This is a genomic window from Pseudomonas syringae group sp. 243L2, assembly GCF_032587875.1.
GTDB lineage: Bacteria > Pseudomonadota > Gammaproteobacteria > Pseudomonadales > Pseudomonadaceae > Aquipseudomonas > Aquipseudomonas amygdali.
In genome coordinates, this window is sequence record NZ_JAWHPL010000019.1 from 55,194 (window position 1) to 516,566 (window position 461,373).

General features: G+C 58.0%; 415 protein-coding genes, 2 tRNA genes, 2 other RNA genes and 4 pseudogenes (2 of these 423 running past the window's edge). 222 read left to right on the plus strand and 201 right to left on the minus strand.

The annotated features are described in order from the left end of the window. Window positions 1-553 carry the 5' portion of a TonB-dependent receptor gene (locus tag RYB66_RS10620; protein WP_316894360.1) on the minus strand. The gene continues 1,754 nt to the left of window position 1, outside the view, so the window shows 553 of its 2,307 coding nt (coding positions 1-553); its start codon is at window positions 551-553; its stop codon lies off the left edge, out of view. A gap of 411 nt (window positions 554-964) precedes the next feature. On the opposite strand from RYB66_RS10620, the gene RYB66_RS10625 reads away from it, so the two are divergent. Next, window positions 965-1,813, plus strand: a complete 849-nt coding sequence (locus RYB66_RS10625; protein WP_057404485.1) for an ureidoglycolate lyase — start codon at window positions 965-967, stop codon at window positions 1,811-1,813. Between the two features lie 49 nt (window positions 1,814-1,862). Here the strand turns inward: RYB66_RS10625 and RYB66_RS10630 are convergent, their stop codons facing one another. After that, window positions 1,863-2,681 carry an alpha/beta fold hydrolase gene (locus RYB66_RS10630; protein ID WP_005734479.1) on the minus strand — a complete coding sequence of 273 codons (819 nt, stop codon included), beginning with the start codon at window positions 2,679-2,681 and terminating at the stop codon, window positions 1,863-1,865. Window positions 2,682-2,958: 277 nt separating this feature from the next. Between RYB66_RS10630 and RYB66_RS10635 the strand changes: the two genes are divergently transcribed. The 3 genes from RYB66_RS10635 (at window position 2,959) to RYB66_RS10645 (ending at window position 7,223) form a co-directional block, all read left to right on the plus strand. Further along, a complete protein-coding gene (locus RYB66_RS10635; protein WP_316894365.1) occupies window positions 2,959-5,262 on the plus strand; it encodes a mechanosensitive ion channel family protein in 2,304 nt (767 codons plus the stop codon). Window positions 5,263-5,416: 154 nt separating this feature from the next. After that, window positions 5,417-6,301 (plus strand): sugar nucleotide-binding protein, encoded by an 885-nt coding sequence (locus RYB66_RS10640; protein WP_002555443.1) that lies wholly within the window; start codon window positions 5,417-5,419, stop codon window positions 6,299-6,301. After that, window positions 6,294-7,223, plus strand: a complete 930-nt coding sequence (locus RYB66_RS10645) for an NAD-dependent epimerase/dehydratase family protein (RefSeq protein WP_005745965.1) — start codon at window positions 6,294-6,296, stop codon at window positions 7,221-7,223. The genes RYB66_RS10640 and RYB66_RS10645 overlap by 8 nt, the downstream gene beginning before the upstream one ends. A 284-nt stretch (window positions 7,224-7,507) precedes the next feature. Here the strand turns inward: RYB66_RS10645 and RYB66_RS10650 are convergent, their stop codons facing one another. The 5 genes from RYB66_RS10650 to RYB66_RS10670 form a co-directional block, all read right to left on the minus strand. Next, the gene (locus RYB66_RS10650; RefSeq protein WP_004666334.1) at window positions 7,508-8,194 is read right to left on the minus strand and encodes an OmpW/AlkL family protein; all 687 of its coding nucleotides are present in this window, start codon (window positions 8,192-8,194) and stop codon (window positions 7,508-7,510) included. Window positions 8,195-8,297: 103 nt separating this feature from the next. After that, window positions 8,298-8,822 (minus strand): DUF3299 domain-containing protein, encoded by a 525-nt coding sequence (locus RYB66_RS10655; protein WP_002555440.1) that lies wholly within the window; start codon window positions 8,820-8,822, stop codon window positions 8,298-8,300. Between the two features lie 8 nt (window positions 8,823-8,830). Then, on the minus strand, window positions 8,831-10,096 hold the full coding sequence (locus RYB66_RS10660; RefSeq protein WP_002555439.1) for an ABC transporter permease: 1,266 nt from the start codon (window positions 10,094-10,096) through the stop codon (window positions 8,831-8,833). Window position 10,097: 1 nt separating this feature from the next. Then, window positions 10,098-10,808, minus strand: a complete 711-nt coding sequence (locus RYB66_RS10665) for an ABC transporter ATP-binding protein (RefSeq protein ID WP_004655859.1) — start codon at window positions 10,806-10,808, stop codon at window positions 10,098-10,100. A gap of 69 nt (window positions 10,809-10,877) precedes the next feature. Continuing rightward, entirely contained in the window at window positions 10,878-11,465 is a 588-nt protein-coding gene (locus tag RYB66_RS10670; RefSeq protein WP_005753216.1) for a DUF2796 domain-containing protein, read from the minus strand. Between the two features lie 280 nt (window positions 11,466-11,745). Here RYB66_RS10670 and RYB66_RS10675 point away from each other — a divergent pair, with 280 nt between their 5' ends. Together RYB66_RS10675 and RYB66_RS10680 are read left to right on the plus strand one after the other, a co-directional pair. Continuing rightward, window positions 11,746-12,168, plus strand: coding sequence for a nuclear transport factor 2 family protein (locus RYB66_RS10675; protein ID WP_004655855.1), 423 nt, complete (start codon window positions 11,746-11,748; stop codon window positions 12,166-12,168). Window positions 12,169-12,229: 61 nt separating this feature from the next. Next, complete coding sequence (locus tag RYB66_RS10680) at window positions 12,230-12,583, plus strand: hypothetical protein (RefSeq protein ID WP_004655852.1); 354 nt, start codon at window positions 12,230-12,232, stop codon at window positions 12,581-12,583. Between the two features lie 54 nt (window positions 12,584-12,637). On the opposite strand, the gene trxA is transcribed toward RYB66_RS10680, so the two are convergent. The 3 genes from trxA to RYB66_RS10695 form a co-directional block, all read right to left on the minus strand. Next, window positions 12,638-13,510 carry a thioredoxin gene (gene trxA / locus RYB66_RS10685; protein ID WP_002555434.1) on the minus strand — a complete coding sequence of 291 codons (873 nt, stop codon included), beginning with the start codon at window positions 13,508-13,510 and terminating at the stop codon, window positions 12,638-12,640. Window positions 13,511-13,783: 273 nt separating this feature from the next. Beyond that, entirely contained in the window at window positions 13,784-14,437 is a 654-nt protein-coding gene (locus RYB66_RS10690; protein ID WP_316894368.1) for a class I SAM-dependent methyltransferase, read from the minus strand. Beyond that, window positions 14,434-14,883, minus strand: a complete 450-nt coding sequence (locus RYB66_RS10695; RefSeq protein WP_002555432.1) for a hypothetical protein — start codon at window positions 14,881-14,883, stop codon at window positions 14,434-14,436. The genes RYB66_RS10690 and RYB66_RS10695 overlap by 4 nt, the downstream gene beginning before the upstream one ends. A gap of 176 nt (window positions 14,884-15,059) precedes the next feature. Here RYB66_RS10695 and nrdR point away from each other — a divergent pair, with 176 nt between their 5' ends. The 9 genes from nrdR to RYB66_RS10740 all read left to right on the plus strand — a co-directional run bounded on the left by nrdR (window position 15,060) and on the right by RYB66_RS10740 (window position 21,739). After that, window positions 15,060-15,524, plus strand: a complete 465-nt coding sequence (nrdR, locus tag RYB66_RS10700) for a transcriptional regulator NrdR (RefSeq protein ID WP_002555431.1) — start codon at window positions 15,060-15,062, stop codon at window positions 15,522-15,524. A 41-nt stretch (window positions 15,525-15,565) separates the two neighbouring features. Next, window positions 15,566-16,666, plus strand: a complete 1,101-nt coding sequence (gene ribD, locus RYB66_RS10705; RefSeq protein WP_187126175.1) for a bifunctional diaminohydroxyphosphoribosylaminopyrimidine deaminase/5-amino-6-(5-phosphoribosylamino)uracil reductase RibD — start codon at window positions 15,566-15,568, stop codon at window positions 16,664-16,666. Between the two features lie 47 nt (window positions 16,667-16,713). Next, on the plus strand, window positions 16,714-17,376 hold the full coding sequence (locus RYB66_RS10710; RefSeq protein WP_002555429.1) for a riboflavin synthase: 663 nt from the start codon (window positions 16,714-16,716) through the stop codon (window positions 17,374-17,376). A gap of 21 nt (window positions 17,377-17,397) precedes the next feature. Further along, window positions 17,398-18,489, plus strand: coding sequence for a bifunctional 3,4-dihydroxy-2-butanone-4-phosphate synthase/GTP cyclohydrolase II (ribBA, locus tag RYB66_RS10715; protein WP_005745957.1), 1,092 nt, complete (start codon window positions 17,398-17,400; stop codon window positions 18,487-18,489). 129 nt (window positions 18,490-18,618) lie between these two features. Next, the gene (gene ribE, locus RYB66_RS10720; protein ID WP_002555427.1) at window positions 18,619-19,095 is read left to right on the plus strand and encodes a 6,7-dimethyl-8-ribityllumazine synthase; all 477 of its coding nucleotides are present in this window, start codon (window positions 18,619-18,621) and stop codon (window positions 19,093-19,095) included. Further along, the gene (gene nusB / locus RYB66_RS10725) at window positions 19,092-19,589 is read left to right on the plus strand and encodes a transcription antitermination factor NusB (protein WP_002555426.1); all 498 of its coding nucleotides are present in this window, start codon (window positions 19,092-19,094) and stop codon (window positions 19,587-19,589) included. Before ribE ends, nusB begins: the two co-directional genes overlap by 4 nt. A gap of 16 nt (window positions 19,590-19,605) precedes the next feature. Continuing rightward, window positions 19,606-20,571 carry a thiamine-phosphate kinase gene (thiL, locus tag RYB66_RS10730; protein ID WP_316894370.1) on the plus strand — a complete coding sequence of 322 codons (966 nt, stop codon included), beginning with the start codon at window positions 19,606-19,608 and terminating at the stop codon, window positions 20,569-20,571. Window positions 20,572-20,705: 134 nt separating this feature from the next. Further along, window positions 20,706-21,323 carry a GTP cyclohydrolase II gene (ribA, locus tag RYB66_RS10735; RefSeq protein ID WP_004655834.1) on the plus strand — a complete coding sequence of 206 codons (618 nt, stop codon included), beginning with the start codon at window positions 20,706-20,708 and terminating at the stop codon, window positions 21,321-21,323. Continuing rightward, on the plus strand, window positions 21,320-21,739 hold the full coding sequence (locus tag RYB66_RS10740; RefSeq protein ID WP_005745954.1) for a hypothetical protein: 420 nt from the start codon (window positions 21,320-21,322) through the stop codon (window positions 21,737-21,739). The genes ribA and RYB66_RS10740 overlap by 4 nt, the downstream gene beginning before the upstream one ends. A 54-nt stretch (window positions 21,740-21,793) precedes the next feature. On the opposite strand, the gene RYB66_RS10745 is transcribed toward RYB66_RS10740, so the two are convergent. The 5 genes from RYB66_RS10745 to RYB66_RS10765 form a co-directional block, all read right to left on the minus strand. Continuing rightward, window positions 21,794-22,366, minus strand: coding sequence for a HupE/UreJ family protein (locus RYB66_RS10745; RefSeq protein WP_002555422.1), 573 nt, complete (start codon window positions 22,364-22,366; stop codon window positions 21,794-21,796). A gap of 25 nt (window positions 22,367-22,391) precedes the next feature. Beyond that, window positions 22,392-23,009: an urease accessory protein UreG gene (ureG, locus tag RYB66_RS10750; RefSeq protein ID WP_003368915.1), complete on the minus strand. Its 618-nt coding sequence runs from the start codon at window positions 23,007-23,009 to the stop codon at window positions 22,392-22,394. Between the two features lie 21 nt (window positions 23,010-23,030). Further along, window positions 23,031-23,705: an urease accessory protein UreF gene (locus RYB66_RS10755; RefSeq protein ID WP_002555420.1), complete on the minus strand. Its 675-nt coding sequence runs from the start codon at window positions 23,703-23,705 to the stop codon at window positions 23,031-23,033. Continuing rightward, window positions 23,702-24,202: an urease accessory protein UreE gene (gene ureE, locus RYB66_RS10760; RefSeq protein WP_004655826.1), complete on the minus strand. Its 501-nt coding sequence runs from the start codon at window positions 24,200-24,202 to the stop codon at window positions 23,702-23,704. The genes RYB66_RS10755 and ureE overlap by 4 nt, the downstream gene beginning before the upstream one ends. 185 nt (window positions 24,203-24,387) lie before the next feature. Next, window positions 24,388-25,020: a TetR family transcriptional regulator gene (locus RYB66_RS10765; RefSeq protein ID WP_005782057.1), complete on the minus strand. Its 633-nt coding sequence runs from the start codon at window positions 25,018-25,020 to the stop codon at window positions 24,388-24,390. Window positions 25,021-25,243: 223 nt separating this feature from the next. Between RYB66_RS10765 and RYB66_RS10770 the strand changes: the two genes are divergently transcribed. Continuing rightward, window positions 25,244-27,310, plus strand: a complete 2,067-nt coding sequence (locus RYB66_RS10770) for an AsmA family protein (RefSeq protein ID WP_016982345.1) — start codon at window positions 25,244-25,246, stop codon at window positions 27,308-27,310. Between the two features lie 304 nt (window positions 27,311-27,614). Here RYB66_RS10770 and RYB66_RS10775 read toward each other — a convergent pair whose 3' ends face one another. The 7 genes from RYB66_RS10775 to osmE all read right to left on the minus strand — a co-directional run bounded on the left by RYB66_RS10775 (window position 27,615) and on the right by osmE (window position 31,896). After that, window positions 27,615-28,154, minus strand: coding sequence for a bacterioferritin (locus RYB66_RS10775; protein WP_004655820.1), 540 nt, complete (start codon window positions 28,152-28,154; stop codon window positions 27,615-27,617). A 461-nt stretch (window positions 28,155-28,615) separates the two neighbouring features. Then, a complete protein-coding gene (locus RYB66_RS10780) occupies window positions 28,616-28,990 on the minus strand; it encodes a hypothetical protein (protein ID WP_016982346.1) in 375 nt (124 codons plus the stop codon). Between the two features lie 84 nt (window positions 28,991-29,074). Beyond that, a complete protein-coding gene (locus RYB66_RS10785; RefSeq protein ID WP_029241045.1) occupies window positions 29,075-29,446 on the minus strand; it encodes a hypothetical protein in 372 nt (123 codons plus the stop codon). A 70-nt stretch (window positions 29,447-29,516) separates the two neighbouring features. Continuing rightward, on the minus strand, window positions 29,517-29,894 hold the full coding sequence (locus tag RYB66_RS10790; protein ID WP_016982348.1) for a hypothetical protein: 378 nt from the start codon (window positions 29,892-29,894) through the stop codon (window positions 29,517-29,519). Then, a complete protein-coding gene (locus RYB66_RS10795) occupies window positions 29,891-30,865 on the minus strand; it encodes a hypothetical protein (RefSeq protein ID WP_016982349.1) in 975 nt (324 codons plus the stop codon). The genes RYB66_RS10790 and RYB66_RS10795 overlap by 4 nt, the downstream gene beginning before the upstream one ends. Before the next feature lie 9 nt (window positions 30,866-30,874). After that, window positions 30,875-31,363, minus strand: a complete 489-nt coding sequence (locus RYB66_RS10800) for an Hcp family type VI secretion system effector (protein ID WP_004655811.1) — start codon at window positions 31,361-31,363, stop codon at window positions 30,875-30,877. Between the two features lie 194 nt (window positions 31,364-31,557). Further along, window positions 31,558-31,896: an osmotically-inducible lipoprotein OsmE gene (gene osmE / locus RYB66_RS10805; protein ID WP_002555413.1), complete on the minus strand. Its 339-nt coding sequence runs from the start codon at window positions 31,894-31,896 to the stop codon at window positions 31,558-31,560. 279 nt (window positions 31,897-32,175) lie between these two features. On the opposite strand from osmE, the gene RYB66_RS10810 reads away from it, so the two are divergent. Next, the gene (locus RYB66_RS10810; RefSeq protein ID WP_005732119.1) at window positions 32,176-32,409 is read left to right on the plus strand and encodes a hypothetical protein; all 234 of its coding nucleotides are present in this window, start codon (window positions 32,176-32,178) and stop codon (window positions 32,407-32,409) included. On the opposite strand, the gene RYB66_RS10815 is transcribed toward RYB66_RS10810, so the two are convergent. Continuing rightward, window positions 32,406-33,287 carry a DMT family transporter gene (locus RYB66_RS10815; protein WP_002555411.1) on the minus strand — a complete coding sequence of 294 codons (882 nt, stop codon included), beginning with the start codon at window positions 33,285-33,287 and terminating at the stop codon, window positions 32,406-32,408. The genes RYB66_RS10810 and RYB66_RS10815 overlap by 4 nt on opposite strands. A gap of 152 nt (window positions 33,288-33,439) precedes the next feature. Between RYB66_RS10815 and RYB66_RS10820 the strand changes: the two genes are divergently transcribed. Together RYB66_RS10820 and RYB66_RS10825 are read left to right on the plus strand one after the other, a co-directional pair. Beyond that, the gene (locus RYB66_RS10820; protein ID WP_005732120.1) at window positions 33,440-33,730 is read left to right on the plus strand and encodes a PsiF family protein; all 291 of its coding nucleotides are present in this window, start codon (window positions 33,440-33,442) and stop codon (window positions 33,728-33,730) included. Window positions 33,731-33,918: 188 nt separating this feature from the next. Beyond that, complete coding sequence (locus RYB66_RS10825; RefSeq protein WP_002555409.1) at window positions 33,919-34,929, plus strand: AI-2E family transporter; 1,011 nt, start codon at window positions 33,919-33,921, stop codon at window positions 34,927-34,929. Window positions 34,930-35,068: 139 nt separating this feature from the next. Here RYB66_RS10825 and RYB66_RS10830 read toward each other — a convergent pair whose 3' ends face one another. Continuing rightward, window positions 35,069-36,334 carry an Hsp70 family protein gene (locus RYB66_RS10830; protein ID WP_002555408.1) on the minus strand — a complete coding sequence of 422 codons (1,266 nt, stop codon included), beginning with the start codon at window positions 36,332-36,334 and terminating at the stop codon, window positions 35,069-35,071. A gap of 326 nt (window positions 36,335-36,660) precedes the next feature. Here RYB66_RS10830 and cbpA point away from each other — a divergent pair, with 326 nt between their 5' ends. Next, on the plus strand, window positions 36,661-37,605 hold the full coding sequence (cbpA, locus tag RYB66_RS10835; RefSeq protein WP_002555407.1) for a curved DNA-binding protein: 945 nt from the start codon (window positions 36,661-36,663) through the stop codon (window positions 37,603-37,605). 75 nt (window positions 37,606-37,680) lie between these two features. Here cbpA and RYB66_RS10840 read toward each other — a convergent pair whose 3' ends face one another. After that, window positions 37,681-38,811, minus strand: coding sequence for a sensor histidine kinase (locus RYB66_RS10840; protein WP_004666320.1), 1,131 nt, complete (start codon window positions 38,809-38,811; stop codon window positions 37,681-37,683). A gap of 156 nt (window positions 38,812-38,967) precedes the next feature. On the opposite strand from RYB66_RS10840, the gene RYB66_RS10845 reads away from it, so the two are divergent. Then, window positions 38,968-39,222 (plus strand): hypothetical protein, encoded by a 255-nt coding sequence (locus tag RYB66_RS10845; RefSeq protein WP_005746675.1) that lies wholly within the window; start codon window positions 38,968-38,970, stop codon window positions 39,220-39,222. 67 nt (window positions 39,223-39,289) lie between these two features. Here the strand turns inward: RYB66_RS10845 and ureC are convergent, their stop codons facing one another. The 20 genes from ureC to RYB66_RS10945 all read right to left on the minus strand — a co-directional run bounded on the left by ureC (window position 39,290) and on the right by RYB66_RS10945 (window position 60,234). Beyond that, the gene (gene ureC / locus RYB66_RS10850; protein ID WP_316894373.1) at window positions 39,290-40,990 is read right to left on the minus strand and encodes an urease subunit alpha; all 1,701 of its coding nucleotides are present in this window, start codon (window positions 40,988-40,990) and stop codon (window positions 39,290-39,292) included. Window positions 40,991-41,321: 331 nt separating this feature from the next. Further along, complete coding sequence (locus RYB66_RS10855) at window positions 41,322-41,630, minus strand: urease subunit beta (RefSeq protein ID WP_002555403.1); 309 nt, start codon at window positions 41,628-41,630, stop codon at window positions 41,322-41,324. Then, window positions 41,627-42,160, minus strand: coding sequence for a tabtoxinine-beta-lactam acetyltransferase Ttr (ttr, locus tag RYB66_RS10860; protein ID WP_002555402.1), 534 nt, complete (start codon window positions 42,158-42,160; stop codon window positions 41,627-41,629). Before ttr ends, RYB66_RS10855 begins: the two co-directional genes overlap by 4 nt. Before the next feature lie 10 nt (window positions 42,161-42,170). After that, complete coding sequence (locus RYB66_RS10865; RefSeq protein ID WP_005782078.1) at window positions 42,171-42,713, minus strand: GNAT family N-acetyltransferase; 543 nt, start codon at window positions 42,711-42,713, stop codon at window positions 42,171-42,173. Between the two features lie 10 nt (window positions 42,714-42,723). Then, window positions 42,724-43,026 (minus strand): urease subunit gamma, encoded by a 303-nt coding sequence (gene ureA, locus RYB66_RS10870; RefSeq protein ID WP_003317023.1) that lies wholly within the window; start codon window positions 43,024-43,026, stop codon window positions 42,724-42,726. A 302-nt stretch (window positions 43,027-43,328) separates the two neighbouring features. Next, complete coding sequence (locus RYB66_RS10875; protein ID WP_005746681.1) at window positions 43,329-44,174, minus strand: urease accessory protein UreD; 846 nt, start codon at window positions 44,172-44,174, stop codon at window positions 43,329-43,331. A gap of 52 nt (window positions 44,175-44,226) precedes the next feature. Further along, the gene (urtE, locus tag RYB66_RS10880; protein WP_002555398.1) at window positions 44,227-44,925 is read right to left on the minus strand and encodes an urea ABC transporter ATP-binding subunit UrtE; all 699 of its coding nucleotides are present in this window, start codon (window positions 44,923-44,925) and stop codon (window positions 44,227-44,229) included. 96 nt (window positions 44,926-45,021) lie between these two features. Then, on the minus strand, window positions 45,022-45,882 hold the full coding sequence (gene urtD, locus RYB66_RS10885; RefSeq protein WP_004655780.1) for an urea ABC transporter ATP-binding protein UrtD: 861 nt from the start codon (window positions 45,880-45,882) through the stop codon (window positions 45,022-45,024). Continuing rightward, complete coding sequence (gene urtC, locus RYB66_RS10890) at window positions 45,879-46,958, minus strand: urea ABC transporter permease subunit UrtC (RefSeq protein WP_005746682.1); 1,080 nt, start codon at window positions 46,956-46,958, stop codon at window positions 45,879-45,881. Before urtC ends, urtD begins: the two co-directional genes overlap by 4 nt. Beyond that, a complete protein-coding gene (urtB, locus tag RYB66_RS10895; RefSeq protein WP_117140251.1) occupies window positions 46,958-48,547 on the minus strand; it encodes an urea ABC transporter permease subunit UrtB in 1,590 nt (529 codons plus the stop codon). Before urtB ends, urtC begins: the two co-directional genes overlap by 1 nt. Window positions 48,548-48,792: 245 nt before the next feature. Continuing rightward, window positions 48,793-50,058 (minus strand): urea ABC transporter substrate-binding protein, encoded by a 1,266-nt coding sequence (gene urtA, locus RYB66_RS10900; protein ID WP_005782082.1) that lies wholly within the window; start codon window positions 50,056-50,058, stop codon window positions 48,793-48,795. Window positions 50,059-50,308: 250 nt separating this feature from the next. After that, on the minus strand, window positions 50,309-53,752 hold the full coding sequence (locus RYB66_RS10905; RefSeq protein ID WP_057404490.1) for a dermonecrotic toxin domain-containing protein: 3,444 nt from the start codon (window positions 53,750-53,752) through the stop codon (window positions 50,309-50,311). A gap of 247 nt (window positions 53,753-53,999) precedes the next feature. After that, entirely contained in the window at window positions 54,000-55,373 is a 1,374-nt protein-coding gene (locus tag RYB66_RS10910) for a PepSY-associated TM helix domain-containing protein (RefSeq protein WP_005746685.1), read from the minus strand. Window positions 55,374-55,457: 84 nt separating this feature from the next. After that, the gene (locus RYB66_RS10915) at window positions 55,458-55,892 is read right to left on the minus strand and encodes a DUF2946 domain-containing protein (protein WP_016982355.1); all 435 of its coding nucleotides are present in this window, start codon (window positions 55,890-55,892) and stop codon (window positions 55,458-55,460) included. 13 nt (window positions 55,893-55,905) lie between these two features. Beyond that, window positions 55,906-56,367, minus strand: coding sequence for a copper chaperone PCu(A)C (locus tag RYB66_RS10920; RefSeq protein ID WP_002555389.1), 462 nt, complete (start codon window positions 56,365-56,367; stop codon window positions 55,906-55,908). Window positions 56,368-56,437: 70 nt separating this feature from the next. Beyond that, window positions 56,438-56,728, minus strand: a complete 291-nt coding sequence (locus tag RYB66_RS10925) for an addiction module antidote protein (protein WP_005746689.1) — start codon at window positions 56,726-56,728, stop codon at window positions 56,438-56,440. A gap of 2 nt (window positions 56,729-56,730) precedes the next feature. Further along, window positions 56,731-57,033 (minus strand): type II toxin-antitoxin system RelE/ParE family toxin, encoded by a 303-nt coding sequence (locus tag RYB66_RS10930; protein WP_005782087.1) that lies wholly within the window; start codon window positions 57,031-57,033, stop codon window positions 56,731-56,733. Between the two features lie 149 nt (window positions 57,034-57,182). Beyond that, a complete protein-coding gene (locus tag RYB66_RS10935; protein ID WP_016982356.1) occupies window positions 57,183-57,923 on the minus strand; it encodes a cobalt-precorrin-6A reductase in 741 nt (246 codons plus the stop codon). After that, the gene (locus tag RYB66_RS10940; RefSeq protein ID WP_004655757.1) at window positions 57,920-59,032 is read right to left on the minus strand and encodes a cobalt-precorrin-5B (C(1))-methyltransferase; all 1,113 of its coding nucleotides are present in this window, start codon (window positions 59,030-59,032) and stop codon (window positions 57,920-57,922) included. Before RYB66_RS10940 ends, RYB66_RS10935 begins: the two co-directional genes overlap by 4 nt. Continuing rightward, the gene (locus tag RYB66_RS10945; protein ID WP_016982357.1) at window positions 59,032-60,234 is read right to left on the minus strand and encodes a bifunctional cobalt-precorrin-7 (C(5))-methyltransferase/cobalt-precorrin-6B (C(15))-methyltransferase; all 1,203 of its coding nucleotides are present in this window, start codon (window positions 60,232-60,234) and stop codon (window positions 59,032-59,034) included. The genes RYB66_RS10940 and RYB66_RS10945 overlap by 1 nt, the downstream gene beginning before the upstream one ends. Before the next feature lie 125 nt (window positions 60,235-60,359). On the opposite strand from RYB66_RS10945, the gene cobG reads away from it, so the two are divergent. From cobG to RYB66_RS10985, 8 genes are all read left to right on the plus strand, one after another. Then, window positions 60,360-61,700, plus strand: a complete 1,341-nt coding sequence (cobG, locus tag RYB66_RS10950) for a precorrin-3B synthase (RefSeq protein ID WP_016982358.1) — start codon at window positions 60,360-60,362, stop codon at window positions 61,698-61,700. Then, entirely contained in the window at window positions 61,697-62,323 is a 627-nt protein-coding gene (locus RYB66_RS10955) for a precorrin-8X methylmutase (protein ID WP_002555383.1), read from the plus strand. Before cobG ends, RYB66_RS10955 begins: the two co-directional genes overlap by 4 nt. Next, window positions 62,320-63,054, plus strand: coding sequence for a precorrin-2 C(20)-methyltransferase (locus tag RYB66_RS10960; RefSeq protein ID WP_016982359.1), 735 nt, complete (start codon window positions 62,320-62,322; stop codon window positions 63,052-63,054). Before RYB66_RS10955 ends, RYB66_RS10960 begins: the two co-directional genes overlap by 4 nt. Beyond that, the gene (cobJ, locus tag RYB66_RS10965) at window positions 63,054-64,754 is read left to right on the plus strand and encodes a precorrin-3B C(17)-methyltransferase (RefSeq protein WP_057404493.1); all 1,701 of its coding nucleotides are present in this window, start codon (window positions 63,054-63,056) and stop codon (window positions 64,752-64,754) included. Before RYB66_RS10960 ends, cobJ begins: the two co-directional genes overlap by 1 nt. Before the next feature lie 349 nt (window positions 64,755-65,103). Next, window positions 65,104-65,928 (plus strand): hypothetical protein, encoded by an 825-nt coding sequence (locus RYB66_RS10970; RefSeq protein WP_016982361.1) that lies wholly within the window; start codon window positions 65,104-65,106, stop codon window positions 65,926-65,928. 60 nt (window positions 65,929-65,988) lie between these two features. After that, window positions 65,989-66,687, plus strand: a complete 699-nt coding sequence (locus RYB66_RS10975) for a hypothetical protein (protein ID WP_016982362.1) — start codon at window positions 65,989-65,991, stop codon at window positions 66,685-66,687. Further along, window positions 66,680-67,315, plus strand: coding sequence for a hypothetical protein (locus RYB66_RS10980; RefSeq protein ID WP_016982363.1), 636 nt, complete (start codon window positions 66,680-66,682; stop codon window positions 67,313-67,315). The genes RYB66_RS10975 and RYB66_RS10980 overlap by 8 nt, the downstream gene beginning before the upstream one ends. Window positions 67,316-67,350: 35 nt before the next feature. After that, the gene (locus tag RYB66_RS10985) at window positions 67,351-67,986 is read left to right on the plus strand and encodes a hypothetical protein (RefSeq protein WP_016982364.1); all 636 of its coding nucleotides are present in this window, start codon (window positions 67,351-67,353) and stop codon (window positions 67,984-67,986) included. A 6-nt stretch (window positions 67,987-67,992) separates the two neighbouring features. On the opposite strand, the gene RYB66_RS10990 is transcribed toward RYB66_RS10985, so the two are convergent. From RYB66_RS10990 to cpaB, 20 genes are all read right to left on the minus strand, one after another. Then, window positions 67,993-68,589 carry a MarC family protein gene (locus RYB66_RS10990; RefSeq protein ID WP_004655739.1) on the minus strand — a complete coding sequence of 199 codons (597 nt, stop codon included), beginning with the start codon at window positions 68,587-68,589 and terminating at the stop codon, window positions 67,993-67,995. A gap of 72 nt (window positions 68,590-68,661) precedes the next feature. After that, complete coding sequence (gene retS / locus RYB66_RS10995; protein ID WP_005782104.1) at window positions 68,662-71,451, minus strand: hybrid sensor histidine kinase/response regulator RetS; 2,790 nt, start codon at window positions 71,449-71,451, stop codon at window positions 68,662-68,664. Window positions 71,452-71,541: 90 nt separating this feature from the next. After that, window positions 71,542-72,837, minus strand: coding sequence for a phosphoribosylamine--glycine ligase (gene purD, locus RYB66_RS11000; protein WP_057404495.1), 1,296 nt, complete (start codon window positions 72,835-72,837; stop codon window positions 71,542-71,544). Window positions 72,838-72,954: 117 nt separating this feature from the next. After that, complete coding sequence (gene purH, locus RYB66_RS11005) at window positions 72,955-74,559, minus strand: bifunctional phosphoribosylaminoimidazolecarboxamide formyltransferase/IMP cyclohydrolase (RefSeq protein WP_005732154.1); 1,605 nt, start codon at window positions 74,557-74,559, stop codon at window positions 72,955-72,957. 80 nt (window positions 74,560-74,639) lie between these two features. After that, window positions 74,640-74,960 (minus strand): DNA-binding transcriptional regulator Fis, encoded by a 321-nt coding sequence (fis, locus tag RYB66_RS11010; RefSeq protein ID WP_002555375.1) that lies wholly within the window; start codon window positions 74,958-74,960, stop codon window positions 74,640-74,642. Next, window positions 74,957-75,970: a tRNA dihydrouridine synthase DusB gene (dusB, locus tag RYB66_RS11015; RefSeq protein WP_002555374.1), complete on the minus strand. Its 1,014-nt coding sequence runs from the start codon at window positions 75,968-75,970 to the stop codon at window positions 74,957-74,959. Before dusB ends, fis begins: the two co-directional genes overlap by 4 nt. A gap of 317 nt (window positions 75,971-76,287) precedes the next feature. Beyond that, window positions 76,288-77,604: a DUF3426 domain-containing protein gene (locus RYB66_RS11020; RefSeq protein WP_316894379.1), complete on the minus strand. Its 1,317-nt coding sequence runs from the start codon at window positions 77,602-77,604 to the stop codon at window positions 76,288-76,290. Between the two features lie 24 nt (window positions 77,605-77,628). Beyond that, complete coding sequence (gene prmA, locus RYB66_RS11025) at window positions 77,629-78,507, minus strand: 50S ribosomal protein L11 methyltransferase (protein ID WP_005746710.1); 879 nt, start codon at window positions 78,505-78,507, stop codon at window positions 77,629-77,631. 138 nt (window positions 78,508-78,645) lie between these two features. After that, window positions 78,646-79,989, minus strand: a complete 1,344-nt coding sequence (gene accC / locus RYB66_RS11030) for an acetyl-CoA carboxylase biotin carboxylase subunit (RefSeq protein ID WP_002555371.1) — start codon at window positions 79,987-79,989, stop codon at window positions 78,646-78,648. Between the two features lie 17 nt (window positions 79,990-80,006). Continuing rightward, window positions 80,007-80,462 carry an acetyl-CoA carboxylase biotin carboxyl carrier protein gene (accB, locus tag RYB66_RS11035; protein ID WP_002555370.1) on the minus strand — a complete coding sequence of 152 codons (456 nt, stop codon included), beginning with the start codon at window positions 80,460-80,462 and terminating at the stop codon, window positions 80,007-80,009. A 76-nt stretch (window positions 80,463-80,538) separates the two neighbouring features. Beyond that, complete coding sequence (gene aroQ / locus RYB66_RS11040; RefSeq protein ID WP_002555369.1) at window positions 80,539-80,991, minus strand: type II 3-dehydroquinate dehydratase; 453 nt, start codon at window positions 80,989-80,991, stop codon at window positions 80,539-80,541. A 129-nt stretch (window positions 80,992-81,120) separates the two neighbouring features. Then, window positions 81,121-82,911, minus strand: coding sequence for a protein-disulfide reductase DsbD (locus RYB66_RS11045; RefSeq protein ID WP_272940248.1), 1,791 nt, complete (start codon window positions 82,909-82,911; stop codon window positions 81,121-81,123). Between the two features lie 111 nt (window positions 82,912-83,022). After that, the gene (locus RYB66_RS11050) at window positions 83,023-83,295 is read right to left on the minus strand and encodes a DUF3613 domain-containing protein (protein WP_005753139.1); all 273 of its coding nucleotides are present in this window, start codon (window positions 83,293-83,295) and stop codon (window positions 83,023-83,025) included. After that, a complete protein-coding gene (locus tag RYB66_RS11055; protein ID WP_005782117.1) occupies window positions 83,292-83,993 on the minus strand; it encodes a hypothetical protein in 702 nt (233 codons plus the stop codon). The genes RYB66_RS11050 and RYB66_RS11055 overlap by 4 nt, the downstream gene beginning before the upstream one ends. 36 nt (window positions 83,994-84,029) lie before the next feature. Next, window positions 84,030-84,914 carry a type II secretion system F family protein gene (locus RYB66_RS11060; protein ID WP_002555365.1) on the minus strand — a complete coding sequence of 295 codons (885 nt, stop codon included), beginning with the start codon at window positions 84,912-84,914 and terminating at the stop codon, window positions 84,030-84,032. Beyond that, a complete protein-coding gene (locus RYB66_RS11065) occupies window positions 84,915-85,799 on the minus strand; it encodes a type II secretion system F family protein (protein WP_002555364.1) in 885 nt (294 codons plus the stop codon). Between the two features lie 21 nt (window positions 85,800-85,820). After that, on the minus strand, window positions 85,821-87,077 hold the full coding sequence (locus tag RYB66_RS11070; protein ID WP_002555363.1) for a CpaF family protein: 1,257 nt from the start codon (window positions 87,075-87,077) through the stop codon (window positions 85,821-85,823). Next, window positions 87,077-88,267 carry a CpaE family protein gene (locus RYB66_RS11075; RefSeq protein ID WP_004666301.1) on the minus strand — a complete coding sequence of 397 codons (1,191 nt, stop codon included), beginning with the start codon at window positions 88,265-88,267 and terminating at the stop codon, window positions 87,077-87,079. The genes RYB66_RS11070 and RYB66_RS11075 overlap by 1 nt, the downstream gene beginning before the upstream one ends. After that, window positions 88,264-89,514: a type II and III secretion system protein family protein gene (locus tag RYB66_RS11080; protein WP_005746718.1), complete on the minus strand. Its 1,251-nt coding sequence runs from the start codon at window positions 89,512-89,514 to the stop codon at window positions 88,264-88,266. Before RYB66_RS11080 ends, RYB66_RS11075 begins: the two co-directional genes overlap by 4 nt. Window positions 89,515-89,534: 20 nt before the next feature. After that, the gene (cpaB, locus tag RYB66_RS11085) at window positions 89,535-90,494 is read right to left on the minus strand and encodes a Flp pilus assembly protein CpaB (protein WP_316894382.1); all 960 of its coding nucleotides are present in this window, start codon (window positions 90,492-90,494) and stop codon (window positions 89,535-89,537) included. A 322-nt stretch (window positions 90,495-90,816) separates the two neighbouring features. Between cpaB and RYB66_RS11090 the strand changes: the two genes are divergently transcribed. Further along, window positions 90,817-91,005, plus strand: coding sequence for a Flp family type IVb pilin (locus RYB66_RS11090; RefSeq protein WP_002555359.1), 189 nt, complete (start codon window positions 90,817-90,819; stop codon window positions 91,003-91,005). A 96-nt stretch (window positions 91,006-91,101) separates the two neighbouring features. Beyond that, the gene (locus RYB66_RS11095) at window positions 91,102-91,509 is read left to right on the plus strand and encodes a response regulator (protein ID WP_002555358.1); all 408 of its coding nucleotides are present in this window, start codon (window positions 91,102-91,104) and stop codon (window positions 91,507-91,509) included. 20 nt (window positions 91,510-91,529) lie between these two features. On the opposite strand, the gene pbpC is transcribed toward RYB66_RS11095, so the two are convergent. Then, a complete protein-coding gene (gene pbpC / locus RYB66_RS11100; protein WP_316894384.1) occupies window positions 91,530-93,878 on the minus strand; it encodes a peptidoglycan glycosyltransferase PbpC in 2,349 nt (782 codons plus the stop codon). Between the two features lie 95 nt (window positions 93,879-93,973). Here pbpC and RYB66_RS11105 point away from each other — a divergent pair, with 95 nt between their 5' ends. Then, window positions 93,974-94,267: a hypothetical protein gene (locus tag RYB66_RS11105; RefSeq protein WP_002555356.1), complete on the plus strand. Its 294-nt coding sequence runs from the start codon at window positions 93,974-93,976 to the stop codon at window positions 94,265-94,267. 583 nt (window positions 94,268-94,850) lie between these two features. On the opposite strand, the gene RYB66_RS11110 is transcribed toward RYB66_RS11105, so the two are convergent. Then, window positions 94,851-99,800, minus strand: a complete 4,950-nt coding sequence (locus tag RYB66_RS11110) for an alpha-2-macroglobulin (protein WP_316894386.1) — start codon at window positions 99,798-99,800, stop codon at window positions 94,851-94,853. Window positions 99,801-100,080: 280 nt separating this feature from the next. Here RYB66_RS11110 and RYB66_RS11115 point away from each other — a divergent pair, with 280 nt between their 5' ends. Then, entirely contained in the window at window positions 100,081-101,421 is a 1,341-nt protein-coding gene (locus tag RYB66_RS11115; protein ID WP_316894388.1) for an MATE family efflux transporter, read from the plus strand. On the opposite strand, the gene RYB66_RS11120 is transcribed toward RYB66_RS11115, so the two are convergent. The 6 genes from RYB66_RS11120 to RYB66_RS11145 form a co-directional block, all read right to left on the minus strand. After that, the gene (locus RYB66_RS11120) at window positions 101,415-102,317 is read right to left on the minus strand and encodes an alpha/beta hydrolase (RefSeq protein WP_005745373.1); all 903 of its coding nucleotides are present in this window, start codon (window positions 102,315-102,317) and stop codon (window positions 101,415-101,417) included. The two genes, RYB66_RS11115 and RYB66_RS11120, sit on opposite strands and share 7 nt — an antisense overlap. Before the next feature lie 80 nt (window positions 102,318-102,397). Next, complete coding sequence (locus tag RYB66_RS11125; RefSeq protein ID WP_316894391.1) at window positions 102,398-103,804, minus strand: type VI secretion system Vgr family protein; 1,407 nt, start codon at window positions 103,802-103,804, stop codon at window positions 102,398-102,400. A 321-nt stretch (window positions 103,805-104,125) separates the two neighbouring features. Beyond that, window positions 104,126-106,039, minus strand: a complete 1,914-nt coding sequence (gene speA, locus RYB66_RS11130) for an arginine decarboxylase (RefSeq protein WP_004666294.1) — start codon at window positions 106,037-106,039, stop codon at window positions 104,126-104,128. Between the two features lie 100 nt (window positions 106,040-106,139). Then, complete coding sequence (locus tag RYB66_RS11135) at window positions 106,140-106,511, minus strand: translation initiation factor Sui1 (protein ID WP_004655683.1); 372 nt, start codon at window positions 106,509-106,511, stop codon at window positions 106,140-106,142. A gap of 188 nt (window positions 106,512-106,699) precedes the next feature. Further along, window positions 106,700-107,245, minus strand: a complete 546-nt coding sequence (locus tag RYB66_RS11140; protein WP_005745375.1) for an NUDIX hydrolase — start codon at window positions 107,243-107,245, stop codon at window positions 106,700-106,702. After that, complete coding sequence (locus RYB66_RS11145) at window positions 107,245-108,324, minus strand: DUF2333 family protein (protein WP_002555348.1); 1,080 nt, start codon at window positions 108,322-108,324, stop codon at window positions 107,245-107,247. Before RYB66_RS11145 ends, RYB66_RS11140 begins: the two co-directional genes overlap by 1 nt. 301 nt (window positions 108,325-108,625) lie before the next feature. Between RYB66_RS11145 and RYB66_RS11150 the strand changes: the two genes are divergently transcribed. Continuing rightward, entirely contained in the window at window positions 108,626-110,281 is a 1,656-nt protein-coding gene (locus RYB66_RS11150) for a PleD family two-component system response regulator (protein WP_005782131.1), read from the plus strand. A gap of 7 nt (window positions 110,282-110,288) precedes the next feature. Here the strand turns inward: RYB66_RS11150 and RYB66_RS11155 are convergent, their stop codons facing one another. After that, entirely contained in the window at window positions 110,289-111,077 is a 789-nt protein-coding gene (locus RYB66_RS11155; RefSeq protein WP_005753119.1) for a response regulator transcription factor, read from the minus strand. Between the two features lie 170 nt (window positions 111,078-111,247). Next, on the minus strand, window positions 111,248-111,718 hold the full coding sequence (locus tag RYB66_RS11160; protein ID WP_005745378.1) for a prepilin peptidase: 471 nt from the start codon (window positions 111,716-111,718) through the stop codon (window positions 111,248-111,250). Window positions 111,719-111,793: 75 nt separating this feature from the next. Here RYB66_RS11160 and RYB66_RS11165 point away from each other — a divergent pair, with 75 nt between their 5' ends. Together RYB66_RS11165 and RYB66_RS11170 are read left to right on the plus strand one after the other, a co-directional pair. Next, a complete protein-coding gene (locus RYB66_RS11165) occupies window positions 111,794-112,249 on the plus strand; it encodes a TadE/TadG family type IV pilus assembly protein (protein ID WP_005732180.1) in 456 nt (151 codons plus the stop codon). Beyond that, window positions 112,239-115,007: a PAS domain-containing protein gene (locus RYB66_RS11170; RefSeq protein WP_316882047.1), complete on the plus strand. Its 2,769-nt coding sequence runs from the start codon at window positions 112,239-112,241 to the stop codon at window positions 115,005-115,007. Before RYB66_RS11165 ends, RYB66_RS11170 begins: the two co-directional genes overlap by 11 nt. Here the strand turns inward: RYB66_RS11170 and RYB66_RS11175 are convergent. From RYB66_RS11175 to RYB66_RS11185, 3 genes are all read right to left on the minus strand, one after another. Then, on the minus strand, window positions 115,004-117,037 hold the full coding sequence (locus RYB66_RS11175) for a pilus assembly protein TadG-related protein (protein ID WP_316894393.1): 2,034 nt from the start codon (window positions 117,035-117,037) through the stop codon (window positions 115,004-115,006). The two genes, RYB66_RS11170 and RYB66_RS11175, sit on opposite strands and share 4 nt — an antisense overlap. Before the next feature lie 137 nt (window positions 117,038-117,174). Next, the gene (locus RYB66_RS11180; protein WP_004666289.1) at window positions 117,175-118,491 is read right to left on the minus strand and encodes a bifunctional DedA family/phosphatase PAP2 family protein; all 1,317 of its coding nucleotides are present in this window, start codon (window positions 118,489-118,491) and stop codon (window positions 117,175-117,177) included. A gap of 3 nt (window positions 118,492-118,494) precedes the next feature. After that, on the minus strand, window positions 118,495-119,166 hold the full coding sequence (locus RYB66_RS11185) for a DNA-3-methyladenine glycosylase (RefSeq protein ID WP_004655663.1): 672 nt from the start codon (window positions 119,164-119,166) through the stop codon (window positions 118,495-118,497). 1,247 nt (window positions 119,167-120,413) lie between these two features. Here RYB66_RS11185 and RYB66_RS11190 point away from each other — a divergent pair. The 12 genes from RYB66_RS11190 to lipA all read left to right on the plus strand — a co-directional run bounded on the left by RYB66_RS11190 (window position 120,414) and on the right by lipA (window position 131,824). Then, window positions 120,414-121,679 (plus strand): glutamate-5-semialdehyde dehydrogenase, encoded by a 1,266-nt coding sequence (locus RYB66_RS11190; protein WP_005780730.1) that lies wholly within the window; start codon window positions 120,414-120,416, stop codon window positions 121,677-121,679. Between the two features lie 22 nt (window positions 121,680-121,701). Continuing rightward, on the plus strand, window positions 121,702-122,361 hold the full coding sequence (gene nadD / locus RYB66_RS11195; RefSeq protein WP_161794688.1) for a nicotinate-nucleotide adenylyltransferase: 660 nt from the start codon (window positions 121,702-121,704) through the stop codon (window positions 122,359-122,361). Between the two features lie 60 nt (window positions 122,362-122,421). Beyond that, window positions 122,422-122,808 (plus strand): ribosome silencing factor, encoded by a 387-nt coding sequence (gene rsfS, locus RYB66_RS11200; RefSeq protein WP_002555337.1) that lies wholly within the window; start codon window positions 122,422-122,424, stop codon window positions 122,806-122,808. A gap of 9 nt (window positions 122,809-122,817) precedes the next feature. Continuing rightward, window positions 122,818-123,285 carry a 23S rRNA (pseudouridine(1915)-N(3))-methyltransferase RlmH gene (gene rlmH / locus RYB66_RS11205; protein ID WP_002555336.1) on the plus strand — a complete coding sequence of 156 codons (468 nt, stop codon included), beginning with the start codon at window positions 122,818-122,820 and terminating at the stop codon, window positions 123,283-123,285. Window positions 123,286-123,313: 28 nt separating this feature from the next. Beyond that, complete coding sequence (gene mrdA / locus RYB66_RS11210; RefSeq protein WP_005745383.1) at window positions 123,314-125,209, plus strand: penicillin-binding protein 2; 1,896 nt, start codon at window positions 123,314-123,316, stop codon at window positions 125,207-125,209. A gap of 31 nt (window positions 125,210-125,240) precedes the next feature. Further along, on the plus strand, window positions 125,241-126,344 hold the full coding sequence (gene rodA / locus RYB66_RS11215) for a rod shape-determining protein RodA (RefSeq protein WP_005753105.1): 1,104 nt from the start codon (window positions 125,241-125,243) through the stop codon (window positions 126,342-126,344). 17 nt (window positions 126,345-126,361) lie between these two features. Beyond that, the gene (mltB, locus tag RYB66_RS11220) at window positions 126,362-127,369 is read left to right on the plus strand and encodes a lytic murein transglycosylase B (protein ID WP_002555333.1); all 1,008 of its coding nucleotides are present in this window, start codon (window positions 126,362-126,364) and stop codon (window positions 127,367-127,369) included. Beyond that, a complete protein-coding gene (locus tag RYB66_RS11225) occupies window positions 127,369-128,397 on the plus strand; it encodes a septal ring lytic transglycosylase RlpA family protein (protein WP_002555332.1) in 1,029 nt (342 codons plus the stop codon). Before mltB ends, RYB66_RS11225 begins: the two co-directional genes overlap by 1 nt. Window positions 128,398-128,638: 241 nt before the next feature. Further along, complete coding sequence (locus RYB66_RS11230; protein ID WP_002555330.1) at window positions 128,639-129,799, plus strand: D-alanyl-D-alanine carboxypeptidase family protein; 1,161 nt, start codon at window positions 128,639-128,641, stop codon at window positions 129,797-129,799. Window positions 129,800-129,892: 93 nt separating this feature from the next. Beyond that, window positions 129,893-130,168, plus strand: coding sequence for a DUF493 domain-containing protein (locus RYB66_RS11235; protein WP_002555329.1), 276 nt, complete (start codon window positions 129,893-129,895; stop codon window positions 130,166-130,168). Beyond that, window positions 130,168-130,824, plus strand: a complete 657-nt coding sequence (lipB, locus tag RYB66_RS11240) for a lipoyl(octanoyl) transferase LipB (protein WP_005745386.1) — start codon at window positions 130,168-130,170, stop codon at window positions 130,822-130,824. The genes RYB66_RS11235 and lipB overlap by 1 nt, the downstream gene beginning before the upstream one ends. Next, a complete protein-coding gene (lipA, locus tag RYB66_RS11245) occupies window positions 130,817-131,824 on the plus strand; it encodes a lipoyl synthase (protein ID WP_002555327.1) in 1,008 nt (335 codons plus the stop codon). The genes lipB and lipA overlap by 8 nt, the downstream gene beginning before the upstream one ends. A gap of 120 nt (window positions 131,825-131,944) precedes the next feature. Here the strand turns inward: lipA and RYB66_RS11250 are convergent, their stop codons facing one another. The 5 genes from RYB66_RS11250 to leuS form a co-directional block, all read right to left on the minus strand. After that, a complete protein-coding gene (locus RYB66_RS11250) occupies window positions 131,945-133,282 on the minus strand; it encodes a lytic murein transglycosylase (protein ID WP_117140629.1) in 1,338 nt (445 codons plus the stop codon). A gap of 83 nt (window positions 133,283-133,365) precedes the next feature. Then, window positions 133,366-133,521, minus strand: coding sequence for an alternative ribosome rescue factor ArfA (arfA, locus tag RYB66_RS11255; RefSeq protein ID WP_002555325.1), 156 nt, complete (start codon window positions 133,519-133,521; stop codon window positions 133,366-133,368). A gap of 279 nt (window positions 133,522-133,800) precedes the next feature. After that, window positions 133,801-134,838, minus strand: coding sequence for a DNA polymerase III subunit delta (gene holA / locus RYB66_RS11260; protein ID WP_016981879.1), 1,038 nt, complete (start codon window positions 134,836-134,838; stop codon window positions 133,801-133,803). A 41-nt stretch (window positions 134,839-134,879) separates the two neighbouring features. After that, a complete protein-coding gene (gene lptE / locus RYB66_RS11265; RefSeq protein WP_005745388.1) occupies window positions 134,880-135,485 on the minus strand; it encodes an LPS assembly lipoprotein LptE in 606 nt (201 codons plus the stop codon). An 89-nt stretch (window positions 135,486-135,574) separates the two neighbouring features. Then, entirely contained in the window at window positions 135,575-138,181 is a 2,607-nt protein-coding gene (gene leuS, locus RYB66_RS11270) for a leucine--tRNA ligase (RefSeq protein ID WP_016981875.1), read from the minus strand. Between the two features lie 311 nt (window positions 138,182-138,492). Here leuS and RYB66_RS11275 point away from each other — a divergent pair, with 311 nt between their 5' ends. After that, the gene (locus tag RYB66_RS11275; RefSeq protein ID WP_117140627.1) at window positions 138,493-138,822 is read left to right on the plus strand and encodes a hypothetical protein; all 330 of its coding nucleotides are present in this window, start codon (window positions 138,493-138,495) and stop codon (window positions 138,820-138,822) included. Between the two features lie 104 nt (window positions 138,823-138,926). Continuing rightward, complete coding sequence (locus tag RYB66_RS11280; RefSeq protein ID WP_004666281.1) at window positions 138,927-139,697, plus strand: YdcF family protein; 771 nt, start codon at window positions 138,927-138,929, stop codon at window positions 139,695-139,697. A gap of 48 nt (window positions 139,698-139,745) precedes the next feature. Here RYB66_RS11280 and lnt read toward each other — a convergent pair whose 3' ends face one another. The 5 genes from lnt to miaB form a co-directional block, all read right to left on the minus strand. Next, a complete protein-coding gene (lnt, locus tag RYB66_RS11285) occupies window positions 139,746-141,266 on the minus strand; it encodes an apolipoprotein N-acyltransferase (protein WP_316892004.1) in 1,521 nt (506 codons plus the stop codon). A 28-nt stretch (window positions 141,267-141,294) separates the two neighbouring features. After that, window positions 141,295-142,137 carry an HlyC/CorC family transporter gene (locus RYB66_RS11290; protein ID WP_002555318.1) on the minus strand — a complete coding sequence of 281 codons (843 nt, stop codon included), beginning with the start codon at window positions 142,135-142,137 and terminating at the stop codon, window positions 141,295-141,297. A gap of 5 nt (window positions 142,138-142,142) precedes the next feature. Further along, window positions 142,143-142,643, minus strand: a complete 501-nt coding sequence (ybeY, locus tag RYB66_RS11295) for an rRNA maturation RNase YbeY (protein WP_316894395.1) — start codon at window positions 142,641-142,643, stop codon at window positions 142,143-142,145. Beyond that, complete coding sequence (locus tag RYB66_RS11300) at window positions 142,636-143,658, minus strand: PhoH family protein (RefSeq protein ID WP_005780749.1); 1,023 nt, start codon at window positions 143,656-143,658, stop codon at window positions 142,636-142,638. The genes ybeY and RYB66_RS11300 overlap by 8 nt, the downstream gene beginning before the upstream one ends. Window positions 143,659-143,834: 176 nt before the next feature. Then, entirely contained in the window at window positions 143,835-145,163 is a 1,329-nt protein-coding gene (gene miaB, locus RYB66_RS11305) for a tRNA (N6-isopentenyl adenosine(37)-C2)-methylthiotransferase MiaB (RefSeq protein ID WP_010193240.1), read from the minus strand. A gap of 130 nt (window positions 145,164-145,293) precedes the next feature. Here miaB and RYB66_RS11310 point away from each other — a divergent pair, with 130 nt between their 5' ends. Beyond that, the gene (locus RYB66_RS11310) at window positions 145,294-145,620 is read left to right on the plus strand and encodes a DUF1820 family protein (RefSeq protein ID WP_002555314.1); all 327 of its coding nucleotides are present in this window, start codon (window positions 145,294-145,296) and stop codon (window positions 145,618-145,620) included. A gap of 33 nt (window positions 145,621-145,653) precedes the next feature. Here the strand turns inward: RYB66_RS11310 and RYB66_RS11315 are convergent, their stop codons facing one another. The 4 genes from RYB66_RS11315 to RYB66_RS11330 all read right to left on the minus strand — a co-directional run bounded on the left by RYB66_RS11315 (window position 145,654) and on the right by RYB66_RS11330 (window position 149,494). Continuing rightward, window positions 145,654-146,202 carry a tetratricopeptide repeat protein gene (locus tag RYB66_RS11315; protein WP_002555313.1) on the minus strand — a complete coding sequence of 183 codons (549 nt, stop codon included), beginning with the start codon at window positions 146,200-146,202 and terminating at the stop codon, window positions 145,654-145,656. Between the two features lie 298 nt (window positions 146,203-146,500). Beyond that, window positions 146,501-147,784, minus strand: a complete 1,284-nt coding sequence (gene hemL / locus RYB66_RS11320; RefSeq protein WP_002555312.1) for a glutamate-1-semialdehyde 2,1-aminomutase — start codon at window positions 147,782-147,784, stop codon at window positions 146,501-146,503. Between the two features lie 271 nt (window positions 147,785-148,055). Next, a complete protein-coding gene (thiE, locus tag RYB66_RS11325) occupies window positions 148,056-148,673 on the minus strand; it encodes a thiamine phosphate synthase (RefSeq protein ID WP_002555311.1) in 618 nt (205 codons plus the stop codon). A gap of 23 nt (window positions 148,674-148,696) precedes the next feature. Beyond that, entirely contained in the window at window positions 148,697-149,494 is a 798-nt protein-coding gene (locus tag RYB66_RS11330) for a hydroxymethylpyrimidine/phosphomethylpyrimidine kinase (protein WP_010193235.1), read from the minus strand. 371 nt (window positions 149,495-149,865) lie between these two features. On the opposite strand from RYB66_RS11330, the gene RYB66_RS11335 reads away from it, so the two are divergent. The 4 genes from RYB66_RS11335 (at window position 149,866) to RYB66_RS11350 (ending at window position 155,863) form a co-directional block, all read left to right on the plus strand. Then, window positions 149,866-151,860: a 7TM diverse intracellular signaling domain-containing protein gene (locus RYB66_RS11335; RefSeq protein ID WP_004655619.1), complete on the plus strand. Its 1,995-nt coding sequence runs from the start codon at window positions 149,866-149,868 to the stop codon at window positions 151,858-151,860. Between the two features lie 125 nt (window positions 151,861-151,985). Next, the gene (locus RYB66_RS11340) at window positions 151,986-153,635 is read left to right on the plus strand and encodes an acyl-CoA dehydrogenase family protein (RefSeq protein ID WP_005745401.1); all 1,650 of its coding nucleotides are present in this window, start codon (window positions 151,986-151,988) and stop codon (window positions 153,633-153,635) included. A gap of 52 nt (window positions 153,636-153,687) precedes the next feature. Then, complete coding sequence (amn, locus tag RYB66_RS11345; protein WP_002555307.1) at window positions 153,688-155,151, plus strand: AMP nucleosidase; 1,464 nt, start codon at window positions 153,688-153,690, stop codon at window positions 155,149-155,151. Window positions 155,152-155,230: 79 nt separating this feature from the next. Further along, complete coding sequence (locus RYB66_RS11350; protein WP_005732205.1) at window positions 155,231-155,863, plus strand: pseudouridine synthase; 633 nt, start codon at window positions 155,231-155,233, stop codon at window positions 155,861-155,863. 12 nt (window positions 155,864-155,875) lie between these two features. Here RYB66_RS11350 and RYB66_RS11355 read toward each other — a convergent pair whose 3' ends face one another. Both RYB66_RS11355 and RYB66_RS11360 read right to left on the minus strand, forming a co-directional pair. Further along, on the minus strand, window positions 155,876-156,355 hold the full coding sequence (locus tag RYB66_RS11355) for an Lrp/AsnC family transcriptional regulator (protein ID WP_002555305.1): 480 nt from the start codon (window positions 156,353-156,355) through the stop codon (window positions 155,876-155,878). 348 nt (window positions 156,356-156,703) lie between these two features. Next, the gene (locus RYB66_RS11360; RefSeq protein ID WP_316894397.1) at window positions 156,704-157,204 is read right to left on the minus strand and encodes a hypothetical protein; all 501 of its coding nucleotides are present in this window, start codon (window positions 157,202-157,204) and stop codon (window positions 156,704-156,706) included. A 39-nt stretch (window positions 157,205-157,243) separates the two neighbouring features. Here RYB66_RS11360 and RYB66_RS11365 point away from each other — a divergent pair, with 39 nt between their 5' ends. Further along, on the plus strand, window positions 157,244-157,918 hold the full coding sequence (locus RYB66_RS11365) for a DUF6515 family protein (protein ID WP_316894523.1): 675 nt from the start codon (window positions 157,244-157,246) through the stop codon (window positions 157,916-157,918). A 6-nt stretch (window positions 157,919-157,924) separates the two neighbouring features. Here the strand turns inward: RYB66_RS11365 and RYB66_RS11370 are convergent, their stop codons facing one another. Both RYB66_RS11370 and RYB66_RS11375 read right to left on the minus strand, forming a co-directional pair. Continuing rightward, window positions 157,925-158,818: a cation diffusion facilitator family transporter gene (locus RYB66_RS11370; protein WP_004655604.1), complete on the minus strand. Its 894-nt coding sequence runs from the start codon at window positions 158,816-158,818 to the stop codon at window positions 157,925-157,927. Window positions 158,819-158,843: 25 nt separating this feature from the next. Next, a complete protein-coding gene (locus tag RYB66_RS11375; protein ID WP_002555302.1) occupies window positions 158,844-159,263 on the minus strand; it encodes a hypothetical protein in 420 nt (139 codons plus the stop codon). 216 nt (window positions 159,264-159,479) lie between these two features. Between RYB66_RS11375 and RYB66_RS11380 the strand changes: the two genes are divergently transcribed. Both RYB66_RS11380 and RYB66_RS11385 read left to right on the plus strand, forming a co-directional pair. Further along, the gene (locus RYB66_RS11380; protein WP_016981867.1) at window positions 159,480-160,406 is read left to right on the plus strand and encodes a Gfo/Idh/MocA family protein; all 927 of its coding nucleotides are present in this window, start codon (window positions 159,480-159,482) and stop codon (window positions 160,404-160,406) included. A gap of 74 nt (window positions 160,407-160,480) precedes the next feature. Further along, on the plus strand, window positions 160,481-161,452 hold the full coding sequence (locus RYB66_RS11385; RefSeq protein WP_029240985.1) for an alpha/beta hydrolase: 972 nt from the start codon (window positions 160,481-160,483) through the stop codon (window positions 161,450-161,452). 9 nt (window positions 161,453-161,461) lie between these two features. On the opposite strand, the gene RYB66_RS11390 is transcribed toward RYB66_RS11385, so the two are convergent. Both RYB66_RS11390 and RYB66_RS11395 read right to left on the minus strand, forming a co-directional pair. After that, on the minus strand, window positions 161,462-162,001 hold the full coding sequence (locus RYB66_RS11390; protein ID WP_016981865.1) for a DsbA family protein: 540 nt from the start codon (window positions 161,999-162,001) through the stop codon (window positions 161,462-161,464). Between the two features lie 340 nt (window positions 162,002-162,341). Next, entirely contained in the window at window positions 162,342-163,037 is a 696-nt protein-coding gene (locus tag RYB66_RS11395) for a tRNA (adenine(22)-N(1))-methyltransferase (RefSeq protein WP_005745412.1), read from the minus strand. Between the two features lie 167 nt (window positions 163,038-163,204). Here RYB66_RS11395 and RYB66_RS11400 point away from each other — a divergent pair, with 167 nt between their 5' ends. From RYB66_RS11400 to hrpB, 5 genes are all read left to right on the plus strand, one after another. Further along, a complete protein-coding gene (locus RYB66_RS11400; protein ID WP_002555295.1) occupies window positions 163,205-163,588 on the plus strand; it encodes a RidA family protein in 384 nt (127 codons plus the stop codon). Window positions 163,589-163,714: 126 nt separating this feature from the next. After that, complete coding sequence (locus RYB66_RS11405) at window positions 163,715-164,704, plus strand: DKNYY domain-containing protein (RefSeq protein ID WP_081023490.1); 990 nt, start codon at window positions 163,715-163,717, stop codon at window positions 164,702-164,704. 49 nt (window positions 164,705-164,753) lie between these two features. After that, on the plus strand, window positions 164,754-165,377 hold the full coding sequence (locus RYB66_RS11410) for a glutathione S-transferase family protein (protein WP_117140616.1): 624 nt from the start codon (window positions 164,754-164,756) through the stop codon (window positions 165,375-165,377). Between the two features lie 96 nt (window positions 165,378-165,473). Beyond that, window positions 165,474-166,484, plus strand: coding sequence for a J domain-containing protein (locus RYB66_RS11415; protein ID WP_316894400.1), 1,011 nt, complete (start codon window positions 165,474-165,476; stop codon window positions 166,482-166,484). Between the two features lie 119 nt (window positions 166,485-166,603). Continuing rightward, window positions 166,604-169,138, plus strand: coding sequence for an ATP-dependent helicase HrpB (gene hrpB, locus RYB66_RS11420; protein WP_316894402.1), 2,535 nt, complete (start codon window positions 166,604-166,606; stop codon window positions 169,136-169,138). 911 nt (window positions 169,139-170,049) lie between these two features. Here hrpB and RYB66_RS11425 read toward each other — a convergent pair. From RYB66_RS11425 to RYB66_RS11440, 4 genes are all read right to left on the minus strand, one after another. Beyond that, window positions 170,050-172,680 carry an SIR2 family protein gene (locus RYB66_RS11425; protein ID WP_316894404.1) on the minus strand — a complete coding sequence of 877 codons (2,631 nt, stop codon included), beginning with the start codon at window positions 172,678-172,680 and terminating at the stop codon, window positions 170,050-170,052. A 2,002-nt stretch (window positions 172,681-174,682) separates the two neighbouring features. Further along, window positions 174,683-174,931: a hypothetical protein gene (locus tag RYB66_RS11430; RefSeq protein WP_004666267.1), complete on the minus strand. Its 249-nt coding sequence runs from the start codon at window positions 174,929-174,931 to the stop codon at window positions 174,683-174,685. A 172-nt stretch (window positions 174,932-175,103) separates the two neighbouring features. Further along, window positions 175,104-176,246 carry an endonuclease/exonuclease/phosphatase family protein gene (locus RYB66_RS11435; protein ID WP_054071867.1) on the minus strand — a complete coding sequence of 381 codons (1,143 nt, stop codon included), beginning with the start codon at window positions 176,244-176,246 and terminating at the stop codon, window positions 175,104-175,106. Between the two features lie 33 nt (window positions 176,247-176,279). Continuing rightward, window positions 176,280-176,942, minus strand: coding sequence for a YciC family protein (locus RYB66_RS11440; RefSeq protein WP_316894406.1), 663 nt, complete (start codon window positions 176,940-176,942; stop codon window positions 176,280-176,282). 197 nt (window positions 176,943-177,139) lie between these two features. On the opposite strand from RYB66_RS11440, the gene RYB66_RS11445 reads away from it, so the two are divergent. The 3 genes from RYB66_RS11445 (at window position 177,140) to RYB66_RS11455 (ending at window position 179,224) form a co-directional block, all read left to right on the plus strand. Then, window positions 177,140-177,844, plus strand: a complete 705-nt coding sequence (locus tag RYB66_RS11445) for a DUF2076 domain-containing protein (RefSeq protein ID WP_316894408.1) — start codon at window positions 177,140-177,142, stop codon at window positions 177,842-177,844. Window positions 177,845-178,114: 270 nt separating this feature from the next. Then, window positions 178,115-178,591 carry an NYN domain-containing protein gene (locus RYB66_RS11450; RefSeq protein ID WP_002555259.1) on the plus strand — a complete coding sequence of 159 codons (477 nt, stop codon included), beginning with the start codon at window positions 178,115-178,117 and terminating at the stop codon, window positions 178,589-178,591. A 21-nt stretch (window positions 178,592-178,612) separates the two neighbouring features. After that, entirely contained in the window at window positions 178,613-179,224 is a 612-nt protein-coding gene (locus RYB66_RS11455) for a PolC-type DNA polymerase III (RefSeq protein WP_005745439.1), read from the plus strand. A 4-nt stretch (window positions 179,225-179,228) separates the two neighbouring features. Here the strand turns inward: RYB66_RS11455 and RYB66_RS11460 are convergent, their stop codons facing one another. Then, window positions 179,229-179,696 carry an Lrp/AsnC family transcriptional regulator gene (locus RYB66_RS11460; protein ID WP_002555257.1) on the minus strand — a complete coding sequence of 156 codons (468 nt, stop codon included), beginning with the start codon at window positions 179,694-179,696 and terminating at the stop codon, window positions 179,229-179,231. Between the two features lie 167 nt (window positions 179,697-179,863). Here RYB66_RS11460 and yedA point away from each other — a divergent pair, with 167 nt between their 5' ends. Then, window positions 179,864-180,778, plus strand: a complete 915-nt coding sequence (yedA, locus tag RYB66_RS11465; protein ID WP_316894411.1) for a drug/metabolite exporter YedA — start codon at window positions 179,864-179,866, stop codon at window positions 180,776-180,778. Between the two features lie 62 nt (window positions 180,779-180,840). After that, window positions 180,841-182,169, plus strand: a complete 1,329-nt coding sequence (locus RYB66_RS11470; RefSeq protein ID WP_010193188.1) for a DEAD/DEAH box helicase — start codon at window positions 180,841-180,843, stop codon at window positions 182,167-182,169. A gap of 223 nt (window positions 182,170-182,392) precedes the next feature. Here the strand turns inward: RYB66_RS11470 and RYB66_RS11475 are convergent, their stop codons facing one another. Beyond that, entirely contained in the window at window positions 182,393-183,631 is a 1,239-nt protein-coding gene (locus tag RYB66_RS11475) for a TIGR03862 family flavoprotein (protein ID WP_316894525.1), read from the minus strand. A gap of 106 nt (window positions 183,632-183,737) precedes the next feature. Continuing rightward, complete coding sequence (locus RYB66_RS11480) at window positions 183,738-184,655, minus strand: histone deacetylase (protein WP_002555253.1); 918 nt, start codon at window positions 184,653-184,655, stop codon at window positions 183,738-183,740. A gap of 120 nt (window positions 184,656-184,775) precedes the next feature. Here RYB66_RS11480 and RYB66_RS11485 point away from each other — a divergent pair, with 120 nt between their 5' ends. From RYB66_RS11485 to RYB66_RS11495, 3 genes are all read left to right on the plus strand, one after another. Then, complete coding sequence (locus RYB66_RS11485) at window positions 184,776-185,345, plus strand: GNAT family N-acetyltransferase (protein ID WP_316884135.1); 570 nt, start codon at window positions 184,776-184,778, stop codon at window positions 185,343-185,345. Between the two features lie 139 nt (window positions 185,346-185,484). Beyond that, window positions 185,485-186,354: an acyl-CoA thioesterase II gene (gene tesB / locus RYB66_RS11490; RefSeq protein WP_316882070.1), complete on the plus strand. Its 870-nt coding sequence runs from the start codon at window positions 185,485-185,487 to the stop codon at window positions 186,352-186,354. Beyond that, window positions 186,351-186,941: an HAD family hydrolase gene (locus RYB66_RS11495; RefSeq protein WP_316882071.1), complete on the plus strand. Its 591-nt coding sequence runs from the start codon at window positions 186,351-186,353 to the stop codon at window positions 186,939-186,941. Before tesB ends, RYB66_RS11495 begins: the two co-directional genes overlap by 4 nt. Window positions 186,942-187,181: 240 nt before the next feature. On the opposite strand, the gene RYB66_RS11500 is transcribed toward RYB66_RS11495, so the two are convergent. The 5 genes from RYB66_RS11500 to RYB66_RS11520 all read right to left on the minus strand — a co-directional run bounded on the left by RYB66_RS11500 (window position 187,182) and on the right by RYB66_RS11520 (window position 193,334). After that, window positions 187,182-188,171: a hypothetical protein gene (locus RYB66_RS11500; protein ID WP_004655548.1), complete on the minus strand. Its 990-nt coding sequence runs from the start codon at window positions 188,169-188,171 to the stop codon at window positions 187,182-187,184. Between the two features lie 4 nt (window positions 188,172-188,175). Continuing rightward, complete coding sequence (locus RYB66_RS11505) at window positions 188,176-189,063, minus strand: neutral zinc metallopeptidase (protein WP_055007718.1); 888 nt, start codon at window positions 189,061-189,063, stop codon at window positions 188,176-188,178. A gap of 136 nt (window positions 189,064-189,199) precedes the next feature. Further along, window positions 189,200-190,483: an MFS transporter gene (locus RYB66_RS11510; protein WP_005780805.1), complete on the minus strand. Its 1,284-nt coding sequence runs from the start codon at window positions 190,481-190,483 to the stop codon at window positions 189,200-189,202. Window positions 190,484-190,956: 473 nt separating this feature from the next. After that, the gene (gene trmA / locus RYB66_RS11515; protein ID WP_316894413.1) at window positions 190,957-192,042 is read right to left on the minus strand and encodes a tRNA (uridine(54)-C5)-methyltransferase TrmA; all 1,086 of its coding nucleotides are present in this window, start codon (window positions 192,040-192,042) and stop codon (window positions 190,957-190,959) included. Then, window positions 192,039-193,334, minus strand: coding sequence for an NCS2 family permease (locus RYB66_RS11520; RefSeq protein ID WP_004666255.1), 1,296 nt, complete (start codon window positions 193,332-193,334; stop codon window positions 192,039-192,041). The genes trmA and RYB66_RS11520 overlap by 4 nt, the downstream gene beginning before the upstream one ends. Before the next feature lie 264 nt (window positions 193,335-193,598). Between RYB66_RS11520 and RYB66_RS11525 the strand changes: the two genes are divergently transcribed. From RYB66_RS11525 to RYB66_RS11550, 6 genes are all read left to right on the plus strand, one after another. Then, window positions 193,599-194,129, plus strand: coding sequence for a (2Fe-2S)-binding protein (locus RYB66_RS11525; RefSeq protein WP_316894415.1), 531 nt, complete (start codon window positions 193,599-193,601; stop codon window positions 194,127-194,129). Then, on the plus strand, window positions 194,126-195,115 hold the full coding sequence (locus RYB66_RS11530; protein WP_016981844.1) for an FAD binding domain-containing protein: 990 nt from the start codon (window positions 194,126-194,128) through the stop codon (window positions 195,113-195,115). The genes RYB66_RS11525 and RYB66_RS11530 overlap by 4 nt, the downstream gene beginning before the upstream one ends. Further along, on the plus strand, window positions 195,112-197,313 hold the full coding sequence (locus RYB66_RS11535) for a xanthine dehydrogenase family protein molybdopterin-binding subunit (RefSeq protein ID WP_016981840.1): 2,202 nt from the start codon (window positions 195,112-195,114) through the stop codon (window positions 197,311-197,313). The genes RYB66_RS11530 and RYB66_RS11535 overlap by 4 nt, the downstream gene beginning before the upstream one ends. 406 nt (window positions 197,314-197,719) lie before the next feature. Beyond that, entirely contained in the window at window positions 197,720-199,159 is a 1,440-nt protein-coding gene (locus RYB66_RS11540; protein ID WP_004655531.1) for a cytochrome ubiquinol oxidase subunit I, read from the plus strand. Window positions 199,160-199,162: 3 nt separating this feature from the next. After that, complete coding sequence (gene cydB / locus RYB66_RS11545; RefSeq protein ID WP_002555240.1) at window positions 199,163-200,170, plus strand: cytochrome d ubiquinol oxidase subunit II; 1,008 nt, start codon at window positions 199,163-199,165, stop codon at window positions 200,168-200,170. A gap of 21 nt (window positions 200,171-200,191) precedes the next feature. Beyond that, window positions 200,192-200,359, plus strand: a complete 168-nt coding sequence (locus RYB66_RS11550) for a DUF2474 domain-containing protein (RefSeq protein ID WP_002555239.1) — start codon at window positions 200,192-200,194, stop codon at window positions 200,357-200,359. A gap of 86 nt (window positions 200,360-200,445) precedes the next feature. On the opposite strand, the gene RYB66_RS11555 is transcribed toward RYB66_RS11550, so the two are convergent. After that, the gene (locus RYB66_RS11555) at window positions 200,446-201,570 is read right to left on the minus strand and encodes a class I SAM-dependent methyltransferase (RefSeq protein ID WP_316894419.1); all 1,125 of its coding nucleotides are present in this window, start codon (window positions 201,568-201,570) and stop codon (window positions 200,446-200,448) included. Window positions 201,571-201,700: 130 nt separating this feature from the next. Continuing rightward, window positions 201,701-201,934 (minus strand): helix-turn-helix domain-containing protein, encoded by a 234-nt coding sequence (locus RYB66_RS11560; RefSeq protein WP_005745352.1) that lies wholly within the window; start codon window positions 201,932-201,934, stop codon window positions 201,701-201,703. Window positions 201,935-202,270: 336 nt separating this feature from the next. Here RYB66_RS11560 and RYB66_RS11565 point away from each other — a divergent pair, with 336 nt between their 5' ends. Continuing rightward, complete coding sequence (locus RYB66_RS11565) at window positions 202,271-203,047, plus strand: ferredoxin--NADP reductase (RefSeq protein ID WP_004655524.1); 777 nt, start codon at window positions 202,271-202,273, stop codon at window positions 203,045-203,047. Window positions 203,048-203,459: 412 nt separating this feature from the next. On the opposite strand, the gene mscL is transcribed toward RYB66_RS11565, so the two are convergent. Next, complete coding sequence (gene mscL / locus RYB66_RS11570; RefSeq protein ID WP_002555236.1) at window positions 203,460-203,906, minus strand: large-conductance mechanosensitive channel protein MscL; 447 nt, start codon at window positions 203,904-203,906, stop codon at window positions 203,460-203,462. Window positions 203,907-204,100: 194 nt separating this feature from the next. Between mscL and radA the strand changes: the two genes are divergently transcribed. Further along, window positions 204,101-205,468: a DNA repair protein RadA gene (radA, locus tag RYB66_RS11575; protein ID WP_002555235.1), complete on the plus strand. Its 1,368-nt coding sequence runs from the start codon at window positions 204,101-204,103 to the stop codon at window positions 205,466-205,468. Between the two features lie 14 nt (window positions 205,469-205,482). Here radA and RYB66_RS11580 read toward each other — a convergent pair whose 3' ends face one another. Further along, the gene (locus RYB66_RS11580) at window positions 205,483-205,857 is read right to left on the minus strand and encodes a PilZ domain-containing protein (RefSeq protein WP_005745351.1); all 375 of its coding nucleotides are present in this window, start codon (window positions 205,855-205,857) and stop codon (window positions 205,483-205,485) included. A gap of 286 nt (window positions 205,858-206,143) precedes the next feature. Between RYB66_RS11580 and RYB66_RS11585 the strand changes: the two genes are divergently transcribed. The 3 genes from RYB66_RS11585 to yjiA all read left to right on the plus strand — a co-directional run bounded on the left by RYB66_RS11585 (window position 206,144) and on the right by yjiA (window position 209,517). Next, window positions 206,144-208,219 carry a carbon starvation CstA family protein gene (locus RYB66_RS11585; RefSeq protein WP_316894421.1) on the plus strand — a complete coding sequence of 692 codons (2,076 nt, stop codon included), beginning with the start codon at window positions 206,144-206,146 and terminating at the stop codon, window positions 208,217-208,219. 27 nt (window positions 208,220-208,246) lie between these two features. Then, window positions 208,247-208,444: a YbdD/YjiX family protein gene (locus RYB66_RS11590; protein WP_002555232.1), complete on the plus strand. Its 198-nt coding sequence runs from the start codon at window positions 208,247-208,249 to the stop codon at window positions 208,442-208,444. A gap of 95 nt (window positions 208,445-208,539) precedes the next feature. Further along, window positions 208,540-209,517 carry a GTPase gene (gene yjiA, locus RYB66_RS11595; RefSeq protein ID WP_044321032.1) on the plus strand — a complete coding sequence of 326 codons (978 nt, stop codon included), beginning with the start codon at window positions 208,540-208,542 and terminating at the stop codon, window positions 209,515-209,517. A gap of 106 nt (window positions 209,518-209,623) precedes the next feature. On the opposite strand, the gene glyA is transcribed toward yjiA, so the two are convergent. Continuing rightward, window positions 209,624-210,877, minus strand: a complete 1,254-nt coding sequence (glyA, locus tag RYB66_RS11600) for a serine hydroxymethyltransferase (RefSeq protein ID WP_003340745.1) — start codon at window positions 210,875-210,877, stop codon at window positions 209,624-209,626. Between the two features lie 341 nt (window positions 210,878-211,218). Between glyA and RYB66_RS11605 the strand changes: the two genes are divergently transcribed. Then, the gene (locus RYB66_RS11605) at window positions 211,219-213,957 is read left to right on the plus strand and encodes a HopW family type III effector protein (protein WP_316894423.1); all 2,739 of its coding nucleotides are present in this window, start codon (window positions 211,219-211,221) and stop codon (window positions 213,955-213,957) included. A 285-nt stretch (window positions 213,958-214,242) separates the two neighbouring features. On the opposite strand, the pseudogene RYB66_RS11610 reads toward RYB66_RS11605, so the two are convergent. Then, window positions 214,243-217,221 (minus strand): annotated as a pseudogene (locus RYB66_RS11610) (EAL domain-containing protein); the annotation flags it as partial. Window positions 217,222-218,462: 1,241 nt separating this feature from the next. On the opposite strand from RYB66_RS11610, the gene ettA reads away from it, so the two are divergent. After that, entirely contained in the window at window positions 218,463-220,127 is a 1,665-nt protein-coding gene (gene ettA / locus RYB66_RS11615; RefSeq protein WP_003368689.1) for an energy-dependent translational throttle protein EttA, read from the plus strand. A gap of 66 nt (window positions 220,128-220,193) precedes the next feature. Here ettA and RYB66_RS11620 read toward each other — a convergent pair whose 3' ends face one another. From RYB66_RS11620 to RYB66_RS11635, 4 genes are all read right to left on the minus strand, one after another. Next, window positions 220,194-220,691, minus strand: coding sequence for a GreA/GreB family elongation factor (locus RYB66_RS11620; protein WP_004655509.1), 498 nt, complete (start codon window positions 220,689-220,691; stop codon window positions 220,194-220,196). Between the two features lie 70 nt (window positions 220,692-220,761). Beyond that, window positions 220,762-221,115: a hypothetical protein gene (locus RYB66_RS11625; RefSeq protein WP_002555223.1), complete on the minus strand. Its 354-nt coding sequence runs from the start codon at window positions 221,113-221,115 to the stop codon at window positions 220,762-220,764. Between the two features lie 135 nt (window positions 221,116-221,250). Further along, window positions 221,251-223,104 (minus strand): DUF4105 domain-containing protein, encoded by a 1,854-nt coding sequence (locus RYB66_RS11630; protein ID WP_005745344.1) that lies wholly within the window; start codon window positions 223,102-223,104, stop codon window positions 221,251-221,253. A 72-nt stretch (window positions 223,105-223,176) separates the two neighbouring features. Continuing rightward, complete coding sequence (locus RYB66_RS11635) at window positions 223,177-223,665, minus strand: DUF3015 domain-containing protein (RefSeq protein WP_003379721.1); 489 nt, start codon at window positions 223,663-223,665, stop codon at window positions 223,177-223,179. Window positions 223,666-223,940: 275 nt separating this feature from the next. Here RYB66_RS11635 and RYB66_RS11640 point away from each other — a divergent pair, with 275 nt between their 5' ends. The 5 genes from RYB66_RS11640 (at window position 223,941) to RYB66_RS11660 (ending at window position 228,701) form a co-directional block, all read left to right on the plus strand. Beyond that, entirely contained in the window at window positions 223,941-226,376 is a 2,436-nt protein-coding gene (locus RYB66_RS11640) for a Lon protease family protein (protein ID WP_316894425.1), read from the plus strand. A gap of 185 nt (window positions 226,377-226,561) precedes the next feature. Further along, complete coding sequence (locus RYB66_RS11645) at window positions 226,562-226,891, plus strand: hypothetical protein (protein WP_011169498.1); 330 nt, start codon at window positions 226,562-226,564, stop codon at window positions 226,889-226,891. A gap of 133 nt (window positions 226,892-227,024) precedes the next feature. Beyond that, window positions 227,025-227,513, plus strand: a complete 489-nt coding sequence (locus RYB66_RS11650) for a TIGR00645 family protein (protein ID WP_003313787.1) — start codon at window positions 227,025-227,027, stop codon at window positions 227,511-227,513. A gap of 108 nt (window positions 227,514-227,621) precedes the next feature. Beyond that, window positions 227,622-227,930 carry a DUF6482 family protein gene (locus tag RYB66_RS11655; protein WP_005780828.1) on the plus strand — a complete coding sequence of 103 codons (309 nt, stop codon included), beginning with the start codon at window positions 227,622-227,624 and terminating at the stop codon, window positions 227,928-227,930. 153 nt (window positions 227,931-228,083) lie between these two features. Beyond that, the gene (locus RYB66_RS11660; protein ID WP_004655498.1) at window positions 228,084-228,701 is read left to right on the plus strand and encodes an FKBP-type peptidyl-prolyl cis-trans isomerase; all 618 of its coding nucleotides are present in this window, start codon (window positions 228,084-228,086) and stop codon (window positions 228,699-228,701) included. A gap of 79 nt (window positions 228,702-228,780) precedes the next feature. Here the strand turns inward: RYB66_RS11660 and RYB66_RS11665 are convergent, their stop codons facing one another. Together RYB66_RS11665 and RYB66_RS11670 are read right to left on the minus strand one after the other, a co-directional pair. Beyond that, window positions 228,781-229,023 carry a hypothetical protein gene (locus tag RYB66_RS11665; protein WP_002555214.1) on the minus strand — a complete coding sequence of 81 codons (243 nt, stop codon included), beginning with the start codon at window positions 229,021-229,023 and terminating at the stop codon, window positions 228,781-228,783. 256 nt (window positions 229,024-229,279) lie between these two features. Then, window positions 229,280-230,863, minus strand: a complete 1,584-nt coding sequence (locus RYB66_RS11670) for a peptide chain release factor 3 (RefSeq protein ID WP_002555213.1) — start codon at window positions 230,861-230,863, stop codon at window positions 229,280-229,282. A gap of 344 nt (window positions 230,864-231,207) precedes the next feature. On the opposite strand from RYB66_RS11670, the gene RYB66_RS11675 reads away from it, so the two are divergent. The 6 genes from RYB66_RS11675 to RYB66_RS11700 all read left to right on the plus strand — a co-directional run bounded on the left by RYB66_RS11675 (window position 231,208) and on the right by RYB66_RS11700 (window position 237,590). Next, a complete protein-coding gene (locus tag RYB66_RS11675) occupies window positions 231,208-231,921 on the plus strand; it encodes an ABC transporter permease (protein WP_005745342.1) in 714 nt (237 codons plus the stop codon). Window positions 231,922-231,935: 14 nt separating this feature from the next. Continuing rightward, window positions 231,936-232,829: a glycine betaine ABC transporter substrate-binding protein gene (locus RYB66_RS11680; protein ID WP_005745340.1), complete on the plus strand. Its 894-nt coding sequence runs from the start codon at window positions 231,936-231,938 to the stop codon at window positions 232,827-232,829. A gap of 13 nt (window positions 232,830-232,842) precedes the next feature. Continuing rightward, window positions 232,843-233,496, plus strand: coding sequence for an ABC transporter permease (locus RYB66_RS11685; protein ID WP_005745339.1), 654 nt, complete (start codon window positions 232,843-232,845; stop codon window positions 233,494-233,496). Further along, a complete protein-coding gene (locus tag RYB66_RS11690; protein WP_005745338.1) occupies window positions 233,493-234,650 on the plus strand; it encodes a betaine/proline/choline family ABC transporter ATP-binding protein in 1,158 nt (385 codons plus the stop codon). Before RYB66_RS11685 ends, RYB66_RS11690 begins: the two co-directional genes overlap by 4 nt. A gap of 296 nt (window positions 234,651-234,946) precedes the next feature. Continuing rightward, on the plus strand, window positions 234,947-236,056 hold the full coding sequence (locus RYB66_RS11695; RefSeq protein ID WP_016982589.1) for an RHS repeat-associated core domain-containing protein: 1,110 nt from the start codon (window positions 234,947-234,949) through the stop codon (window positions 236,054-236,056). 370 nt (window positions 236,057-236,426) lie between these two features. Further along, window positions 236,427-237,590, plus strand: a complete 1,164-nt coding sequence (locus RYB66_RS11700; protein WP_005745335.1) for a type III PLP-dependent enzyme — start codon at window positions 236,427-236,429, stop codon at window positions 237,588-237,590. A 224-nt stretch (window positions 237,591-237,814) separates the two neighbouring features. Here the strand turns inward: RYB66_RS11700 and RYB66_RS11705 are convergent, their stop codons facing one another. Next, on the minus strand, window positions 237,815-238,807 hold the full coding sequence (locus RYB66_RS11705; protein WP_020477116.1) for an alpha-xenorhabdolysin family binary toxin subunit B: 993 nt from the start codon (window positions 238,805-238,807) through the stop codon (window positions 237,815-237,817). Window positions 238,808-238,814: 7 nt separating this feature from the next. Continuing rightward, entirely contained in the window at window positions 238,815-240,059 is a 1,245-nt protein-coding gene (locus RYB66_RS11710; protein ID WP_005780838.1) for an alpha-xenorhabdolysin family binary toxin subunit A, read from the minus strand. A gap of 345 nt (window positions 240,060-240,404) precedes the next feature. On the opposite strand from RYB66_RS11710, the gene RYB66_RS11715 reads away from it, so the two are divergent. Then, window positions 240,405-242,927, plus strand: a complete 2,523-nt coding sequence (locus tag RYB66_RS11715) for a PepSY domain-containing protein (protein ID WP_005745332.1) — start codon at window positions 240,405-240,407, stop codon at window positions 242,925-242,927. A 130-nt stretch (window positions 242,928-243,057) separates the two neighbouring features. Here RYB66_RS11715 and RYB66_RS11720 read toward each other — a convergent pair whose 3' ends face one another. The 10 genes from RYB66_RS11720 to RYB66_RS11765 form a co-directional block, all read right to left on the minus strand. Further along, window positions 243,058-244,032, minus strand: a complete 975-nt coding sequence (locus RYB66_RS11720; protein ID WP_003379694.1) for a peptide ABC transporter ATP-binding protein — start codon at window positions 244,030-244,032, stop codon at window positions 243,058-243,060. Continuing rightward, a complete protein-coding gene (locus tag RYB66_RS11725; protein WP_002555195.1) occupies window positions 244,032-245,000 on the minus strand; it encodes an ABC transporter ATP-binding protein in 969 nt (322 codons plus the stop codon). Before RYB66_RS11725 ends, RYB66_RS11720 begins: the two co-directional genes overlap by 1 nt. 10 nt (window positions 245,001-245,010) lie before the next feature. Next, window positions 245,011-245,922 (minus strand): ABC transporter permease subunit, encoded by a 912-nt coding sequence (locus tag RYB66_RS11730; protein ID WP_002555194.1) that lies wholly within the window; start codon window positions 245,920-245,922, stop codon window positions 245,011-245,013. 10 nt (window positions 245,923-245,932) lie between these two features. Continuing rightward, on the minus strand, window positions 245,933-246,943 hold the full coding sequence (locus tag RYB66_RS11735; RefSeq protein WP_002555193.1) for an ABC transporter permease subunit: 1,011 nt from the start codon (window positions 246,941-246,943) through the stop codon (window positions 245,933-245,935). 74 nt (window positions 246,944-247,017) lie between these two features. Beyond that, the gene (locus RYB66_RS11740) at window positions 247,018-248,613 is read right to left on the minus strand and encodes an ABC transporter substrate-binding protein (RefSeq protein WP_005745330.1); all 1,596 of its coding nucleotides are present in this window, start codon (window positions 248,611-248,613) and stop codon (window positions 247,018-247,020) included. A gap of 82 nt (window positions 248,614-248,695) precedes the next feature. After that, a complete protein-coding gene (locus RYB66_RS11745; protein WP_316882327.1) occupies window positions 248,696-250,075 on the minus strand; it encodes an OprD family porin in 1,380 nt (459 codons plus the stop codon). A 155-nt stretch (window positions 250,076-250,230) separates the two neighbouring features. Beyond that, window positions 250,231-251,823: an ABC transporter substrate-binding protein gene (locus tag RYB66_RS11750; RefSeq protein WP_057401029.1), complete on the minus strand. Its 1,593-nt coding sequence runs from the start codon at window positions 251,821-251,823 to the stop codon at window positions 250,231-250,233. 334 nt (window positions 251,824-252,157) lie between these two features. Next, on the minus strand, window positions 252,158-253,786 hold the full coding sequence (locus tag RYB66_RS11755) for an ABC transporter substrate-binding protein (protein ID WP_005780851.1): 1,629 nt from the start codon (window positions 253,784-253,786) through the stop codon (window positions 252,158-252,160). Between the two features lie 256 nt (window positions 253,787-254,042). Beyond that, window positions 254,043-255,650 (minus strand): ABC transporter substrate-binding protein, encoded by a 1,608-nt coding sequence (locus RYB66_RS11760; RefSeq protein WP_010193032.1) that lies wholly within the window; start codon window positions 255,648-255,650, stop codon window positions 254,043-254,045. A gap of 136 nt (window positions 255,651-255,786) precedes the next feature. Further along, window positions 255,787-256,500: an SIMPL domain-containing protein gene (locus RYB66_RS11765; protein WP_005745322.1), complete on the minus strand. Its 714-nt coding sequence runs from the start codon at window positions 256,498-256,500 to the stop codon at window positions 255,787-255,789. A 192-nt stretch (window positions 256,501-256,692) separates the two neighbouring features. Here RYB66_RS11765 and RYB66_RS11770 point away from each other — a divergent pair, with 192 nt between their 5' ends. From RYB66_RS11770 to RYB66_RS11810, 9 genes are all read left to right on the plus strand, one after another. Further along, window positions 256,693-257,952: an ATP-binding protein gene (locus tag RYB66_RS11770; protein WP_002555186.1), complete on the plus strand. Its 1,260-nt coding sequence runs from the start codon at window positions 256,693-256,695 to the stop codon at window positions 257,950-257,952. Then, a complete protein-coding gene (locus RYB66_RS11775; RefSeq protein ID WP_002555185.1) occupies window positions 257,949-258,512 on the plus strand; it encodes a response regulator transcription factor in 564 nt (187 codons plus the stop codon). The genes RYB66_RS11770 and RYB66_RS11775 overlap by 4 nt, the downstream gene beginning before the upstream one ends. An 89-nt stretch (window positions 258,513-258,601) precedes the next feature. After that, window positions 258,602-260,335: an ABC transporter ATP-binding protein/permease gene (locus tag RYB66_RS11780; protein WP_316894431.1), complete on the plus strand. Its 1,734-nt coding sequence runs from the start codon at window positions 258,602-258,604 to the stop codon at window positions 260,333-260,335. Window positions 260,336-260,433: 98 nt separating this feature from the next. Further along, on the plus strand, window positions 260,434-261,183 hold the full coding sequence (locus RYB66_RS11785) for a FadR/GntR family transcriptional regulator (protein WP_002555183.1): 750 nt from the start codon (window positions 260,434-260,436) through the stop codon (window positions 261,181-261,183). A 326-nt stretch (window positions 261,184-261,509) separates the two neighbouring features. Next, entirely contained in the window at window positions 261,510-262,421 is a 912-nt protein-coding gene (kdgD, locus tag RYB66_RS11790; RefSeq protein WP_005745319.1) for a 5-dehydro-4-deoxyglucarate dehydratase, read from the plus strand. A 163-nt stretch (window positions 262,422-262,584) separates the two neighbouring features. Then, a complete protein-coding gene (locus tag RYB66_RS11795) occupies window positions 262,585-263,970 on the plus strand; it encodes an MFS transporter (protein ID WP_016982269.1) in 1,386 nt (461 codons plus the stop codon). A gap of 10 nt (window positions 263,971-263,980) precedes the next feature. Beyond that, the gene (gene garD, locus RYB66_RS11800) at window positions 263,981-265,534 is read left to right on the plus strand and encodes a galactarate dehydratase (protein ID WP_004666231.1); all 1,554 of its coding nucleotides are present in this window, start codon (window positions 263,981-263,983) and stop codon (window positions 265,532-265,534) included. Between the two features lie 244 nt (window positions 265,535-265,778). Continuing rightward, window positions 265,779-266,018 carry a PLD nuclease N-terminal domain-containing protein gene (locus tag RYB66_RS11805; RefSeq protein ID WP_002555179.1) on the plus strand — a complete coding sequence of 80 codons (240 nt, stop codon included), beginning with the start codon at window positions 265,779-265,781 and terminating at the stop codon, window positions 266,016-266,018. A gap of 189 nt (window positions 266,019-266,207) precedes the next feature. After that, window positions 266,208-266,402 carry a hypothetical protein gene (locus tag RYB66_RS11810; RefSeq protein ID WP_005745315.1) on the plus strand — a complete coding sequence of 65 codons (195 nt, stop codon included), beginning with the start codon at window positions 266,208-266,210 and terminating at the stop codon, window positions 266,400-266,402. Window positions 266,403-266,653: 251 nt separating this feature from the next. Here RYB66_RS11810 and RYB66_RS11815 read toward each other — a convergent pair whose 3' ends face one another. From RYB66_RS11815 to RYB66_RS11825, 3 genes are all read right to left on the minus strand, one after another. After that, the gene (locus tag RYB66_RS11815) at window positions 266,654-266,854 is read right to left on the minus strand and encodes a hypothetical protein (protein WP_002555178.1); all 201 of its coding nucleotides are present in this window, start codon (window positions 266,852-266,854) and stop codon (window positions 266,654-266,656) included. Between the two features lie 219 nt (window positions 266,855-267,073). Then, window positions 267,074-267,859, minus strand: coding sequence for a sulfite exporter TauE/SafE family protein (locus RYB66_RS11820; RefSeq protein WP_004666230.1), 786 nt, complete (start codon window positions 267,857-267,859; stop codon window positions 267,074-267,076). A gap of 91 nt (window positions 267,860-267,950) precedes the next feature. After that, window positions 267,951-269,774: an EAL domain-containing protein gene (locus RYB66_RS11825; protein ID WP_316894435.1), complete on the minus strand. Its 1,824-nt coding sequence runs from the start codon at window positions 269,772-269,774 to the stop codon at window positions 267,951-267,953. Between the two features lie 298 nt (window positions 269,775-270,072). Between RYB66_RS11825 and RYB66_RS11830 the strand changes: the two genes are divergently transcribed. Continuing rightward, window positions 270,073-270,540: a GNAT family N-acetyltransferase gene (locus RYB66_RS11830; RefSeq protein ID WP_054996609.1), complete on the plus strand. Its 468-nt coding sequence runs from the start codon at window positions 270,073-270,075 to the stop codon at window positions 270,538-270,540. Between the two features lie 13 nt (window positions 270,541-270,553). Here RYB66_RS11830 and RYB66_RS11835 read toward each other — a convergent pair whose 3' ends face one another. After that, on the minus strand, window positions 270,554-271,054 hold the full coding sequence (locus RYB66_RS11835; protein WP_002555174.1) for a GAF domain-containing protein: 501 nt from the start codon (window positions 271,052-271,054) through the stop codon (window positions 270,554-270,556). A gap of 345 nt (window positions 271,055-271,399) precedes the next feature. Here RYB66_RS11835 and RYB66_RS11840 point away from each other — a divergent pair, with 345 nt between their 5' ends. Next, window positions 271,400-272,668 (plus strand): OmpP1/FadL family transporter, encoded by a 1,269-nt coding sequence (locus RYB66_RS11840; RefSeq protein WP_005745311.1) that lies wholly within the window; start codon window positions 271,400-271,402, stop codon window positions 272,666-272,668. A 229-nt stretch (window positions 272,669-272,897) separates the two neighbouring features. Then, complete coding sequence (locus tag RYB66_RS11845; RefSeq protein WP_029241037.1) at window positions 272,898-273,395, plus strand: hypothetical protein; 498 nt, start codon at window positions 272,898-272,900, stop codon at window positions 273,393-273,395. Between the two features lie 47 nt (window positions 273,396-273,442). Here RYB66_RS11845 and RYB66_RS11850 read toward each other — a convergent pair whose 3' ends face one another. From RYB66_RS11850 to RYB66_RS11870, 6 genes and pseudogenes are all read right to left on the minus strand, one after another. Next, window positions 273,443-275,032: a hybrid sensor histidine kinase/response regulator gene (locus RYB66_RS11850; RefSeq protein ID WP_004666227.1), complete on the minus strand. Its 1,590-nt coding sequence runs from the start codon at window positions 275,030-275,032 to the stop codon at window positions 273,443-273,445. A 46-nt stretch (window positions 275,033-275,078) separates the two neighbouring features. Next, on the minus strand, window positions 275,079-275,708 hold the full coding sequence (locus RYB66_RS11855) for a response regulator (RefSeq protein ID WP_004656736.1): 630 nt from the start codon (window positions 275,706-275,708) through the stop codon (window positions 275,079-275,081). Between the two features lie 216 nt (window positions 275,709-275,924). After that, the gene (locus RYB66_RS26575; RefSeq protein ID WP_369812046.1) at window positions 275,925-276,806 is read right to left on the minus strand and encodes a methyl-accepting chemotaxis protein; all 882 of its coding nucleotides are present in this window, start codon (window positions 276,804-276,806) and stop codon (window positions 275,925-275,927) included. Continuing rightward, window positions 276,783-277,550, minus strand: a pseudogene (locus RYB66_RS26580) (MCP four helix bundle domain-containing protein); the annotation flags it as partial. The pseudogene RYB66_RS26580 and the gene RYB66_RS26575, both read right to left, overlap by 24 nt. Before the next feature lie 267 nt (window positions 277,551-277,817). Next, window positions 277,818-278,741, minus strand: coding sequence for a proline iminopeptidase-family hydrolase (locus RYB66_RS11865; RefSeq protein WP_316894439.1), 924 nt, complete (start codon window positions 278,739-278,741; stop codon window positions 277,818-277,820). A gap of 94 nt (window positions 278,742-278,835) precedes the next feature. Beyond that, window positions 278,836-279,600 (minus strand): LuxR family transcriptional regulator, encoded by a 765-nt coding sequence (locus RYB66_RS11870; RefSeq protein ID WP_004656728.1) that lies wholly within the window; start codon window positions 279,598-279,600, stop codon window positions 278,836-278,838. Window positions 279,601-279,939: 339 nt separating this feature from the next. Between RYB66_RS11870 and RYB66_RS11875 the strand changes: the two genes are divergently transcribed. The 9 genes and pseudogenes from RYB66_RS11875 to RYB66_RS26590 all read left to right on the plus strand — a co-directional run. Further along, complete coding sequence (locus RYB66_RS11875; RefSeq protein WP_005745304.1) at window positions 279,940-280,887, plus strand: ABC transporter permease; 948 nt, start codon at window positions 279,940-279,942, stop codon at window positions 280,885-280,887. Beyond that, a complete protein-coding gene (locus RYB66_RS11880; RefSeq protein WP_316894441.1) occupies window positions 280,884-281,741 on the plus strand; it encodes an ABC transporter permease in 858 nt (285 codons plus the stop codon). Before RYB66_RS11875 ends, RYB66_RS11880 begins: the two co-directional genes overlap by 4 nt. Further along, window positions 281,738-282,730 (plus strand): ABC transporter ATP-binding protein, encoded by a 993-nt coding sequence (locus RYB66_RS11885; RefSeq protein ID WP_046835327.1) that lies wholly within the window; start codon window positions 281,738-281,740, stop codon window positions 282,728-282,730. Before RYB66_RS11880 ends, RYB66_RS11885 begins: the two co-directional genes overlap by 4 nt. Next, window positions 282,727-283,707, plus strand: coding sequence for an ABC transporter ATP-binding protein (locus RYB66_RS11890; RefSeq protein WP_316894443.1), 981 nt, complete (start codon window positions 282,727-282,729; stop codon window positions 283,705-283,707). The genes RYB66_RS11885 and RYB66_RS11890 overlap by 4 nt, the downstream gene beginning before the upstream one ends. A 51-nt stretch (window positions 283,708-283,758) precedes the next feature. Next, entirely contained in the window at window positions 283,759-285,273 is a 1,515-nt protein-coding gene (locus tag RYB66_RS11895; RefSeq protein ID WP_005745297.1) for an ABC transporter substrate-binding protein, read from the plus strand. Between the two features lie 157 nt (window positions 285,274-285,430). After that, window positions 285,431-286,609 carry a Na+/H+ antiporter NhaA gene (gene nhaA, locus RYB66_RS11900; protein WP_004666221.1) on the plus strand — a complete coding sequence of 393 codons (1,179 nt, stop codon included), beginning with the start codon at window positions 285,431-285,433 and terminating at the stop codon, window positions 286,607-286,609. Between the two features lie 156 nt (window positions 286,610-286,765). Beyond that, the gene (locus RYB66_RS11905) at window positions 286,766-287,074 is read left to right on the plus strand and encodes a hypothetical protein (RefSeq protein WP_005733007.1); all 309 of its coding nucleotides are present in this window, start codon (window positions 286,766-286,768) and stop codon (window positions 287,072-287,074) included. A gap of 387 nt (window positions 287,075-287,461) precedes the next feature. Then, window positions 287,462-288,181 (plus strand): annotated as a pseudogene (locus tag RYB66_RS26585) (PAS domain-containing protein); the annotation flags it as partial. 21 nt (window positions 288,182-288,202) lie between these two features. After that, window positions 288,203-288,469: pseudogene (locus RYB66_RS26590) on the plus strand (methyl-accepting chemotaxis protein); the annotation flags it as partial. Between the two features lie 89 nt (window positions 288,470-288,558). Here RYB66_RS26590 and katG read toward each other — a convergent pair. Then, window positions 288,559-290,829, minus strand: coding sequence for a catalase/peroxidase HPI (gene katG / locus RYB66_RS11915; protein ID WP_005745294.1), 2,271 nt, complete (start codon window positions 290,827-290,829; stop codon window positions 288,559-288,561). Between the two features lie 373 nt (window positions 290,830-291,202). Between katG and RYB66_RS11920 the strand changes: the two genes are divergently transcribed. Continuing rightward, window positions 291,203-291,637, plus strand: coding sequence for a GNAT family N-acetyltransferase (locus RYB66_RS11920; protein WP_029241035.1), 435 nt, complete (start codon window positions 291,203-291,205; stop codon window positions 291,635-291,637). A gap of 25 nt (window positions 291,638-291,662) precedes the next feature. On the opposite strand, the gene RYB66_RS11925 is transcribed toward RYB66_RS11920, so the two are convergent. After that, a complete protein-coding gene (locus RYB66_RS11925) occupies window positions 291,663-292,730 on the minus strand; it encodes a GGDEF domain-containing protein (protein WP_005745292.1) in 1,068 nt (355 codons plus the stop codon). Window positions 292,731-293,041: 311 nt separating this feature from the next. On the opposite strand from RYB66_RS11925, the gene RYB66_RS11930 reads away from it, so the two are divergent. The 4 genes from RYB66_RS11930 to RYB66_RS11945 all read left to right on the plus strand — a co-directional run bounded on the left by RYB66_RS11930 (window position 293,042) and on the right by RYB66_RS11945 (window position 298,347). Next, window positions 293,042-294,034, plus strand: a complete 993-nt coding sequence (locus RYB66_RS11930) for a helix-turn-helix domain-containing protein (protein ID WP_057405656.1) — start codon at window positions 293,042-293,044, stop codon at window positions 294,032-294,034. Window positions 294,035-294,102: 68 nt separating this feature from the next. Beyond that, on the plus strand, window positions 294,103-295,035 hold the full coding sequence (locus tag RYB66_RS11935) for a transporter (RefSeq protein ID WP_057405658.1): 933 nt from the start codon (window positions 294,103-294,105) through the stop codon (window positions 295,033-295,035). 61 nt (window positions 295,036-295,096) lie between these two features. Further along, entirely contained in the window at window positions 295,097-296,548 is a 1,452-nt protein-coding gene (locus RYB66_RS11940) for an amidase (RefSeq protein WP_316894450.1), read from the plus strand. 191 nt (window positions 296,549-296,739) lie between these two features. Beyond that, the gene (locus RYB66_RS11945; protein ID WP_016982259.1) at window positions 296,740-298,347 is read left to right on the plus strand and encodes an ATP-dependent nuclease; all 1,608 of its coding nucleotides are present in this window, start codon (window positions 296,740-296,742) and stop codon (window positions 298,345-298,347) included. A gap of 758 nt (window positions 298,348-299,105) precedes the next feature. On the opposite strand, the gene RYB66_RS11950 is transcribed toward RYB66_RS11945, so the two are convergent. The 8 genes from RYB66_RS11950 to RYB66_RS11985 all read right to left on the minus strand — a co-directional run bounded on the left by RYB66_RS11950 (window position 299,106) and on the right by RYB66_RS11985 (window position 304,594). After that, window positions 299,106-300,221, minus strand: coding sequence for a hypothetical protein (locus RYB66_RS11950; RefSeq protein ID WP_057413615.1), 1,116 nt, complete (start codon window positions 300,219-300,221; stop codon window positions 299,106-299,108). Window positions 300,222-300,519: 298 nt separating this feature from the next. Continuing rightward, window positions 300,520-300,921 carry a FlgT C-terminal domain-containing protein gene (locus RYB66_RS11955; protein WP_016982254.1) on the minus strand — a complete coding sequence of 134 codons (402 nt, stop codon included), beginning with the start codon at window positions 300,919-300,921 and terminating at the stop codon, window positions 300,520-300,522. A gap of 10 nt (window positions 300,922-300,931) precedes the next feature. Beyond that, window positions 300,932-301,438, minus strand: a complete 507-nt coding sequence (locus RYB66_RS11960; protein ID WP_016982251.1) for a hypothetical protein — start codon at window positions 301,436-301,438, stop codon at window positions 300,932-300,934. Between the two features lie 71 nt (window positions 301,439-301,509). Then, on the minus strand, window positions 301,510-301,743 hold the full coding sequence (locus tag RYB66_RS11965; RefSeq protein ID WP_016982250.1) for a hypothetical protein: 234 nt from the start codon (window positions 301,741-301,743) through the stop codon (window positions 301,510-301,512). 156 nt (window positions 301,744-301,899) lie between these two features. After that, window positions 301,900-302,349 (minus strand): DUF1493 family protein, encoded by a 450-nt coding sequence (locus RYB66_RS11970; RefSeq protein WP_057413614.1) that lies wholly within the window; start codon window positions 302,347-302,349, stop codon window positions 301,900-301,902. Then, complete coding sequence (locus RYB66_RS11975) at window positions 302,327-302,758, minus strand: STM2901 family protein (RefSeq protein ID WP_080900569.1); 432 nt, start codon at window positions 302,756-302,758, stop codon at window positions 302,327-302,329. Before RYB66_RS11975 ends, RYB66_RS11970 begins: the two co-directional genes overlap by 23 nt. Window positions 302,759-302,769: 11 nt before the next feature. Then, the gene (locus tag RYB66_RS11980) at window positions 302,770-303,273 is read right to left on the minus strand and encodes a type VI secretion system tube protein Hcp (protein ID WP_316894453.1); all 504 of its coding nucleotides are present in this window, start codon (window positions 303,271-303,273) and stop codon (window positions 302,770-302,772) included. A gap of 412 nt (window positions 303,274-303,685) precedes the next feature. Then, window positions 303,686-304,594, minus strand: coding sequence for a hypothetical protein (locus RYB66_RS11985; protein WP_316894455.1), 909 nt, complete (start codon window positions 304,592-304,594; stop codon window positions 303,686-303,688). A gap of 149 nt (window positions 304,595-304,743) precedes the next feature. Here RYB66_RS11985 and RYB66_RS11990 point away from each other — a divergent pair, with 149 nt between their 5' ends. The 9 genes from RYB66_RS11990 (at window position 304,744) to RYB66_RS12030 (ending at window position 317,653) form a co-directional block, all read left to right on the plus strand. Then, complete coding sequence (locus tag RYB66_RS11990; RefSeq protein WP_316894457.1) at window positions 304,744-306,114, plus strand: hypothetical protein; 1,371 nt, start codon at window positions 304,744-304,746, stop codon at window positions 306,112-306,114. Window positions 306,115-306,170: 56 nt separating this feature from the next. After that, window positions 306,171-306,398: a helix-turn-helix transcriptional regulator gene (locus tag RYB66_RS11995; protein WP_217386507.1), complete on the plus strand. Its 228-nt coding sequence runs from the start codon at window positions 306,171-306,173 to the stop codon at window positions 306,396-306,398. 442 nt (window positions 306,399-306,840) lie between these two features. Next, window positions 306,841-307,542 carry an inovirus Gp2 family protein gene (locus RYB66_RS12000; RefSeq protein ID WP_316894460.1) on the plus strand — a complete coding sequence of 234 codons (702 nt, stop codon included), beginning with the start codon at window positions 306,841-306,843 and terminating at the stop codon, window positions 307,540-307,542. Window positions 307,543-307,733: 191 nt separating this feature from the next. Next, a complete protein-coding gene (locus tag RYB66_RS12005) occupies window positions 307,734-307,940 on the plus strand; it encodes a helix-turn-helix domain-containing protein (RefSeq protein WP_316894462.1) in 207 nt (68 codons plus the stop codon). Window positions 307,941-307,967: 27 nt separating this feature from the next. Further along, on the plus strand, window positions 307,968-311,078 hold the full coding sequence (locus tag RYB66_RS12010; RefSeq protein ID WP_316894464.1) for a type I restriction endonuclease subunit R: 3,111 nt from the start codon (window positions 307,968-307,970) through the stop codon (window positions 311,076-311,078). Then, the gene (locus tag RYB66_RS12015; RefSeq protein WP_316894466.1) at window positions 311,072-312,706 is read left to right on the plus strand and encodes a class I SAM-dependent DNA methyltransferase; all 1,635 of its coding nucleotides are present in this window, start codon (window positions 311,072-311,074) and stop codon (window positions 312,704-312,706) included. The genes RYB66_RS12010 and RYB66_RS12015 overlap by 7 nt, the downstream gene beginning before the upstream one ends. After that, a complete protein-coding gene (locus tag RYB66_RS12020; RefSeq protein WP_316894468.1) occupies window positions 312,699-313,934 on the plus strand; it encodes a restriction endonuclease subunit S in 1,236 nt (411 codons plus the stop codon). Before RYB66_RS12015 ends, RYB66_RS12020 begins: the two co-directional genes overlap by 8 nt. Before the next feature lie 141 nt (window positions 313,935-314,075). After that, window positions 314,076-315,980, plus strand: a complete 1,905-nt coding sequence (locus RYB66_RS12025) for an ATP-dependent nuclease (RefSeq protein WP_316894470.1) — start codon at window positions 314,076-314,078, stop codon at window positions 315,978-315,980. Continuing rightward, a complete protein-coding gene (locus tag RYB66_RS12030; protein ID WP_316894473.1) occupies window positions 315,977-317,653 on the plus strand; it encodes an ATP-dependent helicase in 1,677 nt (558 codons plus the stop codon). Before RYB66_RS12025 ends, RYB66_RS12030 begins: the two co-directional genes overlap by 4 nt. A gap of 106 nt (window positions 317,654-317,759) precedes the next feature. Here RYB66_RS12030 and RYB66_RS12035 read toward each other — a convergent pair whose 3' ends face one another. Continuing rightward, window positions 317,760-318,455, minus strand: a complete 696-nt coding sequence (locus RYB66_RS12035) for a hypothetical protein (protein WP_316894475.1) — start codon at window positions 318,453-318,455, stop codon at window positions 317,760-317,762. Window positions 318,456-318,629: 174 nt separating this feature from the next. Continuing rightward, entirely contained in the window at window positions 318,630-318,989 is a 360-nt protein-coding gene (locus RYB66_RS12040) for a hypothetical protein (protein WP_316894478.1), read from the minus strand. Between the two features lie 125 nt (window positions 318,990-319,114). Here RYB66_RS12040 and RYB66_RS12045 point away from each other — a divergent pair, with 125 nt between their 5' ends. Beyond that, entirely contained in the window at window positions 319,115-319,360 is a 246-nt protein-coding gene (locus RYB66_RS12045; protein ID WP_316894528.1) for a helix-turn-helix transcriptional regulator, read from the plus strand. A 42-nt stretch (window positions 319,361-319,402) separates the two neighbouring features. On the opposite strand, the gene RYB66_RS12050 is transcribed toward RYB66_RS12045, so the two are convergent. From RYB66_RS12050 to RYB66_RS12070, 5 genes are all read right to left on the minus strand, one after another. Then, the gene (locus RYB66_RS12050) at window positions 319,403-319,582 is read right to left on the minus strand and encodes a hypothetical protein (RefSeq protein WP_316894480.1); all 180 of its coding nucleotides are present in this window, start codon (window positions 319,580-319,582) and stop codon (window positions 319,403-319,405) included. A 61-nt stretch (window positions 319,583-319,643) separates the two neighbouring features. After that, window positions 319,644-320,555: a hydrolase or metal-binding protein gene (locus RYB66_RS12055; protein WP_316894482.1), complete on the minus strand. Its 912-nt coding sequence runs from the start codon at window positions 320,553-320,555 to the stop codon at window positions 319,644-319,646. Between the two features lie 75 nt (window positions 320,556-320,630). Continuing rightward, complete coding sequence (locus RYB66_RS12060) at window positions 320,631-321,635, minus strand: lambda-exonuclease family protein (RefSeq protein WP_316894484.1); 1,005 nt, start codon at window positions 321,633-321,635, stop codon at window positions 320,631-320,633. A gap of 78 nt (window positions 321,636-321,713) precedes the next feature. Then, window positions 321,714-322,682 carry a DUF932 domain-containing protein gene (locus RYB66_RS12065; protein WP_316894486.1) on the minus strand — a complete coding sequence of 323 codons (969 nt, stop codon included), beginning with the start codon at window positions 322,680-322,682 and terminating at the stop codon, window positions 321,714-321,716. 91 nt (window positions 322,683-322,773) lie between these two features. Then, the gene (locus RYB66_RS12070) at window positions 322,774-323,046 is read right to left on the minus strand and encodes a hypothetical protein (RefSeq protein ID WP_316894488.1); all 273 of its coding nucleotides are present in this window, start codon (window positions 323,044-323,046) and stop codon (window positions 322,774-322,776) included. Window positions 323,047-323,397: 351 nt separating this feature from the next. On the opposite strand from RYB66_RS12070, the gene RYB66_RS12075 reads away from it, so the two are divergent. From RYB66_RS12075 to RYB66_RS12090, 4 genes are all read left to right on the plus strand, one after another. Further along, entirely contained in the window at window positions 323,398-325,677 is a 2,280-nt protein-coding gene (locus RYB66_RS12075) for an STY4851/ECs_5259 family protein (protein WP_316894490.1), read from the plus strand. Next, window positions 325,674-327,581 (plus strand): hypothetical protein, encoded by a 1,908-nt coding sequence (locus RYB66_RS12080; protein ID WP_316894493.1) that lies wholly within the window; start codon window positions 325,674-325,676, stop codon window positions 327,579-327,581. The genes RYB66_RS12075 and RYB66_RS12080 overlap by 4 nt, the downstream gene beginning before the upstream one ends. Next, the gene (locus RYB66_RS12085; RefSeq protein ID WP_316894495.1) at window positions 327,568-330,321 is read left to right on the plus strand and encodes a DEAD/DEAH box helicase; all 2,754 of its coding nucleotides are present in this window, start codon (window positions 327,568-327,570) and stop codon (window positions 330,319-330,321) included. The genes RYB66_RS12080 and RYB66_RS12085 overlap by 14 nt, the downstream gene beginning before the upstream one ends. A gap of 168 nt (window positions 330,322-330,489) precedes the next feature. Next, window positions 330,490-331,299, plus strand: coding sequence for an HNH endonuclease signature motif containing protein (locus RYB66_RS12090; RefSeq protein WP_316894497.1), 810 nt, complete (start codon window positions 330,490-330,492; stop codon window positions 331,297-331,299). Window positions 331,300-331,597: 298 nt separating this feature from the next. On the opposite strand, the gene RYB66_RS12095 is transcribed toward RYB66_RS12090, so the two are convergent. From RYB66_RS12095 to smpB, 4 genes are all read right to left on the minus strand, one after another. Then, complete coding sequence (locus RYB66_RS12095; protein ID WP_316894499.1) at window positions 331,598-332,863, minus strand: integrase domain-containing protein; 1,266 nt, start codon at window positions 332,861-332,863, stop codon at window positions 331,598-331,600. A gap of 184 nt (window positions 332,864-333,047) precedes the next feature. After that, window positions 333,048-333,435: a transfer-messenger RNA gene (gene ssrA / locus RYB66_RS12100) on the minus strand. A gap of 110 nt (window positions 333,436-333,545) precedes the next feature. Continuing rightward, window positions 333,546-333,830, minus strand: coding sequence for a hypothetical protein (locus RYB66_RS12105; protein ID WP_002555147.1), 285 nt, complete (start codon window positions 333,828-333,830; stop codon window positions 333,546-333,548). Between the two features lie 289 nt (window positions 333,831-334,119). Further along, window positions 334,120-334,602, minus strand: a complete 483-nt coding sequence (gene smpB, locus RYB66_RS12110; protein ID WP_002555146.1) for an SsrA-binding protein SmpB — start codon at window positions 334,600-334,602, stop codon at window positions 334,120-334,122. A gap of 113 nt (window positions 334,603-334,715) precedes the next feature. On the opposite strand from smpB, the gene RYB66_RS12115 reads away from it, so the two are divergent. Genes RYB66_RS12115 through RYB66_RS12125 form a run of 3 tightly spaced genes read left to right on the plus strand, consistent with a single transcriptional unit; the run spans window position 334,716 to window position 336,868 of the window. Further along, entirely contained in the window at window positions 334,716-336,119 is a 1,404-nt protein-coding gene (locus tag RYB66_RS12115) for a sodium-dependent transporter (protein WP_316894530.1), read from the plus strand. A 7-nt stretch (window positions 336,120-336,126) separates the two neighbouring features. Further along, the gene (locus RYB66_RS12120) at window positions 336,127-336,561 is read left to right on the plus strand and encodes a type II toxin-antitoxin system RatA family toxin (protein ID WP_004656689.1); all 435 of its coding nucleotides are present in this window, start codon (window positions 336,127-336,129) and stop codon (window positions 336,559-336,561) included. After that, complete coding sequence (locus RYB66_RS12125) at window positions 336,554-336,868, plus strand: RnfH family protein (protein WP_002555144.1); 315 nt, start codon at window positions 336,554-336,556, stop codon at window positions 336,866-336,868. Before RYB66_RS12120 ends, RYB66_RS12125 begins: the two co-directional genes overlap by 8 nt. 64 nt (window positions 336,869-336,932) lie before the next feature. On the opposite strand, the gene RYB66_RS12130 is transcribed toward RYB66_RS12125, so the two are convergent. Beyond that, a complete protein-coding gene (locus RYB66_RS12130; protein ID WP_002555143.1) occupies window positions 336,933-337,454 on the minus strand; it encodes an outer membrane protein assembly factor BamE in 522 nt (173 codons plus the stop codon). A 98-nt stretch (window positions 337,455-337,552) separates the two neighbouring features. Between RYB66_RS12130 and fur the strand changes: the two genes are divergently transcribed. After that, window positions 337,553-337,960, plus strand: a complete 408-nt coding sequence (fur, locus tag RYB66_RS12135; RefSeq protein WP_002555142.1) for a ferric iron uptake transcriptional regulator — start codon at window positions 337,553-337,555, stop codon at window positions 337,958-337,960. Window positions 337,961-338,022: 62 nt separating this feature from the next. On the opposite strand, the gene recN is transcribed toward fur, so the two are convergent. Beyond that, window positions 338,023-339,696 carry a DNA repair protein RecN gene (recN, locus tag RYB66_RS12140; protein WP_004666216.1) on the minus strand — a complete coding sequence of 558 codons (1,674 nt, stop codon included), beginning with the start codon at window positions 339,694-339,696 and terminating at the stop codon, window positions 338,023-338,025. A 270-nt stretch (window positions 339,697-339,966) separates the two neighbouring features. On the opposite strand from recN, the gene grpE reads away from it, so the two are divergent. From grpE to greA, 7 genes are all read left to right on the plus strand, one after another. Beyond that, a complete protein-coding gene (grpE, locus tag RYB66_RS12145) occupies window positions 339,967-340,530 on the plus strand; it encodes a nucleotide exchange factor GrpE (RefSeq protein ID WP_002555140.1) in 564 nt (187 codons plus the stop codon). 110 nt (window positions 340,531-340,640) lie between these two features. Then, window positions 340,641-342,557 carry a molecular chaperone DnaK gene (gene dnaK / locus RYB66_RS12150; protein WP_005733029.1) on the plus strand — a complete coding sequence of 639 codons (1,917 nt, stop codon included), beginning with the start codon at window positions 340,641-340,643 and terminating at the stop codon, window positions 342,555-342,557. 326 nt (window positions 342,558-342,883) lie between these two features. After that, complete coding sequence (gene dnaJ / locus RYB66_RS12155; RefSeq protein WP_002555138.1) at window positions 342,884-344,026, plus strand: molecular chaperone DnaJ; 1,143 nt, start codon at window positions 342,884-342,886, stop codon at window positions 344,024-344,026. A 21-nt stretch (window positions 344,027-344,047) separates the two neighbouring features. Then, entirely contained in the window at window positions 344,048-344,851 is an 804-nt protein-coding gene (gene dapB / locus RYB66_RS12160) for a 4-hydroxy-tetrahydrodipicolinate reductase (RefSeq protein ID WP_004656680.1), read from the plus strand. 216 nt (window positions 344,852-345,067) lie between these two features. Next, a complete protein-coding gene (gene carA / locus RYB66_RS12165) occupies window positions 345,068-346,204 on the plus strand; it encodes a glutamine-hydrolyzing carbamoyl-phosphate synthase small subunit (RefSeq protein ID WP_005733031.1) in 1,137 nt (378 codons plus the stop codon). Window positions 346,205-346,340: 136 nt separating this feature from the next. Then, on the plus strand, window positions 346,341-349,562 hold the full coding sequence (gene carB, locus RYB66_RS12170) for a carbamoyl-phosphate synthase large subunit (RefSeq protein ID WP_005733032.1): 3,222 nt from the start codon (window positions 346,341-346,343) through the stop codon (window positions 349,560-349,562). Beyond that, window positions 349,559-350,035, plus strand: coding sequence for a transcription elongation factor GreA (greA, locus tag RYB66_RS12175; protein ID WP_002555134.1), 477 nt, complete (start codon window positions 349,559-349,561; stop codon window positions 350,033-350,035). Before carB ends, greA begins: the two co-directional genes overlap by 4 nt. Before the next feature lie 81 nt (window positions 350,036-350,116). On the opposite strand, the gene RYB66_RS12180 is transcribed toward greA, so the two are convergent. Beyond that, window positions 350,117-350,428 (minus strand): YhbY family RNA-binding protein, encoded by a 312-nt coding sequence (locus RYB66_RS12180; protein ID WP_002555133.1) that lies wholly within the window; start codon window positions 350,426-350,428, stop codon window positions 350,117-350,119. A 103-nt stretch (window positions 350,429-350,531) separates the two neighbouring features. Between RYB66_RS12180 and rlmE the strand changes: the two genes are divergently transcribed. The 16 genes from rlmE to RYB66_RS12260 all read left to right on the plus strand — a co-directional run bounded on the left by rlmE (window position 350,532) and on the right by RYB66_RS12260 (window position 366,548). Next, window positions 350,532-351,182, plus strand: a complete 651-nt coding sequence (gene rlmE / locus RYB66_RS12185; RefSeq protein WP_004666214.1) for a 23S rRNA (uridine(2552)-2'-O)-methyltransferase RlmE — start codon at window positions 350,532-350,534, stop codon at window positions 351,180-351,182. 193 nt (window positions 351,183-351,375) lie between these two features. Beyond that, window positions 351,376-353,280: an ATP-dependent zinc metalloprotease FtsH gene (gene ftsH / locus RYB66_RS12190; protein WP_004667397.1), complete on the plus strand. Its 1,905-nt coding sequence runs from the start codon at window positions 351,376-351,378 to the stop codon at window positions 353,278-353,280. An 8-nt stretch (window positions 353,281-353,288) separates the two neighbouring features. Further along, window positions 353,289-354,140, plus strand: coding sequence for a dihydropteroate synthase (folP, locus tag RYB66_RS12195; RefSeq protein ID WP_316894502.1), 852 nt, complete (start codon window positions 353,289-353,291; stop codon window positions 354,138-354,140). 16 nt (window positions 354,141-354,156) lie between these two features. After that, window positions 354,157-355,500, plus strand: a complete 1,344-nt coding sequence (gene glmM, locus RYB66_RS12200; protein ID WP_005744973.1) for a phosphoglucosamine mutase — start codon at window positions 354,157-354,159, stop codon at window positions 355,498-355,500. Window positions 355,501-355,566: 66 nt separating this feature from the next. Beyond that, entirely contained in the window at window positions 355,567-356,322 is a 756-nt protein-coding gene (gene tpiA / locus RYB66_RS12205) for a triose-phosphate isomerase (protein WP_316894504.1), read from the plus strand. 4 nt (window positions 356,323-356,326) lie between these two features. Next, window positions 356,327-356,707 carry a preprotein translocase subunit SecG gene (secG, locus tag RYB66_RS12210; protein WP_004656657.1) on the plus strand — a complete coding sequence of 127 codons (381 nt, stop codon included), beginning with the start codon at window positions 356,327-356,329 and terminating at the stop codon, window positions 356,705-356,707. Window positions 356,708-356,752: 45 nt separating this feature from the next. Next, window positions 356,753-356,838, plus strand: a tRNA-Leu gene (locus RYB66_RS12215). A 95-nt stretch (window positions 356,839-356,933) separates the two neighbouring features. Continuing rightward, a tRNA-Met gene (locus tag RYB66_RS12220) sits at window positions 356,934-357,010 on the plus strand. Between the two features lie 130 nt (window positions 357,011-357,140). Continuing rightward, window positions 357,141-357,599, plus strand: coding sequence for a ribosome maturation factor RimP (gene rimP / locus RYB66_RS12225; RefSeq protein ID WP_002555126.1), 459 nt, complete (start codon window positions 357,141-357,143; stop codon window positions 357,597-357,599). A 59-nt stretch (window positions 357,600-357,658) separates the two neighbouring features. Next, window positions 357,659-359,140, plus strand: a complete 1,482-nt coding sequence (gene nusA, locus RYB66_RS12230; protein WP_002555125.1) for a transcription termination factor NusA — start codon at window positions 357,659-357,661, stop codon at window positions 359,138-359,140. Window positions 359,141-359,167: 27 nt separating this feature from the next. Further along, on the plus strand, window positions 359,168-361,699 hold the full coding sequence (gene infB, locus RYB66_RS12235; protein ID WP_005733039.1) for a translation initiation factor IF-2: 2,532 nt from the start codon (window positions 359,168-359,170) through the stop codon (window positions 361,697-361,699). Between the two features lie 159 nt (window positions 361,700-361,858). Continuing rightward, window positions 361,859-362,275, plus strand: coding sequence for a 30S ribosome-binding factor RbfA (gene rbfA / locus RYB66_RS12240; protein WP_002555123.1), 417 nt, complete (start codon window positions 361,859-361,861; stop codon window positions 362,273-362,275). 3 nt (window positions 362,276-362,278) lie between these two features. Next, a complete protein-coding gene (gene truB, locus RYB66_RS12245) occupies window positions 362,279-363,196 on the plus strand; it encodes a tRNA pseudouridine(55) synthase TruB (protein WP_004656648.1) in 918 nt (305 codons plus the stop codon). Window positions 363,197-363,355: 159 nt separating this feature from the next. Further along, window positions 363,356-363,625, plus strand: a complete 270-nt coding sequence (gene rpsO / locus RYB66_RS12250) for a 30S ribosomal protein S15 (protein ID WP_002555121.1) — start codon at window positions 363,356-363,358, stop codon at window positions 363,623-363,625. 175 nt (window positions 363,626-363,800) lie between these two features. Then, window positions 363,801-365,906, plus strand: a complete 2,106-nt coding sequence (gene pnp / locus RYB66_RS12255) for a polyribonucleotide nucleotidyltransferase (RefSeq protein WP_005733040.1) — start codon at window positions 363,801-363,803, stop codon at window positions 365,904-365,906. A 288-nt stretch (window positions 365,907-366,194) separates the two neighbouring features. Beyond that, a complete protein-coding gene (locus RYB66_RS12260) occupies window positions 366,195-366,548 on the plus strand; it encodes a BON domain-containing protein (protein ID WP_004656644.1) in 354 nt (117 codons plus the stop codon). A gap of 138 nt (window positions 366,549-366,686) precedes the next feature. On the opposite strand, the gene RYB66_RS12265 is transcribed toward RYB66_RS12260, so the two are convergent. From RYB66_RS12265 to RYB66_RS12275, 3 genes are all read right to left on the minus strand, one after another. After that, window positions 366,687-367,061 carry a DUF2845 domain-containing protein gene (locus RYB66_RS12265; RefSeq protein WP_057423807.1) on the minus strand — a complete coding sequence of 125 codons (375 nt, stop codon included), beginning with the start codon at window positions 367,059-367,061 and terminating at the stop codon, window positions 366,687-366,689. After that, complete coding sequence (locus RYB66_RS12270) at window positions 367,021-369,993, minus strand: DUF748 domain-containing protein (RefSeq protein WP_316894507.1); 2,973 nt, start codon at window positions 369,991-369,993, stop codon at window positions 367,021-367,023. Before RYB66_RS12270 ends, RYB66_RS12265 begins: the two co-directional genes overlap by 41 nt. Window positions 369,994-370,116: 123 nt before the next feature. Beyond that, a complete protein-coding gene (locus tag RYB66_RS12275; protein WP_005780930.1) occupies window positions 370,117-371,133 on the minus strand; it encodes a class I SAM-dependent rRNA methyltransferase in 1,017 nt (338 codons plus the stop codon). A gap of 157 nt (window positions 371,134-371,290) precedes the next feature. Between RYB66_RS12275 and RYB66_RS12280 the strand changes: the two genes are divergently transcribed. Both RYB66_RS12280 and RYB66_RS12285 read left to right on the plus strand, forming a co-directional pair. Next, window positions 371,291-372,865, plus strand: a complete 1,575-nt coding sequence (locus tag RYB66_RS12280; protein WP_117140058.1) for an alkaline phosphatase D family protein — start codon at window positions 371,291-371,293, stop codon at window positions 372,863-372,865. A 105-nt stretch (window positions 372,866-372,970) separates the two neighbouring features. Beyond that, window positions 372,971-373,912: an AEC family transporter gene (locus tag RYB66_RS12285; RefSeq protein ID WP_004656635.1), complete on the plus strand. Its 942-nt coding sequence runs from the start codon at window positions 372,971-372,973 to the stop codon at window positions 373,910-373,912. Here the strand turns inward: RYB66_RS12285 and RYB66_RS12290 are convergent. From RYB66_RS12290 to gatC, 6 genes are all read right to left on the minus strand, one after another. Continuing rightward, window positions 373,909-374,292, minus strand: a complete 384-nt coding sequence (locus RYB66_RS12290) for a carboxymuconolactone decarboxylase family protein (protein ID WP_005733046.1) — start codon at window positions 374,290-374,292, stop codon at window positions 373,909-373,911. The two genes, RYB66_RS12285 and RYB66_RS12290, sit on opposite strands and share 4 nt — an antisense overlap. Window positions 374,293-374,323: 31 nt before the next feature. Further along, complete coding sequence (locus RYB66_RS12295; protein ID WP_117140059.1) at window positions 374,324-375,355, minus strand: calcium/sodium antiporter; 1,032 nt, start codon at window positions 375,353-375,355, stop codon at window positions 374,324-374,326. A 77-nt stretch (window positions 375,356-375,432) separates the two neighbouring features. Continuing rightward, window positions 375,433-375,801: a septal ring lytic transglycosylase RlpA family protein gene (locus tag RYB66_RS12300; protein ID WP_002555111.1), complete on the minus strand. Its 369-nt coding sequence runs from the start codon at window positions 375,799-375,801 to the stop codon at window positions 375,433-375,435. Between the two features lie 442 nt (window positions 375,802-376,243). Beyond that, complete coding sequence (gatB, locus tag RYB66_RS12305; RefSeq protein ID WP_002555110.1) at window positions 376,244-377,689, minus strand: Asp-tRNA(Asn)/Glu-tRNA(Gln) amidotransferase subunit GatB; 1,446 nt, start codon at window positions 377,687-377,689, stop codon at window positions 376,244-376,246. A gap of 10 nt (window positions 377,690-377,699) precedes the next feature. After that, window positions 377,700-379,151, minus strand: coding sequence for an Asp-tRNA(Asn)/Glu-tRNA(Gln) amidotransferase subunit GatA (gene gatA, locus RYB66_RS12310; protein WP_004666201.1), 1,452 nt, complete (start codon window positions 379,149-379,151; stop codon window positions 377,700-377,702). A gap of 14 nt (window positions 379,152-379,165) precedes the next feature. Next, window positions 379,166-379,453 carry an Asp-tRNA(Asn)/Glu-tRNA(Gln) amidotransferase subunit GatC gene (gene gatC, locus RYB66_RS12315; protein WP_002555109.1) on the minus strand — a complete coding sequence of 96 codons (288 nt, stop codon included), beginning with the start codon at window positions 379,451-379,453 and terminating at the stop codon, window positions 379,166-379,168. Between the two features lie 205 nt (window positions 379,454-379,658). Here gatC and mreB point away from each other — a divergent pair, with 205 nt between their 5' ends. The 8 genes from mreB to tldD all read left to right on the plus strand — a co-directional run bounded on the left by mreB (window position 379,659) and on the right by tldD (window position 390,936). Beyond that, window positions 379,659-380,696 carry a rod shape-determining protein MreB gene (mreB, locus tag RYB66_RS12320; RefSeq protein WP_002555108.1) on the plus strand — a complete coding sequence of 346 codons (1,038 nt, stop codon included), beginning with the start codon at window positions 379,659-379,661 and terminating at the stop codon, window positions 380,694-380,696. Between the two features lie 231 nt (window positions 380,697-380,927). Next, window positions 380,928-381,995 carry a rod shape-determining protein MreC gene (gene mreC / locus RYB66_RS12325; protein ID WP_002555107.1) on the plus strand — a complete coding sequence of 356 codons (1,068 nt, stop codon included), beginning with the start codon at window positions 380,928-380,930 and terminating at the stop codon, window positions 381,993-381,995. Then, window positions 381,988-382,479, plus strand: coding sequence for a rod shape-determining protein MreD (mreD, locus tag RYB66_RS12330; RefSeq protein WP_003364106.1), 492 nt, complete (start codon window positions 381,988-381,990; stop codon window positions 382,477-382,479). Before mreC ends, mreD begins: the two co-directional genes overlap by 8 nt. A 67-nt stretch (window positions 382,480-382,546) precedes the next feature. Continuing rightward, window positions 382,547-383,149, plus strand: coding sequence for a Maf family protein (locus RYB66_RS12335; protein ID WP_002555105.1), 603 nt, complete (start codon window positions 382,547-382,549; stop codon window positions 383,147-383,149). Next, window positions 383,146-384,603, plus strand: coding sequence for a ribonuclease G (gene rng / locus RYB66_RS12340; protein ID WP_004666200.1), 1,458 nt, complete (start codon window positions 383,146-383,148; stop codon window positions 384,601-384,603). Before RYB66_RS12335 ends, rng begins: the two co-directional genes overlap by 4 nt. A 181-nt stretch (window positions 384,604-384,784) precedes the next feature. After that, complete coding sequence (locus RYB66_RS12345) at window positions 384,785-388,600, plus strand: YhdP family protein (RefSeq protein ID WP_005744982.1); 3,816 nt, start codon at window positions 384,785-384,787, stop codon at window positions 388,598-388,600. 48 nt (window positions 388,601-388,648) lie between these two features. Next, window positions 388,649-389,494: a carbon-nitrogen hydrolase family protein gene (locus tag RYB66_RS12350; protein ID WP_016981175.1), complete on the plus strand. Its 846-nt coding sequence runs from the start codon at window positions 388,649-388,651 to the stop codon at window positions 389,492-389,494. Window positions 389,495-389,496: 2 nt separating this feature from the next. After that, on the plus strand, window positions 389,497-390,936 hold the full coding sequence (tldD, locus tag RYB66_RS12355) for a metalloprotease TldD (protein ID WP_002555101.1): 1,440 nt from the start codon (window positions 389,497-389,499) through the stop codon (window positions 390,934-390,936). Between the two features lie 48 nt (window positions 390,937-390,984). On the opposite strand, the gene yjgA is transcribed toward tldD, so the two are convergent. Next, window positions 390,985-391,506, minus strand: a complete 522-nt coding sequence (yjgA, locus tag RYB66_RS12360) for a ribosome biogenesis factor YjgA (protein WP_003364101.1) — start codon at window positions 391,504-391,506, stop codon at window positions 390,985-390,987. Window positions 391,507-391,613: 107 nt separating this feature from the next. Here yjgA and pmbA point away from each other — a divergent pair, with 107 nt between their 5' ends. From pmbA to RYB66_RS12385, 5 genes are all read left to right on the plus strand, one after another. Then, window positions 391,614-392,960: a metalloprotease PmbA gene (gene pmbA / locus RYB66_RS12365; protein ID WP_029240913.1), complete on the plus strand. Its 1,347-nt coding sequence runs from the start codon at window positions 391,614-391,616 to the stop codon at window positions 392,958-392,960. A 726-nt stretch (window positions 392,961-393,686) separates the two neighbouring features. After that, on the plus strand, window positions 393,687-394,082 hold the full coding sequence (locus tag RYB66_RS12370) for a hypothetical protein (protein ID WP_005744985.1): 396 nt from the start codon (window positions 393,687-393,689) through the stop codon (window positions 394,080-394,082). After that, complete coding sequence (locus RYB66_RS12375; RefSeq protein ID WP_016981173.1) at window positions 394,075-395,451, plus strand: class II fumarate hydratase; 1,377 nt, start codon at window positions 394,075-394,077, stop codon at window positions 395,449-395,451. The genes RYB66_RS12370 and RYB66_RS12375 overlap by 8 nt, the downstream gene beginning before the upstream one ends. 34 nt (window positions 395,452-395,485) lie before the next feature. Then, entirely contained in the window at window positions 395,486-395,947 is a 462-nt protein-coding gene (locus RYB66_RS12380; protein ID WP_005744988.1) for a tetratricopeptide repeat protein, read from the plus strand. Window position 395,948: 1 nt separating this feature from the next. Next, window positions 395,949-396,560, plus strand: coding sequence for a superoxide dismutase (locus RYB66_RS12385; RefSeq protein ID WP_316894512.1), 612 nt, complete (start codon window positions 395,949-395,951; stop codon window positions 396,558-396,560). Window positions 396,561-396,744: 184 nt separating this feature from the next. Here the strand turns inward: RYB66_RS12385 and RYB66_RS12390 are convergent, their stop codons facing one another. The 10 genes from RYB66_RS12390 to RYB66_RS12435 all read right to left on the minus strand — a co-directional run bounded on the left by RYB66_RS12390 (window position 396,745) and on the right by RYB66_RS12435 (window position 403,785). After that, a complete protein-coding gene (locus tag RYB66_RS12390) occupies window positions 396,745-397,017 on the minus strand; it encodes an HPr family phosphocarrier protein (protein ID WP_002555094.1) in 273 nt (90 codons plus the stop codon). A gap of 16 nt (window positions 397,018-397,033) precedes the next feature. Beyond that, window positions 397,034-397,891 (minus strand): RNase adapter RapZ, encoded by an 858-nt coding sequence (gene rapZ / locus RYB66_RS12395; protein ID WP_002555093.1) that lies wholly within the window; start codon window positions 397,889-397,891, stop codon window positions 397,034-397,036. Window positions 397,892-397,893: 2 nt separating this feature from the next. Further along, window positions 397,894-398,358 (minus strand): PTS IIA-like nitrogen regulatory protein PtsN, encoded by a 465-nt coding sequence (ptsN, locus tag RYB66_RS12400; protein ID WP_005780948.1) that lies wholly within the window; start codon window positions 398,356-398,358, stop codon window positions 397,894-397,896. Window positions 398,359-398,369: 11 nt separating this feature from the next. Beyond that, entirely contained in the window at window positions 398,370-398,678 is a 309-nt protein-coding gene (hpf, locus tag RYB66_RS12405) for a ribosome hibernation-promoting factor, HPF/YfiA family (RefSeq protein WP_002555091.1), read from the minus strand. 75 nt (window positions 398,679-398,753) lie between these two features. After that, entirely contained in the window at window positions 398,754-400,247 is a 1,494-nt protein-coding gene (locus RYB66_RS12410) for an RNA polymerase factor sigma-54 (protein WP_004656600.1), read from the minus strand. A 182-nt stretch (window positions 400,248-400,429) separates the two neighbouring features. After that, the gene (gene lptB, locus RYB66_RS12415; protein ID WP_002555089.1) at window positions 400,430-401,155 is read right to left on the minus strand and encodes an LPS export ABC transporter ATP-binding protein; all 726 of its coding nucleotides are present in this window, start codon (window positions 401,153-401,155) and stop codon (window positions 400,430-400,432) included. Further along, the gene (gene lptA, locus RYB66_RS12420; protein WP_002555088.1) at window positions 401,156-401,704 is read right to left on the minus strand and encodes a lipopolysaccharide transport periplasmic protein LptA; all 549 of its coding nucleotides are present in this window, start codon (window positions 401,702-401,704) and stop codon (window positions 401,156-401,158) included. It lies immediately after the preceding gene. Beyond that, the gene (gene lptC, locus RYB66_RS12425; RefSeq protein WP_002555087.1) at window positions 401,691-402,263 is read right to left on the minus strand and encodes an LPS export ABC transporter periplasmic protein LptC; all 573 of its coding nucleotides are present in this window, start codon (window positions 402,261-402,263) and stop codon (window positions 401,691-401,693) included. Before lptC ends, lptA begins: the two co-directional genes overlap by 14 nt. An 8-nt stretch (window positions 402,264-402,271) precedes the next feature. Continuing rightward, window positions 402,272-402,811 carry a KdsC family phosphatase gene (locus RYB66_RS12430; RefSeq protein WP_004666191.1) on the minus strand — a complete coding sequence of 180 codons (540 nt, stop codon included), beginning with the start codon at window positions 402,809-402,811 and terminating at the stop codon, window positions 402,272-402,274. Further along, window positions 402,811-403,785 (minus strand): KpsF/GutQ family sugar-phosphate isomerase, encoded by a 975-nt coding sequence (locus RYB66_RS12435; RefSeq protein WP_002555085.1) that lies wholly within the window; start codon window positions 403,783-403,785, stop codon window positions 402,811-402,813. Before RYB66_RS12435 ends, RYB66_RS12430 begins: the two co-directional genes overlap by 1 nt. Before the next feature lie 304 nt (window positions 403,786-404,089). Between RYB66_RS12435 and RYB66_RS12440 the strand changes: the two genes are divergently transcribed. The 10 genes from RYB66_RS12440 (at window position 404,090) to hisC (ending at window position 412,081) form a co-directional block, all read left to right on the plus strand. Continuing rightward, window positions 404,090-404,899, plus strand: coding sequence for an ATP-binding cassette domain-containing protein (locus RYB66_RS12440; protein WP_004656592.1), 810 nt, complete (start codon window positions 404,090-404,092; stop codon window positions 404,897-404,899). Next, window positions 404,899-405,696, plus strand: a complete 798-nt coding sequence (gene mlaE, locus RYB66_RS12445) for a lipid asymmetry maintenance ABC transporter permease subunit MlaE (protein WP_005734541.1) — start codon at window positions 404,899-404,901, stop codon at window positions 405,694-405,696. Before RYB66_RS12440 ends, mlaE begins: the two co-directional genes overlap by 1 nt. Beyond that, on the plus strand, window positions 405,696-406,163 hold the full coding sequence (gene mlaD / locus RYB66_RS12450) for an outer membrane lipid asymmetry maintenance protein MlaD (RefSeq protein ID WP_003313587.1): 468 nt from the start codon (window positions 405,696-405,698) through the stop codon (window positions 406,161-406,163). Before mlaE ends, mlaD begins: the two co-directional genes overlap by 1 nt. A 10-nt stretch (window positions 406,164-406,173) precedes the next feature. After that, entirely contained in the window at window positions 406,174-406,824 is a 651-nt protein-coding gene (locus RYB66_RS12455) for a phospholipid-binding protein MlaC (protein WP_005744994.1), read from the plus strand. Continuing rightward, complete coding sequence (locus RYB66_RS12460) at window positions 406,821-407,126, plus strand: lipid asymmetry maintenance protein MlaB (protein ID WP_005744995.1); 306 nt, start codon at window positions 406,821-406,823, stop codon at window positions 407,124-407,126. The genes RYB66_RS12455 and RYB66_RS12460 overlap by 4 nt, the downstream gene beginning before the upstream one ends. A 114-nt stretch (window positions 407,127-407,240) precedes the next feature. Then, complete coding sequence (locus tag RYB66_RS12465; RefSeq protein WP_002555079.1) at window positions 407,241-407,480, plus strand: BolA family protein; 240 nt, start codon at window positions 407,241-407,243, stop codon at window positions 407,478-407,480. Window positions 407,481-407,502: 22 nt separating this feature from the next. Then, a complete protein-coding gene (gene murA, locus RYB66_RS12470) occupies window positions 407,503-408,768 on the plus strand; it encodes a UDP-N-acetylglucosamine 1-carboxyvinyltransferase (RefSeq protein ID WP_002555078.1) in 1,266 nt (421 codons plus the stop codon). A 154-nt stretch (window positions 408,769-408,922) separates the two neighbouring features. Further along, window positions 408,923-409,558, plus strand: coding sequence for an ATP phosphoribosyltransferase (hisG, locus tag RYB66_RS12475; protein WP_016981171.1), 636 nt, complete (start codon window positions 408,923-408,925; stop codon window positions 409,556-409,558). A 124-nt stretch (window positions 409,559-409,682) separates the two neighbouring features. Then, a complete protein-coding gene (hisD, locus tag RYB66_RS12480) occupies window positions 409,683-411,029 on the plus strand; it encodes a histidinol dehydrogenase (RefSeq protein WP_016981170.1) in 1,347 nt (448 codons plus the stop codon). Further along, a complete protein-coding gene (gene hisC / locus RYB66_RS12485) occupies window positions 411,029-412,081 on the plus strand; it encodes a histidinol-phosphate transaminase (RefSeq protein WP_005780953.1) in 1,053 nt (350 codons plus the stop codon). The genes hisD and hisC overlap by 1 nt, the downstream gene beginning before the upstream one ends. A 528-nt stretch (window positions 412,082-412,609) precedes the next feature. On the opposite strand, the gene algW is transcribed toward hisC, so the two are convergent. Next, a complete protein-coding gene (gene algW, locus RYB66_RS12490; RefSeq protein ID WP_002555073.1) occupies window positions 412,610-413,770 on the minus strand; it encodes a Do family serine endopeptidase AlgW in 1,161 nt (386 codons plus the stop codon). Window positions 413,771-413,881: 111 nt separating this feature from the next. Here algW and RYB66_RS12495 point away from each other — a divergent pair, with 111 nt between their 5' ends. The 3 genes from RYB66_RS12495 (at window position 413,882) to cysN (ending at window position 417,620) form a co-directional block, all read left to right on the plus strand. After that, window positions 413,882-414,640, plus strand: a complete 759-nt coding sequence (locus RYB66_RS12495; protein WP_002555072.1) for a Nif3-like dinuclear metal center hexameric protein — start codon at window positions 413,882-413,884, stop codon at window positions 414,638-414,640. 153 nt (window positions 414,641-414,793) lie between these two features. After that, complete coding sequence (cysD, locus tag RYB66_RS12500) at window positions 414,794-415,711, plus strand: sulfate adenylyltransferase subunit CysD (protein ID WP_002555071.1); 918 nt, start codon at window positions 414,794-414,796, stop codon at window positions 415,709-415,711. 10 nt (window positions 415,712-415,721) lie between these two features. Beyond that, on the plus strand, window positions 415,722-417,620 hold the full coding sequence (gene cysN, locus RYB66_RS12505) for a sulfate adenylyltransferase subunit CysN (protein ID WP_005744998.1): 1,899 nt from the start codon (window positions 415,722-415,724) through the stop codon (window positions 417,618-417,620). A gap of 202 nt (window positions 417,621-417,822) precedes the next feature. On the opposite strand, the gene RYB66_RS12510 is transcribed toward cysN, so the two are convergent. Next, window positions 417,823-418,266 carry a YhcB family protein gene (locus RYB66_RS12510; RefSeq protein WP_004656562.1) on the minus strand — a complete coding sequence of 148 codons (444 nt, stop codon included), beginning with the start codon at window positions 418,264-418,266 and terminating at the stop codon, window positions 417,823-417,825. A gap of 145 nt (window positions 418,267-418,411) precedes the next feature. Here RYB66_RS12510 and RYB66_RS12515 point away from each other — a divergent pair, with 145 nt between their 5' ends. From RYB66_RS12515 to zapE, 3 genes are all read left to right on the plus strand, one after another. Continuing rightward, window positions 418,412-419,041, plus strand: coding sequence for an alpha/beta hydrolase (locus RYB66_RS12515; protein ID WP_117140065.1), 630 nt, complete (start codon window positions 418,412-418,414; stop codon window positions 419,039-419,041). A 39-nt stretch (window positions 419,042-419,080) separates the two neighbouring features. After that, window positions 419,081-420,430, plus strand: a complete 1,350-nt coding sequence (locus RYB66_RS12520; RefSeq protein WP_057405157.1) for a tryptophan--tRNA ligase — start codon at window positions 419,081-419,083, stop codon at window positions 420,428-420,430. A gap of 62 nt (window positions 420,431-420,492) precedes the next feature. Beyond that, window positions 420,493-421,587, plus strand: coding sequence for a cell division protein ZapE (gene zapE, locus RYB66_RS12525; RefSeq protein ID WP_002555066.1), 1,095 nt, complete (start codon window positions 420,493-420,495; stop codon window positions 421,585-421,587). A gap of 58 nt (window positions 421,588-421,645) precedes the next feature. Here the strand turns inward: zapE and RYB66_RS12530 are convergent, their stop codons facing one another. Next, window positions 421,646-422,593: a GlxA family transcriptional regulator gene (locus RYB66_RS12530; RefSeq protein WP_162840014.1), complete on the minus strand. Its 948-nt coding sequence runs from the start codon at window positions 422,591-422,593 to the stop codon at window positions 421,646-421,648. Window positions 422,594-423,046: 453 nt separating this feature from the next. Here RYB66_RS12530 and rplM point away from each other — a divergent pair, with 453 nt between their 5' ends. The 4 genes from rplM (at window position 423,047) to RYB66_RS12550 (ending at window position 425,209) form a co-directional block, all read left to right on the plus strand. Further along, window positions 423,047-423,475, plus strand: a complete 429-nt coding sequence (gene rplM / locus RYB66_RS12535; RefSeq protein WP_002555065.1) for a 50S ribosomal protein L13 — start codon at window positions 423,047-423,049, stop codon at window positions 423,473-423,475. A 14-nt stretch (window positions 423,476-423,489) separates the two neighbouring features. Continuing rightward, entirely contained in the window at window positions 423,490-423,882 is a 393-nt protein-coding gene (rpsI, locus tag RYB66_RS12540; protein ID WP_002555064.1) for a 30S ribosomal protein S9, read from the plus strand. Between the two features lie 281 nt (window positions 423,883-424,163). After that, window positions 424,164-424,781 carry a glutathione S-transferase N-terminal domain-containing protein gene (locus RYB66_RS12545; RefSeq protein WP_004656548.1) on the plus strand — a complete coding sequence of 206 codons (618 nt, stop codon included), beginning with the start codon at window positions 424,164-424,166 and terminating at the stop codon, window positions 424,779-424,781. 17 nt (window positions 424,782-424,798) lie between these two features. Next, a complete protein-coding gene (locus tag RYB66_RS12550; protein WP_004656546.1) occupies window positions 424,799-425,209 on the plus strand; it encodes a ClpXP protease specificity-enhancing factor in 411 nt (136 codons plus the stop codon). A gap of 60 nt (window positions 425,210-425,269) precedes the next feature. Here RYB66_RS12550 and RYB66_RS12555 read toward each other — a convergent pair whose 3' ends face one another. From RYB66_RS12555 to RYB66_RS12570, 4 genes are all read right to left on the minus strand, one after another. Further along, window positions 425,270-425,848 (minus strand): BON domain-containing protein, encoded by a 579-nt coding sequence (locus RYB66_RS12555; RefSeq protein WP_002555060.1) that lies wholly within the window; start codon window positions 425,846-425,848, stop codon window positions 425,270-425,272. Beyond that, the gene (locus RYB66_RS12560) at window positions 425,845-426,438 is read right to left on the minus strand and encodes a phosphoheptose isomerase (protein WP_002555059.1); all 594 of its coding nucleotides are present in this window, start codon (window positions 426,436-426,438) and stop codon (window positions 425,845-425,847) included. Before RYB66_RS12560 ends, RYB66_RS12555 begins: the two co-directional genes overlap by 4 nt. A 169-nt stretch (window positions 426,439-426,607) precedes the next feature. After that, window positions 426,608-426,979 (minus strand): YraN family protein, encoded by a 372-nt coding sequence (locus RYB66_RS12565; RefSeq protein ID WP_005745001.1) that lies wholly within the window; start codon window positions 426,977-426,979, stop codon window positions 426,608-426,610. After that, window positions 426,979-428,793 (minus strand): penicillin-binding protein activator, encoded by a 1,815-nt coding sequence (locus tag RYB66_RS12570; RefSeq protein WP_004666185.1) that lies wholly within the window; start codon window positions 428,791-428,793, stop codon window positions 426,979-426,981. Before RYB66_RS12570 ends, RYB66_RS12565 begins: the two co-directional genes overlap by 1 nt. 281 nt (window positions 428,794-429,074) lie before the next feature. Between RYB66_RS12570 and rsmI the strand changes: the two genes are divergently transcribed. The 18 genes from rsmI (at window position 429,075) to lpxC (ending at window position 448,519) form a co-directional block, all read left to right on the plus strand. Next, complete coding sequence (rsmI, locus tag RYB66_RS12575) at window positions 429,075-429,944, plus strand: 16S rRNA (cytidine(1402)-2'-O)-methyltransferase (RefSeq protein WP_162882964.1); 870 nt, start codon at window positions 429,075-429,077, stop codon at window positions 429,942-429,944. A 97-nt stretch (window positions 429,945-430,041) separates the two neighbouring features. Next, window positions 430,042-430,399: RNase P RNA component class A (gene rnpB, locus RYB66_RS12580), an RNA gene on the plus strand. Window positions 430,400-430,705: 306 nt separating this feature from the next. Continuing rightward, window positions 430,706-431,161 (plus strand): division/cell wall cluster transcriptional repressor MraZ, encoded by a 456-nt coding sequence (gene mraZ, locus RYB66_RS12585; protein WP_002555055.1) that lies wholly within the window; start codon window positions 430,706-430,708, stop codon window positions 431,159-431,161. Window positions 431,162-431,163: 2 nt separating this feature from the next. Then, the gene (gene rsmH / locus RYB66_RS12590; RefSeq protein WP_002555054.1) at window positions 431,164-432,105 is read left to right on the plus strand and encodes a 16S rRNA (cytosine(1402)-N(4))-methyltransferase RsmH; all 942 of its coding nucleotides are present in this window, start codon (window positions 431,164-431,166) and stop codon (window positions 432,103-432,105) included. Beyond that, the gene (gene ftsL / locus RYB66_RS12595; RefSeq protein WP_002555053.1) at window positions 432,102-432,395 is read left to right on the plus strand and encodes a cell division protein FtsL; all 294 of its coding nucleotides are present in this window, start codon (window positions 432,102-432,104) and stop codon (window positions 432,393-432,395) included. Before rsmH ends, ftsL begins: the two co-directional genes overlap by 4 nt. After that, on the plus strand, window positions 432,395-434,122 hold the full coding sequence (locus RYB66_RS12600) for a peptidoglycan D,D-transpeptidase FtsI family protein (protein WP_004666184.1): 1,728 nt from the start codon (window positions 432,395-432,397) through the stop codon (window positions 434,120-434,122). The genes ftsL and RYB66_RS12600 overlap by 1 nt, the downstream gene beginning before the upstream one ends. Then, window positions 434,122-435,582 carry a UDP-N-acetylmuramoyl-L-alanyl-D-glutamate--2,6-diaminopimelate ligase gene (locus RYB66_RS12605; protein ID WP_005745004.1) on the plus strand — a complete coding sequence of 487 codons (1,461 nt, stop codon included), beginning with the start codon at window positions 434,122-434,124 and terminating at the stop codon, window positions 435,580-435,582. The genes RYB66_RS12600 and RYB66_RS12605 overlap by 1 nt, the downstream gene beginning before the upstream one ends. After that, on the plus strand, window positions 435,579-436,949 hold the full coding sequence (locus RYB66_RS12610) for a UDP-N-acetylmuramoyl-tripeptide--D-alanyl-D-alanine ligase (RefSeq protein ID WP_005745005.1): 1,371 nt from the start codon (window positions 435,579-435,581) through the stop codon (window positions 436,947-436,949). The genes RYB66_RS12605 and RYB66_RS12610 overlap by 4 nt, the downstream gene beginning before the upstream one ends. Continuing rightward, window positions 436,949-438,031: a phospho-N-acetylmuramoyl-pentapeptide-transferase gene (mraY, locus tag RYB66_RS12615; protein WP_002555049.1), complete on the plus strand. Its 1,083-nt coding sequence runs from the start codon at window positions 436,949-436,951 to the stop codon at window positions 438,029-438,031. Before RYB66_RS12610 ends, mraY begins: the two co-directional genes overlap by 1 nt. Before the next feature lie 5 nt (window positions 438,032-438,036). Next, window positions 438,037-439,383: a UDP-N-acetylmuramoyl-L-alanine--D-glutamate ligase gene (gene murD / locus RYB66_RS12620; RefSeq protein WP_005745007.1), complete on the plus strand. Its 1,347-nt coding sequence runs from the start codon at window positions 438,037-438,039 to the stop codon at window positions 439,381-439,383. Then, window positions 439,380-440,594, plus strand: a complete 1,215-nt coding sequence (gene ftsW / locus RYB66_RS12625; protein WP_002555047.1) for a putative lipid II flippase FtsW — start codon at window positions 439,380-439,382, stop codon at window positions 440,592-440,594. Before murD ends, ftsW begins: the two co-directional genes overlap by 4 nt. Then, window positions 440,584-441,654, plus strand: coding sequence for an undecaprenyldiphospho-muramoylpentapeptide beta-N-acetylglucosaminyltransferase (gene murG, locus RYB66_RS12630; protein WP_004666182.1), 1,071 nt, complete (start codon window positions 440,584-440,586; stop codon window positions 441,652-441,654). Before ftsW ends, murG begins: the two co-directional genes overlap by 11 nt. Then, complete coding sequence (gene murC / locus RYB66_RS12635) at window positions 441,647-443,107, plus strand: UDP-N-acetylmuramate--L-alanine ligase (protein ID WP_005745009.1); 1,461 nt, start codon at window positions 441,647-441,649, stop codon at window positions 443,105-443,107. The genes murG and murC overlap by 8 nt, the downstream gene beginning before the upstream one ends. Beyond that, window positions 443,104-444,063, plus strand: a complete 960-nt coding sequence (locus RYB66_RS12640; protein ID WP_005780970.1) for a D-alanine--D-alanine ligase — start codon at window positions 443,104-443,106, stop codon at window positions 444,061-444,063. The genes murC and RYB66_RS12640 overlap by 4 nt, the downstream gene beginning before the upstream one ends. A gap of 3 nt (window positions 444,064-444,066) precedes the next feature. Next, window positions 444,067-444,936, plus strand: coding sequence for a cell division protein FtsQ/DivIB (locus tag RYB66_RS12645; RefSeq protein WP_004666180.1), 870 nt, complete (start codon window positions 444,067-444,069; stop codon window positions 444,934-444,936). Between the two features lie 14 nt (window positions 444,937-444,950). Beyond that, window positions 444,951-446,207, plus strand: coding sequence for a cell division protein FtsA (gene ftsA, locus RYB66_RS12650; protein WP_002555042.1), 1,257 nt, complete (start codon window positions 444,951-444,953; stop codon window positions 446,205-446,207). 100 nt (window positions 446,208-446,307) lie between these two features. Then, entirely contained in the window at window positions 446,308-447,495 is a 1,188-nt protein-coding gene (gene ftsZ / locus RYB66_RS12655; RefSeq protein ID WP_002555041.1) for a cell division protein FtsZ, read from the plus strand. A 112-nt stretch (window positions 447,496-447,607) separates the two neighbouring features. Next, entirely contained in the window at window positions 447,608-448,519 is a 912-nt protein-coding gene (lpxC, locus tag RYB66_RS12660; RefSeq protein ID WP_002555040.1) for a UDP-3-O-acyl-N-acetylglucosamine deacetylase, read from the plus strand. Window positions 448,520-448,636: 117 nt separating this feature from the next. Here lpxC and RYB66_RS12665 read toward each other — a convergent pair whose 3' ends face one another. After that, window positions 448,637-449,092 carry a DUF721 domain-containing protein gene (locus RYB66_RS12665; RefSeq protein WP_005745012.1) on the minus strand — a complete coding sequence of 152 codons (456 nt, stop codon included), beginning with the start codon at window positions 449,090-449,092 and terminating at the stop codon, window positions 448,637-448,639. A gap of 304 nt (window positions 449,093-449,396) precedes the next feature. Between RYB66_RS12665 and secA the strand changes: the two genes are divergently transcribed. The 4 genes from secA (at window position 449,397) to RYB66_RS12685 (ending at window position 455,102) form a co-directional block, all read left to right on the plus strand. Next, window positions 449,397-452,138 carry a preprotein translocase subunit SecA gene (gene secA / locus RYB66_RS12670; protein WP_005733433.1) on the plus strand — a complete coding sequence of 914 codons (2,742 nt, stop codon included), beginning with the start codon at window positions 449,397-449,399 and terminating at the stop codon, window positions 452,136-452,138. A gap of 109 nt (window positions 452,139-452,247) precedes the next feature. After that, window positions 452,248-453,465, plus strand: coding sequence for a bifunctional glutamate N-acetyltransferase/amino-acid acetyltransferase ArgJ (gene argJ, locus RYB66_RS12675; protein WP_004666177.1), 1,218 nt, complete (start codon window positions 452,248-452,250; stop codon window positions 453,463-453,465). 57 nt (window positions 453,466-453,522) lie between these two features. Next, window positions 453,523-454,149 (plus strand): glutathione S-transferase family protein, encoded by a 627-nt coding sequence (locus RYB66_RS12680; RefSeq protein WP_002555036.1) that lies wholly within the window; start codon window positions 453,523-453,525, stop codon window positions 454,147-454,149. A 2-nt stretch (window positions 454,150-454,151) separates the two neighbouring features. Continuing rightward, a complete protein-coding gene (locus tag RYB66_RS12685) occupies window positions 454,152-455,102 on the plus strand; it encodes a Nudix family hydrolase (RefSeq protein WP_057405153.1) in 951 nt (316 codons plus the stop codon). A gap of 182 nt (window positions 455,103-455,284) precedes the next feature. Here the strand turns inward: RYB66_RS12685 and RYB66_RS12690 are convergent, their stop codons facing one another. From RYB66_RS12690 to RYB66_RS12700, 3 genes are read right to left on the minus strand one after another with little or no spacing between them, the layout of a single operon-like run. Continuing rightward, window positions 455,285-455,863 (minus strand): cob(I)yrinic acid a,c-diamide adenosyltransferase, encoded by a 579-nt coding sequence (locus RYB66_RS12690; protein ID WP_002555034.1) that lies wholly within the window; start codon window positions 455,861-455,863, stop codon window positions 455,285-455,287. Window positions 455,864-455,878: 15 nt separating this feature from the next. Further along, on the minus strand, window positions 455,879-457,915 hold the full coding sequence (locus RYB66_RS12695) for a sensor histidine kinase (RefSeq protein ID WP_005780979.1): 2,037 nt from the start codon (window positions 457,913-457,915) through the stop codon (window positions 455,879-455,881). A gap of 44 nt (window positions 457,916-457,959) precedes the next feature. Continuing rightward, window positions 457,960-458,880: a putative 2-dehydropantoate 2-reductase gene (locus tag RYB66_RS12700; RefSeq protein WP_005745019.1), complete on the minus strand. Its 921-nt coding sequence runs from the start codon at window positions 458,878-458,880 to the stop codon at window positions 457,960-457,962. Window positions 458,881-459,049: 169 nt separating this feature from the next. On the opposite strand from RYB66_RS12700, the gene RYB66_RS12705 reads away from it, so the two are divergent. Beyond that, window positions 459,050-459,529 (plus strand): YajQ family cyclic di-GMP-binding protein, encoded by a 480-nt coding sequence (locus RYB66_RS12705; RefSeq protein ID WP_005745020.1) that lies wholly within the window; start codon window positions 459,050-459,052, stop codon window positions 459,527-459,529. 126 nt (window positions 459,530-459,655) lie between these two features. Next, entirely contained in the window at window positions 459,656-460,486 is an 831-nt protein-coding gene (locus RYB66_RS12710) for a mechanosensitive ion channel family protein (RefSeq protein WP_003363993.1), read from the plus strand. A 175-nt stretch (window positions 460,487-460,661) separates the two neighbouring features. Here the strand turns inward: RYB66_RS12710 and RYB66_RS12715 are convergent, their stop codons facing one another. Together RYB66_RS12715 and RYB66_RS12720 are read right to left on the minus strand one after the other, a co-directional pair. Next, window positions 460,662-460,997 carry a hypothetical protein gene (locus RYB66_RS12715; RefSeq protein WP_316894519.1) on the minus strand — a complete coding sequence of 112 codons (336 nt, stop codon included), beginning with the start codon at window positions 460,995-460,997 and terminating at the stop codon, window positions 460,662-460,664. A gap of 285 nt (window positions 460,998-461,282) precedes the next feature. Then, window positions 461,283-461,373, minus strand: partial view of a hypothetical protein gene (locus RYB66_RS12720; protein WP_316894521.1) — the 3' end only. Its footprint extends 434 nt past the window's final position; 91 of the gene's 525 nt are visible here — the last part of the coding sequence; the start codon falls outside the window, past its right edge; the stop codon is at window positions 461,283-461,285.

Genomic DNA, 461,373 nt, shown 5'->3' on the forward strand with positions numbered 1-461,373 from the left:
TGGAACTGGTGAACTGGATGGTGCCGCCCAGATCGCTGTTCGATGCCGTGCCCAGCGAACCGATGCCTGGAGCCACTTCGCTGGCGGCGATGTTTTCCACGATGATCGCCCGGGTGATGCTCAGACCGTTGAAGTTGCCGAAGCTCATGTTGCCAAGCGTTACGCCGTCCAGGGTGTAGCCCAGATGGTGCATGTCAAAACCACGCAGGCTGATGCGCTGGCTGCCTTCTTCACGACCCAGCGGGTCGCCGGACTGGAAGTTGACTCCCGGTAGCCGTTGCAGAACTTTCAATGGGCTGGTGCCTGCGGAATAAGCGCTTACGTCCTTTTGCGTGACGCGTTGCACCTGGCGGGTTTCGCCCTGGCCAATCACTGACACCGTGCCCAGTGTCACGGCAGCGGTGTCGTCGCTGGCGGGCGCCGTCACTGAGGTGGGCACATCGTCATCGGCCTGAATGAACGGGCTGATCAGGCACAGTGAATTCAATGAAACCAGCAACGCAAGGCGCGTTATCGGGAATCGAGAAGCACGCGGTATCGATCGATTGTTCATGAAAAGGTTTTCCTGGGGCGTCAGGGCGCCGCGCTTGCGACGGGGAATCTGCAGGACGGTGTTAGCGTTGACATGAGTCCAGTTCGCCCTTCAAGACGTACGAGTCCGTCGTGTTTTCGAGGGGCTCGTTTCAACGAAAGGGCTCGTTTGAACTGGGGGTGATATTAATACTCACTGTGTGTATTAATTATGACCAGTGGCGTGTTATCCCGATTTTTCTGCCGGTCAATGCCGACTCGGCGTGTTGGCAGTTGGTCGTAAATTTCATTAGGCAAGGCGTCCGTTGCGATGCTATCTGTCCAGACTCAGTGGGTTCAGCCCAATCGTGAATACGTATTTCCGAAGGCCGGGCAACAGGGCATCACCCTCTGAATCCGCGGTTTGCACCTTGGACTGAAACGGGAGAACTCGATGAAATTGCTTCGTTACGGTGAAAAGGGCCAGGAAAAGCCAGGCCTGCTTGATGCTGCCTACCAGATCCGCGATCTGTCCGCACATGTCACGGACATCGCTGGCGAGGTGTTGAGCCCGGCAGGCCTTGCCAGCCTGGCTGCGCTTGATCCCGAAAGTCTGCCTCTGGTGGCGGGCCGACCGCGCATCGGGGCGTGCGTCGGGCAGGTCGGCAAGTTTATCTGCATAGGCCTGAACTACGCCGACCACGCAGCCGAATCGCGGATGGAAGTGCCCAAGGAACCCATCATATTCAACAAGTGGACCAGCGCAATTTGCGGCCCGGACGATAACGTCGAAATTCCTCGCGGTTCGCTCAAGACTGACTGGGAGGTCGAGCTGGGCGTGATCATCGGCAAGGGCGGGCGTTATATCGACGAAGCCGTTGCCATGGAGCACGTTGCCGGTTATTGCGTGGTCAACGATGTGTCGGAGCGCGAGTGGCAGCTTGAGCGCGGCGGAACCTGGGACAAGGGTAAAGGCTTCGATACCTTTGGCCCGATAGGTCCTTGGCTGGTGACCCGCGACGAGGTTGCCGACCCTCACTCGCTCGACCTGTGGCTGGAGGTTGACGGTCATCGTTATCAGAATGGCAATACGCGCACGCTGATTTTCAACGTGCCGCAACTGATCGCCTACCTGAGCCGTTGCATGAGCCTGCAACCGGGTGATGTCATCTCCACGGGTACGCCGCCGGGTGTGGGCCTGGGCGTCAAGCCAGAGCCTGTCTTCCTGCGCGCAGGGCAACGCATGCGCCTGGGGATTGCGGGGCTGGGCGAGCAGAATCAGTTGACCGTTCAGGCCGACTGATTCGCTGCCTGCGGGGAGTCGGCAACCGACTCCCTGTTACATAAAAATATCAGCCCTGCACAAACGCCAGCAGGTCTTTGTTGAGTGCCTCGGCATGGGTCACGGCAAAACCGTGCGGCGCGCCGGGATAGACCTTCAACTCTGCACCCTTGATCAGCTCGGCGGCGCGCTTGCCTGATGCTTCGAACGGCACAACCTGATCACCATCGCCATGAATCACCAGGGTCGGCACATCGATTTTCGCCATGTCCGCACGGAAGTCGGTTGCGGAGAACGCCGTCACGCAATCCAGCGTGCCTTTGAGCGAGGCGAGCAGGGCGATATTCAAGGTCTGGGCCTGTACGCCCTCGGAAACCTTCTGTCCTTTGTTCAGGCCGTAGAACGGCGTGGCGAAATCACTGATGAATTGCGCGCGGTCTTTGAGCAGACCCTCCTTGATGCCATCGAACACTGATTTGTCGACGCCTTCCGGATTGTCGTCAGTCTTGAGGAAAAACGGTGTGACCGAGCCCAGCAAGGCCAGTTTGGCAACTCGCTCGCTACCATATTTTGCGATATAGCGCGTCACATCGCCGCCGCCCATGGAAAAGCCCACCAGCGTCACGTCGTGCAGATCAAGGTGCTCGATCAGCTCGGCGATATCGTCAGCGAAAGTGTCGTAGTCATAACCGGTCCACGGCTGGCTGGAACGACCGAAGCCTCGGCGGTCGAAGGCAATGGTGCGATAGCCCCGGCTGCTGAGGTATTCCATCTGGTATTCCCACATATCCGCATCCAGCGGCCAGCCGTGGCTGAACAGTACCGGCTTACCCTCGCCCCAGTCCTTGTAATAGATCTCGGTGCCATCTTTTGCGTTGAACGTGCTCATGCAGAGTCCTCTCGATGTCGGGTTGATCGGGCAAGCGCTCTGGTGCACAGGCTCATGCATGCCTTCGGCAGCCGCCGATAATTCCGGCAGTTGGCGCTTTGTATAGTTCAGTCGGGAAGAATGAGCGTACTGTTCTGGCGCAATTTTTTGAAACATCGGCTCATCGTATTTCCCGGCCGGAACCGAACTTGCCGGGCGTACGGGAATCAGTTCCTTGGGATCAAAGCGCGCTTTGGTCTGTGCATGGTTGTATTTGTCCATCGAAGGAGAGAACTGCGTGGCGTCTCAGCTGAAAATCTTGATCCTGTCGGGTCTGCTGCTATTCGCAGGCAGTTTCAATCTCCAGGCAGCCGATGTACCTGCTTTGCCAATGGGTGCTGCGGTGCCGACCGACGACAAGGCAGCCGAAAAGACCGATGGCAAAGCAGCTGACAAATCTGCGGCGAAAGCGGATGAAAAGCCCGCTGAGAAGTCAGATGCGAAACCGGCAGACGGCGGCGAGCCAGCGGCGGCAGAGGCCCCGGAGCTTCTGGTGCAGGGCGGGTTGCTCGGTGCCATCAGTTCCAGCATTGATGACGTCCAGGAAAAGCTTAATCTTGACGACAACCTCTTCGACGCCTGGCAATTGCGCGCCGACCGTGCAGCCGACGAACTGGAGAAACTGGTCAACAAGCGCACTACACGTTCTCCGTGGAGTGTTGCCGGGGACTTCCTCGCCTTGTCGTTTGTCTGGATCGGCTCGTTTGCCGTTCTGACCACGTTGGGTCGTTTTCTGGCGGTGCGCTTGTGCCGGACGCCGTTCATGCGGGTGCGCGAGCGCAGTCAGGCGCTGCTCAAATACGTATTGCCGTTCACCTTGCCAGCCATCGTCTGTCTGCCATTGACTCTCTACGTCAGCCACTTCATGCCGTCTTCGGTGGGCCGTGCGCTGGCGCTGTGCTTTGCCTATGCGACCAGCAGTGGCATCGTGTCGACCTCGGTGCTGCTCTGCGTGATTGTGATGTTCAACTCCGGGCACAAGCGCGCCGCGGTACGCATGATTCGCCGCTACGCGCCGAGGCCACTGTTTGTGGTCGGTTTTCTGGCGGCGCTGAGCGATGCACTGACCAGCCCGCAGATCGCCCGCCAACTGGGCAGCAACGTCACCACCAGCGTTGCGGTGTTCACCGGGCTGTTTGCGTCGGTGGTGTTCTGCATGCTGATCATCAAGGTGCGCCGCCCGGTGGCGCACCTGATTCGTAACCGTTCCTTGAGCAGCCGCCTGCAACGGCCAGCACTGCAGCAGTCGCTGAAAATCTTCTCCAACCTGTGGCACTTGCCAATCCTGCTGATGATTCTGGTCTCGGCGATCAACCTGATCGGAGCCGGTGAAGACAGTCAGGAAGCGCTGCGTTGTGCGTTGTTCACCACCATTCTGCTGATCGCCACGGTATTTTTGAGCACAGTGTTCCAGCACCTGTTCAAACCGACCGAATCCCTGGGGCGCGGCGGGCATGTGTACAAGGCGCGCCTGCTGAGCCTGGTGTACGCGGTGTTGCGCATTGCGCTGGCCATCGGGTTCATCGAGATACTGGGGCGGATCTGGGGCTTCTCGATGTTCGAGTTTGCCCAGCGCAACACGCTGGGTCGCGTGATCAGCGATTCGCTGAGCAGCATCGGCCTGATATTTGTGGTCACCTGGCTGCTATGGGTAGTGCTCGACACGGCCATTCAGGAAGCCCTCAAACCACCGGCCAATCATCGCAGTGGCCGCCAGCCGAGTACACGAATCAAGACCATTTTGCCGCTGCTGCGCAACGCGGTGAAAATCATTCTGGTGGTGATCTGTGCGATCACCACCATGGCCAACCTGGGCATCAACGTTGCACCGCTGCTGGCGGGTGCCGGGGTTGTCGGTCTGGCCATCGGTTTCGGTTCGCAACAACTGGTGCAGGACGTGATCACCGGTCTGTTCATCATCATCGAAGACACCTTCTCGGTGGGCGATTGGGTAGTGCTCAGTACTGGCCACTCCGGATCGGTGGAAAGCCTGACCATCCGTACCGTGCGCCTGCGTGACGGCAAGGGTTTTGTCCATTCCGTGCCGTTCGGGCAGATCAAGGCGGTCACCAACCAGTCGCGGCAGTTCGCTTATGCGTTCTTCTCGGTGCAGTTCACTTACGACTCGGATATTGATGATGCGCTGGCGCTGATCCGCGAAACCGGGCAGTCGATCAGCGATGACATTCTGCTCAAGCACAACCTGCAAGGACCGCTGGAGGTGTTCGGCGTCGACAGCATGAACCTCAACGGCATGGTGTTGACCGCGCAATTCCGCACCTCTTCCGGTGGTCAGTACGCAGTGGGGCGCGCCTTCAACGAGCGCCTCAAGCGTCTTGTGGATAAAAACCCGAACGTGCGTTTCGCGCAGACTTATCCACAGATGGTCATGGGGCCGGGCTTCAACAACCCGCAGGCTGGTGTCGAAGCCGAGGGGCCTCCTGCGCCCTCGGACCCTGCCGCTGCGACACCTTCTGCGCCGACACCTGCACCGCTTGGTCTGCCCAAGGGCAACAGCCCGCCGGGTCCGGCAGCTCAGTAATCAATCGGGCGGCATGAGACGGCTGCAACGCGTTGTTGCGGCGTCATTGCCCCGCCGGGCTGCGCAACTATTGGGGGTTGGCAGGCAACGTGTTATGTTTGCAGGCGTTTTTCAATTGTTCGTTTGATTATCTGATACCGAGCCTGCTGACTCTATGCGAATGCGCCTTATGCTGTTGGGCGGCGGGAATGCCCTCGGGCAGGCGCTGATTCGTCTGGGTGCCGAGGAAGACATTGGTTTCCTCGCACCACGTCCACCGCAAGACGGCTGGGACGTGGCGAGCCTCACGCAACTGCTTGATGACACCCGCCCCGATGCCCTGATAAACCTTGCTTACTACTTCGACTGGTTTCAGGCGGAGACCGTGAGCGCAGCGCGCCTGACCCATCAGGAGCGCTCTGTCGAGCGCCTGGCCGAACTGTGTCAGCACCACAACATCACGCTGGTCCAGCCTTCCAGTTATCGTGTGTTCGATGGCTCGCGCGCGACTGCCTACAGCGAAAAAGACGAGCCAGTGCCCTTGGGTCTGCGCGGTCAGGCGCTGTGGCGTATCGAGCAAAGCGTGCGCGCCACCTGTCCGCAACATGTGCTTGTGCGTTTTGGCTGGTTGCTGGATGACAGCGCCGATGGCGTGCTTGGCCGCTTTCTTTCGCGCGCCAAAGAACCCGGAGAGCTGCTGCTGGCCGATGATCGACGCGGCAACCCGACGCCGGTCGATGATGCGGCGCGGGTGATTATTTCAATCGTCAAGCAACTCGATTGCGAAGCGCCGCTGTGGGGCACGTACCACTACGCCGGGCACGAAGCGACCACGCCACTGGCGCTGGGTCAGGCGGTGCTCACCGAAGCACGTCTGCTGCACCCGCTGGCTATTGAATCGCCCACCGCACAGGCTCACGCCGCGCGTCCCGATGCAGCCGAAGAACCGCAGCACGCGGTGCTGGCCTGCAAGAAAATTCTCCACACTTTCGGCATCAAGCCCCGCGCCTGGCGGGCCGGCTTGCCAAGCCTGCTGGACCGGTATTATCGACATGTCTGACGCCCCTGTTCTGATTACGGGAGGTGCGGGTTTCATTGGCTCGCACCTGACCGATGCATTGCTTGCCGACGGGCATTGCGTGCGTATCCTCGACAACCTCTCGGCGGGCAAGCGTAGCAATCTGCCGCTCGACAACCCGCGGGTTGAACTGATCGAAGGCGACGTAGCCGATGCCGAGCTGGTCAAGCGCGCTGCGCAAGGCTGTAAGGCTGTGGTGCACCTGGCAGCGGTGGCCTCGGTTCAGGCGTCAGTTGACGACCCGGTGCGCACCCATCAAAGCAACTTCATCGGCACACTGAATGTCTGTGAGGCCATGCGCGAAGCGGGCATCAAGCGCGTGATCTTTGCTTCCAGCGCGGCGGTATACGGCAACAACGGCGAAGGCGAAGCAATCACCGAAGACACCACCAAAGCACCGCTGACTCCGTACGCATCGGACAAGCTGGCCAGCGAGTTCTACCTGGACTTCTACCGCCGTCAGCATGGTTTGGAGCCGGTGATCTTTCGCTTCTTCAACATCTTCGGCCCGCGCCAGGATCCGTCGTCGCCGTATTCGGGCGTGATCAGCATCTTTGCCGAACGCATCCAGAAAGGCCTGCCGATCAACGTGTTTGGCGACGGCGAGCAGACACGCGATTTCTTCTACGTGGGCGACCTGCTCAAGCTGCTGCTGCAGGCCCTGTCACGGGAAAGCGCCATCGAGGGCGCGATCAACGTCGGCCTGAACAAGACCACTTCGCTCAACGAGCTGCTGGCCGCGCTTTCGCAAGTGGTCGGAAAACAGCCGGAAGTGAGCTATCAGGCACCGCGCTCGGGCGATATCAAGCATTCCCGGGCCAGTAACCAGCGTCTGCTGGAGCACTTCAGCATTGATGAGCCGACACCACTGGTTCGTGGGCTTGAGTTGTTGATGGGGCAATGAGCCCCGCATCGACTGTAAGTGCTGATCGTCCCCACGCTCTGCGTGGTGATGCATTTCTGGACGCTCTGCGTCCGCTCTTGAGCGTGCGGTGCAGCGCCTATTTGTGACGCAGAGCGTCACGAACTGCATGCCGACGCGGAGCATCGGCACGATAGCCAGGAGTCCGGGCGCGGGTTAAATCACGGCACGATAGCCAGGAATCCGGCACGCAGAGTTCAAACCACAAAACACAAAGGCACCCGCTGAGGGTGCCTTTGTGTGTGTGGCGCTTGAAGGTGTGCAGGTCAGAACTTGTAACCCACGCCCACCATGTACACCCACGGGTCGATATCCACGTCGACCTTGGTCTTGCCGACGGCCAGGGCAGAAGGGCCGTCCACAGTCGCTTTGGTATCGATGTCGACGTACCAGACCGAGGCGTTGACCAGTACGTTGTCAGTGATCATGTAGTCCATGCCCAACTGAGCAGCCAGACCAACCGAGTCCTTGAGCTTGAGGTTGCTGAAACCCTGATCCTTGCGGTTGCCGGTCAGGTCGGTATCGAAGAAGGTGGTGTAGTTGATACCCACGCCCGCATACGGTTGAAATTTCGACGAAGGTTCCATCGGGTAGTACTGCAACGACAGCGTCGGCGGCAGTTGCTTGATATCAGCCAGCTTGCCGTCCAGGCCTGGCCCCAGGCCTTTTACTGAAACGGTGTGGCTGAACGGTGTAGCAGCCAGCAGCTCGATGCCGACATGCTGGGTCAGCATGTAAGCGAAGGTCAGGCCGAGCTGGTTTTCGCCATCGACAGTGGCTTTGGTGCCGGAGACCTTGGCACCGTCCAGACGGACTTCGCCGCTGTCTTCATTGGGCTGGACGTGCGCAACACCGGCGCGAACGATGAAGTCGCCAGGCTCGTAGGCATGTGCCGCGACCGGGGCGGCGATGGCAAGCGCGACAACAGACGCGCGTAGCAAGTGCTTGTTCATGGAGGCTCCAGAGATCAGTCAAAATTTATGGGCATAATGTTAAAGCGCTGTCGAGCGGCGACTTTGACTCAGCTCAATGAAATCGCTGGGAACCTCGTCATCCTTATGAATCCGGCAACTCGTAGACAAGTATCTTGTCTGCCTGCATCTGATAACCCGCTTCTGCCAGTTCGCTGGTAGACGATTTGGCCTGCATCGGTCCTTCGATCCAGTACGGCTGATACAGCTCATCGACCTTCACACCCAGCTCACTCGTGACATGCACGATCTGGTTCGCTGGCGGCGGCGGCACATGGATGCAGGCACCGAAATACGGCACCAGCAAAAACTCCGTCACTCTGCCTTCCTCGCTGACCTCAAGTGGCACGATGTAGCCCGGTAAACGCACCAGCTTGCCATCCAGTGCCTTGACCACTGGCGCATGCGGAGCCAGTTGATGGGCCGCAGGCGCTGCCTCCATGGCCAGTGCATCGGACAGCTTGGACATATCGTGTATCGGAGCCGTTACCGGCTTCACCACGGGTGCATCGGGTGGAATCATGTCATTCCAGGTCAGTTCACGCGGCTCGGCGGCCCACAGTTGAGTGGAAACCGAAAGCAGCAGAGTGAGTAGCATGCGCCGCATCATGAAGGTCCTCATAAACGAATCGACAGTCCATCGGCCAGTGACTGCCTGTAGGCTCGCCAGGCTGGCACGGTTCCCATCAACAGCGCGCAACCGAGAATGGCACCGAGCAGGGTCCATTCATATTGGCCAGGTGGCATAGACGACAGGTACAGACCGTAGTTGTCGAGCACGTAGTCTCTGGCCACGAAGATGCCGATATAGAGCAGTGCGAGGCCGCTGATGACACCCGCAAGTGCCAGGGCGAAGGCTTCAAGTATAAGCAGACTTGCGATATGCCAGGGCCGTGCGCCGACCGAGCGCAGGATGGCCATCTCCCTGCGTCGTTCATTGAGGCTGGTGAGAATCGCGGTCAGCATGCCGATCAGACCGGTCAGCACCACGAACAGCGAAATTACGAACAGTGCCTTTTCAGCGGTGCCCATCAGGCTCCACAGCTCTTGCAGCGCCACGCCGGGCAGAATCGCCAGCATGGGCTCGCCACGGTATTCGTTGATTTCGCGTTGCAGGCTGAAGGTTGAGATCTTGCTGTTCAAACCCAGCATGAAGGCGGTGATCGCAGTCGGCGTCAGATCCATATTGCGTGCCTGATCGGCAGAGATACGCTCGTTGCCTCGCGCCGGTGCGCCGTTGTGCCAATCGATATGAATGGCTTCCATGCCGCCCAGGCTGATATGCAGCGTGCGGTCCACCGGTGTACCGGTCGGCTTGAGTATGCCGACCACGGTGAACGGCTTGTCGTCATGCTTGACCAGACTGATCGCCGCCACACCGTGCGCCAGTACCAGCTTGTCGCCCAATTTATAATGCAGCGCCTTGGCGACCTCCGAGCCCAGCACTACCTCAAAGGGGTCAGTCTTGAATTCACGTCCTTCGGCCATTTCCAGATGTTGTTGGCGACCGAACTGATAGTGCTCGAAATACGCTTCGTTGGTGCCCATCACCCGATAGCCACGATGGGAGTCGCCCAGCGAAATCGGGATCGCCCATTTGACCTGTTTGCTCTGGGCAAAATGCTCAAAGCTGTCCCAGCGAATGTTGTTGGTGGCGTTACCGATGCGAAATACCGAGTACAGCAACAGGTTGATCGAACCGGAACGTGCGCCGACGATCAGGTCGGTGCCGCTGATGGTGCTGGCGAAGCTGGAGCGGGCTTCGGTGCGCACCCGCTCTACGGCCAGTAACAGGCACACCGACAGCGCAATGGCGAAGGCAGTGAGAAACGCGGTGAAACGGCGGTTGGCCAGGCTGGCCATGGCCAGACGAAACAGATACATCTCAAATCTCCACGGCGACGGCGGCGCGATTCAGGTCGCTGAGCGACAGATTGCGATCAAACAGCGGTGCCAGGCTCTGGTCATGACTGACAAACAGCAGGCTGGCCCCGGCCTCGCGGCATTCGGCGAACAGCAGGCGAATGAACGCTTCGCGAGAGTCGGCGTCCAGCGCCGAAGTGGGTTCGTCGGCGATCACCAGTTCAGGTTGACCGATAAGCGCACGGGCCGCGGCCACGCGTTGTTGCTGGCCGATGGACAGTGAGTCGGCACGTCGCGTCAGCATCGCCGGGTCTTTCAGGCCCAGGTGGGCGAGCAGGGTGGTGGTCGCTTTTTCGACGCTGCCGTGGCGTTGCTTCGCACGCTCGGCGCGGACGTTGGAAAAGTGGCAGGGCAGCTCGATGTTTTCTCGCACCGACAGAAACGGCAACAAATTGAACTGCTGAAAGATGTAGCCGGTGTGATCGACTCGGAAGCGATCACGTGCTGCCGCCGACAGTGTCGACAGGTCCTGATTCAACAGGCGAATGCTGCCGCTGACAGGTTTTTGCACGCCGCCCAGCAGGCCCAGCAAAGTGGTTTTGCCGCTGCCGCTGGGGCCTTTGAGGAACAGGGTTTCGCCGGTTTGCAGGCGAAATTCAGGGATGTCCAGTAACTGCGGATGGCCTGGCCAGTTGAAGCTCAGGTTCGATAGCTCGATCAGTGCTTGGGTCATGGGCTGACTCACGCTAGGTTGGAAATTAAAAGACCGGGCCAGGCCCGGTCGTTGTACCGCAGAGTGCGATCAGAATTTCAGCGTTGGGTTGGCTGCGATCACTTCTGCGCCCGATTGGCCGCCTGGCGAGATCAGTTGTACCTGAAGCTTCTTGGTGTCGGGAAAGGTTTTGAAGATTTGCGACAGGTCGAGCCTCTTCAGAACGGCCGGTGCGTCACAGACGAACTTGTAGTGACCGTGAATTTCGCTGTGCTCATGATGATCGGCATCGCCGCCCTGAGCGTGCTCATCGTGATCGTCATCCTTGTCGCCGAACAGCGGGCTTTCCAGTTTCACCGAGGTGGCCGAGCAATTGGCGGCATCGGCGATGCTGAACAGCGCGTTGGGCTTGAGTAGCAACTCGCGCGCCTTGGCGACTTTGGCCTTGTCTTCATCCGAAGTTGCAACGTGCTCGAAACCGACGATATTCATGGCCGGGCTGTCGAATTCAAATTCCAGCGTCTTGCCTTCCAGCACCACATCCAGACGTCCTACGCCATGCTCGTGGGCTCCCAGACTGCCGTGTTCATCGCCGTGATCATGGTCATGTACTTCGGCTGCGTGGGCAGCTACGAGTGGCAACAGGGCGAAAGGCAAGGCGAGTAGCAAACGGCGCATAGCGGACTCCGGGGACAATATTGATGAAATTTGTTATGTGATCTTATAACAAGTGCCGGTGGACGTGGACGTGTTTTTGTTCAAGCACTGGACTATCCGGTCTTCATGGACCGTTATTTGGCGGCGTTATCTGGAATACCCTAGCCCGTGCTTATGCTGAAGTAGTCTCAGCCTTTGCGTCATCAGGTCCTACTCTGAAAAATGAAAATCGCTGTACCTGCGCCGGATGCGCCGAGAGGGTTTTCATCGCCAGCCGAGTGTGACATCAGGGAAGATACTCATGAACAAGCTCCATCCGAATAGAGAAATCCTGCGTGCGGTGTACAAGGATCCAACTCGAATTACCGAATTCGCCGACGCTGACATTGTGCTGCACAAAGCCGATCAGGGCGCTGGTGGTGGCTTGTCCATAGCCATTGGCAAGGACGCAGTGCTTTCCCACGAGATCAATCTGATCAGGCGCACACGTCAGACCCTCTACATGGATGTCCACGACATCATTGCCAACGAGCACTATGGCTCGGTGCTGGGAGAGATGCGCGCCAGTTGCGAGGGCCGGAAGATCATCATGCCGTTTTGCGGCCTGTGGCGGTTTCGTGATGGCAAAATTGTCGAGCATTGGGAAAATGTCTATGACGTGCGGGCGCTTGGCAACTTCATGAACGGCAAAGAGCCGGTCATCAGCCAGTGGCGTTACGGTTGATCATGGGCATGCGCGCCAGCCTGTGGGAGCATGTATGCCTGACTGTCAGCAGGTACACATCATGTTGCGTATTCGTGGAACCGTAGGCCAGTGGCCGGTGGATTTGACTCTTGAACTGGACGAAGGCGACTGGGCGCAACTGGGCGCGCAGCTCAAGGCGGCAGCTCCCGACTTATCGGCCGCCGTGGTCGAGAGCAAGCCGCTCAACCAGGACGACAGGCTGTGGCAGGTCGCACAGGAGTTGTTGCAAAAGGCCGGGCAGATGAGTGGGCCGGATCTGCTGGGGCAACTGGAAGGGCTGGCCGGCAGTACCGCGGCAGGCAAGCATTTGCTGGTGCGCCTGCGTCACTCTGCGAACGTGAAGGTCGAGAGCGGCGGGGATGCGCCGCTGTACAGCTGGGTCGACGCGACGTGATCTGACCTGGTTGTTCAGTCACCGGCACCCGCGCGGTGCCGGTGGCAAGCTGGCTTAATACAGCGCGGCGAACAGCTTGCGACGGTATGCGGTCACCAGTGGATGCTCATTGCCCAGCAGGTCGAACACTTGCAGCAGCGTCTTGTGCGGCAGGCCCTCGGCGTAGTTGCGATTGCGAATGAACAGTTTGAGCAAGCCATCCAGCGCGGCTTCGTACTGTTGACGCGACAATTGCTGAATCGCCAGTTGATGCACCGCTTCGTCATCCTGAGGGTTTTGCGCCAGACGACTTTTCAGTTCGGCCACATCCGGCAGGGTGGCCGCTTGTGCCAGGAACGTCAGTTGCGCCTTGGCACCCGCCAGCTCGGCTTTGTGTGCATCACCGGTAACGGCGTCCAGCACTGCCTTTGCCTCGCTCAGTTCGCCACGTTCTGCCAGGCAGCGCGCATACAGAATCAGTGCTGCGGCATTGGTGTTGTCTTCGCCCAACAGCACCTTGAGCAGTGCTTCGGCTTCGGCAAAACGGCTTTCGGCAAACAGCTCTTGCGCTTGCTTGAGTGGATCGGCGGCCGGCGGAGGCGGCATGACGACATGCTGTTCGAGAATCTTGCGGATTTCCGATTCAGGCTGGGCTCCGGCAAAACCATCCACCGGCTGGCCGTCCTTGAACAGCACCACGGTCGGCAGGCTACGAATACCGAAGCGCGCAACAATGTCCTGCTCGATGTCGCAATTGACCTTGGCCAGCAGCAATTCGCCCTGATAACTCTCGGTGATTTGCTGCAGCAGGGGCATCAAGACCTTGCAGGGCGCACACCACTCGGCCCAGAAATCGACCAGTACGGGCTGGTCGAACGATTTGTCGATCACCAGTTGATCAAAGTTCGCGGCGGTTGCGTCGAAGATGTAAGCAGTTTCCTGGCTCATTGCACGTCTCGAAGAATCTGAATGCCGCCAACTATAAAGCCCGCAGGGCAATGCTGAAAGCGGCGTCGGCGGTGGGGCATCGTCCTTGCCCCGCACGCTCAGCGCTATCCACACATCTGCTTTTGATTCTGGCCGAAGGCCGTGGGAGCGAACGTGTTCGCGAAAGGGACGGAAAACTCTCTGGAAATTTATCGTTTGAACGACCTCCTTCGCGAACAAGTTCGCTCCTACAGAGACCGTTTAGCTGAGCGCTCCCGAGCTGTTATTTAGCGCTCACCGCGCCGCATGATACAGACTCACATCCCGAAACTCGTGGGGTTCAGCCAGGTCCGGCAGGGTGTGCGCATGCAGCATCGTCAGGCGCTGGTAAGCAGCGTGCTTGAAGTCGCGCATGCGGGAGTCTGCCACCAGTGCTTCGCGGCCCCGGGACAGAAATTGATCCAGCAGCGGCAGGTTGGCGCGGTCGTACAGCACGTCGGCAACCAGAATCAGATCAAAGCGATCCGCTTCGGCGAAAAAATCCGTCGAGTAGCTTAACTGCACCTGGTTGAGCTCGGCATTGGCCCGGCAGGCAGCCATCGCCAACGGGTCGAGATCACAGGCCACCACTTCAAGTGCCCCGGCCCTCAGCGCGGCAATACCTGCCACGCCCGAACCAGCACCGAAATCCAGTACCCGCTTGCCTTCTACCCAGTGCGGGTTTTCTGCCAGAAAGCGCGCCAGGGCCAGGCCGCTGGCCCAGCAGAAGCTCCAGTACGGTGGCTCTTCCAGAATGCGGCGCGTTTCATCCGGGCTGAAGGCACGGTCCATGTTGGCATCGTCGATCAGCCACAGTTTCAGCTCAGTGCCCGGCAACGTTGTGACAACCAGCCGGGCGTCGCCGAGCAGTTCGCTCAGCGCGTCCTGAAGATGTCGCGGAGCAGTCATGGCGCCTTGACGAATTGCAATTGCCCCAGTGCCTGAGTGGTGGGCTGGTCGATGCGCATCGACGGCAGGTGCAGTATCAATTGCCCCGACTGACTGGCGCGGCCGCGCAGTTCGACACGCCCGCCTACCGGAAAGGCTTCCGGGTTGAAGCGTAACTGGAACGGCAATGACTGGCCGTTGCCCTTCAGCAAAGTGTTGGTCAGCAGCTTCTGTGGACGACCGCGCTCGTCGATCACCAGCATCGCCAGTTCGACCTCGGCCCCGGCAGGTACGCCGAGCAGTTGCCCGCTGAGTTCACGTTGGTACGGTTGCAGCGGGCCGGGCCCGGCAGGCACTTTGATTGCCGGGGCGACGGGCGGTGCCGCAGCCGGTTTTGGCGCGTCATTGCTGCTGCACGCGGCCAGCAAGCCAATGAGGCCGAGTAGAATAACGGGGCGTAACGTCATCAAGAGCTCCACAAGACAAAAATCGAAAGGCTGAGTGACGCCATGCATGCAGTATTACCGAGCGCAGGCAATTTCACATCGCTTTAATGCGCGTCTATATACCGTAAACCCTCAGCCTTGTCTTGCCAGCAGGATGCGCTAACATGGCGCTCCTCATTCTTTCGTTGCCAGCCACCATGCACTGTCCCTTCTGCGGTGCCAATGACACCAAAGTCATCGACTCCCGCCTCGTCGCCGAAGGCGAGCAAGTACGCCGCCGACGCGAGTGTCTGGCCTGCGGCGAGCGCTTCACGACGTTCGAAACTGCCGAGCTGGTTTTGCCGCGTCTGATCAAACAGGATGGCAGTCGTCAGCCTTTCGATGAAGAAAAACTGCGCGCCGGTATGCAACGTGCGCTTGAAAAGCGTCCGGTGAGTGTCGAGCGCCTCGAGGCGGCACTGGTGCACATCAAGCACAAGCTGCGAGCGACCGGCGAGCGCGAAGTCAAATCGCTGGTGGTTGGCGAACTGGTCATGGCCGAGCTGCAGAAGCTCGACGAAGTGGCCTACATCCGCTTCGCCTCGGTGTACCGCCGCTTTCAGGACCTCAACGAATTTCGTGAAGAAATCGACCGTCTGGCCCGCGAGCCGGGTAAGGAATAAGTGCATTGCTGACTGAACAGGCGGCTCTCGACGTTCATTACATGGCGCGTGCGCTGGAGCTGGCACGTAACGGGCTCTACTCCACGCACCCCAACCCGCGCGTCGGCTGTGTCATTGTGCGTGACGGCCAGATCGTCGGTGAGGGCTGGCATGTACGGGCTGGCGAGCCGCATGCCGAAGTGCATGCCCTGCGCCAGGCCGGCGAACTTGCCAGAGGCGCGACCGCCTACGTCACCCTTGAACCGTGCAGCCATCAGGGGCGCACGCCGCCCTGTGCCGATGCGCTGGTCAACGCCGGGCTGGCGCGGGTCGTCGCGGCCATGCAGGACCCCAACCCTGAAGTGTCCGGTCGTGGCCTGTTGCGCCTGATGAATGCCGGTATCGGCGTTCAATGCGGCGTGCTGGAAAGCGAAGCGCGAGCGCTGAACAAAGGCTTTCTCAAACGCATGGAAACCGGACAGCCCTACATACGCGTGAAGATGGCCATGAGCCTGGATGGCCGAACCGCTATGGCCAGCGGCGAAAGCCAGTGGATCACCGGTCCCGAGGCGCGTTCCGCCGTTCAGCGTCTGCGCGCGCAGTCGAGCGTAGTGCTGACCGGAGCCGATACGGTGCTGGCCGACAAGGCCCGCCTCACCGTGCGCCCCGATGAGTTGGGTCTCAATGCAGAATTGACCGCGCTGGCCGCTGCGCGTCCGCCCCTGCGGGTATTGATTGACGGTCGTCTGCGCGTGCCGCTGGACGCGCCGTTCTTCCAGGCGGGCAGTGCGCTGGTCGTGACCTGTGCTGCGGCGTCGGCGCGAGGTCGCTATCAGGAAGAAGGCCACGAAATGCTGGCACTGGCTGACAGCGCCGGTCATGTGGACCTGCGCAAGTTGATGGTCGAACTGGCCACGCGTGGCGTCAATGAAGTGCTGGTCGAAGCCGGTCCGCGGCTGGCGGGTGCCTTTGCGCGCCTCGGGCTGGTCGACGAGTTTCAGATATTCATTGCCGGCAAGTTTCTCGGCTCATCGGCCCGGCCGTTGCTCGACCTGCCGCTGGCGCAGATGAGCGAAGCGCTGGAGCTGAACATCGTGCAAATGCGTGCCGTCGGTAATGACTGGCGAGTCATCGCTCTCCCTGTGCGCGCACCCGGCGTATAATTCCCGGCTTTCGCCTTGCGCGCAGCCCTTGTTCTCCCGGAGGACCCATGTTTACCGGCATTATCGAATCCATCGGCAGCATCCGCGCCCTGACTCCCAAGGGCGGCGACGTCCGCGTTCACGTGGAAACCGGCAAGCTCGACCTGAGCGACGTCAAGCTCGGCGACAGCATTGCCGTCAATGGTGTATGCCTGACCGCCGTCGAATTGCCCGGCGACGGCTTCTGGGCTGACGTCAGTCGTGAAACCCTGACCGTAACCGCCTTCGTCGATCTGAAGAGCGGCAGCCGGGTCAACCTGGAAAAGGCCCTGACTCCGACCACGCGTCTGGGCGGTCATCTGGTCAGCGGCCATGTCGACGGCGTGGGCGAAATTGTTTCCCGTGCCGATAACGCCCGCGCCATTCAGTTTACGGTGCGTGCCCCGCGCGAGCTGGCCAAATACATCGCCCATAAAGGCTCGATCACGGTCGACGGCACCAGCCTGACGGTCAACTCGGTCAATGGTGCCGAGTTCGAACTGACCATCGTGCCGCACACCCTCAGCGAAACCATCATGGCTGACTACCAGCCTGGCCGTAAGGTCAACCTGGAAGTAGACCTGCTGGCACGTTACCTGGAGCGCCTGCTGCTGGGCGACAAGGCCGCCGAGCCTGGCCACGGCACGATCACCGAAAGCTTTCTGGCCGAAAACGGCTACCTCAAATCCTGAATTGATTGAAGGGGGTGCCGCGTGGCGCTCAACACTATCGAAGAACTGGTTGAAGACATTCGCCAGGGCAAGATGGTCATCCTCATGGATGACGAAGACCGTGAGAACGAAGGCGACCTGATCATGGCCGCCGAATGCGTGCAGCCCGAGCACATCAACTTCATGGCGCGTTTCGCCCGTGGCCTGATCTGCATGCCGATGACCCGCGAGCGCTGCGAAACCCTCAAACTTCCGCTGATGGCACCGCGTAATGGCTCCGGCTTCGGCACCAAGTTCACCGTTTCCATTGAAGCCGCGGAAGGTGTGACCACTGGTATCTCCGCAGCTGACAGGGCACGTACCGTTCAGGCTGCCGCCGCAAAAGAAGCCAAAGCCGAAGACATCGTCAGCCCGGGGCACATCTTCCCGCTGATGGCTCAGGCCGGTGGCACTCTGGCTCGCGCCGGTCATACCGAAGCGGCCTGCGACCTGGCGCGCATGGCCGGCTTCGAACCGACGGGGCTGATCTGCGAAGTCATGAACGACGACGGCACCATGTCGCGTCGCGCCGAACTTGAAGAATTTGCCCGGCAACACGACATCAAGATCGGCACCATTGCCGACCTGATTCACTACCGGATGATCCATGAACGTACCGTTCAGCGGATTGCCGAGCAGCCGATGGACAGCGAACTGGGCAGTTTCAACCTGGTGACCTACCGCGATTCGGTCGAGGGAGATGTGCATCTGGCGCTGACCCTGGGCAAGATCTGCGCAGAAGAACCAACCCTCGTACGCGTTCATAACATGGACCCGTTGCGCGACCTGCTGATGGTCAAACAGCCCGGCCGCTGGAGCCTGCGCGCCGCCATGCGAGCGGTTTCCGAGGCTGGCAGTGGCGTTGTGCTGTTGCTCGGTCATCCGCTGGATGGCGATGTGCTGCTGGCTCACATTCGCGAAACGGCAGGGCAGCAACCGATCAAGACGCCGACCACTTACAGCACGGTGGGTGCCGGTTCGCAGATCCTTCGTGACCTCGGCGTGCGCAAAATGCGCCTGATGAGTTCACCGATGAAGTTCAATGCGATATCCGGTTTCGATCTGGAAGTTGTAGAATACGTGCCCTCCGAATAAATACCGGCAGGTCGGGGCGTGCGAAAGACGGTTTTTCGCAGCTTTTGGCCTGACAGTTGCGATTCGTGGCCTAATATCCCTCAAAGTCCGCCCCAAGGCGGGCTTGCTCTTTAATACGAGACTCACCGAATGACCTTGAAGACCATCGAAGGTACCTTCATCGCCCCACAAGGCCGCTACGCCTTGGTAGTGGGCCGTTTCAACAGCTTCGTCGTGGAAAGCCTGGTTAGCGGTGCCGTTGATGCGCTGGTACGCCACGGTGTCAGCGAAAGCGACATCACCATCATCCGTGCGCCGGGTGCGTTCGAAATCCCGCTGGTCGTGCAGAAAGTTGCCCAGCGCAGCGAATTCGCGGCCATCGTCGCACTGGGTGCGGTGATCCGTGGCGGTACTCCGCACTTCGAATACGTTGCAGGTGAGTGCGTCAAAGGCTTGTCTCAGGTGTCCATGGAGTTCGGCGTTCCGGTCGCTTTCGGCGTACTGACCGTCGACTCCATCGAGCAGGCCATCGAGCGTTCCGGCACCAAGGCCGGTAACAAGGGCGCTGAAGCTGCTCTGTCCGCCATTGAAATGGTAAGCCTGCTGTCGCAGCTGGAGGCCAAGTGATTTCCGACGATACCGACCAGTTCAACCCGCGCGACGCCAAATCGCCGGAAGCTGCCAAGGGCAAAAGTGCCAAACGTCGCGAAGCGCGGCAGATGGCTACTCAGGCCCTTTATCAGTGGCACATGGCTGGCCATGCGTTGAACGAGATCGAAGCACAGTTTCGTGTCGACAACGATTTCAGCAATGTCGACGGCGCCTACTTCCGTGAACTGCTGCACGGTGTGGCCACCAACAAGACCGAGATCGACACCGCGCTCTCGCCTTGCCTCGACCTGACCATCGAAGAACTCGACCCGGTTGAACTGGCCGTCCTGCGCCTGTCCACCTTCGAGCTGCTCAAGCGCATCGACGTGCCTTACCGCGTTGTGATCAACGAAGGCATCGAGCTGGCCAAGGTCTACGGCTCTACTGACGGTCACAAGTTCGTCAATGGCGTGCTGGACAAGCTGGCGCCGCGCCTGCGTGAAGTCGAAGTGAAGGCCCACAAGCGCTGATTCGCGCCTGACCTTTATGGGAGAGTTCGAGCTGATCCGCAATTACTTCGCCGCCGCGCCCTGTGCGCAGGTGGGCGAGGAAGTTGCCCTGGGGATCGGCGACGACTGCGCGCTGCTGGCGTTAGCGCCCGGCGAGCAGTTGGCGATCTCGACCGATACCCTGGTTGCCGGGGTGCATTTTCCTGACGTCTGTGACCCCTTTCTGCTTGGCCAGCGAGCGCTGGCGGTATCTGCCAGTGATCTGGCGGCCATGGGCGCTCGTCCTGTCGCGTTTACCCTTGCCTTGACCCTCCCGCAGGTCGATGCCGACTGGCTGCAGGCATTTGCTCGCGGCCTCAATCACATGGCGCAGGGCTGTTCGCTGCGTTTGATCGGCGGCGATACCACACGCGGGCCCCTGAGCCTGACGCTAACGGTGTTCGGCGCTGTTCCAGCCGGCTCGGCCCTGACGCGCAGCGGCGCTTGCGCGGGCGACTTGCTCTGCGTTGGCGGCGCGCTGGGTGATGGCGCAGGTGCGTTGCCGCTGGTCTTGAAGCAACGCAGCACCGAGGCTTCGATTGCCGAGGCGTTGCTGGCCAGCTACTGGTCGCCGCAACCTCAACTGGCGCTGGGGCAGGCATTGCGGGGCAGGGCGACGTCGGCGCTGGACATCTCCGATGGGCTGCTGGCTGATTGCGGACACATTGCCCGTGCATCAGGCGTCCGGCTGGTCGTCGAGCGTGACAGGCTGCCGATGTCTGATCAGTTGCTGACGTTGTTCGATCTGCCGTCTGCCCGGCAGGCTGCGCTTAGCGGTGGCGACGATTACATCCTGGCTTTCACGCTGCCGTCCGGGCACCTTGCCCGTTTGCTGGATGAAGGCTGGCCGGTGCACGTTGTTGGCCGGGTAGAGAAGGGCCAAGGTGTCGTTGTTGTCGACGGCGCAGGGCTGGATGTCACGCCCGATACGCGTGGCTACCAGCATTTCGGCAGCGCGCAGTGAAGCGATGCACTGCGTCTATCTATCGAACTTTATGATCTAAATGCCCGAGAATTCAGCCTGAGCGTCCGCAGGAACCTGCTGTTACAATGCGAATCTTGCGAATTTCCAGTCTTCATACTGATCAGGAGCACACGGTGCCCGTCGTATTTGTCGCCGCTTCCAAACTGCCCACCCCCTTTGCAGAGTTTGCCATGCACGGCTTTATCGAGTCGGCAACCGGCCGTGAACATGTCGTCCTGAGTCTGGGCGATGTGGCGGACGGTGCGCCGGTTCTTGGCCGCGTGCATTCCGAATGCCTGACAGGCGACGCCCTGTTCAGTCAGCGTTGCGATTGCGGTTCACAACTTGAAGCCGCCCTGCGCGCCATTGCTACCGAAGGGCGCGGCGTATTGCTGTATCTGCGTCAGGAAGGGCGCGGTATCGGCCTGATGAACAAGATCCGCGCCTACGAGCTGCAGGATGGCGGCGCTGACACAGTAGAGGCCAATGAGCGTCTGGGCTTTGCTGCCGACCAGCGCGATTACGCGATCTGCCTGCCGATGCTTCAGCACCTGGGCGTTCAATCGTTGCGTCTGATGACCAATAACCCGCGCAAGGTCAAAGCCTTGACCGACATGGGCATCACGGTCGCCGAGCGTGTGCCGTTGCACACCGGACAAAACCCGCACAACCGCCTTTATCTGGCGACCAAGGCGGGCAAGTTGGGACACATGATGGGTAACGAGCATCAAAGCGAGGTCGGCCCCGCGTGACACGCAGCGAGGTGCGCCAAAAGCTGGAAATGGCGTGGTGGCGTCAACTGGGTCTGACCCTGGCGCCATTGCTGGTGGTCTGTGTGTTTTTCGGTGCCAGCGAGCCGCTCATTCCTGTGTTGGCGATACCGCTGTTCATTGCCGGGGTAGGCTCGATGTTCGTCAGCCTGAAGCCGTTCGGGGCTTACAAGCGAGCGTTAACGGCTACCCAGGCTGCACTCGACACGCCGGAAGAGCCGGCAGCATGGCTCAAACTCGCTGCTGTCCGCCGTCTGGCCTTTCTCGCTGCCGGGCTGCCCGCCTGGATCGCCGCCATCGCAGTGCTGTTCGGCTTGCACCCTTTGCCGGTCTGCCTGCTGGCGTTTGCCAGCGCAGTGCTGCTCTACCTGTACCGCATTCCTGCGCTTTCCCGCTGATCGACCCTGGCTGATTTTTCCAGACGAAGTGGGTACGACCAGCCGGAAATCCGATCAGCCCGCCAGCAGCCACACACCCGTTGCCGCAGAAGCTGCACCTGCGATGCGCACCAGCGGTGCTGCCGCCTGAGGCAATACGCGAACCACGGCATAACCTGCCGCGTGCAAGGCTGCAGTCGCTGCCACGAAGCCTGCTGCGTAAGCCCATGGGCTGGACATGTCCGGAAGCTCAAGGCCATGCGCCACACCGTGGAACAACGCAAACAGTGCTGTCGCGGCAACGGCCAGTGCCAAGGGCGGACGCACCGCCAGTGCCACAGCCAGACCCAGCGCCAGTACCGACGCGGCAATGCCGCTTTCCAGTGCTGGCAGGTTCAGACCTTCAAAGCCCAGCACGCCGCCGATCAGCATGGTGCCGACGAAAGTGCAGGGCAGCGCCCAGCGTGCGGAACCTTGCTGTTGTGCGGCCCACAAGCCGACGGCAAGCATTGCCAGCAAATGATCCAGACCGCCAATCGGGTGGCTGATACCCGCTATCAGACCGTTATCGCCATGACCGGGGTGGGCCAGCGCCAGGGTCGGGATCAGCAGCAGCGCGAGGGCGCCAAGGGCTTTTTTGTAGTTCATCGACGGGTTCCTTTTGGTTGTGAATTCAGGCGGCTGCAGTGAGCAGACCCTGGCGTTCAATGAAGGCAATGATCTGCTCCAGACCCTGACCGGTTTTCTGGTTGCTGAACACGAACGGCTTTTCGCCACGCATCCTGCGCGTGTCGCTGTCCATCATTTCCAGTGACGCGCCCACCAGCGGTGCGAGGTCTATCTTGTTGATCACCAGCAGATCGGACTTGCAGATACCCGGGCCACCTTTGCGAGGCAGTTTGTCGCCTGCCGATACGTCGATCACATAAATCGTCAGGTCGGAAAGCTCCGGGCTGAACGTTGCGGAAAGGTTATCGCCACCGGATTCGACAATGATCAGGTCCAGGCCCTCAAAGCGGCGATTGAGCTGGTCAACCGCCTCCAGGTTGATCGAAGCGTCTTCACGAATGGCGGTGTGCGGGCAGCCACCGGTTTCAACACCGATGATGCGCTCAGGGGCCAGTGCCTCGTTGCGCACCAGAAAGTCAGCGTCTTCGCGGGTATAGATATCGTTGGTCACGACCGCCAGGTTATAGCGGTCGCGCAATGCCAGGCACAGCGCCAGAGTCAGAGCTGTCTTGCCGGACCCTACCGGGCCACCGATGCCGACGCGCAGAGGTTGGCTGTTCATTGAGTTCTCCATAAAGACTGATCAGGACCGGAATAACCGGCTGTATTGACGTTCATGCGCCATGCTCGCCAAGGACAGGCCGAAGGCCGCGCTGCCAGCATGGTGGGTATCTTGTCGGGTGGCATTGACCTGCGCTTGCTGCAGTAACGGCAACAGCTCGCTGGTCAGGCGTTGCGCAGCTTGCTGGCCGAGTGGCAGGGTTTTCATCAGCACGGCCAACTGGTTTTCCAGCCAGCTCCACAGCCATGCGGCCAGTGCGTCTTGCGGGCTGATCTGCCAGGCACGTGCGGCCAGCGCCCAGCCCAGGGCCAGATGCGGCTCTGCAGTCTGTTCAAGAAAGTGGCGTGCATCGCGATCCAGCTCAGGCAGGCCATTGAGCAATTGTTGCAAGGAATAACCCATCTGCCGGCTTTCCTGATGCAGCTCGCGCGTTTCACGGCTGGCGCGGTGTTGCTCGCTGACTTGCAGCAGTTGGCCCCAGTCACCGGCCGACGCTGCTTCACAGTGGGCCAGCAGCAAGGGGGCCTCGAAACGGGCGAGATTGAGCAACAGCTGATCGCTGATCCAGCGCCCTGCAGTCTGCGGGTCTACCACGATGGATTGCTCCACGGCCATTTCCAGCCCTTGTGAATAGCTGTAGCCACCAATCGGCAGCTGCGGGCTGGCCAGACGCAAAAGCGCCCAGGCGCTGTTCACTTGCGCACGCCGAACTGGTGCATGCGCGGCGGATAGTTGAAATCCTCTTCGCCTGCACGCGAGTGGTGATGCCCGCCGCCATAGGCACCATGTTCCGGCTGGAACGGCGCTTCGATGGTTTCGACGGTGGCACCGAGCTGATCGAGCATGGCCTTGAGCACGTAGTCATCGAGCAGGCGCAGCCAGCCGTCGCCGACTTGCAGGGCTACGTGACGATTGCCGAGATGATAGGCCGCGCGGGTCAGTTCGAAGGTACTGCTGCAAGTAACGTGCATCAGCTTTTCCGGGCGTGCGCAGACACGCACCACGCGGCCATCTTCGGCCTTTAGAAACTCGCCATCGCGTAGGGGCGATTGACCGCGTTGCAGAAACAGGCCCACGTCTTCGTTTTCCGCACTGAAGCAGCGCAGGCGACTCTTGCTGCGTGCCTCGAAATTCAAATGCAACTCGGCGGCCCATTCGGCCTGAGGTTCGATTCGGTTGTGAATCACCAGCATTAGATAGCTTCCAGCCAATTGCGATGCTTCAAATCAGAGCAAGGGGCTTGCCAACAGGGCAGGCTGTAGGAAATTGCTGGCGGAAGTGGCTGACTTTTAATTGTGCACGGCCTTGTCGTGCTCATTTATGATGCGCAACCAAAAAAGCGACCTGTTTTGGTGCTATCACTGACTTCAACTGACGCTCAATCGTGACTGCCGAGCCCACGCCAGTGCCGTGCGCCGATAAAGATGAAGCGCAGTTGCTGGGTAATCTTGGCCTGAGGTGTCAGGTGCGGTGCAAGCGAAGCGGGTGGAGGGTCGATCAGTTCCGGCAGCATGGCGAACACGCTTTTGACCACAAGGTCGGCGATGATCGACAGCGCGTCAGCGTTCAGGTGCTGCCATTTGGGCATTTTTGCCAGGTCGGCCGTCAGGTCGGCGCTGATGCCCTCGCGCAGAGCCCCCAGAGCCTGACGCACTTTAAGAGAGCCGCCATACTGTTCACGGGCCAGAAAAAGAAACTGCGAGCGATTGGCCGAAACACGCTCTAGAAATATCTTAACTGACGCGCGAATCAGCCCGCCCATGGCGAATTCGTTGTGGCGTACCAGCCGGATGGTTTCGCGGAAGGTCTGGCCGACCTCACTTACCAGCGCCAGGCCCAGCTGGTCCATGTCTTCGAAGTGACGATAAAACCCGGTCGGCACGATGCCCGCCGTGCGTGCCACTTCCCGCAGGCTAAGGCTGCCGAAGCCGCGCCCGCTTTCCATCAACTGATGGGCAGCGTCAAGCAAGGCTCTTCGGGTCTGTTGTTTCTGTTCGGCGCGGGGCAGCATGGCTCAAACGATTCTTGGATTAGGCTGGACTGCACTTTAGCAAATGCGCTTTACCTGCGTCGAAAGGGTTTTCATTCAAACTCTTTTACGTGCGCTGCAGCGCGGGTGCTGGCCTTTGGTGCGATTTCGTATTCAAATCAAACCCTCGGCGCGTTTGTCAGTCGAACATTCATGTCGTATTCAGCGCGCCAGGGTTGGGGCGCTGTTTTCTGGAGAGTCACGCATGACGCGCAGCCGCAAGATTTTCGCCTGGACAGGTGCCACGTTGTTGGTGGTGCTGGCCATACTGGTCATTGTGCTTGTCACGTTCGACTGGAACCGCATCAAACCTACCCTCAATGAGAAAGTCAGCGAAGCGCTGCATCGCCCGTTCGCCATCAATGGTGACCTGGATGTGCGCTGGACGCGCGAGCCCGAGCTCGGTGGCTGGCGTGCCTGGGTGCCGTCGCCGCACTTCGTGGCCGATGACCTGACACTGGGTAATCCCGAGTGGTCGAAAACTCCGCAGATGGTCACTCTCAAGCACGTTGAGTTTCGTCTTTCGCTGTTGCCGCTGCTGGCTCAGCAAGTGGCCATCCCGCGTATCGATTTGACCGGTCCAGAGGCAAAGCTTGAGCGGCTGGCCGATGGTCGCGCCAACTGGGTGTTCGACCTGCCCAAATCCGACCCGAACGCTGAACCTTCCAAATGGGTGGTGGATATCGGGGCCATCAAGTTCGACAAGGGGCTGGTGAGTTTCAATGACCAGACACTGAATGCCAATCTGGATGTGGTGATCGACCTGCTCGGCAAGCCGATCCCGTTCAGCGAAATCGTTGGCAGCAAGGAAGCGCAAAAGGCCCAGGAAAAGGGCGCAGTACCTCAGGACTACGCGTTTGGTCTGGCTGTAACAGGCCAGTACCACGGTCAGAAGCTGAGCGGCACCGGCAAGGTGGGTGGCCTTCTCGCACTCAAGGATGCCAGTCAGCCTTTCCCGGTGCAGGCCGATGTGAAGGTCGGTGATACCCACGCGGTCATCGCCGGGACCCTGACCGACCCACAGAACCTGGGTGCGCTGGATCTGCGCCTCAAACTTTCCGGCGCGAGCCTGAGCAATCTGTACCCGCTGACCGGCGTGACCCTGCCGGACTCTCCGGCTTACTCCACCGATGGCCGCCTGATCGCCAAACTGCATGACCCGGCAGGAGCCAACTTTCGTTACGAAGGCTTCAACGGCAAGATCGGCAACAGCGATATCCACGGCGATCTGGGTTACGTAGCCAGCCAGCCACGGCCGAAGCTGAGCGGCGTGCTGGTGTCCAATCAGTTGTTGTTCAGCGACCTCGCGCCACTGATCGGTGCGGACTCAAATGCCGCTCAGAAAAAGCGCGGTGGCGAGAGCAAGCAGCCATCGGGCAAAGTCCTGCCCGTAGAAGAATTTCAGACCGACCGCTGGCGAGCGATGGATGCCGACGTGGAGTTCACCGGCAAGCGCATTGTGCAAAGCCCGGACTTACCGTTCACCGACCTGTATACCCATCTGATTCTCAACGATGGTCAATTGAGCCTGGAGCCGCTGCGCTTTGGAGTGGCAGGCGGCAAGCTGGATGCGGATATCCGCCTCGACGGCCGCAACAAGCCGTTGCAGGGCAGGGCGAAGCTGTCGGCGCGCAACTTCAAGCTCAAGCAGCTGTTCCCGACCTTTGAACCGATGAAAACCAGCTTCGGTGAGCTGAATGGCGATGCCGACATCAGTGGCCGAGGCAACTCGATTGCCGCTTTGCTCGGCACCGCCAACGGTGAAATGAAAATGCTGGTCAACGACGGCGCGATCAGCCGTGGCCTGATGGAAATTGCCGGGCTCAACGTGGGCAACTACGTGGTGGGCAAGCTGTTTGGCGACAAGGACGTGAAGATCAATTGCGCGGCTTCTGACTTCGGCATCAAGGACGGCTTGGCGACCAGTCGGCTGTTCGTCTTCGATACCGAGAACGCCATCATCTACATCAATGGCACCGCAAACATGAAGACCGAGCAACTGGACCTGCAGATCAACCCGGAATCCAAGGGCTTCCGCGTGTTCTCGTTACGCTCGCCACTGTACGTCAACGGCCCGTTCGCCAAGCCCAATGCAGGCGTGCAGTCCGGCCCGTTACTGCTGCGCGGCGCCGGTATGGTTCTGCTCGGTGCAACCGTAGGCCCGGTGGCCGGTCTGCTGGCGCTGGTCGCGACAGGCGATAGCGCACCGAACCAATGCGGCCCGCTGCTGGAGCAGATGCGCACCGGCAAGGCGCCGAAGACGGTGAAGTGATTGCACACTCAAGGATCAGCGGTGCGATGCAGATCTGTGACGCAGAGCGTCACGCAATGCATTCCGACGCTGGAGCGAGCGGAACGATAATCTCAACTATCGTGCGACGCTCCGCGTCGCATGCCGCTCTGGACGCTCCGCGTCCGGTCTTGATGTACGGTGCGATGCAGGCTTGTGACGCAGAGCGTCACGATCGGCATGCAAAGGGAGCACAGGGAACGATAGTCGTGCGTCGAACACGCATTCCAGTTGTCCACAAAAAAAGCCAGGACACAGGTCCTGGCTTTTCACTTGTGGCCGCTTGTTACAGGCCTTCGAGGATGTCCGACATGTCGTCGGCGTGCTCTTCTTCCTGAGCAAGAATCTCTTCAAAGATGCGGCGGGTGGTCGGATCGCTGTCACCGATGTACTGAATGATCTCGCGATAGCTGTCGACCGCGATGCGCTCGGCAACCAGATCTTCGTACACCATTTCCTTCAGCGTGTTGCCCGCAACGTATTGTGCGTGGGAGTTCTTCGACAGCAGGTCCGGGTTGAATTCCGGCTCGCCGCCCAGCTGCACGATGCGCTCGGCCAGCTTGTCGGCGTGCTGTGCTTCCTGTTCAGCGTGCTCCAGAAACTCGGCTGCCGCCACGCTCGCCTTGAGGCCGGACGCCATGTAGTAGTGGCGTTTGTAGCGCAGCACACAGACCAGCTCGGTCGCCAGCGACTCATTGAGCAGGCGCAGCACGGTTTCGCGGTCAGCGCTGTAACCTTCAGTCACAGCACCATTTTCAACGTTCTGGCGCGCACGCTGGCGCAGAGTATTTACATCGGAAAGCTGTGATTGCGGTGCAGAAATCATCATTTATCTCCAGGGTTCATCAGGTTTTGCTGTCCCGCTCTGTATGGTGCCCGGCAGGATCAGCAAAGGTTGTGAGTGCTGGAGGAGGGGAAAAGTTTTATCGGATTTTCGCCGGTGCGGACGGTTGTGACTGAATGTAAAAATATAAGAAACGAGTGCAGAACGCTGCGGTCCCAACCATGAGACCCAAATAAATCGTGGAGATACACAATGCTTAAGTTTCTGGGAAGCACCGTCGGCATCATCTTTCTGATCGGCCTGGTCGTGGTTATTGCCCTGTTCAAGCTGGTTTTCTAAGCGTCAACCTGCTGGTGGGCCTGATACTGCGCTCTGGAGGGTTCTCTGGGGCGTGGTGTACCTTCTAACCTGGGGAATGTGCTGTGATTCGTCGGGTAATTTAGGCAAATCACCACCGTCTACCCTGCGCCCGGACCTGCTTGGGTGCGCGTCATTATCATCTTTCAAGCGCGGGGAATCACAAACTGCGTGAGCCAGATCAATGCCATAAGCACCACGATCTGCGCTGTCCAGGGGATGAACAGCAGGTACTTCATGTTTTTAGGAAAGCTTCTGGATTCCTTTATATCCATAAGGCCTCGTTTCTTACCCAAGCCGGGAAAAATCAAAAACAGATACATCATCCCGCATCGCACCATTTTTCCAGGCATGCCTGCGTCGCCGTACGTGGATTTGTTGTCTGTGATGAGCTTGCAGTTGGGTAAGTGGGATTCGAAAATGTGCGTGTAATTATGTGCTACGTAGGCTGACGCGAGAATAATGATGAACAAGGCAGCGTACAAAAAAATCCCAATCAGGCCCGGCTCGATACTGGTCAAGTTCTGATCTCGCTCATGAATACTGTTCCCTTGTACGCTTTATGAAAGGGGCATGTATGCCTTCTATCCTGTCGTCATCGAGTGCTAATTCTGGCCCGGAAAAATACGAAGTGCCATCATCGCTATAAATAAAGAAAAATTTACGACTGTCGGGATTATCAAAAGTTTTTTATAAAATGCTGGGAGTTTCTCGACCTCTTTGGCATCAATGACGCCTCTCTTGGCGCTTAGCTTTGGCACCATCAGTACTATTGAAATAACGCCGCCGCGCATGACTTTTCCGAGCAGGCCGCCGCCTGACCATGCTTCTCTGATGGTCTGCACGGAGGAGCAGTTTGGTAGCTGCTCCTCTATAATTTCAACGTATTTGTGCGCAATGACGGCGGTGGCGATGAGATTTAGTATCATCGGTACCATTATGAACAGGCCGATCAGGCCTATCGGGATATTCGTCATGACCTGATCGACCTTCAACATGGCGTATGAGCGTTTTATTCAAAGTAATACTTTCTATTCGGGCAGGTTTTTAAAATCCCCAAAAATAAGCTGAAACCCTGAGTGCCATAAGGCAGAAAAACAAAAAGAACGTCACGATTGTCGGGATGAGTAAAGATTTTTTGTAAAACCCTGAAAGGTTTCTGACTTCCTTAATGTCGATAAGTCCCCTTCTGGTGCTCAGGTTGGGGGCCATGAGTATTGTTGCGATAATGCCGCCGCGCATGATTTTTCCAATCAGACCACCTCCCGACCAGGCCTCTCTAATTGTCTGTACAGAAGAGCAGTTGGGTAGTTGTTTCTCTATAGTCTCAACATACTTGTGCGCAATAACTGCCGTGGCAAATAGATTTATTATGATGAGTATCAATAGCGCTCCAAAAATGAGACCTATTAGATCACTTGTCATTCTGTAATTTCCTTGTAGAGCATTTCACCCAAATGCTCGCCGCCCCATTCGCCTGCTTCCCCCCCAGCCCACCCACCAGCAGCACCTCCAACGACGGTACAAGCCAGCGCACCTGGACCTGTTGTAATTCCGAGAGCTAAAACGCATAAGCCTGTAGCAAGGAAGCCGCCGCCCGCCCCGCCCAAGCCTGCCCCAGCTACACTGCCTACCAACGAACTACCCTTGACATATTTTGCCTTTCGACACTGTTCCTCTCGGCCTAGCGTACAGGCATTACGGATCTCAATCGCTTTAGAACCAACTTCAAGCGCGGTTCCGATGTAGGCTCCTCTCTTGATCCATTTAGAGGCTTTGGCCACTCCGGACACCTTGTCAGCGTATCCTGCGATTTCTCCTGTGTGCATGTAGCTGCTGGTTGAAAGCCCGAGCAGTCTCTTGATCGAACCTTCGTGGCGTAGCCCAGATCCATAGGACAGAAAATTACGCAGTTGTTTGTCAAGCTTTATAAAAAGCTCTGTACGTTTGGCATAGAACTCGTCTCGTTGTGTCATGGCGCCGGAGCCCATATGTTGCTGGTATAGCTTTTCGATGTCTTGAAGCGATTCCTGAATAGACTTCAGGTGTTTACTCCAGCCATCACTTGCTGCGCCTATGCCCATGGATGTGTAGGAGATCGCCTGCTTGAGCAGCTCAAAGTTCTCAAGAAAAAAGTCATCCCCACCAGCGCCATTGACCAGCAACGCCGTATGCACCTGCGCAGCCTTGGCCATCAGGAACGCTTCCTGAGCAGTGGACGATGGGGTGGACGCGTCGCCGAGGATGACTATCTCGCCGGGCAGGACGACGCCGCCCGAGATGTGTGAATTGAGGGCGACGAACTTGGCCTTGCTGTTCTTTGGCAGCGCAAGGTTCGTTTTCAGAGAGTCAAAAGTCTGTGTTCTGGGGTTTATGAACGATCGTGCTTCGGCCATGGTCGTGCCTCACGAGTACTTTTTATTATTGATCCGGTCCCAGCCGCCAGCCACGTTACCGCCTGCTGTGCCATCGACACGTTTCTGCAGGGTGTAGGTGGTTTTGATGCGGCCGTAATTGAGCTGTACGATTTCGATGGGGATGCCGGCGCTTGCGCTCTGGGTGTAGTCGGCGATGATGACTTCCTCGAGAACCACTTCGTAGTATTTGAGCTTGTCGGTGCCTGCGCGGCAGAGTACCAGCTTCACTTCCTTGAGGTGCTGGCCTGCGCAGCTGGCTTCCATGAGCTTGCAACTGGCGCTGTCGAGGTATTTGGTAAACGTGAAGTTGGTCATGGTGGTGCGACCGGATGAAGCGCCGCCCGAGGAACTGGCGGTGGCAGAGGTGCTTTGGTTGACGCCAAAGTTATAGCCGGTGATTTCGATCCACTTGCTGTACTTCTCGTCTAGCGCCTCGCCCGGGATGTCTGCGATCTGAATAAAAGCGTCGAAAGCCATATGAACCTTTCCTTGGTCATTAGTGATGCGGTGTAGTGATTTTAAGATGAGTGGCTATGACAGCAAATTTGTACACGTGTTTCAAGGCGCAAGCGGTGGTTTGAAACGCAATGTCTAATGACGGGTTTAATACTTAAACATCAAAATAGAAATGCCCGGCGCATTGCGCGTCGGGCGTCTGTAAGTTATTTCCGTTACATCGCTTTTTCGTTTTTCTCGCGTTGTTCGCAGGTCATGAAACCTTTGTTGGTCACGCGGCCGTCGCTGTTGAAGCTGACGTGGTAAACCTGTTTGTGGCCATCTTTGGCCAGGACGTAATTGTTGCAGGTGCCTGGGTTGACCTTACGCTCGATGGTGCTCGACGGCTCGCCGCCGATGGTCAGGACCTGCTGGCGCGTCATGCCGTTCTCAACCTGCTTGACCAGCGGTTCGTTGCGATAAGTGACGTAATCCACCGGGTTCTGCACGGTTGTGTTGCTGCAGCCGGCCATCGTCGCCAATACAAAAGTCGCCGCGAAGATTTTCTTGTACATCGTTATTGCTCCACATGTCAGAGCCGGTCTTGGCCCGGTAGCGCTTTGAGCAGGAAACCGGGCTAAGAGTTCGAAAAAAAGATGGCGATACGGCAGTACCTCTCGCGACAATCCCTGACCGCGAGGTGGCCCTTTGAATATTCGCCAGCACGTTCCCGAAACCGCGAGGTCAATCTGATGGCACGGTCGGACATTAGGGTCCGGCCCTGGGCTCGGTCATCGGTTGTCGGACCGTAGTTCGTTAATCAGCCGCTCCTCAGTGACGGCCAGGAAGATGCGATGAGCGATAAAGAACTGTATGAAATCGAGTACACCTTGCTGGGCGAGCACCACGTAGACGTCATCGAGAATTTGGATGTGCCCATCATCGAAGTGGTACACGAGCTGGCGCTCAAGCACCATGTCGAGCTGGACGATCTTGCAGTCGGTGAAGCCGGCATGGCTCACGCCGCCGGAATCACCGATGTGTCAATTCATAGTGTGGAGGGCAGTGAGGGCAGCGCGACTGCCTAACTCGTCTTTGACCGCAGCGGGGTCGTCCAGCGTTCTGCAAGGATGACGCCGCACAGGGTCAGCGCTCCGCCGAACAGGTGATAGAGCGCAAGTTGTTCGCCCAGCGTCGCCGCGGCAATCAATGCCGTGGCGATCGGCATCAGGTTGAAGAACAGCGTCGTGCGGCTGGGCCCCAGACGCATGATCGAGGTCATCCACAACCATGGCGCAAGCATGGAAGTCGGAATGGCTGCATACAGCACCATCGGAATGTTACTGGCATTCAAGCCGGTTTTTGCCGACAGGATAAAAGGCGGCAGCAACACGATAAGCGCCAGCAGAATCTGTACGTAAAGCAATTGCAGGGGCGGCAGGCACAACTGCCACTTCTTGAGCAGCGTGCTGTAGACCGCGTACGACGCTGCGGCCACCAGCACCATCGCATCGCCCCGATTGACGCCATGATCGATCAGCCCAGCGGGATTGCCCGCCGACACCACGACTACCACTCCCACGAATGACAGCACAGCGCCCAGCAGTGCGCCCCGGGTCAGGCGATTGCCCAGGCAGGCTATCGACAGCCCCAGCGCCATCATGGGCACCAGCGACTGAATGATCCCCATGTTGGTGGCGGTCGTCAGGCTTGCAGCGAAATACGCCAGGCTTTGATACATCGCAGTGCCGAGCACGGCAAGAATGAAAATTTTACCCAGCACCGGTTTGATCGCGGCACGGTTCGCCCAGACAGGCCTGAGCATGAAGGGTGTGAACAGCAAGCCTGCCAGCGCCCAGCGATAAAAGCCTATTTCAGCCGGAAAGATCACTCCGGCAGACGCCTTGGTGACGGCCGTATTGATCGCCCAGATAAGGACTGTAATCAGTGGAAAAGCGTATTGCATGAGGGAATCATCGTTAAAGCGAGGCGTAATTATCCGCCTGTTGGCCGAGAATGCCAGCGGCGATGCAGTGTGCCCCGTCATGGGTCGCAACATCTGACTACACTGAATCACAGCCTGCGCCGTCCGGTGCGGTGGTTCTGGAGAGTGGATCGATGAAGAAGCTCGGTATTCCTTTATTGCTCGTTGGCTTGATGCTGTCTGCTCAGGGGTTCGCGGCGACTGCGCAGCAGAACAAAATGACCACTTGTAATGCCGACGCCAGCGCCAAATCGCTTAAGGGCGATGAGCGCAAGGCGTTCATGAGCACTTGCCTGAAAGCGGCACCAACGCCGGCAGCTACCCAGCAGGACAAGATGAAGACCTGCAATGCGACCGCCAGTACTCAGGCACTCAAGGGCGACGCTCGCAAGAGTTTCATGAGCGATTGTCTCAAGAAGAAATAATTTTCCAGCCAGAGCCATCGCTACAGACAAGGCGCGCGGGTGCAGTAAACACTGCACTTTGGCGCCGTTATCGAGCCGATCATCGGGCAGATGATTGCGCCGCACTTTTTCCGGCTTTCGGATCACTGGTTCTCGACTGAGAAGGCTGGCAGACTGCCCACCTTCCTTGTGTTGCCCGTTGAGGGTCTATGCCAACGTTTTCTGCGCGTCAGGTGTTAATAGCCAGCTGGATTCTTGTATTTGGCGGTCTGTTATTGGTGTTGCCATTCAAGTTGCTGCCCAGCCTGCTGGCCGGACTGTTGGTGTTCGAACTGGTCAACATGCTGACCCCCAAGTTGCAGCGTCTGATCTCTGGCGAACGCGCCCGCTGGCTGGCGGTAGCGCTGCTGGGTACTGTGGTGGTCAGCCTGCTGACACTGATTTTTGCCGGTGTCATCAGCTTTGTGCTGCACGAAGCCGAAAACCCCGGGGCCTCGCTGGACAAGTTCATGACCCTGGTGGATCGCGCGCGCGGTCAGCTGCCGCCGTTCATTGATGCCTATCTGCCTGCCAGTGCGGCGGAGTTTCAGGTCTCCCTTGGGCAGTGGCTGCAGAAGCACGTCGGCGAGTTGCAGTTGATCGGCAAGGGCGCAGCACACATGTTCGTTACCATGCTGATCGGCATGGTGCTGGGGGCAATCATCGCCTTGCAGCGTATTTCCGATGTCCATGCGCGCAAGCCGCTGGCGGCCGCACTGTTCGATCGTCTGTATCTGGTCAGTCGCGCATTTCGCAACATCGTTTTCGCCCAGATCAAGATTTCCCTGCTCAACACGGCGTTTACTTCGGTATTCCTGGCCATCGTCCTGCCGTTGTGCGGGATTCACCTGCCGCTGACCAAGACCCTGATCATCATGACCTTCCTGCTCGGCCTGTTGCCGGTGGTGGGTAACCTGATGTCGAATACGCTCATTTTCATTGTCGGCATGTCGATCTCGATCTGGGTAGCGCTGGCTGCGCTGGGTTACCTGATCGTGATTCACAAGGTCGAGTATTTCCTCAATGCACGCATCGTCGGCGGACAGATCAATGCCAAGTCGTGGGAGTTGCTGCTGGCGATGCTGCTGTTCGAAGCCGCATTCGGCCTGCCGGGTGTGGTGGCAGGGCCGATTTACTATGCGTATTTGAAGAGCGAACTGCAGAAGGAAGGGTTGGTCTAGGGCGCGTGGATATCTGACTGGCTAGAGTCTGCGTTGCGGCTGGAATCTGTGACGCAGAGCGTCACGAACGGCATTCCCACGCTGGAGCGTGAGGAACGATAGTTCTTTAACTACCGTGCCTGCGCTCCGAGTCATGCCACTAGCCGTAACGCTTCTTCGCTTCAATCGCCAGGCCGCTGCCGATGCTGCCGAAGATGTTGCCTTCGACGTGGCGGGCGTTGGGCAGCATCGCCGAGACGCTGTTGCGCAGGGCGGGAATGCCGCTGGAGCCGCCGGTGAAGAACACCGTGTTGACCTGTTCGACACTCACGCCCGCGTCGCTGAGCAAGTTCGTCACGCTGTTGCGCACGCGCTCAAGCTGAGCGTCGATTGCCGCCTCGAACATCACCCGGCTCAGGTCCACACTCAATCCTGCTTCCACCCGGTCCATTGGCAGATGGCGGTTTTCAGCGTGGGTCAGCTGGATTTTGGTTTCTTCCACTTCCATGGCCAGCCAGTGCCCGGCGCGCTGTTCGATCAGCTTGAACAGGCGGTCGATGCCACCCGTGTCTTCAATGTCATAACGCATGCTGCCCAGCGCCAGCTGCGACTTTTGCGAGTACACCGCATTGATGGTGTGCCAGGTCGCCAGGTTCATATGGTGGCTGGTCGGCATGTAGGCACCGCTTTTCATACGGCTGCCGTAACCGAACAGCGGCATCACGCCTTGCAGGCTCAGCTGCTTGTCGAAGTCGGTGCCGCCAATGTGCACGCCGCCCGTGGCAAGAATGTCCTGTTGGCGATCATCGTGCTGGCGTCGCTCGGGTGACAGGCGCACCAGCGAGAAGTCCGACGTACCGCCGCCGATGTCGACAATTAGTACCAGCTCTTCGTCTTTGATGGTGGACTCGTAGTCGAATGCCGCAGCAATAGGTTCGAACTGGAACGATACGTCCTTGAAGCCGATCTTGCGGGCCACTTCGGCCAGTGTGTCTTCGGCTTCCTGATCGGCCTGTGCATCGTCATCGACGAAATGCACCGGGCGGCCCAGTACCACTTGCTCGAACTCGCGTCCGGCCGTGTGCTCGGCGCGTTTTTTCAGCTCGCCGATAAACAGCGCCAGCAAATCCTTGAACGGCATCGCCGTGCCCAGCACGCTGGTGTCATGCTTGATCAGCTTTGAGCCCAGCAGGCTCTTGAGCGAGCGCATCAGGCGGCCTTCATAACCTTCCAGATACTCGTGCAGCGCCAGGCGGCCATACACCGGGCGGCGTTCTTCCATATTGAAGAACACCACCGACGGTAGAGTAATTTTGTCGTCCTCCAGCGCGATCAACGATTCCACGCCGGGTCGTTGCCAGCCGACGGTGGAATTGGACGTGCCGAAATCGATGCCGCAGGCACGGGCCGGGGATTGGTCATTCATGTCTTTTACGTTCCAGTCAAAAAACGGCCGCGCAGTTTATGTCAGCGCGCGCCAATTGCGTAGCGCGACACGTCGCTTATATTTACTTGGCTGTATTTACCGTCAAGGCTTGAACTGAAGCCCGTTACCCCCAATCTTGAAGGGATTCTCGGTAGACCTGGCTGTCGAACACGATGTTGTCGAGTGATCGACCCGTCTGCAAAGACGGCCGGCTATCTATAAATTTTCGACGTTAGGTAATCCAGATACCTCGTAAACAGAGGGAGCTGGGCGCGTGACGCCAGCGTATCTGGCTTTGCCGGATAATTCGGATGGGTGATCGTTACATGGATTTCAAAGACTACTACAAGATACTTGACGTTGAGCCGACTGCGGACGACAAGGCGATCAAGACCGCCTATCGCAAACTGGCGCGCAAGTATCACCCTGACGTCAGCAAGGAAGCAGGCGCTGAAGACAAGTTCAAGGAAGCGTCCGAAGCCTATGAAGTGCTCAGCAGCCCTGACAAGCGCGCCGAGTACGATGAGCTGCGCAAGTACGGTCGGCAGGGTCGTCCGTTCCAGACTCCGCCAGGCTGGCAAAGCCGGGCTGGCGCAGGCGCTGGAGGATTCGAGGAAACGGCAGACTTTTCAGAGTTTTTCAGCTCCATTTTCGGCGGCCGGCCACAGCAGGGCGGCCGTACCCGCAACCCCGGGCGTACCGGGCAGGACGTTGAGATGGAGCTGGCAGTCTTCCTTGAGGAGACCTTGTCGGGTGAGTCCAAGCAGGTCAGCTTCAAGGTGCCGCAGCACAGCCCCAACGGGCAGCGCATGAGTGATATCACCAAGACCCTGAACGTGAAGATTCCTGCGGGCGTCGTCGACGGCGAGCGCATTCGTCTCAAGGGCCAGGGCGCGCCAGGAGTGGGCGGAGGTGCCAACGGCGATCTGTACCTGATCATTCGCCTGGCACCGCATCCGCTGTTCGAGGTCGAGGGCCATGATCTGGTCATCACCGTTCCACTGGCGCCCTGGGAAGCAGTGCTGGGCACCAAGGTGGCGGTACCGACGCTGAACAGCAGGATCAACCTGACCATCCGCCCGGACAGTCAGAACGGTCAGCGTCTGCGGATCAAGGGTAACGGCTTGATGAACAAGAGTGGCGAACGCGGTGATCTTTACGCGCAGCTGAAAATAGTCGTGCCCAAGCACACCGACGAGGCTACCCGGGCGCTGTGGCAGAAACTGGCAGACAGTTCCTCGTTTGACCCCCGGGCGCAGTGGAAGGGTTGAGCGTAGCAGTCTTGCGATTCTGTCTTTTCTGAATGGGCTGATGCGCCACCCGCATCAGCACGCAATCAGCCTTGATCAGTTTTTCGGCAGCACCACATTGAAGGTCGTGCCCTCACCAATGGTCGAGGTCACAGTGATGCTGCCACCGTGGGCGTTGACCACTTCCTTGACGATGAACAGGCCAAGACCCAGGCTGGTCGATGTACTGCGTGTTTCGCTGTTTTCCTCGGTGCTGCGCACCAGCGGATCGAAGATCGTCCCGATAGCGTCTTCGGCAATCGGCTTGCCTTCGTTGTGTACCACCAATATCACCGCTTTCTCGGCACCCGTAACACTGACCGTTATCTCGTGACTGGCCGCACCGTGCTGCAGGGCATTGCCGATCAGGTTCTGCAGCATCTGGCTGATCCGCCCGGCGTCCCAGTGCCCTTTGGTGTTGCCTTCGATGTTCAGCACCGGAACAGAGTCCGGTCGCCCGGCGCAGGCTTCCTCGATGGCTTCACGGCAAGCACTGGCCAAATCCATGTATTTGCGTTCAACCGGTAGCCCGGCGCCCAGGCGGCTGCGCACGAATTCCAGCAGATCGCTGACCATCGAGCCCATATGGCGGGTGCTGGTCTGGATACGCGAAACATAGGACTGGGTCTTTTCGTCCAGCGCTATCTTGCGTGCCAGCAATTCCGTCGACATGCTGACGGCCTGCAGCGGCGCGCGCAGATCGTGACCCAGAATGGCAAGAAATATATCCCGTGAACGGCCAACCCGTTCCGCATAGGCAGCGGTGGATTCGGCAAGCGCCTCGTCGATGGCTTCGTTGAAACGAATCACGTCCTGAAAATCGGCCAGTTGCGGCGCTGCCAGGCTTTCTACCCAGAGGCGGATGACGCTGGCGCGCAGATGGCGAAATTCCGACGTCATCTGCACCAGATCAAAGCCGACCTCATGACGCAACTCGCCATGGCTGCTGGCTGCTTCGTCCAGGCTTGGCGTCTTGTTCAGCTCTTCGCCTCTGGCCTTGGCAATCTCCTCGCTTTTGCTCTGCGCAGTTTTCATGTCCCGTGCAGCTGCGAGCAGAATCGATTTGGCGTGATCGCGCAGCTCTAGCTTGCTCATCGAGTCGGCGGCAGGTTTCAGAGTCCTGGCGAAGTCTTCCCATTCATCGACAATGCGATCCACATGAACAACGATGAACTCGGAAAGGCGCATGGCCGACTACCTTGTTGGAGGAGCGTGACGGAAGATGGCGCATATTATCGCTTTTACATGACACGACAAACAGGGCGTTTACTGTCATTTCTGTCAGTAGACGCTGATTGTGGTCAGCAGTAGCTTGGTAGTCTGACTAACATTTGGATAATGACCATGTTGAAGACAGAGTTTGCAGCGTTCGTCGAAGAGCAGATCGCGCTGGCGGGGGAGATACTGGCAGATGCAAAAGTAAGCAAACGGGACTATATGTCGGGAGGCAAACTCAGCGTTTTTCTTGCTCTGCATCGGGTGTTGCAGGGTAAAGCGACTGAACAGGATCTGGGCATGCTCGACGCCATCAACGACTCGCTGCAGTCGTTGCAGATACTGAACTCTAAAGAGACATTCCTGGAGCGTCTTGAGCCTTAGGGCTTTAATCCAGTTTGTACGTCGAGCAGCAGGGGCTCAACAAGAGCCCCCACTTTCGAGCGCTTTGCTAGAACAGAAAATACCGTTGTGCCATCGGCAGCACATCGGCCGGTTCGCACCATAGCAACACGCCGTCGGCCTTGACCTGATAGGTCTGTGGGTCAACTTCGATGTCCGGCAGGTAGTCGTTGTGGATCAGGTCTTTCTTCTGCACGGTGCGACAGCCTTTGACTACGCCGATCTGCTTCTTCAGGCCCAGTGACTTCGGTACGCCTGCGTCGAATGCCGCCTGGCTGATAAAGGTCAGGCTGGTGGCATGCAGCGAGCTGCCGTAGCTGGCAAACATGGGGCGGTAGTGAACCGGTTGCGGGGTCGGGATCGAAGCATTGGCGTCGCCCATCAGGCTGGCGGCAATGGCACCGCCCTTGAGGATCAGGGTCGGTTTGACGCCGAAGAATGCCGGACGCCACAGCACCAGGTCCGCCCACTTGCCGACTTCGACGGAGCCCACTTCATGGCTGATGCCGTGGGTAATTGCCGGGTTGATGGTGTATTTGGCGATGTAGCGCTTGGCGCGGAAGTTGTCGTTGCCGGGACCGTCCTGCGGCAGGGGGCCGCGCTGCTTCTTCATCTTGTCGGCGGTTTGCCAGGTGCGCATGATCACCTCACCAACCCGGCCCATGGCCTGGCTGTCGGAACTGAGCATCGAAAAGGCACCCAGGTCGTGAAGAATGTCCTCGGCGGCGATGGTTTCCCGGCGTATACGGCTTTCCGCGAATGCCACGTCTTCGGCGATGCTCGGGTCCAGGTGGTGGCAGACCATGAGCATGTCCAGGTGTTCGTCGATGGTGTTACGGGTAAAAGGCCGGGTTGGGTTGGTCGAGCTGGGCAGCACGTTCGGCGAACCACAGGCCTTGATGATATCCGGCGCGTGGCCGCCACCTGCACCTTCAGTGTGGTAGGTGTGGATGGTGCGGTTCTTGAACGCGGCGAGGGTGGTTTCGACGAAACCTGACTCATTCAGCGTGTCGCTGTGAATCGCGACCTGCACGTCGTATTCATCGGCAACGCTCAGGCAGTTGTCGATGGCTGCGGGTGTGGTGCCCCAGTCCTCGTGCAGCTTCAGACCGATAGCGCCCGCCTTGACCTGCTCGATCAGCGGGCCGGGCAGGCTGACGTTGCCCTTGCCGGTGAAGCCAATGTTCATCGGAAACGAATCCGAAGCCTGGAGCATGCGCGCCATGTGCCACGGACCGGGCGTGACCGTGGTGGCGTTAGTGCCAGTGGCAGGGCCGGTGCCGCCGCCGATCATGGTCGTCACGCCGCTCATCAGCGCTTCTTCGATCTGTTGTGGGCAGATGAAATGGATGTGCGTGTCGACGCCGCCAGCGGTGAGGATCATGCCTTCACCGGCAATGACTTCGGTGGCCGCGCCGACCGCAATGGTCACGTCTGGCTGGATGTCCGGGTTACCGGCCTTGCCGATGGCTGCGATGCGTCCATTCTTGATGCCGACGTCAGCCTTGACGATGCCCCAATGGTCGATGATCAGGGCGTTGGTGATCAGCGTGTCGACCACATCGGCGGCCATTAGCTGGCCTTGGCCCATGCCGTCACGGATGACCTTGCCGCCGCCGAATTTCACTTCTTCGCCATAGGTGGTGAAGTCCTTCTCGACCTCGATCCACAGCTCGGTGTCGGCCAGGCGAACCTTGTCGCCGACGGTGGGGCCGAACATGTCTGCGTAGGCTTGTCGGCTTATCTTCATCTTTCGTACCTCGGATTCAGAGCGGCAAGCTGCAGGCCGCAAACTGTAAGTTTTTCAAAGCGACCAGCGGCGAGCTGCAAGTCGTTAGTCGTCAAAGCTTTTGATTCTCGTGCCGAGTGCCCATCGTCATACACACGTCCCGATTGGATGCCTGCATGACCGTTGCGGCGATCCGCATTGCTCACGAAGACGTTAGTCCGAACGCCCTGTTTCTGGAGGCTGTACCGGCCTCTTCGCGAACAAGTTCGCTCCTACGGCCTTCGGCCAGAATCAAAAGCAGACTTGTATGTAACGATGAACGCGGAGCGTAGGAACGGTATTCAAAAAGGCTTCAATCCAGATCGCCCATTACCCGTCCGGCAAAGCCGTAGACCTTGCGCAATCCGGCCAGGTCCACCAGCTCGACTTCACGGGACTGGCCCGGCTCGAAGCGCACGGCGGTGCCGGCCGGGATATTCAGGCGCATGCCGCGGCTGGCGGCGCGATCAAAGGTCAGTGCGTCATTGGTTTCGAAAAAGTGGAAATGCGAGCCCACCTGAATCGGCCGGTCGCCGCTGTTGGCAACCGTCAGGCTGAGGGTACGGCGTCCGGCGTTGAGTTCGATATCGCCGGGCTGGATCTGGTATTGACCAGGGATCATGTCGGTTGCCCCAAGGTTTTGAAATAAATGGCGGTCGGATGAAGGCGACCGTCCGGTGTGGCGCAGTAGCCTGGCAGTTCGCCGACGCGGGTGTAGGCCAGCGCGCTATAGAATGCTTCAGCCACCGAGCCCGCTTCGGTGTCCAGGTGCAGCAGCCCGCGTTTGTGTTTTACTGCAACCTGCTCGACTTCGTCCATCAGTTGCCTGCCCAGACCACGACCTCGGGCGCTGGGCAGCACCATCAGTTTCTGCACTTCGGCGCGGTTCAGACCATTGGGCTTCTGGCACAGTGACAACTGCGCGCTGGCCAGCACATTATCGTCTTCGGCCACCACCCACAGCAGCAGACTGCCTGCGGCGATATCGGCCTTCAGGCCATCGCACCAAGCGTACGCCTGCTGCATATCCAGATCAGCCATGAACCCCACCGATGCGCCGCCGTGAACCGTTTCAAACAGCAACTGCGCCAGACCATGGCGATAATGGGCGAAGCTTTCAGCGGTAACACGTCGCAGTTGTGCATGGTTCATGGCGTGCTCTCTAGAAGGGCTTGGGTGCTTGTGACGCGGGTGCCGGAACACCGGGCGACAAATCCAGTTGCATGAAGGTCAGGTCCAGCCAGCGGCCGAACTTGGTGCCGACTTGCGGCATCCGTCCGGTAGTCTTGAAGCCGAGGCGTTCATGCAGGGCGATGGAGGCCGCGTTGCCGCTTTCGATGGCGGCTACCATCATGTGTTTCTCACAGTCTCTGGCTCGTTCGATCAGCGATGCCATCAGGAGCGGCCCCAGCCCCTTGCCGCGCTGGTCTGCGCGAACATAGACCGAATGCTCCACCGTATGGCGAAACCCTTCGAAGGGGCGCCAGTCGCCAAACGATGAGTAGCCCAGCACCTCGCCTGCGTGGTCGACGGCCACCAGAATTGGATACGCCTGACTCTGGCGAGCTTCGTACCAAGCCTGGCGGTTGGCCAAGTCGACCGGTTGTTCATTCCAGATAGCCGTGGTATTGAGCACTGCGTCGTTGTAGATCTCCAGAATGCCCGGCAGATCGTCCGGCAGGGCATCGCGAATCACGTCCTGCATGATCACTCCTTCAGGCAATCGGCTGATGCACGGTGACCAGTTTGGTGCCGTCCGGAAAGGTGGCTTCCACCTGAATCTCCGGGATCATTTCCGCGATACCTTCCATGACCTGATCGCGGCTCAGCAGGGTCGTGCCGTAGTGCATGAGCTCAGCGACGGTCTGTCCGTCACGCGCACCTTCGAGCAGTGCCGCAGAGATGTAGGCCATGGCTTCCGGGTAATTGAGCTTCACACCGCGTGCCAGACGCCGTTCGGCGACCAGTCCGGCGGTGAAGATCAGCAGCTTGTCTTTTTCGCGTGGTGTCAGGTCCATGGGGCTTCCGTTTGTTCAAATTCGGTGGTTGATCGTTCCCAGGCTTGAGCCCTCATCGTTATGTATAAGTCTGTTTTGGGTTCTGGCCGAAGGCCGTGGGAGCGAACTTGTTCGCGAAGGGGCCGGTGTAGTCGCCGAAAATGCAGCGCCTAAAACATTGTCTTCGCGAACAAGTTCGCTCCCACGCCCTGCGGGCAGAAGCGCTAAAAGCCCCGATTTTCGGGCTTTTCAGGACTTATGTACCACGCTGAGTGCATCAGCGCCGAGGGTGTAGCCTGGAATGCAGAGCGTCCAGTCATCAATCAGGTGTTCCAGATTCTTGGCGTTACCGCCTCGCGTCCCAGCAGGGCAGGGCGCAGGTATTTCCAGATTTGTATCAGCCAGGCCCTCGCGTGCAATGCTTCGTCTGCCAGGCAGCGAGCCACTACAAGGCCCGGCAATTGGGTCAGATCACCGCGTACCGGGTTGGGCATCGACAGCGAGCGACAGGCCTCAAGCAGATCGCTGCTCACTTCACCGGTCAGCAGCAGGGTGGCGAATACCGTTTTGCCGTCCAGACCGATGGGTGAGTCCAGCAGCCCGTCGCCACCGATAATGCGTTGCCGTTCGTGCCAGAGCAATGTGCCGTCGCGGCGGATATCCAGATGCGACTGAAAATGTCCCTGCTCGAAACGCTCGCCGCTGGCCGGACGGCCCAGTGCTACTACATCCCAGTAGCATAGCTTCGCGTCACCGTGCAGTTCTATGCGGGTGGTAAGTTCTGCCTGGGCATTGCTGAAGACGATGGTTTCCTGCGGCAGCCATTCCAGCGTCGCGCCGGGCTGGACATGCAGCTCCAGTTGCTGAAAGGCCGGGCTGGCGGCGCGATACCATTTCGCCGCGCCAGGGCTGGTCAGTTGTGCCCAGGCATCGGCACCGACCGTGGCTGAAATGTCCAGCCGGTCTCCCCCGGCGATACCGCCCGGTGGGTGAACGATGATGTGCTGGCACACCTGCGGTCCTTCGGCATATAGATGCTTTTGAACCCGCAGCGGCCCTTTGTGGCGACGTTGGGTCGGGCGTGTGCAGTCATCGAAACGGCCATAACCCAATTCCAGCTCGGCATGCCAGCTGGGGGTAAAAAGGGCGGTGTTGGCAGGCAGATTCATGGTGTCTTCATTGGCTTGTCGAGTGCAGCACGATAACGGATTGGCGCATTAATTAAATAGTCACCAGACCGCGAACCCCTTCGGTCTCCATGTTCTCGCCACGGCCCTGCTGGACGATTTCTCCCCGTGACATCACCAGGTATTGATCGGCCAGTTCCGCCGCGAAGTCGTAGAACTGCTCGACCAGCAGAATCGCCATGTCGCCGCGCTCGGCCAGTTTTTTGATCACTGCGCCGATTTCCTTGATCACCGAGGGCTGAATACCTTCGGTGGGTTCGTCGAGAATCAGTAAGCGTGGACGACTCGCCAATGCCCGGCCTATCGCCAATTGCTGCTGCTGACCACCGGACAGATCGCCGCCACGCCGATGTTTCATCTGCAGCAGCACCGGGAACAGCTCGTAGATAAATGCCGGCACTTCCTTTGCTTCGGAGCCCGGAAAGCGTGACAGGCCCATCAACAGGTTTTCCTCGACCGTCAGCCGGCCGAATATTTCCCGGCCTTGCGGCACGTAAGCAATCCCGGCATGCACCCGCTGATGCGTCTTGAACTGGGTGATGGCCTTGCCTTCCCATTGCACCGAGCCTTCCTTCGACGGCAACAAGCCCATCAGCACACGCAACAGCGTGGTCTTGCCTACGCCATTGCGGCCCAGCAGGCAGGTGACTTCACCGACCTTCACATCAAACGACAGACCACGAAGAATGTGGCTGCCACCGTAATACTGATGAAGCTTTTCGACCTGGAGCATGGTGAATGTTCTCGTCGGTTGCAGCGTAATCGTAATGTTGGGACGCGGGGCGTCTGGACAGGTATTTCCGTGCCGCGCGCCGATCAGTTCGTTGCGTCAGCGCCCTAAATACACTTCGATTACGCGTTCGTCGGCCTGCACGTCGTTCAGCGAGCCTTCGGCCAATACGCTGCCTTGGTGCAGCACGGTGACGTGGTCGGCAATCGAGCCGACGAAGCCCATGTCATGCTCGACCACCATCAGTGAGTGTTTGCCGGCCAGGCCCTTGAACAGCTCGGCGGTGAATTCGGTTTCGGCGTCGGTCATGCCCGCCACCGGCTCGTCGAGCAGCAGCAATTGCGGGTCCTGAACCAGCAGCATGCCGATCTCCAGAAACTGCTTCTGGCCGTGAGACAGCAAGCCCGCCGGGCGGTGCATGGAGGTGGTCAGGCGAATGGTTTCCAGGACTTCGCGTATCCGGTCCTGCTGTTCGCCGCTCAACCGCGCACGCAAACTGGCCCATACCGATTTGTCGGTCTTTTGAGCCAGTTCAAGGTTCTCGAACACGCTCAAGGCTTCGAACACCGTCGGTTTCTGGAACTTTCGGCCAATTCCGGCCTGAGCAATCTGCACTTCGCTCATCTGCGTCAGGTCCAGCGTTTCGCCGAACCAGGCCTTGCCGTGGCTGGGGCGGGTCTTGCCGGTGATGACGTCCATCAGCGTGGTCTTGCCAGCGCCGTTGGGGCCGATGATGCAGCGCAGCTCGCCCACGCCGATGTACAGATTCAGATCGTTCAGTGCCTTGAAACCGTCGAAGCTGACGCTGATGTCTTCCAGCGTCAGTATCGTGCCGTGTCGTGTGTTCAGCCCTTTGCCAGCGCTTTTGCCGAGGCCTACCGCATCGCGGCTGGTGCCTGCATCAGAGTTGGGTGCCAGAACCGGTTCAAGCATGAACGACGGGGTAGGAGTGGTTTTCATTGCTCGCTCCTTTTCTTCAGCAAGCCGATCACGCCTTTGGGCAGGTACAGCGTGACGATGATGAACAGCGCGCCGAGAAAGAACAGCCAGTATTCCGGGAAAGCCACGGTGAACCAGCTTTTCATGCCGTTCACCAGACCCGCGCCCAGCAATGGGCCGATCAACGTGCCACGGCCGCCCAATGCTACCCACACTGCTGCTTCGATAGAGTTGGTCGGGGACATTTCGCTGGGGTTGATGATGCCGACCTGCGGCACATACAGGGCCCCGGCCAGGCCGCACAGCACGGCGCTCAAGACCCAGACAAACAGCTTGAAGCCGCGCGGATCGTAACCGCAGAACATCAGGCGGTTTTCCGCATCACGCAACGCCGTCAGAACCCGGCCGAACTTGCTCTGCGCCAGGCGCCAGCCGATGTACAGGCTGGCAATCAGCAATAAGACTGTCGCCAGAAACAGCGTTGCTCTGGTTCCTTGGGAACTGATGCTGAAACCCAGAATGCTGCGAAAGTTGGTAAACCCGTTGTTGCCGCCAAAGCCGGTCTCGTTGCGAAAGAACAGCAGCATGCCGGCAAACGTCAGGGCCTGGGTCATGATCGAGAAATACACACCCTTGATCCGCGAGCGGAAGGCGAAGAAACCAAACACCAGTGCCAGCAACCCCGGCGCCAGGACCACCAGGCACAGCGCCCAGAGGAAATTGTCGGTGCCTGCCCAGTACCACGGCAGTTCGGTCCACGACAGGAACGTCATGAACGCAGGCAAACCGTCGCCTGCGGCCTCGCGCATCAGGTACATGCCCATGGCATAACCGCCCAGCGCGAAGAACAGGCCGTGGCCCAGCGACAATAGCCCGGCGTAGCCCCAGACCAGATCCAGCGCCAGGGCGACAATGGCATAGCAGAGGATTTTGCCCACCAGGGTCAAGGTGTAGGCCGAGACCTGAAAGCTGTTATCGGCAGGCAACAACGAAAGCAACGGCAGTGCCAGCAGCACAGCCAGTATCACAATGCCTGCGGTCAACGTGCCTTTGGGGCCGACTTTTTGTGCGGCAGTTACCATCAATGGCTGGCTCATCAGTCGATCACCCGTCCTTTCAATGCGAAGAGGCCTTGCGGACGTTTCTGGATAAACAGAATGATCAGCGCCAGGATCAGGATCTTGCCCAATACAGCGCCGATTTGCGGTTCGAGAATCTTGTTGGCAATGCCCAGCCCGAAGGCCGCCATCACGCTACCGGCCAGTTGCCCGACACCGCCGAGCACCACCACCAGGAATGAGTCGATGATGTAGCTTTGGCCAAGGTCGGGGCCGACGTTGCCGATCTGGCTCAGGGCGACGCCGCCCAGACCTGCAATGCCCGAGCCCAGACCGAATGCCATCATGTCGATGCGCCCGGTCGGCACACCGCAGCAGGCAGCCATGTTGCGGTTCTGGGTCACAGCACGCACGTTCAGGCCCAGTCGGGTCTTGTTCAGCAGCAGCCAGGTCAGCACGACCACGAACAGGGCGAAGGCGATGATCACGATGCGGTTGTAAGGCAATACCAGGTTAGGCAACACCTGAATGCCGCCTGACAGCCATTGCGGGTTGGCGACTTCAACGTTCTGCGCGCCGAAGGCCAGACGTACGGCCTGAATCAGCATCAGGCTGATGCCCCAGGTGGCGAGCAGGGTTTCCAGTGGACGGCCATACAAGTGACGGATGACCGTACGTTCCAGGGCCATGCCGATCACGGCGGTGACAAAGAACGCCACCGGCAGTGCGATCAGCGGATAGTATTCGATGGCGCCCGGCGCATAGCGCTGCAGCATCAGTTGCACGACATAGGTTGAATAAGCGCCCAGCATCAGCATCTCGCCATGGGCCATGTTGATCACCCCAAGCAGGCCGAAGGTGATCGCCAGGCCCAGCGCCGCCAGCAGCAGAATCGACCCCAGCGACATGCCGCTGAACGCCTGACCGAGGATTTCACCGATCATCAGCTTGCGCTTGACCTGTGCCAAGCTGGTTTCAGCCGCCACGCGTACCGAAGCGTCGGTTTCCACGCCGGGCGCCAGCAATGACTCAAGACGGGTACGCGCCAGCGGGTCACCGGTTTCACCCAGCAGTCGCACGGCAGCCAGACGTACTGTCGGGCTGGAGTCGACCATTTGCAGGTTGGCCAGCGCCAGGGCCAGCGCGCTTTTGACGCTGGAATCGGTTTCGCTGGCGACACGTTCGGTCAGCAGCTCCAGTTGTGCAGGGCGAGCGCTTTTTTGCAATTGCAGGGCTGCTGCCATGCGCAGTTGCGTATCGGCTGCCAGCAACTGGTGGCTGGCCAGCGCTGTTTCAACCAGACCACGCAGCCGGTTGTTCAGGCGCAGTTTGCGCGGTTCGTCAGGGTTTGGGGCGTCGGCTGCTGCGGGGGCTTGCGCATCGACCGGCACGTATTGATCGTTGTTTTCGATCCAGGCGCGCTTGCTGCTGTCGGCGGCAACACGGCCATCGCGCAGAGCTTCAAGCAGTTCAACGCGTTCCGCTGTCGGCCTGGCTGCCCAGGCCTCCAGCAGCTCGGCCTGTTGTGCAGAACTGGCTGCGACAAAATCACTGGCATCGCTGGCCTGAGCTGCAAGGGGCAGCAGCAGGCTGATAGCGAGGATAAAACGGTAGAAGTAGGAAGGCATATCAATATGGCCTTGATTGAGTGTGGCGCCGTCTGCTCTTGATTCTGGCCGAAGGCCGTGGGAGTGAACTTGTTCACGAAAGGGCCGTTACATTCACTGAAGATGTATCGTTTGAACAGCCGCCTTCGCGGACAAGTCCGCTCCTACAAAAAAAATGCTTTCCACCCTGAGGCCGAGCGAACGTATGCGTACGACTAGCGCTGGAGCGTAGGGGCGAGAGTTATTGTGCTCTCAGCCCCGTCACATCAGTTGCTCTTCACGGGATGATCAGGCTTTTTGTCGTTGCCAGAAATGTAGGGGCTCCATGGCTGGGCGCGGATCGGCTCTTTGGTCTGCCAGACGACGTTGAACTGACCGTTGTCCTCCACTTCGCCAATCATTACCGGCTTGTGCAAGTGGTGGTTGGTTTTGTCCATGGTCAGGGTGAATCCCGACGGTGCTGCGAAGGTTTGTCCGGCCATTGCCTCGCGTACCTTGTCCACGTCAGTGGTTTTGGCTTTCTCGACTGCCTGTGCCCACATGTGAATACCGACGTAAGTAGCTTCCATCGGGTCGTTGGTTACCGCTTTGTCAGCGCCTGGCAGGTTTTCCTTTTTGGCGTAGGCAGTCCAGTCAGCGACGAACTTCTTGTTGACCGGGTTTTCCACCGACTGGAAATAGTTCCAGGCGGCGAGGTGGCCTACCAGTGGTTTGGTGTCGATGCCGCGCAGTTCTTCTTCGCCTACCGAAAACGCTACAACCGGTACGTCGGTGGCTTTCAGGCCCTGGTTGGCCAGTTCCTTGTAGAACGGTACGTTGGAATCGCCGTTCACGGTGGAGATAACCGCTGTCTTGCCACCTGCAGAGAACTTCTTGATGTTGGCCACGATGGTTTGATAGTCGGAGTGACCGAACGGGGTGTAGACCTCTTCGATGTCTTTATCCGCTACACCCTTGGAGTGCAGGAATGCACGCAGAATCTTGTTGGTGGTACGTGGGTAGACATAGTCGGTGCCGAGCAGGAAGAAGCGCTTGGCCGAACCGCCTTCTTCACTCATTACGTACTCGACCGCAGGGATCGCCTGTTGGTTAGGCGCGGCACCGGTGTAGAACACGTTGGGCGACATCTCTTCGCCTTCGTACTGCACGGGGTAGAACAGCAAGCCGTTGAGTTCCTCAAAGACCGGCAGCACCGATTTGCGCGATACCGATGTCCAGCAACCAAAGACCACCGCCACCTTGTCCTGGGTCAGCAATTGGCGGCCTTTTTCGGCGAACAGTGGCCAGTTGGAAGCCGGGTCGACAACCACTGCTTCGAGCATCTTGCCGTTGACGCCGCCTTTGGCGTTGATTTCGTCAATGGTCATCAAGGCCATGTCTTTGAGCGAGGTTTCGGAGATCGCCATGGTCCCGGACAACGAATGCAGAATACCGACCTTGATGGTTTCGGCAGCCTGAACGGTCCAGGTCAACCCCATGGCGGCGATCGATGCGGACAGGGTAAAGGCTTTGATCAGGCTGCGACGCTTCATTGACTAGCTCCCTTGGTTCATTTTTTTGATAGGTCTGCGGCGGTGCATTACGTTGCTCTTTCAACCGTTAGCAAGGTCTGGGCCAACCTAAGCGCGTCGCAAAATGGAACGAATGTGTCGCGCAGTAAAGGGTATGCGCACCAACCTGGAACGGGGGCAGGAAGAGGGTGTGCGCTATGCGCTGCAATGGTGCAGACCATGAAATACCAGCATTGTCTCTACTGGCTGTGTGTTCAAACGGCCAAGCGCCTCATACCCAGAACTCCTGTGCTCCGGTGTAAAGATCGTAGGTCTGGTCAACGAGTCGCTCGGGAGCATCGAACCAGGCGAACAGCTGGCCGTTGACCCGTGTTGTCGCACCCAGTTGCACGCGAGTTCCAGGCGGGATGGCGACGTGATCACCGAGAAAGCCGGTAAACATGTTCTTCTTGGGCACATTCGGCGCGAAGATAAAGAATACCGGGTGATTTTCCGAGTTGGCGTTACTGCTCACAAATCCATCCTGGCTCCATCTGGAGGCATTGGCTCGCGATACCGATGCGGACTGCACGCCATTATCTGTAAATACCGCACCTATCTCGCGTTCCAGGCATGCCACTCCTTCGCTGGATACATACGTGGAGCGAAAGGCAGTGCCATGCCATGGCTTGAGTTTGTAGAACTGGCGGAGAAACCTGCTTGTGGTGGCGTTGCGCATACCGTTTCGCAATACAGGATTGATGGCTGCCGAACCACCCTCTGTATAAGCTGCTATTTCGGAAAAGCTTTCTGCGTTGGACGCTTTACTCAGGGCGAGGTAATCGGCCTCGAACTTCAAACGTTCAGCGCTGCTTGCTTCTTCCAGGGACGCAGGCCAGGCAGTTGTCAGGCTGGTCAGCTGTGCTTGGGCATTGCGGATGGCTGGCTGACTCAGCCGCGGTATTTGTTTTCCCACGGTTTTCCAGGCACCGCTGGTAGTACGCAAGGCAAACTCCTGCTCATGCACCAACTGCGTTGCATCCATCGGGTTCGGCCGATAAAGGCGCGAGTGGCCAAACATGTTGGCACGACGGCTTATGAAGCAGGTCTGGCCCTCTATCTCGATGGCAGTGAAGCGGTGAGGGTCCATAGCGACGATTAATTTAGAGTCTGCAAAACGTGGGGCTTTGGAATGCGACAGGAGATAGCCAATCTGCATCTGCCCATCGCGACCCACCCTGCGAATCAGGTGCGGACTTCTTGCTGCTCCGGAGGCATGCGTTACCGGTTTAAGGGCTAGCGCCACATGGCCAATGAGAGCAGTGGCAAGATAGCCAATGGCGCTCAGAAACTCCTCGGCAGCTCCTTCGTGGTCGCCTTCGTCTATTTTCGAAAAGGCGTTCCAGGTTTTATACAGGCCCACGCCCAGCGCAACAGGCATCATGATCGGTTCAGGCAGAAACAGAATCGCGATACCGGCGATCAGATCGAAGCCTGGGCCGGATTTCCCCGGATTGGTTTCCTGGCTCATTTGCCGATTGGCTTCGCTGATCAACTGAGTGATCCTGGTCTCGTGAATTTCCTCGTAAATATCTTTGCTCTGACGGATAAAAACGACTGGATGCAGCAGCCTTGAAGGGATCGGTAAAAGCGAAAATTGAGTCAGTACCTGTGGCGGGCGCCAGTGCTTTGCCTCTTTCTCGTACTGCATGGCACGCAGCGTCTCCAGACGCCTGGACAGCGGTATTTGCTTAAGCAGGTACTGCTGAAACGGGAATTCTTCCAGAAAGGTGGTGGTGAGACGAAACATGCTGTTGAACCAGCGGAAAACGATGCCGTCGGAAGCATTCAGTGTGCACAGTACAAGCGGTCCCTTATCGAATTTCCCCGCGGGAGCGATCAGCATGACATTGGTCATCTTGAATTGATTGACAGTGAAAAACCTGACTTCGATGGCTTCACCTTTGATGGTTCGGCGCCCTTGCGGTGCTGGCGAATCCAGCACTGCTTTGATCCACTCTCGACCCGCTGGCGCAAACGCCAGTTGTTCGATCTCCAGCAGCATCATCTTCATCTGAGCTTCCAGCAGGACTTTTCGTGACTGCTTGAGTTGTTGTGCATACGCCGATGTTTTCAGATTGAGGTCGAGGTACTCGCTGAGGTGCTGAGGGGTCTCGATGGTTGTAACCAATTCCTTGATGGTGGCTTTGTCCAGTTTCCTGATGACTGCGCCTTCACTATCCATAGCCTGGATCAGCAATGCATCCTTAGCTTTGGCCCGGTAGGCATGGGTGTGTGCCAACTGCCATAGCGAAGTCTTCGCGGTCTCGGTTGCGGGCATCATAGGCGCGCCGGGAATATCCAGCACTTCAGTGCCGGTTATATAGGTCAGTGAAACAATAATGTGCTGCGCTGCTACCTCCATTGAGGCTCGTTTCAATACGTCCTCGAGCTGCTTGTCGATATAGCGCGTGAAGTAAGTTCGGCTGTCGTTATCCGACTGACCGAAGTGGTCCTTGCTGTTTTTGCGAATATTCACAACCGATTGGCCAAACCGCTGCGCCTGCTCATGCCATTCAATGCGCTGCGACTGCTTCATGGTTTTCCACCATGCAGGCATCTGGCTTTCCACCAGATCGTTATCGAGCCGGTCCAGGCGCCAATGGTGGTCGAAGTAAACTTCTGATCCCAGTAGTTGCACTATCGATTGCTCGAAACAAACCGCATCCATTCGTTGGGTGCGGGCAAGCTGTACGGCCTGAGCGAACATAGATTGCTGTCTGGTGATCTGGCGTGTATGCAACAGGCTTAGAAAGTTGCCTTCCAGCAAAGTGTATTGCCACTGCAAGATGCTGCTGTCAGGTGCAGCCTGGACTGGTTGGTCAGCCCCGGAATCAGCCAGCAGACGTCGTCTGTAATCAGGTTCAGCCCCTCGTCGAGCAAGGGCTTCGTTCATTTGTGTCAAGGATGCAAATGCTTCCAGCCCGTCATGCGGGGTGAACAGCAGCACATCTTCAAGCTCCTCCTGATCGATCTGCACAGGTTCATCACGAAGGCGTCTTGCGATTACAAACGCCCCGTAAAGCGAAAGCGGAGGGCTATCACCAGCGCTTGCCGAAAGTCCATAAACGCTGTGTGGCTGCAGCTCGGCAGTATTTCCGTCGGGGCCAGGGGCGCAGGCTGCCAATGCTGCCGACAGCAGGCTGTAGTGCCCGGTCGTCATTTTTTCGAGGGCAATCTGCACCGCGCATTCAGATTTCATGCACTCGATCTGCTCGGCGACAAACTGGTGTCCCTTGGTTTCGCCATCCGATGTTGCAATGCTCCAGTAGTCCGCAAGTTTCTGGCTATAGAACTGCTCCAGTTGCTGGCTGACCTGGGTATAGAAAGTCGCGATAGCTGCGCGGCCCAGCGGTTGGATGGCTGGTGTTTGCGAAGTGGACGACGGGGCCGGGTAAAGGCCTTGCACATCATGGTCGGTCCAGTTCAGAAGGCCGGTGAAGTGCTCGATCAGACTGGGGATCAGCGGAACACTGTGAATATTGGCTCCCTCGTCCGGTATTTCTTTGCTGTCAAAGTAGGTCAGCCATGTTGTCTGCACATCCAGCTCGGGTTTGAGGGGGGAGAGCAGGGTACTGGCCAGCTCCTGGGTTGCTTTGCTGAAACCAGGTGGATACGTGTCGCTGGCAAGCGAACGTTGTGGAGGTGGTGCTGATGTTATGAGCGGTAGGTTCATGGTGCCGATTCGCCTGCATGATGGATGATCCGCTTAAGGCATTGGCCGGGCGGTTCATTTCATGTAGTCAGGGCTGACGGCGCACCGCTATCGGCCAGCGCAGGTCGGTGAAGGCAGCATTGGCGATCTGGTCGGTAGGAAGTTTCGGGGGCATGGAAAGTTCAAAGCAGGGCGGGACCTGAAACCGGGTATGAGGAGGAATTCATCACAACGCCACTCAATGGTTTCAGGCCCCGCAGCGAGCAATCTAAGCTGTTGCCGCAGTTTTGGCAAAGCGTGAAAGCACTATTCGATCAAGCACCCAGACAATCAGCATCGAAATACCCACCAGAGGGAATATGACGCCCAGGGCAATCATGACCACCGTCGCGGTTTTCCAGCGTGGCAGGTCGTGGCGCAATGGCGGTACACCCAGCCCGCTTCGAGGTCGGCGCTTCCACCAGATCACCAACCCACTGACCGAGCTGAGCAGTACCATCAGGCAGACCAGCAGGATCAGCAACTGATTGATCCAGCCGAAAAATTTACCTTCATGCAGCATCACGCCCAGCTCGGTGGCCTTGGACACTGCGCTGTAATCAACGTAGCGCACGTCGGCCAGCACCTTGCCGGTGTACTGATCGATATGCAGCGTCGCGTCATCGCGCGGGTCGTCGGCGAACACCGACACAGTGAACACGCCATCAGCTGTTTTAGGCTGGGTGATGCTGTAGCCCGGTACGATCTCTCTGGCGCGTGCAATGTCGACAACTCGCTGCAATGACACGGTTGGCGCTGCCGGTGCGCTGGACATATGCATGTGGTCCATGTGCTCGGCGTGCTCGCCGGTTGAAACCGGCATCGGCGTATTTTCCATGGCCCATGGCACGGTCTGCACGCTGGCATTGTTCAACTCGCCAGCCTGCTTGTCGGACTTGGGCACGTCAGTCCACATGGCTGCCGGGAAGGTGTTCCATACCGCAGCGTATTGTTTGCCCCATAGCCCGGTCCAGGTCATGCCGCTCAACAGCATGAACAACAGCAAAAACGCGCCCCAGAAACCGGTCACCGCGTGCAGATCACGCCACAGCACGCGCCCCTTGGCGGTCAGGCGTGGCCAGAACACGCCGGCGGCCGAGCGGCCTCGGGGCCACCATAGATAAAGGCCGGAGACCACCAGCACAATCCCCCAGCCAGCCGCCAGCTCGACAAGCCGGTCACCCAGCGTACCGATCATCAGCTCGCCGTGCAGTGCACGGGCAATCGCCTGCAGGTTCTCTTTGGCGTCCTGGGTGCCAAGAATCTCGCCGCGATAGGGATCAATGAAGACATTCACCTCGCGGCCTTGCTCGCTGATCACAAACTGTGCGCTGCCCTCGGTGCTTGACGGTGGGAAATATTTGCCAATGGCTGCTTGTGGGTAAGCACTCTTTACCCGCTGTTGCAGCTCGTCGGCAGTGAGGCGGTGCTCGGCCGGTGCCACGCTGAGCAGGTCGTGGTACATCAGGTTGTCCAGTTGCGGCTTGAACAGGTAAATGATGCCAGTCAGCGATAACAGGATCATGAACGGTGCGACGAACAGCCCTGCATAGAAATGCCATCGCCAGGCAAGGTTGTAAAAAGAGACATCAGGTTTGGACACGTTAAACGCTCCCCAATAGGGATAACACAGCACGAATGGCGCGCAGCCTTGAGCTGCGCGCCGTCGTGGAATCTTTTTTTCGGGTTATGCCGTGGTGAGCGCTGGCGGTGCCCGGCTTCGGGCATTGGGGAATATAGCCTTGTGTGCATGCCCCGGCAGCGGCTGCGAGGCAAAGAAATCACCCGGCCTTGGCGGCGGGGCTGCGACCAGTTCCAGCACATGGGGCAGCGCCGGGCAACTGAACAGCAGTGTGCAATAGCCGCATTTTGCCCACAGCGCGTGATCGCTCATGCCCGCGTCGGCAGGCATGGCATGCTCGCCGCCGTGATGGGCGTGGCTGTCTGCCGACATATCCATACTGGCTGGCATGGACATCGACATGCCGGCGTGATGATCCATCGGCATCGACTGGGAAACCAGTGGACCGATAAAGATCATCAACATGGCGAACAGACTCAGCCATGCGCCCCGCTTGTTACGGGTGGCTGATCTGTCGCGAACGCGGCGCAATGTGCTCACTTTGTAAAACGACTCAGTGCTGGTGTTCCGGAGCCTGCTTTTGTACCACGACCTGCACCTCGACATCTCCCGCCTTTTCAAAATGCAGGGTCATCGGGAAGCGTTGGCCGGTGACCAGCTTCGAACGGTCTTTCAGGTCCAGCAGCATCACGTGCCAGGCCATCGGCGCGAAACTCACCTTCGCACCGGCCGGGATGTCGACCGCCTGAACGTGCTGCATCTTCATCAGCCCGTCGGCGTGTATATGCTCATGCAACTGCGCTTGCCCGGCGATGGGGCTGTCGACGCTGATCAGACGATCTGCGCTGTCGCCCTTGTTCTCGACAGTGAAATACGCCGCGACCGTCGGTGCATTGGGCGGCAGCTCCATTGACCAGGGATGGCCAATCAGCAACGGCCCAGCCTTGTACTCATGGGCCTGGGCGAAGCAGGCTGGCAGCAGTAATGCGGCCAGCAGGAGTGCGTTTTTGAGCATGCGGGGATTCTCCGGTGACGTTCAGGTATTTAAGGTGAGAGAGGCGGGCAAGCGTGCTATTTCGAGTTTTTTAGCGCGTACTTGCGTGTAGTTTGATCCCCATCGCCCTCACGACTTTCATGATGGTCGTGAACTCTGGATTACCGTTTGCACCCAGCGCTTTGTAGAGGCTCTCACGACCAAGACCTGTATCACGTGCGATTTGTGTCATGCCATAAGCCCTTGCTATGTCGTTCAGCGCGGCCCTTACGAGCAGCCCGTCTCCTGAATCCTCTTCAAGACACGCATCCAGATAATTGGCCATATCTTCAGGTGTCTTCAAATAGTCGACGGTATCGAACGGTGTCGTCTCGTTGTTCATGGTTACTCCCTCTCACAGAGCTCTCTCGCCAGCTGTCTGGCAAATTTTATGTCGCGCTTTTGAGACGATTTGTCACCAGCGATCAAGAGCAGGTAAACCACACCCGTGCGTCGGGTAAAATACACCCGATAACCTGGTCCATGGTGTATTCGTAGCTCTCTGACGCCTTGACCTAAAGCATCGCAGTCCCCGAAGTTACCGAGCTCTGCTGCTCTTATTCGAGCCAGAATTCGAGCTCTGCCAATGGAGTCCTTCAACGACCTTAACCACTCCGCAAAAGCGGGCGTCTGTTCAAAGCGATTCATATTTTCGAGTATCCCTTGGGATACACCTCGATAAGTTACCAGCTGTTGGTCGCGCAGGCTAGTTATCAAGTTTGTCCTAAACAAGAGACTCTGGGATGTTCGGAATTTTCCCTCAGAAAATGAAGAAAGGTCCTCTAAGGAACCAGATTTCAGGCATTGTCAATCTGATCGTCAACAAGCCCCAAGGCCTCCAGCACCTCATCCACGCTCCCCAAAATCCGATCCACCTCAGGCAACTCCGGGCGTTTCAGGACCAGGACGGGCAGGCCGCGCTCGCGGGCGACTTCAAGCTTGGGTTCGGTGGAGCTGCTGCCACTGTTTTTGCTGATCAGCACATCAATATCGCGTTGTTCAAACAGCTGACGTTCGTCTTCCAGTGCAAACGGGCCGCGCGCGCCGATCACTTCGCAGTGGTCATTGCCGGGGTAGCTGTCCAATGCCCGAAGCGTCCAGAATTGATGCTCCGAAATCTCGTGCAGATGCTGCAAAGGCTCGCGCCCTAGCGTGAACAGTGGGCGCTTGAAGGGCGCCAGTGCCGTGACCAGTTCTGACCAGTCGGCCACTTCACGCCAGTCATCACCCGCACCAGCCTGCCAGGCAGTGCGGCGCAAGGCCCAGCAGGGAATTCCAGTCAGCCTGGCCGCACATGCAGCGTTGTGGCTGATTTGCGCGGCATACGGATGGGTTGCGTCCAGCAGCAAGTCGACGCCCTGTTCGCGAATGTATTGCGCCATGCCCTCTGCGCCGCCATAGCCGCCAACTTTCAACTGACAGGCCAGATCTGCCGGCACCCGACCCACACCTGCCAGGCTATAGATGTGCTCAGGCCCGAGCCTGCGTGCAATCGCCAGCGCTTCGGTAATGCCGCCCAACAGCAGAATTCGTTTCATGTGTGTTCCTTCGATAACGCAACGCCCGCCTGACCGACAATTCCGCCCTGGCGGTCGATGGCGAACACTTCGACCTGAACCTGTGCAGGCACTACGCTGCGGGCAAAAGCCAGCGCATGACGACACACCTCATCGCCCAGCGGCACGCCCGCCGTTGCGCACATCGCCAGCGCCTGCTGGCTGGTATTGGCATCGCGAATACGCTGTTGCAGGTCTGCGTCCGCGCCTGTATCCGCAGCCCACAGCGCCAGTTGCGGCAGGTCGATGCTCGAATGGCGGCTGTGCAGATCCATGTGGCCTGCTGCCAGTTTGCTGATCTTGCCGAAGCCACCGCACAGGCTCAACTTATCCACAGGCACCTTGCGCAGGTGCTTGAGCACTGCGCCGACGAAATCGCCCATTTCGATCAGGGCGATATCCGGGATGTTGTACACGCGGCGCATGGTGTCTTCGCTGGCGTTGCCGGTGCAGGCGGCAATATGCCGATAGCCGTTGGTGGTGGCGACGTCGATGCCCTGATGGATCGACGCGATGTACGCCGCGCAGGAGAAGGGCCGGACAATCCCGCTGGTGCCGAGAATCGACAGCCCGCCGAGAATACCGAGGCGCGGATTCATGGTTTTGAGCGCCAGCGCTTCGCCGCCCTCGACGCCAATCGTAACCTCGAAACCACCGCTGTAGCCGAGTTCTTCCGCCAGCTGTAGCAAGTGTTCGGTCATCATGCGTCGAGGCACCGGGTTGATGGCGGGCTCGCCCACCGCCAACACCAGGCCGGGGCGGGTCACGCTGCCTACACCTGCGCCTGCCACGAAGCGCACGCCGGGTGCCATTTCCAGCCTGACGCGCGCAAACACCAGCGCGCCGTGAGTAACGTCGGGATCGTCCCCGGCATCCTTGAGTGTTCCGGCTTCGGCGAAGTTATCCACAAGGCGGCAGAATTCCAGGCGCATCTGCACCTGTTTGCCCTTGGGCAACACAATCTCTACCGCATCGCTGATTTGCCCGCTGAGCAACAGCCGCGCTGCCGCGAGGCTGGTTGCGGTGGCGCAGCTGCCGGTGGTCAGGCCACTGCGTAGCGGAGCAGGCTGTTCGGCGGTTTCTTCGCGCATCAGGGTTTGACTACATCCAGCAGAGTGATCGGCAAGGCCTGACGCCACGTATCGAACTCGCCAAGAGGCTGAGCATGGGCGACGTGAATACGCGTCAGTTCGCCGCCATGCCGCTCGCGCCAGGCCATGAGTGCAGCCTCGCTTTGCAGGGTTACTGCATTGGCGACCAGCCGCCCGCCGGAGCGCAACTGCTCCCAGCAGGTTTCCAGTACGCCGATACGGGTCACGCCACCGCCGATGAAAATCGCATCCGGACGCTCCAGACCGCTCAGCGCCTGTGGCGCGCTGCCACGGACCAATTGCAGGCCCGGCACGCCCAACGCATCGCGATTGAATTCGATCAGTTGCTGACGGCCTTCGTCCGCTTCTATGGCCATCGCCCGGCAGGTTGGGTGCGCGCGCATCCATTCGATGCCGATGGAGCCGCAGCCCGCGCCGACGTCCCAAAGCAGTTCACCCGGCACCGGAGCAAGGCGGGCAAGGGTGATGGCCCGCACGTCGCGTTTGGTCAACTGGCCGTCATGCTCGAAAGCGCTGTCTGGCAAACCGGCCACTGTACTCAGGCGAATGGCGCTGGCGTCGGCGCGACAATCGACGGCAACCAGGTTCAGTGCAGCTATCTCGGGATTGCCCCATTCACTGGCCAGCCCCTCGACGCACCGTTCGGCTTCACCTCCCAGGTGCTCCAGGACCGTCATGCGGCTAGGGCCAAAGCCTCGTTCGCGCAGCAAACCGGCAATCACTGCGGGGCTGCTGCCATCATTGCTCAGCACCAGCAGACGTACGCCATGATGGAAATGAGCGTTCAGTGCGGCTACCGGACGCGCAACCACTGACAAGGTAACGACCTCCTGCAATGGCCAGCCCAGACGAGCGGCGGCCAGAGAGTAAGAAGAAGGGGCGGGTAGAATGCGCATTTCGTCGATGGCGACTACGCGTGCCAGGCTGGCGCCGACGCCGAACAGCATCGGATCGCCACTGGCCAGTACGCAGATTTCGGCACCGCGCTGTTCCAGCACCGGGTTCAGCGAAAATGGACTCGGCCATGCACGCCGCTCGGCGCGAATGCACGGCGGCAGCAATGCCAGCTGGCGCGGACCGCCGAACACCTGATCAGCGTGCAGCAGAGCGTGCCGGGCGTTCTTGCCCAGGCCCTTGTAACCGTCTTCTCCGATTCCCACGACTGTCAGCCACGGCGACATGTACCTACCTCAATCCGAACTTCCGACAGAGCGCCTTTTCATGCCTGCGGACAAAGCAGGCATAATACCGCGCCCGACGGGGTACAAGTGCTCTAATCCACGTCCAGTTCATACCGGGTGATCCATTGAACGAGCCGCAGTCCGCTCGCACATCCTCTGCAACGCTACGCCCCTCGGCCTGTCCGGGGTTGCTGCGTATCGTCCCGGCACTGGACGGCGGGATCTGCCGGATCAAGCTGGCGGGCGGGGTCATCAGCAGTGTGCAGGCAATGGCGGTTGCAGAGGCTGCGCAGACTTACGCACAGGGCGTTATCGAAGCCACCAATCGCGCCAACCTGCAAATTCGCGGCATCGGCGCTGATCACGATGGGTTGATCAAGGCATTGATGGCGGCAGGACTCGGCCCGGCCAACCCTGCCAGTGACGATGTGCGCAACCTGATGCTCAGCCCGACCGCGGGGCTGGATTCGCGCATGCTGTTCGATGCCCGACCGTTGGCGGCGCAGGTTCTCGATGCGCTGGAAAATCATCCGCGCTTCCATGAGCTGTCACCCAAATTTGCGTTGTCGCTGGATGCTGGTGAAGCGCTGGTGATGCTCGAACACGCGCATGATGTGTGGCTGTCGGCGCTGAACCTCGACGGCGAAGTGCTGCTGGCGTTCGGGCTGGCCGGTTGCCCGGCCAATGATCGACCGCTGGCCGCTGTGCCGCTTGCGGCTGGAGAAGCGTTGGTTGTCGGGTTGCTGGAATTGTTCCTCGATCTGGCCCGCCCGGAGCACACCCGGATGCGGCATCTGCTGGCCGAGGTGTCGACCGACGATGTGTTGCGCGAGCTTTCTACCCGGCTGGACTGCGCGTTGCGGGTGGATCAAGCCGTCACCGGCTGGCAGCGCCCGGCCATTCAGGGCAATCGGCATATCGGTATTTATCCACAGGCCGAGCCTGCGCGGGTTGCGGTGGGTGCGGTGGTTCCGCTGGGGCGTCTTGATGCCGCCACACTCGCCATCGTCGCGCAACTGGCAGAAGAGCAGGGCGACGGCACTTTGCGCCTGACGCCCTGGCAGAGCCTGCTGTTGCCCAATGTGCCGGTCGAGCGCGCTGCAACAGTGATGACGGCGTTGCAGGTCGCGGGTCTGATCTGTTCGGCCGAACAGCCACTGGCGCAGATGGTGGCGTGTACCGGTTCTGCCGGCTGTGCAAAAGGGCTGGCCGATACCAAGGCTGATGCGCTGCAACTGGCTACCGGCCTGGTTGCCAGTCAGGCCGTTCATTTAAGCGGTTGCACGCGTTCCTGCGCTGCTGCTCACGTAGCGCCGGTAACCTTGCTGGCCGTTTCGCCCGGCCGTTACGACCTTTATTTTCGCGACGCAGCGCATGCCGGTTTCGGTGTGCTGCGCGCGCGTGACCTTACTATTGAAGCAGTCGGTGCGCAGTTGAACGCCGACTCACGGAGCAACATTGCATGATTGATTACATCCGCGATGGTCAGGAGATATATCGCAACTCCTTCTCGATCATTCGCGCCGAAGCGCGCCTGGACACGATCCCCGCCGACCTGGAAAAACTCGCCGTGCGCGTGATCCATGCCTGCGGGATGGTCGAAGTCATTGAAGACCTGCGCTTCTCGCCGGGTGCCGGTACAGCCGGGCGCAATGCCCTGGCCGCCGGTGCACCGATCCTCTGCGACGCACGCATGGTCTCAGAAGGCATCACCCGTACCCGGCTGCCCGCCAACAACCAGATCATCTGCACATTGCACGATGAAGGCGTGCGGGAAATGGCGCTCGAACTGGGCAATACGCGCTCTGCGGTGGCGCTGGAGCTGTGGCGTCCGTACCTGGAAGGCAGCGTAGTGGTCATCGGCAATGCGCCGACTGCGCTGTTCTATCTGCTCGAAATGCTCGATGCAGGCGCGCCGAAACCAGCGCTGATTCTCGGCTTTCCGGTTGGCTTTGTCGGCGCTGCCGAGTCCAAGGCCATGCTTGCCGCAGACAGCCGTGGCGTGCCATTTGTGATCATGCAGGGTCGTCGTGGCGGCAGCGCCATGGCCGTGGCCGCTGTCAATGCACTGGCCACGGAGATCGAATGATGCAGGCACGCGGTCGATTGATTGGCCTGGGCGTCGGCCCCGGCGACCCGGAACTGATCACCGTCAAGGCGCTGCGCCTGCTGCGGGAGTCGCCAGTGGTGGCGTACTTCGTGGCCAAGGGTAAAAAGGGCAACGCATTCGGCATTATCGAAGCGCACTTGCAGGACGTTCAAACGTTGATGCCACTGGTCTATCCGGTCACCACCGAGGCCTTGCCAGCGCCGCTGTCCTACGAAAAAGTCATCAGCGACTTCTACGACGAGTCCAGCCTGCACATTGCGGCGCATCTGGATGCCGGGCGTGACGTAGCGGTGATCTGCGAAGGCGACCCGTTCTTCTACGGTTCCTACATGTACCTGCACGACCGCCTGGCCGAGCGCTACGAGGCGCAAGTGATTCCGGGCGTGTGTTCGATGCTCGGTGGCGCTTCGGTACTGGGCGCGCCGCTGGTGTATCGCAACCAGAGCCTGTCGGTGCTGTCCGGCGTGCTGTCCCACGAGGACCTGAAACGCAAGCTGGCTGATGCCGATGCAGCAGTGATCATGAAACTGGGACGTAACTTCCACAAGGTCCGTGAAGTGCTGACCGAACTGGGCATGGCCGGGCGTGCGCTGTATGTCGAGCGCGCAACCATGGCCAACCAGAAAATCGTCCCGCTGGATCAGGTAGACCCGATGTCTTCGCCGTATTTTTCGCTGATTATCGTTCCGGGTGACAGGTGGCAAGGCTGATGACTCTCAACATTCCAGCCATCGTTATTCTCGGCAATGGCAGCCTGGCTACCGCGCGGCGCATTCAGCAGCTGTTTCCCGATGCGCAGATTCATGGCCTGGCCGAGCGTGTGCAGAACGCTGACATTACCTACAGCGAATTCGGTAGCACGCTGCGTCAGTTGTATCAGCAAAACACCCCTATTATCGCCCTGTGTGCCGCTGGCATAGTGATTCGCACCCTGGCCCCGCTGCTGTTGGAGAAGGGCGTCGAGCCGCCGGTACTCGCCGTAGCTGAGGACGGTAGTGCAGTGGTGCCACTGCTTGGTGGCCTGGGCGGGGTCAATGTCATGGCGCGCAGCATTGCCAACGGGCTTGGCGTTGCATCGGCAATCACCACCAGCGGCGAATTGCGCTTCGGCACCTGCCTGCTCAACCCGCCCAGCGGCTATGCACTGGGCGACCTGGAGCTGGGCAAGCGCTTTGTTTCCGACTTGCTCTCCGGCGAGCCGGTGCGCATTGAAGGCGAGGCACCCTGGCTGGAGCGAGCGCAACTGCCCGAAGATCCGCAGGCTGAGCTGACGATTCATGTCGGCTGCGCCCTACGTGAGCCCGCTCCCCATGAATTACTGATCTACCCGCGCAGTGTACTGGTCGCCGTCAGCGAAATAACCGCTGAACTGGCTATGCGGGTCCGCTCGGCGTTGCACGACGCAAGCATTGCCGAGCAATCGCTGGCTTGTCTGCTGACCAGCGAAGAGCAGATGGCCAACGCGCAGTTGCATCAGGCAGCCAGCGAGCTGGGCGTCCCGGTGCGCTTCGACAAGGCTGGGTCGGCCAGCGAAATGGCCTCCCGCTGCGTGCCGCAACGGTTGCCGCCACTCAGCGTCGACGACATGGCGATTGCCGTCGCGACTCAACCGCTGGATGTGCAGAACATCGGCCGTGGGCGTGGCCGGCTTGCAGTCATTGGCCTGGGCCCCGGCGCAGCGGACCTTATGGTGCCTGCGGTCAAGGCTGAACTGGCACGCGCCAATGATGTGCTGGGTTACGAAACCTACGTGCGCATGGCCGGGCCGTTTCGTGCCGATCAGGTACTGCATTGCACCGACAATCGCGAAGAAATGCTGCGTGCCCGGCATGCCTTCGAACTGGCCGCGCAAGGTCGTTCGGTGGTTGTGGTGTCGTCCGGTGATCCGGGCGTGTTCGCCATGGCCTCGGCAGTGCTTGAAGCGCTGCACGAGTCCGGCAACCCGCACTGGCACTCTGTCGAGCTGGAGATTCTCCCGGGTGTCTCGGCTTCTCTGGCAACCGCCGCTCAGGCGGGTGCGCCGTTGGGGCATGATTTCTGTGTGTTGTCGCTGTCCGATAACCTCAAGCCTTGGGATATCATCGAAAAGCGTCTGGACCTCGCCTGTCAGGCAGACCTTGCGCTGGCCTTCTACAACCCGATTTCCCGTTCACGACCCTGGCAACTGGGGCGTGCGCTGGAGATAGTTCGCCAGCACCGCACTCCTGAAACGCCCGTCACGCTTGGCCGCGACATCGGTCGTCCTGGCCAGACACTGCGCGTCATTACGCTGGGTGAACTGACGCCGGAGCAGGTGGACATGCGAACCATGGTGCTGATCGGCTCTTCCCTGACCTGCACCTTTCCTCGCAACGAAGGCGGCAATTGGGTCTACACGCCCCGCTGGTATGGCGCGAAACCTACAGCCTGAGCCCATAGGCTTGTCGTACCTGTATCGAATTTACTGTGGGAAAGTGCTGAAACCTCTGCGTATCAACAGGCATTCAGGCCGAGTTTTCGGCCTGGCTGCTTGCGCGAACGGATGTTCTTCAAGTTGCCAGGCTTGTGGCTTTTTTCTCTGTCCTGCCACGGATTTTTCTTTCGCCCGCTGTTTACCGAGGGCTGAGCACAGCTTGAGTTTTGCGCGCGCCATCGAGTGTTGCCGCGGCAGTTGAAAAAGCCATCAATAGACCGCTCGAAAGTGCCGGAAAAACGGCCTGAATTATTTGATTAGTCTCGTATCTGTCCACAAGGACTCACGAATTAAAGGACTAAATGAAATGAAACAGGACAATACGATGAGCATGACCGACAACCTTGATTACATTGCCGCTTGTGAGCTGGCTGAATGCCCTGGTTCGTCTATCGCCCACGCAGCAGCCATAAAGCCTGAATTGCTTCTGGCCAGTGACGAGACTGACTTTGACCCAGGCGATGAAGCTGCCAAGGGTGCTGTGGTTGCAAGCAGTCTGCTGGCATTTGCCGAGGGCGTTTCGCGGCAGAGCAAGCAAGACGTCATGGACTCCTTTCTGTTTGCCACCCTTGTGGCCAACAAGGCGTTCAGCCCTGAAACCCAGGGTGATCAGTGGTACGACAAATTCAACGAAGTACTCTCGAAGGTTGGCTGGCTTTCCACCCATTGGAACTATGCCCGCTATCGTGCTACCCAGCAGCGTTTCACCATGGACGAAGTCGGCCTTGAGATCCTTGGCTCGGCTGTTGCGGCTGCCGCTTTGCCTGGGCCTGCATTGCTGCTGATGCTCAAGGTCGCTGCGGATGCCATCGCTGCACTGAAAGCTAAAAAAGAGCCTCTGCGCCTGTTTGAAAGCCAGACAAAAAACCACCGCGGAGGCAGTTTCCGTATTGCCTCGTGCATCGAGTCCGATGACAAGACCGTGACTCTGTCCATGGGCGCGGTCAGCTTCCATACCGACAGTGATGTCACCAATGTCCTGTTCTGGGAGTGGCAGGACACAAACGTTGAAACCTGGAAAGGCGAGGACAACCTGGTGCTCAACACGAGCCTGTATTCGCGCCATCGCGACCTGATCCAGCAAAAGCTCAGCGACAACGCCAAGAGCGCGATCGAAGAGTTTGAAATCTGATCGGGTTATTTGCGGAGGCACGGGTTGCCTCCGCTTTCGGGATAAAAAGGAATTTCTCCCATGAAGCAGGAATTGGATGCCGCAGTCGTCAACGCCGGCTGTTTGCTGTTTTTCCCCACTTCGCAGCAGGTCGCGCCGAAAAACGATGTGCTGGACTCGATGCTGTATGTGCAGTTGGCAGCATCGAAGCAACACCCCAGGTTCGCCGAGTTCGAAAAATGGAATGAAACCCGCCTTGCTGCGGCTCTGCGTTTCGGCTGGGTGCTGAATGCCAGCGAACACGTCAGCGAGCCTTTGCCGGTAGATGCTGTCCGAACCGTATGGAGTTGCCTCGAGCGTGCCCTTGCACCGTCAGTGTCAGCGCAGACCCTGCAGGACGCAGAAACATTGATGCGTAAAGTGTGCAAGCAATCGGCTCGCAACCCGGCGCTTCAGTTGCTGCGTAGCCAGACGGTACAGAGCGGTTTGAATCATGCGGGAAAATTGCAGGTCGGCGTGGTCCTGCAACTGGGGTTCTTCGACGATCAGCACAACCTGACGCTGGCGCAGCTTCAGTTCGCCACACGTCAGCCGTTGCCATCCGGTTTTCTTTTCGAAGTACTCGAACCGCAAAGTGTCTACGGCAACATCGCTGTGACCGTTTATAAAATGCAATTGATTGAACAGGTCTATTCGCAGTTTCGCGATGACATCGACAAGGCGTTGTCGAGCAGGCGTCCCGGTATGATCATGTCGCTTGGGGAAACGCCTTATGTCTGATCTGGATGAGACCCTGCTGGCAGGGGCCAATCTCCTGTCTTTCGCCCGTAACGTCGAGCCCGGTTTGCGTCAGGACGTACAGGACTGTCTGCATCACGCGAAACTTGTCGCCGATGACCAGCATTCCCCGCGCATGGCCTGGCGTTCATGGCTGGACGCTTACCAGCAAGCCATTCTTGCAACGGGTGGACGGCGCAGCGCGGTGATTAACGACGTGCGCTTGAGAATTCACAGTTTCAGGGACATTGGCAAATTGCAGCTTCCAATGGTCAATAACTCCGTCGAGCTTCGCCAGCTCTATCGCAGCTCACTCGACAGGCTGCTGAGCAGTAACCATGCGAAGACATTTTTCAGCAGCTGGTTTACGTCTGGACGTTCTGAAAGCTTTCAACTCATGCCTTGTGCAATGCACAGCGAAGACGAGGTGATGATCCTGTTGTGCAGCCTACAGATGACCACCATTGCGTCGAGGCCAGCGCTTTATTTTTGGCAGATTCTTGGCGGAGAAATGCAAGTACATGCTGTTGGTACTGCGTTTCGGTTCAGTCGCAAGAGCTTCGAACCTTTTCGCCAGACTGTTCAGGACATGCTGGCTGATCGTGCTGCCGCTGAAATCATCAATTTATAACGACGGTCAAGTTCCCATGGAAGGGGGTTACTCAAATGAAAGCAGGCACAGGCAATGCGGCGTATCTGGGCGATATCCCCAGTATGGTGACGTTTCTTCCGGGGCTTACAAGTGAGGAGCGCACGGACATTCAGGATGTACTTCTGGATGCGCAGTTGTTCGCAGGTAAGCAGTTTGATTTCAAGATGCAGTGGAGCAGTTGGATGCATTACTACCGCAGCCGGCTCAAGACACGTGGCATACAGCAAAAAGGCGTGGTTCTGGGCGACTCACTGGTCGTAAGCAATGTCGATGATTTGTTACAGGCGACCTTCAAGGTCAGCAATCCAGCGGACCGCAAGCGCCTTGGCGACATGGTGCAGCGCGCTGTCGCAGCATTGGGAGTGAATCAGGCGGCAGAGTCTTACTTTAAAAACGGCTTTGAACAAGGCCGTCTGGGCAGCTTCCAGATAGTGCCCTGCGAGAAGTATGAACCTGATCGGGTACTTCTGTTGCTGTGCAGTCTGCATCTGAGCGTGGACGAGCACGCGGCAGGTAGCCGACGGCTGCTGTTTCACTTCAAGGGCGGCAGTTACACCTTTGACCGCAAGATTTACGCCGCACATCGTAATGACGTAACGCAGTATCTGGACGGCAGGGCGCAAGGGCTGGTGCGGGCTGCACGTATCTGAGTTGTATCAGGGCAGCAGATAGCCCCTTATACCGGTAAAGATGATTTGTGCCGCCAACGCACAGACGAACAACCCCATCAGGCGGCTGACAATCTGCAAACCCTGATCGCCCAGGATACGTTCGATACGGTTGGAGAGGTAAAGCACCACGCCAACCGTGAGGCTGGCCAGTGCAATACTCAGGATGGCAGTGAGTTTGTCATCCCAATGAGGCTGACTGACGCCCATGACCAGTAGCGCACCGATGGTGCCGGGGCCGACGGTAAGGGGAATGGTCAGCGGAACAATGGTCACATCCTGCTGGATATTATCGGTCTGGACGGCCGATTTGCCTTGGGCCATGCCCAGCGCGGATATGAACAGCACGCTGCCAGCCCCAATCCTGAAGGCATCGACCGTGATTCCGAATACATCGAAAATCACTCTACCGAACAGATACAGCAAGATGCTGGAAATCAGTGTCGCCAGCGCTACCTTCCAGGCCAGACGCCGCTGTTCCTTGCGCGAGTGACCGCGGGTCAGGCTGATGAAGCAGGAAAGAACGAAAAACGGGCTGTAAAGCACCAGCATTTTCAGATAGACGCTGAACAACACGTGAAGCATGGCTTCGACTCACAGCAGCAGGTGGATGGCAGCGCCAGTCTATCAGGCCACTGTGTGCCTTTCCCGTTGCTGTCAGTTTCTTCGATACTGCTCGCCGTCCGACGGCAGTCCGCGAGCCTTGTCGCGGTGTGCTACCCAGTGTTCGACCAGTTCGCGCAGTTGCGACAGCTCGATAGGTTTGGCCATGTGACCGTCCATACCTGCCTGGCGTGCACGATCCTTGTGCTCAGTGAGAATATGCGCAGTCAGTGCAACGACCGGTGTGCGCACCCGCTGATTGCCGACCTCCCAGGCACGCAATTGCTCGGTTGCCGAGAAACCGTCGAGTATCGGCATTTCACAGTCCATCAGTACCAGGTCATAACGCTGCGCCTTCATGGCACGCAGCGCTTCTTCGCCGTTGCTCGCCGTATCGGGATTCAGGTTGAGCTTGCCGAGCATGCCGCGGATCACTTTGGTCGAAATGCTGTTGTCTTCGGCTACCAGAATCCGGAAGTCGCCCGGTACGCTGACCGGCGTATTGATGACCGGGCCAGGCTTTTGTGCAGCAACGCCCTTGTTCAACTGGGTCAGTTCATCTGCCAGCGTCGTCTTGAGCGTGTAGCCCGCCACCGGTTTGGCCAGAATGCGCTTGATACCGGAGTTGCGAGCAATGATCTTGCTTGGGGCATTGCTGATGCCGGTAAGCATGATCAACAGAATGTCATGATTCAGACTTGGGTCTTCCTTGATCTTGGCGGCCAGTTGCATGCCGGTCATGCCGGGCATGTTCTGGTCGAGCAGGACCACATCGAAATAGTCGCGCAGATGCGCCTTGGTCCGCAGCAAGGCCAGTGCCTCCTTGCCGGACGCCACTGCACTGACATTCAGGCCCCAGGCGCTGCATTGCTGGACCAGCACCTTGCGGCAGGTATCGTTGTCGTCAACCACCAGCACTCTGGCATCTTTCAGCGGGCTGTCCAGATCGATGGTCGGCTGCTCCAGCAGCTTTGCGTCCAGCGGCAGGTTCAGCCATAACGTGTTGCCCTGGGTGCCGCTGTTCTGAATACCGAATTCACCGTCCATCAGGATGATCAACTGGCGGGCGATGACCAGCCCCAGGTGACCACCGAGCCTGCTGCTGGCCAGGAAGTTCCGGCTGTGCAGTTCGGCGTGCAGCAACTCTTCACGTTCTTCGTCGGAAAGCGATTCACCGCTGTCCTGCACCGAAATACGCAAACGCGTCTTTCCGTTTTTCGAAGACTCAAGGGCGACGGCCAGAAGAATTTCACCTTCGTCGGTCTTCTTCAGGGCATTTTCCAGAAGGCTCAACAGCGTCTGGCGCAGGCGAGTCGGGTCACCATTGATAACCCGTGGCACCTGAGGCTGGATCTGGCTGATCAGCTCGACCTGCTGCTGCTCGGCCTTGGCGCGGAAGATGTTCAGGCAGTCCTCGACCAGCGCGCCGATGTCGAACTGCACATCGTCCAGTTCTATCTGCCCTGACTCGAGCTTGGTGATGTCCAGAATCTCGTTGATCAGCGTCAGCAGTTCGTTACCGGCACTGTGAATGGTCTGCACATAGTCGCGCTGCTTGACTGACAGCGGCGTACCGAGCAGCAGTTCGGTCATGCCCAGCACGCCATTCATGGGGGTGCGAATCTCGTGACTGATCTTGGCCAGAAATTCGGCTTTGGCGTTGATTTCGGCGGTACTCGCAGCCTGATCACGGCTGAGGCTGAAACGGTCTTCGGTGATGCTGCGATGGCGTTCGCTAAGGGCCAGGCTCATCGACAGACCGCTGATGCAGAACACGCTGAGCAGCGCGAGTATCAGCCACTGTGGCGGCACCAGACTCAGCCACAGCAGGCCCGGCAGAACCACCATGTAACCAATGTTGAAAATGATCATCCCGAGGACAAACAGGCGCGCCGAACGATAGCCTTTCTGCCAGTGCCACATCGACACCGCCAGAATGCTCAACGTCGTCAACGAGACCAGGCCGAAAGTCAGAATATTGATCGGCAGTCTGTCGTCCAGCAGTACCAGCACAGTACCGATGCCCATGAGCACGGCGTTGCCCAGCAATAGACGATCCAGTTTGCGGGCGTTGCGATGGACGAAGAAGCAGTAGGTGTAGATCAGGCCTGCGACAGCCGCCAGCAACAGCGCAATGTGCGCACTGGGGGTCTGTGCGATATTCCACGGGTCAATCGGGCGCAGCAGGTTAAGCAGCAACAGGGCACTGAGCCCGAGCAGTGCTTCACAGGCGGCGAGCCATAGATTGCTACGCGAACGTGTATGCCCGTAGCGCGTCAGGTTCTGCACGATGAGCATCGACAGCGCACCGAAAAGCAGCCCGAACAGGAACGGCTCGGTCTCGTCGGCGGCGCTTTTGATGGCCGGCTCCAAGGTAATGCTGGGGCGCATTTTCTGGGTGGAGACCAGCTTCAGGTAGATATCCAGCGTGTTCGAACTCTGGGGGATCGGCAGCAGGAAATCGTTCGAAGGCAGACGCTGATCTTCCTTGGGCACCTCGTTGCCGGTGCGCAGGTGATCAATCTGTTGATCGCCATCCATGACATACATGTCCGCGCTGGCGAGGTCGGGAGCGAAGATGCGCAGAAGCTGCTCGTGCTGGGTAGGCAGCAGGCGGTAATGCAGCCATACCGCACTGTCACGTTCCGCTGCAGTGACTCGTTCCAGCTCGGTAGGACTGAATTGATTCTGATAGCGCGCCGAACGAATTTCATCCAGCGTCAGGTGGGCCTTTTCGTCGAGCAGCGTCGACCAACCTGCGCCATGCTCGGCCTGTGCCGAAAGCATGAACAGCAGGGTCAGCAGTCCAGCGATTGATGCTATGGCAATCCTGAGCCAGCGCACAATGAAATCCCTTCGTGAGTGAATGCCTGGTAAAACCGCGAATGCCGGGTCAATCGGCCTGCCTCTGATTGAAGAGGCAGGCCTGATCGATTATTCCAGCGCTTCGCCACGCTCACGGGCAATGGCACGGTAGCCAATGTCCTTGCGATAGAAACATCCTTGCCAATCAACCTTGGCAGCCAACACATAGGCATTTTGCTGCGCATTGCCAACACTGTCACCCAGTGCCGTAGCACACAGTACACGACCGCCGCTGGTCACGACACGATCATCCTGCAAGGCAGTGCCTGCGTGGAATATCTTGCCTTCCAACTGTGCAGCAGCTTCCAGGCCTTCGATAACTGCGCCTTTGGCGTAATCGCCGGGGTAGCCACCAGCGGCCAGGACGATCCCCAGGCTTGGACGGGGGTCCCACTGTGCTTCGATCTTGTCCAGCGCCTGCGCCAGCGCTGCTTCAACCAGCAGTACCAGACTTGATTGCAGGCGCAGCATGACCGGCTGGGTTTCCGGGTCGCCGAAGCGGCAATTGAATTCGATGACCTTCGGGTTGCCAGCTTTGTCGATCATCAGACCAGCATAGAGGAATCCGGTGTAAACATTGCCTTCATCAGCCATCCCCCTGACGGTCGGCCAGATAACCAGATCCATGACACGTTGATGAACTTCGGCGGTGACCACCGGGGCAGGGGAGTAGGCCCCCATGCCACCGGTGTTCGGGCCGGTGTCGCCGTCGCCGACGCGCTTGTGATCCTGGCTGGTGGCCATGGGAAGCACATTCTTGCCGTCGACCATGACAATGAAGCTGGCTTCTTCGCCATCGAGAAACTCTTCGATAACGACGCGGGAACCGGCTTCGCCAAAGGCGTTGCCAGCGAGCATGTCACGCACGGCATCTTCGGCTTCTGCCAGGGTCATGGCGACGATCACGCCCTTGCCTGCTGCAAGACCGTCGGCCTTGATGACTATCGGAGCGCCTTTTTCACGCAGATAGGCCAGGGCAGGCTCGATCTCGGTGAAGTTCTGATAGTCGGCAGTAGGGATCTTGTGGCGCGCCAGGAAGTCCTTGGTAAATGCCTTGGAACCCTCAAGCTGCGCAGCGCCGGCGGTCGGACCGAAGCAGTCCAGACCACGGCTGCGGAACAGGTCGACAACGCCTGCAACCAGCGGCACTTCAGGACCGACGATGGTCAGTGAAACGTTCTTTTCAGCGAAATCCGCCAGTTGCTCCAGTGCCAGAACGTCGATAGCCACGTTCTCGCATTTGGCTTCGATGGCCGTGCCCGCGTTGCCGGGTGCGACGAACACCTTCTGCACACGTGGGTCCTGAGCGACTTTCCATGCCAGGGCGTGTTCACGACCGCCGCTGCCAATGATCAAAACATTCATTTCAAAAACCTCGATGACGCTGATTCTGGAGTACGCGGTGTGCCTGAGGCGACCCAACCGCCGTACGAGACCGCACTGGCGCAGCAGACGCCTGCGCCAGTGCGGCCGTTTTTCTGATTAGTGCCGGAAGTGACGCATGCCGGTGAAGACCATCGCGATGCCGGCTTCGTCTGCTGCTGCAATCACTTCGTTGTCACGCATCGAGCCGCCGGGCTGGATGACGGCAGTGATGCCGACCTTGGCCGCGTTGTCGATACCGTCACGGAACGGGAAGAACGCATCGGAGGCCATGACCGCGCCCTGTACCTGCAGCCCTGCATGCTCGGCCTTGATAGCGGCGATGCGTGCCGAGTTCACGCGGCTCATCTGGCCTGCGCCGACGCCGACGGTCTGGCGGTTGCGGGCGTAGACGATGGCGTTGGACTTGACGTACTTGGCGACTTTCCAGGCAAAGATCAGGTCGTGCATTTCGTGTTCGGTAGGGGCACGCTGGGTAACGACCTTGAGGTCTGCCTGAGTGATCATGCCGATATCGCGGCTCTGTACCAGCAAGCCGCCATTGACGCGTTTGTAGTCCCAGGCAGGCAGACGCTCGCTCCACTGGCCGCTGGTCAGCAGGCGCACATTGGCTTTGCTGGCCACGATGGCACGCGCTTCGGCGCTGACGCTTGGCGCGATGATCACTTCGACGAACTGGCGCTCGACGATGGCCTTGGCCGTTGCTGCGTCCAGCTCGCGGTTGAAGGCGATGATGCCGCCAAATGCCGATTCGGAGTCGGTGGCATAGGCCAGCTCGTACGCCTGACGAATGCCGCCTTCATCATCCGGGCAGACCGCGACACCGCACGGATTGGCGTGTTTGACGATCACGCAGGCCGGTTTGACGAAGCTCTTGACGCATTCCAGCGCGGCGTCGGTATCGGCGACGTTGTTGAACGACAGTTCCTTGCCTTGCAACTGGGTGGCCGTGGCAATGCCGACCTCGGCAGGTTTGGCTTCAACGTAAAACGCCGCGCTCTGGTGCGGGTTCTCGCCGTAGCGCATTTCCTGGGCCTTGACGAACTGGGTGTTGAAGGTGCGCGGGAACTGACTGCGGCCTTCGGTGCTCAGGGTTTCGGCAGTCTGATCGACGCCGCCCAGGTAGTTGGCGATCATGCCGTCGTAGGCGGCGGTGTGCTCGAACGCCTTGAGCATCAGGTCGAAGCGCTGTGCGTAGGTCAGGCCGCCAGCCTTGAGGCTTTCCAATACCTGACCGTAGTCACTGGCGTTGACCACGATTGCGACATCTTTATGGTTCTTCGCAGCGGAACGGACCATGGTCGGGCCGCCGATATCGATGTTTTCGATGGCGGTCGGCAGGTCGCAGCCCGGCTTGGATACAGTGGCTTCAAACGGATACAGGTTGACTGCAACCAGATCGATCGGCTTGATGCCGTGCTCGGTCATGATGGCGTCGTCGATGCCGCGACGACCCAGAATGCCGCCGTGGATCATGGGGTGCAGAGTCTTGACCCGGCCATCCATCATTTCAGCGAAGCCGGTATAGTCAGCCACTTCGACTGCCGCGACACCGTTGTCCTTGAGCAGTTTGAACGTACCGCCAGTGGAAAGAATCTCGACGCCCAGCGCTTCAAGCTCGCGGGCAAACTCAAGGATTCCTGTCTTGTCGGATACGCTGATCAGGGCGCGACGGATAGGCAGGCGGGTAGTCTGGTCGGTCATCTCGATTTCCATCAAAAGCAAAAGAAGTCAGCAAAAAAAAGCGACCGCGGTGCAAGGTCGCCTTTTCTGTTTTGAATGCTTTAAAGCAGATCGTACTGTTTGAGTTTCTTGCGCAGCGTGCCGCGGTTCAGTCCCAGCAGCTCGGAAGCTTTCGTCTGGTTGCCCTTGACGTAGTTCATCACGCTTTCCAGAAGCGGAGCCTCGACTTCCGACAACACCAGGTTGTAGACGTCAGTGACGGATGCGCCTTCGAGGTGGGCGAAATAATTGTGCAGCGCCTTCTCGACACTTCCGCGCAGGGTCTGACCCTCTTCGCTCGGCGTGTTGAGGTGCTGTTTCAAATTGACGTTGTCGCTCACGGGTGTTGTTCCACTCACTAAAGTCTCGGTCATCATCGTCATGCGGCCACCTCTTTATCATTCTCGTTATCCGGGCCCTTGCAGCCTTGGCTGAAGAACTCCCGGACGTTGGCGCACTGTGCTTCCGTATCTTCCAAACGATTGAAGTGGGCGCGAAACTCTCTGGCGCCCGGCAGGGTTGCGAGATACCAACTGACGTGTTTGCGTGCAATACGCACGCCCATCACATCTCCATAGAAAACGTGGAGCGCTGCCAGATGCTCAAGCAGAATACGTTCCACTTCACTCGACTGCGGAGCCGGGAGTTTTTCTCCGGTACGCAGGAAGTGTTCTATCTCGCGAAAAATCCAGGGACGCCCTTGGGCGGCCCTGCCAATCAGTAACCCGTCTGCGCCGGTGGCCTGTAGCACGCGCCGGGCTTTTTCGGGTGAATCGATGTCGCCGTTGGCAAACACCGGTATCGACACTGCCTGTTTGATCATGGCAATGGTGTCGTACTCGGCTTCGCCGGTGTAAAGGTCGGCACGGGTTCGCCCGTGTACCGCCAGTGCCTGAATACCGGCCTGCTCGGCGATTTTCGCCACTGTCAGGCCGTTCCGGTTGTCGCGATCCCATCCGGTGCGGATCTTCAGCGTAACCGGCACATCGACCGCAGCCACGACGGCTTGCAGGATGTCGTTCACCAGTTGCTCGTCTTTCAACAGCGCCGAACCTGCTGCCTTGTTACAGACCTTCTTGGCCGGGCAACCCATGTTGATGTCGATGATCTGGGCACCCAGTTCGACATTGGCACGTGCTGCGTCTGCCAGCATCTGCGGATCACCGCCGGCGATCTGTACCGAGCGCGGCTCGGGATCACCTTCGTGGATCATGCGCAGACGCGATTTGCGGCTGTTCCACAGGCTCATGTCACTGGTGACCATCTCCGAAACCACCAGGCCGGCACCGAGTTGTCGGCACAGCTGGCGGAAAGGCTGGTCGGTGACGCCCGCCATCGGGGCGAGGACCAAGCCGTTTTGCACTGTATATGGGCCGATGCGTACTGCCGACATAGCCTTACCTGTTGTGGAGGCCAAATCATCCGCAGGCCGTGTAAAAAACCGTTTCACCCGGTCTGCAACGGCCCGTCCCGCCAGCCGCTTGCGCCACCGTCAGATCGAACCGAGAGTTTGAAAAAGGGTTGGCATGATACCCGCTCTCGATGACTGGATAAAGGCTGAATTGGATAAAATCTGAACAGCTGGTTGTGGCGCTTGCAGAGAACGATTACACGGCATCTGGCACTGTAAATTCTGCGATCATGCAGCGTTCCCTGGCCTAACGAGCCTGTATTGGATCAAGTAAAGCCGACGTTATGGCCGTAGGCCTGTCATTCCGGCGAACGGAAGTTCAGGCTGTAATTCACGGCCTTGGCGCCTGGATCAAGGATATCCAGCGCGATATGGATCGGCGTTTGCGGTGGCATCTCTTCCTTGCCGGCCATTTCGCCGCTCAGGTATTCACCGGGCTTGAACCGACGACTGGCAATCAACTGACCGCCGGTATCGGAAAAACGCAGCTCCAGCAGCGGGAACGGCTGGGAAAACGAGGCACGGTTGTAGATGATCGCATCAACCACCAGAGCCCCTTGAAACTCAGGATGGCTGCGTACCACCAGGTTGCTGCTCTTGAGCTGGGATATGTCTACCTTGGTCGGCACCTTGCAGCCAATTTGCGGGCAAATCTGCTGGAACCACGGGCGATACTGATCCTGGCGCGCCAGTTGATCGAAATGGTACCAGACGTATTGACCTGCCAGACCGGCCAAAGCCAGTACGATCAACAGGCCCCACGCAAAGCGGCGGCCCCAGCGCGGTTTGGGCGGCTGCCAGTCCAGTTGCAAAGGGTCGTCAGTCAGGTCAAGCAGTGCCTGCTCGCGCACTGCAGGTTCGTTACGGCTGCGTCTGCCACGTGGTTCAGGTTCAAGTTCTGGTTCGTCGTCGTCATGATCTTCGTCGTCATCCACGGCTGACCAGCGTTGCACTTTTTCCGCAGGCAGGGCCTTGCGCGGTGTGGTAACAAGCACGACGGGTTCGTCATCGTCCAGGTGCTTGTCCAGTGACAGCGAGGGCTCGGTCCTTTTGTCGTCGGGCAAAGGCTCCGGGTCTTCGGGCGAATCCGGGTCGGGGATGACCTCGGCGTGCAGCTCGGGCAGACGTTCGACATCGTCGTTGTGCAGCGTGCCGACCCAGGCAGCCTCGTCGGTCTGGCGATTGTCACGCTTCGCCGTCAGGTTCTCATCGTCAGTGCCGTTGTCGCTGGCCGGGCGGGCGAAGGTGTCGGGTCGTCGGGTCTCGCGCTGTTCGAGGCGAGCCAGTTCTTCGTCCAGGTTCAGATTGTCCAGATCCAGCTCGCTGACCTGCCAGGGGTCATCGTCTTCATGGGCCTTTTCCGGTTCAGGCTTCAATTCGGGTTCAGGCGTCGACGCAGGCTCTTGTTGGGGCGGCGCTATGACCACCGGTGCGGCGCTCAGGGCCTCCTTTTCGGAGTCGACTATGGCGCGCTGCTCCAGCAACTGCCGGGCTGCGTTGAAAACCTGCAGACAGGCGCCACATCGCACCACGCCGCGGGCCACGCTCAGTTGAGCGTGGCTGACTCTGAAACTGGTCTGGCAGTGCGGGCACTGGGTGACAAAACTGTCGGTCATGCGGCTGTCCGGTTGAAGCGGCGGTTAACGGCGGCGTCCCGTGATGCGTACCCAGCCATCTCGGTTTGCGATCGGGTCCAGATCAAAGCTGTCAGCATAGGCCGCAGCGACTTCCTCACCCTGTTCGGCCAGGATGCCTGACAGCGCCAGGCGACCACCGGTCCTGACCAGCGATGCCAGTTGCGGTGCCAGGGAAACCAGCGGGCCAGCCAGAATGTTGGCGACCAGCACATCGGCTTGCTGATGTGGCAGGTCCTCGGGCAGGTACAGCGGGAAGCGCTCGGCAGCGATGTTATTGCGTCCGGCATTGTCACGAGAGGCTTCCAGTGCCTGCACGTCGATGTCAGTGCCCACGGCCTGTTCGGCACCCAGCAGCAGAGCGGCGATGGCCAGAATGCCCGAGCCGCAGCCGAAATCCAGCACGTTGCAGCCTTTGAGGTCCTGGCCGTCCAGCCATTCAAGGCACAGTGCGGTGGTCGGATGGGTGCCGGTGCCGAATGCCAGGCCAGGATCAAGCAGCAGGTTCACGGCATCCGGTTGCGGTGCAGCATGCCAGCTTGGCACGATCCACAGGCGCTTGCCGAAACACATTGGCTGGAAGTTATCCATCCAGCTGCGCTCCCAGTCCTGATCTTCGATGACTTCGGCGCTGTGCTCGGGCAGTTCTTCGCCGGTCAGCAGGCTCAGGTGTGCCAAGGCCATTTCGGCATTGGTGTCGGCTTCGAACAGCGCCAGCAAATGGGTGTGTGTCCATAGCGGCGTGGTGTTGAGTTCAGGCTCGAAAATCGGCTGGTCTTCGGCGTCCATGAATGTCACGGACACGGCGCCGACTTCAAGAAGGGCGTCTTCGTAGGTTTCGGCTTGTTCTGGGCTGATGGCGAGACGGACTTGCAGCCAAGGCATGGCGGATTACCTTCGATTCGGAAATTAAGTGCGGCTTGCACGGCCGGCGCGGCCGCAGGAAGCGGGCAAGTTTACTGCTATGCGCTGCAAACAACAAAGCCGCATCGCTGCGGCTTTGTCGTTCTGAAACACACTGGCTTATTGATTGGCCAGTTTGTGCTCCAGGTAGTGGATGTTGACTCCGCCTTCGCAGAAGCCTTCATCACGGGTCAGATCACGGTGCAGCGGGATATTGGTCTTGATTCCGTCGACCACGATTTCGTCCAGGGCATTGCGCATGCGTGCCATGGCTTCTTCGCGGGTCGCGCCCCAGGTGATCACTTTGCCGATCAGCGAGTCGTAGTTGGACGGAACCTTGTAGCCGCTGTACAGGTGCGAATCGACCCGCACACCGTTGCCGCCCGGTGCGTGGAAGTGCTTGACCAGACCTGGGCTTGGAACGAAGGTTTTCGGGTCTTCAGCGTTGATCCGGCATTCCAGCGCATGCCCTTTGATGACCACGTCATCCTGGGTGTACGACAGTTTGTTGCCGGCGGCGATGCTGAGCATCTCCTTGACGATGTCGATACCGGTGACCATTTCGGATACCGGGTGCTCCACCTGAACACGGGTGTTCATTTCGATGAAGTAGAAACGACCGTTCTCGTACAGGAACTCGAAAGTACCCGCGCCGCGATAGCCGATATCGATACACGCCTTGACGCAGGCAGCCAGAACATCCGCACGCGCCTGTTCGTCGATGAACGGTGCCGGTGCTTCTTCCAGAACCTTCTGGTGACGGCGCTGCAGCGAGCAGTCGCGGTCGCCCAGATGAATCGCCTGGCCCTGGCCGTCGGAAATGACCTGGACTTCCACGTGACGCGGGTTAGTCAGGTATTTTTCCAGGTAGACCATCGGGTTGCTGAACCAGGCCGCAGCTTCGGCGCGGGTCTGGGAGGCGGCTTCGATCAGGTCTTCTTCGCGATGAACCACACGCATGCCGCGACCACCACCGCCACCGGCGGCCTTGATGATCACCGGGTAACCCACTTCACGACCGATGCGCAGAGCGGTTGCTTCGTCTTCCGGCAGCGGGCCGTCGGAGCCCGGAACGGTTGGCACGTTGGCCAGCTTCATGGCGTCCTTGGCAGAAACCTTGTCGCCCATCAGGCGGATGGTGTCTGCTTTCGGGCCGATGAAGGCAAAACCCGATTTTTCGACCTGTTCGGCGAAATCGGCGTTTTCAGCGAGGAAGCCGTAGCCAGGGTGGATCGCCGTGGCACCGGTCACTTCGGCAGCCGAGATAATCGCCGGAATGTTCAGGTAGGACAGATTGGCGGGTGCCGGACCAATGCAGACGGTTTCGTCTGCCAGGCCCAGGTGCATCAACTCGCGATCTGCCGTGGAGTGTACAGCGACGGTCTTGATGCCCAGTTCTTTACAGGCACGCAAGATGCGCAAGGCAATTTCGCCGCGGTTGGCGATTAGAACTTTTTCCAACATCGCAGGCTCTCCCCGGGTCAAACGATTGTGAACAGCGGCTGGTCAAACTCAACCGGCTGACCGTTTTCTACCAGGATGGATTCGATCACGCCGCTGGCTTCTGCCTGGATGTGGTTCATCATTTTCATCGCTTCAACGATGCAGATGGTGTCGCCTTTCTTGACGGTCTGACCCACTTCGACGAATGCAGGCGAAGTAGGTGCCGGGGTGCGGTAGAACGTACCGACCATTGGCGACTTGACCACAAAGCCGTTCAGTTTCGGAGCCGATGGTGCTTCTGCTGCGGCCGGAGCGGCTGCAGGCGCCGGTGCGGCGACAGGCGCAGCAACCGGGGCTGGCGCGTAGTAAGGCTGCGCTGGAGTCTTGCTGTGACGGCTGATCCGTACGGATTCTTCGCCTTCACGAATTTCCAGCTCGTCGATGCCGGACTCTTCCAGCAATTCGATCAGCTTCTTGACTTTGCGAATATCCATTAATCAACTCCCAAGGTTCTGTAAGGGCAATTTGTCGGCCGTTTCAAGCGATGTGGTCAGCGTCAGGCTGGACTCGTCATGGCTTGGCACTGGCGGCCAGTTGTTCCAGGGCGGCTTCCAGGGCCAGGCGGTATCCGCTGGCTCCCAGGCCGCAGATCACTCCTACAGCGACATCTGAAAAGTAGGAGTGATGGCGGAAAGGTTCGCGTTTGTGCACGTTTGATAAATGCACTTCGATGAATGGGATGCTCACTCCCATCAGCGCGTCACGTATTGCAACGCTTGTGTGCGTAAAAGCAGCCGGATTGATCAAAATAAAGTCCACACCCTCACCGCGCGCGGCGTGAATACGGTCGATCAGTTCATACTCGGCATTGCTTTGCAGATACATCAGGTGGTGACCGGCATCGCGCGCGCGTTGCTCCAGGTCCTGATTGATCTGGGGCAGGGTGATGGTGCCGTAGACCCCGGGTTCCCGAGTGCCCAGCAGGTTCAGGTTGGGCCCGTGAAGGACCAGGATAGTCGCCATTGCGTGTTCCTTTTATTGTCTGCGAGCGGTTTACGCCCGGCGACTATGCCGGAAGGGCAATGGACTGTCCAGTTAACAACAGTAGCCAGCACGATGAGCGATATTCGCGCAAAGTTTGTGACTCAGCGTTTAGTTTTGGTCATTTGCCCTATTCAAGCGTTCAATCAGGCCTGCGGCGTCGATTTCGCCGACGACTCGCACATTTTGCAGCTCTTCGCCGTTTTTAGCGAAAAACAGCAGCGCGGGAGGACCGAACAGCTTGTAGCGGTCGAGCAGGGCGCGTTGCTCCGCATTGCTGTCTGTCATGTCAAAGCGAACCAGGCTGTAACCCGATAATCCGGCAACGACCCCAGGATCGGGCAGAACTTCGTGCTCGATGACCTTGCAACTGATGCACCAGTCAGCGTACCAGTCGAGCAATAGCGGTTTGCCTGCGTTTTGCGCTTCCTGCATCACGCGGTCCAGTTCGGCTGAGGTGGTGATGGTTTGCCACTGGTTCGAGCTTGATGTGACTGTTGGGTTGTTTGCCGTGGCGTATTCGCGGCCCAGCGGACGCAGCGGGTCGGTTTGTCCGGACAGCGCGCCATACCAGCTGGCCAGCGCATAAACCAACAGCGCCAGACCGAGCAGTTGAGCGAGCTTTTGCCGAGTGGTCTTTTCAGTGAACTCCAGTGCGCCGAGAAACAGCGCAACACCCGCAGACAGCAGGCCGACCAGCAACAAGGTGACCTGGCCCGGCAAAACGCGGCTCAGCAAACCGATGGCCAGCGCCAGCAGCAGTACACCGATTGCATTTTTCACCGTGACCAGCCAAGGCCCGCTTTTCGGCAGCCATGCAGCACCACCGGTGGCTATCAACAGCAATGGCGCGCCCATGCCCAAGCCCAGCGCAAAAAGTTTCAACCCGCCACCAACGGCGTCGCCGCTGGCGCTGATATACAGCAGCGCACCGGCCAGAGGGGCGGAAACACAGGGGGAGACCAGCAGGCTGGAAACCACGCCCAGCACGGCTGCGCCCCACAGTGATCCGCCTTCGGTCTTGCCGGCGATACGGTCCAGACGAGAACTGATCGACTGCGGCAGACGCAGTTCGAAAGCGCCAAACATGGCGATGGCAAAGATCACGAAAAACGCTGAAAACGGCACCAGAACCCAGGCCGATTGCAGGCGTGCCTGCAGATTCAGGCTCGCGCCAAACATACCCATCAACGCGCCGAGCAAGGCAAAACAGGCCGCCATCGGCAGTACGTAAGCCAGTGACAGGCTCAGGCCGCGCAGGCCGCCAACCTTGCCGCGCAGCACCACGCCGGACAGAATCGGCAGCATCGGCAGTACACAGGGGGTGAAGGTCAGACCTACGCCTGCGAGGAAAAACAGCGTCAGTTCTTTCCAGCTCCAGGCGGCTGAGGTGGCTGCTGCAGTGGCGGATGCCGAGACGGCAGGGCTGGCGGCCACATCGCCAATGTTCAAACGCTCGGTTTCAGGCGGGTAGCACAGGCCCTTGTCGGCGCAGCCCTGATAGGTGACAGCGAGCGTGAAGGGGCGTTGTTCACCGGGTTTGCGTGGCAGGTCGATGTCGAGAATGCCGTGATAGACCTCGACATCGCCAAAGTATTCGTCGTGTTTCTGTTCGCCCTTGGGCAGTTGTGCTTCACCCAGGCCGATATCAGCAGGCTCGGTGCGAAACTGGAAACGATGGCGATACAGATAATAGCCATCGGTGGCGACCAGCCTTAGCTTGATCGATTCTGGCGTGGTTTCGATCAGGCTCAACTGAAAAGCCTGCCGCACGGGCAGGAAGTCCTTGCTGTTATCCAGCGAGCCGCCGCCCAGGGTTGACGACGGGCGGCTGTCCAGCAGACCGGCACCGAAGGCGGGCAGGGCCAGGATCAATAACATCAGGCATAACAAACGGCGCATGGCAGTCTCGAATCTCGAAAGTCCGCGCATGATAGCGGAGTGTTTCGCGGCCTGCTGACAGGAGGTTTGTAAGGTGCAGTGTCATTCAGGTGACAGAACCACCCCGCGAGGCTACTTGCTACCCGCTGAAAACTTGCCGCCAGCCTCCTGTTCGTAGTACTCGGGGATTTTGTACTTATAGGTTTCCAGCCAGCGTTGCAGGCTCAGGTCACGCTCGGCGGCGGTATTGATTTGCGGCGTCGGCGATGCAGCCTTGCCGCTGGCTTGCAGTTGCAGCCAGGTTTCAGTCTGTTTCTGCGCGTAAGGTGATTGCTCGTCGCTCGCAGCCCAGGCGCTGCTGACGATAAAAAGGGTGAAAATGCTGCCGACGAGTGCGCCTTTCATGGTTGTGCTCCTGTTGTACTGGCGGACGCGAGTGGCGTGGCGCGGGTTTTTCCGATTTTTTCGGCACGCGCCTGAGCCTCGGTGATCTGCTCGGGCGTCAGTCCGGCTCGAGAGGCCAGTTCGGCTGCTTGCGTCCATTTGTTCTGGTAGATCAGCAAGGTGGCCAGATTGATTGCCGCCAGCGGATCGGACTGTTTGAGCTCCATGGCGGTGAGGAACTGGAAGCGCGCCTGTTCCAGTTTCAACTGATTGAGATAGACAACGCCCAGGTCGTTGCGGATTTTTTCGTCAGTCGGTTGCAGTTTGCTGGCCATGAGCAGATGTTGCTGAGCCAGCGCATTGTCGCCACGCGCCGCAGCCAGTTGTCCCAGCCCATGCTCACCCTCGGCTGCCCGACAGGTGCCCAGCAGGCTGCGATACAGCGGCTCGGCTTCGTTGCTGCCCAACAGCCGCAATACCCGTGCCTTGCGCAGGCGAACCTCGCCCAGGCTGTCCGGCAGGCTTTCCAGATTGGCGAGGCTGGCATGCAAGCGTCCCTCATCTGCCATGTTCTGAGCCAGATTCAGGGAGAACTCCTGATCCGATGTCAGTTTGGGGCATTGGCCGGGCTGAGCCGTGGCCTGTGTCCAGAGCGCGCTGCCATCACTGGTACATCCGTTCAGCAACAGCATCCCGAGTAGTGCGATCACTGGTTTCATTGCAATGCGTCCTTTCGTGCACGGGTAACACTGGATTCAACTGCCCAGTGCGCGACTTATGGCGATAAATCCAGGGCCCGCCAACACGATCAGCAGGGCTGGAAACAGAAACACCATCATGACCACCGACATCTTTGCCGACAGTTTGGAAATATATTCCTGCAGGCGGGTCAGGCGTCGGTCGTCAATCAGTTGCTTGAGCGTGAGCAGAGACTTCAATGCGCCGCCGCCCTGATGAATCAACTGATTGAGGATCACACATGTGTCACTCAATTCGTCGACGGCCAGCAAGGCCGCGGTTTTTCGCAGTTCTTCGCCCAGTTCCAGGCCTGAGTCGACCCGCACCAGCACCACACGAATTTCCTCGGAGAGCACCGGCAGCAAGTCTTTACCTTCAAGACTCAGCACGCGTAGCGCCTGCTCGACGGCCATGCCGGACTCGAACAGGATGCGCAGCAACGGGATAAACGTAGAAATTTCCACCACCACCTGTTTCTGGCGGCGCTGAGCGACGGCCGCGAGAATTCGTTTGGGCAGCAGATAACCGATTCCCAAGGCAAATACCGGCGCTATGAGCGGCTGCTCGACGCCTTTGAAAAGCAGCAGTTGGGCCACAATGACCACGACCATCAGGCCGACCGGAACGCCGACCTGGCATGCGGCAAACAATGAGCGTTTGCTGGCGCGCCGCCAGCCGATTCGATTGAGCAACATCTGGGTTTCCGAGTCCAGGCTGATGCTGCGCTGGCCAATGCGGGTATCGCCGAGCAACCGCAACAGGCTGCCGATGCGGCTTTCGCGAATCACCTGGCCCCTCAATCGTCTTGCCACCAAGCGTTCGTTACGGCGTTGCCGAGCCATGCCGGACAGCAGCAGAAATGCGGCAGCGGCGAGCATCACGGCAGCGAGTAACAGTTCCATCTAAATGCTCCTCAACATGCGCCACAGCACCACACACCCTGTTGCCTGCAGGACGAAGGCCATGCTCAACATGATCTTCCCGCTGTCATCGTTCCACATATGCAACAGATAGCTGGGGTTCACGGTCAGAAAGTAGCCGGCCATGCCGACTGGCAGCAGCGCCAGCACTAGCGCTGTCATGCGGGTTTCACCGGTCATTGCGCGCAATTGGCGACCGGCCTGTTCCCGGTCACGAATCAGCTTGATCAGGTTTTCCATCAGCTCGCTGGCATTGCCGCCATATCGATGATTGACCCGCAAGCCAAGGGCAAACAGATGAAACTCGTCGCGTTCATACAGCTCGGCGAAATCCCTCGCGGCATCCGGCAGGCTGACGCCCAGTTGCACGTTCCGCTCGATACGGCTCATGCCATCCTTGAGTGGCTGATCCGTTGCTTCGATGCCGTGCAGCACCGCGTCGGCGAGGGTTCTGCCTGATTTGAGGCTGCGTACGGTATGGTCGAGCAGTTGCGGCAATTGCTGGATCATGCGGCGCACACGCACCTCATAGCGCCACGACACAAACAGGCGCAGGGTCAGCGGCACCGCCAGCAGCGCGCTGACCGCGCCGATGCCGCCGCCCAGTCCGTAGCCGATCAGAATCAACAAGGCATAGAGCGACAAAGCCAAGCCCATGCGCTCGGTCGGTCGACCCAACCCTGCACGCAAAAAGGCCCGATCCAGGTAGGTCCATCCAGCCTTTTCAACCACAGGCTGAACCTGTCCGGCGGTCAGACGCTGCCTGACCCGTTCGCTGGCGCCCTGATTGAGCGCGAGGTAGAACATGCGAATGGACGCAGTCAGCAGCAGCAAGGAGATCAGGCCGAGTACCAGTGATGCATTCATTGCGCCGCCTCCCTGAGCACGTCAGTAGCCTGGCCGCAGCTTGTCGCCTGCGGCGTGTGCAGCTTCGCGCATGAAGCCGACCCCGGTGCGGCGATCAAGCCGGAACAATGTATTGGTGACATAGATGTCATCGCGTATGCCGACTACCTCCACCACTTCGCTGACACAGCGTCGGCCATCAGGCAGGCGCGCCAGCTGGATAATCACATCCAGCGCCGCGCAGACCATCTGGCGCAGGGTTTTTTCCGGTATCAGTCGCCCGGTCAGGCCAACCAGCGTTTCCAGGCGCAGCAGAGCATCCTGAGCATTGTTGGCGTGAACGGTACTCATGGAACCGTCGTGGCCGGTGTTCATCGCCGTCAATACATCGAGCACTTCGACACCACGGATCTCGCCGAGGATGATGCGGTCCGGGCGCATCCGCAGCGAGTTGCGAATCAGGTCGCTGGCGCGCACCTCGCCATGCCCCTCGGCATTGGGCGGGCGGGTTTCCAGACGCACCACGTGCGGGTGGCTGAGCTGCAGCTCGGCAACGTCCTCGATAGTGACCAGGCGCTGGTTGCTGTCGATCAACTGGCTCAGCACGTTGAGCATGGTGGTCTTGCCTGTGCCGGTACCGCCGCTGACGAGGATGTTGCAGCGTTTGCCGACCGCTTCCTGAAAAAACTCGAAAATGGATTGATCGATGGTTTGCATGGCCACCAGATCTGCGCTCTTGAGCATGTCCTTGCGAAATTTCCGGATCGACAGGCAAGGGCCATCCAGCGCAATCGGCGGGATGATGGCATTGACCCGGCTGCCGTCGGGCAGACGCGCATCGACCATAGGCGAAGATTCATCCAGGCGCCGCCCGAGTGGCGCGAGGATGCGCTGCATCACGCGCTCGACGTGGTGCGAGTCGATAAAGCGCAGGTCGGTGTGGTGCAGCACGCCATCACGTTCGACAAATACCTTGCCCGGCCCGTTGACCAGAATTTCCGTGACCGACGTGTCGCGCAGCAACACTTCAAGCGGGCCGAAACCGGTCAGCTCATCGACCAGCTCTTCGGCCAGTCGCTCCATTTCATAGCGCGAAATAGCCAGCCGCAGTCGCGCAACGTATTCGGCCACCTTGTCGATGACAAATTGCGCCAGTGCCGGTCGTGAGCCTTCGAGCAGGTTTTTGCCGCTTTCTTCGATGCCGTCGATGATGTAACGGTGCAACACCAGTTTCAGGCCTTGGCCGTCATCGGCTTGCCCGCTGCCACGCGACGAGACGCCAAACAGTTTTTCCGCCATTACCTGTTCCCCCACAGTCGAGCGAGCCAGCCCTGATCGGGTTTGTCGTGAGCCTCGGTATTGCGTGCCAGGTGCTCGCCAAGCCGACGCAGCCCGGAACACAACGCGTCGCGTGAGGCCAGCTCGAACAGCGTCACTCCCTGGTTTTTGGCGTTGAGGCGCAGCTCTGGTGCCAGCGGCAATACGGCCTGCACCGGCAGGCCGAAGGTCTTGGCCACAGTTTCCGAATTGGGTGCGACCGAGCGCTGATAGCGATCAATCAGCAGGCTGGCGTGTTGCATTCTCATGCCTTTCTCACGCCAGTTATTAAGCACCGTCAGGTTGCGTCGACAGCCCAGTACGCTCTGGTCGGCGTACCACAGCAACTGATCGCAATGGCTGACCAGCGAGCGCAGTGCCTCGCTGTCCGGCTGGCCCACGAGGTTCACGACCACATGTTGAAAGTGCTGGCGCAGGGCGCTGAGCAGCATATAAAGCTCCGCTGCGCTGGACTGCTCCAGATGATCGTCGGCTTCGCTGTACGCCAGAATGCGCAGACCGCTTTCACTGGTGGTGAACGCACTGTCGATCAACGTTGCATCGAGCCTGCGCAAGTGGCGCAGGGCATCGCCAAAGCTGAATGTGGATTCAAGGCCGAGCATCAGCAGACTGTCGCCGCGCGGCAGGCCGAGGTCCAGCAGCAGCGTGCGTTGCCCGGTCTTGTGCACCACCATCGCCAGGTGCGTCGCGATCAAGGCTCCGTCGTCATCGCCTTGCGCGCCATACAGCACTGACAGGCCGCTCATGTTCGGGTTGGGCGTCACGGCAGGCAAGCGCTTGCTCAAGCGTCTGACCAGGCCGGCGACCTCGCTCGAACGAGAGCCGTAAGCGACGAAATCCCGCGCCCCGGCACGCATGGCGTTGAGCACCAGCTGGTTATCCATACCATCGCCAAGCGCGACGATGGCCAGCATCGGCTTGGCTTCCAGCGCGCTCTCGATCAGGGCGCTCTGGGTCATCAGATGCTCACGGTCCAGCCCGACGAACACTACACTGGCAAAGGTCACGTCCACCAGCGCGAGCAGATCGTCGAGGCTGCCCGTTCCGGCGCTAACCACCTGGCCCAGTGAGCCAAGAGCACTCTGTAGCCATTCCAGATCAGTGTTGTTACGGGTGATTGCCAGGAAGGTCTGGCTCAGGCTCTGGCTCATTTGGATAACCCGTCGCGACGGTCAAAGTCGCCGTTTTCCAGAAAATACAGGCGCGGAAAGCTTGGATCGTAGGTGCGCAGCCCCTCACCCGGCAGCGAGGGCAATTGCGCGTTGGCGGCCAGCGGTTGAACCAGGTGCGGGGTGACGATCATCAGCAGTTCGCGTTCATCGCGCTGGATTTGCGAATTGCGGAAAAACGCGCCGAGAATGGGAATGTCACCCAGGCCGGGAAACTTGCCTACCGAGCCGACGTTACTGGAGCTGATCAGCCCACTGACCACAAAGCTTTCTCCGTCTGCAAGCGCGATACTGGTGTCGGTACGCCGTATGTTAAGCGCCGGCACGTTTGTGCCGGCGATGGTGATACCGGCAGAGAAATCCAGTTCGCTGACTTCGGGGGCAACTTTTAGCAGGATTCGGTCACGGCCCACTACTGTCGGCGTCAGGGTCAGGCGTACGCCAAACTCCTTGTACTCGATGGAAATACCATTGCCCTCGCCATTGGGCACAGGCACCGGGAACTCGCCCCCTGCCAGAAAGCTTGCACTTTGCCCATTGAGCGCAACAAGGCTGGGGCGGGCCAGGGTGTAGGCGTAGCCGCTGTTTTCCATGGCGTTGAGCATGCCCAGCACTTTGCTGCTGCCGCCGCCCCAGACAATATTGAAATTGCTGTTGTTCAGCGGAATGCTCGGCCTTGTGCCACTCACCGTACCGGGGGTGACGTTTACGCCGGGAACCGTGCCAGGCGCGCCGAACAGAAAGTTGTTCGAGCCCTTGCCGAATATCGAGGTACTGGCCTCCTTGAGTTTGGTGCGGCTGACTTCGATAAAGCGGATGTCGGTCTGCACCTGGCTGGGTAACTCCGCATCAGCAGATGGCGCAGTAACGCTTTCTATCATCGATGCCGTGGCCCGGCCGCGTACGAATACCATGCTCTGGCGCGGGGCGGTGGCGCAGGCGGTCCAGACCATCAGGCTGGTCGTGCCCTGCGCAACGCCCGTCAACAGAAAACCATCCGTACCGTTGACATGCACATCGGCAATTTTCGGGTCGCCGACGGCAATGCGGGTGATGGCCACAGGTGAGCGCACTTCCTGCTGAATGCCTTGATCGATTTCCACCGCCGCTGGCATTGCAGCAAGTCCTGCACAACTGCCGGAAGCGGCCCAGGCTGATTGTGCAGACAGCGCCGCCAAGGCTAACGCCAGCAGCCGGGGTTTTGTTACTGGCACGGAACAACAGCTCATCAAATGCAATCCTTGCTCAATCAGGGAGTTTGTTGCGTGATCTGGTTACCGCGTATGACCTCGACTGCGCGAGGCGTGCGAGTGGCTGCGCCCTGTGTCGGCGAGTTGGCCGGGCCCAGGCTCAATTGTCTGAAGCTGACCAGTTGGCGGTTGGCAGAGTCCAGCCGTTCGGCGGCATCACGGCTACCGGCTTCGCTCGCCCAGTAATTCTGAAGGTTGCCCTCGTCGGCGCTGCGCACGGCCAGACGCAGGACACCGGTTTGCGACGCCAGCATCAGCCGTGCCAGCAAGGCTTCCGGTACCGCGACGGTGACGGTTCGCGCGTTGATCCGCAGCTGTTCCTGTTTAAGGCGTTCGTCAGCGTTGATGTCCTGCACCGGCTTGCCGTTGCGATCCGGGCCGAGCAGCCCGCCAACCCCGAGAACTCGCAGGGCGGGTACGACCACCTGGCTGGAGCGATTCAGGTTGCTGGTGTCCTCGGGCAGGTAAAGCAGCACATCCACATAGTCGCCTGGGCTGAGCTGCCCGGATGCGCCAATCACCTCGTCAACCTGCAACGCCAGCGCTCGTTCATGAGGGCGAATCATCCGCGCCAGTGTGCCGCCTGCTTCAAAACTGTTCTCGCTAAGCCAGGTTCCGGCCGTCAGTGTTCGCCAACTGCTGCGGCCCACCAGTTTGTCGATGTGCTCGAAACTTCCAGGCGGCGCGACCTTGAGGCGCTCTACGGTCAGGTCTTCAGCCGTGATGGGGGTATAGGCCGGTACGTCCCGGGCCAAAACCACTACGTTGTGGCGCAGCGCATCCTCGACCGGCGGAGTCGGGGGCGTTTGGGTCGATATTTCGGTGGCGTCAGGCACCGTGGGCGGCGTGACAACTGCAGGTGCCTCGGCCGGTTTGCTGACGGCGATTCCCAGATAACCGGCAATCAACGCTCCCAGCAAAAACAGGACAGCAAGCACCGTGGTAATGCGACTGCTCATGGCAACGTTCCCTTTGTCATTGCAGGACAACTTCAAACCGGTGCGACAACTTCGCAATGTGGCGCGGCGGACGACGTTCCCGTCCGTTATGTGACGTTAGCTCATGGCACTCAGAATGCCATTGTGCTTTGGTATAAAAATGCTGTTGCGTGAACAACATAGCGTTTGACCACGCCAGACGCAGGAGATGGCCAGTCTTATAACTTTCCGGTTAATGCTTTGTTGAGATTGTGGGTTTACGGATTGGAGACAATGCTGTGCAGGCAGACAGTTTCGCATGTGACACGCATGTTCGCGCCTAGAAGGCACAAGGAGAAATGAGATGTCCCTTACACGGCTATACGTAGGTACCTATATCCGGGTTAAATCCTTTATCAAAGACCGTGAAGCCGCTTCGGGTATAGAGTACGCCTTGATCGCAGCGATGGTTGCAGTGGCTATCGTTGCTTTTGTTCCCACGATAAGCGGCAGGATCACTGCAATGTTTACAACTATTCAGAATGCGTTGTGAGTTGAGCACAGATGGAAATATGTCAGTAGATAGCCTTTTTCAACAGGAGTAATCTGGATATCCTGATCGCATTTATTCACGTTTAAAGGTGTCAAAATGGCTGTCCATCCTACCCGCCAACAGCTGCTGTTGGTTGATGACGAAGAGGACGCGAACGAGGAGCTTGCAGAACTGCTCGAAGGCGAGGGGTTCTGCTGTTTCACGGCGTCGTCCGTGAAAATGGCCCTGCACCAGCTGACAGCCCATCCGGACATCGCGCTGGTGATTACCGATCTGCGGATGCCGGAGGAAAGTGGTATCCAGTTGATCCGCCACCTGCGCGAGCACACGTCGCGTCAACACCTGCCTGTCATCGTGACCTCAGGGCACGCCGACATGGACGACGTCAGCGACCTGTTGCGCCTGCATGTACTGGACTTGTTCCGCAAACCTATCTACCACGTTCGTCTGCTGGAAACGCTCAACAACCTGTTCCCCGAGCCGAAAATCTTTCAGGTTCAGTGACCACAGCGTTTTCGTAACCTTCACTCCACCACGCTGAATTCAACCCTCGCGGTCTGGCCGCTTTCGTCCAGCACGCTTAATTGATAACGGCCCGGTTTGCTAAGGGTCGGGGTGAAGTCTTGCCGGGTGTCGGTGTCCGCCAGTGGCACGCCGTCAATGAACCACCAGCGATGTCCGCTGCCGCCCAGGGCCGAGAGTCTGAGGCGCAGCGCCTGACGGCTGCTCGCTGGCAGGCGCAGGTTGTCGCCTTCGCGCACGCCGACGATGCTAAGCGGCGGTGCCTGGTTGAGGTTCTGTGGTGGACAGTCCGGGTCGGCGGGTGGCAGGCGGGCTTCGCGTCGTTCGGCCCTGTGCAGCCAGGGTTCCAGAGGGGCAGGCCAAAGCGCGATGTCCTGCGCTTGAGCGTCCGGGCAACCGGCCGCCACGCGTAACCCCTTGGCGTTGATCCAGACACGTTCCTGCAAGCCCAGGCCGAGCGGTTGATCGGCCGCCTGCAAGGTTGGCGGTGTGGTGCCGTCCAGTGTCCAGGCGAAGCGCTGTCGACGGCAGTTCGGGTCGCTTTTGCTCATCGGTTGCCCCAGCGGCCAGCAGATCGCTGCCACGCCGACATTCAGCGGCACCGGTTGCACCGGCGCAGCGATCCCGCGCTGGCTGTCGCGATTGACCAGCACATCATGAACCTGAAGCATCAGTGGCGCTGCCGACGCCAGCCCGAACTGTCCCGGCACCGGTGTGCCGTCCGGGCGACCGATCCATACACCGACCAGAAAACGCGGCCCCACACCAATCGCCCACGCATCGCGGAAGCCATAGCTGGTGCCGGTCTTCCAGGCCAGTTGCGGGCGCTGCACCAGCTCGGCGCGCGGGTCTATGTCCGGACGCGACTGGCCGCTGAGGATGCGCCGGATGATCCACGCGGCCCCTGGCGACATCATCTGCCGTTCGCGCAATCGGTCCTGCGGTTGCAAGCGAACATCGGCGCTTCGCCCGCCACGAGCGAAGGCGCTGTATCCCGTCACCAAATCCTCCAGCCGACTGCCCGCACCTCCCAGAATCAGCGCCAGATTCGGCTCGGCCAGCGGCGGCAGGGTCAGCGGTACGCCGCCATTGCGCAGTTCGGCGGCGAAGCGTTTCGGCCCATAAACCTCCAGTAACTGCACGGCAGGCAGGTTGAGCGACATCGACAGCGCCGAACTGGCCGCCACCGGCCCGCCGAAGCCGGTTGAGAAGTTGCCCGGCCGGTAGTCACCGTAGCGACGCGGGACGTCCTGCATCAGTGATTCGGAGTGGATCAGTCCGGCATCCAATGCCATGCCGTACAGGAATGGCTTGAGAGTGGAGCCGGGCGAACGCAGCGCCGTCACCATGTCCACATGCCCGAAACGTTTGGCGTCGTTGATGTCCACTGAACCCACATAAGCGCGCACGGCCATGTTTTCTGCCTCGACCACCAGAATCGCTGCCGAGGTCCGTTCCGGAAGGCGCGCGCGCCAGCCCATCAGCAGGTCTTCCATGCGCCGTTGCAGTGAGGCATCCAGCGTGGTGCGGATCAGCGGCGGGCTGTTGGGGCGATTAAGGCGTCGGGCCAGCAGCGGCGCAAGGCTGGGTTCCTGTCGCGGTGCCAGCCATAACGGCTCTTCCAGAGCCTCGTCCACGCTGGCTTGCGGCCATACCTGAAACTCGGCGAGACGCCTCAGGACCTTGTCGCGGGCACCTTGCGCCCGTTGTGGATGACGGTCCGGACGCAGACGGCTGGGCGCCTGTGGCAGCACCGCCAGCAATGCAGCCTCGGCGCGAGTCAGATTGTGTGGGGATTTGCCCAGATATGCCCAACTGGCGGCCGCCACCCCTTGCAACGTGCCGCCAAATGGCGCGCGATTGAGGTACAGGCTGAGGATTTCATCCTTGGACAGGTGCCACTCAAGCTGCAACGTGCGCCACAGCTGGCGAAACTTTCCGGATAAGGTTCGCGAGTGCGGGTCGAGTAGCCGCGCCACCTGCATTGACAGCGTACTGCCACCGGAGACCACGCGCGCGCCACTGAGGTTTTGCCAGGTGGCGCGCACCAGCGCCAGCGGGTTTACGCCAGGATGGCTGTAGAACCAGCGGTCTTCGTAGGTCAGCAGTGCTTCAAGGTAATAAGGCGAAATCTGCTCGTTGCTGACCGGATAGCGCCACACGCCATTGGCATCGGCAAAGCGCCACAGCGGTGTGCCGTCCTCGGCCAGTACGACGCGGGCCAGATCGTCTTTGGGCAGTGGCAACGGCCACAGGCGATCCGCCAGCCAAAGCAGGGCGATCAGCAGCATGATCGCGCCTGCCAGCCACTTGAGTTTTTGCCGCAGGCGCAGAAGAAATTCAGGTTTCAACGCAAAGAGCCTTTATGATCCACGGAACCTGACACGCCTTGCGACGGCCAAAGCGGACAGATCATTTTCTTCACGACCCCAATCAGGACGTACATATGCAGGTAGAAGGCTTTTTTGAATGGCTCGGGCAGGCCATCGGCGCGGTGATTCGCTTCTTCGTCGACGGTCTGGCGTGGTTGTTCAACGGGTTTACCCATGCTGGAGGAAATTTTGTCGATGGCCTGTCCCGCACGCTGGGCATGGACACTTCACTGATCAGCATCGTCGCACTGATCATCGGCCTGATGCTGCTTTACTCGGCTGTCCGGGCATTCATGCGCGCCTCGATCATCCTCGGGATCATCTGGCTGGCGCTGGGCCTGTGGTTGCTGAGCTGGATCATTCATTGATGCGCTAACTCCGCCTCCACGCCGTAAGCGCGTGCCTTTGTGGGAGCGAACGTGTTCGCGAAGGCTCTATTCCTGACGATACATCCTCAGTGGATGTATCGTCCTCTTCGCGAACAATGCGGATCGCCGCCCCGGTCGCTCCCACGGGTACGCATTCCAGTCAAGCATTTGCCCTTCACCACCACTGCGCATCCATATTTGGGAGCGACCGGAATCTTTTGAGATAACGCGCACTCTTTGTGGGAGCGAACTTGTTCGCGAAGGCTTTATTCCTGACGATACATCTTCAGCGGATGTATCGTCCCCTTCGCGAACAATGCGGATCGCCGCCCCGGTCGCTACCACGGGTACGCATTCCAGTCAAGCATTTGCCCTTCACCACCACTGCGCATCCATATTTGGGAGCGACCGGAATCTTTTGAGATAACGCGCACTCTTTGTGGGAGCGAACTTGTTCGCGAAGGCTTTATTCCTGAAGATACATCTTCAGCGGATGTACCGGCCCTTTCGCGAACAATGCGGATCGCCGCCCCGGTCGCTCCCACAGGTACGCATTCCAACCAACCAACCAACCAATCAGCGATCATTTGCCCTTTACCACTATCTGCGCGGGTGCATCACCCAGCGCCTGCCAGTTCGGGCGGTACATCGATTCGACCTGCGGCGGCGGCACGCGGTATGTTCCCGGCGTGACTGCGCGGGCCAGGTAGAGCAGGTGCACGGTGCTGCTGCCGTCGATATCCAGCGCCGCCACGTAACGATCACCGCGGTATTCCTGATGCTTGATCCCGGCGTTTTCCATCGATTCGCGGATCGTCTTCACTTCTTCACTGGCGTCTTCCAGGCTTGCCGAGCTTTGCGCCAGGTTCTGGTTTTCCAGCTCCAGGCCCGCAGGCAGCAAGTCCACCACCAACGCATCCGGTACGCGCTGTTTGGCACCAATCTCCAGATGCACCAGCACCAGTTGCCCGGTTTTCAGGGCTCCGACGTTCAGTGGCGCGCCGCTCAGGCTCAGGTATTCGCGACGAATGCTCAGGTTTTCGCCACCGGCCGCAGGTACCTGGGTTGGATAACCGGAAACGGTCAGTTGCTGATAAAGCGGTTCGCTGCCTTGATTGTGCACTGAAAGCGGCGAAGCCAGCAGCGCACCGTCCAGCTTGAGGCCCGGCTGTTTGTTGCTCAACTCGCGGGTTTGAGTGCCGCTGGTGAGGCTGGCGGTCCAGTCCTTCTCCGCTTTACCCAGCAGGTTACGACCGGCAAGGAACAGCGAGTTGCTTTCCTGAGTGGACAGGTAGCGATTGGCGGCCACTTCATCGGCCAGGGCAAACAGGCGCTCGTCACGCCTTTCCCTGGCGAGATCATTTTCTTCCAGCAAGGCCAGAATCAGTGCCTGATCACGCAGCGAGCTGCCGTAGTCGGCCAGCCATTCATTTTTGCGGCTGACTGCCAGGCCGGCGCTCAGGGCCAGATCGGCACGCGGTTTGTCGCCCATCTTCTCCAATGCGACCGCCAGTTGTACCAGCGGCAGCCCGGAGCGGGCGTCACTGCGTCGGTCGAACAGACTGCGCAAGGCCGCCAGCGGAGCCTGTTGGCTGCGTGACAGCACCAGCCCCGCGTAGGCTTGCACGGCAAAGCGCGTATGTTCGGCGTTCTGGCTGTAATTGACCTGAATCTGCCCGGCATCCTGCAAATAACGCAGCAGACGTTCACTGGCTTTCTTCAGCGCGTCCGGTGGTACGGCAAAGCCCTGATCGCGGGCGCGCAGCAGGAAGTCGGTGACATAGGCAGTCAGCCAGTATTCCTCGTCGCTGTCCGAACCCCAAAGGCCAAAGCTGCCGTTGTAACGTTGCATGCCCAGCAGGCGCTCGATGCCGATCTCGACCTTGCGCTTGCGTTCGGCATCCGGTTCGCCGGTCAGGCCCAGACGCTTGAGGGTCGCCGCGTCGGCATACAGCGATGGATACAGGCCGCTGGCGGTCTGCTCCAGACAACCGTAAGGGTAGGCTTTCAGTGCTCGAATCTGTTCACCGATGTTCAGCGGCGGACGGCTCGACAGCGACAGCATGGCTTCGCGACCGGCAGGCTCGAAGGCTTCAAGTGCACCGTCCGGCAGGCTCCAGCTTTGCTCGTTGAGAGTGGCGCGATAATGCCTGAGCATCGCCGGGTAGGCTGGGCGTACACCGATGTTCCACTCGCGAGTGAAGGCGGGCAGGGTTTCACCGGGCAGGTCCAGACCTTCGACCAGCACTTTGATTTTGCCCTGACCCAGTCCACCCTGCGCCAGTACCGGCACTTTAAGGGTGACGCGCTGACCCTCTTTGAGTTGCAAGGGCTTGATCTGATCGCCGCCAGGAATGCTCAACTGGCCTTCAGCGCTGATCTTCACGTCCAGCTTTTGCGCTTTGCCCGACAGGTTGGAGACGTCAAGCGCGACGCTGGTCTGGTCGCCACCTGCGAGGAAGCGCGGCGTCGACAGCTCGGCGATGATCGGCGCAGCAACGATGGTTTTTGTCTCGGCCATGCCATAGCGGTCGTCGGTCCAGGCCTGAGCCATGACCCGCAGTTCGCCGTTGAAGTCTGGAATGTCGACACTCGCTTCGCCTTCACCCGCGTCGTTCAGGGTAACCGGTGCGCTTTGCAGTGCCACGATGGTCACGCTGGTGTCCGGACGCTTGCCGCCTTTGGCCAGCGCATCGCCACCGAACGCCATGCTGGCCAGGCGTCCCTGACCGGCTTCGATCAACTGGCCATAGATATCCAGTTGGTCCGCGCCATACTGCTTGCGGCCAAACAGGCTGGCAAACGGGTCAGGCGTGGCGTAGCGGGTGATGTTGAGAATGCCGACGTCCACTGCCGACACCAGCACTTGCACCTGCCTTGGCACGCTGCCATCAGCATTTTTGGCGACAATCTTGAGTTTAAGCGGCTGTTTGGGGCGCATTTTCTCTGGTGCGGTGACCGTCAGCGCCAGTTTGCGTTGCGTGCGGTCCAGCGGCAGGTGCAGTACACCCACGGCGCGCTTCGGCGTGACGTTGGCCTTGCGCTCGCCGGGGCGTACGACCAGAGCAGTGACGTACAGATCGTGGCGCGCCCACTTTTTGTCCAGCGGGATTTCATACGATTTGCCCTCGGCCGGCACGTCGATTTCCTTCCACCACAATGGGCCTTCGCTGGACTCGACCAGCAGATAGCCCTTGCCCGCTGCGGGTGGCGTGACGGTCACCGTGGCGGTGTCGCCGTCGTTGTAGGCCGGTTTGTCCAGCGCCAGCTTGACCTGATCCGGCCTGACCGCACCGCCATCGGTGTTGTCCTGCCAACGATAGCCCGCCCAGAAGCGCAGGCTGCTGACCATGCCGGTGGACGGGTCTTCCACTTCGACACGGTACGGACCCCACTCGACCGGGAAGCTGATTTTGGCCGTCGAGTCCTTGGTGATGTTGAGGGTTTCCTCGTTCAGGTTGAGGAATTTCTCGTTGAAGTGGTAGCTCCAGCCATCGTTGGCCGAATAATTCCAGTAGTAGTCGCGGCGCTCACGAATCAACCGGACTTTTACGTTATCAGCAGCCAGTTTGTTGCCAGCGGCATCGGCCATCACGATTTCAAATTCGGCCGGGCCGTCGCCGTTGGTCTGCGCCTCGCCCTTGTCGGCTTCGTCGTCGTAGTCATCGCTGCCTGTACTGCTGCCGAACAACGCACGCACGCCGGGCAAGTGCTCGGCAGGCCAGATCGGCTGCACCAGACGACGGGTGATCGGACGCCCGCCGGACTCTTGCAGGCTGGCTTGCAGAATCAGTTGCAGTGGCGATTTGGCTTGCGCCCATTCGCTCTGCACGGCGAGCGTCGAGTGGCCTTCGGCGTCGAGCGTAACGGGCTCAAGCTCCAGGTCATGCTTGAGGTCTTCTTCGGTGATCGAACCGAACTGATAGCCCGGCAGTTTCGGCACGGCTTCGCGCAGCGGACGCACGTAGACCTGACCGGTCAGGGTATTGCCCGAGGCGGGCGCGCCGTACAGGTAGCGGCCCGTGATGTCGAACTCGGGGTTGTCAGCAGGCGCAACCGGCGTGTCGCTGCCCTTGAGTTCCAGAGCCAGGCGCTCGGGCAGGAAGTCTTCAACCTTGAATTCGTAAAGTTGCGGTTTGCCGTCGCCCAGATCGAACACCAATTGCCAACGACCGGTCGGCGCTTCATCGGCGAGTTGCAATTGATACTGGTAGAACCCACTGCTGTCGGCTTCCCAGACAAACTTGCGGCTTACCTGATCATCAGGGCGGCGCACCTCGACGGTGATGGGTTGTGGCTTGACGTTCTTGCCGTCGCTGTCACGCAGCAGGCCGTTGAGCAGCACGGTTTCACCGGGGCGATACAGGTCACGCGGGCCGAAAATGAAGAATTGCAGCGGGTGAGCCTGCGGGCCGGAGATGTCGAACTCGGCCAGGTCCAGCGCCGAACTGTTCAAACGCAGCATGCTGGTCTGTTCGTCCTTGTGCGCCAGCACCACCGCCGCCTTGGCTGGCAGCGGCAGTTGAGTGTGGCCGTCGCTGTCGGTCTTGCCCTGGGCGACAACCTTGCCGCTGTCGTCGTACACATCGACGCTCACATCGCTCAGGGCCTTGCCGCCCTCGAGCGCTTGAGTGAAGACGTCCAGACGGTTGCTGTAACGGTGTACCGACAGACCGATATCACTGAGGGTGAACAGGGTAGCCGGCTGCGAGTAGCTGTAGGTCCCCGACGCGCGCATGACTGCCAGATAAACACCCGGCTGTTGCAGAGGTTTGATACCGGCAATCGGCAGCAGCAGGGTTTCACGGGTATTGCGCGCAGGCTTGAGGTCGAAACGACCGCTGTAGACCAGTTCGGCCATAGGCAACAGCTCTTCGGAGCTGTAGCTGGACAGGCTCGACGCGCCGTCCCACTGGGCGAGGAAGTTGGGCATCGAGTCGGGTTTGACGCGAAAGAATTCGACATCCACCTTGTCGACGTTCAGGGCGATGACCGGCAAGCCCTCGGCCAGCCGCGTCGGCAAAAGGCTACCACGGCTGGCGAAGCCGACGGTGGCTTGCAGGTCACGGGTTTCCAGACGGCTGATGTATTCGGCCGCGAGCGTGGCCTTGTTGACGGCCTGCAGACCGGCATCGACGGTCAGCACCAGTTTGCGCTGCGGCTCAAGGTGGCGCAGGCGCAGTTCCATGAGGTTGTCCGACAGCTCCCAGGCACCGTCGACCTTGCCGTTCTTGCTGTCCACCAGATGAAGTTTTTCGCCGAACTTCTGCTCCGGGTCGAGCGGCACGGAAAAGCTCACTGACAATGCGCTTGCGCCGTCGATCTGGATTTCGGACACGTCGATGACGGTCAGTTCGCGTCCTGCGTAGCGCTTGCTCAGCGCGGCGAGGTCGACTGCGGGTTTGGGCTTTGTATCGGTAACCGCTGCCTGGGTCGTTGCTGCCGCGGCTGGCGCCGGTTTATCCGGGGAGGAGGAATCACAGGCGCTCAGCAACGCAAGCGCGCAAGCCAGAAACAATCCTTTGTTGAACATGGTGGCACTCATCGGCAACGGTAGAGAGGGTGCGACTATATAACAGTCGTGATGACAAGTATTACTGTCAGATTGAACAGGTAGTCCCTGGCATTCCTCACATGCCAGCGCAGGACTCAGAGCGTGGCTATCGTTCCTCACGCTCCAGCGTGGGAATGCCTTGGGTGATGCTCCGCGTCACAAATGTTCGCCGCGCCGCACATTCACGACCGGGCCACCATCATCTGCACAGCAAAGCCTTGGCGCTCTGGCTACAATGCTCGCCTTGCCGGGAGTTCTCATGTCCACGTTGCTCAACGATTGGCGTCATCGCTCAACCCATCGTCGTGTCTGGGCGCTGGCTGCGCCGATGATTCTGTCGAATATTTCCGTTCCGCTGGTAGCGCTGGTCGACAGCGCAGTGATCGGTCATCTGCCGCACGCGCATCAGTTGGGTTCCGTCGCGGTCGGGTCGACGCTTTATACCTTCCTTGCCTGGGCCATGGGTTTTCTACGCATGGGCACCACCGGTTTTGCTGCGCAGGCGGCGGGGCGCAATGACAGTGCTGCGCTGCGCCGGATCCTGTTGCAGGGGCTGTTGCTGGCCATCGGGCTGGCGTTGTTGCTGGGTGTGATCGCCTTGCCGTTCAGCCATCTGGCGCTGGCGCTGATGCAGCCGTCTGCCGATCTGCAGCAAATGACCCTGGATTTCTTTCACACCCGGCTGTTCGGCCTGCCTGCGGCGCTGGCCAGTTATGCGCTGGTCGGCTGGTTTCTCGGCGCGCAAAACGCCAGAGCGCCACTGGCCATTCTGCTCATCACCAATCTGGTCAATATCGCGCTCAACCTGTGGTTCGTCATCGGTCTGGACTGGGGAGTGGTCGGTTCGGCGCGTGCCTCGGTGCTGGCAGAGTGGACCGGCGTAGTGCTCGGTCTGCTGCTGGCCCGCAAGACCTTACGCGCCTGGCCGGGGCAGATCGTCTGGTCAGCGCTGAAGCTATGGAGCAACTGGAGACCCTTGCTGGCGGTCAATCGAGACATCTTTCTGCGCACACTGGCGCTGCAATCGGTGATGTTCCTGATCACCGTGCAGGGCGCTCGTCTGGGTGACGCAACGGTTGCCGCCAACGCGTTGCTGCTCAACGGCCTGCTGTTGACTGCCCACGCACTGGACGGGCTGGCGCATGCGGTCGAGGCGCTGTGCGGCCATGCCATTGGTGCGCGTGACCGGGATACGCTGCGGCGCTCGCTGGTGGTCGCGGGAGGCTGGTCACTGATTGCCAGCGTGGCATTTGCGCTGTTGTTTCTGGTAGGCGGGCATGGGTTCGTCAGCGTGCAGACCGATATTCCCGAGGTTCGCGCAACGGCCATGACCTATCTGCCATATCTGGCGCTAATGCCACTGCTGGCCGTCTGGAGTTACCTGCTGGACGGGCTGTTCATCGGTGCCACCCGTGCCCGTGAAATGCGCAACGCGATGCTGTTCAGCGCAGCAGGCATCGCGCCGGTGGCTTATCTGGCTTCCAGCCACGGCAATCACGCGCTATGGCTGACGTTTCTGGCTTTTACCCTGCTGCGCGGCCTGAGCCTTGGCGCCATTGCCTGGCGATTGACGCGCCGGGACGGCTGGTTCGTTCACTGAGTCTTCAAGGCCGCACGGTTCTTTTCCGCGAGCCTTGGCGGGGTGTGATTGACGAACATGTCGACCTCGTCGACCACCGGTGCCAGGCCGCTTAACAGCTTGGCAAATGCACCGACCAGCGTGCCGTGGTTAGTGCGCGAGAAGTACAGATCGCGTACTGGCACACCTGCCTCGCGCAATGCCCGCGCCAGGCCACCGGTGTTGCGTTCGGGGTTGACCACCGAGTCCGTACGCGATGCCATCAGCAACGCAGGAGGTGCGCTGGAACTGACGTGGTTGATGGGTTGCGAGTCAGGCGGTGAGTCGGGGTAAAAGAATACCGGTTTCACATCGGCCTCCTCGATAGGCAGAAAGTCGTACGGCCCGGCCAGCCCGATCCAGCCGCTGAGAATGGACGGCGATAAGCCTTCACGGGCCAGCCAGCGCGGGTCGAGCGCCAGCATCGCAGCGTTATAGGCACCTGCGCTGTGGCCCATCACGTACAACCGGTCAGGATCGCCACCGTAGGTTTTTGCATGTTTGTGCGCCCAGGCCAGCGCTTTGGCCGAATCTTCCAGAAAGCTTGGATAGCGCACTTGCGGATAGAGCCTGTAGTCGGCAATCACGACGACCATGCCACGCGCAGCCAATGCTTCGCCGATGAAGGCGTAATTGGCTTTCGAACCGGTGTTCCAACTGCCGCCATAGAAAAACAATACAACTGGCGCATTGGCCGGTTTAGTCTGTGGGGTGTAAACGTCCAGCGTGTTGCGTGGATCCTGCCCGTAGGCCAGCCCGTAGACATGATCGACAGGGCCGGTCGGATTCAACGTGTTGAGCAGCTTCAGGGGCGAGCAGCCGGACAATGCCGCCAGTACGGCACCCGTCATCAGAGTCAGGAAAATCACTCGTATCATAAGGGAAGTGCTCTGGCAGATGATTCGGACACGCCTTGGACCGTCGCGATTCGCCCAAGTGCCGCATGATTGGTGCTATTTCATTCAATAGCGTTCGGATCACCCGAGGAACGAACATTCGCCTTGCTGGCAAAGCCGATGCGCGGGCTGCTCAGTGTCAGGCCATCATCGTCGATCTGCACCGTGCTGGGCCCCGCATCCAGCGTGACTTTGCTGCCTTTGCCAAGGTATAGGCAGACCCCGTCTGCGAGTTGCAGCAGTCGGTCAGGCCCGATGAATATTTGCCGGTCGAGGTGCATTAGGACGTTATCGACAGGCGCTGGATCATTCTCGCGGCGCGCCTCCTGAGACGGCAGACCGCCGATGATCAGTGGTGGGTGTGTGTCATCCACAGAAAAGCTCACCGCCACTGACATGCCGGCGCGACATTCGATATCCAGCCCCGGTGCCAGATGCAGCCAGCAGCCACCGCCGGGATCATTCGGGTGTTGCCATTCCCACTCCAGCCGGACGTGCACCCGGCCTGACGCATCAAGCCTTGCCGGTTCGCCGCTGATGCCGATGATCCAGCCTTGCTGAAGATGCGCAATGGGCGCGCGCGGTGCCGGGGCAGGCGTTCTGAAGCCGACTTCCCATGGTATGGCCTTGAACTGGTTCGAGTAGCGTTCCGATGCCCCGCGGTCATTGCCATCAACGATGCCAAAGCGATGCCGGACTTCTGTGATCAGCCACATGTGGTTCCAGTTCTTCTCGGGATGGTCGGCCAGCGGCAGCAGTTCTGCGCAAGTCACGAACGGCAAGGTACTCTCGCCTGTCGCGTGCTGGGCTGCGCGGCTGCCGGGCAGATCCGTTGCATGCTCGGTGACGGCAAACCGGGTCACCCCGGACTGTTGCGCGAATTGACGCCAGCGTGCGACAGGGCTGCGCGCAAACCCGTGCAGGTTGGCGCCGAATACCAGTTCGTGGCGATGCCGTGAATGGACAAAGTGGTAGTGAATGCCTTCTTCTGCGCACAGGCGCTGGACCAGTTGCAGGTCGGATTCCTGATACTGCACGCAACAGTCGCGTTCGCGGCACTCGGTCGGCAGGTCAAAACGGAAACAGTTCTTCAGGCCATGTTCTTCGAGCACTTGGGTGATGATCCGGGTGGCGGTCATGTGCTGAAAGATGCGCGACTGGTGGCGTAACCCGAGACAGGCCAGTCGGGGCCCCATTATCAGCGTGTAAAACGCCGGGCCGGGTTGGTAATGCTTACGTGTCGCGCCTTGAATCTGACCGTGAAAGTTCTTCCGGCTTCCGAAGCTCAGCGAGGCAGGTTTGTACATCAGGCCGGTCAGGTCCAGATCCAGGCCGTCACCAAGAATGTCCAGTTCAAAGGTAAAAGGCTGGCTGATCGCCTCGCTTGCGCTGAACGATATGACAGTGAAGCAGCGCTGCAGGCGGGCAATTTCCAGACGAAAGAGCGGCGCGCTGGTGGGGTCGGGCATGATGGAGTGCTTCTCTACCGGGAATGCGACCGCGAATTCTGGCGCAGAAATCGGGCAGGGTAGAGGGCTGCAGGTAGAACAGGACGTTGCCTACAGGGAATGTTGGTAGCGGCTTACGATGTGCGCATGACCATCGCTCCAACGCATAAGTCTCGTAGGAGCGAGCTTGCTCGCGAAGAGGCCGGAACGCACCCCGAAACAAGGCGTTTGGCCTCGTTCTCCTGGCTTATCAGAACTTGCCTGTAACGATGAGTGCACAGCATTGGCACCACAGTTACAGTAGATGGGGCCCAATTGCAGGCCCCATCGCAAATCCTGGAATCAGGACGACAGGTACGAAGAGCGTGTCAGCCCCAGGCGCAGGGCGTCGAGGAAGTAGGTACGCTCGCGCGGGGTAATCTTGGCGCTGGCGACCTTGTCCCGGTAATGGGTCATCAGTTCTTCCGGCGACAAATGCACGTAGCGCAGCATGTCTTCGATGGTGTCGTGGGTCTCGATGCCCGCGTGGTAAACGCTGCCGTCCGGGTTCTGGTAGATGTTCACCGAGTCGGTATCACCGAACAGGTTGTGCATGTCCCCCAGAATTTCCTGATAGGCGCCTACCAGGAAGATCCCCAGCAGATAGTCTTCGCCTTCGTTCAACGAGTGCACCGGCATGCTGGTCTCGATGCTCTGCTCATCGACGTACTGCTTGATCTTGCCATCGGAATCGCAGGTCAGGTCCTGAAGCACGGCGCGGCGCACCGGCTCTTCGTCCAGACGGTGCAAGGGCAGAATCGGCAGCACCTGGCCGATGGCCCAGGTATCGGGCAGGCTCTGGAACACCGAGAAGTTGCAGATGTACTTGTCGGCCAGCTTGTCGTTGAGTTCGTCGAGCACCTGACGGTGTGAGCGTTGACGTGCCTTCAGCGAGTTGTACAGGCGGCGGCAGACGGCGAAGTAGCATTGTTCGCCGAGTGCTTTCTCCGCCAGGCTGATTTTGCCATCGGCGTACTGGGTAGCGATGTCGCTCATGTAGTGCGTGGCACGCCAGTAGGTTTCGGTGACCATTTCTATGTCGGTCGGACCCAGCAGGTCCACCAGCCACTGCACGGTTTCCGGCAGGCTTTCCTTGTCGGAGATTTCCGGCACTTCGTCGTTATGCTTCTCGACGTCGGTCACCTGGACCACCAGCATGGCGTGGTGGGCGGTCAGCGAGCGGCCGCTTTCCGAGAAGATATGCGGGTGCGGCAGGCTTTGCGCATCGCAGAACTCCTTGAGCATGCCGACCACCACGCCTGCGTAGTCGTCCATGTCGTAGTTGATCGAGCTGGCGTTGCGTGAGTGGGTGCCGTCGTAGTCGACGCCCAGACCGCCGCCGACATCGATGTAATCCACCGGCAGGCCGAGTTTGCGCAGCTCACCGTAATAGCGGATAGCCTCTTTGAAGCCGTGCTGGTAATCAGCCAGGTTGGCGATCTGCGAGCCCATGTGGAAGTGCAGCAGGCGGATGCCCTGATCGAGCCCGGCCTTGCGGAAGCGCTCGACCACCGACAGCAATTGTGCGGCCGACAGACCGAACTTGGATTTCTCGCCGCCGGTGTCCGCCCATTTGCTCGACGCCAGGGAAGACAGACGCACGCGCAGGCCTACCTGAGGGGCGACTTTCAGCTCGGCGGCTTCTTCGATCACCAGCTCGACTTCGGATTCTTTCTCGATGACGATGAATACGTTGTGGCCCAGCTTCTGGCCCATCAGCGCCAGACGGATGAACTCACGGTCCTTGTAACCGTTGCAGACGATGGTGCCGCCTTTGGGCGCCAATGCCAGCACGGCCATCAGCTCCGGTTTGGAACCCGCTTCCAGACCGATGGAAACGTTCTGCGTGGCGATGATGTTTTCCACCACCGCTTCCTGCTGGTTGACCTTGATCGGGTACAGCGCGGTGTATTGGCTCTGGTATTCCAGGCGCGCAATGTTGCTGTCGAATGCACCGGTCAGTTGACGCACACGGTCTTGCAGAATGTCGGGGAAGCGCACCAGCAAGGGCAGTGACAGGCCGCTCTTGCGCAGGTTGTCGACCTGTTCGTAAAGATCGATGGGCGAGCTGTCCGGCCCATTGGGACGGACTTCAACGCGACCTGCTTCGTTGATTGCAAAATAACCCGCGCCCCAATGGCGAATACCATAAACGCTGCGGCTGTCCGCAACTGTCCATTGGCTGCCATCGTCTTTGCGTGTGCGTCGTACGGACATCAAAGTCCCCTATAAAGAAGTCGTTGCGCCAGCCAATAGCCAGCTGGGCGCAGTGTAATGAGTTGAAATGACGATTTGATTCGCTGCCCGCTACGCGGATTCAGCCGCCGGACTTTTTAGCCTTGAAGCCTTTTTTGATCAGCTCTGCCAATAGCAGTTCGACGTGATCGCCCTGAATCTCGATCACGCCGTCCTTGAGCGATCCGCCTGTGCCACAGCGCTGCTTGAGGGCCTTGGCGAGGTCCTTGAGCGGCTCTTCTGCCAGCGGGACACCACTGATGGTAGTCACGGTCTTGCCGCCACGGCCTTTGCTTTCCCGGCGCACGCGGGCAATACCGTCACCTTCGGGGATGGCGGTCTGTTTGCAGGTGCAGTCGGCAACGGGCTGACGACAATCCGGGCAGTGACGCCCTGCGTCGGTTGAAAACACCAGGCCACCAAGGGCGGCGAGAGAAGCGGCTTTTTTAGCCACGCAAAAATCCTCTTGTTGAGGACTGAAGATGGGTCGGGCTCACACGAACCATCGACCGCGAAGCCCCACTCTGGCAGGGGCAGCGCTACTGAAACGGCAGGGCCGGTCCAGTTTGAAAAGGTCGCGCAGTGTAACGGCAAACAGACCGGTTGCTAAGGGGCTGGATACGCCAATTTCTGAACACTGGCTTACTGAGCATTCTCTATCTGCTGCAGGTAGCGTTTCAGCGCCGCGAGCGAGTCCGGGCAGTAAGGGATTTTTTCAGCCTGATGCAGAACGTCGGCGATGGGCATGAAGCGCGCTTCCAGCACTTCTTCGGGCTGCAATCTCAAGGGCCCGTCCCACACGGCCGAAAACACGGCGCACCAGAGCCGGTTGCCCGGCTGATCGAAGAAAAACCGTTCGTGGGCCAGCAGCGGTACGCCACTGACGCCCAGCTCTTCTTCCAGCTCCCGGGCAGCGGACTCGTCATAGCTTTCATCCGCCTGCACCATTCCGCCTGCGGCGACGTCCCAATAACCGGGATAAATCGCTTTGCTCAGTGTGCGCCGATGCACGCAAAGCTCACCGGCACTGTTGAACAGCAGGATATAAGTGCCGCGCCCGATCAGTCCGCGCTCACGCAAATCGGCGCGGACCCGCGAGCCGAGCAGTCGGTCCTGCTCGTCGACCCAGGCGATCTGCTCGGCATCCGAGGCGGCACGGTGCGCGGCCTCGTTGGCGGGAATAGACATCAGCCTTGATTCAGCAACTGGCGCAGGTCGATGACCGCAGCGTTGGCACGCGAGATGTAGTTGGCCATGACCAGCGAGTGGTTGGCGAACACACCGAACGGGCTGCCATTCAGAATCATCGGGCTCCACAGCGGTTCCTGGGACGCTTCCAGCTCACGAATGATCTGACGCACGCTGACGGTCGCATTCTTCTTGGCCAGTACATCGGCGAAGTCGACCTCGATGGCGCGCAGCAGATGCGACAGAGCCCAGGCCTGACCGCGCGCTTCATAGAACACGTTGTCCACTTCCAGCCACGGGGTCTCGACGATTTCCTCGTCTACCTGCGGTACTTCGCCAGGCTTGACCGAAACAGCGGCCTCGGTTTTCAGCGTGCTGTTGAGTTTGACCCGACCGACACTGGCCGAAAGGCGTTGCGACAGCGAGCCCAGGCGGGTGCCGACATCACCCAGCCAGTTGTTCAGGTTGTCGGCGCGGGCATAGAACAGCGCGCCTTTCTGGTTCGGGTCGGACAAACGTGCCTGGTAGCGACTCAGAGAGTTGATACCTTCGGCGTATTGCGACTCGCTGGAAGGCAGGATCCAGCTGCGATTGTTGAAGTTGAACAGCGGCTCGGCGCGAGCCAGATCGCCATCTTCGGCAGATTGAGACTGGGAACGGGCAAAGTCCTTGCGCAGCGCACGACTCAAGTCACGCACCTGCACCAGTACGCCGTATTCCCAGCTTGGAATGTTGTCCAGCCACAAGCCCGGTGGCATGCGGTCGTTGGACAGATATCCACCGCGCTTGTTGAGCAGGGTGCCAGCCACGGTCTTGAGCGTTTCAACCGTCGTGTAGCCGATAACCATTGGCTTGCCTTCGCGCTCGGCGGCGGCTTGAGCGTTCTGTTGTACAGGGAACAGTGCAGGCTCTTTGCTCCAGTACCAGCCGACTACCAGTGCAACCAGCAGGTAAATCAAGATCAAGGCGCCCAGAGCGCGGCTATAGAACAGGTTACCCAGGTAACCGCGGCGTTTGACCGATGAAGTGTCAGCGGTGCGCTCACCCGCGCTGCCTGCGCGGTTCTTCCAATCCAGCATGGTAGGGTCCTTTCGATCTTGAGTTGAATGCTTCACGTGGGGTTCGACCGCAACCTTACCCTAAGGTGCGATCGGGGCAGCTGCAAGCTTCGAGCTTCAAGCCAAAAGCGAATTGCTTTCAACTTCCAGGTTGCAACTTAAGGCCTATAGCCAGGCTCTATCAGTCGATTGATTTTGAGTAATGGCTAAGCGCCATCAAAATGTTGTCAAATAAGTGACTTACGGCACTGTTCTGTTGTAATGGAGGTGCTAGCATAGCGCCATCAGCCGTATCGCTCAGTAAAATCACAGTAGTCTCAATATGACCGAGCCAGAAGACCCTAGCCGAGATCGCCTGAAGCATCATTTTGCCCAAAGGGTCATCCACCAGGCACGCCAGATTCTGGAGACGTGGCAACGTCTGCAGAAAGCCGAGTGGTCGGCTGGCGACATGGCTGAGCTCAAGGAGTCGACGTTGCGTTTACTGCGCTTTGCCGAGCGCTTCGAGCAGGTTGAACACATTTCACTGGCGCATGACATCAACCAGGCACTTGAGGCTGTCGAAGCCAATCGCGGTCGCCTCAACAGCAGCGTCATCACTGACCTCAATCGTCTGATGCAACGTCTCTCCCGCACCGGGCTGCGGCATGGCGACCAGCTTGAGCAAACGTCGCTGCCTCCGCTGCGCAAGCCGGTCTATGTGGTGCTTCAGGACCATGAGCGGGCCGAGCGTCTGGCCAAGCAGCTGGAGTTTTTCGGTCTGGCAGCCCTGTCGCTGCACAGTGTTGCCGAGTTTCAGCGCGCAATGGCGCAACGGCATCCGGCGGCGATTGTCATGGATGTCGATTTCAGCGGGGCCGGTCAGGGTCTGAAGCTGGCTTCACAGGCCCAGGAAGGCCTGGAGCAGAAGCTTCCACTGTTGTTTTTCAGCCTTAACGAAACCGATACGCCCACCCGCCTCGCAGCAGTGCGGGCCGGTGGCGAAGAGTTTTTGACCGGCGCGCTGGAAGCGTCGAGTCTGCTGGAAAAAATCGAAGTTCTGACCTGCGTCGCTCAATACGAACCCTATAAAGTGCTGATCATCGACGATTCCCGCGCTCAGGCAATGCACACCGAACGCATTCTGAATGCAGCCGGAATTGTTACGCGGGTTCTGCTCGACCCGATTCAGGCAATGTCCGAACTGGCGGAGTTTCAGCCGGACCTGATCATTCTCGACATGTACATGCCTGGTTGCACCGGCACTGAGCTGGCCAAGGTCATTCGCCATAATGACCGCTATGTCAGCGTGCCGATCATTTACCTGTCGGCCGAGGATGATCAGGACAAGCAGCTTGACGCCATGAGCGAGGGTGGCGATGACTTCCTCACCAAGCCGATCAAGCCACGCCACCTGATCACCACGGTTCGCAATCGCGCCGCCAGAGCCCGCAGCCTCAAGGCACGCATGGTTCGTGACAGCCTGACCGGGCTCTACAATCACACGCACATCCTGCAACTGCTGGAAGATTGCAGCTTTCGCTCGCGACGCGAGGGTAAGCCGCTGTGTTTTGCCATGCTCGATATCGACCACTTCAAGAAGGTCAACGACAGCCACGGTCACCCGATGGGAGATCGCGTCATCAAAAGCCTGGCGCTGTTTCTCAAGCAGCGCCTGCGCAAGACCGACTTCATCGGTCGTTACGGTGGTGAGGAGTTTGCCATCGTCATGCCGGATACCGACATTCAAAGTGCCCATAAAGTGCTTGATGAGATCCGCCATCGCTTTGCGGAGATCCATTACCCCGCGCAGCCGACCGATCTGTTTTGCACTTTCAGCGCCGGGGTCGTTTCTCTGGGGGCTAATGACGACAGTCTGAGCCTTGCGTCACAGGCGGATACTGCGTTGTACTGCGCCAAGCACGCGGGCCGCAATCAGGTGCATTCGGCCCTGGTGGATGTGCCCTATCACGTCGTGTTGACGGAAATCGAGGCCTGATTCGGTTTCAGTCCTGGCTTTCGATCAGCTTTTGCCGCTCTGCCGATTTGCCGGGTGAAAATGCCAAGGCCAGTTGGGTGCGGTTATGCATGTGGGTCAAGCGCAGCACTTGGGACACGTAGAGTTTGACAGTGTTTTCGGTAATTCCCAGTTCGCAGGCAATCTGGTAATTGGTCAGCCCCTTGCTGACCAGGCGCGCGACGTCCAGCTGGCGGGGTGACAATTTGGCCAGCGATACGGGCATCTGTGCATCACTCTCGAAGCTGGTTTTGCGCTCGGACTGCGCCCTGTTCTGAACGTTATCCAGATTTTGATAGAGGTCGTCTATGGATGCGGCCAGAAACTGAAGTTTCTCGTTGAGCAGGCCCAATTGCTGACGGTTTTTCTGCCGTTCGTGCAGCGCTTCCACCTGCAACTGGACACCCTCAAGCAACTCTTCAAGGTTGACCGGCTTCTGGTAGTAATCGGCGATGCCGGCTCGCAGAGCCTTGATGACGTCCTTTTTCTCGGCTTGTCCGGTCAGCATGATGGCCTCGAACAGATGCGTCTTGCCGCCAGCCATCTTCATGGCTTCGACCATCTCGATCCCATTCATGCCTGGCATTTCCAGGTCGCAGAGTACGATGCCAATAGCGCTGTCGCTGCTGAAATGCTCGATGGCCTCAAGGCTTGAATGGCAGCGCACGCACGCATAGCCGTTGCTCTCCAGAAACTCACAGAGTTCTTCAACAATAAGAGGCTGGTCGTCGACCACCAGAACTTTCGTGACCGGGTAGTTATCCACATGCAACTCCATGCTGTTAAGGCCGGCAGACCGGAACCTTTATCCATTCAGCAAAACATGATTAAGCGTTGTATGACCCGTTTCGGGTAGTTCAATGACAGTACGCCACAGCGATGTGTTAACCGTAGTCGTACTTTCCGACTATGTACATAGCATTAAACTTTCAATTGGCCGAGAGTCGACTAATGGAGCAACGCTACTGTCAGCAGCAAGCCCGCCAATAAAAAAGGTGAAAAAGGATATTTATCTGGCGCGTCAGGGAACATATAGGCGTAACGCCGCGCAACTCGTTGGTTTATATGATGCTGCACTTTCCTGGCGAGCAACACCCAGGTCAGCACGGCGATGCCTGCGCCGATAAATGTGCACAGTAAATAGACGCTGTCGGAGGCGAGCGCGAGTGCGGCCATCAGCTTGACGTCTCCGGCGCCCAGCTTGCCGAGCGCATAACCAGGCAATGTCAAGCCCAGTGCCAGCGCCAGTGCCAGCGCGGCTTCCAGTGGCGGGGCGCCTAGCCAGGTCGTTCCGGTGCCTGCCAGCCAGGCGGCCGCCAGTGCTGCTGCGCCCAGTGTCAGCCCGTTTGAAATGTGCTTGCGTCGCGCATCCTGTTCGGCGCAAATTACAAACCAGACAAGCAGAAGAAATAATTTCATCAAGCAAAAAACATCCTGTTTTCCGGAAAGAATCTATGCTCTGTTGAAGCCGTAAATGTCAGGGTAGACGTTGATATGAAAACCGTTCTGCAGCATGCCTTGCCTCATCGGCAGCAAGGTGCCGCCGCTATTGAGTTCGCTGCGGTGTTCGTTGTTTTCTTTGCCGTGTTCTATGGCGTGGTGAGTTATAGCCTGCCGTTGCTTATGATGCAGTCTTTCAATGCGGCTGCCAGTGAAGCCGTGCGCCGAAGTGTCGCCCTTAGCCCGACAGTGAGTGGCTATAACACTCTGTTGGTCAGCCAGGCGCAGAGTGTCGTCATGAATCAGCTGTCATGGATGCCGCCTGCGCTGGGTTTCAACGCCAGTTATACCAACGTGACCTACACCGCCGGTGTTCTGACGGTGACCATCCAGTACCCCAAGACCCGATTGACCCAGGTACTCCCGTTATTGACGCTCCCTGGCATCGGCGAGGTCCCGCGCTTGCCGACCAACCTTACTGCACAAGCGAGTCTGCAACTTGCCCCTTGAAAAAAATCGTCTGAGCCGTTGGCTGGGCCGTGGTGAAGCGCCGCCGGTATCCCAGGCTGTGCCCGTGTCAAGCGAGCCGGGCCCGGTCGGGGTCGACCTTTATGTGCTGCTCGATGACGAAGGACGGATACAGAGCATCAGCCCGCAGTTGCTTGCGCGTTTGGGCATTGCCGCTCCGCTGTCAGCTGCGCAGCGGTTGATGAACCTGTTGCTGCCAAACAGCGCGCTGGTCATTGAAGGCGTGCCGCATGACTGGCTGGGGCACATGCTGGACCTGGACTTCAAGAGTGCCGATGCGCACACCTTGCACGCCCGTGGCTGGGTGCAGGCGCATGGCAAGGGCTGGCTGTTGCAGTTGCTGGATATCAGCGACTTGATGGAGGAGGCCAGTGCCGCCCGCAGCCGCCAGCAATGCCTGCGCTTTGCCGGGCAAATGGCCGAGCGTGTGCGCGTGTGCAACGTGGACCGGCTGACTGCCGTGGTGACCGAGCAACTCGAGGAACTGGCACAGCTATGGCGCGTTCCCTGTCTGGCGCTGGTATTGCCGGAAGTCAGCGGCGCTGGCTGGCGTGTCTACTGCCAGTACAGCGCCCACACCGCGCCGGAGTTATGGCAGGTTGGGCAGCGACTGGGCAATGCGCTGGATCGATTCGATGCCAATATCACCCATCAACTCAGGTTTGGCGGCGGCGTCGACCAAGGGCCGTTGCAGAGTGCCTTCGGCAACGCGGACGGTTTTCTGATCCCCCACAGCCGTGACAACGTTGCTAAAGCATGGCTGATGTTCGGTTTCTATAACCCGCAACAGCAGGCTCCGGATCTTGGTGAACGCGAGTGGCTCAACCTGTGTTCGGCGCTGGCCGGGCCGGTGCTTTTTCGCTTGTCCGAGCAGCACAATCGTCACCATGTAGAGCGCCTGGCGGTGCTTCAGGATCTACTGGGCACCGGTTGGTGGGAGCTGATGCCTGCTCGTGACGAAATCCTGCTGGCACCGCAACTGGCGCGCAGTCTGCGTCTGGGTGACCGGGTCGAAAGTCTGTCGCGTCAAGACTGGCTGGCGTTGATTCATCCGGCTGATCGACAAGAGCTTTCCAGTCGTCTGGCGCAGTTACGTGACAAAGGCACGCCGCTGATGCTTTGCGTGCGTCTCGCACAGAGCGACCCCGCCCAGGAAACCCTCTGGTACCGTATTCAGGGCCAGGCGCTGATCAGTGGTCAGGTTCAGCGGGTGTTGGGTTTCATGCTCGATGTCAGTGATATCAAGAATCAGGAAACCGAAGCAGCGGCCGCTCACGCCCGGCTGGATAACCTCATTGCCAGCTCGCCGGCCGTGATTTACGTGCAGCGCTACGATCACGGCAACCTTGAGCCAACCTTTTTCAGTGACAGTCTCACGCCCTTGCTGGGCTGGACGCTGGCTGACTGCGTAGACGGCCAGCTGGCGGAATACATTCACCCCGAAGACCGCGACATCTGGTTCGAGCGTAACCGGCAGCTGTTGCGCGGAGGCGTTGTCAGTCGGCGTTACAGGTTGCGCAACAAGAACGGCCACTACCATTGGTTGCTGGACGAAGCGCGATTGTTGCGTGACGACCTCGGCATGCCCGTGGAGGCGGTCGGCCTGTGGCTGGACGTGACCGAAGCCACTCTGGCGGCCGAGCACGTGCGCCAGAGCGAAGAGCGATACCGCATTCTGGTCGAAGACTCACCGGCCATGATCTGCCGCTATTCTCCGGATCTGGTACTGAGTTTCGGCAACCGTCCACTGGCCAATTACATGGAATGCACGCCGGAACAACTGACCGGGATCAATCTGGGGGACTGGCTTTCGGACGAGCAGCGCGAGGCGTTCATTCGGCGCATTGGTCAACTCACCCCGCAAGCGCCGGTGAGCACCGAAGAAATCTGTATCGAGCTGCCCGGCCGTGAGTATGCCTGGTGGGTCTGGGCCGACCGGGGAATATTCGACGAGCACGGCACGCTGGTCGAGGTTCAGGCCGTGGGCCGTGATAACACGGATGTGCGCCGCTCCAGGATGCAATTGAACCAGAGCGCGAAAATGGCCACGCTTGGCGAAATGTCCACAGGCCTCGCCCATGAGATAAATCAGCCCCTCAATGTTATGCGCATGGCGGTGGTCAACGTCCTCAAGCGTCTTGGGCGCGGGGACGTGGACATCGAATACCTCACCGAAAAGCTCAACCGTATCGACACACAGGTACAGCGCGCTGCCCGCGTGGTGGACCACATGAGGGTATTCGGGCGGCGCTCCGAAGTGGAGGAGCGGCTGTTCGATCCGGCGCAGGCGGTGGAAGGCACCCTCTCGATGCTGGCCGAAGGCATGAAAGGCAAGGGTGTGCAGTTGCGGGTCGGCACCATGATCGAAGACGTGCAGGTTCGCGGGCATGTCGATCAGCTTGAGCAGGTGCTGATCAACCTGATGGTCAACGCCCGTGATGCGTTGTTGTCACGTCGGGAAAAAGACCGGGATTTCGAACCGTGGATCAGCGTCGAGGCCGAGCGGGACGAAAATATCATCCGGCTGGCGGTTCAGGACAACGGCGGGGGGATTGATCCGCGTTTGCTGGAGCGCATTTTCGAGCCTTTCTTCACCACCAAGCCTGTCGGTGTCGGCACCGGACTGGGCTTGTCTGTCAGCTACGGCATCGTCGACCAGATGGGCGGCCAGCTCAGCGTCGGCAACGTCGGGGAGGGCGCTCGTTTCCAGATCGAGCTGCCGATATTCAACGCCGGTTAGATAATCAGCGTCGCCTGACCGATGTTGCAGCTTAAATTGGCACCCACATCGGTGGCACCCAGACTCAGGCCAAGTGACTCGAACAGCGGGTCGACGACTGATGTCAGCAAGCCGGTCAGCGTGTTCTCCACAATAGCGTCCAGCGCAACGGTCAGGCTGTTCAGCGTTGCAGCTGCTCCAGTAATGACGTTGCCTAGCACATTGCTGGTCGCAGGTTTATAGACATTCACCTTTACGCTGGAAACCGTGCCGTTCAGCAACGTACTGGGTTTGGTGTGCGCAACGCTCGTCAGGAAATAAGGCGCGCTGTTGATTTCCGGCAGATTGGGCGAGCTGAAGGTTGTACTGACGACCGGTGAGCTGCCCAGCGGCGACTGGCTTACCGTGTCGAACGTGAGACCTATGCCGCCACCGCCGAAGGGGGTACGGGCGGTGCAGTTGCCCAACAGTCCCGCTATCTTCTGGCAGGTCTTGGTGCCTATATCCAGCACCGGTAGAGGCAGTGCGGTGATTGCCGAGGGGTCAGTGCTGGCAGGAAACGCTGCCGTGCTGTCAATCCAGCCAACCTTGGCGCTGAGCAATCCTGCATCTGTTTTGACACTCAAGGTTTTGCTGGTATTGCTGGTACAGGTGTAGCCGGTGACATAGGTGTCGGCGCTGGCCAGCGACAGGCTCAGATCTATCCTGGGGCCGGCGCTGGCAGAAGAGTCCGAGGTCAGAAACTTGAAATCGGTGACCATGCAACTGTTTAGTCCTACGGCGCAGGTGGCTGATGTCACCAGGCCCGCGATGTTCAGGCTCAACGCGCTATTGAGGATCGGTGTCAGGCTGCCGACCACCGAGCCCGCAGTGTTGGCCAATGACGTGATGGTGCCCAGCACCGGCAGATTGACTGACACCAGCGCGCGCATCTGCGCGGTGCGCACGTAGATCCGGTTGGCACCGGTTTTGGGATTGAGCGGGTCGATCTTGCTCGGGTCGCCGATGGCCGATAACTGAGGCGGCTCAACGACCTGAAATCGTGTGGTGACCTGTGCCAGGGTGCCTACATTTATCTGCGCAGCTGTCGATATGCCGGTCTTGTCGTTGGCCAGTTGCGCAAGGCCCTGAACCAGGTCCAGAAGGCGCAGATTGGTGTTCAATGCAGCGAGGTCCGAACTGCCTTGTATCGACAGCACGTCGCCGAGCAACACAGTGGTTGCGCCAGCCGCCAGCCTCAATGCCTGCAGGCCCGCGATGGTGGCCGTGCCGTTCAAGGTCGCGCCGGGGTCGAGCACATTGATAGCACTCTGGATCAACTGGCTGACAGAAACCGATGTGTTGAGCACCTCGCTGTAACCGACCGCAGTCAGGTTAAGGTCGGTCTTGAGTCGGTTCAGATAGCTCAACAGGCTGAGGTCGGTGCTGGCGAGGCCCTGCCAGTTCGCTACGCTCAGGTTGAGTGTGCCACCGAGCAGGCTGCCGATGAGCGGGTTCAGAATGGCCGCCCGAGTGCTGTCCATTGTTACCGCCGCACTGCGAATGGTGAGTGCCGCCAGTGGCGCGGCACTGGCAGCCACGGCTGTGGCGCTGATCGTGATGTTCGCAGGGGAGGGAGTTTTTTCGAACAGGGCAACAATACCGGCAGCAATACTTCGTGGCACCGGATGCGCCGCGACCACTTGAATGGCCAGTGCCTGGGTGGAGTCCGCGACAAATACGCGCTGGCTCTGCAGGCCCACTGTAAGGGTGCCGCAGAGGGTGGTTAGCGTTCGACCTCCGCTATTCGGGGTAAAGCCGTTACGCGTGGCACTTTGTGTGGCGAAACCGGGGGCGGTGGCCGCCCCGCTGCACGTTCCCCTGCGCCCCGCAGCTTCCAGGGCGGCGATGTCCGCAACCCGCTGCAACGAGCGTTTCTCCAGATACAGCCTGCCGCTGTCGACCACTATCAGTGTGCACAGCAGCGCCAATCCCAATGTGAGCGCGGCCATCATGCCTATGGCGCCGCGTTGCCGGGCGGGCATTGCCGTATAACCATCCAGTGGGGACATCAGCACTCCTTCGGCCACGCCGTTGCTCACTCACCTGCTTCAGGGGAGTGTAGTCAACGCCTCGAAAGAGCACTGGCAAGGTGCCAGATTTGAGAAGTGTCGCACCCGATTTGTACGGGCGCGATCAGGTATGCCGATCAGTACTGGTAACGCAGTACTGCGTGCGAGAGGGCGCGCACCGCAAAAATGCCGAGCAGCGCGGTCATTGCCGGGACGATGAGCCACCATACCCGGACCGACATGGCGGGCAAGGGGGCGTTGCGCTGAATGAACGCCAGGCTGGCGGCGCAGACACAGAACGCCAGGAGCATTCCAGCGAGGATGTCGGTTGGCCAGTGAACGCCCAGGTAAACCCTGGAAAGCGCGATGGCCAGTGCCGGAATGCCACCGACCAGCATCCAGCTCAGGCGCAGGCGCACGGGCTGGCCGCGTCCGGCCAGCACCGCCAGCGTCATGAACAGCGCAAAGGCCGCAGAACTGTGGCCACTGGGCATACTGTAAGTGGTCAGCGGCTCTACCAGAACGTCCGGGCGAGTGCGGGCGAAGAACGTTTTCAGGGTGCCATTGGCAATCGCGGTACCCAGTGTTGCGGTCAGGGCAAAAGCTGCGTGACGCCATTGTCTGGCAACGGCCAGCACGATGATCAGCAGGGAGGCCGCCAGCAACTGGGCCTTGAAGTCGCCGATGCTGGTGACGAAGATCACGATGTTCTGTGCGGCCTCGCTGCGATGCTCCTGAATGAGCGTCATCAGGCCGTTGTCGAAGTCCGCCAGATAAGGCCAGCCGATGAACAGCGCCGCGACCAGCGTCAGGCTGAGCACGGAAATAAGTTTGGTTGCATAGCGCTTCTGGCGAATGCTGCTCTGAATACTCAGCCCGAACAGAATCGCCAGACCGGCACCGACCACTGCCGCCTCAGGCCAGAAGCCTTCCGGCAGGGGCAGGCGAATGGCCGCGCCCGCCGCCCAGCCCGGCATCAGGTAGGCAATCGACCAGCCTGCCGCGGCCAGTACACTGACGGCCGCAAAGCGCGGGAGCGGCATGTCGCACATGCCGGCAATCATTGGCAGCATCGGGCGTAGCGGTCCGATGAAGCGCCCGACCAGCAAACTGGCGATGCCGTAACGGTGGAAGTATTTTTCCGCACCTTCCATCCACTCCGGGTGCGTGCGCAAGCCGGGCAACTGACGGATATTCTGATGAAAGCGCCGGCCTATGAAGTACGACACTGCGTCCCCCAACAGCCCGCCGAGAAAACCCAGTAACAGTACTTCGCTCAACGGCAGTATGCCGCTGCCCGCCAAGGCGGCGATGGCAAACATGATGACCGTGCCCGGCACGACGATCCCGACGATCGCGACGCATTCAGTGAAGGCCACCAAAAAGATCGCGACAGCCACCCAGGAAGGATTCGCTGTCAGCCAGCCGGTCATGCCATTGAGCAGATCGCCCATCGGTCAGTTTCCTTGATCGAGAAATAAGTAGTCGCGGCCTTCGACCTGACCGCGTCTGAGAGGGTTCCGTGTGCAGAAACGGGCGTAACCGGCATCCACGAAGCGATACATCAAGTGCTCATCGCGCCCGGCAGGAATGCCCAGACGGGTGGTCTGGATAATGCGCTCGGGTGCCTGGCCGATGTCTTCGACCAGCAACCTCTGTGGGTCGAAGCGTCTGGCGTCCCACTCCGGTACTTTCAGGCCAAGTGCCTTGCACAGTAGCGTCTGGCCAGCGCAGAGCCGTTGCGGCGGGCGGATTGCGCCGCTGGCGTCGGGGTTGTTCAACTGCATCTGCGCCAGGGCGTTTTCGTCGCTGGTTGCGTCGGTCCAGGGAAATGCCGATTTGATCAGCACTGCATTGCCCGGTCCCTCGGCGCTGAAATTCAGCGAGTCACCGCCGCGCGCGTAGTACATATAGATGTGCCCGCCGTCGAGGAACAGCGCTTTGCGCTTTTCGGTATAGCCCAGCGAAGCATGGCTGCCTTTTTCAGCGCAGTAGTACGCTTCTGTTTCGATGATGCGGGCGGCCAGCCACAGCTCGCCCACTTTATGCCGAATGACCTTGCCCAGCAGATCGCGGGCCAGCAACTGGGCATCGCGATGGAAGAAATGATCCGGAAGAGCAGCAGGCATAGTCAGGCAGGTACGTTGAGAAGGTGCCCGATAATAACAAGCGCAACTTTAATTGCAGCTGAATGTGTCTGGATTAGCGGCTTTGTTGTTTCTGAAAGTGACTGAGGCATGACAAACCGGTTAACCCATAAGAGCGTTTTGTGCGTGCGTTTCCCTGCGACGCTGGTCGAGAGGGCGTGCAGGCTGAGCGCTCATCGTTATACACAAGTCCTGAAGAGCCCGGAAAATGGTGGTGTTCAGGCTTCTGCCCGCAGGGCGTGGGAGCGAACTTGTTCGCGAAAGCTTTATTTCGGGCGACACACCTCCTGCGGATGTCACGGCCCCTTCGCGGACAAGTCCGCTCCTACGGCTTTCGGCCAGAATCAAAAGCGGACTTGTTTATAACGATGAAGGCTGAGCGTGATAAATGGTGGCGTTCAGGCTTCTGCCCACAGGGCGTGGGAGCGAACTTGTTCGCGAAAGCTTTATTTCGGGCGATACACCTCCTGCGGATGTCACGGCCCCTTCGCGGACAAGTCCGCTCCTACGGCTTTCGGCCAGAATCAAAAGCGGACTTGTGTATAACGATGAGGGCTGAGCGTGATAGATGGGGGTGTTCAGGCTTCTGCCCGCAGGGCGTGGGAGCGAACTTGTTCGCGAAAGCTTTATTTCGGGCGACACACCTCCTGCGGATGTCACGGCCCCTTCGCGGACAAGTCCGCTCCTACGGCTTTCGGCCAGAATCAAAAGCGGACTTGTTTATAACGATGAAGGCTGAGCGTGATAAATGGTGGCGTTCAGGCTTCTGCCCACAGGGCGTGGGAGCGAACTTGTTCGCGAAAGCTTTATTTCGGGCGATACACCTCCTGCGGATGTCACGGCCCCTTCGCGGACAAGTCCGCTCCTACGGCTTTCGGCCAGAATCAAAAGCGGACTTGCGTATAACGATGAGGGCTGAGCGTGATAAATGGTGGCGTTCAGGCTTCTGCCCGCAGGGCGTGGGACCGAACTTGTTCGCGAAAGCTTTATTTCGGGCGATACACCTCCTGCGGATGTCACGGCCCCTTCGCGGACAAGTCCGCTCCTACGGCTTTTGGCCAGAATCAAAAGCGGACTTTGTATGTAACGATGAGGGCTGAGGGGGATAGGCATCGGTCTGCGCAATAAATCTGCGCACTGATATCGACCATCCGCCTGTCTGCGCTGTCGTTCGTGCGGCACGACAGCTATAATCAGCCGCTTTCCTCTTTGCCAAGACCTCTGAGACCATGACTGAGTCCGTTCTTGACTACATGACCCGCCTGGGTCGCGCCGCCCGCGAAGCATCGCGAGTGATCGGTCGTGCCAGCACTGCGCAGAAGAACCGCGCCCTGCAAGCCACTGCCGCTGCTCTGGATGAAGCGCGCGCCGAGCTGTCTGCCGCCAATGCGCTGGACCTGGCCAATGGTCAGGCCAATGGCCTTGAGCCGGCAATGCTGGAACGACTGGCCCTGACCCCCGCGCGTATCGACAGCATGATCGTCGGGTTGCGTCAGGTAGCAGGTCTGGCAGACCCGGTCGGTGCGATCCGCGACATGAGCTATCGGCCGTCGGGTATTCAGGTCGGCAAGATGCGTGTGCCGCTGGGTGTTGTGGGAATCATCTACGAGTCGCGTCCGAATGTGACCATCGATGCGGCCAGTCTGTGCCTGAAGTCCGGCAATGCGACCATTTTGCGCGGCGGTTCCGAAGCCATTCATTCCAATCGTGCCATTGCCGCCTGCATCGAGCGTGGTCTGGCCGAGGCCGGGCTGCCTGCTGCTGTGGTGCAGGTGGTTGAAACCACCGACCGTGCAGCGGTTGGCGCATTGATCACCATGCCCGAGTACGTTGACGTCATCGTTCCGCGTGGGGGCAAGGGCCTGATCGAGCGGGTCAGCCGCGATGCGCGCGTGCCGGTCATCAAGCATCTGGACGGCATCTGCCATGTGTATGTGAGTGCCCACGCCGATCTGGCCAAGGCGCAGAAGATTGCCTTCAATGCCAAGACGTACCGCTACGGTATCTGCGGCGCGATGGAAACCCTGCTGGTCGATCAAACCATCGCCGCCGATTTCCTGCCCGCCATGGCCGCGCAGTTTCGCGAGAAGGGCGTCGAGTTGCGCGGTTGCGAGCGCACCCGTGACCTGATCGACGTAACTCCGGCCACCGAAGACGACTGGCACACCGAATACCTGGCTGCAATCCTGTCGATTCGCGTCGTTTCAGGGCTGGACGAAGCCATCGAGCACATCAACCATTATGGTTCGCATCACAGCGATGCCATCGTTTCCGACCATCAAAGTCAGATTCGCCGGTTCATGGCCGAGGTCGATTCCAGTTCGGTCATGGTCAATGCACCGACCAGCTTTGCGGACGGGTTCGAATACGGATTGGGTGCCGAGATCGGCATTTCTACTGATAAGCTGCACGCCCGTGGTCCAGTCGGGCTTGAAGGGTTGACCTGCGAGAAGTACATCGTGATCGGTGATGGTCAATTGCGCGGACAAGCCTGACTTGAACAACCCCACGACAGCGCTGCCCAGACGTATCGGTATGCTTGGGGGTACGTTTGACCCGGTTCATATCGGTCACTTGCGCGGTGCGCTTGAAGTGGCCGAACTGCTGGAACTTGATGAGTTGCGCCTGACGCCCAGCGCCAGGCCTCCGCATCGTGACATGCCGAGTGTCACCGCCGAGGACCGTCTGGCGATGGTTCAGAGCGCGGTTGCGGGTGTGTCGCCCTTGACGGTGGATGACCGTGAACTGAAGCGGGACAAACCGTCGTATACCCTCGACACACTGGAATCGATGCGCGCCGAACTGGCGCCTCAGGACCAGTTGTTCCTGTTGCTGGGTTGGGATGCCTTTTGCGGGCTGCCGACCTGGCACAGGTGGGAAGAACTGCTGGAGCACTGCCATATCGTGGTGCTGCAACGCCCGGACGCGGACAGCGAGTCGCCGGATGCCATGCGCAATCTGCTGGCGGCACGCGCGGTCAGCGACCCCAAGGCCCTGAAAGGGCCGGGTGGACACATTACATTCGTCTGGCAGACGCCTTTATCGGTGTCTGCCACCCAGATCCGTCAACTGCTGGCCAGCGGTAAGTCGGTACGTTTTCTGGTGCCAGACGCGGTACTGGCCTATATCGATGCACGCGGACTTTACCGCGCGCCGAACACTGATGGGTCGTCCTGAAACTGCTTTGATCGATAAGCGTTTGAACGGTCCCACACATACGAGCTGAATGAGTTTTATATGACAAAGCAAAAAATGAGCAGTGAAGAAGTCATCAATGTTGCGATTGCAGCCCTTGAAGAAGTCAAGGGTGCAGACATCCTGACCATCGATGTGCGTGACAAGACCAGCATCGCTGACTATATGCTGATCTGCACCGGTACGTCCAACCGTCAGTTGAATGCACTGGTCGATAACGTCCGTGACAAGGTCAAGGCAGCCGGCCTGAAGTCCCTGAGCGAAGAAGGCAAGGGCGACAGCGACTGGGTTCTGCTGGACCTGGGCGATGTGATCGTTCACGTAATGACCGCTGCGGCACGCCAGTTCTACGACCTGGAACGCTTGTGGCAGGGCGCTGAACAAAGCCGTGCCGCCAGCGCTGCGCACCACACTCCAGGCAACGAATAAGGCCTTGATGTGCGTTTGCGTCTGATTGCTGTGGGTTCGCGCATGCCCAAGTGGGTGGAGGAAGGTTGGCATGAGTACGCCAAGCGGATGCCCTCCGAGCTTGCGCTTGAACTGGTGGAAATCCCGCTCAATACCCGGGGCAAGAACGCCGATGTTGCGCGCTTCATCCGTCAGGAAGGCGAGGCGATGCTGGCGAAAGTGCAGCCGGGCGAGCGGATTGTCACGCTTGAAGTGCATGGCAAACCGTGGAGCACCGAACAGCTGGCGGTCGAACTCGATCGCTGGCGCCTCGATGCGCGTACGGTCAACCTGATGGTCGGCGGCCCCGAGGGGCTGGCGCCTGAAGTCTGTGCCCGCAGTGAACAACGCTGGTCCCTGTCGCCGCTGACCCTGCCGCATCCACTGGTGCGCATTCTGATCGGCGAACAGATGTATCGCGCCTGGACAGTCCTGTCCGGGCACCCTTATCACAAGTAGCATCGTCTTTACTGTGAATACGGCCTAAATGTCTCAACCGATCCGCCTCAAAGACCACGAAAAGGACGCACGCCTGGTGCGCGGCAGGGTCGTGTTCGGTGCCGTGGCGGTGGTGTTGCTGGTGTGCGTGCTGATTGCCCGGTTGTATTACCTGCAGGTCATCCAGTACGAGTATCACTCCACGCTTTCGGAAAACAACCGCGTTCACGTTCAGCCGATTCCGCCCAGCCGTGGGCTGATCTACGACCGTAATGGCGTTGTGGTTGCGGACAACCGGCCCAGTTTCAGTCTCAGCATGACCCGTGAGCGTGCCGGCGAGTGGTCCAGTGTGCTCGACACCATTGTCGAGATCCTGCAGCTCACCCCGGATGATCGCATCATCTTCGAAAAGCGTATGAAGCAGGGGCGTCGGCCGTTCGAGCCGGTGCCTATCCTGTTCGAGCTGAGCGAAGAGCAGATCGCCCTGATTGCGGTCAACCAGTTCCGCCTGCCAGGTGTCGAAGTGGTTGCGCAACTGGTCAGGCATTACCCGCAAGGGCCGCATTTTGCTCACTCGGTCGGTTACATGGGGCGGATCAACGAAAAAGAGCTCAAGAGCCTCGATCCGATCAATTACAGCGGCACGCACCATATCGGCAAGACCGGTATCGAGCGATTTTACGAACCCGATCTGCATGGTCAGGTCGGCTACGAAGAGGTCGAGACCAACGCCCGTGGCCGCGTGCTGCGCGTGCTCAAGCGCACCGACCCGATCCCTGGAAAGGACATCGTTCTTAGCCTGGACATCAACCTTCAGGAAGCTGCCGAGGCCGCATTGGGTGGGCGTCGTGGCGCGGTAGTCGCGCTGGACCCTGCCACCGGAGAAGTGCTGGCGATGGTCAGTGCGCCGAGCTTCGATCCGAATCTGTTTGTCACCGGTATCAGCTTCAAGGCCTACGCCGAGCTACGCGATTCAATCGACCGGCCGCTGTTCAACCGCATTCTGCGCGGCCTTTACCCGCCCGGTTCGACCATCAAGCCTGCCGTGGCGATTGCCGGGCTGGACGCCGGTGCAGTAACGCCCGGCTCAAGAGTGTTCGACCCCGGCTATTACCAACTGCCCAATTACGATCACAAGTACCGTAACTGGAACCGCACCGGTGATGGCTGGGTGGATCTGGATACCGCGATCATGCGTTCCAATGACACGTACTTCTACGATCTGGCGCACAAACTGGGCATCGATCGGCTTTCCACCTACATGAACAAGTTCGGCATCGGGCAGAAAGTGTCGCTGGATATGTTCGAGGAGTCCCCCGGTCTGATGCCGTCCCGTGAATGGAAGCGTGCGACCCGTCGCCAGGCCTGGTTCCCTGGCGAAACCCTGATTCTCGGCATTGGGCAGGGCTACATGCAGGCAACGCCGTTGCAACTGGCCCAGGCGACCGCACTGGTGGCCAACAAAGGTGTGTGGAACCGTCCGCATCTGGCCAGAACCATCGAAGGCAAGGCACCTGTGGATGAAAACCCGATGCCGAATATCGTGCTGCGCGACCCGGCCAACTGGGGGCGAGTCAACCACGGCATGCAGGAAGTGATGCATGGCGCGCGTGGTACGGCGCGCAAGGCTGCCATCGGTGCGCAATACCGGATCGCCGGTAAAAGCGGTACGGCTCAGGTAGTCGCCATCAAGCAGGGCGAGAAATACGACCGTACCAAGGTTCAGGAGCGTCATCGTGACCATGCCCTGTTTGTCGGTTTTGCACCGGCCGACAATCCAAAAATCGTTGTTGCAGTGATGGTCGAGAACGGCGAGTCCGGTTCCGGCGTTGCTGCACCCGTTGTGCGGCAGGTGATGGACGCCTGGCTGCTCGACGAAAACGGCCATCTCAAGCCTGAGTATGCCGGTTCCCTGAATCTGGAGGCTGCGGCCCGTGAAGAGTAATTTCGACCGCATCCTGTCCAGCGAAGACGTGATGCGTCGCCGTGCCACTTTTTTGCAGCGCATTCATATCGATGGCCCGTTGTTGATCCTGTTGCTGACCCTGGCGGCTGGCAGCCTGTTCGTCCTGTATTCGGCCAGCGGCAAGAACTGGGACCTGCTCATCAAGCAGGCCAGTTCGTTTGGTATCGGTCTGGTGGCAATGGTGGTGATTGCCCAGCTGGAGCCGCGTTTCATGGCGCGCTGGGTGCCTGTGCTGTATGTGCTCGGCGTCCTGCTGCTGGTAGTCGTGGATGTCATGGGCCACAACGCCATGGGCGCGACACGCTGGATCAATATCCCCGGTGTGATCCGCTTCCAGCCTTCGGAGTTTCTCAAGATCATCATGCCGGCAACCATCGCCTGGTATCTGTCCAAACGCACGCTGCCACCGCATCTCAAACATGTGGCGGTCAGTCTCGCCTTGATTGGTGTGCCGTTCATTCTGATCGTGCGCCAGCCTGATCTGGGCACCTCGCTGCTGATTCTGGCGTCCGGGGCCTTCGTGCTGTTCATGGCCGGCCTGCGCTGGCGCTGGATTATCAGTGTGCTGGCGGCCGCTGTGCCTGCTGCAGTGGCCATGTGGTTCTTCTTCATGCACGACTACCAGAAGCAGCGCGTACTGACGTTTCTGGACCCGGAAAGCGATCCGCTGGGGACCGGCTGGAACATCATTCAATCAAAGGCTGCCATCGGTTCGGGCGGTGTATTCGGCAAAGGCTGGCTGCTGGGCACTCAGTCGCACCTGGACTTTTTGCCGGAAAGCCACACCGACTTCATCATCGCGGTACTGGGTGAAGAGTTCGGTCTGGTGGGCATCTGTGCGCTGCTGATCATCTATATGCTGCTGATCGGACGTGGGCTTGTGATCACGGCACAGGCGCAGACATTATTCGGCAAGCTGCTGGCCGGAGCGTTGACCATGACGTTTTTTGTTTACGTTTTCGTCAACATCGGTATGGTCAGTGGCCTGCTGCCAGTGGTGGGGGTGCCATTGCCCTTCATTAGCTACGGCGGAACTTCGCTGGTGACCCTACTGTCAGCGTTTGGGGTTTTGATGTCGATCCATACACACCGTAAATGGATTGCTCAAGTTTGATTAAGGTGAACTATTCAATGCAAGCAATGCGTAACTGGGCTCGATATGCTCCGGTGGTCGGTCTGGTAGGCATCCTTGGATCGGTGCAAGAGGCGCTGGCCGGCGACTATGAGGGTTCGCCCCAGGTAGCGGAATTCGTCGGTGAGCTGACCCGCGATCACGGTTTTGCCGGTGAGCAGTTGATGAGCCTGTTTCGTGAGGTCGAGCGCAAGCAGGCGATTCTCGATGCCATTTCCCGCCCGGCCGAACGCGTCAAGCAGTGGAAAGAGTATCGGCCGATGTTCATCACCGATACGCGCATCGCCCGCGGCGTCGATTTCTGGCGTCAGCACGAGGCCGCATTGGCCCGCGCCGAGCAGGAATATGGCGTACCGGCGCAGATCATCGTTTCGATCATTGGCGTGGAAACCTTTTTCGGCCGCAATACCGGCAATTACCGGGTGATCGATGCATTGTCGACGCTCGGTTTCGATTACCCTCCACGCGCACAGTTCTTCCGCAAGGAATTGCGTGAGTTTCTGCTGCTGGCTCGCGAACAACAGGTTGACCCCTTGACTCTCAAAGGCTCGTACGCCGGAGCAATGGGCCTGCCGCAGTTCATGCCGAGCAGTTTCCGCGCCTATGCAGTGGATTTCGACGGCGACGGCCATATCAACATCTGGACCGACCCGGACGATGCCATCGGCAGCGTTGCCAGTTATTTCAAGCGTCATGGCTGGGTAGCCGGTCAGCCGGTAGTCAGCCGCGCGACCGCACGTGGCGACCGGGTTGACGAAGGGTTGAGCCCTGCGCTTGATCCGGTAATGTCGGTCGGGGAGTTGCGACAGCTGGGCTGGGCGAGTCATGATGCGCTGCGCGACGATATGCCGGTAACGGCGTTCCGTCTTGAAGGCGACAATGGTCCTGAATACTGGCTGGGTTTGAACAATTTTTATGCTATCACCCGTTATAACCGCAGTGTGATGTACGCCATGGCCGTGTATCAGCTGTCTGAATCGTTGGTTCAAGCTCGAGGCGTCAAGTAATGCGGGCATTGCCGATTCTGCAAACATTCAAGCTTCTGGCGCTGACCGGCCTGGCAGTGCTGGTTGCCAGTTGCTCGTCGCCGTCACGCACAACCTCGTCGCAGTCGCCAAAAGGCGGTGCCGCTGTGCGCTCGATGCCGGGGCTGGACATCAACCGTGCCCACAAGGACGGCGCGCCGTGGTGGGACGTGGATGTCTCGCGCATCCCCGATGCAACGCCGACCCTGCATACCGGTGCCTACAAGGCGAACCCGTATACGGTGCTGGGCAAGACCTATTTCCCGATGAGCGATTCAAAGCGTTACGTCGCTTCGGGCACCGCTTCCTGGTATGGCACCAAGTTTCATGGCCAGAACACCGCCAACGGCGAGGTGTATGACCTGTATGGCATGAGCGCCGCGCACAAGACCCTGCCGCTGCCCAGCTATGTCAAAGTGACCAACCTGGACAACAACCGTACGGTGATTCTGCGCGTCAACGACCGCGGGCCGTTCTATTCTGACCGCATTATCGACTTGTCCTACGCCGCCGCCAAAAAGCTGGGCTATGCCGAAACCGGCACCGCCCGGGTCAAGGTCGAAGGTATCGACCCGCAGGAATGGTGGGCGCAACGTGGCCGTCCTGCACCGCTTATGCTCAATCAGCCGCAAGTGATGGCCCAGGCCACGCCGCCCGCGCTGTCGACATCGACCGGAACCGTCGAGCAATACACGCCGCCACCGCAGCAACATGCCGCACCTGTCGTGCCGTTGCAGGTTGACGCAAAAAAAAACGCTTCAGGACAAGCCGCTGGGCTGTTTCTCCAGGTGGGAGCCTTCGCCAACCCGGACGCTGCGGAGCTCCTGAGGTCGAAACTGAGCGGGATGGTTCGAGCGCCGGTGTTCGTCAGCTCGATAGCTCGCAATCAGCAAACGCTCTATCGGGTCCGGATGGGACCGATCGACACGCCGGGTGAAGCCCAGCAACTGCAAAACAGCGTCAGGTCGGCCAATCTGGGTCAGCCAAGCGTAGTGACATCGGATCAATAAGTTTTTCGACAATCGTTTTCCAGCAACAATGGAGGACGATATGCAGTCGCAGGCAGCGCAGCTTTGCCATCAGGGCCAGCGTTGCAGGTAACTGCCCACAAGGTCGTGTGTCGAACAGGCGACTTTGTCAGCCAGGGTTACAGTCTGGCGCCACGAGCCGTACCGAGGCGTCTTCGCCTCGCCGGTCTGTTCAGTTTTGCCCGCAAGGGCATGTTTGCCCATTAGGATTCTCGAGAGACGGATGAACATCACCACCTTTGCAAAACGTTTGTGCCTGCTTGTTCCACTGATTATCACCCCGACCGTCTGGGCGGCAGAGCAGATGACGCCTGCTGCGCCGCAACTGGCAGCCAAGTCCTACGTACTGATGGATGCCACCAGCGGCAACGTTCTGGTCGAGAACAACGGTGACCAGCGTCTGGCACCTGCCAGTCTGACCAAGCTGATGACTGCCTACATCGCGACCCTGGAAATTCGTCGCGGCCAGATCGGCGAGAACGATCCGGTGACCATCAGTGAAAACGCCTGGCGCACAGGCGGTTCGCGGATGTTCATCAAGGTGGGCAGCCAGGTGACGGTCAGCGACCTGCTGCACGGCATCATTATCCAATCGGGTAACGACGCCAGTGTTGCGATCTCCGAGCACATTGCCGGCAGCGAAGATGCATTTGCCGACATGATGAACAAAACCGCTGGCGACCTGGGCATGACCAACAGCCACTTCATGAACCCGACCGGTCTGCCGAACCCCGAGCACTACTCGTCGGCTCACGACATGGCGATCCTGGCGCGTGCAATCATTCACGAAGACCCGGCTCACTATGCGATCTACTCGCAGAAAGAGTTCTTCTGGAACGGCATCAAGCAGCCTAACCGCAACCTGCTGCTGTGGCGCGACAAGACCGTTGACGGTCTGAAGACCGGCCACACCGACGAGGCCGGCTACTGCATGGTGTCTTCGGCTGTACGTGACGGCATGCGTCTGATCGCAGTAGTGTTCGGCACCAACAGCGAGCAGGCCCGCGCGGCTGAAACCCAGAAGCTGCTGACCTATGGCTTCCGTTTCTTCGAAACCCAGAACTTCTATCAGAAGGGCACCGAGCTGGCTCAGGCAACCGTCTGGAAAGGCACTGAGCGTCAGGTCAAGGCCGGTCTGGCTGAAGATCTGAGCATGACCATGCCAAAAGGTGACATGAAGAAGCTGTCCGCCAGCATGACCATGAACCCGCAACTGGTTGCGCCAATCGCCAAGGGCGACGTGATCGGTAAGGTCGAGGTCAAGAAAGACGATCAGGTGGTTCACACCGCTAACCTGATTGCGCTTGATGCAGTTGAGGAAGGTGGCATTTTCCGCCGCGTGTGGGATAGCATCCGCCTGTTCTTCTACGGCTTGTTCAACTGACCCTCCAGTAACTACTGCCGACCTTCTCGCGGCCTGCTCATGATCTGAGCGGGCTGCGTGTCCGTCGTCACGGCTTGTGAGACCTTTACTGCCATGACTGATACCGACATCAAGTCGCACAAAATCGAATTCCCCTGCGATGACTATCCGATCAAGGTGATCGGTGATACCAGCGTGGGCTTTACTGCTGCTGTCATGGAAGTCCTGCACAAGTACGCACAGGTCGACCTCAAGACGCTCGCCGAGCGTCAGAGCAGCAACGGCAAATACACCACCGTCCAGTTGCACATCGTCGCTACAGGCGAAGATCAATTGCGCGATATCAATAGTGCCCTTCGCGCTACGGGTTTCGTGCACATGGTGCTCTGATGACGGCTGCGCTGGGTTTTCGTGATCTGGGCCTGATCGATTACGAAACTGCCTGGCACGCCATGCAACGCTTTACCGATGGGCGTGGCCGCGAGGCTGCCGATGAGGTCTGGCTGGTCCAGCACCCCCCGGTTTTCACCCAGGGACAGTCCGGCAAGGCCGAACATTTGCTGCTGCCGGGCAATATTCCTGTCGTACAGGTCGATCGTGGCGGCCAAGTGACTTATCATGGCCCGGGCCAACTGGTGGCTTACCTGATGCTGGACGTCAGGCGCCTTGGTTTCGGTGTTCGCGATCTGGTAACACGGATCGAGAATACCCTTATCGCCTTGCTCGCCGACTACGGCGTCAAGGCAGCCGCCAAGGCCGATGCACCGGGTGTATACGTCGACGGCGCGAAAATCGCGTCGCTCGGTCTGCGCATTCGCAACGGCTGCTCGTTTCATGGTCTGGCGTTGAACGTCGACATGGACCTGGAGCCGTTCCGCCGCATCAACCCTTGCGGATACGCCGGGTTGGCCATGACCCAACTGAGCGATCAGGCAGGGCAGATAGAATTTTCCGAGGTAAGTGCCCGACTGCGTGCGCAGCTCGTCAAACACCTCGACTACGCTGAGCAGGCGACCCTTACGGGCGGAATAAACCATTATGACTGACACCGTGCAAACCCTGATCCCGACGCTGGATGTTTCCGAGCGAGTGGCCCGTCCGAAAGTCGAAGCGGGCGTCAAGCTTCGCGGAGCGGAAAAGGTTGCGCGCATCCCGGTCAAGATCATTCCAACGGTAGATCTGCCGAAGAAACCCGACTGGATTCGTGTGCGCATCCCGGTTTCTCCGGAAGTCGACCGTATCAAGCAATTGCTGCGCAAGCACAAGCTGCACAGTGTCTGTGAAGAGGCGTCCTGCCCGAACCTGGGCGAATGCTTCTCCGGTGGCACCGCAACGTTCATGATCATGGGCGACATCTGCACCCGTCGCTGCCCATTCTGCGACGTGGGCCATGGTCGTCCGAAGCCGCTCGACGTCAACGAACCGAAGAGCCTCGCCATCGCAATTGCCGACCTGCGTCTGAAGTACGTAGTGATCACCTCGGTGGACCGTGACGACTTGCGTGACGGCGGTGCTCAGCACTTTGCCGACTGCATCCGCGAAATCCGCCTGCTGTCGCCGGGCGTACAGCTTGAAACACTGGTGCCGGATTACCGTGGCCGCATGGACGTTGCGCTGGAAATCACCGCCGCCGAGCCACCGGATGTGTTCAACCACAATCTGGAAACCGTGCCGCGTCTGTACAAGGCTGCGCGTCCGGGTTCGGACTACCAGTGGTCGTTGACCCTGCTGCAGCGCTTCAAACAGATGGTCCCGCATGTACCGACCAAATCAGGGCTGATGCTGGGCCTGGGCGAGACCGACGAAGAGGTTATCGAAGTCATGCAGCGCATGCGCGAGCACGACATCGACATGCTGACGCTGGGTCAGTACCTGCAGCCATCGCGCAACCACCTGCCGGTGCAGCGCTTTGTCCACCCTGACACCTTTGCCTGGTTTGCCGAGGAAGGTTACAAGATGGGCTTCAAGAACGTCGCATCCGGGCCGCTGGTACGCTCTTCGTATCATGCCGACGAGCAAGCCAAGATCGCCAAGGCAATGCTCTGACAGCACGCCGCAAAAACAAGAAGGGCCAGGTAGCGATACCTGGCCCTTTTTGTTTGCGGTTGATTATCGTGCCAACGCTCCGCGTGGGCATGCTGTTCTGGACGCTCTGCGTCCTCCCGATTATTGCCCCACAGGCTTGCGCAGGGCCTCCAGCAATTCATGCGTCGGGTAACCATCTGCCGGCCAGCCGAATGACTGCTGCGCGCTACGAATGGCCTTGCGCGTATTGGCACCGATAATGCCGTCTGGTGCGCCTGCGTCATATTGACGTGCCGAGAGCAGGGTTTGCAGTTCAATGCGTTCAGAGCGGCTCAGCGGAGTGTCCCCGCGTGGCCATGCACCTACTACGTACCCGGCCCCTTTGAACCGGTCAGAAAGCAGGCTGATCGCCAGTGCGTACGAGGTGGAGTTGTTGTACTTGAGAATTGCTCGGAAGTTATCCAGCACCAGAAAGGCTGGCCCGCGATAACCGGCTGGCAACAACAAGGCGGCTTGCTGCTGGCTGGCTGCGACTGGAATCGCCGAGCCGTCCGGCTGTTTCAGGCCCAGTTGTTGCCATTCAGCGAGGCTCTTGCGAGTGGTCGAATCTGCCAGCGAGTAATCAAACCCGGAGCCGAGTACCACTTCAAAGCCCCAGGGCTGACCGCGTTGCCAGCCAGAGCTTTGCAGGTAATGCGCAGTGGAGGCCAGGGCATCGGCGGGAGTGTTCCAGATGTCACGACGGCCATCGCCGTCAAAGTCGACGGCATGAGTGTTATAGGTGGTCGGGATGAACTGGGTCTGGCCCATCGCACCGGCCCACGAACCCAGCATCTTGTCCGGTGTGATGTCGCCATGCTGGATGATTTCCAGCGCGGCCAGCAACTGGCTCTGTGCAAAACCGGGACGGCGACCTTCATAGGCCAGCGTAGCCAGCGAGCGGATGACGGATTGCGTGCCTTGGAACGACCCGAAATTACTTTCCATGCCCCATACCGCGACCAGCGCCTGACGATCCACACCATACTGCTGCTCGATCTTCTGCAGGTCGTCAGCGTACTGCGAAAGCAGCGCCTGCCCCTTGCGCACGCGTGCGGCGGAGATGGCACCGTCCAGGTATTCCCAGATCGGACGGGTGAACTCAGGCTGGCTGCGGTCGGCCTTGACCACGCTCATGTCGGGAGTGACACCGGCGAATGCCTGATCGAATATATCCGCCCGGATACCTGCCTTTAACGCCTGAACACGAAAACCGGCCTGCCATTCGCTGAAGCTGACGGCGGGTTGAATCGTGAGGCTGTCATCAACGACCAGCGCAGGCGTAGGAGCTACGGCAGGAGCGTTTGTCTGTGCTTTGCTGGATTGAAGAGGCGTGGCATCGGCTGCAGTGGGTTTTTCTGCGCAGGCTACCAAGGCAACAAGGCTGGAGGCAGCGATGAGTTGGCGCAGCTGCGGGCGATGGGTAAAACGAGAAGGCATGCTTGAGTCCAAGGGTATTACCGTTAGGTGCAGACCATAACACGGCTAAGCGGTTGAAAGCGCCCCGGAGATGTTGCTCGATATCAGGCCGCCATAAAGCAGGAAGCCTCCCAGCTTTTAGACTGGAAGGCTTCGCGGCGGTAGCTGCCTTTGCCCTTGGCGGGTTGTTCCTGACGACTGCGGAACAATGGCTGGGCGATGATGGATTTGGCCTTGTTCGGCCGCTTTGGCTTGCTCATGGCGGGGTGCTCCTGATGGGTGTTGTAAAGCGATGCAAATAATCGGGCAGAACGGCGCTTGTGTCTAATAGTCGTGTGCTATGACGCGGGAGGCGGACTTGAATGCAATACCTGTGGGAGCGAGCTTGCTCGCGAATGGGGCGGTGCAGGCTGCTCGCTTTATCGTGCCGGCGCTCCGCGTCGACATGCAGTTCGTGACGCTCCGCGTCACAAGAGGACGCAGAGCGTCCTGAAAGGCGTTACCACGCAGAGCGTGGGAACGAGAGTCGACAACCTCACTCACTCCGCAGGCAGTGCCAGCCGTTGCCCTGCCATCAATAGCGCCAGTCGGCTGAGGCTGCTCCACGGCGAGCCTGGCGCCTGCCCCTTGATCTGTGCGTCGATGCGCTGTGCGTCCATCAGCAACTGGCTCCAGCGTTTTGCCGAATGGCGTTGCAGGGCTTTGCTCATCAATGGCTTGCGCTTGTCCCAGATCGGTGGGCGGGCCGAGCTGAACACTTTGTCGAGTGGCATGCCCTGACTGAACTGCTGGGACATGTTGGCCAGCGCGCGCAGCTCGCGGGTCAGGGCCCAGAGGATCACGGGGGTTTCGACCCCTTCGCCGCGCAGCCCTTCCAGCATGCGCAAGGCATGGGCAGCTTCGCCGTTGAGCACTGCATCGGTCAGACCAAATACGTCGAAGCGCGCACTGTCGGCCACGGCCGCCTGCACAGTCTCGACGGTTATCTGGCCTTCTTCGGCCATCAGCTTGAGCTTTTCGATTTCCTGCGCGGCCGCCAGCAGGTTGCCTTCGACCCGGGCCGCGATCAGTTCGACGGCATCCTGAGTCGCTGCCAGGCCCGCCTGCAACAGGCGCTGGCGAATCCATTGCGGCAGCTGGCCGACGTCCACCGGCCAGATTTGCACGAACTGGGTTTGCGCACCCTCAACCAGAGCCTTGCCCCATTTGGTTTTCTGCGCACTGCCATCGAGCTTGGGCAGGCTGATCAGCAGCAGGGTGTCTTCGGCAGGTCTGGCGCAATATTCCATGAGCGCCGCAGCGCCTTTGTCACCGGGTTTGCCTGAGGGCAAGCGCAGTTCCAGAAGACGGCGCTCGGCGAACAGCGACATGCTGGCGCCGGCCTGGAGCAGCGTACCCCAGTCGAAGCTGGCGTCAGCGCTGAATACCTGCCGTTCATCGAAACCTTGCTGGCGCGCAGCAGCACGCACGGCATCAGCAGCTTCCTGGCAGAGCAGCGGATCGTCACCGCTGATCACGTAGACGGGCGCAAGTGTGCCTTGCAAGTGCTTGCCGAGTTGGGCGGGGGCGAGTTTCATGAGTCAGAGCATGCCGGGGCCAGCTGACTGGCCCCGGACACTTACCTGGCCGGTACTTCGACAGGCGATTGCTGAGGCGTCTCGTCGCGGATCCGCTGGGCGGCTTCCTGTGCGTCGGCTTCAGCCTTGGCAACTGCGTCGGCCTTGGCCTGCAGTTCTTCAAGGCGTGTCGGCGTCATTTGCTGCAAGCGCGCCATCAGTTTCTGGATCAGGTCGTTGCGCATTTCCTGACGAACCTGAGAGGCTTCCTGATCGGAACCGGTCAGGTTGTTGCCATCGTGAACGTAGGAGCGGTCTGCGGTGACCTTGTCGCCGAGCAGGAAACGATCTCTGTCGCCATGCACTTCATAGGTCAGGGTGGTGGTCAGCTGGTATTCAGCCGAACGACCCGAACCCGAATAGCTGATGGCGCGCTGGGTTTCTGCTTCGTTGGTCAGCATGAGCTTGTAAGGCGCGCCGGTGTAGACCTTGACGCCGGAACTGGTCAGCAGGCGAGTGAGTTGGGTCACGGTTTCGCCATAAGCGTTACGCGCGCTTACATCCAGCTCCTTGATGGCCAGCTCGGTGGTGCCGGTGCCGCGCAGCTGGAAGCCACAGGCACTCAACAGAACAGCCAGGCCCATCACCAGCAAATTGCGTTTGATCATCTTGATGCTCCCCTTGAATCCGTTTGGGCCGACACTGCGTACCCTGGAAATATGTTCGGCGCCCGGCGTCTGCCGGGCGCCCGATCCAATCAGCTTGCGACGATGTTGACCAGCTTGCCAGGCACGACGATCACCTTGCGAATGGTCAGGCCATCAGTGAAGCGCAATACGTTCTCGTTGATACGTGCGGCCGCTTCGACTTCTTCGCGGCTGGCGCTGGCGGGCATTTCGATATGGCCGCGCAGCTTGCCGTTGACCTGAATCACCAGTTGCAGGCTGTCCTGAACCAGCGCATTTGCATCGAATGCAGGCCAGCCAGCGTCGATGACCGGCTCATTGTGGCCCAGTTGCGTCCACAGCTCGTGGCTGATGTGCGGCGTGATCGGTGCCAGCAGCAGGGTGACCGTTTCCAGACCCTCCTGCAGCAGCGCGCGATCCTGCGGGGTGACCTGCGGGGCTTTTTCCAGGACGTTCATCAGCGTCATCACTTGTGCGACGGCGGTATTGAATTTCTGGTTCTGGCCAATATCCTGGCTCGCCTGCCTGATCGCCTGGTGAATCGAGCGGCGGATGGCTTTCTGGTCATCCGTCAGTGCCGCAATGTCCAGACCGGTCGATGCGCCTTGAGCGACATGCGCCTGAGCCAGACGCCACACGCGGCGCAGGAAGCGATGCGAGCCTTCGACGCCCGAGTCGGACCATTCCAGGCTCATGTCGGGCGGGGAGGCGAACATCATGAACAGACGGCAGGTATCAGCACCGTACTGATCGATCATGGTTTGCGGGTCGATGCCGTTTTTCTTCGACTTCGACATCTTTTCAGTGCCGCCGATTTCCACCGGCAGGCCATCGCTGGTCAGCTTCGCGCTGATAACCTTGGCCTTGGCGTCTCTTTCGAGAGTCACGTCGGCCGGGTTGATCCAGGTTTTCTTGCCGCTGGTTTCCATGCGGAAGTAGGTTTCGGCGTTGACCATGCCCTGGGTCAGCAGGTTCTTGAACGGCTCGTTCGAGGTCACCAGGCCTTCGTCACGCATCAGCTTGTGGAAGAAGCGCGCGTAAAGCAGGTGCAAAATGGCGTGTTCGATGCCGCCGATGTACTGGTCCACCGGCAACCAGTGGTTAGCAGCGTTCGGCTCGACCAGACCACCCTCGTAATGCGGTGACGCATAGCGAGCGTAGTACCACGAGGACTCGACGAAGGTGTCCATGGTGTCGGTTTCACGCTTGGCCGGTGCGCCGCATTTCGGGCAACTGCATTCGTAGAACTCGGGCATGCGCGCCAGTGGCGAGCCAGCACCATCAGGCACTACGTCTTCAGGCAGGACAACCGGCAACTGGTCTTCAGGAACCGGCACGTCGCCACAGGTATCGCAATGCACGATAGGGATCGGGCAGCCCCAATAACGCTGGCGGCTGATGCCCCAGTCACGCAGGCGGAACTGGGTGCGCGACTGGCCGAGGGATTTTTTCACCAGTGCCGCTTCGATGGCATCGAATGCGGCCTGGAAATTCAGGCCGGTGAACTCGCCGGAATTGATCAGCTCGCCATGCTCGCCGTAGGCCGGCTGCCATGGGGCAGGCGTCTGGTCGCCGGCGCTGGTGCGTACTACGGGCTTGATCGGCAGACCGTACTGGGTGGCAAACTCGAAATCACGCTCATCGTGTGCCGGCACGGCCATGACTGCGCCATCGCCATAATGCATCAACACGTAATTGGCGACCCACACCGGCAGTTTTTCGCCGGTCAGCGGGTGCTCGACGAACAGCGAAGTCGGCTGGCCTTTCTTTTCCTGAGTGGCAACGTCGGCTTCGGCAACGCTGCCGCCTTTGCACTCATCGATGAACGCTTGCAGCCCAGGGTTGCCTTGCGCGGCCAGGGTCGCCAGCGGGTGTTCGGCGGCGACGGCGACGTAGGTCGCGCCCATCAGGGTGTCAGGGCGAGTGGTGAAGACTTTCAGTGCACCGGCTTCGCCGATCGAGGCCTGATCGTACGGAAACTGCACTTCCATGCCGCGCGACCTGCCGATCCAGTTGCGCTGCATGGTCTTGACCTGTTCAGGCCAGCCCGGCAGTTCGTCGAGGCTTTCCAGCAGCTCATCGGCGTACGCGGTGATCTTGAAGTAGTACATCGGGATTTCGCGCTTTTCGATCAGCGCGCCGGAACGCCAGCCGCGGCCATCGATGACCTGCTCGTTGGCCAGTACGGTCTGGTCGATCGGATCCCAGTTTACGGTGCCGTTCTTGCGGTAGATCACGCCTTTTTCGAACAGGCGAGTGAACAGCCATTGTTCCCAGCGGTAGTAATCAGGCTTGCAGGTGGTGACTTCGCGCGACCAGTCGACCGCCAGACCCAGGCTCTTGAGCTGGTTCTTCATGTAGGCGATGTTTTCGTAGGTCCACTTGGCCGGCGCGACGTTGTTGTCGATGGCGGCGTTTTCGGCCGGCATGCCGAACGCGTCCCAGCCCAGTGGCTGCAGGACATTCTTGCCCAGCATGCGCTGGTATCGGGAAATGACATCGCCAATGGTGTAGTTGCGTACATGACCCATGTGCAGCTTGCCGCTTGGGTAAGGAAACATCGACAGGCAATAGAAAGTGTCCTTGCCTGGCTGTTCACTGACTTCAAAAGACTTTTGCTCATCCCAGAATGTTTGGGCAGCGGCTTCGATTTCGCGGGGCTGATAGAGTTCGTGCATGGCTACTTTTTACTAAAGATTAGTGACCCTTGACCTCTTCATTGCTTCGCCGAGTCAGGTCGGCACCGCGTGGCGGACAATTGCAACTGTCTGTGCGGTGCGTTCGGGCTCAAGAGCACGGAAGTGGAATTACAGGAAGCGCAGTAGCATACATGAGGGCTGTCTATCGAGGGAAACCCTGATTGCGCCTCGCAGCGCTCAAAGCCCGGCTGACAGCCCTATCTGCCCGTTGGTCGCAGTTCCATGCCGGTTTGTACAGCAGCGCTAAGCTCAATTTCGAGGGTGATGATTATCTTCGATGAGGTGAGCGGATGACCGAGTTGCAGCATGTAGTAAGCCTGTCCGAACTGTATGAGCGTCTGATCGACCGCCTCGGGCTTGCGCTCGAGACGGCGAGTACCTCGGTCCGGCTCCGAAACGAGACGCCAGCCGAGCTTGAACTCAAGGGCTTGAGCAGTGCCGAACTCCAGCTGATCGAAGCCTATCTGGAAAAAGGTTTGGGGGCCGCAGACGTCTCTGTCAGGGATCGCCTGTTCTTCCAGCCAGAGCTCGGCAGGCCGTCCAGAGCATCAGCCACTATCATTTGGCTGAAAGACAGGCGACGGGGCAAATCTTCGGCGCGGTTGGGCCGTCATAGTTAGGCATTTGAATTATCTTCTCTACGCGCAGGTAGGACCTGCCTACTTCAGGCGTTGTCGCCTGGCTTCAAACATTCTAGGCTGCGGACATCCTTGGAGATGTCCCGATGCCTTTGCGCTACCTGCTCAAAACCCTCCTTTTGCCGCCCGGTGTCCTGTTTGTTCTGCTCATTCTTGGCTGGTGGTTGCGTCGTTCCCGTCCGCGCCTGGCAACGGCATTTTTTGCCTTCGGTCTTGGTGGGTTGTGGCTGATGAGTCTGCCGGTGGCGGTAGAGTTCGCTGCCCGTAAAATTGAGCAGGTCCCGCCCTTGCCGCAGCAGCAATGGGCGACACTGGCGCAGCAGGCGGACGCCATCGTGGTACTGGGCAATGGCCGTGAGCGCAATTCTCCGACGTGGGGCACAGATACACCGACTGGTCTGGGGCTGGAGCGATTGCGTCTGGCGGCGCGGTTGTCGAAAACGTCCGGACTGCCAATACTGACCACCGGCGGCTTGCACTTTGATCAGCCGCCCAGCGAGGCGTCGATCATGGCGCAGTCGCTGCACGATGATTTTGGTGTGACGGCACGCTGGCAGGAAGGGCTGAGCCGAACGACATGGGAAAACGCGACAATGACCGCTGCGGTTCTTCAACCGCTAGGCATCAAGCGCGTGGTGCTGGTCACGCAAGCCTGGCATATGCAACGAGCGCGCTGGAGTTTCGAGAAGGCTGGTTTTACCGTGGTGAGTGCGCCGGTCGGCTTTCTTGGTGTCGACAACGCTCGCCCCTTTGGAGGCTGGCTGCCTGAAAGTCGTGTGTTCACGCAAAGCGGCGTGTTGCTTAATGAAGCGGCAGGCTTGCTGGTTTATCCGTGGATTTATCCGCCCAGCCACTGACTCTTTAGCCGGTATCGCCTGAAAGCAGGCGATACCGGCTTCGTGCACTCAGACGGTTTTGGCAATCCGTGCTGCCATCAATGCCCAGCCGAACAGCAGCAGGCAGACAATTGCCAGTGGCCATGAGCGCCAGCGCAGGTAGGGCGTGAGTTCGTGCATCGGTACCACTTCGCCGTACAACACGCCGCGTTCGAACTGCGGAATCTGTACCGTAATCCTGCCAAACGGGTCGATCAGCGCGGTCACGCCGTTGTTGGTGGCGCGGATCATCCAGCGGCCCGCTTCAAGGGCGCGCATCTGGGCCATCTGCAAGTGTTGCAGCGGACCGATCGAGGTACCGAACCAGGTGTCATTGCTGACCGTCAGCAACAAGTCGCTTTGCGCCGACAGGCCTGCGGCGAACTCTGGATAAACCACTTCGTAGCAGATGAACGGCGCGATGTGGTAACCCTTGGCCTGCAACAGCGCCTGGTCGTTCGGGCCGCGGGCGAAGTCCGACATCGGCAGGTCGAAGAAGGAAATCAACCCGCGCAACAGGTCCTGCAGCGGCACGTACTCACCGAACGGCACGAGCTTTTGCTTGTAGTAGGTGCCATCGCCTTGGCCGGTAACCGTGATGCCGTTGTAATAGCGATACTCGCCGCGCCCGGTCGGCTCACGCACTGGCACGCCGGTGATCAGCGCTGCGCCGCGGTCCGAAGCGAACTTGCCCATCATCGCCAGATAGCCTTCTGCGCTTTCCTTGAGTACCGGCACGGCGGTTTCCGGCCAGACGATCAGGTCCGCCTGCTGTGAACGGAAGGTCATGTCCCGGTACAGCGCGAGCTGATCATTGAGCTTTTGCGGGTCCCACTTCATGCTTTGTTCAATGTTGCCCTGCATCGCCGCGACTTTCAGCGGCGGGCCGGACGGTGATGTCCAGGCATGGTCCTTGAGTGCCAGGCCTGCGATCCAGGGTGCCAGCAACAGCACCACACCCGTCGCCAGGAACGATTTGCGTGCCCGCAAGCGGTGCAGGTTGCACAACAGTGCGGCAGTCAGGCCCAGCAAGAACGAGATTAGCCATACACCACCGACCGGGGCGAGCCCGGCAAGTGGTCCGTCAAGCTGGCTGTAACCGGAATAAAGCCACGGGAAGCCGGTAAGGAACCAGCCGCGAAATGCCTCCTGCCACAGCCATAGTGCTGCAAACGCCAGTGCATCGGCCAGCGGCGCCTCGTTGCGACGTAGCCAGCGCGCCCAGACCCAGGCGGGCAGGGCGAAAAACAGGGCAATGGCAGCGATGAACAGCAGCATCAACAGCCCGGCCAGCAGTACCGAAGCACCACCGTAGGTATGGATGCTGACGTAGATCCAACTGGTGCCCGCGCCGTACAGGCCAAAGCCGTAACACCAGCCACGAGCCAGCGCCTGGCGCGGATTCAGCTCGCGCAGCCCCAGATAGAAGAGGGCCACCGACACCAGCACCAGCGGCCAGAAGTCGAAGGGCGCCAGGGCCAGGGTCGTGAGCCCGCCAGCCGCCAGGGCCAGCAGGTTACCGGGCCAGCCGGGGCGGGTTATCCAGCGCATGTAGATTCCTTAAAACAGCATCAAGTGGTTACGGACGTGAAATGGGAGTCACGCGCAGCAAATGAATGCGACGGCTGTCAGCGCTCAGGATGCGGAAACGATACGCACCGATTTCAGTGATTTCGTTGCGCTTGGGCAGATGGCCGAAGGCATTCATCACCAGACCGCCCACGGTGTCGAACTCGTCATCGGAGAACGCACTGTCGAAGAATTCGTTGAAATTCTCGACCGGCGTGAGGGCCTTGACCAGGAAGTCACCGCTGGGCAGTGGCTTGATATAGCTGTCTTCCTCGACGTCATGCTCATCTTCGATATCGCCGACGATCTGTTCCAGCACGTCTTCGATAGTCACCAAACCTGCCACACCACCGTATTCGTCAATGACGATGGCCATGTGATTGTGGTTGGCGCGAAACTCGCGCAACAGCACGTTGAGGCGCTTGGATTCGGGCACGAACGTAGCGGGACGCAGCAGCTTCTTGACGTCGTCGCTGTCGCCGTCGGCTTTAAGGATCAGAGGCAGCAGATCCTTGGCCAGCAGCACGCCGAGTACGTCATCGTGGCTCTCGCCGATCACCGGGTAGCGCGAGTGCGCAGCATCGATGACCGCAGGCAGGAACTCACGGGGTGTCTGGGTCGCCTTGATGCTGATCATCTGCGAGCGCGGCACCATGATGTCGCGCACTTGCAGGTCAGCCACTTGAATGGCGCCCTCGACGATGGCCAGCGCTTCGCTGTCCAGCAGTTTGTTCTGGTGGGCTTCGCGCAGCAGCTCAAGCAGCTCCTGGCGGTTTTTCGGCTCATGGACAAAGGCCTGGGTCAGTTTACCCAACCATGACTTTTGCCCGTTGCTCGATCGGTCTTCGCTCATAGCCCTTACTCGTGGTCCTTGCTTGGTGTGTCTGAATGGGGGTGCTCGGCACTTTCATCTTCTGCGTAAGGGTCGGGGTAGCCCAGCTCCTCAAGCAACGTTCGTTCCAGTGCTTCCATTTCTTCGGCTTCTTCATCATCGATGTGGTCGTAACCCAGCAGATGAAGGCAGCCATGAATGACCATATGTGCCCAGTGCGCGTCGACGGACTTGCCTTGTTCAGCAGCTTCACGGTTGACCACCGGGACGCAGATGACCAGGTCGCCCAGCAACGGGATGTCCAGCATGTCGTCTGGAACATCCGCCGGGAATGAAAGCACATTTGTAGCGTAATTTTTATGTCGCCAGGTGTGATTGAGCTCGCGCCCTTCGTTTTCGTCGACGAGGCGGATGGTCAGCTCGGAATCGGCACTGCGCTGGCGCAGGCCCATTTCACACCAGAGGCGGAATCGGGCTTCATCGGGAGCGCTTGTTTCGCTTGCAATCTGCAGGTCCAGCTCAAGCATCGCGGTTCTTGTCCCGTGGGTAACTGTTGTTGCCCGACGAACCGTCGCTGAGCTGATCATCGAAACGCTCATAGGCCTCGACAATGCGCTGCACCAGCGGGTGGCGAACCACATCCTTGGGTTTGAAATGCGTGAAGCTGATGCCCGGCACGTCCTTGAGCACATCAATGACATGCGTCAGCCCCGACCGGGTGCCCTTGGGCAGGTCGACCTGGGTGATGTCGCCGGTGATCACGGCGGTAGAGCCGAAGCCGATACGGGTCAGGAACATCTTCATCTGCTCGACAGTGGTGTTCTGACTTTCGTCGAGAATGATGAAGCTGTTATTAAGGGTACGTCCGCGCATGTAAGCCAGCGGTGCCACTTCAATGACCTGCTTCTCGATCAGCTTGGCGACGTATTCGAAACCGAGCATCTCGTACAGCGCGTCATACAGCGGGCGCAGGTACGGGTCGATCTTCTGGGCCAGATCGCCGGGCAAGAAGCCCAGTTTCTCGCCCGCTTCGACCGCCGGACGCACCAGCAGGATGCGACGAATCTGCTCGCGTTCCAGCGCATCGACTGCGCAGGCAACCGCCAGGTACGTCTTGCCAGTACCCGCAGGGCCGATGCCGAAGTTGATGTCGTTGCTGAGGACTTCCTTGACGTAACGCTGCTGATTCAGGCCGCGCGGGCGAATCATGCCCTTTTTGGTGCGCAGCGAGACGCCGACTTCGGCGGCAGGTTGGTTGTCGAGGCCGTCCACGCCTGATTCCTGAAGGAACAGGTGGACCATGTCCGGCGTCAGCTCGGTACCCTTGGTTTCCCGGTACAGGCGGCGCAGAAGATTCTCGGCGGAGTGATTTTGTTTTGAATCGCCAATAAGCTCGAATTGATTGCCGCGATTGCGGATCTCGATGTCCAGGCGTTGCTCGATCAGGCGCAAGTGCTCGTCGAGTTGCCCGCACAGGTTGGCGAAACGATGGGCCTCGAAAGGCTCGAGGGTGAAGCGATGAGGTTCTATGGGTGCGTTCAAGGTCGTTTAATGGCCGTCCGGCGGCAATTGAGATGTATTGAAGAATACCCCTGGCGCTGGTTGTGTGAAAGCTTTGCCTTGTTAAAGGCCGCGCCAGGGATTCACCGTGCTCAATGGTAGGGACCGCGCAGAACCGAATTCATTCGGCGATTCGTTTCTGCGGCGACATTCAAGGTTTACTGTAGCAGCGAGCCACGCAGAGAGTGAGGCTGCGCATCATCAATGTGTACGTTGGCAAACTGCCCGATCAGTTTCGGATTGTTGCAGCGAAAATTCACAATCCGGTTGTTCTCGGTGCGGCCCTGCAGTTCGCCAGGGTCTTTCTTCGAATAGTCGGTTACCAGAATGCGCTGGATGCTGCCCACCATCTGCCGGCTGATCTCGAAACCCTGCTGGTTCAGGCGGTGTTGCAGCGCGGCCAGGCGCTCTTTCTTGAGCGCTTCTGGCGTGTCGTCTTTCAGATCTGCGGCAGGCGTACCCGGGCGCGGGCTGTAGACGAACGAGAACGAGAAGTCGAAACCCACGTCTTCAATCAGCTTCATGGTGTTGTCGAAATCTTTTTCGGTCTCGCCGGGGAAGCCAACGATGAAGTCGGAACTGATACTGATGCCCGGCACGGCCGCCCTGAGCTTGCGCAAGCGGGACTTGTATTCCAGCGTGGTGTGGTTGCGCTTCATGGCCGCCAGAATGCGGTCGGAACCCGACTGCACCGGCAAGTGCAGGTGTTTGACCAGCTCCGGCACCTCCGCATGGGCCTGAATCAGGCTGTCGGAAAACTCCAGCGGGTGCGAGGTGGTGTAGCGAATTCGGTCGATGCCATCGACGGCGGCGACCACGCGGATCAGGTCCGCCAGATCTGCAACCCGCCCGTCGTGGGTAGTGCCGCGATAACCGTTGACGTTCTGCCCCAGCAGGGTGACTTCACGCACGCCGTTTTCGGCGAGGTGGATGACTTCGCTCAGCACATCGTCAAACGGCCGGCTGACTTCCTCGCCACGTGTATAGGGCACCACGCAGAACGTGCAGTATTTGCTGCAGCCTTCCATCACCGATACATAAGCGCTCGGGCCATCGACGCGAGGCTCGGGCAAGTGGTCGAATTTTTCGATTTCCGGGAACGAGACGTCGACCTGCGGCAAGCGGGTGATACGCGCTGCGTCGATCATTTCCGGCAGGCGGTGCAGGGTCTGGGGGCCGAACACCACGTCCACATAGGGCGCGCGATCACGAATGGCTGCGCCTTCCTGGCTGGCTACGCAGCCACCGACAGCGATCACCATCTCGGGATTGGCCAGCTTCAATTCACGCCAGCGGCCAAGCTGGGAGTACACCCGGTCCTGGGCGCGCTCGCGAATCGAGCAGGTATTGAGCAGGATCACGTCGGCGTCTTCCGCGCGAGCGGTGACTTCCAGGGCCTGATGTTCGCCCAGCAGATCGACCATGCGCGAGCTGTCGTACTCGTTCATCTGGCAACCGTGGGTTTCGATATAAAGCTTCTTGGCCATGCGTGATCATCAACCGTATCAGTGAACCGAGCATTATAAGGATGAAGGGCTTGGGTTCCTAGCGTTGGCTGTCCGATGGACATGCTATAGTCCGTGCCCCTTTTTCATCTCCGATCGTTACCCGCCCGTTATGACCAAACGCGAAGCTCCAATCTACAAGGTGATTTTCCTCAACCAGGGACAGGTGTTCGAGATGTACGCCAAGCAGATCTATCAAAGTGATCTGTGGGGCTTTCTGGAAGTTGAAGAATTCGTTTTCGGCGAACGCACGACGGTTGTGGTGGACCCGAGCGAAGAGAAGCTCAAGGCTCAGTTCGAAGGCGTGGTGCGCAGTTTCGTACCAATGCATTCGATTGTGCGCATCGACGAAGTCGAGCGCATGGGCGTGCCGAAGATCAGCGAAGCGCGCGGCAGCAGCAACGTAATGCCGTTTCCCATGCCGATGCCGGAAAAGTAACTCTGAATCGCAAGTGCCCTGAGCTATTGCTGGTCAGGGCAGCGGAGAGAAGGGGCTGCGCCCTTCGGCGGTCTGCAGTTCAAGCAGGTATTTGCGGAAGATCTGCCCCAGTACCTGGGTGGCAACTTCCAGTTCGTCGCGCTGCATCTTTGCCGATACCTCGTCGGCGGCATCCAGCGCTTCTTCCGAGCCATTGACTGCGGCCATCTTCAGCACGATATACGCCTGAATGTTATTGGCCTGCACCCCTTCACCACGGCTGAACATCAAGCCCAGTTGATACTGCGCCTGGGCATGCCCCTGCAATGAGGCCTGCTCGAAGTAATTCAGCGCCTGCGGCAAATCGCGAGGTGCATTTCTGCCCTCGTAATAGAACTCACCCAACTCGTACTGCGCCTGCGCATCCCCACCCTTGGCGGCCTGCTGGCACGCTTCAAGCGCAGCGGGCAGGTTCTCTGGCTGGGTATTGAGGGTGCAACGACCCATCGCCGGGATTAACAACGAGTTGCCGCCAGCAGTCGCCAGCAGGGGATAGACAAGCAACAGGCAGCCCAATACAAGGGTGCGGCCGGTGCGGTTCATGGGAGTCGACTTACCTCTGAAAAAGGTGCGGGCATGCCCGACCAGCTAAACGTGCTGGCTGCGCATTATGAAATAAGCAGAGCCAACCTTACAAAGTCTTTACGGATTTTCTGCTGCACGGCGTTGAAAGCGCCCTTCTTTAGGGGAGGCATTACCTGAAACAACACTTCCAGTGACCTGTGTTTGCAGCATCCGCACTGCATTGTAGAAGCAAAATACGTACTTAGCGTTCCGTTTCATTCACAGGCATCACTCGCGCCGGTTCAATGACACACCGGCGCGGGTGAGTCTGACGAGCTTATTTCAGCGCAGCAAACGCTTTTTCCGCGGCATCGAGTGTCAGTTTCAACTCGGCATCGCCGTGGGCGATGGAGGTGAAGCCGGCTTCGAATGCGCTCGGCGCGAGGTACACGCCGCCCTCCAGCATCAAGTGGAAGAAACGTTTGAAACGCTCGGCATCGCTGGTCATCACGTCTTCAAACGTTACGATTTCACGCGCTTCACTGAAGTACAGGCCGAACATGCCACCCGCCTGGGTTGTCACGAACGCAATGCCTGCTGCATCGGCGCGCTGTTGCAGGCCTTCAAGCAGGCGACGGGTGTAGTCGCTCAATTCATCGTGAAAGCCCGGGCGGCTGATCAGGCGCAGGGTAGTCAGGCCAGCGGCCATCGCCAACGGGTTACCCGACAGGGTGCCCGCCTGATAGACCGGACCAAGCGGTGCGATGTGCGACATGATTTCGCGTTTGCCGCCAAAGCAGCCGACCGGCATACCGCCACCGATGATCTTGCCAAAGGTGCTCAGGTCGGGCGTCACGCCGTAGTAAGCCTGTGCGCCACCGAGGGCTACGCGGAAACCGGTCATCACTTCATCGAAAATCAGCACCACGCCGTGCTCGTCGCACAGGTCGCGCAGACCTTGCAGGTAGCCAGGCGCAGGCGGCACGCAGTTCATGTTGCCAGCAACGGGCTCGACGATGATGCACGCCACTTCCTGACCCACTTCAGCCAACAGGTCACGCACGGCGTCGAGGTTGTTGAAGGGCACGGTCAGAGTGTGTTTCGCAAACGCTGCCGGTACGCCAGGCGAACTGGGTACGCCCAGGGTAAGGGCACCAGAGCCGGCCTTGACCAGCAGGCTGTCGGAGTGACCGTGGTAGCAGCCCTCGAACTTGATGATGCTGTCGCGGCCGGTAAAGCCTCGGGCCAGACGGATCGCGCTCATGGTCGCTTCGGTGCCGGAGCTCACCATGCGGACCATTTCCATGGACGGCACCAGTGCGCAGACCAGATCGGCCATTTCGGTTTCCATGGCCGTCGGTGCGCCGTAAGACAGGCCGTGTTCCAGCTGGCTGCGCACGGCATCGAGCACTTCCGGGTGGCTATGGCCAAGAATCATCGGCCCCCAGGAGCCAACGTAATCAACATAGCGTTTGTCGTCTTCGTCAGTCACGTAAGCGCCCGCAGCGTGCTTGAAGAACAGCGGCGTGCCACCCACGCTTTTGAAAGCACGAACCGGCGAGTTGACGCCACCGGGGATGTGTTTTTGGGCGTTGGCGAACAGTGTTTCGGAACGGGACATGATCGGGTCTCTGCTTTGAAACGGGGAATTCGTGTCTACGCTGGGGTCAGCCGAGGCGGGCAGCTTCAGGGTGGGCTGCTTTATTGGTTGGCATGAGCCAGAGAAGGCGCAGGAACGCGCACTATATCAAATGAAGAAGGATCCACGTACTCGTGGGAGCGAGCTTGCTCGCGAAGGGGGCGGTGCAGGCCCCGAAAACAGAGCATTTTGAGCCATCGCCTTCGCGAGCAATGCGGATCGCCGCCCCGGTCACTCCCACAGCAATTCTGCTTTACAACAACGCCATGAAGGCTTTTGCCCGGCGAGTGACTTCCTGGGCGTTTTCAGCGCCGAACAGGCCGTGTACCACAGCGAGCAAATCTGCTCCATGTTCGACCAGTTGCGGGGCGTTCTCCAGGGTGATGCCGCCGATCACGGCAATCGGCAAGTGAACCCTGGCACGCACCTGAGCAATCAGGTCCAGCGGTACTGCAGGGGCGCCGGGCTTGGTCAGGGAGTTGAAGAACCTGCCAAATGCTACGTACGTCGCGCCATCTGCCTTTGCCTGCTCGGCCAGTTCCAGGCTGCCGTGACAGGTGGCACCGACAATCGCCTTGTGCCCCAGCAGGGCACGCGCATCCGGCAACGAGCCGTCGGTCTGGCCCAAATGCACACCCACGCCCAGACGCGCCGCCAGTTCGGCGTCGTCGTTGATGATCAGCCGCGTCTTGTAGCGTTCGCAGAGTTTGAGCAGCTCGGTCGCTTCGCGCAGACGGCGGGACTCGTCACTGGTCTTGTCGCGGTATTGCAGCAGCGTCACGCCGCCATCCAGCGCAGCTTCGACGTACGAGAGAAATTTGCCGGACAGCAACTGACTGTCGGTAATGGCATACAGGCCACGTAGTTTCATGAATCGAGCCTCATGGCGATGTGTTACGAGCAAAAATCCAGCGGCAACCGACGAGGCACAAATTGCCCGCGGCCCAGCTGTTCGGCGTCCCTGAGCGTTCGCCAGGTGTAGTCCAGCGCCGATCTTACCGCGCTGACCAGTTCTTCTCCCTGGGCAATACGCCCGGCCAGTGCGCTGGCCAGTGTGCAGCCTGAACCGTGGTAGCTGCCGGGTAGACGTTCGCAAATGAAAGTGTGGGTCTGGCCGCCACGCACATAAAGACGATTATGGATTTGCTGTTCGTCACCATGACCGCCAGTGATTAACAGGTATTCACAAAACAGCAGTAGCTTGTCGGCGCACTCGTCCGCAGTACCCTCAGGCAGCTCGGCAAGAATGCGTGCTTCCGGAAGATTGGGGGTGGCGATGGTCGACAAAGGCAGCAGCCGTTCGCGCATGGCGTAGCCAACTTCGTCCTTGCCCAGCCGTCCGCCGCCGCCAGCACGCAGCACCGGGTCGCAGACCATTGGCAAATGCGGGTGAGCAAGAAGCAGGTCGACGACCGTGTCGACCATCTCCAGCGAACCGAGCATGCCCAGCTTGACGGCGGCTACGTTCGAATCGTTGAGGACGGCATTGGCCTGTGCCATGACCCATTCGCGATCGAGCACGCGAAAATCACTGACATCTACAGTGTCTTGCACGGTGAGCGCAGTAATCGCCGGAGCGGCGTGACAGCCCTGGGCGAGCAGGGCTTCTATATCGGCCTGCATACCGGCACCGCCACTAGGGTCGTGGCCGGAGAGGCAAAGGACAACGGGGCGGGAGCTATAGATATTCATGGTGCGCGAGCTTATCACTAAACCTTTCGCGGGCCGCTCGGGGTGCCAGGTTTTTCTTGCTGGTGATGGTCCGTCGGCGACTGTCGCAGATTCGACAAACCTGCAAAAAATACTCATGTTTGGCCTGAAATAGCCGATGTAGAGCTATTGCCTTGATTTTTATCGCGATACTGTCTTTACGCTATTAGCGGCTATGCTTGTGTGGTCAGACCGATTACCGACGGTTTGCATCGTTTTTTATACCGATGCCAGCCAGGTCATCCCTACGTTCAATGGTCTGTTTGAATCATTAGCCTGTTTCAAGGACAGAAAATTGCGGGACGTCGTAATCAATGGATGGATTGAACGCGACGACCTACCTTGGGGCTTCAATGCGCTATCTGTTGATCATTCTGGCTCTTTGGCTGCCGTTGCAGAGTCATGCAGTCGAGTTTGATGAAAACACTCGTTTTCTGCCGTTGGGTCGTGCCATTCAGGTATTCGAAGACCCGACCGGCGATGCGACCATTGAAAGCGTCAGCGCCGCCGCTCACGCCGGTGCCTTTCAGTCCGTGCCTGCCGGGACCTTCAACGCCGGGTATTCGCGTTCCGCCTTCTGGCTGAAAGTCGAGCTGACCTATCGCCCGATAGACGCCAGCATCCATAACGACTGGTTGCTGGAACTGGCCTATCCGCCAATGGACCACGTTGATTTCTATGTCCCGGATGCCGACGGGAATCCCGGGCGGGTCTGGCAGACCGGCGACATGTTGCCGTTCTCCAGCCGTCAGTTCGCTCAGAACAACTACCTTTTCCAGCTGGACCTGCCAGCGGGTCAGACGCGAACCTTGTATATGCGCATACGCAGCGAAGGGTCGGTTCAGGCTCCGCTCAATCTCTGGTCTACTCACGCCTACCTCGAGGCGCAGCCCACCAAGGTTTACGTCTTCGGGCTGATCTACGGCGTGCTGCTGGGCATGCTGGTCTACAACCTGTTCATCTACCTCAGCGTCCGTGAGGTGGATTACCTGTACTACCTGCTGTATGTCGCCTCGTTCGGGCTTTACCAGATGTCGATCAACGGGGTTGCCATTGAATACCTGTGGCCTGACAGCCCCTGGTGGGCAAATGCGTCGACGCCCTTTCTGATGGCGCTGGCCACGCTGTTCGCGTGCCAGTTTTCGCGCAGTTTTCTGGGTACGGCACAGTTGGCGCGCTGGCTGGACCGCTTGCTGCTGATAGTCATCGGCGCTGCTGTGCTGGTGATGGGCATGGCCTTGTTCCTGGGTTACGGGCCAGCCCTGCGCGGGGCCACTCAGCTGGTCATGACAGGGGCCGTGACGATCTACCTGGCGGGCATTGTCGCCATCATGAAAGGCGAGCGGGTAGGGCGCTATTTTGTGCTGGCCTGGTCTGTCTTCATGGTCAGCGGGTTGATCTTCGGGCTGATGCTGCTGGGCTATTTGCCCAACACCTTCCTGACCATGTACGCCTCGCACATCGGCACGGTGCTGGAAATGGCATTCCTTTCCATGGCGCTTGCCGACCGTATCAACCATGCCCGGTGCCAGCAGGCGCGAACGCTGCTGGCGGCAGGTCAGGATCTGGAGCGTCTCAACCAGCAACTGGCCAACAGCAACCGGCTGAAAGATGAGTTCCTTGCCACGCTTACCCATGAGCTGCGCACGCCGATGAACGGCGTGATCGGCTCGCTGGAAGTGATGCAGACACTCGATATGGATGACGAACTGGAGATGTATCAGCAAACGGCTGCCAGTTCCGCGCGGGACATGATGAGCATGATCAACGGCATTCTGACCCTCACCGAACTTCAAGCCGGTGTGCTGTATGCCGACTGCAATGCCTTTTCGCCCGAAGACCTCACCGACAGGCTACGCAATCGCTTCCTGGGCGCGGCTCAGTCCAAGGGGCTGATTTTGACGCTCGATCTGGACGATAAGCTGCCGCCGTACCTGCGTGGCGACATCGACAAGCTCTACCAGTGCATCGAGTGCCTGGTGGACAACGCGATCAAATTCACCCGTAAGGGCGCGGTGCAAGTGCGCTTCAGCGGGCACCCGCAGGATCTGGAGCGCATGTACCTGCGGGTTGAAGTGATGGACAGCGGCATCGGTTTCAGCCGACTGGACGAAGCCCAACTGTATCAACACTTCTTTCAGGTCGACGGCTCCATGACCCGCGAATACGGCGGGCTGGGCATCGGTCTGGCGATTTGCCGGAAACTGGTCGAGTTGCAGGGTGGCGAGCTGAGTCATCGTTCCGAGCCAGGCAAGGGCAGTTGCTTTACCTTGAATGTCCCGATGCTGATGGTTGTACCTGGCGCAGTGCGCAGAGCCCCAGAACTCAAGGCTCAGTGGGGTATATAAAGCGTCATTTGATACGCGCATCAGGTAAAAGCGCCGAGATTTCGGCGGCTACGGCACTTTTGCAAGTGTCGGGCGCGTGATTCACTGTCTGCATGTTGCGCGTGCACACAGGCAGGAGATGACTCATGAACCTGAATCAATTCGCCGAAACCCACGAAGTCACCAATCAACCGCCACCGCTGGACGGGGCGAACCTCTACCGTATCGACGTGCCGCTTCAGGAGTGGAGCAGCCGCTTCGGTGCAGGCTGGGCGCAACCGCGCATAGACGCTTACGGTGCCCTTGCAGGCGGCCCGCTGATGGAGGCGGGCTTTCTGGCCAATCAGAACAAGCCTGCATTCGCCAGCCATGACCGTTACGGGCACCGCATCGATCTGATCGAATTTCACCCGGCGTACCACCAGTTGATGAGCACGGCCATCGAGCATGGCATCCCGTCGTTGCCATGGACCGATCCGCAACCCGGTGCTCATGTGGCGCGCGCTGCCATGAGCTATCTGCATACGCAGGCAGAACCGGGCAGCGGCTGCCCGCTGACCATGACGTTCGCCAGTGTTCCTGCGCTCAGGCTGCAACCGGATCTGGCTGAAATGTGGCTGCCCAAGGTGCTGTCGACTGAGTACGACCCACGTAACGTGGGCATTGCGCACAAGCGTGGCGCAACCATCGGCATGGCCATGACCGAAAAACAGGGCGGCACCGACGTGCGCGCCAACACCACGCGCGCGTTCCCGGTAGGCGCAGGTGGCCCCGGCCAGGCTTATGAGCTGGTCGGACACAAGTGGTTCTGCTCGGCACCGATGTGCGACGCGTTTCTGACCCTGGCGCAGACCGATAAGGGCCTCAGCTGTTTTCTACTGCCGCGCCACCGACCGGACGACACCCGCAACGAGTTCTATATCCAGCGCCTGAAAAACAAGCTCGGCAACTGGTCCAACGCATCGAGCGAAGTCGAGTTTCGCGGCGCGCTGGCGTGGATGATCGGTGAGGAAGGGCGCGGCGTACCGACCATCATTGAAATGGTCGCCATGACCCGTTTCGACTGCATGATTGGCTCCAGCGCCTTGATGCGTCAGGCGCTGACGCAGGCCACGCATCATTGCGCGCATCGTGCGGTCAGTGGCAGGGTGCTCGCCGAGCAACCGTTGATGCAGAACGTTCTGGCGGACCTGGCGCTGGAAAGCGAGGCCGCGCTGGCCCTGACCCTGCGCATGGGCCGTGCGCTGGATCATCTCGATGATGATCACGAAAAACGCTTTGTCCGTCTGGTCACGGCGGTGGGTAAATACTGGATCTGCAAGCGGGCTCCGGCCATGATCAACGAAGCCGCCGAATGCCTGGGCGGTGCCGGTTATGTCGAGGACAGCATTCTGCCCCGGCTTTACCGCGAAGCCCCGGTCAACTCCACGTGGGAAGGCTCGGGCAATGTGCAATGCCTGGATGTGCTGCGAACCCTGTCCAAAGAACCAGGCGCGCTCGATGCGCTGTTCGACGAACTGGGCGACGGGCACGGCGATCGGCATCTGGCGGCGCATATAGCTGCATTGAAAGGTGCGTTTCAGGACACGAGCGATATTCAGTACCGCGCCCGCCAACTGACCGAGGACATTGCCGTCGCCTTGCAGGGCAAGCTATTGCTGGAAGCGGGCAATGCCGCTGTCAGCGATGGCTTTATCGCGGGGCGGATAGCCTCTGGCGGGCGGGTGTATGGCACATTGCCGCGTGGTGTCGATGTCGAAACATTGCTGCTCAGGTCCTCGCCACAGGTGGCATGAGCACGCGAACCCGTTACGATGCACGTCTGCAAGATCAGACAGGACATGAATCGTGACCCAAGCCTTTGTTGTTGTCGACACCGCCGAGCAGGCCGTAGAGCGGCTCGCCGAGCTGCATGAGCGCGCGACCAGCGCGCTGAGCCAGGCGCTCAAGCGCTATTTGAAAGACCGCGTCGAGCCCACTGCCGAGGAGCGAGCGCAATTCAGCTACCCGGAACTGCGCCTGGTCTACCAATGCAAGGGCGAAGTGCCGGTAACCACTCGTGCCTACGCCAAGGTGCAGCTGCCGGGCACTTACAGCGTTACCGTCACGCAGCCCAAGGCCTTCAAGAAGTACCTGCTCGAACAACTTGTCCCGCTGATGAAAGATTTCACCGTGACGGTCGAAGTCGGCATGAGCGAGCAGAGCATTCCTTATCCTTACGTGGTCGAGCAGGGCGATGAGCTGGCCGGCACTGGCGTTACCGCAGCGGCGCTGGCGCGGGTATTCCCCAGCACCGACCTGTCGGCTGCCACCGATGGTATTGCCGACGGCCTTTATGACTGGGCCAATGTCGACCCGCTGCCACTGGCGCTGTTCGATGCCGCGCGGGTGGATTTCTCGCTACGCCGTCTGGTGCATTACACCGGCAGCGACTGGCGTCATGTGCAGCCGTGGATTCTGCTGACCAACTACCACCGCTATGTCGACCAGTTCATCCTGCACGGGCTGGAAAAACTCCGCGAAGACCCGCGTTTCGTGCGTATGGTTCTACCGGGCAATGTGGTGGTCGACAAGAGCATGAGCCTGGATGAAGCCCAGGCCATCGTCGCCAGCGTGGTCTGGCACCGCTATCAGATGCCTGCGTACCACCTGATCGCCGAAGACGGCCATGGCGTGACCCTGGTCAACATCGGCGTCGGCCCGTCCAACGCCAAGAACATCACTGATCACCTGGCAGTCCTGCGTCCGCATTGCTGGCTGATGATTGGTCACTGCGGCGGCCTGCGTCAGTCGCAGACCATCGGCGATTACGTACTGGCCCACGCCTATATGCGTCGCGACGGTATTCTCGACCGCGTGTTGCCGCCGCATATCCCGATTCCGGCGCTCGCCGAAGTGCAATTGGCTTTACAGGAATCGGCGGCGCAGATCACCGGCGAACGCGGCGAAGAGCTCAAGAAGCGCCTGCGCACCGGCACGGTGTTGACCTATGACGACCGTAACTGGGAGCTGCGCTGGGCTCAGGAACGTCCATTGATCAACCTGTCGCGTGCCGTGGCGGTCGACATGGAAAGTGGCACCATCGCCGCTCAAGGGTATCGCTTGCGTGTGCCTTACGGCACGTTGCTGTGCGTATCCGACAAGCCGTTGCACAGTGAAATCAAGCTGCCGGGTTCGGCCAATGCGTTCTACGAACGTGCGGTCAGCCAGCACCTGAAGATCGGTATCGCCGCGCTGGACCTGCTGCGCACCGAGCTGAACTCGCTGCACTCGCGCAAACTGCGCAGCTTCGACGAGCCGCCATTCCGTTAATAGCATTCCGTTAATAGATTGGTATTTGCACAAAGGGCCACTAAAGTGGCCCTTTCTGTTTTTTGATTGCCTAATTCCCATGTCCCGCACCCAACGCCCCGTTTCCCGCCGTCCTGCCTCCAACCCGGCAGGCGCTGCCCGGCGTGTCGCCAAAGCGCCACCGGCCGAGCCGAAGCTGTTCCTCTTCAACAAGCCATTCGATGTGCTGACTCAATTCAGTGACGAAGGAGGGCGCGCCACGCTCAAGGACTTCATCAAGATCCCCGGCATTTATCCGGCCGGACGACTGGATCGCGACAGTGAAGGCTTGTTGCTGCTGACCAACGACGGCCAGTTGCAGGCGCGCATCGCCGACCCGAAACACAAACTGGCCAAGACCTACTGGGTGCAGGTCGAGGGTGAGCCGACCGATGAGCAGTTGCAGCAGTTGCGCGACGGTGTCCAGCTCAACGACGGCCCGACCTTGCCCGCCGAGGCGCGGCAGCTCGATGAACCGCAACTGTGGCCGCGCAACCCGCCTGTGCGCTTTCGCAAGAGCGTGCCGACCAGCTGGCTGGAACTGGTGATCAAGGAAGGGCGTAATCGGCAGGTGCGGCGCATGACTGCTGCCGTCGGGTTGCCGACCCTGCGGCTGGTGCGGGTCAGAATTGGCGACTGGACGCTGGATGGCCTGGATCAGGGCCAATACCGGGAAGTCGCCGCAAAGCTGTGAGGTCGAGCGGGCTCAGTTTCGCAAGTGGGTCAGCGGCATTTCGGTGCTGGCCAGTACCTGATTGAGCACAAAGCTGGACTTGACGCTGGTCACGCCCTCGATCCGCGTCAGATGGCCCAGTAGCAGTTTCTGGTAGTGATCCATGTCCGGCACTACCACTTTCAGTTGGTAGTCTGCGTCCATGCCGGTCACCAGGCTGCATTCCAGAACCTGAGGCAGGTTACGGATTTGCTGCTCGAAATTCTCGAATCGCTCGGGCGTATGCCGGTCCATGCCGATCAGCACGTAGGCGGTGAGGTTCAGGCCAAGTTTCTTGCGATCCAGCAGGGCCACCTGGCGCACGATGTAACCGTCGTCCTCCAGTTGCTTGACCCGGCGCGAGCAGGGTGAGGGTGACAGACCGATGCGTTCGGCCAATTCCTGGTTGGATATGCGTGCGTCACGTTGCAATTCAGCCAAAATGCTCAGGTCGTATCTGTCGAGCTTGCTCACGATGCACCCCTTTATCAATTCAATTGCGCTGGATTATTCATCTGAAGTCAAAAATTGCGCAAGTAATGTTTTAATCCGCAATATTAGCAATCCTCTGCCTTAGCCTCAGGCCTATTCTTTTAACCAGAATCACTGCCCGGACACAGCGTCCAGCGCGACTCGCCGAATCAGGCCAGTCGCGGCCTCCCACCCAACAGGGTGTGCCAGGCCCCCGGGCTACATACTGTCCAGAAGACGGCATGAGGTGAGCCAACGTCAAAAGCGTTGCGCCAGGGCGAAGTATCTCAAGGGGGCCATTTGGTCCCCTTTTCTTTGTCTGCTGATAAAGTGCGCAGAACGGCGCTACGCTTAAACAGTCTTAATGACGTCAAACCGCGCTCTAGTGAGGAAAGCATGAAATCTGGCATCTGGCAGTTTGCGGGTGTAAGTCTGTTGTGTCTGAGCATCAGCGCTCAGGCATTGGCCGACGAACGTGATGATTCGCCGCGCAATCAGTTGTACAACAGCTCTGGCGAAAACGGGCAGCAGCGTCAGCAACAACAGCAGCGCTTCCAGGAACAGAATAATCAGCAGCGTCAGATCCAACAGCAGCAGAATCAGCAGCGCCAGGTCGAGCGTCAGCAGCAACAACAGATCAACCAGCAGCAGATCAATCAGCAACGCCAGATTCAGGAACAGCAGAACCAGCAGCGTCAGGTTGAGCGCCAGCAACAGCAGCAGATCCAGCAACAGCAGATCCAGCAACGCAATGTCGAGCGCCAGCAGCAACAGCAGATCGACCAGCAACAACGTGATCAGCAGCGTCAGATTCAGCAGCAGCAAAACCAGCAGCGCCAGCAGTTGCGCCAAAGCCAGAACAACCTGCCGATCCAGGGTGGTCCTGGAGAGGTGTGGCAAACCCAGCAGCCGCGTCAGGGCTACTATCAGGACATCCCGCGCGGCAACAACCGCAACTGGCAGGCCGGTAACGGTCGCCCCAATGACCGTTGGGAAGGGCGTCCCGACGGGCGTGGCAATGGCTGGGGGCCAGGCCCGCAATATCGGCCTGGCTATGCGATAGATCGCGTACCGGGTGGCTACTCGCGTATTCCCTATCGTGGTCAGGACTATTACTACTCGGGTGGTTACTGGTATCGCCCGCAAGGCCCGCGTTATGTCGTGGTGACACCGCCTTACGGGGTACGTGTCAGCAGACTACCGTCCTACTCGCAGGAAGTGTGGATCGGCAGCAGTCTGCTGTTTCTGGCAGCCGGTACTTATTATGCCTACCAGCCTGACAGTCAGGACTACGTAGTGGTCAACCCGCCGCAGAACGAGGCGGTGTATCAGGCCCCTGCTGGACAGCAGGTCAATGGCTACGACCCGGTTGCCTACCCTGCCAATGGCCAGAGCCCGCAACAGGTCGAGCTTGATCACTATCAGTGCTACTTGCAGGCTGCGCAGCAGAGCGGCTTCGACCCGGCCAATGTCAGCGGCCAGCCGCCGCCGGACTTGGTGGATGCCTATCGTCGCTCGATGGGCGACTGTCTGGCAGGGCGTGGCTACAACGTCAGCGCCAATTGACGCTGATCAGGTATTGGCCTGCTTGACGACTTCCTGAGGGTCGGCGTGCACCAGCACTTCGGCCTTCGGGAATTGCTCGTGAATAGCGTCGGCGACCTTGTCGCAGAGCGCATGGGCGACCGACAGGGTCAGTGTGCCCGGCAACTCCAGATGTAGCTGCACAAACCAGTGATTGCCGGAAATCCGTGTACGCAGATCATGCGCCCCAAGCACGCCCGGCACGTCGCACGCCAGCGCCAGCATGCGCGTGCTGACATCGGCGGGCAATTCTTCATCCATCAACACCGATACTGTTTCGCGGGCGATCTGCAAAGCGCTCCACAAGATGTACAGCGCGATGCCCAGACCAAAATACGCATCCAGCTGTTGCCAGCCGAAATACGCAAGGGTCAGCGCCACCAGAATACTGGCGTTCAGCAGCAAGTCGGAACGGTAGTGCAGTGAGTCGGCACGGATAGCCGCCGAGCCTGTCGCCTTGATCACCCGGTATTGCAAGGTGAGCAGTGCAAGCGTCAGTGCGATGGAAATCACCATCACCACCATGCCCAACAGCGGCGCGCCCAGCGGCTCCGGGTTCTGGATGCGTTCGACCGCCTGAACAGCGATCAGCACGCCACTGACGGTGATGAACAGCGCTTGCGCCATACCCGACAGCGCTTCCGCCTTGCCATGACCATAGCGATGATCCTCATCGGCTGGGCGCAACGCGTAATGCACCGCCAGCAGATTGAGGAACGAGGCCGCGCCATCAAGCAGCGAATCGGTAAGGCCGGCCAACAGGCTCACTGAACCACTGAGCCACCAGGCAACGCCCTTGGCCAGGATCAGCGTCACGGCAACCGCCAGCGAGGCCCGCGTCGCCAGGCGCAGCAGTCGGGAATGTTCGGCAGTGGTGCTCATGACGCTTCCTTGAACCGTATCGATATCAGGCTGCCGGGACCAGGCCCAAGGCTGCCAGTTGTTCCACGCTGCCTTTGTGCTGAATCAGGCGTGGGTCGTTCAGTGGCAGGGAACGGCCCAGCTCGGTTTCAATGATGGCTTGCAGCTTGGTGTTGTCGACGCTGCCGTCAGCCTTGATCGCCTTTTGCAGCTTCTGCGGATCGATCTGCGCATGCTCGCCGGGCGCGTAATAGATCGCGCCCGTCGCGAAGTCCACTGCAAACGCAATCACCCCGGGAACGATATAGAACAGCAGCGCAAAAGCATCCAGCGCCGCAATGGCCGGGTCAACCTTGCCATCAATCTGACCGCGACGGTCAGGATAGAAAATACTGCCGCAGGCAGAAATCTGAGTCAGCAACGTGGCGACCAGAACGCCACCGATCAAGCGAGAAGGAATGCGCATGGAAAGCTCCTGAGATGAAGAGGGCAACTATACAAGGCAATGGCTGCAAGGCTAAGACTATTGAGTGATGGCGTGGTTCTGCGAGAGTGCAGTTGACCGAACTGCAGAATCGCAGCCGTGGGAGGAAAACAGTTCCCGCGCCGATGCCCCTTACCGCCCACTATTAACATCTGGTTTACTGTGCCCACGATAATTACAAAAACTCAGGAGTCATGTATGCAACCGATTCGTCTCGGTCTGGTGGGCTACGGCAAGATTGCGCAGGATCAACACGTCCCTGCCATCCATGCCAACCCCGCATTTGAGCTGGTGGCTGTCGCTACGCAAGGGCAGCCGTGTGCCGGGGTGGAGAACTTCAAGTCGCTGGGTGAGTTGCTCGAGAGTGGAGTGCAGGTTGACGCTATTGCGTTCTGTACGCCCCCGCAAGGTCGGTTTGCCCTGGTGCAAGAGGCGTTGGCGGCAGGCAAACACGTGCTGGTCGAGAAACCGCCATGTGCGACGCTGGGTGAGGCGATGGCGTTGGTGGCGCACGTGTCGGAGCAGGGCGTCAGCGGTCTGTTTGCCTGGCATTCGCGTTACGCGCAGGGTATCGAAGCGGCGCGTGAGTGGTTGTCCACCCGTACTCTGCAAAGTGTCCAGATCGACTGGAAGGAAGATGTGCGCAAATGGCACCCTGGGCAGGCGTGGATCTGGCAGCCCGGTGGCCTGGGTGTGTTCGATCCAGGCATCAACGCCCTGTCGATAGTGACTCACCTGCTGCCACTTCCATTGTTCGTCGAATCTGCCGAACTGCGCGTGCCGAGCAACTGCCAGTCGCCAATTGCCGCTTCTATCAAGATGTCCGACACGCGCCACCTCGATATTCATGCCGAGTTCGACTTCGATCACGGTCATGACGAACTCTGGAGCATCGAGATTCGTTGCGCCGAAGGCACCTTGCGCCTGGATAACGGCGGCGCACTGTTGAGTATCGATGGCGTGCGCCAGACGGTTTCGGAGGAAGGCGAGTACGCGGCGGTGTATCGACACTTCCAACAGTTGATCGGCAACAAGGCCAGTGACCTGGACCTGCAACCGTTGCGGCTGGTCGCGGACAGTTTTTTCGTGGGCAGTCGGGCATCCGTTGAACCGTTCTACGACTAAGAGTCTCTCAGGTACAGGTGGGGGCAAGCGCTTTGTCGGCCCCCGCACACGTCAGCCTGACAAGAGAGCAGAAATTGGACAAAAAACAGCCTTGGCCTTGCAGTGAGCAGGAGTTGTCAGAAGTGCGACGGTTTAATAAAACCCTCGCGCGAATGCCGCGTTTCCAGATTCGCAATCGTGTTACACCCCGGTTGATTCAGGCGTTATTGCGTGCGGCTCAGATTGGCAGCGCTTTCAAACCGGGAGGGCATGGGCTGCGGATTGAAAAAAGAACGGTCAGCACGGATAACGTACCGGTCCCCGTGCGCATCATCCGTCCCAAAGGCAAACCCAAGGGCGTGGTGTTCGACATCCACGGTGGCGGATGGGTGATTGGCAACGCCCAGATGAACGATGAGCTCAACGTCGGCATGGTCAACGCCTGCAATGTGGCAGTGGTTTCTGTCGATTACCGGCTGGCGGTGACAACCCCCATTGAAGGCCTGATGGAAGATTGCTTTTCTGCCGCCTGCTGGCTGTTGGGAAACGAGTGCGACGAGTTCGCCGGTCTGCCAGTTATTGTCGTCGGCGAATCAGCTGGCGGGCATCTTGCCGCAGCCACGCTTCTGAAATTGAAAAGCCGACCTGATCTGCTCGAGCGGATAGTGGGTACGGTCCTGTACTACGGCGTCTATGACCTGACGGGCACCAAGAGCGTGCGTACCGCAGGGCCGGAGACGCTGGTGCTGGACGGGCCGGGCATGGTCGGTGCAATGCGTTTGCTTACCCCCGACCGAAGCGACGATAAACGCCGCGAGCCGCCACTATCGCCTTTGTATGGCGGCTTGACTGACTTGCCGCCTGCACTGATGTTCGTCGGGGAGATCGACCCTCTGCTGGATGACACACTGCAAATGGCCGAGCGCTGGGCCGACTCGGCAGAGGTTGAAATGCACCTCATGCCCGAGTCGCCGCACGGCTTCATCCACTTCCCGACTACCTTGGCGCGCAAGGCTCTGGCGCGGAGCCGCGAGTGGATCAATGAGCGGATCGACGCGCTGGATTGAGCTCGCCTCTCAGCCTATCTCCGTGACCCACTTCGATACTGGGTCGCCACTGCTCAAGCCCGGCTGCACAAGACCGTCGATCATGAAGGTCGGCGAGACGTGTATGCCGTTCTGGCGGGCGTATTTAGCATGCCATTTCACAGCGTGCTCAAGCTCGGGATTGGCGAATGCGTCAGCCAGCGCAAGGCCGCTGTAACGCTCGATACGCGCGATGATGTCGTTGGGCGTCGCGTCCATGTTCGGGCCGCTTGCGTGGTGTTCAAACTCGAACTCTTCACGGTGCGAGGCAACCGCTGTCATGACGGCCTTGGCACTTTCCTTTCCGCCTTCCAGCGTCGCAGCCGCCAGAATGCAGTGCACGATAACGCCCGAAAACATGTGCCAGGGCTGCGATTGCAGGCGGATTTTGACCGTGATCCTGTCTTCTCCGGCCTGAGCCAGCAGCTCATCGAGCTTGAAGAAGGCCTTGACCGAAAAGGGGCAGGTTGGCTCAAGGAAGACTTCGAACAGACGAGGTCCGTGGCCCCAGGAAAGTACGTCTGAATACATGGTCGTGTTGCTCCCGTCGATGGTTATGTAGAAGACGCGCTGGGCTGATTGCATTGCGACGAGCATGGTGGCCAGAAGCGTTCTCCCGAACACCTCTCGTTCCTCACGCAGAGCATTGGCGCGAGATAAACAAGGCGCGCCCGGCTGATTTGCCTTGCGCCGGGCATGGTCACGAGAAGTAATGTCCCGGAGACCTCTCGTTCCTCACGCTCCGCGTGGGAATGCAGTTCGTGACGCTCCGCGTCACATTGCAACTTTGACGCCACCAGATGAAGGCGCCATAAAGCCTGAACTGTGGATCATGCGGATTTGAGAGCAAGTTCGTGCACGAGTTCGATTTTCAGGCCAGCAATGCGCTAATCCAGCGAATCTGCTGCGCAACCTCCTGCCATTTTTCTTCGCTCACGCCTTTCTGTGCCCTTTCGAAGTTGTTCAGCGTTTTCTGTTTTTTGCCCAATAAACGCTGCCACTTGAGCAGAAATGCCGGGCTGCGCGCCTGCATCTGCAGCGGGCCGAAATACAGCTCCTCGGCGTTGTATTTAACGGGCCCGGTGCGCTCGGCGACGATGATTTCGTAGTCGAAACGGTTTTCCCGCAGCACCTCTTCGCTGACGATGCGGTAGTCATGCTCCATCAGCCAAAGCCGCAACGGCTGCTCGCCGCCATTGGGTTGCAGGATCAAGCGTTCCTGACCGCTCAGGCGCGCCTTGCCACGTTCAAGGATGTCGCGGATCGTCTCGCCACCCATGCCGCACATGCTGACCGCTGTTATCCCGTCTTCCGCCTCAATCGCCGCCAGACCATCGGCCAGACGCACGCTAACCTGTTGCTCCAGTTCATTCTCGCGCACCGTACGTTCGGCTGCGTGGAACGGCGTCAACGCCACCTCGCCAGCCACCGCCGCCGAGATGGCACCACGGTTCAGCAGCGCCACCGGCAGATAACCGTGATCCGAGCCGATATCAGCCAGCCGCGCACCGGTGGGTACGTGCGTCGCCACACGCTCCAGGCGCATGGACAATCTCTGTTCGTTCAACGGCAACCCCTTTCAGCACAAGCGTCCGGCAGCACGGCCGGGTCCGGGCGCGATTCTGTAGAGCAACGCGGCGCATTTCAACTTTCCGCGACATAGCCCGCGACTCGACCCCTAACTGACGCTCGCGTAGGCTTGGCGTTTTCCGTCCTTTGCAAAGCAGAGATCTTATGGCAAACGCAGACATCATCTTCACCCCCGATCCCGATGCGGACTCCATCTCGTCGGACGTCGCCGACTTCAACGGCGTGCTGGTCAGCACCCAGATCCCTACTCATCCCGACGGTAGCCTGGAACTGGGCGGCATCACCGAGCAGAGCGAATGCACCCTGCGTGCCCTGAAAGACGCCCTCGAACGCGCCGGCAGCTCGATGGACCGGGTCATGCACCTGACCATCTACCTGACCGACATGGCCGATCGCGCCGCCTTCAACGAAGTGTACAAACGCTTCTTCAAAAAACCGTGGCCAGTGCGCGCAGCAGTGGGCGTGGCATCGCTGGCGGTTGAAGGTATGCGCGTGGAAGTAACGGCGATGGCGGCCAAGGCGGGCTGAATGCAGTCGCTCGTCCCACACTCTGCGTGGGGACGCATTTTGTAACGCTCTTCGTCATAACATGCTTGTCATGAATAATGAGGCGAAACACGTCTGTCAGCCTCCAGCAGCACTAAACATAAGGAGATGTATGTGAGACCGGGTCGTAGACTGTCGATGATCGCGGGAGGGCTGGCAGTGCTGGGTTTTGTTGGCCATGCCGTATATGAAGCTCTGCCCGGTGATATGGGTAATGATCATATCAATGTCGTATGCGAGGAGGTTGTTAGCGGGCGCTTTAATGGAGACGGGACCATTGATAATTCAAAAAAGAAGACACGAAAGTGTTCTTCGGATCTTCGTACCCTTTCTGCCCATTACGTGGTGCTTGATGACGACGTCTATTGGATGAACCAAGTACGTTATAGGGAGAAACCCTGTATTACTGGCGCCGGTGATGCCTCAGGAGCGATTAGTAATTTTTCGTTTTCATGCCTGTTATCAAAACAAGGTCAGATCAACTCGATCGAGACGCGCGAGCTTAACCTGGTGGCACATTACTCGCCTTCCTTCAAGCCGCTGGAGGGCAGCCTTCAGGGGATTGCTGACTGGCAGACTGATCAGCTTGCCTATTACGCCAAAGACGATATTTCTGTTTACTATGAGGGACGAAAGATAAAGGGCGCAGATCCACATCTTTTTTCGGTGGTTTTTCCTTTGGGCGATGACAAAAAGTGGCGCAGTCTTAGTGTCTCTATGAGCGGCAACGAGATGTTCGTCGGCGGTTTGAGTATTGGCGACATTGATTTATACGATTTTCGTCCGTTGATTCCTGTTGATTGTCCTGAACACGGTATTTCTGAATGTGCGGGGCATAGAGAGTTAGAAGATTTTTTAAAGTATGATAATTGGGGTCAAGGCCTGCTGGGGGTGGTAGGCAATGATCTCGTCTTTCTGCATACCTCTGGCGCTGAGCGATTTGCTGATATGGCGTCTTCCGACACATTTATGTTCGCGACCAGCAAGAAAATCTATGTTTACACCAAAGCGAAATTTTATGAACTCGGCGGTGAGTATTCATTTAATAAAAAATTGGTACCGATGGACGTGAATGACTTTACAAATAATCGTGGGTGATTCGATTTTTGCGATGGCGGCCAAGGCGGGCTAACCATAAGGAGATGGAATGCTACAGATACTGGGCAAAGCCTCATCGATCAATGTCCGCAAAGTGCTCTGGACCTGTGCAGAGTTGGACATCCCGTTCAAACGGCAGGACTGGGGCTCTGGTTTCAGGGAAACCAACACGCCTGAATTCATGGCACTCAACCCTAATGCGATGGTTCCAGTCATTGAGGATGATGGCTTCGTTCTGTGGGAGTCGAACACGATCATCAGGTACCTGGCGAACCGCAGCAACGCCGTGCATCTCTATCCAGCGCACGCAATAGCCAGAGCCAGAGTGGATCAATGGATCGACTGGCAGGCCACAGATCTCAACAAATCCTGGGGTTATGCCTTCATGTCGCTGGTCAGGCACAGCGTCGCCCATCAAGACCCTGACGCGCTGGCTGCCGGATGCCTTCAATGGACCCGACACATGGCGATCCTGGATCGACAGCTTGATGCTACCGGGGCGTACGTTAGCGGCAGCGAGTTTTCGCTGGCAGACATCCCGATGGGCCTTTCAGTAAATCGCTGGTTTGAAACCCCGTTAAGTCATTCAGACTTCCCGGCAGTGAAGGCCTATTACGAACGACTGAGCGAACGTCCCGGCTACCGCTTGCACGGCCGAAACGGAACGCCGTGAGCCTTATACCCGAGCCCTGCATCGAATATTGACTCGCCCGTGGAACCAGATCCCGTTGCTTGCCACCAAGACGACAATGAGTTTCCGGGGACGCATATGATCAACCTCACCAGCATTGCATCTTCGTTGGCGCGTGTAGCGCTCAGCGATTCGACAAGGCCAACGATAGACCGCGCGATGAACGTCGTTAGCCATATCGCTGGCAAAGTGGCGTTGCAGGTCAACAGCTCATTGCTGGAGCAGAAAGGCCGGCTCAACGAGCGTCAGCAGAAAGGCCTCGCGGTAATCCTGGACGCATTGCGCGGCAAGGAACCGGTGACCAATGTCGAGACTCACGAAGGCGGAGGCCGATTCAATCTGGCGCGAGCTGCCTTCGACGTGACCAGCGTTGTCTGGGAGCGCGACAAGTCGATGCATAACGTGATGAGCTTTTTGGGCGTCAGCGACAGCCAGGGCAAGATGTTGTTCTCTCTGGGCAAGAAGCTGACCGACGCGATGGCCAAGCTTGAACCCGCGCAGGGCAAGGATAACTGTGAGGCGCACCACGCGTTCTTCTCCAGCAACCTGAAGCTGAACAAGCTGATGAACGACATCGCTGACCAGTTGATCAACGAGATTCGTCAGTCGAACACCGATCGCGTACGACGACCCACACCGGGCCCATCCTGGAGACCTGAAAGCGCCCAACAGCAAGCACATCCGCAAACGCCTCCACGCACTCGCCCGCAGGCCAACAGCACACCGCCGCCACCGAAAGCAAAGCCCAATGCAGGTGCTGAGCGGCCGTCAACGCAACGGCCCCACAACACACCAGCCGCTGACGCTTCCTCGAAGGTGGGCGATTCCGGCCCCACCAAGCCACCCGTCAAGCTGTTGTACGAGCACCTGGGACTCTCGGACATGACGGCAGACCTCTCCGCAGTCAAAATGGCCTACAAGAAAGCCGCGTTGAAGAACCATCCTGATAAAAACGCGGGCAACGTGGCGGAGGCGACTGAGCGTTTCAAAGTGATTTCAAATGCGTTCAAGATTTTGTCCGACCCAGAATTGCGCAAGAAATACGACAATGGCCTTATTAATGAGAATGGCGACGAGGTCCAGGTCTGATTTTTCGGCGTGAGGCATGCTTGCGGCAGTCTTTCTGGCGACTGCCGTTCAGCTAAAACACGCCGCCTGATTCCCCAACCCCACCCCGGTATACTCCCCGCATCTCTCAGGGAGCCCCCATGATCTCGTTACCCATCGATGCCGTCCTGCCAGCCCTGCGCCAGGCCCTGACCACGCGCCATGAAGCCGTACTCGAAGCCCCTCCCGGCGCGGGCAAGACCACGCGTGTGCCGCTCGCGCTGCTTGAGGAAACCTGGCTGGCCGGGCAGACCATTCTGATGCTGGAGCCTCGGCGACTGGCCGCGAGAGCAGCCGCCGAACGGTTGGCCAGTGAGCTGGGCGAGAAGGTCGGCGAGACGGTGGGTTATCGAATCCGTCTGGAAAGTCGGGTCGGCCCGAAGACGCGTATTGAAGTGGTGACTGAGGGGATTCTCACGCGTCGTTTGCAGGACGACCCTGCGCTGGAAGGTGTGGGGCTGCTGATTTTCGACGAGTTTCACGAGCGCAGTCTGGACGCCGATCTGGCATTGGCCCTGACCCTCAATGGTCGTGAGCTGTTTCGTGACGATCAGCCGCTGAAGATTCTGCTGATGTCGGCCACGCTGGAAGGCGAGCGACTGGCGGCGTTGCTGGACGATGCGCCGGTAGTGCGCAGCGACGGGCGGATGTTTCCGGTGACGATGCAGTGGGGGCGTCCTTTTCAGCCGGGTGAATTCATCGAGCCGCGTGTCGTGCAGACGGTACTGGATGCGCTGGGCAGCGAGCCCGGCAGTCTGCTGGTATTTCTGCCGGGGCAGGCCGAGATTCGTCGGGTCAACCAGCAACTGGCAGAAGCGCTGGGCGAACGCGCCGACATCCTGCTTTGCCCTTTGCATGGCGAGCTTGATCTGAATGCGCAACGCGCTGCTATCGAGCCGGCGCCCAAGGGCACGCGCAAAGTGGTGCTGGCGACCAATATCGCAGAGACCAGCCTGACCATCGATGGCGTGCGTGTGGTGATCGATGCCGGGTTGGCGCGGGTGCCGCGTTTCGATCCGGGCAGCGGCATGACGCGTCTGGAAACCCAGCGTATCTCCCGTGCCAGCGCCACCCAGCGTGCCGGGCGGGCAGGGCGGCTGGAGCCGGGTGTGTGTTATCGGCTGTGGTCAGAAGCGCAACACGATCAACTGGCCGCCTACGGCGCGGCAGAAATTCTTCAGGCGGATCTCGCCGGGCTTGCGCTGCAACTGGCGCGCTGGGGCGTCATGCCTGCGCAACTGGCTTGGCTCGATGTCCCGCCAGCGGCGGCTTATTCACAGGCGCAGGATTTGCTGGTGCAGCTTGAGGCGCTGAGCAATCAGCCGGGCCAACCGCCAGCGCTGACGTCCCACGGTCAGGCGATGGCCGAGCTGCCGGCCCATCCGCGCATCGCGCACCTGCTGTTGCGCGGCCATGCGCTGGGGCTGGGCGAACTGGCGTGCGACGTGGCGGCTTTGCTGGGCGAGCGCGATATCTTGCGCGGCGCTGGCGCGGACCTGCACAGCCGCCTGACCCTGCTGGCCGGCACCGAACGCGCGGCGCGCGGCGCACAAGGCGGGGTACAGCGGGCCAGACAACTGTCGCGGCAATATCGCGGGTATCTGCGCGGCGCGGCGAGCAGCCCGGTCAGCGATCCGGACCACTCCCGCTGGCTGGGCGCTCTGCTGGCACTGGCCTACCCGGATCGCGTGGCACAACAACGTCGCCCCGGCGGTGCTGAATATCGCTTGGCCAACCGTCGCGCGGCACTTTTCGCCGAGGCCGACGCACTGATGAAGCAGCCTTGGCTGGTCATCGCAGATTTAGGCAGCCGTCAGGGTCAGCGCGAGGAACGCATCTACCTCGCTGCCGAATTCGATCCAGCGCTGTTCGACTCTGTGCTGGCCGAGCAGGTCATCACCGTGGACCAGATAGACTGGGATGAGCGCGAAGGCGTGTTCCGCGCAGAACGGCAGCGCAAGGCGGGCGAGCTTATTATCAGCCGCGAACCGCTGACCGGCCTCGATGACGCAGCCCGCAGCCAGGCATTGCTGGCGCTGGTGCGTCGCAAAGGCCTGGAACTGCTGCCGTGGACACCCGAACTGCGCCAGTGGCAGGCGCGTGTCGCGCTGCTACGCAACCTGGACATCGACAAAAGTGCAGCAAGCGAATGGCCCGACCTGAGTGACGCGCAACTGCTGGCGACACTCGAAAACTGGCTGATGCCCTATCTGGGCAAAGTCACCCGGCTCAGCCATTTCAGCCAGCTCGACCTGTCCTCCATCCTGCGCAACCTCCTCCCGTGGCCAATGCCGCAACAACTGGAAGCGCAGGCTCCGCAGACCATCCAGGTGCCGTCTGGCTCGAATATCCGTATCGACTACAGTGAACAGCCGCCGATTCTGTCGGTGCGGCTGCAAGAGTTGTTTGGGTTATCTGACACCCCACGCATCGCCAATGGGCGGCAGGTGCTGAAACTGCACCTGCTGTCTCCGGCGCGCCGTCCGGTGCAGGTGACGCAGGACCTGGCTAACTTTTGGCGGTCTACCTACATTGAGGTGAAGAAGGATTTGAAGGGACGGTATCCGAAGCATTATTGGCCGGATGATCCGTTGGTGGCGGAGGCTACGGCGCGGGTGAAGCCGCGGGGGGCGTGAGGCCGAGGAGCAAAAACTTGTAAACCAATGCATCGAAAGGCTTAAGGTATAACTGCCACAGCCGTCAAGCTTTGGCAGCCGGTAAAATTGAGCTGTTATTACTGCCTAATACAGTTTGGCAAGCCGTTATTTAAAGTAATAAAATTGGTGTGGTGACGCAGGGCAGGCGATGTCTCACACAAACTGATCGAGCTCTTGATATAAATAAAAAATCTAAAATTTTAACAGAAGCAGAGGAGCGAGTCGTACGATAATTAACAGTAATTTAAAAGCGCACGAAAGGTTTTTTAAAGATCAAAGTTGATTTCAGTCAGGTTGTTGATATTTTTGATTTCCTATGGCCCGCATCCGCAGTATTATGAAACCTTTGTTGGTATAGTTTCTGAGCTGCTTGAAATAATCTATGCTGAACGATTGGATTTCTTTCTTTCGATCAGCAATGTTTACGGTAATAATCTGCGGTGTTCTTATATTGAAGGTTGGTTGGGCGCATAATAAGCGCCGGTGGTCAAGTTAATGCTGTCCGAAATTTGTGCGCTTTATAAAGTCTGGCTTTGACTAGATGTTAGGCCAGCTTATCAAGTATGGCAAGCTTGAAGTCTGTTGAAGTCAAGATGTGGTAGGTAATATGATCTCTGCTAAAATTGTGTTCTTGTTCTTTAGGTCTTATATCTTATTATTAGATTCGATGTCATTATCTATGCTGCAAGCATGTATAGCATAATTTTAGGGCGTCTGCATAGTGGCAGTATAGTGATATGCAAGAAAATAATTTTAGTTTTATATTTCAATAAATAGGCTGTTGGTTTTAAGTAAGTGGCGCTACTTTTTGAGAAGCGCCTTTTTTAAGTTGAGAGGAAATAAACTTATGAGGTTTTAGATATTGCGGGCTTTTACTGGCATTAACTTGCTCATCCGGTAGCCGTATTCTCCTGACATGTCTCATTTAGGTAGCACTCTTTATCAAGTGCTGGCCATTTATTGTATTTAAAAATCAGCCCTGGATCCATTTCTAGTTTTTTCTTTATGATGCGCTTGGCATCGTTGTATTGACCCAATAATGAAAATGCACATATTTTCACCTCGTAAGAAGAACTCAATGCGCTAAGATTACGGAGAGTGACTTCGCTATAGGTCCTACTACCACATTTTTTAGCTGCGAACTGTATATTAATCTGGATAGTTTCAGTGTCTGCACTAGCTAATTGAGTTTCATAACGTGTTGCCAAGGTCAAAACTTGCGAGTATTTTTCGGCCAGCAATAAGATGTAAGTTTTGCTCGCTATGTATGATGTTAATGGTATTCCTTCTCGATAAGCTGCTTCAAGATGCTGCTCAGCAGTAGAGTAATCAGATTTTAAAATATAGATTTCACTAAGAGTTTCAAAATAATAACTATTTAATAAAACATGTTTTTCGGATTCTAGTTTTTTTTCTAGAATATCTAGCGTCGTTTGATCGAATTCCATGGGTAGCTTTAAGATTGCACCTATCTGTGATCCTAAGTGTTTTTTTCCTAACAATGTTTTAAAATCTTGATTTGCGATTTCTAAATCTTTTCCGATGCTTAGCCAGTAACGAATTCTAGCATATGATACCGAAAAGCCCTTATCTTTCGCATCTAGGTATTCTTCTATAAAACGTTTTAGTTCGATCTTTAAAGTTTCATTGTCTTCAATTTCGTAGACGTGTCCAAAAGATTTGGCTATGACAGCATTAACCTTTTTTTGATTTGAGGTTGAGCTCTTTTTTGCAAGCTCAAATAAAAAGTTAATTAGTTTTTGAAGATCATCTTTTTCACAAGCTATGTCTAGCTGTTGTTCTGCTAATTCAAGTGTCTGTGGATGTTCAGGGTTGCGTGTCCGAGCAAGTTTTACATGTTCAGCTATTGTGCCTGCTATCTCCTTCTTCTTTTTTGGATCATTAATTATGAAGTGAGTTAGCCGTAAAAACTCCATTCGAAAGCTCCAAGCCGAATTATCAAGGCTTGGATCTATCGCAAGGCTTCTATCCAAATAGGTAGATAAAGCTTCACTGTGTTTTTTTACTGAGTCCGCTCCTTCCTCTCGAATTCGACGAATTAAAGCGGATGCAGTAGTGTTTAAAAGAGCAGTGCTATATGTAAAGGATTCCAGTATGCCAGTTAAATATTCCACCCGGTCAGCCAAGTGCTCAATAGATCGAGCTTTTTTTAGATGGTATTGGATATTATTAGGGTCGGTTTCTATGAGCTTGTCGCACCATAGACTTACTTTGTAATCTAGGCCAAGTCGCTCGTAGATGTCGATATATTTTTCAATATATACTTTTCTGTCTTCTGGGTTAGTAGTGGCTTCATAGTACATGCTGCATATTTCTTCAGCTTTCTGTAAGTCGAAGCTCTCAATTAAAGTATCTATTTCGAGCAGATTCCTTACATCTCTCATGCCTAGCTTTGAAGATTCATTTGCTACCGACATCTGTTTAACAAATTCCGAGATATCTTTTGAGTCACCATCATCTTTTATAGATAGTATTTCTTGTTCGATAATCGTATTTTTAGAAAGTCCAAAGCTATCATTTACTATGTTTTGCACTGTTTGATACAGTTTAGACTGTTTTTTATTTGAGTTTAGTTTTAACTCCCCTACTACTGTCTGTGCGTGAATCTCTGCGAATAACTCGTCAAATCCATCAATTAGTACTGGATAAACCTTATCCTTCCATATTAGGTTTTTAAGAGCATGGCATACATTGTCCGTTCGTCGCAGGCACCAGTAGATTCCATTTTTTAGATAATTTTCTTGACGAGCTAAGAACTCCAAGACGTCCATTATTGAACGATCACTCCCAGAGTAACCAACTATAATTAATCCGTATTCTTTGCAGAATTCAACAAACTTTTCTTTGGTGTTTTGTTCAAGTGACTCGGTTTCTCTTAGGGTGCTTTTTATATCGTCAAACAAGTAGTCGCCATGTAGTTTTACGACTTTTGGTCGCTTAGATGTGATGCTGATAGAGTGGATTGACGAGTCGTGTGCGCATACAATGGGGCGAGCATTTGAAAATAAATAGAAAGCTTCATTGACTAGGTCGTCAAAGTTGGTTGTAAAAATCGTGTTAAAGTAGTTCTTATCTACTAATGATGTTAGGTATGCATACCCGATAGACGGAAACTTACTATCAACCTCCTGCTCTACAAAGCGCCTGCGTTGAGTTGGTAAATCGAATTTTTTTTCAAATAGCGAAGAGTACGGGTTGTCAGGGCTGTACCAGCTTGAATGTCTGCTCTCAAAAAACTTTCTAGCCATCTCTGCACTTTCGACTGTCTCACCATCGTTGAAACGTTCGTAAAGCTCTTTCGCCCACTCGTCTATTAGCTGCGATGCCGTTCTAATGCCCGATGTAACGGAAGCCCCTGCACCTAAAAAAATACTATAGTTTGCAGGGCTGTCATGTTCTTTAGTTTTTATATGACGAATCAGATCCGAAACAGTACGAAGCTTATGCGAGAGCTCCCCTTTTTTACCTTCAGTATTACTAAAAACTTCTTCGGCTTTCACGCTGCACTCCATTGAGCATTTTCATCTATGCGGTAGTTTTTGAGAATTAATCTCATTTTACCGAAAATAAGGCCGACATGGCTTGCGGATGATGGCGATATGATACTCCTTTGTCTACCCCATTCCCCGCTAAAAAATCAAAAGCGAATGCACCTGCTTTGGGCTGCGCTCAGTTCTTTCAGTTTAGGCGTGTTGTGCGTTAGGCTCGGAGAGCTAGTTGAGGCTTTCTGTTAGGCTAAATGTTTGCTTATGCTACTGATGTAGTGCTGCTTCATGCATATATTTTATACAAGCTTTGAGCGCATTGGTAAAACAAAACAGGCAGACAACGTAATCTCTCTAGTTGAGAGTACTTCACTCTAATTAAAGTGATTTTGAATTAAACATTGATTTTTGAGGCCCTACTGGCTTGATGGTGGGAAATATAGCCCGATCAGATAATTAAAGTTTTCTTATTTTTAACTGAAGAGATTTTTAAGTAGTCCTTTTCAAAACGTTTTCTACATTGCAGTCTCTCATTCTCTTTTGTCGGAAGCTACTTTTGCATGATTCGAAGGGTCGACAGGGCATTTATCGTAGCTCTGTTGAGCAGTTTTTGCGATAACTCGCAACTCGTATTTTCTTATGATTAAACTGGCTTTTTATCGGGTGCTTCGGGTATTTAAACTTTGCTAGAAAGTGAACGTTCGCGTACTCAAGGTTTCGATGCGGCCCTGCGATAACACTGGGGCGCTATGCTTTTTTTAGCTCAGACATGTGCCAACCGATTATATCGTTTGACGATCCTGATGCTCCGGAAACTAGCTCGCGCCGGTATAGTCAGCATCATAGCGGGCATAAGCTTCCTTACTTATAACAATCGATCGATCTGAGTAATGCCTGCCATATTCGTGGTCTTGCCCCGTAGGTAATAGACCAATCCCGCTTAATATCAACAGCGGCGTGGCTTTCATGCCAAAAAAGTAGTGGTTGCCTTTCTTCGTCTAATGCATTTTGGGATCACGCTTGGCGTTCGCGCTTTTTCGAGCTCGGCGTATTAATGATCTTTGCATTGACTAGGGTAAATTGGAGCAGCATCGGGCTGCGACGATATAGATACTCGTGTTGGCCTCCAAAATCCAGCCTGGCAACTCATGTTTTTCCGAAAGCGCCGGAAGTTGAGAATGGTCGTTTTGTCGGGATTTCGATCTATGCCCCCCCCCCCCCCCCCCCCCCCCGGGGGGAGCGGCTGCAAGATCAGCGGTTGCTGAACTAGCTTGTATCAGGTTTATACGTAGCTCAGCTATTAAAAGATAGGCTGAACTGCGATTTTTGCCTTTTGGGTCGATAATATTAATCGACACCATCTAACTTAAATCTGATCTATTTCGATCAGAAAACTTTTTTAGTAACTTACTAGCGTTTGCCCGCTCACCTGACGTCGGCGACGGACACTTGCTCATAAATTGCTTCTATGATTGAGATTTATACAGTCCGCCAAATTTGGAGTTTATTCTTAAGCTTTTATCTAAGGTATATTATCATGCGGCCATTCGGCTCAAGTAAATTGGATTTATGCCTCCAGCTATTGAGTGATTACAGCAGTTCACGCGATCCGTATCGCTATTCCGCAGGGCTGACTCAGCTGTTCATAGCAAGACGTCTGCAGATTCTGCTAAGCTCTTTTTTCGTCACTTATTAGATAGTATTCTATAATTAAACTAATTTGACTCTTTTATTGCTGGTATTAATATTTATCTCGGACTGCATTTAAACTTATTAAGGCAAAAGTATCGCAGTTACCAAAGACGCTTCAGGGCGCGTCGTACAGACTATTGAAGCAGGGAGGAGACTTAGCCTAGCCAAGGTTATGAAATGCGTCTCCAAAAAATCTGGGACGTGCAACATTGAGTTGATCTCTAGAAGTGGAAAACCCTCCCGTTCTTGTTCTTGTCATTTATCTCACGAGCGGGGCCGTGAGCTAGTGAACGTCAGGGCACAATGCCCTGACAGGCAGCAAACATCACTTTTTCTTTTTAGCCGGCTTTTCCGCCTTGTCTGACTTCTTGGCCTTGTCTGGCTTGCTATCAGCTTTTTTGGCTGCTTTCTTTGGCTCGGCGTCTTTTTTCTTGTCTTTCTTTTCGGAAGACTTGGAAAGCGTCGAGGCCGCTTCAGATTTTTTTGCCGGTGATGCTTTCTTGTCTTTCAGATCCTTGCTGGCTTTCGAGGCTTCGCCTTTACTTTTCTTGTCGTCTTTAGCCACGTTGATCACCCTTTGGGTATGCCGGTATTGGCACGTAGCCTGTGGGAGTATCCACAGGCTAATCATTAGGCGAGCGCGCTCAGAAACGGTTCAAACTCTTTTGACACTGTCGGCTGTGAGGACGCCATTCGAAAGTTTGGTGGCCAGCCAGAATATTGAAACCTGCATACCGTTTTCTACCTCAAGGCAAAACCGGCAACAAAAACCGCCCAATCACCGGTAAATGATCAGAGATCAACAAAGTATCGTCCCGCCGTACCCGCGCACTGACTCGCTTCAAACTCGGGCTGTAAAACAGGTAATCCACCGTCCGGTCCGGCCCGTTGATGCGGCTGTCGTTGGGGAAGTGCGTGAGCCATTTGCCGCGGTCTATGCCGCTGGATTCGGCGTTGTCGGGGATCATCGGGTATTTTTCCCACAGCTCGTGCAGTTCGCTGTCGGCGGCGTAGCCGAGGCGCTGTTCTTCGGGGAGGCGCTGGTATTGGCCCAGCGGCAGCAGGTTGAAGTCGCCGCCGATCAGCCACGGTGTGCCGCCGCTTTCCAGTTTGTCCAACTGCTTTTCAGTGGCGACGATCTGTTTTTGTGCGGTGTCGCCGGTGTGTCTGGCGGTGGTCAGGCTGGTGTTGATGACGGCCAGTTTGCCGCCGTCACGCAGGGGCAGGTAGCTGACCAGCAAGGCATCCTTGGGCTGGAACTGACGGCTGATGATATTGGCGTCTGGCACCGGCAGTTGCACGCGTTCGGCACTGTCGATGTGGAAGCGGCTGAGGGTCGCCAGTTTTCTGCCGACGCTGCCCCAGATATGCGGGTTGGGTACAAACTCCGATTTCCAGTAGAACGCCTGCGTGCTGCAGGGGTAGAGGTCCGCCACACGTTCTTTGATCAATGCCAGTTGGTCTTCGTAATCGGAGTTTTTGGCACCATCGTCGACCCCTTGCAGCAGTACGATATCCGGCTGTTCATCACGGATGACCCGCGCCACTTCATCCAGGTTGTAGGCCAGGTCTTCATGCGTCGGGCGTTCGTCCGGGCCGCTGCCGTCGGCCATGTCGTACCAGAACACATAGCGCTTGCCCGCCAGGTACTGGATGTTCCAGGTCATGACCTTGAGGGCTTGCCCCGGCACCAGCTTTGGCGCCTGAACCGCAGGGTTGCAGCTGGCCGGGAGTAACTCGCGAGCTGGAGGGCGCCACGTCAGTTGGTAAACCATTACCAGCAATACGGCGACCAGCAGCAGGCTGTACAGGGTCAGACGTAGCAGTAGACGTGGCATCGGCTCGACTTGGAGCGCCTGGCGCTCGGTGAGGGATTCGGTATTTAGCATACCGAATCGGTGCGTCTGGCGTCAGCTGTTGGTTCAGGCCCGGTGCGCGGGCTCGCTGATCAGCATGAACAGGCGGAACGTCACAATGGTGGTGAGCAGTTGCAGGAAGCTGCCGATGCTGTCGGTGATCACGGAAACCGCTGCGCTTTGCGGTTCCGGAAACAGGTACAGGCTGGCGCCCTCAAGCAGCCACAGGGGAATGTAGACGCTCAGTACGCACACCAGAATGCGGGTGAAGTGTCCGGTGGTCATCTGCATACTTTCGCGCATGGCCATGAACGGCGTGAGTTTGCGCAGAACCAGCAGGTATTCGCTGAACGCCAGTTTGATCATCACCCAGATGCCGGGTACCACAAACAGTGAGAGGCCGAACATGATCAGCAGGGTGCTCATGGCCGACAGCACGGCGAAGGTCGGCCACAAGCGCACCGCCATGGCCAGTACATCGCGGGTGTGTACGTCCTCGCCACGGCTGCGTGCGTCGAGAAGCAGGATCAGCGCGGCTGTATAAACAGGGTAGAAGAACAGCCCGATCACCAATGCATAGGCAGGCGAAGTGTCGGCGGACATGGCGCTGCCCAGCGCTTGTTTGGCCAGCACTTCAAGGATCACGACAGGCAGGCACAGCAGCGCGATGCTGCCCAGATTACGCCGAAAGAAATAAAGCGAATCCTGGATGATGTTCAACGGGTTCATGGAGATAGATCGCAGGCTAAAAGCAGGCGCACACTTTAGCCCATGGCCCTTGCCGAACCAAGCGCAGTGGTGGTGGGCCGAGATCTTCTTATCTTTTTCTTCATGTCATTGAAGCGGGTGGATGAGGCCCCATTTTCTGAGCATGGTCCTGCCGGTGCGGCAGGAAAGAATTCCAGTGGCAACTCAGTGAGGTGGTCATGAACAGCGAAGAGCAAACCCTGATTGATGGTCTTTTCTCGAAACTGAAAGACGCCGAGACGGCATCCGCTCCGCGAGATGCTGCGGCCGAGGCGCGCATCAAGGAGCATCTGGCTCGCCAGCCCGCTGCGCCGTATTACATGACGCAGGCGATTCTGGTGCAGGAAGCTGCGGTCAATCAGCTCAATCAGCAGGTGAAACAACGCGACGAGCAGATTCAGCAGTTGCAGGCCGAGCTGCAGCAGGCCAGGGGGCAATCTTCGTCAGCGCCGGCCAGCGGCGGGTTTCTGTCGAGTATTTTCGGCAGCAGCGCCTCGCGAGCGCCTCAGGCTCAGCCTGGCCAGACTTCGGGTGGTGGCTGGCGCGACGGTGCCGGTTTCAATCCTGCCCCTGCACCTGCAGCGCCGCAGGGTGGTTACGCCGCGCCTGCCCCGGCTGCGGGCAGTGGCTTTCTCGGCGGTGCGTTGAAGACCGCGGCCGGTGTGGCGGGCGGTGTGCTGCTGGCAGAGGGCATCAGCAGCATGTTCAGCCACCACAGCCAGCCGCAGGAGATTGTCGAGGTCATTCACGACGCGCCACAGGCTCAGGACACCGGCTCGTTCAATGATCAGGGCGGTTGGGGACAGCCGGATCAGCAGTACACGGCCGATGACAGCTTTGACGATGGCGGCGACATGTTTTCTGATGATGATTCGTTTGTTTGAGGACGCAGTGATCGCTCCTCACGCTCCAGAACAGACAACTATCGTTCCGCACGCTCCAGCGTGGGAATGCCTTGGGTGACGCTCCGCGTCACAGGTCTGCGCCGCGCCGCCCATTCAAGATCGGGCGTGGAGCGTCCAGAAATGCGTGCGACGCGGAGCGTCGCACGATAGTTGAAGCTCAATTCCGTTCTCAAGCTGGCATACTGGGCACCGATTCACATTCCGGATCGCTGTAACCAGTGGGCGTGTTGCCCGCCATGAGGAATTGCGGTGAAGAAGATCGCGGTGTTCGCCGACGTGCAGAACCTGTATTACACCGTGCGCCAGGCGCATGGCTGTCATTTCAATTACGCCGCCTTGTGGGCGGATATCAGCAAGCGCGGCGAGATTGTTCACGCGTTTGCCTACGCCATCGATCGTGGCGACAGCAAACAACAGCAGTTCCAGCAGATCCTGCGCAATCTGGGGTTTACCGTCAGGCTCAAACCGTACATCCAGCGCAGCGACGGTTCGGCGAAAGGGGACTGGGATGTCGGCATCACCATCGATATCATGGATTTCGCACCGCAAGTGGACGAAGTCGTGCTGGCATCGGGTGATGGCGATTTCGACATGTTGCTCGAACGCGTGATCAGCAAACATGGTGTTGAGGCGGTGGCCTATGGCGTGCCGGGGCTGACCGCGAACTCGTTGATCCGCGCAGCCAGTCGTTATGTGCCTATCGAAGGCGCGTTGTTGCTGAAATGAATTTACAGGGTCAGGCCAGTGTTGGAACGTATTGCAGTCATCGACTTTGAAACCACCGGCATCTCCCCGGGCCATAGCTGCCGGGCAACCGAGATTGCCGTGGTCATCATGGAGCAGGGGCGTATCGTCGAGCGCTTTCAGAGCCTGATGAATGCCGGGGTGCGTATTCCTGCGTTTATCGAGGGGTTGACCGGGATCAGCAACAACATGATTCGCACCGCCCCCAGCGCCGAACGGGTGATGGGCGATGTGGCAGATTTCGTCGGCGCCACGCCGCTGGTCGCGCACAATGCCTCGTTCGACCAGAAGTTCTGGGACTACGAACTGTCGCGCATCCAGCGCAAGCGCGAACAGAGCTTTGCCTGTTCGATGCTGCTGGCCCGACGCCTGATGCCTGGAGCACCGAATCACAAGCTTGGCACGCTGACCAGCTACGCGCGCCTGCCCAATACCGGCAAGGCTCACCGGGCGATGGCGGATGCGGAAATGGCCGCTAACCTTACGGCGTATCTGACCAACGAACTGCGCAATACCCACGGCATTGCCGCAATCTCCCACCAGATGCTGTGCTCGCTGCAGAAAGTCCCCGCCGCCAAGATCGGCGAAACACTCAAGCGTCAGCGCGGCTTCTGATCTTTTAGTGTTCCTGCTTGCCGTTGCTGGTCAGATAATCGGCCGGCAGGCTGCGCTCCACTGCTGTCGACAGCACGATTGAGGTTTTGCTGAAGCCAAACCTGGCGATCCGATTGATCAGGTCTTCCAAGTGCGGCATCGAATCCACCGCAGCCCTCATGATCACGCACGGGTCGCCCGTCACCCGGTAACACTGGATCAGTTCAGGGACCTGCCACAGCTCCTTGTACGCCTGTTGATTGCCGTGACTGCCCATGCGCAACTCGATCAGGCATTGAATCGGCAAACCGACCTTCGACAGATCGACCTTCGCCTCGTAACCGGTAATCACTCCGCTTGCCTCAAGCTTGGCGACCCGCTCGGCCACGGCGGGCGCGGACAGATTGACCAGTTTCGCCAGCTGCGCAAAAGACGCCCGGCCATTTTTCAGCAGCTCATCGAGCAGAATCCGATCGTATTTATCCAGCGTCATGACGTGCCTCGTGCTGTGCGATAGGTAATTTTAAAATAAAAGGAAAGCAGACCTTACAAGCATTGAATCGTAAGTTTCAGTGCGGTTTAAACAGGTTTGTCTGCTTAATATCCGCATCTGGCCTTCATACAATAGGTCCACCATAACAATGATCGCAGAGCCTTGCCATGCCTCAGTCCGTTCGTGTTTCGCCGTTGCTCATTGGTGCCTTTCTGGCCTTGTACCTGATCTGGGGCTCTACCTATCTGGTCATCCGTATCGGCGTGGAGTCATGGCCGCCGCTGATGATGGCTGGCGTGCGTTTTCTGATTGCCGGGTGCCTGATGTACGGTTTCCTGCGTTATCGCGGCGTGCCAGCACCGACCTGGCGCGAGTGGAAGGCGGCGTTTCTGATCGGCTTTTTGCTGTTGGCATGCGGTAACGGCGGTGTGACGCTGGCCGAACACGCAGGCGTTGCATCAGGCGTCGCGGCGCTGGCGGTGGCGACCATGCCGCTGTTTACCTTGCTGTTCGGCCTGTTCTGGGGCAATCGCACGACTAATCTGGAGTGGGCGGGCATCGTGCTGGGCCTGATCGGTATCGGCCTGCTGAATCTCGGTTCCAATCTGCAAGCCAGCCCTTATGGCGCTGTGCTGGTGCTCTTTGCCGCTGCGTCGTGGGCGTTCGGCTCTGTATTAAGCAAGCATATGCCGTTGCCCAAAGGACCGATGGCCAGTGCGGCGGAAATGATCACTGCCGGGGCGACGCTGCTGATCGGCAGCGCTTTGAGCGGCGAGCGTCTTGCGCATATGCCGACTGCGGCGGGCTGGGGCGCGCTGCTGTATCTGGTGGTGTTTGGCTCTATCGTCGCGTTCAGCGCGTATATGTACCTGCTCAAGAACGTGCGCCCGGCAGCCGCAACCAGCTATGCCTACGTCAACCCGGCAGTGGCGGTGATGCTTGGCGTGGTGTTTGCGGGAGAGACTATCGGTATTGAAGAGTGCCTGGCCATGGTGGTGATTATCAGCGCTGTCGTGCTGATTGGCCTACCGCAATGGCGCAGGTCGGCGGTACGAAAGGTCGGATCGACACGCACAAGCTAACCGAGGCGGGCCGGACAGGTTAAACTGCGCGCCTTGCGTTGAATTTTTCCTACGGTATTTCCATGACATTCGCCTCTCTCGGCCTGATCGAACCCTTGCTGCGCGCTCTTGAAGCGCTCGGTTACCAGACTCCGACGCCTGTACAGACCCAGGCAATTCCTCCGGTACTGGCGGGCCGCGATCTGATGGCAGCTGCCCAGACCGGCACCGGCAAGACCGCAGGTTTTGCCTTGCCGCTGTTGCAGCGCCTGACCATGGAAGGGCCGAAAGTCGCGCCTAATTGCGTTCGCGCGCTGGTATTGGCCCCGACCCGCGAACTGGCCGATCAGGTTCACGAAAGCATTCGTCAGTATGCCGAGCACCTGCCGTTGAGCACTTACGCAGCCTACGGTGGCGTGAGCATCAACCCGCAAATGATGAAGCTGCGCAAGGGCGTGGACGTGCTGGTTGCGACACCGGGACGTCTGCTCGACCTGCATCGCCAGAATGCAGTCAAGTTCTCGCAGTTGCAGACTCTTATCCTCGATGAAGCCGACCGCATGCTTGATCTGGGCTTCGCCGAGGAATTGCGTGGCATCTACGCTGTACTGCCCAAGCAGCGCCAGACCTTGCTGTTCTCCGCGACCTTTTCCGACGAAATTCGTCTGCTGGCCGCGCAGATGCTGAATGACCCGCTGACCATCGAGGTCAGCCCGCGCAACGTGGCGGCGTCATCGGTCAAGCAATGGGTTGTGACCGTGGACAAGAAGCGCAAGGCTGATCTGTTCATCCATCTGATGAAAAAGCATCGCTGGGGCCAGGTGCTGGTGTTCGCCAAGACCCGGGTTGGCGTTGATCAACTGGTGGATCGTTTGCAGGGGCTGGGTCTGAACGCTGATGGTATTCACGGCGACAAGCCGCAGGCCACTCGCCAGCGTGCGCTGGATCGTTTCAAGAGCAATGAAGTGAAGATTCTGGTTGCCACCGACGTGGCGGCTCGTGGTCTGGATATCGATGATCTGCCGACGGTCGTCAACCTGGACCTGCCGATTGTGGCCGAGGATTACATCCACCGTATTGGCCGCACCGGCCGGGCGGGCCTGACGGGCGAGGCGATCTCGCTGGTGTGTGCCGATGAAGTCGAACTGCTGTCGGCCATCGAAGTGCTGACCCGCCAGACGCTTGAGCGCAAGGAAGAACAGGACTTTGAGCCTGAGCACCGGGTGCCGACTACAGATGCCAGCGGCCAGATCCTGAAAAAACCCAAGAAACCGAAAAAGCCCAAGGTCTCGGGCAGCAAACGTAACCTGGGCAAATGGGTCGACAGCGGCGAGTCAGAGCCTGCGCCAGCGGTCAAACCCGTACGTAAAGTGCCGGTCTTCAATACCGGCCCGCGCAAGAAGAAGCCTTGATATACGCATGTGGGCGCGAGCCGGGCGAAGCTCCCACAGAAGGATTTATGTATAACGTGAGCAAGCTCCCACAGGTTATCCGTGGGCTTTGTGGGAGCGAACTTGTTCGCGAAGAGGGCAGCGCAGTCGACGAATTTGCTGCGTTTGGAATATAGCCTTCGCGAACAAATTCTCACAGAAAGGGTTTATGTATAACGCTGAGCGCAGAGCATACGCACAGGAATCACTGTGAGTTCAGCCACTCCACCATCCCCAGCCCCGCAGCGCGGCCGCTGGCGAAGCAGGCGGTCAGCAGGTAGCCGCCTGTAGGGGCTTCCCAGTCGAGCATTTCGCCTGCGCAGAACACGCCGGGCAATTGCCTGAGCATCAGACGCTCGTCCATGGCTTCGAAGGTCACGCCACCTGCGGTGCTGATGGCCTCATCGATGGGGCGTGGTTTGATCAGGGGCAGTGGCAACGCCTTGATGGCTTCACTCAACAACAGCGGATCGGCAAACGCTTCACGAGGCGCAAGCTCGCGTAAAAGCGCTGCCTTTGCGCCGTCCAGGCCCAATTGGCTGTGCAGGTGCTTGGACATCGAGCGCGAGCCACGTGGTTTGCTCAGAGCTTTTTGAATGTCTGTCAGTGTTTTGCCGGGCAGCAGGTCAATGTCCACTGTCGCCGAGCCGCGAAGGTTGATCTGTTCACGAATTTGCGCCGACAGTGCATACACCAGACTGCCTTCCACGCCCGTCCCGGTCAGCACGCATTCGCCAAGGCGCAGGGCATGGCCATGCAGACCCATCGCGATATTTTTCAATGGTGCACCGGCAAACTTGTCGCGCAGCAGGTCGCTCCAGGCGCTCACTTCGAAACCACAGTTGGCGGCTTGCAGAGGTGCAACCTCGACCTGCCTTGCCTGCAGCCATGGCAGCCAGGCCCCGTCAGACCCCAGCCGGGCCCAGCTGGCACCGCCCAGTGCCAACAATGTGGCCGCAGGGTTGAGCGCCAGCTCACCGTCAGCATTAGTGATGCGCAGGCTGCCATCAACGTTCCATCCCAGCCAGCGGTGACGGGTATGGATCGTGACGCCCGCATCACGCAGCCGCTTGAGCCAGGCGCGCAGTAGCGGGGCGGCTTTCATGTCAGTGGGAAAAACACGGCCCGAGCTGCCGACAAACGTCTCGATACCCAGGGCATGAATCCACTGGCACAGCTGATCGGCACTAAAACTACGCAATAGCGGCGCGATCATCGGCGAACGTTCAGCGTAGCGCGACAAAAAAGCCGGGTAGGGCTCGGAGTGCGTTATGTTCATGCCGCCAACCCCGGCCAGCAGAAACTTGCGCCCTACTGAAGGCATTGCGTCATACAGATCGACGTTCAGCCCTGCCTGGCTCAACACCTCTGCTGCCATCAACCCCGCAGGGCCGCCTCCGATAATGGCGACGGTTCGGGAAGCAGGAGAGGCGAGGTCGGTCATGGTCAGTGAAGTATCGATAGCAGAAGAGGCGGGCATTCTACCCGAGCGTTGTTTCCAGATGTGGTGCAACTCATTGGCTGCAATTGCGATGAGGCGCAACGCGCTGTCATAAGCCCATGTCGTCCCAGACCCGTTGCGCACTGTGATGCAGGATCCCGTGGCGTCTTGCCAGCGCCTGACGGTCCTTGCTGTAGCCGCCGCCGATCACGCCCATGACCGGAATGTCGCGGCTCAGGCAATGACGCAACACGGCTTCGTCGCGATTGGCCACGCCCTGATCGGTCAGTTGCAGATAGCCCAGCGCATCATCCTTGTGAACGTCCACTCCTGCGTCATACAGCACAAGATCCGGCTTGTAGAACGGCAACAGGTAGTTGAGCAGATCGTCGACCACGTTGAGGTAATCGGCGTCGCCCATCCCCATCGGCAGCGGGATATCCCAGTCGCTCTGCGCCTTGCGTGCCGGGAAGTTCTTTTCGCAGTGCAGCGAGACGGTAATGGCGTCCTCGGTATCGGCCAGAATGCGCGCCGTACCGTCGCCTTGATGCACATCGCAGTCGAAGATCAGCACCTTGTCCACGCGGCCGCTTTGCAACAGGTACTGACTGATCACTGCCAGGTCGTTGAAAATGCAGAAACCGGCCGGGTAATCATAGTGCGCATGGTGTGTCCCGCCCGCCAAGTGGCAAGCCATACCGTGCTTCAAGGCCTGCTCGGCAGTCAGTAACGAACCACCCACGGCACGAACCGTGCGACGTGCCAGCGCCTCGCTCCAGGGCAGGCCCAGACGCCGCTGGTCTTCACGGGACAGGTCGCCATTAAGGTAGCGGCTGATGTAGGACGGGTCATGAGCCAGCGCCAGAATGTCCGCCGGGCATAACTCAGGACGCATTAATTGAACGTCACTGGTCAGGCCGCTGTCGACCAGGTAGTCACGTAACAGACGGAACTTGTCCATCGGGAAGCGGTGATCCGCCGGGAAGTCCGGGCTGTAGTCTTCATGGTAGATAAGCGGTAGGGACATTTTGCGTCCGTTGACAGGTCGAAGCCCGATAGTGCCAGCAAAGCGTGCGCACGCCCAGTTGTCTGGCGTAGTGGATAACTACACTGACGCCCACTCATGTCTCGTTACACGGGGGAATCGATGGAACCGATACTCAAGCTAGACAGCGCCCGGCTGCTGATGCGGCAGTGGCGCGACGATGACTTGCCAGCATTCGCCGAGATGTGCGCGGACTGCCGCGTCATGCGTTATTTCCCCGAACCCCTGAGCCGTCTTGAAAGCGCTGCCATGATCGGACGGTTACGTGGCCATTTTGCCGAACTGGGCTTCGGGTTTTGGGCGCTGGAGCGCAAGGATACCGGCGAATTCATCGGTTTTACCGGCCTGCATGTCGTAGGTTTCAAGGCACCTTTTACGCCGGCGGTGGAAATCGGCTGGCGGCTGGCTTACGACCACTGGGGTCTGGGTTTTGCCAGCGAGGCGGCATGGACCGCGCTGGGCTGTGGTTTCGAGCGCCTGAAGTTAAAGGAGATCGTGTCGTTTACCGCGGCCAATAATCAGCCGTCGCAAAAGGTGATGCAGGCAATCGGTATGCAGCAGGATGAGTCCGGCAACTTCGATCATCCCAATTTGCCTGACGGCCACCCGCTCAAGCCGCACGTGTTGTACCGGATCAGCCATGAGCAGTGGCGCAAGACGCTGAAGCCTTGATCAGGGTGTAGATTGAATTAAGCCAATCATCTTAAATCTGTATCATTCCATTCCAGTGGGATGGGCCAGAGGTCTGTCGGAAAATGCAGCGACTGCCGTTGCCGTACAAGTGCAGAGTCGATGTGCAAGAGGAGTGGGAATGAGCCAAGTGCTGGATGATCTGGTTGAGTTGCTGACGCTGGAAGCCATTGAAGAAAATCTTTTTCGCGGCCGCAGTCAGGACCTGGGTTTTCGCCAGCTGTTTGGCGGCCAGGTGCTGGGGCAGTCGTTGTCTGCCGCCAGTCAGACCGTCGAAGAGGACCGCCACGTTCACTCGCTGCACGGCTATTTCCTGCGCCCTGGCGACGCAGGCCTGCCGGTGGTCTACCAAGTGGACCGCGTGCGTGACGGTGGCAGTTTCAGCACGCGTCGCGTAACCGCCATTCAGAAGGGCAAGCCGATTTTCACGTGCAGCGCCTCTTTTCAGTACGACGAAGAGGGCTTTGAGCACCAGGCGTCGATGCCGCAGATTGTCGGTCCGGAAAACCTGCCGTCCGAGCTAGAGCTGCTGACGGGCCGAGCACACCTGACTCCCGAAGCGATGCACGACAAGTTTCTGCGTCCCAAACCGATTCAGTTCCGCCCGGTGACATCCGAAGACCCGTACGATCCCAAGCCAGGCGAGCCGGTGAAGTACGTGTGGTTTCGCGCCGATGGCAGCCTGTCGGACGTACAGGCGCTGCATCGTTACATGCTGGCTTATGCCTCCGACTTCAACCTGCTGACCACTTCGTTACGGCCGCATGGCAAGACGGTCTGGCAGCGCGATATGCAGGTCGCCAGCCTCGATCACTCGCTGTGGTTCCACAATGACCTGCGCACCGATGACTGGCTGCTCTATGCAATGGACAGTCCCTGGGCAGGCAACTCCCGCGGTTTCTCACGCGGCAGTATCTTCAACCGCGCCGGGCAACTGGTTGCATCGGTCAGCCAGGAAGGGCTGATCCGCCATCGCAAGGATTGGACATGACACTCGACGGCATACAGCACTGGGTGTTTGACATGGATGGCACCCTGACCATCCCGGTCCACGACTTTCCGGCAATCAAGCGTGAACTGGGCATCCCTCAGGACGACGACATTCTGGGTCATCTTGCCGCGTTGCCCGCTGAGGAATCGGCGGCCAAACACGCCTGGCTGCTTGAGCACGAGCGCGATTTGGCGCTGGCTTCGCAGCCTGCCGAGGGCGCGGTCGAGCTGGTTCGTGAGTTGTCGGCGCGCGGCTATCGGTTGGGAATACTGACCCGCAACGCTCAAGAGCTCGCGTACATCACCTTGAAAGCCATCGGCCTCGCTGACTGCTTTGCTGTCGAGGATGTACTGGGCCGAGACGAAGCGACCCCCAAGCCGGATCCGGCGGGTTTGCTGAAGCTGGCCGCTCGCTGGAGTGTCGAGCCGGAGAAGATGGTCATGATCGGCGACTATATGCATGACCTGAACTGCGGCCGTGCGGCGGGTGCCAAGACTGTTCTGGTCAATCTGAAAGACAACCCCTGGCCGGAGCTGACTGACTGGCATGCGGAGAATTGCACAGTGCTGCGCGGGATGCTGAGGTGATCTGAGCTGCCTACCGTGCCAATGCGGAGCGCTCACCGTTATCCACAAGTGTTTGTGGGAGCGACCGGGGCGGCGATCCGCATTGCTCGCGAAGACGGTATTTCAGTCGATGCATTTTCGACGATTATGTTGACCCTTTCGCGAACAAGTTCGCTCCCACGGCCTCCGGCCAGAATCAAAAGCGGACTTGTATGTGGCGCTGAACGCGGAGCGTGGGGACGATAGTTATATCCCTATCACTCAAAACGGCTTGAACAACACCGCCTGACCCTCAGGTGAGGTGAATATCCCGTCGCCGTTGTGGCCGACTTTCGGCACGATTACCAGGCGCTGGTTCAGCCCTTCAGGGTGGCGCTTCTTGAGGTAGTTGAAGTAGTTCTGGCCACGAATCAGGCGATATGCGCCTTGTGCTTCGGCCGCGCAGGTCTTGTCCAGAGCAGGGTGATTGCGATCGGTGTCCAGCTCGCCCATCAGGTAAGTGATGTCGCGCTTCACGTAATTCTTCTCGATGTCAGCCGGCTTTTCCTTTCCCGAATAGAACGGCATCTTGTTCAGACCGTATTTCCACTCGTCGAAATCAGGGCAGCTCTGCGCCGTTACCGGTTCAGGCCGCTCTGCGTCGAAATAGGCATAGGACGACGGGTTGGCAATCACATAACGCAGCTTCACGCCTTCCCGCTGCAGCAGCGCATCTTCCTTGCCGCCGATCATCGCGTAGCGCTGCACCACCTGGGCACCACCGGAATGCCCGGCAATAACCACTTCTTTGAGATTCGGGAACAGCTTGCTGTCGCTCAGACGCTTGAGGATATGGTCCAGGACCAGAAACGAACTGACGGGCTTGGGATTGGTGGCGGTTGCGCCTTCCATCCAGCTGTTCTGGCGCCAGCGCAGAATCGACTCCGGCAGGTGATGCGCGACAATGTCCTTCTCATCCAGAAATTGCGGGGCGATCAGCAAGGTCTTGCTGCGCTCTTTGGATTGATTGGCGGCACGTTCGATGCTGCGCAGGTAGGTTTGCGCATTGCGCAGGCGGCCGTGCAGCACGATCACCGCGCGCTCGATCTTCGGCTTGGGGTGTACCCATTCCTGGCTAAGCCCCAGTGTCGCCTCTGCACCATTGATGGCCAGGCGATCCGGACTGATAGACGTAACCGCTTGATCCTCGGCATGCGCCCCGAGGCTCGCGAAGGCAGTGCTCAACAACAGGACCAGAAGCGGTTTAATCATGTGTTCAGAGACTCTTGGCGGCGAATGTATCGCATTGATTGATTTGGCCTTGGGCAAAGCCTGCCTTGAACCAGCGTACACGCTGGGCAGACGTCCCATGAGTAAAGGAGTCCGGAGCGACTCGACCACTGCTTTGCTGTTGCAAGCGATCATCGCCGATAGCGTTGGCCGCATTCAATGCCTCTTCAATATCACCCGGCTCAAGCCAGTTCAAACGATTTTGTGCGTTGTACGCCCAAACACCTGCAAAGCAGTCCGCCTGAAGCTCCTGGCGGACCAGTAAACCGTTGGCACCTTCCATTTTTTGCCCGGCCTGACGAGCCTTGTCGACCTTGGCAGAAATGCCCAGCAGGGTCTGCACATGGTGCCCGATTTCGTGGGCAATCACGTAAGCCTGGGCGAAGTCTCCAGCGGCGGAAAAGCGTTGGGCCATTTCGCGGAAGAAGTCCATGTCCAGATAGACCTGCTGGTCAGCCGGGCAGTAGAACGGGCCGGTCGCCGAGGTGGCGCGACCGCAAGCCGAGTTGACCTGGCCGCTGAACAGCACCAGCGTCGGGTCCTTGTACTCGCGACCGTTCTGAGCAAACACAGCACGCCAGGTGTCTTCGGTATCGCCGAGGATGCTGCGCACGAATTCGGCTTGCTGGTCGTTGGCCGGTGGCGCCTGACGCGTTTGCGCGCTGGGTGGAGCGCTTTGCTCGGTGCCTTGCCCGGTCAGTTGCCCGAGAATCTGCATCGGGTCCTGACCGGTCAGCAGGCCGATGGCAACGATGATCACAATGCCGCCCAGGCCCAGCCCCTTGCCACCGATGCGCATGCCGCCGCCGCCACTGCTGCCGCCATCACGCGCATCGACTACGTTGTCGCTACGTCGGCCTTTTTTCCAGAGCATGTCGGATCCCTCTTCTTTTCGTGCAATGAGTGTCGCTGCTGATACAGGTCTGCGCCAGTCTGGCGGTCCGGCCAGCGTGTGCAGGATGCGAGGGTATAGAGGTGCGAGAGAGCCGATTGGTTCGGGAAGTCCGTGTCTAGCTTTTCACGGGCTGCGCCTGCAACACTTCAGGTGGCGACGCATCGGCAAAACGGTCGACCTGCCGCAGCGATTTGAAGCCCGTCATCCACGCGCCGACCACGCCCAGTGTGCAGACGCCGCCCATGATTGCCGCAGGTATCGCGCCGACCAGCGAGGCGCTGGTGCCTGCGCGAAATTCGCCCAGCTCGTTGGATGAGCCGATAAACAGCATATTCACGGCATTGACCCGGCCGCGCATGTTGTCCGGCGTCGAAAACTGCACCAGCGCCGAGCGAATGAACACGCTGACCATGTCCGCCGCGCCCGCGACCAGCAGAGCCAGGCACGAAAGCCAGAACAGTGTCGACAGTGCGAACACCAGATTCGCTACGCCGAACAGGCCGACGGCAATAAACATGGTCATGCCGACGTTGCGCTGCAGCGGGCGCATGCTCAGGTAAATACCGACGCCCAGCTCGCCCAGGCTCATCGACGCACGCAGCATGCCCAGCCCTTGGGGGCCCAGATGCAGCACTTCATGGGCGTAAATCGGCAGCAGCGCCACCACGCCGCCGAGCAGCACGGCGAACAGGTCCAGCGAAATGGTGCCGAGGATGATCGGTCGCGAGCGGATGAAGGCAATGCCCGCGGTGAACCGGCCCCAGGCGCTGGAGCCAAGTTCCACTGGCTTGCCGGCAAAGGGCGTCGCTACAGGGGCCAGAAACAGGATGCCAGCTATGAATGCTGCCACGCAGACTGAATACGTCAGTTCTGCGCCGCCCAGCCAATACAGATAGCCGCCGATCAGCGGGCCGCCAACGGTCGAACAGCGCATGATCACACTGTTGGTGGCAATGGCCGAAGGCAGTTGGTCACGCGGGACAATCTGTGGCAGCAGGCTTTGCAGGGCCGGGCCGGTGAAGGCGCGGGCGCAGCCGTAGAGCATCAGCGCGCCGTAGATCAGCCGCAGGTCTTGCAGTTTGAGGGCCGAAAACACAAACAGAATGGTGCCGCAGAACGCCTGCACGCCCCAACTGATCATCAGGATGACCTTGCGGTTGTAGCGGTCGATCAGGTCCCCGGCAGGCATCAACAGCAGCAACATGGGAATAAACTGAGCAAGGCCGACATACGCCAGTGCCATTGGCTCGCGGGTCATGTCATAGACCTGCCAGGCGACCACCACTGCCTGAATCTGCATGGCAAACACTGCCATCAGGCGCGAGAGGATAAAACTGACGAAACCGGGCTGGCTGGACAACTTGACCGGGGCAGGAGAGGCGGAAGACTCAGAGCTCAAGAAAGGGATCCCATTGAAGCGGCTAATTCACGTTTTCGGTTTATACCTTAGCGTATCGATAGGAAGCTAATAAATATTCTGACAGTTTCGCCGTGACGGGCATGAAAGAATCTGCGCCGCGCCGCATGTACAGGATAGGACGCGGAGCGTCCGGAACGGCATGCGACGCAGAGCGCCGCACGATAGTCGAGATTATCGTTCCTCACGCTCCAGCGTGGGAATGCCGTGGGTGACGCTCTGCGTCACAGATCTACGCCGCGCCGCCTGTTCAGGATAGGACGCGGAGCGTCCAGAAAGGCATGCGACGCAGAGCGCCGCACGATAGTCGAGATAATCGTTCCTCACGCTCCAGCGTGGGAATGCCTTGGGTGACGCTCCGCGTCGCAGATCTGCGTCGCGCCGCCTGTTCAGGATAGGACGCGGAGCGTCCAGAAAGGCATGCGACGCAGAGCGCCGCACGATAGTGATATGCCTCAACGGCGAACCAGCAGCACACCTGATTCCATGTGGTGGGTGTACGGAAACTGGTCGAACAGGGCGCAGCGCTCGACCCGGTGGGTGTCGTGCAACTGGGCGATGTTGGCGGCCAGGGTTTCCGGGTTGCAGGAAATGTACAGAATGCGTTCGAAGCGGCGGGTCAGTTCGCAGGTGTCCGGGTCCATGCCGGCGCGGGGCGGGTCGACTAACACGCTGCCGAAATCGTAGCTTTTCAAGTCCACGCCGTGCAGACGACGGAACGGGCGCACTTCGTTCAGCGCTTCGGTCAGCTCTTCTGCCGACAAACGCACCAGCGTGACATTGTCCACGCCATTGTCATCCAGGTTGCTCAGCGCTGCATTGACCGAGGTCTTGCTGATCTCGGTTGCCAATACCTTGCGCACGCGGGTGGCCAGCGGCAGGGTGAAGTTGCCGTTGCCGCAGTACAACTCCAGCAGATCGTCCTGCCGCTCGCCCAGCGCATCAAACGCCCAGTTGAGCATTTTGCCGTTCACCGTGCCGTTGGGCTGGGTGAACGCGCCTTCCGGTTGGCGGTAGCTGAAGGTGCGGCCAGCCACGTCGAGCTTCTCGGTCACGTAATCCTGGCCGATGATCAGCTTCTGGCCCTTGGAACGACCGATCAGGCTCACGTTCAGCTCAGCCGCCAATTGCTCGGCAGCGGCTTGCCATTCAGCGTCCAGCGGGCGGTGATAGCACATGGTGATCATCGCATCACCCGCCAGCGTGGTCAGGAAGTCCACCTGAAACAGCTTGTGATTCAACGTCGGGCTGGCTTCCCAGCGCTCGCGCAGCACCGGCATCAGCGCGTTGATGCGCTCGCTGGCGATCGGCAGGCCTTCCAGCAGGATCGGTGTCCTGTTGTCGCCCGGCGCGAACATCGCGTAATAACGCTTTTGGTCTTCGCGCCACAGGCGAAATTCGGCGCGCAGCCGATAGTGCTCGCGCGGTGAATCAAACACCTGCGGCTCAGGTGCATCGAACGGCGCGAGCAACTCGCGCAGGCGAACGGTTTTTTCTTCGAGCTGACGGTCGTAGCTCGCAGGGTCGAAAGGAACACTCATGCGTTGAACCAGCCCAGCTTGATCACGAACAGGATCGACAGGATCACCAGCGCGGAATTCAGCTCGCGCCAGCGTCCCGACAACAGCTTGATCGCTGTCCAGGAAATGAAACCAAAGGCGATGCCGTTGGCAATGGAGTAGGTGAACGGCATCGCCAGAGCGGTAATCACCACCGGCGCTGCGACGGTGATGTCGTCCCAGTCGATTTCAGCCATGCCGGACGCCATCAGCACGGCGACGAACAGCAGCGCCGGCGCGGTGGCAAAGGCGGGCACGCTGCCGGCCAGCGGGGCGAAGAACAGCGCCAGCAGGAACAGCACGGCGACCACTACGGCGGTAAGACCGGTGCGGCCACCCGCGCTGACGCCCGCAGCCGACTCGATGTAGCTGGTGGTGGTCGAGGTGCCCAGCAGGGAACCGGCCATCGCGGCAGTACTGTCGGCGATCAGCGCACGGCCCATTTTCGGCATGTGCCCGTCCTTGCCCATCAGCCCGGCGCGTTTGGCCACGCCGATCAGGGTGCCGGAGTTATCGAAGATATCGACGAACAGGAAGGCGAAGATGATGCTCACCAGACCAACGTCCAGCGCGCCCATGATGTCCAGCTGCATGAAGGTCGGTGCCAGCGAAGGCGGCATCGACACCACACCGCCAAACGGCGTGAAGCCCAGCACGATGGACACCAGGGTGACCGCGAGGATGCCGATCAGCACCGCGCCGCGCACTTTGAGGTGGTCCAGCGCCACGATCAGAAAGAAGCCCAGGGTAGCCAGCACCGGAGCAGGCTGCTTGAGGTCGCCCATGCCGATGATGGTGGCCGGGTTGCTGACCACGATTCCGGCGTTATGCAGGGCGATCAGTGCCAGAAACAGGCCGATACCAGCGGCAATGGCCGAACGCAGGGGCAGAGGGATGCTGTTGATGATCCATTCACGGATGCGAAAGATCGACAGAATGAAGAACATCACCGCCGAGATGAACACTGCACCCAGCGCGACCTGCCAGCTGTGACCCATGTGCAGGACCACGGTGTAGGTAAAGAAGGCGTTCAGGCCCATGCCCGGTGCGAGGGCGATCGGGTAGTTGGCGATCAGCCCCATCACCGTCGAGCCGATGGCGGCTGCCAGGCAGGTGGCGACGAATACCGCGCCCTTGTCCATGCCGGTTTCGCCGAGGATGCTCGGGTTGACGAACAGTATGTAGGCCATCGCCAGGAAAGTCGTGACGCCCGCGAGAATCTCGGTCCTCACGTTGGTGTTGTGTGCCTTGAGTTGAAACAGCCTTTCCAGCATGTCTGGCTCTCCGTGACGCGGCGCGCGTCGTGAATGATCGACTCCAACAGCAAAGCACAGACTGCGAGGCAGCCCGTTTGATTTCTGCGGGTCGGAAAAAGCCGCGCATCATACCAGCAGCGGGTCAGGATGGCTGCCTGTGGATAAGGGCCTTTCGATGACAAGTGCGCTCATCAAGAAAGCCTGAACGTTGCAAACCTCACGAAGTCCCACCCCTTAAGACGCATAAAAATGCGCTAAGCGAACGCCTACCGTGAGGTTTCCATGAGTGCAACGACCCCGAACCCGAAGGATTTCGCGACCCACGCGATTTCTCTTACCCTGAACGGGCAGCAGCGCCAGCTGGACGTGCTGCCCTGGACCACCCTGCTGGACCTGCTGCGTGATCAGCTTGATCTGGTCGGCACCAAGAAAGGCTGCGACCACGGCCAGTGTGGTGCATGTACCGTACTGCGTGACGGTACGCGCATCAATGCCTGCCTGACGTTGGCGATCATGTGCGAGGGCGCCGAATTGACCACCATTGAAGGTCTTGCCGACGGCGATCAGTTGCATCCAATGCAGCAGGCGTTCATCAAGAACGATGCGTTCCAGTGCGGCTATTGCACGCCCGGGCAAATCTGCTCGGCTGTCGGGCTGGCCAACGAGGGGCGCGCCAGCACGCGTGCCGAGATCCAGGAACTGATGAGCGGTAACCTGTGCCGCTGCGGTGCCTATAGCAATATTCTTGCGGCGGTCGAAGAGGCCTTGCCACAGTTTCACGATGCAGCGCCGAAGCCGGAGGTGAACGCATGAATCCGTTTACCTACAGCAAGCCGACCGACATCACCGCAGCGGTCAACCTGAGCGGGCCTGCCACGCGTTTCATTGCTGGCGGCACCAACCTGCTCGATCTGATGAAAGAAAACGTCGCAACGCCTGAACACTTGATCGATATCACCGGCCTGCCATTGAGGGAGGTCAGCGAAACCGCTTCTGGCGGGCTGATGATCGGCGCCCTGGTGAGTAATGCCGACCTGGCGTATCACCCGTTGATCGAGGCGCGGTACCCGTTGCTGAGCAAAGCCGTCCTGGCCGGTGCCTCGCCACAGTTGCGCAATATGGCGAGCACTGGCGGCAACCTGTTGCAACGGACCCGTTGCTATTACTTCTATGACACCGGTGTGCCGTGCAACAAGCGTGAACCGGGTAGCGGCTGCCCGGCGCGTGAAGGTCTGAACCGTATTCACGCAATCCTCGGTGCCAGTGACGAATGTGTCGCCACGCATCCATCCGACATGTGCGTGGCCCTTGCTGCGCTGGAGGCTGTGGTGCATGTCGAAGGACGTGCCGGTCGCCGCACCATCGAGTTCGCGGATTTCCACCGCCTGCCGGGTGATGCGCCGCAACGCGACAACCAATTGGCCGATGATGAGTTGATCATCGCGGTCGAGCTGCCTGCACAGGGCTTTGCCAGTCACAACGCTTATCTGAAGATTCGTGATCGCGCATCCTATGCGTTTGCCCTGATATCGGTCGCTGCTGCCATCGATCTGGACGGTGACGTGGTACGCGACGTGCGTCTGGCGCTGGGTGGCGTCGCGCACAAGCCGTGGCGCGACAAAGCGGTCGAGGCATTGTTGATCGGTAAACCGGTCACTCGCGAGCACTTCGCCGCTGCGGCAGACGCCATGCTTGAAGATGCCAAGCCTCTGGAGCACAACGGTTTCAAAGTCAGGCTGGCCCGCCGCGCGATCATTCGCGCCTTGAGCGATGCCGCAACAGGAGGGAGCGCCCAATGAACCAGCCATTTTCGCCAATGGGCAAGCCGGTAGACCGCGTCGACGGCCGACTGAAAGTGACAGGCGGCGCGCGCTACGCCGGTGAATACCCTGAAGAAGGGCTGCTGTATGCCAGCGTTGTCTCCAGCACCATCGCCAACGGTCGCGTCGTCAGCATCGATACCAGCGAGGCGTTGAAAGTCGCGGGTGTCGTCGCCGTCATCGACCATACCAATCGTCCTTCAGTGGCCAGCTACGACGAAAACTACGAAGACGCTGACTCGGCCGACGGTTCGCCGTTTCGGCCTTTTTACAACGACAACGTTATGTACAGCGGCCAGCCGCTTGCGCTGGTCGTTGCCGATACGCTGGAGCTGGCACGGCACGCCGGTTCGCTGGTGCGTATCGAATATGAACAGCAGGCTCACCAGACCGATTTGCAGGCCATGCTCGACACTGCCCATGACGCGCCTGCCGAACTGCCGCCGCCGCGTGGCAACTTCGAGGGGGAGCTGGCCAGTTCTGCGCTCAGCGTTGACGTGACCTACAGCACGCCCAGCGAATACCACAACCCGATGGAACCGCATGCTTCCACCGTCCTGTATCAGGCTGACGGCAGCCTGCAGATTCACGACAAGACCCAGGGCACGCAGAACTGTCAGGACTACCTGCATAAGGTCTTCGGTCTGGAAAAGGACAAGATCCGCGTGCTGGCAGCCTTCGTCGGCGGTGCCTTCGGTTCAGGCCTACGCCCGCAATATCAGCTGCCATTGGCGGTGATGGCGGCGTTGCATCTGAAGCGCTCGGTGCGCCTGACCCTGACCCGACAACAGATGTTCACCTTCGGCTATCGCCCGCGCACCGTGCAGCGCTTGCGTCTGGGGGCGGCTGCCAACGGTCGTCTGCTGGCCATTGGGCATGAAGCCATCGGCCAGACTTCGCGATTCGAGGACTTCAGCGAGCATGTTGTTGAGTGGAGCGGCATGCTCTATCACTGCGATAACGTGCAACTGACCTACAAGCTGGTGCCGCTGGACGTGTTCACGCCGTTGGATATGCGTGCGCCGGGCGCTGCATTGGGCATGATCGGTCTGGAGTGCGCCATGGACGAGCTGGCCTGTGCGTTGGCCATCGACCCTGTGCGCCTGCGCCTGACCAATTACGCCGAACGCAACGGTAATGAAGACAAGCCGTACTCCAGCAAAGAGCTGCGCGAGTGCTATCGCCAGGGCGCCGAGCGTTTTGGTTGGGAAAGTCGCAACCCCGAGCCGCGCAGCATGCGTCAAGGTCGCCAACTGGTCGGCTGGGGCATGGCGGGCGGTGTCTGGGAAGCCATGCAGATGAAAGCCAGCGCCAAGGCGCGTCTTGAGGCTGATGGCAGTTTAGTAGTCAGCAGTGCCACGACTGACATCGGTACGGGTACGTACACTGTGATGACGCAGATCGCTGCTGAAGCCTCGGGCATCGATGTGGAGAATGTCACCTTTCTACTGGGTGACTCTTCGTTGCCGACCGCGCCTTTGCAGGGCGGCTCGTTTACTGTGTCTTCAGTGGGTACAGCGGTGCAGCAGGCGTGTCAGGCCCTGCAGCGTCAGGTGCTGGAAGTTGCCAAAGGGCTTCATCCGCAGTTCGCATCTGCCACGCCGGATGAGGTGCGTTTCGAAGCGGGCAAGCTGTATGTGGGCGAGCAGGCGCTGTCGATGGCAGAGCTGGCTGCCTCTCAAGCCAGTGGTGCGATTGAAGTGCAAGTTGATGCCGAGCCGGACAAGAAGCGTGAAGCCTATGCGGCTGCAACGCACTCGGCGGTATTCGTCGAAGTGCTGGTCGACGAGGACCTGGGCACGATCAAGGTCAATCGCGTAGTCAGTGCCGTGGCAGCGGGCCGGGTAGTGAACCCGAAGATGGCGCGTAGTCAGATTCTGGGTGGTGTTGTGTGGGGGATGGGCATGGCGCTTCAGGAAGAGGCGATGCTTGATCACACTCTGGGTCGCCCGATGAACCACAGCCTGGCCGAGTACCACATCCCGGTTAATGCTGATATCGGCGATATTGACGTGCTGTTTGTCGAAGAACACGACGAGATCGTCAACGCGCTGGGTTCCAAAGGCGTCGGCGAGATCGGCATCGTGGGCGTACCGGCAGCGATTGCCAACGCGATCTACCACGCCACCGGCAAGCGGATCCGCGAGTTTCCGATCACGCTGGACAAGTTGTTGTAATCGCGCGCGCAAATCCAACTGCTTATCGTGCCAACGCTCTGCGTTGGCATGCGGTTCTGGACGCTCTGCGTCCTCTTGCGTAGGTGGTGCGGCGCAGGTGTGACGCGGAGCGTCACGAACGGCATTCCCACGCTAGAGCGTGAGGAACGGTGGGCGTCTGCAAGTGCTCTACCGGTGAGACAACTCGCCACGCGACAATAGACCACACGACTTTAGCGGCTGAACAGGACTACTCTTTCATGGTCGATTGATCTGCATCATTGCGTTCAGCCAGTGATCAGTGCTTCGGCCAGCGTTTTCGCCATTGGAAACGCCAGAATAAAGAAACATAAGCACTCATTACCGTGGGAGCAATCGTTGTTGGCTCACGGCCAGCAGCAGGTTTCATCTGAGAGAGGAACATATTATGTTCGGTTTAGAGGCTATAGATCTCGCCCGAATTCAGTTCGCATTCACCATTTCGTTTCACATCCTGTTTCCTGCCATCACTATTGGTCTGGCAAGTTACCTGGCTGTGCTCGAAGGTCTGTGGCTGAAGACCCGCGATGACGTCTACCGTGACCTGTACCACTTCTGGTCGAAGATCTTTGCCGTCAACTTCGGCATGGGCGTGGTCTCCGGGCTGGTCATGGCCTATCAATTCGGCACCAACTGGAGCCGCTTCTCCGATTTTGCAGGTGCTGTTACCGGCCCGCTGCTGACCTACGAGGTACTGACCGCCTTCTTCCTTGAAGCGGGTTTCCTCGGCGTCATGCTGTTCGGCTGGAACCGCGTCGGCCGTAAGCTGCACTTCTTTTCCACGGTGATGGTTGCCATCGGCACGCTGATCTCCACGTTCTGGATTCTGTCGTCCAACAGCTGGATGCAGACGCCGCAAGGTTTCGAGATCATCGACGGCCGTGTCATTCCGACCGACTGGTTCGCAGTGGTGTTCAACCCCTCGTTCCCGTACCGCCTGACGCACATGGCGATTGCCGCATTCGTCGCAACTGCGTTCTTCGTCGGCTCCTCGGCTGCCTGGCACCTGTTGCGCGGTCGCGATACACCCGCCGTACGCAAAATGCTTTCGATGGCCATGTGGATGGCCTTGCTGGTTGCACCTATTCAGGCAGTGGTCGGTGACTTCCACGGTCTGAACACGCTCAAGCATCAGCCGGCGAAGATCGCCGCCATTGAAGGCCACTGGGAAAACGTCGGTGACGAACCGACCCCGCTGATCCTGTTCGGCATTCCCGACATGAAGGAAGAGCGTACCAAGTACGCGGTGGAAATTCCGTACCTGGGCAGCCTGATCCTGACCCACAGCCTCGACAAGCAGGTGCCGGCGCTCAAGGAGTTCAAGCCTGAGGATCGCCCTAATTCGACAATCGTATTCTGGTCGTTCCGGGTCATGGTCGCCCTCGGCATGCTGATGATCTTCACCGGCCTGTGGAGCCTGTGGCTGCGCAAGCGCGGCACGCTGTATAACTCGCGTCCGTTCCTGTACCTGGCGCTGTGGATGGGGCCGTCTGGCCTTATCGCGATTCTCGCCGGCTGGTTTACTACCGAAATCGGTCGTCAGCCGTGGGTCGTGTATGGCCTGATGCGCACCGCCGATGCATCGTCCGGCCACAGCGTGGCGCAGATGAGCATCACTCTGGTGCTGTTCGTGGTCGTGTATTTCGTGCTGTTCGGTGCAGGTCTTGGCTACATGATGCGCCTGGTTCGCAAGGGGCCAAAAGCCTATGTCGAACATGTGCCTCACGGTGGTCCCGGCCAACAACGCACTCCGGCCCGTCCGCTCTCCGCTGCTGTTGAAGGCGAAGAAGATGGCGACCATCCTGACCGTCTCGGCAAGGGGATTTAAGCCATGGGTATCGATCTTCCGCTGATCTGGGCCATCATCATCGTCTTCGGCATCATGATGTACGTGGTGATGGACGGCTTCGATCTGGGCATCGGGATTCTCTTCCCGTTCATGAAAGACAGTTCCGACCGTGACGTGATGATGAATACCGTCGCGCCGGTCTGGGACGGCAACGAGACCTGGCTGGTACTGGGCGGTGCGGCACTGTTCGGTGCATTCCCGCTGGCCTACTCGGTGGTCTTGTCTGCGCTGTACCTGCCGCTGATGTTCATGCTCATGGGCCTGATCTTTCGCGGCGTGGCGTTCGAGTTTCGCTTCAAGGCGACCGAACAGAAACGCCACCTCTGGGACAAGGCGTTCATTGGCGGTTCGCTGGCTGCAACCTTCTTTCAGGGCGTGGCGCTGGGCGCCTACATTGAAGGCATTCCGGTGGTCAATCGTCAGTTCGCTGGCGGTTCACTGGACTGGCTCGCGCCGTTTCCGATGTTCTGCGGCCTGGCCCTGATTGTCGCCTATGCGCTGCTGGGCTGTACCTGGCTGATCATGAAAACCGAAGGTTCGCTGCAGAAGGCGATGCATGATCTGGCCCGCCCTCTGGCACTGGCTGTGCTGGCGGTCATGGCGGTGGTCAGCCTGTGGACGCCGCTGGCTCACGCGGACATTGCCCATCGCTGGTTCAGCATGCCCAATCTACTGTGGTTCATGCCCGTGCCGGTTCTGGTGCTGGTGACCATGTACGGTTTGTTCAAGGCTGTCGCCCGCAATGCCCACTACACGCCGTTCCTGCTGACCCTGTTGCTGATATTTCTGGGTTACAGCGGGCTGGGCATCAGCCTGTGGCCGAACATCATTCCGCCTTCGGTATCGATCTGGGCAGCCGCCGCACCGCCCCAGAGCCAGGGCTTCATGCTGGTCGGCACGCTGTTCATCATTCCGTTCATCCTGGGCTACACCTTCTGGAGCTACTACGTATTCCGCGGCAAGGTGACGGCTGCAGACGGTTATCACTAGTCCGAACCGAGGAGAATGACGATGTCTGGTAAAAATTCCATGCACGATCCTGATCCGGCGCTGAGCAAGCCGCTCTGGCAACGCCTGGCCTGGCTGGTCGGGATCTGGGCGGGCAGCGTATTTGCGCTGTTTATCGTAGCCAGCCTGATGCGCATGTTCATGAGCGCAGCGGGCCTGACGACACACTGATACTGAATTCCCGTTCGTGTCCACCGGACACGTTTTGCGACCTTCTTGCCACCCGCTGGCAAGAGGGTCTTTTTTTGCGCCGTGGATTACTTGCGTGCTTTCAGGATCACGAATTTCGGCGTGGCCGCCACTTGCTCGACACCGCGGAACAGGCGCGACAGCTTGGTGTGATAACCCAGGTGACGGTTGCCGACGATATACAGCGCGCCGCCGTTAACCAGTGCGGCACGCGCCTGGAGGAACATGCGCCAGGCAAGAAAATCTCCCACTACCTGTTGTTGATGGAAGGGCGGGTTGCACAGCACCACATCCAGCGAGTCGGGTTCCTGAGTGTCCAGCCCGTCGGCTGCCCGAACTTCCACCATACGTTCGCCCAGCGTTGCGCGCCAGTTCTCGGCTGCCGATTGCACGGCCATGAACGACTCGTCGACCAGCGTGTAGTGCGCCTGCGGGTTGTCCAGCGCGCTGGCAATAGCCAGCACGCCGTTGCCGCATCCCAGGTCGGCGACCCTTGCGGTGCCGAGGTTTTTCGGCAGATAAGGCAGGAATGCCCGGGTACCGATGTCCAGCCCGTCGCGGCAAAATACATTGGCGTGGTTGAGCAGTTCGATGGCCGGCTCGTCCAGACGGTAACGGGTCGGGTAGGGCGAAGTCCGTACTTCCATGGGCTGCGGCGTGGCGAACAGCAGCCGGGCTTTTTTCACCGCCAGTGAGGCCTGCACCGGCCCTACGTATTCCTCCAGCAGGTCGCCAGCCGAACGTGGCAAATGCTTGACCATGGCTGCCGCGACCACGCGAGCACCGGGTGCCAGTTGACCCTGCAGGCGTATCAGTTGTTCTTCCAGCAGCGCCAGAGTCTTCGGCACCCGGATCAGTACCCAGTCGAACGGCCCGCTCAAGGGCTCGCTGGCGGGGATGTGCGGTACCGCGTCATAGCTCATGCCATTGCGTGCCAGGTTCTTTTCCAGACCTTGTGCAGCCAGGAAAGAGTCGGTGCTGCTGACCACCGTGGCATGAGACGCCAGACTGGCCGCCAGCGCGCCGAAACTGTCATTGAGCACCAGCACCCGGCTTTGCAGGCTCAGCCCGGTTTCTGCAACATGATTGAGCAGGTACTCGTCAGCAGCATCGAATGCCTGCAACGGCTCATCCTGTTGCTCGGGTTGGCGAATGAGATCAAGTTCAGCGAAAGGACTGATGAGCAGGGGCATTGGCGGGAGAACTCTGTGCAATCGAAAGTATGTCAGTGAGCCCGAAGACAGGTGGGCTCGCCGAGGCAGACGATTTTACGTATTTTTTCGTTTTCATACCTGTTTGATTGCGGTTCGGCTGCGGGCTTTATCAGAACATCCCGCTCAGTGCGGCCTGTACGGCAGCAGCCGTCTTGTTGCAAACGCCCATTTTCTGAATGGCGCTGGCAATGTGAAAGTGGATGGTGCGCTCCTTCAGGCAGAGAATCATTGCGATATCGCCAGCTGTCTTGCCTTCGGCGGACCACTTGAGGACTTCAATTTCTCTCTGAGTCAGGTTTTTTGCTGGCGAGGGCTGTGAAAATTTTATTTCCATTGTGTTCATGTAGCCTCCTTGCAGTACGTGTCCAGACCTTGCTGTTCGTTTATCCAGTCTAGGAACAAAAACACCGCAAACTGCGCCTGCGCGCATTACCCGGACGGATGGGCTGATGGCAATTGGCAGCGTGTTATCGGCCTTTTGGCTGGAACCCCTGTGCAAGAGAGGTCGCGGCAATTTGCCCTGTAGAGGTTCGGTCAGGCATTTGCGGACTCAAGAACCAAATACTCTAAGCCGCAGCGCCGCTGACCGGGTAATTCACCACAAACAGCCGGTGTTTATCGGGCCCGCTTTGCGGGACACTGGGTTCTGCTTTTCATATTCAGGAGTTCAAAGCACACCATGACCGTCAGTGACGACAAATTCACCCGACAGACACTGCAGCGTGTCACGCCGCTGACCACCAACCTGTTCACCCTGCGCACCACGCGCGACCCTGGTTTTCGCTTTCGGGCAGGACAGTTTGCGCGCCTCGGTGTGACCAAGGCCGACGGCACCACCGTATGGCGTGCCTACTCGATGGTGTCGTCACCGCACGACGAGTTTCTGGAGTTTTTTTCCATCGTGGTGCCGGATGGCGAATTCACCAGCGAACTGAGCCGTCTGCGCGAAGGCGACGAATTGATGGTGGAAAAACTGGCGTTTGGTTATTTGACCCTGGACCGTTTTGTCGATGGCCGCGACCTCTGGCTGTTATCCACAGGTACAGGTGTCGCGCCGTTTCTATCGATCCTTCAGGATTTCGAGGTCTGGGAGAAGTTCGAGCGGGTGATTCTGGTGTACAGCGTTCGTGAGTCCCGCGAACTGGCCTATCAGCAGTTGATTGGCGAACTGATGCAGCGTGAATATCTGGCTGAATACGCAGACAAGTTCCTGTTCCTACCGACTGTGACCCGCGAACAGCATCCGGGCGCACTAAGTGGCCGCATTACGCAGTTGATTGAAAACGGCGAGCTTGAGCGCGCGGCAGGCATCGCACTGACACCGGAGCATTCCCGAGTGATGCTGTGTGGTAACCCGCAGATGATCGACGACACACGCGCACTGCTCAAACAGCGTGACATGCGCCTGAGCCTGTCACGCAAGCCGGGGCAGGTTGCGGTGGAGACGTATTGGTAAGTGGGGAAGGCAGAACGCTCTGCATGACTATCGTGCCAATGCTCCGCGTTGGCATGCAGTTCGTGACGCTCTGCGTCACACAGCGGTTCTTCGACATCAGGTGAATTGGCGCCCGACTCAGGGCACCTTTTCGCCCCTCGGCGAGTTACTTTGATGGGGCCAAAGTAACCAAAGCCCCTCGCTCCTGTTTCCGGCCCGACTTCGTCGGGTTCCTTCGCCCTGTCACTGATCCGGGGGTCGCCGCAACGGGCCATCCATGGCCCGGTGCGGCTAGCCTGGCGTCCTGCCAGGCTACCCCCGGATCAGCGCCAGGACTCAGCCGTCACTAAGGTCGCACTCTGCGTCGTCTGTGCCACCGCGGTTGAAAAGCACTGCGTGGGGACGATAGTCAGCAGGTCCAGGCCTTATTCGATCAAAGCGGACGCGTAGGGTCTACAGTGACTGGCGCGGCCGGTTTGTTCTGTTCCTTGAGCAGGTCGCGAATCTCGCTCAGCAGCACTTCCTGCTTGGAAGGCGTTGGTGGCAGGGTCGGTGCCTTGGCTTCTTCGCGCTTGAGGCGGTTGATGGCCTTGACGCCCATGAAGATCGCGAACGCGACGATAATGAAGTCGATAACCGTCTGGATGAACTTGCCATAAGCCAGCAGCACTGCCGGTGCCGTACCTTGCGCAGGGCGCAGGGTGATGGCCAGGTCACTGAAGTCTACGCCGCCGATCAGCAAGCCTAACGGTGGCATAATCACATCGCCGACGAACGACGAAACGATCTTGCCGAATGCCGCGCCAATGATGATACCGACGGCCATATCGACCACGTTACCTTTGACCGCGAAGGCCTTGAACTCGCTAAGTACGCTCATGGGTAATTCCTTGTTACAGATAAAAGTGATCCGGGAGAGTGTAGTCCAGCCTTACAGTTGTCGTCCGTTCTACGTTCAATCGACCGGAGCGGCTTGTGTAAGTTTTATCCGGTTTTGAAAGTCATGGTTCGCTGCGCAGGTAACTGCTGGCGCAACCTGCGTTATCATGGGCGTTTTTTACGACTGGGGTTGTCATGGCCAAGGCCAAACGCTTGTACGGCTGCACCGAGTGCGGCGCGACATTTCCCAAGTGGGCGGGCCAGTGCAGCGAATGCGGTGCCTGGAACACACTGGTCGAAACGATGATTGAGAGTGGCGCTGCTGCGCCGCCCACCGGGCGTACCGGCTGGACCGGTTCACAGGCGCAAATCAGAACCCTGGCAGAAGTCAGTGTCGAAGAGATTCCGCGCTTCTCCACCAACTCCACCGAGCTCGACCGAGTGCTGGGCGGCGGGCTGGTTGACGGCTCGGTGGTGCTGATTGGCGGCGACCCCGGCATCGGCAAGTCGACAATTCTGTTGCAGACACTGTGCAATATCGCCCAGCGCATGCCCGCGCTGTATGTCACCGGCGAGGAATCCCAGCAGCAGGTGGCCATGCGTGCCCGACGCCTGGGGCTGCCGCAGGACAAGCTGCGCGTCATGACTGAAACCTGTATCGAAACCATCATTGCGACTGCCAAGGTCGAGAAGCCCAAGGTCATGGTAATCGATTCGATCCAGACGATTTTCACCGAACAGTTGCAGTCAGCCCCGGGCGGCGTGTCGCAGGTTCGCGAAAGCGCGGCCTTGCTGGTGCGCTACGCCAAACAGAGCGGCACGGCGATCTTTCTGGTTGGTCACGTCACTAAAGAGGGCGCGCTTGCCGGCCCGCGTGTGCTTGAGCACATGGTCGACACCGTATTGTATTTCGAGGGCGAGTCGGATGGCCGTCTGCGTCTGCTGCGGGCGGTGAAGAATCGCTTCGGCGCGGTGAACGAACTGGGCGTGTTCGGCATGACCGACAAGGGCCTGAAAGAAGTCTCCAACCCGTCGGCGATTTTTCTCACCCGTGCTCAGGAAGAAGTGCCGGGCAGTGTGGTCATGGCCACCTGGGAAGGCACTCGGCCGATGCTGGTGGAGGTTCAGGCGCTGGTGGACGACAGCCACATGTCCAACCCGCGTCGTGTAACGCTGGGTCTGGACCAGAACCGTCTGGCCATGCTCCTGGCGGTCCTGCATCGACATGGCGGTATTCCGACTCACGATCAGGACGTGTTTCTCAACGTAGTGGGCGGTGTGAAAGTGCTGGAAACCGCATCCGACCTGGCCTTGATGGCTGCGGTGATGTCCAGCCTGCGCAATCGTCCGCTGCCGCATGACTTGCTGGTGTTTGGCGAAGTGGGGCTGTCGGGTGAGGTCAGGCCGGTGCCCAGCGGCCAGGAGCGCCTTAAGGAAGCCGCCAAGCATGGCTTCAAGCGGGCCATCGTACCTAAAGGCAATGCGCCGAAGGAAGCGCCACCCGGTTTGCAGATCATTGCCGTCACGCGTCTGGAGCAGGCACTGGATGCGTTGTTCGAATAACCTCGCCCCGAGGATTATCCCTGCAGTTCGATCAAGGCTGCCAGTTCCCGATCCAGTTCCTCGGGGTCTCCGAGGTTCAATTCGACCAGCCGCTTCAGGTGGCTGATTGACTCCAGCCCTATGTGCCGGCAAACGAATCCCAATTGGCGGCTGTTGTCATGGGTGATTTTGACATCCATTTTTACGTGGGCGTCGTTGCTTAGAATGATGTCGACTTCAAAGGGCTGCGTCTGATCACCGTTCCACGGATCAGGCCGCTCGATGAGCAACCCTTTCAGGGAAAGATCGACCAGTTGAACCTTCCAGGTCTGATCGCCTTGCTTCAAATCGGTTTTGGCGTCGAAGGCAATGCGCTTGAAACGACGGCGATCTGCAGGTGAGTCGGTCATCGAATGAACTCTCTTGTTGACCGCCACTGGGGGGGCAGCGGGCAGGTCGTTATCTGATCAATTCTGTTGTTCCTGCACGATAGACCTGAAAGCCATTACAGAACAGTTCCGCATCACTGTTTTGTGATCCGGCAACCATCTGTCGAGGCCATTCCAGCCCTCTATGCCGGGTATCTGCCGCAATTGATCAAATTTCGCTCTAGACCATGGTTGGGGGTGGTCTTTCGCTGATCCGGCGCTAAACTCGGACTGCTTGCCTTCTAGTCAACTCTGCTGGAATAAAAAAATGAAAAATAATAATAGTCTGATGCGCCATGTTCCCTGGCTCATCGTCGCAATTGTCGGGGCATGTGCCCTTGGGGTCGTGGCCTTGCGTCGCGGAGAAGCGATCAACGCTTTGTGGATAGTGGTCGCTGCGGTGGCTATCTATCTGGTTGCCTATCGTTACTACAGTCTGTTCATCGCCACCCATGTCATGCAGCTCGATCCGCTGCGCGCGACACCGGCGGTGGTCAACAACGATGGTCTGGACTACGTGCCGACCAACAAACACATCCTTTTCGGTCATCACTTTGCTGCCATCGCCGGTGCAGGCCCGCTGGTCGGCCCGGTACTGGCCGCGCAAATGGGTTATCTGCCCGGTACGCTCTGGCTGATCGCCGGTGTGGTGCTGGCCGGTGCGGTACAGGATTTCATGATCCTGTTTCTCTCCACGCGCCGTAACGGTCGCTCGCTGGGCGACATGGTTCGCGAGGAAATGGGCCGTATTCCCGGCACCATCGCCCTGTTCGGCTGTTTCCTGATCATGATCATCATCCTGGCGGTGCTGGCGCTGATCGTGGTCAAGGCCTTGGCCGAGAGCCCGTGGGGCATGTTCACGGTCATGGCGACGATCCCGATCGCGATGTTCATGGGCATCTATATGCGCTACATCCGCCCGGGTCGTATCGGTGAAATCTCCATTATCGGTGTCATTCTGCTACTCGGTTCGATCTGGGTCGGCGGCATGGTAGCGGCCGATCCGACCTGGGGGCCGATGTTCACCTTCACCGGCGTGCAGATCACCTGGATGTTGGTGGGCTATGGTTTTGTAGCAGCAATGCTGCCGGTCTGGCTGCTGCTTGCGCCACGTGACTACCTGTCGACCTTCCTGAAAATCGGCACCATTCTGGCACTGGCAATCGGCATCCTGATTCTGGCGCCCGAGCTGAAAATGCCGGCCCTGACCCAGTTCACCAACGGCACAGGCCCGGTCTGGAAGGGCGCACTGTTCCCGTTCCTGTTCATCACTATCGCTTGCGGTGCGGTATCGGGCTTCCACGCGCTGATCTCTTCGGGCACCACGCCCAAGCTGCTGGATAACGAAAAGAACGCTCGTTACATCGGTTACGGCGGCATGCTGATGGAGTCGTTCGTGGCCATCATGGCAATGGTTGCCGCCTCGGTGATCGAGCCAGGCGTGTACTTCGCCATGAACAGCCCGGCTGCGGTGGTTGGCAGTGACGTGGTGACTGTCGCGCAGACTGTCTCCAGCTGGGGCTTTGCCATCACGCCGGAGCAATTGACTGCTGTTGCGAAAGACATCGGTGAAAACACTGTGCTGGCGCGTGCCGGTGGTGCGCCGACGCTGGCGGTTGGTATCGCGCAGATCCTCCATCAGGTGCTGCCGGGTGAAAACACCATGGCGTTCTGGTACCACTTCGCGATTCTGTTCGAGGCGTTGTTCATTCTGACCGCAGTCGACGCCGGTACACGAGCCGGACGCTTTATGCTGCAGGATCTGCTGGGCAGTTTCGTTCCGGCTCTGAAACGTACCGAGTCGTGGACGGCCAACGCCATCGGCACCGGTGGTTGCGTGGCGCTGTGGGGCTATCTGCTGTACCAAGGCGTAATCGACCCGCTGGGCGGCATCAATACCCTGTGGCCGCTGTTCGGCATCTCCAACCAGATGCTCGCCGGTATTGCCCTGATGCTGGCCAGCGTCGTGCTGATCAAGATGAAGCGTCAGCGCTATGTGTGGGTGACCATGCTGCCTGCCACCTGGCTGCTGATCTGCACCGTGACGGCTGGTCTGATCAAGCTGTTCGACGCCAATCCTGCGGTGGGCTTTCTGGCCCTGGCCAAGAAATACAGCGCGGCGGCGGATGCCGGCCAGATCCTGGCCCCGGCCAAGACCATGGACCAGATGCAGCATGTGATCTTCAACGCTTACACCAATGCCGGGCTGACCGTGCTGTTCCTGTTCGTGGTGTTCAGCATCCTGTTCTACGCCATTAAAGTGGGCCGTGCGGCGTGGACCACCAAGGCGCGTACCGACAAGGAAGCTCCTTACCAGGCCATGCCGCCAGCGTCGCAGGTGTGATGATGGTTACCCACAGAGGATTTGCCCATGTTCAATGACCTGAGTCGCCTCGGGAAATACCTCGGTCAGGCCGCGCGTCTGATGGTGGGCATGCCTGACTACGACACGTACGTAGAGCACATGCAGAACACCCACCCGGACAAGCCGATGATGACCTACGAGCAGTTCTTCCGGGAGCGGCAAGAGGCACGTTACGGCGGCAAGGGCGGTCCTAAGTGCTGCTGATCCTCTGAACTGCGTTATTGTTTGATCCGACGCGCCGCAGGCCATCACCTGTGGCGCGTTTTCATTTCAGCTGAATGCATCACGCCAGGAGCCTTATGACTGAGTTGCAACCCATCCCCGTGACCGTGCTGACCGGTTTTCTGGGGGCAGGCAAAACCACTTTGCTGCGCCACCTGCTCAAGGCCGAGCACGGCCTGAAAATCGCCGTGATTGAAAACGAATTCAGCGATGCAGGTATCGACAGCCAGTTGCTCGGCACTGATCCCGTACAGATCATGACCCTGTCCAATGGCTGCGTGTGCTGCACCATCCACACCGACCTGACCAAGGCGCTCTACCTGTTGCTGGAGCGCCTGGACAGTGGCGAAATCGCTTTCGACCGACTGGTGATCGAATGCACCGGCCTGGCCGATCCTGCGCCGGTCGCCCAGACCTTTTTCATCGATGAAGAGCTGCGCGAGCGCTATATCCTCGACGGCATCATCACTCTGGTCGATGCTGCACACGCCGATACCCACCTGGCGCAAACCATCGCCCAGGCGCAAATCGGCTTTGCCGACCGATTGCTGGTGAGCAAGCGTGATCTGGTCGACGACGCAACCTTCGATGCCCTCAGCGCACGCCTGACCCGCATCAACCGCCGCGCCCCGATCCGCATCGTCGAACATGGCAACATCGACCTTGCCGAACTGCTCGACGTGCGCGGCTTCAACCTCAACGCCGATCTCGGCGGCGGCATGATCCTGCGCCCACTGGCCCCGGTCGGCAATTCAGGCGACCGCATCACCAGCCTCGTCCTGCGCAGCGAAAAACCGCTAAACCTGGACCGCCTCAGCGAGTTCATGAACGAACTGCTGGAAGACCATGGCAAGCAACTGCTGCGTTACAAGGGCGTGCTCAACATCGAAGACGAACCGCGCAAGATGGTGTTTCAGGGCGTGCTCAAGCTGTACGGCTTTGACTGGGACACCGAGTGGGCCGAAGGCGAAAAACGCGAGAGCGTGATCGTGTTCATTGCCGATGAATTGCCGGAGGAGAAGATCCGGGCGGGGTTCGAGAGGGTATGCGGCTGAGAGGTCAGGCAGCGGCTGAGCTTCTGCCCATAGAGTGATCTGCCCAACAAAAAGCCCCGGCTCTCACGAGCCGGGGCTTTTTGGTACTGCGTTTAAACCAGGCTTATCAAGCGCCGTAAACCGGCAGTTTCGCGCAGATGGCCTTGACCTTCTCGCGAACGGCGTCGATCACGGCTTCGTTGTTCAGGTCAGCCAGGATGTCGCAGATCCAGCCCGCGAGTTCCTTGCACTCAGCTTCCTTGAAGCCGCGAGTGGTCACTGCCGGGGTGCCGAAGCGCAGGCCGGAGGTGACGAACGGGGAGCGTGGGTCGTTCGGTACGGAGTTCTTGTTGACGGTGATGAAGGCGCGACCCAGGGCGGCGTCGGCGTCTTTACCGGAGATGTCCTGCTTGATCAGCGACAGCAGGAACAGGTGGTTTTCAGTACCACCGGAAACCACGTCGAAGCCGCGCTCGATGAACACACCGGCCATTGCCTTGGCGTTCTTGACCACTTGTTGCTGGTAGGTCTTGAACTCAGGCTGCAGCGCTTCCTTGAAGCACACGGCCTTGGCTGCGATGACGTGCTCCAGCGGACCGCCCTGGGAGCCAGGGAATACCGCGGAGTTCAGCTTCTTCTCGATTTCGGCGTTGGCGCGCGCCAGGATCAGGCCGCCACGTGGACCGCGCAGGGTCTTGTGTGTGGTGGTGGTCACGACGTCGGCGAATGGCACCGGGTTCGGGTAGACGCCTGCGGCGACCAGACCGGCTACGTGAGCCATGTCGACGAACAGGTAGGCACCGACCTTGTCAGCGATTGCACGGAAGCGCGGGAAGTCGAGGATCTGCGAGTAGGCAGAGAAACCGGCGACGATCATTTTTGGCTTGTGCTCGACAGCCAGGCGCTCGACTTCGTCGTAGTCGATCATGCCGTTGGCATCGATACCGTACTGAACGGCGTTGTACAGCTTGCCCGAGGACGAAACGCTGGCGCCGTGGGTCAGGTGACCACCGTGAGCCAGGCTCATGCCCAGAATGGTGTCGCCGCCTTGCAGCAGGGCCAGGTAGACCGCCGAGTTGGCTTGCGAACCCGCATGTGGCTGGACGTTGGCGTAATCAGCGCCGAACAGCTCCTTGGCGCGGTCGATGGCCAGTTGTTCGATAACGTCGACGTACTCGCAACCACCGTAGTAGCGCTTGCCTGGATAGCCTTCGGCGTACTTGTTGGTCAGGGCCGAGCCCTGAGCTTCCATGACGGCCGGACTGGTGTAGTTTTCCGAGGCAATCAGCTCGATGTGTTCTTCCTGACGCAGAGCTTCTTGCTCCATGGCGGCAAACAGATCGGCGTCGTACTTGGCGATAGTCAAATCACGGCTGAACATGGCAGTCCTCAAGGGGGCATGGCGGAAAAGGCGGGTATTCTACCCCATCGGGTTTTATCTGGCATATGAAAGGCAGTCATCTTGACCAGTGACGCCGTTCACGCGGGTTTCGACAAGGCCTGAAATCATGGACGTGCCGCAGGCGCAAGGCTCGTTCTGGGGGGGCTCGCCCACATGAGAGGGTCGAGATCGATTTAGTCATCGGCGGCGTGAACCGGGCACATCCACTCGAATTTTCAGCGATCACGCATCTATTTACCTTCAACTGCCGGAACCGTTCCGGGCCGGACGACACTCAGTCGGTCTGTTGCCCATATCCACCGACAGTAGGTAAAAACGCCATGATGCCCTCTCAGATCACGCGCTCCTCTCATTCCTCATTGCCGGAGGTTGCTCCTGCGTCCGGCGATGCAACCGGCGTTAGTGAGCCAACTCCGCAGCAGGCTCGTACCGTAGCGTTTTTTGCCTCCGGCGAGCTGGCCGTGGCATTTGGTCGCACCTCGGCTGCGCCAGCGCAGGACTCTGCGCGTCTGTTGTCTGCTCTTCAGCGTGAGCTGGATAAACAGCATCCGTCCTGGCACACCGTTGCTCAACTCTGTCAGAGCCTCGCCGAGGTTGGCACGACCGAGCAGGGCTGGCATCAACTGGCAAGCGAGGATCAGGTGCCGGCGCTGAGAGAACTGCTTGACCGTTGTACTCACCGGCTGGCCGATATGCCGGCTGCTCACGCATCTCACGACTCGCTGTCGCAGGCCTGTGAAGGGCTCAGGACGGCGCGGCTGCACCAATCCGTCGCTCGTTTGACTGCCCGACCGTCCGCCCTGGCCCGGGCGATTGCGGATCTGCTTACGTTGACTCATCTGGATCCCGAGACGCAGGGCGCAGAGCCCCCCGTTATTTCGTCTTACACGCTCTTCAGTCATTTCGTTCGCACGGCCAAGCAGCGTACGGCGGATTTGAATGACAGCCTCCAGCGTCAACCCGACGCGGTCGTCAGTCTGCTGCGCTCACATGTCGACACGCTCAATGATCTGGAGATGTTGCCGGGCGCATTGCAGGCATTGACCGAAAATTGCCAGGACGCGCCAGCCCGCAATGAATTGCGCGAGCTGGCGGAAGTAGCGGGGGCGCTGCTGCAGCTATTGCGCGAACACGATCTTTTGCCGAGGCTGGAGGAAATCTCTATCGAGCCAGGTGAAGCACCTGCACCTGGCCACGAGCCTGCGGAGCCCATGCTGACCACACGCCAGGCATTGCTCAAGGCCGGCGGCAATCTGGTGCGCAAGTTTGATGCCTACGGGGCGCTCGCGCCGATGGATGACAAGGCGTTGCTGGCTTTGATGCGCACCCCGGCACCACACCTGTCGCCCGATCAGATGCATGCCTTCCTGAACAAGCATGTTCTGCATCTCACGCAAGAACAACGCGATATCGTCAGCAATACCCCGCTGCCCTTCGCCCCTGAAGAAGACATCGAGGCCAGGTGCGGCATGGGTTTCGATGAAAAACTGCGGTTGGCGCTGGCCAACGGTTCGCTGGTGTTGAGCGAGGAGCAACTGGCCCGTCTTGGTGATTTGCCAAGTGCCGCTACCACGACGTCCGACGTTGTGCAGACGCTGCTTGAAAAGCCATCGTCTACGCTGAGCGAAGCCGAGCGTGACATGTTGGGCGCAATCGTTCAGGCCAATGCTCAGGGGCAACTCGACGCCTGGCGCGCTCACAACGAACAGTTGCCAGCAGTGTTGAGCCGCTCGGGGCTGCCCTCTGATGTGAAAGACGAGTTGCTCAGCCTCAACAAAAGCATGAATGCCGAACTGGGCACGCTCAAGAACGGCGCCTCGCTCAAGAGTCGCGTCCTTGCAAGCCCGGCGATGCTGCTCGCGCTGGCACCCTTGCCACTGGCCGTGGCGTTCGTCAGCAAGGACAACTCCTACAGCTCATCGCTGGTTGCCCACTTCACCAAGAACGCGGTGTTCATGGCTGGCCTGATGATGAACGAGCTGACCAATGCGCGGACCAATGTCGATCACGGCCTGAACCGTTACTTCGTCACCGTGCTGGCCAACGCCATCGTGGCGCAGCCCACCTTTGCCAGGAACGAACACCTGCTGGAGCAGGTCGGCTTCGGTATCGCAACGGCCGTGGCATCGGGCGCTGCCACGCTGGGCGTATTCAACCGTGAATCAATCGTCGCTGCCTTCAAGCTCGCCAAGAGCAAGCTTTCCAGGCAAGACACCGGGAACGCCCGCATCCCGGAGGAAGACCATCTGGCCGTGGTCAAGCATTTCGATGTCAGCGAGCATTTTGCCCAGCAGATGAAAGTGGCGACCGAATTGTACAAGCAAGACAAAAGCATCACCGACATCATGAACTCGAGCCTGACATACCTGGGCACCAAAAGCAGCGAGTTCCAGGCCAGGTTCGAAGTCGCCGATGCCCTGCGCGCAGGGCTGCAACTGGCCGAGGGGGAGCGCAAGGCGGACCCTGACTTCTACACCAAGCTGGGCCTGGTGGCCTTGACGGCGAGTATCGGTGCGGCGCTGGTGATGTTGATGAAAAGCATGGTCGGCAAAGCCGATTACGCGGCGGATGGCGTCTGGTGCGTATCGGAGATGCTCAAACTGGCCATGAACCCTGAAGTCGATATGCAAAAGGCGGTTCAGGTCTTCAAGGAAATCGTCGGTCTGAATCTGGTGATGACGGGGTTTCTGGGCGTCAACAAAGTCTGGAATTTTCTCGACAAGGGGATCAAAGGCTACGCCTCCGGTGCTGCGGTCCTTACCGCAGCCAACCTCACACTTCCCGGTATGGTTGGAGAAGTGGCTGGCGCAGCAGCCGGCAAGGGGTTGAGCTACCTGACTGACAAAGGCAAGGCGGCGCATCAGGCCGGCAGGGCGGCAGCGTCCTGGGCCGGAGATTACGTCAGCACCTCGCGTTTGGGGAGCGCGGTCGGCACCCTGCAAACGGCAATTCCGGGCAGGATTGCAGGCGGGCAGGTAGTGGCGGGTCTCTACGACCGCTTCCGGTACCTGACCTGGTCGCACCCGGCGCCTGCACCGCAAGCGGCTGGCGAGCCATAAGCCTGTAGCCGGTAGACCGCCGCCAGCAACGCAGGCGGTGGTCTTGCCTGGCTTACCACCATCACCGCCAATGATCCCTTCCACCTTGTTCAAGGCTTCGACGACCTGACAGGAAACACTGTCCAGGGACGTTGTATCGCTGATCATGCTACCCCCTTGTGTTCTTTGTTATGGGTAGAGCGCTCGCTGTCATTGACGCTGTGCGAGGCAGTGGCTCAAGTCTACTCATATTCAAGGGTTCGGCTATCGTTCAAATGGACGATGGCCGGGTCGCAAGGCTGGCCCTCAATCCAGCATGAACAGCGCATCATTGCTGAATTGCGCTTCGAACTGGCTTGCTGGCATCGGGCGGCCGAACAGATAGCCCTGGACTTCGTCGCAGTCGTGTTCGCGAAGAAACTCCAGTTGCTCGTGGGTTTCTACGCCTTCGGCGATGACCGAGAGGTTCAGGCTGTGGGCCATGGCGATGATGGCGCGAGCGATCTGGGCGTCCTGTTCGCCCGACGGAAGGCCGTCGACGAAGGTGCGGTCGATCTTCAGTACGTCGATCGGGAACTGTTTGAGGTAATTCAGCGACGAGTAGCCTGTGCCGAAGTCATCGACAGCGATACTCAGGCCAAGGTTTTTGAGGCCGTCGAGGATCTGCATGGCTTCGTTGACCTCGCGCATCAGGATGCTTTCGGTCAGTTCCAGCTCCAGGCAGGCAGGTGACAGGCCGGTCTGCTCCAGGATGTTGGCGATGCGCTTGCCGAGCTGGCCGTCCGAGAACTGTCGCGCCGAGATGTTGACCGACACTTTCGGAACGCGAACCCGCGCCTGATGCCACTGTTTGAGCTGACGGCACGCTTCAGTGAGCACCCAGTCGCCGACTTCCACCACCAGCCCGAGCTCTTCGAGCACCGGGATGAAGTCGTTGGGCGGCACCAGCCCGCGGCGTGGATGGCGCCAGCGCAACAAGGCTTCCGCACCCGTCAGGCGCTTGCCGTCGCCGCTGAACTGCGGCTGGTAATAAAGGGTGAACTCCTGCTGTTCCAGCGCATGCCGCAAGTCGCTTTCCAGCTCCAGACGCTCCAGAGCGGTCGCGTTCATGTCCGCCTGATAGAACTGGAAGTTGTTCTTGCCACGTTCTTTGGCGTGGTACATCGCCGTGTCGGCGTTCTTCATCAACTGGCTCAGTTCCTTGCCGTCCTGCGGACTGAGTGCAATGCCGATGCTGGCAGTGACAAAGAACTCGCGGCCTTCAAGCACAAACGGCGTTACCAGACTGGTCAGAATCCGCTCGGCCACGTGAATGGCGCGAGTCAGTGCGGCTTCGCGCGAGGTGTCCGGCTGCAGTAACAGGGTGAACTCATCCCCACCCATACGCGCCACGGTGTCATCGGAAGACACGCAGGCGAGTAGCCGCGTGGCCATTTCCTGAAGCATCCGGTCGCCAGCGGCATGGCCCAGAGAGTCATTGATCGGTTTGAAACGGTCCAGGTCGAGGAACATCAGCACCACCCAGGCCTGTTGGCGCTCGGCGTGTTGCAGCGCCGAATGCAGGCGGTCCTGAAACAGGGTGCGATTGGGCAGGTGAGTCAGGGCGTCGTAGTAGGCCAGGCGGTGGATACGGTCTTCACTGGCCTTGCGCTCGCTGATATCGCTGAAAAAGCACACATAACTCGCCAGATCGCCTTCATCGTCGAGCACTGCGGTAATGCCGACCCAGGCCGGGTAGTGTTCGCCGTTACGGCGCTTGAGCCTGATTTCACCTTCCCAGGTGCCTTGGCCGTTCAATTGTTTGAGGATGTAGCGCAGGTGGTTTTCCTGTTCCGATTCCACCGTGAGCATGCCCGGTAGCTGGTCGAGCACCTGGGCAACTTCATAGCCGCTGACGCGGGTGAACGCCTCGTTGGCCTGAACGATATAGCCGGCAGGGTCGGTAATGAGGATCGCCGATGTCGAGTGTTCAAATACGGTGGCGGCCATGCGCAGGTCTTTTTCTGCCCGACGCTGCTGGCTGATGTCCCGGCCGACCCCGAAGATGCCCTCGAAATTGCCGTTTTCGTCCCACACCAGAACCACCCGCAATTCCACCGGGATTTTGCGACCGTCTGCACGCAGGCAGTCGAACAGAAACATTCTGGTCGTCACCTCTTCGCGCAATCTGGCGAGTTCCTGAGGTTTGTGCAGCACCTTGCCGATGCGGCTGATGAGCGCATCGAAACCGATCACTTGTTGAGGGTTGGCAATGACGGCGGACCAGCCGTTCTGGAGAATCCATTCGGCGCTGTACCCCAGCGCGCGTTCCACCGAGGGGCTGACGTAATTGACTGCCAACTGGCCATCCGTGGAAAAGATCACATCGCTGATGCTTTCAGCGAGCATCCGGTAACGCTGTTCGCTGTCACGCAGCGACTGGCTGGACGCGACCTGCTCGGTAATGTCCTTGGCGATGCCGATGATGCGGGTGACCAGGTTTTCTGCGTCCCAGGCCAGCGCCTGTTCGCGCACATCGAAGCAGCGCCAGTTGTTCTCGCGATCCCGAAAGCGCAGCACGCATTGCAATAACTCGTTATGGCCGTGATGGCGCTGGCGCAGGCGCATGTCCTGATAGCTTCTGGCGTCGTCGGGGTGCAGCAGGATTTCCCAGAAGAACTCGCCCATGGCGCGCAGCTCGGATTTGCTGTAGCCCAGCGTGTAGCCGAAATGGTGGTTGCTGTAGATCACTCGCTGGCTGAGTACGTCCTGAACGTACAGGTGGTCCGGCACGGTTCGCACCACGTCGGACCAAAAGCTCTCGCGGTCCAGCAAGGACAGCTCGATCTGTTTGCGGCTGGTGATATCGCCGATGCTGAGAATAACGGCATCGAAGTCGCTACGTGACTCGGGCAGGCGCATGACCAGCCATAGATGCTGGTCCTGGCCGCTCGCGCGTGTCAGGCATATTTCCAGTTCCAGCCTGGGCAGCCCGGCGAGAACAGCCTGAATAACCTGAACGCCGATGCCGGGGCGCGAGCGCGATTCGCCCTCGATCAACGGCTGCCACGCCTGTTCACTGTGTTCTATTTCCAGCAGGCCCAGAGCAACTTCGTTGAGTTCGTTGATTCGCAACTGCTGCAACAGTCTTTTCAGCGAGGCAGGCTGGCTTTTGAGCAGAAGTTCGAAGTCTTCGTCCGTTCTGACTTGGAGTGCTTCCAGTTGCTCTTGCAGACCCGACATGTCCATGACGCAGATCGCAACGCCCGCACCCTCGAAGATATCGCGATAGCGGCGGCGGCTTTGCAGCATCTGGCGCTGGCGTTTGCGCAGGCTCATCAGCGCGATCAGTGGCAGGATCGACAGCAGCAGGCCGATCAGACACTTGCCGATCAGAGGCGCAAGCAGCTCGCTGCGGGCCTTGTAGGCATCGAACAGGCCTCGCAGTTGCCAGTCGCTGTTACTCAGTGGCTGAAGCAGAACGGTATCGGAAAGACCGCTGTCCGCCTCGTTGGAGGGTGCCGGTTCACGGAGGAGAACCCGTTGGGTCTTGCGTTGCTCCAGGCGCCAGATATGTTGAAAGTCCTGAGCTGGCTGGCTTGCCAGGTCCTTCAAGGCGTCGGGTGCCATGCGTAGCGCCCAGTAATCGCCGCTAACGCCACCGCCTTGGCGAATCAGTATATAAATCTGTTTAACGTCTTCGGTGCCGGTGTAGAAATAGGGGTGGCCTTGGGCCTTTTTCATGGCCTGTCGGAGAAACTCTCCGTCGCGGGATGCCTCGGCGCTGTCACCGACAATGTCACCCGTCGGGTTTAGCCGCGCGGCGCTGCGCAGCGCGGGCAGGGCAGTACGCAGGCTTGCCAGTGCCGTCGGCTGCTCCAGCCGGTCTCCGGAGGATTGCGCCTCGTCCAGCAGGTTCATGGCGATTTGCGCCTTGAGTGCCATGTTCAGACTCATCCTGTCGGAAAGCTGGATGCTGTACTCCAGGCTGCGCTGACGCTGGCGTTCCTGAGTCTGATGAAACTGCTCGATCAATTGCCAGAACAGCAGTGCAAGCACCACCAACACCAGCGCGGCCAATATACCTTTCACTGAGCCGCGCAAAGGCCTGGTCGCACTGTCTGTAGCGACACTGGATGACGGCAGAGGCGTTGAAGTGGGCAAATCGTTGTTCCTGACTGCTGGACTGAAGCAGCGATGCTTTATGTAAAATGAGCGGGTCGCCCAAAGAGGGCGGCTAGCATGCCTTTACTTGTGGCAGAGTGCCAGCCCCATTGGGCCGGATCGTTTGCCCTGCACGCTGCATTCGGGTAGCTTTGCGCAACGCGTGGTATCCACCGACTCCTGCATGAGTGACTCCACTTTTTGCAATATCGACCAGGCTTTATATGTGTCAGCACGGCCCCGATCTGTTTCTGCCTGGGTTCATTCAAGGCTCGGAACGGTCTCGCGGCAAGTCTTGCGGACAAATAAAAGCTTTTTTCCGGCCGGAGCTTTAAGCTCGCGTTCTAAATCGGTCCTCATCACAGACGCTAGGTTTTCATTTCATGGCTCAATACGTCTACACCATGCATCGGCTGAGCAAAGTTGTGCCGCCGAAGCGTGAAATCCTGAAAAACATCTCTCTGTCTTTCTTCCCCGGCGCCAAGATCGGCGTGTTGGGTCTCAACGGTTCGGGCAAGTCCACGCTGTTGAAAATCATGGCTGGCGTCGACACCGAGTTTGACGGCGAAGCACGTCCGATGCCCGAGCTTAATGTGGGTTATCTGCCGCAAGAGCCACAACTTGACCCGAACAAGACGGTCCGTGAAGTGGTTGAAGAGGCGGTCAGCGTCATCAAGGACGCCCAGGCGCGTCTTGATCAGGTTTACGCCGAATATGCCGAGCCGGACGCTGATTTCGATAAGCTGGCAGCCGAGCAGGCCAAGCTTGAAGCGATCCTGCAGGCCAGCGACGGTCATAACCTGGAACGCCAGCTGGAAGTAGCCGCCGACGCACTGCGTCTGCCCGCCTGGGATGCGAAGGTTTCGGTCCTGTCAGGTGGTGAAAAACGCCGTGTTGCGCTGTGCCGCCTGTTGCTCTCTGCACCGGACATGCTGCTGCTCGACGAACCGACCAACCACCTGGATGCCGACTCTGTCGCCTGGCTGGAGCATTTCCTGCACGACTTCCCGGGCACCGTGGTTGCGATCACGCACGACCGTTACTTCCTGGATAACGTAGCCGGCTGGATTCTGGAACTCGACCGCGGTGCGGGTATTCCTTACGAGGGTAATTATTCCGGCTGGCTTGAAGCCAAGTCCGACCGTCTGGCTCAGGAGTCCAAGCAACAGACCGCCCACGAAAAGGCCATGAAAGACGAGCTGGAATGGGTCCGCAAGGGCGCCAAGGCGCGTCAGTCCAAATCCAAGGCGCGTCTGCAACGCTTCGAAGAAATGCAGTCGCAGGAATTCCAGAAGCGCAGTGAGACCAACGAGATCTATATCCCGGCCGGTCCGCGTCTGGGCGACAAGGTCATCGAGTTCAAGAACGTTACCAAGGGCTACGGCGACCGTGTGTTGATCGACAATCTGTCGTTCTCCATGCCTAAAGGCGCCATCGTTGGCGTGATCGGTGGTAACGGTGCCGGTAAATCGACCCTGTTCCGTATGCTGATGGGTAAGGAACAGCCGGATTCGGGCAGCATCGAAGTCGGTGAAACCGTACAGCTGGCCTGCGTGGACCAGAGCCGCGATGACCTGGACGGCAGCAAATCGGTGTTTCAGGCGGTGTCCGACGGTTCCGATGTGATCCGTATCGGCAACTATGAAATCCCGTCGCGCACCTACGTTGGCCGCTTCAACTTCAAGGGTGGCGATCAGCAGAAGTTCGTCAAGGACCTGTCTGGTGGTGAGCGTGGCCGTCTGCATCTGGCGCTGACCCTGAAAGAGGGCGGCAACGTGCTGCTGCTCGACGAACCGTCAAACGACCTTGACGTTGAAACCCTTCGTTCGCTGGAGGAAGCGCTGCTGGACTTCCCGGGCGCCGCCATTGTGATCTCCCACGATCGGTGGTTCCTTGACCGTGTGGCGACGCATATCCTGGCGTACGAAGACGATTCGCAAGCGATCTTCTTCGAGGGTAACTACACCGAGTATGAAGCGGATCGCAAGAAACGTCTGGGCGAAGCCGCTGCCCAGCCGCATCGTGTGCGTCACAAGAAGCTGGCCTGATCAGCGTTTAGGCACGCGCCGTTCCTGATCGGGAACGGCGCTGCCGTTATTGTTCATCAGCACGCTTTAAGCATCCGGCTCGATCAGCAGTATTTCAATCGACTGATTTCCCGCCGGCCGCTCCCACACCACTTCATCGCCTTTCTGCGCACCGATCAATGCACGTCCCAGCGGCGAGCCCCAGTTGATCAGCCCTTTGGCGGCATCCGCCTGATCCTCCCCGACCAGATGCACGCGCTGGCGGTTGTCTTCTTCATCCGCGAACGTGACCCAACTGCCAATTTGTACTTTTTCGGTCGACACGGCCGTCGTCACAACCTGCGCACTTTGCAGGCGCTGGGTGTAGTAACGCAGGTCGCGTTCAAGGTCAGCCTGGCGCTGTTTATCGGCGGCGTCTCCCAACGCAGTTTGCGCACTGTGCTGCGCCTGCAGGCTGCTGACGTGCTTCTTGAGCAACTTCAGGCCCTCGGCGGTGACGTAATTGGTCTGTGCGCTGACCAGCCGCTCTACCGGTTGCTCGGCATCGGCGGCAGCGTTGTCTTCGTTTACAAATGCGCGGCTCATGAGGTGTCCTCCCTAATGAGCTTTGGGCCACAAGAGGGCATCATTGGTTTCGTCGATCTTCCCGCGTGCGTCAGTTTGGGCGATAGGCCTTGGCTGCACTGCGGGTCTTTTCCCGCTCCCAGGCACGGTCACGATCGTTGAAGACCTGGCCGGGGTCGAGTCGGTCGCGGTTATCCTGCGAGGCCTGACACTGGCGAAAACCGTCAGTCCAGCCTTGGGCGTAGAGCTTGTCCTTCAGATAGCGGGGTACGTTTTTTCTGAATTGACCGGTGCTGGCACCTGCTGCGTCCCTGCCACTGCTGCAACCATCCTGATAACCGTCTGCAAAACCCGGCGGATAACCCTCGGCCAACATCTGGTCACGGGTGGACTGACAACCTGCCAGCACGATGGCCAGCGACAACAACACCCAATACCGCTTCATGGTGGTTCCCTCTACTTATGAGAGGAGTCTAGAAGGTAATTTGTGAGTTATTTGTAAAAGCGATGTAGGGAATAGGTGATGGCAGCGTGCCTTTTTTTTGAGGCAGCGCCGCCCGCAGTTTTTGCACTTATCCTGTCAGTAGTGATACCACTTCACCTCAAGCATCACTTCGTTCTGCGGCGAGCTCATCTGGCTGAACTCGCGTTGGGCACTCAGGCGCAAACCGAGATTGCGCGACAGCTCCCACTGCTGATTGAGGCTGACGCTGCGGCGTACTTCGCCGTTGGTGAAGTAGTCGCCCTTGGCTTCCAGGCTCAGGTTGCCCAGCGGGTTGCGCCACAGTAAGCCAGTGTTGAAACCAGCAGCGGGAGAGATGAATTCGGCGAAGTCGTTGTTGTGCTCGACCCTTACAGTGCCCAGCGCAAAGCCCAGCACTTCGTCGCCCAATTGCCAGGTACCGCCGCCACCACCGTTGACATGGCTGACAAGGTTTTCATCGCCATGTTTGCCAAGTACCCGTTCCAGCCCGCCGGTAACTTGCCATGACCAGGGTTTCAGCAGCTCGGTACGCGGGGTCAGGGAGCGAATGGTGGCCAGGTCCAACTGCTGAACTTGCCAGTCGTTACCTTCGTATTGGCGCACCTTGAGCTGAAGAATCTCGATCTGCGCACCCAGCGGAAAGCCGTAAGCGTTGTCGTTCAGGTCGTGATAGGCCATGCGCAGGCCATATTCGGCGAACGCTTTGTCACCGCGTGTGCCCGCACCCAGTTGCCAGGTACGTGATTCGTGGCCTTCTTCCGGCAGGCCGGGGCGCGGGATGTCCAGCTGTGGCGGCGGGTTCTGATTGATCGCCTGCAGCAACTCGAAACTGCGTTGCGAGCGCTGCGTGTCGCGTTCAAGCCCGTTGGCGCGGTAGCGCTCCAGACGGTAGGCCGCGTCCTGAATCAACGCGCGTCGTTCTTTCGGCTGGGCGAGGTACTCGCTGTTTTGCAGTTGTTTCTGATCGGCGCTGACTTTCAGCACCCACTGTTGTTCGTCGGCATCAAGGGGCTCGGCGCGGCTCAGCAATTCCCGCTCGCGAGAAGGGCGATAGTCGATCTTTTCCACAAGCCCTGCGGCCTTGATCGCCTTGACCGTATCGGTCGGGATCGCAGTCAGGCCGAATTGCTCGGTGAGATTCAGCCCGGGTCGTGCGACCTGCAGCAATTCCAGCAGACGGTACGAGCAGTTTTCGTCGAAGAAGAAATAGCTGAAGCGAATCTGTTTCAATTCCCAGACATGTTCAACCATGCGCCCGGTTTCTTCCGGGGTAAGGTTCAGACGGTATTCCCACAGGTCACGGTTTTCCAGGCTGCGGTATTCCGAGAGCTTTTCCTGATAGGGCACCAGTGCGAACAAGCCCGGATAGCCGCCAGCCAAGCCTTTCCAGGCATACAGAATGCTGTTGTCCATGCCTTCGATGTAGGCACCGAAGTTGATCGCATAGCTGAGTAACGTGGTGTTGTTGGTTTTCGCGCTGGCCGGATCGATGCGCAGTAACGTGTGGCCGAACATCGACGAGGGGCTGTTGAGGTACGCGGCCGGAAAAATCAGCACGGTGCTGTCTGGTGCCACATCCTTGTACCAGGCCTTGAACTCTTTGCAGTCCGGCGTGGGCAGGTCAGTCAGTTGCAACTGGTCGCGCAGCCAGCGGGTGCGTGCCGGGTACACGCACTGGGCGTGGGTCTGTTCGTTGGTTACGGGGGCGTATATGGCGTCAAGTGTCGCGCTCAATTCCGCCTTCGGGTCGTGTGCACCGTCCGCAGCGAGAAAGAATTTCGGGTCTGTCACATAGCTGCGCCAACCGCCGAGCTTGCCTGCCTCGTAGTGACCCAGTGAAATCCAGAACGGCTCATTGGCCAATTGCTGCAAACGGTCAGCGGTAGCATGAGGTGCCGCAGACAAGGGGGCACAGACAAACAGCGCCAGCGAGACAAGACGTTTGAGCATAGAGGGCAACTAGTCAAGAGAAGTCAGGAAAGGTGATCCCGCCTTTTGCGATGAAAAGGCGGGCGAACGACTTTAAGCCTGGGTAGCGTACTTGGCCAGAGTCGGATCGTTTTTCAGAACGTTGACGGTGTTGGTGTGAACGTCTTCAGCGGTGGCGTCGGCCTTGCTGAAAATTTGCGAGAAGTGCTCGTGAGTGACCGCAGCGAAGTGCTCACGATCTTCTGGTGCAACGCCCAATACCACAGCGTAGGTAGTCAGTGCTTCGCCCTGACCCATCGCCATGTCCTTGGAAAGTTCATCCATCATGCCGTTCATGGCAAGCCAGGATTTACCGCCGTAAGTCAGTGCGCTGTTGGTCGAGCAGCCGTTGGTACCGGAGGTCATGCCGAAGGTGGCGTTACCCGAGGTGCCGTTGGTGGTTGAGGCCAGGAAGTGAGCTGGAGTGCCGCGTTGACCTTCAAACAGCATGTTGCCCCAGCCGCAGTCCGGACCGCCTGGCGCTTGAGCCATAGCGTTGATGGATACAGCGGCGAAGAGCGTTCCAAGAAGAATCCGTTTCATAGCTTTTTCTCTTTTTAGTTCAGCCAAGGGTCGAGTTTCTTGAGTAGTCACATCAAGACAGACGGCCAACCAGCAACCACCTGTGCAGTTTGGAGCTTAGGCGGGTTCCAAGGGTTCCGTGAGCTATTACAGATTATTGCCGAAAATAGAAATTTTCCGGGCAGCGGGCTATGGCTTTAAGGCTGTAAGTGCCTTTCGGTTTTTCCTGCCTTGCAAGTCTTGTACGGCGAGCGCCAGAATGCCGACATCTGCCCCGCCTGATGTAAGGATTACTGATGCCCGATTCTGTCGCAGCCAACCTACGCCTGGCGCCACATGCGCTGACCCGTCCGTTTTCCGCTGAGCAGTTCAGCTTTGCGACCACTAACGAGCTTGAACCCTTTCGCGGTGTGCTAGGCCAGGAGCGTGCCGTAGAGGCCTTGCAGTTCGGCGTTGCCATGCCGCGCCCTGGTTACAACGTATTTGTCATGGGTGAACCCGGCACTGGCCGCTTTTCGTTCGTCAAACGCTACCTCAAGGCCGAAGGCAAGCGGATGAAGACGCCTTCGGACTGGGTTTACGTCAATAATTTCGATGAGCCCCGCGAGCCCAAGGCGCTGGAACTGCCACCGGGCACTGCGCATGAATTCACGGCCGACATCGGTGGCCTGATCGATAACCTGTTGGTGACCTTTCCGGCGGTATTCGAGCACCCGTCCTATCAGCAGAAGAAAAGCTCGATCGACCGTGCGTTCAATCAGCGCTACGACCGCGCACTGGATGTGATCGAGCGCCTGTCGCTGGAAAAGGACATCGCGCTGTATCGCGACAGCTCCAACATCGCCTTCACGCCGATGGCCGATGGCAAGGCGCTGGACGAGGCCGAGTTTTCGCAGTTGCCCGAGGCTGATCGCGAGCGTTTTCACGAAGATATCTCCGCCCTTGAGGAGCGCCTCAACGAAGAGCTGGCCAGCCTGCCGCAGTGGAAGCGTGAGTCGAACAACCAGCTTCGTCAGTTGAACGAAGAAACCATCACGCTGACCTTGCAGCCTTTGTTGGCGCCGCTCTCGGAAAAGTACGCCGAGAACGCTGCGGTCTGTGCGTACCTGCAAGCGATGCAGGTGTACCTGCTCAAGACCTTGGTCGAGCAACTGGTCGACGATGCCAAGACCGACGCTCAGGCACGCAAGTTACTGGAAGAGCAGTACAGCCCGAGCCTGGTGGTCGGCAATACCCGTGACGGCGGCGCACCGATGGTTTTCGAGCAGCATCCTACGTATGACAACCTGTTCGGGCGTATCGAATACAGCACTGATCAGGGCGCGCTGTACACCACGTATCGCCAGTTGCGGCCCGGTGCGCTGCATCGCGCCAATGGAGGCTTTCTGATTCTGGAAGCCGAAAAAATGCTCGGCGAGCCGTTCGTCTGGGACGCGCTGAAGCGCACCCTGCAGTCGCGCAAGCTGAAGATGGAATCACCGCTGGGCGAGCTGGGGCGCGTGGCAACCGTGAGCCTGACGCCGCAGGTTATTCCGTGGAACGTCAAGATCATCATCATTGGTTCGCGCTCGCTGTATTACACCCTGCAAGACCTCGATCCTGACTTTCAGGAGATGTTTCGGGTACTGGTCGATTTCGACGAAGAAATTCCGATGGTCGATGAAACGCTCGAGCAATTCGCTCAGTTGCTGAAAACCCGAACGTCAGAAGAGGGCATGGCACCTTTGACCGCCGATGCGGTGGCGCGACTGGCAACCTACAGCGCTCGACTGGCTGAACACCAGGGGCGTTTGTCGGCGCGTATCGGCGATCTGTTCCAGTTGGTCAGCGAGGCAGACTTCATCCGCCAGCTGGCCAGTGACGACAAGACCGACGCCGGGCATATCGAGCGTGCGCTGAAGGCCAAGGCCACGCGCACCGGGCGGGTTTCCGCGCGGATTCTCGATGACATGATGGCGGGTGTGATCCTCATCGACACTGACGGTGCCGCGGTCGGCAAATGCAATGGCCTGACGGTTCTGGAGGTCGGTGATTCGGCGTTTGGCGTGCCGGCGCGTATTTCCGCCACGGTCTATCCGGGTGGCAGCGGGATTGTCGACATCGAGCGCGAGGTCAATCTTGGCCAGCCGATTCACTCCAAGGGCGTGATGATCCTTACCGGCTACCTGGGTAGTCGTTACGCTCAGGAATTCCCGCTGGCGATATCCGCGAGTATCGCGCTTGAGCAATCCTACGGTTACGTGGACGGCGACAGTGCGTCGCTGGGCGAGGCCTGTACGCTGATTTCAGCGTTGTCGCGCACACCGCTCAAGCAGTGCTTCGCAATCACCGGTTCCATCAACCAGTTCGGCGAAGTGCAGGCGGTGGGCGGGGTCAACGAAAAAATCGAAGGCTTCTTCCGTCTTTGTGAGGCTCGCGGGCTGACGGGCGAGCAGGGCGCTATCATTCCGCACGCCAACGTCACCACGCTGATGCTGGATGAGCGTGTGGTTCAGGCCGTGCGTGACGGGCAATTCCATATCTATGCGGTACGTCAGGCCGATGAGGCCTTGAGCCTGCTGGTCGGCGAGCCTGCCGGTGCGCCTGACGAGAATGGCGAGTTTCCGGAAGGCAGCGTGAATGCACGTGTGGTCGAGCGCTTGCGCGACATCGCGGAAATGCTCAGCGACGAAGACCTCAAGGAAGAGCTGGAGAAGGAGCCAGCCCAGTTACAACCTGAACTGAAGGTCTGACAACGGCGCTAGCCGGGCGGTGCTGAAACCGTCCGGTATTGCGTTCACCAGCGATCCGTTCATCAGGGATATTTTCTGCGGGACGGTTTTCTTCTAATCTTGATCATGACCGCAGTGGCCAATCGGATTGGCGCACATCCTGCTTTGCCAGACGGATGAATACTGTTGCTGATCAGGAGCGCATCATGCAGCGTAGCCTTTGCCTTACCCGAGAATGCATGGGGCTGATGACCCGCATCGAATGTGTCATTCGGCCTCTTCCCCACGATGGTGGACAATGGATGGTGCTCTTCGCAGCCGGCATGGCTGAAGAACAGCCCTCCGCGATCAAATCCCAAGGACCGTTCAACGGCCTGCCAGCGGCGCAGGCGGTATTGACGAGCATTATCGAGAGCCTGTCGCTGCATGGTTATCAATGCGCCGATGATGTACCGATATGGACCTTGCATATTCAAGCTGAACTGCGACGTATCAACAGTGGCATGGTGGTGTGTGAGCGCTCATCGCTTTTCTAGCCAGTCTGCGCTATGCATGCCGGTCTCCTGACAGTGCGTATATGCGCGCTGTGCGATATTTTGTCGCATCTCCAGAGCAGCGCGTTACCGCTGATATACTCGCCCGCTCCTTCAAAACACCTTGCGAGTATCAATGGAACGTTTTTTTGAAAATGCCATGTACGCATCGCGCTGGCTGCTGGCGCCGATCTATTTCGGTCTTTCCCTTGGGCTGCTGGCGTTGTGTCTGAAATTCTTCCAGGAAATCTTTCACGTCATCCCCAATATCTTCTCGCTGGCCGAAGCTGATCTGATTCTGGTGCTGCTGTCGCTGATCGACATGGCGCTGGTGGGTGGTTTGCTGGTGATGGTGATGATTTCCGGCTACGAGAACTTCGTATCGCAGCTGGACATCGATGAGGACAAGGAAAAGCTCAACTGGCTGGGCACCATGGATTCGTCTTCGCTGAAGATGAAAGTGGCGGCCTCCATTGTGGCAATTTCCTCCATCCACCTGCTGCGGGTGTTCATGGATGCCACCAACATCAAGCCTGAATACCTGATGTGGTACGTGATTATCCACATGACCTTCGTGATATCCGCGTTTGCGATGGGCTATCTGGACAAGGTCACCAAGCACTAAGGCGACACGCGATGAAAGGGGCGGGCGTTATCGTTTCTGGTATGTCGGCGCTGTGTGTTGTAAAACGTCCGTTCCGATGCATCAGGCATTTGCGCAGGAGGTTCGATCATGAATTATCAGGAATTTATCGAACACGCCCAGGCCGGGCGGGTCGATGAGCTGAACCTGATCTCCATCGAAGGCGGCATCTATCTGCTGGATGTGCGCATGAATGGCACTTCGGTGATGCTCAAGGACCCGGCAGGCAAGACCCTGCATCTTCGCTCGGTGGAGCATGCGCGGGATTTGCTCAAGGACATACCGGTGGTGCCTTTTTACCTGGTCCATTGTGTGGTGCATGACGAGCTGTGCGGCATGCCGGTCAATGACCGTTCCGAGATGCGCATGCCGATCTCTTTTCATTCCTCCTGGTCCTGATCGCCAGCAGCGTATTGCTGCTGCGGTAGGGGCTGTAGCGGCAATTGTGCTAGGCTGCTCGCCCTTTTGGTTCGGGGCGCATCAGAGTATAGCGTGATTGCCGTTCAGGTATTGCGTGATTGCCGACTGCGTGCCCCTCTGCGGAGCAGTGTCATGTCCGAAGTCAATCTGTCCACCGATGAAACCCGCGTCAGCTACGGCATTGGCCGTCAGTTGGGCGACCAGTTGCGCGACAACCCGCCACCGGGTGTCGACCTGGAAGCCATCGTGGCAGGCCTGCGTGATGCATTTGGCGGTCAGCCAAGCCGTGTGGGTCAGGAAGAAATGTCCGCCAGCTTCAAGGTCATCCGTGAAATCATGCAGGCCGAAGCGGCCGCCAAGGCTGAACAGGCTGCGGGTGCCGGCAAGGCTTACCTGGCTGAAAATGCCAAACGCGAAGGTGTGACCACGCTGGCCTCGGGTCTGCAATTCGAAGTGCTGACCGCTGGCGCTGGCGCCAAGCCAACCCGTGAAGATCAGGTGCGCGTGCACTATCACGGTACGCTGATCGACGGTAACGTCTTTGACAGCTCCTACGATCGTGGCGAGCCTGCGGAATTTCCGGTCAGCGGCGTGATTGCTGGCTGGACCGAGGCGCTGCAACTGATGAACGCTGGCAGCAAATGGCGTCTGCACGTACCGAGCGAGCTGGCTTACGGCGCTCAGGGCGTGGGCAGCATCGCACCGCACAGCGTGCTGGTGTTCGACGTGGAACTGCTCGACGTTCTGTAATCGACCCGGTCGATCCAGAGGGTCGCTGAACGAATCGCGCTGATTCGTTCAGCGGCGGGGTTGTGCTGATGCTCCATGCTCAGTGCAACTCACCCATCGGGCGTAACGCCCGCGCATAGCAGAACAGAAACAGGTTTCTCACCAGCTCCTTGAGCACCAATGGTTCGCTGGAACTCAAGCTGCACACATCCAGATCGCCCTGATCACGTAACTCCTCCAGCGCTTCCTCTTCCAGCACCGCACACACTTCGCCCGTCTCGCGATGAAGAATTCTCAGGTAAGGGTGGGGCCGGTCCAGCCATGCATCGATCAAATAGGTCATGTCTCATCTCCTGTGCAAGTAAGATGAGAATAATTCTTATCGGGATAATAGCAAGGCACTATTGAGATTAATTCTCATTTTGCGCTGAATGGTTGATCCAGGTCAGTGGATGTTCAGGAAGGGTTGGACGCAGAGCGTCCAGAACGGCATGCGACGCAGAGCGTCGCACGATAGTCGCCATTGAGCTTATCGTTCCTCACGCTCCAGCGTGGGAATGCCGTTCCCGACGCTCTGCGTCGCACGATAGTCTGGGTTATCAATGGTGCTCGCGGGTGGCGCGGAATTTCACGTCGGGCCAGCGTTCTTCCATCAGTGCCAGGTTCACGCGGGTAGGGGCGAGGTAGGTCAGGTGACCGCCGCCGTCCACTGCCAGGTTTTCCACAGCCTTGTTCTCAAACTCTTCAAGCTTCTTCTTGTCGGCGCAGTCGATCCAGCGGGCTGACCAGACGGTGATTGGCTCGTAGGCGCACTCGACCTTGTATTCTTCCTTCAGACGGCTGGCGACCACATCGAACTGCAGCACCCCGACGGCGCCGAGGATGATGTCGTTGCTGCGCTGCGGAAAGAACACCTGTGTGGCGCCTTCTTCGGCCAGCTGCTGAAGGCCCTGACGCAGTTGCTTGGATTTGAGCGGGTCCTTCAGGCGCACGCGGCGGAACAGCTCCGGTGCGAAGTGCGGAATACCGGTGAAGCCCAGCGCTTCGCCTTCGGTGAAGGTGTCGCCGATCTGGATGGTGCCGTGGTTGTGCAAACCGATGATGTCACCGGCGTAGGCTTCTTCCAGTTGCTCGCGCTCGGAAGAGAAGAACGTCAGCGCATCACCGATCCGCACGTCCTTGCCCAAGCGCACGTGGCGCATTTTCATGCCCTTGTCGTAACGGCCGGAGCAGATACGCATGAACGCGATGCGGTCGCGGTGCTTGGGGTCCATGTTCGCCTGGATCTTGAACACGAAACCGCTGAATTTCTCTTCGGCCGGTTCGACGGTGCGCTCGTTGGCCACGCGTGCCAGTGGCTTGGGAGCCCAGTTCACCACGGCATCGAGTACATGGTCGACGCCGAAGTTGCCCAGCGCGGTGCCGAAAAACACCGGGGTCAATTGGCCGTCGATGAATTCCTGCTGGTTGAACTCGTGGCAGGCACCCTGCACCAGTTCCAGTTGCTCGACAAAGCGGTCGTACTCGTCACCCAGATGGGCGCGGGCTTCGTCCGAATCGAGTTTCTCGATGATTTTGGTTTCCGTACGCTCGTGGCCATGACCTGCGGTGTAGACAATGATGTAGTCGTCGGCCAGGTGATAGACACCTTTGAAGTCGCGGTAGCAACCAATCGGCCAGGTGATCGGCGCAGCCTTGATCTTGAGGACGGCTTCGATTTCATCAAGCAGCTCGATAGGGTCGCGGATGTCGCGGTCGAGCTTGTTGATGAAACTGACGATAGGCGTGTCGCGCAGGCGGCAGACATCCATCAGCGCAATGGTGCGTGGCTCGACGCCTTTACCGCCGTCGAGGACCATCAGCGCGGAGTCGACTGCCGTCAGGGTGCGATAGGTGTCTTCGGAGAAGTCTTCGTGACCCGGCGTGTCGAGCAGGTTGATCATGTGCTCGCGATACGGAAACTGCATCACGGATGTGGTGATGGAAATACCGCGTTGTTTCTCCATTTCCATCCAGTCGGATGTGGCATGACGGTCGGATTTACGCGACTTGACCGTACCGGCGATAGAAATGGCCTTGCCCATCAGCAGGAGTTTTTCCGTGATGGTGGTTTTACCCGCATCCGGGTGGGAAATAATGGCGAAAGTGCGGCGTTTCGCGACTTCGGCGGCCTGTTGGGTCATGGGAAATCGCCTGAGACGGTATTGAAAAAGGGCGCAGATTATAGCTCAACTCGCGGCAATAACCGAACCGTTCAGACAATAAACGATGGCCAGATAATGTCTCGTGTGGGAACCTTTCAGGTCGTGGAGACGTCCACTCCCCCGTCAAGGCTCGCAACGAAGCCAACGCAAGGGGCTGATTCATCAGCATGTTGGCTTGACGAAGCTGCGCTTATGGCTTGTGTTTTCGCCGAGGTTAAACCCTTACCGGCGACCCACCCGCTGCTCTTCGCGAACGTTATTGCCGGTGTCCTTTGCGGACGCCCTGGTCAACGCGTTCGCCGACTGAAATAAGGAGTCCGCCTGTGGCTAATCGCTATGGCAAGGGGCTATTGGGAGGTGCGGTTGTGATCGCACTCCTGGCCCTGCTGATCCACTGGATCGGCATCAGTACTATCAAGCAATACCAGGATGACCTGCTGTTCTACCTTCAGGCTCACCTGATTCTGGTTCTGGTTTCAATGTTGGCGGCCCTGGTGGTCGGTATCCCCGCAGGCATCGCCCTAAGCCGCCCGAGCATGGTTGGCCGCGCCGAACGTTTCATGCAGATATTCAACATTGGCAACACCGTTCCTCCTCTCGCCGTTCTGGCCATTGCCCTCGGGATACTCGGGATCGGCAGCGGGCCTGCGATCTTCGCGCTGTTCCTCGCCTCTTTGCTGCCCATCGTGCGCAACACCTATGAAGGCCTGAAAAACGTTCAGGGTTCACTCAAGGAAGCCGCTGTCGGTATCGGCATGACGCCGCGTCAGGTGTTGTGGCGTGTCGAGTTGCCTAACGCCGTGCCGATCATCATCGGTGGTGTGCGTGTCGCGCTGGCGATCAATGTCGGGACCGCGCCGCTGGCGTTTCTCATCGGTGCCAATAGCCTGGGCAGCCTGATTTTCCCCGGCATCGCCTTGAACAACCAGCCGCAATTGGTGCTGGGTGCGGCGTGTACCGCTCTGCTGGCGCTGCTGCTTGACGGGCTGGTGGTACTGGCCAGTCGTCTCTGGCTGGAACGCGGTCTGGCTCGCTGAGCGAAGGAATTATCATGAAAAGAATATGTTTGTTTTTAGGTTTGGCCTTGCTGTTTCCGGCATTTGCCCAAGCGGCGGATAAACCCCTTCTACGGGTCGGCGCACGGGTGTTCACTGAACAGACCATGCTTGCCGAGCTGACTGCGCAATACCTGCGAACCAAGAACTACGATGTGCAGATTACCGGCGGTCTTGGTAGCAACCTGGCGCGTAGCGCACAGGAAAGCGGTCAGTTGGATCTACTCTGGGAATACACTGGTGTGTCGCTGGTTGCCTACAACCACATCGATGAAAAACTCGACAGCGCACAGACTTACGCGCGAGTGAAGGAAGTCGATGCCAAGAAAGGCCTGGTCTGGCTTTCGCCGTCGAAATTCAACAACACCTACGCGTTGGCACTGCCGCAAAAAGTGGCTGACAAGTACCCGCAGGTCAACACCATGACCGACCTGACCAAAGTGCTCAAGGACGAAGCCAAAGAGGGTCATGTCGTAGCGCTGGACACCGAGTTTGCCAACCGTTCCGACGGCCTGATCGGTATGGTCAAGCACTACGACATGAATCTCGGTCGTGAAAACACCCGGCAGATGGACGCCGGGCTGGTCTACACCGCGTTGCGCAACGGTCAGGTTTTCGCCGGTCTGGTGTACACCACCGACGGACGTCTCAATGCGTTCAAACTGAAAGTGCTGGAAGACGACAAGCACTACTTCCCTGACTACACCGCAGCGCCGGTGATCCGTCAGGAATATCTGGACAAGCATCCGGACATCGCCACGCTGCTCAAGCCGCTGGCTGACCTGCTGGACAACCAGACCATGATCGACCTCAACGCTCGCGTCGACGTCGGCCATGAAAGCCCCTCCACGGTTGCTGCAGACTTTCTGCGCCAGCACCCATTGAATTAAGGAAGGAGACGATATGAGTTTCTTGAGCGCCTTCTCCCATCTGGACTGGGCACAGGTTCTGCAACTGACCTGGCAGCACATTACGCTGGTGGGCATCGCCGTGACCCTGGCGATTCTCGTCGGCGTGCCGCTGGGCGTGCTGATGACGCGTTTTCCAGCATTGGCAGGCCCGTTGCAGGCCAGCGCCACGGTGCTGCTGACCGTGCCGTCGATTGCCCTGTTCGGCCTGCTGTTGCCGTTCTATTCCAAATTTGGCCAGGGCCTTGGCCCGATGCCGGCTATTACCGCAGTGTTTCTTTATTCGCTGCTGCCGATCATGCGTAACACCTACCTGGCCCTGACAGGCGTCGAACCGGGTATTCGCGAGGCCGCCAAAGGCATCGGCATGACCTTCGGCCAGCGCCTGCGCATGGTTGAACTGCCTATCGCCGTACCCGTAATCCTCGCCGGTGTGCGCACCGCCGTGGTGATGAATATTGGTGTCATGACCATCGCCGCGACCATCGGTGCCGGTGGTCTGGGTGTACTCATTCTCGCTTCAATCAGCCGCAGCGATATGTCGATGCTGATCGTCGGCGCGGTACTGGTCAGCATTCTGGCCATCATCGCCGACCTTCTCCTGCAATGGCTGCAACGCACGCTGACTCCAAAAGGATTACTGAAATGATCGAACTCCAGAACCTCTCCAAGACTTTCCAGAGCAACGGCAAAGAAGTGAAGGCTGTCGATTCGGTCAGCCTCACGGTCAACGAAGGCGAAATCTGCGTCTTCCTTGGCCCTTCGGGCTGCGGCAAGAGCACCACGCTGAAAATGATCAACCGCCTGATCATGCCGACCTCCGGCAAAGTGCTGATCAATGGCGAAGACACCACTGATCTGGACGAAGTGACCCTGCGTCGCAACATCGGCTACGTGATTCAGCAAATCGGTCTGTTCCCGAACATGACCATCGAAGAGAACATCGTGGTCGTGCCCAAGCTGCTCGGCTGGGACAAACAGCGTTGCCATGACCGTGCTCGCGAACTGATGAGCATGATCAAGCTGGAGCCCAAGCAGTACCTGCATCGCTACCCGCGTGAACTGTCAGGTGGTCAGCAACAGCGTATCGGCGTGATCCGTGCACTGGCAGCCGACGCGCCCTTGCTGTTGATGGACGAACCGTTCGGTGCGGTCGACCCGATCAACCGCGAGATGATCCAGAACGAGTTCTTCGAGATGCAGCGCGCGCTGAACAAGACCGTGATCATGGTCAGCCACGACATTGATGAAGCCATCAAGCTGGGCGACAAGATCGCCATCTTCCGTGGCGGTAAACTGCTGCAGATCGATCACCCGGACACCTTGCTCGCGCATCCGGCGGACGACTTCGTCAGCAGCTTCGTCGGCCAGGACAGCACCCTCAAGCGTCTGCTGCTGGTCAAGGCCGAAGATGCAGCCGACAACGCGCCATCGGTCAGCCCGGAAACCCCGGTGGCCGATGCGCTGGACGTGATGGACGAAAATGACCGTCGCTACATCGTTGTCACCGACAGCGAGAACAAGGCAATGGGCTACGTACGTCGCCGTGACCTGCATCGCCAGCAGGGCACGTGCGCGCAGTTCCTGCGTGAGTTCAACGCAACCGCCGCTTACGACGAGCACTTGCGCATCCTGCTGTCGCGCATGTACGAGTTCAACCGCGCCTGGCTACCGGTGCTGGATGCCGAGAACGTGTTCCTGGGTGAAGTGACGCAGGAGTCCATTGCGGCTTACCTGAGCTCGGGTCGTTCGCGTGGTATGAAGACCAGTATTGTTTCGCCTGCGGATCAGGTTGCTTCCTGATTTTTGGCATTACCGCCAGTCTTCGTGACTGGCGGTAGCCGTTGCCACCCGTTTCTCCACGTTGCAGTGGCCGTCTTCATCAAATTTCTTGCTACTGATCCTGCCTCCCCGTTTGTTCAACCTGGAAGGGCACGCCTTACCGTCAGTGATCCCGGATGAATGGAGGTCGTTGACGTAAAGTTCGTGCTGCTCTCGCTGCGTTTCTGCCTGTGCAGGCTACTGGCATTTCTGTCAGTAGCACTTTGGGCAGCGGTTGATTTAGTTTCTTCTGACCGAAGCGCAGCGAGGTACTGATGATGAACGAGCTTTGTCGATACAGGTATGACCCTTTGGATCGCCTTGCGAGTCTGACTCCTCTGGCTCAGGCGATGAGGCAGCGGTTCTATGGCGGCCAGCAGTTGACAACCGAAGTGCTTGATGGCGAGCAGCGCACACTTTTTCGCGTGAGAGGAATGCCTCTGGCGCAGCAGACCCTTGCCAATGGAAAGCGCCTTGTTGTTTTGGATGCTGCAGATCAGCAACAAAATGTATTGCATGCGGGCGGTGTTGAGCAGAGGACGGCTATTGCCTACACACCTTATGGTTACAGTGAAAAAGCTGCGAGGAACCCAGAGGTACCGGGCTTCAATGGAGAGCAGATTGACACAGTTACCGGTCACTACCTGCTTGGCAACGGTTACCGGGCCTACAATCCGGTCTTGATGCGCTTCAACAGCCCCGATAGCTTCAGCCCTTTTGGCGAAGGCGGGCTTAATGCCTATGGCTATTGTGCGGGTGATCCGGTGAACCGGAGCGACCCTGGCGGGCATATTTTTCGCGCTATTGGCACACTATTCCAAGGGGTATCAAGGAATACGCGGCTGATGAGAGACGCCGCGGAACAATGGTTACGCGGTTCCAGAGGGCGCGGATTGCCTGCGATCAAAAATAAGCTGTCCGAGGGCATTTTTCGCAAACCAGAGGCCGTTCTTGCCGACATGCCGCCGCACATAAAAGAAATGATTGCGGGTAATTTGTCTGGTCTTGATGCCGCAAGTCTGGCACGCACTTCCAAGGACTTCGAAAGCGTGGTGATGGCTGCATCAGCGCGTCAGTTCAATGCACTGAATATCCCCGACCTTGCTTTTCAACCGTGGTTGAAAAAGCTCGACGAAATCCATCACGGTGAGGTGACGGGTATTGCGCCGATGTTCCCACGTCGCGAAGGTATTCCGTTTTCCTATGTGCAGGCCAAACTGATAAGAGAGCCTCGATTACGATTGCAGCCCGGTCGACTCTTGCGCCTGCAATCGCCCGTTCGGATAACCTACTATCAAACGTCCGCCATGGGTGCTGACGCTGAGGCTCTGGTTCATGAGCAGCGACTTTATATGATGCATAACAGACGTCCAGATTGGCTTTTTTGATTTCTCAACGGATCCTTGCCAACCGGACGCGTTTGTCGGTTTATCAGACACTGAGGAACATCTGCCTGTCATGCAGGTCGGTTAAACAGGTCCTTGGGAAGGCAACTCAAGCGCTCTGTGCAAAAACGCGACATTTTTTGTTGATATCCGGCCCCTCAGGTCCTAAAGTTCGCGCCGAACGTCCATGCTGGAAACGATCCATCCGGCTCAAGTACTGACGACGAGACAGCAAGGCCAGGAAGGCAGCCCTTCAGGGCCTTTTTGCTTTCGGCGACATGCCTTGGGAAGTAGGCGAACCAAAGTGGGGATACGGAGGGCGTTCATTTGCACCCATTTACCAATACCGCTTGCCATCAGGAGTTCCAGCAGCATGTCGATCAATGTCGAAGACTACTATTCAGCCGAAACCTTCAAGAAAATGAAGACGTTCGCTGACAAGCAAGAAACTCCGTTCGTGGTCATTGATACCGCCATCATCAGCAAAGCCTACGACGACCTGCGTGCGGGCTTCGAGTTTGCCAAGGTCTATTACGCTGTCAAAGCCAACCCGGCCGTCGAAGTCATCAATCTGCTCAAGGACAAGGGTTCCAGCTTCGACATCGCGTCGATCTACGAGCTGGACAAGGTCATGAGCTGTGGCGTTGGTCCGGAGCGCATCAGCTACGGCAACACCATCAAGAAATCCAAGGACATTCGCTACTTCTACGAGAAGGGCGTGCGTCTGTTCGCAACCGACTCGGAAGCGGATCTGCGCAACATTGCCAAGGCTGCGCCGGGTGCGAAAGTCTACGTGCGTATTCTGACCGAAGGCTCGACCACCGCCGACTGGCCGCTGTCGCGCAAGTTCGGCTGCCAGACCGACATGGCCATGGACCTGCTGATTCTTGCCCGTGATCTGGGTCTGGTGCCTTACGGCATCTCGTTCCACGTCGGCTCGCAGCAGCGCGACATCAGCGTCTGGGATGCTGCCATCGCCAAGGTCAAAGTGATCTTCGAGCGTCTGAAAGAAGAAGACGGCATCGTTCTGAAGCTGATCAACATGGGCGGCGGCTTCCCGGCCAACTACATCACCCGCACCAACAGCCTGGAAACCTACGCTGAAGAGATCATCCGCTTCCTGAAGGAAGACTTTGGTGACGACCTGCCGGAAATCATTCTGGAGCCAGGCCGTTCGCTGATCTCCAACGCCGGTATTCTGGTCAGCGAAGTGGTACTGGTCGCCCGTAAGTCGCGTACTGCGGTCGAGCGTTGGGTATACACCGACGTGGGCAAGTTCTCCGGTCTGATCGAAACCATGGACGAAGCCATCAAGTTTCCGATCTGGACCGAGAAGAAAGGCGAAATGGAAGAAGTGGTCATTGCAGGCCCGACCTGCGACAGCGCCGACATCATGTACGAGAACTACAAGTACGGTCTGCCACTCAACCTGGCCATCGGTGACCGTATGTACTGGTTGTCGACCGGTGCCTACACCACCAGCTACAGCGCAGTGGAATTCAACGGCTTTCCGCCATTGAAGTCGTTCTATCTGTAAGCGTTGTCCTGATATGAAAACCCGCGAGTGATCGCGGGTTTTTTTTGCGTTTCATCCAGGGTTCAGACAGTCAGATCCTGTCCAGTGTCGAACGCTTCTGAAAGACGCTGAATTTCCCGCACGTTGAATTGATAGCTGTTTGGCTGCCGTTTAACGGCAGGTGCATAAACGCAGGTTGCAAGGACGTACAGGCCATTACCCTTGCAACGTGGGCTTCGGTGGCGTCAGCGAATGCGGTTCAAGTAGCCGATCAACTGTTGGCCCGAGTTGATCAGGCGCATGCTGCGTTGCTTGCCATCGGATGCGCTTGTGGTGTTGACGACCAGAAAGCTGTCCAGAGTGTTTTTGATTTTCTGGTATTGCTCGACATAAGCGGCGCGATGTTCGTCAAAAGCGTTGAAGCATTCAATCAGCTCAATGCGCTGTGCGAGCGCCATTTTTTCCTTGTCCATGCCTGCCAGTTGCTGGGACAGGGCATTGATGCGCTCGCGAAAACCATCACGGCGTTTGATCATCGCGATGAGGTTGATTCCCGCCTCACCCTTTTCCAGGGTCGCCTTCATTTGCTCGAGCGCCAGCATGATCACTGCGAGTTCAGGGGGCTGCATTCCCAGGCTGAGCACCTTGTCTGCAGTGATCAACGTGTCCTTGGCAATACTCGTCGCGCCCTTGCTTTCCAGGGCGTCAATAGCGGTGCTCAGCACTTGACGCTCTTCGTTCAACTTCGCCAGGGTGGTGTGTAAAACGTCGAGTCTGGTGCCTGCGTTTGCCATGTCACCTTGCAGACTCTGCCCAAACTCAGCGGTCTGCTGTCGATCAATACCTTGTGTCATGCCACTCAGAGCACTGGCCAGTTGCTGGGCTATGGCAGTGGCATTGTTCACGAGGCGCTGACACTGAACGTTGATATCTTCCAGCTCCTCGGCATCGATGGGAGTGGCGGAGGGTTGAGCGTACTGCCTCAGCAGGGCGGTCTTCGACTCGATATCGATGATCAGCCGTTCAGCGTGTTCTCCGAGGTACTGTTGTTCAGTGACAGCCAGGATGTTCAGGCGTGTGAGCTTTTCATAAAGGTTGGGCAGGTAGTGGGTCTTGGCAAACAGAAGGTCTGCCGTTACCAGACTGTTACGCATGAGGTGAAGACTGCGAGTCATGATGTCGCGGTCGGGTATTTGACCAGCGAAGGCTGTGTCATTGGGCGTGAACGTATTTTTCATTGTCGAGTTATCCATAAATCCGTTTATATTCTTCATCCGCTTCCTTAAACACATTAAGCAAGGCGTCCGAGTCGACTTCGATGGTCTTCCAGGGGTGAACGACTTGTCTGAAGTGATTCATAAATTGCCGTAAGGACAAGGCATCGTTTATCTCGGACGCCGATACCGCAGACGCCTCAATAAACAAAAACAGTTTGTTCCATACGGTAATCAGGTTTTTAGTCGCCACGTCGGCATCGACCACAATCGTTGCCAGGTTCTGCAAGTTAAACTTTACCCTGCTCAATGAGCCCAGAATAGTGTTCTTGTCTTGCAAGGTTTCTATGTCGGCGGTTTGTTGCGTCATTAATTCATTGCGTGCGGCCCTGACATTTTCAGCTTCTACGCCGAAATAAATGCCCAATGCCAAGCCCACAATGTTCAAGCTACTGACCGAATTCAACGATTGTTGTACCACCGCCTTGTATTCTTTGTTCTTTTCATCGATGTCCTTTGCGCGCTGTTCGATATCCAGGTTCAGCTTCGCCACGTCGGCCGGCAGTGAACTGTTGTCGATGGCAACCATTTTGCGCTGTATCTCGGGCCCGACATGCAGCGACAGGTCCAGGCCAAACTGATCCAGTTCCTTCTTGATGGTTTGGGCATCGGCCAGATTGGCTGCAATCAGGTCCAGTATATCGGTGAGGTGGGAGCCGATTTCCTGGGTGATCTCCTTATCGTTTTCATCCAGCTCGATGCCCGGGAAGTCCTTGCCCAGTTCAAGACTCAAGCGCGTTACATCCTCCAGTGTCTTGATCTGGTGATGGTCAACGATTTTCCCGGCCCTGACGTCGCCGTTGATCTCCTCCATGCTCTGGCCGTACACCAGCATCTTGCCTGCGAAGACCTTCAGTTTGCTGCCGATGCCCAGAAGGTCGGTGCGCAGAGGACTCCAGCGACGCGCATGCCGGTGGATAAGGTTGAAACTTTTCAGGAAGTCTTCAGGTTCAAGCCCTGCACCGGCGCCTTTTGAATAGCCGAGATAAACAATGACGTCCTCCAGCTCAACGGGCAGGGCGAGGCCCGCCAATTCATATTTCTTGAGGTTGATAATCTGCTCTTTGGTCAGAATCAAACCGGGTGCACGGGTGACGTGCTTATCATTGGCAGACGACATCGTACTGAACAGTTCGGCCGTTTTTATCGCCTCATCCGCCTTGAGGTCTCCGGATAAAGGTAACGCCTGCATGACGTTGTAAAACATTGGGTTCATGGGTATGTCCTTATTTCCACTGGGAGAACAGATGTTGATCTCCTCAACATGTTAATGTTCTCGTGTTGAAAAAGGTTAGTGTTTTAAGGGTGAGGGCGTCAAAGCATAAACATGGATTAAAGATGTAAGATAAATGACTCTTTACAGTCAGTCTGCCGTGGGCGGCTGCCCTTTTTTACAGAGGTGGTATATGTATAAATTCAATGCTTTTTAATAAAGATGTTTTGTTCCCGTCAGCGGCACGAATGAACAGGGAAACCCACGTTACCTCGATTTTAAGATGAGAATGCGTCGCGGTTGGAGCATACTGCGCGCCGCAGCCTGCAGAGGGGGAGAGCGTCGGCGTTGAAGAAAGTCCTGTTTCAACTGCACTGGTTCTTTGGGATCACGGCAGGTCTGGTGCTGACCCTCATGGGGATTACCGGCGCGCTGTATTCGTTCGAAGACGAAATTCTTGATGTTCTGAACCCAGACGTTCTGCTCGTGCAGGAGCGTACGGCTACCTTGCCACCGATTGAGCTTGTTCACAGGCTGGAGGCAGCGACCGGGCTGACCGTCGCTATGCTGCGTGTCGATACGCTGGGCAATCGTGCCGCTCAGGTGTATTTCACCCCGGAGCCGGGCGAACGGCGCGGTCCCAAACGCAATTTCGATCCCTATACCGGCGAGCTGAAAGGCGATGCTGTAGGTGAGGGCTTTTTCGACTTTGTCCTGCAACTGCATCGTTATCTGGCAGCAGGTGAGGTGGGTAAACAGATCACTGCGGCCTGCACACTGGTTCTGGTGTTCTTCTGCCTGTCCGGGCTCTACCTGCGCTGGCCTCGCAACGCGCTGAACTGGCGTGTCTGGCTGACGATGGACTGGGCTAAAAAGGGCCGCAGTTTCAACTGGGACCTGCATTCGGTGTTTGGTACCTGGTGCCTGTTGTTCTACCTGCTGTTCGCGATCACGGGCCTTAACTGGTCTTATGACTGGGTGAGCAATGGTCTGAACAGGCTGCTGGGAGATTCGCTGCCTGTACAGCGCAAAGCCCCTGTGGCCCCTTCCAGCCAATCCGAGCCGTTGCTGGTTGATTACGCTGCCATCTGGGACAGTGTGCAGAAAACCGCCGGGCCTGAACTACGTGCTTATAACTTGCGTTTGCCTGCTTCTGGCGGCCAACCGGCCACGGTGTTCTACCTGCTCAAGGACTCACCTCATCCACGGGCCTTGAACAGCATCACGCTTGACCCGGCCAACGGTCAAGTCAGCTCGGTTTCACGCTATGCAGAGCGCAGTTTCGGCGCGCAATTGCTGGCCAGCAACTATGCGCTGCACGTTGGTAGCTATTTCGGCCTCGTCGGCCGGCTCATCATGACGGCTGCATCGTTGATGATGCCGCTGTTCTTTATCACTGGCTGGTTGTTGTACCTGGATCGACGTCGCAAGCAGCGCGCTGTCAGAAGTGCGCGCGGCGAGGTTCAGAGTGAATGGGCAGATGATGCTGCTTCCTGGCTGATAGGTTTCGCCAGCCAGAGCGGTTTTGCCGAGCAGTTGGCCTGGCAGGCTGCTGGCCAGTTGCAGGCTTCAGGAGTGTCTGTGCGCGTGAAGCGGCTGGGCGATTTGACCGAAGAGGATTTCAGTCAGAGTCGTAAGGCGCTGTTCGTCGTCAGCACCTTTGGTGAGGGCGAGGCGCCCGATAGCGCGCGAGGTTTCGAGCGTAAGTTGCTGGGCCGTCCGTTGGAACTGAAGCAGCTCGAATACGCCGTTCTGGCCCTGGGCGATCGTCAATACCCGCATTTCTGCGGTTTTGCCCATCGTTTGCATGGCTGGTTGGCTGAGCGTGGCGGGCGCACGTTGTTCCCGCCTGTTGAAGTGGACAGCGCTGATCCAGCAGCCCTGCAACACTGGCAGCAGCAGCTGGGACAATTGACTGGCTCCGTGCCTTCAACGCACTGGCAGGCACCGGTGTTCGAGAACTGGACGCTGGCGCGGCGCGAGCATTTGAACCCGGGCAGCAGTGGTTCGAAGGTTTACCTGCTGGACCTGACAGCGTCGACGTCAGCGAGCTGGCAGGCGGGGGATCTGGTCGAGGTGATGCCGCGCAATGCGGCACAGGTCATTGAACCCTTTCTCGCCGGGCTGGGTGTCGATCCTGCCACGCCGGTAGCCGTGGATGGCTTGCAGGAGCCGCTCAGTCAGGCGCTGGCAACCCGCCAACTGCCGCACAATCGTGCGCATCTGGTGGGCCTGCACGCGCAGGCGCTGATCGACGCGCTGGCGCCGGTATCTGCTCGTGAATATTCGATCGCTTCGATTCCGGAAGACGGACGTCTGCAACTCATCGTGCGTCAGGAAGTTCATCCTGACGGCAGTCTGGGGCTGGGCTCCGGCTGGCTGACCACCCATGCCGACCTCGACGGCGCGATCAGTCTGCGTTTGCGCCGCAACAGCAGTTTTCATTTGCCTGTCGATTCCGTCCCGCTGATCCTGCTGGGCAATGGTACGGGGCTGGCCGGTTTGCGCAGTCTGCTCAAGTCTCGCATCGCTCAAGGGCAGATGCGCAACTGGCTGCTATTCGGCGAACGTAACCGCGCCCACGATTTTCATTGTGGTAACGAACTGGAGGACTGGCTGGAGGCTGGTCATCTGAATCGACTGGATCTTGCCTTCTCACGTGACCAGGCTGAGAAAATCTACGTGCAGGATCGCTTGCGTGATGCGGCTGATGAACTGCGAAAATGGCTGGACGACGGTGCCGCGATCTATATTTGTGGCAGCCTGCTCGGTATGGCGGCGGGGGTGGATCAGGTGTTGAAGGATGTGCTGGGAGAGCAGAGAGTCAGTGAGCTGATCGAGCAAGGACGTTATCGGCGGGATGTGTATTGATCGGCGTGCCGATACGAAAGTCTTTGAGAAAGATTGGACGCGGAGCGTCCAGAACTGCGTGCCCACGCTGGAGCGTGGGCACGATAGTCTTCTAGCTTCTAGCTTCTAGCTTCTAGCTTCTAGCTTCAGCCTATGCCGCTACAAATTGCTCGGCATAGTGGCAGGCCACCTGGCGGTTATCCACCAGGCGCAGTTCCGGTACGTCTGTTGCGCAACGTTCGGTCGCGTAAGGGCAGCGCTTGTGGAAAGCGCAGCCGCTTGGCGGGTTGAGCGGGTTGGGCAGCTCGCCGACGATCTTGATCTTCGGTTTGAGCGGGTCCGGGTGGATGGTCGGGGTCGCTGACAACAGTGCCTGAGTGTAAGGGTGCAGCGGACGGTTATAGATCTCTTCCTTGGGCCCCATTTCCGCTGGCCGCCCCAGGTACATCACCAAGACCGTATCGGCGACATGACGCACCACCGAAAGGTTGTGGGAGATGAACACGTAGGCGGTATTGAATTCCTGCTGCAAATCCATGAACAGGTTCAGCACCTGTGCCTGAATCGACACGTCCAGCGCCGAAGTCGGTTCGTCCGCGACCAGCACTTTGGGCTGTAGCATCATCGCCCGGGCCAGCGCGATACGCTGACGCTGACCGCCGGAAAACATATGCGGGTAGCGCTGATAGTGCTCGGGGCGCAAACCGACCTGAGCCATCATCGCCTGCACTTTTTCCCGACGTTCTGCTGCCGACAGTTTGGTGTTGATCAACAGCGGCTCGCCGAGCTGGTCACCGACTTTCTGGCGTGGGTTGAGCGACGCGTAAGGGCTCTGGAATACCATCTGTACGTCTTTGCGCAACTGCTTGCGCTCGGACTTGCTGGCACCGGTCACTTCCTGGCCAGCGATTTTCAGCGAACCCGATGAAGGTTCTTCAATCAGTGTCAGCGCGCGGGCCAGCGTCGACTTGCCACAGCCGGACTCGCCGACCACAGCCAGGGTCTTGCCGGCTTCCAGTTCGAAGGACACACCGTTAAGCGCGCGCACCAGCGCTGTGCCTTTGAACAGGCCTCGGGAGACTTCGTAGTGACGGGTAAGGTCGCGGGCGGTAAGTACGACGCTCATTACGCCACCTCCTGATTCAAGGGATAGAAGCAGCGCGCCAGGCTATGGGCCTTGGGGTCCAGGCCAGGACGTTCGGTCCGGCAGTTGTCGCGCACATACGGGCAGCGCGGTGAAAGCAGGCAACCCTGTGGCCGGTCATAGCGACCCGGAACCATGCCCGGCAGCGTGGCGAGGCGTTCGGCGCCCATGCTGTGCTCGGGAATAGCAGCCAGCAAGGCTTCGCTGTACGGGTGGGCAGGGACCTCGAACAGACCGGGCACCTGACCGACTTCCACGGCCTGACCGGCATACATCACACAGACGCGCTGCGCGGTTTCAGCCACTACCGCCAGGTCGTGAGTGATCAGCACCAGCGCCATGTCCTGCTCTTTTTGCAGGCTCAGCAACAGCTCCATGATCTGCGCCTGAATGGTCACGTCCAGCGCGGTGGTCGGTTCGTCGGCGATCAGCAGTTTCGGTTCGCCGGCGATGGCCATGGCAATTGCCACACGCTGGCTCATGCCGCCCGACAGTTGATGCGGGTAGGCATTCAGGCGCGCAGCCGCGCCAGGGATTTCGACCTTTTCCAGCAGTTCCAGCGCGCGCTGGCGTGCCGCCTTGCCCGACATGTTCAGGTGCTGGCGCAGCACTTCCTCGATCTGGAAGCCCACGGTGTAACTGGGGTTCAGCGCGGTCATCGGGTCCTGGAAAACCATCGCCAGGTCTTTGCCGATGATGCGACGACGCTGCCGTGCGTTCAGCTTGAGCAGGTCCTTGCCGTCGAAGTTGAGCGCGTCGGCGGTGATGATGCCGGGTGAATCGATCAGCCCCATCAGCGCCATCATGGTCACGGATTTACCGGACCCCGATTCGCCAACAATGGCCAATACTTCGCCTTTTTCGACGCTCAGGGACAGGCCGTCCACAACAGGTACGGCTTTGGCGTCGCCGAAGCGGACGTTGAGATTCTTGATTTCAAGAAGTGACATGCGAATCTCCTCAGGCGGCGTTCTTGAGTTTCGGGTCCAGCGCATCGCGCAGACCGTCGCCCATCAGGTTGATTGCCAGCACGCTGAGCAAAATGGTCAGACCGGGCAGGCTGACGACCCACCAGGCACGTTCGATGTAGTCGCGCGCCGAGGCGAGCATGGTGCCCCACTCAGGCGTCGGTGGCTGTACGCCAAGGCCCAGAAAGCCCAGCGCTGCGGCGTCGAGAATGGCCGAGGAAAAACTCAGCGTTGCCTGAACGATCAGCGGTGCCATGCAGTTGGGCAGCACGGTGATGAACATCAGGCGTGGCAGGGTGGCACCGGCCAGACGCGCAGCCGTCACGTAGTCACGGTTCAGCTCGCCCATTACCGCTGCGCGGGTCAGACGTACGTAGGACGGCAGCGACACGATGGCGATGGCGATCACGGTGTTGATCAGGCCAGGGCCGAGAATTGCCACGATGGCTACAGCCAGCAGCAGCGATGGCAGGGCCAGCATGATGTCCATCAGGCGCATGACCGAAGGGCCCAGCACGCGCGGGAAGAAGCCCGCCAGCAAGCCCAGCAGGATGCCCGGGATCAGCGACATGACCACCGATGCCAGACCGATCAGCAGCGACAGGCGCGAACCCTGGATCAGACGCGACAACAGATCGCGGCCCAGTTCGTCGGTGCCGAGGATGAATTGCCATTGACCGCCTTCAAGCCACACCGGAGGTGTCAGCAGGAAGTCACGGTATTGCTCGCTCGGGTCATGTGGCGCAACCCACGGGGCGAACAGGGCGCAGAACACGATCAGGATCATGAACAGCAGGCCGGCAACCGCGCCTTTGTTTTTCGAGAACGCTTGCCAGAATTCTTTGTACGGGGATGGGTAAAGCAGGCTTTGATCGACTGCTACCGCAGGAGTAGGGGTGCTCATATCGATGATCTCAGCGCTGATGACGGATGCGTGGGTTGGCAAAGCCGTAGAGGATATCCACCACGAAGTTGACCAGGATCACCAGACAGGCGATCAGCAGAATGCCGTTTTGCACGACCGGATAATCCCGGGCACCGATGGCTTCGATCAGCCACTTGCCGATACCGGGCCAAGAGAAGATCGTTTCGGTCAGTACCGCACCGGCCAGCAATGTGCCGATTTGCAGGCCGAATACGGTCAGCACTGGAATCAGCGCGTTGCGCAGGCCGTGAACGAATACCACGCGCGCTGGCGACAGGCCTTTGGCCCGTGCAGTACGCACGTAGTCTTCACGCAGTACTTCGAGCATCGAAGAGCGGGTCATCCGGGCGATTACCGCCAGCGGGATGGTGCCCAGCACGATGGCCGGAAGAATCAGGTGATGCAACGCATCGAGAAACGCGCCTTGTTCGTCACTGAGCAAGGTGTCGATCAGCATGAAGCCGGTGACCGGCGGAATGTCGTACAGCAGGTCGATCCGCCCGGATACCGGCGTCCAGCCCAGTGATACCGAGAAGAACATGATAAGGATCAGGCCCCACCAGAAGATCGGCATGGAGTAGCCCGCCAGGGAAATCCCCATGACCCCATGGTCGAACAGGGACCCTCGCTTGAGTGCGGCGATGACCCCGGCCAGCAAGCCGAGAATACCCGCAAAAATCAGTGCCGCCAGCGACAACTCCAGGGTTGCCGGGAACAGCGAGGTGAATTCGCTCCAGACACTGGTGCGCGTACGCAGCGATTCACCGAGGTCGCCGTGGGCGAGCTTGCCGATGTAATCGATGTACTGGGCATACAGTGGCTTATTCAGACCAAGACGTTCCATGGCCTGAGCGTGCATTTCCGGATCGACCCGGCGCTCACCCATCATGACTTCGACCGGGTCGCCCGGAATCAGGCGAATCAGGGCGAAGGTCAATAAGGTGATGCCGAAGAAAGTGGGTATCAGCAACCCCACTCGGCGGGCGATAAAACTAAACATCTTGGTGTGTACCTCATCAGCCGGTTAGGCGTGCTCCGGCGAGTCTCGGGTTATGAGCTCGCCGGATTATTTTTCTACTTCACCTGGGTAGTGGCGAAGTTGTTGGTTGTGAGCGGGCTGATTTGGTAGCCCTCCACATTTTTACGCATGGCCGTGAACATTCTGGTGTGAGCCATACTGATCCACGGCTGGTCCTTGTTGAATATTGCCTGAGCTTGCTCATAGAGCGTCGCACGCTCCTGCGGGTTCACTGTTTCGCGGGCCTTGTCGATCAGCGTCTGGAATTCGGCATTGCACCAGCGTGCATAGTTCTCGCCGTTTTTCGCCGCTTCACAACTAAGCATCGGGGTCAGGAAGTTGTCCGGGTCGCCATTGTCGCCTGCCCAGCCGGCAGACACCATGTCATGTTCGCCATTCTTGGCGCGTTTGAGCATTTCGCCCCATTCCATGACGCGAATGTCGATCTTGATGCCGATCTTTGCCAGGTCGGACTGCATCATTTGCGCGCCGAGCATCGGGTTAGGGTTGGTCGGGCCACCGCCGTTGCGGGTGAACAGGGTAAACGTGGTGCCTTCCGGCACGCCTGCTTCCTTCAGCAAGGCGCGTGCCTTGTCGAGGTCGACCGGCGGATTCTTCAGGCTGTTGTTGTAACCCAGCAGGGTCGGCGGATACGGGTTGACTGCTACCAGCGCATTACCCTTGCCGAACACCGCGTTGACATAAGCGTTCTTGTCGAACGTCATGTCAATGGCTTTGCGTACCCGCACATCGCTCAAATATTTGTGCGTGGTGTTGATCGCAATATAGCCGGTGGTCATGGCCTCCATTTCATCGATTTTCAGATTCGGGTCTTTCTTGATGCTCGGAACGTCGTCCGGCTTTGGGTACAGCGCGATCTGACATTCGTTGGCCTTGAGTTTCTGCAGGCGCACGTTGTTGTCGGTGGCGATGGCCAGAATCAGTGCTTCGGCAGGCGGCTTGCCGCGGAAGTAATCCGGGTTGGCCTTGAAGCGTACCTGCGCATCCTTGGCATAGCGCTGGAAGATGAACGGGCCGGTGCCGATTGGCTTGCTGTTTAGATCGTTGGTCTTGTCGGCTTTCAACAACTGGTCGGCATATTCCGCCGGGTAGATAGAGGCGAACGCCATGGCCAGGTCGGCCAGGAATGGCGCTTCGCGACGGGTCAGGGTGAACTTGACGGTGTAGTCGTCAGTTTTCTCGACGCTTTTCAGCAGCTCTTTGAAGCCCATGCTTTCAAAGTAGGGGAAGCCGACGCTCGACTTGTCATGCCACGGGTGTTTCGGGTCCAGCTGACGCTGAAAACTCCAGAGCACATCGTCGGCATTCATGTCGCGGGTCGGTTTGAAGTAGTCGGTGGTGTGGAACTTGACGCCTTTGCGCAGGTGGAAAGTGTAGGTCAGACCGTCTTCGCTGATGTCCCAGGATTCAGCCAGCGCTGGAATAACTTCCGTGGTGCCGGGTTTGAAATCTGCCAGGCGATTGAATACGGTTTCAGCCACGGCGTCGGCCGTCACGGCTGTTGTGTATTGCACCATGTCGAAGCCTTCGGGGCTGGCTTCGGTGCAGACCACCAGGGGTTTTGCCGAAACACTGACGGCGACGCTGAGCAGGGCCAGGGCGATCGAGTTGCGTAGCGATAACAGTTTCATTGTGAACCCTCCATAGAGTTGACGCCGATGGTGATGTTCTGGCGCAAGGCTGTTGCCTTGCACCAGAACGGTTTTCAGCGAATCAAAGAATGTTGAACGGAACGGTGGTCACCAGACGGAATTCGTTGATGTTGCCATCAGCCTGATTCTCGCTGGCGCGGTGAGTGGTGTACGTGGCGCGGATGGCAGTGGCCTTGAGCGGGCCGGACTGCACGGAGTACGACGTACCGATACCGTATTCGTAGTGAGTCTCGCCGTCCATTGCCAGTACGTCGGTGTAACCGGTACCTCTGTAGTGCGTACCGTCGATGTCCCAGCCACGTGCCTGGTAGATGTTGAATTTCAAACCCGGCACGCCATATTCGGCCATGTTCAGTACGTAAGCGACCTGCAGGGACTTCTCGTTCGGGCCGTTGAAGTCCGAGAGCAGGGAGTTGGCCAGGAAGATTGCGTTGGTGTCGTGGGCGTAGTCGAAATACTCGTTACCGTTAACTTCCTGGTACGCAACGCTGATGCTGTGCGCGTTATGCGTACCGGTGAAGGACAGGCTGTAGGTATCGTTGTCGATTGCGCCCAGCTTGCTCTGACCAGCATCCTTGGTTTTGTAGTAGTTCAGGTTGGTGCTCAACGCGAAGGTCTTGCTATCGCCCAGTTCGTGGGTGAAGGCGAAGTAGTACTGGTGCCAGAAGTCTTCCAGGTTGGACGCGTAGAAGCTGGCAGTCAGGCTGTCGGTCGGCTTGTAGTCAGCGCCGAACATGTCCAGGCGGTCGGCGGTCTTGCTGCGATCACCGTACTCGGAGCGGAACTTGTCCAGACTCTGCTCCATACGTGGCGATACGCGGTCGAAGCTACCGGCTTGAAACGACAGGTTGTTGAGCTCGTCGCTCTGTACGGCGAAACCCTGGAAGCTGGAAGGCAGTGCGCGGTTGCCAATGAAGGCGATGACCGGGGTGTTCACCGATTGGCGACCCATGGTCAGGACGGTGTTGGAAACCCGCGCCTTGACGTTGCCCAGGCCCATTTTGCTCCACTGACCGACTGCATCGCCGTCACGGTGGGCCAGGGTCCGGTTGGAACTGCCTGCAAAGTCATCGGTGTCACGGTCCAGCGCAATGGCGTTGTACAGTGCCAGCTCGGTGGCGAAACCTACAACGCCCTGCGTGTAGCCAGAGGTGTAGTTGACGATGGTGCCCTGCTGCCAGTTAATACGACGCGAGGTCTGCTCAGCGATGCCGTTGTCGTTGTAGCGGAAAACCTCGCCACGACGCTTTAGTTCGTTGGCGTACCAGTTGCGGGTCGTGCCGGTCAGGTGTTGATCTTCGATAAAGCCATTGGCGTCGGCCTGTGCATTCTTCGAACTCAGCTCGGTCGGTATGAACGTCTGGCTCGCTGGTTCTGCCTGAACCAATGCGCCGAACGACGAGAGAGATAAGGCCAATAACGCAGTACTTGTTGTTTTCACGATGTGCAGCTCCCTTTATCACTTTTTTATATGCCAGTTCTTAAGCCTGGCTTTTGGTGGTGCAGGGCTTTGGGCCCTGCGTTGTTATCGGTATAAACGCGCAAGTGCTGGCTCTCGCCGTGACACAAGACGGCGAGGGCATGCGTGGTTGCTGATCAGTCGGCGATGCTGACGCCTGAAAAGTTGTTGCGACCAAACGGGCTGACGTGGAAGTCCCTGACCTCGGCGCGCAACGGCTGATTGACAGTCGAGTGGGCAATCGGGGTGATCGGCACCTGTTCCTTGAGGTAGCGTTGCGCCTGTTTGTACAGGTCGGTGCGCTGCTCGCGGTCGGTGACAGCGACGGCGGCCTTGACCAGCTGGTCGTATTTTTCGTCGCACCACATCGAGTAGTTGTTACCGCCAATGGCGGCGCAGCTGTACAGCGTGCCCAGCCAGTTGTCCGGGTCACCGTTGTCGCCGGTCCAGCCGATCAGCGAGATATCGTGCTCGCCGTTCTTGGTGCGCTTGAGGTATTCACCCCATTCGTAACTGACGATCTTGACCTTGATGCCAACCTTGGCCCAGTCGGCCTGCAGCATCTCGGCCATCAGTTTGGCGTTGGGGTTGTAAGGACGCTGGACCGGCATGGCCCAGAGGGTCAGTTCGGTGCCTTCCTTGACGCCAGCCGCGCGCAGCAGGGTTTTGGCTTTTTCCGGGTCGTAAGGTGCGTCCTTGATGCTGTCATCGTAGGACCACTGGGTCGGCGGCATGGCATTGACTGCCAGCTGCCCTGCGCCCTGATAAACCGCGTTGATGATTGCCTTCTTGTTGACGGCCATGTCCAGCGCCTGGCGCACTTCCAGCTTGCCGAGCGGCTCGTGGCGCACGTTGTAGGAGATGTAGCCGAGGTTGAAGCCTGGCTTCTCGATGATCTGCAGGCTTTTGTCTTCCTTGAGGCTGGCGAGGTCTGCCGGACGCGGGTTGACCGAGACCTGGCACTCGTTGGCCTTGAGCTTCTGCATGCGGGCAGAGGCGTCGGTCACGATGGCGAAAATCAACTGGTCAATCTTCACCCGGCTCGGATCCCAGAACTCCTTGTTGCCCTTGTAACGAACCTGCGAGTCTTTCTGATAGCGCTGGAACACGAAAGGCCCCGTGCCAATCGGTTGCTGGTTGATGTCGCGTACATCACCCTTGGCCATCAGTTGTTCGGCGTATTCGGCGGAGAGGATCCCGGCGAAGTTCATCGCGATGTTCTGGATGAACGCTGCATCGACCGTATTGAGGGTGAACACCACGGTCAGCGGGTCGGTCTTGTCGATGGATTTGATCTTTTTGTTCAGGCCCATACTGGTGAAGTAGGGGAACTCGGTCGGGTAGGCTTTGCGAAACGGATGGTCGGGGTTGAGCATGCGGTTGAAGGTGAACAGCACGTCGTCGGCATTGAAATCACGGCTGGGCTTGAAGTTCTTGTTGCTGTGAAACTTCACGCCTTCGCGCAGATGAAACGTGTAGGTCAGACCGTCTTGCGAAACATCCCATGAAGTAGCCAGCCCCGGAACCACGCTGGTATCGCCCTGCTTGAACTCGGTCAGACGGTTGTAGATCGGCTCTGATGCATCGTTATCCGTGGATGAGGTGTATTGAGCACCGTCGAAGCCAGCCGGACTTGCTTCGGAGCAGAACACCAGATTGCTTGCCGCCTGGGCAAACGGGGCAAGTGCAAACAGCCCCAGGCACGACGTCATCGCAAGAGTTTTACGCATGATGATCCCTATCCTTCAAAGGACGAGCCGAGGCTCGAATGTCTAACTGGCCCGAAGGCGCTGACCCGAAAAAGATTTCCGAACAACCTGTCCGCACACATTGGGTTACAACGGCCACGAAGCGGCTGGCTTCCTGCCAGTTGCCGCGACCTCAGGACGGTAATTCGCCAAAGACGCGCGGTATATAGGCTCGCAGGCAGCAAAGTGCGTAGGAAATATCTTAGTGATAGTCGAAGAGTGCCAATATCGACACTTTTTCAACCAACTGCTCGGGGCTCATGTTCAGGTAGAACGGCAGGCTGCGCCGGTTGGGCGGCGCAGCCTGCCGCCGGTTTTATTTCCCGGTTACGCTCACGCCGTAGAAGGAATTCAAGCCAAACGGGCTGATCTTGAAGTCCTGTACGCTAGTGCGCATGGGCTGGTAGACAGTCGAGTGCGCAATAGGCGTCATCGGCACTGCGTCTTTCAGGAGGTGTTGCGCCTGTTTGTACAGCTCGGTGCGCTTGGCCTGATCGGACGTTTCCTTGGCCTGATGGATCAGCGTGTCGAACGGCTTGTCACACCATTTGGCAAAGTTGTTGCCGTTCAGGGCGTCACAGCCGAACAGGGTGCCGAGCCAGTTGTCCGGGTCACCGTTGTCGCCGCTCCAGCCAATCAGCATGGCGCCGTTCTCGCCATTCTTGGCCCGCTTGATGTACTCGCCCCATTCATAGCTGACGATCTTGGCGTTGATACCGATCTTCTTCCAGTCGTTCTGGAGCATTTCGGCCATCAGTTTGGCGTTGGGGTTGTAAGGACGCTGAACCGGCATCGCCCACAGGGTGATTTCGGTGCCTTCCTTGATGCCCGCTTCCTTGAGCAGCTCGCGAGCTTTCTCGGGATCGTACTTGGCATCCTTGATGGTGGTGTCATAGGACCACTGGGTCGGCGGCATGGCGTTGACCGCCAATTGGCCTGCACCCTGGTAAACCGAGTCGATGATCTGCTGCTTGTTGACCGCCATGTCCAGCGCTTGGCGCACTTTCAACTGAGCCAGGGGATTTGGATGGTCTTCGCCCTTGATCTCAGGCATCACGTTGTAGGCGATGTAACCCAGGTTGAAGCCAGCCTGATCAGGCATCTTCAGGTTTTTGTCGGCCTTGAGTGGCTCAAGGTCGGCAGGACGTGGGTAAGCGGTGATCTGGCATTCGTTTTTCTTGAGCTTCTGCATGCGCACCGAGGCGTCGGTGGTGATGGCGAAGATCAGGTTGTCGACCTTGACGTCTTCAGGCTTCCAATAGTCCTTGTTGCCGGTGTAACGAATATTGGAGTCTTTCTGGTAGCTCTTGAACACAAACGGACCGGTGCCGATAGGCTGCTGGTTGATCAGCTCCGGCTTGCCTTCCTTGAGCAGCTTGGCGGCGTACTCTGCGGACTGGATGGACGCGAAGCTCATGGCCATGTTCTGGATGAACGCAGCGTCGACTTTGCCAAGAGTGAACTTGACGGTGTGGTCGTCGACTTTTTCGATCTTGGTGATGTTGGTGTCCATACCCATATCAGTGAAGTACGGGAATTCGGTCGGATACGCTTTGCGGTAAGGCATGTCCTTGTCGATCATGCGATTGAACGTGAACAGCACGTCATCGGCATTGAATTCACGGGTCGGCTTGAAGTAGGGCGTGGTATGGAACTTGACGCCTTCGCGAAGGTGGAAGGTGTACGTCAGGCCATCATCAGAGATGTCCCACTTGGTTGCCAGGCCGGGCACCACGGCGGTGCCGCCGCGTTCAAACTGGCTCAGGCGGTTGAAAATGGTCTCTGCTGCGGCGTCGAAGTCAGTACCTGTGGTGTATTGACCCGGATCGAATCCGGCAGGGCTGCCCTCGGAGCAGAACACCAGATTCGAAGCTGCGTGAGCGAAAGGAGCACTGGCGAGCAGGCTGGCGCCGACCAGAAACGGAATGACCGCGTGTTTGAGCATGGTTGCCTCAGTTGTTGTCATTTTGATTAGAGGGAACGACCTCGTGAGCCGATCCATCCGATACTTATGCAGGGGCCATACCCAAAGCAAGACAGTGACGCCAAAGAAGCGACAAAGAGTGGCACGATCGTACAGGAATGTCGCGAAAGTGTAATTTTCGACCCTGTTGATCGTTTGCGTGTCGTTTTTTGAAACGTTTCACGCACCGTTAAGGCGCAACCGGGTGAGAAAAATGCACCCGGTTGGAGCCATGTTGTTACTTCACTGTTCCCAGGCTGACACCATAGAAGGGTGTCAGACCGAATGGGCTGATCTTGAAGTCCTGCACTTCCTGGCGCATCGGCTGAAACACCTTCGAGTTGGCAATAGGTGTGATCGGTACCTGCTGCTTGAGAATGTGCTGGGCCTGCTGATAGAGCTTGATGCGCTCGTCGCGGTTACTGGTCAGCTTGGCCTGCTGCACCAGCTTGTCGTAGGCCGGGTCGCACCACTTGGCGTAGTTGCTGCCTTTGACGGCTGCACAGCTGTACAGCACACCTAGCCAGTTGTCAGGGTCGCCGTTGTCACCCGTCCAGCCGTAGATCATCGCGTCATGCTCGCCTGCCTTGGCGCGCTTGATGTATTCGCCCCACTCGTAGCTGACGATGTTGGCCTTGATGCCGATCTTTTCCCAGTCGGACTGAATCATCTGTGCAGACATGCGCGCATTGGGGTTCGAGGCGCGCTGTACGGTCATGGCCCACAGGTCGATTTTCGTGCCCGGTGCCACGCCTGCTTCCTTGAGCAGTTGCTTTGCCTTGGTCAGATCGTGAGGGGCATCCTTGATCGTCGGGTCATAGCTCCACTGACCCGGCGGCAAGGCGTTTTCGGCCAGTTGACCGGCGCTCTGGTAAACCGCTTTGATAATCGCCGGTTTATCGATAGCCATGTCCAGCGCCTGGCGCACCTTGAGCTGATCAAGCGGCGCATGGGTGACGTTGTAGGCGAGGAACCCCAGGTTGAAGCCCGGCTGGCTGAGGACCTTGAGTTTCGGGTCCTTTTTCATTTCTTCGATGTCCTGCGGACGCGGATAGCCGCTGACCTGACATTCGCCAGCCTTGAGCTTCTGCATGCGCACTGCGGCATCGCTGCTGATCGAGAAGATCAGATTGTCGATCTTCACGTCCTCGGGCTTCCAGTACTCGGTGTTGCCCGCGTAACGGATCTGCGAGTCTTTCTGGTAGCGTTTGAAGACGAACGGGCCAGTGCCGATCGGCTTCTGGTTCAAGTCCTCGGCCTTGCCTTCCTTGAGCAACTGGTCGGCGTATTCGGCAGACTGGATGGACGCGAAGCTCATGGCCAGGTTCTGCACGAACGCAGCGTCAATGTTGTTCAGGGTGAACTTGACGGTCAGCGGGTCGACTTTCTCGACGCTCTTGATCGTTGTGTTCAGGCCCATATCAGTGAAGTAGGGCGACTCGGACGGGTAGGCCTTGCGGAACGGATGGTTGGCGTCGAGCAGGCGGTTGAACGTGAACAGCACGTCGTCCGCGTTGAATGCGCGAGTAGGAGTGAAGTAGTCCGTGGTGTGAAACTTCACGCCGTCGCGCAGATGAAACGTGTAGGTCAGGCCATCCGGCGAGACGTCCCAGCGAGTAGCCAGGCCTGGCTCCACTTCCGTGCCGCCACGCTTGAATTGGGTCAGGCGGTTGAAGACGGTTTCGGCCGAGGCATCGAAGTCGGTGCCGCTGGTGTACTGACTGGGGTCGAAACCGGCTGGGCTGGCTTCCGAGCAATACACCAGTGTGCTGGCCGCCTGGGCCAGAGGTGCGCAGGCCAGCAGGGCGGAGGTCAGCAGCAGCGGTTTGAAGAGTGTGTGTCCCATGGATCCCTCGCGTAGTGCTGCGTTCTCAATATTGGACGCAGAGCGTCGGTAACTGCATTCCCACGCAGAGCATGGGAGCGATAGTTGTGCTGATTGAGCTCCGGTTTCCGGGCTCGGAATAAATGATGACCGTTTCTCAGGGGATCGCGACTTCAATCACGCCATCGGCTGCAACGCTGACCTGGCTGGTGCCCGCTTCGACATCGGGTGTTGGCGCTGAGTCTTCCCGCGAGGATTTTGCCATCATCATCACCGGTGCGCGCAGATACGGCTGCGGGTAGCCCGAGGTGTTCAGGTTCAGGTTAACCAGCTTGTAACCCGTGCCGCCCAAGGCTTCTGTGACCAGTTGCGCTCGGGCCTTGAACGCAGTCACGGCGTCCTTGAGCAGGGCGTCTTCGCTGGCCTTGCGGGTCGATGGCGAGATCGAGAAGTCCATGCCGCCCATTTTCAGATCCGTCAGCAGCTCGCCGGTCAGCTTCGAAAGTACCGCAAAGTCTGCACTTTCCAGACGCAGCTCGGCGCGTTCACGCCAGCCGGTGATCTTCTGCCCTTTGTCGTCGTAAACCGGATAGCTGTTGCGGCTGCCCTGACGGATCTTCACATCCTTGACCTGCCGCGCCTGGCCCAGAGCCTTGTTCAGGGTTTCAGTGATCTGAGCTGCCAGTTTGGCCGGGTCGCTGTCCTGTGCTTCGGTATAAAGGGTAACCAGCATCAGGTCGCGCTGGACTTCCTGGTTGACCTCGGCGCGCAAGGAAATCTGGTTGTAGCGGGCTTCTTCAGCCAGGGCCGGCAGGCTGGACAGGGCGGCGGCCAGCGCGACGAGCGTGGCAGCAGGGCGAAGATTGAACATGAGAGCTCCTTGTTATCAAACGGCCTGCGACACGTGTCGCTCGGCGCAAAGTGTTCTGACTGTAGCGCTTTGGCCCGGTTCCTGCGATGCCGGACTGCTCTGGTGTGCGGTGCGTTGACGCACTTTTCCAGTTTTGCCTCTCGCTTGGTTATACTCGCTGCGATCCGCCTGGAGCACTCATCAGGAGAGCTCATGCTCGCCCCCGTTCAAATGCTTTCGGCCACACGTCAAAACCTGTGGCGCCTGACATTCATCCGTATTCTGGTGCTGGCCGCGCAAGCCGGCTCGGTAGGTATGGCCTGGCTGTTCGACTTTCTGCCACTGCCGTGGCTGCAACTGTCGATCACCCTGGGCTGCTCGCTGGTGCTGTGCGGGCTGACCGTCATCCGTCTGCGCACCTCGCTGCCGCTCACCGAGCTTGAATATGCGCTGCAACTGGCGCTGGACCTACTGATTCACAGCGCGCTGCTGTATTACTCGGGCGGCTCGGCCAACCCGTTCGTGTCTTATTATCTGGTGCCGCTGACCATTGCCGCCGCCACGCTGCCATGGCGTTACTCGCTGATTCTGTCCGGCTTTGCGCTGAGCATGTACACCTTGCTGATGGTGCGCTCGTACCCGCTGGAAACCGACTCCATTGCCCGGGAAAACATGCAGGTCTACGGCATGTGGCTGAGTTTTGCGCTGGCGGCTTCCGTCATCACCTTTTTCGCGGCAAAGATGGCCGAAGAGCTGCGTCGCCAGGAACAGTTGCGCGCCGAGCGCCGGGAGGAGGGCTTGCGCGATCAACAACTGCTTGCCGTCGCGACTCAGGCCGCAGGCGCGGCCCATGAACTGGGCACTCCACTGGCGACCATGAGCGTGCTGCTCAAGGAAATGCGCCAGGACCACGGTGACCCTGCTTTGCAGGACGACCTGTCGGTGTTGCAGGAGCAGGTCAAGCAGTGCAAACAGACCCTTCAGCAACTGGTGCGTGCCGCCGAAGCTAACCGGCGTATGGCCGTTGAACAGCAGCCTGCCACCCGCTGGCTGGACGAATCCCTCAACCGTTGGCATTTGATGCGCCCGGAAGTGAGCTACCGCTTTTACCAGTTGGGCAAGGGCGAGGTGCCGATGCTGGCCCCGCCACCGGACCTTACCCAGGCGCTGCTCAACCTGCTCAACAACGCGGCCGACGCCTGCCCCGATGGCCTTGAAGTCAACCTGAACTGGGACAGCACAGAAGTCTGTATCAGTATTCGCGACCACGGCGCAGGTGTGCCGCTGGCAATTGCCGAACAGATCGGCAAGCCGTTCTTTACTACCAAGGGCAAAGGTTTCGGCCTGGGTCTGTTTCTGAGCAAGGCCAGCGTCACCCGTGCGGGTGGCTCGGTAAAGCTCTACAGTCATGAAGAAGGCGGTACGCTCACCGAGCTGCGCCTGCCCCGAGATACGCGAGGAGAAGAAGCATGAGTGACGAAGACATCCAGGTCGAAGGCGAAGAGCTGCCGCACCTGTTGCTGGTCGATGACGACGCGACGTTCACCCGTGTAATGGCGAGGGCCATGAGCCGTCGTGGTTTTCGGGTGAGCACCGCAGGTTCAGCCGAGGAAGGCCTGGCGCTGGCGCAGCAGGACATTCCTGAATACGCCGCGCTGGACCTGAAAATGGATGGCGATTCAGGGCTGGTGCTGCTGCCCAAGCTGCTGGAAATGGACCCGGACATGCGTGTGGTGATCCTCACCGGTTATTCGAGCATTGCCACGGCGGTCGAAGCCATCAAGCGCGGCGCGTGCAATTACCTGTGCAAACCGGCTGATGCCGATGATGTGCTGGCGGCTCTGCTGTCCGAACACGCCAACCTCGACACGCTGGTCCCCGAGAATCCGATGTCGGTGGATCGCTTGCAGTGGGAGCACATCCAGCGCGTGCTGACCGAGCACGAGGGCAATATTTCCGCCACAGCCCGGGCGCTGGGCATGCACCGCCGGACCTTGCAACGTAAGTTGCAGAAGCGCCCTGTGCGGCGTTAATGAAGGTTTTTTCATAGTGGTCGTGTAGGCGTTTTTTTGCTTCATTGTGATCAGGCATCGTACTTTCAAAGAGAGCGAGCCTGACCTACATGAATCGCAATGCTGAATATTCTGCCGTCAACGACACTGTGAAAGGGGCGTTTCTACACCGCGTCTGGAAGCTGATTACGCCGTATTGGCGCAGTGAGGAAAAGGTCACCGCCTGGCTGTTGCTGGTTTCGGTGATTGCGCTGTCGCTGTTCAGCGTACAAGTGTCGGTCTTCTTCAACAGCTGGTATCGGGATTTTTACAACGCGCTGCAGAATAAGGACCTGGCTGCCTTCACCCACCTGATCCTGTACTTCAGCGGTATCGCCGCGATCGCCATTCTGGCAGCGGTCTATCGTCTGTACCTGACCCAGTTGCTGACCATTCGCTGGCGTCGCTGGCTGACTGAACAGCACTTCGCCCGCTGGCTAGCAGACAAGAACTACTACCACCTGGAGCAGGGCGGATATACCGACAACCCCGACCAGCGTCTGTCCGAAGACCTCAACGAGTTCACCACCAGCACCCTCAGTCTGGGGCTTGGCTTGATGAGTGCGGTCGTCAGTCTTGTCTCGTTCTCGGTCATTCTCTGGGGCGTGTCGGGCAGCATCGAACTGTTCGGGGTCACCATACCCGGCTATATGTTCTGGGCGGCCCTGCTTTATGCGCTTATCGGCAGCCTGTTGACGCACTGGATCGGCAAGCGGCTGATCCCGTTGAACAACCAACAGGAGCGCTTTGAGGCGGACCTGCGTTTTGCTCTGGTGCGCGTTCGGGAAAACGCCGAAAGCATTGCCTTGTCCGAGGGCGAGCGTAATGAAAACCAGCGCCTCAGCGGGCGCTTCATGATGATCTGGAATAACTTCCGGGCATCCATGAAAGTCCAGAAGCGACTGACGTTCTTCACATCGGGTTATTCGCAGATTGCCCTGATCTTTCCTTTCATCGTGGCTGCGCCGCGGTATTTTTCGGGCAAGATCGAGTTGGGTGATCTGATGCAGATCAATTCGGCATTCGGTAATGTGCAGGAGAACTTCAGTTGGTTCATCAGCGCCTACAGCACGCTGGCCTCATGGCGAGCCACGTGTGACCGCCTGCTGAGCTTCCGTCAGGCCATGACTGATCATGAAGCGCAGCAACCGGCCATTGAAAGGGTTCACGCTAACGACACACTGGACCTGCGTGGCCTGGAATTGAGCCTCGCAGGGGGGCGTCAACTGTTGAGCGATGCCAATCTGCATATCGGTCCGGGAGAGCGAGTGATGCTCAGTGGTCGCTCGGGCAGTGGCAAAAGCTCATTGCTGAAGGCTTTCGGTGGTCTATGGCCGCACGGTTCGGGCCAGATTTGCGTGCCCACAGGGACGGCGCTGTTCCTGCCGCAACGGCCTTATCTGCCCATCGGCACCTTGCGTGAGGCAATGAGTTATCCACAACCTGCGCAACGCTACCCGGCAGAACGCTTTGCAGAGGTGCTGAACCAGTGTCGTCTGGAGCACCTGATACCGCGACTGGATGAAAGCAATCACTGGCAACGCTTTCTGTCGCCCGGCGAGCAGCAGCGAGTGGCGTTTGCTCGCGCCTTGCTGGTCGCGCCAAGCTGGCTGTATATGGATGAGGCCACCTCGGCCATGGATGAGGATGACGAGGCTGCCATGCACCGCGCAATCATTGATGGCCTGCCCGGTCTGACGCTGGTCAGTATCGGACATCGCAGCAGCCTCAAACGCTTTCATGGTCGGCATGTGCGTATCGAGGGCGCAAAACTGCTCGAGCAACCGACACCTGCAGCGGTTTGAGGTTGACGCTGTTGGGCGGGTGGCGCTTTTGAGGGTGTGATCATACAACCGCTGAGCTATGATTAGCCCATGTTTAGCAGTCCAGAGATCGATGTTGGATGGAAAATCAAAGCGCTCCGCCCCGCGCCCGTAGAAAACACCGCAGCCTCGCGCAGGAGTTGGTGACTGAGCTGTCCGAGCGAATTCGCAGCGGTCAGCTCAAGCGTGGCGACAAACTGCCTACCGAATCCGCAATCATGGAAGAGCAGGGCGTTAGCCGCACCGTGGTGCGCGAGGCGATTTCGCGCCTGCAAGCGTCCGGTCTGGTCGAGACCCGCCACGGCATCGGCACCTTCGTTCTCGATACGCCAAGCCCCAGTGGGTTCCGTATCGATCCGGCCACCATTGTCACTCTGCGTGATGTGCTGGCTATTCTCGAATTGCGTATCAGCCTGGAAGTCGAGTCGGCCGGGCTGGCAGCCCAGCGGCGCAGTGACGAGCAGTTGGCGGCGATGCGTTCGGCGCTGGACGCGCTCAATGAAAGTGCCGCACACGCCACGGATGCGGTGGCGTCTGACTTCCAGTTCCACCTGCAGATTGCGCTATCGACCGGCAATCGCTACTTCACGGACATCATGACCCACTTGGGCACCAGCATCATCCCGCGCACACGGTTGAACTCTGCGCGTCTGGCCCATGATGATCAGCAGCACTACATGGACCGCCTGAGCCGCGAGCACGAAGAAATTTTCGACGCCATCGCCCGTCAGGACTCCGATGCGGCCCGAGCCGCCATGCGCCTGCACCTGACCAACAGCCGCGAACGCCTGCGCCACGCCCACGAAGAAGCCGAGTCGCAGCGGGCCTGACGATTAAAGAGGACGCAGAGCGTCCAGAACGGCATGCGACGCGGAGCGTCGCACGATAGGTTAGGTGGATTGAGGTTATCCGCACGCTCTCGCACAATAGTCAGGCCTATCGTTCCTCACGCTCCAGCGTGGGAATGCCTGTCTTGATGCTCTGCGTCACAAATCTACGCGGCATCGCGTGAGCCAAAAACGGCCCCCGTCCTTTCCCTCTGAAAAAACCCGAAAATCCCTGTTGAGTGATTTTATTATCAGTTGTACGATGACTTACGACATCGGCGCTGACCCGGTGATCCTCTAACAATTATCTCCTCCAGGGTGTTCGAATAATGAATCCACAAGAACTGAAGTCCATCCTCTCATCCGGTCTGCTGTCTTTCCCGGTTACCGATTTCAACGCTCAGGGCGACTTCCATCGCGCGGGCTACATCAAACGCCTCGAGTGGCTGGCACCGTACGGCGCCAGCGCTCTGTTCGCCGCAGGTGGCACAGGTGAGTTCTTCTCCCTAGCCGCCAGCGAATACTCCGAAATCATCAAGACTGCCGTCGACACCTGCGCCACCAGCGTGCCAATCCTGGCCGGTGTAGGCGGTCCGACCCGTCAGGCCATCGAGTACGCTCAGGAAGCCGAGCGTCTGGGCGCCAAAGGTCTGCTGCTGCTGCCGCATTACCTGACCGAAGCCAGCCAGGACGGCGTTGCCGCCCACGTTGAAGCGGTGTGCAAGTCGGTGAAGATCGGTGTGGTTGTCTACAACCGTAACGTCTGCCGCCTGACCCCAACCCTGCTGGAGCAACTGGCCGAGCGTTGCCCGAACCTGATCGGTTACAAGGACGGTCTGGGTGATATCGAGCTGATGGTTTCGATCCGCCGCCGTCTCGGCGACCGCTTCTCGTACCTGGGCGGCCTGCCGACCGCTGAAGTCTATGCCGCTGCCTACAAGGCGCTGGGCGTGCCGGTCTACTCGTCTGCAGTGTTCAACTTCGTGCCGAAGCTGGCGATGGACTTCTACCACGCCATTGCCCGTGACGATCACGAGGCGGTCGGCAAGTACATCGACGATTTCTTCCTGCCGTATCTGGAAATCCGCAATCGCAAGGCCGGCTACGCCGTGAGTATCGTCAAGGCGGGCGCAAAAATCGCCGGCTACGACGCAGGCCCGGTGCGTGCGCCATTGACTGACCTGACTCCGGACGAGTGCGACATGCTCGCCGCGCTGATGGACAAACAAGGCAAGCAGTAACACCCCCAGGACAAAACCGCTGAGCGATCAGCGGTTTTGTCGTTGGAATGCATGACCCTTACAGGTGGTAGCTGTCGTCGCCGCGACACTGCCAAGGGGCCTGTAATGCAACACCCAAAAACAGCTTTACCCGCGTAAAAAAATAATCAGTGGGAGCTCTACCATGCAAAAGTCCAAGCCGACGCACGTCCGCTATTTGATTCTGTTGATGCTGTTTCTGGTCACCACGATCAACTACGCCGACCGTGCCACCATCGCTATCGCTGGTTCCAGCATCCAGAAAGACCTTGGCATTACTCCGGTCACTCTGGGCTATATCTTCTCCGCATTTGGCTGGGCCTACGTGGCCGGTCAGATCCCCGGTGGCTGGCTGCTCGACCGTTTCGGGTCGAAGAAAGTCTACGCCATGAGCATTTTCACCTGGTCGCTGTTCACCCTGCTGCAAGGCTATGTGGGTGAGTTCGGTATTTCCACCGCCATCGTCGCGCTGTTCATGCTGCGCTTTCTGGTCGGGTTGGCTGAAGCGCCTTCCTTCCCGGGCAACGCCCGCATCGTCGCCGCCTGGTTCCCGACCGCCGAGCGCGGCACGGCCTCGGCGATCTTCAACTCGGCGCAATACTTCGCCACCGTTCTGTTCGCTCCGCTGATGGGCTGGATTGTCTACACCTACGGCTGGCAGCACGTGTTCGTGGTCATGGGCGCAGTCGGTATCCTGTTCTCGATGATCTGGATGAAGGTCATCTACGGTCCGCGCAATCACCCGATGATCAACGAGGCCGAGTTCGAACACATCTCCAGCAATGGTGCGCTGGTCGACCTGGATCAGGACAAGGGCAAAGGCAAGGAAAAAGCAGCCAACAGCGGACCGAAGTGGGATTACATCCGCCAGTTGCTGACCAACCGCATGATGCTGGGTATCTATCTCAGCCAATACTGCATCAACGGCATTACCTACTTCTTCCTGACCTGGTTCCCGGTGTACCTGGTTCAGGAGCGCGGCATGACCATCCTCAAGGCGGGCATCATTGCCTCGTTGCCGGCTATCTGCGGCTTCATCGGCGGCGTGTTGGGCGGAATCATCTCCGACTACCTGCTGCGCAAGGGCCACTCGCTGACCTTCGCCCGCAAGGCGCCGATCATCGGTGGCCTGCTGCTGTCCACCTCGATCGTGACCTGCAACTACGTTGATATCGAATGGGTGGTGGTAGGCTTCATGGCCCTGGCATTCTTCGGCAAAGGCGTCGGTGCACTGGGCTGGGCTGTCATGTCCGATGTTTCACCCAAGCAGATTGCCGGTTTGAGCGGTGGTCTGTTCAACACCTTCGGTAACATTGCATCGATCACCACTCCGATCGTGATTGGTTACATCATCAGCAGCACCGGCTCGTTCAAATGGGCACTGGTGTTCGTGGGCGCCAACGCGCTGCTGGCGGTAATCAGTTACATTTTCATCGTGGGTGAAATCAAGCGTGTGGAATTGAAAGAGCCGCCTGCCAAGGGGCCATTGCTGAACGACTCGGTCAGCGACCTTTCCGAAGCGAAATCCTGAGGAAACCGTGATGAACCTGATTCAACATGCCGATTCGCCGCGCTATATCCGGCTGCATCCGCTGGATAACGTCGTGGTCGTGGTCAACGACCAGGGCGTGCCGGCCGGAACCGAATTCGACAACGGCCTGGTGACTGTCGATAACGTCCCGCAGAGCCACAAGGTCAGTACTGTTGACCTCGCCGTGGGCGAGGCCGTGATTCGTTACGGCCACACCATTGGCTATGCGCTGCAACCGATACCGCGTGGCAGCTGGGTCAGGGAAGACCAACTGCGCATGCCCTCGGCACCTGCGCTCGACAGCCTGCCGATGTCCGACGCGGTGCCCGAGAAACAGGCCCCGCTGGAGGGTTATACCTTCGAAGGCTATCGCAACGCTGACGGCACCGTGGGTACCCGTAACATTCTGGGTATCACCACCACCGTGCAGTGCGTGACCGGTGTGCTCGACCACGCGGTCAAGCGCATCCGCGACGAGCTGTTGCCCAGATACCCTAACGTCGATGACGTCGTGGCCCTGACTCACAGCTACGGCTGCGGCGTGGCAATCACTGCCACCGATGCCTATATTCCGATTCGTACTGTGCGCAATCTGGCACGCAACCCGAACCTGGGTGGCGAGGCGCTGGTGATCAGCCTGGGCTGCGAGAAGTTGCAGGCCGGGCAGGTGATGCATGAGGGCGACAGCTCGGTGGACCTCAGCGAGCCTTGGCTGTATCGCTTGCAGGATTCCAGTCATGGCTTCAATGAAATGATCGAACAGATCATGGAACTGGCCGAAACACGTTTGAAAAAGCTGGATCTGCGGCGTCGCGAAACGGTTCCGGCGTCGGAGTTGATCCTTGGCATGCAGTGCGGCGGCAGTGATGCGTTTTCCGGCATCACCGCCAACCCGGCGCTGGGCTACGCCTCGGATCTGTTGCTGCGTGCCGGTGCGACGGTGATGTTTTCCGAAGTAACCGAAGTGCGCGACGCCATCTATCTGCTGACATCACGCGCGCAGGACCAGGAGGTCGCGCAGGCGCTGGTGCGGGAAATGGACTGGTACGACCGTTACCTGGCCAAAGGCGAGGCAGATCGCAGCGCCAACACTACGCCGGGCAACAAGAAAGGCGGGTTGTCGAACATCGTCGAGAAGTCTCTAGGGTCTATCGTCAAGTCAGGCAGCAGCGCCATCAATGGCGTGCTCGGCCCTGGTGAGCGGGTCAATGGCAAGGGGCTGATCTTCTGCGCTACGCCTGCCAGTGACTTCGTCTGCGGTACGTTGCAATTGGCGGCCGGTATGAACCTGCATGTGTTCACTACCGGACGCGGTACGCCGTATGGTCTGGCGATGGCACCAGTGGTGAAGGTCTCGACCCGCACCGAACTGGCTCAGCGCTGGCCTGACCTGATCGACATAGACGCCGGACGCATTGCCACAGGACGCGCAAGCATCGAGGACCTGGGCTGGGAGCTTTTCCACTTCTATCTGGATGTGGCCAGCGGCAAGAAAAAGACCTGGACCGAGCACTACCGGCTGCACAACGACATCACGCTGTTCAACCCGGCACCGATTACCTGACGGGAGTGTGACGCGGAGCGTCACGAACGGCATTCCCACGCTGGAGCTTGAGGAACGATGTGCAGAGGAATACGCCTATCGTGCTCATGCTCTGCTTGTGTGTGCCGTTCTGGACGCTCTTGCCTCTGGGCTGAGCACCCGGTCACAATCCGAAAGATTCTCTGAACTTTAGGCCGCTTTCCGGCCTCTTCTACAGTAGGGCAGCCGGTCTGGCTGCCTTCGTTGATGGTGCAGGAGATTTCAAATGGGTTGGATATCGGAAAATCATTTGTGGCTGTTTGCAGCGCTGACTGCTCTGATCGTGATTTCGGACATTTGGGCAGTCATGCGTATTCGCAAGAGCAAGACACAATCCAGCAACAAGCTGATGTGGATCATCGTTGTTGTTGCCGTGCCGATTGCTGGCGTATTGGCCCTGCTGGTCGCTGGTCCGCGCCATGTGGACACGCCTGCCAGGCCTGAGCAGCAAAGCACCAAGTATTGACCCCGCCTTCCGGAAATACCCCGCTCATGAGTGTGGGTATTTCTCTTGCAGACCGCTCATTCCTGTTTCACAAACCTTCTTTTCACAAAGATGGGCTTGTGGCTGGCAAAAATAAAAACCTCTGCAATTCTTCTGTCATGGTGAGGTGTTTACATGCTCGCCATCCAGACCCGAACAAGGAGAGAGCACATGTCGATCATTACCAAGTGGGCGTTGCAGGCGGTTGCATTGTTTGTGTTGGGCTGGGTGGCAACGACGACAGCGAATTGGAGCAACAACACGGCCAACGGTACAGGCAATGATCGCTTGGCGGAGCTGAGTGCTGGTGTCCTGAGCAGTCCGGTCCTGACTGCTTCTTCGTCGCAAACAGTGCGAAGCGAATAAACCGGCCTGATCCATGGAGGAGTGCTGGTACTTTTCTACAGGCAAAAAAATGGCCCACAACGGGGTGGGCCAAATGGGATTCATCAAAGGAGTAGGGTCAATTTACGCAGCCGGACGTGAAGAGGATGTGAAACGGATGTCATGGAAACGAGAAGTGGTTCGATAATTCAAGCGGCGTGGTGACGGGGTGAAACAGCGTCGCCGGTTGCGTGGCAACGCTGTGTCGAGTGATTCGCGGGGATGGAGTCGGTCTAGCGGGCGGCCGCCTGAACGCTTATTTCGGCGGCTGCGCGGCGTGTCATATGCGGCAGCGAATGAGGCGCGTCGATTCTGGATTTCATGCGGTCGGCAAATTCTCTGGCTTCCTGCCAGCTCCGGCATTTGACCGGATAGTCGTCCAGTATTACAACCCAAGCGTCGCCATATACACCTTCTTCAATTCGGATGAGCATTGTTGGCATCTCCTTTCAGTGAGGGTAAGTCTGTGCCGGGTCATCGGCGCTGAAGCTGACGCACGAAATCCTGCGCCGAAAATCGGTGTCTCGCTACAAAAAATTACAATTCCCGATGAGTGCGCACGGCCTGCAGGCAAACCGGCTCTGCGGCTTTCGAGACTTTGTTCGTGGGCAAGCCTGACTCAGAAATGTGACAGGCTGATGGATAGGCGCCGATCAGAACACCAGCTTGAAGCCGATCATGCCCAGCATGATGGCCAGGAAAGGCCGCAGCAGGTCGTCGGAAACGCGGCCCGCCATGTGGCTGCCCAGGTAAATGCCCGGTAATGAACCCATCAGCAGCCAGCCCAGCAATTCCCAGTTCATGTTACCCATGCTCGCGTGGCCCAGACCTGCAACCAGCGTAAGAGGGACGGCGTGGGCGATTTCCGTGCCTACCAGACGCCGGGTCGGTAGCAGAGGGTAGAGGATGAACAACGCCACGGTACCCAGCGCGCCCGCACCAATGGACGTCAGTGCGACCATGGTGCCGAGGATCAAGCCGGTGATGACGGTCAATACTGTCAGGCTCGTACCGCTGAAAAACGAATGTCCATCCCCGCGACCATGAGCGAAGGCCAGCAGCTTTTTCTTGAACAGAACGGCCAGGGCAGTCAACAGCAGTACAAAGCCCAGCGCCTGCTTGATGATCGCGTTCAGGGCCTCAGGTGCGGTATGCAGTGTGCTCAGGAACCACAGCGTCAGCAGCACGGCAGGGACGCTGCCCAGGGTTAGCAGACCGGTGACTTTCCAGTCGATGTTGTCATTCTTGCGATGTACCAGAACCCCGCCGGACTTGGTAATCGCTGCGTACAAAAGGTCCGTGCCGACCGCCGTGGCCGGGTTGATGCCGAACCACAACAGAATGGGCGTCATCAGCGAGCCGCCGCCGACTCCGGTCATGCCAACGATAAAACCGACTACCAACCCTGCAACTACAAACCCCAGACCACCCGCTTCCATAACCAACCTATTCAAGCAAACGCATCAGGCAAAAAGTGGCGGGCAGCATAACGGCTTGTGTTGCAAACGGTTATGAAGAAGTGTTCTAAGGTTATAACCATTTGTCGCGGATGACAGCGGCTTCGGCGGCTTCAGTGACCGTTTGCAGGCGGCGGTCCGGGCCTAGCCAGTTGAGTACGGCGTCGGCTTCCATAGGTTTGGAAATCAGATAGCCCTGCCCCTCATCACAGCCCCATTGCTTGACCAGGCGGCGAATTTCGTCTGTTTCGATGCCTTCGGCCACCACGCAATAACCCAGCTTCTTGGCAAGGCCGATCAGCGCCTTGACCAGACGCTGATCGGTCTTGTCAGACGCCAGATTGCGAATCAGCGACTGATCGAGCTTGACGGTGGTCGCGGGCAATTGCCGCAGGTAGTTCCAGTTGCTGTAGCCCGTACCAAAGTCATCGATCGCCACATCCATGCCCATCTGACGCATGCGTTCCAACTGGTGACGCACTTCGGCCGGGTTGTGCATCAACGCGCCCTCGGTGAACTCCAGCTCAAAGCGTGTGGGGTCGATCTTGTGCTGACCCAGCAGGCGAATCATCCGGTCAGTGAAAGCCGGGCCGGTAAGGTCTTCCGGGGTGACGTTGATCGCAATACGGAAATCGAAGCCTTGTTGCTGCCAGCGCGCGGCCTGCTCGATTGCGCTTGTCAGCACCCACAGACTCAGTGGACGCATGAGTGCGGTTTTCTCGGCCAGCGGTACGAATTCGGCAGGTCCGATGGGACCGAGCGTCGGGTGGTTCCAGCGCAGCAAGGCTTCTACCGAGGTGCACACACCAGAGGCGAGGTCGATGCGCGGCTGGTAGACCAGGCGCAGTTGATCATGCGAGTGGACTGCGCTGGTCAACGAACTGAGCAGTTTGAAAGCACGTTGCTGGGCGGCATCGAAGTGCGGCTCATACATCGCCCAGCCCAGATTCCGGTCGCGGGCATCATCGGCAGCGCTGATGACCATGCGCATCCAGTCCTGCTCTTCGGTCGGGTCGCGGTTCAGGGTGACAACCCCCAGACCCACCTGCATTTGCACCGGGATGCCCCGGCATTCTACCGGTGTCTCGAAGTCTTCGAGAATGGTACGAAACAGATGATCAGGCGCTCTTTCTCCGGGCAGCAGAAAGCCGAAGCGGGTAGGGCTGACCTTGTACAGCGAACAGGTTGGCGGCAGCAGATGCTCCAGGCGGCTCTTGATTTCTGTCACCAGATCCTGAGAGAAGCTGTAGCCCAGAGCCTTGACGATATCGTTCAGGAACGCAGAGGTGATCATGTCCACCACGACCAACTGATAATCAACGCTCGATAGCAGTGCCTGATGGATGTCTTCCTGCAGGCGTGACCGGTTGTACAGGCCGGTCGGCTGGTCAATGAAGCAACTGAGGCGCAAGCTGACTATGCGCTTCATGACCAATGAGGCGAAACGCTTGAGCATCTGCATCTGATGCTCGCTCATCGGTTCACGCGGCTTGGTGTCGATCACGCACAGGCTGCCCAGAGCGATGCCGTCATCGGTAATCAGCGGGGCACCCGCGTAGTAGCGAATATCGGGGTGGCCGGTCACCAGGCTATTGTTCATGAACCGGTCGTCGAGGGTCGCATCCGGAATTTCAAACAGCGAGTCGGAAAGGATCGTGTAAGCACAGAAGGAGACGTTGCGTGGCGTTTCCTGGGCATTCAAACCCACTCTGGCGCGAAACCACTGACGGTGTTCATCGACAATCGAGATCAACGCAATCGGCGTCTGGAAGAAATCGGCGGTCATCGCCACGATTTCATCGAACACGTCGTCAGAGGTGTTTTCAAGTACGCACAGCTCCCTGATGCGCAACAGACGTTGCGTTTCATTCAGCGGAATGGGGGCACTGGCGTTCATAAAATTCTCGATGGGTGTTCGGTGATGACTATATGACATCACGGAGCCGACTTTAACAGATGAAAAAAATTCAATTACAGGCGAGGTACAGGTTGATCGGCCGCAGACGGCTACTTTTTAAGCGCTATCGGTCGCGCAGCCCCATAAGATAAAGGGCCTGCTCGTTTGTATGCAGAGTGTTACAAAAAATGCCATTCGTCGTTTGGTTACACATCAGCAAAACGGTCATGGCTCGGTATCAACGAAGCCGGCTTTCACTGTGCTCTTCATGTGCGGTTTATCTGCCCAGGTACGAAAAATGGACATCAAGGTTCGACCCGCACGGAGAGCAGACGCTGACGCCATCAGTCGAGTGGTGCTGGCTGCCTTGCGCACCAGCAATGCCAGGGATTACCCAGTCAGTGTGATCGAGCGCGTGCAACTGAGTTTCAGCCCGTCTGCCATTGAGCGGCTCATGCAGCAACGTCGGATGTTTGTGGCGGTGGCGGTGGCGGTGGCGGGGGAGGTGGTTGTCGGAACTGCCAGCCTGGAGGGTCAGGTTGTGCGCTCGGTGTTTGTCGACCCTGACTGGCATCGTCGGGGCGTCGGGCGTTTGTTGATGGCAAAGCTGGAACGTGTCGCCCTGGAGACTGACATAGGGCTGCTGATTGTGCCGTCATCCTTGACTGCGCAGGAGTTTTACAAGGCGCTGGGTTTCAGGTTAGTGCGAGAGCATCAGGAAGGGGAAGAGCGCACATTGATCATGGAACGGCAATTGCGCACCTGAGGCATTCCATGCCTTAAGCAGTGACTTCCTGCATTTCCTGCAGTTGGTAGTGCGCGTACAGCGTGCTGGCGATCAACGTGCAGAAGACTTTCAGGGTATCTAGCGTATCGGCGTCGTCGAGTGGCGTCGGCAGGTTGTCCAGACCGCAGAGCGTGCCGAAAAAGTCTCCGTTGGGGAAAATGATCGGCAACGAGAAATAGCTCTGAAAACCGTAGAGTTTCGGGATGGGGTGCTCTGCGTAGACCGCATCCGTGGCAACTTCGTTGATCACTATAGGACGCTTGTGCTGGCGTAACTCATTGCACAGCGTGGTTTCCAGTTTGAGCTCGTGGCCGGCCTCCAGTCCGAACTTGATCTCGTCGTACACAGCACATGCCGTCCAGCTGGTTTCGGTTACTTTGGCAATTGCCGCGAATCTCAGGCCGGTCAGCCGGGTCACCAGCCTTAAAAGGCTGGAAGTGGCCTCGATCTCACTGATGACTGCCAGCTCTGCTGAAGTCAATTTGTTGTTCAAAATGCGTCACCCTGGTCATAAAAGCACTGATGCAGCCTTGGCAGTACGCCTGACGCTGCCGATCTTGTGCAGGAAGTGATCGTGCCATACCTGATCGTGGCTTACATAAAATATTGTGTTCCTCGCCTCCAACTATTTAACGAGTTTAATGCCCTTGTCAACGTTAAGGACTTACCCAAGAGGTGTGTACTAGTACATGTGTACTATAGGGATCCTATTTTTGCGTTGATAAAATCGCAGGTTTGCCAGCGCATGGAATGCCTGAAAACACTTTGCAGGTGTATGCAGGCAGTTTCCCCTTCAAACGGGTTGACCGGACCCCCTTTACTGCGAGCATTGAACACCATGCACAAGACGACCCTGGGCTTCACGGTTGCCATGATTTCTACGCACTTGTATGCAGGTGGCTTTGCGCTTAACGAGCAAGGTATAAGCGGCATGGGCACAGCGTTTGCGGGCCGGGCCTCTGCCGCCGAAGATGCCGGCACGGTATACGGCAACCCTGCAGGCATGGCGCGTCTGGCCGGCCAGCAGGTCACCGGTGGCGCTACCTTTATCGATGCATCGACGGATATCAGCCAGGTGAGTGGACGTTCGAGCGGCAGCAACGATGGCGACATGGTGCCATTCAAGGCCATCCCGTTCGGTTTTTATACTCGCAGGCTGAATGAACACTGGGCCATCGGCCTTGGCGCGTACGTGCCGTTCGGTCTGGCGACGGATTACGAACGCGGTTTTCAAGGGCGCGCCTTTGCCAGCAAGAGCGATGCAAAAGTTCTGACCCTGCAACCGACATTGAGTTATGCCTTCAATGACAGGGTATCGGTGGGCTTCGGGCCGACCATCAATCAGTTTGCCGGCTCGCTGGAGTCGGACCTGACGCTTAACCCGGCCATCGCCGACAGTAATGTGAAGGTGAAGGGCAAGGATGTCGCGCTGGGCTTCAATATCGGCGTTCTGGCCAGCCTGACTGATACCACGCAGGCTGGTTTGACCTACCACTCCAAAGTGCGCTACGACCTGGATTGCCACACCGAGGTTGCCACAGGTGCCGGTACGCCAGCCCAGTTGCTGAGCAGCAATCGCTATGACTGCTCGCTACAGGTCGATACTCCTGAATCCTACGAATTGTCAGTCACCCAGAAGCTCACCGATGCCTGGACACTTTATGCGGGGACGACCTGGACGCGCTGGAGCCGCATGAAGGACCTGAGTTTCAGCACCGAGAACATCAGCCCTGCGCGTGGAGGGATACTTGCTGCGTCCTTGTCTGGCGCTATCGCTGGCGGGCTGGACTGGCACGATACCTGGGCCTATGCGCTCGGCACATCGTATCGACTGGATTCACACTGGTCGTTGCGTACCGGCATCCGTCTGGATCAGTCACCGACCAGCAATACCAATCGCTCGCCACGCACACCGACCGGCGACCGTACGATCTTCAGTGTGGGGGCGGGTTATGACGTCAGCAAAGAACTGACCCTTGATGTTGCCTACGCCTATCTTAAAGAAGAAAGCGTTGATGTCAGCCGTGCCAATGCGCTGGCCAGTTACAGCGCGCGCTATCAGAACCGCGCCAGCTTTTTGGGCGTGGGGGCGACTTACCGTTTCTGAGAAAGTTGTCAGTCTGCAGAAGCAGTACATCCTTACTGTTACTAGTACATCCGTACTATGGCTGGCCATGGTTCGGCAACTTAAGCTAATGCGCTGAATAACACCCTGACTTGTTGATGGCAGACGACGTTTTTATAACGTCGCCGGCCGCGCGTGCGCGACCGTAACAGGTCTTGCAGTGGTGTAAACGGATCACTCACAACAGACTTTGTTTTCAGAGGGAACGCGCATGGGTATTTCTCGCCATTTGGCAAACATAAGGGGGTTGGCGGCGATTACGCTGGTCACAGCAACCATGACGGCCTGTTCGACCGGTGGCGGCAACCCGCTCGATACCCTGACCGGTGATTACAAATATGCGCCTGACTATATAAAAGCCAACATCATTGCCCGCAAGTCGACCAAGGAACAGATTCGCCAGGCGTTTGGTGCGCCTTATTCGGCGCAGGACAATGTGTCCGATAACAGCTCTGAGTGGTACTACGACCGTAACGAATCAGGTCTTAACTCATTGACCAAAATGGCGGTCAAGTACTCCAACCGATACGGTTCCGGAGACGCGGCATCCACCTTGCTTCAAGGGCAATCGCGTATGGGCGATGCGCAGGAAATGATAGGCGACGCAAGCACACTGAGCGGCACGCAAGCTACCGGAAGAAAAGCGTCGATTACGCGCATTTTCATCAAGTTCAAGGGCAATGTGGTTGAGCGCTTCACAACTGATTGACCACAGCTCGCTGCCCAACGTCTGCAAGCAACACATTCCAACGACTGTCAGTACACCGCCGAACCGGCCTTGAAACTCAGCAACAGCGAGCGCAGTTCGACCGGCCTTACCGGTTTTGATAGAACGGGGATATCCGGATCGTTCAGCGTCTGCCGGACGTGCTGAAGCTCATGGCCGGTAATCACGATAGCGGGTATGCGCCTTCCCTGCAGCCCGCTCAGGTAGGCAATGCAGTCGGCGCCCGAGGCCGTACGATCCAGATCGAAGTCAGTGACTACCAGATCACAGTCAACACTGATCTCGGGGATGCTGCTGAAGGTCTGTACCTCGCAGCCCCATCTGCGCAGCAACATGGCGGTGGCTTCAAGCACGTTGCGATTGTCTTCGATCAGCATGACGCGCAGGCCGGAAAGCAGGCGGGTATTCCAGTTGATTTCGATGTTGTTCACCGGCTGGCTGGCGGCCACGGCTTTCAGGCCGCTGACGGTTACCGCAGTGCCGCGCTCGGGCACTGAACTGATATTGACCCGCAGATTCATGAGCCTGGCGATACGGCTGACGATACTCAGCCCCAGGCCAACACCTTCAATATCACGGTCACGCTTCTCGCGGACGCGATAGAACTCGTTGCACAAGTGCGGCAAGTGCTCGGCGGGTATGCCGCGGCCCCGATCATAAACACCAATGCTGACTGTGCCTTTTTGCCGGCGACAGCCAATCAGAATCGGTTTGCCCGGCGCGTATTTGAAAGCATTGGAGACAAGGTTCTGCAACAGCGTGCGCAGCAAGGCCGGGTCGGTCCAGACGTGATGGTTGCCGCTGTGTACGCGAATGTCCACGCCAGCCCAGGTGGCAGCCTCGCTGTTCTGAGCGGCCAGCCCGTTGAGCAGTGCATCCAGGTCGACTGATTCGGGGCGCGGTGCGACTTCGCCCTGATTGAGGGTGTAGATGTCCAGCAACGAACGAAACAGTTGTTCTACCGCACTCAATGCCCGGTCGATGTTATTTACCAGACGTTGTTCGTTATCGCCCAAAGCCGCATCGCGCAGGCAGGCAGTAAACAGGCTGATGGAGTGGATCGGCTGGCGCAGGTCATGACTGGCCTGAGCCAGAAACCTTGACTTGGCCTGATTGGCCGCCTGGGTTTCTTCAAGGGCCATGTGCAGTCGGCCAAGCAGAAAATAGACAAACAGTGGCAGGACCAGCATGGTCAGGATCATCATGACGGCCACAGCATGGTGTTCACGCAGAAACGGCGTGAGCACGATGATGATCATCAACGAAATCATGGAAAAGCCGGTTGCCAGCAGCAGGTAGTTGCGCCCGTAGCGCATGCCGTAGCCGACCGTCATGCTCAGCATTACCGAGTACACCGGCAACATGGCCTCGCCGCCAACCGAGATCGTTACGATTCCCGCCAGATTATCGGTCACCAGGGCAAACAGACGTCGTCTGCCGGAGGCACCCGGGCGCTGGGCAATGCGTATGATCAGCCCCACCGTGACGACGCCGAAGCCCATGCAATAAGCCAGGATCACAAATAGCTTGTTCTCTGACATTTCACCCATCCCATACGCGATCAGTGCGTAAAGGATCGATGTGGCAATGACCGCCATGCGCAGCAGCGCCTGAGTCATTTCCAGGTCTATTCGTTGGGGCAGTAATGACATGACGGCTACCGTCTCAGTGCTGTTTGCCGGCCAGGCTGGAAAACTGTGCAGCGGCAGCCGATCGGGTGGACACACCAAGCGCCTTGAGCAGGCTGGAGACATGAATACGCACGGTAAAGGGTGAAATACCCAGATCCCTGGCGATTTCCTTGTTGGTTTTTCCCGACGCCACAAGCCCCAGTACTTCTCTTTGACGTGCGGTCAGATGGCTGATTGCGCCAGAGTCCAGATCGCTCAGTAACGAACCTTCGGGCTTGTACTTGACCACCACTTCGCCATCGCGGATGGCGATGATGGATTCGGCAATTTCCAGGGGGTCTATATTTTTGCCAATGAAGCCATCCGCACCCTGAGACATGACCTGTGAAATGGTGTCCAGATCATCGACCATCGAGACGACAATGATTGAAGTGCGTTTGAACTCGCTGCGCAGGCTGCCGATGGTCTGCATCGAAGTGAGCCCCGGAAAGCGCAGGTCTAGCACTAGTGTGTCGACCTCATCACCCCGGCGTGCGAGGGTGAGTACTTCATCCAGATTGCCTGCTTCTTCAATAATCGCTTCGGGTATCAGCCGCTCGATAGTACGCAGCATGCCCTCACGAAACAGCGGGTGGTCGTCGGCCACAATGATTCTGCACGGCATACCTCATACTTCCCGTATTCAAGTAGCGCGCATCATACCTGATAGCAGGTATTTGTATCGTTAATGAAACACATGAAATGCAACTTTAATGGCAGTCGAGTGCTGGCATTTTGTTATTGTTTTTTTGCCAGAAATGGCACTAGCGCTATGAAAAGGTGCAGCAGACGAATCTGCTGCCCTGTCGCCATGCCTGATAGTTATGGATCCCGTTTCGCATCATGTCTTGAAGCGCAGTACAAGATCATTCAAGTTGACTGCCAACTGCGAAAGTTCGGTACTGGCAATCAGTGTTTGCCGGGTGCCTTCGCTGCTCTGTACGGCCAGATCACGGATGCTGATCAGACTTCTGTCAACATCACGTGCTACATGCGCCTGTTGTTCCGATGCCGCAGCGATCTGCAGGTTACGGTTATTGATTTCCAGTACCGAGTCGGTGATCTGGCGCAGCGATTGTCCGGCGTCTTCTGCTGTCTTGCGAGTACTGTGGACTTCCTGAGTGCTCTTCTGCATGGACTCGACTGTGGCCGAAGAACCGGCCTGAATCGCCGAGATCATCTGTTCGACTTCCTGAGTGGACGTTTGTGTGCGGTGCGCCAGCGCGCGTACTTCATCAGCCACCACGGCAAACCCCCGGCCTTGTTCACCGGCACGCGCGGCTTCGATGGCTGCGTTCAATGCCAGCAGGTTGGTCTGCTCGGCAATTCCGCGAATCACGCCCAACACTTTGCTGATGTCCTGTGCCTGGCCGGCCAGGGCCGTGACTTGTGCAGAGGAGCCCTCGACCAGGCCGGTCAGGTTGTGCATGGCGGTCAGGGTTTCGGTCACGCGCTGGTTGCCCAGATCGGCAGAGAGGCTGGATTGTTGGGCGGCCTGGGAGGTAGACGTAGCATTACGAGCGACTTCTTCTACGGCAGCACTCATTTCGTTTACAGCAGTGGCGGCCTGTTCGATTTCGCTGTTCTGTTGTTGCAGTGTACGGTCGGCGCTTTCGGTGATTGACGTCATCTCGACGGCAGCGGTACTTAATTGGGCGGATGCGCCGGAAATCTCATGAATGGTGGTACGCAGGTTCCCCGACATGGTGTTGAGGGCCGTCATCAAGCGTGATGCTTCGTCGCTGCCGGTAATGCCCAGTTGCCGGGTCAGGTCGCCTGCGGCGATGTCTTCTGCCAGTTTGAGGGAAGCGTTGAGCGGATCGACAATACTGCGTGTCAGGGTAATCGCCAGAACCACAGTCAGAAGGGACGCTGCAATGACAACGGTCAGCAATACATTGACGCTGTGGTTGTACACGTCGGTGGCATCTTTTCCGGAGCTCACGGCTTCTTCAGCGTTGTGCCCACGCAGGGTGGTGAGTTTTTCCTGATAGGCATTGGCGCGCTGAACCTGTTCTGCGTTAGCAAAGGAAACAGCTTTCTCATGATCGGAACTGTCCAGGGCGATGATCTGTTTCACGCCGTCGATGTAGGCCCCCATCTTGCTGTTGGCGTCTTCGAATTGCGCACGGTCGGCTTCGCCCGAAATCAGATTTTTCCGATAAAACTCGCTGTTCGACCTGAGCGCCTCTATCGCTTCCCGGGCTTTGGCTTCTGCTGTGCTGTGCACGGCAGGATCGGTACTGGCGAGCATCCTGATGCTTTCCAGACGAGCGTGAAGCAGGGCGATCTGAATGTCGTCGACGACCTGAATGCTGGGCAACGAGTTTTCTTCGATGTTCTGCTCGGCCGTGCGCAGATGGTCGATCTGCACGTAGGAGAATCCTCCGAGGCCAATCAGCAGCAAGGTAATAACGCCAAAAAACAGGGATGCCCTGCGTGAAATATTCAGCGATCTGATGTTCATGGTTGCCTCCAGCGGCAAAACAGGCGGAAGGGCAATGCGTTCCTTTCCGATATCTGTTTTTCTGCTGACGCCTGAGGAGCTTTAATTAATCGCGATGAAAGTTATTTCATGATGGACATAATGCCATGTGGGTTCTGTTAAGCATCAGGCGCTAAAAGTCCCCGTCATAGAGTGAATAATGTTAACGGTTTACACAGTTCACTATTTCTAAAGTATTAACTCTAGTTGTAGGGGGGTCGAGGTCTGTGTTCAGTCGGGACTGCAGGACTAAGCCGCTGACACGGTAGCGGCCACAGATAACTTATCCAGAAAACCTGCTACGCAGCCCATGCACGCCATTCTTTCTTCCACATGGGGCATGTGGCTGGACTCTCTGAACACCGACCAGCGAACGTCAGGGATGTTTTCCACGTAGGGTTTCACCACGAGTGGAGTGGCTTCGTCGTAAAACCCCGAAATCACCAATGTCGGGACCTTGATGTTTTCCAGCCTGTCGACAATGGTCCAGTTTTTCAGGGTGCCGATAACGTGAAACTCGGTAGGGCCATTCATGGCGTGATACACGGTCGGGTCCGCATCGATCTGGTCGAAGGTGCGTTTCACCTCGTCCGGCCAGGGTGTGATGCGGCATACATGACGGTCATAAAATGCCCGCGATGCTTCAAGGTACTCAGGGTCAGTCAGCGTTCCTGCCTGCTCGTGCTTGAGCAACGCAGCTTGCACAGCTTCAGGCAAGTCCTCGCGCAGTCGGTTGGCCTCGCTTACCCAGGTCTGCATGTCTGCCGGGGAGTTGGCAACAATCAGCGCTTTCAGCCCTTTGGGCTGGAGCACCGAATGCTCCGAAGCCAGCATGCCGCCCCACGACTGGCCCAATAACGCGTAATTGCCTTCGATGCCCAAGTGGGCAAGCAGGTTGTTCAGCTCTCTCAGGAACAGATCGACTGTCCAGAATTCGCGACTCTCATGGGGCAGGTGAGTCGACTTTCCGTTACCCAACTGGTCGTAATGGATCACCGCCTGACTGGTACTGGCGAGGTCCTTGAACGAGTCCACGTAATCATGGGTACAGCCGGGGCCGCCGTGCAGAATGACCAACGGTGTACGCGGGCCTTGCAAGTTGCCGGTGACGCGATACCACGTCTGATAGTCGCCGAACGGCGCAAAACCTTCCTTGATCGTCATGTCTGCCATGTCGCCGGTCCCTGCTGGATAGTTCGGGGCACCATAGCGCTGCGCGTGGCATCTTAAAACTATAGAAAATGATAGGTTTTGGCTGATGAACCGGTCATTGGTCGAGTAAACGGTAGTGAACGGCACGCACGACTGCCTGCACACGGTTTTTGGCTCCCAGTTTCTGCATGGCCGAATTCAGATGCAGCGTCACCGTGGCGACCGAACGGTTGAGCTGATCGGCGATTTCCCTGGCCGTCAGCCCTTCGGCAGACCAGCTCAGGCATTCACGCTCGCGGCGGGTGAGCTTGATCGCATTACAGGAGCGCATCTTCTGGTCAAACAGCGGGTAGGCGACTTCCTGAAAGGCATGAGCCAGCAGACCGAACTCGGCCAGGCTCTGCCGGGCATCTTCCAGTGCAGCGTCGCTGCTGTCGGAACACAGGCCTGTCAGGGTGGCGAAACCGCCCTTGGGCATGTGGATAGGCACCGTCACGCCACACGTCATGTGTGAGTCATGCAGGTAGCGCACCACCGGCTTGTGCATGTCGGTGATAAAGGTTTGTAGCACCGTTTCAGCCTTGGGCTGGTATGACCATACAAAAGGCGAAACGCTGGCCACCGCCAGGTGTTGCACCGGGTCGATCTGGTAGTACCCCTGGCTGCACCAGAGTGCGTGCCAATCGGCCGGGGTGTTGCGCAATGAAAGCAACGAAGGTGTGATCAGTGCTCCATCATGGGACACAGGCACCGGGCTGTAATCGTAAATCACTGCATCGAATCCAAGCTCCGATGCCAGTAACAGTGCGCAATCCATTTGCTGATCCACTGTAGATGCCGATTGCAGACGCGAATTGAAATCCGACAACCTGATATGCATGGCTTGACCTCCTTTGTCATAGAGCCGGTGTAGGGGGCTTAATATAGCAATTAGCAAGGACAGTGCCACGCCTGCGTCCAACCGGCTGTCAGTCGTGTAAAACCTATAAGAATTGCTAGCTGTTTGCCATGGCGCTGCGCGATAGGGTTGAGGCCATGAGCGACGTCCGCAAAGGTGAGGTGCGATGGGGTATGCGAGCAAGGCGGATGAGCGCAAAACAATCAAAGTCGACGGATGGTCAATGTTCGACTACAACTTCGCTCTGCCCTTTTGCGTGAAAGGGGTGGCGGCGTACTTTCCGGTCCTGCTGAATTTTCTGTCACAGCATCGGGGCGTCTGATGAATCTGGGTCGTTATCGTTTTATTCTCCAGCGTCCGTTGCAGTTGCTGCCGGTCCTGTTCGGCATCAGTCTGGTGACCTTCATTCTGGTGCGCTCGATCCCCGGTGACCCGGCGCGCATCCTGCTGGGCGCCCGTTCCACACCGCAGGCACTGGCCAACATCCGCGCCCAGTACGGGCTGGATGAACCCTTGTGGACGCAGTATGTGTACTTCATGAAAAACCTCTTGCAGGGCGATATGGGTAAATCGCTGCTGTACAAGATCGATGTGCTCAAACTGATCGTTACCCGGCTGGAGCCTACCGTGTTTCTGGTGTGTGGCAGCGTCCTGCTGGCTCTGCTGATCGCCGTGCCTTTGGCCACGGTCGCTGCACGCAACAAGGGCAGTTGGGGCGATAACCTGATTCGTGTCTTCACCACCACGGGGTTGGGCATGCCGGCATTCTGGCTGGGCATCATGCTGATTCTGCTGTTCAGTGTGCAGCTTGGCTGGTTTCCGGTGTCAGGTTACGGCAGTGACTGGCTGGACAAGGCCCACCACATGGTGCTGCCATGCCTGACCATTGCCCTGGCTCTGTCCGCGGTGCTGATTCGCAACCTGCGCGCCAGCATGCTCATGGAGCTGCAGGCTGATCATGTCACTGCGGCGCGGGCACGTGGCGTCAGTGAAGGCGCAGTGTTTCGTCGTCACGTACTGCCCAACTCGCTGGTGCCGTCAATCAACCTGCTGGCAGTGAACATCGGCTGGCTGATCAGCGGCACTGTCGTTATCGAAAGCCTGTTTGCCATCCCCGGCATCGGCCAGCTGCTGGTGCGCGGCATCTTCAGTCGCGATTACATGGTGGTGCAGGGGGTAGCCATGGTGCTCGCCTGTGCCACGGTAATCGTCAACTTTCTCGCTGATGTGGCCACTGTCGCGATAGACCCGCGGGTGAACATCAAATGACCATCGCCCACGCCCCTCTGCGCCCACACTGGCGTTCGCGGCTGCGCCTGCGCAACGGCCGGCTGGCGATGCTGCTGGGTGCCTCATTGCTTGGTGTGTGGCTGCTGCTGGCACTTTTCGCGCCGTGGCTGGCACCTTATGACCCGATTTACCAGAACACCGAACTGCGCATGCTCGCACCGCACCTCGCGCATCCGTTCGGCACCGACAATTTTGGCCGCGACATTCTGTCCAGAGTCATCTGGGCGGCACGCATCGACCTGCAGATCTGTGTGCTCGGGGTGGTTTTCCCGTTCATCATCGGCACGTTTGTCGGCGCATTGTCGGGCTATATAGGCGGTCGCTTCGACAACCTGTGCATGCGCGTGATCGACATCGTTCTGGCCTTTCCGTTTCTGGTGCTGATGCTGGCGATCATTGCGATTCTCGGCCCTGGCCTGAGCAGTTTCTACATCGCCATGGCGCTGGTGGGCTGGGTGTCTTACGCGCGGCTGATCCGTTCACAGATTCTGGTCCTCAAGGAAAGCGATTTCGCCCTGGCGGCCAAGAGCCTGGGGTTTGGTCACCTGCGTATTCTGTTTCGCCATCTGCTGCCCAACGCGATGTTCGGCTCGATTGTGTTTTCCATGTCTGATGCGGTGCTGGTGTTGCTCAGTGGCGCGTCGGTCAGCTACCTGGGCCTGGGCGTGCAACCGCCGTTGGCCGAGTGGGGCACGATGGTCGCCGAGGGGCAGGCGTTTCTGACGTCTGCGTGGTGGATCTGCACCTTTCCGGGGCTGGCCATCGTGACGCTGGCCATGGGTTTCAGCCTGCTGGCGGACGGCGTTGCCGAAACCCTCGGAGAGCGGCAATGAGTACGCCGGTGCTGAAAGTCAGCGAGATGAGCGTGATTGCGAACAGTCGGGGGCGCGAGGTAACGCTGGTTGACCGGTTGTCGTTCGATCTGCAGCAGGGCGAGATTCTCGGGCTGGTCGGCGAAAGTGGCTCTGGCAAGACCATGGCTTGCCGGGCATTGATGCAACTGATGCCATCGCCGGACCTGCACGTGCGCGGTGGTTCGGTGCTGCTCAATGGTGTCGACCTGCTGAAACTCGATGCAGCCGGCATGCGTGCCATGCGCGGGCGGCGGATCGGCATGATCTTCCAGAACCCCAGCAGTCATCTGGACCCGCTGATGCGTATCGGCGAGCAGATTGCCGAAGGCTTTCGTCTGCACCAAGGCGCTTCGAAACGTGAGGCACGGGCGCAGGCGATTGATCTGCTGCGTCAGGTCGGCATTCCCGACCCGGCTTCGCGTGTGGATAACTTTCCCCATGAGTTTTCCGGCGGCATGCGCCAGCGCGCCATGATTGCCGTGGCGCTGGGCTGCGGGCCGCAGGTGCTGATCGCCGACGAACCGACCACCGCGCTGGACGTGACGGTGCAGGCGCAAATCCTGCGGCTGTTACTGGACCTGCGTGACCGTCACGGGCTGTCGTTGATCATGATTACCCACGACCTGGGCGTTGTAGCGCAAACCTGCGACTCCATCGCGGTGATGTACGCCGGTCGCTTGTGTGAACACGGCAGCAAGCGCGACGTGCTGGCCCGCGCCCGTCATCCTTACACCCGCGGCCTGATCGACTGCCAGCCTGCCAGCAGCACGGGCAGTGGCCTGCTGCGCACCATTCCCGGACAGCCGCCATTGCTCGATGCGCTGCCCGCTGGCTGCCGTTTTCATGCGCGCTGCGGTCATGCGGGCGCAGGCTGCGTCGAGACACTACCCCTGATGCGGTCGATGGGGGTTGCCCATGAAGCGGCCTGTCACTATCCGCTGGCAGATTCCCGAGGGGCCGTATCATGAGCGGCTACAGGCTGTTGAACGTCAACGATCTGGTGGTGCGCTTCCCGGCCCCCGGATCAGGTTTCATGGGTCTTAACAAGCGTTGGGTGCATGCCGTCAACGGTGTGTCGCTGAGCATTTGTGCGGGTGAAACGCTGGGCCTGGTGGGCGAGTCTGGCAGCGGCAAGAGCACGCTGGGGCGCGCCATTCTGCGTCTGAACGACATTACTTCCGGGCAGATCGTCTTCGATGACGTCGACATGGCCCAGGGCAGCGGTATCAGTCTGCAGCGTTTGCGCAGTGAAACAGCAATGATCTTTCAGGACCCGTCCTCCTCGCTCAACCCGCGCATGACTGTCGGTGCCACGCTGGCCGAGGTGCTGAAAGTGCAACGCAAGGTCAGCGCATCCGAGATTCCGGCGCGGGTCATCGAGTTGCTCGACATGGTCGGTCTGCGACCCGAATTTGCCGAACGCAAACCGGGTGCCTTGAGCGGCGGGCAATGTCAGCGTGTCGGCATTGCCCGCGCACTGGCCATCGAGCCGCGGCTGATCATCGCCGACGAGTGCGTGGCGGCGCTGGACGTGTCGATTCAGGGGCAGATCATCAACCTGCTGCTGGAACTACGCCAGCGCATGAACCTGGCAATTCTGTTCATTGCCCACGATCTCGCCATCGTGCGCCGCCTGTGTGACCGGGTGGCGGCGATGTACCTAGGCAAAATCGTTGAAGAGGGCCCGGTCGAAGAGGTCTTTCTCAAGCCGCGTCATCCCTATACCGCGGCGCTGATCCAGGCTATTCCGGAGATTGATCCGGATCGTCCGCTGCCCGGTGAGCCCTTGCAGGGCGAGCCACCCAGCCCCCTGAGTTTGCCCGCTGGCTGCGCCTTTCATCCGCGTTGCCGGTTCGCCAGACCGACCTGTTCCAGTGTCGCGCCACCCACCCGGCATGTCGGCGAGCAGCGCTACGACTGTGTACTTGATGAACCCGTTTTTTGATCCAGATCTACAACAAACATCTGTCCCGACACCGGCAAGGAGTTCATTTGTATGAAAGCTCGACCAATGAAAATGCTGACCGTCGCCATGCTGGCGGCCTGTTCCCTGGCAGCGGGAGTGGCGGAAGCCGCGGGCGTGCTGACCATCGGCCGTCGTGAGGACGGCACCACCTTCGACCCGATCAAAAGCGCGCAAAACATCGACAACTGGGTATTTTCCAACGTCTACGATGTGCTGATCCGGGTTGACGACAAGGGCACAAAGCTGGTGCCAGGACTGGCCGAAAGCTGGTCGATTTCGCCCGACGGGCTGACCTATACACTCAAGATACGCCCGGCCAAATTCTCTGATGGCTCGGAGCTGACCGCCAGCGACGCTGTATTCAGCCTGCTGCGAATTCGCGACGACAAGGGCTCGCTGTGGAGCGATTCCTACAAGATTATCGACAAAGCCGTCGCAACAGATCCGCGTACGCTGGTCATCACCCTGAAGAATCCATCGGCCTCGTTCCTCTCGCAACTGGCGCTGCCCAACGTGTCGATTCTCTCCGAGAAGGCCATGAAGACCCTGGGCGAAGAGGCTTACGCCGAAAAGCCTGTCGGTTCGGGAGCCTTCACGGTGAAAGAGTGGCGGCGCGGTGATCGGGTGATCCTGGCGAAGAACCCCGACTTCTGGGAAGCGCCGAGCGTCAGCCTGGATGGTGTCGAGTGGATCTCGGTGCCGGATGACAACACCCGTATGCTGATGGTCCAGAAGGGCGAACTGGATGCAGCGATCTATGTGCCGTTCTCCCGTGTCGAAAACCTGAAGAAGAACCCTGATCTGGTGGTTCACCTGGACCCGTCCACCCGTGAAGATCATTTGTTGCTCAACCATGAGCACGGCGCGTTGGCCAAGCCTGAGGTACGCCAGGCACTGGACATGGCTATCGACAAGAAATCGCTGGTCGAGGCCGCTACCTTCGGGCTGGGCACCGTGGCCAATTCCTACATTCCCAAGGGCGCGCTGTATCACTACGCCGATAACCTGCAACGCCCGTATGACCCGGTCAAGGCCAAACAGATGCTGGCGGATGCCGGTGCGTCGGACCTGAAGCTCAACTATGTGGTCAATGCTGGCAACGAAGTCGACGAGCAAATTGCGGTCATGCTGCAACAGCAGCTGGCCAAGGTTGGCGTAACCACCACGCTACAGAAAGTCGACCCGAGCCAGAGCTGGGACATGCTGATTGCCGGTGACTACGACATCTCCGTGATGTACTGGACCAACGACATCCTCGACCCGGATCAGAAAACCACCTTCGTGCTTGGCCATGACACCAACAACAACTACATGACCCGTTACAAGAACGAGAAGGTCAAGGAGCTGGTTGCTGCTGCACGGGTTGAAATGGACCCCAAAAAGCGTGAGCAGATGTACATCGACCTGCAGAAAATGGCCAAAACCGACGTCAACTGGATCGATCTCTACTACAGCCCTTACATCAGTGTTTCACGCAAGAACATCGAGCACTTCGGCCAGAACCCGTTGGGCCGGTTCACGCTTGAAGAAACCGTCAAGAAGTGAAGCGGGCAGGGCTGTTGTCTGGCAGACAGAAGCCCTGATTCCTCAAGCCATGATGGGCATGCGCGTTAATTTGTATCCTCAGGTTTACCTGCGCTGTGGCAGGCTCTGCGAGTGGTAAGGTTGCGGCCTTTTTGCGCTGTACCCTGCGGAGCCCTGCATGCACAACCCCACCCCCCGTACCGAATCCCCGAGCGCGCTGGCGTTCATCAAGCGCTTTTTCGCCGCTGAGGCCGCTGGCGGTCTGATCCTGATGGCGGCTGCGCTGGCAGCCCTGATCGTCGCCAACTCGCCGCTGGCCGACAGCTACTTTGCAGCGCTGCATACCGTGCTCGCCGGGATGTCGGTAGAGCACTGGATCAACGATGGCCTGATGGCAATCTTCTTCATGCTGGTGGGCCTGGAGATCAAGCGCGAAATGCTGGCCGGCCAGCTGGCGTCCTGGAGCCAGCGCGCCTTGCCGGGCTTCGCGGCGCTGGGCGGCATGGTGGTTCCGGCGTTGATCTACGTGGCATTCAATTGGGGCCAGCCAGACACCATTGGCGGCTGGGCCATTCCGGCAGCGACCGACATCGCATTCGCCCTGGGCGTGCTGTCATTGCTGGGCAAGCGTGTGCCGTTGTCGCTGAAGATATTCCTGTCGGCACTGGCAATTCTCGATGACCTCGGCGCTGTGCTGATCATCGCGCTGTTCTACACCAGCGATCTGTCCATTCCCATGCTGCTGGCCGCACTTGGCTCCATCGCCGTGCTCGTCGCGCTGAACCGCTTGGGCGTTAAAAAGCTGCTGCCTTACCTGATTGTCGGCGCGCTGTTGTGGTTCTTCATGCTCCAGTCCGGTATTCACGCCACCTTGGCGGGCGTAGCGCTGGCACTGTGCATTCCGCTCGGCAAGCCCGATGAAGAAGCCAGCTCGCCGCTGCTGCATCTGGAAGAAAAACTGCATCCGTGGGTCGCCTTTGCCGTCGTACCGGTCTTTGGATTCGCCAATGCCGGCGTTTCACTGTCAGGCATCACTGTCGACAAACTGCTGGACCCGGTGCCGTTGGGCGTCGCGCTGGGGCTGCTGATCGGCAAACAGGTCGGCATCTTCGCCCTCGCTGCACTGGCCATCCGCGCGGGCCTGGCCCGCTTGCCGGACGGCAGCAACTGGGGCCAGCTTTACGGTGTTGCGGCGCTGTGCGGTATTGGCTTCACCATGAGCCTGTTCATCGGCGCACTGGCCTTCCCGGGCGCACCGGAGCTGGTGGATGAGGTCAAGGTGGGCGTACTGATCGGGTCGGTGTTATCGGCGCTGCTGGGTGTTGTGGTGTTGCGCAGGTTTGGGGCGAGGGGGTGAGCGTAGGGAACGATAATCTCAACTATCGTGCGACGCTCCGCGTCGGCATGCCGGTCTGGACGCTCTGCGTCCTCTTCGCGACGTAAACCGTCGCGAACTGCATTCCCGAAGTAATGGACGTCACAGCCAATCATATAGCCAGGAGTAGATTGAGAAATGTTGAAGCTGATCAGTCAGCGCAATTGCGCGCCTTCGCTTGAGGACCCGAAACACGATGTGTACCTATTCAGTGTCGACACATCCGGAGCCGATAAACCGTTCTGTTTTGAACAGTCAATTACCGGCGGGCATGCTGAGCGGGGTGGCTGTATATTTCTGAACCTGGCCGGACTTGAGAACTGGCCCGGTGATTGGCGAGTTCATCTGGAGAAGTCCGGTTGCGGCTGGGTAGCGGAGTTGATGGCGGGGGCGCAAACCGATCAGCAAGCCGTGAAGTTGATTCTGGAACAAGTGACCATTACCTGATCGCAATCTGACGATTCAGAAACCACACGGCATGTCGATAAAGAAGTGACATGCCAGGGACTCGGCAAATCTGACTTTATTTTGAGAACCCTGTGTATGTTTCACTTATTCCGACCACGTCGTGACAGAAAAGCCCTTCAACAACTTATTGCCTCTCTCAAGGGGGCTGGCGAGCCGGTGGTAAGAGGCTGCGCTGAAGAGAGCAGCGTACTTGAGTGCTGGAGTTCGCTGAGTACCCAGCGTCGTCTCGACGAGCAACGTATCGCCGATCTTGAGCAGGAACTGGAAACCGCCCGCCACCTTCTGGGTGAAGCCTCTGCTTCGGCCGCCGCTTATGAGACCCGCTTTGATCTGGTCAACCGTGCGTCGAGCGAGGGCCTCTGGGATATGGAGGTCGTAGCAGGCGATCCGGTCAACCCGAACAATCGATTCTGGTGGTCGCAGCAACTTCGCACGCTTCTCGGTTTTAACGACGAGCGAGATTTCCCTAACGTACTGGCGAGCTGGGCAGACCGGCTTCATCCGCAGGATAAACAAGCCACGCTCGACGCATTTGCCAAGCATCTGAATGATCGCTCGGGTAACACGCCGTACCGGGTCAAGAATCGTCTGGCGATGAAGAACGGCACTTATCGCTGGTTCTATGCCCAAGGCGAAACGTTAAGAGACGCACGCGGAACGCCGCTGCGTGTCGCCGGCTCGCTTCGTGATATTCACGATGAGCTTGAACGTGATCTGGAACACGATGTGATCATTACCCGATTCGAACTGGCCCGGGAGATGCTCTCCGACGGGCTCTGGGACATGGAGGTCATTGCTGGCGACCCGGTCAATGCGAGAAACCCGTTCTGGTGGTCTCCACAGTTCAGGCGGCTTTTGGGTTTTGAAACAGTCGAAGAGTTTCCTGACGTACTGGATAGCTGGGCATCACGGCTGCACCCCGACGACAAGGAGCGCAGTCTGACGGCATTCGGTGCGCACTTGAATGACCGGACTGGCAAGACGCCGTTCGATATCGAGTACCGCCTGAAGATGAAAACCGGCGAGTACCGCTGGTTCCGTGCACGCGGCCAGACTCGTCGCAATCCCGAAGGTGTTCCGCTGAGGGTGGTCGGTGCGTTGGTGGATGTGCATTTGAAGCATGAGCAGGATGCTCTTCGCGACACCGAAGCACAGCATCAGAAAAACCTGGAAGAGAACATCACTCAACTGACCCAGATAGTCGGCACTATCCAGAGCATTGCCAGCCAAACCAACCTTCTGGCGCTCAATGCCGCGATTGAAGCTGCACGTGCCGGGGAAGCTGGACGGGGCTTTGCGGTGGTAGCTGACGAAGTGCGCAAGCTGGCGACTCGAACGACTGAAGCGACGGAGCAGGCGGCAAGCATGATGAGTCGCTGATAAAACCAGACTTCGCTTTTTGATAGCCGTAAAAAAACGCCTCCGCAAGGGAGGCGTTTTTTCAACTCAGCACATCAAACACATCAAGCCAGGTCGAAGCGGTCCAGGTTCATCACCTTGGTCCATGCGGCCACGAAGTCTTTGACGAACTTCTCGTTAGCGTCCGAACTGCCGTACACCTCAGAAATCGCACGCAGTTGAGCATGGGAGCCAAATACCAGATCGACACGGGTGCCGGTCCATTTGACTGCGCCGGTTTTGCGGTCACGTGCTTCAAAGGTGTCGTTGGCACCTGAAGTCGCTCTCCACTCAACGCCCATGTCCAGCAGGTTCTTGAAGAAGTCGTTGCTCAGGGTTTCAGGCTTGTCGGTGAAGACGCCGTGCTTGCTCTGTCCGACGTTAATATTCAAGACCCGCAGGCCGCCCAACAGCACAGCCATTTCCGGTGCAGTCAGGGTCAGCAGTTGCGCCTTGTCGACCAGCAGCGATTCCGCCGAGACCTTGTAGTGCCCCTTCTGATAGTTGCGGAAGCCATCGGCGATCGGCTCAAGGAAGCTGAACGACTCGACATCCGTCTGCTCTTGCGATGCATCGGCACGGCCTGGTGTGAACGGCACCGTGACGTGATGACCAGCGTTCTTCGCAGCCTGCTCGACGCCTGCGCTACCGGCCAGGACGATCAGGTCCGCAATGGAAACCTGCTTGCCACTCGACTGAGCGGCGTTGAACTCGCTCTGAATCCCCTCAAGCGTCTTCAGTACGCCCGCCAGTTGTGCAGGCTGGTTAACCGCCCAGTCCTTTTGCGGAGCAAGACGCAGACGACCGCCATTGGCACCGCCGCGCTTGTCAGAGCCACGGAAAGTAGAAGCGGCTGCCCATGCGGTTGAAACCAGCTGCGAGACAGAAAGCCCCGAAGCCAGGATCTTGCCTTTGAGCGCGGCAACATCCTGATCATCCACCAACGCATGATCAACATTCGGAATAGGGTCTTGCCACAGCAGCTCTTCGACCGGTGTTTCCGGGCCCAGGTAGCGCGCGAGCGGGCCCATGTCACGGTGAGTCAGCTTGAACCAGGCGCGGGCGAACGCGTCGGCCAGTTGCTCAGGGTTGTTCAGGAAGCGACGGGAGATCTGCTCGTAAGCTGGATCGAAGCGCAGCGCCAGGTCAGAGGTCAGCATGCTTGGCGCATGACGTTTGGATGGATCGTGGGCATCCGGAATCTTGCCCGCGCCTGCGCCGTTCTTCGGCGTCCACTGATGCGCGCCTGCCGGGCTCTTGGTCAGCTCCCACTCGAAGCCAAAGAGGTTTTCCAGGTACTCGTTGCTCCATTTGGTCGGAGTCGAAGTCCAGGTCACTTCCAGGCCGCTGGTGATGGTGTCGCCACCCTTGCCGCTGCCGAATTTGTTTCTCCAGCCAAGCCCCTGCTCTTCAAGACCGGCTGCTTCCGGCTCTGGACCGACGTTGTCGGCAGGGCCTGCGCCATGAGTCTTGCCGAAGGCGTGACCACCGGCGATCAGCGCTACGGTTTCTTCATCGTTCATCGCCATGCGACCGAAGGTTTCACGGATATCCTTCGCCGAAGCGACCGGGTCCGGCACGCCTTCAGGCCCTTCCGGGTTCACGTAGATCAAGCCCATCTGCACAGCGGCAAGCGGGTTTTCCAGATTGCGCTCACCGCTCGCGGTGCGGCTTTCTTCGTTAGCATGGTTCTCCGGCTCGGCGACCAGCGTACCGTCGCCCGGCTGCTGCATTTTCTTCTGTGCGCCGTAGCGTTCTTCGCCACCCAGCCAGGTGGTCTCGGAGCCCCAGTACACATCTTCTTCCGGTTCCCAGACATCCGGGCGACCACCGGAAAAACCGAACGTCTTGAAGCCCATCGACTCCAGCGCGACGTTGCCGGTAAGCACAATCAGGTCGGCCCAGGAGATCTTGCGGCCATACTTCTGCTTGACTGGCCAGATCAGGCGACGTGCCTTGTCCAGGCTGACGTTGTCAGGCCAGCTGTTGAGCGGCGCAAAACGTTGCTGACCAGCACCTGCACCGCCACGGCCATCGCCTGTACGGTAAGTACCGGCGCTGTGCCAGGCCATGCGAACGAATAGCGGACCATAATGGCCAAAGTCGGCCGGCCACCAGTCCTGCGACCGGGTCATGACGTCGCGCAGGTCTTGTTTGACCGCTTCGAAGTCAAGGCTCTTGAACTCCTTGGCATAATCAAAGCTCTCGCCCATCGGGTCGGAGAGTGAGGAATGCTGATGCAGAATCTTCAGATTCAGCTGCTTGGGCCACCAGTCACGGTTGGTGGTGCCGCCGCCAGCAGCGTGGTTGAAGGGGCATTTCGATTCAGTTGACATGCTTGATACACCTTTTTGTCATTTGCATCCGGCCATCCAGCCCACTCGCGGGGCTTCAGACAGTGATGACGGAACTCCATAGCACTGGGTTCGTACCGGCCGCTCGATCAACGATCAGGCCAGTAGCGATCATTGGATTGCTGCGATACGAGACCACAACGTGCACAGAAAACTTGAGCTCATTCTTATCTCCTTATCAGGGTAAAACCGCACGGCCTTCGCCGATGCTCTTGCAGATTAGCCTTCTTCGTGGATATTTCTAATAGAAAGAACGTTATGGGTTGATAGGCAAACTCTGGCAGCGCTGTCATCTGATCAGCAAAATGCCCTGTTAATCTGCTCCGCCATTGGAATAACAGGCCGGGCATAGCCAGTGATCACGATTCGCAGCATGACAATCAAGGATTACGAATCGGTCATCGAACTGATGCGCAACACACCGGGCATCTCTCTGCGCGATGCCGATTCGCGTGAATCGACGGCACGCTACCTCGACAGAAACCCCGGTACGAGCTTCGTCGCCGAGGCGGAGGGGGCTGTGTGCGGCTGTGTCATGTGTGGGCATGACGGCCGCCGGGGTTATCTACAACATTTGATTGTGCTGCCGGAGTATCGTCGACAGGGGATAGCTCACGAGTTGGTCGAGCGCTGCCTTCAGTGTCTGGAAGCGCTGGGAATTTATAAGTGTCATCTGGATGTGCTGAAGGTTAACGAGGCGGCTGGCCGATATTGGTCGGGGCAGGGGTGGACATTGCGAGAAGATATTGACCGCTATTCGATGGTTCGGCAGGGCGGCGAGAATGCTTGAGAGGACCGAGCGCTATGCATGGGTATTAACCGATTTCACCCCCTTGGTTCTGCTTTTCCACACTTCCAGCGGTCGCGGAAACTATCTTGCCTTCAAAGGCAATACATTGTCTGCCGCTCCGTTTGGCGAGATACAAATTTTCATCGGCTTCTTTCAACAGGTCATTGACGTTTTTTGCCCGAGCCAAACTCGCAATACCTGCACTGAATGAATAGGGCATTTTCGCTGTTTGGTCTTTTTGGGCGTGCATCAATAAATGATCCATTGCCGCTATGGCGTCTGCTGCGTTTGCTGCGGATAACATCACGCCAAACTCTTCTCCCCCCAGGCGACCAAAGCTGACCAGCCCCGTTGTGTTTTTTATGAGTGTTGCGAAACATATAAGGACATTGTCACCCACGTCGTGGCCATGGTTGTCGTTGATGCTTTTAAAGTTATCCAGATCAAGCATTGCGAACCACAGCGAGGACTTATCATCTGACCTCAGTGCGTTATCCAGGCTGGCGACCAGTGCGCGGCGATTTGGGGCGTTCGTCAGCGTGTCGGTTTCGGACAGCTTCCGGTAGCGATCACTCGCCGCCATGGTCTGCATGACCAGGCTCAGGAAGGTTGCATTCAGGGAGCCGCCCAACAAGGTCGAGCTGATCAGGAAAACATAAAACAAAGGCGCATGGTCGACGCCGACCGCCGTAAGGTCCGTTTGCCACATGATCAACCAGATCAGAGCAGCCGCAGCGACGTAGTCAATAAACTTGACGAAGAATACGCTCATTCCCGTGATGAGCAGGGAAGTGACAACCAATCCCCACATCGACGCCTCTACGCCCATGCGTTCGATCTGTACCTTGAACAGAACGGTAAGTGAGGTCATGTAGATAATGCCGAACAGGCGCCACGTCGTCATGCTTCTGCTGTTGGAAGTGACAATGATTGACAGCGTCGCCCCCGCCAGAGCGCAATAAATAAATATATCCAGTGATTGCTCAATAGACGGATTCACATACCAGCTGATAATCCAACTGAAAAGGCCGATCAGCTGAGACAGCTTCAAAGGTATGAAAATAGAGTCTTTCAGGTTTCTTCTTTGTGGCATGTGCTGTTTTCCATACTGATGCCAGCTGAAGCGTATCGACGGCACATACCTTGGTCGAGATGCGTGATGATATATTGCCAGTATACGTGATCAGTACTCGAGAGCGATGGCCGCTTGTCTTGCTGTGACAGCGAGTGGGCCTACACCATGACTCAACGGGACGCTTTATATTTGAAGCGAGTATAGTTTTCATGAAGCTTGAAAGCAGTTTGGTAGCTTCGCTGTATTAATCACCCAAACTCCTTGCTGCCGGAATGAAACTTGCCTTCACTTAGCCGAATGACCTTGAGACGTATTAAGGGGCAAGGCCGATGAGTAGTCGTTATGTGGAGACAAACAAGGCTTCGATTGACGCGGCACCGCCACCTCACCTGCGGCGTTTTCAAACCTGTGACATCGACGAGCACGGTCGCAACCTCAGCGGCTGGCAGGTTCGTTACGATCAGGTGACGCCTGGTGGCTTCGAAGGCGAGTTGACGGAGTTCCGCTCGGACTGGCTGCAACTGGTCCGCGACCGCTCTAATCAGGCCCTGGTCAAGAGTGGTATTGCCTGGAAGGGGGCGATTATTTTCGCCTTGCCGTTGAGTGCCAACGGTCCGGCGTTCTGTGCCGGGCACACGCTTCCGGAGTCGAGCATGATCGTCGCGCACGGCGAGAATCTTCCGGAATTGAGTACGCCACTGCAATTGGATGCGCTGGGCATTGCGATTGAAGAGAGTGCCCTGGCTCACGCGCTGGAACGTCAGGGCAGCCGTTTTGAAATTACCGATCTTCCCAAGTGTTACCGTTTGACCGATCCAACGGTTCGCACGAGGTTCTCTGCGCTGTTCGATAACCTGTTGAATGGAGAGCAGGCGTGCCTGCAGAAGCTTGAGTACGAGTCGATCTGGCGTGGCATTCGGGATGCCGTAATGTTGCAGGTGCTGGAACTGGTGGCACCTGATCAGGCACCGCCGCTAAATCCCACGGCGCGAAAGAGAATGGTGGATCGGGCCCGCGATTATGCCTTGGCGCATCTGGATGAACCGCTGTCGATTCTGGATGTGTGCAACCACATTGGCACCAGTCGCCGCAAACTTCAGTACTGTTTTCAGGAGACGCTGGGCATCAACCCGGTGGCTTTTCTGCGCACGTTGCGCCTCAACGCAGCGCGGCGCGAGTTGCGCGAAAGCAGCCGGATCGAACTCGTGCAGACGGTCGCCGCGCGCTGGGGTTTCTGGCACTTGAGCCGGTTTTCCAGTGACTACCGGACACTGTTCGGGGAAACACCCTCGCAGACCTTGCAACGCAAACATCTTTGCTGAAATCGGATAACGGCATAAAGCATGACTCAATAGCATGACCCCACCACCTTCGTGGTCAGGGGCATGCGATGAGTCATAACAATAATTCCAATATCAGACGCTTCACTTTCTTGACGCTCGGCTTGATGAGCCTTGCTGCCACGGTTCAGGCAACTGAAAACGGAGCACCGACTACCTCCTTCGGTGTTTACGATTTCGGTGCAGGCATCCTGCCTCCGTCGACCCCCGTGGGTACGCTTGGAATGCGCGTGGCGTTCTATTCGACCAATGTGCAGAAAGACCGCCACGGTCGCTCGCTGGACAACAATTTTTCCCTGGACGTTCTGTCCATCGGCGTTGCGTACTTTCGCATGACCGATTACAGAATACTGGGCGCGCGCTATGGCTACAGCGTGGCGGTGCCTTTCTTCCAGATGGATGCCTCGTTCCGGGTCCAGACGCCTGGCGGCCCGCTGGACCTGAAGGCGGATCCGTTCAGGATGGCCGACATTTCGGTGTCGCCGCTCATACTGCAATGGGACCTTTCCCCCAACCTGTTCGTGAACGCACAAATGCAGATTCAGACACCTACCGGCGACTACGACAAGAATCGTCCTATTTCGCCGGGGCTGAATCACTGGACGTTTTCTCCCACCGTCAACGCGACCTACATCAGCGACAGCGGTTTTGAAGTGTCCAGCAGCTTTCAGACTGACATCAACACCCGCAACCCTGCGACCGACTACAAGAACGGTGTCGAATACCGTCACGAGTTTGCCGTGGGCCAGCACGCAGGTCCTTTCACGCTGGGGATGGGCGGGTTCTATTATCGGCAATTCTCCGATGACGATGCGCCAGGGCTGGAAACCGGCAACCGCGCCCGAGTGGTCGCAGCCGGCCCCGCGATCAGCTACTTCACGCCCGGCATGCCTGCGGCGTGGTTTCACATCTACAAGGAATTCGGCGCACGCAACCGCACCGAGGGCTACACCGTGGCGTTACGGGTAGGTCACAGTTTCTAAAAACGGTTGCAAGATCGGCGATCTTGTTTCCATTCGAATTCAGGCCATCAGGAACCTTCCTATGAAAGACATTCAAACGTTGTTGAACGATGAAGACGCCACCGGCCTGGCCGAGTGGGTCAGGCGCGGCGAGGTTCAGCCGATCGATTTGCTGGAGGGGGTGATTCAGCGCATCGAGCACGTTGAACCGCAGCTCAACGCCGTTGCCGAGCGACTGTATGACTCAGCCCGCAGCGCGGCACTCGACGCTGCAAAAAGCCAAGGCGTTTTTGCGGGTGTGCCAACGCTGATCAAGGACCTGTTTACCCCGGTCAATGGCGCGCGGATGAGCAATGGCTCCCTGGCCATGGGCGAGTTCCGTGCCCCCTTTGAAGCCGAAGTTGTCAGCCGCCTGAGGCGTGCCGGTTGCGTGCTTGCCGGGACGACCACTGCACCGGAATTCGGCACGTCCTATTCCACCGAATCCACACGCTTCGGCGCGACCCGCAACCCGTGGAGCCTCGAGCATAGCGCCGGTGGCTCAAGTGGCGGGGCTGCCGCACTCGTGGCCGCACGGGTAGTGCCCTTTGCCCACGGCAACGACGGCGGCGGTTCGTTGAGAGTGCCTGCATCCTGCTGCGGCGTATTCGGCTTCAAACCCAGCCGCGGCCTCATGCCTTCCGGCCCGATGGTCGGCGAGGGCTGGGCAGGCCTGAGCACCGCGCACGCCATCACCCTGACCGTACGCGACAGCGCAGCCTTGCTCGACGCCACAGCAGGCATGGACCTCGGTGCGCCTTACGCAGGCCCTGTTCAGAGCCTGCCTTACGTCAGCGCCGTCCAACGCGACCCCGGCACCCTGCGCATCGCGCTCATCGAACAATCAGGCACCTGGCCAACCTCCGCCGAGAGCCTGGCCGCCGTGCGAGACGTCGCGCAGTTATGCGAGTCACTTGGGCACCGCATCGAACCCGTCAGCCTGCCAGTGGTATTGCCGGAATTCCTCGACCACGTCTTCACCATCATCGGCGCGAACACCCGCAACCACGTCGATATGCTGGGCCGCATGCGTGGCTTTGACGTACAGGACGCCGAGCTGGAAGCGCGCACACGCATCATCCTGCGCGACAAAGGCGGCGTCAGCGGCGCGCAATACGCCGCCGCCGTCGAATGGATTCACGCCCTAGGCCGCCAACTGGCGACATTCATGCAGGATTACGACGTGATCCTCTCGCCAGTGCTGACACGCGAGCCGGCACGCATTGGCGAGCTTGTGGTGCCGGACATGAGCCTGAGCCTTGAGGACATGATCGAGCGGTCGCATCGGTATTCGCCTTTTGCCGCATTGTTTAATGCGAGCGGCCAACCGGCGATGTCGGTGCCGTTGTCCTGGAGTGCGGCGGGGCTGCCGATGGGGGCGCATTTCGCTGGGCGGTTTGGGGAGGAAGGGGTGTTGTTGGGGTTGGCTGGGCAGTTGGAGCGGGGGCGGCCTTGGCGGGGGCGGGTGCCGGGGGTTAGTGGGTGTGGGGGGTGAGGGGCGGGATCTGCCCGTTCAACGCGGGGTTGGTTGCGTCGGTAGGCAAGCGGAGGCGAAAAAGACGCTTTAGGGCTCCCTCACCCTGTATTTCATCGCTTTCGCCGTGTTTCAGGTGAAATGCAATCCAAACACCCAGTACTATGTGTTTACAAACGCCAAATTAACTCAAGGAAGAGAGGTTCCTGCTTATGCATATCAAGTCCATTGGCTTCAAGTCCATTCGCCAACTCAACGCTACTGTGCGGGATTGCTATTCTGACTTTACCCAGGCCGCCCAGCATCTGCCTCTGCTTGAATTCAAAAAAATCAACCTGCTGATCGGCGAAAATGGCGCCGGTAAATCAACGGTCATCGATATGATCCGGTCTTTGCGCTGGCCGGATGTTTTGCCTAGCCTCGCACGGGACAACCCGGAGTATGGCTGCACGCCGGAGTTCTGTATCGAACTAAATGATGACCGCGCTTACTTATATAGATTCACTCTTTCCCCTACGGACGACACGTTTCAGAAAGTCATTTGCAAAATGGGTTACAGGGCTGCTGGTGGACAGTTTGAGAAAATCGCTCAAAAATTACTAAATCGATTTACCGAGCATCCTGTAGACGGAAAAATTCCTCCAGCCGAAGGAGTTAAGATCGAATATCTTAATTGTGGCGGCCCATCCCTGAACGTGGACGCCCAAGCACTGGAGCACCTCAACGCTCATGCCGAACTGCTCACAGGAATGATTAATTGGAAGGACTATGCCGATCCCATTCGTATACCTATGGATGGCAACGTCATCAACGCTATAGAGAATGGCGTTGCTTCCTCTTGGCTCAGTAACCGAGACGACTTGGGGCAATCCTTAATGGACATGCCCAATAATGTCAAGGCGAGCTGTTATCCATCCGGTTGGAAAGCTTGTGCAGCAATACTCCACTGGCTCAGTAACGTGCAAGATGACAGCATCTGTCTGCTCGAAGAGCCTGAAGTGCACATGCACCCTAAACTTCAAAGGCGCATGTTCGAGCTGGTTTTGCAGATTGCCGAGAAGAAGGCCCTTCAATTGGTGATCAGTACCCATTCGGCTGCCCTGATCAACGCCGCCGCTAGCCGCGACATCAAGATCTTCCAGGCGCAGGGCCAGAAGATTGCGGAGGCTAATATTGCCGAGGTACTTGACCGTCTGGGCTACCAAGCCGCAGATCTGTTGCAGGCTAACTGCGTGATCTGGGTTGAGGGCCCATCGGACAGGATGTACCTCAACAGTTGGTTGCATGCACAAAATCCTACTCTAAAGGAAGGCCAGCATTATTCGATCATGTTCTATGGGGGGCGGTTGTTCAGCCATCTTACTGCCAGTGAAACAGCGTTGAACGACCTGATTTCACTACGCCGCTTGAATCGCAACTCTGCCATTGTGTTTGACAGTGACAAAGCCGGGCCGGACGACGTGCTGACAGAAACCAAGCAGCGTTTGCAGGCTGAGTTTAATTCAGGCAACGGGTTGGCTTGGGTAACCGAAGGCCGCGAAATTGAAAACTATCTGAATGAAACCGCGCTCAGATTGAGCTTGAAAAAAGTTCACCCATCAATGGTGCGCTCGGTGGGAAGCGGGATTTGGGCAAACCTGTTGAAGTATGAAGTGGATGCCGAACTATCCAAAGCAAAAAATCCAGATCCGGAGCGCACAGGCAACAAAGTAGACGTAGCTAGCCACTATTTGAAGCACAATCAGGTAGATCTCAAGGTCCTTGACCTGATGCAGCGGCTTGACGAATTATGCTCCTTCATCAGCGCCTGCAACACTTGACGCTCAGCGGGCCATTCATAGACAAAATCGGCGTTGTTCCTGGTAGTGGAGGCATTGTTTGATGATTCAGATCTGCCTTGGCACATTTCGAGCTGTTCGCTGACTTCCTCGCCAATCGAATGCGTGAGCCAAAGCTAGAAGCCATTGCGCTACGAGTACAAGATGTTCACTTGGTTTCGATGGCGATTAAGAAAAATAAAAAGCACGGGGTCTAACATCGCTACTTTTATGTCCAGTTCGACCTATGCGGAAAGGCCATAGATGGATTTTCGAAAGTCGACGGGCTTGGGGTAGAGATAGACTTTTTCGACTTTGGCGCCGGGTCGCATCATAACGTGCTGGTTCTGAAAAAAATCGGGAGCACAGCAGCATCGGGGATCAGTTGGACGTTTTGAATATTGGGTTCATGGAGCGGTTGCGGTAATGGTTGTTGGAGTTGGCTGGGTAGTTGGAGTAGGTGCGGTCTTGGCGGTGGGTATTGCTATGGCGTATTTGCTTTGCAAGTCCTGATGCTCAGAGGATGGGCTGGAATAAATATCCCCGTTATTTATTCCAGTATTTTCTGGTTTTCCGGTGCCGAGGTTGTTATAACGCTGTCATTGCTGAAATGAGTTACGCATAGTTCTATAAGATTGCCGAACAGCGCTAGACAGTTTTGGAGGTCAAAAACAAATCTTTCAAAATTATCTGATGAGACCACTGCGTTATCTGCATGTGCTAGGGTGTTCCTAAGATTCTTCCAGCTTTGAACGTGTGCTTTATCTATCTCTTTGGACGAGCTCATGTCTGTGAGAATAGCTGATACCGTCTTTTTTTTTGGGGCTCCCTAAAAAACTCAAGATGGCATTTGCTCCGGTTTTAGGGATGTTGGATTCTGAAGATTTAATAAAATTCCGAGTGTCAGAAATCTCCTTCAAAGTTGTCTCATCCAAATCTGTACTTATCGAAAAGTAGTTTTTTACCATGCCTTCTATGTTTACGCAGAGCACTAGTGCTGCTGCTTCAGTATTTGCCTTGGATATGTCCTTAAGCCGGTGCCAGTAATTAACCAAATGATTAAGGCCTTTGGGTCTCGCTTTCATGTATAGCTGCAAAAAATCACTTAATTCGGTTTCTCTTCTTGGGGTGATCTCAACAATAGCGTCAGCCAATGTATACGTGTTTTCGGTCACGCTCCCTTGAATGTAAGCCTCGTAGGTGTTCCCATTTCTTAAAACTATGAAAGAAGCCTCTAGAAGCTGGCCGATGGCAATACTGATCCCCTCCAGTAAATAAAACAATGAATTTAGCTCTACTGGATGTAGGCTGTCTACAATGCTGATCTCTAGCCTGTTGTCCTTTTGGACGATTTCGACAGTTTTTGTTCCTTGTGGAAGTCTCAGTTTTGCAAGCTCTTTCGACCCTTTACCATTATCGATAAACTCGTTGAACGGCATTCGATAGTTGCCATTTACCGTTATTAGTGCGCTAGCTCCGATGGTTGAATGGCTAAGCTGTAAAAGCGATCGGACGTTAGTAAGTATTAGCTCTAATACTGAGCCTGAGGGATATATATCGACTCCCCGCTGCACTAGGACGCGTGTATTTTTCCAGGTTTTGCCATGGGCATCTTCCGCTTCTAGCTCGAAGTATCTTTCTTCAGGTATCAGGCCTATATGGTCGCTCCAGAAAAAACTCGTCACTTCAATCGATTCTGAAGTTGTCGAGGTGGAGTAAAGTTTTACTTTTAAATTCTTGCTTTCATCAAAAAACAAGCAGCCTGGGCCACTAAAAATCAGTGGAAAATTTAGGGTGTTCTGGGTCAGAGTGATATTAAAGCATTCGATGGTGGCGTCACGCTCTGCTATGGCATCAATTTTCTTCTGGTCAAACATTATCAGTCCTTCGATAGTCTTATATTGGGGGTACTTAGCTTTGCATTAAAATTGGAGGACTTGTCTGTCTTGTGCACCCACCTTCTGTACGCTCCTGCAATTTAAAAGCTGCTGTACCTCATCTGCCTCGCTATCCACTCGTAACCCATGTTTCATAACTCTTCAAGAATTAGATCATCTCCAAAATTTATCAGCTCGGGGCTTTTATTGTCGGTATCATGTTCCAAGTTATAATCTCAACGACAAGCATAAATTGATTCCAGCTGTAATAGGAGGGATCATAACCTGATTTGGAAATTCAATCTTCAATTATGTAGTCGCCTATTTTTGGACTTGTAAGTGGTTTGGTTCGCTCTATTCCTGCTGTTATTAACTCAGTCGTCGCGTAGTTAGATCCAAACAGGGATGCTTGAAAGGCACCGTGATTCGATCGCTTTATCTGCCTTGTATCTGGATCTCGCTGGATGTCTGTAGATGTCAATGTTGATATCTTTTGCTGAATATGTACAACTGCAACCCTGCCTCGAACTAGTTCAAGCTGCTCTAGAGTTTCGCCCGTATCTGGATCGTTGATTTTTTCTCCTAGTCCAACCACTAGGTAAGTTTGGCCAACTCGAATGCCATGTTCCGCTCCTATGTTGATGACCACGGTCGTATCATCAACAACGCTGACTACTTTGGCGACATAACGATCATTCATCTCAGGTTTCCTAGCTTGTGAGCTTTTGTAATGCAGCGAAGGGTATAACCGGGCGAATCTCCAGCATTTTCAGTTCATCTGGACCAACTGGTATAGTGGTTAGAATTTGTAAGTCAAGCTGAATTCTGATTTGAATAAGTGTCGTTTGAACATGCTCAACCACACCGATATATGCGAGGCGCTCTAACCCGTCATGTTGTGAATAGCAAGCAACCAAAATATTAGTCAAAAAATGCTCGTTCCTCCTGATAACGAATACACCGTGTTCGGATGAGTACTTAATGGGATTCTCGAACGGCGGTGAGGGGCGTCCTCGTTCAATGGCGTCGTAGGTGACCTTCAGCAGAATGATGATGGCGTATAAAGTCAAGGTAGTAATAAATATTAACCATCTGATAGAGACATCGAGCGTGGTATCGATAAAATTTGTCACAATGGATGAAAGGAATCCGAGCACTGCAACGGCGGTAGCTGTGCCATTCCAGCTGAACACTGCCTTCTTGACTTCCCTAAGCACAGATATCTCTTCCTTTGTCAGACGCTAATTTTTGCAAGGTTCTCCGCTATTTTAAGCTTGTATCACTGAGTTTAGCCAATCCCAAAAACAAAAAAGGCACTTGTAAAAAACGCCAAGCTCTGGATACTAGCATAGGCGGCTGAACTGACCATCACCAAGCCAACCAGCGGTACGGTCACTGCGATTTTATATCGTCGCACGGACAGGTATCCGTAACCGTCCATTCGGTCTGCCAGCTTCTCGGGCCAACTGGAGAATGTAGCGCGGGCCATTGATTTCAGTGAAGCTGTAATCACCTCGTGCATGGGCCCCTACTTTAATAATGGTGTGGTGCAGACTCGACGGTAAGGTTGCTCAGCTTGGTATTCCTAATTTTTAAATTTTTAGGCTGAGCATGAGTTGATCCCTAGAAAAGAACCGATTCACTCGAATATTCACCTAGTTATCTCCCGGTATAAAAGTCATCGTGTTTTTATACTAAACCCATCAATAGGGATTTCTTCGGTTTTATTATAAATTGGCAAGCTACTAAAGCTTGCTTTCTCAAGAATGTTGCAGTTCCATGATTTCATCTGGGCTGCTTCATATAGCATGCCTAACGTCATTACTGTCTTTGCACGCCGATCTTTAGACCTGAAAAACACGAAAATATCAGTCCCTTCGGGCTTGAAATAACGATAGTGGTCGTAGTCGCCGCGGTCGACGCCAAAGTGTTCGAAAAAATCTTCCATGAAGTCACTGGCATCGTCACCGTCAAGCCCTAGATCCCAACTGACTCTGGTGGCGAGGCTGAGAGTTTCAAATGCTTTTTTGCCGAATCCAACATAAAAGTAGATTCTCTCTATGAGATAAATAAGGATGTCATGATTCAGACCGTTTTTATCCATCTTAAAAAACCTGATCTTGTTCATCTACGATAGAGTTGTAGGTGTTCACCGTTACGTATCCTATCTTACCCAGTTCGTATGCAGTATAAGACCATCCAATAACGGGTGTTGCCCGTGCGATGAAACCGCCAATGCTTCGTGTCCATCGGAGGTGCGGCGGAAACCATCCTGTAAGAGAGGGTGCTCTGAAGCTTCCGGGAAACTTGCGGTTGTTTAGAGTGCGTCGCATAACTATGGACATGATGGAGGTATTATTAATCGCTCCGCCAGGCTTTGTTCTAGTTGGTATTATATTGGCACCTAAGACGATGGCTAATGCAGCCCCCGCATCGTCCAATCCAAATTCATCCATTGCCACCTCTGTAGCAATTACAAATAGCAGCTCATTTGCAGTTAATCCGCAGTCGCCGTCGTAACAATATATTCTAGCCACTTAAACTATCCTTATGCGTAAGTGCTATTTTTTACTTGATCCCAGCCACCGGAGATCTGTCCAATTATCAAACCTGTGGTTCGGCTTTGCTGTGAATACTGCATGCTGATCTTGGCGTAATTAAATCTAACTACCTCCTCAGGAAAGTTTGAGGGTGATCGCTCAAATAGATTGCCGGATACAACGCCACTTATTATGACTTCGTCAAATACGTACTCCAGATATTTTTGCTTGTCGCCGCCCGCACGACGTACATACAGCTTCATCTGCTTGATATGTCGGCCTGCGCAACATGTTTCGAGGATTTTTGGAGTCGCACTGTCAGCGAGTTTTACAATACTGAAATCGCTTAAGTAGACTTTGGCTACGGTAGCCCCGCCTGCCGAGCTTGCAGTCCTTGACACTGATTGAGAGGCTGATAGGCAAAACGTATTAATCTCAATCCAGTTTTTGCAGTCAGAGTCCATAGACTCTCCGCTAATGCCATCAATCCAAAGATATGCATCAATACTCATTCCAGCTCCTTGGAATATCTCTTAATCTAGTTCATTGACGTCGTACGATAGCAAAACTCATACATTTGAGATTCGTAGTCAAGCACCTTTTTCCTGTGCGGGTTGACGTCCCGTGACGTGACCACCTCAAATCGCAGAGCCAGGCCCTTACGGTGCGCGAGCTATGCTCTTTACGAAAAGCAGCTGCACATCGGTGATGCTGCATTGAAGGCAGGCGTGTGTGCAAGCCCACCGAATCCCACCCACAAAAAAAGACGCCCTAGGGCGTCTTCATTTGCAATTTGGTGGGCCGGGGTAATCTGAACTGGATTAATAAGTTTTTGATAATAAAGAAAATATACAGTTTTGTTTTTCTCTTGGAATACTATTTGGAATACCCATGTTAGGTATGGCCTGTTCGCACCTCGGACACTCAATCATCATCAGCATACTGAGTATCGAGTTCATGCTGTTCAGGAACCACACACATTTTACGCAGCGAATTCAGGGTCTGCTCTGAAAGCCTTTTGCGCTTTTGAATCGCGTATTTTGGTTTTTTGGCGGAATGCTGATCATCTGATGGGCTAGGGATTACGGATGTATTTGCAGTTTGCACGGCATCACATGGGCGTTTGTGAAATCTTACTAAATCAGTCTTCCTGATTGGAGGCATGGAGTCAGATGTTGAATGCGGCTTCAGGTCCCTACGATGTCTGCGACCAGCGGATGATTGGATTACTTCAAGGGCGTGATTGATCTCCTCCTTGATCAATTCCATCGGCGGCAGGCTCTTTGTCTCGACCATGAGCTCATTAATATCGCTTGAACCCTCACCGTTCAACGCTTTTTCCCAGTCGGTCAGAAGGGTAAAGCATTTTTCTAGGTGGACCTCAGTCTTGGCTTGCCGAGTTTTCCATTCCTCTAGTTCGCGCTTCAAATCATTAGCGCGTGTCTTTTGCAGCTTCATCCACCCTTTTTGGTCTTTTGCTTCACTCGCTGCGTTCTCGATCAGAATCTCAAGAAGCGAAGTGGCGGGCATATCGTTGGCTTTGGCTAATCTGGCTAACGTTCTTTTGGTCGAAAGCTGGAGAGTGAAGGTGCAAGGTTGCCTTCCGTTGGTGGGAGCTCGGCCCCGCTTTTGACGCCAGGCGTTTTTCATCAAATCGAGAACTTTACGGCCCTCTGCTGACCGCTCTAGCTCCGAACCTCGCTCCAGCATGAACTCATGCGTAGCGACAGAGCTGTTGGCCATCCCTTTGGTTCTGAGGTAGCTCAGTGCCCAACGCCGTTGCTCTCTGTCGTTTTCGTCCAGCCAATCTAAGCCTATTGTTCTCTGGCGCATCGCATACCCCGTGTCATCAACCGAGATAATGTTATAGCTTAAGGTACTCCGCTATTCAATTCGTTATGCATAACGTTATGCGTTTGCTCAGAGTTTATTGATAGAAGAAAAATAGGGTATATTTAGCTAAATTATTTCTGGTATGACGTATGCTCATCGAACTGTTGTCATTGATTTTAGGGGCGCATGATTCAAGGGCACGGTTCACGCTGGCGGCGTTTTACCTGCGCTACGAGTTCACGAACGCAGGGCCTCTCACCATTGATGAGCTAGCTGGCTGCCTTGGCGTGCCTACGGCAGAGTGTGCAGTTGCGCTCAGCGTGCTTTTGAAGGATTCGGTGTTGATTGCTTCAGCTGAGTCGGGTCGAGGAGTCGGTCGGCCGAAAAAATCCTTCCGCCTGCATGACGGCATTGCTATGAAACTCCAGCTAGGGAGGGCCGTCCCACGTCCCCTCGCTGCTGCGCCGTACTTGGGCGTGGTCGAGCGCCTAATCAAGGGGCCTTACATTTACGCCACAAGACCTGACGTGGAGATTCATGTGGTACCGGCGAAGCCCGCGAGGGTGGAGCAGGAGAGGGGCGCTGTGCCGAATCGCACTTCATTACTCAGTCGATCCAATCGGCTTCTTCTCGCAATGCTATTCGCTCATGCAGACCGTTTTGGTGTTGTAAATTCGTTCGGGAATGTAGAGCTATGCCGACTCGCCGGTCTTGAGCAGACAAGCCTTAAACAGCGAATTAAGAAACTCATTGAAATGGGATTTATTCGACGGTACGTGCCTGGAGTCGCCAGCCCCATTTTTGCTGAAAAGCTCAAAAGCAGTTATGTCCTTAACCTGAACCATCGGCAAATCACCTTGGGGGCGGACATGATCGGCTTCGTTGTGCATGAGTGTGCGGACGAGTGGGCTGACTCTGTACGGTATATGGAGGGCGTTTGGTTTGATCTTGAACACTGGCGTAGTCCTGCTGCTAGACACACGTCCTCTGTTTTTCCCACGCCTGCTTCGGTTCTCCGCCTTTTTAGGCGTGCGCCCAAGCACGCGATTGAGCAGCTTGAGTTTTTTTTGAATGGGTGTGTGTCAGATCTTCTGACACAGCACTGGGAGCAGCTAGGCGTTGCCAAGTCGGGTTTTCCCCCGGATACCCGAGACCGCATCAGCGCATTTTTTCGCAAACCGATGAGGGACGTTAAAGATGCGAGTTTGCTCGACGAGGCTGAAGTCATAGATTTTTTATGCGCGATGACTATTCAGTTTGCGCGTGAGTGCAAGGTGCGCTTTTCACAGATTGATGGGCTTGCCTGGTCAAGTCTGAAATTCAGACTTCTACCCAGTGATCTGCGGCTGGGGTATGCCAGTTTGGGGATGTTGATTGATGGCACCGGTGGCGGTGGCAGGCTGCTGAGAGAAGCGGGCGAGCACGTTGAAACTAAGGAAATCCCCACGGAAGCACTTTGCCCTGCGGAGCTTAGAGTGAAGGCGGGGTTGCTCACACCGTCACGAGCGACAGCCGTCTAGGCGGTTATTTTTTATCGCCCCTGCCAATCCTCTGAACGAACAGAGGAGCCCCGTTCATGAGGATCATCCGCTTAATAGAAGTCATCGCTTCGACAGGTCTTGCCCGGTCGACCATCTACAAATATATCGCGGAAGGTACCTTCCCTAAACCGGTATCACTCGGCGAACGCTGCGTCGGCTGGGTTGAGAGCGAAATACACGATTGGATCTTGGCACGGATCGAGGAGCGGGATTTAGCTGAGACCGTTCCAGCTCGGTCTGGCCGCTTGAGCATGGCCAGCTAAAAACGACCCTGTGCGCCATGACCGGTTGGAAGCTGGTAATGGTGCTTATGCTGGATAGGACAGCACTCCTCATCGGACGTCCTCAGCTGACCGAGCAATGTTGCTCCTTGATTACTCGGATCGTTGGGAGGTCGGAATTCGGGTGATGGCTATCAAGGCTCGTCCACGCACATCGATGGTTTATCTCCGGAGTAGACGCCCTGAAGAAATTCACGGTGCAGCTTGGAAAAATCCTCCCTCAATCCCGGTGTGTCCGAGAGCGTCATTTGCGGTGCGGGTAGTATGCTTTTACTAATACTTATTACCCGTAGGGTTCGTGGGCAGATTCATTGCAGCATCGACTAGCGCATCCTGAAGAGAGCGGGAGGCAGGTACGAGGTAACGGTAAAAAAATATACAGCAGGCTCAGGTTATGAAACTCATCAACTGAGGCGTCATAACCATGAATAGAAATCCTAGCAACCCCCGCCATTACCTGCTTCGTCATCCCGACAACACCAACCTCCGGCTGCACTATGAGGGCACGTTTGAAACTCTACCTGTGATGGTCGACAAGGGGCCTTTCGTCATGGAGTACCTTTCCCGGCTGAAACGAACGATAGATCAGGCGCTAGCTCAGTATTCAAGGGTGCTGGCTTTCAGAGTGGATCTCAGGTTACCCCAAGATATCGATCTCCCTGACCATGCCTATACGAATCAGGTCATCAGCAGGTTCATTGCCTCCTTCAACGCCAAGATCGAGCACAACCTGGACAAGGCACGTGAGCGGAATCACTACGCCCGTGACTGCAAGGCTCGCTACGTCTGGGCTAGAGAGGTCGGTGGGGGAGGGATGCCGCACTACCACCTGCTCATTCTGCTAAACCGGGATGCCTACTACACGGTGGGACGCCTACGTTCTGAGAGGGCCAATAATATCAGTCGCATGGAGGAGGCGTGGGCGAGTGCTCTGGGGCTGTCAGTGAATCAGGTCAGGGGGCTGGTCCATATCCCAGAGAATCCTGAGTACCGAATAGACCGGTATGTCCGTCCTGGTGATGAGGACGAGTTGCCTGCATTGTTCCATCGCGCTAGCTACCTCTGCAAAGCGGCTACGAAGTCCTTTGGAGATCGCCAGCGAGGCTTCGATACTAGCCGGGGATGACATCGCAATTAGGGCGTATTCAGTGTGGGTTAACCCTAGTCGGACTGATGGCGGGCCGAGCACACAGCTATTCGCCATCAGCAATTGGGCCTGACGAAGATGGGAGTGAGATCTGCACAGCTGTGCCTTGTTCTGTTAGTCTCCAGCCGATTTAAGACGACTATGACAGCTTTAGAATGAGCGTAATTACCATGAGCAATGAACCTTGGGTCACTGCCGAGCAGGTCTCCCTTCACTTGGGTGTGGCCAAGGACACGGTATATCGCTGGCGTGAGCGGCGGGGCATGCCGGCTCATCGTATTGGCAGACTCTGGAAGTTCCAGCTCTCCGAAGTGGATGAATGGGTGCGTGTTGGAGGGGCGGATGATGCCTCTGACATCGTAGCGCAACACAACTAGCGCATTGCATAAGGAAGAGCATACCTGATGGTTTTCAGTGAAGATTCGCGCGTCAAGATTCCCTGCATCTTGCACCTGGTTCGCCTGGGCTACAGCTACCTCTCTCTGAAGGGGGCTTCCTGGGATGAGCAAACCAATATCTTTCCGGCGCTTTTTTGTTCTTCGCTGGCCAGGATCAACCCTGGAGTAGATACCGATGACATCGATCGTCTGCTGGTCGAGGTGAAGCTTCTGTTGGATAACGAAGACCTCGGCAAGGCGTTCTACGACAAGCTCACAGAGCGTTCGGGCATCCGCCTGATTGACCTCGAGAATTTTGACAACAACAGCTTCCACGTTGTGACCGAGCTGCCCTGCAAAAACGGCGATGACGAGTTTCGGCCCGATATCACCCTGCTTATCAATGGCATGCCGCTAGCCTTTATTGAGGTCAAGAAGCCCCACAACCGCGAAGGCGTGCTGGCCGAGCGTAACCGGATCATCACACGCTGCCGCAATCCGCGCTTCCGTCGTTTCATCAACATCACCCAGCTGATGGTTTTCTCCAACAACATGGAGTACGAAGACGGCTCGCCGCAGCCCATCGAAGGTGCGTTCTATGGCAGCCCTTCGTATGACATGCCGATCTTTAACTACTTCCGTGAAGAGGAAGCGTTAAATCTGGCCGAGTTGCTAGTCGCAGAAGATGATGACGTCGAGAACACAGTGCTGCGCGACAACAATCTCAACGTCATCAAGCACAGCCCGGAGTTCCTCAGTAACAAAGATCCCGATGCTCCGACCAACCGCATCTGCACGTCATTGTTCAGTCGCCAACGCCTGGCCTTTCTACTGCGTTTTGCGCTCGTGTATGTCAACGAGGTAGATGGCCTGCAAAAGCACGTCATGCGTTACCCGCAGCTTTTCGCCACCAAGGCGATTGAGAAGAAGCTCAATGCTGGTGTACGCAAGGGCATCATTTGGCACACCCAAGGCAGCGGGAAAACCGCGCTGGCCTATTACAACACCCGTTTTCTAACGGACTACTTCCAGCGTCAGAGCATAATTCCCAAGTTCTATTTCATCGTCGACCGGCTTGATCTTCTTATTCAGGCTCAGCGCGAATTCAATGGCCGTGGGCTGATCGTCCACACAGTCGACAGTCGCGAAGCCTTCGCTCGTGACATTAAGGCCACTCAGGTGTTGCACAACCACAGCGGCAGGCCAGAAATTACCGTGGTTAACATCCAGAAATTTCAGGATGACCCGGACGTGGTGCGTACCGAGGATTACGACGTCAATATCCAGCGCGTCTACTTTCTTGACGAAGTGCACCGCAGCTACAACCCGCAAGGCAGCTTCCTCGCCAACCTCAGTCAGTCGGACCGCAACGCCATCAAAATTGGTCTTACTGGTACCCCGTTGCTGGGCGATGATTTCAACTCTCGCGCCTTGTTCGGTGACTACATCCACAAGTACTACTACAACGCATCCATCGCCGACGGCTATACCCTGCGCCTGATTCGCGAAGAAATTGCCACCAACTACAAAATGGTCCTTCAGGAAGCACTTGCTGCCGTAGAGCTGCAGCAAGGCGATATCGACCGCAAGCTCATCTACGCTCACCCGAAGTTCGTCGAGCCTATGCTCGAATACATCGTGCGTGATTTCGAAAAGAGCCGCGGTGCGCTAGCTGATGCCAGCATCGGCGGCATGGTGATCTGTGACAGTGCCGACCAGGCCCGGCAGATGTTCGAGATCTTCAACGCTGTTCATGCCAAGCAGGGCCAGCCCAGCCCCAACCTGCAGGACTCCTCGCAAGCTTTGATCGCTGCCACGCAGCCCGGTAGCTATGCCGCCCGCAGCCTGCTGGAGAATCGCGCCAAAAGCGCCGCTCTGATCCTGCACGACGTGGGCAGCAAGGAAGAGCGCAAGCAATGGGTGGAAGACTTCAAGGCAGGCAAGATCGACCTACTGTTTGTCTACAACATGCTGCTCACCGGCTTCGATGCCAAGCGCCTGAAAAAGCTCTACCTTGGCCGTGTGATCCGTTCACACAACCTTCTGCAGGCACTCACCCGCGTCAATCGCACTTACAAGGCTTTTCGCTACGGCTATGTGGTCGATTTCGCCGACATCCGCAAGGAGTTCGACGCCACCAACAAGGCCTATTTCGACGAGCTGCAGGCCGAGCTAGGCGATGAGGTTGAGCACTACTCCAACCTGTTCAAATCCGCTGAGGAAATCGCCGAGGAAATCGAAGCGATAAAGGACATCCTATTCAGCTTCAACATCGAAAACGCCGAAGAGTTTTCGCGGCAGATCACCCAAATTCAGGATCGCGCCACGGTGCTGGCGCTCAAGAAAGCACTGGCCGACGCCCGTAGCCTCTATAACCTGATTCGCCTGCAGGCTGACTACGCACTCCTACACCAGCTTGATTTTCAGAAGCTTAACCAGCTCTACCGCGAAACCTGCAATCACCTCGACATGCTCAACCTGAAAGAGAGCATCGAATCCAGTGCCGACACCAGCAACCTGCTCAACGTGGCGCTGGAAGATGTGCTGTTCATGTTCACTAAGATCCGGGAAGAAGAGCTGGTACTGGCTGACAAGCTCAAGAACACTCTGCGCCAGACCCGCGAGGCCCTAGCCGACAATTTCGACCAGCAAGACCCCAAGTTCATCACTCTGAGGGAAGAGCTGGAGCGGCTGTTCAAGAAGAAGAAACTAAACGAAGTCACCCAGGACGAAATGACCGCCAACATCGGTGCGCTCAGCGCGATTCATGACCAGGTCAAAGAGCTCAATCGGCAGAACAACCAGCTGCGTGCTAAATATAAGGGCGATGCCAAATACACCCGCATCCACAAGCGCCTGCAAGAGCGTGGTGGCCTCACGCAAACTGAACGCCGCCTGTTTGAGGCGCTCTCTGGCGTCAAACAAGCAGCCGACGAGCAGGTGCTGCAGAACACCCAGTTAATGAATAACGAAAGCTACTTCGGGCGGATGATGATGCCGCTCGTGATTGGCGAGTTCCAAAATCGCCAGAAAATCCAGCTCACCCCAGACGCCTCCCACACCATCAACCAGTTGGTGGTGGCCGAATACATAAATGAATTTGCCTCAGGCACTCGAATAGGAACACGTACGTGGTAACGCAAGAATTTGAGCAACGCACCCGCCAACTGATCGACAGCCTAAAGGCCATCTGCGCTGCCTATGGGTTGGGTAACGATGGCAACGAATTCAAGATCATCACCCAGGTCTTTCTTTACAAGTTTCTCAACGATAAGTTCACTTTCGAGGCCAAGAAAATCCGCCCTGAGCTAAGCCTAGCCCTCACGTGGGAGCAGGCCATGGCCGGTCTTAGCACCGATGAACTGGAAATGCTGCAATTGCAGTTGGGGCCGGACACTCCACGCCTGAAGCCTGAACACTTCCTCGCCCATCTGTTCGGTCGGCAGAATGAGCCTGAATTCGCCAAGTTGTTTGATGACACCCTGCGCGACATCGCCATTACCAACAACGATATCTTCGCGGTTAAAACCGATGGGGGAGCCAAGGTCACGCTGTTTGATCGCGTTAGCGAATACATCTCCGACCCGTCCAAGCGAGACAATTTTTGCCGCGCCCTGATCAACAAGCTGGTGGAGTTCAGCTTCGAGCGCATCTTTACCCAGAAGTATGATTTCTACGCCGCGCTCTTCGAGTACCTGATAAAGGACTACAACAGCAACAGTGGCGGTAAATATGCCGAGTACTACACACCACACTCCGTAGCTAAGATCATGGCGGCGATCCTGGTACCGGAGAAGGTGCGGGGGAAAATCAAGAATGTAAGCTGCTACGACCCGTCCGCTGGCTCCGGCACCTTGCTGATGAATATCGCCCATGCTATCGGAGAGCAGCGATGCAGCATCTACTCGCAAGACATTTCGCAAAAATCATCCAGCCTGCTGCGCCTGAACCTGATCCTCAATAACCTGGTGCATTCCATCCCCAATGTCATCCAGGGGAACACTATGCTTCACCCCTACCACCGAGAGGGGAAGACGCTTAAAAAATTCGATTACATCGTCAGCAATCCACCATTCAAGATGGATTTCAGCGATTTTCGCAACGAGTTGGACAGCAAGGAACATCGGGAACGCTTCTTTGCTGGGGTGCCGAACATCCCCAAGCAAGCCGTTGACAAAATGTCTATCTACCAGTTGTTTCTGCAGCACATCATCCACTCGCTGAAACCCGGCGGCAAGGCGGCAGTCGTGGTGCCTACCGGTTTTATCACTGCCCAGTCGGGTGTCGACAGGAAGATCCGTGAACATCTAGTGGACAACAAGATGCTGGCCGGCGTGGTCTCCATGCCGAGTAACATCTTTGCAACCACCGGCACCAACGTGTCCATCGTTTTCATCGACGATGCTAACAAGGCTGGTGTGGTACTGCTCGACGCCTCCAGCCTGGGCACCAAGGTCAAGGACGGCAAGAACCAGAAAACCTTGCTATCGGTAGCCGAAGAAGACCGCATCATCTCTACCTTTAATGGCAAGCAGGCAATAGAGGATTTCTCGGCGCTAGTGAGTTATGACGAGATTGCTGCCAAAAATTACAGCTTGAGCGCCGGGCAGTATTTCGATGTAAGGATCGAATATTCCGACCTAACGCAGGCTCAGTTCGCCGCGAAGATGAAGGGTTTCGCCGCCAATCTGGATAATCTGTTCAAAGAGTCGTCGGGGTTGGAACAGGAGATAAAAAAACAGTTGATGGGGTTGAAATATGCTTAGTAAGCCTGTCTGGGCAATAGCCAATAGAGTTTCCAGTGGACTTACTCCATTAAGAAGCAATCCCGAGTTTTGGCTAAATGGTACGATTCCATGGTTGAAAACGGAGCAACTTGGCGAGAAATTAATTTACAGTACAACCGAGAAAATTTCGGAGGTTGCGCTCAGAAAAACCAGTATTAAGGTTTATCCGCCGAACACTCTATCTATCGCGATGTACGGCGAAGGAAAGACACGCGGTAATGTTTCGATAATAAAAAGTAAGATGGCGACAAATCAGGCATGCTGCAATATTGAGCTTGATCCGGAGCTCGCTGATTTTGAGTATGTCTATTATTTCCTGAAAACCCAATATAATGAACTTAGGAACTTATCTTCTGGTGTGAGGAAAAACCTGAATTCTGACGACATCAAAAACTTTGTTATACGCCTGCCAAAAAATCTGACAGAGCAAAAAAAAATCGTCGGGGCACTCTCCGCCCTCGATGCCAAGATTGATTGTAACAAGCGCATCAATTTTGAGCTTGAGGCTATGGCCAAGGCGCTGTTCGACTACTGGTTTGTGCAGTTCGATTTTCCTGACTCCGACGGCAAGCCCTACAAATCCTCCGGCGGCAAGATGGTCTATAACACCCTCTTGAAACGGGACATCCCTCAGAATTGGGCCGCTACCCCGTTGTCGTCGATCACGCCTGTTAGCAATGAATCACTTAATCCGGCAGATTTTCCCGACAGATTATTCAAGCATTTTAGTATCCCCGTTTTTGATGTCGTCAAGACCTACGGTGTAGAGCCTGGTCAGTCAATAGGGAGTAACAAGTTCACTGTGCTTGGTGCTGACCTATTGGTTTCAAAGCTTAACCCATGGAGCAATCGGGTTGTTTACGCAATGGATGAGGCAGATCAAATCTGCTCAACCGAGTTCGTTGTATGGCGAAGCTCTAGCGAAAATTTAAAGAACTTTCTTTTCTTGATTGCGACTTCTCAGCAGTTCATCTCGCATTGCGTACAGTCGGCCTCGGGGACATCAAACAGTCATAAGCGCGTCAATCCGTCTGTGATGATGCGATTTGAATTGCCCTATGAGGAAAAGGTTGCTGCAGAGTTTGGGAAGGTGATCAATCCAATCCTAAAAAAATTAATCGTCAACCAGCGTGAAAATCAGTACCTCAGTCAGCTCCGCGATTGGTTGCTGCCTATGCTGATGAACGGCCAAGTCATGGTGGTGTAAGCTAGTCTGTCGTGACTGACAATCAAAAAAATGCATCCGTTTATCGCGACCAAGCTTCTGATCTTCATTGGCATGGTTGGCAAACGGGTGTGTACTAAGCTCAGCGTGCTGTAAATAATGACAACAAGGAAGATAAACAATATGAAGTTGCAAACGCTGCGCCTGTCGAGTTTTCAATCTTACGGTCCTGAGCCTACTGACGTCGGCCTCGAAGCCATCACCTACTTGATCGGGCCTAATGGTTCTGGCAAGACGGCTGCACTCCAAGCACTATGCAGACTGTTCGCTTTCGATCCGTCTCAGCGTCGCATCCAGCGTTCTGACTTCCAAGTTCCATTCGATGAGGAGGCAATTCCAGAAGAGCGTCTGCTATGGATCGAAGCAGATTTCCTTTTCCCTGAACTGGCGAATGACGAAGACAACAGCACGGTTGCTCCTCATTTTGGTCACATGCGCCTCGACGAACCGGACGGTATTCCACGAGTGCGTTTCCGCCTTAGCGCAGCCATGGGGCAGGATGGCGACATCGAAGAAACCCTTGTATATGTGCTGGACGTCAATCCGGATGGTTCGCCGCTCACCACTGCGCAAGTGCCGCGAGCCGAGCGCAACCACATACATGTCCACTACCTGCCAGCACGACGTGACCCCGCCGACCATATTGCGTATGGGGCCAACGCTTTGCTTGGGCGGATACTCCGTGCGGTGCAATGGGACAAAGAGCGAGACCTCATCAAGGGGCTCACAGACGGTATAAGCGATAGCCTGGCAGCCAACCCATCAGTCAATGCTCTGAGTGAACAGTTGAAAACAACATGGGTGTCACTACACAAAGGCAGTTTCTTTACCGACCCCAAGATTACCTTTGTAGCCTCAGAGATCGAGGCGTTGTTGCGGCATATGTCCGTCTCGTTTACACCAGGGCATGACGAAAACTTGGTCGATTTTTCGCGACTGAGCGACGGCCAGAAATCAATGCTCTATCTGTCCCTTGTACTGTCTTCACAGGCGATAGGTCGCGCCGTCTTAGCGGAGAAAGACAAATCCTTCGACCCTGACAAGCTGCGTCCCCCCGTATTTACACTGGTTGCCGTTGAAGAGCCTGAGAACAGTCTTTCCCCTCACTATTTGGGACGGATTGTTAGTGCATTGAACACCATGACACTCGAAGGCGATGCTCAAGCCCTCATAGCTACGCATGCGCCCTCAATGCTTCGGCGAGTCGAGCCGGAACACATCCGTCACTTGCGGCTGACTGAGGCGCGGCAATCGCGCGTTAGCTGCATTCAGTTGCCGGATAAAGCGGACGAGGCGCACAAGTTCGTACGCGAGGCAGTACAGGCATTTCCCGAGGTCTATTTCTCTCGATTGATAGTACTAGGTGAAGGAGACAGCGAAGAGATTGTGTTGCCACGTCTCTTGCGTGCCAAAGGCGCGCCGATTGACGAGTCAGCTGTCGTAATAGCGCCGCTGGGGGGCAGGCACGTCAACCATTTTTGGCGATTGCTGGAGGCCTTGCAGATTCCATATTTAACTCTCCTTGATTTGGATGTGGCCCGCCATCAAGCTGGCTGGGGGCGCTTTAAATATGTAAACGACCAGTTGCGGGTGTTTCGAGCGGATAAGGTCCTTCCGAAAGATCATGGAGTTCCAAAGTGGAACTCCGATGAACATAAGGTGCGTGAATATCCCGTTTACCTAACTGCTTTTGAGGAGCGAGGCATTTATTTCTCCGATCCGCTGGATCTCGATTTCGCGATGCTTCTCTCCTATCCAGAAGCTTATGGTGTTGAAGAGGAGGCGCCAGATGCTAGCGTTATCAAAGCTGTCCTCGGGAAAAGCCATCATGACTCTTCCCAATACAGCGAAGACGAACTTAAGCTGTTTGGCACCTATCACCAGCGCTTCAAGCTTGGCAGCAAGCCCGCCGCGCATATCAGCGCACTTGCTCAGTTGAGTGATCAAGAGTTGCTTGAAAATATGCCGGCATCCCTGAATAGACTGACAGACGCCGTCATCGCCAAGCTAGCGGACCTGCCAGAATGATTGCAGTCGAATCCTGGCAGCCTGCTGACGGGCTGACGCTTGAGCCGAATGCCCTCCTCGCAGCCAAGGAGCAGAAGCGGTGTCTTGCCCTGACTGCTGGACCCGGTGCCGGCAAGACCGAGATGCTTGCACAGCGAGCAGATTTTCTTTTGCGCACTGGCACTTGTCGTTATCCAAAGCGGATCCTAGCCATCTCGTTCAAGGTTGATGCCAGCAAGAACCTGAAAGAGAGGGTTCAGCGTCGCTGTGGCACTGATCTGGCTTCCCGCTTTGATAGCTTCACCTTCCATGCCTTTGCTAAACGGATAATCGATCGGTTTCGGCCAGTTCTGACCGGGAAAGAGGCTCTGGACGCGGGTTACAAAATTACCGATAGGAAGGTGGAGACCTCCCGAAATCAAATTATGTTCGGCGACCTGGTGCCGTTGGCTATCAAGATACTGCAGACGTCTAAAATGGCCCGAAACGCCATTCGCCAAACCTACAGCGATGTTTTTTTGGATGAGTTCCAGGACTGTACCAATCTGCAGTACAACCTAATAAAGCTTGCCTTTCAGGGCACCAGCATACGTCTCACAGCCGTTGGTGATACCAAACAAAAAATTATGGGCTGGGCCGGAGCCCTTGATGGCATTTTTGAAACCTTCGCGACTGATTTTGCTGCGGTCCCGCTCAACATGTACCGCAACTTCCGTTCCCAGCCTCGCTTACTTCGAGTGCAGAACGAGATCATCCGTATCCTTGACCCTGCGTCAGCCATGCCCGACGAGCAGCTTGCCGGTGATGAAGGTGAGGTTTTCGCGTGGCAATTTGAGGACAGTCGCAGAGAGGCCGAATGCTTGGCGGATTTGATTGCCAACTGGATAAGAGTAGAGCAGCTACCCCCGTCGGAAATCGCCGTGCTTGTTTCCAAACAGTTGGAGTTATATGCCGACCATCTCATGGCTGAGTTAGAGGTGCGGGGAATTCCTTTCCGTAACGAACAACAGATGCAGGACATCACGGTCGAACCTGCAGCTCGCTTGATCGTGGACTATTTGTCCTGTCTTTATGGCCAGCGTGAGCCCAAAGCCTGGGTTCGGTTAATGAATCAGTTGATCCCTTTCGCGGATGATGAAATCCAATCCAGTACTCGCAAGGATGTAGACCGATTGATCAAGCGTCAGCGGAAAGAGGCTGACGTAGCGGAGCTTCTTGACGTGCCGTATTCAGGTTGGTGGGAGGCCGTTCGGGCGTTCTTGAAACAAGTTAGTATCGAAACCCTGAGCGCGCTTTCCCCGGACTATGAGTCTTACGACAGGCTTAAGGACGTTATTCGGGATACCAGATTGCGTATCGAGGAATTGCTCAAGATTGAACCTGATCTGCCCAAGGCCCTTGAGCGTTTTTCGGATGACCAGGCGGTACGCATCATGACGATGCACAAGAGCAAAGGGTTGGAGTTCGATTCGGTCATCCTCCTTGGCGTCGAAAACCAGACATTCTGGGGAAAGGCAGACGAAGAGCGTTGTGCTTTCTTTGTTGGCGTATCACGGGCCAAGCGTCGACTGATTATGACCGTTAGTGAGCGCCGTGAAACGCCCCCATCCAAGCCGTACAGATGGATTGAGCTACGAGTGCCACATGCAGAATTTCTCAGCTATGCCAGCCGGTTTTTGAGCGATGAACTATGATCAGCGAGTTACTGAAAGCGTGGGAACATCGTTGCTAGAAGTAGCTCGGGTGGTATTCTTTCAGAGAGAAAAAATAAAGCATGGGTAAAATCCCATGCCTATATTTTTAGTGAATGCCGACCGGCTTGTCATTTTTGTCATAACAAATTGGATGCTCGCAATATCCGCCTGCATTTAAGACTTCCAGCTCATAAATTTCTGGTAGGTATTGCTTTAGCTCCGATTTTGGCACTTTATTTCCGTTGATGGTGCACTCATCGTCTGCGCGTGGATTGCACCAGGCTTCTTTGGTAGTGATGGTTTTTGTTGGTTTTGTCAGAGGCTTGTTTTCGACCTGTGGCGCGTCGTCGGTTGATTGGCTGCTCGCTGCGTTGGCGTCTAAGTTGTATGCGGCAATAGCATCTTTTGTGTTCGTATCGCTGATGCCATGATCAAGCAAGAACTCTTGAAGCGTTGTGCGGGCGTGAGCATAAGTCACTCCTTTGCCCTTTTTGTTTGGCCCGCCATCCATACGGTAAGCAATCGGATAACCATCTTCACTTTCATAAATGTAATAATAAAGTGACAGGCTAAAGTTTAGGTCTTGGCCGTATATGCCATAGACCCCAGATCCATTGGATGCACGGCAGGTGCCGCGCGCACACTTGCCGCTGATGTGATTGCTAAAGGTCACGTTACGTTGCTGTTGGGCGTTCCATTGGGTGATATTTCTGGGGAGAACAAACCAAGTACAGCGGTAGAATTTTGCACCGTACTGATTGGTGGCCTCTGCACAGGGAATGGCATAAGGAAGATCGTCCATGGTCTGTTCGTTTGGCAGCATAGGCGGGTACATATGACCATAGTCAACCTCTGCTTGGGCGTTCAATGATAGTGCGAATGCCAAACAGCTCGCCGCTTTTAGTATGGCTGGTTTTATTTTCATTTTATTAAACTCTGTAATGGTCTGATAGGCGAGAGTTGATATTGTTGCTGGCTATTTTTTGTAGATTACTTTTAGTTTTTTGTGTATGTAGTCTTTTATGATTTCGTAATCGGGGTCATAGGTAGCCAGCGTGTGTCCGGCACTAGCGACGGTAGCTGCGGCGGCTAAGGTAACTCCGATAGGCAGAGACGCTGCTCCAATGATGGTGCCAAGCATTCCGCCTTGCGCGAGAGCGCCTTTTATATCGACCTTCACACGGCACTTCAAACCCAGGCTTTCTATCTTTTTTTCTACGTTGATTACACTCTTAGTAAATTCACCCCGTAAGCCCACAATCTCGAAAGAAGCTTTGGCTCTTAGGAGTGTTTCTATTTGAGATTCATTTAAACCATTTACTGTTGATAGAGACATATTTTCAGATTCTCTGAATCGGGAGTAGGAAGGCCTTCTGCTAGGTCTGCTCAATGTCACAGAAATGCGTAAAAGGGTCGTAAATGCCGTGGTCGTCAAAGCATCATAGCGCGACGATCTTCGCCATGGCAAGAATCTCTGCAAACCACGATAAAGACGGTGACCTGGTAGCGCTTGGTGCGGTAGTACGTACGCGGCGGCTAGGACATGCGCTGTCGCAAGAAGCCTTGGCAGATGCTGCTGGGATTGATCGTTCCCACATGGGGAAAATTGAGCGGGGGGAAAGAAATGTTACTTTTTTGAACATTCTCCGAATTGCTACTGCTTTGCAATGTAAGCCGTCAGATTTGCTGTTTGAGGCAGGCTTGTGATTTCGTCACTAGGGTTTAGAGCTTCATGAGTCGACACTCTGTTTAGGTTTGTTGGGGAGCGGTCTTACTGATTAAAACGTTCAGGACTCCACATGCAAGCACTACAGCGACGAGCAATGATGGAAAGCGCAGCATCAGCAGGATGCTTAGAACCAGCACGGAGGTTGCCGCCATCGCACCAATGAACATGATCAGGCACAGAAATAGTCGAAGCATTTTCATAGTGAATCTCCAATTGGTGCCCTCCTGTATGGTTTTGCCGTCGAGTTAGATGCGGTGGTTTTTAATCGGTTTTTGAGTTGATCGATGCGAGTGCTTCAAGCTTTTTGGCGAGCGGTGTCGCTGGCGTCGGTCTCTTGGGCGCGAGTGCAGCGGTGGCGTTAGAGTCACTATCCGCACCGGTAAAAAACTCCTCGGTTACTGAACCGCTGTCGTCCTCGTTATCCTCAAAAACTCCGTTGCTGAAGCCCTTCTGAGCGGCTGTATCTAGAGCGGACTGGAGGAAGCCTGCTGTTTGGCGTGTTTCATCCAACTCTTTCCCGGCGAGCAGTGCTTCTTCCAGGCTCATCCCGCTACGCACGGTGATGTCGGCGTAGAAGATTGGCGTGCCATGACTCTGCCGAGTGGATTTTCCACGCAGGCGCAGTTCCAGTGGAAGACAGGCCAGGCGGTTGCCGGAAACTGCCTGGAAGTACTGCAGGCGTGCTGCCAACGTACGAATGCTGTTGAAGCCCGTGGTGCGGAACACGAAGCTGCCGAGCGTGTCATCGTTGCCGATGACCACATTGAGCCGTCCGTAAGGCTTGCAGGCATTGCCCATGGCCAGCGAACAGGCATCTGGTGAAGGGCAGGGCAGCGACTTGATTCCGTCCTCGCATTGGCGCTTGCAGGTCTCGCCGTTGCCGACACACAGGGGGCGTCCAGTGTTGCGGTCGAACAAGGTGTACTCGGCCCTGAAATTGAGTTCCGGTTCGTTGAACAGCACGCGAATTGGAATGCTCCGTAATTTGGTGTCCGGCGTCTCGCGTAATTCGTCATTCAATGGATGCAGCAGCCAGCCGTCCCTGCTTTGCACTTGTGAGGTGATTGTGAATTGATCATCTTTCTCCGGCAGGCGCTTGCCGTTTTTCTCGACGATTTTGCCAATGGAAATACGCCCGAGCACAGGCGGTGTAATGACCAGGCCTTTGAGCATGATAGTTATCCTTTGAAGTAAAAAATGGCCACCCGAGAACCGTGTAGCACCGGGATGGCCAGAGAGGAAGAGAGCTCAGTTGATAAGGAAGCGACGGCTGCCTTCCTTGAGCTTGGTGAAACGGACTTGTAGATAGGGCTTCTCCTTCAGCAGGCGTTCGACATCGAGCACGGTGCTGTCTTTGGATCGCTTCCAGCTGATGAAACCGTTACTGAACTCCGCTCGTGTGGCTTCGCCCATGGCTTGCAGTAGGATCTGTTTCAGGTGAGATTCGCGACTCTCCTTTTCAGCAATGGATTGTCGAATTGCCTTGAGCTCCAGGTAGGTCGCTGCCAATCCAGCATTGCCCCTGAAGTCCGCTGATTGACCATTGTCCTGAGGGTAAAGGCAACGCAGCGCCGCTTCAGACGAGGCACTACCATCGACCGGAGGTGGGGTGTCGGTTTGAACGTACTGCCAGAACTTGCGTTCCAGCTCGATCAGGCGGGCAATCATCTGCTCGTCTCGGTCGATGCGATGGATCTCTAGATGCTGGCCACCCAGTAAAACTGCTACATCTGCGGCCTGCTTACCGGTGACGGCCAGTTGGTGCATGACCTGTAATTGCACATACTCGGGCACGCCTTCTTTCCAGAGGCGTGCTCCATTTATGCCGGCGGTCTTGCATTCAAGGATCTGCACGTCGTCCGCGCCAATCACCTCGCGGTCGATGTTGGCGAGCATCCATGGCAGTTCTGGATCAGGGTGCTGCAGCACGGCGTTAATTCGTCGCACTTTCTTGCCAGTGCGTTTGCTGTAATGCCAGGCCACGATAGGCTCCAGAACATTGCCCCAGTAGGCTGGGCTCTCCTCATCCTGAGGATCGATTTTCGGTAACGCGGCATCCCGGCCAGTCTTTTCAAGCCATAATTCCAACTGCGATTTGTACGGGTTCAAGCCAACCGCTGCGCCTGCGTCTGAGCTGCCGATGCCTTGTTTACGCACGGCGAGCCAATCTTCTCGGGGGAGTTCTTTGGTGCCGATCAGGCGCAGGGCCGGCCGGCTCTTGTGAGTGTTTTCATTTGGCGTAATCGCTTTCATGTGGGTTCCTTGCAGACACAAAAACGCCCGTTGAGCTCGGTGCTGAACGGGCGTTATGGTTGAGGGGAGGGAGGCATTTCAGGCCGCGAGTTGCAGGGCGGCATCCAGCGCACGTTGCTTTATTTGCGCTCCCTGGCCGAACCAGGCGGAGTCCATGCGGTACTCGTTGCTGCGCGCTCTGCGCTCATGGTCGACATATTCGGTCACGGCGTTGAGCAGACCCCAGGCAGTGCCTTGCGCCGACTCAAGCGTTGCACCACGGCCGCGCCCCTCGTACAAGCTTTGTACTTTGCGCAGGGCGCGTTCGTTGGGAAGGACTTCAGGTAATTTGCTATTGGGCGTTACGTCACACAACACGTTCATGAAGAATCCCATAGCTTCATGCCACTGAACTTTGCGCTCGGCCAGCACGCGCATGCGATACATAAACTCGTCCCATTGCGAGACGGCAACACCCAATTGCTTTTTGACGACCTGAGGGTCGAAGCGGGTGCTGTGAGGCACCTTGATGGAGCGAGTGGTGCCATCTAGTGCGATGGTCAAGGTGTTGTTGCAGACTACGCGAACGGTTGTCGGCGTGGCGGTGGTGGCAAGCGTGCCGTCGCAAGAGGTTGCCAGCAACAAATAGCCGTTGACTTGATCGTTACCTTTCAGCGCTGTGTTTTGACCGGTTCGCGCTAACGCCCAGAACTTACGACCGCCCTTGAGCACGCCAGCGGTCTCCAGCTCATAGCCGGACACCTCGGTCAGATCTCGATAGAACTCCATCACTTCACACGGCTGAACAATTTGATAGCGGTTGGAAACCACTGACAGCGGTGCTTTGGTGTCGGAGCGGTACAGCACCCTTTGCTCCGGGAACGAGTGAATGCTGCCCAAATGGCCAATAGCGTCGGCTTTGAAGTGAACTGGGCTTTCCTGGATCTGCCAGTCCATGCCAGCCTCGCGCTGCCAGATTTCAATAGGCTGTTTTTGAGTCAATTGGCTGCCGAGGCCATGCCACGGGGTCGCACCAACGTAAGCCATTTGTTCGATTTGATGAGCCATGATTACGATTCCTTAGGGTGCAAGCCGGTATAAATGCCACGCATCGTGCGGCACTGTCCGGACTTACTAAAAGAGAGAAGGGGAGAACGGTTTAAGCAGGCAGATTGAATCGATGTCCACAGATCAGGCAGAGATTGTGGGCGAGGACATGGCGGTCAAGTTTGTCGCCGAGTTGAGCGCCCAATGCACAGCCACCAGCGCCGCCTACAAGCCCGCCGAGGATGGCGCCAGAAACGGCTCCGAGGGTGACTCCAAGCGGGCCGGCAATAGCGCCGACGGTGGCACCTGCCTGACCGCCTGCAAGTGCTGCACTGACGCCGCGTGCTGCACCGCCAACCGTACCGATGGCGGCCGCAATTTTCATGGCCTGGTGGAGAGAGGCGATTTTGGGTGAGTTACAGCGAGGGCACTGCAATGACATGGTTTGAAGCTCCATGGTGGGATGTCATAGCAGTGATGTAGGACTGAATTTTTTTTAGATGGAATAGTACTGCCTCTCTACGTAAGGGCGATGCTTCCCATAATTTGCGGTGATGCCGTGCAGTGCCCGCAGAATTGCTAATGCCTAGGCGGGAAAGTATTGCCCGTCAGACTTCCTTCAACGCGAAAGTATTGGTTGATATTAAACGGCCAGCTTGCAATTCTAAGCTCAGAGAAATCGGGAGGTGTCGACCATCGACACCCCTGCCCAGCCTGCGAATAGATGGAGCTAGACGTGCAGCTTAATCAATGGATTAGCCGTTTTCTTTCTAAAAGAGGCCTTGATGCTCCGGATGGCCGGCCGCTATTCGCTTACAAAACCACAGAAGCTCAGTACAACGAGCTAAAGCAATGTCTTCGTGCGATTCCAAGTTTTGCCGTTGGTAGTGCAGAGTACTGCCAGGTATGGCTTCTGTTTGCTGCGGAATGGTGGAAGCGTGAATACGCCGGCGGAGCTTGGCGCTGGGCTCCGCTCTGCCTCGCGGCCGGACAACCTGGCATGACCCATGAGCAAACGAGTCGCCACGTATTGGCAGGCCACCGCCAATGGCAGTTGACCACCGAAATCAGGGGGGAGGGCAAACGCTACATTGGACATGTCGCCATTAACGGTGGCCTACCCATGCGTCTGCTCGAGACCGCTCAAGGCGGCTTGTCTCGTCTTCTACGAATGGTGCTTGAGCAAACGCTTCGATGCAGCCTACACCAGGATGACTTGCTGGATGCCATCAAGACGCAGGCGGCATTACTTCCAGTAAGTTATCGCCAGGACCTTATTTACCAATTACTCCGCGATCTGGTGTGGGGCGTATTGCAGCTTCGCGAGCAATACAAGCTTCAAAATGAGTCCGATCCACTCTTGAAGCTTCAGCAGCAATGCCCTGACTGGGAAATGCGATTTCCGCTAGCTTTGGATAGTGCCGTCGCTACCACGCTAATCAAGGGGCTTGTCGCCAGCGTTGCGACTATCAGCGTGCAGAACAGTCGCGTATCTCAGAGGCCCGCCCGGTTATCAGCCTCACACACTGCTAGCCGGTCAGGATGGCAGGTTTTGCACGTGACTAAGCATGGCGCGTCTGTAGTTCTGGCGGCTATTTGGTTTTTGGTGTCCGGGCTGCGAAGGTATCCATGTATGTTTCTAAATGAGTTTTTGACCGAGTATGATGACAGTCTTGGCAGTGAGCTAAATATTGATCCGTTGGGGTTGCAGGTGATTTGGTCGGCGTTCGGCCAGCAGATTTTTCAGAACCGGATCAGCTCGATTTCCAACGATATCCGCAACTACACCTTGACTCTGTTCAATCACTGGTTGATCAAGAACCTGATTGATGACGACTTGGTCGCGTTAGGCAGCGGTTTGAAAAAAGTCTACGCCGGCAAAAATGATCTCAACTTCAAGCATGCTTGCCTGATATACCTGGAAAACTTGTACGTCTATAGCGTCATCGCTCATCAAGACACTGCCGACCTGGAAGGCACTGGTGTGCTGGGGATCAGCAAGGCGCGACGCAGGTGGTATGAACGCGGCGGGAATCCACGGCTTTCGTTCAGCCATAACAGCGAGGCTCAGGTACTGGTTCGTCAAACCATGCTTGGTGTGAGCGGTCGCTATAAGACTCCACTGGTGGAGATGGGCTTTTTCAATCGTCAGTATCACTACAGTTTGCCGACGGCCGCACCGCTGTGGAAAAGCGCAGAGGCACTGATCAAGAGTGTCCCGACACTCTCCCGCCTCTATGGCTTACTGCGCCTGCATCTGCGGGATTTGCTGGCGAGCAACAGTGGCGAGCCAAAGCGGGATTTTTCCGACATACCCACGACGCTTAAACTGGCTCTGATTGAAGCTTTTCCTTCTTCGGCAGCTGTCGGCGCCAGGACGTGCGACTTCTGGCTTTCCGTCACAGAGCTGGACCAGGGAGCACCTGGAGCGTTGTACAAGGTGCTCTCACCCGCCAAAAGCGGTGAAGGGCTCAGCAGCGCATCCGCTGCCGCCGTGTTTGAGAAGGCGGTGAAGCACCCGCTGCCGCCAGAAGCGCAGGACAAGCTTGAACACGTGCGCCTGCTTGAGCCTTTACTGGGCGAGCTAGATCTGCTGTTCAACTTAATGCTGGCCGAGAAGTCCCAATCCTTGGAGCAGGCTGAACGACGCTGGGAGGCCCTCGGCCGTAATGCCGCCACCTTGGCATCCTACGCCGCCCCCATTGAAGAGAACGTAGCGATGTCTTCGGTGCTTTCGGCAACCGGTCAATCACGGCTGAATCGCTTGCTGATATTGGCCAGGCAGGGTGACGTACCGGCCCAGATGTGCGCATTGCTGAACTACCATGCGCAAGTCATGGAAAGCCGCGGGCAGTCGCCGTGGCTGACATTGGTCAATGGCGCGCAGCTCAAGCTACATGTTCGGCCTCGGAGTGAACCGACCTTCGCCGACAGGCCGTTGGGTTGTTGGGTTCATCAGTATTACATTCCCCAGTTTCGTCATTTGCTCGGCGGCTTGCAGGGAGTGGCAGCATGAAGCTGCTCGATGCCTTCAAGCAGCAGTTGGAGGAACTGGGCGAAATACGCCGGGTCTGGCTGACTAGCTTCAACCTGAATATCGGTTTTGTCGAAACTTACCTGCTGCCGGCAGTGCTGGGCATGGATCAGCCACGCAATCGCATGGACTACGAAAGCTTCCAATTGTATCTGGTAGAAAAAGACATCGATTTTCGGATCTTCTGCGACAAACGCATGCTGGGGGCCGAACAATACAAACGTACGGCCATCCATGTTCATTGCGTTTCAGCGCGTGCATTCAATGAAGACGATGGCTTCACAGACCAGTCTCTATTTCATCCGAAAGTCATCTACCTTGAGAGCAAGTCGGGACAGATGGTGTTAGGCGCGGGCAGTGCCAACCTGACGGTCGGTGGCTGGGGGCGCAATCAGGAAGTGTTCACTTTTCATCGGGTTTGCAATGTCGGGCAATACAAACAGATAAAAGCGTTTTTCAATGCATTGATCGAACCGTGGGAGCTGACGTTCGATTGGCCCGACAGACGCTTTGCGAACAACGGTTCCGATTGGCAGTTCGTTCACAGCTTCGACCAAGACACTTTTCTCCATCGACTCATGGCGCAGGACAGGATCACTTCTTTGCAGGTGTGGTCACCGTACCTGGCGGCGGACCTGCCCGATCTGCTGGCTCGACTTCAGCAAGTGTCGGGCAATCCCAAGTTGAAAGTGGCACTGGTCGCAGACCGGCTCGAGGGCCGCTACTTCCGGACGCCTTGGAGCGAAGCACTGGCAGCGAGTATTGACGATGAGAGCCTAGCTTTTCATCACAACCCTTCCTTTCGCCATAACCTCGTCGAAATAACTCACGCCAAGGCATGGTTGTTTCGCTCAACCAAGGGGTGCCGCCTGGCGATCGGATCGTGGAATTTCACGCACGCAGGTACCAGCAGTTTCGAGCAGCGCAATATCGAAGCGGGCATCGTACTGAACTACAAGCGCAACGCAGACATGCTTGGTGACCCAATCGATGTCACCGAGGCTGACTTTGCCAGCGACCTGTTGTTGCTAGAGGATAGCCTGACCATTCCAGAGGAACTGCCATTCGACCTGAACGTGCATTACGACTGGAAGAGGGCCTGCTTTACGGTGACGGGACAGTGGTGCGCCAACAAACCCAACAGTGATTATTGGCTGAAGCTGCCGGGTGTGAACGAAGCGATTCCCCTGCACTGGAAGACGCGACGTCAGGGTGGAATCTTTTCGCTTACGCCGATCGAGCGGATTACCCCGGATAACGAGGCAATGCTGGCGGATCACAGCTACAGCATTCTTCTGCGGAACCAGACCCCTCCGGTCTATCGGGGGATTATTGTTGAAAGCGGTCAGTCTTTCCGGCGTGCGCAAGGATTCGAGTCGCTCAAGGATTTGCTCGACAGTTTGGTCACTCAAATTGATCCGCAGAGCGATAACAACACGGTGCTCCGCGCGTGCCTGCGTACAGGTGCCGGGCCGGATGAAGACCTGCCGATACCTTCGGCCTCTATCGAACATGATGCGTTGTCTTATTTCCGACTGTTCCAAGCGATTGAGCATTTTCGGGAGCGCCTGAACACAGTCACGGAAACGGTACAATTGGAGAAATGGCTTTTCGGCTACCCAGGTTGTCTGCAGGAACTGGCGGCCAAAACGCGCCAACAACTTCAAGGAAGTCAACCCAGTGTGTTCAACTGGTTTCTCGCACAGGAAGTCAATTCGCTTTACGACCAGGCAGTGCGGTCATATCGGAGCTACGAGCGCCGCAAGCCCGCACAGGAATTGTGGTCGACATTGAGAGTGGTGCCGCCAAAATTGCCGCGGGGATTGGAAAAACATCTGGACTATCTTCGCTGCGTCGAACAGGAATGTGACTATGCGCGGCAGTGAGTGGGGGGGCTTGAAGCCAGAACAGGTCGCGGACTGGATCAACTTCGACGCGACTGATCGCGACTGGCATTACGCAAGCAGCGAGCGTATTTCAATGCCGGCGCGTCAGGCCGAAGGTGTCGCTGGTTTGTGGAACAAGCTGTCTATGCACAACGTGGCACTGCTGGCCGATGAGGTCGGCATGGGCAAGACGTTTCAGGCGCTAGGTATCATGGTGCTGTTATGGAAACTGAAGCCCTCTGCCCGGGTGCTGGTTATGGCACCCAATCGGGACATTTGCCATCACTGGTCGCGGGAATATGCGGCCTTCCTGCGTGAGCACTACCGGGGCGGTGAGCATTTGACCAGCGATGCGCCCGACCGCAGACCGCTACATGAAGCGCAAATGCACTGGCGGCTTGCGGATCTGGCGGAAGCGGTCAGTGAGGGCAGTGGGCAACTTTATCTCACCACGATTTATTCGCTCAGCAACCTGGTTCTGAAATGCGAAAAAGAAGAGGGTGACGTGTTGGCAAAAGCGCAACAAGCCGCGGCCGGCATTCACCGAAAACTCAAGTCATCGTTGGGTGACAAGGGGTTCGATCTAATCGTCGTGGATGAAGCCCATTATTTCCGCAACGCTGATGGAGGGTCACAGCGCGCCAAAGCAGCCCGAAAATTCTTCGGTGAACTGGGCAATCGGCTCGGGCAGAAAGTCTTACTGCTGACCGCTACGCCCAGTCATTCCTCGCTCAAGGATATAGCGGCCATTCTCGGCTATTTCATCGATACTCCGGTCGACGGGCGAAAACTAGAGCCTGATGAGCTTCTAACCAAATATGCGTTGCGGCGTCTGCGTCTGATGCAGGGCGTACTAGGCTACCGCAACAAATACAACTATCGTCATGAAAAAGCCTTGCCGGCAAGCTTCCAGAACAATCCTGAAGCCGAGATGTTCTTCGCGTTGTATCAGAAAAAACTCGTGCAACAACAGGGGCAGGCTGGTAGCAATCGCAAGTTTTTGTACGGCTACCTCGAGGGATTCGAATCCATTGGCACCAAGCTGGATGTCGACGTTATTGATGCTGCGCAGGCGGAACAGGATCACTCCACACAGGCATTTTCTGGGGCCCCGGATACGAAGATTCTTAATCATCTAACCCAACTGCACCGTGAGTATTTCCACAGCTATCCTGAGCATCCTAAATACGACGCGCTGATGCGCGAGTGCCAGCCTGAAGATGTTTTTGATACGCGCATAGCCTTGCACGAACACAAGCATCTGGTGTTTGTGCGGCGGATTGCTTCGGTCCGGGAAATCACCCAGCGCTTAAATGCAGCCAGTGACCAGATGCTGGCGCGACGAATTGTCCAGGCCTGGCAACCGGAAGATCAGGAGCGGTTATTAGAGCGGTGGCGGAAGACGGGTTGGTCGCGTAGTTATTTCAATCAATTTGTCAGGCAGCAGGCATCTGAGGATTTGGGCGATCAGGATCTGCTAGATGAGCAGGATCAAACAGATGTTGCCGATGCTCAGGAAAACGATGAAAAGCTGGCCTCCCGCATTGCTGATCTATTTGTAGTGAAGAAGAACCACAAGGAGCGCAGTACGGACTGCTCGAATTTCAGCTTGCGATTGCGCAAGCCCGAGAGCCTGTTCTCTTTGTTGTTGGAGCCGGCAAGTGACTACCGCCGAGGCGGGTATACGCGATATGACCGCAAACATGTTGGCGAGCGTGATCGCGACGACTACGGTACGGCGGCGCTGCAGGCGCGTCTTGCATCGCATCAAGGGGGAGCGAGTAGCAGCGAACTGGGAGATACGGCCGGCCGAACACAAATCGATTACGACAGGCCAATGCCGAGCCTGTGGAGCCTGATGTATGAAGGGCTGCCCGAAACTACGCGTCAGAGACTGGATGTCTGGCTGGACCCTGAGACGGGAAATCGAGGTATTGCCGAAAACTTCGGCAATTATGTGAAAGCAGGCTTCCTGTTTGCTAGCCCCGTGATCATCGAACTCTATAGTTGGTTCACTGAGTTTCGTCGCACCTCTCATGGTGGCGATGCTCAGCAGCGTTACCTTGCTTTTGTCGATTGGATGACACCGCGCCTGCCAGGTTCGCTGATCCGGAAGTACTTTATCGCGGCCCTGGATTCTTTCGAGCAAATCTGTGAAAAAATCACCGATCATGCGCTGGCGGACTGGCAGAAAGATTGGCGCACTCTCACCAGTCTGCAAAGCCCTGCCTGGTTCGCCAGTGGTCAGTCAGGTAACCGGCAGCGGCTGATTCTTGGCTTCAACAGTCCTTTTTATCCAAACGTGCTAGTGGCCACTTCGGTATTCCAGGAAGGTGTGAATCTGCATCTGCAATGCCGCAAGGTGCATCACTATGGTATCGCCTGGACCCCTGGTGACAACGAGCAGCGAGTAGGTCGTGTGGATCGGCTGTTCGGTCGAGTAAACCGGCAGTTGCAAGAACAAGGAGAGGCTGAACTGGCGATTCACTATCCCTATCTCACACGTTCGTTCGACCAGGAGCAACTAGCCTCCTTCGTATTACTCAAACATGCGGTCGAGACGCGTATGGATGCCTGCCGTCATACCGAGTTCAACGACGAGATCGATCTGCGTAATGTGACGGACGATTGGGAACAGTACCTGCGCAAACCGGTTGGGGGTATTCATACCGATGACCCATTTCCTGCGTGTTTTGAAGATAAGTTTTTGCCAAAAAAAGCCTACCTGCCGCGTGTGTGAATCTTCTCGGCAAGAGGGTTCGATTTTTACAGTTGAAAACGACTCAACATGGGCAGTATGTCCCCGGTAGGATCACGTGGGCGCCGCTGTTAATCACGCAAGGGGTGTTGGGTTGATGCTCACTTTTATGGTGGGGCGATAACGTTTACAGCGAGGGGGACGTGAGTCATGGAGCCTAAAGTTTTTCAACCAGGGGATCCTACTGTCTGGATCCCGGTAGGGCGGTATTCATCGACGCCTGGTTGGTGTTTTCTCCCCTGGAAGGGCATTACTGGCGCCTATCGATGGGGGGTCAAAGCTCGGACAGAAATCAGCGATTACTACTCCGCCTTGATTGGTATGCAGAAGGCGTTTCTGGCCGACGAAAAAGAGATCTTTGAAGTGACCATAAAAGGTCAGAAGAAACTTCAAACGCAGAGGAGGGCTCGTTGGCGAGATGGAGACACGCGTCCTTCATTACTGAAGCCGAAACAGGGATGGGTAGAAGTACGCGTCGAGGAATTGGAGTCACTCAGCCATCAACAGCTAAAAGATAAGCTTCTGGAATCCCGCGATACTGCTACGTCGAGTTTCGGGGGCAAAGAGCTTTTCAGTGAGCGTCCTATCCGTTCGCGAAATTTTCAGAACCAGTTCAGTCTTGATACCTTCGCGCTCTGGGGCGGCCGTTGCGCCATAACAGGTTCCTTCCTCGCGCTGGAAGCTGCCCACCTTAAGCCGGTAGCGGGCTGTGAAACTGATGATCCGGCACTTACTGACCCTTACAACGGCATCCTGCTGACTGCGTCCTTGCATAGACTGATGGATGCGGGAGTCTTCGGCTTCGATTCGAAAGGTATTTTGGTTGTCGACCCGGATTTGAGTGACGGTGAGAGAGGGATCCATCAGCTTGCTGTGGCGCGCAAAATTGAGTTCCACGCCGAGGCCATAAAGTATCTCCAGCATCGCATCAAGCGCGCAAAACCACGAGCTGACAGCTGAATCGTCAGTAATGGTGGATTTTCTTTTGTTCGAGCAAAACACCATCCTACTTCCATAGCCCTAAAGTGGTGGGATCAGGAAGGCACGCTGGCCGAACGTTTACACTCCATAGGCTGCTGAAAAACATCCGAGGAGAGGCTACTGACTAGGAGCCTGATTTTGGTTCAGCCATGGCATCTAAGACCAGACCTGATGAAAAGCTGGCCACAACCCATCACCGTCTGTAAGGCCCATGATAGAGACTCAGCTAATGGCTTGAGTTTCCATATAGCGTGCCGCCTCAATTTTGCGGTGTACCTTAAACACACTCGCGTATTGGCACGACTTTTCTGTCTCTATCTTCTTTAATAGCTGCAATCGAGAAGTTGCCAGTTGCCGCCTTTTGGATGTGCTCACTCCACCAAGCCATCATCGGGCGTCTGCGCTCAATGTAGTCGGCTCGGTTGTAGGCGCTGCGTACCTCATCTTTATCGACGTGGGCTAGCGCAACCTCGATTAACTCAGGATCCCAACCGTGTTCATTGAGGATGGTACTCGCCATTGAGCGCATGCCGTGACTGACCAGGCGCCCCTCGAAACCCATACGTTTCAGCGCCATGTTGGCGGTCTGGCTGTTGCAATGGGTGCGAGGGTCTCGGTCCGCAGGGAAAACGTACTCCCTATGTCCACTATAGGGCTTGATCGCTTCCAAGAGCGCCAAAGCTTGTTCAGTGAGCGGAATGATGTGTATCCGACGTTTCTTCATGCGCTCCGCCGGTATCGTCCAGATCTTCTTTTCGAAGTCGATATCAGCCCAACGGGATGTGGCAGCCTCGGCTGGCCGAGTCATAGTGTGAAGTTGCCACTCAATTAGGCAGCGCGTAGTTCTTTTTATGCTGGCATTGGCAATTGCCACCATGAGCTCTTTCAGCTCGTCGGGTGCAAGGGCCGCCATATTTTTCTTTTTGGGCTTTTTAAAGACGGCTCGAATGCCACTTAGCGGATTCGCGTGAATCAATCCCGAGTTGACGCCGTAGGTCATGATTTCATTGAGGCGTTGGGTCAGACGTTTAACGGTTTCGAGGCTGCCCTTCGTCTCGAGGGGACGAAGCAAATTTATGACTTTAGGGGCAGTGATAGCAGAGATTGGTGTGGTGGCCAGATCAGGAAAAACATGCAGCGTGAGCGAGCGCCAAATATCTTCAGCGTACGCTGGGGTGACAGAATCCTTTTTGAGCTCGAACCACGCTGTCGAGATATTTTCGAAAGTATGTTCCGTGGCTGCTTTTTTCGCATGTCGCTCCGCGTCGCGTTTCTCTTTGGGGTCCAGCCCCTGCGCAACGAGCTCTCTTGCTTCAACGGTTCTCTTGCGGGCTTGCGCCAAGCTAACCTCAGGAAAGGTGCCCAACCCCATGTTGACCCGTTTTTTTGTCACGGGTTGGATGTAGTTGAAGTTCCATAGCTTTGAGCCATTGATTCTCACTCGCATCTGTAGGCCGTTGCCATCCGTGAGGACATAGTCTTTTTCCTTGGCTTTTGCGGCTTTCACTTTAACGTCTGAAAGGCGCGTGGCTTGGGCCCCCATGGTGTATTCCAGTGCTGTTTATGTATTCCAAAAAATAGCAGGTGACAGTCTGGAATACCACTTGGAATACACGAAATCGTAGATGGTCTCGGACGTTGATGGATACTTTAGGACCCTAAGCCCTTGTGTTTACTGGATTTCAGGCACAAAAAAAGACGTCCGTGGACGTCTTTAGATGTTGAATTGGTGGAGCCGGGGGGATTTGAACCCCCGTCCGCCAGTACTCCGCTGTCGGTACTACATGCGTAGCCGTGTCTATTAAGTTAACCCTCAGCGACCCGACGGGCAGGGTGCTTTGGGCGAGCTGTGTAAGTTTTAGCCGATTCGTCCACAGCGTACTGCACGGCGATTCTGTTCTATATGACAATCATTTTGGGTTTACAGACATCCCCTGATGATTGCTGGAGCCGAAGCTACCAGAAGTGCGGCTAGGCTGCTTACGCAGCTAGTTGAGCACCGTAGTTTTCGTCATTGGCAACTATAGAAAGTTGCAACAGTGGATTTACGAGTTCTGTTACCAACTCGGCATGCACCTAAAGTTTCATCACCGGCGTCGAATCCAAATCGGCCCCGAGACTGCTTTCGCAGTCGCTGGGGCGCAGTGTACGCCGATTGGCGTGTCACGTCGACCCGTTTGCTGCAATCGATCAGGCTAACCGGGTGGCGGGCCTGATCGAATGGGTTACTTGGTGCCTTCGCTGCCTGAGCCGGTGTTTTTCAGCGAGGTGATCACCTTGGTGGTGATTTCGACGCATTTTTTCTCGTCGTTCTGAGCTTGAGCCGCTTTGGCGTTTTTCTCAGTGGTTTCTAGCATTGTCTTGTTTTCCGGGCTCAGGTTGGTGCCGGAAGAAACCTGAGCATTTTCGATCGTTTTGATGTTTGCAGCGCACAAATCATCGGCGGCAAAAACCGGCGAAGCCAACAGGGCGGCGCTGAGGAACAATCCAGTGAGGGCGGTACGCATCATGTGTCTCTCCTTATAACCTGTGGACTCGGTATGGCCGGTCGTTGAGGCCGTCGCCCGAGGGTTTGAAAAGCCCGTTTAACAGTTGGGCCTAAAGGATTGACTGTGCTGTAACGCAGGCGTTCTATTTTATTTTCAGACAGATGCGAAAAAGCCACATTGGGCGGTTAAGGCACCAAAGTGGGGCGATCTTCGCGTTGGGGTTGTGATTGTGCGGGGTGGATGAGAGGCGGGTGGATTGAAGGTGTGCGGTGCCAAATGCCCGTTACAGGCATTCGGCACCGGCAAGGAGTTAGTCGTCCTTGCCCTTGGAGCGCACGGCACGCTGTAGCTCACGGTCCGAGTCGCGTTCACGCTCGGTGTGGCGTTTGTCGTATTCCTTTTTACCTTTACCCAGCGCGATTTCGCACTTGATCAAGTGCTCCTTCCAGTAAACGGAAAGCGCCACGCAGGCATAGCCTTTCTGTTGAACCGAGCTGGTGAGCTTTTCGAGCTCGCGCTTGTTCAGCAGCAGTTTTCGGGTGCGTGTCGGGTCAGCGATGACGTGCGTGCTGGCAGTCTTGAGAGGCGTGATGTGGCAACCCATCAGCCAGGCCTCGCCATCCTTGAGCAGCACGTAACTGTCGACCAACTGTACCTTGGTGGCACGCAGGCTTTTTACTTCCCAGCCAGCCAGGACCAGACCGGCCTCGAACTTGTGTTCGATGAAGTAATCGTGACGCGCCTTTTTATTTTGCGCGATGGTCCCTGTAGGGTTTTTCTTGAGCTTAGCCATAGGGGGCGCATTATAGGGAGTTGCATCAATGTCGGCTATGGGAAAGCGCGTGCTTGAGCACAAAGGTTGAATCCCGGACAATGCGCGATCTTTTTTGGCTGGGCGTTTCGATAATGTCGACGGACAAGGTTTCAGTCCACGGTAGCTGGGCAAGCCGCTGGGTGTTCATCCTGGCTGCCACAGGTTCTGCCGTGGGGCTGGGCAGCATATGGAAATTTCCGTACATGGTCGGTGCCTATGGCGGCGGTGCATTTGTACTGGTGTTTCTGGCGTGCATCGCGCTGATCGGCATTCCGGTGATGATCGCCGAGACGCTGATTGGCCGTCGTTCCCGACTTAGTCCTGCGAATGCGCTCAAGACGCTGGCGCTGGAAGCGGGGCATTCGGCGCGATGGTCATGGGGCGCTTTTGCCGGAATGATCACGGCTTTGCTGATTCTCTCCTTTTATAGTGTGGTGGGCGGCTGGTCGCTGGATTACATCATCGACATGGGCCGCGGCGATTTTCAGGGTGTTTCGCCGGATCAGGTCGGTGCCTATTTCGGCGCAGTGATTGCCGACCCCTGGCGTCTGATTCTGTGGCACACCATTTTCATGCTGCTGTCGGCGGTGGTGATCGGCAAGGGGGTCGAGGCCGGTCTGGAGAAGAGCCTGCGCATCATGATGCCGATGCTGTTTCTGCTGATGCTGGCGCTGTTGGGCTATAGCCTGACCACCGGGCACTTCATGGAAGGCGTGCATTTCATGTTCGACTTCAATCCCGACAAGGTACTCGATGGCTTGCTGCCTGCGATGGGGCATGCGTTCTTTTCCCTGAGCGTCGGTGTCGGCTCGATCATGGTCTACGGCGCTTACATGACCAAGGGCGCATCCATCAGCACCACGGTCGTCGGCATTGCGTTGCTCGACACCTTTGTTTCGCTGCTGGCGGGCCTTGCGCTGTTTCCTATCGTTTTTGCTGCTGGCCTGAACCCGAGCGAGGGGCCGGGCCTGATGTTTGTAACGTTGCCATACGCGTTCGGCAACGTGGCATTCGGGCAGTTGATGGGGGTTGTGTTCTTCGTACTGGTGGCTGTAGCGGCCTGGAGCTCGGCGATTTCGCTGCTTGAACCCATGGTTGCCTATCTGGTTGAGCGCACCCGTATTCGCCGCGCCTGGGTGACGTTCTGGCTGGCATTTACCTGCTGGTTTGTGGGGCTGGGAACGGTGTTCTCGTTCAATATCTGGCAAAAAGCCAAGTTTTTCGTGAACGATGGAGGTGTATTCCACCTCTACCAGTGGGGCGCATTGACTGGCCTGGACTTCTTTGGAGTCATTGATTTCTTCACTTCGCGGATCATGTTGCCGCTGGGTGGGTTGTGTTTTGTGGTATTCGCTGGTTGGGTGATGAGCCGTGAGACGGTGCGTGACGAGTTGTCGATTCGCAGTCCATTGCTCTTCAACCTGACGTTCTTTTTGATGCGCTACGTGGCGCCGCTCGGCATTCTTGTGGTGTTTGCCGCTCAGCTCTGGAAATGACGCTCACATGACTACGCATATACAACGCTCTGCTTTACTGCCGTACCCGGCCGGGTTCCTTTATGACCTGGTCAATGATGTGGCTCGTTATCCCGAGTTTCTGCCGTGGTGCTCTTCCGCCACCGTGTTGGAGTCCAGCGAAGCGCAGATGCGCGCCAGCCTGGAAATTGCCAAGGGCGGTCTGAGCCAGAAGTTCATGACGCGCAACACGCTTACCCCAGGCGAGTCGATCGTGATGGACCTGGTTGAGGGGCCATTCGAGCAGTTTCATGGCGTCTGGACATTCAAGCCGCTGGGCGAGAAGGCCTGCAAGATCAGCCTGGATCTGTCCTTCGATTATGCCGGCTCTATCGTTCGCGCCACCCTCGGGCCACTGTTCAATCAGGCGGCCAATACGCTGGTGGATGCGTTCTGTCAGCGAGCGAAAGAGCTGCATGGCTGAGGCAGTGATTCAGATTGAGGTGGTGTACGCCTCTGTGCAGCGTCAGGTGTTAATGACGCTGGATGTTCCGGCGGGCTCCTCAGTGCGTCAGGCGCTGGCTCTCAGTGGCATGGACAGGGAGTTTCCCGAGCTGGATCTGGCGCAGTGTGCCGTAGGCATCTTCGGCAAGGTGGTGGCTGATCCTTCCACGCGGGTGCTGGAGGCGGGTGAGCGAATAGAGATCTATCGTCCGCTATTGGCCGATCCCATGGAGATCAGGCGTCTGCGTGCCGCCAGGGCACGGGAGAAACGGACGCTTCCCGGCTGAACGCTGACTGAACGAAAGGCACAAAAAAGCCCGGAATGCCGGGCTTTTTGTTGAGCGCTGCAGACTAACGAGAGTTGGTGTCCAGAGGCTCTTGGGTCGGGACAGGTACTGTCTCGACGCTGTCCACGTCTTTCTGGATCTTGTCCAGCAACGAACCTGGCTTGGCCGGCTCTTCAGGCTTCTGCACCGGCTGATTCTCTGCCGGGACAGTGGTATCGCTGCCTTTGCCGAGAATGGCTTCATCGCGGCTGACACCGGGCATGAAGTCGCCAGACAGGCTTACAAGCTGGTCATTGCCGTTGAATATAAGGCTGACACGCTCCTGCTGGCGTTCACCGCCACCTGGCTGCAGGCTGTACAGGTAATCCCACCGATCGGAGTGGAAAGTGTCGGTCAACAGGGGGTTGCCCATGATAAACCGTACTTGCCGTCGGGTCATTCCGGGGCGTAACTGGTCTATCATGTCCTGCGTGACGACATTACCCTGCTGGATGTCGATTTTGTAAACCCCGGGGAATGAACAACCGGCGAGTGCGAGCAGTCCCACGAAGGTGAAACTGGTTAGCAAGAGCTTGGTGTTTTGCATCGGTGGGCGACTTCCACTATCTTGGCTGGGACAACGTAAACCCCGATCATACCTGCATTAAGAGAAGCTGCGAAGCAGCGTCTGCGAGAAAGCTGACCATGGTTGAAAATAGCGAACTACGTAAAGCAGGACTAAAGGTAACCCTACCAAGGGTTAAAATACTCCAAATGCTCGATTCTGCCGAGCAGCGCCACATGAGTGCCGAGGATGTCTACAAGGCGCTTATGGAGGCAAGCGAGGACGTCGGCCTGGCCACGGTTTACCGTGTTCTGACCCAGTTTGAAGCCGCTGGATTAGTGGTGCGCCACAATTTCGACGGCGGTCATGCTGTGTTTGAGCTGGCTGATGGCGGCCATCACGACCACATGGTCAACGTGGAGTCAGGTGAGGTGATCGAGTTCTTCGACGAAGAAATCGAGAAGCTTCAAAAGGCTATTGTCGAAAGACACGGCTTCGACCTGGTGGACCACAATCTGGTGCTCTACGTCCGCAACAAGAAGGCGTAAGCCAGACGGCGTAAAAACCAGCACCAAAGGCGACCCCGGGTCGCCTTTGTGCTTTCTGCGGTTCAGCTTTTAGCGGTAACGACCATCTTTTTGGCGTGCGCCAGAGATTCCTTGGTCAGGTCGATGCCCCCCAGCATTCGGGCCACTTCTTCTATGCGCTCGGTCTTGCTGAGTTTGGAAACCGCCGTACGCGTGGCGTCGTTGTCGCGGACCTTGTGCACAAACAGATGCTGATGGCCCTGCGCGGCAACCTGCGGCAGGTGAGTGACGGTCATGACTTGCCCGCGCTCGCCCAGGCGACGCAGCAATTGCCCCACGATCTCGGCGGTCGGCCCGCCAATGCCCACATCGACTTCGTCGAATACCAGCGTCGGCACCCGCGAGGTTTGTGCAGTAATGACCTGAATCGCAAGGCTGATACGCGACAGCTCGCCACCCGACGCGACTTTCGCCAGCGCTTTCAGTGGTTGGCCGGGGTTGGCGCTGACCAGTAGCTCTACCTGCTCAAGACCGTGAGGCGACGGTTCTACGCTGGCATTGGCTTTAAGGTCGATCTGGAAACGACCGCCGGGCATGCCCAGTCGATGAATTTCCTGCTCTACAGCGCTGGCCAGTGTCGTTGCCGAATTGCGGCGCAGGTCGCTCAGTTCGCGGGCCTTCTCCTGATAGTGCCGGGCAAATGCCTGCACTTCGTGCTCCAGGCGCTCGATGGATTCGTCGTTGGCATTCAGTGTTTCTATTTCATCCAGCAGCTTTTGTTGCAGCGTGGCCACTTCACCTGGCTGAATGCGGTGCTTGCGCGCCAGTGTATAGATAGCATCAAGACGCTCTTCAAGCTGTTGCAGTCTGGCCGGGTCGGCGTCGAAGTGATCCAGAAAACGGTTCAGTTCGCCTACCGCTTCTTCTACCTGTATCTGCGCGCTGGACAGCAAACCAGTGGCCTCGCTCAGGGCGGACGGCGAATGGTCGACGCTGCCGAGTCGATGCAGGCTGGCAGTCAGGGCATTGAGCACGTTGCCGGAATCGCTTTCACTGCACTGCTCGACCACTTGTCGGCAAATGCTCAGCAGGCTTTCGGCGTTGGTCAGGTCTTTGTGTTCCTGCTCGAGCTGCTCAAGCTCGTTTTCGCCCAGGCTCAGGCTTTCCAGCTCTTCGAGTTGATAGCTGAGCAGTTGATGGCGTGCGCGCTGCTCGTCCCCTGAATTGGAAAGGCGCTCCAGCTCTTGTCGCGTCTGCCGCCAGCGCTGTGCGGCGAGATGGACCTGACGGGCCAGGTCGGTAGCGCCAGCGTATTCGTCCAGCAGGCGTCGGTGGGTATCGGTCTTGAGCAGCGACTGATGCTCATGCTGGCTGTGGATATCAATGAGCAGTTCACCCAGTGCCTTCAAATCTCCCTGAGGGCAGGGCGAGCCATTGATGTAGGAGCGTGACCGACCTTCGGCGGTAATGACCCGGCGCAGGATGCAGGGGCCGTCGTTGTCCAGGTCGCGCTCTTTGAGCCAGGTCTGTGCCTCGGGAATGTCGCCCAGGTCGAATGTGGCCAGGATGTCGGCCTTGTCGGCACCCGGCCGGACCACGCCGCTGTCGGCACGGTCGCCCAGCGTAAGGCCCAGGGCGTCGAGCATGATCGACTTGCCAGCGCCGGTTTCGCCGGTGATGACGCTCATGCCTCGATCCAGTTCGAGGTCAAGGTGTTCGACAATGGCGTAGTTGTGTACGGAAAGGTGCACCAGCATTGAGCGGCTCCCGGGCTGTTTGTCTGGTTATTTATACAGTGTTTTATTTGTTGCTGACAATGCCTTCGCTTAGCTCGATTTGATCGGTTTGCAGTGGTTTTTAGTCGCTCTTGTGTCGGTCCGCAATTTTTCGCTCGTCCGGAATCCGCATTATTTGTCAGGGAATGCGTATCTCGATTGCATGAAACCCTTGAAGCCGGAAATTCCGATCCCATATAGGTGGACAGAAGCGCGAATCGGGATCGCGGACGTTTTTAGAGGAGAACATGTATGGCTGACGAACAGAATCTGGATGCGCAGGCTCAGGATCAGGCTGCCGAGGCGGGCGCGGGTGAAGAACTGACAACCCGTGTGCAGGTGCTCGAAGAGCAACTGGCTGCTGCGCAGGACCAATCCCTTCGCGTGGCTGCGGATCTGCAGAATGTCCGCCGCCGTGCTGAGCAGGATGTTGAAAAGGCGCACAAGTTTGCGCTGGAAAAATTTGCCGGTGATCTGTTGCCGATCATCGACAGTCTGGAGCGAGGCCTTGATCTGTCCAATCCGGACGATGAAAGCATTCGCCCGATGCGTGAAGGCATCGAGCTGACCTTGAAGATGTTCCAGGACACCCTCAAGCGTTATCAGTTGGAAGCCATTGATCCACATGGTCAACCGTTCAGTGCCGACCAGCACCAGGCGATGGCCATGCAGGAAAGTGCCGACGTCGAGCCTAATACTGTGCTCAAGGTATTCCAGAAGGGTTATCAGCTTAATGGTCGCCTGTTGCGCCCGGCCATGGTCGTGGTCAGCAAGGCACCGTCGCCTGCAACGCCGTCAATCAACGAGCAGGCTTGAAATCAGCTGTAAGGCCCCCATTTAAAGGTCAAGCGTTTAAGAGCTACCGCACGGTGTAAACGCACTGGCGGCAACCAAATCCAAGTTTTGCAAGTTTCGGGAGAGTCAAGATGGGCAGAATTATCGGTATCGACCTGGGGACTACCAACTCCTGCGTCTCCATTCTGGAAAACGGTAACGTCAAGGTTATCGAGAACGCAGAAGGTACTCGTACTACACCTTCGATCATTGCTTATGCCAATGACGGTGAGATCCTGGTTGGTCAGTCCGCCAAGCGTCAGGCCGTTACCAATCCGCATAACACGCTGTATGCGGTAAAGCGTCTGATTGGTCGTAAGTTCGAAGAGGATGTCGTTCAGAAAGACATCCAGATGGTCCCTTACAAGATCGTCAAGGCTGACAACGGTGATGCCTGGGTTGAAGTGAATGGCCAGAAAATGGCACCTCCTCAGATTTCCGCTGAAATCCTGAAGAAAATGAAAAAGACCGCCGAAGACTACCTCGGTGAAGCGGTTACCGAAGCGGTCATCACTGTTCCGGCCTACTTCAACGACAGTCAGCGTCAGGCAACCAAGGACGCCGGTCGTATCGCCGGTCTGGACGTCAAGCGCATCATCAACGAACCAACCGCGGCCGCTCTGGCTTACGGTATGGACAAGGCCAAGGGCGATCACACTGTCATCGTTTATGACCTGGGTGGCGGTACGTTCGACGTCTCGGTCATCGAGATTGCCGAAGTTGATGGCGAGCACCAGTTCGAAGTGTTGGCCACCAACGGCGACACGTTCCTGGGCGGTGAAGACTTTGACATTCGTCTGATCGACTACTTCGTCGACGAATTCAAGAAAGAAAGCGGCATGAACCTCAAGGGTGACCCGCTGGCCATGCAGCGTCTGAAAGAAGCTGCCGAGAAAGCCAAGATCGAGCTTTCTTCCAGCACGCAGACCGAAGTCAACCTGCCGTACATCACTGCAGATGCAACCGGTCCAAAGCACCTGGTCGTGAAAATTTCGCGCTCCAAGCTGGAATCGCTGGTTGAAGACCTGGTTCAGCGCACCATCGCTCCTTGCGAAATGGCGCTTAAAGATGCTGGCATCGACAGAAGCAAGATCAACGACGTGATTCTGGTCGGTGGTCAGACCCGTATGCCGCTGGTGCAGAAGCTGGTAACCGAGTTCTTCGGTAAAGAAGCACGTAAAGACGTCAACCCTGACGAAGCCGTTGCAATGGGTGCTGCTATCCAGGGCGCTGTATTGGCCGGTGATGTCAAAGACGTTCTGCTGCTCGACGTCAGCCCGCTGACTCTGGGTATCGAAACCATGGGCGGCGTGATGACTGCGCTGATCGAGAAAAACACCACGATTCCTACCAAGAAATCCCAGGTGTTCTCGACTGCCGATGACAACCAGAACGCGGTAACCATCCACGTACTACAGGGTGAGCGCAAGCAAGCCGGTCAGAACAAGTCCTTGGGCAAGTTCGACCTGGCCGAGATTCCACCTGCTCCACGTGGCGTGCCACAGATCGAAGTAACCTTCGACATCGACGCAAACGGCATTCTGCATGTTGGCGCGAAAGACAAGGCGACCGGCAAGCAGCAGTCCATCGTGATCAAGGCCAACTCCGGTCTTTCCGAGGAAGAAATTCAGCAAATGGTCCGCGATGCTGAAGTCAACTCCGAAGAAGATCGCAAGTTCGAAGAGCTGGCCTCTGCCCGTAACCAGGGTGATGCGCTGGTCCACTCGACTCGCAAAATGATCGCTGATGCGGGTGACAAGGTCACTGCTGAAGAGAAAACGGCTGTCGAGGCTGCACTGGTTGCTCTGGAAGCTGCTATCAAGGGCGACGACAAGGCTGCTATCGAAGCCAAGGTTGAAGAGCTGTCGAAGGTTTCCGCGCCAATCGCTCAGAAGATGTACGCCGAGCAGGCCGAAAACCCTGAAGCAGCGGCCAAGCCTGCTGAAGAAAATGCCAAGGCTGATGACGTTGTCGATGCCGAGTTCGAAGAAGTGAAAGACCACAAGTAAGCGCAGGCTCACTTGAACGCCGGTTGACCTCTTTCGAGCGCTGACTGGTAGGATGTCGCCGCGCGGGAGCTTGCTCCCGCGTTGGCGTGTCTGGAACAAGCAAAATTTCGGCGTGCGGATTTGCTCCGCAAGCCATGTGGCAAGATCGCTACGCTCCTGCGTAGCGAATCATTCTGCCGCTTTCTCGGCCAGACCTATCTGGTTGTTGAACGAAGACCAGGATCGTTGAATTGACGTGAGTTGGGTCCAGGGCCTGTATGGGGCTCAACGAGTTTGGCAGGGTTCAGGAGGGTCTTGCCGAACGTCCTCAAGAGTGCGGAAGAACTATGGCAAAGCGTGATTATTACGAAGTGTTGGGAGTGGAGCGAGGCTCCAGCGAGGCGGACCTGAAAAAGGCTTATCGCCGTCTGGCGATGAAGCATCACCCCGACCGCAACCCTGATGACAAAGCCTCGGAAGAGCTGTTCAAAGAGGCCAACGAGGCCTACGAAGTGCTGTCCGATGCCAGCAAGCGCGCTGCGTACGATCAGTATGGCCATGCTGGTGTCGACCCGAGCATGGGTGGCGGCGGCGGTTTTGGTGGTGGTGCCGGTGGTGCCAACTTCTCCGACATCTTCGGTGATGTGTTCAGTGATTTCTTTGGCGGCGGCCGTGGCGGTGGCGGCGGTGGTCGCGGTGGTGCCCAGCGCGGCAGCGATCTGCGCTATACGCTGGAGCTGAATCTGGAAGAAGCGGTTCGCGGTACTAACGTGAATATCCGCGTTCCGACACTGGTCAACTGCAAGCCGTGCGATGGCAGCGGTGCCAAGAAAGGCTCGTCGCCCGTTACCTGTCCTACGTGCGGTGGTATCGGTCAGGTCCGCATGCAGCAGGGTTTCTTCTCTGTGCAGCAAACCTGCCCACGCTGCCATGGCCACGGCAAGATTATTTCCGACCCGTGCGATTCGTGCCACGGTGAAGGTCGTGTCGAAGAGTCCAAGACGCTTTCGGTCAAGGTGCCGCCAGGTGTCGATACCGGTGACCGCATTCGTCTATCTGGCGAAGGCGAAGCGGGTACTCAGGGTGGGCCGACCGGCGACCTGTATGTCGTGATCAATGTGCGCGAACACGCGATCTTCCAGCGTGACGGCAAGCACCTGTTCTGCGAAGTGCCGATCAGCTTTACCGATGCCGCGCTGGGTGGCGAGCTTGAAGTGCCGACCCTTGATGGTCGCGTCAAACTGAAAATCCCCGAAGGTACCCAGACCGGCAAGCAGTTCCGCTTGCGCGGCAAGGGTGTCGCTCCGGTGCGTGGCGGCGGTGCTGGTGACTTGATGTGCCGTGTAGCGGTCGAAACTCCGGTCAACCTGAGCAAGCGTCAGCGCGAGCTGCTTGAAGAGTTCCGCACTTCGCTTGAAAACGACGAGTCCCACTCTCCCAAGGCCAGTGGCTGGTTCGAGGGTGTGAAGCGTTTCTTCGGCGATCTGTAAGGCTATCAACGGGAGCAGGGCATGCGACGTATTGCTGTAGTGGGCGCCGCCGGGCGCATGGGCAAGACCTTGATCGAGGCGGTTCAGCAGGCACCGGGTGCCGGGTTGACTGCCGCTATCGATCGTCCTGACAGCACGCTGGTGGGTGCGGATGCAGGCGAGCTGGCTGCGCTGGGTCGTATCGGTGTGCCGTTGTCGGGCGACCTGGCAAAAGTGGCGGATGAGTTCGACGTGTTGATCGACTTCACCCACCCTTCGGTAACGCTGAAAAATCTGGCGTTCTGCCGTAAGGCCGGCAAGGCCATGATTATCGGCACGACTGGCTTCAGTGCCGAAGAGAAGCAGCGTCTGGTCGAAGCGGGTAAAGACATCCCGATTGTGTTCGCTGCCAACTTCAGCATTGGTGTAAACCTTTGCTTGAAGTTGCTGGACACCGCCGCGCGTGTTCTGGGTGATGAGGTCGATATCGAAATCACCGAGGCGCACCACCGCCACAAGGTCGATGCGCCGTCCGGCACCGCCTTGCGCATGGGTGAAGTGGTTGCCAGTGCGCTGGGTCGCGACCTGGAAAAAGTCGCTGTCTACGGCCGTGAAGGCCAGACCGGCGCGCGTGATCGTCAGACCATCGGGTTTGCGACCATTCGTGCCGGTGACGTTGTCGGCGACCATACCGTGCTGTTCGCAGCAGACGGCGAGCGGGTCGAGATCACCCACAAGGCATCCAGTCGCATGACCTTTGCCAAGGGTGCCGTGCGGGCTGCAATGTGGCTCGATGGCAAGGCGCCAGGGCTTTACGACATGCAGGATGTACTGGGTCTGCATTGATTTCATACAGGGCCATTCGTGGCCCTGTCGCATTTTCCCGCATTTCAGGCTCATTGGTGGTAGACCAAAAAGGGCCTTTTCTGTAAGCTACAGCTTTAGTGTGTCCACTAAAAGCGCGCAGATGATTCCATAAGAAAGCGGGGTGACGTAACTACGTCATTCCGCTTTTTTGCAGCCTGCGATCGCCCTTTCAGGTTTTATTTACGGGAGGTCTTCTTGACTAAGCCAGCCATACTCGCCCTTGCTGATGGCAGCATTTTTCGCGGCGAAGCCATTGGAGCCGACGGTCAGACCGTTGGTGAGGTGGTGTTCAACACCGCAATGACAGGCTATCAGGAAATTCTTACCGATCCTTCCTACGCCCAGCAAATCGTTACCCTGACTTACCCGCACATCGGCAATACCGGTACCACGCCTGAAGACGCAGAGTCCGATCGTGTCTGGTCCGCTGGCCTGGTCATCCGTGACCTGCCGCTGGTCGCCAGCAACTGGCGTAACAAGCTGTCCCTCGGTGATTACCTGAAAGCCAATAATGTCGTTGCCATCGCCGGTATCGACACGCGTCGCCTGACCCGCATCCTGCGTGAGAAAGGCGCCCAGAACGGCTGCATCATGGCTGGCGACAACATTTCCGAAGAAGCAGCCATCGCTGCTGCTCGCGGGTTCCCCGGCCTCAAAGGCATGGACCTGGCAAAGGAAGTCAGTACCAAGGACACCTACGAGTGGCGTTCCAGCGTCTGGAACCTGAAGACCGACAGCCACCCTGAAATCGCTGCTTCCGAGCTGCCCTATCATGTGGTCGCTTACGACTACGGCGTCAAGGTCAACATTCTGCGCATGCTGGTCGAGCGCGGTTGCCGGGTGACTGTGGTGCCTGCGCAAACGCCTGCCAGCGACGTGCTTGCCTACAAACCCGACGGTGTTTTCCTGTCCAACGGCCCTGGCGACCCCGAGCCGTGCGACTACGCCATCAAGGCGATCAGGGAAGTGCTGCAAACCGAAGTGCCGGTATTCGGTATCTGCCTGGGTCACCAGCTTCTGGCCTTGGCTGCCGGTGCCAAGACCGTGAAAATGGGCCATGGCCACCACGGTGCAAACCACCCTGTTCAGGATCTGGACACCGGTGTGGTCATGATCACCAGCCAGAACCACGGTTTTGCTGTTGATGAGGCCACGCTGCCGGGCAATGTTCGCGCCATTCACAAGTCGTTGTTCGACGGCACCCTTCAGGGTATCGAGCTGACCGACAAGAGCGCATTCAGCTTCCAGGGTCACCCTGAGGCGAGCCCGGGCCCGAATGACGTCGCGCCTCTGTTTGATCGCTTTATCGAAGCCATGGCCAAGCGACGCTGACCGGTTGCCTTGAGACTGTAATACGCAGGTGCCCTGGGCGGCCCCGGACTCAGTGTCCGGTTGCTGCCGCCCAGGCCACCTCAAAGAAATGTTCAAGACGGCTTGCCGACTGACCTGCGGATTTGAGTGACAACCCATGCCAAAACGTACAGATATTAAAAGCATCCTGATTCTCGGCGCCGGCCCCATCGTGATCGGCCAGGCCTGTGAATTCGACTACTCCGGCGCCCAGGCCTGCAAGGCGCTGCGCGAAGAGGGTTACCGCGTCATCCTGGTGAACTCCAACCCGGCCACCATCATGACTGACCCGGCCATGGCCGACGCCACCTACATCGAGCCGATCAAGTGGCAGACCGTTGCCAAGATCATCGAAAAAGAGCGTCCTGATGCACTGCTGCCGACCATGGGCGGCCAGACGGCTCTGAACTGCGCACTGGATCTGGAGCGCGAAGGCGTTCTGGAGAAGTTCGGCGTGGAGATGATCGGTGCCAACGCCGATACCATCGACAAGGCTGAAGACCGCTCGCGTTTCGACAAGGCCATGAAGTCTATCGGCCTGGCGTGCCCGCGTTCCGGTATCGCGCACAGCATGGAAGAAGCCAACGCGGTTCTCGAAAAGCTCGGCTTCCCGTGCATTATTCGTCCATCGTTCACCATGGGCGGCACGGGCGGCGGTATCGCGTACAACCGTGAAGAGTTCGAAGAAATCTGCGCTCGCGGTCTGGACCTGTCGCCGACCAAAGAGCTGCTGATCGACGAATCGCTGATCGGCTGGAAAGAGTACGAAATGGAAGTTGTCCGCGACAAAAAGGACAACTGCATCATCGTCTGCTCGATTGAAAACTTCGACCCGATGGGCGTGCACACCGGTGACTCCATCACCGTTGCTCCGGCACAGACCCTGACCGACAAGGAATACCAGATCCTGCGTAACGCCTCGCTGGCAGTGCTGCGCGAGATCGGCGTTGAAACCGGTGGTTCCAACGTTCAGTTCGGCATCTGCCCGGACACCGGCCGTATGGTCGTGATCGAGATGAACCCGCGCGTATCGCGTTCCTCGGCGCTGGCCTCCAAGGCGACCGGCTTCCCGATCGCCCGCGTAGCCGCCAAGCTGGCCGTCGGCTACACTCTCGACGAGCTGTCGAACGAAATCACTGGCGGCAAGACCCCGGCTTCGTTCGAACCGTCGATCGACTACGTCGTCACCAAGCTGCCGCGCTTTGCTTTCGAGAAATTCGCCAAGGCGGATGCGCGTCTGACCACTCAGATGAAGTCGGTCGGTGAAGTCATGGCCATCGGCCGCACTTTCCAGGAGTCCCTGCAGAAAGCCTTGCGCGGCCTGGAAGTCGGCGTTTGCGGTCTCGATCCGAAGCTGGACCTGAGCCACCCTGAAAGCATGAGCACGCTCAAGCGCGAGCTGACTGTGCCGGGTGCCGAGCGTATCTGGTACGTCGCCGACGCCTTCCGCGCAGGCATGACGGTTGAAGAAATCTTCGCCATGAACATGATCGACCCGTGGTTCCTGGTGCAGATCGAAGATCTGGTCAAGGACGAAGAGAAGGTCAAGACGTTGGGCCTGTCGGCAATCGATCGTGACCTGATGTTCCGCCTCAAGCGCAAGGGCTTCTCCGATGCGCGTCTGGCCAAGCTGGTCGGCGTCACCGAAAAGAACCTGCGTACGCATCGTCACAAGCTGGACGTGTTCCCGGTCTACAAGCGCGTCGACACCTGCGCCGCCGAGTTCGCAACCGACACCGCGTACCTGTACTCGACGTACGAAGAAGAGTGCGAAGCCAACCCTTCGACGCGCGACAAGATCATGATCCTCGGCGGTGGCCCTAACCGTATCGGCCAGGGTATCGAGTTCGACTACTGCTGTGTACACGCGGCCCTGGCGCTACGTGAAGACGGGTACGAGACCATCATGGTCAACTGCAACCCGGAAACCGTCTCCACTGACTACGACACCTCGGACCGCCTGTACTTCGAGCCTGTTACCCTGGAAGACGTGCTGGAAATCGTCCGTGTCGAGAAGCCGAAAGGTGTGATCGTCCAGTACGGTGGCCAGACGCCTCTGAAACTGGCGCGTGCTCTTGAGGCCGCCGGCGTACCGATCATCGGCACCAGCCCTGACGCCATTGACCGTGCCGAAGACCGTGAGCGCTTCCAGCAAATGGTCGAGCGCCTCAACCTGCGTCAGCCGCCAAACGCCACTGTGCGTAGCGAAGACGAAGCCATTCGTGCTGCGGCGAAGATCGGTTATCCGCTGGTGGTGCGCCCGTCCTATGTACTGGGCGGCCGCGCGATGGAGATCGTTTATCAGGAAGACGAGCTCAAGCGTTACCTGCGTGAAGCGGTTCAGGTGTCCAACGACAGCCCGGTGCTGCTGGACCACTTCCTGAACTGTGCCATCGAGATGGACGTCGATGCGGTCTGCGACGGGACTGACGTGGTGATTGGCGCGATCATGCAGCACATCGAGCAGGCGGGCGTTCACTCCGGTGACTCCGCATGCTCGCTGCCGCCGTACTCGCTGCCTGCACACATCCAGGACGAGATGCGCGAACAGGTCAAGAAAATGGCTCTGGAGCTGGGCGTTGTCGGCCTGATGAACGTACAGCTGGCACTTCAGGGCGAAGATATCTACGTCATTGAAGTCAACCCGCGTGCATCGCGTACCGTGCCGTTCGTTTCCAAGTGCATCGGTGTTTCCCTGGCCATGATCGCTGCTCGTGTGATGGCAGGTAAAACCCTGAAAGAGCTGAACTTCACCAAGGAAATCATCCCGAACTTCTACAGCGTGAAGGAGGCAGTGTTCCCGTTTGCCAAATTCCCTGGCGTTGACCCGATCCTCGGCCCGGAAATGAAATCGACCGGCGAAGTGATGGGCGTGGGCGATACCTTCGGTGAAGCGTTCGCCAAGGCTCAAATGGGCGCGAGCGAAGTGCTGCCGACTGGCGGTACTGCTTTCATCAGTGTGCGTGACGATGACAAGCCTCTGGTTGAAGCAGTTGCCCGTGACCTTATCAATCTGGGTTTCGAAATCGTTGCTACCGCAGGTACTGCCAAGCTGATCGAAGCGGCAGGCCTGAAAGTACGTCGCGTGAACAAGGTGACCGAAGGGCGCCCACACGTGGTCGACATGATCAAGAATGACGAAGTCACCCTGATCATCAACACCACCGAAGGTCGTCAGTCGATCGCAGATTCCTATTCCATCCGTCGCAACGCCTTGCAGCACAAGATCTACTGCACCACTACCATTGCAGCAGGCGAAGCGATCTGTGAAGCGCTCAAATTCGGTCCCGAGAAGACCGTACGTCGCTTGCAGGATCTCCATGCAGGATTGAAGGCATGATCAAATACCCAATGACTGTTCAGGGCGCTCGCGCCCTGGAAGAAGAGCTGACTCACCTGACCAAGGTGATCCGTCCCAAGTTGAGCCAGGACATCGGTACTGCGCGCGAACTGGGCGACCTCAAGGAAAACGCCGAATACCACGCTGCCCGCGAGCAGCAGGGTATGGTCGAGGCGCGTATTCGTGATATTGAAGGCCGCATGCAGAACGCTGTGGTGATCGACGTTACGACTATTCCGCACACTGGCAAGGTGATTTTCGGCACGACAGTCGAAATCGCCAACGTCGAAACCGACGAAAGCGTTGTCTACCAGATCGTTGGTGAGGACGAGGCGGATATCAAGAAGGGCAAGATTTCAGTGGGTTCGCCCATTGCTCGCGCCTTGATTGCCAAGGAAGAGGGCGATGTCGTCGTCGTGAAAACGCCTAGCGGCGTTATCGAATACGAAATCATCGAAGTGCGTCACATCTGATGCCTGTCGCCCGCTTTGGCGGGCGCAGTCAGCAGCAAAAAAGAGTCAGGGCACGCCTTTTGGCGGCCCTGACTTCTGTTTTTATCCGTGCGCGCGGTGGACGTTGGAGAGCTGCTTGTTTACCTTTGGGTTCTTGCGGTAGATCAGCGCCATTTTGCCGATGACCTGTACAAGATCCGCCGAACCTGCTTTGCACAGTTCTGCAACGGCGCCCAGGCGGCTCTCGCGATCAAGGATGTTGAGCTTGATCTTGATCAGCTCGTGATCGCTCAATGCGCGTTCAAGCTCTGCAAGTACACCTTCAGTCAAACCATTGTCAGCCACGATCAACACCGGTTTCAGATGGTGGCCAATGGATTTGTATTGTTTCTTCTGCTCTGGAGTGAGCGGCATAATCTGACCTCTGCGTCTGATCTTTTAAAAGCGGCGGCCAGTTTACCCGAGCGAGTCCGGGACCGCCCAGTTAATCACGACTCGTTTATTTTTGAGGTGCCCCGTGGCCCGTTCCAAGACAAGCCATAACTGGCTCAAAGAACACTTCGACGACAAGTACGTCAAAATGGCGCAGAAGGACGGCTACCGTTCGCGTGCCAGCTACAAGCTGCTCGAGATTCAGGAAAAGGACAAACTCATCCGTCCGGGCATGACCGTTATCGACCTCGGTGCTGCGCCCGGAGGCTGGTCGCAGGTGACCAGTCGTCTGATCGGCGGTCAAGGTCGTCTGATTGCTTCCGACATCCTTGAAATGGACAGCATCCCTGATGTGACCTTCATTCAGGGGGATTTTACCGAGGACAAGATTCTCGAGCAGATCCTTGAGGCAGTCGGTAATACGCAGGTAGACCTTGTGATTTCCGATATGGCCCCCAATATGAGTGGATTGAGCGCTGTAGATATGCCGCGTGCGATGTTTCTCTGTGAATTGGCGCTCGATCTGGCCGGTCGGGTACTACGTCCCGGTGGCGATTTTCTGATCAAGGTCTTCCAAGGTGAAGGCTTCGATGTCTACCACAAGGATATTCGCAAGCTGTTTGACAAGGTGCAGATGCGCAAGCCTTCGTCATCCCGCGACAGGTCACGCGAGCAATACCTGCTGGCTCGCGGCTTTCGTGGAATCGACGGGGCAGCCAGCATCGAGCGTTTTTGAAGGGGCACGATAGCTTTTTTCAAATGGCGTTACCGATGCAGCATGACTGAACATTGTGTTGTCAAAGTTTCACAAAGGGTTACAGACGGTGTCTGCCGTATCTGTAGGTTCTGTAGTAAGTTAGGCCGGTGAATATCATGCGAGGCACGCTTGCTGCGTGGAGCTTGCTTCAGAGGGTAGCTAATTGAACGATATGGCAAAGAATTTGATCCTGTGGTTGATCATCGCGGCTGTCCTGGTGACGGTGATGAACAACTTCTCCAGCCCTAACGAGCCGCAGAACCTCAACTATTCCGAGTTCATCCAGCAGGTCAAGGATGGCAAGGTCGAGAAGGTTTCCGTCGATGGCTACGTCATTACGGGCAAGCGCAGTGATGGCGACACCTTCAAGACCATCCGCCCGAACATTCCGGACAACGGTCTGATCGGTGATCTGGTCAGCAACAACGTCGTGATCGAAGGCAAGCAGCCTGAGCAGCAGAGCATCTGGACTCAGTTACTGGTGGCCAGCTTCCCTATCCTGGTGATCATTGCGGTGTTCATGTTCTTCATGCGCCAGATGCAGGGCGGGGCGGGCGGCAAGGGCGGCCCGATGAGCTTTGGCAAAAGCAAGGCGCGTCTGTTGTCCGAAGATCAGGTCAAGACCACCCTGGCCGATGTTGCCGGTTGTGACGAAGCCAAGGAAGAAGTCGGCGAGCTTGTCGAGTTCCTCCGTGATCCGGGCAAGTTCCAGCGTCTCGGCGGCCGTATCCCGCGTGGCGTTCTGATGGTCGGTCCTCCGGGTACTGGTAAGACGCTGATCGCCAAGGCCATTGCCGGCGAGGCGAAAGTGCCGTTCTTCACCATTTCCGGTTCTGATTTCGTCGAGATGTTCGTGGGCGTCGGTGCAAGCCGTGTCCGTGACATGTTCGAACAGGCCAAAAAACATGCTCCTTGCATCATCTTCATCGACGAAATCGATGCGGTCGGTCGCCATCGTGGCGCTGGCATGGGTGGTGGTCACGACGAGCGTGAGCAAACTCTCAACCAGTTGCTGGTCGAGATGGACGGTTTTGAAATGAATGACGGCATCATCGTCATTGCCGCCACCAACCGTCCTGACGTGCTCGACCCGGCGTTGCTGCGTCCGGGCCGCTTCGACCGTCAGGTGGTTGTAGGTCTGCCGGACATTCGTGGCCGCGAGCAGATCCTCAAGGTTCACATGCGCAAGGTTCCGATGGGCGAAGACGTCAATGCAGGTGTTATCGCTCGCGGTACACCGGGCTTCTCCGGTGCCGATCTGGCTAACCTGGTCAACGAAGCGTCGCTGTTCGCTGCTCGCTCCGGCAAGCGCGTCGTAGAGATGAAAGAGTTCGAACTGGCCAAGGACAAGATCATGATGGGCGCCGAGCGCAAATCGATGGTCATGTCCGAAAAGGAAAAGCGCAACACGGCCTACCACGAAGCGGGTCACGCTATCGTAGGGCGCCTGGTGCCTGAGCATGATCCGGTCTACAAGGTCTCGATCATTCCTCGCGGTCGCGCCCTTGGTGTAACCATGTTTCTTCCTGAAGAAGACCGTTACAGCCTGTCCAAGCGCGCACTGATCAGCCAGATCTGCTCGCTTTACGGTGGTCGTATTGCGGAGGAAATGACCTTGGGCTTCGATGGCGTCACGACCGGTGCATCCAATGACATCATGCGTGCCAGTCAGATTGCCCGGAACATGGTCACCAAATGGGGCTTGTCTGAAAAGCTCGGCCCGCTGATGTATTCGGAAGACGAAGATGCAGGTTACCTGGGGCGCGGCAGCAGCCAGAATTCCAGCGTTTCCGGCGATACTGCCAAGCTCATCGACTCCGAAGTGCGCAGCATCATCGATCACTGCTACGGCACTGCGAAGCAATTGCTGACGGACAATCGTGACAAGCTTGAAGCGATGGCCGATGCGCTGATGAAGTATGAAACCATTGATGCCGATCAGATCGACGATATCATGACCGGTCGCGTGCCTCGTGAACCGCGTGACTGGGGCGGTGGTTCGGGTACCAACGGTACTCCGATCACACCTGACCCTCGTCCGGAAACTCCGATTGGCGGCCCTGCTGCCGAGCACTAAGGTCTGACATGACATCTGCGCTGTACCCAACCCGGTTGCCTTGCGGCAACCGGGTTCTTGATTTGGCCCATACACACGTGATGGGTATCCTCAACGCAACCCCGGACTCCTTTTCCGATGGCGGCCGCTACAGCCAGCTTGATGCTGCCTTGCGTCATGCCGAAGCAATGGTGCAGGCCGGTGCCACACTGATCGACGTCGGCGGCGAGTCGACGCGCCCGGGTGCGCGTCCGGTGTCTGCGTCAGAAGAGGTCGAGCGTGTGGCGCCGGTGGTTGAGGTCATCGCGCGCGAGCTGGATGTGATCATCTCTGTGGATACGTCGACACCTGAGGTCATGCTGGCGACAGCTGGCCTGGGTGCCGGGCTTATCAACGATGTTCGCTCGCTTCAGCGGCCAGGCGCGCTTGAGGCGGCTGCAAGCACTGGTTTGCCGGTGTGTCTCATGCACATGCTGGGCGAACCCGGAACCATGCAGAATGACCCGTACTACGATGACCTCGTGGGTGAGGTCTGTGCCTTCCTCGCTGAGCGTATAAAGCAGTGTGCTGCAGCGGGAATCGATCAGCAAAAGATCATTCTTGATCCGGGCTTTGGTTTTGCCAAGACACTGGAGCACAATCTGAGCCTGTTCAAGCACATGGAAGCGCTGCATGCGCTCGGTCAACCTTTGCTGGTGGGCGTTTCGCGCAAGAGTATGATCGGTGCTGTGCTGGGACGACCTGTCGATCAGCGTCTGTCCGGTGGGCTGGCCCTGGCTGCTTTGGCTATGACCAAGGGGGCCCGAATTCTACGTGTGCACGATGTCGCCGAAACGGCTGACGTGGTGCGCATGATCGCAGCTGTCCAAGCAGCTGAATAACAACAGTGGGGCATCCATGACTACCAGAAAATATTTCGGAACCGACGGCATTCGCGGTCGTGTAGGGCAATTTCCGATTACGCCCGAGTTCATGCTGAAACTAGGTTGGGCTGCAGGCATGGCATTTCGCAAGATGGGCGCCTGCCGGATTCTCGTCGGCAAGGACACGCGCATCTCTGGCTACATGTTCGAATCCGCCCTTGAGGCCGGGCTCTCTGCGGCCGGTGCTGACGTGCTCCTGCTGGGGCCTATGCCGACACCTGCGATTGCCTACCTGACGCGTACGTTTCATGCCGAAGCAGGCATCGTCATCAGTGCTTCGCATAATCCTCACTATGACAACGGCATCAAGTTCTTCTCCGGTCAGGGCACCAAACTGCCTGACGAGATCGAAATGATGATCGAAGAGCTGCTCGATGCGCCGATGACCGTGGCGGAGTCCGAGAATCTTGGCAAGGTTTCGCGAATCAACGATGCCGCAGGGCGTTATATCGAATTCTGCAAAAGCAGCGTGCCGACCAGCACCGATTTCGCCGGCCTCAAGGTGGTTATCGACTGCGCGCATGGTGCGACCTACAAGGTAGCGCCCAACGTCTTTCGTGAGCTCGGAGCGCAGGTTGTCGTACTTTCTGCGCAGCCTGACGGGCTCAATATCAACAAGAATTGCGGTTCCACTCACATGGAGGCCTTGCAGGCGGCAGTGGTCGCAGAGCATGCCGACATGGGCATTGGCTTCGACGGTGACGGCGATCGCGTGTTGATGGTTGACCATACCGGGACCATCGTCGATGGCGACGAGCTGCTTTACATCATTGCCCGTGATCTGCATGAACGTGGACGCTTGCAGGGTGGTGTCGTCGGCACGTTGATGAGTAATCTCGGGCTTGAACTGGCTCTGGCCGAACAGAACATCCCGTTTGTTCGCGCCAACGTCGGTGACCGTTATGTGATCGCCGAGTTGCTTGAGCGCAACTGGCAGATCGGCGGTGAAAACTCTGGCCACATCGTGTGCTTCCAGCACGCCACCACCGGTGATGCGATCATTGCTTCGTTGCAGGTGATACTGGCCCTGCGTCGTAGCGGCATCAGCCTCGCCGAAGCGCGCTTGAAGCTGCGCAAATGCCCGCAGATCCTGATCAATGTGCGCTTTGCAGGTTCAGGTGTAGATCCCGTTTCGCACCCTTCGGTCCAGCAAGCTTGTGCGCGTGTTACCGAGCAGATGGCCGGACGGGGCAGGGTACTGCTGCGCAAGTCGGGCACAGAGCCTTTGGTGCGCGTGATGGTCGAAGGTGAGGATGAAACCCAGGTCAGATCGTACGCCGAAGAGCTCGCAAAACTGGTTGCTGAAGTTTGCGCCTGATTTCGGCTTGCCAGTGTCGGAAGTGTTGGGTAACATCTGCGCCCACTTTGACCCACGAGGTGTAGCATGCGTCGCCCAATGGTAGCTGGTAACTGGAAAATGCACGGTACCCGCGCCAGCGTCGCTGAGCTGATCGAGGGTTTGGGCAAGCAGGTGTTGCCAGGCAGCGTCGATATCGTCGTAATGCCTGCAAGTCTGTTTACCAATCAGGTGATCGAAGGGCTTCAGGCAACGTCGATCATTGTCGGTGCGCAGGATGCAGCCATTCAGGCTGAGCAGGGCGCGCTGACCGGTGAGATCGCGTCGAGTCAGCTGGCTGATGCAGGTTGCAAACTGGTACTTGTCGGGCACTCCGAACGTCGTCAGCTGATTGGCGAGCAGGATGATGTGCTTAACAAGAAGTTTGCGGCGATCCAGGCAAGCGGGCTGACACCTGTGCTTTGCATAGGCGAAACGCTTGAAGAGCGCAAGGCAGGGCAGACGCTTGAAGTTGTCGGGCGTCAGCTAGACAGTGTCATCGCCGAGTTTGGCGTCAGCGCACTGATCAATGCCGTAATTGCCTACGAGCCGGTCTGGGCCATTGGCACCGGATTGACTGCTTCGCCTCAAGAGGCGCAGGAAGTGCACGCAGCAATCCGTGCGCAGCTGGCAAAAGAGAATGCCGAAGTCGCACAAGGCGTGCGACTTCTCTATGGCGGCAGCGTGAAGGCGGCCAATGCGGTCGAGCTCTTCAGCATGCCGGATATCGATGGGGGGCTCATTGGTGGAGCTTCCCTGAATGCAGATGAGTTCGGTGCGATCTGTCGCGCCGCGGGAAACTGAAAAAATGCTGGAAACAGTCGTAATCGTTTTTCACCTGTTGGGCGCTCTGGGCGTTGTTGCTCTGGTATTGCTGCAACAGGGTAAAGGTGCTGACGCCGGTGCGTCGTTCGGAGCAGGTGCATCAAATACTGTCTTCGGAGGTCAAGGAACCTCTACCTTTCTCAGTAAGTTTACTGCTATACTTGCAGCATGTTTTTTCATAACCAGCTTGGGGTTAGGTTACTTTGCTAAAGAGAAAGCTCAACAGCTGACTCAGGTAGGTTTGCCAGATCCTGCAGTACTGGAAGTGAAGCAAAAGCCGGCAGCAGATGATGTACCGGTTCTCGAAGGGCAAAAGCCAGCCGTTGTTCCAGCTGACGTACCTCAAGCCCCAGAGAAGAAGTAAAAAAGAATTCGGCGATGTTTCGTGAGGTCGCCAAAGAGTTGTAATGCCGAGGTGGTGGAATTGGTAGACACGCAACCTTGAGGTGGTTGTGCCCAATGGGTGTAGGGGTTCGAGTCCCCTTCTCGGTACCAATTAACAAGGAAGCCCGCATTAGCGGGCTTTCTTGTAGGTGGATGTTGGATTGACCCAGCAATGGATCGGTCGTATACTTCCGCCCCAGCTTTGTCGCGGGGTGGAGCAGTTTGGTAGCTCGTCGGGCTCATAACCCGAAGGTCGTTGGTTCAAATCCAGCCCCCGCAACCAGTTTTAGCGGAGCCCCTTTTAAGGGGCTTTTTGTTAGCTGGACAGTACATGACGTCGATGTTCAGCGGCGTTTTCAGGGATGGGCTTTTGCCCATTTTTTTATTTCTAAAGCATGCACGAGGGGGTTCAGGTGTCGAGCAAGCTAGAACAGTTGCAGGACTTGTTGGCCCCGGTGGTCGTGGCCCTTGGCTATCAATGCTGGGGGATCGATTTCAGTTCCCAGGGCAAGCATTCGGTGCTGCGCATTTATATTGACAAGGAAGGTGGTGTGCTGGTCGACGACTGCGCAATCGTAAGTCGCCAGATCAGCGGTGTACTGGACGTAGAAGATCCGATCAGCACTGAATACACCCTTGAAGTATCGTCTCCTGGCATGGAGCGCCCGCTGTTCACTATTGAGCAGTTTGCTTCGTACGCCGGGGAACAAGTGAAAATAAAGCTGCGTTCACCTTTCGAAGGTCGACGCAACTTTCAAGGCCTTCTCCGCGGGGTGGAGGAGCAGGATGTCGTGGTGCAGGTTGAAGACCATGAATTCCTGTTGCCGATCGACATGATCGACAAGGCCAACATTATTCCCACGTTTGACTGAGACGTGCCGGTTACTGCGGATCCCGCGGATCCAATGGCTTGCGAAAGGCGAGGCGTACGATGAGCAAAGAAGTACTGCTGGTTGTTGAGTCGGTGTCCAATGAAAAGGGCGTTCCGGCAAGTGTAATTTTTGAAGCGCTGGAGCTGGCTCTTGCCACCGCTACCAAGAAACGTTTTGAAGATGAAGTAGAACTGCGTGTAGAGATCAATCGCCAGACAGGCAACTACGAGACTTTCCGTCGCTGGACAGTTGTCGAAGACGAAGATCTGGACGATCCTGCGTACGAATTGGCCGTAGACCAGGCTCAAGTCAAGAAGCCAGGTGCCGTTGCGGGCGACCTGATCGAAGAGAAAATCGATTCCATCGAATTCGGTCGTATCGCCGCACAGACCGCCAAGCAAGTCATTGTGCAGAAAGTTCGTGAAGCCGAGCGTGCTCAGGTAGTCGATGCCTACCGTGAGCGTCTGGGTGAAATCATTTCTGGTACTGTTAAAAAGGTTACACGTGACAATGTCATCGTTGACCTGGGTAACAATGCCGAAGCCTTGCTGGCTCGTGAAGACATCATTTCCCGGGAAACTTTCCGGGTCGGTGTTCGCGTCCGTGCTTTGCTGAAGGAAATTCGTACCGAAAACCGTGGTCCTCAGCTGATCCTGTCGCGTACTGCGCCAGAAATGCTGATCGAGCTTTTCCGCATTGAAGTGCCGGAAATTGCCGAAGGTCTCATCGAGGTGATGGCTGCCTCCCGTGACCCGGGTTCTCGTGCGAAAATCGCTGTTCGCTCCAAGGATAAACGAATCGATCCGCAAGGTGCCTGTATCGGCATGCGCGGTTCGCGAGTTCAGGCTGTTTCCGGCGAGCTGGGTGGCGAGCGTGTGGATATCGTTCTTTGGGACGATAACCCGGCGCAGTTCGTGATCAATGCAATGTCTCCTGCAGAAGTAGCGGCAATCATCGTAGATGAAGACGCGCATGCAATGGACATCGCAGTGGGAGCGGACAACCTGGCCCAGGCTATTGGTCGTGGCGGTCAGAACGTGCGTCTGGCAAGTCAGCTGACTGGCTGGACCCTGAACGTAATGACCGAATCGGACATCCAGGCCAAGCAGCAAGCTGAAACCGGTGACATCCTGCGCAATTTCATCGAAGAACTCGAAGTCGATGAAGAATTGGCACAGGTGCTGGTTGATGAAGGCTTCACCAGCCTGGAAGAGATTGCCTACGTACCGTTGGAAGAAATGCTCAACATCGACGGCTTTGACGAAGAAATCGTCAACGAGCTTCGCGCTCGTGCCAAGGATCGTTTGTTGACTAAAGCCATCGCTACAGAGGAAAAGCTGGCAGACGCCCATCCGGCCGAAGACCTGCTCTCGCTTGAGGGTATGGACAAGGATTTGGCGATGGAACTGGCGGTGCGCGGCGTAATTACCCGCGAAGACCTGGCCGAGCAGTCTATAGATGACCTGCTCGACATCGACGGCATTGACGATGATCGTGCCGGCAAGTTGATCATGGCCGCCCGAGCCCACTGGTTCGAGTAATTGGGCGCGGCCTGAGGAGAGAAGTGCATGACGCAAGTCACGGTGAAAGAACTGGCCAAAGTGGTCGACACACCGGTAGAGCGCCTGTTACAGCAGATGCGTGAGGCAGGTCTGCCGCACACCGCCGCCGAGCAAGTTGTGACCGATAACGAAAAACAAGCCTTGTTGACGCACCTGAAAAGCGGTCACAAGGCCAAGGTGGAAGAGCCTCGCAAGATTACCTTGCAGCGCAAGACCACCAGCACCCTGCGCGTTGCTGGCAGCAAGAGCATCAGCGTTGAAGTGCGCAAGAAGAAAGTCTTTGTGCAGCGTAGCCCGGAAGAGATCGAAGCCGAGCGCAAGCGCGAGATGGACGAACGCCGTGCGGTAGAAAATGCCGCTCGTCAAAAGGCTGAAGAAGAAGCCAAGCGTCGCGCTGAAGAAGATGCGCGCAATCAGCCTGCCGCCGGCCAGCCTGCTTCGGCACCCGCGCAACCTGTTGCTGCAGCTGAGCCTGTGCGTGAAGCGCCAGCACCAGCAGCGGCTGCTCCGGCACCTGCCAGCGCAGCGCCGTCTGCTGACGCTCGCAAGCGTGACGAACAGCGTCGCCCTGACAAGCCTCGTGCTGACGACCGCAATGCCCGCGGCGGCGACGGGGAGCGTAAAAACGCTCCGCATCGCGCTTCGGTCAAGGAGAAGGCTCCGGCCCCTCGCGTTGCTCCTCGTACTACCGACGAAGAAAGCGACAGCTTCCGTCGTGGTGGTCGCGGCAAGTCCAAGCTGAAGAAGCGCAATGCACATGGTTTCCAGAGCCCTACCGGCCCTGTGATCCGTGACGTTGCCATCGGCGAGACCATCACTGTCGGCGAATTGTCGGCACAGATGTCGGTCAAGGCTGCTGAAGTCATCAAGTTCATGTTCAAGATGGGCACTCCGGTGACCATCAACCAGGTACTGGATCAGGAAACTGCCCAGTTGATCGCCGAAGAGCTGGGCCACAAGGTCACGCTGGTCAGCGACAACGCCCTGGAAGATTCCCTGGCCGAATCGCTGAAGTTCGAAGGTGAGTCGTTCTCCCGTGCACCGGTTGTGACCGTAATGGGCCACGTTGACCACGGTAAGACCTCGCTGCTCGACTACATCCGTCGTGCCAAGGTTGCAGCTGGCGAAGCTGGCGGCATCACCCAGCACATCGGTGCCTACCACGTTGAAACCGAACGCGGCATGGTCACGTTCCTCGACACCCCTGGTCACGCCGCGTTTACCGCCATGCGTGCTCGTGGTGCCAAGGCAACGGATATCGTGATTCTGGTGGTTGCAGCTGACGACGGCGTTATGCCGCAGACCATCGAAGCTGTTCAGCATGCTGTTGCGGCTGGCGTTCCGCTGGTTGTTGCGGTGAACAAGATCGACAAGCCTGGTGCTGACCTCGATCGTATCCGCAGCGAGCTGTCGGTCCATGGCGTGACGTCCGAAGAGTGGGGCGGTGATACGCCTTTCGTTTCGGTATCCGCGAAAATGGGTACTGGCGTCGACGAGCTGCTGGAAGCTGTTCTGCTGCAAGCCGAAGTTCTGGAACTCAAGGCAACTCCTTCGGCTCCGGGTCGTGGTGTTGTTGTCGAGTCCCGTCTGGACAAGGGCCGTGGTCCGGTCGCTACTGTTCTGGTTCAGGACGGTACGCTGCGTCAGGGCGACATGGTTCTGGTCGGTTCGAACTTCGGCCGCATCCGCGCCATGCTTGACGAGAACGGCAAGCCGGTCAAAGAAGCAGGTCCTTCGATCCCGGTCGAAATCCTGGGTCTTGACGGTACTCCGGATGCTGGCGACGAGATGTCGGTGCTGGCTGACGAGAAGAAAGCCCGCGAAGTCGCTCTGTTCCGCCAAGGCAAGTTCCGCGAGGTCAAACTGGCTCGCGCTCATGCCGGCAAGCTGGAGAACATCTTCGAGAACATGGGTCAGGAAGAGAAGAAGACGCTTAACATCGTCCTCAAATCCGACGTCCGCGGTTCTCTGGAAGCATTGCAGGGCGCCCTGGGCGGCCTGGGTAACGACGAAGTGCAAGTGCGCGTAGTCGGTGGCGGTGTCGGTGGTATCACCGAGAGCGACGCCAACCTGGCACTGGCCTCCAACGCTGTACTGTTTGGCTTCAACGTGCGTGCCGATGCTGGCGCGCGCAAGATTGTCGAGCAGGAAGGTCTGGATATGCGTTACTACAACGTGATCTACGACATCATCGAAGACGTCAAGAAAGCCCTCACCGGTATGCTTGGCAGCGACGTTCGGGAGAATATCCTGGGTATCGCCGAAGTCCGCGATGTGTTCCGTTCGCCGAAATTCGGCGCGATCGCAGGCTGTATGGTTCTGGAAGGCACTGTCTACCGTAACCGTCCGATTCGTGTTCTGCGCGAAGACATCGTTATCTTTGAAGGCGAGCTGGAATCCCTGCGCCGTTTCAAGGACGACGCTGCCGAAGTACGTGCAGGCATGGAATGCGGTATCGGCGTCAAGAGCTACAACGACGTCAAGGTCGGTGACAAGATCGAAGTCTTCGAGAAGGTCCAAGTGGCTCGCAGCCTCTAAATCGCGAGCTTCAGGAGTCATGGTGGGAGCTTCGCATGCAAATGCCCTGCTTCCCCCATGGGCTCTAAACGCAACGCCCGGTCTGGCAATTGTCAGGCCGGGCGTTTGCCGCTTTCAGACTGTCAGGGTTTGGTCCCGGATCAGTAACAGGTAACAAGCATGGCAAAAGAATACAGCCGTACCCAGCGTATTGGCGATCAGATGCAGCGCGAACTGGCGCAACTGATCCGTCGCGAAATCAAGGACCCACGCGTGGGTCTGGTCACTATCACCGCCGTAGACGTCAGCCGTGACGTGGGTCATGCGAAGATTTTCATGACCGTCATGGGCCAGGACAGCGCGGAAGAGATCGCACAGACCATCAAGGTGCTCAACTCTGCCGCAGGCTTCCTGCGCATGCAGCTGGCACGCGAAATGAAGCTGCGCAGCGTGCCTCAACTGCATTTCCACTACGACGAAAGCGTCGTGCGTGGTGCGCATCTCTCGGCATTGATCGAGCGTGCGGTAGCGCAAGACGGTCAGCATCAGGAAGGCTCGGCATCGCCAGATGCAAAGCCTGAAAGTACCGAGGAATAAAGGGTGGCTCAGGTCAAGCGTATACGCCGCAATGTCAGCGGGATCATCCTGCTCGACAAGCCACTGGGTTTCACTTCCAACGCCGCTTTGCAAAAGGTTCGCTGGCTGCTCAATGCCGAGAAAGCCGGGCATACGGGCAGTCTTGATCCTCTGGCAACGGGTGTTTTGCCGTTGTGCTTTGGCGAAGCGACCAAGTTTTCCCAGTACCTGCTCGATTCGGATAAGTCCTACGAGACTCTGGCGCAGTTGGGCAAGACCACCACGACCGCCGACTCTGAGGGCGAGGTTTTGCTCACGCGTCCGGTGACCGTTGGTCGCGACGATATTGAAGCGGTGTTGCCGCATTTTCGTGGGCAAATCAGCCAGATACCTCCCATGTACTCGGCCCTCAAGCGTGATGGCCAGCCACTTTACAAGCTGGCACGTGCAGGGGAAGTAGTGGAGCGCGAGCCCCGTTCTGTTACTATTGCGCGCCTGGAATTACTTGCTTGCGAAGGCGACACAGCACGTCTGTCCGTCGATTGCAGCAAAGGCACCTATATCCGTACGCTGGTCGAGGATATTGGTGAAAAGCTCGGTTGTGGTGCTTACGTCGCAGAGCTGCGCCGTACTCAGGCGGGGCCTTTCACGCTGGCTCAGACGGTTACGCTGGAAGAGCTGGAGCAAGTGCATGCCGACGGCGGCAATGAGGCGGTTGACCGCTTCCTGATGCCATCGGATAGCGGTCTGCTGGACTGGCCGCTGCTGAAGTTTTCGGAGCACAGTTCGTTTTACTGGTTGCACGGGCAGCCAGTGCGCGCGCCGGACGCACCGAAATTCGGTATGGTTCGTGTGCAGGATCACGAAGGTCGCTTCATCGGTATCGGTGAAGTCGGCGAAGACGGGCGTATTGCGCCGCGTCGATTGATTCGGTCAGAGTGACCGGAACCAGTCCGTCCGCAGGCTAGCCTGCGAGCGGGGTGGAACGAGGATGGCTGTCAACAGGCACGGTCATACCTCCTTTTTTAATACGAGGATCTGTCCTCGGCCTGTTGGAAACGTTTCTCCGGAAGCGCTTCCTTGAACAAAAGGATTGCCCACATGGCACTCAGCGTTGAAGAAAAAGCTCAGATCGTAACCGACTACCAGCAAGCTGTTGGTGATACTGGTTCGCCAGAAGTGCAAGTTGCACTGCTGACCGCCAACATCAACAAACTGCAAGGCCACTTCAAGGCCAACGGTAAGGACCACCACTCGCGTCGTGGTCTGATCCGTATGGTAAACCAGCGTCGCAAGCTGCTGGATTACCTGAAAGGTAAGGACGTTAGCCGTTACAGCGCCCTGATCGGTCGTCTGGGTCTGCGTCGCTAATAACGACGTTGCTAGAGGTTGGTTGTCTGTCACGATCCGTCGGGTTTTCCCGGTGGTTCTGGCAGGCTCCCAGCCTCAAGTTTTATCTGGACTGTGGAAGGGGCCGATTCCCCACGCTGCCCAAGAATTCGCAAGAAACCAGTTCCCCAAGAGCCACAAAGAAAGGTAGGAAACCGTGAACCCGGTAATCAAAAAGTTTCAGTTCGGTCAATCGACCGTAACCCTCGAGACAGGCCGTATCGCCCGTCAAGCCTCTGGCGCAGTATTGGTCACCGTTGACGACGACGTCAGCGTACTCGTGACTGTGGTCGGCGCCAAACAGGCTGACGCTGGCAAAGGCTTCTTCCCTCTGTCCGTGCACTATCAGGAAAAAACCTACGCTGCCGGCAAGATTCCTGGTGGTTTCTTCAAGCGTGAAGGCCGTCCTTCCGAGAAAGAAACCCTGACCTCGCGCCTGATCGACCGTCCGATCCGCCCGTTGTTTCCAGAAGGCTTCATGAACGAAGTGCAGGTTGTCTGCACCGTCGTCTCCACCAGCAAGAAAATCGATCCGGACATCGCTGCGATGATCGGTACTTCGGCTGCACTGGCCATCTCCGGTATTCCGTTCGACGGTCCGGTCGGTGCTGCGCGCGTTGCTTTCCACGAAAGCACCGGCTACCTGCTGAACCCGACTTACGAGCAACTGCAGGCTTCGAGCCTGGACATGGTCGTAGCCGGTACTTCCGAAGCCGTTCTGATGGTTGAATCCGAAGCCAAAGAGCTGACCGAAGACCAGATGCTGGGCGCTGTTCTGTTCGCCCATGACGAATTCCAGGTGGTGATCAACGCCATCAAGGAATTGGCTGCAGAAGCCGCCAAGCCTGTCTGGGACTGGCAGCCAAAGCCTGAAGCCACCGCACTGCTGGGTGCTATCCGTGCCGAGTTCGGCGACGCGATCTCCCAGGCTTACACCATCACTGTCAAAGCCGACCGCTATGCGCGTCTGGGCGAGCTGAAAGACCAGGTCGTTGCCAAGCTGGCTGTTGAAGAAGGCAGCCCGTCTGCCAGCGAAGTCAAAGCTGCTTTCGGTGAAATCGAATACCGCACCGTTCGCGAAAACATCGTCAACGGCAAGCCGCGTATCGATGGTCGCGATACTCGCACCGTTCGCCCTCTGAATATCGAAGTCGGCGTTCTGCCGAAGACTCACGGTTCGGCACTGTTCACCCGTGGCGAAACTCAGGCGCTGGTTGTTGCAACGCTGGGTACCGCGCGCGACGCACAGCTGCTCGACACCCTTGAAGGCGAGAAAAAAGACCCCTTCATGCTGCACTACAACTTCCCTCCGTTCTCGGTGGGCGAGTGTGGTCGCATGGGCGGCGCGGGCCGTCGTGAAATCGGTCACGGCCGTCTGGCCCGTCGCAGCGTTCAGGCCATGCTGCCAGGCGCCGACGTGTTCCCGTACACCATCCGTGTCGTGTCGGAAATCACCGAGTCCAACGGTTCCAGCTCCATGGCTTCGGTCTGCGGCGCTTCCCTGGCACTGATGGACGCTGGTGTTCCGATGAAGGCACCGGTTGCCGGTATCGCCATGGGTCTGGTCAAGGAAGGCGAGAAGTTCGCCATTCTGACCGACATCCTGGGTGACGAAGATCACCTGGGCGACATGGACTTCAAGGTAGCAGGTACCTCCAAAGGTGTTACCGCGCTGCAGATGGACATCAAGATCAAAGGCATCACCGAAGAAATCATGGAGATCGCCCTGGGTCAGGCCCTGGAAGCTCGCCTGAACATCCTCGGTCAGATGAACCAGATCATCGGTCAGTCGCGTAACGAGCTGTCGGCCAACGCTCCGACCATGATCGCGATGAAGATCGACACCGACAAGATCCGTGACGTGATCGGCAAGGGTGGTGCAACCATCCGTGCTATCTGCGAAGAGACCAAGGCTTCGATCGACATCGAAGACGACGGCTCGATCAAGATCTTCGGCGAGTCCAAGGAAGCGGCTGAGGCAGCACGTCAGCGCGTTCTGGGCATTACCGCAGAAGCCGAGATCGGCAAGATCTACGTCGGTAAGGTTGAGCGCATCGTCGATTTCGGCGCGTTCGTCAACATCCTGCCGGGCAAGGACGGTCTGGTTCACATCTCGATGCTGAGCGATGCTCGCGTAGAGAAAGTGACCGATATCCTCAAGGAAGGTCAGGAAGTCGAAGTGCTGGTACTGGACGTGGACAACCGCGGTCGTATCAAGCTGTCGATCAAAGACGTAGCGGCAGCGAAAGCGTCGGGCGTCTGATTGATCTGAGCGGCATGTGAAAAAGGACTCTTCGGAGTCCTTTTTTTATGAGCGCAATTAGAGGGTTACAAATGGGGCATGCAAACTGCTCGGTGCAAACATGCATCTTGCAAGCCCGATTAGTGACGAACGGGCAAACTGCACGACCTGGTGGAAAACAAAAAAACACAACCTTATGATTTTAAAGGGTTTTTAGTGTTTTTCGTTTTTGGCACACCGCTTGCGATATACCTGTTAACCCTGCCACCACACGCTGGTGCAGATTTCGAGAAAAACAGGAGTTATCGTATGAAGAAGTTCGCTATTGCCGCTGCTACCGCTACTGCCCTGACTCTGACCATGGCCAACGCTGCTTTCGCACAGACCTCGGCCCAAGCGCCAATGGTTCTGGCAGCCAACACCACTACTCAAGAAGTCAAAGAAGATACTTCTGACACTTGGATCACCACCAAAGTCAAAGCTGACCTGCTGACCGAGAAAGGCATCCCAGGTTCGGACATCAAGGTTGAGACCAACAAAGGCGTGGTTTCCCTTTCTTCCACCGTAGCTGTAACTGATGCTCAGAAGAAAATTGCCGTCGCTATCACCAAGAAAATCAAAGGTGTTAAAGACGTATCGGCTGCTGGCCTGAAAGCCGAGTAATCGAATACTGCTCATGAACAGCCGCAGTCATTGATTGATGGAAAGTTCATGCGAGGCTACAAGGATGTAGCCATTAAAGGCCCCGACTGAAGAGTCGGGGCCTTTTCTATGGCGGTGACAAACAGACGCTTGGGAGAGTCAGGTGCGACGCTTGCTTTCAATCCTCACCAGGCGACCCCCTTCGAAGCGCAGGTACTGATACATGCCGTTATCAGGTCCGTAGATCCATTCCTCGATTCTCACGGCTTCGGACCTTCGGTAGTTACTATTGAAGGTCTCCTGAGTGCCCAGCACTTCCTGGCTTACAGGCTCTCCGCATTTCTGCTGCACTTCGAATGCCCGATCCCCCGTGCTGACCAGCTGGTTACCACAGCGCAGCGTTGACGTGGCATATGAAGAGGCAGCAACTGACCCGGCCATAGCGGCAAGGGTCAGGTTGATCAGCAGTTTGATTCGGGTACGTGCCAAGGCTTCATTCACTGTCGAGGTGGAGGGGGCTGATGACTTTACCATCTGGCTGGGCCTGACCCAGGCGGGCATCGACGAAGTACACACGAGCGTCTTCCAGCTTGCCCTTGTCTACCAGGTAGTCCTTGATGCTGCTGGCTCTGCCCTGGCCCAGCTCACGCAGCAATACTTCATTGCTGCTCCAGAACTTGAGCACGGCGGCACGCATCTGGCTTGCACGTTGTTCCTTGCCCAGGTTTGCCCATTCGGCAGGCGGTTGCTGTTTCAGGCGTGTGCGGTAGATACCTTCAAGCATAGGAGCTTTTTCATCTTCCGGGACTTGTATCAACCCGGCCCTGGCCGGAACCTTGTCGCCGCGTCGCTGGAGGATCTTGTAATAGGTGTACTGGTATTCCCGCTCCAGCCGCTGTTGGGCGATCAGAGGACCGTCACTGCTGGCAGCGCTAGTGCCTTCGATCTCCAGCTTCAGGTCCGGACGCTCCTTGAGCGCCACCGAGAGCTTGTCCAGGGCACTTTGCGCCTCTGCCGACAAATCACTGGAGCCCGGCGCGAAACTCACGCTGCCGAGATCCTCGGAGCTTCCACCGGCGACCAGCCCGCCGAGCATCTTGAACGGAGCCTGCGCAGCACGCAGCACAAGATTGCGCAGGGTTTGCCAGACAATTGGCATCACGCTGAACTGCGGGTTGTTCAGATCGCCCTCGATCGGCAGCTCCAGGGAAATTCGTCCCTGCGTATCCTTGAGCAGCGCGACCGCCAGACGGATAGGCAGGTCCAGCGCATCCGGGCTGTCGACCCGTTCACCCAGTTGCAACTGCTCCACCAGCACCTTGTTCTGAGCCTTGAGCTGACCTTTGGTGATCAGGTAGTGCAGGTCGAGATTGAGCCTGCCCTTGCGGATCCTGAAACCGGCGAACTTGCCGGAGTAGGGAGTCAGGTTGGTCAGCTCAACGCGCTTGAAGCTGGTGGTGATATCCAGGCTGGCCATCGGGTCGAACGGGTTGAGGCTGCCTTTGATGGTCACAGGCGCGTATCGATCGACCTTGCCCTGGATGTCCACGGGTGCCGGTGTCGCCTTGCGGTTGTCGATGGTGCCGATACGACCATTGAGCTGCTGCACGGCGGTGGCAAAGTTGGGGGTCAGGGTCATGTCGGCAAAGTTTGCCGAGCCATCCTTGATATTCACTTCGCCGACGTAGATCGCCAGAGGGTTATCTGCCTTGGCCTTGGGCTGTGTTCTGGCTGTTTTTGGCTGCGATGCGGTCTTGTCATCAGGCTGCGGAATCAGCAGATCGTCGACATTGGTGGTCCGGTCGTCATTGATCATGAAGCGCGCGTAAGGCTGATCCATGTTGACTTTGGCAATCGAAAGGCCCGTGCCGTGCTGGTAGTCCAGCCCTTCGAGTTGCAGTTGTTGCCACTTCAGGAAGTCGCGCTGTTTGAGCGTGTCCAGTGTGTGAAGCTGATTGACCTGCGCTTTGCCGGTGACGCTGAACGCCAGCGGTTCGGTGCTTTTCAGGTTGACAGCCAGATCGCTGCCCAGCATGCCGCTGCGCATTTCCAGACGAATGAATGGGCTGATGTAGGCTTGGGCGAGGCGCAGGTCGATGTCGCGGGTAGTTACGTTAAGTTGTGCACTGACTGGGTTGAGGTTCACATCGCCGGCTGCAGTGAGGTTGCCCTGTTTGCCCAGCCCGGTATCAAGCTTAAGCGTGAAGGGGGATTTGTTCAGGCTGTCGAAATTCTGGATGTCCAGATTCAGCGGGCCAACATCCAGAGCAACAGGCTCTTGAGGTACGCGATCTGCCAGGTGGACCATGTAATTGCGCAGCTGCACATCTCGCAGCAGCACCTGCCATGGCGTGCTTTGCGTGGCGGGCTTGGCGCTGGCTTTGACAGAGGCGTCGGTCGTGGGTGCCGGTTCAGCCGCCTTGTCGTCCACGGCCGGTGTTTGCGCTGCCGCTGGCTTGCCCGGTTGGCTGGCGAATAGTTTCTGCCAGTCCAGTTGCCCGTCGGCTTCGCGCGCTGCCCAGGTTTCCAGTTTCTGGCTGCGGATCTTGCCTACGGTCACCAGCTGCTTTGCCAGATCGACTGATGTTTCGCTCACGTCCAGGCGTTGCAGGCGTACCAGAGGGCGACCGTCTGGCGTGTTCAACGCGAAGGGCGCGACACTGGCCGACACATTGGTCAGCTTCAGCTCGGTTTCCTTGGCCAGATTGAGTGTGTAGGCGGTGCTGAAATTCAGCACGCCGTCCTCAAGCGCCAGCGGCAACGCATCACGCACGTAAGGCCACCACAGCTTCATCTTGCTGTCGGTGACTTTCAGCGTCCCTTCCGAGGTGATCGGTATCAGGCTGATACGCCCGACCCAGTCGATCTGCCCGCCATCCGGACCTGCCGCGACCAGCGTCATGTCGGCATTGTCTTCGGGTAATGTGCTGAGGTTCTTGAGTTCGAAATTGAGTGTGTCGTAGAGAAATTCGATGGGCTGACTTGGGCGCATATCCTGAAAGTGAACATAGCCATCGGCCAGTTTTATTTCGTCGATACGCAGCGGGAACGGCTTGCCGGGTGGTTCGTCCTTGGCAGGTTCGCTGGCTGGCAGCTTGAACAGTTGCGCCAGATTGAGCTTGCCTTGCTTGTCGAACAACAGCTCGGTCTTGGGTTTGATCAGCTCGATGCGTTGTAGGTGCAGGGCCCGTGTCCACAGGCTGTCGATTTGCAGGTTGGCATAAAGCTTTTCAAACGCGACCTGTTCCTTGCCCGGCGTGCCGATGTTCAGGCCCCAGAGCGTCAGCTCCAGCGTGTAGGGATTGAATTCCAGGCGTTCAAGCTTCGCCAGCACGGTGGCGTAATTGGCCAATTGCTGATTGGCGATCCGCAGAGCGACACCGGGAAGAATGAAGAACCCCAGCAAGCTGTAGAGCACGATCACAGTCAGCAAGGAGCCAAGTGTGCGTTTCAATCCTCTGGACATGGGCAGCGGCGTCTCTCTCTTTTGGAAGCCCTTGGAGTATGGCATGCCTGTTCGGTTCCCAAGGCACTGCCGTCGCCGCTCGTAGGAACTTTCCGATAGTGCTTTGTGATACCAGCCGCCGGATCAGAGTTGCAGGATCAGCGTTTTCAGGGGGGGCTGATTATCCAGAGACGGGAAGTCCTTGGCAGGAAGCATCTCCTGGCAGTCGCGTACCGGGCGTCCAGCCTTGGTGGCACAGCGTAATACCTGCTCACGCCAGTCCTGCATGCTGACCTTCGCAAGGTTGTTGCAGCAGATCAGCACGCCGCCGTCTGCCGTCGTCAACAGCGCCGGCTTGAGCAGGCTTTGATAGTCGCGCAACAGGTCAACGGTGCCGAACGCACTTTTGGCCCAGGCAGGGGGGTCAAGCAGGACCAGATCATACTGGCGCTGTTGCAGTTTTACGTAGCTGGGCAATTGCTGGCTACGCCGCGCTGCAATCGGCAGCCCCGCCAGTTGGCGGATTGCCGGAAAATAATCCGACTGGATGAACTGCATGGGTGGCAGTTGCGGGTTAAGCGCACCATTCTCTCGACCCACGGCCAGATTGCCCTCGGCGAAGTCCAGATTGCACACCTCGCTCGCGCCACCGGCCGCAGCGCTGAGACCGACGCCGCAGGTATAGGCGAACAGGTTCAGCACGCTTTTGCCGGCGCTGTGCTGTTTGACCCAGCCACGCGTGTTGCGCAGGTCCAGAAACAACAACGGGTCTTGGCCCGCATGTCGGCCACGGACCCGATAGTTGAGCCCCCACTCATGCCCGATATGGTCGGCCAGCGCCGCTTCGTCAGCCTTGTAGACCGTATCCTGGCGATCCACGCGTGAGTTGCCTTGCGAGCGATCGTTATAGACAAGCAGCGTTTCCAGGCCCAGTCGTGTGTTGACTTGCTCGTGCAGCGCAAGCAATGCATCGCGATCCAGGCGGGTGTGGAAGCTTTGTACCAGCAACTGCGGGCCGTAGCGGTCGATGGTCAGCCCGCTGGCGCCTTCCTGACTGCCGTGAAACAGCCGATAGCAGTCCGTGCCCTGCTGATGCAGTTCGCCCAGCAACGATTGACGATTATCGAGGGCGACGCTGAGCGCCTGATTCAAGGAAGACATGCTAAGCGCCTCGGGCTGGAATAAGGCGCGGGAGTTTAACAGCTAGCGGGCGCTGACGGTTTTTAGCGTCAGCCGCGTTGTTCAGGTCCTGTGCTGTCATACAGCGCCAACATTCCCCTGTTACGGTACTTTTTTGCCTGTCAGCGAGGGGATAACCGTGAGCCAGTTCGATCTCAAGCGTCGCCGTGTCATCCAGGCCGTGGGGGCCGGTTTGCTGTTGCCGGGGCTTGCGCCTGCGGTGATCGCTTCGGTGCAGGACCGCCCGAAAATGGTCGATGGTGTGCAGTCCGGAGATGTGCTCGGCGACAAGGCCATGGTCTGGAGCCGCAGCGACCGGCCTTCGCGGATGGTGGTCGAATGGGACACACGCAGTATGTTTACCCAGCCACGGCGCGTGGTCTCGGCGCTCGCCGATCAGCGTACCGACTTCACCGCGCGGGTCGAATTGAGCGGGCTGCCGGTCGATCAGGCGATTTTCTACCGCGTCTCGTTCGAGGATGCTCAAAGCGGTGTCGCCAGCGAGCCCTGGTTCGGCCATCTGCGCAGCACGCCCCAACAGCGTCGTGACATCCGTTTCGTCTGGAGTGGCGACACGGTGGGGCAGGGCTTCGGTATCAACCCTGACATTGGTGGCATGCGTATCTATGAGGCGATGCGCTTGCGTTTGCCGGACTTTTTTATCCACAGCGGTGACACCATTTACGCCGACGGGCCAGTGCCCGAGCAGATCACCACGGAAGGCGGGCGGATCTGGCGCAACCTGACCACCGAGGCGAAAAGCAAGGTGGCGGAGACCCTCGACGAGTACCGAGGCAATTACCGCTATAACCTGATGGATGAAAATCTGCGCCGCTTCAACGCAGAAGTGCCGCAGATCTGGCAATGGGATGACCACGAAGTCACCAACAACTGGTCGCCCAGCAAGCAGCTTGATGAGCGTTACAAGGTCAAGGATATCCAGCTGCTGTCCTCGCGTGCCCGCCAGGCTTATCTGGAGTACGCGCCGCTGCGCTTGCAGCAAGCCGACAATGGCGGACGCATTTATCGCAAGATTCCCTACGGTCCAATGCTCGACGTTTTTGTCCTCGATATGCGCAGCTACCGCGATGGCAATGATGCCAATCTGGCCGAAAAACCGGGCCCTACCACTGCATTTCTTGACCGTGAGCAACTTGACTGGCTCAAGCGCGAACTCAATGCGTCGCGCGCGCAATGGAAGGTCATTGCTGCTGACATGCCCATCGGCCTTGGCGTACCGGATGGCGAGGTGAGCCCCGGTGTGGCGCGCTGGGAAGCCATCGCCAACGGCAATGACGGACCGGCGCTTGGCCGCGAGCTGGAGGTTGCCGAATTGCTGGCCTACCTGCGCGCGCAGAAGATTCGCGACTGTGTCTGGCTGACGGCCGATGTCCATTACTGCGCCGCGCATCATTACCAGCCGGATCGTGCCGTGTTTCAGGACTTCGACCCGTTCTGGGAATTCGTCGCCGGGCCGCTGAATGCGGGCAGCTTCGGTCCCAATGTACTGGACAAGACGTTCGGTCCGGAACTGGTGTTCCAGAAGGCGCCCCCTGCACAGAACACCTCGCCTTTTGCGGGTTATCAGTTCTTTGGCGAAGTGAACATCGACGGGCAGACCGGCGAGATGTCTGTTGCCCTGCGCGATCTTGATGGCGTTTCAGTGTTCGAGCGCAAATTGCAGCCGACCGTGGAGGTTAGCCGCATTGTCTGACAGAGAATCGGGGTTGTTCAGGTAAGCCTTTAGGAAATTCCTTGCAACATGCTTGTCGTGTGTGGCCTATCATGAGCTACCTAACGACGGGACCGGGTGTGTTGCATGCTGGCTATTTTTCTCCAAACCCTGAACATCACCGCCCCGGTGTTTGCCATGCTGTTTCTGGGCGTATTGCTCAAACGCATCGGTGCTATCAACGACGGATTTATCGTCGCGGCTTCCGGGCTGGTGTTCAACGTCACGATGCCTGCGCTGCTGTTTCTGGGCATCATTCACGCTGATTTGCGCGCGGCTCTGCAACCCAGATTGCTCATCTTTTTCAGTGTCGCGACGCTGCTGAGTTTCGCATTCGCCTGGGGCTGGGCGATCTGGCGCTGCCCGCAAGAAGAGCGTGGCGTTTACGTTCAGGGCGCGTTCCGTGGCAACAACGGGGTAATCGGCCTGGCGCTGGCGGCGAGCATGTACGGCCCTTATGGCATTTCGTTGGGGGCGATTCTGGCCGCGCTGGTCATCGTCTTCTACAACACGTTGTCGACAATTGTGCTGGCGGTTTACAGCCCGGTGATCAAGTCCGACCCCTGGAGCGTGTTCAAAAGTGTGCTGGCCAATCCGTTGATCATCAGCGTCATCATCGCATCGCCTTTCGCTTACTTCAGCATAGGCCTGCCCAGGTGGCTGGAGACGTCCGGCAGTTATCTGGCGCAAATGACCCTGCCGCTGGCGCTGATCTGCATCGGCGGCACGCTGTCGCTGGCCTCGCTGCGTAAAAGTGGCAGTCTGGCGATCAGTGCCAGCGTCATGAAAATGATCACGCTGCCGCTGCTCTGCACGCTGGCCGCCTGGCTGGTCGGTTTTCGCGGCGCGGAACTGGGCATTCTGTTCCTGTACTTCGCGAGCCCGACGGCCGCTGCCAGCTACATCATGGCGCGCACCGCCAACGGCAACTACGAACTGGCCGCCGCGATCATCGTCATCACCACGCTGGCCGCCGCGGTCACTACCAACGTGGGAATTTTCATTCTGCAATGGGGCGGCTGGATCTAGTCCGGCTTTACGTAGCTGTCGATGACTTCCTGTGCTGCACGGAACGCGTCGATGGCTGCTGGCACGCCGGCATAGACCGCGCAGTGCAGCAGCGCCTCGCGAATTTCCTCCACCGTGCAACCGTTGTTCAGTGCTCCACGAACATGGCCCTTTAGCTCTTGCGGGCATTTCAGGGCGGTGAGGGTGGCCAGGGTGATCAGGCTGCGGGTTTTCAGCGGCAAACCCTCACGACTCCAGACGCTGCCCCAGGCGTGTTCGTTGACGAAGTCCTGCAGCGGCTGGCTGAACTCGGTTGCGTTACCCAGCGCACGGTCGACGTAGACATCGCCCATTACCTGACGACGGATCTGCTCGCCTTCGCTGATTGTCTTGTCTGTCATGGCATTCCCCTTGTATCGATGCGGATTGAGGTCAGTGCTGGCGTCTCCAGGCGCGGATCGTGCCCCAGGCAACAATAACGCCGAGCACAGGCAGAACCAGAGTAAGCATTTTTGTTTCGAGCCTTTCGGCCAGTGCCATTCCAGTGCTGATCGCCAGAATATGCAGCCCGTACGTCAGGTACAGCGACAGCAGAAACACCCCTTCCATGCGGTCTATCCGGTAGCCGGAATAGAACAGCGGCACACAAAGCAGCGAAACACCGAGCATGATCGGCAGGTCGAACACCATTGCATTCGGCGAGATCGTCAGCGGCACCGGGGCGAACAGTGCAGTCACTCCCAATACCCCCAGCAGGTTGAACAGATTGCTGCCGATCACATTCCCCACTGCAATATCCCGTTCGCCACGAAACGCCGCGATCAGCGAGGTCATCAGGGCGGGCAATGAGGTGCCGATGGCGATGATGGTCAGGCCGACAATGCGCTCCGAAAGCCCCAGATGGATGGCGATCACGACCGACGCGTCAACCAGCAAGTGCCCGCCAGCGGTCAGCAGCAGCAAGCCTGCGGCAAGCATGAGGATGCGCGTGAAGGTGCGTGGTTTCTCTGTTGTTTCGGCATGGCCGTGGCGCGGCGTGTGACCGCCCTGGCGGATGATGACAATCAGGCAGACCAGCAAACCTGCAAGCAGCAGTGCACCGTCAAATTTGCTGAATTCGCCGTTCCATGACAGGCCGATGGCCAGCAGGCAGGCACCGATCATCAGCGGAATATCGATGTGCAGCACCTGGCGGGCAACGCGTAACGGGATGATCAGCGCGCATAGGCCAAGAATCACCAGGACATTGAAGATGTTGCCACCGATGACGCTGCCTACGGCGATGTCGGTGTTATCGGCAAACGCAGCTTGCAGGCTTACCGCCATTTGCGGCGCGCTGGTGCCCATCGCCACCACGGTCAGGCCAATGAGCAATGGCCTGACCTTGAAAATCGCCGCCAGATGCACTGCCGCACGCACTGAAAGTTCTGCCCCGATCAACAGCAATAGCAGGCCGCTGAACATTTGAATGAGCGCGGGGGCGGGCAGGGTCGATAGCTGGAGAATACGAGAGTCCTTGTTGGTGTTGATGGGGGTTAAGGCTAATCGAGGGCCTGAACACGCACTGGCGCGGTGCCGCTACGCAGCATACCCAGTTGTTCGGCTGCTTCGCGAGAGACATCGATCAAACGACCACGCGTGTGAGGGCCGCGATCATTGATGCGTACGACCACTGACCTGTCGTTGTCCAGGTTAGTGACCTTGACGCGCGTGCCGAATGGCAACTGCCTGTGTGCGGCAGTCAGGGCGTTCTGATTGAAGGGTTCGCCACTGGCTGTGCGATTGCCATGATGGCGGGCACCGTAATAAGCGGCTGTGCCGGTCTCGTCATAACCGTGAGGGTCGATGATGTGATTGGCGCAGCCTGCCAGTAACGTCAGCAGGCTGCAGGCAAAAATAAGGCGGCGCATGGGTTGGGTTCCTGAGTGCCGGAGTAGGTGTGGTTGACTCTCATGCCAATCCTCCATGCTGGCATGCATTTCCTGACGCTCCGCGTCGCAACTCGATGTCGCAGCGCGCACGCAACAGCGGACGCAGAGCGTCCAGAACTGCATTCCCACGCGGAGCGTGAGGAACGATAGGTGCGCGTGTTGCACCGCGTACCCAACAGTAGACGCAGAGCTTCCAGAACGGCGCCCCCACGCTGGAGCGTGAAGAACGATAGGTGCGCGTGTTGCACCGCGTACCCAACAGTGGACGCAAAGCTTCCAGATCGGTGCCCCCACGCTGGAGCGTGAAGAACGATAGGTGCGCGCGAGAACACCTATCGTGCCAATGCTCCGCGTTGGCATGCATTTCATGACGCTCCGCGTCATAACACGGTGCTTCACCGTGTACTCGGCATTGGAGCGATCAGCCCTCCAGCTTGGCCTTCAGCAACTCGTTGACCTGCTGCGGGTTGGCCTTGCCTTTGGAGGCTTTCATTGCCTGACCGACGAAGAAACCGAACATCTTGCCGCGCTTGGCTTCATCAGCGGCGCGATATTGTTCGACCTGCTCCGCGTTGGCAGCCAGCATCTCGTCGAGCATCGATTCGATGGCACCGCTGTCGGTTACCTGCTTCAGGCCGCGCTTGTCGATGACTTCATCGGCACTGCCTTCGCCATTGGCCATCGCCTCGAAAACCATTTTCGCGATCTTGCCGGAAATGGTGTTGTCGGTGATGCGCTTGAGCATGCCACCCAGTTGCTCGGCACTGACTGGCGACTGTTCGATTTCCAGGCCCTGTTTGTTCAGCAGGCTGCCCAGTTCGACCATGACCCAGTTGGCGGCCAGCTTGGCGTCACCGCTGATGCTGACCACCTGCTCGAAGTAGTCGGCCTGCTCGCGGCTGGAGGCCAGCACACTGGCATCGTAGGTCGACAGGCCGAACTGGCTCTGGAAACGTTCGCGCTTCTGCGGCGGCAGTTCCGGCAATGTGGCGCGGGTTTCTTCGAGGAACGAATCCTCGATGATCACCGGCAACAGGTCCGGGTCGGGGAAGTAACGGTAGTCGTTGGCTTCCTCCTTGCTGCGCATGGCGCGGGTTTCGTTGGTGTTCGGATCGTACAGGCGGGTCTGCTGGATAACCTTGCCGCCGTCTTCGATCAGATCGATCTGGCGCTGGATCTCGCTGTTGATCGCCTTCTCGATGAAGCGGAACGAGTTGACGTTCTTGATCTCGCAACGTGTGCCGAACTCGACCTGGCCCTTCGGGCGAATCGACACGTTGCAGTCGCAACGCAACGAGCCTTCGGCCATGTTGCCGTCACAGATGCCCAGATAACGGACGATCGCATGAATGGCTTTTACATAGGCCACGGCTTCCTTGGCACTGCGCATGTCCGGCTCGGAAACGATTTCCAGCAGCGGCGTGCCGGCACGGTTCAGGTCGATACCGGTCATGCCCTGGAAGTCTTCGTGCAGGCTTTTGCCTGCATCTTCCTCAAGATGCGCGCGGGTGATGCCGATGCGCTTGACTGTGCCGTCTTCCAGAGTGATGTCCAGGTGGCCCTTGCCGACAATCGGCAGCTCCATCTGGCTGATCTGGTAGCCCTTGGGCAGGTCGGGGTAGAAGTAGTTCTTGCGGGCAAACACGTTGTGCTGGCCGATTTCGGCATCCACCGCCAGGCCGAACTTGACGGCCATGCGCACGGCTTCCTTGTTCAGCACCGGCAGAACGCCGGGCATGCCCAGATCGACGAGGCTGGCCTGGGTGTTGGGCTCGGAGCCGAACGTGGTGGCGCTACCGGAAAAAATCTTTGATTGGGTCGAAAGCTGGGTATGAATCTCCAGCCCGATGACGACTTCCCATTGCATGTGTTTCTCCTCAGAAGCCTTCAGGTGCGCGAGTGTGCCAGTCGGTGACTTGCTGATACTGATGCGCCACATTCAAGAGACGGCCTTCCTGGAAATACGGAGCGAGCAACTGCACGCCGACCGGCAGGCCATCGACAAAGCCTGCGGGCATGGACAAGCCGGGCAGGCCCGCCAGGTTGGCGGTGATGGTGTAGAAGTCTTCCAGGTATTCGGCAATCGGATCGTTGGTCTTGGCGCCGATTTTCCAGGCCGGGTTGGGCGTGGTCGGGCCGAGGATTACGTCGACTTCGGCAAATGCACTCATGAAATCGTTCTTGATCAGGCGACGGATCTTCTGCGCTTGCAGGTAATAAGCGTCGTAGTAGCCCGCCGACAGCGCATAGGCGCCCACCATGATGCGGCGCTGGACTTCCGGGCCAAAGCCTTCAGCGCGGGAACGCTTGTACAGGTCGGTCAGGTCTTTCGGGTCTTCGCAGCGGTAGCCGAAACGCACGCCGTCGAAGCGCGACAGGTTGGACGAGGCCTCAGCCGGCGCGATGACGTAGTAGGCCGGGATTGCGTGTTGCAGGTTTGGCAGGCTGACTTCCTTGACGACCGCACCGAGTTTTTCCAGCTCCTTGACGCTTTCATGCACCAATTGCGCGATACGCGGGTCCAGGCCTGCGCTGAAATACTCTTTCGGTACGCCAATACGCAGCCCCTTGAGCGAGGTATTGAGGCTGGCGGAGTAGTCCGGAACCGGCTCGTCGATGCTGGTCGAGTCCTGCGGGTCGAAGCCGGCCATGCCTTGCAGCAGCAGTGCGCAATCTTCGGCGGTGCGCGCCATTGGCCCTGCCTGATCGAGGCTTGAAGCGTAGGCAATCATGCCCCAGCGCGACACACGACCATAGGTAGGCTTGAGGCCAGTGAGGTTGGTCAGTGCCGCAGGCTGGCGAATCGAGCCGCCGGTGTCGGTGCCGGTTGCGGCAGGCAGCAGGCGTGCAGCAACCGCCGCTGCCGAACCACCGGAAGAGCCTCCGGGCACGCATTGCAGATTCCACGGGTTTTTCACCGCGCCGTAATGGCTGGATTCGTTGGCCGAACCCATGGCGAATTCGTCCATGTTGGTCTTGCCCAGCGTTACCGTGCCTGCCGAAGCCAGTTTCGACACAACCGTGGCGTCATACGGCGCCTTGAAGTTGTCGAGCATCCGGGAGCCGCAACTGGTACGAATTCCCTGAGTGCAGAACAGGTCCTTGTGCGCCAGCGGGGCGCCGAGCAGCGGGCCGTTCTCACCGGCGGCGCGCCGAGCGTCTGCCGCCTGGGCCTGAGTGATGGCCAGGTCTTCGGTGAGGCTGATGAAGCTGTTGAGCTGCGGGTCGAGCGTCGCGATACGCGACAGCAGAACGCGGGTCAGCTCTTCAGAAGAAAACTTTTTTTCGGCGAGTCCGCGAGCGATCTCGGCCAGAGTCATTTGATGCATGCAGGCGCTTTCCCTTACTCGATGACTTTCGGAACCAGATAGAGGCCGTCTTGGACCGCTGGTGCGATGGCTTGGTAAGTGTCACGACGATTTCGCTCGGTGACGGCGTCTTCGCGCAGGCGCTGGGTGGCTTCCAGCGGGTGGGCCAGAGGTTCGATGCCAGTGGTGTCGACCGCTTGCATCTGATCGACCAGCCCAAGAATGCTGTTAAGTGCTTCGGTGGTACGCGGGATATCGGCGTCATTGAGACCCAGTCGGGCCAGATGAGCGATCTTTTCCACGTCGGAGCGTTCAAGCGCCATGGGGTATCTCCAGTGGAATGCTTATGGATTTGCTTTGTTGCCAATTGCGGAACACTATCGCGTTATTACTGTCTCAAGCCGCTAACGTCGAGGGTCATGTTCGGAAAACCGCCAATTTAGCATATTGGCTCCTTGCCCAAAATCCCTGTCGTTGTTAGAGTTTGCCGCACTTTTTTTACCACGCGTTCCCTAGGGTCCCTTTCCCATGTTCAAGAAACTGCGTGGCATGTTTTCCAGTGATCTATCCATCGACCTGGGCACTGCCAACACCCTTATCTACGTGCGTGAGCGCGGTATCGTTCTGAATGAACCCTCTGTCGTTGCCATTCGTACTCACGGCAACCAGAAGAGTGTCGTGGCCGTCGGTACCGAAGCCAAGCGCATGCTGGGCCGTACTCCAGGCAACATCGCAGCCATTCGTCCAATGAAAGACGGCGTTATCGCCGACTTCAGCGTCTGCGAAAAAATGTTGCAGTACTTCATCAACAAGGTCCACGAAAACAGCTTTCTGCAGCCCAGCCCTCGTGTGCTGATCTGCGTTCCGTGCAAATCCACCCAGGTTGAGCGTCGTGCCATTCGCGAATCTGCCCTGGGTGCAGGTGCACGCGAAGTATTCCTGATCGAAGAGCCAATGGCCGCTGCAATCGGTGCCGGTCTGCCGGTGGAAGAAGCTCGCGGTTCGATGGTTGTCGACATCGGCGGCGGCACCACCGAGATCGCGCTGATTTCCCTGAACGGTGTGGTGTATGCCGAATCCGTACGTGTAGGCGGCGACCGTTTCGATGAAGCGATCATCACTTATGTGCGTCGTAACTACGGCAGCCTGATCGGCGAATCCACCGCCGAGCGCATCAAGCAGGAAATCGGTACGGCCTACCCGGGCGGTGAAGTGCGTGAAGTCGACGTTCGCGGCCGCAACCTGGCTGAAGGCGTGCCACGTGCGTTCACCCTGAACTCCAACGAAGTGCTTGAAGCGCTTCAGGAGTCATTGGCGACCATCGTTCAGGCGGTCAAGAGCGCTCTGGAGCAGTCGCCTCCGGAACTGGCCTCGGACATCGCCGAGCGTGGTCTGGTCCTGACCGGTGGCGGTGCATTGCTGCGTGATCTGGACAAATTGCTGGCTCAGGAAACAGGTCTGCCGGTGATCGTTGCCGAAGACCCGCTGACCTGCGTAGCCCGCGGCGGTGGCCGTGCGCTGGAAATGATGGATAAGCACACCATGGATCTGCTCTCCAGCGAGTAATTCGCCGGAGTGCCTTTCACGGAGTCTTTTGTATGCAGGTGGCGTATGTGCTACCTGTATGCATCGTGCTGACACCGAAACAGGGTGCCTATCTCTTTCATTTGTCCAGGCCGGTTACATACCGCATGAATAATTGCCAATCGAAGTTCGATCCAACGATCGCATGCCCCGGAGGAGCGGCCTATTAAACCGCTTTTCGCAAAAGGCCCTTCGCTGGGCGTACGTCTGCTGGTGCTGGCCGTTCTGTCGGTTGCGTTGATGGTTGTCGACGCCCGCTTTACGATCCTCAAGCCCGTGCGCAGCCAGATGTCGATGGTGCTCATGCAGTCCTACTGGATCGTTGATCTGCCACAACGTTTGTATCAAGGCGTTGCCAGTCAGTTCGGCAGCCGCACAGAGCTGATCGCCGAAAACGAAAAACTCAAGACCGAAGCGTTGCTCCTGCAAGGTCGCCTGCAAAAGCTGGCGGCACTGACCGAGCAGAATGTTCGTTTGCGTGAGTTGCTGAACTCTTCTGCGCTGGTCAACGAAAAGGTCGAGGTCGCCGAGTTGATCGGCATGGACCCGAACCCCTTCACCCATCGCATCATCATCAACAAGGGCGAGCGCGACGGCGTTGTGCTGGGCCAGCCGGTGCTCGATGCGCGTGGCCTGATGGGCCAGGTTGTCGAGCTGATGCCGTACACCTCGCGGGTCCTGCTGCTGACTGATACGACCCACAGCATTCCGGTGCAGGTGAATCGCAACGGCCTGCGTGCTATCGCCAGCGGCACCGGCAACCCTGAACGGCTTGAGCTTCGACATGTGGCAGATACTGCCGACATCAAAGAGGGCGATCTGCTGGTCAGTTCCGGCCTGGGGCAGCGCTTCCCGGCTGGCTACCCGGTGGCTACGGTCAAGGAAGTGATTCACGACTCCGGCCAGCCGTTCGCAATCGTGCGTGCCGTGCCAACCGCCGCATTGAATCGCAGCCGTTATCTGCTGCTGGTGTTCTCGGACGGCCGTTCGCCGGAAGAGCGGGCTGCCGACGCGGCGCAAGCGCAGGAATCCATCGACAAGGGTATCGAGCCTTCAGTGATGGCGACCCTGCCGCCGCCGACACCTGCTTTCCCGATGTGGCCGCAAGCAACTGTTCCGGTATTCCCGGGCAGCACTGCAACGCACAAGCCTGCTGCGCAATCGACAACGCCTGCGCCGGCTGCAGCGCCTGTGACACCGGCAAGGCCTGCCGCCCGGCCTGCTGCTTCACAGCCGCCTGCTTCAAGACCTTCCACTGCTCGGGAGCCTATCGATGGTTAGTCATGTTTCCGGGCGCAATGGCTGGGTGGTCTGGCTGACGTTTGCGATCGGTCTGTTGCTGAGCGTTTCGCCGCTGCCGCAATTCATGGAAATTTTCCGGCCCTTGTGGCTGGCCCTGTTGCTGACCTTCTGGGTTCTGGCGCTGCCGCACAAATACGGTATGACCACTGCGTGGATACTGGGGCTGATGGAAGATGTGCTGTATGGCACATTGCTTGGCCAGAATGCGCTGATCCTCAGCCTGATCACGTTTCTGGTGATGTCCCTGCAGCAGCGTCTGCGTATGTTCCCCATGTGGCAGCAATGTCTGGTGCTGTTGGTCGTATTCGGTCTGGCGCAGCTTGCGCAGCTCTGGCTGAGTGCATTGACCGGCAACCGTCAGCCTACGCTGGCGCTGGTTCTACCCGCGCTGGTCAGTGCCCTGTTGTGGCCCTGGATCAGCTATGGCCTGCGTGGATTGCGCAAACGTTTGAAAATCAATTAAGCGCAAGGTGAGCGCGACGCCCCGCTGCGTCCCTGGCGCTCACCCGAACAGACACGGAGATGTCCTTATGCCCTCGCTTTATCTGGCTTCTGGCTCGCCGCGCCGCCGCGAACTTCTGACTCAGATCGGTGTGTCCTTTACCGTACTGAACGCTCAGATTGACGAAACTCCCTTCGACCACGAAACCCCGGCTGCCTATGTCGAGCGTCTTGCGCTCGGCAAGGCCCAGGCCGGGCTGTCTGTGCTGGCGGCCGAACAACAGGCCTGCGTGATGGGCGCTGACACGGCGGTGGTGCTTGATGGGCGCATTCTCGGCAAGCCGGCCGATGAGGCGGATGCTCTGGCCATGCTGACGGCCCTGTCCGGGCGCGAGCACGAAGTGATGACTGCCGTTGCGCTGAGTGATCGGCATCGCAGTGAAACCCGTATTGTGACCAGTCGCGTGCGCTTTCGCCCGATTCAACCCCACGAGGCCCAAGCCTACTGGGCCAGTGGCGAGCCTGCCGACAAGGCCGGAGGCTATGCCATTCAAGGGCTGGCGGCGATTTTCGTCGAGGGCCTGCAAGGCAGCTATTCTGGGGTGGTTGGTCTGCCTCTGTGTGAAACCGCAGAACTGCTTGGCCATTTCGGCATACCCTGCTGGCAATGCCTGGAAGGTGACGAGTCATGAGTGAAGAGATCCTGATCAACATCACCCCGATGGAATCACGGGTGGCAGTGGTAGAAAACGGTGTTCTGCAAGAGGTGCACGTCGAGCGTACCCAACGCCGCGGCATCGTCGGCAATATCTACAAAGGCAAGGTAGTGCGGGTGCTTCCCGGCATGCAGGCGGCGTTCATCGATATCGGTCTGGACCGCGCTGCATTCATTCATGCCTCGGAAATATCCATGCGTGAAGGGCCTGCCGTCGAGAGCATTGCGTCGCTGGTGCATGACGGCCAGAGCCTTGTGGTGCAAGTCACCAAGGACCCCATCGGCAGCAAAGGCGCGCGGCTGACTACCCAGCTCTCCATTCCGTCACGGTATCTGGTGTACATGCCGCGCACTGCGCATGTAGGCATTTCCCTGAAAATCGAGGACGAGGCAGAGCGTGAACGACTGAAAAAAGTTGTCAGCGATTGTGTCGCCCTGGAAGGTATCAAAGAGGCCGGAGGCTTTATTCTGCGTACCGCGGCCGAAGGTGCCGGTGCTGATGAAATCCTCATGGATATCCGCTATCTGCGCAGGCTCTGGGATCAGATCGGCGAGCAGATCAAGACCGTCAGCCCGCCTACGGTGATTTATGAGGACCTGGGCCTGGCCCTGCGTACCTTGCGTGACCTGGTGAGCCCGCGTATCGAAAAAATCCGCATCGACTCGCGGGAAACCTTTCAGAAGACCACCCAGTTCGTGGCTGAATTGATGCCGGAGATTGCCGACAGGCTGGAGCATTATCCGGGAGAACGGCCGATCTTCGACCTCTATGGGGTCGAGGATGAAATCCAGAAAGCTCTCGAACGCAAGGTGCCGCTCAAGTCCGGTGGTTATCTGGTGGTCGATCCGGCCGAGGCGATGAGCACCATCGACGTCAATACCGGCGCGTTTGTGGGGCATCGCAACCTTGAAGAAACCATCTTCAAGACCAACCTGGAAGCCGCGACAGCCATTGCCCGGCAGCTGCGCCTGCGCAATCTGGGCGGCATCATCATTATCGATTTCATCGACATGGAAGACGGTGAGCACCAGCGTCAGGTGTTACGCACGCTGGAGAAACAGCTGGAGCGCGATCACGCCAAAACCAATATCATCGGTATCACCGAGCTTGGCCTGGTGCAGATGACCCGCAAGCGCACCCGTGAAAGTCTTGAGCAAGTGCTCTGCGAGCCCTGCCATTGCTGCGCGGGTAGGGGCAAGCTGAAAACCCCCGAGACTATTTGCTATGAAATCTTTCGCGAGATCCTGCGAGAAGCCCGAGCCTATCAGGCGGTGGGTTATCGGGTTCTGGCCAATCAGCGCGTGGTCGATCGCTTGCTCGACGAGGAGTCGGGCAATGTGGCTGAACTGGAGAGCTTCATTGGCCGGACCATCCGTTTTCAGGTAGAAACCATGTACTCGCAGGAACAATACGACGTGGTGCTGCTCTGAGGGTGCTGATCGTTTGAAATATGATGACAAGTGCCCTTCGGGTTTCTGGCAGGTATGCCGTTTTATCGAGAATGATGCGTGGGAAATGAGCAAAACCTGTACCTGAACGCACCTGCACACCTGAGCCGGAATCGATTCGCCGATTCCGCTGCTTGTATCCCGCAGCGGAGGGCATCCTGAGATGGGTCGTCTTCCTCGCCTTGTTGCAACCCTGACCCGTTGGGGGCTGAGCCTGTGCGCACTGGTTTTGGTGCTCGCGGCGTTGTACGTAAGCCTCGGGCGTCAGCTCACGCCGCTGGTTGCCGAATACCGTGTGGATGTGGAAACCAGGGCCAGCAGCGCGCTTGGCATGCCGTTGAGCATTGGCAGTCTGGAAGGCAGCTGGAGCCGGTTTGCCCCGGTTTTTCTGGCTCACGACGTCATGGTCGGAGAGGGTTCCAGTGCTGTGCGTCTTGATCGTGTAAGGGTTGTTCCCGACCTCTGGGAAAGCCTGCTGGCGCGTCAAGTGCGCATCGCTCATCTCGAGGTGGACGGCCTGCAGTTCATGCTCAGGCAGGACAAGGAGGGCAACTGGTCGGTACAGGGCTTGCCAGTGCGCAACGACAGCCCGTTCGACCCCGGGCAAGTGCTTGAGCAAATGCAGATGGTCTCGCACTTGTCGCTGCTCGACAGCCAGGTCACTGTGCAACCGTTTGACGCCGCGCCGCTGACCCTGACCTATGTAAACCTCAGTCTGGCCACAGGCATTTATCACCAGCGCCTTGATGCACGCCTGACGCTGCCGGATGGTCAGCCGTTTGCCCTGAATGTGCGTTCACGTATCCAGGCCAGTCAGTGGAAGGACGGCGAGGCAGATGTCTACGCCAGCCTGCCGCAAAGCGACTGGGCCAAGTGGTTGCCAAAAAGCCTCACGCGGGAATGGACACTGTCGAAGCTGCAGGCCGGTGGCGAGCTGTGGATGAGCTGGGGCAAGGGCACTGTGCAAAGCGCGACTGCGCGGCTTAATGCGCCGCATGTCAAAGGCGTTTATGCCGGTCGCAAACCCTCGACTGTCGACAATCTCGCGCTCAACGCCTGGTTTGCGCGCACTGACACAGGTTTCGACCTGAACCTCGATTCACTGGCGATGAGCCTGGGCGAAAAGCGCTGGGAAAGCCGCCTGCAACTCACACAAACCGCTGCGACGCCCGACAGCGAAGAACTCTGGCATGTGCAGGCCGATCGCCTGGACCTGACGCCGCTCACGCCGCTTATTGATTCCCTCGCACCGTTGCCGGAGAAAGCCATGGCAGTGGTCGACGGTCTCAAGGTGACAGGCGGGCTGCGTAACGTGTTGCTGGATTACCGTCCACAGGCAACCGGCGACAAGCGCCTGAGCTTTGCCGCCAATCTGGACAAGGTGGGGTTCAACGCCTATCACGGTGCCCCGGCGGCCGGAAATGTCACCGGTGCCATCAGCGGCGATCTGGGCCAGGGCGAACTGCGGCTCGACACCAATGACTTTATGCTTCATCTGGACCCTATCTTCGCCAAGCCCTGGCGCTACCAGAAGGCCAATGCCCGTCTGACCTGGAAGCTCGATGATCAGGCATTTACCCTGATCGCGCCGTATATCAAGGTGCTCGGTGACGAAGGCAAGATCGCGGCAGACTTTCTGATCAGGATTCATCTCAGCCATGAGCAGGAAGACTACATGGACCTGCGGGTCGGCATGGTCGACGGCGATGGCCGTTACACCAGCAAGTATCTGCCTACAGCCCTCAGTCCCGAGCTTGATCACTGGCTGCGCACCGCCGTGGTGAGTGGTGCGGTCAAGCAGGGTTTCTTTCAGTATCAAGGGTCGCTGAACAAGAGTTCGCCCGACACCGCACGCGTCATCAGCCTGTTTTTCGATGTCAGCAACGCAACGCTGGCGTTCCAGCCGGGCTGGCCTTCGTTGACCGGAGTCGACGGCAAGGTTTACGTCGAAAACAGCGGCGTGCGAGTCAAGGCAAGCAAAGGGCAGTTGCTCGATACCAAAGTAAGCAACGTGCTGGTCAATATTCCCCACGTCCCGGCAGGTCAGGACAGCCACCTGCTGGTCGATGGCAGTTTCTCCGGCAATCTGATCGATGGCCTGAAGATTCTCCAGCAAGCGCCCATCGGCACGGCCAGCACGTTTGCCGGCTGGACCGGGGAAGGTCCGCTGGATGGCAAGCTGAAGCTGGATATTCCGCTGGCCAAGGGCGTCGAGCCAAAGGTTGTGGTGGATTTCAGTACCGACAATGCGCGGCTGAAGCTGGTCGACCCGGTTCTGGAATTGACTCGCCTCAAGGGCGATTTCCGCTTTGACAGCGCTAAAGGGCTGAGCGGCAAGGGCATCAAGGCGCAAGCATTTGATCGTCCCGTGACCGCAGAAATCGCTGCCGAAGGCAAGCCAGGCGACAACGTGACACGCATTGTGGCAAACGGGCAGATCACCGTGAAGCGGCTGACCGACTGGCTGAGCGTTACCCAGCCACTGCCGGTGTCGGGTGACTTACCGTATCAGCTGCAATTGACTCTGGACAGCAAGGACTGCCCACTGGTGATCAACTCCACGCTCAAGGGCGTGGCAATCGATCTGCCTGCACCGTTTGGCAAGATTGCCGAGGAGGAGCGTCCCAGCGAGTTCCGCATGACCCTGCAAGGCACGGAGCGCAGGCTTGGCGCGGCGTATAACGATCAGGCCAACTTTGCTTTTGCCGCACCGAATGGCAAGTTTGCCGACGGTCGCGGCGAGCTATATCTGGGGCGCGGCGGGGCGATAGTGCCGGACGCCAAAGGGCTGCGGATTCGTGGCGAATTGTCTGAGCTGGACGTAGCGCCCTGGCAGGAGCTGGCTGGACGATATACCGGCAATGATCCGGGCGGCAGCGCAAAACAACTGCTCAACAGCGTCGACCTGCAGATCGGCAAGCTGACGGCGATGGGCACCACGCTGGATAACGTACGTGTTCAATTGCAGCGCAATGCTGCGGCCTGGGCCTTGTCGCTGGACAGCGCGCTGGCCAAGGGAACTGCCGTGCTGCCCGACGCGAAGTCCACGCCGATCGGTATCAACATGCTCTACGTGCGACTGCCTGCCTCTGATCCGAATGCGGCGGTCGTCGAGAACGCGCCTGACCCTCTGGCGGATATCGACCCGCACAATATTCCTGCGCTGGACGTGAAGATTGCCCAGCTGTTTCAGGGTGACCAGTTACTGGGTGCCTGGTCGCTGAAAACCCGCCCGACGGCGACCGGTATGCGCATGTCCGACCTGAGTCTGGGGCTCAAAGGTATTTTGCTCGAGGGCGATGGTGCCTGGGAGGGCACTCCGGGCTCCAGCAGCAGCTCGTTCAAGGGGCGTGTGGCAGGCAAGAATCTGGCCGACGTGCTCAAGGCCTGGAACTTCGCGCCGACGGTCACCAGTGAAAGTTTCGAAATGAATGTCGACGGACGCTGGCCGGGTTCGCCTGCCTGGGTGGGCCTCAAGCGCTATTCCGGCAGCCTGGATGCGACGTTGAACAGAGGCCAGTTTGTCGAGGTAGAAGGCGGTGCTCAGGCGCTGCGGGTGTTTGGATTGTTGAATTTCAACTCCATCGGCCGTCGCTTGCGCCTGGACTTCTCCGACCTGCTGGGCAAAGGGCTCAGTTACGACCGGGTCAAAGGGCTGCTGGTCGCCAGTGACGGTGTTTATGTGACGCGCAACCCGATTACCCTGACCGGGCCGTCGAGTAATCTTGAGCTCAACGGTACGCTGGACATGGTCCGCGACCGCGTTGATGCGAAGCTGCTGGTGACCTTGCCGGTGACCAACAACCTGCCGATCGCGGCACTAATTGTCGGTGCGCCAGCCATTGGCGGCGCGCTGTTCCTGGTCGACAAGCTGCTGGGCGACAGGGTTGCCCGCTTCGCCAGCGTGCAATACAAGGTCGAAGGGCCTTGGAAAGAGCCGAAGATCACGTTCGACAAGCCATTTGAAAAGCCCCAATAGCGCCGCATGGAGTACAGTGGTGGCCAGGTCATCAAGGAGCGGGTCGCCATGTCCTTTGCTGTGATTCAGATGGTCAGCCAAAGCGATGTCCAGGCTAATCTGGTCAGCGCTCGCCGCTTGCTGGAGCAGGCAGCCGAAGGTGGCGCGCGGCTCGCGGTGCTGCCCGAAAACTTTGTTGCCATGGGGCGGCGTGACGTGGCCAACATCGGTCGTGCCGAAGCTCATGGGCATGGGCCGATCCTGCCATGGTTGAAACTGGCCGCTCGCGACCTCAAGTTATGGATTGTTGCCGGAACCTTGCCACTGCCGCCGGATGAGCCACCCGATGGCAAGGTGACGGCGTGTTCGTTGCTGATCGATGAACACGGTGAGCAGGTGGCCCGGTATGACAAGCTGCATCTGTTTGATGTGGATGTTGCTGACAATCGGGGCCGCTACCGTGAATCCGATGACTATGCTCACGGAAACAATGTGGTGGTGGCCGATACACCTGTAGGGCGCGTGGGGCTGACAGTCTGTTATGACTTGCGCTTTCCCGAGCTGTACACCGCGCTACGGGAGGCCGGTGCTGAACTGATTACCGCGCCGTCAGCTTTTACTGCGGTAACGGGTGCTGCGCACTGGGACATTCTGATCCGGGCGCGCGCCATCGAAACCCAGTGTTACGTGCTGGCGGCGGCACAGGGCGGGGTCCATCCAGGGCCTCGCGAGACTTACGGGCACGCGGCCATCGTTGATCCATGGGGCCGCGTACTGGCCGAGCAGGCACAGGGTGAAGCCGTGCTGCTGGCCAAGCGCGACAGTGAAGAACAGGCGTCCATACGGGCGCGGATGCCGGTGTCCAGTCACCGGCGCTTTTTTTCGCAGGACGCCATGCGGCCTGCTTCGGAGTGAATATGAGTGATCTGTCCTCAGTCAGCGAACATCTTCTGGCCCCTGGTGGCCTGAGCCTCGACAGCCTGCAATCGGTGCTCGGAGAGCTTGCCGGGCCGGGTATCGACGCGGCTGATCTGTATTTTCAGGGCATGATCTCCGAGTCCTGGTCGCTCGAAGACGGCATCGTCAAGGAAGGCAGTTTCAATCTCGATCAAGGCGTGGGCGTGCGCGCTCAATCGGGCGAAAAGACTGGTTTCGCTTACAGCAACGCTATCACTGAGGACGCACTGCGCACCGCTGCCCGTGCTGCCCGTTCCATCTCCCGCGCTGGGCAGAATGGCCGGGTGCAGGCTTTTACCTCGCAGGATGTGGCCCAGTTGTACGCCCCGGATAATCCTCTGGAAGTGCTGAGCCGCGCCGAGAAGGTCGAACTGCTCAAGCGCATTGACGTCGCAACGCGCGCGCTGGATTCGCGTATCCAGCAGGTGTCGGTGAGCATGGCCGGTGTCTGGGAGCGCATTCTGGTGGCCGCCGCCGATGGCAGTCTGGCCGCCGATGTGCGTCCGCTGGTGCGCTTCAACGTCAGTGTCATTGTCGAGCAGAACGGTCGCCGTGAGCGGGGCGGGCATGGCGGTGGCGGACGTACGGATTACCGTTATTTCCTGACTGATGATCGTGCCATGGGCTACGCGCGTGAAGCGCTGCGTCAGGCGCTGGTCAACCTGGAAGCGATTCCTGCTCCGGCAGGCACATTGCCGGTGGTGCTGGGTTCCGGTTGGTCAGGCGTGCTGCTGCACGAGGCGGTTGGTCACGGCCTTGAAGGTGACTTCAATCGCAAGGGCAGTTCGGCTTACAGCGGGCGCATGGGCGAGATGGTTGCATCGAAACTTTGCACGATTGTTGACGACGGTACCCTTGCAGGGCGTCGCGGCTCGCTGAGTGTCGATGACGAAGGCACACCGACCGAGTGCACCACACTGATTGAGAACGGCGTGCTCAAGGGCTACATGCAGGACAAACTCAATGCCCGCTTGATGGGTGTAGCACGGACTGGTAACGGTCGTCGAGAGTCCTACGCTCACCTGCCGATGCCACGTATGACCAATACCTACATGCTGGGCGGGCAGAGCGACCCGCAGGAAATCATCGCCTCGGTGAAGCGCGGTATTTACTGCGCCAATCTGGGTGGCGGTCAGGTGGATATCACCAGCGGCAAATTCGTGTTTTCGACCAGCGAGGCTTATTTGATCGAGGACGGCAAAATCACTGCGCCGGTCAAGGGTGCGACCTTGATCGGTAACGGGCCGGAAGCCATGAGCAGGGTATCGATGGTGGGCAACGACCTGTCGCTCGATAGCGGCGTGGGGACGTGCGGGAAGGACGGCCAGTCTCTGCCGGTCGGTGTGGGTCAGCCCACGCTGAAAATCGATGCGATCACGGTAGGTGGTACGGGTAGTTGAAGGTGAGTCGGGGCTGGCCGCTTGCTGCTGCCGGCCCCGCGGTTGAAATCAACGCAGACCGCGTTGAAGTTCGTCCAGCTCACGGATGTATTTGAAGATTTTTCGGCTGGTGGCCGGCGGTTTGTTACGTGCAACTTCGTGTTGCGCCTGACGAATCAGCGAGCGCAGCTGCTGGCGGTCGGCATCGGGGTATTCGACAACGAATTTCTCGAGGTCGGCGTCATCACCCGCGATCAGGCGATCACGCCAGCGCTCCAGATTGTGAAAACGTTCGTTGTATTGGCGAGTGGAGGCATCGAGTTGGTCCAGCAACACCAGAATGGCTTCCTGGTCCTGATCGCGCATCAGCTTGCCAATGAACAGAATATGCCGCTTTCGCGCGATGTTCGCCGTGTGCTTGGGCGCTTCGGCCAGGGCCTTGCGCAAAGCGTCGGTCAGCGGCAGCTTGGCCAGCACATCGGCTTTGAGTGTTGTCAGTCGCTCGCCGAGGTCGACCAGAGCATGCAGCTCTCGTTTGACCTGGGTTTTGCTTTTCTCCCCGTCGAGGGAGTCGTCGTAAGAATCAACCATGGGGGCAGTCCGCAAAGAAACGCCGCCATGATAACCAGTCGTGGGCCGCTTGTCCGGCCCGGTCGGTATTCGGCCTGTGCTGAAAGAAGAATTTGATGGAGAAAGTCATGAGTGCAACCCAAAGCGTCGGTCCGCAAGCCTTGCCCGAACTGCAGGAACAGGTCGAGCAGATTATCGCCGAAGCCCGGCGTCAGGGCGCCAGCGCCTGCGAAGTCGCAGTGTCGGTGGATCAGGGGCTGTCGACATCGGTCCGTCAGCGTGAAGTTGAAACCGTAGAGTTCAACCGCGACCAGGGTTTCGGTATCACCCTGTATGTCGGGCAGCGCAAGGGCTCGGCCAGCACCTCGGCCACGGGTGCCGATGCCATTCGTGAAACCGTTGCCGCTGCATTGGCGATTGCCGAGCACACCTCCGAAGACGAAAGCTCCGGGCTGGCTGATGCTGCGCTGATGGCCAAAGAGGTCATGGATTTCGACCTTTATCATACTTGGGACATAACGCCCGAGCAGGCCATCGAGAAAGCGCTGATCTGCGAAGCCGCGGCCTTCGACGCCGACAGCCGGATCAAGAACGCCGACGGCACCACGCTCAATACCCATCAGGGCTGCCGTGTGTATGGCAACAGCAACGGCTTCATCGGCGGTTATGCATCAACGCGGCACAGCCTCAGTTGCGTGATGATCGCCGAGGGCGAAGGCCAGATGCAGCGTGATTACTGGTACGACGTCAATCGCCAAGGTGAGCTGCTGGCTGATGCCCAGAGCATTGGTCGCAAGGCTGCGTTGCGTGCGGCGAGCCGTCTGGGTGCGCGTCCTGTGCCGACCTGTGAAGTGCCGGTGCTGTTTGCCGCAGAACTGGCAGGTGGCCTGTTCGGCAGCTTTCTCGGTGCCATTTCCGGTGGCAACCTGTACCGCAAGTCGTCATTTCTTGAGGGGGCCTTGGGTCAGCGGCTGTTCCCGGAGTGGATGACCATTGATGAGCGTCCGCACTTGAAGCACGCAATGGGCAGTTCGGCGTTCGACAGCGACGGTCTGGCGACGTTTGCCAAACCGTTCGTGGAAGGCGGCGATCTGGTTTCCTATGTGCTGAGTACTTATTCCGGCCGCAAGCTGGGCATGCCGAGCACTGCCAATGCGGGCGGGGTGCATAACCTGTTCGTCACCCATGGTTCGGAAGATCAGGCCGCGCTGATTCGACGTATGGGCCGTGGCTTGCTGGTAACCGAATTGATGGGCAGCGGCCTGAACATGGTTACCGGTGACTATTCGCGGGGCGCAGCAGGTTTCTGGGTCGAGAACGGGGAAATACAATTTCCGGTTCAGGAAGTGACGATTGCCGGCAACATGCGTGACATGTTCAAGCAGATCGTCGCCGTTGGCAGCGATCTTGAACTGCGCAGCAACATCCGAACCGGCTCGGTGCTGATCGAGCGTATGACCGTAGCGGGTAGCTGAGCCTAGCGACGCTTCGCTGGTCCGCGATATCCAGCTTTTGTAGGAGCGGACTCGTCCTTGAACTGCCGGGAACCGGCAGCAAAACCAAGCGCCTCGGTGCACCAGATACAGCCAAGGTGGCCTGTTTTAGGGCCGCTTTGCAGCCCATCGCGGACAAGTCCGCTCCCACGCCCTCCGGGCCGAAGCAGCCCTACGCTTGTCCGCGATATCCAGGTTTTGTAGGAGCGGACTCGTCCGCGAACTGCCGGGAACCGGCAGCAAAACCAAGCGCCTCGGTGCACCAGATACAGCCAAGGTGGCCTGTTTTAGGGCCGCTTTGCAGCCCATCGCGGACAAGTCCGCTCCCACGCCCTCCGGGCCGAAGCAGCCCTACGCTTGTCCGCGATATCCAGGTTTTGTAGGAGCGGACTCGTCCGCGAACTGCCGGGAACCGGCAGCAAAACCAAGCGCCTCGGTGCACCAGATACAGCCAAGGTGGCCTGTTTTAGGGCCGCTTTGCAGCCCATCGCGGACAAGTCCGCTCCCACGCCCTCCGGGCCGAAGCAGCCCTACGCTTGTCCGCGATATCCAGGTTTTGTAGGAGCGGACTCGTCCGCGAACTGCCGGGAACCGGCAGCAAAGCGGGCATCTCAGCACCTCTGTATGACGCACTCGCTCAAGATCGAGCTTGTAATGATTATTTATATCATTTAATAATAAATATCATTTCTAAAATGAGCTGCGGTCATGGGTTCTGTTCTGCACGAGCTGTCTTATCTGGAAAACTGGCGTGGATTGAGTCTGCGGATTCGTTGCGCCCTTGAGCCCGACGAGCCTCGGCTGATCGAGCACTACCTCGCCGAAGGGCGCTATCTGGCGCGTTTTACCGCCACGCCCCAGCCCATGATTGCCGAAACCACTTTCCGTCTTTTGATAGACACCGCACGCGATACGGCATTGCCGTGGCACTGGCGCTGCCTGTGTCTGGATCAGGCCTGGCGTCCGCTGCGTGATTTACAGGCAATCGCCTCCACGCCTGCGCGGCGTCAGCGCTGGCAAGCCTGTGTTCATCAACTGGCGACCTGCGTGCTACAGCCCTCTATTTCCCTCTCTGAACTGGTGCAAGGACATTGCGATGAGTAATACCCGTATCGAACGCGACAGCATGGGCCAGCTACAGGTCCCGGCCGAGGCCCTTTACGGCGCGCAGACTCAGCGTGCGGTGGAAAACTTTCCGATCAGCCATCAACGTATGCCGCGGCAATTCATTCGTGCCCTGTTGCTGGCCAAGGCGGCTGCAGCGCAGGCGAACCTGGAGCTGGAGCAGATCAGCGAAGGGCAGAGCAGGGCGATTGTCAGTGCCGTGAAAGACCTGCTGGCCAGTGACTACATGGCGCATTTTCCGGTCGATATCTTTCAGACCGGTTCCGGCACCAGTACCAACATGAACGCCAACGAGGTGATCGCCACGCTCGCCACGCGTGTGCTGGGCGAAGAGGTCAACCCCAATGACCACGTCAACTGCGGGCAGAGCAGCAACGACATCATCCCGACCACGATTCATGTGAGCGCTGCACTGGCTCTGCACGAACAACTGCTGCCTGCGCTGGCCCATGTGGTGCAAGTGACCGAACACAAAGCCGAGCAGGTCCATGCCTTCGTCAAGACTGGTCGTACGCATCTGATGGACGCCATGCCCGTGCGCATGAGCCAGGTGCTCAACGGCTGGTCACAGCAGATTCGCGCCAACGTCGAGCATCTGCAAGGTCTTCAGCCGAGCCTTCAGTCACTGGCACAGGGCGGCACCGCAGTCGGTACCGGGATCAACGCGCATCCTGAGTTTTCGGCTCGTTTCAGTCGTCAGTTGAGTACGTTGACCGGTGTGCAATTCGCACCTGGCAAGAACCTGTTCGCGTTGATCGGTTCGCAGGACACCGCGGTCGCGGTATCCGGCCAGCTCAAAGCCACGGCGGTATCGCTGATGAAAATTGCCAACGACCTGCGCTGGATGAATTCGGGGCCACTGGCAGGGCTGGGTGAGATCGAGCTGGAGGCATTGCAGCCAGGCTCATCGATCATGCCGGGTAAGGTCAACCCGGTCATTCCGGAAGCCACCGCCATGGTTGCCGCGCAAGTGATCGGCAACGACGCGACGATTACCGTGGCGGGGCAGTCCGGCAACTTCGAACTTAACGTGATGCTGCCGATCATCGCCCAGAACCTGCTCAGCAGTATCGAGCTGCTGGCCAACTCCAGTCGGCTGCTGGCTGACAAGGCGATTGCGAGCTTCAAGGTCAATGAATCCAAGCTCAAGGAAGCGCTGTCGCGTAATCCGATTCTGGTGACGGCCCTCAACCCGATCATTGGCTATCAGAAAGCCGCCGAAATTGCCAAGACCGCTTACAAGCAGGGCCGTCCGGTCATTGACGTCGCCCTTGAGCACACTGATTTGCAACGTAGCGAACTGGAAGTGTTGCTCAACCCTGAAAAACTCACCGCTGGCGGTATTTGATTCCAGCCAGCCAACGTCCCCTGGAGGTATGAACATGCAGCATTGGAAACGCACTATCGAGCAGGCCAATCGCTGTTTCAATCTGGGCGAGTGGGTCGAAGCCCGCGAGCTTTACCTTCAGGCGCTGGCGTTGGCGCAAGTGTTGTTCGAGCGTTGGGCGGATGTCGACGAGGCCGTCGCGGCCTGTGTGATTTCTCACCACAACCTGGCGGACCTGCACCTGAGCCTCGGTCAGCCTGAGGAAAGCGCTGAATACCTGTGTGCCATTCATCAACATCTATTGCGGACCATGCAGGATCAGCGTCTTCCTCCGGCGCTCCGTGAGGCAGCCTTGCGCCACAGCAGCAAAACCTACGCCGAGTTGCTGAGCTTTATCAGTGAACACGGCGAATACCCGCGCACTCATCGGTTGTTGAACAGCAGCAGCGAGCACACGCGCTCATCGTTGCAGCGCCACTCGGCAGCCACTTCCGGACTTTTCTACGGAGCACATTGAAATGCCTTATACCTTGCCTGCACTGCCTTACGCATACGATGCCCTGGAGCCGCACATCGATGCGCAAACCATGGAGATCCATTACACCAAGCATCACCAGACCTACATCAACAACCTTAATGCAGCGATCGAAGGCACCGAGTTTGCTGACTGGTCCGTCGAGAAGCTGGTGGCCAGCATCAAGCAGTTGCCTGAAAACCTGCGTCCGGCGGTCATCAACCAGGGTGGCGGTCACGCGAATCATTCGTTGTTCTGGGAGGTGATGGTGCCAGGCGGAGGCGGTTTGCCCAAAGGCGCTGTCGCTTTGGCCATCGACGAGCAGCTGGGTGGCTACGACAGATTCAAGGAAGCGTTTACCAAAGCCGCATTGACCCGTTTCGGCAGCGGCTGGGCATGGCTGAGCGTCACCCCCGATAAAAAGCTGGTGGTTGAAAGCAGCGGTAATCAGGACAGCCCGTTGATGAATGGCAATACGCCGATTCTGGGTCTGGATGTATGGGAGCACGCTTACTACCTGCGCTATCAGAACCGTCGCCCCGAGTACATCAACGCGTTCTACAACGTGATCAATTGGGATGAAGTGTCTCGACGTTATCAGGCCGCTCTGGCCTGACTCCCGTAACCGGGCTCAAGGCAGCTTATGCGCTCAGGAATATTCGCTCTCAGCGGTGTGCGGTTGTTGCGGCTCGTCGTAGGCACCGGGCTGCTGTTGGCAGGTATGGCGTTACTGATTGCTCACGGTTTGAGCTGGTTGCGGATGCACTGCTGGTGATCATGGAAGGGGCTTGTTTGAGGGCTTACTCGCCCTCATCAAACTTGTTGTTGATCAGTTCAACCAGGCCATCGAGCGCTTCCTGCTCGAATTCGCCTTCGGTTTTCAGATGGATCTCGGTGCCTTTGCCTGCCGCCAGCATCATCACGGCCATGATGCTTTTACCATCGACCATGGTCTGCTCAGAGCGGCCAACCCTGATCGTGCAAGGGAACTTGCCTGCGACGCCGACGAATTTGGCGGCAGCGCGGGCATGCAGGCCCAATTTGTTGATGATGGTGATTTGACGAGCGGGCATCGCAGTGAAAATCCTTTCAGCTAAGGTCGCGGTGGCGAACCTGAACGTTCTTGAGTGATTGTTGCAAGACCTGGCCGAGCCGTTCGGTCAGGTAGACGGAGCGGTGATGTCCGCCGGTGCAGCCGATGGCAATGGTAACGTAAGAACGGTTGCTGGCTGCAAACCGGGGCAACCATTTGTTCAGATAAGCGAAGATGTCCTGAAACATCTCTTCAACATCGGGTTGCACCGACAGGTAGTCGATAACCGGTTGTTCAAGCCCGGAATGGTCGCGCAGTTCAGGCTTCCAGTACGGGTTGGGCAGGCAGCGCACATCGAATACCAGATCTGCGTCGACGGGCATGCCACGCTTGAAACCAAAGGATTCGATCAGAAACGCAGTGCCTGGCTCGGGCTTGTTCAGCAGGCGAAGCTTGAGCGCGTCGCGCAGCTGATAGAGGTTCAAGTGGGTGGTGTTGATTTTCAGGTCGGCCAGATCGATGATCGGGCCCAGCAGCGTTGTCTCGTCGCGTATCGCCTCGGCCAGCGAACGATCTGCCGTACTCAAAGGGTGGCGGCGCCTGGTTTCCGAGAAACGCTTGAGAAGTGTTGCTTCATCAGCATCCAGGTAAAGCACGTCGCACTGGATGTTGCGTGAGCGGACTTCATCCAGCATTTGCGGAAAGCGGGTCAGGTGACTGGGCAGGTTTCGCGCATCGATGGACACCGCCAGCAAGGGCTCGGCCAGTTCAGTATTGATCAGCGCTCGCTCGGCCAGTTCCGGCAGCAATCCGGCCGGCAGGTTGTCGACACAGTAAAAACCGTTGTCTTCGAGCACGTCGAGGGCTGTACTTTTACCCGAGCCGGAACGGCCGCTGACGATGATCATGCGCATGGTCAGTTTCCGTTCTGCACGTCCAGCACCACTTGATAAAGCGCTTCAGCACTTTCGGCACTGCGCAGGCGCTTACGCACATCTTTGTCATCAAGCATGCTGGCGATCTGGCGCAGTAACTCCAGGTGCTCATCGGTAGCAGCCTGCGGGACTAGCAATACAAACAGCAGGTCAACCGGCGCGCCATCGATGGCGTCGAAATCCACAGGGGTAGCGAGGTGAATGACTGCACTGACAGGCTCGCTGCAGTCAGCAAGGCGGCAATGAGGGATGGCAATACCGTTGCCGAAGCCGGTTGAACCCAGTTTTTCGCGAGCAACAAGACTTGCGAATACTGTCTCCGAAACCATGCCCGGTACTTCACGACCGATCAGTTGGGCAATTTCTTCGAGTACACGCTTTTTACTGCCACCCGGCACGTTCACAACGGAGCGGCCGGGGGTCAGGATATTTTCGATTCGGATCATTTAAATGGGCGTTAGCGAGCGGCCGCACCTTTGAGGATGCTTTGCTGCTTTTCCTTATGCTTGAGCAATTGTCGGTCTAGCTTGTCAGTGAGCAGGTCGATGGCAGCATACATATCGTCATGTTCAGCATTGGCAACGACCTCTCCACCATGGATGTGCAACGTGGCTTCGATCTTCTGCTTGAGCTTTTCGACCGTCATCGTGACCTGCACGTTGGTAATCTTGTCAAAATGCCCCTCGAGCTTTTTGAGCTTGAGCTCAACGTATTCACGAAGGGGTTTGGTCACTTCCAGTTGGTGTCCACTGATGTTGACTTGCATACAGCTTTCTCCTTTGCCAGTGCATAAAGAGACAGGCATGGCGCCTGTCTCTGGGACGCTGTGGCTGGGCCTGCATCACATCAGCCGCTTACGCTCACTGGAAGGCGCTATCCCGAGTGACTCGCGGTACTTGGCGACTGTGCGACGGGCTACTTGAATGCCTTGTGCCTCCAGTAAACCAGCGATCTTGCTATCACTCAACGGCTTTTTCTGATTTTCCGCCGCAACCAGTTTTTTGATGATTGCGCGAATTGCCGTGGACGAGCATTCACCGCCCTCGGAAGTGCTCACATGGCTCGAGAAGAAGTATTTCAGCTCGTAAATGCCGCGTGGGGTGTGCATGAACTTCTGGGTGGTCACGCGCGAGATGGTCGATTCATGCATGCCCACTGCCTCGGCAATGTCGTGCAGGACAAGCGGCTTCATCGCCTCGTCGCCGTACTCAAGAAAGCCGCGCTGATGTTCGACGATCTGGGTGGCGACCTTCATCAGTGTCTCGTTGCGACTTTGCAGGCTCTTGATGAACCAGCGCGCCTCTTGCAACTGGTTGCGCATGAAGGTGTTGTCTGCGCTGGTATCGGCCCGACGCACAAAACCTGCGTATTGCGGATTGACGCGCAGGCGCGGTACGGATTCCTGATTGAGCTCGACCAGCCAGCGCTCGTTGTCCTTGCGCACGATCACGTCCGGAATGACGTATTCGGCTTCGGTGGATTCGATCTGCGAGCCTGGACGCGGATTGAGGCTTTGCACCAGCTCGATGACCTGGCGCAGCTCGTCTTCCTTGAGCTTCATGCGCCGCATCAGCTGGCCGTAGTCGCGGCTTCCGAGCAGATCGATGTAGTCGGTGACCAACCGTTGCGCTTCCATCAGCCAAGGTGTTTTGGCTGGCAACTGGCGAAGCTGCAGGAGCAGGCATTCGCTCAGGTTTCGGGCGCCGATGCCTGCCGGCTCAAACTGCTGGATGCGGTGCAGTACGGCTTCGATTTCGTCGAGTTCGATGTCCAGCTCGGGATCGAAAGACTCGAGAATCTCATCGAGCGTTTCGTCCAGATAGCCCTGGTTGTTGATGCAGTCGATCAGCGTAACCGCCACCAGACGGTCCTTGTCGGACATCGGGGCGACGTTCAATTGCCACAGCAGGTGGCTTTGCAGGCTTTCGCCCGCAGATGTGCGTGTGGTGAAGTCCCACTCGTCATCATCGTTGCTTGGCAGGCTGCTGGCGCTGGTCTGGTAGATGTCTTCCCATGCGGTATCGACGGGCAGTTCGTTGGGAATGCGCTCGTTCCATTCGCCGTCTTCAAGATTATCCACGGTAGGCGCGGATTCCTGATAGGTCGGTTCCTGAACGTCGGGGTTGGGCTTTTGTTCGATGTTGTCGGCAAGCGGGTCGGAGTTGTCGAAGTCGTCGCCTTCTTCCTGCCGTTCCAGCATGGGGTTCGATTCCAGCGCCTCCTGGATCTCCTGCTGGAGGTCCAGTGTGGAAAGCTGGAGTAAGCGGATTGCCTGTTGCAGCTGCGGTGTCATCGTCAGCTGCTGGCCCATTCTCAAGACTAGCGATGGTTTCATGGCAGGGGCTAAACACCTTATTCGCCGGCGCTCATGCGCCATCTACTACAGGCGCCTGAGCGCCAACTTAAGCAAATTATATGCCTGAAACCTGTACCTTTGCCTAGAGTGATATGACAAATAAAATATTGTCAACACACTGCACTGGCATCAATCGGCCGCTAAGCGCAAAGGGCAGTCGATTAAAGGCGGAATTCGTGGCCGAGGTAGACCTCTTTCACCAGTTGATTCGCCAGAATGGTCTCGGAATCGCCTTCTGCGATCAGCTGTCCATCGTTGACGATGTAGGCAGTTTCGCAGATGTCCAGCGTTTCACGGACGTTGTGGTCAGTGATCAGCACGCCGATACCCTTGGCCTTGAGGTGGTGAATGATCTGCTTGATATCACCTACCGAAATAGGGTCTACGCCTGCGAACGGTTCATCCAGCAGGATGAATTTCGGCGCAGTGGCCAGCGCGCGGGCAATTTCCACACGGCGGCGCTCGCCGCCCGACAGGCTCATGCCCAGGTTGTCGCGAATGTGGGTGATGTGAAACTCCTGCAAGAGGCTTTCGAGCTCCTTGCGGCGTGCTCCGGCATCGAGTTCCTTACGGGTCTCGAGAATCGCCATGATGTTGTCGGACACTGACAGCTTGCGGAAAATCGAGGCTTCCTGCGGCAGGTAGCCGATGCCGGCTCGGGCGCGACCGTGCATGGGTTGATGGCTGACATCCAGATCGTCAATCAGCACGCGACCCTGATCAGCCTGGACCAGACCTACGATCATGTAGAAGCAGGTGGTCTTGCCGGCACCGTTGGGGCCCAGCAGGCCGACGATCTGGCCGCTGTCGATGGAAATGCTCACATCGCGCACGACCTGCCGGCTTTTGTAGCTTTTAGCCAGATGCTGGGCTTTGAGCGTCGCCATTTACTGGGCCTTCTGAGGTTGGTCGGTTTTCTTTTTCGGCTGGATGACCATGTCGATACGCGGACGTGGTGTGGTCACCTTGGCACCGCCATTGGCCCGACCGGCGCTGACGACCTGTCTGACCGTGTCATAAACGATTTTCTCGCCTTCGGAAGTATTGCCATCATTGATGACCTTGGCCTTGTCAATGAGGACGATACGGTCCTGCCCGGCGTAGTACTGAATAGTGACGGCATAGGCCTGCACAATCGGTTTGTCTACGGCAGGCTTCTGCTCGTAATAGGCAAGATTGCCGACAGAGGTGAACACATCCACTTCGCCCTGGGCATTACGCGTGATCGTCACAGTGTTACCGGTGATCTTCATCGAGCCCTGGGTGATGATGACGTTGCCCTTGTAGGTTGCTACGCCTTTCTTGTCATCGAGCTGAGCATCGTCAGACTGGATGTGGATCGGCTGATCGCGGTCGGTTGGCAGGGACCAGGCGCTCGCGCTTCCCAGTGCTGCGCCCAGGCCGAGCAATAAAGGAAGAGTTTTAACGAGCCTCATACTGTCCTCTTACGTTGGACAGCAGGTCCATCCTGCTGTCTTTCAAATATGCTTTCATTCCCTTGGCCGTAGTCACACCGCCGGCGCCGTCGATTCTAACGTCTTGCTCGGTCTGCGCATATTGCTTCTGAGGGAATACGGTCATTCGACTGGTAGTGATAATAGTCGTACGTTGTTTTTCATCGGTACGCTCGACACGAACGGAATCGATCAGCTCGACCTGGTCGCCGCCGGACGAAACTTCGCCTTTCTTGCTCTGTACGTGCCATGGAAACTCGCCACCGCGGTACATGTGCAGGTCGGGCGTGGTCAACAGGGTCACGTCAGTGGCTTTCACGTGCTCGACCTTGTCGGATGTCATGTCGTACTGAAGTGTGCCATCGGGCAGGTACTGCACGCTGTGGGCATTGATCGCATAGTAGTCGATGACCGTGTCGTCAACGGTCGACACCGGCTGATCCATAAAACTTTCCGGGCTGATGTTCCAGTAACCGACCGCTGCCAGCAGCAGCGCCAGTACCCCGAGCAGCAGGAACTTGCGAATTTTTTTAGTGAACATAATGGCTTCTATAAATAGACGGAGTGAGCCGCTTCAAGGTTGCCTTGCGCACTCAGAATCAGTTCGCAGAATTCGCGTGCCGCACCTTCGCCGCCTCGCGCCCTGGTTATTCCGTGTGCATGCTCGCGTACAAAACTCGCGGCATTGGCAACCGCCATGCCCAGACCGACGCGCCTGATGACTGGCAAGTCTGGCAGATCATCACCCAGATAGGCGACTTGTTCGTAACCAAGCTGGAGTTCTGCGAGCAGTTTGTCCAGTACTACCAACTTGTCTTCACGTCCCTGAAACAGGTGTTCAATGCCCAGGCTCTTTGCCCGGCGCTCGACTATCGCAGTCTTGCGGCCGCTGATAATGGCTGTTGTGACGCCTGAGGCTATCAGCATTTTTATGCCTTGGCCGTCGAGAGTGTTGAATGTCTTGATCTCGCTGCCATCTTCCATGAAGTAAAGGCGGCCGTCGGTCAGTACGCCATCGACGTCGAAAACGGCCAGCTTGATAGCCTTGCCGCGTTGCATGAGGTCCTGAGTCATCGTTTCGGTTTCCATTACATGACGCCTGCGCGCAAAAGATCCTGCAAGTTGAACGCGCCAACCGGCCGGTCGTACTGGTCTACGACAACAAGCGCACTGATTTTGTTGTCCTCCATGATTTTCAGCGCTTCGGCGGCCAGCATTTCTGCATGGGCCGTCTTGCCGTGAAGGGTCATGACCTCATCAATGATGGTCTGGCGAATATCGACGGGGCGGTCCAGCGTTCTGCGCAAATCGCCGTCGGTGAAGATGCCGGCCAGTGTGCCGTCAGCTTCGACAATCGCGGTCATGCCCAGGCCCTTGCGGGTCATTTCCAGCAGCGCATCCCTGAGCAGCGTGCCGCGTTGAACGCTGGGCAGTGCGTCGCCGGAGTGCATGACATTCTCAACCTTGAGCAGCAGGCGACGACCCAGCGCGCCGCCTGGATGGGAGAATGCAAAATCTTCAGCGGTGAAACCCCGTGCGTCCAGCAGCGCCACGGCCAGCGCGTCGCCCATGACCAGTGCCGCGGTGGTCGAAGAGGTCGGTGCCAGATTGAGCGGGCAGGCCTCATGCACGACGTGGGCGTTGAGATTGATATCGGCAGCCTTGGCCAGAATGGACTCGGGGTCGCCGGTCAGGCTGATCATCTTTATGCCCAGGCGCTTGATCAGCGGCAGCAGGGTCACGATCTCGTGGGTGCTGCCGGAGTTCGACAGGGCCAGGATGATGTCATCGCGGGTGATCATGCCCATGTCGCCATGACTGGCTTCAGCTGGATGCACGAAAAAAGAGGTAGTGCCCGTGCTCGCCAGTGTGGCGGCAATCTTGTTGCCGATGTGTCCGGACTTGCCCATGCCGACCACAACAACTCGGCCTTTGCTGGCGAGGATCATTTCGCACGCGCGCACGAAATCGCCGTCAAGACGTTCAAGCAAGCCTTGTATGGCTTCTATCTCAAGGCGAATGGTGCGTTGCGCCGATTGGATCAGGTCACTGGATTGGTTCATGTCTGGAAAGGGTCAGCCTGCTGAAAGGCGGCGATTATAGCGGTAATGAACGATTCCCTCACGTCTGATCGTCGTTGTGTTGTTTTTAAACGAATTTCCTACGCACTTGAGGGTCTGTATCCACGCCTGATGCCATAACATTGTGGTACAGAATAATTCAACGATTACCTGAACCGCTCGGTTCTCTTCTTGGGGGCGGGTGGCGGCGGTGGTATAGTTCGCGGCCTGTTCGGCGCGCCTGGACAGCTGGTCGGCCTCCAAGAACCGACGGCTGAGGGCGGAGGCTGTATCGCAAGGAGTTTAGATGAGTCCTGATGACGCCTATGCGGTCGAGTTGAAAGGTGTGTCTTTCAAACGCGGTACGCGCAGCATTTTCAATAACGTTGATATTCGTATTCCGCGGGGCAAGGTCACCGGGATCATGGGGCCGTCCGGTTGTGGCAAGACTACCTTGCTGCGCTTGATGGGGGCTCAGTTGCGTCCAAGCGAAGGGCAGGTGTGGGTCAATGGTCAGAACCTGCCTGAGCTGTCGCGCAGTGATCTGTTCGATGCTCGCAAGCAGATGGGCGTGTTGTTTCAGAGCGGAGCACTGTTTACCGATCTGGACGTTTTCGAAAACGTCGCTTTTCCCTTGCGCGTGCACACTGAACTGCCGGAAGAAATGATCCGCGACATCGTGCTGCTCAAGCTTCAGGCTGTGGGCCTGCGCGGTGCGGTCGAACTGATGCCCGATGAACTGTCGGGTGGTATGAAGCGTCGTGTCGCGCTGGCCCGGGCCATCGCTCTCGATCCGCAGATTCTCATGTATGACGAGCCCTTCGTAGGGCAGGACCCGATTGCGATGGGCGTGCTGGTACGCCTGATCCGCTTGCTCAACGACGCATTGGGCATCACCAGTATCGTGGTGTCCCATGACCTCAGCGAGACAGCGAGCATTGCCGACTATCTCTATGTAGTGGGCGACGGCCAGGTGCTGGGGCAGGGCACGCCTGAGGAACTGATGTCCTCGGACAACCCACGCATTCGTCAATTCATGACCGGCGAGCCTGATGGCCCTGTACCGTTCCACTATCCGGCGCCGGATTTTCGCGAAGATCTATTGGGGAAGCGCTGATGCGCAATAAGTCACTGATGGACCGGGTACGCCTGTTGGGGCGTTCGGCCATTGATATTGTTACTGTTCTGGGTCGTTCCGGTCTGTTTCTGGTAAACGCCCTGCTTGGCCGCGGCGGTGCGGGCAGCAGTTTTCAACTGCTGGTAAGGCAGCTGTATTCGGTGGGTGTCATGTCGCTGGTCATCATTGTGGTGTCCGGCATGTTCATCGGCATGGTACTGGCGCTGCAGGGCTTCAGCATTCTGACCAAGTACGGCTCCGAGCAGGCCGTTGGCCAGATGGTCGCACTGACCCTGCTGCGTGAGCTGGGGCCTGTGGTTACAGCCCTGCTGTTCGCCGGGCGTGCAGGTTCTGCGCTGACCGCCGAGATCGGCAACATGAAATCCACCGAGCAGCTGTCGAGCCTTGAGATGATCGGTGTCGATCCACTCAAGTACATCGTTGCGCCACGCCTGTGGGCAGGTTTCATCTCGATGCCGATTCTGGCGATGATTTTCAGTGTGGTCGGTATCTGGGGCGCTTCCTGGGTAGCGATCGATTGGCTGGGCGTCTATGACGGTTCTTTCTGGTCGAACATGCAGAACAGCGTTTCTTTCACGAACGATGTGCTCAATGGGGTGATCAAAAGCGTCGTATTTGCCTTCGTGGTGACATGGATTGCCGTTTTCCAGGGTTACGATTGCGAGCCTACTTCCGAGGGGATCAGTCGCGCGACGACTAGAACCGTCGTATACGCCTCGTTGGCCGTGCTGGGACTGGACTTTATTTTGACCGCTTTGATGTTTGGAGATTTCTGATGCAAAACCGTGCCATCGAAACCGGAGTCGGTCTGTTCCTGCTGGCGGGGATACTGGCTCTGCTCCTGCTGGCCCTGCGAGTCAGTGGTCTGAGCACGAGCGCGAGCACCGACACTTATAAACTTTATGCCTACTTCGACAATATTGCCGGTTTGACTGTCAGAGCCAAGGTAAGCATGGCTGGCGTCACGATCGGCAAGGTGACGGCGATCGATCTGGATCGCGATACCTTTACCGGTCGCGTCACGCTGGAGATTCAGAAGAAGGTCGATAACCTGCCTTCGGACTCGACTGCGTCGATTCTGACTGCCGGTTTGCTGGGTGAAAAATACATCGGTCTCAGCGTCGGTGGCGATGACAAGCTGCTCAAGGATGGCGGGACTATCCATGACACGCAGTCGTCGCTGGTGCTGGAAGACCTGATCGGAAAATTCCTGCTCAATACTGTTAGTAAAGACGCCAAGTGAGGAGCTTCAAATGATCTCTATTCTGCGCCGTGGCCTGCTGGTATTGCTGGCCGCTCTGCCAATGCTGGCGAATGCCGCGGCGACCCCGTCGGCTCATGACCTGGTGGAGCGCACCACCAAGGAACTGTTGAGTGACCTGGCGACCAATCGCGAGCAGTACAAAGCCAACCCAAGCGCGTTCTATGACGCACTGAACCGCATTGTCGGTCCTGTCGTGGATGCCGATGGCATTTCCAAAAGCATCATGACCGTAAAGTACTCTCGCAAGGCGAGCCCTGAACAGGTGAAGCGTTTCGAGGAAAACTTCAAGCGCAGCCTGATGCAGTTCTACGGCAATGCCTTGCTTGAATTCAACAACCAGGGCATCACCGTCGCACCTGCCAAGGACGAAGGCGATGACCGCACCAGCGTTGACATGCAGGTCAAGGGCAATAACGGCGCGATCTATCCGGTTTCCTACACGCTGGTCAAGCTGAACGGCGAGTGGAAAGTGCGTAACGTTGTCATCAACGGTATCAATATCGGCAAGCTGTTCCGTGATCAGTTCGCCGATGCCATGCAGCGCAACGGCAACAACCTGGATACCACCATCAACAACTGGGCTGGCGAAGTGGCCAAGACCAAGTCCACCGTAGACGCTGCGCAGAAGCCTGCACAATGACAGAGTCCGCCGTCCGCCTCGTCGGGCCTGGCGAGCTCAGGCTGATTGGTGTGCTGGATTACCGCACCGGGCCACAGCTGCGCAAGCAGGGTGCGGCGCTGATCAAGTCGGGTGATCTGGCCGATCTGACACTTGATTGCTCGGGCGTCGAGAAATCCAGCAGCGTAGGCCTCGCCTTGCTGCTGGCTTTCATGCGTGATGCACAGGAGGCAGGCAAGTCGATCACTGTCCGCTCGCTGCCTGAAGACATGCGTCAGATAGCCCGTGTATCAGGTCTGACCGAGCTACTGGACACCCACTGACAGGCGTCATCGAAAAAGCCCTTTATCCGGGACCTGCTTGTCGGGCTTCGCATAACATGGGCTTTTTTGTATGATGGCCGACCCGCGCGCGTACAGCGCCGATCGAGGTTAAGCATGCAGGCCGTAGAAGTTAAAAGCTTCCTTGAAGGAAAGCTGCCGGAAATCAAAGTGGAAGTCGAAGGCGAAGGCTGCAACTTCCAGCTGAATATTATCAGCGACGAGTTGGCCGGCCTGAGTCCGGTCAAGCGTCAGCAACAGATTTATACCCATCTGAACCCCTGGATTGCCGATGGCAGCATCCACGCGGTGACCATGAAATTTTTCAGCCGCGCTGCATGGGCCGAGCGTTCCTGAGCCAATTGGTGTCGAGACTCTAATGGATAAATTGATTATTACCGGCGGCGTTCGTCTTGATGGCGAAATTCGCATCTCCGGGGCAAAGAACTCTGCCTTGCCGATCCTTGCCGCCACATTGCTGGCTGACGGGCCGGTTACTGTTCAGAACCTGCCCCACCTGCACGACATCACCACCATGATCGAGCTGTTCGGTCGCATGGGCATCGAGCCTGTGATCGATGAAAAGCTCAGCGTCGAGATCGACCCGCGCACCATCAAGACTCTGGTCGCCCCGTACGAACTGGTGAAAACCATGCGTGCGTCGATTCTGGTATTGGGCCCGATGGTCGCTCGCTTCGGCGAGGCCGAAGTGGCGCTGCCAGGCGGCTGCGCCATTGGTTCGCGTCCGGTTGATCTGCATATTCGTGGTCTTGAGGCCATGGGCGCGATCATCGATGTCGAGGGTGGCTACATCAAGGCCAAGGCACCCGAGGGTGGCTTGCGTGGTGCCAACTTCTTCTTCGATACCGTGAGTGTGACCGGTACTGAAAACATCATGATGGCCGCCAGCCTCGCCAACGGCCGCAGCGTTCTGCAGAACGCTGCTCGCGAGCCCGAGGTTGTCGATCTGGCCAACTTCCTGATCGCGATGGGCGCAAAAATTCACGGCGCAGGTACCGACACCATCACTATCGATGGCGTCAAGCGTCTGGGCCCGGCCACCTACAAGGTCATGCCTGACCGTATCGAGACCGGCACCTATCTGGTAGCCGCTGCCGTTACCGGTGGTCGCGTCAAGGTCAAGGACACTGATCCGACCATCCTTGAAGCGGTGCTGCTCAAGCTTCAGGAAGCCGGTGCCGAAGTCACGACCGGTGAAGACTGGATCGAGCTGAACATGCACGGCAAGCGTCCAAAGGCTGTCAACGTGCGTACCGCGCCGTATCCAGCGTTTCCGACCGACATGCAGGCACAGTTCATCTCGCTCAATGCGATTGCCGAAGGTACGGGTGCGGTCATCGAGACCATCTTTGAAAACCGCTTCATGCACGTGTATGAAATGCACCGTATGGGCGCTCAGATCCAGGTTGAAGGCAACACTGCTATTGTCACCGGCACCGAAGTGCTCAAGGGCGCGCCAGTCATGGCGACCGACCTGCGTGCATCGGCCAGTCTGGTGATCTCTGCGCTGGTTGCCCAGGGCGACACGCTGATCGACCGCATCTACCACATCGACCGTGGTTACGAGTGCATCGAAGAGAAGCTGCAAATGCTGGGCGCCAAGATCCGCCGCGTTCCGGGCTAGTAGCGCGTGGCCCTGATGCCACTGGCATCGGGGCCGCCTGTTCTGTCGCGGGTGTGATTTCTGATTCGTTTCACTTCAGGCCGAACACGCTTGAGGGTTGTCATGCGCCGCTTGCGTCGTGACAAAAGTTTCCTGATAAGGACTTACGTTTCCCATGTTGACCATCGCACTGTCCAAGGGCCGCATTCTTGACGACACCCTGCCGCTTCTCGCTGAAGCGGGCATCGTGCCGACCGAGAATCCGGACAAGAGCCGCAAGCTCATCATCCCCACGACCCAGGCCGATGTGCGCCTGCTGATCGTGCGTGCCACCGATGTGCCGACCTATGTCGAGCATGGTGCCGCCGATCTGGGCGTCGCGGGCAAGGATGTGTTGATGGAATATACCGGCCAGGGCCTTTACGAGCCTCTGGACCTGCAAATTGCCAAGTGCAAGCTGATGACTGCCGGTGCCATCGGTGCGGTCGAGCCCAAGGGCCGTCTGCGCGTGGCGACCAAGTTCGTCAACGTTGCCAAGCGTTACTACGCCGAGCAGGGTCGTCAGGTCGATATCATCAAGCTGTACGGCTCCATGGAGCTGGCACCGCTGATTGGTCTGGCTGACAAGATCATCGACGTGGTCGACACCGGTAATACCTTGCGAGCCAATGGCCTTGAGCCTCAGGAACTGATCGCTACCATCAGCTCGCGTCTGGTCGTCAACAAGGCTTCCATGAAGATGCAGCACGCACGCATTCAGACCCTCATCGACACTCTGCGCAAGGCAGTGGAGTCGCGACACCGTAGCTGATTCATTCACGCAACGTTGAGTTGCGTCCAGCTATCCGTGTCATAGCCAAATTTCTCAGGTGCCTGCGCGGATAGCTTGGTAGCTTTAGGCTCCTGAGCATCCGCCAATTATTGAGGCCCCCGCTATGACCACGCCCACTGCAATTCGCCGACTCGACGCTGCTGACCCGGATTTCGCACGACATCTGGATCACCTGCTGAGCTGGGAAAGCGTGTCTGACGACTCGGTCAACCAGCGCGTGCTCGACATCATCAAGGCGGTACGTGAGCGCGGCGACGAGGCGTTGGTCGAGTTCACCCAGAAGTTTGACGGGCTGCAGGTCGCGTCGATGACCGACCTGATTCTGCCTCGCGAGCGCTTGGAACTGGCATTGACCCGCATCACGCCGGTCCAGCGCGAGGCGCTGGAAAAAGCCGCCGAGCGTGTGCGCAGCTACCACGAGAAACAGAAACAGGATTCCTGGAGCTATACCGAGGCCGATGGCACGGTGCTGGGCCAGAAGGTTACGCCGCTGGACCGCGCAGGCCTGTATGTGCCCGGTGGCAAAGCCTCGTACCCGTCTTCGGTATTGATGAATGCCATTCCGGCCAAAGTGGCGGGCGTTACCGAGGTGGTCATGGTTGTGCCGACACCGCGTGGTGAAATCAACGAACTGGTGCTGGCCGCTGCCTGTATTGCGGGTGTCGACCGGGTGTTCACCATCGGCGGTGCGCAAGCTGTGGCAGCGCTGGCCTACGGCACTGAAAGCGTGCCGAAGGTCGATAAGGTTGTCGGCCCCGGAAATATTTATGTGGCCACCGCCAAGCGCCACGTATTCGGTCAGGTCGGGATCGACATGATCGCCGGTCCTTCCGAGATTCTTGTGGTGTGTGACGGCCAGACCGATCCTGACTGGATTGCCATGGACCTGTTCTCCCAGGCCGAGCACGATGAAGATGCCCAAGCCATTCTGGTCAGTCCGGATGCCGATTTTCTCGACAAGGTTGCCGCCAGTATCACGCGTCTGCTGCCAACCATGGAGCGCGCGGCTATCGTCGAAACGTCGATCAACGGTCGCGGCGCATTGATAAAAGTGGCAGACATGGCGCAAGCCATCGAAGTTGCCAATCGCATTGCGCCTGAGCACCTTGAATTGTCGGTCGCCGATCCGGAAGCCTGGCTGCCGCAGATCCGCCATGCGGGTGCGATCTTCATGGGGCGCCACACCTCCGAAGCACTGGGCGACTACTGCGCAGGTCCCAACCACGTACTGCCGACCTCCGGCACGGCGCGTTTTTCCTCGCCGCTGGGCGTGTACGATTTTCAGAAGCGCTCGTCTATCATCTACTGCTCGCCGCAGGGTGCGTCCGAGCTGGGCAAGACTGCGTCGGTGCTGGCTCGTGGCGAATCCCTGAGCGGCCATGCCCGCAGTGCTGAATATCGAATTACTGATCCCGACTGGAAAGCAGGCAATACAGAGGACGGCAAATAATGAGCAAATTCTGGAGTCCTTTCGTCAGCGATCTGGTGCCTTATGTGCCGGGCGAGCAGCCGAAGCTGACCCGGCTGGTCAAGCTCAATACCAATGAAAACCCGTATGGCCCGTCGCCCAAGGCTGTCGAGGCCATGCGTGCCGCGCTGACCGACGACTTGCGTCTGTACCCGGACCCCAACAGCGACCTGCTCAAGCACGCTGTCGCCGATTACTACAAGGTGCAGCCCAATCAGGTGTTCCTGGGCAACGGTTCAGACGAAGTGCTGGCGCACATCTTTCACGCCTTGTTTCAGCACGATGCGCCGCTGCTGTTTCCGGACATCAGCTACAGCTTCTATCCGGTCTACTGCGGTCTGTACGGGATCGATTACGAAATGATCGCGCTGGATGATCAGTTCCAGATTCGTGCCGAAGACTACGCCAGGCCCAATGCCGGGATCATCTTCCCTAACCCGAATGCACCGACCGGTTGCCTGCTCGGTCTGGACAAGGTCGAGCAGATTATCAAGGCCAGCCCGGATTCAGTGGTCGTCGTTGACGAAGCGTACATCGACTTTGGTGGCGAGACCGCGATCACGCTGGTTGATCGCTACCCGAACCTGCTGGTCACTCAGACCTTGTCAAAGTCGCGCTCGCTGGCCGGTCTGCGTGTCGGCCTGGCGGTGGGGCATTCTGATCTGATCGAAGCGCTGGAGCGGGTCAAGAACAGCTTCAACTCCTATCCGCTGGACCGTATGGCCAATGTGGGTGGTGCGGCAGCTTTCGAGGACCGCGAGCACTTCGAGTCGACCCGCAACAAGGTCATCGAAAGTCGCGAGGCGCTGGTCGAACAGTTGCAGGGCAAAGGCTTCGAAGTGCTGCCTTCGGCAGCGAACTTCATCTTCGCCCGCCACCCGCAACACGATGCTGCAGCCCTGGCTGCGAAACTGCGCGAGCAGGGCGTCATCGTCCGTCACTTCAAACAGCAGCGAATCGCCCAGTTCCTGCGTATCAGCATCGGCACGCCAGAGCAGCATCAGGCGTTGCTGGAAGGGTTGAGCGATATCTAAGACGCGGATCGGTCAGCCCGAAAACGGGCTGACCTTGCGCTGCCACAGGATCATTGATGCCGCAGAGCATCCGCATGGCCTGGAAACACCGCCGACCTATGTGAGTAATCCACATGGCTCGAAAACATTCCGGGTCCGTGGGAGCGAGCTTGCTCGCGAAGAAGCCCGTGCAGCCGCTGAAACTCCATTGATCAGGCAATCCGCCTTCGCGAGCAAGCTCGCTCCCACAAGATCATCGCTGCCGCAGAGCATCCACATGGCTTGAAACAGCCCGGACCTGTGTGAGTGTCTCGCATGGCTTGAAACACTCCGGAACTGTGTGAGTGTCTCGCATGGCTTGAAAGCACTCCGGACCTGTGGGAGCGAGCTTGCTCGCGAAAGGGCCTGCACTAGCGCCGAAAATGCATCGATTGAAACACTTTCTTCGCGAGCAAGCTCGCCCCCCACGCCCTTCGGGCAGAAGCCCGGATGCCCTTTATTCCCGGCGTCACAGATCTGTGCTGTACCGCACTTTCAGGTAATGGCGCATCACTCGGGCGCTGCGGCAGGTGTCGGTGCAGGTGGCGGGCGCAGGCCGACCTCGGCGCTCAAGCGCATTTCCTTGCCGTTGCGCATCACGTCGATGGCAATCTTGTCCTTGGGCTTGGTACGCGCCACTTGATTCATCGAGCGACGACCGTCGCCAGCGGGTTCGCCATTGATGCTCAGAATCACATCACCCAGTTGCAGCCCGGCTTTCTGCGCCGGTCCATCGCGGAAGATACCCGCCACAACGATTCCGGGACGATCCTTCAGCCCGAATGACTCGGCCAGTTCCTGGGTCAGCGGTTGAACTTCGATACCCAGCCAGCCACGAATGACCTGACCGTGTTCGATGATCGACTTCATAACGTCCATCGCCAGCTTGGTCGGAATGGCAAAGCCGATGCCCTGCGAGCCGCCGGACTTGGAAAAGATCGCGGTATTGATACCGATCAGATTGCCGCTGGCGTCTACCAGTGCACCGCCCGAGTTGCCGGGGTTGATGGCCGCGTCGGTCTGGATGAAGTCTTCATAGGTATTGAGGCCCAATTGATTGCGCCCGGTGGCACTGATAATGCCCATGGTCACGGTCTGACCGACCCCGAACGGGTTGCCGATGGCCAGTGCAACGTCGCCGATGCGAATGCTGTCAGAGCGCGCGATGGTAATCGCGGGCAGGTTTTTCAAATCGATCTTGAGCACCGCCAGGTCGGTTTCCGGATCATTGCCGATGACCCGGGCAATGGTTTCGCGGCCGTCTTTTAGCGCTACCACGATCTGGTCCGCGCCAGTGGTGACGTGGTTGTTGGTCAGTATGTAGCCTTCAGGGCTCATCATCACGCCAGAACCCAGGCTCGATTCCATGCGCTTCTGCTTGGGCGTGTTGTCGCCGAAGAAGCGCCGGAACTGCGGGTCTTCGAAAAGCGGGTTGTTGCCCTTGTTGACCATCTTGGTGGTGTAGAGGTTGACCACCGCGGGCGCTGCGGCAATGACCGCATCGGCATAGGACGACGGACCTTGCATGACGTTGGTGGTCTGCGGAGCCTGTTGCAGATTGACATCCAGGCTCGGCAGGCCGACCCACTGCGGATAGCGCTGAATAATCAGCATGGCGATAAGCACGCCAGCCAGCAATGGCCAGCCGAAAAAACGCAGTGCCTTGAACATTTAACAAGTCCTGATGGTTGCGGGCGCAGAAAGTTTTGCCACGGGTGCGCCATAATGGCGGGCATTATACGAGTACAACGCAGCTCTGAACTGCATATTTAGGAGTCTTTTATGGCTGTTGCCCTGAGCACCCTGGTCGAAGAAGCCGACCGCTATCTGAACAGTGCCCGGATTCAGGATTATTGCCCTAATGGCCTTCAGGTCGAGGGTCGGCCTCAAGTGATGCGCATCGTCAGCGGCGTGACGGCCAGCCAGGCATTGCTGGACGCTGCCGTAGAGGCTCAGGCTGATCTGATTCTGGTCCATCACGGTTATTTCTGGAAAGGCGAAAACCCCTGTGTTGTCGGCATGAAGCAGCGTCGCCTGAAAACTCTGCTCAAGCACGACATCAGCCTGCTTGCCTACCACCTGCCGCTGGACGTGCACCCTGAAGTGGGCAATAACGTGCAGCTGGCACGTCAGTTGGACATCACTGTCGAAGGCCCGCTGGACCCCGAAAATTCGCGAGTGGTCGGCTTGATCGGTTCGTTGTCCGAACCCATGACGCCGCGGGATTTTGCCCGTCGCGTGCAGGATGCGCTGGGGCGTGAGCCATTGCTCATCGAAGGCAGTCAGATGATTCGCCGTGTCGGCTGGTGCACGGGCGGTGGTCAGAACTACATTGATCAGGCAGTGCTGGAAGGCGTCGATCTGTTCCTGAGTGGCGAAGCGTCGGAGCAGACATTCCACAGCGCACGGGAGAACGACATCAGCTTCATCGCGGCCGGTCATCACGCCACCGAGCGATATGGCGTTCAGGCCCTGGGTGATTACCTGGCCCGACGCTTTGCACTCGAGCATATCTTCATCGACTGCCCGAACCCGATTTGAACGATCAAACAGCAGGGCATATGCATAGATCGTTTCGATCTAGCTGCATCGCTGATTAGCGATATCACGCATGTTAAAGTGCTCGGCTCGAATACGGCCCGCAGGCCGCCCCGGGGTTTCCCGGTCCATAACGAACGCAATCCGTGAGTAGCCATGGTTGACAAACTGACGCATCTGAAACAGCTGGAGGCGGAAAGCATCCACATTATCCGCGAGGTCGCCGCCGAGTTCGATAACCCGGTGATGCTGTACTCGATCGGCAAGGATTCGGCCGTGATGCTGCACCTGGCGCGCAAGGCATTCTTCCCCGGTAAATTGCCATTTCCGGTCATGCACGTCGATACTCGCTGGAAATTCCAGGAGATGTATCGTTTTCGCGACAAGATGGTCGAGGAAATGGGCCTGGACCTGATCACTCACATCAACCCCGATGGTGTGGCGCAGGGCATCAACCCCTTCACCCACGGCAGCGCCAAACATACCGACATCATGAAGACCGAGGGCCTGAAGCAGGCGCTCGACAAGCATGGTTTCGATGCCGCTTTCGGCGGTGCCCGGCGCGACGAAGAAAAGTCCCGGGCCAAGGAACGCGTCTATTCGTTCCGCGACAGCAAACATCGCTGGGACCCTAAAAACCAGCGCCCCGAGCTGTGGAATGTCTATAACGGCAACGTCAACAAAGGCGAGTCTATCCGGGTGTTCCCGCTCTCCAACTGGACCGAGCTGGACATCTGGCAGTACATCTACCTTGAAGGCATCCCTATCGTGCCGCTGTACTTCGCCGCCGAGCGCGACGTGATCGAGAAGAACGGTACGCTGATCATGATCGACGACGAGCGCATCCTCGAGCATCTCACCGATGAAGAGAAGTCGCGCATCGTCAAGAAAAAGGTCCGTTTCCGCACGCTGGGTTGCTACCCGCTGACCGGTGCTGTCGAGTCCGAAGCGACCAGCCTGACCGACATCATTCAGGAAATGCTGCTGACACGAACTTCCGAACGCCAGGGCCGGGTCATTGACCATGACGGTGCCGGCTCGATGGAAGAAAAGAAACGTCAGGGTTATTTCTAAGGGGTGTCACATGTCGCATCAATCTGATTTGATCAGCGAGGACATCCTCGCCTATCTGGGCCAGCACGAACGCAAGGAAATGCTGCGCTTTCTTACCTGTGGCAACGTCGATGACGGCAAGAGCACGCTGATCGGGCGTCTGCTGCATGACTCGAAGATGATCTATGAAGATCATCTTGAAGCCATCACCCGGGACTCGAAGAAGTCCGGCACCACCGGCGATGACGTCGATCTGGCGTTGCTGGTGGATGGTCTGCAGGCCGAGCGGGAGCAGGGCATCACTATCGATGTTGCCTATCGCTATTTCTCCACGGCCAAGCGCAAGTTCATCATTGCCGATACGCCGGGCCATGAGCAGTACACCCGTAACATGGCCACCGGCGCTTCGACCTGTGACCTGGCGATCATTCTGGTGGACGCGCGCTATGGCGTACAGACCCAGACCCGTCGTCACAGCTATATCGCCTCTCTGCTGGGCATCAAGCACATCGTCGTCGCCATCAACAAGATGGACCTCAACGGCTTCGATGAGGGCGTGTTCGAGTCGATCAAGGCCGATTACCTGAAGTTCGCCGAGGGTATCGCGTTCAAGCCGACCACCATGGCGTTTGTTCCAATGTCGGCGCTCAAGGGCGACAACGTGGTGAACAAGAGCGAGCGTTCGCCCTGGTACACCGGCCAGTCGCTGATGGAAATTCTCGAGACCGTCGAAATTGCCAGCGACCGCAACTATGCGGACCTGCGATTCCCGGTGCAGTACGTCAACCGTCCAAACCTGAACTTCCGCGGTTTCGCCGGTACGCTGGCCAGCGGTATCGTGCACAAGGGCGACGAGATCGTCGTGCTGCCGTCGGGCAAGAGCAGCCGTGTGAAGTCCATCGTCACTTTTGAAGGCGAACTGGAGCAGGCCGGTCCGGGGCAGGCCGTGACGCTGACCATGGAAGACGAGATCGACATTTCCCGCGGTGATCTGCTGGTGCATGCCGACAACGTCCCACAGGTCAGCGATGCGTTCGACGCGATGCTGGTGTGGATGGCCGAAGAGCCCATGCTGCCGGGCAAGAAGTACGACATCAAGCGCGCTACCAGCTATGTGCCTGGCTCTATTGCCAGCATTACTCATCGGGTCGATGTGAACACGCTGCAGGAAGGCCCTGCCAGCTCGTTGCAGTTGAACGAGATCGGACGCGTCAAAGTCAGCCTCGATGCGCCCATCGCGCTGGACGGCTATGACAGAAACCCCACCACTGGCTCGTTCATCGTCATCGATCGTCTGACCAATGGCACTGTGGCAGCGGGCATGATCATTGCCAAGCCGGTTTCAGGCGGTGGCTCGCAGCATCATGGCGAGCTGGCCCACGTCTCGACTGAAGAGCGTGCGCAGCGTTTCGGTCAGCAGCCGGCTACCGTATTGTTCAGCGGCCTGTCCGGCGCAGGCAAAAGTACGTTGGCGTATGCGGTCGAGCGTAAGTTGTTCGACATGGGCCGTGCGGTCTATGTGCTGGACGGTCAGAACCTGCGTCATGACCTGAACAAGGGCTTGCCACAGGACCGTGCCGGGCGTACCGAGAACTGGAGCCGTGCCGCCCACGTGGCGCGCCAGTTCAACGAAGCTGGCCTGCTGACCCTGGCTGCCTTTGTGGCGCCGGATGCCGAGGGCCGTGAGCGCGCCAAGGCGCTGATCGGCAAGGATCGTCTGCTGACCGTCTATGTTCAGGCGTCGCCAGCAGTCTGCCGCGAGCGTGACCCGCAAGGCCTGTATGCCGCTGATGGCGACAACATTCCTGGCGAGTCCTTTCCGTATGACGTGCCGCTGAATGCCGATCTGGTGATCGACACGCAGACACTCAACCTGGAAGAAAGCGTTAAACAGGTGCTTGATCTGCTGCGCAGCCGCGGCGCGATCTGATACGCATGCAGGCGTGAAAGCCCAATGGTTTTCAGCGCCTGCATTGGCCTCTTCGCGAGCAAGCTCGCTCCCACAACGGTGCGCACGCACGATCTTGTGGGAGCGACCGGCGTGGCAATCCGCATTGCTCGCGAAGGGGTAGTGCACAAAAAAGCCCGCTGGAGATTTTCTCGCCAGCGGGCTTTTGTGTGGCTGTGAATCCTTACCTTTTCAGGCCGTAATGCTCATCCAGCATTCCAGGCGTGTTGGGCGACTTGGGGGCGTAGTCCTTGGGTGTTTCGGTGTCGCGCGGAGGGGTCAGGCGGTCGCGATGATCGCGGTGCGCATGATTGGCCTCAGGGTGCAGGGCGGCCAGCAAGCGTTGGCGGGTCAGCTCGTCGAGAGCCAGACGGTTGGCGCCCTCGGCAAGGTGTTCCTGAACATCCTGATAGCTCTGCGAAAGCTTCTGTACCAGATTGGCCGTGCTGTTGAAGTGCGTGACTACCTCGTTCTGATAGGTGTCGAAGCGCTCCTGAATGTTGTCCAGCTGGCGCTGGGTGCTGTTCGGAACGGTGTTGGGCAGCAGGCGCGCTACCAGAAAACCAATGACGACACCGGCCACCAGGGCGAGCGTCGGCAACAACCAGACTAAGAGCGAGTGTTCCACGAGTCCTTCCTCTATAAACGGCTTTGCTTTACGTTAACGGCTGGAACCTGCGCTGTATACCCGCGACGTATCGTTGATATGCAAGCCGCAGACAATCAGCTAGACGAGTCGACCCATTTCGAGGTCACGGAGTTCTGTTTTGCTCATGCGTGAAACCCCATTATTTATCGATGGCCCAGAAGGCCAGCTCGAAGCGCTGTATCAGGATGTACCCGACGCCCGAGGCGTTGCACTGATCTGCCATCCTAACCCGATACAGGGCGGAACGATGCTCAATAAAGTCGTCTCGACGTTGCAGCGTACCGCAAGGGATCAAGGTCTGATCACCTTACGCTTTAATTATCGCGGCGTTGGTGCCAGTGCCGGTACGTCGGTCGCAGGGCCAGGCGAGATCGATGATGCCCAGGCTGCCGCGCAATGGCTGCGGGCGCAACATCCTGATCTGCCCATGACCCTGTTCGGTTTTTCTTTCGGTGGCTACGTTGCCGCCAATCTGGGCGGTCGTCTTGAAGGGCAGGGTGAAAAACTGACGCATTTGTTTCTGATTGCTGCAGCGGCCTCGCGGCTCAAGGATCAAAGCGTCTTGCCGCAAGCCTGCCCGCTGACGATCATTCAGCCAGAAGACGATGAAGTGATCGATCCCGAAACGGTGTATGCATGGTCGTTCGCGCTGCAACGCCCCCATGAGCTGCTGAAAGTGGCAGAATGCGGACACTTTTTTCACGGCAAGCTGACCGATCTGAAAGATCTGCTTCTGCCGCGACTTTCCAACTGATTGCAGCCCGTATTGCATCCTTTAGATAAGCGACCTGCCATGACCACTCGTATCCTGACCGGTATCACGACCACCGGCACTCCCCATCTGGGTAACTACGCGGGCGCGATTCGCCCGGCCATTGTCGCCAGCCGTCAGAGCGATTTCGACTCGTTCTACTTTCTGGCCGACTACCACGCGTTGATCAAATGCGATGACCCGCTGCGCATTCAGCGCTCGCGTCTGGAAATCGCTGCGACCTGGCTGGCGGCTGGCCTTGATGTTGATCGTGTGACCTTCTATCGCCAGTCGGACATTCCAGAGATCCCGGAACTGACCTGGCTGCTCACCTGCGTGGCGGCCAAGGGCCTGCTTAATCGCGCGCACGCCTACAAGGCATCAGTGGACAAGAACGTCGAAGGTGGCGAGGACCCGGATGCGGGCATCACCATGGGGCTGTACAGCTATCCGGTACTGATGGCCGCTGACATTCTGATGTTCAATGCGCATCAGGTTCCTGTGGGGCGCGACCAGATCCAGCACGTTGAAATGGCCCGCGACATCGGCCAGCGGTTCAATCACCTGTTTGGCAATGGCAAGGAATTCTTTGTCATGCCCGAGGCCTTGATCGAAGAGAGCGTCGCCACGCTACCCGGTCTGGACGGGCGCAAGATGTCGAAAAGCTACGACAACACCATTCCGTTGTTCAGCAGCGCCAAGGAGATGAAAAGCGCCATATCGCGCATCGTCACCGACTCGCGCGCGCCGGGTGAAGCGAAGGATCCGGACACCTCGCACCTGTTCACCCTGTATCAAGCGTTTTCGACGGCAGAGCAGTGCGCTGAATTCCGTTCCGATCTATTGCAGGGTCTGGGCTGGGGCGAAGCGAAGAATCGTCTGTTCACCTTGCTGGATGCGCAATTGAGCGAGCCCCGTGAAAAATATCTGAGGCTGATCGAGCGTCCTGCCGATCTCGAAGATATCCTGCTCGCCGGCGCGCAGAAGGCACGTCGGGTTGCCACGCCGTTTCTGGAGGAACTGCGTGAGGCGGTGGGTCTGCGCTCGTTCCACGCCACGGTGCAAAACGCCGATACCGGCAAGAAAAAGGCCACCAAGGGCGCGCGTTTCGTTAGTTTCCGTGAAGACGACGGCAGCTTCCGTTTCCGCCTGCTGGCCGCCGATGGCGAGCAGCTGCTGTTGTCGCGCAATTTTGCCGACGGCAAGGCGGCCGGCATCGCCAGCAAGCAGTTGCAGCAGGGTGGTGAGCTGGATCTGCGCAGTGAAGCCAATGGTTTCACGCTGTGGCTGGACGGCGAGTGTGTAGCCGATAGCCCGGAGTTCGCCGATGCCATTGCGCGCGACAACGCGATTCAAACCCTTAAGCTGGCACTCGCTCCTCAACAGGACTGATTGCCAATCCCCGGGGTCGTCGCTACAGTGACGACCCGTTTTTGTTGCCTTGCTAACGAATTATGACGCCCCTAGAACGATATCAATCTGATCTGAAACGCCCGGACTTCTTTCACGATGCCGCGCAGGAAAACGCTGTGCGCCATTTGCAGCGCCTGTATGACGATCTGGTTGCCGCTCACGACAGCAAGCCCGGCCTGTTCGGCAAGCTGTTCGGCAAGAAAGAGCCGACCCTGGTCAAGGGTTTGTACTTCTGGGGGGGCGTAGGCCGTGGCAAGACCTACCTGGTCGACACGTTCTTTGACGCGCTGCCGTTTCAGGACAAGGTCCGTACACACTTCCACCGCTTCATGAAGCGCGTGCACGAAGAGATGAAGACCCTCAAGGGCGAGAGAAATCCGCTGACGATCATCGCCAAGCGTTTCTCCGACGAGGCACGGGTTATCTGTTTCGACGAGTTCTTTGTTTCCGACATCACCGATGCCATGATTCTGGGCACGCTGATGGAAGAGCTGTTCAAAAATGGCGTAACGCTGGTGGCAACCTCCAACATCGTTCCAGACGGCCTGTACAAGGACGGTCTGCAGCGCGCGCGCTTCCTGCCTGCAATTGCGCTGATCAAACAGAACACCGACATCGTCAACGTCGACAGCGGCGTCGATTACCGTCTGCGTCACCTGGAACAGGCTGAGCTGTTTCACTTCCCGCTCAACGAAGTTGCGCAGGAAAGCCTGCGTAAAAGCTTCAAGGCCCTGACCCCGGATTGCGCAGAAACCATCGAAAACGATGTGTTGATGATCGAAAACCGCGAGATCCGCGCCTTGCGTACCTGTGATGATGTGGCCTGGTTCGACTTCCGCGAGCTGTGCGACGGGCCACGCAGCCAGAACGACTACATCGAGCTGGGCAAGATATTTCATGCTGTGCTGATCAGTGGCGTCGAGCAGATGGACGTTTCTACCGACGACATCGCCCGACGTTTTATCAACATGGTCGACGAGTTCTACGATCGCAACGTCAAGCTGATCATTTCAGCCGAGGTTGAGTTGAAGGACCTGTACACCGGTGGCCGGTTGATGTTCGAGTTTCAACGCACCCTGAGCCGTCTGCTGGAAATGCAATCCCACGAATTCCTCTCGCGGGCGCACAAGCCCTAGCAGCGACTGCAAGCGGCGAGTTTCAAACTACACGCTTGAAACTCGCCCATGCTGCAGCTCACAGCTTTTCCTTTTGGCTCTCGAACTGCTGCCGGTACTGGTTGGGCGACAGCTCGGTGTGTTGGCGAAACAGCCGGGCGAAGAAGCTGGCGTCGTCATAGCCCACCTCGTAGCTGATGGTCTTGATGCTTTTGCGAGACCCTGACAGCAATCCCTTTGCCGTTTCGATCCGCAGCCGTTGCAGGTAATGCAGCGGCTTGTCACCGGTTGCGGTCTGAAAGCGGCGCATGAAATTGCGAATGCTCATACCGTGCTCTCGGGCCACATCTTCAAAGCGGAACTTGTCGGCAAAGTGCTCTTCCAGCCAGTGCTGAATCTGCAGAATCACCACGTCCTGATGCAGTTTCTGCCCGCCAAAGCCTATGCGGCCCGGTGAGTAGGTGCGGCGTACCTCGTAAAGAATATCGCGGGCCACGGCCTGCGCGACGTTGGCGCCGCAGAACCGCTCGATCAGGTAGATGTAGAGGTCGCACGCTGACGTCGTGCCCCCTGCGCAGTACACGTTATCGGCGTCAGTCAGGTGCTTTTCCTGGTTGAGCAGCACCTTGGGGTAGCGTTCGGCAAATGCACCGAAGAAGCGCCAGTAGGTAGTCGCTTCCTTGCCGTCGAGCAATCCTGCCTCGGCAAGCCAGTAGACCCCGGTGGCTTCGGCGCAGAGTACGGCACCGTTGGCGTGTTGCTCACGCAGCCAGGGCAGGATCTGCGGGTAGCGTTCGCACAGGGTTTCAAAATCATCCCAAAAGGCCGGGATAACGATGATGTCGCTTTGGCACAGCGCGCCGTCGACTGGCAATGTGACGTCGCTGAAGCTGCTGACGGAGAGTCCGTCCGGGCTGACGAGGCGGGTTTCGAAAGCGGGCACCAGGCCCTGGCCCAGTTGTTTGCTGTAGCGCAGGCTGGCTAAGTGGAAGAAGTCTTTGGCCTGCATGACCGTCGAGGCAAACATCTTGTCGGTGGTCAGAATGCTTACGCGGCGCAGCAGAGTGGCGTGTTGGATCGGCATAATCGTTATTCTTATATGGGTAAATGGTCAAGCAACGGCTGGATCGTCTTATTTTTTGTCGGGTGTGTCCAGCCTCCTCATGGCAGGATCTCTGCGAGAGGTGCGCATGATGGCTTTGTGCTAAGCGGGTAAATATCCGCCAATCCACGCCTCGCAGGCAATAAACAGAATGTGAACAAAAAATCCGGTTGAGGTTATTTTTACAGTCTGTATAATCCGCCAGCTCTTTGCAGTGGAAGTGATGCGCCGTCTGCCGAAGAATCTTGCCGTATAACGGACGCGCTGACCCGAGCCCCCGATAGCGTCTGTTTCCGGCTGCCTTTGACTTGTCAAAGTACGCACTATTCAGTAAGATCCGCCGTCTAATTTTCAGGGCGGCCCCTGAGGCTATAAAGAATGAAAACTTTTACTGCTAAACCGGAAACAGTTAAGCGCGACTGGTTCGTCGTCGACGCTGCTGGTCAGACCCTGGGTCGTCTGGCCACCGAAATCGCGAGCCGTCTGCGTGGCAAGCACAAACCGGAATACACTCCGCACGTTGATACCGGCGACTACATCGTCGTGATCAATGCCGAGCAGATCCGCGTTACTGGTGCCAAAACCACCGACAAGATCTACTACTCACACTCCGGTTTTCCGGGCGGGATCAAGTCGATCAACTTCGAAAAGCTGATCGCCAAAGCTCCTGAGCGCGTGATCGAGACCGCGGTCAAAGGCATGCTGCCTAAGAACCCGCTGGGTCGCGACATGTATCGTAAGCTGAAAGTCTATGCGGGCGCTGTACACCCTCATACTGCTCAGCAGCCCCAAGAACTGAAGTTTTAACGGAATAGTTCATTATGTCGGCGACTCAAAATTACGGCACTGGCCGTCGCAAGACCGCAACCGCTCGCGTTTTCCTGCGTCCGGGTACTGGTAACATCTCGATCAACAACCGCTCCCTGGACAATTTCTTCGGTCGCGAAACTGCCCGCATGGTAGTTCGTCAGCCGCTGGAACTGACCGAGACAGTTGAAAAGTTCGACATCTACGTCACCGTTATCGGTGGCGGTGTAAGTGGTCAGGCTGGCGCAATCCGCCACGGTATCACTCGCGCTCTGATGCAATACGACGAAACTCTGCGTGGCGCTCTGCGTAAAGCAGGCTTCGTGACTCGCGATGCTCGTGAAGTTGAACGTAAGAAAGTCGGTCTGCGTAAAGCGCGTAAGCGTCCGCAGTACTCGAAGCGTTAATTCGTTCTTCGTTCAAAGAAAGAACGTCCATCCCCTCGCGGGGATGGGCGTTTTTTTATGGGTGTGATTTTTGCGGTCGAGGTGTTTTCAAGTTGGGCATGTCACGTCGGTATTGCGAGATTTATAAGCCTGTCGGCGAAGATTACAGAATTTACATCGCGTAAATGAGCTATCTTGTGGCCCGCGACGAACACCTGTCCTGTTGCGTTCATTATCGGATGCGCCCTTAAGGCGTATTCGTTCGTCTGTCCGATAAAATTTAACAAGCGAGGAGGATCGCCATGGGCGTGACCAACCGGTTGGCCTGCTACTCCGACCCCGCCGACCACTATTCTCATCGCGTGCGAATTGTGCTCGCCGAGAAGGGTGTCAGCGCCGAAATCATTGAGGTTGTGGCAGGTCGTCATCCGCCGCAGCTGATTGAAGTAAATCCGTATGGCAGCTTGCCGACTCTTGTTGATCGTGACCTGGCGTTGTACGAGTCGACGGTGGTGATGGAATACCTGGATGAGCGCTATCCGCATCCGCCCTTGTTGCCTGTCTATCCAGTGGCGCGCGCCAACAGCCGTCTGCTGATCCATCGTATCCAGCGAGACTGGTGTGGCCTTGTGGACCTGATCCTTGATACGCGCAGCAAAGAGCCTGCTCGTGTTCAGGCGCGCAAGGAGCTTCGTGAAAGTCTGACCGGGGTTTCACCGTTGTTCGCGGAAAAAGCTTTTTTCATGAGCGACGAGCTAAGTCTTGTTGACTGCTGTCTACTCCCCATACTCTGGCGTTTGCCAATTTTGGGTATTGAATTGCCGCGGCCTGCCAAGCCGTTGCTTGATTACATGGAGCGCCAATTTGCGCGTGAGGCTTTTCAGGCGAGTCTGTCTGCTGCCGAACGTGAAATGCGCTAAGGCTTAAGGAGCCGTTAATGAACTCCAGTCGCCCTTATCTTGTTCGCGCTCTCTATGAGTGGATCGTCGATAACGATTGCACCCCGCACGTGCTGGTCAATGCGGATTACCCCTCGGTGCAGGTCCCACAAGGGTTTGCCAATGATGGGCAGATTGTTCTGAATGTTTCGCCAAGTGCGGTGCGTCATCTGCATATGGATAACGAGGCCGTCAGCTTCGAAGGCCGCTTCGGCGGTGTGCCACACACGCTTTATGTGCCTGTAGCTGCCATCCTGGGCATTTATGCCCGTGAGAACGGCCAGGGTATGGTTTTCGATCTGGAGCCTTCCATGGATGAGGGTGAGGAAATCGAGATCGAAGATGATACTCCGCCCGACAGCGAGCCACCGCGCCCAAGCGGCCGGCCGAGTCTGAAGGTCGTGAAGTAAAAAATGCGCAATAAAAAAGGCGATCTCCGGATCGCCTTTTTTTCGCCTGCCAGTTACCCGTCAGTCGATGTACTCAAACAGTTTGACGATCTTCTGCACGCCGGAAACGCCCTGTACCAGGTTGGTGGCGCGATTGGCTTCATCCTGAGTCACCAGGCCCAGCAGGAACACAATACCGTTCTCGGTCACCACCTTGATGCGCGAGCCGGGGATGGATGCGTCGGCAATCATCTGGCTTTTGATCTTGGTGGTCAGCCAGGCATCGTTGTTACGCGCCAGCAGCGAAGAGGGCGCCATGACCTGCAACTCGTTGTTGACCTTCTTGACGCGCTGGACCGAGCTGGCGGCCTGTTCGGCAATTGCCTTGAGGTCGGCGCGGGGTGTCTGGCCAGCCAGCAGCACGATGCCGTTGAAGCTGGTCACAACGATGTGCGAGCCTTCTGCGAGATCAGGGTTGGCTTTGGAAATGTTGACGGCTGCCTTGGTCTCGATCAGCGAGTCATCGATCTTGCTGCCGAAGGTGCGGGTGCCTCGATCATCTTCGATCGGCTTGTCGCGAGTGGCCGTGATCACCGAGCTGCATCCGGTGACACTCAGGCACAGTGTCAGAACCAATAGGCTGAGACGATTAGGGGTCATTCTTCACTCCCGAACAGTTGGCTGTCGATCAAATCGCAAAGGCAATGGATCGCCAGCAGATGGACTTCTTGTATGCGTGCCGTGACATTGGCAGGTACGCGGATCTCCACGTCCTCGGGCAATAGCAGGGAAGCCATGCCGCCACCGTCGCGTCCCGTCAATGCTACGACAATCATTTCGCGATCATGTGCGGCCTGGATGGCCTGAATAATATTTGCCGAGTTACCGCTGGTGGAAATGGCCAGCAGCACATCACCTGGCTGGCCCAGTGCGCGGATCTGCTTGGAAAAGATTTCGTTGTAGCTGTAATCGTTGGCGATCGAGGTGATCGTCGAGCTGTCGGTTGTCAGGGCGATGGCTGGCAGGCTCGGCCGCTCGCGCTCGAAACGGTTGAGCAGTTCCGAGGAAAAGTGCTGTGCATCGCCAGCCGACCCGCCGTTGCCGCACGCGAGCATCTTGCCCTCGTTGAGCAGGGCATTGACCATGACCTGACTGGCTTGCTCGATATAGGGTGCAAGGACTTCCATCGACTGTTGCTTGGTTTCGATGCTGGCCTGGAACAGCCGGCGAATTCGGGATTGCATGTCCATCAATGTGACCTTAATTAGAGCGTACGGCGGCGGGACGGATGCGCCGGGTTCTCCCGGGAGCTATCCGGCACACAAGGTGTGCAGCCGGCAAAACAAATAGCGAAATCGGTGAGCGTAGAAGCTATTGCAGATCATCAGCACGGCGGAGCGGCTTTGCTCGAGCGCAAGGTCAGCTGTCAAAAGCACTCTTGATCCAGTTCAGCGGTGCAGCGTTGCCAGGCTGGCCTTCAATGGCGATGACGTCGAAACGACAGGGGTGACTGGCCCAGTCTGTTGCTTGCTGCAGAAAAAGCTGTGCGGCGGTGACAAGTTTTGCCTGCTTGCGAAAATCAACGCTTTCCGTAGCGCCACCCCAGCCTGAATGGCGCCGGTAGCGAACTTCGACGAATACTACTGTATCGCCGTCAAGCATGACTAGATCAAGCTCGCCGCGTTTGCATAACCAGTTTTGTTCAATCAGGTGCAGCCCCTGTTGTTGCAAAAACTGCAGGGCGAAGGCTTCAGCCTCGCGCCCTGCTTGTTGGCGGCTGCTGCGTGGCATCAAGGCGCTGTGTCCGGCAGGCGTTGGATCTTGCCGTCGACGAACTCCGCCCATGGCAGCTGGCGCTCGACGCGACGGCCAGGGTTGATGCTCAGGCTGCCCGACAGGCCATCGATGCGGCTGTCAGGCATCGCCTTGAGTTGCGCAAGGCGTGGGGCCAGGCGGTAGGCGTCGATGCCCATTGCGTACAGGCGGCCAAGGCTGCCAGCAGCTTGTGGCCATTGCGCGGTGACTTGCTGGCGCAGTGGGTCTTCAGCGTTCAACAGCCATGGCGTCTCGCAGAAGCGCACGCCGTTGAGGTCCATGTACTGCGCATGATCGTTGCTGTTGGTGAACAGGTGCGAGGTGGCGTAGACCGGAACATCGCCTGCGTACTGGAAAACCATGGTTGGCTTGATCTGCTGCGCTTGTTGCGGCGTCGCGGCGAGGAACATGAAGTCAATGTCCTGGCGACGGCTTGGCTGCGCGGCTACCTGAGTGCCGGCAGTGCTCTGCAGGCGCTGGGCGCGGCCTTCACTGTTGCGCAACTGGAACAGATCGGCGACCTGTTGTGCCAGTTCTACGGGCTGGTCAACGTGCTCGGCTGCGATCAGCGTACCGCCCTTGGCCTGCCAGCTCTTGCGGAAGGCATCCAGTACGCGGTCGCCCCATTCGCCTTTCGGCACCATTGCTACAGCGCTGCGCTTGCCATCGGCCCAGGCGCGACGTGCAACTTCGCGGGCTTCGTCTTCGGCAGCTAGACCAAACTGATACAGCTGAGCGGGGCCTTCGTTGCTGGTGTCGCTGTAGTTCAGCGCCAGGGTAGTGATCGGAAGCTGCTGACGGCTGTTCAACTGTTTGACGAGGTTCTTCTCCAGCGGACCTACGACCAGCTGTACGCCAGCGGCCTGGGCCTGACGGTAGAACTCATCCATCGAGGTAACGCGCGAGCTGTCGAACACCTGGATGGCGGGTGGATTCTGTCCTGCTTGTTGCGCCTGAAAGTGCGCGGCCATGAAGCCTTCGCGCAACGCTTTGGCAACGGCGGCCAGTTGACCATCCTGCGGCAGCAGCAGAGCGATTTTGGTAATCGGCTCGCTGGTCAGGGCGCGCAGTTGGGCGAGGGCGGTAGGCAGTTGCAGCGCTGCCGGGTGTTTCGGGTTCTGGGCTTTCCAGTTGTCGATGGCCGCCTGTTGTTGCTCAAGTGTGCCTGCGCCTTTGATCGAGCGGGCCAGATTCAGCCAGCCGCCCATATCGCCGCTGGCGGTACTTTGCAGCTGCTCGGCCGGCAGAGCGGAGACCAGCGTCCAGATTGCATCATTGTTGGCGCTGGCCTCTGCGCCTTGCAGCAGAGGGCCGGCGAATACTCGCTCATTGACGGCCGCCAGGGCCTGGCCATCGGCCTCCAGGGCGCGCGCCTTGACCATGTGGGTGCGAACCTGCTGCTCGACCGACAGTTCGCCCAGGCGTTGCATGCTCGGGTGGTTCAGTGCGGTCAGTGCTGCCTTGGGCTGATTGCGGCCCATCGCCAGCTCTGCGGACAATGTGCTGGCGAAAACCTGCAGTCCGGGTTTGAGTTGATCGATTTGCACCTGTCCGAGGATCTGCGCAGCGCGTCCGGCGTCATTCTGGCGGGCGGCCAGGTCGGCTGCACTCAAGCGCAGCGTTGCAGCCTGCTCGGGTGTTTTGGCTGTGGCGGCCTGATCAAGCAACTGCTCGATGCTGGCGTCAGGGGTTCGAGGCAGCTCGCCAAGGCTGGACGAGGGCGAGCTGGCACAGGCTGCGAGAAGGGCAGCGAGGCAGAGGGCAGAGAGCAGCCGCAGACAAGCGATCATTGGTATGTTCCTGAAACTCGAGCGAATTAACGGGGAATTGTACCCAAGCGCTGGCCGGGGTGCGATGTCGAAGGTGTTTAAAGCCGTGATATTGGTCGCGTTAGTGTCATCTGGCGGCCAAATCGTTCAATTCGAGAAGGCAGCGTTGTGTTGTGTCCGGCCTTGATCATGTATTTATTCCTTTTTTATCGGCATCCCTGATGCGCGAACCGCTCGGCCGTGCTTCAGCCTGTACAATGCATTCTTTCCAAGTATCAGCTTTAACCTGTGAGGTTTGCGTTTTGACTGTTCCGGTTGTTTCGAATTCCACTCCGGGCTCGCTTTATGTAGTGGCGACTCCTATCGGCAATCTGGACGACATGAGCGTGCGGGCATTGAAGGTGTTGCGTGAAGTCGCGCTGATTGCGGCTGAAGACACGCGCCATTCTGCACGGCTGATGCAGCACTTCGGGATATCCACTCCGCTGGCCGCCTGTCACGAGCATAACGAACGTGATGAGGGTAGTCGGTTCATAACGCGTCTGCTGGCTGGCGATGATGTGGCGCTGATTTCCGACGCGGGCACGCCGCTGATCTCTGATCCCGGTTATCACCTGGTACGCCAGGCGCGTGCTGTAGGTGTACCGGTTGTGCCTGTGCCGGGCGCTTGCGCCCTGATCGCCGCTCTTTCTGCGGCCGGGCTGCCTTCGGACCGATTCATTTTCGAGGGCTTTCTTCCTGCCAAGGCTGCAGGGCGCAAGGCAAAGCTTGAGCGAGTAAAGGAAGAGCTGCGCACGCTTATTTATTATGAAGCGCCGCACCGGATTCTTGAGTGTCTGCAAGACATGGAGCAAGTCTTCGGTGCCGACCGTCAGGCCTTGCTGGCACGTGAAATAACCAAAACTTTTGAAACGCTCAAGGGTCTGCCTTTGGGTGAGCTGCGGGCTTTTGTCGAGGCTGACAGTAATCAGCAGCGTGGCGAATGCGTGGTGCTGATAGCCGGCTGGACGCCACCCGAGGACGAGGATGTCATTGGTGAGGAGGCGCGCCGCATACTGGATTTACTGCTTGCAGAGATGCCTCTCAAGCGCGCCGCAGCCTTGGCAGCCGAAATAACCGGCGTGCGCAAGAACCTGCTTTATCAGGTGGCACTGGAGAAACAGAAGGAATGATGGGTTGCCTTTAAAGGGGTGGATAACGGGGACAAGTGCGCCCCACGTGCTATTAAAGCTTGTTCTTGAAGGCATGTGCCGCTAACCTTGGCGGCGGAGAGTCGATTGGACAGTCGCTGCCTCTTGTTGTTCCGCAACAGGGGGGGGAGGAAAGTCCGGGCTCCATAGGGCGGAGTGCCAGGTAACGCCTGGGAGGCGTGAGCCTACGGAAAGTGCCACAGAAAATAACCGCCTAAGCACTTCGGTGCCGGTAAGGGTGAAAAGGTGCGGTAAGAGCGCACCGCACGTCTGGTAACAGCTCGTGGCAAGGTAAACCCCACTCGGAGCAAGACCAAATAGGGTTCCTAGGCGTGGCCCGCGCTGGAACCGGGTAGGTTGCTAAAGACGTCCAGTGATGGCCGTCGTAGAGGAATGACTGTTCTCGACAGAACCCGGCTTACAGATCGACTCTCCACCTTTTTTCTCACCCTTCGTTTCAAGCAGCAAAACCCTCTCGTAATACCAAAAAAATCTTACAGCTCATAAATCACATTAACTTTGAATCGCAACGATTTGAGTTGTGTGGGATTTATCTGTCAGATCGTTCGTAAAATTACCCTTTTATACCCAGTACCTCTCCTAAATCTCCGAAATGTAAGGGTTTTCCTTAAGACCGTGCCTTGACGGTGTGGTGGGCGCGTTCCTATAGTGTGCACAAGTGGCAGAAAGTGGCACGAAGTGGGTTTTTCAGCGCAAAAAGCTAAAATTCGGAGAATGCGCCTGTGTTCCGTGGTGCCAACGCGATCAATCTCGATGCCAAGGGCCGTCTCGCTATGCCGAGCCGGTACCGTGACGAGTTGGATTCGCGTAGTGCCGGGCAACTTATCGTGACCATTGATGCCGTTGATCCCTGTCTTTGCCTGTACCCGCTTTCCGAATGGGAGCTGATAGAGGCAAAACTTCGTGATCTGGCGACGTTTCGTGAAGAGAACCGTCGTCTGCAAAGGCTTTTGATTGGTAATGCTGTCGATCTGGAACTCGATGGCAGCGGGCGTTTTCTGGTGCCGCCACGCTTGCGCGAATACGCCAGGCTGGACAAGCGCGTAATGCTGGTGGGCCAGCTCAACAAGTTTCAACTGTGGGACGAGGACGCCTGGAACGCTCTTGCTGATGCTGACCTGGCTGCCATTCAAAAACCTGGCGCTATGCCCGACGAATTACGTGATTTGATCCTGTGACTATGAACAGCGGCTTTACCCACATCACCGTGCTGCTTGAAGAAGCCGTGGAGGCTCTCGCGGTGCGTGCCGATGGCTGCTATCTGGACGGCACGTTCGGACGTGGCGGGCATAGTCGTCTGATATTGAGCCAGCTTGGCCCTGATGGTCGGCTTCTTGGGTTCGACAAGGACCCTCAAGCGATTGCCACAGGGCAAGCGCTAGCGGCCGAAGACGGCCGCTTTGTCATTGTGCAGCGCAGCTTTGCCGAATTGGGATCCGAGGCTCAGGAACGCGGTTTGGCGGGCAAGGTCAGCGGTATTCTGCTGGATCTGGGCGTTTCGTCCCCGCAGCTGGATGACCCCGAGCGCGGCTTCAGCTTCATGAACGACGGCCCGCTGGACATGCGCATGGACCCAACCCGTGGCGTGAGCGCTGCCGAGTTCATCGCGACTGCACCCGCTGAAGAAATTGCCCGCGTATTCAAGGAATACGGCGAAGAGCGGTTTGCCAAGCGCATGGCTAATGCCGTCGTCGCGCGCCGTGAAGTCCAGCCTTTCGAGCGTACCGCTGATCTGGCAGAAGTGCTCAAGGTCGCCAACCCTGCCTGGGAGAAGGGCAAGAATCCTGCAACGCGAGCCTTTCAAGGGCTGCGTATTCACGTGAACAACGAGCTGGGTGATCTGGAAGCCGGTCTTGAAGCTGCACTGGATGCCCTTGAAGTCGGTGGTCGCCTCGTCGTCATCAGTTTTCACTCGCTGGAAGACCGTATCGTCAAATTGTTCATGCGCAAGCTCGCCAAGGGCGAAGCCGACAACATGCCACGCAATCTTCCGATCCAGTTCAAACCGTTCGAACCGAAAATCAAAATTCACGGCAAGGCTCAATTCGCCTCGGATACCGAAACCAAAGCCAACCCGCGTTCGCGCAGCGCTGTCATGCGCGTAGCGGAGAAGCTCAGGTGAGCCGTCTGTTTCTGAAACCTTTGCCCGGCGGCAGCTTCATTATGCTGCTGCTGTTCATTGCTGTCCTGATTTCAGCGATTGGCGTTTCCTATAGCGCACATTGGAATCGTCAACTGCTCAACTCGCTGTACTCGGAAATGAGCGTGCGCGACAAGGCGCAGGCAGAGTGGGGCCGGCTGATCCTTGAACAGAGCACCTGGACTGCACACAGCCGCATCGAGAATCTGGCCACCGAACAGCTGAAAATGCGCATTCCAAGCGCTGCCGAAGTGCGGATGGTGGCGCCATGATGAAACTTGAAGGCGCGCTTTATCCGTGGCGTTTTCGCGTGGTCGTGGGGCTGCTGGTGTCCCTTGTGCTCGCCATTTGCTGGCGCATCGTTGACCTGCAGGTTATCGACCACACCTTTCTCAAGGAGCAGGGCGATGCCCGCAGCCTGCGGCATATTCCGATTCCGGCTCACCGTGGCCTGATCACCGACCGCAACGGCGAGCCGCTTGCCGTGAGTACTCCGGTGACGACGCTGTGGGCCAATCCGCGCGAAATGCAGCAGGACAAGTCCAAGTGGCCGATGCTCGCAGCGGCTACCGGGCAGGATCTGAAAGCGTTGACTGATCGCCTGGAATCGCAATCCACCAAGGAATTTATCTACCTTGTTCGTGGCATGACGCCGGAGCAGGGCCAGGCAGCACTGGATCTGAAAGTCCCTGGCGTTTACGGCATCGAAGAGTTCCGCCGTTTCTACCCGGCAGGGGATGTTACCGCGCACATGGTTGGTTTTACCGACCTTGATGACCACGGTCGCGAAGGTGTCGAGTTGGCTTATGACGACTGGCTTGCGGGAGTGCCCGGCAAGCGTCAGGTTATCAAGGACCGGCGCGGCCGACTGATCAAGGATGTTCAGGTGACCAAGAATGCCAAGGCCGGAAAGACCTTGGCTTTGTCTATTGACCTGCGTCTGCAATACCTGGCAACCCGTGAACTGCGCAACGCCATCGTGGAAAACGAGGCCAAGGCAGGCAGCATGGTGATCATGGACGTCAAGACCGGTGAAGTTCTGGCGATGGTCAATCAGCCGACCTATAACCCGAACAATCGCCGCACCATGGTGCCTGCTGCCATGCGCAACCGGGCAATCATTGACGTGTTCGAGCCGGGCTCGACCATGAAACCGATCTCCATGACTGCAGCGCTGGACAGTGGCCGCTGGAAGCCCACCGATAAGGTCGAGGTTTATCCAGGCACACTGCAGATCGGTAAGTACACGATTCGTGACGTGACCAAGACCGAGGGCCCGATCCTCGATCTGACCGGCATCCTGATCAACTCCAGTAACGTTGGCATGAGCAAGGTCGCGTTCGATGTGGGCGGCGAAGCGATCTTCCGTGCCATGCAACGCGTTGGTTTCGGTCAGTACACCGGCCTCGGCTTCCCTGGCGAGCGCGTTGGCAACCTGCCCAACTATCGCGAGTGGCGCAAGGCCGAGACCGCCACGCTGTCCTATGGCTACGGTCTGTCAGTTACCGCTTTGCAATTGGTACACGCCTATGGCGCGCTGGCCAATAACGGCCGCATCGTGCCACTGACCATTCTGAAAACAGATAAAGAACCGGAATCGACCCAGGCCATTCCCGAGAAAACCGCCAAGACGCTGCAGGGCATGTTGCAGCAGGTTATCGAAGACCCGCGCGGCGTTTATCGCGCCCGTGTGCCGTCCTATCATGTCGGCGGCAAGAGCGGTACGGCGCGTAAGACGTCCATCGGCACCAAGGGCTATGCGGAGAACTCCTACCGCTCCCTGTTCGCCGGTTTCGGCCCGATGAGTAACCCGCGTTATGCCATCGTCGTGGTCATCGACGAGCCGAGCAAGGGCGGTTACTACGGTGGTCTGGTTTCGGCTCCGGTATTCAGCAAGGTCATGTCCGGTACGTTGCGTCTGATGAACGTCACGCCTGACAACCTTGCCCCACCGGAACAAGTCAATGCAGCACCGGCAGCCAAAGGAGGGCGTGGTTGATGGCCTTTAATCTGAGCAAGATTTTCGCTCACACCGACCGCGACCCCTTGATTCGCGAGTTGACTCTCGACAGCCGCAATGTCCGTCCGGGTGATCTGTTTCTGGCCGTTCCGGGTATCAAGGTCGATGGCCGTGCGCATATTGCCGACGCGCTCAAGCGTGGCGCTGCGGCTGTGGCTTACGAAGTAGAAGGCTCGACCGTTCTGCCGATCACTGACGTGCCGCTGATCCCGGTCAAGGGGCTCGCCGCGCAGTTGTCCGATATTGCCGGCCGCTTCTACGGCGATCCGAGCCGCAGCCTGAATCTGGTAGGCGTTACCGGCACCAACGGCAAGACCAGCGTCACTCAATTGGTTGCCCAGGCGCTTGATGCACTGGGTCAGCACTGCGGCATCGTCGGCACGCTGGGCACAGGCTTCTACGGCGCGTTGCAAAGCGGCCGTCATACCACGCCCGACCCGATAGCCGTTCAGGCGACGCTGACCGACCTGAAAAAGGCCGGTGCGCGCGCAGTGGCAATGGAAGTGTCGTCTCATGGGCTGGATCAAGGGCGGGCGACGGCGCTGGCGTTTGATGTGGCGGTGCTGACCAATCTGTCCCGTGATCACCTGGATTATCACGGCACCATGGAAGCGTACGCTGCCGCCAAGGCCAAGCTGTTTGCGTGGTCCAACCTGAAATGCCGGGTAATCAATCTGGATGATGCTTTCGGTCGTGAACTGGCCGGTATCAAGCAAGAGTCGCGGTTGATCACCTATAGCCAGCTGGACAGCTCGGCCTACCTGTATTGCCGCGATGCGAAATTCGATGACGATGGCGTGCGCGCTACGCTGGTCACGCCTCAGGGCGAGCACTTCCTGCGCAGCAGCCTGCTGGGTCGCTTCAACCTGAGCAACGTGCTGTCTGCGGTCGGCGCTTTGCTGGGCCTGGATTACGCGCTGGACGAAATTCTCAAGGTGTTGCCGAAACTCGAAGGCCCGGTCGGGCGCATGCAGCGTCTGGGCGGTGCCGACAAGCCGCTGGTGGTTGTCGACTATGCGCATACTCCGGATGCGCTGGAAAAAGTCCTCGAAGCACTGCGCCCGCACGCCAAAGGTCGCCTGTTGTGCCTGTTCGGCTGTGGCGGTGATCGTGATCGCGGCAAGCGTCCGCTGATGGCTGAAGTGGTCGAACGCCTGGCCGACGGTGTGTGGGTCACCGACGACAACCCGCGCTCCGAATCGCCAGCCAGTATTTTTGACGATATCCGCCCTGGCTTCGCTGCTGCTGACAAGGTGCGCTTCATCGAAGGTCGCGGCCAGGCCATTGCCCAGTTGATTGCCAGCGCCAATGCCGATGATGTCGTAGTCCTGGCCGGTAAAGGGCATGAGGATTATCAGGAGATCGACGGTCAGCGCCATCCGTTCTCTGACCTGCAAGAAGCTGCCAAGGCGCTTGCTGCGTGGGGGGCCTGCGAATGATTAAGTCAATGACATTCAGCGAACTGGTCGTGCCGCTTGACGCCCGTCTGGTCGCTGGCGACTGCAGCTTTGACGGTGTGAGCACCGACAGCCGTGGTATCCAGCCGGGCCAGCTGTTTGTGGCCCTGACCGGGCCGCGCTTCGACGGCCATGAGTACCTTGAGCAGGTGGCTGCCAAAGGTGCGGTCGGTGCTCTGGTCGAGCGCGAAGTGCAGGGCGCAAGCCTGCCGCAACTGGTCGTGCTCGATACCCGCAAGGCGCTCGCGCAATTGGGCGCAATGAACCGCAATGCGTTCATCGACAAGCCGGTTGCAGCGATGACCGGTTCCAGCGGCAAGACCACGGTCAAGGAAATGCTCGCGAGCATCCTGCGTACGCGCGGCACTGTGCTGGCCACTCGTGGCAATCTGAACAACGAGCTGGGCGTGCCATTGACGTTACTGGAGCTGGCTCCCGAGCACAGTGCGGCGGTCATCGAACTGGGTGCATCGCGGGTGGGCGAAATTGCCTTCACCGTGAGCCTGACCAAGCCACACGTTGCCATCATTACCAACGCTGGAACCGCCCACGTCGGCGAGTTTGGCGGACCGGACAAAATTGTCGAGGCCAAGGGCGAGATTCTGGAAGGACTCAATGCCAGCGGCACCGCGGTGCTGAATCTGGAGGACAAGGCTTTCCCCGTCTGGCGCAAGCGTGCCGGCAATCGCAACATTCTGACCTTCGCACTGGCTGACCCTGCGGCGGATCTGCACGCCAGCGACCTTAGTAATGATGCCCGCGGCTGCCCGGGCTTCACCATCAACAGCCCGCTCGGCGTCGCCCAGGTTCAGTTGAATCTGTTGGGCGCGCATAACGTGACCAACGCCCTGGCGGCCGCGGCTGCAGCCTGCGCACTGGGCGTGACGCTGGAAGGCATTGTCGCGGGCCTGAACAACGTGCAGCCGGTCAAGGGCCGTGCGGTTGTGCAAATCGCCAGCAACGGCACGCGCGTCATTGATGACACCTACAACGCCAACCCTGCCTCGATCAACGCCGCCGTCGACATCCTTACCGGTTTTAGCGGTCGTACCGTGCTGGTGCTGGGCGATATCGGCGAGCTGGGCGAGTGGGCCGAACAAGGCCATCGCGACGTAGGGGCCTATGCCGCTGGCAAGGTCTCGGCGCTGTATGCCGTCGGCCCGTTGATGACTCATGCCGTCAGCGCCTTTGGTGAACATGCGTACCACTTTGCCAGTCAGGCAGAGCTGATCGCGGCGCTGGGCGCCGAGCAGGACCCTAATACCACTTTACTGATCAAGGGCTCGCGTAGCGCTGCGATGGAAAACGTCGTGGCTGCCTTGTGCGGTTCTAGCCTGGAGAAACATTAATGCTGCTGCTGTTGGCCGAGTTCTTACAACAGTTCTACAAAGGCTTCGCGGTCTTTCAGTACCTGTCCTTGCGCGGGATCCTTGGTGTGCTCACTGCGCTGACACTGTCGCTGTGCCTGGGCCCCTGGATGATTCGTACCTTGCAGATGCGCCAGATCGGCCAGTCTGTCCGCAACGACGGCCCGCAGTCGCACTTGTCCAAATCGGGTACGCCGACCATGGGCGGCGCGCTGATCCTCTCTTCCATCGGTATCAGTACGCTGTTGTGGGCTGACCTGAGCAATCGTTACGTTTGGGTTGTGTTGCTGGTGACACTGCTGTTCGGAGCCATCGGCTGGGTCGATGACTACCGCAAAGTGATCGAAAAGAACTCGCGTGGCCTGCCGAGCCGCTGGAAGTATTTCTGGCAGTCGGTATTCGGCCTCTGTGCAGCGATCTTCCTTTATACGACTGCACCGTCGGCTACCGAAACCACGCTGATCGTGCCGATGCTCAAGGATGTGCGCATTCCGTTGGGTATCGGTTTCATCGTGCTGACCTATTTCGTGATCGTCGGCTCCAGTAACGCAGTCAACCTGACTGACGGCCTGGACGGTCTGGCGATCATGCCGACGGTGATGGTCGGCGGTGCGCTGGGCATCTTCTGCTACCTGTCGGGTAACGTGAAGTTTGCTGAATACCTGCTGATTCCCTACGTACCGGGGGCCGGCGAGCTGATTGTCTTCTCTGGTGCGCTGATTGGTGCGGGGCTCGGGTTTCTCTGGTTCAACACCTATCCGGCGCAGGTATTCATGGGCGACGTCGGTGCGCTGGCGCTGGGCGCTGCACTGGGCACCATGGCTGTGATCGTGCGTCAGGAAATTGTCCTGTTCATCATGGGCGGCGTGTTCGTGATGGAAACCCTTTCAGTGGTCATTCAGGTTGCGTCTTTCAAACTCACCGGTCGCCGCGTGTTCCGCATGGCGCCGATTCACCACCACTTTGAACTCAAAGGCTGGCCTGAGCCGCGCGTGATCGTCCGTTTCTGGATCATCACCGTGATTCTGGTGCTCATTGGCCTTGCCACACTGAAACTGAGGTAGAACGAGTGTCCCTGATCGTTTCCGACCGCTTCCGCATTGTTGTGGGGCTTGGCAAAAGTGGCATGTCCCTGGTTCGCTTCCTGGCGAACCGGGGCGTGTCCTTTGCCGTGGCCGACACGCGGGAGAATCCTCCTGAGCTGGCGACCTTGCGTCGTGACTATCCGCAGGTGGAAGTGCGTTGTGGCGAGCTGGACGTGGATTTCCTCTGCCGTGCCGACGAGTTGTACGTCAGCCCCGGTCTGGCGCTTGCCACGCCGGCCTTGCAGCAGGCGCACGCGCGCGGCGTCAAGCTGTCCGGTGACATCGAGCTGTTCGCGCGTTACGCGAAGGCGCCGGTCATTGCCATTACCGGTTCGAATGCGAAAAGCACGGTGACAACGCTGGTGGGAGAAATGGCCGTCGCTGCCGGAAAACGCGTTGCGGTTGGGGGCAACCTTGGCACTCCGGCGCTGGACCTGCTCAGCGACGATGTCGAACTGTACGTAATGGAGCTGTCCAGCTTTCAGCTCGAAACCACCGACCAGCTCAACGCTGAAGTGGCAACCGTGCTGAACATCAGCGAAGACCATATGGACCGCTACAGCGGCCTGCCGGCTTATCACCTGGCCAAGCACCGGATTTTCCGTGGCGCGCGGCAAGTGGTGGTCAATCGTCAGGATGCGCTGTCCCGTCCGCTGATCGGTGAAGGCCTGCCTTGCTGGACGTTTGGTCTCAACAAGCCTGATTTCCACGGCTTTGGTCTGCGTGAAGAAAACGGCGAAAAATACCTGGCGTTCCAGTTCGAAAACCTGATGCCGGTACGTGAGCTGAAAGTTCGTGGTGCTCACAATCAGGCCAACGCCCTTGCTGCATTGGCGCTTGGGCATGCGGTCGGCCTGCCGTTCGATGCGATGCTCGCCAGCCTGCGCGAATTCACCGGGCTGGAGCATCGCTGCCAGTGGCTGCGTGAGCATGACGGCGTTCATTACTACAACGACTCCAAGGCCACCAACGTTGGTGCCGCACTGGCTGCCATCGAAGGCCTGGGTTCGGATATCGACGGCAAGCTGGTGCTGATCGCTGGTGGCGATGGCAAAGGCGCTGACTTCAGCGCATTGCGTGCGCCAGTCGCTGAGCATTGCCGCGCTGCGGTGTTACTGGGCCGCGACGCCGAGCTGATTGCTCAGGCATTGGGCGACGCCGTTACGCTGGTTCGTGTCGAGACCGTGCAAGCCGCTGTCGAGCAAAGTGCCCGACTGGCTCAGCGTGGCGATGCGGTACTGCTTTCGCCTGCATGCGCCAGCCTGGACATGTTCAAGAATTATGAAGAGCGCGGACGTGTGTTCGCGCAGGCAGTGGAGTGCTTGTCATGATCTTCGGTGTGATCAAGCCTTATCCATCGCCACTGATCAGCGGGCGCGGCATTGACCTCGACTTCCCGATGCTGGTCGGCTGCCTGGCGCTGCTGGGCCTTGGGCTGGTAATGATTACTTCCGCCTCGTCGGAAGTTGCCGCCGTACAGTCCGGTAACACGCTGTACATGATGACCCGTCACCTGGTTTATCTGCTGATCGGTCTGGGTGCCTGCGGCGTGACCATGATGATTCCGGTCGCCACCTGGCAACGCCTGGGCTGGATGATGCTGCTTGGCGCGTTCGGCCTGTTGCTGCTGGTACTGGTGCCGGGAATCGGGCGCGAGGTAAACGGTTCGATGCGCTGGATCGGTTTCGGCGCGTTCAACGTGCAGCCGTCGGAAATCGCCAAGGTATTCGTTGTGATCTTCCTTGCCGGCTACCTGATCCGTCAGCAGCAGGAAGTTCGCGAAAGCTGGATGGGCTTTTTCAAGCCGTTCATTGTGCTGTTGCCGATGGCAGGTCTGCTGTTGATGGAGCCTGACTTCGGTGCGACCGTAGTAATGATGGGCTCGGCCGCAGCCATGCTGTTTCTCGGTGGTGTCGGCCTATTCCGCTTCTCGCTGATGGTGGTTCTGGCTGTGGCGTCGGTCGTTGTTCTGGTCCAGGCACAGCCTTACCGGATGGCGCGTCTGACCAACTTTACCGACCCGTGGGCCGACCAGTTCGGTTCCGGTTATCAATTGACCCAGGCGCTGATCGCCTTCGGTCGTGGCGAATGGTTCGGCGTCGGGCTGGGCAACAGTGTGCAGAAGCAGTTCTATCTGCCGGAAGCGCACACCGACTTCGTGTTCTCGGTGCTTGCAGAAGAGCTGGGCGTCGTCGGTTCGCTGATCACCGTCGCACTGTTTCTGTTTGTCAGTATTCGCGGCATGTACATCGGCATGTGGGCCGAACGTGCCAAGCAGTTCTTCGGTGCCTATGTGGCCTACGGTCTGTCGTTCCTGTGGATCGGCCAGTTCCTGATCAATATCGGTGTGAACGTCGGTCTGCTGCCAACCAAGGGACTGACTCTGCCATTCCTCAGCTACGGCGGCAGCTCGCTGGTGATCTGCTGCGCGAGTCTTGGCCTGCTGCTGCGCATCGAGTGGGAATCGCGCAACAACATGGGCAGTGAAGAAGCCGAGTTCAAGGAAAGCGACTTCGCCGAGGAGACGCCCCATGGACGCTAATGTGCTGATCATGGCTGGCGGCACCGGCGGGCATGTATTCCCGGCGCTGGCTTGTGCACGCGAGTTTCAGGCTCGTGGCTACAAGGTCCACTGGCTGGGCACGCCACGCGGAATCGAAAACGAACTGGTCCCGCAGGCCGGTTTGACGCTGCACCTTATCAATGTCACCGGGCTGCGTGGCAAAGGCCGGCTGTCGCTGCTCAAGGCGCCGTTCATGTTGCTCAAGGCCCTGATGCAGGCGCGCAAGGTTGTCCGTCAGGTGAAGCCGGTCTGCGTGGTTGGCTTCGGTGGCTATGTCACCGGCCCTGGCGGTCTGGCGGCGAAGCTGGCAGGCGTACCGTTGATCATTCACGAGCAGAATGCCGTCGCCGGTACAGCCAATCGCAGCCTGGCGTCGTTCGCCAGCCGCGTGTGCGAGGCGTTCCCGAACACCTTTGCGGCCTCGTCCAAACGCCGCACCACCGGCAATCCGGTGCGTGTCGAGCTGTTTCTGGAAACACCGCGTCAGGCGCTGGCCGGACGCAAGGCGCGTCTGCTGGTACTGGGCGGCAGCCTGGGCGCGGAGCCATTGAACAAATTGCTGCCCGAGGCACTGGCCCGGTTGCCTCAGGACATCCAGCCCGAAGTGTTTCATCAGTCGGGCAAGAATCACGACGCAGTCACCGCCGAGCGTTATCGCAACGTGGGCGTCGAGGCGCAGGTTGCGCCGTTTATCCAGAACATGGCCCAAGCCTATAGCTGGGCCGATCTGGTGGTCTGCCGCGCAGGCGCATTGACCATCAGCGAACTGGCCGCCGCCGGTCTGCCGTCGTTGCTGATACCGCTGCCCCACGCGATTGATGACCATCAGTCACGTAACGCTGACTATCTGGCTCGCGAAGGCGCAGCCTTCGTCATGCCGCAAGCGACAACTGGCGCCGCCGAGATGGCAGCACGCCTGAAAGAGGTTTTGATGCAACCCGAACAATTGAACAGCATGGCCCGCACTGCACGTAGCCTGGCCAAGCCTGATGCAACCAACACCGTCGTCAACGTCTGCGTGGAGGTGGCCCATGGTTGAGAATCAACGCGCCATGCCACAACCTGAAATGCGCCGTATCCGTCGCATCCACTTCGTCGGTATCGGCGGCGTCGGTATGTGCGGGATTGCCGAAGTATTGTTGAACCTGGGCTACGAAGTCTCGGGCTCCGACCTCAAGGGCTCGGCCGTGACCGAGCGTCTGGAATCGTTCGGCGCGCAGATTTTTGTCGGCCATCGTGCCGAGAACACTGTGGGTGCCGACGTACTGGTGGTGTCCAGTGCCGTGAACACTTCCAACCCGGAAGTGGCTACCGCGCTGGAACGCCGTATTCCAGTCGTGCCTCGTGCCGAGATGCTCGCCGAACTGATGCGCTATCGCCACGGCATCGCTGTCGCCGGTACGCATGGCAAGACCACCACCACCAGCCTGATCGCTTCGGTGTTCGCTGCTGGTGGCCTGGACCCTACCTTTGTGATTGGCGGCCGTTTGAACGCCGCGGGCACCAACGCCCAGCTGGGCACCAGCCGTTACCTGATCGCCGAAGCCGATGAAAGCGACGCCAGCTTCCTGCACCTTCAGCCTCTTGTGGCGGTGGTCACCAATATCGACGCCGATCACATGGCGACCTACGAAGGCGACTTCAACAAACTGAAGAAGACCTTTGTCGAGTTCCTGCATAACCTGCCGTTCTATGGCCTGGCGGTGATGTGCATCGACGATCCGGTAGTGCGTGAAATTCTCCCGCAGGTCAAGCGCCCGACGTTGACCTACGGCTTCAGCGAGTCTGCCGACATACGTGCGATCAACGTGCGTCAGGACGGCATGCTGACATTCTTTACCGTACTGCGCCGCGACCGCGAGCCGCTGGATGTGTCGGTGAACATGCCCGGCAATCACAACGTACTCAACTCGCTGGCGACCATCGCTATCGCTACCGACGAAGGTGTCAGCGATGAGGCGATCGTGCAGGGCCTTTCGGGGTTCCAGGGCGTCGGTCGTCGCTTCCAGGTGTACGGCGAGCTGCCGGTCGAAGGCGGTAATGTGATGCTGGTCGATGACTACGGTCACCATCCGCGCGAAGTGGCTGCTGTGATCAGCGCCGTACGTGGCGGCTGGCCGGATCGTCGTCTGGTGATGGTCTACCAGCCGCACCGCTTCAGCCGCACCCGTGACCTGTACGACGATTTCGTACAGGTTCTGGCCGACGCCAATGTGTTGCTGCTGATGGAAGTCTACCCGGCGGGTGAAGAGCCTATTCCCGGCGCCGACAGCCGCAATCTGTGCCACAGCATTCGTCAGCGCGGTCAGCTGGACCCGATCTACATCGAGCGCGGCGTCGAGCTGGCACCGCTGGTCAAGCCGCTGCTGCGCGCTGGCGACATTCTGCTGTGCCAGGGCGCTGGCGATATCGGCGGTCTTGCTCCACAACTACTGAAAAGCCCGCTGTTCGCTGGCGCCAAAGCGGCCCCTACCGAAGGGAAGCTGAAATGACAGCCGTCACCCTGTCTTCCCTGCGCTCGACACTCGAGCCGAAAAGCTTCGGTCGTGTCGCCGTGCTCTTTGGTGGCAAGAGTGCCGAGCGTGCAGTCTCCCTGAACTCGGGTAATGCCGTGCTCAAGGCACTGCTCGATGCTGGCGTGGATGCGTTCGGCATTGATGTGGGCGATGACTTCCTGCAGCGACTGGTCAGTGAAAAGATCGACCGTGCCTTCATCGTTCTGCACGGGCGAGGCGGCGAAGACGGCACCATGCAAGGCCTGTTGGAATGCCTGGAAATCCCTTATACCGGTAGTGGTGTACTGGCTTCCGCGCTGGCGATGGACAAGTTGCGCACCAAGCAGGTCTGGCAGAGTCTCGGCCTTGCAACGCCCTTGCATGCTGTTCTTGGAAACGAGAGCGATTGTATTTGCGCAGCGACGGAACTGGGCTTCCCTTTGATCGTCAAACCGGCCCATGAAGGTTCAAGTATCGGTATGGCAAAGGTGAACAGCGTCGATGAATTGATCGCCGCCTGGAAATCCGCCAGTACCTACGATTCGCAAGTATTAGTCGAACAGTGGATTCAGGGACCTGAGTTCACTGTGGCGTCTCTGCGTGGCCAGGTGTTGCCTCCCATTGGCCTGGGCACTCCTCACAGTTTTTATGATTACGATGCCAAGTACCTGGCGTCCGATACTCAGTACCGGATCCCTTGCGGGCTTGGCGATGCGCAGGAACAGGAACTCAAACAACTTGCAGCACGCGCTTGCGACGCCATCGGTATTGCAGGGTGGGCGCGCACGGATGTCATGCAGGACGCACAAGGCAAGTTCTGGTTACTGGAAGTGAATACCGTGCCCGGCATGACCGATCACAGTCTGGTGCCAATGGCTGCGCGTGCTGCAGGTCTGGATTTTCAACAACTGGTGTTGGCGATTCTGGCCGACAGTGTTCAGGCGAGAGGGTAAGGCATGTACGGCGCGTCGGCACGTCCTCAGCCACCTGCACCCGGCCGCAACAAGCCGGTGCCGCGTGGCGCCAGCCGAATGGTGGCCAAGGAGCCTCTGTCGGCGCGCCTGCCCAAGGCTAACTTCAGTGTTCTGAAGCGTCTGCTCTGGCCTGTGTTGCTGGTGGTTCTGGGCTTCGGCACCTATGAGGCCGCACAACGTCTGCTGCCGTACGCCGACCGCCCGATTACCCGCATCAATGTGCAGGGCGATTTGAGTTACATCAGCCAGCAGGCTGTGCAACAGCGGATTGCGCCTTATGTGGCGTCGAGCTTTTTCAAGATCGATCTGACCGGCATGCGCACCGAGCTTGAGCAGATGCCCTGGATCGCCCACGCCGAAGTTCGTCGTGTATGGCCGGATCAGGTTGTGATTCGTCTTGAAGAGCAGTTGCCGGTTGCCCGTTGGGGTGATGAAGCGCTGTTGAATAACCAGGGGCAGGCTTTCACGCCGCGTGAACTGTCCAATTACGAACATCTTCCCCAGTTGTTCGGCCCGCAGCGGGCCCAGCAGCAGGTGATGCAGCAGTATCAGGTGTTGAGTCAGATGTTGCGCCCGCTGGGCTTCTCCATCGTGCGCCTGGAGCTGCGCGAGCGCGGCAGCTGGTTCCTGACGACAGGCGCCGGTAGTGCTGGCCCGGGAATCGAATTGTTGCTTGGACGCGACCATCTCGTCGAAAAAATGCGCCGTTTCATCGCGATTTACGACAAAACGCTGAAAGAACAAATCACGAATATCGCGCGCGTCGACTTGCGTTACTCCAACGGCCTTGCGGTCGGTTGGCGCGAACAGGCAGCGGCAACGACGGATAAACCCGCCGTCGCGAAGAATTGATAAGAGGCAGGACCATGGCAAACGTGCAAAGCGGCAAAATGATCGTCGGGCTGGATATCGGTACCTCCAAGGTGGTGGCACTGGTAGGCGAAGTCGCGGCCGATGGCTCGCTGGAAATCGTGGGTATCGGTACCCATCCCTCCCGCGGCCTGAAGAAGGGCGTGGTAGTGAATATCGAGTCGACTGTGCAGTCGATCCAGCGTGCAATCGAAGAAGCGCAGCTGATGGCGGGTTGCCGTATTCACTCGGCATTTGTCGGCGTTGCAGGCAGCCACATTCGCAGCCTGAATTCGCACGGCATCGTGGCGATTCGTGATCGCGAAGTCAGTTCTGCAGACCTGGAGCGTGTGCTCGATGCTGCTCAGGCGGTGGCCATTCCTGCCGACCAGCGCGTGCTGCACACCCTTCCTCAGGATTACGTGATCGATAACCAGGAAGGCGTGCGTGAGCCTTTGGGCATGTCCGGTGTACGTCTGGAAGCCAAAGTTCACGTCGTGACCTGCGCAGTGAATGCCGCGCAGAACATCGAGAAGTGCGTGCGTCGCTGCGGTCTGGAAGTCGATGACATCATTCTGGAACAACTGGCGTCGGCGTATTCCGTACTAACCGATGACGAAAAAGAGCTGGGCGTGTGCCTGGTGGATATCGGTGGCGGTACGACCGACATCGCGATCTTCACCGAAGGCGCCATTCGTCACACGGCGGTTATCCCGATTGCGGGCGATCAGGTCACCAACGACATCGCCATGGCGTTGCGTACCCCGACCCAGTACGCCGAAGAAATCAAGATTCGCTACGCATGCGCCCTGGCCAAACTGGCCGGTGCCGGTGAAACCATCAAAGTACCGAGTGTGGGCGACCGTCCACCTCGCGAGCTGTCGCGTCAGGCCCTGGCCGAAGTGGTAGAGCCTCGTTATGACGAGCTGTTCACCCTGATCCAGGCCGAGCTGCGCCGCAGCGGTTACGAAGACCTGATCCCGGCTGGCATCGTGCTGACCGGGGGCACAGCGAAAATGGAAGGTGCGGTCGAACTGGCCGAGGAAATCTTCCACATGCCGGTGCGCCTTGGCGTGCCGCACAGCGTCAAAGGGCTCGCTGATGTCGTGCGCAACCCTATCTACTCGACCGGCGTAGGCCTGTTGATGTACGGGCTGCAAAAACAGTCGGACGGCATTTCACTGTCCGGGATGGTCGGCAACAGCAGTTACAGCGACGAAACCAAGGCACCGGTGCTTGAGCGTATCAAGCGTTGGGTGCAGGGCAATTTCTAAGTTTCAACGTTTAAAAGTTTCACAGCTTCAGATTCAGGGCTTCAAAAGCAATATCGGCAGGCAGTAGGCAAAACTAACTAGAAAGCGGAAGGAGAGAGAAATGTTCGAACTCGTAGACAACGTCCCGCAAAGCCCGGTTATCAAAGTTATCGGTGTAGGCGGTGGTGGCGGAAACGCTGTCAATCACATGGTCAAGAGCAACATCGAAGGCGTGGAATTCATCTGCGCCAACACAGATGCTCAAGCGCTGAAAAACATTGGCGCGCGGACCATTCTGCAACTGGGCACCGGCGTGACCAAAGGCCTTGGCGCTGGCGCCAACCCTGAAGTCGGTCGTCAGGCCGCACTGGAAGATCGTGAGCGCATTGCAGAAGTTCTGCAGGGCACCAACATGGTTTTCATCACCACTGGCATGGGCGGCGGTACCGGTACCGGTGCAGCACCGATCATTGCTGAAGTGGCCAAGGAAATGGGCATTCTGACGGTCGCAGTCGTGACCCGTCCGTTCCCGTTCGAAGGTCGCAAGCGTATGCAGATCGCCGATGAAGGCATCCGCATGCTGTCCGAAAGCGTCGACTCGTTGATCACCATCCCCAACGAGAAGCTGCTGACCATCCTGGGCAAGGACGCCAGCCTGCTGTCGGCTTTCGCCAAGGCTGACGATGTACTGGCCGGTGCCGTTCGCGGTATCTCCGACATCATCAAGCGTCCGGGCATGATCAACGTCGACTTCGCCGACGTCCGTACCGTGATGAGCGAAATGGGCATGGCGATGATGGGTACTGGCTGCGCCAGCGGTCCTAACCGTGCGCGTGAAGCCACCGAAGCGGCCATTCGCAACCCGTTGCTCGAAGACGTCAACCTGCAGGGCGCTCGCGGCATCCTGGTCAACATCACTGCCGGTCCTGACCTGTCGCTGGGTGAGTACTCGGACGTGGGTAGCATCATCGAAGCGTTCGCTTCCGAGCACGCGATGGTCAAGGTCGGTACGGTTATCGATCCGGACATGCGTGACGAGTTGCACGTGACTGTGGTTGCCACCGGCCTGGGCGCGAAAATCGAGAAGCCGGTCAAGGTCATCGACAACACGCTGCAGACCACCCAGCAGGCTCCTGCCCAGCAGGCGTCGCGCCAGGAAGCACCTTCGGTCAACTACCGCGATCTGGACCGTCCTACCGTGATGCGCAATCAGGCACACGCAGGCGCTACGGCAGCGGCGAAGATGAACCCTAACGATGATCTGGATTACCTGGATATCCCGGCTTTCCTGCGTCGTCAGGCCGATTGATGAAATGTATCAGGGGTATTAGGGTGATTGGTGTTCAGCAAAGGCATGGTCTGCTATCATCGCCAGCCTTTGTTGATACCAGTTCGCAACTTGCGCTGAAGCGGCCCATGCCATGATTAAACAACGCACCCTGAAAAATATTATCCGTGCCACAGGTGTAGGCCTGCACTCCGGGGAGAAGGTTTACCTGACCCTCAAGCCCGCACCTGTGAATACCGGCATTGTGTTTTGCCGAGCTGACCTTGACCCCGTCGTGCAGATCCCTGCGCGTGCGGAAAACGTCGGCGACACCACTCTGTCGACCACTCTGGTCAATGGTGATGTCAAAGTTGACACGGTAGAACACCTGCTCTCGGCCATGGCTGGCCTTGGCATCGATAACGCCTACGTCGAGCTCTCTGCCTCCGAAGTTCCTATCATGGACGGCAGCGCAGGCCCTTTCGTATTCCTGATTCAATCGGCTGGCCTGGAAGAACAGGACGCGCCGAAGAAATTCATCCGCATCCTGCGTGAAGTCACAGTGGAGGAGGGCGGTAAACGCGCTACTTTCGTGCCTTTCGAAGGGTTCAAGGTCAGTTTCGAGATCGATTTCGATCACCCCGTCTTCCGTGATCGCACCCAGAGTGCAAGCGTGGACTTTTCCAGCACTTCCTTCGTGAAGGAAGTCAGCCGTGCCCGGACCTTCGGGTTCATGAGTGACATCGAGTACCTGCGCAAGCACAACCTCGCACTCGGCGGCAGTGTGGAAAACGCCATCGTGGTCGACAAGGACGGCGTACTGAACGAAGACGGCCTGCGTTACGAGGACGAATTCGTCAAACACAAAATCCTCGACGCCATCGGTGACCTTTACCTGCTAGGCAATAGCCTGATCGGTGAGTTCCGTGGCTTCAAATCGGGGCATGCACTGAACAATCGTCTCCTGCGCACGTTGATCGAGCAGAAAGACGCTTGGGAAGTGGTGACTTTCGAGGATGCCAGTACGGCACCTATTTCCTACATGCGCCCTGTCGCGGCCGTGTAGGCAAGCTTTACTCTCTTTCCTTTTGTTCTTTAAAGGCTGCCCTCGGGTGGCCTTTTTTTATCCGCTTCATTGGGCAAAGCCAGTTGCGCAGAGGATCGGGCGAAAATCACTCAGACGTTATTTCTTGTCCTTGGCATGGCTGGCCAGCCGCTCAAGCGCTGCCCGCAGCTTGGGATCAGTGATGCCCTCGGCGGTGGCCTGAATGTTCTCGGCGGCAATCGAAGACAGGTCGATGGTGTGCGTGGCCGCTCCGCGCGGGGCTTCAGGTGGCTGCACCCTGAAGACAATGCGCATCAGGTTGATGAATTCGTCGAAGGCCATCAGTTGCCGGTGCAGGCGCTTCTGCTGATAGCGCAGGCGCGTGGCCCAGTGACCATCCGTCACGATCAGCAACAAGGTGCCTTCGCGCCACGAGGCCACACGACAATGCTCGCGCGCGGCTGGTTGCAGCTGACTTTCGAGCAGGCGCTGCAAATGGCTAAGGCGTTCGGCGTGACGAAAGATAGCCTTCAGAGGCTTGGCTTCACGCAGCAGAACCGCGGGCGGGCGGGCGTTCAGAGGACGAAAGGCCATGGTGGAGTGCCTGGTAACAAGATGAACATCTTAACAGAAAGCGTTCTAACGGCTGCTTTTCAGGGCATTTCCGTGCTTTCATATGCAAATCAATGAGTAACTTCCCCGGATTATGGGTTGAAGTGCTTGAAATTGGCCCCATTGTAAACCTGCCCCATAACAGCGCTGTGCCAGCATCGTGGAATAACGCCACTTTCCTCACCATCGTTTCCGGGTAGAATGCTCGTTCGCATGCGGCCATCTGGGCTGCACGGGCGACTCACGGGGCCGCCCTCCATTCCTATGTGTGGAAGATCCTGTCGATATGTTTGCGCCTTTGTTGAAAAAACTTTTTGGAAGCAAGAACGAGCGTGAAGTAAAACGCATGCTCAAGACGGTACAGATCGTCAATGCCTTCGAAGAGCAAATGGTGGCCCTTTCGGACGAGCAATTGCGCGCCAAGACCGAAGAGTTCAAGGCCCGCATAGCCAAAGGCGAGACCCTCGATCAATTACTGCCGGAAGCCTTTGCTGTCGCTCGTGAAGCGGGCAAGCGCGTCATGGGCATGCGCCACTTCGACGTTCAGTTGATCGGCGGTATGACCCTGCACGAAGGTCAGATCGCGGAAATGCGTACCGGTGAAGGTAAAACCCTGGTCGGTACGTTGGCTGTGTACCTCAATGCGCTTTCCGGCAAGGGCGTTCACGTAGTCACCGTGAACGACTATCTCGCTCGCCGAGATGCCAACTGGATGCGTCCGTTGTACGAATTCCTCGGTCTGACCGTAGGCATCGTCACACCATTCCAGCCGCCGGAAGAAAAACGCGCTGCTTATGCTGCCGACATCACCTACGGCACCAATAACGAATACGGCTTCGATTACCTGCGCGACAACATGGCGTTCAGCATGGACGACAAGTTCCAGCGCGAACTCAATTTCGCCGTAATCGACGAAGTCGACTCGATTCTGATCGACGAAGCGCGTACGCCGCTGATCATCTCCGGTCAGGCCGAAGACAGCTCCAAGCTGTACACCGAAATCAACCGCCTGATCCCCAAGCTCGAGCAGCATATCGAGGAAGTGGAAGGCGAAGTCACCAAACCTGGCCACTTCACCGTTGACGAGAAAACCCGTCAGGTTGAGCTGAACGAAGCCGGTCACCAGTTCATCGAGGAAATGCTCACCGAAGTCGGCTTGCTGGCTGAAGGCGAGAGCCTGTACTCGGCTCACAACCTGGGCCTGCTGACTCACGTTTATGCCGGTCTGCGTGCGCACAAACTGTTCAACCGCAACGTCGAGTACATCGTTGCAGACGGCCAGGTTCTGCTGGTCGACGAGCATACCGGCCGCACCATGCCGGGCCGTCGCTTGTCCGAGGGCCTGCATCAGGCCATCGAAGCCAAGGAAAACCTGAACATTCAGGCCGAAAGCCAGACCCTGGCATCGACCACGTTCCAGAACTACTTCCGTCTGTACAACAAACTGTCCGGCATGACCGGTACGGCTGACACCGAAGCGTTCGAATTCCACCAGATCTACAACCTGGCCGTCATGGTCATCCCGCCGAACAAGCCGTTGGCGCGTAAAGACTTCAACGACCTCGTCTATCTGACGGCGGAAGAGAAGTACGCAGCCATCGTTACCGACATCAAGGCCTGCATTGCAGAGAACCGTCCGGTGCTGGTAGGTACGGCGACCATCGAAACCTCCGAACACATGTCCAACCTGCTCAAGCAGGAAGGCATTGATCACAAGGTTCTGAACGCCAAGTTCCACGAAAAAGAAGCAGAAATCATCGCGCAGGCCGGTCGTCCGGGTGCTTTGACCATTGCTACCAACATGGCGGGTCGCGGTACAGACATCCTGTTGGGCGGTAACTGGGAAGTAGAGGTCGCCAATCTGGAAGATCCGACCCCTGAGCAGATCGCACAGATCAAGGCTGACTGGCAGAAACGCCATCAGCAGGTGATCGAAGCGGGTGGCTTGCACGTTATTGCCTCCGAGCGCCACGAATCGCGCCGTATCGACAACCAGCTGCGTGGCCGTGCCGGCCGCCAGGGTGACACCGGTTCCAGCCGTTTCTACCTGTCGCTCGAAGACAGCCTGATGCGTATCTTCGCCTCGGACCGCGTGAAGAATTTCATGAAGGCGCTGGGCATGCAGTCCGGTGAGGCTATCGAGCACCGCATGGTGACCAACGCCATCGAAAAAGCGCAGCGCAAAGTGGAAGGTCGCAACTTCGACATCCGCAAGCAATTGCTCGAGTTCGATGACGTGGCCAACGAGCAGCGCAAAGTGATCTATCACATGCGTAACACGCTGCTGGCTGCCGAGAACATTGGTGAGACCATCGCTGACTTCCGTGAGGAAGTGCTCAACAATCTCATCAGTCAGCATATTCCGCCGCAATCCCTGCCGGAGCAGTGGAACGTTGCCGGTCTGGAAGCCGCGCTGAACACCGACTTTGCCGTCAAACTGCCCGTCCAGCAGTGGCTGGACGAAGACGACAACCTGCACGAAGACAGCCTGCGCGAAAAAATCATGGCGCAGTTGTTGGTGGCGTACAACGAGAAGGAAGACCAGGCCAGCGCCGAAGCCCTGCGTTCCTTCGAGAAGCAGATCCTCCTGCGCGTGCTGGACGACCTGTGGAAAGATCACCTGTCGACCATGGACCACCTGCGTCACGGTATCCACCTGCGCGGCTACGCTCAGAAGAACCCGAAGCAGGAATACAAGCGCGAGTCCTTCACGCTGTTCCAGGAGCTGCTGGATTCGATCAAGCGCGACACCATCCGTGTACTTTCGCATGTTCAGGTTCGTCGCGAAGATCCAGAGGAAGAAGAGGCGCGCCTGCGTCAGGAAGCCGAAGAACTGGCCAGTCGTATGCAGTTCGAACACGCTCCTGCGCCGGGCATCGACCAGCCGCTGCCGGATGAAGAGGGGGGCGAAGCGCCTGTAGCCGTCGCATCCGAGCCGGTCCGCAACGACCAGAAACTGGGTCGCAACGAGCTGTGCTGGTGTGGTTCGGGCAAGAAATTCAAACACTGTCACGGCCAGATCAACTAAGCCTTTGACTGTGTAATACCTGCGCCGCGACCGGCTTGCCCGTCGCGGCGTTTTTTCATTGATCGCCGTACCGATGCGGACGGCGCCATACTCCTTGAGGAGCACCCCGATGGCTGTTGGTCTTGGTCCTTTGCCTGCGTTGCACCCGGTTCCCGGTTTTGAACTTGGCATTTCTTCTGCCGGCATCAAACGCCCGGGGCGCAAGGATGTTGTGGTCATGCGCTGTGCCGAAGGCTCCAGCGTTGCCGGTGTATTCACCTTGAATGCGTTCTGCGCCGCGCCGGTCATTCTGGCCAAACAGCGTGTTCAGGGGACGGTGCGTTATTTGCTGACCAACACCGGCAATGCCAACGCGGGCACGGGCGAACCAGGTCTGGTTGCTGCGCGACGTACTTGCGAAAAGCTGGCGCAACTGACCGGCGTCGATGCATCAGCAGTGCTGCCTTACTCAACGGGCGTGATCGGCGAGCCGTTGCCTGTGGAAAAGATCGAAGGCGCGCTGCAAGCCGCGCTTGATGATCTGTCTGTGGATAACTGGGCCGCTGCGGCGACCGGCATCATGACCACCGACACCCTGCCCAAAGGCGCGAGCCGTCAGTTCACCCACGATGGCGTGACCATCACCGTGACCGGCATCAGCAAAGGCGCAGGCATGATTCGCCCGAACATGGCGACCATGCTTGGCTACATCGCCACCGACGCCAAAGTGTCGCAGAGCGTACTGCAGGACCTGATTCGCGACGGTGCCAACAAGTCCTTTAATCGCATCACTATCGATGGCGATACCTCTACCAACGACTGCTGCATGCTGATTGCCACCGGTCAGGCTGATTTGCCCGAGATCACCGAGGCCAAGGGCCCGCTGTTCGACGCGTTGAAGAAAGCCGTGTTCGACGTGTGCATGGATGTCGCTCAGGCCATCGTGCGTGATGGCGAAGGTGCGACCAAGTTCGTGACGGTAGAAGTCAACGGTGGCGGCAATCATCAGGAGTGCCTGGACGTCGGTTATGCCGTGGCCCACTCGCCGCTGATCAAGACCGCGCTGTTCGCCTCCGATCCGAACTGGGGGCGTATTCTGGCGGCTGTCGGCCGCGCTGGCGTGCCGGACCTGGACGTGAGCAAGATCGACGTATTCCTGGGCGGCGTATGCATTGCCAGCCAGGGCTGCCGCGCCACGACCTACACCGAAGAGCAGGGCTCGGCGGTAATGGCCGAAGAAGAAATCACCATTCGTATCGAGCTGGGTCGCGGTGATTGCAGCGAAACCATCTGGACCACCGACCTTTCTCACGAATACGTGAAGATCAACGCGGAATATCGCACCTGATTCAATGCCCGGCGCGCGGGCATCCTGCTCTCGCGCCGGGCTCAATGGAGCTGAACCATGAGCCTGCATCTGATTATCGGCGACAAACGCTATTCCTCCTGGTCGCTGCGTCCCTGGCTGGTGCTGGAAATGACCGGTGCTGCGTTCACCGATCAAGTCATCCGCCTGAACCTGCCGGACACCCGCGAGAATATTCTCAAGTATTCGCCGACCGGCAAGGTGCCTGCGCTTCAGTGTGAGCACGGCACGATCATCGATTCGCTGGCGATCTGTGAATATCTGGTCGAGCGCTTCCCGGACGTCGAGCTGTGGCCGCGTGATATCGCTGCCCGTGCCCAGGCCCGTTCGGCGTGTGCGCAGATGCACAGCGGTTTCGTCAATCTGCGCTCGAACATGCCAATGGACCTGCGTCAGGATAAGGCGCTGGAAGTGATCACGGTCGATACCCAGAACGATATCGACCGTATCGTCGAGCTGTGGGCCGAATGTCGCGCTGCTGCTGCCGAAAGTGGTCCTTTTCTGTTTGGCAAGCCGAGCATTGCTGATGCGTTCTTCGCACCGGTGGCTATTCGTCTGCGCGGCTATCACGTCCAGTTGCCGGCAGAGGCACTGGCGTATATCGAAACCATCTACCAGTGGCCCGCCTTCAAGCGCTGGCAGCAGGCAGGCCTGCAGGAGTCCTGATCGTGAAACGAGTTCATGTGGCTGCCGCCGTCATTCGTGGCGCTGACGGCAGTATATTGATTGCCCGACGTGCCGACACTCAGCATCAAGGTGGCCTCTGGGAGTTTCCCGGTGGCAAGGTCGAAGAGGGTGAGACCGTTCAGGCCGCACTCGCACGTGAACTGCAGGAAGAGCTGGGCATCCTGGTGACGGCGGCACGTCCGCTGATCAAGGTTTGTCACGACTATCCGGACAAGCAGGTGCTGCTGGACGTCTGGGAAGTCTCGGCATTTACCGGCGAGCCGCATGGTGCAGAAGGGCAGCCACTGGTCTGGGCGGCTCCGCGAGAGCTGCCTGACTACGACTTTCCGGCCGCCAACCAGCCGATTGTCGCTGCGGCACGTTTGCCCGGCGAGTATCTGATCACGCCTGACGGGCTGGACAATATCGAGCTGTTGCGCGGTATGCAGAAAGCCATCGCAGGCGGTATCAAGCTGGTCCAGTTGCGGGCCCCGGGTGGCTATGACCCGAAGTATCGCGATCTGGCCGTGGATGCGGCCGGGCTGTGTGCGGGCAAGGCGCAGCTTATGCTCAAAGGGCCTCTGGAGTGGCTGGGCGACTTTCCGTCCGCCGGTTGGCACCTGACGGCGGAGCAACTGCGCAAGTACGCCAGTCGTGGACGTCCGTTCCCTGAGAACCGCTGGCTGGCGGCGTCGTGCCATAACGCCGAAGAGCTGGCCCTGGCAGAGCAGATGGGCGTGGATTTCGTCACCCTGTCACCGGTTCAGCCCACCCTGACTCATCCCGATGCACAGCCGCTGGGCTGGCAGCAGGCGGCGCAACTGATTGCAGGCTTTAACAAACCGGTTTTTCTGCTGGGCGGCGTTGGCCCTTCCGAGCGTCAGCAGGCCTGGGAAAGCGGCGCACAGGGCGTGGCCGGGATCCGCGCGTTCTGGCCTGACGAAATCGTCTGAGTCGCACAGCTGACCCAGAGCACTCATCGTTATACACGTCCGCTTTTGACTATGGCCGAAGGCCGTGGGAGCGGACTTGTCCGCGAAGCGTCGCCCGGTCCGCTCCCCACAAATGCCCCTACGCTTCAACGTGAAAACGCTCCGCGTCACAAATCTGCGCCGCGCAGCCATTCGGATGCTCATCAAACCGGCTTGGGCGCGGGCTGCCAGAGTATTTCCGCAATGCCCTGTCTTCTGGCGATCAATCGAGCAGCGACGAACAGCAAATCCGACAACCTGTTGATGTACGCCAGCCCGGCGCCTTCCAGTGGCTCGACCGCATTCAGATGCTGGCAACGGCGTTCGGCACTGCGCGCCAGGCTGCGGCAGATGTGCGCTTGAGCGATAAGCGATGAGCCGCCTGGCAAGATGAAATTTTCCAACGGCCCCAGCTCTTCATTCCACACATCGATTGCCGCTTCCAGCCGCTCGACCTCAGCGTCCTTCAGCGCTTTGTAAGTTGGCATCGCCAGTTCACCGCCCAGATCGAACAGCCGATGCTGGCAAGGCGCGAGCACCTCGATCACTTCGTTGAGAGCCGGCACGCTTTTGGCCTCATCAATCAGTCCGGCCAGCAACAGGCCGAGCTGGCTGTTGAGCGTATCGACCTCACCAATGGCCTCGACGCGCGGATGATCCTTGGACACCCGTCGACCGTCGCCCAGACCGGTCTCTCCGGCATCACCGGTGCGTGTGTAAATCTTCGACAAACGAAAGCCCATTGCTGCGATTCCTGATCAAGACTTGGAAATAACCTGCTGCTGAACGCTTACCTGGTTGGCCACCAACGGTAGACGCAGCGTAAAGCAGGTGCCTGTGCCGAGAGAGGAATGCACCTCCATCTGGCCTTTATGATTATTGGTAACAATGAAATACGACACCGACAGACCCAGCCCGGTGCCCTGGCCGATTTCCTTGGTGGTAAAGAACGGTTCGAAAGTACGTTTTCGGACGTTTTCGGACATGCCGATGCCGTTGTCCTCCACCTGAATTTCGGCCCAGGGCGGGTTGAGACGGGTACGCAGGATGATGCGTCCAGGCTCCTCGCTCTCCGGGCGCTGGTGAATGGCCTGGGCGGCGTTCTTCAGCAGGTTCAGCAGCACCTGCTCCAGTTCGTTGGCGATGCACGGTACCGGACCCAGTTCCGGGTCGAACTGACGGATGATGTGCTGGCCCTTGAAGTCGAAACCGACTGTCAGGTCAAAATCGTTGCTGGCAATTTCCACTGCCTGATCGATCAATGCCGGTAAGTCGCAGGCTGACAGCTGACGACTGCTCAAGCGGCTGAAATTGAGCATGTGGCTGACAATCTTTGCTGCCCTGGCACCCGCTTGCTGGATGCCATCGAGCAGTTTTGGTACTTCGCGGCTTTCCAGATAATGATTGACCTGCGCCAGATCGATACCGTCGGCTTCGGCCTGCTCAATGTTCTTCGGCAGTTCCGGGGACAGACGCCGCCTGATGTTCTGCACATTGTGCAGAATGGCGCCCAACGGGTTGTTGATCTCGTGGGCCATGCCCGCTGCCAGACCGCCGACAGACAACATCTTCTCCGACTGCACCATCATTTCTTCCAGCGATATACGCTGGGTGATGTCATCGATACGGATCACCACGCCACGCCCGGCATCGCCGGTCAGCGGGTAGAACGTCAGCGCATAGTGGCGCGACTCGTCGTTTTTGATCCAGGTCACGCGCTCGATCTTGGTCACGCTGTGGCGCTCGACGGTGTGCTTGATTTGCGGCAGAAACGAGCGCATCGGCTCGAAGGCCAGAAAGATCGGCTGGTTCAACGCTTCGTCCAGCGTGGTTCCGGACAGCGCTGTCGCCTCCTGATTCCACTGGGTGACGTACAGCTGCTCGTCCAGCGCGATCATCGCCGAGGGCATCGAATCAATGATGCTGTTGAGGTAGTTCTGAAAGCCGGTGAGCTTCTTCTCGATCTTGCTGCGCACCTGGACTTCCAGTTCCAGTTTGCGGTTGGTGTGGCGGGTTTCCTCGGCCAGCCCCTGTGCTTGATCGTAAGCTTCCTGGGAGTCATCTCGAGCGCGCTTGAGTTGTTGCTCACGCGCTTCGATACGCGACAGCATGGTATTGAATGCCTCGGCCAGACTGCCGATTTCATCCTCGTTGCCAGGCTCTGCGCGCAGTGCGTAGTTTTCTTCGCGGGTGACCTGCCGCGACAGTTCTTCCAACTGATAAATGGGCTCTGTGATCAAGCGCCGGATCTGCCGGGCCACCACCAGCCACAGCAATACGCTGAACACCAGAATGCCCAGACTCGCGGTCAGTGTGCCGGTGTAGAACGCGGGAGGCAGCTCGCTGCTGGCAACCAGTAACATGTGCCCGGGCGGTTCGTCGCCTTTCGGTACGGTAATGACCTGCGTGCTGCGAAATTCAGTAAGCCGCCAGCTTTCGAGGTCCTTGTAGTGTCTGGGCAGTTGCAGGCCCTCGCCCTGTTGCATCTGCTCAAGTCGCTCTCCGTCGTTGTCGTATATGGCCGCTGCACGTAGCGGGCCGTAGCTTTTGAGTTCCTTGAGCAAGGCACGCGCATCGGCAGGCGAGTTCAAGGCGCGCTCGTTGAGATTGGCGCTGCTGATCAGACGGCCAATGGTCTGCAGGGCCTGCGGGGCCATCGCTTCCTGAGAGATGTAATAAGCCGCGCTGATGAAGGTCAGGTTCGCAACCAGCAGCACGGTGGTCATCAGGACCAGCAGGGCGGCCAGCAGTTTCTGACCTACCGGCAGGTTTTCCAGGCGTTGGCGCAAAGGCATTGGGAAGGTCGCAGTGACATGTGATGCGAGCAGGGTAGCGCGCGCTAGTCAGTACGCAAACCCTTGTGTGCCAGATGGGCTGTCAGACGTGTCTGCAATTGCTGCAGGTGTGCTGCCGGACAGCGATGACGCACGGCTGCCGCACACGCGTAACCCAGCAGGTAGCTGATTTCGGTGCGTCGCCCGTGAAGCACATCCTGATACATGGATGAGTAATTGGCTGCCGTTGCATGAATGACCCGCAGCACTTCAGCATGCAAGTCATGCGCTGCCGCTGGCTGGCCGCAGCGGCCCAGCAAATCGCTCAGCTCGGCGCACAGTGTTGCGACCTCGCAGGCGTGCTCGAGCAGGCCACCATTACGGCAGTCGTGCAGGACCGTCAGCGGGTTGATCGCGCAGTTCAGGGCCAGCTTGCGCCACAGCCGCGTCAGGATGTCCGGTGTCCATTCGTGGGGAATGCCACTGGCGTGCAAGTCCTGCAGAAGTGCGGGTGCCGTCGGGTTCGATACATCGCCAAGCCAGTTGAAACCGTGGCCAGCTAACCTGACACGCCAGTCCGACTCCAGAAACGCGCCTTCAGTGCTGGAGGCGAACACGCAGCGGATGTGGGGGATTCTTGCAGCCACAGCGTCCTGACTGCCCAGGCCGTTTTGTAGCAGGATGACGTCGGCATGTGCCGCCAGACGCGGTGCCAACTGCGCAACAGCCTGCTCAGCGTCGTAGGCCTTGCAGGCGACCAGCAGCCGCTCGATGGGTTGGTGATGTTCGGCGGTCTGTGCTTCGACCGAGTACGTGTGGGCGATATCGTTTTCGACCAGTGTCACGCAACCGCCACTGGTGTTATAAGCCGCCAGCCGTTCAGCATTGCGAAGAATCAGCCGCACCGGCAGACCTGCGCGCGCCAGTCGCGCCGCCCACAGAGTGCCCAGACTTCCCGCGCCGAGAACATGCCATGTCACCGCCATCAGTGAGGCACGTTAAGGCGTTGAAGCGGTCTGCTGAAGGTGAAAACAAGGATGTGCATGAAAGGCTCACAGTGAATGCAGGAAAAGTCTCGTTATAATGAGCGTTCTTTCAAACCGTCAAGTCACGCGTGCCCGAATCGTGCGCACGCCGTTTATCTGGAGAACATACATGCCCTCGTTCGACGTAGTGTCCGAATTGGATAAACACGAAGTCACGAATGCCGTCGACAATGCCATCAAAGAGCTGGACCGTCGCTATGACCTCAAAGGCAAAGGCACGTTCGAGTTCAAGGAACTGACTGTCACGCTGACCGCAGAAGCAGACTTTCAGCTGGAGGCCATGATCGAAATCCTCAAGCTGGCGCTGGTCAAACGCAAGATCGATGCAAAATGCCTCGAGATCAAGGATGCCTACGCTTCGGGCAAACTGATGAAGCAGGAAGTCACCCTGCGCGAAGGCATCGACAAGGAACTGGCGAAAAAAATCGTCGCCCATATCAAAGAGGGCAAACTCAAGGTCCAGGCCGCCATTCAGGGCGAGCAGGTGCGGGTTACCGGCAAGAAACGCGACGACCTGCAAGAAGCGATCGCAGCGCTGCGTGCCTATGATTCGGGCATGCCGCTGCAATTCAACAACTTCCGCGACTAATATTTTATTTGCACTGAAAGCCGGGGAACCCTGCGTCCCCCGGCCAGTCCGAATCGCCTTGAGCATTGAAATGACGGCAGGCCGCCGTGGTTTCGATGGCAGTTCATGGCGGGTAAGGAGATAACGATGGATTTAAACGCAGAAGTCGGTCATCTGTGGCAAGCGTCGCAGGCCTGGATTCCGATGATCATGGAGTACGGCAGCCGCTTGCTGCTGGCAGTCGTAACGCTGTGTGTGGGCTGGTGGCTGATCAACCGGCTGACCGGAAAACTGGGCGCGTTGCTGGCCTTGCGACACGCCGACCTGGCCTTGCAGGGCTTCGTCAGCAACCTGGCGAACATCATTCTGAAAATCCTGCTGGTGGTCAGCGTCGCGTCGATGATCGGCGTCGAAACTACCTCGTTCGTGGCCGCTATCGGTGCTGCCGGCCTGGCGATTGGTCTGGCATTACAAGGCAGCCTGGCGAACTTTGCGGGTGGTGTGCTGATTCTGTTGTTCCGTCCGTTCCGTATCGGTGACTGGATCGAAGCCCAGGGTGTGTCGGGAACTGTCGACAACATCCAGATCTTCCACACCGTGCTGCGCACCGGCGACAACCGTACGGTGATCATTCCCAACGGCAACCTGTCCAACGGCATCATCACCAACACCAACCGTCAGCCAACCCGCAAGATCACCTTCGATATCGGCGTCAGCCACGATGCGGATTTGAGGAAAGCATTGCAGGTCCTGCTGGACATGGCAGACGACCCACGCGTACTAAAGGACCCGGCCCCACAGGCCGTGGTGGCAGCGCTGGGGGAGAACGCAATTACCTTGTCCCTGCGTGTCTGGACCAGCAGTGGCGACATGGGCGACGTGACGTCGATGTTCAACATCGAAGCACGCGACCGCTTGAAGGACGCAGGCATCGAGATTCCATTGCCGCAACGGATTGTGCGGGTGGTTCAGGAATAGTGGTTTGTGCGGTATGAAAAAGCCTTGGCTTGTGAGAGTCGGGGCTTTTTTGTATGCGTTCGTTAAAGGTTAGTCTTTTGTGGCGAGTGTCGCGTTTATAGCCGACTCATCATCGGCTTCTTGAATATTGCGTCTACACAGATCAGTCATTTTTTTTGGGTGTGACTTTTGGGACTCATTGTAGCTTTATGATCAAAAAGCATATAAAGGCTGAAAATGCAGTCAGGCCTGCTGCCAACGCATGTATGAAAAAAACTGTTCGGATTTTTCTGGAGCATCTCCACGGTTTCTTCAAATATGCGTATATAAGCAACAGGCCAGTTGCGACAAACTCTATGCACAGGAGTGAAAATATCGTTCCGACGACAGTCAGCGCTCCCATGCCTAAATTGCTGGCTGTTTGAAGCACGTATATACAAAGGGCTATACCGCTAATGGGCAGCCAGATTCCCAAGCCAATGAGCGTGAGAAGAAAATAGTGGCCGATATGATTTTCAGCTTCTGTTGTCATTGTTCGATCCTTGCTTTTCTATCCAGTTGGCGTGCAGGTTTTTTCTTCGATAGTGAAACGTCACACCTCTGTAAGCGTCCGGCCAAGTCATCTACCCAGCCCCGCAAAGCCAGGACATGGTACGCACTTAAATTTAAGTGGGCACCAGTCCTAGCCTTTTAAGCGGGTATTTCATGCAGTCAAAACGCCGCTCCTATTCCAAGTCCTTCAAAGCCCAGGTCATTCAAGAGCTTGCCCAGCCCGGCGCTTCGATTTCCTGCACCGCTGTCTTGCTGCAATCTTCGATCAAAATTGTTTGTCGAAGCTTTTGACAGATGGCAGACGGGTCGTGCAGGGGCCGTACTCCACGCTGTGCCCCGTCAGATGACTATCCACC

Bases quoted from the DNA above. Each gene is read 5' to 3' on its own strand.
- RYB66_RS10625 (WP_057404485.1), top strand. From the start codon at position 965: ATGAAATTGCTTCGTTACGGTGAAAAGGGCCAGGAAAAGCCAGGCCTG.
- RYB66_RS10630 (WP_005734479.1), bottom strand. From the start codon at position 2,681: ATGAGCACGTTCAACGCAAAAGATGGCACCGAGATCTATTACAAGGAC.
- RYB66_RS10640 (WP_002555443.1), top strand. From the start codon at position 5,417: ATGCGAATGCGCCTTATGCTGTTGGGCGGCGGGAATGCCCTCGGGCAG.
- RYB66_RS10645 (WP_005745965.1), top strand. From the start codon at position 6,294: ATGTCTGACGCCCCTGTTCTGATTACGGGAGGTGCGGGTTTCATTGGC.
- RYB66_RS10650 (WP_004666334.1), bottom strand. From the start codon at position 8,194: ATGAACAAGCACTTGCTACGCGCGTCTGTTGTCGCGCTTGCCATCGCC.
- RYB66_RS10655 (WP_002555440.1), bottom strand. From the start codon at position 8,822: ATGATGCGGCGCATGCTACTCACTCTGCTGCTTTCGGTTTCCACTCAA.
- RYB66_RS10660 (WP_002555439.1), bottom strand. From the start codon at position 10,096: ATGTATCTGTTTCGTCTGGCCATGGCCAGCCTGGCCAACCGCCGTTTC.
- RYB66_RS10665 (WP_004655859.1), bottom strand. From the start codon at position 10,808: ATGACCCAAGCACTGATCGAGCTATCGAACCTGAGCTTCAACTGGCCA.
- RYB66_RS10670 (WP_005753216.1), bottom strand. From the start codon at position 11,465: ATGCGCCGTTTGCTACTCGCCTTGCCTTTCGCCCTGTTGCCACTCGTA.
- RYB66_RS10675 (WP_004655855.1), top strand. From the start codon at position 11,746: ATGAACAAGCTCCATCCGAATAGAGAAATCCTGCGTGCGGTGTACAAG.
- RYB66_RS10680 (WP_004655852.1), top strand. From the start codon at position 12,230: ATGTTGCGTATTCGTGGAACCGTAGGCCAGTGGCCGGTGGATTTGACT.
- trxA (WP_002555434.1), bottom strand. From the start codon at position 13,510: ATGAGCCAGGAAACTGCTTACATCTTCGACGCAACCGCCGCGAACTTT.
- RYB66_RS10690 (WP_316894368.1), bottom strand. From the start codon at position 14,437: ATGACTGCTCCGCGACATCTTCAGGACGCGCTGAGCGAACTGCTCGGC.
- RYB66_RS10695 (WP_002555432.1), bottom strand. From the start codon at position 14,883: ATGACGTTACGCCCCGTTATTCTACTCGGCCTCATTGGCTTGCTGGCC.
- nrdR (WP_002555431.1), top strand. From the start codon at position 15,060: ATGCACTGTCCCTTCTGCGGTGCCAATGACACCAAAGTCATCGACTCC.
- ribD (WP_187126175.1), top strand. From the start codon at position 15,566: ATGGCGCGTGCGCTGGAGCTGGCACGTAACGGGCTCTACTCCACGCAC.
- RYB66_RS10710 (WP_002555429.1), top strand. From the start codon at position 16,714: ATGTTTACCGGCATTATCGAATCCATCGGCAGCATCCGCGCCCTGACT.
- ribE (WP_002555427.1), top strand. From the start codon at position 18,619: ATGACCTTGAAGACCATCGAAGGTACCTTCATCGCCCCACAAGGCCGC.
- thiL (WP_316894370.1), top strand. From the start codon at position 19,606: ATGGGAGAGTTCGAGCTGATCCGCAATTACTTCGCCGCCGCGCCCTGT.
- RYB66_RS10745 (WP_002555422.1), bottom strand. From the start codon at position 22,366: ATGAACTACAAAAAAGCCCTTGGCGCCCTCGCGCTGCTGCTGATCCCG.
- ureG (WP_003368915.1), bottom strand. From the start codon at position 23,009: ATGAACAGCCAACCTCTGCGCGTCGGCATCGGTGGCCCGGTAGGGTCC.
- ureE (WP_004655826.1), bottom strand. From the start codon at position 24,202: ATGCTGGTGATTCACAACCGAATCGAACCTCAGGCCGAATGGGCCGCC.
- RYB66_RS10765 (WP_005782057.1), bottom strand. From the start codon at position 25,020: ATGCTGCCCCGCGCCGAACAGAAACAACAGACCCGAAGAGCCTTGCTT.
- RYB66_RS10770 (WP_016982345.1), top strand. From the start codon at position 25,244: ATGACGCGCAGCCGCAAGATTTTCGCCTGGACAGGTGCCACGTTGTTG.
- RYB66_RS10775 (WP_004655820.1), bottom strand. From the start codon at position 28,154: ATGATTTCTGCACCGCAATCACAGCTTTCCGATGTAAATACTCTGCGC.
- RYB66_RS10785 (WP_029241045.1), bottom strand. From the start codon at position 29,446: ATGACGAATATCCCGATAGGCCTGATCGGCCTGTTCATAATGGTACCG.
- RYB66_RS10790 (WP_016982348.1), bottom strand. From the start codon at position 29,894: ATGACAAGTGATCTAATAGGTCTCATTTTTGGAGCGCTATTGATACTC.
- RYB66_RS10795 (WP_016982349.1), bottom strand. From the start codon at position 30,865: ATGGCCGAAGCACGATCGTTCATAAACCCCAGAACACAGACTTTTGAC.
- RYB66_RS10800 (WP_004655811.1), bottom strand. From the start codon at position 31,363: ATGGCTTTCGACGCTTTTATTCAGATCGCAGACATCCCGGGCGAGGCG.
- osmE (WP_002555413.1), bottom strand. From the start codon at position 31,896: ATGTACAAGAAAATCTTCGCGGCGACTTTTGTATTGGCGACGATGGCC.
- RYB66_RS10810 (WP_005732119.1), top strand. From the start codon at position 32,176: ATGAGCGATAAAGAACTGTATGAAATCGAGTACACCTTGCTGGGCGAG.
- RYB66_RS10815 (WP_002555411.1), bottom strand. From the start codon at position 33,287: ATGCAATACGCTTTTCCACTGATTACAGTCCTTATCTGGGCGATCAAT.
- RYB66_RS10820 (WP_005732120.1), top strand. From the start codon at position 33,440: ATGAAGAAGCTCGGTATTCCTTTATTGCTCGTTGGCTTGATGCTGTCT.
- RYB66_RS10825 (WP_002555409.1), top strand. From the start codon at position 33,919: ATGCCAACGTTTTCTGCGCGTCAGGTGTTAATAGCCAGCTGGATTCTT.
- RYB66_RS10830 (WP_002555408.1), bottom strand. From the start codon at position 36,334: ATGAATGACCAATCCCCGGCCCGTGCCTGCGGCATCGATTTCGGCACG.
- cbpA (WP_002555407.1), top strand. From the start codon at position 36,661: ATGGATTTCAAAGACTACTACAAGATACTTGACGTTGAGCCGACTGCG.
- RYB66_RS10840 (WP_004666320.1), bottom strand. From the start codon at position 38,811: ATGCGCCTTTCCGAGTTCATCGTTGTTCATGTGGATCGCATTGTCGAT.
- RYB66_RS10845 (WP_005746675.1), top strand. From the start codon at position 38,968: ATGTTGAAGACAGAGTTTGCAGCGTTCGTCGAAGAGCAGATCGCGCTG.
- ureC (WP_316894373.1), bottom strand. From the start codon at position 40,990: ATGAAGATAAGCCGACAAGCCTACGCAGACATGTTCGGCCCCACCGTC.
- RYB66_RS10855 (WP_002555403.1), bottom strand. From the start codon at position 41,630: ATGATCCCTGGTCAATACCAGATCCAGCCCGGCGATATCGAACTCAAC.
- ttr (WP_002555402.1), bottom strand. From the start codon at position 42,160: ATGAACCATGCACAACTGCGACGTGTTACCGCTGAAAGCTTCGCCCAT.
- RYB66_RS10865 (WP_005782078.1), bottom strand. From the start codon at position 42,713: ATGCAGGACGTGATTCGCGATGCCCTGCCGGACGATCTGCCGGGCATT.
- ureA (WP_003317023.1), bottom strand. From the start codon at position 43,026: ATGGACCTGACACCACGCGAAAAAGACAAGCTGCTGATCTTCACCGCC.
- RYB66_RS10875 (WP_005746681.1), bottom strand. From the start codon at position 44,174: ATGAATCTGCCTGCCAACACCGCCCTTTTTACCCCCAGCTGGCATGCC.
- urtE (WP_002555398.1), bottom strand. From the start codon at position 44,925: ATGCTCCAGGTCGAAAAGCTTCATCAGTATTACGGTGGCAGCCACATT.
- urtD (WP_004655780.1), bottom strand. From the start codon at position 45,882: ATGAAAACCACTCCTACCCCGTCGTTCATGCTTGAACCGGTTCTGGCA.
- urtC (WP_005746682.1), bottom strand. From the start codon at position 46,958: ATGAGCCAGCCATTGATGGTAACTGCCGCACAAAAAGTCGGCCCCAAA.
- urtB (WP_117140251.1), bottom strand. From the start codon at position 48,547: ATGCCTTCCTACTTCTACCGTTTTATCCTCGCTATCAGCCTGCTGCTG.
- urtA (WP_005782082.1), bottom strand. From the start codon at position 50,058: ATGAAGCGTCGCAGCCTGATCAAAGCCTTTACCCTGTCCGCATCGATC.
- RYB66_RS10905 (WP_057404490.1), bottom strand. From the start codon at position 53,752: ATGAACCTACCGCTCATAACATCAGCACCACCTCCACAACGTTCGCTT.
- RYB66_RS10920 (WP_002555389.1), bottom strand. From the start codon at position 56,367: ATGCTCAAAAACGCACTCCTGCTGGCCGCATTACTGCTGCCAGCCTGC.
- RYB66_RS10925 (WP_005746689.1), bottom strand. From the start codon at position 56,728: ATGAACAACGAGACGACACCGTTCGATACCGTCGACTATTTGAAGACA.
- RYB66_RS10930 (WP_005782087.1), bottom strand. From the start codon at position 57,033: ATGAATCGCTTTGAACAGACGCCCGCTTTTGCGGAGTGGTTAAGGTCG.
- RYB66_RS10935 (WP_016982356.1), bottom strand. From the start codon at position 57,923: ATGAAACGAATTCTGCTGTTGGGCGGCATTACCGAAGCGCTGGCGATT.
- RYB66_RS10940 (WP_004655757.1), bottom strand. From the start codon at position 59,032: ATGCGCGAAGAAACCGCCGAACAGCCTGCTCCGCTACGCAGTGGCCTG.
- RYB66_RS10945 (WP_016982357.1), bottom strand. From the start codon at position 60,234: ATGTCGCCGTGGCTGACAGTCGTGGGAATCGGAGAAGACGGTTACAAG.
- RYB66_RS10955 (WP_002555383.1), top strand. From the start codon at position 61,697: ATGATTGATTACATCCGCGATGGTCAGGAGATATATCGCAACTCCTTC.
- RYB66_RS10960 (WP_016982359.1), top strand. From the start codon at position 62,320: ATGATGCAGGCACGCGGTCGATTGATTGGCCTGGGCGTCGGCCCCGGC.
- cobJ (WP_057404493.1), top strand. From the start codon at position 63,054: ATGACTCTCAACATTCCAGCCATCGTTATTCTCGGCAATGGCAGCCTG.
- RYB66_RS10970 (WP_016982361.1), top strand. From the start codon at position 65,104: ATGAAACAGGACAATACGATGAGCATGACCGACAACCTTGATTACATT.
- RYB66_RS10975 (WP_016982362.1), top strand. From the start codon at position 65,989: ATGAAGCAGGAATTGGATGCCGCAGTCGTCAACGCCGGCTGTTTGCTG.
- RYB66_RS10980 (WP_016982363.1), top strand. From the start codon at position 66,680: ATGTCTGATCTGGATGAGACCCTGCTGGCAGGGGCCAATCTCCTGTCT.
- RYB66_RS10985 (WP_016982364.1), top strand. From the start codon at position 67,351: ATGAAAGCAGGCACAGGCAATGCGGCGTATCTGGGCGATATCCCCAGT.
- RYB66_RS10990 (WP_004655739.1), bottom strand. From the start codon at position 68,589: ATGCTTCACGTGTTGTTCAGCGTCTATCTGAAAATGCTGGTGCTTTAC.
- purD (WP_057404495.1), bottom strand. From the start codon at position 72,837: ATGAATGTTTTGATCATTGGCAGCGGCGGTCGTGAACACGCCCTGGCA.
- purH (WP_005732154.1), bottom strand. From the start codon at position 74,559: ATGACCGACCAGACTACCCGCCTGCCTATCCGTCGCGCCCTGATCAGC.
- fis (WP_002555375.1), bottom strand. From the start codon at position 74,960: ATGACGATGATGACCGAGACTTTAGTGAGTGGAACAACACCCGTGAGC.
- dusB (WP_002555374.1), bottom strand. From the start codon at position 75,970: ATGTCGGCAGTACGCATCGGCCCATATACAGTGCAAAACGGCTTGGTC.
- RYB66_RS11020 (WP_316894379.1), bottom strand. From the start codon at position 77,604: ATGACCGACAGTTTTGTCACCCAGTGCCCGCACTGCCAGACCAGTTTC.
- prmA (WP_005746710.1), bottom strand. From the start codon at position 78,507: ATGCCTTGGCTGCAAGTCCGTCTCGCCATCAGCCCAGAACAAGCCGAA.
- accC (WP_002555371.1), bottom strand. From the start codon at position 79,989: ATGTTGGAAAAAGTTCTAATCGCCAACCGCGGCGAAATTGCCTTGCGC.
- accB (WP_002555370.1), bottom strand. From the start codon at position 80,462: ATGGATATTCGCAAAGTCAAGAAGCTGATCGAATTGCTGGAAGAGTCC.
- aroQ (WP_002555369.1), bottom strand. From the start codon at position 80,991: ATGGCGACTATCCTGGTCCTTCACGGGCCCAACCTGAACCTGCTGGGC.
- RYB66_RS11045 (WP_272940248.1), bottom strand. From the start codon at position 82,911: ATGCGCCGTTTGTTATGCCTGATGTTATTGATCCTGGCCCTGCCCGCC.
- RYB66_RS11050 (WP_005753139.1), bottom strand. From the start codon at position 83,295: ATGAAAGGCGCACTCGTCGGCAGCATTTTCACCCTTTTTATCGTCAGC.
- RYB66_RS11055 (WP_005782117.1), bottom strand. From the start codon at position 83,993: ATGAAACCAGTGATCGCACTACTCGGGATGCTGTTGCTGAACGGATGT.
- RYB66_RS11060 (WP_002555365.1), bottom strand. From the start codon at position 84,914: ATGGAACTGTTACTCGCTGCCGTGATGCTCGCCGCTGCCGCATTTCTG.
- RYB66_RS11065 (WP_002555364.1), bottom strand. From the start codon at position 85,799: ATGAATGCATCACTGGTACTCGGCCTGATCTCCTTGCTGCTGCTGACT.
- RYB66_RS11070 (WP_002555363.1), bottom strand. From the start codon at position 87,077: ATGGCGGAAAAACTGTTTGGCGTCTCGTCGCGTGGCAGCGGGCAAGCC.
- RYB66_RS11075 (WP_004666301.1), bottom strand. From the start codon at position 88,267: ATGAGCCAGAGCCTGAGCCAGACCTTCCTGGCAATCACCCGTAACAAC.
- RYB66_RS11080 (WP_005746718.1), bottom strand. From the start codon at position 89,514: ATGAGCTGTTGTTCCGTGCCAGTAACAAAACCCCGGCTGCTGGCGTTA.
- cpaB (WP_316894382.1), bottom strand. From the start codon at position 90,494: ATGAGCAGTCGCATTACCACGGTGCTTGCTGTCCTGTTTTTGCTGGGA.
- RYB66_RS11090 (WP_002555359.1), top strand. From the start codon at position 90,817: ATGTCCCTTACACGGCTATACGTAGGTACCTATATCCGGGTTAAATCC.
- RYB66_RS11095 (WP_002555358.1), top strand. From the start codon at position 91,102: ATGGCTGTCCATCCTACCCGCCAACAGCTGCTGTTGGTTGATGACGAA.
- RYB66_RS11105 (WP_002555356.1), top strand. From the start codon at position 93,974: ATGCAGGTAGAAGGCTTTTTTGAATGGCTCGGGCAGGCCATCGGCGCG.
- RYB66_RS11110 (WP_316894386.1), bottom strand. From the start codon at position 99,800: ATGTTCAACAAAGGATTGTTTCTGGCTTGCGCGCTTGCGTTGCTGAGC.
- RYB66_RS11115 (WP_316894388.1), top strand. From the start codon at position 100,081: ATGTCCACGTTGCTCAACGATTGGCGTCATCGCTCAACCCATCGTCGT.
- RYB66_RS11120 (WP_005745373.1), bottom strand. From the start codon at position 102,317: ATGATACGAGTGATTTTCCTGACTCTGATGACGGGTGCCGTACTGGCG.
- RYB66_RS11125 (WP_316894391.1), bottom strand. From the start codon at position 103,804: ATGCCCGACCCCACCAGCGCGCCGCTCTTTCGTCTGGAAATTGCCCGC.
- speA (WP_004666294.1), bottom strand. From the start codon at position 106,039: ATGTCCGTACGACGCACACGCAAAGACGATGGCAGCCAATGGACAGTT.
- RYB66_RS11140 (WP_005745375.1), bottom strand. From the start codon at position 107,245: ATGTCTATTCCCGCCAACGAGGCCGCGCACCGTGCCGCCTCGGATGCC.
- RYB66_RS11145 (WP_002555348.1), bottom strand. From the start codon at position 108,324: ATGCTGGATTGGAAGAACCGCGCAGGCAGCGCGGGTGAGCGCACCGCT.
- RYB66_RS11150 (WP_005782131.1), top strand. From the start codon at position 108,626: ATGACCGAGCCAGAAGACCCTAGCCGAGATCGCCTGAAGCATCATTTT.
- RYB66_RS11155 (WP_005753119.1), bottom strand. From the start codon at position 111,077: ATGGAGTTGCATGTGGATAACTACCCGGTCACGAAAGTTCTGGTGGTC.
- RYB66_RS11160 (WP_005745378.1), bottom strand. From the start codon at position 111,718: ATGAAATTATTTCTTCTGCTTGTCTGGTTTGTAATTTGCGCCGAACAG.
- RYB66_RS11165 (WP_005732180.1), top strand. From the start codon at position 111,794: ATGAAAACCGTTCTGCAGCATGCCTTGCCTCATCGGCAGCAAGGTGCC.
- RYB66_RS11175 (WP_316894393.1), bottom strand. From the start codon at position 117,037: ATGTCCCCACTGGATGGTTATACGGCAATGCCCGCCCGGCAACGCGGC.
- RYB66_RS11180 (WP_004666289.1), bottom strand. From the start codon at position 118,491: ATGGGCGATCTGCTCAATGGCATGACCGGCTGGCTGACAGCGAATCCT.
- RYB66_RS11185 (WP_004655663.1), bottom strand. From the start codon at position 119,166: ATGCCTGCTGCTCTTCCGGATCATTTCTTCCATCGCGATGCCCAGTTG.
- RYB66_RS11190 (WP_005780730.1), top strand. From the start codon at position 120,414: ATGACTGAGTCCGTTCTTGACTACATGACCCGCCTGGGTCGCGCCGCC.
- rsfS (WP_002555337.1), top strand. From the start codon at position 122,422: ATGACAAAGCAAAAAATGAGCAGTGAAGAAGTCATCAATGTTGCGATT.
- mrdA (WP_005745383.1), top strand. From the start codon at position 123,314: ATGTCTCAACCGATCCGCCTCAAAGACCACGAAAAGGACGCACGCCTG.
- rodA (WP_005753105.1), top strand. From the start codon at position 125,241: ATGCGTCGCCGTGCCACTTTTTTGCAGCGCATTCATATCGATGGCCCG.
- mltB (WP_002555333.1), top strand. From the start codon at position 126,362: ATGCAAGCAATGCGTAACTGGGCTCGATATGCTCCGGTGGTCGGTCTG.
- RYB66_RS11225 (WP_002555332.1), top strand. From the start codon at position 127,369: ATGCGGGCATTGCCGATTCTGCAAACATTCAAGCTTCTGGCGCTGACC.
- RYB66_RS11230 (WP_002555330.1), top strand. From the start codon at position 128,639: ATGAACATCACCACCTTTGCAAAACGTTTGTGCCTGCTTGTTCCACTG.
- RYB66_RS11235 (WP_002555329.1), top strand. From the start codon at position 129,893: ATGACTGATACCGACATCAAGTCGCACAAAATCGAATTCCCCTGCGAT.
- lipB (WP_005745386.1), top strand. From the start codon at position 130,168: ATGACGGCTGCGCTGGGTTTTCGTGATCTGGGCCTGATCGATTACGAA.
- lipA (WP_002555327.1), top strand. From the start codon at position 130,817: ATGACTGACACCGTGCAAACCCTGATCCCGACGCTGGATGTTTCCGAG.
- RYB66_RS11250 (WP_117140629.1), bottom strand. From the start codon at position 133,282: ATGCCTTCTCGTTTTACCCATCGCCCGCAGCTGCGCCAACTCATCGCT.
- arfA (WP_002555325.1), bottom strand. From the start codon at position 133,521: ATGAGCAAGCCAAAGCGGCCGAACAAGGCCAAATCCATCATCGCCCAG.
- holA (WP_016981879.1), bottom strand. From the start codon at position 134,838: ATGAAACTCGCCCCCGCCCAACTCGGCAAGCACTTGCAAGGCACACTT.
- lptE (WP_005745388.1), bottom strand. From the start codon at position 135,485: ATGATCAAACGCAATTTGCTGGTGATGGGCCTGGCTGTTCTGTTGAGT.
- leuS (WP_016981875.1), bottom strand. From the start codon at position 138,181: ATGCACGAACTCTATCAGCCCCGCGAAATCGAAGCCGCTGCCCAAACA.
- RYB66_RS11275 (WP_117140627.1), top strand. From the start codon at position 138,493: ATGACCGAGTTGCAGCATGTAGTAAGCCTGTCCGAACTGTATGAGCGT.
- RYB66_RS11280 (WP_004666281.1), top strand. From the start codon at position 138,927: ATGCCTTTGCGCTACCTGCTCAAAACCCTCCTTTTGCCGCCCGGTGTC.
- lnt (WP_316892004.1), bottom strand. From the start codon at position 141,266: ATGCGCTGGATAACCCGCCCCGGCTGGCCCGGTAACCTGCTGGCCCTG.
- RYB66_RS11290 (WP_002555318.1), bottom strand. From the start codon at position 142,137: ATGAGCGAAGACCGATCGAGCAACGGGCAAAAGTCATGGTTGGGTAAA.
- ybeY (WP_316894395.1), bottom strand. From the start codon at position 142,643: ATGCTTGAGCTGGACCTGCAGATTGCAAGCGAAACAAGCGCTCCCGAT.
- miaB (WP_010193240.1), bottom strand. From the start codon at position 145,163: ATGGCCAAGAAGCTTTATATCGAAACCCACGGTTGCCAGATGAACGAG.
- RYB66_RS11310 (WP_002555314.1), top strand. From the start codon at position 145,294: ATGACCAAACGCGAAGCTCCAATCTACAAGGTGATTTTCCTCAACCAG.
- RYB66_RS11315 (WP_002555313.1), bottom strand. From the start codon at position 146,202: ATGAACCGCACCGGCCGCACCCTTGTATTGGGCTGCCTGTTGCTTGTC.
- hemL (WP_002555312.1), bottom strand. From the start codon at position 147,784: ATGTCCCGTTCCGAAACACTGTTCGCCAACGCCCAAAAACACATCCCC.
- thiE (WP_002555311.1), bottom strand. From the start codon at position 148,673: ATGAAACTACGTGGCCTGTATGCCATTACCGACAGTCAGTTGCTGTCC.
- RYB66_RS11330 (WP_010193235.1), bottom strand. From the start codon at position 149,494: ATGAATATCTATAGCTCCCGCCCCGTTGTCCTTTGCCTCTCCGGCCAC.
- RYB66_RS11335 (WP_004655619.1), top strand. From the start codon at position 149,866: ATGCGCTATCTGTTGATCATTCTGGCTCTTTGGCTGCCGTTGCAGAGT.
- RYB66_RS11340 (WP_005745401.1), top strand. From the start codon at position 151,986: ATGAACCTGAATCAATTCGCCGAAACCCACGAAGTCACCAATCAACCG.
- RYB66_RS11350 (WP_005732205.1), top strand. From the start codon at position 155,231: ATGTCCCGCACCCAACGCCCCGTTTCCCGCCGTCCTGCCTCCAACCCG.
- RYB66_RS11370 (WP_004655604.1), bottom strand. From the start codon at position 158,818: ATGAGCACCACTGCCGAACATTCCCGACTGCTGCGCCTGGCGACGCGG.
- RYB66_RS11375 (WP_002555302.1), bottom strand. From the start codon at position 159,263: ATGCGCATTCCTTCTCGCTTGATCGGTGGCGTTCTGGTCGCCACGTTG.
- RYB66_RS11380 (WP_016981867.1), top strand. From the start codon at position 159,480: ATGCAACCGATTCGTCTCGGTCTGGTGGGCTACGGCAAGATTGCGCAG.
- RYB66_RS11390 (WP_016981865.1), bottom strand. From the start codon at position 162,001: ATGTATTCAGACGTACTTTCCTGGGGCCACGGACCTCGTCTGTTCGAA.
- RYB66_RS11400 (WP_002555295.1), top strand. From the start codon at position 163,205: ATGGCAAACGCAGACATCATCTTCACCCCCGATCCCGATGCGGACTCC.
- RYB66_RS11405 (WP_081023490.1), top strand. From the start codon at position 163,715: ATGTATGTGAGACCGGGTCGTAGACTGTCGATGATCGCGGGAGGGCTG.
- RYB66_RS11410 (WP_117140616.1), top strand. From the start codon at position 164,754: ATGCTACAGATACTGGGCAAAGCCTCATCGATCAATGTCCGCAAAGTG.
- RYB66_RS11415 (WP_316894400.1), top strand. From the start codon at position 165,474: ATGATCAACCTCACCAGCATTGCATCTTCGTTGGCGCGTGTAGCGCTC.
- hrpB (WP_316894402.1), top strand. From the start codon at position 166,604: ATGATCTCGTTACCCATCGATGCCGTCCTGCCAGCCCTGCGCCAGGCC.
- RYB66_RS11435 (WP_054071867.1), bottom strand. From the start codon at position 176,246: ATGCTAAATACCGAATCCCTCACCGAGCGCCAGGCGCTCCAAGTCGAG.
- RYB66_RS11440 (WP_316894406.1), bottom strand. From the start codon at position 176,942: ATGAACCCGTTGAACATCATCCAGGATTCGCTTTATTTCTTTCGGCGT.
- RYB66_RS11445 (WP_316894408.1), top strand. From the start codon at position 177,140: ATGAACAGCGAAGAGCAAACCCTGATTGATGGTCTTTTCTCGAAACTG.
- RYB66_RS11460 (WP_002555257.1), bottom strand. From the start codon at position 179,696: ATGACGCTGGATAAATACGATCGGATTCTGCTCGATGAGCTGCTGAAA.
- yedA (WP_316894411.1), top strand. From the start codon at position 179,864: ATGCCTCAGTCCGTTCGTGTTTCGCCGTTGCTCATTGGTGCCTTTCTG.
- RYB66_RS11470 (WP_010193188.1), top strand. From the start codon at position 180,841: ATGACATTCGCCTCTCTCGGCCTGATCGAACCCTTGCTGCGCGCTCTT.
- RYB66_RS11475 (WP_316894525.1), bottom strand. From the start codon at position 183,631: ATGACCGACCTCGCCTCTCCTGCTTCCCGAACCGTCGCCATTATCGGA.
- RYB66_RS11480 (WP_002555253.1), bottom strand. From the start codon at position 184,655: ATGTCCCTACCGCTTATCTACCATGAAGACTACAGCCCGGACTTCCCG.
- RYB66_RS11485 (WP_316884135.1), top strand. From the start codon at position 184,776: ATGGAACCGATACTCAAGCTAGACAGCGCCCGGCTGCTGATGCGGCAG.
- tesB (WP_316882070.1), top strand. From the start codon at position 185,485: ATGAGCCAAGTGCTGGATGATCTGGTTGAGTTGCTGACGCTGGAAGCC.
- RYB66_RS11495 (WP_316882071.1), top strand. From the start codon at position 186,351: ATGACACTCGACGGCATACAGCACTGGGTGTTTGACATGGATGGCACC.
- RYB66_RS11500 (WP_004655548.1), bottom strand. From the start codon at position 188,171: ATGATTAAACCGCTTCTGGTCCTGTTGTTGAGCACTGCCTTCGCGAGC.
- RYB66_RS11505 (WP_055007718.1), bottom strand. From the start codon at position 189,063: ATGCTCTGGAAAAAAGGCCGACGTAGCGACAACGTAGTCGATGCGCGT.
- trmA (WP_316894413.1), bottom strand. From the start codon at position 192,042: ATGAGTGTTCCTTTCGACCCTGCGAGCTACGACCGTCAGCTCGAAGAA.
- RYB66_RS11520 (WP_004666255.1), bottom strand. From the start codon at position 193,334: ATGCTGGAAAGGCTGTTTCAACTCAAGGCACACAACACCAACGTGAGG.
- RYB66_RS11525 (WP_316894415.1), top strand. From the start codon at position 193,599: ATGAGTGCAACGACCCCGAACCCGAAGGATTTCGCGACCCACGCGATT.
- RYB66_RS11530 (WP_016981844.1), top strand. From the start codon at position 194,126: ATGAATCCGTTTACCTACAGCAAGCCGACCGACATCACCGCAGCGGTC.
- RYB66_RS11535 (WP_016981840.1), top strand. From the start codon at position 195,112: ATGAACCAGCCATTTTCGCCAATGGGCAAGCCGGTAGACCGCGTCGAC.
- RYB66_RS11540 (WP_004655531.1), top strand. From the start codon at position 197,720: ATGTTCGGTTTAGAGGCTATAGATCTCGCCCGAATTCAGTTCGCATTC.
- cydB (WP_002555240.1), top strand. From the start codon at position 199,163: ATGGGTATCGATCTTCCGCTGATCTGGGCCATCATCATCGTCTTCGGC.
- RYB66_RS11550 (WP_002555239.1), top strand. From the start codon at position 200,192: ATGTCTGGTAAAAATTCCATGCACGATCCTGATCCGGCGCTGAGCAAG.
- RYB66_RS11555 (WP_316894419.1), bottom strand. From the start codon at position 201,570: ATGCCCCTGCTCATCAGTCCTTTCGCTGAACTTGATCTCATTCGCCAA.
- RYB66_RS11560 (WP_005745352.1), bottom strand. From the start codon at position 201,934: ATGAACACAATGGAAATAAAATTTTCACAGCCCTCGCCAGCAAAAAAC.
- RYB66_RS11565 (WP_004655524.1), top strand. From the start codon at position 202,271: ATGACCGTCAGTGACGACAAATTCACCCGACAGACACTGCAGCGTGTC.
- mscL (WP_002555236.1), bottom strand. From the start codon at position 203,906: ATGAGCGTACTTAGCGAGTTCAAGGCCTTCGCGGTCAAAGGTAACGTG.
- radA (WP_002555235.1), top strand. From the start codon at position 204,101: ATGGCCAAGGCCAAACGCTTGTACGGCTGCACCGAGTGCGGCGCGACA.
- RYB66_RS11580 (WP_005745351.1), bottom strand. From the start codon at position 205,857: ATGACCGACTCACCTGCAGATCGCCGTCGTTTCAAGCGCATTGCCTTC.
- RYB66_RS11585 (WP_316894421.1), top strand. From the start codon at position 206,144: ATGAAAAATAATAATAGTCTGATGCGCCATGTTCCCTGGCTCATCGTC.
- RYB66_RS11590 (WP_002555232.1), top strand. From the start codon at position 208,247: ATGTTCAATGACCTGAGTCGCCTCGGGAAATACCTCGGTCAGGCCGCG.
- yjiA (WP_044321032.1), top strand. From the start codon at position 208,540: ATGACTGAGTTGCAACCCATCCCCGTGACCGTGCTGACCGGTTTTCTG.
- glyA (WP_003340745.1), bottom strand. From the start codon at position 210,877: ATGTTCAGCCGTGATTTGACTATCGCCAAGTACGACGCCGATCTGTTT.
- RYB66_RS11605 (WP_316894423.1), top strand. From the start codon at position 211,219: ATGATGCCCTCTCAGATCACGCGCTCCTCTCATTCCTCATTGCCGGAG.
- ettA (WP_003368689.1), top strand. From the start codon at position 218,463: ATGGCTCAATACGTCTACACCATGCATCGGCTGAGCAAAGTTGTGCCG.
- RYB66_RS11620 (WP_004655509.1), bottom strand. From the start codon at position 220,691: ATGAGCCGCGCATTTGTAAACGAAGACAACGCTGCCGCCGATGCCGAG.
- RYB66_RS11625 (WP_002555223.1), bottom strand. From the start codon at position 221,115: ATGAAGCGGTATTGGGTGTTGTTGTCGCTGGCCATCGTGCTGGCAGGT.
- RYB66_RS11630 (WP_005745344.1), bottom strand. From the start codon at position 223,104: ATGCTCAAACGTCTTGTCTCGCTGGCGCTGTTTGTCTGTGCCCCCTTG.
- RYB66_RS11635 (WP_003379721.1), bottom strand. From the start codon at position 223,665: ATGAAACGGATTCTTCTTGGAACGCTCTTCGCCGCTGTATCCATCAAC.
- RYB66_RS11640 (WP_316894425.1), top strand. From the start codon at position 223,941: ATGCCCGATTCTGTCGCAGCCAACCTACGCCTGGCGCCACATGCGCTG.
- RYB66_RS11645 (WP_011169498.1), top strand. From the start codon at position 226,562: ATGCAGCGTAGCCTTTGCCTTACCCGAGAATGCATGGGGCTGATGACC.
- RYB66_RS11650 (WP_003313787.1), top strand. From the start codon at position 227,025: ATGGAACGTTTTTTTGAAAATGCCATGTACGCATCGCGCTGGCTGCTG.
- RYB66_RS11655 (WP_005780828.1), top strand. From the start codon at position 227,622: ATGAATTATCAGGAATTTATCGAACACGCCCAGGCCGGGCGGGTCGAT.
- RYB66_RS11660 (WP_004655498.1), top strand. From the start codon at position 228,084: ATGTCCGAAGTCAATCTGTCCACCGATGAAACCCGCGTCAGCTACGGC.
- RYB66_RS11665 (WP_002555214.1), bottom strand. From the start codon at position 229,023: ATGACCTATTTGATCGATGCATGGCTGGACCGGCCCCACCCTTACCTG.
- RYB66_RS11670 (WP_002555213.1), bottom strand. From the start codon at position 230,863: ATGACCCAACAGGCCGCCGAAGTCGCGAAACGCCGCACTTTCGCCATT.
- RYB66_RS11680 (WP_005745340.1), top strand. From the start codon at position 231,936: ATGAAAAGAATATGTTTGTTTTTAGGTTTGGCCTTGCTGTTTCCGGCA.
- RYB66_RS11685 (WP_005745339.1), top strand. From the start codon at position 232,843: ATGAGTTTCTTGAGCGCCTTCTCCCATCTGGACTGGGCACAGGTTCTG.
- RYB66_RS11690 (WP_005745338.1), top strand. From the start codon at position 233,493: ATGATCGAACTCCAGAACCTCTCCAAGACTTTCCAGAGCAACGGCAAA.
- RYB66_RS11695 (WP_016982589.1), top strand. From the start codon at position 234,947: ATGAACGAGCTTTGTCGATACAGGTATGACCCTTTGGATCGCCTTGCG.
- RYB66_RS11700 (WP_005745335.1), top strand. From the start codon at position 236,427: ATGTCGATCAATGTCGAAGACTACTATTCAGCCGAAACCTTCAAGAAA.
- RYB66_RS11705 (WP_020477116.1), bottom strand. From the start codon at position 238,807: ATGAAAAATACGTTCACGCCCAATGACACAGCCTTCGCTGGTCAAATA.
- RYB66_RS11710 (WP_005780838.1), bottom strand. From the start codon at position 240,059: ATGAACCCAATGTTTTACAACGTCATGCAGGCGTTACCTTTATCCGGA.
- RYB66_RS11720 (WP_003379694.1), bottom strand. From the start codon at position 244,032: ATGAGCGTCGTACTTACCGCCCGCGACCTTACCCGTCACTACGAAGTC.
- RYB66_RS11725 (WP_002555195.1), bottom strand. From the start codon at position 245,000: ATGTCACTTCTTGAAATCAAGAATCTCAACGTCCGCTTCGGCGACGCC.
- RYB66_RS11730 (WP_002555194.1), bottom strand. From the start codon at position 245,922: ATGAGCACCCCTACTCCTGCGGTAGCAGTCGATCAAAGCCTGCTTTAC.
- RYB66_RS11735 (WP_002555193.1), bottom strand. From the start codon at position 246,943: ATGTTTAGTTTTATCGCCCGCCGAGTGGGGTTGCTGATACCCACTTTC.
- RYB66_RS11740 (WP_005745330.1), bottom strand. From the start codon at position 248,613: ATGAAACTGTTATCGCTACGCAACTCGATCGCCCTGGCCCTGCTCAGC.
- RYB66_RS11750 (WP_057401029.1), bottom strand. From the start codon at position 251,823: ATGCGTAAAACTCTTGCGATGACGTCGTGCCTGGGGCTGTTTGCACTT.
- RYB66_RS11755 (WP_005780851.1), bottom strand. From the start codon at position 253,786: ATGCTCAAACACGCGGTCATTCCGTTTCTGGTCGGCGCCAGCCTGCTC.
- RYB66_RS11760 (WP_010193032.1), bottom strand. From the start codon at position 255,650: ATGGGACACACACTCTTCAAACCGCTGCTGCTGACCTCCGCCCTGCTG.
- RYB66_RS11765 (WP_005745322.1), bottom strand. From the start codon at position 256,500: ATGTTCAATCTTCGCCCTGCTGCCACGCTCGTCGCGCTGGCCGCCGCC.
- RYB66_RS11770 (WP_002555186.1), top strand. From the start codon at position 256,693: ATGCTCGCCCCCGTTCAAATGCTTTCGGCCACACGTCAAAACCTGTGG.
- RYB66_RS11775 (WP_002555185.1), top strand. From the start codon at position 257,949: ATGAGTGACGAAGACATCCAGGTCGAAGGCGAAGAGCTGCCGCACCTG.
- RYB66_RS11780 (WP_316894431.1), top strand. From the start codon at position 258,602: ATGAATCGCAATGCTGAATATTCTGCCGTCAACGACACTGTGAAAGGG.
- RYB66_RS11785 (WP_002555183.1), top strand. From the start codon at position 260,434: ATGGAAAATCAAAGCGCTCCGCCCCGCGCCCGTAGAAAACACCGCAGC.
- kdgD (WP_005745319.1), top strand. From the start codon at position 261,510: ATGAATCCACAAGAACTGAAGTCCATCCTCTCATCCGGTCTGCTGTCT.
- RYB66_RS11795 (WP_016982269.1), top strand. From the start codon at position 262,585: ATGCAAAAGTCCAAGCCGACGCACGTCCGCTATTTGATTCTGTTGATG.
- garD (WP_004666231.1), top strand. From the start codon at position 263,981: ATGAACCTGATTCAACATGCCGATTCGCCGCGCTATATCCGGCTGCAT.
- RYB66_RS11805 (WP_002555179.1), top strand. From the start codon at position 265,779: ATGGGTTGGATATCGGAAAATCATTTGTGGCTGTTTGCAGCGCTGACT.
- RYB66_RS11810 (WP_005745315.1), top strand. From the start codon at position 266,208: ATGTCGATCATTACCAAGTGGGCGTTGCAGGCGGTTGCATTGTTTGTG.
- RYB66_RS11815 (WP_002555178.1), bottom strand. From the start codon at position 266,854: ATGCTCATCCGAATTGAAGAAGGTGTATATGGCGACGCTTGGGTTGTA.
- RYB66_RS11820 (WP_004666230.1), bottom strand. From the start codon at position 267,859: ATGGAAGCGGGTGGTCTGGGGTTTGTAGTTGCAGGGTTGGTAGTCGGT.
- RYB66_RS11825 (WP_316894435.1), bottom strand. From the start codon at position 269,774: ATGAACGCCAGTGCCCCCATTCCGCTGAATGAAACGCAACGTCTGTTG.
- RYB66_RS11830 (WP_054996609.1), top strand. From the start codon at position 270,073: ATGGACATCAAGGTTCGACCCGCACGGAGAGCAGACGCTGACGCCATC.
- RYB66_RS11840 (WP_005745311.1), top strand. From the start codon at position 271,400: ATGCACAAGACGACCCTGGGCTTCACGGTTGCCATGATTTCTACGCAC.
- RYB66_RS11845 (WP_029241037.1), top strand. From the start codon at position 272,898: ATGGGTATTTCTCGCCATTTGGCAAACATAAGGGGGTTGGCGGCGATT.
- RYB66_RS11850 (WP_004666227.1), bottom strand. From the start codon at position 275,032: ATGACTCAGGCGCTGCTGCGCATGGCGGTCATTGCCACATCGATCCTT.
- RYB66_RS11855 (WP_004656736.1), bottom strand. From the start codon at position 275,708: ATGCCGTGCAGAATCATTGTGGCCGACGACCACCCGCTGTTTCGTGAG.
- RYB66_RS26575 (WP_369812046.1), bottom strand. From the start codon at position 276,806: ATGACGGCCCTCAACACCATGTCGGGGAACCTGCGTACCACCATTCAT.
- RYB66_RS11865 (WP_316894439.1), bottom strand. From the start codon at position 278,741: ATGGCAGACATGACGATCAAGGAAGGTTTTGCGCCGTTCGGCGACTAT.
- RYB66_RS11870 (WP_004656728.1), bottom strand. From the start codon at position 279,600: ATGCATATCAGGTTGTCGGATTTCAATTCGCGTCTGCAATCGGCATCT.
- RYB66_RS11875 (WP_005745304.1), top strand. From the start codon at position 279,940: ATGAATCTGGGTCGTTATCGTTTTATTCTCCAGCGTCCGTTGCAGTTG.
- RYB66_RS11880 (WP_316894441.1), top strand. From the start codon at position 280,884: ATGACCATCGCCCACGCCCCTCTGCGCCCACACTGGCGTTCGCGGCTG.
- RYB66_RS11885 (WP_046835327.1), top strand. From the start codon at position 281,738: ATGAGTACGCCGGTGCTGAAAGTCAGCGAGATGAGCGTGATTGCGAAC.
- RYB66_RS11890 (WP_316894443.1), top strand. From the start codon at position 282,727: ATGAGCGGCTACAGGCTGTTGAACGTCAACGATCTGGTGGTGCGCTTC.
- RYB66_RS11895 (WP_005745297.1), top strand. From the start codon at position 283,759: ATGAAAGCTCGACCAATGAAAATGCTGACCGTCGCCATGCTGGCGGCC.
- nhaA (WP_004666221.1), top strand. From the start codon at position 285,431: ATGCACAACCCCACCCCCCGTACCGAATCCCCGAGCGCGCTGGCGTTC.
- RYB66_RS11905 (WP_005733007.1), top strand. From the start codon at position 286,766: ATGTTGAAGCTGATCAGTCAGCGCAATTGCGCGCCTTCGCTTGAGGAC.
- katG (WP_005745294.1), bottom strand. From the start codon at position 290,829: ATGTCAACTGAATCGAAATGCCCCTTCAACCACGCTGCTGGCGGCGGC.
- RYB66_RS11925 (WP_005745292.1), bottom strand. From the start codon at position 292,730: ATGCCACAAAGAAGAAACCTGAAAGACTCTATTTTCATACCTTTGAAG.
- RYB66_RS11930 (WP_057405656.1), top strand. From the start codon at position 293,042: ATGAGTAGTCGTTATGTGGAGACAAACAAGGCTTCGATTGACGCGGCA.
- RYB66_RS11935 (WP_057405658.1), top strand. From the start codon at position 294,103: ATGAGTCATAACAATAATTCCAATATCAGACGCTTCACTTTCTTGACG.
- RYB66_RS11940 (WP_316894450.1), top strand. From the start codon at position 295,097: ATGAAAGACATTCAAACGTTGTTGAACGATGAAGACGCCACCGGCCTG.
- RYB66_RS11945 (WP_016982259.1), top strand. From the start codon at position 296,740: ATGCATATCAAGTCCATTGGCTTCAAGTCCATTCGCCAACTCAACGCT.
- RYB66_RS11950 (WP_057413615.1), bottom strand. From the start codon at position 300,221: ATGTTTGACCAGAAGAAAATTGATGCCATAGCAGAGCGTGACGCCACC.
- RYB66_RS11955 (WP_016982254.1), bottom strand. From the start codon at position 300,921: ATGAATGATCGTTATGTCGCCAAAGTAGTCAGCGTTGTTGATGATACG.
- RYB66_RS11965 (WP_016982250.1), bottom strand. From the start codon at position 301,743: ATGCACGAGGTGATTACAGCTTCACTGAAATCAATGGCCCGCGCTACA.
- RYB66_RS11970 (WP_057413614.1), bottom strand. From the start codon at position 302,349: ATGAACAAGATCAGGTTTTTTAAGATGGATAAAAACGGTCTGAATCAT.
- RYB66_RS11980 (WP_316894453.1), bottom strand. From the start codon at position 303,273: ATGAGTATTGATGCATATCTTTGGATTGATGGCATTAGCGGAGAGTCT.
- RYB66_RS11985 (WP_316894455.1), bottom strand. From the start codon at position 304,594: ATGCGCCAGAGAACAATAGGCTTAGATTGGCTGGACGAAAACGACAGA.
- RYB66_RS11990 (WP_316894457.1), top strand. From the start codon at position 304,744: ATGCTCATCGAACTGTTGTCATTGATTTTAGGGGCGCATGATTCAAGG.
- RYB66_RS11995 (WP_217386507.1), top strand. From the start codon at position 306,171: ATGAGGATCATCCGCTTAATAGAAGTCATCGCTTCGACAGGTCTTGCC.
- RYB66_RS12000 (WP_316894460.1), top strand. From the start codon at position 306,841: ATGAATAGAAATCCTAGCAACCCCCGCCATTACCTGCTTCGTCATCCC.
- RYB66_RS12005 (WP_316894462.1), top strand. From the start codon at position 307,734: ATGAGCAATGAACCTTGGGTCACTGCCGAGCAGGTCTCCCTTCACTTG.
- RYB66_RS12010 (WP_316894464.1), top strand. From the start codon at position 307,968: ATGGTTTTCAGTGAAGATTCGCGCGTCAAGATTCCCTGCATCTTGCAC.
- RYB66_RS12020 (WP_316894468.1), top strand. From the start codon at position 312,699: ATGCTTAGTAAGCCTGTCTGGGCAATAGCCAATAGAGTTTCCAGTGGA.
- RYB66_RS12025 (WP_316894470.1), top strand. From the start codon at position 314,076: ATGAAGTTGCAAACGCTGCGCCTGTCGAGTTTTCAATCTTACGGTCCT.
- RYB66_RS12030 (WP_316894473.1), top strand. From the start codon at position 315,977: ATGATTGCAGTCGAATCCTGGCAGCCTGCTGACGGGCTGACGCTTGAG.
- RYB66_RS12035 (WP_316894475.1), bottom strand. From the start codon at position 318,455: ATGGACGATCTTCCTTATGCCATTCCCTGTGCAGAGGCCACCAATCAG.
- RYB66_RS12040 (WP_316894478.1), bottom strand. From the start codon at position 318,989: ATGTCTCTATCAACAGTAAATGGTTTAAATGAATCTCAAATAGAAACA.
- RYB66_RS12045 (WP_316894528.1), top strand. From the start codon at position 319,115: ATGGCAAGAATCTCTGCAAACCACGATAAAGACGGTGACCTGGTAGCG.
- RYB66_RS12050 (WP_316894480.1), bottom strand. From the start codon at position 319,582: ATGAAAATGCTTCGACTATTTCTGTGCCTGATCATGTTCATTGGTGCG.
- RYB66_RS12055 (WP_316894482.1), bottom strand. From the start codon at position 320,555: ATGCTCAAAGGCCTGGTCATTACACCGCCTGTGCTCGGGCGTATTTCC.
- RYB66_RS12060 (WP_316894484.1), bottom strand. From the start codon at position 321,635: ATGAAAGCGATTACGCCAAATGAAAACACTCACAAGAGCCGGCCGGCC.
- RYB66_RS12065 (WP_316894486.1), bottom strand. From the start codon at position 322,682: ATGGCTCATCAAATCGAACAAATGGCTTACGTTGGTGCGACCCCGTGG.
- RYB66_RS12070 (WP_316894488.1), bottom strand. From the start codon at position 323,046: ATGAAAATTGCGGCCGCCATCGGTACGGTTGGCGGTGCAGCACGCGGC.
- RYB66_RS12080 (WP_316894493.1), top strand. From the start codon at position 325,674: ATGAAGCTGCTCGATGCCTTCAAGCAGCAGTTGGAGGAACTGGGCGAA.
- RYB66_RS12085 (WP_316894495.1), top strand. From the start codon at position 327,568: ATGCGCGGCAGTGAGTGGGGGGGCTTGAAGCCAGAACAGGTCGCGGAC.
- RYB66_RS12090 (WP_316894497.1), top strand. From the start codon at position 330,490: ATGGAGCCTAAAGTTTTTCAACCAGGGGATCCTACTGTCTGGATCCCG.
- RYB66_RS12095 (WP_316894499.1), bottom strand. From the start codon at position 332,863: ATGGGGGCCCAAGCCACGCGCCTTTCAGACGTTAAAGTGAAAGCCGCA.
- RYB66_RS12105 (WP_002555147.1), bottom strand. From the start codon at position 333,830: ATGATGCGTACCGCCCTCACTGGATTGTTCCTCAGCGCCGCCCTGTTG.
- smpB (WP_002555146.1), bottom strand. From the start codon at position 334,602: ATGGCTAAGCTCAAGAAAAACCCTACAGGGACCATCGCGCAAAATAAA.
- RYB66_RS12115 (WP_316894530.1), top strand. From the start codon at position 334,716: ATGTCGACGGACAAGGTTTCAGTCCACGGTAGCTGGGCAAGCCGCTGG.
- RYB66_RS12120 (WP_004656689.1), top strand. From the start codon at position 336,127: ATGACTACGCATATACAACGCTCTGCTTTACTGCCGTACCCGGCCGGG.
- RYB66_RS12125 (WP_002555144.1), top strand. From the start codon at position 336,554: ATGGCTGAGGCAGTGATTCAGATTGAGGTGGTGTACGCCTCTGTGCAG.
- RYB66_RS12130 (WP_002555143.1), bottom strand. From the start codon at position 337,454: ATGCAAAACACCAAGCTCTTGCTAACCAGTTTCACCTTCGTGGGACTG.
- fur (WP_002555142.1), top strand. From the start codon at position 337,553: ATGGTTGAAAATAGCGAACTACGTAAAGCAGGACTAAAGGTAACCCTA.
- recN (WP_004666216.1), bottom strand. From the start codon at position 339,696: ATGCTGGTGCACCTTTCCGTACACAACTACGCCATTGTCGAACACCTT.
- grpE (WP_002555140.1), top strand. From the start codon at position 339,967: ATGGCTGACGAACAGAATCTGGATGCGCAGGCTCAGGATCAGGCTGCC.
- dnaK (WP_005733029.1), top strand. From the start codon at position 340,641: ATGGGCAGAATTATCGGTATCGACCTGGGGACTACCAACTCCTGCGTC.
- dnaJ (WP_002555138.1), top strand. From the start codon at position 342,884: ATGGCAAAGCGTGATTATTACGAAGTGTTGGGAGTGGAGCGAGGCTCC.
- dapB (WP_004656680.1), top strand. From the start codon at position 344,048: ATGCGACGTATTGCTGTAGTGGGCGCCGCCGGGCGCATGGGCAAGACC.
- carB (WP_005733032.1), top strand. From the start codon at position 346,341: ATGCCAAAACGTACAGATATTAAAAGCATCCTGATTCTCGGCGCCGGC.
- greA (WP_002555134.1), top strand. From the start codon at position 349,559: ATGATCAAATACCCAATGACTGTTCAGGGCGCTCGCGCCCTGGAAGAA.
- RYB66_RS12180 (WP_002555133.1), bottom strand. From the start codon at position 350,428: ATGCCGCTCACTCCAGAGCAGAAGAAACAATACAAATCCATTGGCCAC.
- ftsH (WP_004667397.1), top strand. From the start codon at position 351,376: ATGGCAAAGAATTTGATCCTGTGGTTGATCATCGCGGCTGTCCTGGTG.
- folP (WP_316894502.1), top strand. From the start codon at position 353,289: ATGACATCTGCGCTGTACCCAACCCGGTTGCCTTGCGGCAACCGGGTT.
- glmM (WP_005744973.1), top strand. From the start codon at position 354,157: ATGACTACCAGAAAATATTTCGGAACCGACGGCATTCGCGGTCGTGTA.
- tpiA (WP_316894504.1), top strand. From the start codon at position 355,567: ATGCGTCGCCCAATGGTAGCTGGTAACTGGAAAATGCACGGTACCCGC.
- secG (WP_004656657.1), top strand. From the start codon at position 356,327: ATGCTGGAAACAGTCGTAATCGTTTTTCACCTGTTGGGCGCTCTGGGC.
- nusA (WP_002555125.1), top strand. From the start codon at position 357,659: ATGAGCAAAGAAGTACTGCTGGTTGTTGAGTCGGTGTCCAATGAAAAG.
- infB (WP_005733039.1), top strand. From the start codon at position 359,168: ATGACGCAAGTCACGGTGAAAGAACTGGCCAAAGTGGTCGACACACCG.
- rbfA (WP_002555123.1), top strand. From the start codon at position 361,859: ATGGCAAAAGAATACAGCCGTACCCAGCGTATTGGCGATCAGATGCAG.
- rpsO (WP_002555121.1), top strand. From the start codon at position 363,356: ATGGCACTCAGCGTTGAAGAAAAAGCTCAGATCGTAACCGACTACCAG.
- RYB66_RS12260 (WP_004656644.1), top strand. From the start codon at position 366,195: ATGAAGAAGTTCGCTATTGCCGCTGCTACCGCTACTGCCCTGACTCTG.
- RYB66_RS12265 (WP_057423807.1), bottom strand. From the start codon at position 367,061: ATGGTAAAGTCATCAGCCCCCTCCACCTCGACAGTGAATGAAGCCTTG.
- RYB66_RS12270 (WP_316894507.1), bottom strand. From the start codon at position 369,993: ATGTCCAGAGGATTGAAACGCACACTTGGCTCCTTGCTGACTGTGATC.
- RYB66_RS12275 (WP_005780930.1), bottom strand. From the start codon at position 371,133: ATGTCTTCCTTGAATCAGGCGCTCAGCGTCGCCCTCGATAATCGTCAA.
- RYB66_RS12285 (WP_004656635.1), top strand. From the start codon at position 372,971: ATGCTGGCTATTTTTCTCCAAACCCTGAACATCACCGCCCCGGTGTTT.
- RYB66_RS12290 (WP_005733046.1), bottom strand. From the start codon at position 374,292: ATGACAGACAAGACAATCAGCGAAGGCGAGCAGATCCGTCGTCAGGTA.
- RYB66_RS12295 (WP_117140059.1), bottom strand. From the start codon at position 375,355: ATGTTCAGCGGCCTGCTATTGCTGTTGATCGGGGCAGAACTTTCAGTG.
- RYB66_RS12300 (WP_002555111.1), bottom strand. From the start codon at position 375,801: ATGCGCCGCCTTATTTTTGCCTGCAGCCTGCTGACGTTACTGGCAGGC.
- gatB (WP_002555110.1), bottom strand. From the start codon at position 377,689: ATGCAATGGGAAGTCGTCATCGGGCTGGAGATTCATACCCAGCTTTCG.
- gatA (WP_004666201.1), bottom strand. From the start codon at position 379,151: ATGCATCAAATGACTCTGGCCGAGATCGCTCGCGGACTCGCCGAAAAA.
- gatC (WP_002555109.1), bottom strand. From the start codon at position 379,453: ATGGCGCTTGAACGCTCCGACGTGGAAAAGATCGCTCATCTGGCCCGA.
- mreB (WP_002555108.1), top strand. From the start codon at position 379,659: ATGTTCAAGAAACTGCGTGGCATGTTTTCCAGTGATCTATCCATCGAC.
- mreD (WP_003364106.1), top strand. From the start codon at position 381,988: ATGGTTAGTCATGTTTCCGGGCGCAATGGCTGGGTGGTCTGGCTGACG.
- RYB66_RS12335 (WP_002555105.1), top strand. From the start codon at position 382,547: ATGCCCTCGCTTTATCTGGCTTCTGGCTCGCCGCGCCGCCGCGAACTT.
- rng (WP_004666200.1), top strand. From the start codon at position 383,146: ATGAGTGAAGAGATCCTGATCAACATCACCCCGATGGAATCACGGGTG.
- RYB66_RS12345 (WP_005744982.1), top strand. From the start codon at position 384,785: ATGGGTCGTCTTCCTCGCCTTGTTGCAACCCTGACCCGTTGGGGGCTG.
- RYB66_RS12350 (WP_016981175.1), top strand. From the start codon at position 388,649: ATGTCCTTTGCTGTGATTCAGATGGTCAGCCAAAGCGATGTCCAGGCT.
- tldD (WP_002555101.1), top strand. From the start codon at position 389,497: ATGAGTGATCTGTCCTCAGTCAGCGAACATCTTCTGGCCCCTGGTGGC.
- yjgA (WP_003364101.1), bottom strand. From the start codon at position 391,506: ATGGTTGATTCTTACGACGACTCCCTCGACGGGGAGAAAAGCAAAACC.
- pmbA (WP_029240913.1), top strand. From the start codon at position 391,614: ATGAGTGCAACCCAAAGCGTCGGTCCGCAAGCCTTGCCCGAACTGCAG.
- RYB66_RS12370 (WP_005744985.1), top strand. From the start codon at position 393,687: ATGGGTTCTGTTCTGCACGAGCTGTCTTATCTGGAAAACTGGCGTGGA.
- RYB66_RS12375 (WP_016981173.1), top strand. From the start codon at position 394,075: ATGAGTAATACCCGTATCGAACGCGACAGCATGGGCCAGCTACAGGTC.
- RYB66_RS12380 (WP_005744988.1), top strand. From the start codon at position 395,486: ATGCAGCATTGGAAACGCACTATCGAGCAGGCCAATCGCTGTTTCAAT.
- RYB66_RS12385 (WP_316894512.1), top strand. From the start codon at position 395,949: ATGCCTTATACCTTGCCTGCACTGCCTTACGCATACGATGCCCTGGAG.
- RYB66_RS12390 (WP_002555094.1), bottom strand. From the start codon at position 397,017: ATGCCCGCTCGTCAAATCACCATCATCAACAAATTGGGCCTGCATGCC.
- rapZ (WP_002555093.1), bottom strand. From the start codon at position 397,891: ATGCGCATGATCATCGTCAGCGGCCGTTCCGGCTCGGGTAAAAGTACA.
- ptsN (WP_005780948.1), bottom strand. From the start codon at position 398,358: ATGATCCGAATCGAAAATATCCTGACCCCCGGCCGCTCCGTTGTGAAC.
- hpf (WP_002555091.1), bottom strand. From the start codon at position 398,678: ATGCAAGTCAACATCAGTGGACACCAACTGGAAGTGACCAAACCCCTT.
- RYB66_RS12410 (WP_004656600.1), bottom strand. From the start codon at position 400,247: ATGAAACCATCGCTAGTCTTGAGAATGGGCCAGCAGCTGACGATGACA.
- lptB (WP_002555089.1), bottom strand. From the start codon at position 401,155: ATGGCGACGCTCAAAGCCCAGCATCTGGCTAAAAGCTACAAAAGCCGG.
- lptA (WP_002555088.1), bottom strand. From the start codon at position 401,704: ATGAGGCTCGTTAAAACTCTTCCTTTATTGCTCGGCCTGGGCGCAGCA.
- lptC (WP_002555087.1), bottom strand. From the start codon at position 402,263: ATGTTCACTAAAAAAATTCGCAAGTTCCTGCTGCTCGGGGTACTGGCG.
- RYB66_RS12430 (WP_004666191.1), bottom strand. From the start codon at position 402,811: ATGGAAACCGAAACGATGACTCAGGACCTCATGCAACGCGGCAAGGCT.
- RYB66_RS12435 (WP_002555085.1), bottom strand. From the start codon at position 403,785: ATGAACCAATCCAGTGACCTGATCCAATCGGCGCAACGCACCATTCGC.
- RYB66_RS12440 (WP_004656592.1), top strand. From the start codon at position 404,090: ATGAGTCCTGATGACGCCTATGCGGTCGAGTTGAAAGGTGTGTCTTTC.
- mlaE (WP_005734541.1), top strand. From the start codon at position 404,899: ATGCGCAATAAGTCACTGATGGACCGGGTACGCCTGTTGGGGCGTTCG.
- mlaD (WP_003313587.1), top strand. From the start codon at position 405,696: ATGCAAAACCGTGCCATCGAAACCGGAGTCGGTCTGTTCCTGCTGGCG.
- RYB66_RS12455 (WP_005744994.1), top strand. From the start codon at position 406,174: ATGATCTCTATTCTGCGCCGTGGCCTGCTGGTATTGCTGGCCGCTCTG.
- RYB66_RS12460 (WP_005744995.1), top strand. From the start codon at position 406,821: ATGACAGAGTCCGCCGTCCGCCTCGTCGGGCCTGGCGAGCTCAGGCTG.
- RYB66_RS12465 (WP_002555079.1), top strand. From the start codon at position 407,241: ATGCAGGCCGTAGAAGTTAAAAGCTTCCTTGAAGGAAAGCTGCCGGAA.
- murA (WP_002555078.1), top strand. From the start codon at position 407,503: ATGGATAAATTGATTATTACCGGCGGCGTTCGTCTTGATGGCGAAATT.
- hisG (WP_016981171.1), top strand. From the start codon at position 408,923: ATGTTGACCATCGCACTGTCCAAGGGCCGCATTCTTGACGACACCCTG.
- hisD (WP_016981170.1), top strand. From the start codon at position 409,683: ATGACCACGCCCACTGCAATTCGCCGACTCGACGCTGCTGACCCGGAT.
- hisC (WP_005780953.1), top strand. From the start codon at position 411,029: ATGAGCAAATTCTGGAGTCCTTTCGTCAGCGATCTGGTGCCTTATGTG.
- algW (WP_002555073.1), bottom strand. From the start codon at position 413,770: ATGTTCAAGGCACTGCGTTTTTTCGGCTGGCCATTGCTGGCTGGCGTG.
- RYB66_RS12495 (WP_002555072.1), top strand. From the start codon at position 413,882: ATGGCTGTTGCCCTGAGCACCCTGGTCGAAGAAGCCGACCGCTATCTG.
- cysD (WP_002555071.1), top strand. From the start codon at position 414,794: ATGGTTGACAAACTGACGCATCTGAAACAGCTGGAGGCGGAAAGCATC.
- cysN (WP_005744998.1), top strand. From the start codon at position 415,722: ATGTCGCATCAATCTGATTTGATCAGCGAGGACATCCTCGCCTATCTG.
- RYB66_RS12515 (WP_117140065.1), top strand. From the start codon at position 418,412: ATGCGTGAAACCCCATTATTTATCGATGGCCCAGAAGGCCAGCTCGAA.
- RYB66_RS12520 (WP_057405157.1), top strand. From the start codon at position 419,081: ATGACCACTCGTATCCTGACCGGTATCACGACCACCGGCACTCCCCAT.
- zapE (WP_002555066.1), top strand. From the start codon at position 420,493: ATGACGCCCCTAGAACGATATCAATCTGATCTGAAACGCCCGGACTTC.
- RYB66_RS12530 (WP_162840014.1), bottom strand. From the start codon at position 422,593: ATGTTTGCCTCGACGGTCATGCAGGCCAAAGACTTCTTCCACTTAGCC.
- rplM (WP_002555065.1), top strand. From the start codon at position 423,047: ATGAAAACTTTTACTGCTAAACCGGAAACAGTTAAGCGCGACTGGTTC.
- rpsI (WP_002555064.1), top strand. From the start codon at position 423,490: ATGTCGGCGACTCAAAATTACGGCACTGGCCGTCGCAAGACCGCAACC.
- RYB66_RS12545 (WP_004656548.1), top strand. From the start codon at position 424,164: ATGGGCGTGACCAACCGGTTGGCCTGCTACTCCGACCCCGCCGACCAC.
- RYB66_RS12550 (WP_004656546.1), top strand. From the start codon at position 424,799: ATGAACTCCAGTCGCCCTTATCTTGTTCGCGCTCTCTATGAGTGGATC.
- RYB66_RS12555 (WP_002555060.1), bottom strand. From the start codon at position 425,848: ATGACCCCTAATCGTCTCAGCCTATTGGTTCTGACACTGTGCCTGAGT.
- RYB66_RS12560 (WP_002555059.1), bottom strand. From the start codon at position 426,438: ATGGACATGCAATCCCGAATTCGCCGGCTGTTCCAGGCCAGCATCGAA.
- RYB66_RS12565 (WP_005745001.1), bottom strand. From the start codon at position 426,979: ATGCCACGCAGCAGCCGCCAACAAGCAGGGCGCGAGGCTGAAGCCTTC.
- RYB66_RS12570 (WP_004666185.1), bottom strand. From the start codon at position 428,793: ATGATCGCTTGTCTGCGGCTGCTCTCTGCCCTCTGCCTCGCTGCCCTT.
- rsmH (WP_002555054.1), top strand. From the start codon at position 431,164: ATGAACAGCGGCTTTACCCACATCACCGTGCTGCTTGAAGAAGCCGTG.
- RYB66_RS12600 (WP_004666184.1), top strand. From the start codon at position 432,395: ATGAAACTTGAAGGCGCGCTTTATCCGTGGCGTTTTCGCGTGGTCGTG.
- RYB66_RS12605 (WP_005745004.1), top strand. From the start codon at position 434,122: ATGGCCTTTAATCTGAGCAAGATTTTCGCTCACACCGACCGCGACCCC.
- RYB66_RS12610 (WP_005745005.1), top strand. From the start codon at position 435,579: ATGATTAAGTCAATGACATTCAGCGAACTGGTCGTGCCGCTTGACGCC.
- mraY (WP_002555049.1), top strand. From the start codon at position 436,949: ATGCTGCTGCTGTTGGCCGAGTTCTTACAACAGTTCTACAAAGGCTTC.
- ftsW (WP_002555047.1), top strand. From the start codon at position 439,380: ATGATCTTCGGTGTGATCAAGCCTTATCCATCGCCACTGATCAGCGGG.
- murG (WP_004666182.1), top strand. From the start codon at position 440,584: ATGGACGCTAATGTGCTGATCATGGCTGGCGGCACCGGCGGGCATGTA.
- murC (WP_005745009.1), top strand. From the start codon at position 441,647: ATGGTTGAGAATCAACGCGCCATGCCACAACCTGAAATGCGCCGTATC.
- RYB66_RS12640 (WP_005780970.1), top strand. From the start codon at position 443,104: ATGACAGCCGTCACCCTGTCTTCCCTGCGCTCGACACTCGAGCCGAAA.
- RYB66_RS12645 (WP_004666180.1), top strand. From the start codon at position 444,067: ATGTACGGCGCGTCGGCACGTCCTCAGCCACCTGCACCCGGCCGCAAC.
- ftsA (WP_002555042.1), top strand. From the start codon at position 444,951: ATGGCAAACGTGCAAAGCGGCAAAATGATCGTCGGGCTGGATATCGGT.
- ftsZ (WP_002555041.1), top strand. From the start codon at position 446,308: ATGTTCGAACTCGTAGACAACGTCCCGCAAAGCCCGGTTATCAAAGTT.
- lpxC (WP_002555040.1), top strand. From the start codon at position 447,608: ATGATTAAACAACGCACCCTGAAAAATATTATCCGTGCCACAGGTGTA.
- RYB66_RS12665 (WP_005745012.1), bottom strand. From the start codon at position 449,092: ATGGCCTTTCGTCCTCTGAACGCCCGCCCGCCCGCGGTTCTGCTGCGT.
- secA (WP_005733433.1), top strand. From the start codon at position 449,397: ATGTTTGCGCCTTTGTTGAAAAAACTTTTTGGAAGCAAGAACGAGCGT.
- argJ (WP_004666177.1), top strand. From the start codon at position 452,248: ATGGCTGTTGGTCTTGGTCCTTTGCCTGCGTTGCACCCGGTTCCCGGT.
- RYB66_RS12680 (WP_002555036.1), top strand. From the start codon at position 453,523: ATGAGCCTGCATCTGATTATCGGCGACAAACGCTATTCCTCCTGGTCG.
- RYB66_RS12690 (WP_002555034.1), bottom strand. From the start codon at position 455,863: ATGGGCTTTCGTTTGTCGAAGATTTACACACGCACCGGTGATGCCGGA.
- RYB66_RS12695 (WP_005780979.1), bottom strand. From the start codon at position 457,915: ATGCCTTTGCGCCAACGCCTGGAAAACCTGCCGGTAGGTCAGAAACTG.
- RYB66_RS12700 (WP_005745019.1), bottom strand. From the start codon at position 458,880: ATGGCGGTGACATGGCATGTTCTCGGCGCGGGAAGTCTGGGCACTCTG.
- RYB66_RS12705 (WP_005745020.1), top strand. From the start codon at position 459,050: ATGCCCTCGTTCGACGTAGTGTCCGAATTGGATAAACACGAAGTCACG.
- RYB66_RS12710 (WP_003363993.1), top strand. From the start codon at position 459,656: ATGGATTTAAACGCAGAAGTCGGTCATCTGTGGCAAGCGTCGCAGGCC.
- RYB66_RS12715 (WP_316894519.1), bottom strand. From the start codon at position 460,997: ATGACAACAGAAGCTGAAAATCATATCGGCCACTATTTTCTTCTCACG.